A 461,373-nucleotide genomic window follows, 5' to 3' on the forward strand; every position below is an offset into this window, starting at 1 on the left:
AATAACTGCCGGCAACCCGGCGTTCAGGAGCATCCCATGTCGTTCAATATCGGACTTAGCGGTATCAAAGCCGCCTCCAGTGACCTGAATATCACTGGTAACAACATCGCCAACGCCGGCACCGTGGGCTTTAAACAGTCCCGTGCCGAGTTCCAGGACCTGTATTCCTCGTCGATGCTGGCCTCCAGCAGCAACGCCATCGGCAGCGGCGTGTTGCTCGGCAACGTGGCGCAGCTGTTTAACCAAGGCACCATCGACTACACCGAAAACGCCCTGGACATGGGCATCAACGGCAACGGCTTTTTCGTGACCAGCAACAATGGTTCGATCAGCTATACCCGTGCCGGTTATTTCGGTACCGATAAAGAAGGCTTTATCGTCGACAACAACGGCTACAACCTGCAGGGCTACTCGGTAGACGCCAACGGCCAGCTGCAGAACGGCATCGTCGGCAACCTGAGCATTCAAACCGCCAACCAGGCGCCGCGTGCGACCACCGCCATCACTCAGAGCTTCAACCTGAACTCCTCGAGCAAGGCGCCGACCACCACGCCGTTCGACCCCTCGGACCCCACCAGCTACACCTCGTCCACTTCGGTGAACATTTACGACGCCCAGGGCAACGCCCACGTCATGACCCAGTACTTCATCAACAACGCTGACCCAGGCGCGGCGCCACCGGTGGCCAACAACTGGACCATGAACGTACTGATCGACGGTCGCAATCCGCAGACCCCGGCCACCACCACGCCGGCGACGCCTGCCAGCACCGCGCCGCTGAGCGCCACGCTGACCTTCGACGGCGCGGGCCAACTGGCAACCGTGACGCCCACCACGGCAGGCCTGACTTTCGCCGACAACAAACTCAGCATTAACGGCTGGGTACCGGCCCAGTCTGACGGCGGCACGCCGCCGGTGTGGTCGGCCAACGGTGCGGCAGCCTCGCCAACCGTGACCCTGGATATCCGTGGTTCTTCGCAAGTGTCCAGCACCTTTGCGGTGAACAAGGTCACTCAGGACGGTTACACCACCGGCCAGCTGTCGGGTCTGGAAATTGACGACACCGGCCAGGTGTTCGCCCGTTACACCAACGGCCAGTCGAAGATTCAGGGTCAAGTGATTCTGGCCAACTTCGCCAACGTGCAAGGTCTGACCCCGGTCGGCAAAACCCAGTGGGTGCAGTCGGCGGATTCGGGCGAGCCGGTGGTCGGTACGCCCCGTGCCGGCACCTTGGGCTCGTTGACTGCCGGTGCGTTGGAGTCGTCCAACGTCGACATTTCCACCGAGCTGGTCGACCTGATCGTGGCGCAGCGTAACTACCAGGCCAACGCCAAAACCATCGAAACCGAAAACGCCGTGACGCAAACCATCATCAACCTGCGTTAAGGCGCGTTCGCCGCTGGCGGCAAACCGTCGCCGCACACCTGCAAAGGGCTTCTCTGGAAGCCCTTTGTTGTTTTTTAAAATCTGTTTTTTATCAATGGCATACGGATTTTTTCGGGATTGGCACGATGCCTGCTTTAAAGCTTGCATAGAGCCGCAGGCCGTCAACGTTTGGCGCGCCCAATCTCGGAGAATCACCATGGATAAAATGCTCTACGTCGCCATGACAGGCGCCAGCCAGAACACCCTGGCCCAGCGCGCCCATGCCAACAACCTGGCGAACATCTCTACCAACGGTTTCCGCCGCGACTTCGAACAAGCCCGCTCCATGCAGGTGTTCGGCGACAGCTTTCCGTCGCGCGTGTACGCCATGAGCGAACGCCCTGGCACCGACTTCACGCCCGGCACTTTGCAAGACACCGTGCAACCCCATGGACGTCGCGGTCAGCGGCCAGGGTTGGGTGGCCGTGCAAGCGCCCGATGGCAGCGAAGCCTACGTGCGCACCGCCAGCCTGAAAATCGACGCCCTTGGCCAACTGCGCACCGGCAGCGGCTTGCCGGTATTGGGCAACGGCGGACCGATTGCCGTGCCACCGGAACAGAAAGTCGAAATCGGCGAAGACGGCACCATCTCCATCCGCGCCCTAGGCGAAGCGCCGAATGTGCTGGCCGAGGTAGACCGCATCAAGCTGGTCAACCCCGACCTCAAGCAAATGGAAAAAGGCCCGGACGGCATGATCCATTTCAAGGGCACCACGCCACCGTTGGCCGACAACACCGTGAAGTTGACGTCCGGTTTCGTCGAGACCAGCAACGTCAACGCGGTAGAAGAGATGACCTCGATCCTCTCGCTGTCCCGCCAGTTCGAACTGCAAGTGAAGATGATGCGAACGGCCGAAGACGACGCCACATCCCTGGCGCGTGTTTTGCAACTTAGCTAACCATCAGTACACGGCGCCGTGAAACCGGCGTCCGAGGAGAATCAACATGCTTCCGGCTCTGTGGGTCAGTAAAACCGGTTTGTCCGCCCAGGACATGAACCTGACGACCATTTCCAACAACCTGGCGAACGTGTCCACCACGGGCTTCAAGCGCGACCGCGCGGAATTCCAGGACTTGCTCTATCAGATCCGCCGTCAACCCGGCGCCCAAAGCACCCAGGACAGCCAACTGCCGTCCGGCCTGCAACTGGGTACCGGTGTGCGCATTGTCGGCACGCAGAAAATGTTCACCGCCGGCAGCCTGCAAACCACCGAGCAGCCGCTGGACATGGCGGTCAACGGCCGTGGTTTCTTTCAGATCCTTCAGCCCGACGGCACCATCGCTTACACCCGCGACGGTAGCTTTCACCTGAACTCGGACGGCCAGGTCGTGACCTCCAACGGCTTCCCGCTGGAGCCGGCCATCGTGCTGCCCAACGAAGTGCGCACCTTTACCGTCGGCGAAGACGGCACCGCCTCGGTGACCACCGCCGGCAACGCCCAGCCGCAAATCGTCGGCAACATCCAGACCGCCGACTTCATCAACCCGGGCGGCCTGGAAGCCATCGGCAACAACCTGTTCCTGGAAACTGCCTCCAGCGGCGCGCCGCAAGTGGGTACGCCTGGCCTCACCGGTCTGGGCACCATCGAACAGAACACCTTGGAAAACTCCAACGTCAGCGTGGTGGAAGAGATGGTGAACATGATCACCACCCAGCGCGCCTACGAAATGAACTCCAAAGTGATTTCCACCGCTGACCAGATGCTGTCGTTTATTACCCAGAATCTTTAATCGCTAACCGGATTTAACCGCAGCCCGTTAGGCCCGCCATAAGGAGCTGGTAGGCACACGGTGGTTCGGTCTGGTGTTGGCACTGCGCAAAGAATGTGTGAGGTACGTGTTATGAATCGGCTTGTTCTTCTTCCCCTGCTTGGCCTGGCTGCTTTGAGCGGTTGCGTCGCGCCTCCACCCAAGCCGAACGACCCGTACTACGCGCCTGTGCTACCGCGCACGCCGCTGCCGGCTGCGCAAAACAACGGCTCCATTTACCAGACCGGGTTTGAAAACAACCTGTACGGCGACCGTAAGGCGTATCGCGTGGGCGACATCATCACCATCACCCTGAACGAGCGCATGTCGGCCAGCAAGAACGCCAACTCGGACATCGCCAAAGACAGCGCCACCTCGCTGGGCCTGACCTCGTTGTTCGGCGGCGCGGTATCGACCGACAACCCGAGCACCAGCCTCAACCCGCTCAAAGCCGGCAACCTGAGCCTGGACGCCAGCTACGGCGGCTCGCGTGACGCCTCCGGCAAAAGCACCGCCGCGCAGAGCAACAGCCTCACCGGTTCGGTCACCGTGACCATTGCCGAAGTGCTGCCCAACGGCATTTTGTCGGTGCGCGGCGAGAAGTGGATGACGCTCAACACCGGCGACGAACTAGTGCGCATTGCCGGCCTGGTGCGAGCAGACGATATCGCCACCGACAACACCGTGTCTTCGGCACGCGTGGCCGACGCCCGCATCACTTACTCGGGTACTGGCGCGTTTGCTGACGCCAACCAGCCGGGTTGGTTTGACCGCTTCTTCATCAGCCCGCTGTTTCCTTTCTGAGTACCGGTCATGATGAAACGACTGCTAACCGCCTGCTGTTTCCTGCTCGTCGCCTCGGCGGCGCAGGCTGAGCGGATCAAAGACCTGGTCACCATCCAGGGCGTGCGTGCCAACCAACTGATTGGCTACGGCCTGGTCGTGGGCCTTAACGGCAGCGGCGACCAGACCACGCAAACGCCGTTCACTGTGCAGACCTTCAACAACATGCTGGCGCAGTTCGGTATCAAGGTGCCGGCTGGCGGCAACGTGCAGTTGAAGAACGTCGCAGCGGTGTCGATTCATGCCGACCTGCCGGCGTTCGCCAAGCCTGGGCAAACCATCGACGTCACCATCTCCTCCATTGGTAACGCCAAAAGTCTGCGTGGCGGTAGTTTGCTGATGACGCCGCTCAAAGGCATCGACGGCAACGTGTACGCCATAGCCCAGGGCAACTTGGTCGTCGGCGGCTTCGATGCCGAAGGCGGCGACGGTTCGAAAATTACCGTTAACGTGCCCTCGGCCGGCCGTATTCCTAGCGGCGCCACGGTTGAGCGTCCAGTGCCGAGCGGTTTCGACCAGGGCAACACGCTGACCCTGAACCTCAATCGCCCCGACTTCACCACCGCCAAGCACATGGTTGACCAGATCAACGAACTGCTCGGCCCAGGCGTGGCGCAGGCCATCGACGGCGGTTCGATCCGCGTCAGCGCGCCGTTGGACCCCAATCAGCGCGTCGACTACCTGTCGATCCTGGAAAACCTCGAAGTGGACGCCGGTCAGGCGGTGGCGAAAGTCATCATCAACTCGCGCACCGGCACCATTGTTATCGGCCAGAACGTCAAGGTTCAGCCGGCCGCCGTCACCCACGGCAGCCTGACCGTGAGCATCACCGAAGACCCGATCGTCAGCCAGCCTGGCGCCTTGTCCAACGGCCAGACCGCCGTGGTGCCGCGCTCGAAAGTGGACGCCGCGCAGGAAACCAAGCCGATGTTCAAATTCGGCCCAGGCACCACGTTGGATGAAATCGTACGGGCAGTTAACCAGGTGGGCGCTTCGCCGTCCGACCTGATGGCCATTCTCGAAGCGCTCAAGCAAGCCGGCGCTTTGCAAGCTGATCTGATCGTTATCTAAGGAGGCAGCCATGGACGCGAAATTCACATCCGGGGTTGGCTCCACGCTCGACAGCGGCGCGTACAGCGACATCAATCGCTTGGCCAACCTGAAGGTCGGCAAAGACCGCGACAGCGAATCGAACATCAAGAAGGTGGCGCAGGAATTCGAGTCGCTGTTCCTGAACCAGATGCTCAAAGCCCAGCGTTCGGCGAACGAAGCGTTCTCCGAAGGCAACTTCATGAACAGCAACGAAGCCAAAACCTACCAGCAAATGTACGACCAGGAGCTGGCGGTAAAGATGTCCAAAGAGGGCGGCATCGGCCTGGCCGATGTGCTGGCGCGGCAAATGTCGAAAATGAACAAGGGCACGCACCGGCCCAACCCGTTCGCGCAAACCGCTGACGCCAACGCCATCGCCGCGAGCGGCGCCAGCGCTACCACCGGCACCGACGGCGCGAACAAAACCCTGACCAACCGCGCCGTTAAAGAACTGCCGGCCGTGGACGGCACCCGCGACGACTCGAAAATGCTCAACAAGCGCCGCCTGTCACTGCCGGGCAGTCTTACTGATCGTTTATTAGCCGGTATTGTCCCAACTACAACAGCCGGGGCGACCGCCGATGGCAAGCCGCTGGCGCAGAACGACTGGCTGGCCGCGAACACCACCAGCAACACCGCCACCATCGGCAAAGGCGCCACTAGCAAGAACGCCGAGTTGAACGCCATCGACGCCAGCAGCGGCCGCCGTCTGGCCCAGCCACCGTTGGCACCTGGCAAAGCAGCGTTCAAGTCGGCCGATGAGTTCATCGCCACCATGCTGCCGATGGCCAAGGAAGCCGCCGCCAAGATTGGCGTCGACCCTTCCTACCTGGTGGCCCAGGCGGCACTGGAAACCGGCTGGGGCAAGTCGATCATTCGTGATTCCGACGGCTCCAGCAGCCACAACCTGTTCGGCATCAAGGCCGCAGGCAACTGGCAAGGCGACTCGGCTCGCGCGCTGACCACCGAATACAAAGGCGGTCAGGCGGTAAAAGAAGCGGCGAAGTTCCGCTCTTACGACAGCTTCCAGGACAGCTTCAACGACTACGTAAGCTTCCTGCAGAACAACGACCGTTATGACGATGCGCTGGATGCCACCGCCAACCCCAAGCAGTTTGTGCGTGAGTTGCAACAGGCCGGCTACGCCACCGACCCGCAGTACGCCAATAAAGTGGCGCAGATCGCCAAACAGATGCAGACGTACCAAACCATCGCCGCGGGCGAATCCACCGCCACGCGTTTGTAAGGATGCAGGGATGAGTTTTTTAGTGAGGAATCGACATGGCTGACTTGTTATCGGTAGGGCTGTCAGGGCTGCGCGCTGCGCAGACCGCGCTGACGGTGACCGGGCATAACATCACCAACGTCAATACGCCCGGTTACTCGCGCCAGGAGTCTGTGCAGCAGACCAACATCGCCCAGTTTACCGGCGCCGGTTATATCGGCTCCGGTGCGCAAGTGGTGGATGTGCGCCGTTTGGCCAGCGATTTCCTCACCAACCAGGTGCGTACCGCCACCAGTTCCAACAGTGAGCTGCAGTCGTTCAAAAGCCAGATCGAGCAGCTCGACTCGCTGCTGTCCAACAGCACCACCGGTATCAGCCCGGCCTTGCAGAAGTTTTTCGCTTCCCTGCAAACCGCTTCGCAGAACCCGTCGTCCGTGGCCGCCCGTGAGGCGGTGTTGTCGCAGGCCGGTGGGTTGTCCGACTCGTTCAACACGCTGTATGACCAGCTGGATAAGCAGAACAGCCTCATCAACCAACAGATGAGCGCGCTGACCACGCAGGTCAACTCCATGGCCGCCAGCGTCGCCAGCTACAACGACGCCATCGCCCGCGCCCGTGGCGCCGGTGCCGAGCCGAACGACCTGCTTGATGCCCGCGAAGAAACCATTCGCCAAATTTCGGAAATCATCGGCGTACAAAGCGTTGAGCAAACTGACGGCAGCGTGAGCCTCTTCGTCGGCACCGGCCAGCCGCTGGTGGTGGGCAACACCGCCTCGACGCTGACGGCCAAGCCTGGCATCGACGACCCGATGAAGTATCAGATCGACCTGAGCATCAACGGCGTGTCGCAGACCATTTCTTCGCAGATTTCCGGCGGTGAAATGGGCGGGCTGCTGGCCTACCGCGACACCACGCTGGACAAGAGCTACAACAGCCTCGGGCAGATGGCGATTGTGCTCACCGACACCATTAACGATCAGTTGGGCCAGGGCTTTGACCTCAACGGTCGCCCCGGCAGCCAGTTGTTCACCGACATCAACGAACCAACCGCCGCGTCGCTGCGGGTGCTGGCGCAGGCAACCAACACCGGCACCGCAACGGGTTCGCTGAACATCACCAATGCCAACCTGCTGACCACCAGCGATTACCGCCTGGACTACGACGGCACCAACTTCACCGCCCGCCGCCTGAGCGACGGCGCGACCATGAACGTCACCGTGACTGGCACCGGGCCGTTTACCATTTCCATGGCCGACCCCGGCACCACGCCGCCGACCAGTCAGGGCTTTGACGTGACCATCAACGGCACGCCTAACGCCGGTGACCGTTTCACCTTGCAACCGACCCGGCGCGGCGCGTTCGACTTTGGCACCGAGCTGCAATCGCCCGACCAACTGGCCTTTGCCGGTTCCGCCCGTGCCCAGGCGACTACCAATAACCGCGGCACCGGCGTGATCAGCCAGCCGAACCTGACCGCTGGCCCTACGCCGATCAACCCCACCGACCTGCAAACGCTGTTCGGTACCGGCCTGCCGCTGACGTTCGACTCGGCCACCAACACCCTGAACGGCACCTTGCCGCCTGGCGCCACGCTGAGCTATGTGTCGCCCTCGACCACGGCACTCACGCCCGGCCAGAACAACACTTTGCGCCTGGCTTATACCGACCCGGTGAGCAACAACAGCTACACCTACGAATTTACCGTTACAGGTACGCCGCAAACGGGCGATACCTTTACGCTGTCGCAAAATACCGCCGGCTCTTCCGACAACCGCAACGCGTTGAAACTGATCGACCTGCAAACCCAGAAAACGGTCGGCACCAGCGGCGCGGGGGCAGGGGCGACCTACAACGACGCCTACAGCGGTCTGGTTGAGCGGGTGGGTTCGTTAACCGCGCAGGTGCGGGTCAATTCGGATGCGGCCGAAACCGTACTGACGCAAGCGCAAAACAACCGCGACTCGCTGTCCGGCGTCAGCCTGGACGAAGAGGCCGCCAACCTGGTGCAGTTCCAGCAGTACTACAATGCATCGGCACAGGTGATTAAAGTTGCGCAATCGCTGTTCGATACGCTTATAGGCGCCTTCAACTGAGGCTAGTTAGTTATGCGAATTTCCACTATCCAAGCCTTCAACAGTTCCGTCAGCGGGATGCAGAAAAACTACGCCAACGTTTCCCGCACTCAGGAACAGATCAGCACCGGCAAGCGCATTCTGACCCCGGCCGATGACCCGGTAGCGTCCGTTCGCCTGCTGCAGTTGAGCCAGGAACAAGCGCTGAACGAGCAATACACCTCCAACAACACCGCCGCGCAGAACAGCCTCAACTCCGAAGAAGCCATTCTCAGCTCCGTGGGCACCGTGCTTCAGCGCATCCGTGAAATTGGCGTGCAGGCGGGCAACGGCACGCTGGATGCCACTGACCGTGAGTCGCTGGGCACCGAGTTGCAACAGCGTGAAGACGAGCTGCTCAGCCTGATGAACAGCAAAGACGCCAGCGGCAATTACCTGTTTGGCGGCTCGCAGTCGGATCAACAGCCCTTCGTGCGCAACCCCGACGGCACCTACAGCTACCAGGGCAACGAAACCGAACGCAACGTGCAAATCGCCAGTAGCACCTTCGTGGCGCTGGGCGACGACGGCAAAGACCTGTTCGAAAACGTGTTCAACGCCAACCGTGTCACCACCAACAAAACCGTAACCGGCACGGGCACCGACGGCACCGTCAGCACCGGGCGTATCTCGCTGGGCCTGGTGACCGACAAGGCCGCCTACGACAACACCTTCCCGTCAAGCAACCCACCGGTTGCCACGGACGGCATCGGCATTCACTTCCTCAGCCCGACCAACTATGTCGTCTACGACCAGGCGACGTTGCCGGCGGCTTACGACTGGACCACCTACGACCCGACTACGCCGCCCACGGGCCAGCTGGCCACTGGCGCCATCGACACCAACCCGGCGACGTCCGACTTCGTCAGCTACGGCGGCGTGCGCGTGCAAATCGATGGCGTGCCGCAAAACGGCGACGACTACGCCATCAACCGTAAGCCGGACGAAGAAAAACGCAGCCTGCTCAACACCGTGTCGGACCTGCGCAAAGCCTTGCAAGGCTCCGGCAACACCGAGGAAGACAACCGCGTTATCCGCGACAGCGCGGCCATCGCGCTTTCAAACCTCGATGCGGTGTACGCCAAAGTCGACGGCGTTCGCGGTTCCGTGGGTGCGCGCCTGAACACGCTGGACTCCACCGGCGACTTCATTGCCGACGTCACCCTGGTCAACAAGTCCGTGCAATCAGACCTCGAAGACCTCGACTACGCCGACGCCATCTCCAGGCTTTCGCTGCAATCGACCATCCTCTCGGCGGCGCAGCAGAGCTACGTGAAAATCGCCAACCTGAGTTTGTTCAACTACATCAGTTAAGCGCGCCGCTTTTTCAGCATCGCCCGCCGAAAAAGCGGGCGCGCTGTTCAATGCGTTAGTCTTCAGCACGTCAAAACAAAAAGCTTTCCTCGGAGTGGGTATGCAGGCAGCGCCAGCGGACGTCGATCAGTTACCGGCCACAGAGCCGCTGCGCTTTGCCAGCAAGGCAGACAATCTCCAGCTTCTGCTCGGGCGCCTGAACAGCGCCGTGGTGTTGCCTCAATGCCAGTTTCGCGTGAGCCAATGGCGCGCCGATGCCAGCGCTGTGCTCAGCCAGATTCAGCAGGCCGCCTGGCCGCTGATGGTGGTGCGCAGCAGCAGTTGTCAGGAAGACGGCGAACAAACCTCGGCGGCCGGCGAATATGACTCCTGCCTGAACGTGGCCCCAGCCGATTTAACCCAAGCCATCGACCAAGTGATCGCCTCCATGGGCGGTGCGGCGGCGCACGCCGACGACCAGGTGTTCGTGCAGCCCATGCTCAGCGATGTGGCCATGGCCGGCGTCGGCTTTGGCGCAGACCCCACCAACAGCGCGCCGTATTTCGTCATCAACTACGACGACAACAGCGGCAGCACCGACAGCGTGACGTCCGGCCGCTCCAACGAGCTGAAAACCTTCTACGCCCACCACAGCAGCGCCAACGTGCCGGCGCCGCTGCACGGTGTGATCGAGCTACTGCGCGAATTGGCGGGCCTGTTCGAGCGCAAGGCGCTGGACATTGAATTCGCCACCGACAACCTCGGCACGCTCTATCTGTTGCAAGTGCGGCCGCTGATCGTCACCGCGCCGGCGGTTGAACTCAGCGCCCACACCCGCATGGTTCGGCTGATCCACGACCGCATCGCCCAGGGCATTCGCCCGCAGCCGTTCTTGCATGGCGAGCGCACCGTATTCGGCGTAATGCCTGACTGGAACCCGGCGGAAATCATCGGTGTGCGGCCACGGCCGTTGTCGTTGTCGCTGTACCGCGAGCTGGTCACCGACATGATCTGGGCTTATCAGCGCAACAATTACGGTTACCGCAACCTGCGCAGTTTTCCGCTGATGCTGCATTTTCATGGCCTGCCGTATATCGATGTGCGCGTCAGCTTCAACTCGTTTATTCCCCGCGACATCGACGGTGCGCTGGCCGACAAGCTGGTGAATTACTACATCGAACGCCTGCTTGCCGCGCCCAATCTGCACGACAAAGTCGAGTTCGAAATTGTCTTCTCCTGCTACACGCTCGACCTGCCGCAGCGCTTGCAGGCGTTGCGCGAAGTGGGTTTCACCGACGCTGAATGCGACCGCTTGGCCGACAGCCTGCGTCAGCTCACCAACCGCATCGTGCACAACGAAACGGGCTTGTGGCGCACCGACCGGCAAAAGCTCGATGTGCTGCTGGCCCGGCGCGACGAAATTCTCGGCGCCGACACCGACCCGGTCACGCGCATTTACTGGCTGCTCGAAGACTGCCGCCGTTACGGCACCTTGCCTTTGCCGGCCTGGCGCGCGCCGGGTTTATAGCGGTGCAACTGCTGCGTTCGCTGGTGACGGTCGGCGTGCTGAATGCCGAGGAATACGATGCCTTCCTCAATGGCCTGAGCACCGTCAGTGGCCAGATGACCCAAGACCTGGCGCAGCTGAACCGCACCACCTTTTTGGCCCGTTACGGCCACTTGCGCCCGGGCACTTACGACATTCTGTCGCCGCGCTACGACGAAGCGCCGGACATGTATTTCGACTGGGACAACAGCGCCGCCGAGCCGGCCCATGGCCAACTGCGCTTTGCCTTGTCGCTGGGGCAGATGCGCGAAATCAGCCGGCTGCTGGCTGAGCACGGTTTGTCCCACGACGTGGTCGGCCTGTTCGATTTTCTGCAGGCCGGGATCGAACTGCGCGAGTACGCCAAGTTTGTGTTCACCCGCAATTTGTCCGATGCGCTGTCGCTGTTCCGCCAGTTCGGCCAAGACCTGGGCTTTAGCGCCGACGACATGTCGTACGCCAATATCCAGGTGATCAAAGAACTGCACGCCGCCAGCGCCGACCCTGCCGAGCTGATTGCCTCCAGCATTGAAGAAGGGCGCCGCCGTTACGCCGAAACCTGCCAGCTGGTGCTGCCGCCGCTGATCACCGACGCCCAGGACGCGCTGCACTTCCACATGCCGCAGGCCGAGCCGAATTTTATTACCCAGCGGCAAGTGATGGCGCCGGTGGTGAGCTTCCAGCAACGCGATCAACTGCACGGCGCCATTGTCGTTATTCCCAGCGCTGATCCCGGCTTCGACTGGATTTTCTCCCACCGTATCGCCGGGTTCATCACCGCTTACGGCGGCACCACTTCGCACATGGCCATCCGCGCCAACGAGCTGGGTTTGCCGGCCGTGATCGGCGCGGGCGAAATGCTCTATCGGCAATGGGCGGCGGCAAAAATGCTGCGCATCGACTGCGCCAATCGCCGGGTCGAGGTGGTGCGGTGAAGCCGGTGCTGCTCAGCCAGCGCGTGGACGTGCTGAGCGATCGCGGCGAGCGGCGCGATGCGGTGGACCAACGCTTGGTGGCCTGGTTGGCCGACTGCGGTTACCTGGCCATTCCCGTGCCCAACAACCCCGAGCTGGTCGAGGGTTACTGGCAACTGGCAAACCCGGTCGGCGTGGTGCTTTCGGGCGGCAATGACCTGGCCCGATACGGCGGCAACGCCCCCGAACGCGATGCCACCGAACAGACGCTGCTGGGCCTGGCGATGACCCACGGCGTGCCGCTGTTTGCCCTGTGCCGAGGCGCGCAATTGCTGCTGGACGCATTCGGCAATGCCCTGGAAAAAGTCGACGGCCACGTCGGCACCCGACACGTGCTGCACCTCAACGGCCGCAGCCATGAAGTGAACAGCTATCACCAGTGGGGCGCCCGCGCCGGTGAAAGCGCCTTTGCAAGTGCTGGCTCGTAGCGCCGACGGTGTGGTCGAGGCATTCGAGCACCTTGAACTGCCGATACTCGGCGTGCTCTGGCACCCCGAGCGCGAAGCCGCGTTCAACCCGGTCGACCGCGCGTTGCTGCAACACTGCCTCGCCGGGCGACGCCTCTCATAACCCCGATGGAGCGACTGCTTGAAACCATGACACGGGCACTGATTCTCGCCGCCGGACGCGGCAGCCGCATGGGCGCACTCACCGCCGAACAACCCAAATGCTTTGCCGTGCTGCACGGCCAGCGCCTGCTCGACTGGCAGCTTGCGGCCTTGCGCGGCGCCGGCATTAGCGAGCTGGCCATCGTGCGCGGCTACCTGCGCGAGCGCTTCGACGAGCCGCTGACCTACTTCGAAAACCCGCGCTGGCAGCAGAGCAATATGGTGCGCACCTTGTTGGCCGCCGATGCCTGGCTGAGCAGCGCGCCGTGCATCGTCAGTTACAGCGACATTGTCTATACCGCCGCTACGGTCACGGCACTTGCCGACACCGCAGGCGACCTGGCGATTGCCTACGATCCCAACTGGCTGGCGCTGTGGTCCAAGCGCTTTGCCGAACCGCTGGCCGACGCCGAAAGCTTTGTGCTCGACGCCCAGGGCAACCTGGCGAGCATCGGTGAGCGCTGCACCAGCACCGAGGAAATTCAGGGCCAATACATGGGCCTGCTGAAATTCACCCCGGCCGGTTGGGCACAGGTGAAACAGCAACTGGCGCCGCTGGACGAAGCCGCCATCGACAAGCTCGACATGACCAGCCTGCTTCGCCGCGTGCTCGGCGCAGGCGAGGCGATTGCGCTGTCGCCGGTTCAAGGGCCGTGGGGCGAGGTGGACGAGCCGGGCGACCTGGCCCTGTACCACCAACTGATTCCGGCGGCGGCGCTGGCCGGCTAGTTCTTTTCACTGTTTCGTCTGGCGAGGCCGTTTATGGCACTGCACTTTCCGCTGCACACCGTTTCGCAGATTCTGGACCGCATCCCGCGCCCGCTTGACCCGCTGGAGCAGCACGCGCGCCAACGCCTGGCCAGCCTCAGCCAGGAAGACGCCGATGCCGTGTGGGAAGGGCTGTGCCTGCGCGTGCTGCTCAACCCGGTGTACCTCGGTTTTCTATGGCCGCAAACCTGCGCCGAGCACCCACAACTGCAAGCCCTGACGCGCAATCTTCTGACTCAGCTATGGGTGCCCGGCCTGGCAGCCGAGGTGGAAACCACCAGCGCGCAATGGGTGATGGAGCAGGGCGATGCGCAGGTGCCGGGCACGCTGATGCACGACCTGTTGCAGCACCTGAGCACGTTTCCTGTTGAGGCCGATCAGAACTTCGCCTTTCTGGCGCGTTATTACACCTGGCGCGACGTGGTGGTCACGCAGCTGGTGGCGCCTGAGCGTATCGGTCTGCTCGACCGCTTGTTTGGCTTGCTGCATATGCAAGTGCAGCAATGGGGCAAACCCTATTGCAGTGGTTATGCGTATCAGGGCTACGAGCGCATCGGCCTGGCCGGGGTGAAACCCACGCAGGAGCGCCTGGCCGGCTACGGTTTTATGCCGTGGCTGCGCGCTGGTATGAGCGTGCTGGAGATCGGCTGCAACAACGGCTTTATGGCTATCGAGCTGGCGCGCCATGCGGGCCATGTCGATGCGGTGGAATACAACCCGTTCCTGGTGGAAATCGGCCGCACCACGGCGGCTGCCGTGGCCCAGCACAACGTGCACTACGAGGTGGCCGACTTCACCACCTGGCAGCCGCGTCAGCGTTACGACGTGGTGCTGTCGTTCGCCAACCATTGCACCATCGATGGCAATTTGTCGGTGGAGTTTGAGAGCTTTGTCGCCAAGCTGTGGCAGCTCACCGCCGATGACGGTTGGCTGCTGTTCGAGAGCCACAACGTGTTTGGTCCGGGCGCTGGCGCACCCGGCGATGACGGCGACCTGGACGCCAAGTTCGAGGTGATGGAGCGCTACTTCGAGCTGGTCGACAGCAAAATGACCCGCGCGTTTGTGCCCACGCAAGACATCGACAAACTGTTCGTGGTGCTGCGTCGGCGCCCGGCTGTGCTTGCCACAGTGACGCGGCAAATGAACCTCGCCCAGGCGCGCCTGCGCTACGAATTCAGCGGCACGCCGTTCGCCTAAGGCTGCTCGGCGGCCGGCAAGCTCAGCAGCGCCAGGTGCTTGAGCACCGGGTGGATCACGTAGTAAGTGTTGCCGTGCTCCACCTCTTGTTGCATCTCTATGGCCAATTCGCCGGTCGCTTGGTAGGCGCGGAGCACCTGCAATAAGAGGTCGGCGCGAATGGCCGTGTCGTAGCGGCGGTCGATGTCGGTGCCCATCGGCGGCGCCGGGTAATGCTTGCGCGCCAGCACCGGGCCGGTGTCGATCTGCTTGTCGAGAATCAGCGCACTGGCGGCGCAGCGACCTTCTTCCAACAGGCTGTAATACGCCGTGGTGCTGCCGCGATAGTCCGGCAGCCAACCGCTGTGCACATGCAGCAGCGGGATGCCCAAGTCGATCAGCTCGGCACCGACCAGTTGCCCGCCGTAGCCCGAGAAAATAATCACCTTGGGCTGCAGCGCCTGCACCTGCTCGCGCACGGTGGCGGCGTTGATGTCGCGCGTGTCCAACTGGCTGAAGGCGATGCCGGCAGCGGCCAGGCTGGTTTCCAGCGAAATGTTCAAATCGGGCAGCAGCACGCCATGCAGAAGCTCGGCCGGTGGCGCCGGCTCAGCGGCGGGCGCGTTGGCCTCGCCGAGCAGCAGCACATGGGCCGGCGCCAGGTCGTTGGCCAACAGGGTTTGCAGGTATGCCTGCGAGCGGGCGCTGTGGGCCGCGATCATGACCACATTGTTCAGTCGGCTCACGGCTGATCTCCTGCGTGCAATGGCACCTTCACTTGCACGGCCAGCGCTTCGACCCAGCGCGCTTCGCCGGCAATCAGCCACGCCAGGTGGGCGCCGAGTTCGGCAGGGCAACTCGCGTGGATGGCAATCAGCGTGTCGAGGCTTTTCAGCAGGCCATTGAGGAAAGGCAAGGCGTTCGGTTGCGCCTGCATCGCCAGGCACAGCGCGGCGAATTGCACGTACAGCGACAGGTCGTCGTAGCCGCTGTCGAGCACCGCTTTGAACGCCGGCGTGTAGTGACGGTACAGGCGTTTGCTGACCTCGAAGCGTTGCAGCAACTGTTCGGCGAAACGGCGATGGGCCGGTGCGCCAAGGTCGCTGGTGAGCAGCAGATTCAGCAGCGCTTGGGTGTCGTAGCCGTGCTCGCTATTGAGCGCCACGCCGGTGGCCTTCGGCGCCCAGGGCTGGGCCGGCGGCAAGTTGGCCAACGCTTGTTCGCGGCTGGCGCGCCACGCGGCAAAAAACGGTTGGCCATGGTAGGCGCTGTAGAAGTAGGTGTTGCGCTCTTCCAGGCGTTCGCCCTGGCTGTAAGGGTAGGGCGGGGTGCTCATGGGATGCTTTGCGCCTGCTTGAGAATGTCGCGGGCCAGGGCACCGATGTCGGCCGTGGCGCTGGTGTCGATTTCCAGGTCCGCGTGGGTGGGCGCCGGGAAGGGAATGTCGACGCCGACCATGTCGCTCATTTCGCCTGCCAGGGCCTTGGCGTACAGGCCTTTGGTGTCACGTTGCGCAAGGTGTCGAAAGGCGGGTTGAGGTACACCTCGAAATAGCGCTGGAAGTGCTCGCGGTTTCTCGCCCGCAGGTCGGGAAAAATCGACAGGATGCTGCACACCACGTTGATCTGTTGGGCGTCGAGCCAGGCGCACAGTTCGAAAATGCGCTCGGCGTTGGTCCGCCGCCCGGCCATGCTGTAGTCGGCGGCGGCAAGATCCTGGCGGAAGATGCGCCGCACTTCATCGCCATCCACCAGCACGGTGTTGGGCTGTTGTTGCTTCCACTGTTGGGCGATCTCGCGGCCCAGGGTGGTTTTGCCCGAGCCAGACAAACCGATTAACCAGATGACCATTCTATTAGCGCCCTTTGTTGAGCATTTTCGGGCTGTTGGCGATGGCCAGAGCGGCCACCTGCGAAGCAAAACCGTGGAAGGGCGCGAAGAAGTATTGGCTCAGCTGCTGGCGTACGCCGCGTTGCTGCTCCCACAGGTGCTCGTCGGCCAGCAGGTCGGGTAATTGCGCGACCTGTTCGGCGCTGATGTGCGGCATCACTTTGCGCAGCCAGATATCTGAGGAGTCTTTGCCCACAAGCGGGTCGCTTTCGGCGTGGGGCATGTCCAGCAGCAACACGTTGCGGTCGGTGTAGATGCCGCCGAAGGCGGAGCCGCCGTAGTCGCACAGCAAAAAGTCGGCGAGCTGAAACAGCTCGACGTTGTCGATGTGTTCGCGGATGCAGGTGTTGATCACGTCGAGCTGGCGCATGCGCGCGGGCTCGTCGGTGATGGTGATGGGGTGCGGTTTAACGATCACGTTATAGCGGTCTTGCAGCGCGGCGATGGCGCTGACGAACAGATCAATCGAGCACAAGGTTTTCCACGTCGGCAGCCACACCACGGTTTTGCGGGTGGGGTCGCAGCCCAGCTCGGTAAGCCGCGCGGCGCGGTCCAGCGGCTGGTTGAAAAAGCGGTCGAAACGCGGGTAGCCCATCTGCACTTTCAGCGTGTTGCTGCAGAACGCCAGCTGCTCGGCCTGGTACGGTCCGAAGCACAGCACGGCGTCGTACACCTCGTTCCACTGCTGGAAATTCCAGCCCGCTTTGCCGGTGGCGTACATGAAACGCAGGTTGTGCCGGCCGATGGATTGGGTGAGGTAGGGCGAGTCGCTGCCGCGTTCGTAATGCTGGGGAAAGCTGGACACCAGAATGTCGTAGCGCTGTTTCTGCGCGAGCAGCTCGCTGGCTGCACGCCAGGGCAATTGCTCGCGCTCGCAGGTGTCGATGATGGTTTGATGGTCTTTGAGCTGTCCGGTCACCGCCACTTCCACACTGCCGGCCGGAAGGTGCTGCCACACCGCGCGGTAGTGGTTGAACATTTCGATGTTGTGAATCAGAAAACCGATGCGGTCGAGGTCGTTAGCCATGCCATCCAGTCCGGGCGGGTGCGGAGGCTCATCTTACTGAAAAAAAGCGCCGTGGCGAGGCGCCGTCCGTGACGAGCCTGCGACGGCTTGCTAACCTCAAGCCCACCTCCAGCAAGGCACCGCGCGCATGGCTTCGATTCATCCTTTGGCAGACGTTCACAGCCAGCAGATTGGCGATGGCACCACGGTGTGGCAGTACGTAGTGATTCTGCCGCGCGCCCAGATCGGCCGCGATTGCAACATCAACGCCCACTGCTTGATCGAAAACGACGTGGTGGTTGGCGACCGGGTAACGGTGAAGTGCGGGGTGTATTTGTGGGACGGTTTACGCATCGCTGACGACGTGTTCATCGGCCCCAACGCCACCTTTACCAACGACCTGCTGCCACGCTCGAAACAATACCCCGACAGCTTCCCGCAAACCCATGTGCACCAGGGCGCGTCCATTGGTGCCGGGGCCATTATTCTTCCGGGTATCTCCATCGGTGCCGGCGCCATGGTGGGCGCCGGTGCGGTGGTCACCCACGACGTGCCAGCCCTTGCGCTGGTAGTCGGCAACCCCGCACGCGTGGTGCGTTACCTAGGCGATTGATATGTTTCCTTTCCTTGATGTGGCTGCGCTCAATCTGCGCGATGAACAGGCGCTGACCGACGCGTTTCAACGCGTGCTGCGCTCGGGCTGGTATGTGTTGGGTGCCGAGGTGGCAGCGTTCGAAACCGAATACGCCCAAGCGTGCGGCGTGCCCCATGCCATTGGCGTGGGTAACGGTCTGGATGCGCTGACGCTGATATTGCGCGGCTATAAAAACCTCGGCCGTTTCGAAGACCGCGACGAGGTCATTCTGCCCAACAACAGTTTTATCGCCACGGCATTGGCCGTGAGCGAAGCGGGCCTGACGCCGGTGCTGGTGGAACCCGATGCGGCGACGTTCAACATTGATCCGCAGGCGGTAAAAGCCGCCATCGGCCCGCGCACCGCCGCCGTCATCGCCGTGCATTTGTACGGTCAGTTGGCGGACATGGAGGCGTTGCAAACCCTGGCTAACGAACACGACCTGCTGCTGATCGAAGATTCCGCCCAAGCCCATGGCGCGGTGGACGCCCTGGGCCGGCAAGCCGGTGCGTTTGGTCATGCGGCGGGCTTCAGTTTCTTTCCGGTGAAAAACCTCGGTGCCCTCGGGGACGCCGGCGCCGTGACCACCGGCGACGACCGTTTGGCCGAGCAAGTGCGCAAGCTGCGCAGCTATGGCTCTACGCGCAAATACGTTCACGACGTGCAAGGCGTGAACTCGCGCCTGGATGAACTGCAAGCGGCCCTGCTGCGGGTGAAATTGCCCAGCGTGGAGCGCGACGCGCAGGCGCGTCAGGCCATCGCCGCGCATTACCTCAGCCACATCCGCAACCCGCTGCTGGTGCTGCCCCAAGCGCCAGCGGTGGCCGGCAGCCATGTCTGGCATCAGTTCGTGGTTCGCACCCAGGCGCGCGAGCAGTTGCAGGCGCACCTGGAGCGCAGCGGCGTGCCGAGCCTGATTCACTACCCCGTGCCGATTCACCGCCAGGCCGCCTACAGCGAATTTGCCCAACTGAGCTTGCCCATCTCGGACGAGTTGGCGGCGCAGGTGTTGAGCCTGCCGCTATACCCCGGCTTGCCGGCAGCCCATCAGCACGCGGTTATCGAGGCGTGTAACAGCTTCAGCGGCTAAGCGCCTGCGGGCGACGGCAAAGTGGTGCAAGTTTTGCTTTGCAGCTGACAACGGCTATCACTGCTAATTTTTTGACGGGTACGCGTGGTCGAAATTGGTGTGATGGTTTCCATACGGATTCGGAGCGCTCATGTCTCTACAGCACTGCAAAATTGTAGATCTGCCGATCATTGAAGACCGGCGCGGCAACTTGACCTTTATCGAAGGGAATCAACACATCCCGTTCGATATCAAGCGTGTTTACTACCTGTACGACGTTCCCGGCGGTTCGCACCGTGGCGGCCATGCCCATAAAGAGCTTCATCAGTTGCTGATCGCCATGTCTGGCAGCTTTGACATCTTGCTCGACGACGGCCGCACCAAATTCAAATACCACCTCAACCGCTCCTATTACGGCCTGTACATCCCGCCGATGATCTGGCGCGAGATCGACAACTTCTCCAGCGGCTCGGTGTGCATGGTTCTGGCTTCGGAGCGTTACAGCGAAGACGACTATTTCCGCGACTACGATCAGTTCTCCCAGGCGGTAAACGCCAAGCCCAAAGGCTGATGCGTGGGCCGCCTGCGCAAGCGTAGGCGGCGTGTTCAAAATTCGGAGTTTCATCCATGTCTGCTACTGCACCTTCCCGGTGGAGTCACCTGCAAGGTGCATTTGCCAGCGCCGCGCTGGTTCCTGCGCGCGCCGCCAAGGGCCGCAACCATTTGCTGGAACTGGCGCCTTCGACGGCCTGGGCGCCCGCGCCGTTGGAGATGGTCGATTTCGCCATCCCCGCCAATGTTCGCCGCGCACCGCAAACCACCTACGCCCAGTACAGCGCCGAGTTTCATCAGGTACGGCTGGTGGCCGGCATGGCAGGCATCGCCGATATCGATAACGGCGAATACGTCTGTGACGTGGCGTTTGATAACCGCGAGCGGCTCAACGTCGGCTGGTACGAAAAGCATGGATTGAAGCTGACTGACGACGGTCGTTGCGCCTTTTATGCAGGCGCTGGCGAGCCGTTGCAGGTGGCCCATGCCATCTCATTTTTCGGCTGGGAAAATGGCAACTACGCGCACTGGCTGAGCGAAAAATTGGCGCGTTTTTTCTGGATTAACCAAGCCGCGTTCGACGCGCAAACCGTGGTGCTGGTAGAGGCGGGCTTGCCTGCCTCGATCATGGATTCACTGGCGCTGTTCTGGCCGCGCGAGCAAACCGTCTGCGTGCCCGCCGGCCAGGCCTGCGATGTGGGCGTGCTGTATCACTTCTCCGACAGCGCCGATATCTGGGAACCGCGCGCCGGCTACGTGTATGCCGGTGACGAGTATCAGGTGTTCCCCAGCGCCATCGCCTGGATGGCCAATTACATCAAAGCGCGTGTGCCGCGCGCCCACCGCGAAAACGGCAAGACGTACCTGATTCGCCCGCCAGGCGGAAACGGTCGAACCATCGTCAACCAGCAAGCACTTACCGAGGCGCTGCGCGCGGACGGCTTTGCGTTGATTCAGCCGGAAACCCATACGTTCGCCGAGCAGGTGGCACTGTTGTCATCAACGGAACTGGCGGTGCTCGGCTCCGGCGCGGCGGCTGCCAACCTGCTGTGGATGCCCAGCGGCAGCACGCTGGTGATGCTTATCCAAGACAACGCGCAGATGTGGTACTGGTTTTTCCACGCCTTGGCGTCCGCAGTTGGCGTGCGTTTGGTTTATTTGCCGGTAGTTGGCCAGCCCGGCACCCACTCCGTGGTATTCCACTGGAACGTGGAAATCCCCATTGAAAAATTGCAGAGCTGGTTAGCCGCCGATGCGCCGGTACGCCAGGCGCGCATGGCTGATGTGCCGGTCGACCGGGACGCCGAAGCCGCTGCATTTTTCGCCGAATTGAATCACCAGCGTCAGGCCCAGCATGGGGCGCAGGCGTTGTTTGCCGAGGAACACAATGCCGTGGATGTAACCGTTGCCGTCATGTCGTACAACAACAGTGCATTTATCGGTCAGACCATCGACTCGATCCTCGCCCAGCAGGGCGTGACGTTCGAGGTACTGGTATTCGATGACTGCTCCAAAGACAACAGCGTCGAGATCTTGCAGCGCTACGCCGAAGACCCGCGCTTTTATTACGAGGTCAACGCCAAGAACCTCGGCATGACCGGCAACTACAACAAATGCGTCACCGCTGGCAGCGGCCGTTATGTGGTGGTGCTGGGCTCGGACGACGTCTTGTATCCCGGCCACCTGGCCTCCTTGGTGGCCGCTCTGGACCGCACGCCGCACGCTGGCCTCGGTTACACACAGTGCAACTGGATCGACGAGCGCGGCACCATCACCCACTACGCACAACATCCCGGTCATCGCTCGCAGTCCTATTCGGGTGGGCGCGATGAAGTGGTGGACCTGCTCAGCTACGACAACTACATCACGCCCTCGGCAGTCATGCTGCGCCGCAGCGTATTGCCGCAAATCACCCAGGCCGACGGCACCATTCACCGCAGCGACATGCTCGCCGGCGATTGGGAGTTGTGGATTCGCCTGGCGCGGCTGGCACCGGATTTTGTTTTTCTGCGTCAGCCCAGCGTGGGTTACCGCGTGCATGGCGGGCAGATTTCCAACAGCTTCTACGGCAGCGACAAGCCGCTGGCCGAACACACCGAAATTCTCGAACTGAACCTGGCCGACCCCGCCGTGCGCACGCGCATGATCGCGGCAGCCGGGCCGATTCTGGCGCTGTATCGCCAGCGTATGCAGAGCGCGCCAGCCGAGGTGCAAGCGCGCTTCAAGGCGCGCAGTCAGGCGATTGAAACGGCGTTGGCCGGCCCTGGCGCGGTCAAGGCTGGGGAACAGGGGCCGACCTTCTCCATCATTCTCACCACCTATAACCGCGCCGATTTGCTGGTCGATGCGCTGGCCAGTCTTAGCGCGCAGACCTTCAAAGACTTCGAAGTCATTCTGATCAACGATGCCGGCGCGCCGGTTGAGCATGTGCTGCAGGGCTACGACTTCCCCATCACCTATCTGGCGTTGGGGCGTAACGGCGGGCTGTCGAACGCGCGTAACTGCGGCATTCGCCAGGCTCGAGGCGCCTACTTGTGCTACCTCGACGACGACGACATGTGGCTGCCAGAGCATTTGCAGCGCCACGCCGAGGCTCACGCGCAAGGCCCACGCCTGGTGTACACCGACACGCTGTACGTGCTGGAAACGCTGGAAGGCGGCAAGCGCCAGGAGATCTCGCGGCAATCTTCGTCGCAGCACGGCCCGTTCTCGCGCGACAACTTGCTGGTGCAGAACTTCATTCCGGTGAACGCCTGGTCGCACCCGCGCCAGTGGCTGGATGAAGTGGGCGGTTTCGACGTTGAGCTGCCAGCGCTGGAAGACTGGGACATGCTGCTGAAACTGTCGGCGCGTTATCCGGTTGAACATGTGCAAGCGCAAACCGTGCAGGTGCATATCCGCCAGGAAAGCCCCGAGCAGCGCATGAGCGTGCGCGAGCGCAAGAATTTCCCCGAGCTGTTCCGGCGCTTGTACGGCCGCCATGGCCAGGGCGTCGAGGCGCCGGTTGAGCAAGCGCGCGGCGAGTTTCTGCAAAGTCTGGTCGATGAAATGAGCAACAAGGCCGTGGGCCAGCCCACGTTCGGTTACTTGCACACGCTGACGCCGCAGGTGCTCGCCGCCTTCGAGCGTCGCTTGCAAGATGCGTATGTGCCAAGCATCGAGGTGCTGGTGCTGGCATTGCCGGGCACCGAACCGGCGGCACTGCAAGCGACGGTCGACAGCCTGAACGCGCAACAGCACGGCGCGCCGCACCGCGTGGTGAATGGCGATTGGCAGCAGGTTAACGATGCCGCCGTGGCCAGCACGGCCGATTGGCTGTATGTGCTGCCGGCCGGCGATACGCTGGAACCCCACGCGCTGGCATTGTTGTTGGACCGTGCCGTGGCCGCGCCGACGGGCTGCTATTACAGCGACGAAGACACCCGTGGCGAGCAGGGCGCGCATTCGCCGATTTTCAAACCCGACTTCAACCTCGATTTGCTGCGCAGCTACCCGTATACCGGGCGCTCGCTGTTTATTGCCCGCGAGGCACTGGAACAACTGGGCGGGCTGCGGTTCCAGTTCGACGGCCTGGCGTTGCAGGATTTCCAGCTGCGCTGCGCTGAGTCGTTCGGCCTGGACAGCGTCGGCCATATCGCCGAGGTGCTGTGCCACAGCGCGGTGCCGTTCGCGCGCTGGCTGGCCAGCGACGAGGTGCGCCTGCATTCGGCAGCGGTGGTCAGCGAACACCTCGACCGTCTCGGTGTGCCGCACACCATGCAAGAAGGCGTATTGCCGGGCTTCAACCGCATTCGCTACGACTACCCCGAGCAGCCTTTGGTCTCCATTTTGGTACCCACCAAAGACCAGTTGGCGTTGCTGCAACGCTGCGTCGAAACCTTGTTGGAGAAAACCGCTTACTCGAATTACGAGCTGCTGATTATCGACAACGCCAGCGAAACCGAAGAAGCCAAAGCCTGGCTGGCCGGCATCGAGCAGTTGAACAGCGAGCAGATTCGGGTGGTGCGTTATCCAGGGCCGTTCAACTTCTCGGCTATTAATAACGCGGCCGCCGCTGTCGCGCGCGGCGAGTATCTGGTGCTGCTGAACAACGACACGGCGATTCTGCGTGAAGACTGGCTGGACGAATTGCTCAACCACGCGCGGCGCCCGGAAGTGGGCATCGTCGGCGCCAAGCTGTTGTTCCCCAGCGGCCATATTCAGCACGCCGGTGTGGTGCTGGGGCTTAGCGGGCCGGCGGACCATCCGTTCCTTGGCGACGCCGGCGACAGCGCCGGTTACATGCAGCGCCTGTTGGTGGCGCAGAACTATTCGGCGGTAACGGCGGCTTGCCTGATCATCCGCAAAGAGGTGTACGACGCGGTTGGCGGGCTGGATGAGGTGGTGTTCAAGGTTTCGTACAACGACGTCGACCTGTGCCTGAAGGTGCGCGAAGCCGGCTACCTGAGCGTGTGGACGCCTTACTCGGTGCTGTTGCACGAGGGCAGCGTCAGCCAGAAGTCGGGCGTTGAAACCCTGGCGCAGGAACAAAAGCTCAAACGGTTCCGCAGTGAACAGGCGGCGATGTACCAGAAGTGGCTGCCGCTGCTGGCGCGCGACCCGGCCTACAACCAGAACCTGACGCTGGCCAACAAAGGCTTCGAGCTGGATCCGATTCGTGGCGCCATCTGGCAACCCTTCGTGCGGGCGCCGCTGCCGCGCATTCTGGTGCACCCGGCCGATCGTGGCGGTTGCGGCCATTACCGGGTGCGTCAGCCGTTCACCGCCATGCAGCGCGAGGGCGTGGCGGATGGAGTGATCAGCGAAACCCTGTTGCACCCAGTCGAGCTGGAGCGGTTCCAGAGCGATGTGATCATCTTCCAGCGCCAGGTCACCGATGCGCAGCTGGAATCGATGGCCGAGATCAAGCAGCTGTCGAACGCCTTCCGTGTGTACGAGCTGGACGACTACCTGCCCAACCTGCCGCTGAAAAGCGTGCACCGCGCGGACATGCCCAAAGACGTGCTGCGCTCATTGCGCAAGGCGCTGACGCTGGTCGACCGCTTCGTGGTGTCGACGCAGCCGTTGGCCGAGGCGCTTGCCGGCATGCATGACGATATTCGGGTGGTGCTGAACCGGCTGCCGACCAACTGGTGGAACGGTTTGAACAGCGAGCGCCGCGTTGGACGCAAGCCGCGAGTCGGGTGGGCCGGTGGGGTAGGGCATACGGGCGATCTGGAACTGATTGCCGATGTGGTGCGTGATCTGGCGGATGAAGTGGAATGGGTGTTCTTTGGCCTGTGCCCGGATAAGTTGCGGCCCTACGTGACCGAGTACTACCCAGGCGTAACCATCGACAAGTACCCGACGATTCTTGCCTCGTTGAACCTTGACCTGGCCCTAGCGCCGTTGGAGCAGAACCAGTTCAACGACTGCAAGAGTAATCTGCGACTCCTTGAGTACGGCTTCCTCGGTTTCCCGGTGATCTGCACCGATGCTGTGTGCTATCGCTGCGACTTGCCCGTCACGCGGGTGAAAAACCGCTACAAAGACTGGATGGACGCCATTCGCATGCACCTGGCTGACCTGGATGCAACGGCGAAAATGGGCGATGACTTGCAGACCATTATTCGTCGCGACTGGATGCTCGAAGGCGAGAATGTGCGCAATTGGGCGAAAGCCTGGATGCCGGACTAGACTCATCGCGGTACTTGGAAGGGGCTTCACAGCGGTGATAGCCCCTTTTTTATTCGCGTCAGAAAACAGTAAGCCCGATCGCCAGGATGGCTAAGTGCCGGTTTTGTTTGAAAATTGGCGTCACTTAAACGGCTGGGTGGGTAAGCGAGGCGCTGGAGATGGCTTGGCCACGTGCAAAAATTTTCATCGAGCCCTTTAGTTCTGCGGCCTGTGCCGATACAGAAAGTGTGGAAGCGGTTTGCACCGGTTCAGCAAGCAGCCAGCAAAATTTTTGAAAATTTTGCTAAAGCTCCAAGAACTAGCGCCGATAAACACTTCGAATGCGAATTCTAGGGGCGCCTGAGCTGCAGGCCCTGAACGTCGCAAGCTCAGGCAAATACTAGGTACTCGGGAGACGCCCAAATGGCACTTACAGTTAACACGAACATTGCATCGCTCAACACTCAGCGCAACTTGAACGCTTCGTCCAACTCGCTGAATACCTCGCTGCAACGTCTGTCCACCGGTAACCGCATCAACAGCGCCAAAGACGACGCTGCCGGTCTGCAGATCTCTAACCGTCTGACCAACCAGATCAGCGGCCTGAACGTAGCGACCCGTAACGCCAACGATGGTATCTCTCTGTCGCAAACCGCTGAAGGCGCGCTGCAACAGTCGACCAACATTCTGCAGCGTATCCGTGACCTGTCCATCCAGGCAGCCAACGGCTCGAACAGCGACACCGACCGTGCCGCTCTGCAAAAAGAAGTATCGGCCCAACAAGCTGAACTGAGCCGTATTGCTGACACCACCACCTTCGGTGGTCGCAAACTGCTTGACGGTTCGTTCGGTACCACTAGCTTCCAAGTGGGTTCCAACGCTTACGAAACCATCGACGTTTCGCTGAAAAATGCTTCTGCTACCTCGCTGGGTTCGTACCAGATCGGTGGCGGCGCAAGCACTGACAGCGCCGGCGCTTCGGCTGCTGGTGGCACTGTGTCTGCAAGCATCGCAGCAAGCGGCGCTGGCTTCTCGGCTAACACCATCACCGTTGTTGGTGGCGGTCAAACCAAAGACGTAGCCGTAACCTCCGGCGACAGCGCCAAATCGATTGCTGGCAAGTTCGACGGCGCCATCTCGGGCCTCAGCGCTTCGGCTCGTAACGTTGTACAGGCTGACGTGAACATTACTTCCGGCGCTGCCAGCTTCTCGCTGAGCGTAGGTAGCCAATCGGTTGCCATCGTCGGTGTGACTGACTCCAAAGGTCTGGCTGATCAGATCAACTCGAACGCCGGTAAGCTGAACGTAACTGCGAACTACGATTCGAAAACTGACAAGGTGACCATTACTTCGGCCACTGGTGAAAACATTGTCTTCGGTGCTGACAGCGCTTCGTCGACCGGTACCATCAACCTGGCTGCACAAGGTTCTGACGGTACTTTCAGCGCCGAGACCGATGTTCGTGCCGCAGGTGGTAAAGCGATCGGGTACGTCGAGTTGAACTCGCCGAACTCCTACGCCCTCACCGGTACTTCGACTGAAGTGTTTGGCGACCAGGCTGCCGACCTGAACACCGTTTCGGATGTGGATATCTCCACCGCTGACGGCGCTCAACGTGCAATCGCTGTAATCGACAACGCACTGCAAAACATCGATGCTCAGCGTGCGGACCTCGGTGCTGTACAGAACCGCTTCGACAACACCATCAGCAACCTGCAGAACATCTCTGAGAACGCTGACGCTGCTCGTAGCCGGATCAAAGACACCGACTTCGCTGCTGAAACTGCAAAGCTGTCGAAAAACCAAGTACTGCAACAAGCTGGTACCGCGATTCTGGCTCAAGCTAACCAACTGCCACAGTCGGTTCTCAGTCTGCTGCAATAACGCAGAAAGAGACGCCAAAATCGGTGGGAGGAAGGGGATGACCCTTCCTCCCATTTGGCCATTGTGAGGTGTCTAAAATGGATGTTTCCAATATCACGTCGGTTTGCCGCTCTGCCCAGACAAGCTCGTGACGGGCAAGTGCCGGTAGGGTCTGCTCAGCAGGCTGCAAAACAGACGGCGTCCGCTGCAAGTGCGGATACCAGCTCCGACGCTCAGGCCGACAGTGGAAGTATTGATGCAGCAGTTGCTGACATTCAGTCCTTCGTGCAAACGGTTAAGCGTGGTTTGAATTTCAATGTCGATGACTCAAGCGGCGAAGTTGTTGTCAAAGTTATCGATACGGACTCAGGCAAGTTGGTGCGGCAGATTCCTTCCGAGGAATTGCTCAAGCTGGCTGAACGCCTAGAGGACATTCGCAGCCTCATGTTCGAGGCTAAAGCGTGAGTTGGTACGGTTCTTGAGTACAACTCGCCATACCCGTTCCCATAGGGAATTCGGGACGTTTTTTTGACGGAGGTGCGAGATGGCTGGTGTAACTGGCATTGGTTCGGGCGTAAATATTGACGATATCGTGAAGGCGTCTGTGGCGGCGGAGAAAGCGCCCAAGCAGAATCAGATCGATAAGCTCGAATCCAAAACAACGACCAAGTTGACCTCGCTCGGTTCGTTGAAGAGCGCAGTGAGCGAGTTCCAAACCGCCCTGTCGCTGCTCAACAGCCCGACCAGCTTCCTGTCCAAATCGGCGACTTCCACGAACACCACCGCGCTTAGCGCCACTGGCAGCGCCAGTGCCATCGCGGGTAGCTATAAAATCGAAGTGTCGAAACTGGCCAGCAGCAGCAAAATTGCTTCTGCGGCGATCAGTGGCGGCAGCACTGCCAAATTCAACACCGGTTCGCTGGAAATCAAAGTCGGCAGCAACACAGCGCTGACCGTCAATGTCGACAGCACCAACAACACCCTTGCCGGTGTGCGTGACGCCATCAATGCCCAAGGCAAAACCGCCGGGGTGAGCGCCACCATCGTCACCGACAGCCAGGGTTCGCGCCTGGTTCTGAGCAGCACCAAGATGGGTGATGGCAACGACATCACCATGACCGGCACCAGCACCGGTACAGGTAATGCCTCGCTCGAAGACCTGACCTTCCCCGGCGCTACGCTGGATCCTACGACGTTCGCCACGCCCGCCGAGTACGACGCCGCCGTAGCCAAGGGCGGTAAAACCCTGGCCGCTGCGTCGAGCGCCAAGCTGACGATCGACGGGCTGGAAGTGGTGAGCGATTCGAACACCGTCGACAAAGCCATCGATGGTGTGACCATCAAGCTGACCGGCGTTACCAAAGCCGACGAGCCACTGACGCTCAACGTCGCCGATAACACGTCGGCGGTGAAAGCCAACGTGCAGAACTTCGTCACCGCGTACAACAAGATGATGAGCACCGTGAATTCGCTGACCAAAGTGACCACGGTTGCTAACAGCAACCCGGTTGTAGCCGGGCTGGCGGGCGACTCCACGGCGCGCTCGCTGGTGAGTTCGATCCGCAGTGAGTTGGTATCGAACCAGGATAACGGCGGCGCCATTTCGGCCTTGGCCAACCTGGGTATCACCACCAAGACGGACGGTACGCTGGAGGTCAACAGCGCCAAGCTCGACACCGCGATCAGCGAAAACTACGAAGGCGTCGCCGCCTATTTCACCGGCGATGACGGGCTAGCGAGCCGGCTTACGTCTAAGCTCAAACCGTACACCGATGGTGGCGGAATTCTGCAGCAGCGCACCGAGCAACTTTCCAATACCATCACCAGTCTCGATAAGCAGCAGGAAGACTTGGATCTGCGCATGACCGCGTTGCAGACGCGTTTGTACAAACAGTACAACGCCATGGACGCCCTGGTATCGCAGCTCACCAACACCAGCACCGGCCTCATGTCGCAGCTGGACAACCTGCCTGGCCTGGTCAAGAAGAATTAAGTCCCGCTAATTCTCGCCCGGCCGATAGCTTTTTTTGATGAAGAAAAAGTACGGACGGGCTTAAAGCTCCCACGAAACCCGCCGATAGCTTGAATATCGAAACAACGGTTCACGAGGGTTTGCAAAATGAGAGCGATGGCGGCGATGAATCAGTACAAGCAAGTGAGCGTGTCGTCTCAAGTGTTTGAAGCAACTCCCCATCGTTTGATCCAGATGTTGATGGAGGGCGGTCTTGAGCGTCTGGCTCAAGCCCAAGGCGCCATGGCGCGCGGCCAGGCCTCGATGAAAGGCGAGCTGATCAGCAAAGCCATCGGTATCGTGGGCGGCCTGCGTGAAGGTCTGGACATGGGCAAGGGCGGCGAAGTCGCACAAAACCTCGACCGCGTTTACGAATACATGATCACCCGCATGCTCGAAGCCAACAAAAGCAACGACCCAGCGCCACTGGTTGAAGTGTCGGGTCTGCTGCGTGAAGTGAAGTCCGGCTGGGATGCAATTGCACCGTAAGGTGGGTGAGGACAACGAAATGGCGAATTCCATGCTGCAACAAATCGAAAGTACCCGCCTGGCCCTGATCGACGCCTTTCAACAGGAAGATTGGGAGCGTATCGGCGCGCTGGACACCTCGTGCCGCGAGCAGGTGAGTGCCGCAATGGCCGACAGCACCGGTATCGAAGAAGCCCTGCGTGAGCAGATGGAAGCGTTGGTCGAGGTGTATCGCCACCTGACAGCAGCCTGTGTACGCAAGCGTGAAGCGGTTGGCGAAGAGCTGACTGTGCTGGTCAAATCCAATCAAAGCGCCAAAATCTATCAGATGTTTGGCTAGTCAAAATTTTGTAGCTAACCTTTCGTTCAGAGGAGTTAGCTACAAACCTCTGCGTTAATTCTCAAGACAATGTGCTACCTGGTTGAACTGGGTAGAAAAAAACACGTCATAAAATTGACTGCGTACAAAAAATTGACTCTACTAGTGGCCAATTGCTGGCGTCATTTTATCGTGGTTGCGATGGACGCTTTCTTCACACCCCGGATCAGAACCAGACACTATGTGGCGTGAAACCAAAATTTTACTGGTCGATGACAACAGCGAACGCCGCCGCGATTTGGCGGTAATTCTAAATTTCCTCGGGGAAGAACATCTGGCTTGCACAAGCCAGAACTGGCGGGAGACGGTCGATAAGCTCGACAGCCCGCGCGACGTGCTGAGCGTGCTGCTCGGCGAAGTCACCAGCAAAGGTGGCTCCCTCGAATTACTCAAACAACTTGCTGCCTGGGATGAGCAACTGCCCATCTTGCTGGTGGGCGATGCCGCGCCAGCAGATTGGCCCGAAGACGTGCGCCGTCGTGTGTTGAGCACGTTGGAAATGCCGCCGAGCTACAACAAATTGCTCGACTCCCTGCACCGTGCCCAGGTTTACCGCGAAATGTACGACCAGGCGCGCGGCGCCCGGGCCCGCGAGCCGAACCTGTTCCGCAGCCTGGTCGGCACCAGCCGCGCCATTCAGCAAGTGCGGCAGATGATGTCGCAAGTGGCCGACACCGAAGCCAGCGTGTTGATTCTTGGCGAATCCGGCACCGGCAAAGAAGTGGTCGCGCGCAACCTGCATTACCACTCCAAGCGCCGCGACGCGCCGTTCGTTCCCGTTAACTGCGGTGCCATTCCGGCTGAGCTGTTGGAAAGTGAACTGTTCGGCCATGAGAAGGGCGCGTTTACCGGCGCCATCACCAGCCGGGCAGGGCGTTTCGAACTGGCCAACGGCGGCACGCTGTTCCTCGATGAAATCGGCGACATGCCGCTGCCGATGCAGGTGAAGCTGTTGCGCGTGCTGCAAGAACGTACCTTCGAGCGCGTGGGCAGCAACAAAACCCAAAGCGCTGACGTGCGCATCATCGCCGCCACGCACAAGAATCTGGAGTCGATGATCGAAGCGGGCACCTTCCGTGAAGACCTCTACTACCGCCTCAACGTGTTCCCCATCGAAATGGCGCCGTTGCGTGAGCGGGTGGAAGATATTCCATTGCTCATGAACGAGCTGATTTCACGCATGGAAGTGGAGAAGCGCGGCTCGATCCGCTTCAACTCCGCCGCCATCATGTCGCTGTGCCGCCACGACTGGGCCGGCAACGTGCGCGAGCTGGCGAACCTGGTGGAGCGCATGGCGATCATGCATCCCTACGGCGTGATCGGGGTGCTCGAGCTGCCGAAGAAATTCCGTCAGGTTGAAGACGAGCACGACCAACAGGCCACCAGCGTCCGCGACGACCTGGAAGAGCGTTTCTCCTTCAACAGCAATATGTCCGGCCCGGAAACCACCGCCATGCTGCCGCCTGAAGGTCTCGACCTGAAGGATTACCTCGGCAACCTGGAACAGGGGCTGATCCAACAGGCGCTGGACGATGCCGGTGGCGTTGTGGCCCGTGCTGCTGAGCGCTTGCGCATCCGTCGTACCACCCTGGTCGAGAAGATGCGCAAGTACGGTATGAGTCGTCGGGATGATGACGAACAGTCGGATGATTGACGCGAAATTTCCTCCCCTCAAACTAGTGCCTTGAAAAATAAGGATATTTTTTTAGGCACGGCTATTGCTAGTTCTCTCTCGACTGACCGTCTTATGACGGCTCACCGGGTGAGAGAGAACCATGAAGCAAACCGCACTCCCAACGTCCAGCACTGCTGCTAACGACATCGAGGCCTCCAGCCGCCAAGGGCTTGAGAAGGCGTTCGCCATGTTCAGCCAAATGTCGACCCAGCTCAGTGACTCCTACAACCTGTTGGAAGCGCGGGTGACCGAACTCAAGGGCGAGCTGGCGCTGGTCAGCGCGCAGCGCATGCAGGAACTGGCCGAGAAGGAGCGCCTGGCGCACCGCCTGCAAAGCCTGCTTGATGTACTGCCCGGCGGCGTCATCGTCATCGACGGCCAAGGCGTGGTGCGCGAGGCCAACCCGGTGGCCTGTGCACTGCTCGGTAAGCCCTTGGTCGGCATGCTCTGGCGCGAAGTGATTGCCCGCAACTTCGCCCCGCGCAAAGACGACGGCCACGAAGTGTCGCTGAAAAACGGTCGCCGCCTCTCTATCGCCACCCGCTCGCTCTCAGCCGAGCCCGGCCAACTGGTGCTGTTGAACGACCTGACAGAAACCCGTCAGCTGCAAGATCAGCTGGCCCGCCACGAGCGCCTGTCGGCGCTGGGCCGCATGGTTGCCTCGCTGGCCCATCAAATTCGCACCCCGCTTTCCGCCGCCTTGCTCTACGCCAGCCACCTGACCGAGCAAGTGCTGCCAGTCGACCAACAGCAGCGTTTCGCCAGCCGCCTGAAAGAGCGTCTGCACGAGCTGGAACACCAAGTGCGCGACATGCTGGTGTTCGCCCGAGGCGAACTGCCGCTGCCCGATCGCCTGGCGCCGAAAAAGCTCTACGAAGCCCTGCGCGCCGCCGCCGAGCCCCATGTGCAAGGCATGAACGTGCGCTGGCAGTGCGACGCCCATACCGGCGAGCTGCTGTGCAACCGCGACACCTTGGTCGGCACCGTGCTCAACCTGGTGGAAAACGCCATTCAAGCTGCCGGCCGCGAGGCGAGTCTCAAGGTTCATTTCTATGTACGTGGCCAGAACCTGCGCCTGTGCATCAGCGACAACGGCCCCGGCATCGATGCCACCACCCTGGCGCGCCTGGGCGAACCCTTTTTCACCACCAAAACCACCGGCACCGGTCTTGGCCTGGCGGTCGTCAAGGCGGTGGCCCGCGCTCATCAGGGCGAATTGCTGCTGCGCTCGCGCCCCGGCCGCGGCACCTGCGCCATTCTGGTATTGCCGCTGATTGCAGTGGCCCCACGGACTTCTCAGGAGTAACCACCATGGCGAGCAAAGTTCTGTTGGTCGAAGACGACCGCGCCCTGCGTGAAGCACTGGCCGACACCCTGGTGATCGGCGGCCACGATTTCTGCGCCGTAGACTGCGCCGAAGCGGCACTGACGGCGTTGGGTCGCGAGTCGTTCTGCATGGTCATCAGCGACGTCAACATGCCCGGCATGGACGGTCATCAGTTGCTGGGCCTGATCCGCAGCCGTTACCCGCAATTGCCCGTGCTGCTGATGACCGCCTTTGGCGCCGTGGAGCGCGCGGTCGATGCCATGCGCCGGGGCGCGGCGGATTATTTGGTTAAACCGTTCGAGCCCAAAGCGCTGCTCGAACTGGTCGAGCGCCATGCGCTTGGCCGCGTCGGTAAAGATGAAGGTGACGGTCCTGTGGCGCTGGAACCTGCCAGCCGACAGCTGTTGGAACTGGCCAAGCGCGTCGCGCAGAGCGATTCCACGGTGCTGATTTCCGGCGAATCCGGCACCGGCAAAGAAGTGCTGGCGCGCTACATTCACCAGCAGTCACCACGGGCGGGCAAACCGTTTATTGCCATCAACTGCGCGGCCATTCCCGACAACATGCTGGAAGCCACGCTGTTCGGTCATGAGAAGGGCGCCTTTACCGGCGCTGTCGCCTCGCAGCCGGGCAAGTTCGAAATGGCCGAAGGCGGCACCATTCTGCTCGACGAGATTTCCGAGATGCCGCTGGGCCTGCAAGCCAAGCTGCTGCGCGTGCTGCAAGAACGGGAAGTGGAACGCGTGGGGGCTCGCAAGCCAATTGACCTGGACATTCGCGTGCTGGCCACCAGCAACCGCGACCTCGCCGGCGAAGTGGCGGCGGGGCGGTTCCGTGAAGACCTGTTCTATCGCCTGTCGGTATTCCCACTGGGCTGGCGTCCCCTGCGCGAGCGTACCGCCGACATCCTGCCGCTCGCCGAACGCCTGCTGGCCAAGCACGCGAAGAAAATGAACCACGCCCCGGCACGCTTATCGGCCGAGGCGGAACGCGCGCTGACCGGTTACCCATGGCCGGGCAACGTACGGGAGTTGGACAACGCCATTCAGCGCGCGCTGATCTTGCAGCACGGCGGCATGATCCAGCCGCAAGACCTGTGCCTGAGCGGCCCCATCGGCCTGGCGCCACTGCCAACGCCGACACTCACGCCCATCAGCAGCGGCAACGCGGTGTTGCCGATCAACGACGAAAGCAGCGACAGCAGCGCATTGGGCGATGACCTGCGCCGGCATGAATTCCAAATGATCATCGACACCCTGCGCGCCGAACGCGGTCGTCGCAAAGAAGCCGCCGAACGTTTAGGCATCAGCCCGCGCACCTTGCGTTACAAGCTGGCGCAGATGCGGGATGCGGGAATGGACGTTGAGGCGTACTTGTTTGCGAGCTAAAACTATCACCCACTAAAAAGCCCGGCACAAATGCCGGGCTTTTTTCGTTTTACCTGTAGGAGCGGCTTTAGCCGCGATGCTTTTAAAGATCCAAAGCTCGCGGCTAAAGCCGCTCCTACACGGGCGGTGTGTTGGCGGATTAAAGCGGTCTGATGCGAATCAACAAAAAGCCCGGCACGACTGTCGGGCTTTTTCGTTTTACCTGTAGGAGCGGCTTTAGCCGCGATGCTGTTAAAGATCCAGAGCATCGCGGCTAAAGCCGCTCCTACACGGGCGGTGTATTGACGTGTTAAAGCGGGCTGATACGAATCAACATCCCCAGATTCGTATGGTCCAGATACGTCAATTCGCCCGCCTTCAAACGCGCGGTGCGCTTCAGGCGCTCGCTGCCGGTGAGCATGCCGGTGGCGTCGAACTGGTTGATCCAGAAGTCGGCGACCAGGTCGACAAAACGAACCTGCTTGAGGCTGAGCGTGCCTTCCACCGGGTAATGGCCGAACTGCTGATTGCCAGTGTTTACGGCAATCTTGGTCGGCGCCTCGCCCATGCTTTGTTGCCAGGCCTGGTGCAGTAGCACGGTGTAGCCGTTGTTCTGGTTCAGCTTGGCAGCTTCGCCATTGAGCGCCGTGCCCCGTGCGTTATCAGCGGCGCTGCCTTGCACGCCGGCTGCCCAGTCATCGGGGGCGGTTTGGCTGGCAGGAATGGGCTCGCCGGCCTGGCGAAAAATGATCAGCTCAACCTGATACAGGCCGTCGGCAAACGCCATCGGCGTAACGAGGCTGAGCAACAGGGCGACATAACGGAGGGCACGCATTCGGTAGTCCTTTAATAATCAAGCTTGTTTAGGCGTGAGGCGCTCGAACAGCGCTTCCAGCGTGTTGAAGCGCTCTTCCGGACGCTCCATCGGCACCTGGATTTTGAACTGCGTAGCGCCTTCGAATTTGTAGCGGTTGGGCTGGCTTTGAATCAGCTTGATCAGCACCAGTGGATCGACCTGGGTATCGGCGGCAAATTCAATTTTGCCGCCTTGCGGGCCGGCGTCGACTTTCTTGATGCCCAGTTGCTCGGCTTGCAGTTTGAGCAAGGTCAGGCGCATCAGGTTTTTGGTCGGCTCGGGCAGCAGGCCGAAGCGGTCGATCATTTCCACTTGCAGCTCTTTGAGCGCGTCTTCGTCGGCGGCCGAGGCGATGCGTTTGTACAGAATCAACCGCGTGTGAACATCCGGCAGGTAAGCGTCAGGAATCAGCGCCGGCACCCGCAGGTTGATTTCCGGCCCGCCGCCCAGCGGCTGCTCAAGGTTGGGTTGCTCGCCTTTGCGGATGGCTTTCACCGCACGTTCGAGCATTTCCATATACAAGGTGAAACCCACCGCTTGAATCTGCCCACTCTGACCGTCGCCGAGCAGCTCGCCCGCGCCGCGAATTTCCAGGTCGTTGGTGGCCAGCACAAAGCCGGCGCCGAGGTCTTGGGTGTTGGCGATGGCTTCCAGGCGCTTCTCGGCGTCGGGGGTCATTTGCTTGCGCGGCGGCGTGAGCAAATAGGCGTACGCCTGGTGGTGACTGCGGCCCACGCGGCCGCGCAGTTGGTGCAATTGCGCCAGGCCGAATTTGTCGGCGCGCTCGATGATGATGGTGTTGGCGCTCGGCACGTCGATGCCGGTTTCGATGATGGTCGAGGCGATCAGCACGTTGAAACGCTTGTGATAGAAGTCGCTCATCACCTGTTCCAGCTCGCGCTCGTGCATCTGCCCGTGGCCGATGCCGATGCGGGCTTCGGGCACCAGTTCGGCAAGGTCGGCGGCGCATTTCTCGATGGTTTTCACATCGTTGTGCAGGTAGTACACCTGACCGCCGCGCAGCAGTTCGCGCAGCAAGGCTTCTTTAATGACGGGTTTTTGCTGCTCCATCACAAAGGTGCGTACGGACAACCGGCGCGCTGGCGGCGTGGCGATGATCGACAGATCGCGCATGCCCGACACCGCCATGTTCAGCGTGCGCGGAATCGGCGTGGCGGTGAGGGTGAGAATGTCCACTTCGCTGCGCAGCGCTTTGAGCTGTTCTTTCTGGCGCACGCCGAAACGGTGTTCCTCGTCGATGATCACCAGGCCGAGGTTTTTGATTTTCACATCGTCCTGCAGCAGCTTGTGGGTGCCGATGACGATGTCGATCTTGCCTTCGGCCAACTGCGCAACTGCCGCTTTCACTTCCTTGTCGGACTTGAAGCGGCTCATCACCTCGACCGTTACCGGCCAATCGGCAAAACGGTCGCGGAAGCTGTTGTAGTGCTGTTGGGCGAGCAGGGTGGTCGGCACCAGAATCGCCACCTGCTTGCCGCTGTGTACGGCAATAAACGCCGCGCGCATGGCCACTTCGGTTTTGCCGAAGCCCACGTCGCCGCAAACCAGGCGGTCCATCGGCTTGGGCGCCAGCATGTCGGCCATGACGGCTTCGATGGTGGTCTGCTGATCGGGCGTCTCTTCAAACGGGAAGCCGGCGCTAAAGGTCTCGTAATCCAGTTTCGGATCCGCAAAGGCATAACCTTCACGGGCCGCTCGGCGCGCATAAATGTCGAGCAACTCGGCCGCCACGTCGCGCACCTGTTCGGCGGCTTTGCGCTTGGCTTTCTGCCAGGTTTCCGAGCCCAGACGGTGCAGCGGCGCCAAGGCGTCATCGCTGCCGGTGTAACGGGCGATCAGGTGCAGGTTGGCCACCGGCACATACAGCTTGGCCTCGTCGGCGTAGGCGAGCATGAGGAATTCGGCGGTCTGGTTGTCCACTTCCAGCGTGGCCAAACCCAAGTAACGGCCGACGCCGTGGTCGATGTGCACCACCGGCGCGCCTTCGCGCAGCTCGGTTAGGTTTTTGATCACCGCGTCGCCGTGGTCACCGCGGGTTTTCTCACGGCGGCGGCGCTGCATGACGCGCTGGCCGAACAGCGGGCTTTCGGCGATCAGCGCCAGGGCTGGGTCGTCGAGCTGCAAACCGTCGTCCAGCGGCGCGATGGTGATCGCCAGGCGCTCTTTGCCTTTTACAAAGTCGCTCCAACTGTCCACTTCCACCGGCTTGAGGCGCAAGCGCGCGAGCAGCTCCAGCAGCACTTCGCGGCGCCCGGCGGATTCGGCGGTAAACAACACGCGGCCGGGGAAGTCGGCCAAGTAGGTTTCCAGCGCGGCCATGGGCTGGCTGGCCTTGGCTTGAATGGCCAGGTCCGGCAATGCCTGGGCGGCGAAGCGCTCGCGGCCCACGCCGGTGTCGACGTCTTGCTGGCTGACCACCACCCGCGGCCAGTTTTTCAGGCGCGCAAAGCAGTCTTCCACCGGCAGGAACAACTCGGCCGGCGGCACCAGCGGCCGCTCGGGGTCCACGCGCCGTTCTTCATAGCGGTTGCGTACGTCGTTCCAGAAATTCTCGCTGGCCTGCTCGATGCCCGGCAGCGAGAACACTTGCGTGTCGCTTGGCAGGTAATCGAACAGGGTGGCGGTTTCGTCAAAAAACAGCGGCAAGTAATACTCGATGCCCGCTGGGGTAATGCCGCTGTTGAGGTCTTGGTAAATGGTGCAGCGGCGGAAATCGACATCGAAGCGGTCGCGAAAACGCGCGCGGAAACCGGTGACGGCTTCTTTATTCAGCGGAAACTCGCGGGCCGGCAGCAGGCGGATGGAGTCCACCTTGTCGATGGAGCGCTGGGTTTCCGGGTCGAAGGTGCGCAGCGTTTCGATCTCGTCATCGAACAGGTCGATGCGGTACGGCTGCGCGGTGCCCATGGGGAACAAGTCGATGATGGCGCCGCGCACGGTGAACTCTCCGTGCTCGTACACCGTTTCCACGTAGCGGTAGCCGGTGGCTTCCAGGCGCGTGCGCATCTGTTCCACATCGAGCTTCTGGCCCACGTCCAGAACCAGGCTGCTGCCCAGCAGAAAACGCTTGGGCGCCAGGCGGTGCAGGGCGGTGGTGATCGGCACCACGAGAATGCCGTGGCTCAGCTCGGGCAACCGGTACAGGCTGGCAATGCGCTGGGAAATGATGTCCTGGTGCGGCGAAAACAGGTCGTAGGGCAGGGTTTCCCAGTCGGGAAAGTGCAGCACCGGAAGCTCGGGCGCGAAGAACCGCAACTCCTGCTCCAGGCGCTCGGCGCTCTGGCTGTCGGCGGTCAGCAGCAGGGTGAAACGTTTGGCGGCGTTGGCGGCTTCGGCAATGGCCAGGCTAAGGGCGGCGCCGGGCAAGTTGCCCCACGTTTGTTTGCCGGAGGCGGCAGGAAGGCTGGGTAAGCGCAATACGGACACGAGAGGTCGTGGCTCCGGTTGAGGATTAACCGGAAGGATTGTAACTATCCCGCCGCGCTGCTGTCAGTGTTTCGTCCGCTGCAGATTGCCGGCAGTTGCACAGCCCGTCATAATGTAGCCCGTTTTTTCAGCCCCTACATACTTGTTAAAGGTATTGCCCGTGACTCAGAAGCCTGATCAGTGTCTTGGTGAATGGATTGATCGTGAAGCACTCGCGGAGGCGATGATTCCGCTGATTGGTCAGCTCTACCGCAACAACAACGTGGTGACCTCAATTTACGGTCGCAGCCTGATTAACCGTTCGGTTATCCAGATTCTCAAAGCCCACCGCTTTGCCCGTCACCGCCAGGCTGACGAAAGCGAACTCTCGGTTCACGAGACCTTCGCCGTCCTTAAAGAAATGAGCAGCTTGAAACTGGGCGCCGCTTCGGTCGACCTCGGCAAGCTGGTCGTGAAATTCAAAGCTGACGGCAACGGCCGCGCCATCGAGCAGTTCGTGCGTGACGAACTGGCCGCTGTGGTGGGCAAACAAAACGGCACCCCGCGTAAAGGCACCGACGTTGTGCTGTACGGTTTCGGTCGTATCGGTCGTCTGCTGGCACGCATCCTGATCGAGAAAACCGGTGGCGGCGACGGTCTGCGTCTGCGCGCTATCGTTGTGCGCAAAGGCGCCAGCAACGACCTGGTCAAACGCGCCAGCCTGCTGCGTCGCGACTCGGTACACGGTCCGTTCAACGGCACCATCACCGTTGACGAGGAAAACAACACCCTCACCGCCAACGGCAACCTGATCCAGATTATCTACGCCAAAGAGCCGAAAGAAGTCGACTACACCCAGTACGGCATCAGCAATGCGCTGCTGGTCGACAACACCGGTGTATGGCGTGACGCCGAGGGCCTCGGCCAGCACCTGGCCTGCCCTGGCGTTGACCGCGTGGTACTGACCGCGCCGGGCAAAGGCAAACTGAAAAACATCGTGCACGGCATCAACCACGGCGAAATCACCCCGGACGACAAAATCATCTCCGCCGCTTCCTGCACCACCAACGCCATCGTGCCGGTGCTCAAGGCTGTGAATGACAAGTTCGGCATCGTTAACGGCCACGTCGAAACTGTTCACTCGTACACCAACGACCAGAACCTGATCGACAACTTCCACAAGGGCGACCGTCGTGGTCGCAGCGCGCCGTTGAACATGGTGATCACCGAAACCGGTGCTGCCACAGCCGCTGCCAAAGCCCTGCCGGAACTGGCTGGCAAGTTGACCGGCAACGCCATTCGCGTTCCGACCCCGAACGTGTCGATGGCCATCCTCAACCTGAACCTGGAAAAGGCCTCCACCCGCGAAGAAATGAACGAGTACCTGCGCTACGTCGCGCTGCACTCGGATCTGCATCGCCAGATCGACTTCGTTAACTCGCTGGAAGTGGTCTCCACCGACTTCGTTGGCTCGCGTTTCGCCGGTGTGGTCGATGCTGAAGCCACCATCTGCAACGACAACCGCGTTGTGCTGTACGTCTGGTACGACAACGAATTCGGTTACAGCTGCCAGGTAGTGCGCGTAATGGAAGACATGGCTGACGTGAATCCGCCATCTTTCCCAGCGTGATAATGCGCAGCAGCGCGCGGTAGTTGTTTTACCGCTGCGCTACAGCGAAAAGAAAAGCCCCGACTTGATCGGGGCTTTTTTATGCCCGCCATACTTTTGTAGGAGCGGCTTTAGCCGCGATGGCGATCTACCGGCCAGCACCGTTTGCAGGAATCGCGACTAAAGTCGCTCCTACAAAAAAAAGCGGGCATAAAAAAGCCCGTCACGAGGACGGGCCAAAGCGTGTTTTCACACGAGGAGTAAGTCGATGCCAGGCGAAGCCCGACGGGTTACAGCAGCGAAAGCGGGTAGCTGATAAACAGGCGGTTTTCGTCAAACTCGTTGACGCTGTAGTCGCGGCGGATGCTCGCGTTGCGCCATTTGAGGTTGAGGTTTTTGAACGTGCCGCTCTGCACGGTGTACGCCAGCTCGGATTCGCGGCCCCATTCTTTGCCGTCAGTCACGGCGCCGACGTGCACGTTGTCACCGCTGATGTAGCGGTTCATCAGGGTCAGGCCCGGTACGCCAACGGCGGTGAAGTTGAAGTCGTGACGCAGCTGCCAGGATTTTTCCTTGGCGTTGTCGTAGCTGGAGTTGTAGCTGTCGTTCGCCAGGGTGCCGCCGCTGGTGCCGTTAACGCGCATCCAGCCGTCGTCGCCGCTGACTTTTTGAAGGCCGACGTAAAAGGTGCTGCCGCCGTATTTGGCAGACAGCATGGCGAATGCCGTTTTGTTGTCGAGGTCGCCGGCCAGTTGGCTGCCGTCTTCCTTGCCCATGAAGTAACCCAGGTTAGCGCCCAGGGTTACGTCGCCGACTGGCTGGCTGTGCAGCACGTTGAAGTACTGCTGCTGGTAGATGTCTTCCAGCTCGGCGTACCACACGCCAAAAGTGGTGCGTTTTTCGTTGAAGGTGTACTCGCCGCCGCCAAAATTGAAGCGGTCGGACAGGAAGGCACCGCGCCCGTTCATGGACATGTCTTCCATGCTCGCATCGTTACGCGGGCTGTTCTGACGGAACTGGCCGCCGTACAAGGTCAGGCCGTCGATTTCCTGGGAAGTCACCTGACCGCCGCGGAAGGTTTGCGGCAGGGAGCGGCCGTCGTCGGAGCGCAGAATCGGCAGCACCGGCATCCACTCGCCGACCTTCAATTCGGTTTTCGAGAATTTGGCTTTCGCCGCCACGCCCAGGCGACCGAAGTCGTCAGCCGGGCGGCCGTCCTGGTGAATCGGCAGCAGTTGCGAGCCACCGGTGCCTTTGCCGCCGTCGAGTTTCAGCGAGTACAGGCCCAGCACGTCCACGCCAAAGCCAACGGGGCCTGGGGTGTAGCCGGATTTCACATCAAGAATGAAGTTTTGCGTCCACTCTTCGGCCTTGTTCTGCGGGTTAGCCGCGTTCGGGTAGGCCGGGTTGGTGAAGTTGCGGTTGAAGTAGGCATTGCGAAAAGTCAGCGTGGCCTTGGTGTCGTCGATAAAGCCTTCAGCCTGTGAAATCAGCGGCAGAGCCATGGCCATGCTGCCGGCGCCCAAGAGGACGAGCGATCGAGTGGTGCGGGTCTTCATTGTTGTTGTGCTCCCATTTTTGAAAAAGCCGTTCCCCTGCGAGCCAAATCTGGCTTGCATCAAAAGGCGGAACCGGTGATGCCCCTGTGTCGAGGCGTTGGGCCTGGCTTGAACGCAGCCGGGCCTATTGCTGCGGACTAGCCGTCAGCGAATTCGAAAGGATGGGGTGGCCCGTGAAGGCGAATGAACGACCGGGCCGAAGGCTGGCGCGGTAGGGGACTGGCGAGAGGGCGAGTCGTCATGGCGTGGTCCTGCGATTATTGTTTTTGTTGTTATATGTTGTCGTACAACTGTGTCGGGATTATCGACAGAGGCCGTCGGATTTGTCAACGCACTGTTAGACGAAAGTGCTAGAGCTTTTTATTCGTTAGCTCAGCAACCACGCAGCTCTTGAGGGCGAGGCGCAATCGGTCGCTGAGGTCTCGCCGCGCACGTTGTGGCCTCTACGCCTGATGGGCTGTTGTGTGATGTCTGTTCTCGCGTGCCCTGCGACTTATTGGGGCGGGGTTTCCATCTGCCGAGGCGACGCGCGGAGCGGCCTCTGACGTTGACGCCAGTTTTTTGATCTGAAAACGACGTCGGCATAGCTATTTGCCATATCTGAGGGTAAAGCCGCTTGTGCTGGGCCTTCGCGCGTCGCAACTTCGCACGAATCTTGAATACACAGACCTGTCGTTGAGCATTCGATAGAGGACCGGCGCGATGATTTCGATCTTGCAACGCAGTTTTGCCAACCTGGGCATGGCAAAGAAGCTGGGCAGCGGATTTGGTCTGGTGCTGCTGCTCACCGCCGTGGTGGCAGCCATTGGCGTGACCGCGTTGCAGGCCATCAGCCAGCGCTTCGAAGCGCAAAAGCAGATGTCGGCGATTAACAGCGCGGTGCTGCGCGTGCGTCTGAACGAGCAAGCGTTTTCCATCAGCGGCGATGCCAAGGCCGCCGATGCGCTGCGTAAAGGCGTGGACGACATTCTCGCCGCCACCGCCACGCTCAAAGAACAGTCACCCTCCAGCGCGGCCGCCATGGACGCCGTGGCGCAAGCGTTGGGCACCTACCGCACCTCGTTCGATCAATTCGTCGAGCTGGCCCTGGCCAAAGACCTGGCGCTGGAAATGGCCAGTTGGTCGGTCACCAGCGTGGCCAACAATCTGGATTTGCTGCAAGCCGGATTGGCCGACGACGGCGCCTACGAACTGAAAGATTCCCAAGGCCAGAACGGTGCGGAATTCATCGTCCAGGCCGGGCAAGTCAGCCAGGTGTCGCGCCTGATGCTGCAAGCCATGAACGAAGCCCACCTGCGGCTCGCGCAAAGCCGCAAAGCGGCAGAGGGCGAAACCCTCGAAGCAACAAAAATCGCCCAGGCCGACGAAGCCCTGCAACTGGCTGAAACCCTGAAAAGCTCGGTGAAAGATTCCGGCTACCTGACAGTGCTCAACGACGTCAGCACCAACATCACCACCTTCAGCGGCAAGCTTGCCGAATACACCGACCTGCTCGGCAAAGAGCGCCAGGTGTACACGCAAATGCGCGAACGGGCCGAACAAGTGATGGCCGAAGTGGCCCAGGCCTACACCGCCCAAGACGCTGCGATGCGCGCCGAGCTCAAGGCCAATTCCATGTTGATTCTGGGCTCCTCGGCGTTGGCGATTCTGGTTGGGCTGTGCGCTTCGCTGCTGATTACCCGTGCCATCGTCAAACCGCTGCAAAGCGTGATTCATGTGGCCACGCGCATTGCCGATGGCGACCTCAGCACCAAGATTCAGGTGCGCGGCACCGACGAGGTCGGCCAGTTAATGAGCGCCATGCAGCAGATGTCGGCCAGCCTCAGCAGCATGGTCGGCAGCTTGCAGGCCGGCATCAACCAGATCGCCACCTCGGCGCGCTCGCTGTCAGCCGTCACCGAACAGACCAACGCTGAAGTGGCCAGCCAGAAAGAAGAAACCGAACAAGTGGCCACGGCCATGAACCAGATGACCGCCACCGTGCTCGACGTCGCCCGCAATGCCGAAGAGGCCGCTGGCGCCGCCGAAACCGCCGACTCGAAGGTGCTTAACGGGCAGAACGTGGTGCGCCAGACCATGGCGCGCATCGAACAGTTGTCCGCGTCGTCCAGCTCGGCGAGTGACAGCATTCAAAGCTTGAGCAGCGAGATTCAAAACATCGTCTCGGTACTCAGCGTGATCAAAAGCGTGGCCGAGCAAACCAACTTGCTGGCGCTTAACGCCGCCATCGAAGCGGCGCGCGCGGGTGAGCAGGGCAGAGGGTTTGCGGTGGTCGCCGATGAAGTGCGCGCCTTGGCCAAACGCACGCAACAGTCCACCGAAGAAATCGAACGGCTGGTCAGCGCCTTGCAGAAAGGCGCGCAGAGTTCGGTCAGCCAGATTCAAAGCAGCACGGCGTTGGTTCAGCTCACCGTCAGCGACGCCCTGGAAACCGAAAGCGCCTTGGGCAGCATCGCGGCGGCGGTGTCGGTCATTCACCAAATGAACCAGCAGATTGCGGCGGCAGCGGAAGAGCAAAGCTCCGTGGCCGAAGAGATCAACCGCAGCGTCACCAACATCCGCAGCAGCGCCGATCAGTCGTCCATGGCCATGGAAGGCACGGCAGCGTCGAGTATTGAGTTGGCGAGTTTGAGCAATGAATTGCAGGGGATGGTGGAGCATTTCAGGTTGGCGTGAGTTTGCGTAGACATCGAAGAGCATCGCGGCTAATCGGAATGCCGCCCAGCCGCGCCCACAGGAACGCAAAAACCTGTGGGAGCGGCTTCAGCCGCGATGCTTTTGAAGCCTCAGCCCTTACGCCAATTCAAAATCAGCAAGGTCAAAACCCCCGCCACTATCCCCCAGAACGCTGACCCAATCGAAAACAAACTCAAGCCCGAGGCGGTGACCATAAAGGTGATCAGCGCGGCCTCGCGTTCTTTCGGTTCGGCCATGGCATTGGTCAGGCCGTTGATGATCGAGCCGAACAAAGCCAGCGCGGCAATCGACAGCACCAACTCTTTCGGCAGTGCAGCAAACAGCGCCGCCAGCGTGGCGCCGAACACCCCCGCGAACCCGTAAAACACGCCGCACCACATGGCCGCCGTGTAGCGCTTGCTCGGATCTTCATGGGCATGTGGGCCGGTGCAGATGGCGGCGCTGATGGCGGCCAGGTTGATGCCATGAGAACCAAACGGCGCCAGCAGCAGCGAGGCGATTCCGGTGACGCTGATCAGCGGCGAGGCCGGCACGGTGTAACCGTCGGCGCGCAGCACGGCGATGCCTGGCATGTTCTGCGAGGTCATGGCCACCACGAACAGCGGAATGCCGATGCTGATGGTCGCTGCTAGGGAAAAGCTCGGCGTGGTCCACACCGGCACCGCCACCTGCAAATGAAAGCCGCTGAAATCCAGCAAGCCCATGCCGCCGGCCAACGCCGTTCCGACCACCAACGCAGCGAGCACGGCGTAGCGCGGCTGGGCGCGTTTAACCAGCAAATAGGTGAACAGCATCGCCAGCACCAAGCCTGTGCGGTGCTGGGCGGCGACGAAAATTTCGCTGCCGATTTTGAACAGAATGCCCGCCAGCAACGCGGCCGCCAGGGAGCCGGGCAGGCGCTTCACCAGCCGTTCGAAGCTGCCGGTAAGCCCGCAAATAATCACCAGCACCGCACAGGTGATATAGGCGCCGATGGCCTCCCCGTAACTCACATGGCCGAGGCTGGTGATCAGCAGCGCGGCGCCCGGCGTCGACCAGGCCACGGTGATCGGCGTGCGATAACGCAGCGACAACCCGATGCTGCACACCGCCATGCCGATGGACAGCGCCCAGATCCACGACGAGATTTGCGCCGTGGTCAGTCCGGCCGCCTGGCCGGCCTGGAACATCAAAACCAGGGAGCTGGTGTAGCCAGTCATCATCGCGATAAAACCAGCGACCACGGCGGACGGCGAACTGTCGGCCAGCGGGCGTAGCGGTTGGGGAGAAGCGGCGTCCATTCACACGTCCTTGAAAATGGGATAGAGCGAGGCGACCAGCAACAGCGCCATGGTGATATTGAAAAAGCGTAGCGCGCCGGGGTTGCGCAACCAGTTTCGCAGCAGGCTGCCAGCGGCGGTCCACACGCTCATGGTCGGGCAATTGACTAGCGCGAATACCGCTGCAATCAGCAGCACGTTAACGACGAAATTCTGTTGCGGCACAAAGGTGGTAATGGCGCCGACGGCCATGATCCATGCCTTGGGATTGATCCACTGAAACGCCACCGCCTGGGCAAAACTGAACGGCTTGCCGCGCTCATCGCCGTTGGCTTCCGGCGCGCCGGAGCGAGCGATTTTCCAGGCCAGATAGAGCAAGTACAGCGCGCCGACGTAACGCAGAATCACATACAGCATGGGCACTTGCTCGAACACTTGGCCCAGGCCGAAGCCCACCGCCAGCACCAACGACATCAGGCCCACGCTGATACCCAGCATGTGCGGCAGCGTGCGGCGAATACCGAAGTTGACCCCCGACGCCAGCAGCATGGTGTTGTTCGGGCCGGGCGTCACGGACGTGACAAAGGCGAAGGCGATAAAGGCAATTAGCAGCTCGAGGCTCATGGCATTCCACTCCAAAACGAGCGTCCAGCCTACGGGCGGCGGGGGTTGCCGTCCCGATACAGCAATTGGCGCAAATGGCCGTACAGATCGGCCGCCTATTGCTCGACCGCTGCGCCCTGAGCCAAGGCCTGGTTCACGGCAAACCAACCCTTCACCGCGTCTTCGCCGGTTTCATCAAACGCACGGCGCAGCAGCTTCACTTGTTCACGGCGCAGGGCGCCTTCCAGCTTGCTGCCTTCGGGCGTGAGAAAGAGCAGGCGTTTGCGTTTGTCGTCGGTGGCGGCGTCGCTGTGCACCAGGTCCATTTCGAGCAACTGGCGCAGGGGAATATTCAGCGCTTGCTTGCTCACACCCAACACCGCCAGCAGCTCTTTCATGCTCATGCCGGGGCTGCGCGCAATGAAAAACAGAATGCGCTGGTGCACGCGGCTCAAGCCCCGGCGCGCGAGCATTTCATCGGCCTTGGCGGTGAATGCCTGGTAGCCGAAAAAAAACGCTTCCATGGCATTTTGCTGAGTGGTTGAGTTTTTAAGGTCAAGCATATTGACGTTGTTATCCGTATCGTCGTAGTTTCGGTTTAGCCGATTTCGGTCAATCAGTTTGACTTATTTTTCCCTGCCTTTGCTACCGGTGACTTGTATGGCCTTCTCCGAACGTATCAGCCGTCTTAAAAGCTCTTTGATCCGCGAAATTCTGGCGGCTGCGCAACGTCCGGAAGTGATGTCCTTCGCCGGTGGTTTGCCCGCCGAACCCATGCTGCCGAAAGTGGAGTGGGCCGACATGCCGTTGAGCATGGGCCAATACGGCATGAGCGAAGGTGAGCCGGCGCTGCGTGAAGCCATCGCCGCCGATGCCCGGGCGCTGGGCATTGCCTGCGACGCGAGCCAGGTGCTGATTGTCAGCGGCTCGCAACAAACCCTCGACCTGGCCTCGAAACTATTTATCGACCCGGGCACCGAAATTCTGCTCGAAGCGCCGACGTACCTCGCCGCGCTGCAATCCTTTCAACTGTTCGGCGCCGACTGCCTGAGCGTTCCCCAGGAAGCCGACGGCCCGCAGCTCGACGCCTTGCGCAAGCGCCTGGAACAGCACACGCCAGCGTTCGCCTATTTGATTCCGACCTTCCAGAACCCATCGGCCGTGCGCTACAGCGAAGCCAAGCGCGACGCCGTGGCCGCGTTGCTTGATGAGTTCGGCGTGACCCTGATTGAAGACGAACCCTACCGCGAGCTGGTGTTCGACGCCGGCAGCGCCACGCCGATTGTCAGCCGCCTGAAAAAGGCCAGTTGGATCTACACCGGCACCGTGTCGAAAACCCTGTTGCCGGGCCTGCGCGTCGGCTTCTTGATCGCCACGCCGGACCTGTACCCACACCTGTTGCGCCTGAAGCAATCGGCTGACCTGCACACCAACCGCGTTGGCCAATGGCAGGCGCTGCAATGGCTGGGCACGGAAAAATACAAGTCGCACCTGGCCGAGCTGCGCGACTTCTACCGCGTGCGCCGCGACGCCATGCAAGTGGCGCTGGAAGAACATTTTGCCGACCTCGCCGAATGGAACGTGCCGCAAGGCGGCCTGTTCTTCTGGCTGACCCTCAAACAACCGCTGGACACGCGCACGCTGCTCGACGCGGCGCTGAAAGAAAACGTGGCGTTTATGCCGGGCGAACCTTTCTTCGCCCAGCCGGAAGACAACCCCGGCTACTTGCGCTTGAATTTCAGCCACATTTCGCCGGATCGGTTGGGCGAAGGGCTGTCGCGCTTGGCTAACGTCATCCGCCAGGCGCAGTTGGAACAAGCGGCTTAACACCTCACCGAACAGGCACTACAGGAGGTTGCTATGTACAAGGTTTACGGCGATTACCTCTCCGGCAACTGCTACAAGGTCAAATTGATGCTGCACCTGCTCGGCAAAGAGTCGAAGTGGGTGCCGGTGGACATTCTCAAGGGCGAAACCCAGACCCCGGAATTTCTCGCCATGAACCCCAACGGCAAGATTCCCGTGCTGCAATTTGAAGACGGCACGTGCTTGTGGGAGTCCAACGCGATTCTGAATTTCCTCGCCGACGGCAGCGAATTCCTGCCCACCGAACCGCGCCTGCGCACGCAAGTGCTGCAGTGGCAGTTCTTCGAGCAGTACAGCCACGAGCCGTACATTGCGGTCGCGCGCTTTATCAAGCGGTACCAAGGGCTGCCGGAAGAGCGCCGCGCCGAATACGAAGCCACCCGCAAGGGCGGTTACAAGGCGTTGAAGGTGATGGAGCAGCAACTGAAGCTGACTCATTATCTGGTGGGCGACCATTACTCGATTGCCGACATTGCGCTGTATGCCTACACCCATGTTGCCCATGAAGGCGGCTTCGACCTGGAACCGTACCCGGCGGTGCGCGCTTGGTTGGAGCGGGTGGCGAGCCATCCGAAGCATGTTGGGATGTTGGATTGATTGAGTTTTGCTAGATAAAAAAACCGGCCTAGTGCCGGTTTTTTTATGTGCGGGATAAGTCAGCATCAACGGCCCCTCACCCCAACCCTCTCCCGCAAGCGGGCGAGGGGGCCGACCGAGTTAGTCGCCGCGACCCAATCCCGTTCGCTGTCCCGCATGCTGGCGGGAGGCTGACCGAATTATTCGCCGCGACCCAGTTCTGTTCCCCTCTCCCGCTTGCGGGAGAGGGGCTAGGTGAGGGCCGGCCTCTACTCGGGCCATCAAGAAACGCGCAATCACCCGTTCGGCTGCTCCAAGGCCGCCAACCGCGCCTCCAACTGCGCCACACGTTCTTCCAACTCATCAATGCGCGACTGCGAGGGCGCCGCCCCTTCGCTGCGTTCACTGCGCCCACTGCTGGCAATCGCCGCCGCCAATTCCTCAGGGCTGGCGAGCAAATGCATATACAGGTCTTCCCGCTGCCCCGCCTGACGCGGAACGTGTACCGCCAAGCCACGGCTGGCGAGGCGTTCCAGCTGGTGCTGCAACGCTTCCACATCGTCAAAGTTGCGCATGCGCGAGCTGCGGGTCAGCAGTTCATTCAGCGTTTGCGGCCCGCGAAGCAGTAACAGACTCAACAAAATCACCTGGGCCGGCACCAGCTCCAGTGCTTTGTCGGCTCGGTGTTCCCAACGATCCGCGCGGCTGCCCATCACCAGCCGCGCCATGCCGCGCCCTTCAAGCGCACGCAACGCTTGGGCGACCTGGCCCTGGGTCAGGTTCATCACCGGCTCGCGGCTGGTTTTCTGGTTGCACGCCAGCACCACTGCGTTGAGCGTGAGCGGGTAGGTTTCGGGCGTGGTGGCTTGCTTCTCGACCAGGCAACCGAGCACGCGGGCTTCGGTGGCAGTGAGTGGTTCTACGGCGGGGGCGGGGTTGACCGTTTCCTGGCTTGCTTCGTTGTCTTGGCTCATGGCGGCAGCTCCGGCAAATGGAGCCGTAGCCTAGCGTGAGATGGGCGCGGCTGCACTCTTGAGCGCAACGAGGAAAGTCTTTTGCACGAATCGAGGCTGAAGCCTCTCCTACAGAAAGCGGGCGAGGGGACAAAAAAAAGCAGCCCGAAGGCTGCTTCTTTTACTGCCCGAGGCTGGGAATCAAGCCACATCCACCAGAATGATTTCGGCATCTTCCACGGCATTGAAGACCAACACCTCTTCACCGCTGACCGCCACGCCGTCGCGGGCGTTGGCTTGCACGCCGTTGACGCTGATCACACCGCTGGCCGCTACCAGATACGCCTTGCGATGGGTGCCAAGGCGGTATTCGGTTTGCTGGCCGGCCTTCAGCGTGGCTGCGCTCAAGCGGGCGTCGGCACGGATGTGCAGGGCTTCACTGTCGGCTTTGTCGCCGCTGGCCAGGGTCACGAATGCACCGGCACGTTCGCCTTTGGGAAACGGCTTGGCGCCCCAGGCGGGTGGCGAGTTGAACTCGGTCGGCTGAATCCAGATCTGGAAGATCTTGGTGGTTTCATCCTCAAGGTTGTACTCGCTGTGGGCGATGCCCGTGCCCGCACTCATTACCTGCACATCACCGGCTTCGGTGCGGCCTTTGTTGCCCAGGTTGTCCTGGTGAGTAATGGCACCTTCACGTACGTAGGTGATGATTTCCATGTCCCGGTGCGGGTGACGGGGGAAGCCGCTTTGCGGAGCGATTTCATCGTCGTTCCACACCCGCAGTTGGCCCCAGTTCATCCGGCTCGGATCGTAATACTCGGCAAACGAGAAGTGATGGCGAGCGTTCAGCCAGCCATGGTTGGCACCACCCATCTGCTCAAAAGGTCGACGTTCGATCATGACTTGTGTCCTCCGTTGGTTAGCCAGGTGGCGCTCGTTGGGTCTGGTCTGTGCTGCATAGCGCAAGTCAGACGGTGGGATGCCGCTGGTGTTGGGTGCCATGATCTATCGGTTTGATATGGCTGAATAGCGCAATTTTCGCCCTTGAATTATCGAATAGATCGATATGTTAATGGCTGCTTTTTTGACAGTTTTTAGTGCGCCTGGGATGCCATTTGCCCTCGTAGATGATGCTCGACCACGCAGACAGGCGGTTGTCACATTCCCGCTTTGTGACAGCCATGTTTTAGCCGAAATGGAAAACTCCGGTGCTGGCACCGTGCCAGAAAAACGGCTGAAACCAGCGTGCTAGAGCGTCTGGATGGTTATTCCTATTAGAAGTAAAAAAGTTCCTTTGTCATAAAACATTTATATAAAAGCAACTGAGCTGAAATAACCCCCCGCCAGTATTCCCCCAGCACAAACGAGCCAGCCGCTCGGGTGTATTTCAAAGACCAATAGGGGAATTCTTCGATGATCCGTAAGCACTTCGCCGGTATTGCCGCCAGCGCCCTGGCCCTGGCCATTTCCGCCCAGGCTTTCGCCGGTACCGTTACTACTGACGGCGCTGACATCGTTGTAAAAACTAAAGGTGGCCTTGAAGTGGCTACTACTGACAAGTCGTTCGGTTTCAAAATCGGCGGCCGTCTGCAAGCTGACTACAGCCGCTTCGACGGTATTTACACCAAGAACGGTGACACCGCTGACGCCGCCTACTTCCGTCGCGCATTCCTTGAGTTCTCCGGCATCGCGTTCAGCGACTGGCTGTACAACATCAACTACGATTTCTCGCACAACTCCGGTAGTGCTGATGACGGTTACTTCGACGAAGCTTCCATCACTTACATCGGCTTCAACCCAACTGCCATCAAAGTGGGCCGCTTCGACCCAGAGTTCGGTCTGGAAAAAGCCACCAGCTCCAAGTGGGTGACTGCGCCTGAGCGTAACGCCTTCTACGACATCATCGACTGGGCCAACAGCCACCAGAACGGCATGGGCTTGCAAGCGTCCAGCGTTATTGGCGACTCGATCTACGTTTCTGCTGGTGCGTTCTCGAAAGACAACAACGACACCGACGGCGATGCTAACAAGCAGGTTAACCTTCGCGGCGTATTCGCCCCGTTGCACGACGCTGGCAACGTGTTGCACTTCGGCTTCAGCGCCGCCCGCCGCGACGTTTCCGACTCGATCATTGACACCCGTTTCCGTAGCCGTTTGGGCATGCGTGGCGTAGAAACCACTGGCGGTAACGATGCCGGCGCAGTTAACGGCAACCGCGTTATCTTCGCTGGCAGCAACAACACAGTTGCTGGCTCGTACGACGATGACACCGCGCTGGGTCTGGAAGCGGCCTGGGCTGTTGGTCCGTTCTCCCTTCAAGGCGAGTACATGACTCGTAAACTGAAGGCAGATGCATCGAACTTTGAAGACATCAAAGCCAAGGGCTACTACGTGCAAGCTGCGTATACCCTGACCGGCGAAGCGCGTGGCTACAAGTTGGGCAAATTTGACGCGCTGAAGCCAGCGAACAACCAGATTGGCGCATGGGAACTGTTCTATCGCTACGACGGCATCAAGGTTGAAGATGACACCGCGCTCAACGCTACCACCCGTTTGACTCTGGACGCAGGTGATAGACAAGCGAACGTTCACAACCTTGGCGTTAACTGGTATGCGAACGAAGCAGTGAAAATCAGCGCAACCTACGTAAAAGCTGAAACTGACAAGGTTTACAACGCCACCGCAGCCGCTGGCCCAGTTCCAGCTCGCCGCACTGGCGACGACGACGGCGACGGTTTCGTAATTCGCGCTCAATACGCGTTCTAAGCTGTAGCTCCACGCAACAAAGGTTCTGCTCCTTTCTTTAGCCCCGCCTCGTGCGGGGCTTTTTTTATGGGCGCGTATTAATAGAAGCGCATCGCGGCGCACACCCTGTAGGAGAGGCTTCAGCCTCGATGCTTTTGACCACACCCGCCAAGCTGCCGTTATGATGACCGGGCCGTCTAACCCGCCGTGGAACCGCCCATGCCCGTGCACATTGTCGACTCGCTTTCCGCCATTCCCGCCTCGGCCTGGGACGCGTTGCTGCCCGAGTCGCAGCCATTTTTGCGCCATGGGTTTCTATCGGCGCTGGAAGACAGCGGCAGCATTGGCGGGCGCAGCGGTTGGCGGGCGTCGCACCGCGTGTGGGTGAACGACCAAGGCGAATTGCAGGCGGCGCTGCCGGCGTATTTGAAAAGTCATTCCTACGGCGAATACGTGTTCGACCACGGTTGGGCCGACGCCAGCCAGCGCGCGGGCATTCCTTATTACCCCAAGCTGCTCGGCGCCGTGCCGTTCTCGCCAGTCACCGGGCCGCGTTTGCTCGGCTTGCCTGACAGCGCCTCAATGCTACTGAACGAGCTGACTGCCGAGTTACCGGCCCAAGGTCTTTCCAGCCTGCATATCAATTTCACCGATGAGCTGGCCAGCGCCTTGCTCGACGGCCGCGAAAACTGGTTGCAGCGCCTGGGTTGTCAGTTCCATTGGCAGAACCGTGGCTACCACGACTTCGCCGATTTCCTCGACGTGCTCGCTTCACGCAAGCGCAAGCAAATGCGCAAAGAGCGCGAGCAAGTGGCAGGGCAGGGCATCGAATTCGAATGGTACGAAGGCAAGGCGCTGAGCGAAGCGCAGTGGGATTTCGTCTACGCCTGCTACGCCAACACCTACGCCGTGCGCGGGCAGATGCCGTACCTGACGCGCACCTTCTTCAGCCTGTTAGCCGAGCGCATGCCCGAGGCGATTCGTGTGGTGTTCGCCATTCAAGGCGCGCGGCCGGTGGCCATGGCGTTCAGCCTGGTGGCTGGCGACAGTTTGTATGGGCGCTATTGGGGATGCCTGGCGGAGTTTGATCGCTTGCACTTCGAGACCTGTTTTTATCAGGGCATGGACTATGCGATCAGTCTTGGCTTGCAGCGTTTCGACGCCGGTGCTCAGGGCGAGCACAAGTTGATTCGGGGTTTCGAGCCGGTGATTACCCAGTCTTGGCACTACTTGTGTCACCCAGGACTGCGCGATGCGGTGGCGGATTTTCTTGAGGATGAACGGGCCGGCATTCGCGCCTACGCCGAAGAGGCGAAGACGCTCTTGCCGTTTCGCCAGGCTTAGCGCGGTGGTCTAAGCCCGGCGGGCGGCGGGTTAGCCGTTCTGCGCGCGGCCGCCCCATTCTTGATACTTCAGCTTGTGCACTTCGCCGAGGCTGTCTTCGTAGACCACGATCACAGGCACGACACCGGTTTTGCCGGAGTTGTCGGTGCGGTGCAGCACTTTGGCTACATCGACCTTCATGCCGTAGTGGTAATCCACTGCCGGCAGGCCAGCGCCCGGGGCGGGGTTGAGATCATCGGCAAACACGCCAGGAGCGAAGCCGGAGAGAACGGCGGTAACCAGTGAAGCTATTTTCATGATGGCCTTTCCTCAACAGTGGGGGTCGATTAAAAGCAGCAACGAAAATCTTCGGTAAACGGCAGAGAAGGTTTGCATTGCGGCTTTCTGTCGCAGGTAGCGACGGGCCTATCTAAACAGCCGCAGGGTCGGTTTGAATAATCAATGATCTTGTTAGTCGGCATCGGTGACGTTGATATTAGAAAGCTAGCTAACGGTTTTGCTGGCTTTGAGAGCATCGAGGCTAAAGCCTCTCCTACAGGATTCGGGGTTCGGACGTGAGAGCGTCGCGATCAATCAAGCCCCACAAACCCACCCGTTTGGTGGTGCCACAACCGCGCATACAAGCCTTTGTGCGCCAGCAATTGGGCGTGGGTGCCGCTTTCGGCGATGCGGCCGTTGTCGAGCACAACCAAACGGTCCATGCGTGCGATGGTGGAAAGGCGGTGGGCAATGGCGATGACGGTTTTGCCTTGCATCAGGCTGTCGAGGCTTTCCTGAATGGCGGCTTCTACTTCGGAGTCCAGCGCCGAGGTGGCTTCGTCGAGGATCAGAATCGGCGCGTCTTTGAGCAATACGCGGGCGATGGCGATGCGTTGGCGCTGGCCGCCGGACAGCTTCACGCCGCGCTCGCCGACATGGGCGTCAAAGCCGAGGCGGCCCTGGGCGTCGGAGAGTTCGGGAATAAACTCGCTGGCCCGCGCTTTACGCACTGCCTCCCACAGTTCGGCGTCGGTGGCGTCGGGTTTGCCGTACAGCAAATTGTCGCGGATGGAGCGGTGCAGCAGCGAGGTGTCCTGGGTGACCATGCCGATGCGTTCGCGCAAGGTTTCCTGGGCGACGTGGGCAATGTTCTGACCGTCGATAAGAATCTCGCCGCCTTCCAGGTCGTACAGGCGCAACAGCAAATTCACCAAGGTGGATTTACCTGCGCCGGACGGCCCGATCAGCCCGATTTTCTCGCCGGCGCGAATCTCCAGGTCGAGCCCGCCGATCACACCCGCGCCTTTGCCGTAGTGAAAGCTGACGTTGCGCATGCTCACCGCGCCTTGGGGCACTTGCAGGCGCGGCGCGTCGGCACGGTCGAGCACCTTGCGCGGCTGGGCGATGGTTTGCATGCCGTCTTGCACGGTGCCGATGTTTTCGAAAATGCCGGTGACCACCCACATGATCCAGCCGGACATATTGATCAGGCGAATCACCAGGCCGGTCGCCAGCGCGATGGCGCCCACGGTGATCAGCCCCTGGCTCCACAGCCACAACGCCAGGCCCGTGGTGCCGACGATCAATGCGCCGTTCATGGCGGTAATCACCGCGTCCATCACCGTCACCACGCGGCCAGCCATTTGCGTGGTCACGTTCTGTTCGTGCAGCGCTTCGCGGGCGTAGTTCTGCTCGGAGTTGGTGTGGGCGAAAAGCTTGAGCGTGGCGATGTTGGTGTAGCCGTCGACAATGCGGCCCATGAGTTTGGAGCGCGATTCAGACGCGATCACCGAGCGCGCTTTCACCCGTGGCACGAAGTACACCAGCGAGCCGATGTAGCAAACGATCCACGCCAGCAGCGGCAGCATCAGCCGCCAGTCCGCTTCGGCAAATAGCACCAGGCTGCTGATGGCGTAAATCAGCACATGCCACAACGCGTCGACGGCTTGCACGGCGGAGTCGCGCAGGGAGTTGCCTGTTTGCATGATGCGTTGGGCGATGCGCCCGGCGAAGTCGTTCTGGAAAAACCCGAGGCTCTGCTTGAGCACGTAGCTGTGGTTTTGCCAGCGAATCAGGTTGGTCAGGCTCGGGCTGATGGTCTGGTGCACCAGCAGGCCGTGCAAACCGTTGAACAGTGGGCGCAGCAACAAGGTGACGGCGGCCATCCACAGGAGCGCGGTGCCGTGTTGCTCGAAAAATTGGGCGGGTGGGGTGCTTTGCGCCCAGTCGACGATGTCGCCGAGAAAGCTGAACAGCGCCACTTCGATCAGCGCGACGATCAGGCCGACAATCATCAACGCCACAAAACTGGGCCAGGCCTGGCGCAGAAAGTACAGGTAGAAACGCCACACGTCCGTGGGCGGTGCCTCGCTGGGCGCGGGGCGGAAGATGTCGATCAATTGCTCGAAACGGCGAAACATCACAAACCTCTTGAAAAGCTGTTGCGCTCGGTTAGGCGGCGCTGAAAAACCAAACGGAAAACGCCAACTGCTCGTTTTCCGTCTGCTTTCGGGTGGCCTGCTGTCGCTCGCTACGCTTTCGTTCCGCCGCGTCGCGGGCAGAAGTTACAGGCGTTTGGCGGCCAGAATCAGCACGGGCGTGTTCGGCACATCGCTCATGCCGGCGTAGCGGCCGGTGGGCACTTGGGCGATTTTGTCGACGATGTCCATGCCTTTAACCACTTTGCCGAACACGGCATAACCGAAGTCGCGGCCGCCGTGATCGAGGAAGGCATTGTCTTTCTGGTTGATGAAGAATTGGCTGGTGGCCGAGTCAACAACCCCGGTGCGCGCCATGGCCAGCGTGCCGCGTACGTTGTGCAGGCCGTTGTCGGCTTCGTTCTTGATCGGCGAGTCGGTGTTCTTCTGGCGCATGTCGGTGTCGAAGCCGCCGCCCTGAACCATAAAGCCCGGAATCACGCGGTGAAAAATGGTTTTGCTGTAGAAGCCCTTGTCGACATAGGCGAGGAAGTTCTTGGTGCTGATCGGCGCTTTCTGGTCTTCAAGTTCGATTTCGATGTCGCCCAGGCTGGTGGTCAGCAGCACGTGCGTGCCGGCTTGCGCGTCGGCGGCGAACAGGTGGCTGGCGAACAGCACGGAGCAGGCGAGGAGGGTGGCTTTTTTCAACATGGCGAAGACCTTGTTTGGACTATTTATTGGTGTGGAGAAACAGGTTATTGGCATGGAGGAGCAGCTGTAGCCGGGCAGTTTAACGGTCCACCTCGGCAAGAAATGCCAACAGCTGGGCATTGAAGAACTCGGGTTGGTCCATGGGCGTGGCGTGGCGCGAATCTTCTACCACCAACAGGCGAGCGTTGGGCAGCTCGTCGACATAAGCCTGTTTGCTGGCCACCGAGGTGTAGTCGTGGTCGGCCGTTACCACCAGCGTAGGACAGGTTATGCGCGCCAGTCGTTCCCGCACGCCCCAGCCGATAATGGCGTCGAGGCTGGCGAGGTAGGCGCGTTTGTCGTTCATGGGCCAGCGCCGTTCAATCTTCAGGCGTAGCTCCACTTGCTCGGGCTTGGGAAACAGCAAACCGCCGAGCTTTTTGCCAATCACTTCCAGGCTGAGCAGGCGCGATAACGTCCAGCGCTGCGCCACCATCAGCGCGTCTTTCGGCGTTTTCACCTTCACTTGCGGACCGCTGTTAACGATGGTCAGACTTTTCAAAAGGTGCGGGTAATCGACGCCCACCTGGAAGCCGATCATGCCGCCCATGGAAATGCCCACCAGGTGCACCGGCGGTAAATTCAGGTGTTCGATCAGGGCCGCCACGTCTTCGGCAAAACCGCTGATGCTGTAGGCCTCGCGCGGTTTGTCGGAGCGGCCGTGACCGCGCACATCCAGGCTGATCACGCGGTAGTGCTGGCTCAGCACGGGCGTTTGGTATTCCCAATCCAGGGTGCTGGAGCCCAGGCCGTGGACCAGCACCAAGGGCGCGCCGGTGCCGTATTCCTCGTAGTGCAGCTGACAATCGTCGTGATCGAAATACGGCATGTGTGCCTCCTGGCTTGCTCGGCTGCGGGGTCAGTTGTGCATGGCGGGTGCGGCGAATGGGGCGTCCAGCGGCGCGGCGTCGAAGTTACGCAGCAGCTCGATAAGAATCTGCGTGGCCGGGCCCAGGGGTTTGTCTTTGTTGGTATAGAGGAAGAACGTGGGGTGGCGGCTGCCGCCACGGTCCAGCGGCAGTTCCTTGAGCACACCTTCGCGCAATTCGCGCTCGATCAGGTGGCGCGGCAGCCAGGCAAAGCCCAGCCCGCTGGCCACGAAGGTGGCGGCGGTGGCCAGGCTGCCGAGGGTCCAGCGCTGCTCGGCGCCAAGCCAGCCGACGTCCTTGGGTTGCTGGCGGCCCGAGTCGCGGATCACCACCTGCATATGGGATTCGAGATCCTGAAAGGTGATTTCCCGCTGCAAGCGGTGCAGGGCATGTTCGGGGTGGGCGACGGCGACAAACTCCACCGGGTTCATTTCCGAGCCGAGAAAGCCCGGCACGTTGAAGCCGCAAATGGCGAGGTCGGCGACGCCGTCTTTCAGCACTTCCTCCACGCCCGACAACACTTCCTCACGCAGCCGCACGCGGCAGCCACGGCTCTGCGGCATAAACGCCGTTAGCGCACGCACCAAGCGGGCGGTGGGGTAGGCGGCATCGACGACCAAACGCACCTCGGCTTCCCAGCCTTGTTCCATATGGTGGGCAAGGTCTTCCAGCTGACTGGCGTTTTTCACCAACTGCCGCGAGCGGCGCAGCAGTACATCGCCGGCCTCGGTAAGCACGGCTTTGCGACCGTCGATACGCAACAGCGGCACGCCCAGTTGCTCTTGCATACGGGCCACGGTGTAGCTCACCGACGACTGCGAGCGGTGCAACGCTTCGGCTGCCTGGGCGAAACCGCCATGGTCGACGACCGCTTGCAACGTTCGCCACTGATCCAGGGTTACCCGGGGCGCTTTCATCCTCGCATCCTCTTGTCCTAAGCTGTGCTCCCTGCCGGAGACCAACTGATGAATAAGTTGTTGTGTTTAGCCTTTGCTGCGCTGCCCCTGAGCGCACTGCCATTGACCGCCTTCGCGTTTCCCATCGAGCTTGAGAAAAAGCTCAATGGCGCCGAAGTGTCGGCATCGACCCAGGAAGTCGACTTCAACATGGGAGCGGTGCAGCTCTACAACTATGGCCAGGCCGCCGCCGAATGCACGGCGGTTTTCCGCAACGGGCCGGAAGCACCTCGCACCCGCAAGGTCACGCTGCAACCCGGCAAAGACGCGTTGCTGACCGGCCGCTTTACCTCGCAAGTGATCAAAATGCGCATCCGCGTCACCTGTAAACCTGTCTAGTGCTGAGCCTAGGGTTAACGAGGCGATAAATCAAATAAATAGATAGGTTGTAGCGGTTTTTTACGCTTTTTTATCGATTTATGCCGCATTAGTCTAGCTCCATCGCACGCACAACGCAGATGGAGCAGGTCCCATGTCTCAGGTTTTAGTGATTGAAAGCAGCGCCCGCACCCAGGGTTCGATCTCCCGCGAACTCACCGCGCAGTTCATTGCGCAATGGCAGGCCGCCCACCCTGGCGACACCATCACCGTTCGTGACCTCGCTGTTGACCAAGTGCCGCACCTGGACATGAACCTGCTCGGCGGCTGGATGACGCCCGCCGACCAGCAGAGCGACGCCGAAAAAGCCGCCCTGGTTCGCTCCAACACCCTGACCAATGAATTGCTCGCCGCCGACGTGCTGGTGCTGGCCGCGCCGATGTACAACTTCACCATTCCCAGCACGCTGAAATCGTGGCTCGACCATGTGCTGCGTGCCGGCGTGACGTTCAAATACACCGAAACCGGCCCGCAAGGCCTGCTCACCGGCAAACGCGCCTTTGTGCTGACCTCCCGTGGCGGCATTTACGCCGGCAGCAGTCTGGATCACCAGGAACCCTACCTGCGCCAGGCGTTGGGCTTTGTCGGCATTCACGACGTGAGCTTCATTCACGCTGAGGGTTTGAACCTGGGTGGCGAGTTTATGGAAAAAGGTTTGAATCAAGCCAAGGCGCAGCTGGCGCAAGTGGCTTGATGAATTGACGAGGCGCCTGCTCGGCTGGAGCGGCGCCCCGGTTGGTTAATGCTCCTACTTCACACGCCCGCTCCTGCGTGTATCCGCCCGACAGACGCTCCCCTTGTTCTGTTGGGCATTTTTTTGTCTTGTGGAAATGCTACCTGTGGGAGCGGCTTTAGCCGCGATGCGATGGTGGGAGGGAATGCGTTTTCAGGCCCGGCCAAGCGCGGCTAATCGGGATGCCGCCCAGCCGCTCCTACAGGTCGGTGGTTGGCGATAAAACTCGTTGTGTCTGGTGGAAATGCTACCTGTGGGAGCGGCTTTAGCCGCGATGCGATGGTGGGAGAGAATGCGCTTGCAGGTCAGGCCAATCGCGGCTTAAGCCGCTCCTACAGGTCGGGGGTTGGCGATAAAACTCATTGAGTCTGGTCGAAATGGCTCTGTGGATTGGCCAATAAAAAAGCCCGGCATCGGCCGGGCTTTTCGTTGCGCTGCGCGCCAATCAAATCTCTGGCCGATGCACGTTGCCAAACAGGCTCTGGGAAAATTTCACGCGGTCTTCTGCGGTTTCCACCACGCCCTGGGCGGTCAGTTCTTCAATGCGTGCTTCCACGGCATGAGCGCGGTGAGTCAGGCCGCAGTCGTTGGCAATCTGGATGTTCAAGCCGGGGCGGGCGTTGAGTTCCAGAATCAGCGGGCCTTTTTCCTGGTCGAGCACCATGTCTACGCCGATGTAGCCCAGCCCGCACAGTTCGTAGCAACCGGCGGCCAGTTTCATAAAGCCATCCCAGTTGGGCAGCTGTACGCCATCCACGGCATTGGTGGTGTCGGGGTGCTTGCTGATTTTGTTGTTCAGCCAGGTGCCGCGCAGCGTGACGCCGGTGGCCAGGTCGACACCAACGCCAATGGCGCCCTGGTGCAGGTTGGCTTTGCCGCCAGATTGGCGAGTGGGCAAACGCAGCATGGCCATCACCGGGTAACCCATCAGCACAATGATGCGGATGTCTGGCACGCCTTCGTAGCTGATGCTTTTGAAGATCTGGTCCGGCGTAACCCGGTATTCGATCAGCGCGCGGTCGCGGTGGCCGCCCAGTGAGTAGAGGCCGGTGAGGATGCTGGAAATCTGATGCTCCAGCTCTTCATGGCTGACGATTTTGCCGGACACCGTGCGGTAACGGTCTTCGAAACGGTCGGCGATCACCAGAATGCCGTCGCCGCCCGCGCCCTGGGCAGGCTTGATGACGAAGTCGGGACGGTCGCCGATGATTTCCGGCAGCTTGTCGATCTGCTTTTCGGTTTCGATGATGCCGTACATTTCCGGCACATGAATGCCGGCCAGAATCGCCCGCTCTTTGGTGATGATCTTGTCATCCACAATCGGGTACAGGTGCCGTTTGTTGTACTTGAGCACGTAGTCCGCGTTGCGCCGGTTGATGCCCATGATGCCTTTGGCTTCCAGGGCCTTCCACGTTTTGATCATGCCGAACATGGCTCAGTCCTTCAGAAAGGCTTTGAAGCGGAACAGCTCGGTCAGGCGATAGCCGCGATAACGACCCATGGCCAACATGAAGCCCACCAGAATCAGCAGCACTGCCGGGAAGGTGAAGACGAAGTAGTTGAGCTCCGGCACGGTCATCAGCAGGTGCGCCAGGGAGGCGGCGAACAGCGTGCCGATGGCCACTTTCATGGCATGGCCGCCGCCACGTTCTTCCCAGGTGATCGACAGGCGTTCGATGGTCATGGTCAGAATCACCATCGGGAACAGCGCGACAGACAGCCCGCGTTCCAGGCCCAACTTGTGGCTCAACAAACTGATGGTGGCGATCAACACCACCACAAAGGTCAGCACCACCGACAGCCTCGGCAACATCTGCAGTTTCAAATGCTCCAGGTACGAGCGTAATGACAGGCCCAGCGCTGTAATGATGGTGAACAGCGCAATGCCGTAGCCCAGCTGCATTTCGCGGAAGGCGAGGGCGATCAGCACCGGGGTGAACGTACCCAGGGTTTGCAGGCCGATCAGGTTACGCAGCACCAGAATCACCAGCACGCCGATGGGGATCATCACCATGATCATGAAGGTTTGCTGGGTTTGCAGCGGCAGGCCGTACAGCGAGTATTCGAGGAAGTCGGCGTCGGTGTTTTCGTCGGTCAGCTTGGCCAGGCGAATGGCGTTCATCTGGCTGTTGTTAAGGCTGAAGCGCACCTGCAGTTTTTTCCCGCCCTCGATGCTCACCAGGTTTTCATCACCGGTCCACCACACCAGGCGGTCGGCCGGCAGGCCTTGTTCGCCGGTTTCGGGGCTGAAGTACAACCAGTCCTGACCGTTGAAGCTGCGCAGCCACAGTTCCGGGGTTTGCGGTTGATCGGCCACCAGGCGAATGGTGTGCACCCGCTCCATCGGCACGTGGGCGATGGAGAGCAGCAGTTCGATGGTTTTGGCTTTGTTCGGGGTCGACGTGTCGCCTGCCAGCAGCAGTTTGACGTTGTCGTCGTTGACGTTGTTGACCCGCTTGATGGTTTCGCTGATGAAGGTTTCGATGTCGGCCGAGTGTTGGCGAATCGGCGCCATCAGGGCTTCGGCGGCGATTTTCTCAGCGCCTTCAACGGCAATGCTGTCGCGGAAGATCGGGCCTTTGGCTTTCGGTTTTTCACCGCTGTAGCGCTTGGTCAGCACCAGGCGGTAGTAGAGCGTTTGGTTGCCACTGACACGACGGGCCGACCAGGTGACCTTACGGTTGCCGTCGACGCGGTTGATGCTCACCCCGTAGTTATTGGAAATGAAGCTCTCGTTGAGGCTTACATAATCCTGGCTCAGCGGCGGCACGAACATCTGCACCTTCACCGGGTTTTTCGGTGTGGCCTGGAATTCGACCTTGGCATCGATGTTCCACAGATCGTCGGTTTCATCCTCGGTAATCGGAATGCCAACGACGAAAATCTGGTAGGCCGTAATCAGAACGCCCAGGGTCACCAAAATGGCGATCAGGACTTTCAGATGCAGGGTAAGAGAGCGCATGTGGGGAACCTGTCCATTAATCAATCTTGTCAGTGTCGCTGTACCACATGACCCCAGGCAGGGCGCGGTGCAGGTAATGGCATTGCGGTGGAGCTCACGTTCTTGAAGCTGTTTCGGTGTAACGGGCGCGGCCGGGTAGGCCGTTTAGCTCACCGGTTGTTTCTCACTGCTGTCTTCTGCCACCGCGCAGCCGGGTTTGCCGGCGGCGTATTTGAGGCTGGGGTCGACCAAGGCATCGAAGCGTTTTAGCGCTTCGGAACCAATTAATAAGGGGTACTGGAACGCGCTGCGGTCGGTGAGGTTGACCTCGATGGTGCGCAGGGCTTTGCCCATGCATACCTGAAGTTCGATGACCGGACGTGCTGTATAGGTTTTCTCTTCGTCGGGATCGTAGTCACCGGCGCGGCGTTTGATTTTGCTGATGCGCGCCAGCGGCCGCTCGATGGGGTGCGCGTGGGCGTCGTCGATGGCCAGGTAAAAGCGCACCCAGGTTTCGCCATCGCGCTTGAAGCGTTTGATGTCGCGGGCACTGAGCGAAGCGGTTTTGGCGCCGGTGTCGAGCTTGGCCGCCACTTGCAGATCAATGTCGGTGAGCTGCGCGTATTCGTTCAGGCCATACACACCCTTTTCCGCCGCCTGGCTGAGGGCCGGCAACAGAACGAGCGATAACAAGAGGGCTAAGGGCTTGAGTGTCATAAGTCCTAAAACGGATCGTGGAAATTTCAGCGGGGTCCGTGTGGAGCAGTCCCGGATCAAGTCACTTAGTCTTAACAGCAAGGGCTTAGGTTCATGGCGAGTGAGTCTAGCAGCCCGAACGGTGCAGGCTGGCAGGCTTCAAGCGCGGCGCATTCTAACATGCAGATTTTCAGCGGCGACAGGCGGTTGCGTGGCAAAAAAGCATCGCGGCGAAAGCCGCTCCCGCACCAAACGCCAATCTGTAGGAGCGGCTTCAGCCGCGATTCCTGCAAACCGCGCTCTACCATAACTGTCGACAATCCGTTCTCTAGGTTTGACTAAAAAGAGTTCAGAGCGTACTTTTCACCGAAATATTCATCGGTGTGTCGACAATATGCAAGACGCCCTCGAATCCGTAGCCGACGCCCCCGTCGACTCCGAAACCCTCTCCGAGCACGTATTCCGCCGCATTCAGGCGGCCATCGTGCAGGGCGACATCGCCCCCGGCAGCAAGATTTCCGAACCCGAACTGGCCCGCACCTATGGCATCAGCCGTGGCCCGCTGCGTGAGGCGATTCACCGGCTCGAAGGCCAGAAGCTGCTGGTGCGCGTGCCCCACGTCGGCGCTCGCGTTGTTTCGCTCAGCCACGCCGAGCTGATCGAACTCTACGAAATTCGCGAATCCCTCGAAGGCATGGCCTGCCGCCTGGCCGCCGAGCGCATGAGCCAGACCGAAATTGATGAGCTGCGCAGCGTGCTGGATTTGCACGAGCGCGACGCCGCGTTCCAGGCCGGTGTCGGCTACTACCAGCAGGAAGGCGACTTCGACTTCCACTACCGAATCATTCAAGGCAGCGGCAACAAAACCCTGGCGCAAATGCTCTGCGGCGAGCTGTACCAATTGGTGCGCATGTATCGCCTGCAATTTTCCGCCACGCCCAATCGCCCGCGTCACGCGTTCGCCGAGCACCACCGCATTCTCGACGCCATTTCCGAGCGCGACGGCGAGCTGGCGGAGCTGCTGATGCGCCGCCATATCGCGGCCTCCAAACGCAATATCGAACGCCACTACACCGGTCAAGCCGGGCAGGCGGTTTCCAAATCCCCCACGAGAGGTGAAGCATGAGCTCCAACACCCCAGGTCAACGTTTCCGCGCTGCCATTGCTGCTGAATCGCCGTTGCAGGTCATTGGCGCGATCAACGCCAACCACGCGCTGCTGGCCAAACGCGCCGGTTATAAAGCCATTTACCTGTCCGGTGGCGGGGTAGCGGCTGGCTCCCTGGGCTTGCCGGATCTGGGCATCAACACCCTGGACGACGTGCTCACCGACGTGCGCCGCATCACCGACGTGTGCGACTTGCCGCTGCTGGTCGACATCGACACCGGCTTCGGCCCCAGTGCCTTCAATATCGAGCGCACGGTGAAAAGCCTGATCAAGGCCGGCGCTGCGGCGGCTCACATTGAAGACCAGGTCGGCGCCAAGCGGTGTGGTCACCGTCCGGGCAAGGAAATCGTCTCCACCGAAGAAATGGCCGACCGCGTCAAAGCCGCTGCCGACGCCAAGACCGACGCTGATTTCTTCCTGATCGCGCGCACCGACGCCATTCAGGCCGAAGGCGTGGACGCTGCCATTGAACGCTGCCTGCGCTATGTGGAAGCCGGCGCCGACGGCATCTTCGCCGAGGCCGCCTACGACCTGCCGACTTACAAGCGCTTTGTCGATGCCTTGGGTGTGCCGGTGTTGGCCAACATCACCGAATTCGGCGCCACGCCGCTGTTCACCCGCGATGAGCTGGCCTCGGTCGGCGTTGCCATTCAGCTTTATCCGTTGTCGGCATTCCGCGCTTCGAACAAGGCGGCGGAAAGTGTTTACACCTCGATTCGCCAGAACGGCCACCAGAAGGACGTCATCGAATTGATGCAGACCCGTGCTGAACTGTATGACCGCATCAACTACCACGCCTTCGAGCAAAAGCTCGACGCGTTGTTTGCCGCCAAGAAGTGATTGCCACCCGGCCGCTCGACTGAAGCGGCGGCCGGCCAGCGCTGTGCTGAGTCAGAACAACAATTACAACCGGATCAGATGAGGAGATACCCGCGATGAGCGCAACCCCAGAGACGACCACGCCGGGCTTCAAACCCAAAAATCAGTTGCCTTGAGCGGCACCGCCGCCGGCAATACCGCGCTGTGCACCGTCGGCCGTACCGGCAACGACCTGCACTACCGTGGCTACGACGTGCTGGACTTTGCCAACCGCTGCGACTTCGAAGAAATCGCCCACCTGCTGGTGCACGGCAAGCTGCCGAATGTGTCGGAACTGGCCGCGTACAAGGCCAAGCTGAAAGCGCTGCGTGGCATTCCGGCCGCGCTGAAAACCTCGCTGGAACAACTGCCGCCCTCGGCGCACCCGATGGATGTGATGCGCACCGCCGTGTCGGTGCTGGGCTGCGTGTCGCCCGAGAAAGACGACCACAACCACCCCGGCGCCCGCGACATTGCCGACAAACTGATGGCCTCGCTGGGCTCGGCCTTGTTGTATTGGTACCACTTCAGCCACAACGGCAAGCGCATCGATGTGGAAACCGACGACGACTCCATCGGCGGTCATTTCCTGCACTTGCTGCATGGCGAAAAGCCGCGCGAGTCGTGGGTGCGCGCCATGCACACCTCGCTGAACCTGTACGCCGAGCATGAATTCAACGCCTCGACCTTCACCTCGCGGGTGATCGCCGGTACCGGCTCGGACATGCACTCGTGCATCGCCGGCGCCATTGGCGCATTGCGTGGCCCCAAGCATGGCGGCGCCAACGAAGTGGCCTTCGAAATTCAAAAGCGCTACGACAACCCGGACGAAGCCGAGGCCGATATCCGCGCCCGCGTTGAGAAAAAAGAAGTGGTGATCGGCTTCGGCCACCCGGTGTACACCGTGGCCGACCCGCGCAACAAAGTGATTAAAGAAGTGGCCCGCGAGCTGTCGGCGGAGCAGAACAACACCAAGATGTTCGACATTGCCGAGCGCCTGGAAACCATCATGTGGGACATCAAGAAAATGTTCCCCAACCTCGATTGGTTCAGCGCCGTTAGCTACCACATGATGGGCGTGCCCACCGCCATGTTCACGCCACTGTTCGTGATCGCCCGCACCTCGGGCTGGTCGTCGCACGTTATCGAGCAGCGTATCGACGGCAAAATCATTCGCCCGAGCGCCAACTACACCGGTCCCGAAGACCTCAAGTTCGTGCCGCTCAAGGACCGCCCATAACCATGAGCATTGCGATGAACACCCAATACCGCAAGAACCTGCCGGGCACCGTGCTGGATTACTTCGACACGCGCGAAGCGGTCGACGCCATCGAGCCGGGCGCGTACGCCAAGCTGCCGTACACCTCGCGCGTGCTTGCCGAGCAATTGGTGCGCCGCTGCGACCCGGCCATGCTCACCGATTCCCTCAAGCAACTGATCGAACGCAAACGCGACCTCGACTTCCCTTGGTACCCGGCGCGCGTTGTGTGCCACGACATCCTTGGCCAGACCGCCCTGGTGGACCTGGCCGGTCTGCGTGACGCAATCGCCGACATGGGCGGCGACCCGGCGAAGGTCAACCCGGTGGTGCCGACGCAACTGATCGTCGACCACTCGTTGGCCGTGGAATACGCCGGCTTCGACCCGGATGCGTTCGAGAAAAACCGCGCCGTGGAAGAGCGTCGCAACGAGGACCGTTTCCACTTTATTGAGTGGACCAAAACCGCGTTCAAGAACGTCGACGTGATCCCGGCCGGCAACGGCATCATGCACCAGATCAACCTGGAGAAAATGAGCCCGGTGATCATGGCGCGTGACGGCGTGGCCTACCCCGACACCTGCGTCGGCACCGACAGCCACACCCCGCACGTCGATGCCCTGGGCGTGATCGCCATTGGCGTTGGCGGTCTGGAAGCGGAAACCGTGATGCTCGGCCGCGCCTCGATGATGCGCCTGCCCGATATCGTCGGCGTCGAGCTGACCGGCAAGCGTCAGCCCGGCATCACCGCCACCGACATCGTGCTGGCGATTACCGAATTCCTGCGTAAGGAGCGCGTGGTTGGCGCCTATGTAGAGTTCTTCGGCGAGGGCGCCAACAGCCTGTCCATCGGCGACCGCGCGACCATCTCGAACATGTGCCCGGAATACGGCGCCACCGCCTCGATGTTCTACATCGACCAGCAAACCATCGACTACCTGAACCTGACCGGCCGCGAGCCGCAGCAAGTAGCGCTGGTGGAGCAGTACGCCAAGCTCACCGGCCTGTGGGCCGACGCGCTGGAGACGGCCGAGTACGAGCGGGTGCTGAGCTTCGATTTGTCCAGCGTAGTGCGCAACATGGCCGGCCCAAGCAACCCGCACAAACGCCTGCCCACTAGCGCCTTGCAGGAACGCGGCATTGCCGGCGACGCCATGCTGGCAGCAGCCAAGGGCGAAGAAGCCGACGGCAAGTTGCCGGACGGCGCGGTGATCATCGCCGCCATCACCAGTTGCACCAACACTTCGAACCCGCGCAACGTCGTTGCCGCCGGCCTGGTCGCGAAGAAAGCCAACGCCTTGGGCCTGCAACGCAAACCGTGGGTGAAAACCTCGTTTGCGCCGGGCTCGAAAGTGGCCAAGTTGTACCTGGAAGAAGCCGGTTTGCTCAGCGAACTGGAGCAGTTGGGTTTTGGCATCGTGGCGTATGCGTGCACCACCTGTAACGGCATGTCCGGCGCGCTGGACCCGGTGATTCAGCAAGAAATCATCGACCGCGACCTGTACGCCACCGCCGTGTTGTCGGGCAACCGCAACTTCGACGGGCGTATTCACCCGTACGCCAAACAAGCGTTCCTGGCCTCGCCGCCGTTGGTGGTGGCGTACGCCATCGCCGGCACCGTGCGCTTCGACATCGAGCAAGACGTGCTCGGCCATGACGCTGCGGGCAACCCGATCACGCTTAAAGACTTGTGGCCAAGCGACGAGGAAATCGACGCCTTGGTGGCCTCGTCGGTGAAGCCGGAGCAGTTCAAGCAGATTTACATTCCGATGTTCGACCTGGGCACGGTGGAGGAGGCGGCCAGTCCGCTGTACGACTGGCGCCCGCAGTCCACCTATATTCGCCGCCCGCCGTATTGGGAAGGCGCCCTGGCCGGCGAGCGCAGCCTGACCGGCATGCGCCCGTTGGCGGTGCTGCCGGACAACATCACCACCGATCACCTGTCGCCGTCCAACGCCATTTTGTTGGACAGCGCGGCTGGCGAATACCTGGCGAAAATGGGCTTGCCGGAAGAGGACTTCAACTCCTACGCCACGCACCGTGGCGACCACCTGACCGCCCAGCGCGCCACCTTTGCCAACCCGCAGTTGGTCAACGAAATGGCCGTGGTGGACGGGCAGGTTAAGAAGGGCTCGCTGACGCGCATTGAGCCGGACGGCAAGGTCACCCGCATGTGGGAAGCCATCGAAACCTACATGGAGCGCAAGCAGCCGCTGATTATCGTGGCCGGCGCCGACTACGGTCAGGGCTCGTCGCGCGACTGGGCGGCCAAAGGTGTGCGGCTGGCGGGCGTGGAAGCGATTGCCGCCGAAGGCTTCGAGCGCATTCACCGCACCAACCTGGTGGGCATGGGCGTGTTGCCGCTGGAGTTCAAACCCGGCACCAACCGCCTGACCCTGGGCCTGGACGGTACCGAGGTGTACGACGTGATCGGCGAGCGCACCCCGCGCGCCACGCTGACCTTGGTTATCACTCGGAAGAACGGCGAACGCCTCGAAGTGCCGATGACCTGCCGCCTGGATACGGCGGAAGAGGTGTCGGTGTACGAAGCGGGCGGCGTGTTGCAGCGCTTTGCCAAGGACTTCCTGGAAGCGACGGTGGCGTGAAAACAGGCTAGCTCCCTCTCCCTCTGGGAGAGGGTTGGGGTGAGGGTTTGGTTTACGACATCCCTCATCCGCCCTTCGGGCACCTTCTCCCTGAGGGAGAAGGAATGCTCCAACTATCGAGGACTCGATGTATGCCTCACCCAGCACAAATCAAAATCCCCGCCACCTACCTGCGTGGCGGCACCAGTAAAGGCGTGTTCTTTCGCCTGCAAGATTTACCGGAAAGCTGCCAGGTGCCGGGCACGGCCCGCGACCGTTTGTTTATGCGCGTGATCGGCAGCCCCGACCCGTATGCGGCGCAGATTGACGGCATGGGCGGCGCCACGTCGAGTACCAGCAAGTGCGTGATTTTGTCGAAAAGCACGCAGCCGGATCACGACGTGGATTACCTCTACGGCCAGGTTTCCATCGACAAAGCGTTCGTCGACTGGAGCGGCAACTGCGGCAACCTTTCCACCGGCGCCGGCGCGTTTGCGCTGCATGCCGGGTTGGTCGACCCCGCGCGCATTCCCGAAAACGGCGTGTGCGTGGTGCGCATCTGGCAGGCCAATATCCAGAAAACCATCATCGCCCATGTGCCGGTAAGCAACGGTCAGGTTCAGGAAACCGGCGACTTCGAATTGGATGGCGTGACCTTCCCCGCAGCGGAAATCGTGCTGGAGTTTCTCGACCCGTCGGACGACGGCGAGGCGGGCGGCTCGATGTTTCCCACGGGCAACCTGGTCGACGATCTGGAAGTGCCGGGTATCGGCACCTTCAAGGCGACGATGATCACGGCCGGTATTCCCACGGTGTTCGTGAATGCCGAGGACATCGGCTACACCGGCACCGAACTTCGCGAAGACATCAACACCAATCCCGCCGCGCTTGAGCGTTTCGAAGCCATTCGCGTGGCCGGCGCGCTGCGCATGGGCCTGATCAAAAGCCCGGAAGAAGCACTGACCCGCCAGCACACCCCCAAGGTGGCGTTTGTTGCCAACGCGCAGGACTACCGCGCTTCGAGCGGCAAAACCGTGGCCAAGGGCGACGTTGATTTGCTGGTGCGCGCGCTGTCCATGGGCAAGCTGCACCACGCCATGATGGGCACGGCGGCGGTGGCCATTGGCACTGCGGCATCGATTCCCAGCACGTTGGTGAACCTGGCGGCGGGCGGCGGTGAGCGCACGGCGGTGCGCTTTGGGCATCCGTCGGGCACGTTGCGCGTCGGCGCCGAGGCGCAGCAGGTGAATGGGGAGTGGGTGGTGAAGAAAGCCATCATGAGCCGCAGTGCGCGGGTGTTGATGGAAGGCTGGGTGCGGGTGCCGGAAGGGAGTTTCTAGCCGTGTTTCGCCAGCAAGCTGGCTCCTACAGGTGGAAGGCATCCGGCTTTGTAGGAGCCAGCTTGCTGGCGAACGGGGCTAACGCGAAACCATCAATGATGCGTAGTGCTCAACAACACCCCACTGGCGCCCATGAAAAACGCCCCGGTGGTTTTGTTCAGCCGCCGCGCCCCGGTGGGGGTCTTGATCAGCCGGCGAATCTGCCGCCCGAACAGGCCGTACACCATGGAGGCCACGAACTCGGCCAACAGGTACGTGCCGCCCAGGTACACAAATTGTTCGGTGGTGGGCAAATCGGGTTTGATGAACTGCGGGAAGATGGCGGCGAACAGCAGAATGGCTTTGGGGTTACTGATGCCGACGAGGAACTCTTGAAGCATCAGGCGCGTCACACTCCTGCCGCCCGCCGCGCCGTCTGCTACGCTGCTTTCAGCCAGATCCAGACCGCTGAATTCACGGCTGCGCCAGGCGCGAATGCCGAGGTAAAGCAGGTAAGCCGCGCCCAGCCACTTCAACACGGTGAACGCGGTTTCCGACGCCAGCAACATGGCCCCAAGGCCAACGGCGGAAATCGCCAGGAAGATCGCGTAGGCCACATTGCGGCCCACGGTGGCGGCCACCGCAGTGCCGACGCCATAACGAATACCGTTGTTGAGTGCGCAGAAATTGTTGGGCCCAGGCGTCAGGGCAATCGCTACGGCGATCGGTGCAAACAACAAGCAGTCCATTAGCGTCATCGAATGTGCACCTTTTTCGCTGTAGCGGGTCTGTTTCAGCGGCGTCTATTTCAAGCGCCGCTCAACGCCTTTTTCCACCAGGATTTTGGCGGAGATTTCTTCCACGGAAAAATGCGTGGAATTGATGTACGGAATGTTTTCCCGGCGCAGCAGTTGTTCGACTTCACGCACTTCGAACTCGCACTGGGCAAAACTGGCGTAACGGCTGTTGGGCTTGCGTTCGTTGCGAATGGCGGTCAAGCGGTCGGGGTCGATGGTCAGGCCGAACAGCTTGTCTTTGTACTGCTTGAGCGCGTTGGGTAATTGCAGGCGCTCCATGTCGTCTTCGGTCAGCGGGTAGTTGGCTGCACGAATGCCATATTGCAGTGCCATATATAGGCAGGTTGGGGTTTTACCGCAGCGCGAGACACCGACCAGAATCAGGTCGGCCTTGTCGTAGTAATGCGTGCGGGCGCCATCGTCGTTGTCGAGGGCGAAGTTAACGGCCTCGATACGCTCCATGTAGTTGGAGTTGTGGCTGATGGAATGGGACTTGCCCACCGAATAGGACGAGTGCGACGTCAGTTCCTGTTCGAGGGGAGCGAGAAAGGTCGAGAAGATGTCGATCATGAAGCCATCGGACTTGGCGAGAATATCGCGGATGTCCTGGTTGACGATGGTGTCGAAAATGATCGGGCGAACGCCGTCTTTCTCAGCCGCATTATTGATTTGCTGTACCATCGCCCGCGCTTTTTCTACGGTGTCGATGTAGGGGCGCGTGAGCTTGTGGAACGTGATGTTCTCGAACTGCGCCAGCAGGCTTTGGCCAAGCGTTTCGGCCGTGATGCCGGTGCCGTCGGAGATGAAGAAAGCGGTTCGTTTCATTTGCACCGAGGGCCTTAAGCTAAGGATGATTCTTGGCTATCATAGGCCCCATTTGATCGAAGCCATGCCGGTTGGCATTGTTACTTATTTTCCAGGGCCAGGCCACCGTCACAGGGAGCGGCACCAAGGTGCGGCAAAGCGTGAGAGTAAATAGGGTCTGAGCTAGTCCAACACCGTTAGTGGAGAGATCACCTTGGCTGAATACGTAGTTTCCCTCGATAAGCTCGGCGTCCATGATGTGGAGCACGTGGGGGGCAAGAACGCATCCCTCGGCGAAATGATCAGTAACCTCGCAGGCGCTGGCGTCTCGGTCCCCGGTGGTTTCGCAACCACTGCCCAAGCCTACCGTGATTTCCTCGAACTGAGCGGCCTCAACGCCCAGATCCACGCCGCGCTCGACGCGCTGGATGTCGATGACGTCAATGCCCTGGCCAAAACCGGTGCGCAGATCCGTCAATGGATCATGGAAGCCGAATTCCCTGAACGCTTGAACACCGAAATTCGCCAAGCCTTCGCAGTCATGGCCAACGGCAACGAAAACATGGCCGTCGCCGTGCGCTCGTCGGCCACCGCCGAAGACTTGCCAGACGCCTCGTTCGCCGGCCAGCAAGAAACCTTCCTGAACATTCGTGGCGTGGAAAACGTGATCCGCGCTGCCAAGGAAGTGTTTGCCTCGCTGTTCAACGACCGCGCCATTTCCTACCGCGTGCACCAGGGCTTCGATCACAAGCTGGTCGCGTTGTCGGCTGGCGTGCAGCGCATGGTGCGTTCGGAAACCGGCACCGCTGGCGTGTTGTTCACCCTGGATACCGAGTCGGGCTTCCGTGACGTGGTGTTCATCACCGGCGCCTACGGCCTCGGCGAAACCGTGGTGCAAGGCGCGGTGAACCCCGACGAGTTCTACGTTCACAAGAAAACCCTGGAAGAAGGCCGCCCGGCGATCCTGCGTCGCAACCTGGGCAGCAAAGCCATCAAGATGATCTATGGCGACGAAGCCAAGGCCGGCAAGTCGGTGAAAACTGTCGATGTCGACCGCGCCGACCGCGCCCGTTTCTGCCTGAGCGATGCCGAAGTTACCGAGCTGGCCAAGCAAGCGCTGATCATCGAAAAACACTACGGCCGCCCGATGGATATCGAGTGGGCCAAAGACGGCGACGACGGCAAGCTGTACATCGTTCAAGCCCGTCCGGAAACCGTAAAAAGCCGCACCACCGCCAACGTGATGGAGCGCTACCTGCTTAAAGAAACCGGCAAGGTGCTGGTGGAAGGCCGCGCCATTGGCCAGAAGATCGGCGCCGGTAAAGTGCGCGTGATCAACGATATCGCCGAGATGGATAAAGTTCAGCCGGGCGACGTGCTGGTCTCCGACATGACCGACCCGGACTGGGAGCCGGTCATGAAGCGCGCCAGCGCCATCGTCACCAACCGTGGCGGTCGTACTTGCCACGCCGCGATCATCGCCCGTGAACTGGGGATTCCGGCAGTGGTCGGCTGCGGTAACGCCACGCAAGTGCTGGTCGATGGCCAGGGCGTGACTGTGTCGTGCGCTGAAGGCGATACCGGCTTTATTTTCGAAGGCGAGCTGGGCTTCGACATTCGCACCAACTCCGTCGATGCCATGCCAGATCTGCCGTTCAAAATCATGATGAACGTCGGCAACCCGGACCGTGCCTTCGACTTTGCCCAGTTGCCTAACGCCGGTGTCGGCCTGGCCCGTCTGGAATTCATCATCAACCGTATGATCGGCGTGCACCCCAAGGCGCTGCTGAACTACGAAGGTCTGCCGGCAGACATCAAAGACAGCGTCGACAAACGCATCGCCGGTTACGACGATCCGGTTGGCTTCTATGTCGAGAAACTGGTCGAGGGCATCAGCACCTTGGCCGCGGCGTTCTGGCCGAAGAAAGTCATCGTGCGGTTGTCGGACTTCAAGTCCAACGAATACGCCAACCTCATCGGCGGCAAGCTCTACGAGCCGGAAGAAGAAAACCCGATGCTGGGCTTCCGTGGTGCCTCGCGTTACATCAGCGAAGCGTTCCGTGACTGCTTCGAACTGGAATGCCGTGCACTGAAAAAAGTGCGCAATGAGATGGGCCTGACCAACGTCGAGATCATGGTGCCGTTCGTTCGCACCTTGGGCGAAGCGAGCCAGGTCATCGACTTGCTGGCGGCCAACGGTCTGGCCCGTGGCCAAGATGGCCTGCGCATCATCATGATGTGCGAACTGCCATCCAACGCCATTCTGGCTGACGAATTCCTGGAATTCTTCGACGGCTTCTCCATCGGCTCCAACGACCTGACTCAGCTGACGCTGGGCCTGGACCGTGACTCCGGCATCATCGCTCACCTGTTTGACGAGCGTAATCCGGCGGTTAAAAAGCTGCTGTCCAACGCCATTCAGGCCTGCAACAAAGCCGGCAAGTACATCGGCATTTGCGGTCAGGGCCCTTCGGACCACCCGGACCTGGCCAAGTGGCTGATGGAGCAAGGCATTGAAAGCGTGTCGTTGAACCCGGACTCCGTGCTGGAAACCTGGTTCTTCCTGGCTGAAGGTCAACAGGCCTGGATGCCGCTTAGGGTTTCCCCGCGTTCTCAGCAGAGCGCGGTGAAGTCCAACAAAACGTACAAAACAAAAGAAGGGTGGGGATATTTCCCGCCCTTTTTTCTGCAAGTTTTCCTGTCAGTCGATCCGCATGCAAAGTAGCAGTGAACTGTTTCCCGTAGCCTTGATGAGCGCCGAGTTTCGTGGCGATCTCAGCGAGGATGTTTATCGCCTCAAACCCTCAAACAGCCCGGACTTCAGCGTCGAGCTGGCGCTGACCCGCTTGGGCATGGCTGACCACGGTGAAGACCGGGGCGTGCCGGTCATTCTGATTCCGGGCAGCTTTTCCAACCGCCGCTTCTGGTATTCGCCCAAGTGCATTGGCTTGGGGCCGTATCTGGCGCGCGCGGGATTCGACGTGTGGATTGCCGAAATGCGTGGCCACGGCTTGTCGCCACGCAACCTCGACTACAACAACAACACGGTGGCCGACTACGCGCGTTACGACTTGCCGGCCATTGCCGCTTTCGTGCGCGAGCAGAGCGGGCAGGCGCCGCACTGGATTGGCCATTCATTGGGCGGCATTACCTTGGCCGCCGCACTGGGTGGGCATTACCTGAGCGAAGACGACGTGGCGTCGGTGGCGCTATTCGGCAGCCAGGTCAGCCGCGTTTACTGGCCGCTGAAAATTCCGCCAGTGGAGTGGGGCGCACGCTTGCTGCTCAAGGGCGTTTCGGTGATTTCTGGTTCGCGCCTCAAGCGCGGCCCGGAGGACGAGCCGGTTGGCTTGATTCGCGAGAGCCTGCGCTGGCACCGCCTGTTTGGCCGTTTTGGTGAAGGGAAGAAAAACGACTGGTGGAAAGGGCTGGCCGAGGTCAACGTGCCCGTAATGGCAGTAACTGCCGACGGCGATGAGCAAGACCCGGCGTGGGGCTGCCGTAAGTTGCTGGAGCAGTTCGGCTCCGAGCAGCGCCGCTTTGTCTGCCTGGGCAAACGGCAAGGTTTCAGCGATGACTTCGGGCACGTCGAGATGCTGGTCAGCAAACAGGCGCAGGCCGAGGTCTGGCCGCTGGCCGAGCACTGGTTGCGCAATTTGCGCCTTCCCGCTGCGTTGGAACCTGAAGAAGCGCCTGCGCCGAGCGTTTCTTCGTTGCAGTGACACGGCTAAGATGGCGCCGTATCCAAATTTGAGTCAGCGGTTTCCAGAACCTCACCAGGAGTTTTCCCATGCAATACGTCACTCCCGATTTGTGCGATGCGTACCCCGAGTTGGTGCAAGTGGTCGAGCCGATGTTCAGCAACTTCGGTGGCCGCGACTCGTTTGGCGGTGAAATCGTCACCATCAAGTGCTTCGAAGACAACTCGCTGGTTAAAGATCAGGTCGACCTGAACGGCAAGGGCAAAGTGCTGGTGGTGGACGGTGGCGGTTCGCTGCGCCGTGCATTGCTGGGCGACATGCTCGCGGAAAAGGCGGCTAAAAATGGCTGGGAAGGCTTGGTGATTTACGGCTGCATCCGTGACGTCGACGTCATCGCCCAAACCGAACTGGGCGTGCAGGCGCTGGCCACTCACCCAATGAAAACCGACAAGCGCGGCATTGGTGACCTCAACGTGGTGGTGACCTTCGGCGGCGTCACCTTCCGCCCGGGCGAGTACGTGTACGCCGACAACAACGGCATCATCGTTTCTCCGCAACCGCTCAGCATGCCGTCCTGATACGGCCATAAGACCCGGCGCAAGTCGGGTTTTTCTTTTAGGCTCGCGCCGCAGTAATAAAGAAGGAATGCCGAGGGAATGCACGAGGAAGACAACGCCCAATGGGGCCTGGTGCACGCGTTTGTGCTGGACGGCGAGGGTGGTGCGCGCGCCATTACGCGTCAGCAGCTCGACGTTATTCAGCTTGAGCCGGCGGAAAGTCTTTGGCTGCATTGGGATCGCGGTCACCCGCATACCCACGCCTGGCTTCGCACCGACAGTGGTCTTAACGAATTCAGCTGCGATTTGCTGCTGGAGGAGAACACCCGCCCGCGTCTGCTTCCCTTGCCCAACGATGAGCTGCTGCTGTTTTTGCGTGGCGTGAACCTCAACCCGGGCGCCGAGCCGGAAGATATGGTGTCGGTGCGAATTTTCGCTGCCGCCCAGCGCGTGATCTCGTTGCGACTGCGGCCTTTGCATGCGACCGAAGATCTGATTGCCGAACTTGATGCCGGAAAAGGACCGAAAAGCGCCTCGGAACTGATGCTGTATATCGCGCAGCACATGACCGGCAAGGTGGACGCGCTGGTGATGGATTTGTCCGAGCTGGTCGATGCGCAGGAAGAGCGCGCCGATGCGGATGAGCGCTTTACGCCGGAGCATGGGCAGATGCTGCATATCCGCCGTCGCGCCGCCGGCTTGCGTCGGTTCCTAGCGCCGCAGCGTGACATTTATGCGCAACTCACCCGCAATAAGCTGCCCTGGTTCTGCAGCGACGATGCGGATTACTGGAACGAGCTGAACAACCTTCTGACTCGCTACCTCGAAGAGCTCGAGTTGATTCGCGAGCGGGTAGGGCTGGTGCTGGAAACCGAGAGCCGGCGCATGAGCGAGCGGATGAACCGCACCATGTACCGCTTCGGCATCATCACCGGTATTTTCCTGCCGATGAGTTTTCTGACCGGGCTGCTGGGCATCAACGTCGGCGGCATTCCGGGTTCCGAAAGCCCGTACGGTTTTCTTCTGGCGTGTGTGCTGATGGCATCGGTCGCGCTGGGACAATGGTGGCTTTTTCGCCGATTACGTTGGGTTTGATGTGACCCGGCAAAAATAGCCCGCGTCTAGCCCTGAGAAATCCTGAGGTGCGCATGCACGATCCATTCGAACAATCCCTGCGAGATTTGCTCAAGTCCTCGGCCACCAGCCACGACGATGACGCAACCCTGGGCCGCGTGTTGAAAACCGCCAATAGACAAGTGGGCGCCGGCGACCTGTTCGGCCTCATGGGGCGTTGCCTCGAAGCGCTGATGATCGCCGTGAACAAAGGCTCTGATCATGTCGCGCCGGTATCGCGCCGCACTTCCTCCGCTCGTATGACCAAGAAGGCTGACTGAACATGGAACTCGATCTCTGGACCCAAAGCCTGAAAGAGGCAATGGCTGCGCTGTGGACCAAGGTTGCAGTGTTCATTCCCAACCTCTTCGTGGCGCTGATTTTGGTGTTGCTGGGGTTTGTGGTCGCCAAGCTGCTCGACACCTTGCTGTCGAAACTGCTCGGCAAAGTGGGCCTGGATCGCTTGATGGCAGGCACTGGCCTGACCAAGTTGATTGGCCGTGCAGGCATTCAAGTGCCAGTGTCGGCGCTGATCGGCAAGATCGTTTACTGGTTTGTTCTGCTCGTTTTTCTGGTCTCGGCCGCTGAATCGCTGGGGCTGCAGCGTGTATCGGCAACCCTGGATGTGCTGGCGCTGTACCTGCCAAAAGTGTTTGGCGCGGCACTGGTGCTGGTGATTGGTATTTTGCTGGCGCAACTGGTCAGTGGTCTGGTGCGCAGTGCAGCGGATGGCGTGGGTCTGGATTACGCCAATGGTCTGGCCCGCATCGCTCAGGGCCTGGTCATTATCCTCAGCATCTCGGTCGCTATCGGCCAGCTCGAAGTCAAAACTGATTTGCTCAACAACGTGATCGCAATCGTGCTGATCTCGGTTGGCCTGGCTGTGGCACTGGCGCTGGGCCTGGGCAGTCGGGACATCGCTGCGCAGATACTCGCCGGTATCTATGTGCGAGAGCTGTATGAGGTGGGGCAGCAGTTGAAGGTGGGTGAGGTGGAAGGGCAGATCGAGGAAATCGGTACGGTGAAAACTACCCTGCTGACGGATGACGGCGAGCTGGTTTCGCTGTCCAATCGCGAAATCCTTGAGCAACGGGTGAGCAGTCGCTAACGCGCCAATCCCTGCTAATGTATGCCGCCATCCTGAACTGCCTGAGGTTCAGGGCCTTGGCGGCTATCCACCAGACTGCCGGCCCGACTCGTTTTGAATAAAGCTCAATCGCTATCGTCCCGTTATGACCCCCGCGAGCTCTCGGACGAAGAGCTGGTGGCGCGTGCGCATGTGGAGTTGTTCCACATTACGCGGGCATATGAAGAGCTGATGCGTCGTTACCAGCGAACCCTATTTAACGTGTGTGCTCGTTATCTCGGAAACGACCGGGATGCCGACGACGTCTGTCAAGAAGTAATGTTAAAAGTTTTATATGGGTTGAAGAATTTTGAAGGCAAGTCAAAGTTCAAGACTTGGCTTTACAGCATTACCTACAACGAGTGCATTACCCAGTACCGCAAAGAGCGCCGAAAAAGGCGTTTGTTGGATGCTTTAAGTTTGGATCCTTTGGAAGAAGCGTCCGAAGAAAAGGCGCCCATAGCCCAAGAGCCCGGCGGGCTGGACCGCTGGTTGGTCCATGTAAACCCGATAGATCGGGAGATTCTGGTGCTCCGATTTGTTGCTGAATTGGAGTTTCAGGAAATCGCCGACATCATGCATATGGGCTTGAGCGCTACCAAGATGCGTTATAAAAGAGCGCTCGACCGGTTGCGGGAAAAATTTTCCGGCGTTACCGAAACTTAGTTAGGTGAAATACCTCTAACCGACCAGGCGATTGCTGTTAGAATCGCCGCCTGAGTTGTCTTGCGTTTGTCAGACAACTTACTGACCACCAAGATAGGGATTTACGGATGAAATTTAAAAACACCTTAGGCGTTGTTATCGGCTCGCTGATCGCTGCTTCCTCTCTTCAGGCGTTGGCCCAAGGCCAAGGTGCAGTAGAAATCGAAGGCTTCGCGAAAAAAGAAATGTTCGACAGCGCTCGTGACTTCAAAAACAACGGCAACCTCTTCGGCGGTTCCGTTGGTTACTTCCTGACCGACGACGTTGAACTGCGTCTGGGCTACGACGAAGTTCACAACGCTCGCAGCGATGACGGCCGCAACATCAAAGGCTCGAACACCGCTCTGGACGCGCTGTACCACTTCAACGCTCCTGGCGACATGCTGCGCCCTTACGTTTCGGCCGGCTTCTCCGACCAGAGCATTGGCCAGAATGGCAATGGCGGTCGTAACGGCTCCACCTTCGCCAACCTGGGCGGCGGTGCCAAGGTGTATTTCACCGAGAACTTCTACGCCCGTGCTGGCGTTGAAGCTCAATACAACATCGACCAAGGCGACACCGAGTGGGCGCCAAGCGTTGGTATCGGCGTGAACTTCGGCGGCGGCAAGAAAGCAGCTGAGCCTGTAGCCGCTGCTGCTGCTCTAGAAGTTTGCTCGGACAGCGACAACGACGGCGTTTGCGATAATGTCGACAAGTGCCCAGGCACCGCTGCCAACGTAACTGTTGACGCTGATGGCTGCCCAGCCGTTGCTGAAGTTGTTCGCGTTGAACTGGACGTGAAATTCGACTTCGACAAATCGAAAGTCAAAGAAGAAAGCTATGGCGACATCAAGAACCTGGCTGACTTCATGAATCAGTACCCAGCGACTTCCACAACTGTTGAAGGTCACACTGACTCCGTTGGTCTGACGCTTACAACCAAAAACTGTCCGAGCGTCGTGCTAACGCCGTTCGTGAAGTTCTGGTTAACCAGTACGGTGTAGGTGGCGAGCGCGTTAACGCTGTTGGCTACGGTGAGTCTAAGCCGGTTGCTGACAACGCTACCGAAGCTGGCCGCGCTGTTAACCGTCGCGTAGAAGCTGAAGTTGAAGCCCAGGCTAGGTAATTAGCACGGTGTTTCAGAAAAGCCCGGCTTAGGCCGGGCTTTTCTTTGCCTGCGATTAAGTGCGCTGGTAGCCGGCGCGGTATGATTTAGGCCTTTCTTTAATTAATTAGGAGCTGTGCAAGTGGCGAGAGTGCGGTTCTTACTATTAACAAGTTGCGTGTTACTGCTGGTAGCCAGCTGTTCCTCGCGGGTGACTGTAGCGCCGCAAGTGCGTGCTTTGCCGGAGCGGGTCGAGCTGAACGCTGTACCGTTTTTCGCCGAAACCGCGTTTGAAGGTGCGCCAGGCGCGGTGGCAGAAATGCTGTCTCAGCAGAATGTGGTAACCACGCCGGGATTGGTCGCGAAGAAAATGCATTTGCCCGGCCAGGAATCAACGATCGAGAAAAATCTCACGCGCGTGGTTAATGAACATGGGTTGCTGGTGTATCCATTGTCTCCGCAACTGGCCGATGTGCTTGAGCAGGTCTCTGCAGGCTTTCCTGTGTTGGTTCGGATAGACGATGGCAGCTTTGTTTCGTCGCCACGGTATGCCGTGGTGGTGGGATATGACCGGGTCAAGCAGCGTTTACTGCTGCGCTCCGGCATGAGCCGCCGTCTGGTGATGAGCTTTAAGAGTTTCGAGTCGGCCTGGAAAGAGGTTGGCAATTGGGCAGTGCTGGTCCAAGCGCCGGCGCAATTGCCGGCTAATGTTGATCACCAGCGCTGGATGGCGGCCGCGTCGCAACTTGAACAGGTCGGTCAGAAACTGGCGGCCAGCAATGCCTATGAAGCGTTGAAAAGCGCGCCGCACTGAAAAAAACGAAGCGATAAAAAAACGGCGCCTCGATGGGCGCCGTTGTTGTTTGTGGCTCAAGTTAGAAGCCCAGCTTATCGCGCAGGCTGTAGTACCAAGCACCCATCGCCGTAAATGGCACGCGCATCAGTTCGCCACCTGGGAATGGGTAGTGTGGAAGCCCGGCGAACGCATCGAAGCGTTCGGCCTGACCACGCAGCGACTCGGCCAAAATCTTGCCGGCCAGGTGGGTGTAGGTAACACCGTGGCCGCTGCAACCCTGGGAGTAATAGATGTTGTCGCCCAGGCGGCCTACTTGCGGAAGGCGCGACAAGGTCAGAAGGAAGTTGCCGGTCCAGGCGTAGTCGATCTTTACGTTCTTCAGCTGCGGGAAGGTTTTGATCAGCTTCGGCCGAATGATGGCTTCGATGTTGGCTGGGTCGCGGGCGCCGTAGACCACACCACCGCCGAAGATAAGGCGTTTATCGCCACTGAGGCGGTAGTAGTCGAGCAGGTAGTTGCAGTCTTCAACGCAGTAATCCTGGGGTAGCAGGCTGCGGGCGACTTCGTCACTGAGCGGTTCTGTGGTGAGAACCTGCGTGCCGCACGGCATCGACTTGGCCGACAGTTCGGGAATCAAATTGCTCCAGGGTAAGCGTTGCCCGCAACAACAATGAACTTAGCCTTCACTCGGCCTTGCGGTGTGTTCACCACTGGGTTGGCGCCGCGTTCGATGCGTGTGGCAGGCGTTTGCTCATAAATGATGCCGCCCAGGGATTCGACCGCAGCCGCTTCGCCGAGCGCCAGGTTTAGCGGGTGGATGTGCCCGCCGCTCATGTCGAGCATGCCGCCGATGTAGTTCTCGGTATTTACCACTTCGCGGATGCGCGCGCCGTCCATCAGCTCAAGCTGGGTATGGCCGTAACGTTCCCAAAGTTTTTCTGCGACTCTAGATGGCCCATCTGCTTTTTCGTGATGGCTGCGAAAACCCCGCCATCTTTTAAGTCGCACTGGATGTTGTAAGTCGCGATGCGCTCACGAATGATGCGGCCGCCTTCAAAGGCCATTTGTCCGAGGAGCTGGGCCTGCTTGGCGCCAACAGTGCGCTCGATGACATCGATATCGCGGCTGTAACTGTTAACAATCTGGCCGCCATTACGGCCCGATGCGCCAAAGCCGACTTTGGCTGCTTCTACGACTGTGACCTTGAAGCCATGTTCTAAGAGGAAGAGGGCGGTTGAAAGGCCGGTGTATCCGGCACCCACTACACAGACATCGGTTTCTACGTCGCCTACCAATTCGGGTCTGGCGGGAGCGGCATTTGCCGATGCGGCGTAGTAAGACTGCGGATAAGGAGTGTGTGCCATCTTGCAACTCTCTGTTTTATATTTTTTACGAACCGGGCGATCCTACCTGAGTTAAAAATGCCCGGCTAGCCTCCGTGGGAAATATAAAACGCCGGCCCGAACAGTAAAAAATACGCTTTTTCAGGTAGTTAGGGAGAAAACAGTTGACTCTTCCACCTGCCTCCGTAGAATGCGCCTCCATTGCAGGCACGTAGCTCAGTTGGTTAGAGCACCACCTTGACATGGTGGGGGTCGTTGGTTCGAGTCCAATCGTGCCTACCAAATATAAAGGGTCACTTAGGGTGACCCTTTTTTATTGGGCGCTTGTCAGGGCTGCGGCTTTCTGAAAGCATCCGAGGTCCACAAATCTCCAGTGACTGCGGTTCGGTCAGGTCGGCCTTTGGGCTCCTGCCACTGTGAGGCGGGTACACCGCCGGATCGCGTACTGGCTCATCCCAACCCATGTGACCTTTGGTAGGGGTCACCACTAGGAGAGGAAGCGCCATGCCTGTTATTACTCTTCCCGACGGCAGTCAGCGTTCGTTCGATCACCCGGTTTCCGTAGCCGAGGTTGCTCAATCCATTGGCGCCGGCTTGGCTAAAGCCACCGTAGCCGGCAAGGTCAACGGCACGCTGGTCGACGCCTGCGACCTCATTAGCAGCGACGCCACCCTGCAGATCATCACGCCGAAAGACGAAGAGGGGCTCGAAATCATTCGCCACTCTTGCGCGCATTTGGTCGGTCATGCGGTTAAGCAGTTGTATCCCACTGCCCGCATGGTGATCGGTCCGGTGATCGAGGAAGGCTTCTATTACGACATCGCCTATGAGCGTCCTTTTACGCTCGATGACCTTTCGGCAATTGAAGCGCGTATGCATCAACTGATCGATACCGAATACGACGTGGTCAAGAAGATGACCCCTCGTGCAGGAGGTAATCGCTGAATTCACCGCGCGCGGCGAAGAGTACAAATTGCGTCTGGTTGATGACATGCCTGATACCCAGGAAATGGGTCTCTACTATCACCAGGAATACCTTGACATGTGCCGCGGTCCGCACGTGCCGAACACGCGTTTCCTTAAAGCGTTCAAGCTGACCAAGTTGTCCGGCGCTTACTGGCGCGGCGACGCAAAGAACGAGCAATTGCAGCGTGTTTATGGCACCGCGTGGGCCGATAAGAAGCAGTTGGCCGCCTATGTTCAGCGTATTGAAGAAGCAGAAAAGCGCGATCACCGCAAAATCGGTAAACGCCTGAATCTGTTCCACACCCAGGAAGAAGCGCCGGGCATGGTGTTTTGGCACCCTAACGGCTGGACGCTTTACCAAGTGCTTGAGCAGTACATGCGCCAGATTCAGCGCGAGAATGGCTACCTCGAAATCAAGACGCCGCAGGTTGTGGATCGCAGTCTGTGGGAAAAGTCGGGGCATTGGGCGAACTACGCGGAAAACATGTTCACGACCGAATCGGAAAGTCGTGACTATGCCATCAAGCCAATGAACTGCCCGTGCCATGTGCAGGTGTTTAACCAAGGGCTTAAAAGCTACCGCGAGCTGCCGATGCGTCTTGCTGAGTTCGGCGCTTGCCACCGTAACGAACCGTCGGGTGCGCTGCACGGCATCATGCGAGTCCGGGCGTTCACTCAGGATGACGCGCACATCTTCTGTACTGAAGAGCAAATGCAGGCAGAATCCGCTGCGTTCATCAAGTTGACTCTCGACGTTTACGCAGACTTCGGTTTTACCGATATCCAGCTCAAGCTGTCGACGCGTCCTGAGAAGCGCGTTGGTTCGGATGAGTTGTGGGATCGCGCTGAGTCGGCGTTGGCGTCGGCACTTGAAAGCGCCGGTTTGCCCTATGATTTGCAGCCAGGCGAAGGCGCCTTCTACGGGCCGAAAATTGAATTTTCGCTGAAAGACTGCCTCGGCCGCGTTTGGCAGTGCGGCACGTTGCAGCTCGATTTCAACTTGCCTGTTCGTCTGGGTGCGGAGTTCGTGAGCGAAGACAACAGCCGCAAGCACCCGGTTATGCTTCACCGCGCGATTCTCGGTTCGTTTGAGCGCTTTATCGGGATGTTAATCGAGCACTACGAAGGTGCATTCCCGGCTTGGCTGGCGCCCATCCAGGCTGTAATTTTGAATATCACCGACAAGCAGGCTGATTTTGCGCGTGAAGTTGAAAAAACACTCAATCAAAGCGGGTTCCGTGCCAAGTCTGACTTGAGAAACGAAAAAATCGGCTTTAAAATCCGCGAGCATACTTTGCTCAAGGTTCCTTATCTCCTAGTTATCGGAGATCGGGAAGTTGAAACGCAAACTGTCGCTGTGCGTACGCGAGAAGGCGCAGATCTGGGCTCCATGCCCGTCGCCCAATTCGCAGCATTTCTTACGCAAGCGGTTTCCCGGCGTGGTCGCCAAGATTCGGAGTAATTATTATTAAGCGTGAAATGAGACAAGATAAACGAGCTGCACCGAAAGCCCCGATCAACGAGAATATCTCGGCACGCGAGGTTCGGTTAATTGGCGCTGACGGCGAGCAAATTGGCATCGTCTCGATTGATGAAGCGCTTAGAATCGCTGAAGAATCCAAGCTGGACCTGGTAGAGATTTCCGCTGATGCGGTTTCCACCGGTCTGCCGCGTAATGGATTACGGCAAATCGATCTTCGAAAAGAAGAAACAGATTGCCGCAGCGAAGAAAAACCAGAAGCAGATTCAGGTAAAAGAAATTAAGTTTCGTCCAGGGACGGAAGAAGGGGATTACCAGGTAAAACTACGCAACCTGGTACGTTTCCTTAGTGATGGGGACAGGGCCAAGGTTTCATTGCGATTCCGCGGTCGTGAGATGGCGCATCAGGAGCTGGGCATGGAGTTGTTGAAGCGGGTTGAAGGTGACCTCGCTGAATACGGCACCGTTGAACAGCACCCGAAGATGGAAGGACGCCAACTTATCATGGTCATCGCCCCCAAAAAGAAGAAATAACCACCAGGGCACGGCAGGCCTTGCGGTTATGTTTATCAACTGAATGCGGAGTATCCGAACATGCCAAAAATGAAAACCAAAAGCGGTGCAGCTAAACGTTTCTTGAAAACCGCTACCGGTTTCAAGCACAAGCACGCTTTCAAGAGCCACATCCTGACCAAAATGTCGACCAAGCGTAAGCGTCATCTGCGCGGCAGCACCATGGTGCATCCGTCTGACGTGGCAAAGGTCGCGCGCATGCTGCGCGTTCGTTAATTTCGGTCAAGAATTAGAGGAAGTTACTCATGGCTCGTGTTAAGCGTGGCGTTGTTGCTCGCCGTCGTCACAAAAAAATTCTGAAACTCGCTAAAGGCTACTATGGCGCACGCTCACGCGTGTTCCGCGTTGCCAAGCAAGCGGTAATCAAGGCAGGCCAGTACGCCTACCGCGACCGTCGTCAGAAAAAGCGTCAATTCCGTGCTCTGTGGATCGCCCGTATCAACGCTGGCGCCCGCATCAACGGTTTGTCCTACAGCCGTTTCATCGCTGGCTTGAAAAAGGCAGCGATCGAGATCGACCGTAAGGTTTTGGCTGATCTGGCAGTGAACGAAAAAGCGGCGTTTGCTGCGATTGTCGAGAAAGCGAAAGCCGTTCTGGCTTAAGTCCCCGACAATCACCGGGCTTGCCCGGTGTTAAACGTCACCAATAGGGGAAGAGCCTTCAAGCTCTTCCCCTATTTCGTATCTGGAGTCTGTAAATGGAAAACCTGGATGCGCTGGTCTCTCAAGCACTAGAGGCCGTTCAGCGCGCAGAAGACGTCAATGCCCTGGAGCAGATCCGGGTTTTGTATCTCGGCAAGAAAGGCGAATTGACTCAGGTGATGAAAAGCCTGGGGAATATGTCTGCAGAGGATCGTCCCAAGGTCGGTGCGTTGATCAACGCCGCCAAGGATCGCGTTCAAGACTCGCTCAACAGTCGAAAGGATTTGCTCGAGCAGGCCGCGCTGAGCGCGAAGCTTGCTGCTGAGTTTATCGACGTAACTTTGCCAGGTCGCGGTCAGTCCTCTGGAGGGCTGCACCCTGTCACGCGCACGCTTGAGCGCATCGAGCAATTCTTCACTCGTATTGGCTACGGCATTGCCGAAGGTCCTGAGGTCGAAGACGACTACCATAATTTCGAGGCGCTCAACATTCCCGGCCATCACCCGGCGCGGGCAATGCATGACACCTTCTACTTCAACGCCAACATGTTGCTGCGCACTCACACCTCGCCTGTCCAGGTGCGCACCATGGAATCCCAGCAGCCACCGATCCGCATCGTCTGCCCGGGCCGGGTTTACCGTTGCGACTCCGATATCACGCACTCGCCGATGTTTCACCAAGTTGAAGGGCTGCTGGTCGATCAGGACATTAGCTTCGCCGACCTGAAAGGTACGATCGAAGAGTTCCTGCGAGTGTTTTTCGAGAAAGACCTCGGCGTGCGTTTCCGTCCCTCTTTCTTCCCGTTCACCGAGCCTTCCGCTGAAGTCGACATGCAGTGCGTGATGTGCAGCGGTAAAGGTTGCCGTGTATGTAAACAAACCGGCTGGCTCGAGGTTATGGGCTGCGGCATGGTTCACCCGAATGTGTTGCGCATGTCCGGCATCGACCCCGAGAAATATCAGGGCTTCGCGTTTGGTATGGGAGTTGAACGTCTGGCCATGCTGCGTTATGGCGTTAACGACTTGCGTCTGTTCTTCGACAACGACCTGCGATTCCTCGCGCAATTTCGCTAGGTCGCTTGCCCGTTAACGTTTTTTTAGGAGAAGAGCAGAATGAAATTCAGCGAACAGTGGCTGCGTAGTTGGGTAAACCCGTCGGTTTCCCGTGATGAGTTAATAGCGCGTCTATCCATGGCCGGGCTTGAGGTCGACAGCGTTTCGTTGGTCGCCGGCGTATTCAGTGGTGTTGTGGTTGGCGAGGTCCTTGGCGCCGAGCAGCATCCCGACGCAGACAAGCTTCGCGTCTGCCAGGTCAGCAATGGCGTAGAGACGTTTCAAGTCGTGTGCGGCGCGCCAAATGTGCGAGCAGGACTGAAAGTGCCTTTCGCCATGATCGGCGCTGAGCTGCCGGACGATTTCAAAATCAAAAAAGCTAAGCTGCGAGGCGTCGAGTCTTACGGCATGCTCTGCTCGGCATCTGAGTTGCAAATCAGCGATGACAGCAGCGGTCTGATGGAGCTGGCAGCTGATGCGCCAGTTGGCCAAGACGTGCGCGCCTACCTCGGTCTGGACGACGCCAGTATAGAAGTCGATCTCACGCCCAACCGCGGCGACTGCTTGTCGCTTGCCGGATTGGCGAGGGAAGTCGGCGCGTTGTACGACACACCCGTCAGTCGTCTTGCAGTCGCGCTTGTTCCAGCTGTTCACGAACAGACGATTCCCGTCGAGGTTTCTGCTGTAAAAGCCTGTCCGCGGTACCTCGGTCGCGTTATCCGGAATGTTGACCTGAGCAAGCCGACGCCGCTCTGGATGGTTGAGCGCCTGCGTCGCTCCGATGTTCGCAGCATTGATGCTGCCGTAGACATCACGAACTACGTGATGTTGGAACTCGGACAGCCGATGCACGCGTTCGATTTGAACTCGAGCCCAAGGCGGAATTCGGGTACGTATGGCCGAGGAGGGCGAAAAGCTGGTTCTTCTGGACGGTCAGGAAGTGGCGCTGCGAGCTGACACTCTAGTCATTGCCGATCACCAGCGCGCGTTGGCGATTGCTGGTGTTATGGGTGGCGAGCACAGTGGCGTCGCAACCAGTACGCGCGATCTGTTCCTGGAGAGTGCGTTCTTCGACACGATCGCCGTTGCCGGTAAGGCGCGGTCCTACGGTTTGCACACCGATGCCTCGCATCGCTTCGAGCGCGGCGTCGATTGGAACCTTGCCCGTGAGGCGATGGAGCGCGCTACAGGTCTGCTACTTCGAGATAGTCGGCGGTGAACCCGGCCCGATAGTCGAGGTTGTCAGCCGCGAAGAATTGCCAACTACGGCAAACGTCACACTTCGCGCTGAGCGCGTGAATCAGATGCTTGGCATGGAAATGGATGGCGGAGAGATCGAGCGCCTGCTGACGGCGTTGGGCTTGCAGGTTAGCAATTCAGCAGCGGGGCAGTGGTCCGTAGTCGTTCCGAGTCATCGTTTCGACATTAGTCTCGAGGTTGACCTGATCGAAGAGTTGGGGCGTCTGTATGGTTACAACCGTCTTCCGGTTCGCTACCCGCAAGCGCGCCTGGCGCCACAACCTAAAGCCGAGGCAAGAGCCGAACTGCCGGCGCTGCGTCGGTTGTTAGTGGCTCGCGGTTATCAGGAAGCGATCACCTACAGCTTCATCGATCCTCAGCAGTTCGCATTGTTCACTCCCGGCGTAGAGCCTCTGATGTTGGCCAATCCCATTTCTTCGGATATGGCAGCAATGCGTTTCTCGCTGGCCAGGTTTGGTCAAAGCCGTTCAGCACAACCTGAATCGTCAGCAAACACGCGTGCGTTTGTTCGAAAGTGGCTTGGCGTTTCGTGGGGCAGCTTGACGGCTTGAGGCAAGAGGCCATGTTGTCCGGCGTAATTTGCGGCTCGCGTCTGGCCGAAGGGTGGGCCCACGGTCGTGATACGGTCGATTTCTATGATGTGAAAGCTGACGTTGAAGCACTACTGGGCTTCTCGGCGCCCAAGGTGCGTTCAATTTTGCTGCGGGCGAGCATCCGGCACTGCATCCAGGCCAGACCGCGCGGGTTGAGCGAGATGGCCAATTGGTTGGTTATATCGGTGCGCTTCATCCTGAGTTGGCGAAAACCCCTCGGCATTGATCAACCCGCTTTTCCTGTTCGAGCTGGTGTTGGCTGAAGTTGCGCAGGGTCTTTTACCCAAATTCCACGAGCTTTCGCGCTTCCCTGAAGTGCGCCGCGATCTGGCACTTTTTGTCGACCAAAGCATCGCTGCCGATGCGGTACTCGGCGCAATTCGCGAGGCGGCGGGCGAGTATCTAACGGACCTTAAGCTATTTGATGTGTATCACGGTAAAGGTATTGATCCGCATAGAAAAAGCTTGGCGGTCGGCTTGACCTGGCAACATCCATCACGCACTCCTAATGATGAAGAGGTGAGCACTACAACTCAGAATATCCTTGCCTCGCTTGAAGAAAGGTTCAACGCCACGTTAAGGAAGTAGCGTATGGGGGCTCTGACGAAAGCTGAAATGGCCGAACGTCTGTACGAAGAGCTAGGCCTGAATAAACGGGAAGCCAAGGAATTGTGGAGCTGTTTTTTGAGGAAATCCGTCAGGCGCTAGAGCTTAATGAGCAAGTGAAGTTGTCCGGTTTCGGCAATTTCGACTTGCGCGATAAGCGTCAGCGACCTGGCAGGAACCCGAAAACAGGGGAAGAAATTCCGATCACGGCAAGACGCGTGGTCACATTCCGCCCCGGGCAAAAATTAAAGGCCAGAGTTGAGGCTTATGCTGGAACCAAGTCATAACGACGAGTTACCGCCCATTCTCGGCAAGCGCTACTTCACTATTGGTGAAGTGAGCGAGCTGTGTGCGGTGAAGCCGCATGTGTTGCGTTACTGGGAGCAGGAATTTACCCAGCTCAACCCTATAAAGCGACGCGGCAATCGGCGGTACTACCAGCGACAGGATGTGCTGATGATTAGGCAGATTCGGGCTCTCTTGTGACGAGCAAGGCTTCACAATCGGAGGAGCGCGGCAGCGGTTATCCGGAGATGAAGCTAAGGACGACACCACTCAGTACAAGCAGCTGATCCGCCAGATGATTGTAGAGTTAGAAGAAGTTTTGCTGGTGTTGCGTAAGTAATCGATTTCGCTAGAAAACTTCCGTTATTTCAAAAGCTTAGTGTATAGTCCACCCCGCTTTCGAGCAGTTTGGAAGAAATAAAGCTGTACCGTCGGGGCGTAGCGCAGTCCGGTAGCGCACTAGCATGGGGTGCTAGGGGTCGAGTGTTCGAATCACTCCGTCCCGACCATATATTTCAACGACTTAGGCCAATGTTCGCGCATTGGCCTTTTTCATGTGCGTGACTTTTGCGTGACTCCCTCGGTTTTCATCCCGTTTTCCTTTTCAAAATCGTCAGCACCGGCCCTCGTGAATCGGTAGCTGATACCATGTTTGCGGCTTCAATCAGCTTCTCAAGCTCAGCGCCTGAATAGTGGCTGGTGATGCTGCCGTTCTTGTGGCCGAGCAACGATTTGCGGTCTTCCTCTGTCACACCTGCAGCCCGAAGGCGACGACCAAACGTGTGCTTGAGGTCGTGAATGCGGATCGACAGATAGCCAGGGTGAGCAGGGCGAAGGTTGTTCTCCTGCCAGAGTTTCGCTGCTCTCACCCGCGCTTTCTTCCAGGCCGTGTCGTTCATGCGGTGCAGTGGCGTTCCCTTGTACGGAAACACCCACTCCGAACCGTTGCCGCGCTGCCGATCGATGATCAGCTTTGCCACCTTGTTCAACACAACCAAGCGCTCGTCGCCGTTCTTCACACCAGACCGCTCATTCCTGCCGCCGAAGTCATGCGGTATCAGGAAAACACTGGTGCCCAGTTCCGGCACCGCAATTTCCCAATCCCACCGCAGTTTGCAGACCTTCCTGTTCCCGACAGCCTGTGTTCACCTTGAACAAGGCCATCGGCACCAGATGCGCCGGCAGCTCGCCAAACAGAATCGCTTGCTCATCCCACGACATGGGGTAGGGCTTGCGACTCGCCTTCTTTTCCTCAAGCTTTTTGAGGATCGGCACGGTGTCCAACCAAGGTCGCCGGTCCTCGTCTCGCCACTTCCTGGCACACAACGTCAAAATCCGCGTAACCCGCTCAATGGAAATGTTCACAGTGCGATTGCTCGCACCCTTCTGCACTTTTCCGCAGGGCAGCACCTTGTCTGCCAAGCGATCCTTGATGAACGGGGCCAGGGCCTCGTCATCGATGTGCGTCAGTGGCATGTCTCCAATAAACGGGTCGAGCTGGGACAGGTGATGCGCCGACAGCTTGATTGATGGCTGTTCGGCGAACTCGATCAGGAAGCGGGTAGCCGCCTCCCTCCAAATCCGAACCCGCCTTACGCCGTAAATCTTCTGCTGCCGCAACTGCTCCAGCCGGTGAATCAAGTAGGTTTCTGCTTCCTGCCGGTCACTGCTTCCAGTGCTTTCGTAAAGTCTTTCACCGTTGATTTTCTTGTCGATGTGCCAGATTCCGTTCCTTTGGCTGAGGCCGGTAATCGTTTTCCGCGCCATTGGGATTCTCCTTTTTGGCGCTCGCTGCCGGCCGATTGTGGGCGCGAGGTGCCGGGTTTATCAATTGCGTTCGCTTCCACGTAGGCGGTCGCCCAGTCGTCAAGCTCTTCGCGGTCATAGCCAACACCGCGTTCACCGATGCGGAATTCGCGCACGTGGGGCCGCACCGTCTTGTCGAACTCGGCGCGGCACATTCCCAAATACGCCGGCGCCTGGCCGCCCCGGATGAAGCGGGGAAGCAGTGGCGCACGGCTTTGCCGGCCGCGATGGCGCGGCCAGTTCTGCTGACATGGTTTGCTCCGGGGTTTAGTAGGGGGCGGTTTCGATCATTTCGATAACGTGTTCGAAGCCTTTGACGATGCTGTGCGGTCGGCCTTTGCTGGCTGCCCGCAGCTTGCTGATGAGTGAGCCACGGCCAACCGGTGACCGGAGCAGCGCCCTGCAAGCATTGGCGATGTCGACGGCGTCTCGCTTGCCCTCGTTGAACATGACCTTGTTGATTGGCTCCGGCGCCGGCGTGCGCACAAGCTCGGCCGACATGGCGCGGAGCTGCTTACGGTCGGCTGGTTTCATGGCTGGGCGGTTCATACGTCGCCTCCGTTTTTGCATGCAAGCCAGAGGTAGGCACGCCCCTTGCGGGTGAGGTTATACGCTGCCGAGATAAGTCCGAGCTGCTGGCCGATGGTCTTCGACGTATAGCCCTGCCGATAACCTGCCATGCACTTCAGCACGCCCAGGCGTACCACTTCACGCTTGGTCATGTCGCCGAAGTTTGAGTTGGCAAAAGCCGCATCAAGCTCATCATCGCTGATGATGTCCTCGACCTTTTCGGTGCAGATGAACTCGTATTTCCCCGTTGGTGCGTCCTTACTGCGGACCATCACGTTTTTGGCGCTGCTCTTTCCTTCTACGGCCATCGCGGTGATCAAGTAGTAATTGGCGCGCTTGTTGTAGATCAGCTCTTCCAGCCCAGTGCCTGCGTTCAGGATCACCTTTACCGTTTCGCTGTACGGCTTGTCGCCGATGGTGAATCGCAGTTGGTCGCCTACCTGCGCCTGGCCGGTTGCGGTGAGCGGCCTCCATGAAAATTTGTTAGTCATGGCTGCCGCCCTCGCTGTCGATGCCGACCGGCACTTCTTCGTCATTCCAGCACTCAGGATCGGAGCAGCGTGGCCCGCCGTGGTTGCCGTCGCACTTGGCTCGCTCCTGGCTAGTGGCGAGTAGGGCGCCGATAACGATCACCGGGCAGTCTTCGTCGTGCTCGCAGACGCCATCAAGCTCTACGTCAGATGCGCAAAAGTGGCAGATAACCGAGCCATCCATAGTCTGAACGCCGACGCCCTGAATAACTTCTTTTGCAACATCACGCGGAACCTGCACAACCTCAGCGGGTTCCGCCGAATTCAGCCCATCTAATTGGTTGTCAATGCAGGTCAGGCACACATAGCCGCCCATCCAATCAACGCGCAGCGGGGTATGCTTACGAACGCCACAGCCGGCACATTCGGTCGCTTGGGTTGTGCAATAGGTGTAGCGGCTATCGTTTGGAAACGAAGGCGACACGGCTGGTCGCACAACCTCAGCGGCAACCTGACTGGGGGCGGATACCGGGGCGGCGTAGAGCGGCTTTTGCGCCTTGCAGCAGATGTCGAAAACTTCATCGCTTTGGCACTGCTTGCGAGTCAGCGTCGTATCGTCTGGATATAGAACTGCAACCGGCTTCTGCTCACTCATCGCAGCCAGTTCGGCCTGCAAGGCTTTGCGCGTTTCCTCAGCCGCATCCATGTACTCGTTCTTGTGCTGGCGCAGAATGGCAATGGTTTCGTTCCGCTCCACCAGCAGCAGCCGCAGTTCATGCTCGCGGTTACACGCGCTGGCATAGGCGGCCTGATGAATTTCAAGGTCGGTCGGCTCAAGATCGGAAACGAACATGGCGCCCACGGCGTGAATGAACGCCATCCCCAGGGCCTTGCCGATGCTTACCTCAAGCCGCGCGCCGTTCGACTTATCCCAGCCAGGCAGCAGAAAGATGGTTTCGCAGGTAACGAGCCGGCCGATGTCGTAGCGCAGGTAGTCCGCCCATTCGGCGTGCTCAACGTGGCCGTGCTCTGCTGGGTTCTCGACGTGGTAGCCCAGCCCGCGCAGCGATTCAGCCTGAGCGTTGAATGCGGGGAAGTTGAAGTCGGCAAGGCCTGTCATCGGGCCGGCAATGTAGATGCGGCGGTGACGCGAGTTGGTCAGGTGCACGACGCGATCTGCTGGTGGCACGGGGTTGAGGTTGGAAATCAGCGCTACGTTGTTGTCCACGGGGTTACCTCGCCGGGGTGGCGTGACTGTTGTTTAAGGGGATAATTCGTGCTCGCCGCCCGCCCGGCCGCGTCGGGCAAGGAAGAGTCAGGCGGGTGGGGTTTAGCTTTCGAGGTACGCGGCTATGAACTGCGTAGCCGCTTCAACATTGATGGCGTTTCCGTAGGCGCGCAGTCGTCCCACTCGGGAGGTAGCGCCATTAGCCAGCGGGAATGTGCCGGGTTCAACTGGCCGCCACTTTCCATCCCGGCAGAAGAGCCAATCAGCATCTGCCCAGAAGCCGTTAACCGGGCCGGCTGGTCGTGAATCACATAGCGAACCGCATCCTTGAGGTTTATCTGATGTCCCTGCGCCTTGCGTGTCTCCGGATCCTGGCCATTGCCGCGCAAGCTCTGTGCCGTGCCCGCGTTCGGTGTCGGCCAGCCTGATACCTTCGCCATCTGCGCCAGGCTCTGGCCGCTCATGCCCGGGCTTATGCCACTGCCGCCCCTCCGGTCGTCCGATGCAGCAGGGGTCTGCCAGCCCGCCAGCAAGGCCTTCCCTCCCAGAGTCTCCAGCCCGCGATCCGTCTCGACCTGGGCTTTGGCATTTGCCGTTGGCGTTGGCGTTGGCGTTGGCGTTGGCCACGATGCTCGCTGAACCGCCATGTTCAACGTCATGTTTTTCGCGAATGGATCGTACTGATGACCCCTGCTTGCGTCCGTGACGGTGCACGTTGGCCACCCAGTAGAGCCTGTCGCGGATATGCGGAGCACCGACGCCCGCAGCCGGAAACGGGATGGCCCCAAAGGCGTAACCCATTTCTTCCAGGTCAGCGTGTACGAGGTCGACCCACGGCTCGACAATTTTGCTCGCAACCTGCTCTCCAAAGACAATTGCAGGCCGGCGCTGGCTAATGAGCCAATGGAACGATGGCCAGAGGTGGCGGGGGTCATCAAACCCAGCTCCTTCGCCTGCCGAGCTGAAAGGTTGGCAAGGACAGGAACCGGTCCAAACAGGTCGATCATCTGGCCAGCCGGCCCGGCGAAGGGCAAGTGACCAGGCGCCGATGCCCGCGAAGAAATGACATTGGGTGTAAGGCTTGAGGTCATCAGGGTGCACATCCTCGATCGATCGTTCGTCTACGTCGCCAGCAGCGATGTGGCCGGCGGCAATCAGGTTGCGCAGCCACTGCGCGGCGTATGGGTCGATTTCGTTGTAGTAAGCGGCCATTGGCTGTTCCTGGGTTGCAGGCACGGGAAACCGCCCTGGTGCAAGGCGCTTTCGCGTAACGGCGGGGCATGAAAAAGCCGCCCGAAGGCGGCTTGATTGCGTGGGCTGGCTTACGCGGCAGGGAGAACGGTGTAGGTGAAGTCCGCGCTGTTCTCTGCGTCGCCGTTCGCCACAGCGATGACGCCGGCTTCAACGAGCTGGAACAGCAGCGAGGTGGCCTTGCCGCTGTCGACGGCGAGGTGTTGCTGCATGAAGGTCAACATCGACGTTGCCACCGGTTTCGCGTACGAGGCGGGTTACGTCTTCCAGGGTTGGTTCGGCGCCCATGTCATTGAGCATCGATGGTTGCTCGTCATCGTTGGCGGAACTGGGTGGGTTTGGATGAGCACGTCGCGTGAACCGTTACTGTTCATCGCCGATACAATGTTGTCCGCTTCCATCGCTTCGATCAGGCGTGCGGCTCGGTTGTAGCCGACCTTGAGCTTGCGCTGCACAGCGGAAATCGACGCTCGACGGCTTTCGGTGACAAACGTCACCGCCTCTACATACAGAGGGTCATCACGCCCCCACGCGCTCGTATCTTCATCCTGTTGCAGGCCGAGGCCGGCAGCCAGCTCGGCGCCGCTCAGCGGCAATTCGTGCTGATCGCGATCCGGCTTGATGAAGTCCAAGCCTTCTTCGTAATCAGTTGGCGCCACCACCAGCAGGCAAAGCTTGCCGGCCAGGTCGATCAGGCTGTGCCGGTTCGGGTCCTGAGCATCAGCGGTCGCGGTGATGCCAATGCTTTTTTCCTTGAATTTAGAGTCTGCAACCTTGACCGGGATTGCCACGGTGTCGCGGGAGCTGATGATGGCGACCACGGTATGAGCAGCATCAATCGCCTTGAGGGTGATGCGCTCGATCACCTCTTGTTGCGCCTCTTCGCTCAACTTGGCGTAAGGCACTGTGCTGTTGCGCAGCTCAAACAACTGGGACTCGACAATGTCGTGCACCAATAGCTGGTGGGCCAGCTCGGAGGGCATGCAGCCGTGGCGGCGGGCGCTGTCCATGATTGCTTGGTGTTCCATTTTCATAGGGGCGATACCTCAGAGTTTGGCAATGCGCTCCAGCTTTTCGCGCTGGGCGTTGCTCAGGTGGGTGCGCGAGCCGTAACGCTTGAAGTTGGCTCGTATGTCTTCGGTGAACTGGATTTCCCACGTGCCGGAGGCGTGGAGCTCAGCGGCCGCAAGCAGCACGCTGAACTCTTCAACCTGGTCGTAGATGTCTTCGATGGATTCAGCGGCCATGGCCACCCCCATATCAGGCGGCGGCTTGGCTTAGCTGGGCCTGCTGGATGTGAGCGACCAGCGCAGAGCAGATGCGCGGGAAGTCGCTGGCGCGGTAAAGCTGCGCGGAGCGCTCACGGGCGACCGGCTCAAAGCCCAGCGAGGTCAGGAAGTCAGCCGACAGGGAGAAGCCGAGGGCGGCGCCGATGTCGCCAAGCTTGATGCGCTGGCCGTTGTCGACCGCAGCCTGGGGTTCCTGCTGCACAACCTGGGTGACCACGCCCACAGGCACAACGGGCGTTGGCTCAAGCACCTCGGGCTTGGTGTCTTCCACCGGCGCCGGCGCCTGGGCCGCCGCAACCTTGGCTGCTTGATCTGCTGCCAACTGCTCAGCCTCGCGCTGCTTGGTGGCCTCGGCCTCGCGGCGTTTCTGCTCAAGCTCTTCGTGCTCGCTGATGCGGACCTTGATCAGTGCAACCAAATCATCGTTGGCCTTCAACACCAGCTCTTGAGCATCGTGGAACAGAAACGGGTGGGTGATGGCCAGCTCGTTCAGGCTTTTGAGGTTCGCCCGAATGCCGTCGGCGATTCGGTTGGCTTCCACTTTCGCCTGCATCAGCTCGGTATTGGCAGCTTCTTGCAGGCTGGAAACCGTCTTCTTGCCCTTGATCGCGGTGGCGAAGTCGGCCTGCACGCGAGGCAAGCGAACCTTGCCGCCCAGGGTGCCGTTAATTTGGTCGATGTGCTCCTGCAACTCTTTGGCGGCGCCAATGACGATGTCTTCGCGGATCGACTTCTTGCGGCTCTCAACCAGCTTGTTCAGCTCCAGCCGCTTGGCTCGGGTCTGCGCGCTGATTTCGTCGATGGTGCGAAACACCTGATCAATGTCGGCGGTTTGGCCAAGAATCTGTTTCTTCACCATTTCCAGCCGGTCTTCGACATCGCCGCACCACTTCACGGTTTTGTCAGCGTTGGCGAAGTCTTGGTCGTTCTGCAGGTCGGTTTTGATATCGCCCAACACCGCGAAGGCATGGCGCTTGAAGTCCGCCAGGTTGGAAGCCTTCACCATGCCGGTTACTTCAACGCGCAGCGCCGGCAGTTGCTCCGGCGACAGGCCGACAGCCTCGACCTTGGTTTCTTGCGGGGCGAAGCTGGCCAGCTCTTCTTCAAACTGCTTCCAGCCAGCCAGCAACTGTTCGCGCCGGCCGGCGACCGGGCGGTACTCCAGATGGGCGAAGTTATCGCGGCTGCCGTCCGAGCAAACGAAAATCACCCGTTCGGCACCGCTGACCAACAACTGCTGCTCAAGCTGCCAGTAGTAGTTCGGCTCAAGCTCACCCATGCGGATGCTCGCCGCGACCCGCTCGTTCCACAGCTTATGTTCGAAGAGGGTGTCACCCATCATCGTGGCGCCGTCCATGCTGGCCAGCAGGTTGCCGCTGGTGCCAACGATGGGGAACAGCTCTTCGCCGATCAGCTCTTCGACGAGAGGGCGCGCCTTTTCTTCGGTGGCGTGGCCCAGGTTGAACAGGTTCTGTACCGCGCCGCTGACCTCCGGCACGATGCCGGTTTTCTTCTGCGTCAGCAGATCGCTGCGGCTCATGTACTTCGAGACGCCCATCATCGCGGGCGCCTCGGAAGCGGTGAAGTAATTGGCGCGAAGGGCGTGCCACTCGGCGGTGCCCTGCTGGACGTTATGCACTTTCATCGGTGGACTCTCCTTCGATGGGGGCGAGGTCGCGAATGCGGCTTTTCTGCGCCTCGGTGAGGGTGTACTTGCTGCTGATGGTGGCCATCAGGTGTTCAGGGCTCGCTTTGCCTTGGCTGATCATCACCCGCCACTTATCAGCGTTTTCGTCGAGCTTGCTGTCGGGGTAGGCCGGCAGTTCTTTCGGTGCTTCCGGCTGGCGAGTCGGGTTGATTTCGCGCTCGGCTGGGGTGTCCATCACCTCTTCGGCGACGGGCATACCACGCAGGACATCGGGGAACACGTCACGCAGCGCGAAGGCCCGGGCGCGCATCTGGCGCATGCGCTTGGGGTACTGGCTCCAGGGTCCGGCCTTACCGACCAGGCCGGCCAGCTTGGCGTCGGCCATGCTGAACGTGCGCACCTGTTCCTCTTCGCCGCGGCGCTTCACTCGGCAGGTAGCCGTCTCGCCGTCGTCGCTCTCGTACACGTATTCACAAAGCGGTGAGCTACGCGCCAGGGCGATTACCGCGTCACCCCAAAGTGATGGTCGCCCGTTGATGACCGCGATGTTTTGCATCGCCTGCATGGGTTGCAGGCCCAGCTCCATGCCCCACTGGATGGCAACAAGAATGTTGCCGGGGTTTCTCACGAAGTCTTTAGGGATGATGGACGACTCGGCGAGGCGATCGGCAAAGCGCAAAGCCTCGTCGATGTTCTGCGGCGCCAGGCTAAACGGTTGTCTTACGGCTACATCGGTCATGCTGCGCGCTCCTTGTAACCCATGAATTCGCGGTATTCGGCTTCGGTTGCCTGAGTGGCCAGGCGAACGTCGGCGGGGGTAGACGCCTTTTTCGGTGTGCAAAAACGCGCTGGGCCTGCATGAACAGCTTGGCGTCCCAAACACGGTGGTGGGTGATGACCGGCTCTTTGGCGCCGGTCGGGTCGGTCAACTTCAAGTACAGGTCGCTTGCAATCATTTCTTCACCTCAAAATGCAGCACCCACACGGTGCCGTTGTATTCAATGAATGTCGGTTGGCCGTAGCCGTAGCGGGCTGCCAACTCCAGGGCCTTGGCGCGAGTCCGGCCGGCAACTTCGTGAAGTCGTTTCACTGCTCAAACTCCTTTCTGACTTGGGTATCAACCGCCACGGCGACCGCTTCTTGCAGCGGTGCGGCGATCAGGGACACGTTGCGGCGGTGCAGAAAGCGGGGCTCCACTTCCAGCAGATCGATCAGCGCGGACCAGAACTCTTTGCGCTGGGCTTGCGGCGCCTCGGCCATCACTTCTTCAAGCTGCTGCCACTCGATTTCCTCGGTGACTTGGTCAAGCCGTTTCTCAATGGCGCGGCGCAACGACTCGTCGCGGCTCAGTGAGCGTTCATGGCGGGCCAATTCGGCGCCCACCGGGCTGATTGCGTGTTGCATGGGTTTTCCTCACGGTGGGCATTCATTCGGAAGCACTTGGCCGCACCGGTGGTTGCCGTTGGGCACGGGGGAAAGTGCTTTCGGATGAACGCGAAAAAAGCCCCGGTGTGAGCGGGGCAAAGGTGGAGCGGAGTTGTTCAGCCTTCGCAGCCCATCTGGTAGTTGCTTCCGTGTTCCTGACTGCAGAAGGGCAACTCCCGGGTGCGGACATATTTCTTGCGGCGGTTGTTGTCGTAGGCCTGGTCGATGATGTTTCTGCGAACGACTGGGTCTGCTGGCTTTCCGCAGTAAGTGCATTTCACGGGTGTGGCTGTTTCTGGTTGATCCATGGTCGTGCTCCGGTTGGTTTCCCGCTGCACCCGTCGCCAGGTGCAGAAGTGAAAAATTCCGTTGTTAGCTCCAGCCGCGACCCTGTCCGCTGGAAAACTTGTTTGGGGCTTTACGCTGCGCACCCTGGGACAGTTGCCATCCCTCTGAACCGTTGAGGCCGGTTCATCGCTACCTGTGCTGCTGTGAAAGCCAGCGACAGGCATAATTTAGAAAACTAAACGAAAGGCGTCAAGAAAAGATTTAGATAACTAAATTCTACAGGCGTAAAAAAAGCCCGCTCGGGGCGGGCTTGGGTACTACTGCGCTGGATTACAACCAGCCGAAACCTTTGGCCATCATGCCGGCAAGGCCTAGGGCGACAACAACCAGGGCGCCGAAGAGGAGGCGAAAATCCTCCCGCATGTCTTTTCTCATGTCCTTGATGTCGCCTGCCACGCTATCCAAATCGCGGCGGATATAACCAACGTCAGACTCAAGCTTTGCTACGCGCGCTTCCACACCACTTCCTCCGGGAGGTTCTCTACCCCCAGTATGGGGCTCCGTGCCCTCAGTGTATGCAAGTTGCCTCTGTAGGTTATCGATCAAGCGATTAACGAGGGTGCTATCAACGTTATTCATCAGTGATCCCTACGTAGTCCTTTACTGACGGTACACCTTCGCCCCCGATGCTGTTTTCAATGATCCGAACAATGCTGCCGATGCACTGAGTAGCTTCCTCAACGCGCTGCTTCGTTGCTTCGGAAACATTAGGGTCGTCTTTGATTGCTTCCGCAAGTTGCATCGTTGCTCGAGCTTGATGCATGGAAATGGCGAAAAGCTGCCCAAGGCTTCTGCCTAGGCTTTCGCTAAACGTTTCCGGCTTCGAGTCGTCCATATTTTTCCCTGTTTGAGGCGAGGTTCCCGATCTAGTTGGCTTCCAGCAGCGGGGCGCAAGTCGTTCCGCCACCGGAGTCACCCGTGCAGTAGAACGATTTGCCACGGCAAGTGGCCTGCCAGGTGATCGTTTGGAACTGCGTTTGCTCGTTGCTGATTTTCACTTCATCTGGCGGGCAGCCGATGATGCCCGAGGTGCGGCCTTCTCTGCTGATGCAGCCGGACAGGGCGGCCAGAGCTAACAGAACGACAATTCCTTTTTTCACCACCGGCACTCCTTCGTCATGGGGCTGTTCACATCTCACCGCCGCGCCAGATAACCCGGCCGAGAATCGGTATTTCGTGCAACGCATCCTCGGACAACTGCTCGTCCGGGTACTTCGACTTGTCAGTGTTGTCGCTTCGGATCAGCCAGCCGCCAGATATCTGCTGAATCAGCCGCTTGATGCTGATGCCGCCGTCAGGCCTGCGGATCACATACGCCTGGCGGTCCCTGGGCTCAGTGGCTGACCGATCAAATAGCACCACGTCTCCAGCGAACACGTAGGGCTCCATGCTGTCGCCCTCAGCGTAGATGACGTTCAGGTTCTCCGGCTTGGCCTTCATCCGCGCGAGCCAGTCGCGCTTGAACACCAATCCTTCGGTGACCTCAACATGGTCGTTTAGGTAGCCATCCCCACATGAGCCGTGGGCTTTGAATTGAGGGATCAGAGCGTAATCCTTTTCGCTTGGGCTATCGGGATGCTGGGCTTCGGTGGGCGCCTGTGCATCGTCACCGGGCACGATGGTCAACCGCCCGGAACTGGTCTTAAACAGGGACGCGCCGCCCGAGACGAGCCAAGCCGCCTCACACTCCAGCGCCTCAGCCAGGCGCAGCAGACGCTTACCCCCAGCCTGATTCGTGCCGTTGGTCCAATGGGTGATAGCGCCTTTAGAGACGCCAACCTGTTTGGCGAGGTCGACGGCAGTTATGCCGAGCGCCTTCATGCGTTCTTTCACGCGGTCTGAGAATTCCATGTTTAGGATGCTAAACATCATTGGGTTTAGATTCCTTGCTTTATCCGGTTTACTTTTCTAAACTCCGGCCAAAACCACCGGAGGATAGGCAAATGACCTACCAAGAGGCCCTCGACCATTTCGGGAGCGGGCGAGCGATAGCCACTGAGCTGGGCCTTACGCCTGGCAGGGTGTCGCAGTGCAAGTCGGCTGGCGGCTTCTCCTATCAGCAGCAGTGCGTGCTTGAGAAGTCGGCAGGCGGCGTGTTGGTTGCTCGCCAGGAAGACACGCCCATGCAGCAGATGGCGTCGTGATCATGTCGACGGAGCAATTGAGCCAGGATCAGACCGTAAGGGCCCGCAAGAACTACAGCGTTCTCATGCGTGAGCTTGCATCTGTGGGCAATGCACCCGTCGCGCTTGCAGTGGGTTGCGACGAAGCGACTATCAGCCGCATGAAGCCGGAGAAGTTCGAGCAGTTCTGCCAGATCCTGGCTGTGCTCGGCTTGAAGGTCGTGCCGATGGACATGCAGTGCTTCAACAAGCGGGACATTGAAACGCTGCTGCATCAGGCCAAGCGGTACATGGAGCTGATTCAGAACGTCGACCAGTTGGAAGAGGGCTGATAGTGACAGCCATCTTGATCAACGATGCCGAGTGGTCGCTGCTGGCAGGTGAGCCGGCCGAACTACTCAAGCTGTACGTGGCTATAAAGCGCCGTATGGACTTTGCGACAGGCATTGCCGGGCGCAAGACGTTGCTCAACGAAATCGTACTGCGGGAAGGCTTCACCGTTGACCCGATACCAGGGCGGCCATCACCTAAGCCGGTGACCCGCGAGCAGTACCGATCAGCCGTTAGAAGGCTGGAAAAGCTGGGTGCGTTGAGTGTCATTGGCCCTTTGGTTTTCGAGTTTCCCCACGCCCGCAAAGATACTCCGCCTAAAAGAGCTACAACCGAGCTACAACCCGATCTGCAACCCGATCTGCAACCCAATTCCAGAAAGCCACAAGCCCCGAATCCAGAGGGCTTGAACCACGGCGCCGCAGCAGAGCTACAACCCGAGCAACACACAGGGGTAGGGCTGAGCAACAACCTACTTCCGGAGTCCGGTCTTCTTCCTACGACACGTTTCCCCATGCACGACGGTTGGGAGCCATCCGCACGCGGCTGGAAAGCCACAGCCATGCGCAACGGCCTTGGTCCAGTCACAGCCACGACCGAGCAAATGCAGGAGTTCGTTTCGTACTGGATCAACCGCGACGAGAAACACCAATCCCAAGGCCAGTGGGAACACGAACTGGCTCAGAAGCTAAAGCGCGAGGCGCGACATGCACACCGAACAGGACTTGCCCAAACAAAAGCCCCTCAGAACAGCGCCAACGGCAGCAGCAGTAGCCGCAAAGGCTCTGTCTCAGCAGTCGACAAAGTCCGAAACGCCATCAGCAAGCAGCGAGCAGAGCGCGCCATCGATGTTGGACGCCCAACGCCTGGAACGCATGGAGCACCTATGGCTAAAGATGGTGGAGACCTACGGTCACCGCTGGACGTCGAGTTTTGGCGAGAGCCCAACGCTTGATCATTCATGGGCAAGGCACCTCAAAGGCCTCACCGGCAAGCAGATCGCTAACGGCCTGGAGCAACTGACCGGCGACTGGCCACCCAGTGCGACGGGGTTTCGTGAGCTGTGCCTGCACATCCCAGGGCTGCCTGCAGAGTCAGAGGCCTGGGCGCAAGCGTTGACCGGCACCTACAGCCACGAAGCCGTGGATGTTGCAGCGGAGGCCACCGGCAAGTTTGACCTGCAGACCGCCAAGCTGAGCGACAAAGCCCTGCGCGAGGTCTTCAACCGCAATTACGCCATCGTTCGTGCACGTGCCGTCATGGGCAAACCGCTGCGTGAGGAGATTCGCAAAGGCATCAGCCTCGACGGCAAAACCCCAATGCAGGTGCAGTTCGCCCACTCACACCGAGAAGCGCGCGACCTGATCACCGCGCAGAACATCCCAACCGACGGCAAGGCAGCACGTGCGCTGCTGATGGCTCGGTTCGGCAAGCGGAGCGCATGACGATGCAAGACCTCAAACCCGTTTCGTTCGTTGTGCCAGGTGAGGCCGTAGGGAAGGGCAGGCCACGCGTTGGCAAAGTCGGTGGCCATGCTCGGCTGTTCACGCCGAAGAAGACTGCCAATTACGAAAGCCTGATTGCCGTAGCAGCACAACACGCCATGGCCGGCCGGGAGCTGATTGCCGGGCCAGTGATGATGGAGCTGCGCATTGTCGTGTCCGTTGCCGCGTCGTGGTCGCAGAAGAAAACAACCGCGGCTCTCGCTGGCCAGGTCATGCCCACCAAGAAGCCAGACGCCGACAACGTGCTCAAGGCCATCTGCGACGGCATCAACGGCATTGTGTTCAAGGATGACGTGCAGGTGGTTAACGTCTCCCTGTCCAAGCGCTTCGGCCCGACACCAGGTGTAGCGGTGCGTGTTGTTCCGCTGGTGGGGGAGTCGTCGTGATCAACACACCTAACTGGCACTGCCGGGAATTCGGCGTAGACGGGTTCGTGTTCGTCGCTGTTGACCTGATGCTGCCGGACGGCGCCATGGTTGGGCTGCGTGAAGCCATGCATCCACTCCTGTTCGATAACCCACGGGCCGAGCTGCTGCGCATCGTTGAGAAGCTGACGGGGATGCTTGACCGTGCCGCTCAACCACTGCCTGCCTCGCGCGCGTGCGCGTTTGGAGGCTGAACATGGCCGTCCTACACCCCGACCAGCTCGCACTGTTCCAGGCCCAGCCTGGCGATCCTGTGTGCAATGAGCCGCATGGGGTGGTGGTTGCTCGTCTGGCTATTCCGGTGGCCACGGCGAAGCCTGCCAAGCCAAACGGCCAGCCTGACCCGAGCCTGCACGTTGACTGGTTTCAGGTAATCACTGCGCTTGTGCGTGGTGGCTACTCCCTGGGCTCGATTGCGTCACACGTGCGGGTGCCCAAGTCCACGCTGATCGGCTGGAAGCAGGGCGCCGAGCCTCGGTACAGCGAAGGCGAGCGCCTGTTGTCGTTCTGGTGCCAGATCACCGGAAAGAATCGCAAGACCGTTCCCATGGTCGCCATTGGTGACTGGTGGGCTTACCACTCCAAAGCATGAGGTAACGACGATGCAGACCAACGTAAAGCAACTACTTGACCAGGCCGCAGAAAGCCTTGAGCTCAAGTGCAAGGCTGACCGGGCAATACTGGCAGCACGCTCGGAGAACGAATCCATCTACAACCTGCGAGTGCTGTGCAGCGATCAAGAGTTGGAGAATCGACAGCTCCGCACGCTGGTGTTGAACCTGCAATCCAAGGTCGGGTATCTGGAAGTGCAGCTGGATAAGGCGCGGCCGCCAGCTATCCACCCTGAGAACGCCATCACCGTCGTGGTTCCCGCCGATCCAAAATAGTCGGGAACCCGACCGCAAGTCCCTTCGATCCTAGGCCCTCACTTTGTTGATTCCCCATCAACCCGAGGGCTTTACCCCATGTCCACCCCAGCACTCAAAGTTCAAACCCCTGGCGAGCCGGTGAAAGAGGACGCCACCACCAGCACCGGCCCAGCCACCCCCGACCCTATCTTCAGCGCGAAGCACAACGGCGGCGGGCGCTGGCGTGTCTGGTCGTCCGCCCTGGACGATTGGTTCAGCGACTTCGTTGTGTTCTGGCGATGGCGCCAAAGCCTTGGCCGAGGACGAAGCCGCACGCCTCAATGCTGGCGGTGAGCCGTTCATGGAGCCGCCAAAGCAGGAACAGCCCCCGGCAGCCACCCAGGTGCAAGCGCCTGCAACCAAGCGCGCGGCCGGCGTCGTCGATGCAACCGCCATCAAGCAACCCGTGCTGACCAGCGAAGGCTGGCTGTGCCCTGAGGTCAAGGCCAAGGATTAAGCCATGTCGAGCAAACCCAAAAGCCAAAGGTCGTCCAGACCGAAGACCCAGCGAGTTACGGCTCAGAAGGCCGCAGATGCTGCTGCCGTGAAGGCCAACGACGAAACAGTCGCCCGTAAGAAGCGCAAGGCCGAGAGCAGCTTGCTGTCTACCGGTGGCGCGCAAGGGTCCGTCCTCAACTCCGGCAAGAGCACCCTCGGCCAATGAACGCCACCCAGATCGCCAAAACGTTGAGCACCTTGAAGTCGCTACGCTCGCCGCATGAGTCGGTCTGGCGTGATTGCTACGACCACAGCTACCCGATTCGGGGTAGTGGCTTCAACGGCGAGAGCATCACGGCCATGGAAGCGCAGATGCGCAAGGCCCGCATGCTGGACAGCACCACCACCGACGCTGCGCGCATTCTCGCCTCGACCATCATGTCGGGGCTTACGCCGGCTAACTCCCTGTGGTTTGGCATGGACGTCGGCAACGAAACCGAGGACGAGCGCCGCTGGCTGGACGAGTCGGCCGACATCCTCTGGCAGAACATCCACGCAGCCAACTTCGACGCAGCAGCCTTTGAGGGGCTGCTTGATGCTGTCTGCGCTGGATGGTTTGCGCTGTACATCGGCGAGAACCAAGGCAAGGGCGGGTTCAACTTCGACCTGTGGCCCATTGCGAGCGTGTACTGCTCGGCAAGCGTGTCGGGCGGCAAGATTGACACCATCTACCGCGAATACACCCTGACAGCCGAGCAGGCCGTCAAAGAGTTCGGGGCGGACAACGTCAGCGAGCAGACGCGGAAGTTCGCCGACGACAAGCCGCAGGAGGCGGTCAAGTTCGTGCACTGCATCACCCCGCGTTCTGTGTACGCAGTCGGCGGGCGCCTGGCGAAGAACATGCCGTTTGCCTCGTACAAGGTCGAGGTCGACCAAAAGACGATGGTGAGCGAATCGGGCTTCCACGAATTTCCGGTCGTTGTGCCTCGATGGATGATGATTCCCGACAGCGTGTACGCCGTGGGCGCCATGTTCGACGCGCTGCCGGATGCTCGCACCCTCAACGAGCTGTGCCGCATGGACCTGGCGGCCGGCGACCTGGCCATTGCTGGTATGTGGATTGCCGAGGATGACGGCGTGCTCAACCCCCGCACGGTCAAGGTGGGGGCGCGCAAGATCATCATTGCGAACAGCGTCGACAGCATGAAGCCGCTGCAACCAGGCTCCAACTTCCAGTACGCCGACGCCAAGATTCAGCGATTGCAGGCGTCCATCCGCAAGACGCTTATGGCTGATTCACTGCCGCCAGCGGACAAGCCAGCGGTCACCGCCACCGAGATTCACGCCCGCATGAACTTGGTGCGCCAACTGCTCGGCCCGGTCTATGGCCGCTTCCAGGCTGAGTACCTGCAACCCCTGATCGAGCGCTGCTTTGGCATCGCCTACCGCGCCGGCGTGCTGGGCCAGGCGCCAGAGTCGCTGGGTGGCCGCAACTTCACCGTGCGCTATCTCAGCCCCCTGGCGCGTGCGCAGAAACTGCAGGAGGTCACGGCGATTGATCAGGTGGTGGCCAGCGCGCTTGAAATCGCATCGGCAACCCAAAGCCTCGAACCGCTCGACAACATCGACATGGACGCTGCCTTGCAGTTCAAGGGCGAGGCCCTGGGCGTGCCGTCCTCGATCATGCGCAGCACCGCCGAGGTCGACGAGAAGCGCAAGCAGCGGGCAGAAGAGCAGCAGGCAGCGCAGGAACAAGCCCAGCAGCAGCAAATGCAGGCGCAGGTGGCTGACGCAGCAATCAAACAGCAGGGAGCAGCGGCATGAATGAGCTGACGCCCGAGCAGCAAGACGCGATGTTCAAGCGCGTGTTCGAACAGCACCACGAAGGGGCTGCATGCCTGGAGCTGCTGATTCAGCGCTTCGCCCGCAACGCCGTCACCGTTGGCGGCATCGACGCAATTCTCACCACCTACATGCAGGCCGGGCACCGCGAGGTGCTCGACCACATCCTGTTGCGGATCAACCGCGCCAATAACGTGCAAGACCAAACCGAAGAGGAAAACCAATGAACCTGTTTGTTCACCGAATGCTGGGCCACTTCTTCCAGGCTGAGCCCGGCGCAGAAGGCGGCGAGGGTGGCGGCGGCAACGGCAATCCACCTGTAACGCCACCGGCCGACGGCGGGTCGCTGCTCAATCAGGGCGCGAACAACGATTACATCCCCGAGAAGTACCGCACCAACAAAGCCGACGGGAGCCTTGACCTTGAAGCATCGTCACGCAAGGTTGCCGAAGCCTACAAACACCTTGAAACCCGCATGGGTTCTGGCGATGCGCCGCCCAAGTCCGCCGAAGAGTACGCGCCCAAAGTGGAGGTCGACGGCTTCGACTGGGAGACGTTCAAGGCTGAGCCTGACGCCCAAGCTTTTCTCAAGGGTGCGCATGCCAAAGGCCTCACCAACGCCCAGGTTGAATACGTGCTTGGTGAATACCTCGGCCGCGTTCCTGAGCTCATTGGTGGCGCTGCTGCGCTGACTGAGCAGGAATGCGTGGCTGAGCTCAAGACCGTCTGGAAAGACGACCAAGCCATGCGCTCCAACGTGCAGGCCTCCTACCGCGCTGCGCAGACGTTCGCCAGCGAAGGCGATGGCCCTGGCAGCTTTGACCGCCTGATGGCCAAGTACGGCAATGACCCGGACTTCCTGGCCTTCACCGCCAACATTGGTAAGGAAATCCGCGAGGACTCGCCAATCAACGGCGGCAACCCTGTGAACGAAGCGGACTTCGACGTGAAGGCCTCCGAGTTGCGCAAACAGTTGGAGGAACTGCCGCCGCACGATCCGAAGCGCCCAGGCATTCAGCAACAACTGGATGGGATGTACAGCGCCCGCTACAACCGCCCAGCTTCGCGAATCCACACTAAGACCCCCTCGTAACCCCCTCCCGCAAATAGTCGGGAAACCGACCGACCACCACCGACAACATCGCAGGCATCCCAGCAATGGGCCGGCCTGCGATGGCTCGCAGATACCCGGACTGCCCCGAGGCGAGAGCAAAGCCGATGCACGCCAGGACCTACAGGCCCACCCAGGTGGACACCCTGCCGGCACACCCCTTTAACCTTTGGAGTGCATCTGTATGTCTCAGCAAATCACCGAAGCCTTTGTCCAGCAGTTCGCTGACAACTTCCGCCACGTTGCTCAACAATCTCAGTCCCGCCTTGAGAACACTGTTGCGCAAGAACCGAACATTGTCGGTATGTCCAAGTCCATCAACCGCCTGGGCCAACGTACCGCTACCCGTCGCACTCAGCGCCACGGCGACACCCCGATCAACGATCAACCGCACTCGACCCGCTTCGTCGACCTGTTCGATTGGGAAGACGGCGACATGGTCGACGACCAAGACAAGATCCGCATGTTGGTGGACCCAACCTCGGACTACGTCAAGGCCATGGTTGGCGTCCCTGAACCGCGCCAAAGACGACGTGATTATCTCGTCCCTGGGCGGCAACTCCCGCGCCACCACCGGCAACATCATTTTGCCGACCAGCCAGAAGATCGCGGTGGGCGGTACGAACCTGACCAAGGCCAAGATCATTCAGGCCAAGACCCTGTTCCGTACCAACGAAGCGGACGAAGAGGCAGGCGAAGAGCTGTACATGCTCTACAACGCCGCAGCCGCTGCGCAAATCCTGGCAGACACCACCCTGACCAGCACCGACTACCTGGCCGGCCAGTTCCTGCGTGAAGGCAGCGTGCGCGGCAAGTGGATGGGCTTCAACTGGATTCCTACCGAGCGCTGCCCGAAGGTTTCCACCACTCGCTTCCTGTACGCCTACGCCAAGTCCGGCGTAACGCTGGGCAAGGGTGCGGACATCATGACCAAGGTCGGCGAAGACCCAAGCAAGGGCTTCAACGTACGCATCTACGCCAAGATGTCTATCGGCTCCGTCCGGGTCGAAGAAGAGAAAGTCGTGGAGATCGCTTGCCTGGAGCCGTAAGCCAGGCGCTTCACAACCCAACTCACTGATTCAGGAGCTTCAAGCATGGCAACTTTTCTCGCAGCACTCGCGGCGGCCCGCGCCGCACTTCCCCAGCAGATGGTTAAACCCAACCTGCAAGGCGCTGATGTTCAGTGCTTTGTCAGCCAATTCACCGTTCCGGTTGGTGGCCTGGCAATCGCCGACGTCATTTCGTGGGGCTACCTGCCTTTGGGCGCACGCCTGATGCCGGGCTCGGCCATCTTCTGCGCGGTCGGCACTGCCTCTTCCACCCTCAACCTTGGCGATGCCGTGGTGCCGGCCCGCTACATGGCAGCTTCCTCGGTAGCAACCGCCGCCAAGCTGGCAGCCGAAGCGCAGTTCGCCAACGGCGCGCTGTTCGAAGTGGGCGTGGTCAAGCCTGGCGATGCAACCGACCAAAGCGAACTCCGCTCGGTTGTAGCCGGCGCGGGTCTGCCTGCCGGTCAGGTCATCACTCTGGTGGCGCTGTACGCCGGCCAAAACTGATAGGCGACTGCCAGGGATGGCGCATTTACAGCCGGGGCCATGCGCCCCGGTTCTTTTATCTGGAGTTTGAACATGGGCCAAGCAACCGCTGTTTCGATCTGCTCCAACGCGCTGCTGATGCTGGGGGCGCAGACCATCAGCAGCTTCGAAGACCCTGTCGACCGGGCGCGCATCTGCTCCGGCCTCTATCCGACCATCCGTGATGACCTGCTGCGTACTCACCCGTGGAACTGCTGCATCAAGCGCGTGCTGCTCGCTCCCGACTCCGATGCACCACCCTTTGGCTATTCCGCCTCGTTTGAGCTGCCGGCCGACTTCCTGCGCGTGCTTGAGGTAGGGCAGAACAACCTGCAAATCGATTACTTGCTGGAAGGGCGCAGCATCCAAGCCGACGCAACGTCGGTCGAGCTGCGTTACGTGTTCCTGAACGATGTGGAGAACACGTGGGACGCCAGCCTGGTGTCGCTGATGACTCTCGCCATGGCTGCGGCCCTGGCCTATCCAATCACCCAATCCGCAGCGATGCAGCAAACCATGGAGCAGAAGCTATCCATGGCCAAGAAGGTGGCCCGCGCCGTTGATGGCCAGGAAGATCCGCCCCAAACCCTTGGTGATGAGCGCCTGTACAGCGCCCGCTTTGGAGCACACGGCTGATGCCTCGCCTATCACTGATCCAGACCAACTTCACCGCCGGCGAAGTGAGCCCGCGCATGTACGGCCGTGTCGACCTGGCGCGCTACGCCAACGGTGCGGAGCTAATCGAGAACGCCTGGCCACTGGTGCACGGCGGGGCAAAGCGCCGCGATGGCACGATCTACGTTGCGGAAACCAAGACCAGCGCCAAGCGCTCGCGTCTGATCCCTTACATCTTCAACAAGACGCAGGCCTACATGGTTGAGTTCGGCGACCTGTATGCGCGTATCTACCGGCTCGACGGCACCTTTGCTGCCGAGCTGGTGAGCCCCTACACCGAGGCGATGTTGAGTGCGCTGGATTACGTCCAGGGCGCAGACACCATGTTCTTGTTCAACACCCTGGTGCCGGTGTACCGACTGCGTCGGTCGACAGAATACCCAGTGGAGCCTGGCCCCCGCGCCGTTCGTGACCAAGCCATTCGACGAGAAGGGCATTGATGTAATCACCGGGCTCACGTTGGGCGCGGCGTCGGTGGGCACAGGGCGCAGCGCAACCTCTGCGGCCGCCATCTTTCTAGCTTCTGACGTCGGGCGCGAGATTTGGTCGGGCACAGGCGTAGCCAAGATCACTGGTGTAAGCAGCGCCACCGCTGCCACCGTGGACATCACCAACGCCTTTGCTGGTGTTTCCCTTGCCACTTGGTCGCTCAAGGGCTCGCCGCTGACGACGCTAACCCTAAGCGGTGTTGGCAGTGTGGGTGCAAACGTCAACCTGACGCTCAGTGCAGCAGGCTGGCGGTTCGGCGACTTAGGCAAGTTCGTGAAGGTGAACGGCGGCCTGTTCGAGCTGGTAGCAATCACTGACGCCGTCACGATTACCGGCACAACTCGAACTGTTGCCACGTCGGCAACTCCATCACCGCCCAACGCCTGGTCGCTTGAGGCCAGCGTGTGGAACGACGTCGACGGCTACCCAGGCACTGGCACGCTGCATGAACAGCGGCTGGTCTGCGCCGGCTCGCCGAACTTCCCTCAAACGATCTGGGAGTCACGCACCGGGGAATATCTGAACTTCGAGCTGGGCACCAAAGACGACGATGCCATGTCGTTCACCGTGTCCAGCGACCAGATCAACCCCATCAGCCACATGGCCCAGATTAAGGCGCTGATCGCACTCACCTACGGCGGTGAGTTTTCGCTTACTGGCGGGGTCGAGAAGCCCATCACGCCCACCAACATTCAGGTGAAAAACCAGTCGGTTTACGGCTGCAACAACGTCAAGCCGGTGCGCATCGGTAACGAGCTGTACTTCATTCAGCGCGCTAATCGGAAGCTGCGGGCCATGGCCTACAAGTACGACTCCGATGCCTACGGCGCGCCTGATATGTCGGTGCTTTCCGAGCACATCACCATCAGCGGCATCGTTGATATGGCGTATCAGCAGGAGCCGGAATCGATTCTGTTCCTGCCGCGCGCTGACGGCGTGATGGCAACCCTTACCGTGGACCGTGACCAAGACGTGATTGGCTGGGCGCGTCAGACCACGGACGGGCTGTACGAGTCGGTCGCAAGCGTTCCAACCAGCACTGGCGAGCAGGTGTGGACCATCGTCAACCGCACCATCGGCGGCGTCACCAAGCGCTACATCGAGCGCTTTACATCAGGTGTAAACGTGGACTGCGGGATCACTGCCACCAGCGGCCCAGGCGCAGCCACATGGGGCGGCCTGGCACACCTCGAAGGGAAGACCGTCGACATCGTTGCAGATGGCGTGGTGATGCAGCCTCAAGTGGTCGTCAGCGGTAGCGTGACCATCCCGCGAAACGCCAAGGCCGTAACCATTGGACTGCACTTCAAAACCACCGTTAAGACGCTGACGCCCGAGGTTGCCGGCAACACCGGCACCGCCCAGGGCAACAGCATGCGCATCGGTGAGGTTACCGCGCGCTTCCTCGAAACCATCGGTTGCGAAATCAACGGCCAGGTCGTGGCCTTCCGTAACTTCGGCACCGATGTGCTCGACACACCGTTGTCGCTGTTCAGCGGTGTTCACCGCATCGAGAACCTTGGATGGGAGCGGGGCGAGGCACAGCTAACCGTTGTGCAGGACCAGCCCCTGCCGTTTCACCTGCTCTGCGTCATCAAGAAATTCACCTTCAACGACTGAGGCCAAGACCATGATCAGAGCGGCAACACCGGCCGACATTCCACGCATCCTTGAGCTTGGCGCGGTCCTTCACGCCACCACCAGCTATGCGCACCTGGCGTTTGTGCCCGAGAAGGCGGCAGCGTTCATGCTCGAACTGATCGAGGGCCAAGGCGCGGTTTTCCTTGCCGTGGTTGATGGTGTGATCGTGGGGGGCATGGCTGGCGGCATCGTTGATCAGTGGTTCAGCCATGAACTGATCGCCTACGACTACTCGCTGTTCGTGCTGCCTGGCCGCCGTAACGGGGTCATTGCGTTGCGGCTGATCCGCGCCTTTATCGAGTGGGCCAAGATCATGGGCGCCGCACAAGTGCAGATGGGCATCGGGACCGCAGTAAACGTCGAAGGCACCGGCCGGCTTTATGAAAGCGCCGGCTTTCGCTTGCTCGGCCCGATGTACGTGCAGGAGCTGCAACCATGCGCGTGATCATCCGACCTTGCACCATCGCTGAGGTTGAGCAGTCCGGCGCCCTTGCTGAGCTGCTGGAAGCCTACGGCGTCGAATCTCGCGTAGCTGAGTTCGGTGAGGTTGTGGCCGACTTCGACATGTACCGCCAGATGGAAACGGCCGGCGCGCTGCACATCGTCGGCGCATTCGGTCCCGAGCTGGTCGGTCTGGCTTCGCTGCTGGTGTACGGCTTGCCGCATTACGGTGGTCGCCGCGTGTGCGCCATGGAATCGTTCTTTGTGGCGCCTGGTGCTCGGCGTGGTGGTACTGGCTTGAAGCTGCTGCGCGCGGCGGAAGCTCGAGCGAGAGAACTTGGCGCCACTGCGCTGATGGTCAGCGCCCCGGTCAATGGCCGGCTCGCCCAGGTACTGCCACGCAGCGGATATCGCCCGACAAGCCAAGTGTTCGTCCGGGGGCTGGGATGAACCTGCCCGCTATGACGCCAGCGGAAGTGCGCAAGGTCCAAAGCCTTGAAACCCATCTGCGCAGCCTGGAGCAGGTGCCAATCGAAACGCGGCACCGCTTCCATGCTGGTCTGTACGCCCGAACCATCCGCATCCCTGCCGGCGTGATGATCACTGGCGCGCTAATCCGCATCCCCACGCTGCTGATCGTCTCTGGCCACGCCACTGCCTACATCGGCGGCGAGTCGCTAGAGCTTTGCGGCTATCACGTTCTGCCAGGCCAAGCAGGCCGCAAGCAGGCGTTCCTGGCACACGCCGACACCGACCTCACCATGTGCTTTGCAACCACGGCGACGACCGTGGAGCAGGCAAGAAGAATTCACCGATGAAGCCAACATGCTGGGGTCGCGAAAGCAGGCCGCCAGCTCTGGGGAGTAACACCATGTCTGGATATACCGCAGCGGTCGTAGCCGTCACCGCACTCGCCACCTCTGCCTACGCCGGCTATTCCTCGGTGCAGGCTGGCAAGCAAGCCAACCTCAACGCTGAAGCACAGTCGGATCAAGCGCAGATCGACGCGGACAACGCCGCCAGCGCCGCCGAGGTGCAGGCCGACCGCATCCGTCGCGTAAAGGCCATCCGCAACAGCGAGGCAACCGCCGCTCTGGCTGGATCTGGTGTCGATGTTGGCGAGGGCACAGCGCTGAACATCAACGAGGAAATCACGCGCAACGCCGAAGAAGACGCGGCGCTGACCGTGTTCAACGGTCAAAACCAGAAGAAGCGCGGCTATGCCGATGCAAGCAACTACGAGCTTGCCGGCGGCCAGGCGCAGTCGGCGGCCAACTCGCAAGCGGCGACCACTGTTCTAGGTGGCGCCACTTCGGCCTATACCGGGTGGAAAGCATCTGCGAAGAAGGGGGCATAACCAATGGCACAGATTCCAATGGGGCCAGGCGTTGCCCGAGTTCTGCCCGATCCAGGGCAAAGCCGCGTTATCGGTGGCGACCTAAGCGCGCAGAACCAAGCGTCTCACCAGCTCGCGGCAACTGTTCAGGACTTCGCCAACAACCAAGGCGCCATCAAGAACAGAGAGGATCAGGCCTTAGCGCGGCTCAAGGCGAGCAATTCGATCATCGATCGCGAGTCTGAGGTCAAGACCATCAGCGCGGACCTGGCCGAGCAACTGCGCACTGGCCAACTCCCGTACGACAAAGCCGAGGATGCGTACAACTCGGCGGTAAACAAGCTCAAGCCGCTAGAAACCCCAGGCCTTGACCCGGAGGCAGCAGGGCAGGTGGGGCTTTCCGTTCGCCGGCTGCAAGAGGGTGGCCTTGACGGCATTCGCAGTGCAGCAGCGGGCGCGCGCATTGTTACCGCAAAGGCTGATTTGGTTTCGCGCATGGACACGCTCGGCAAAGACGCCGGCGCACCAGGTGCCAACATCGACCAGATCAACGCGCGCATGGATGCCGAGGAAATCGACGAGGTAGGCCGCATGGCCTTCGGGCCTGACTGGACCGACGAGAAGCAGGAGTTCCGCGACCAGAACTGGAGCACGCACGCCACCCAACGCGTCATCGGCGCCGGCAATGATCTGGCCTCGCTGCAAAAGGTTGAGCACGACCTAACCGCCGAGGATGGGTACTACGCCAGCAAGCTGGACCCGGAGAAGCGCACGGCGCTGATGAACACCGTCACCGGCCGCATCTATCAGGTGCAGGAGCACAACGCTCGTCAGGCTGAAATGCGCGAGATGAAAGCGGAGCGCGCCCTAACGCAAATGGATCGCCAGGCCGCTAGCGGTGTTCCGCCAACGCCAGCGGACCAAGCTCGCTGGAAAGCGACTGTCGCGGGCACCTCTGCCGCAGGCGAGTTCAACACCCGCATGAGTGAAATGGTCGAGATTCAAGGGTTGCTCCGCTCGTCCTTGCCTGAGCAGCAGCAGTACATCGACAACAAGCGGCAGCAGATGGCAGCCAATGGCGGCAGCGTGACAGAGCAGGCCAACGTCAACCGTCTGCAAACTGCCGTCGACAACAACACCAAGCTGCTCAAAGAGAATCCGCTGACCTTCAACGCCATGCGCACCGGCACCGATGTGGAGCCCCTGGACCTGACCGGCATTGGCACGCCTGGCGGGCTTCAGTCGCTTGGTGAGCAGGTGGCCGCGCGTTTCGATGTCGTCAATGCGGTGCGCAAGCAATACGGCACTGAGGTCGCGCGCAACCCTTGGAAGCCCGCCGAACAAGCCATGCTCACGTCCGTGCTGGCTCAGGCAGACGATGCCACCAAGCTCAACCTCCTGGGCGCCATCGCGGCAGCGTCCCCAAGCGGCGCCGATTATGCCGAGGCGATCAAGCCATTGGCGGCCGATCGGCCCATCACCGTGCTTGCCGGCCTCGCCCAGTTCCGCGACCTCAAAGGCCCGGACGGGACCAGCGTGCCCAAGTCACTGCTGGCGGGTAGCAAGGTGCTCGCCGACAAATCCGTCGTGATGCCCACCGACAAGATGTTCAAAGACTCGTTTGATAGCGCGGTCGGCGGCTCCCTGGTGCCAGGCACGCCACAGCGGGAAAAAGCGTTTGTGGCGTACAAGGCGCTGTATGCCGGGACCGCAACCGCTCGCGGTGTGATGCACGACAGTGCGGCGCTGGAGGTGGACGAGGAGCTGTCAGCCCAGGCCGTAGAAATGGCGACTGGCGGGATCGGCGAGCGCGGCGGCGCCAAGGTGGTTAAGCCTTACGGCATGACCGACACCACGTTCAACAAGATCGTCGACATTGAGCTTGTTGGTCTGGCCACCCGCAGCGGTTTCCCGGTGAGCCAGTTGGAAGACATGCCGATGTCGCCAGTGCCAGGGCGCGAGGGCTCGTATTACTTGCTGAACGCCGGACGAGTGCAGGTCGACCCGACCACCTCGCTGCCAATGATCATCTCTGTTGGGGTGCCTAAATGAGCTGGTTAGATTCCTCAATCGAGGCGAACGAAGCGGCCAGCCAGGATCAGCGGCTTGAGCGCACATCGGAAAAGCTGAAGCCGACCTTCTTCCAGGGCGGCTTTGACGCGCTTGGCCAAGGCCTGGTGCGCGGCGTCATTGAGGGCGGGGCAACGCTCAAATCTGCCTACCTCAACGCCGCGCTAACCGGTGGGCCCGAGCAAGAACATCTTCGACTACACCCAGTCGACGACGCTCAGCCCCGAAGCGCAGACGGACATCAACACCGACCTCGAAACCACGCGCGAGGAAACCGCGCAGGCCGTTAGCCTTCTGCGTCCCGATCCAAACGAGGTGGGCACCGCTGGCCAGATTATCGGTGAGGCTGCGGCGATCCTGCCCCGTACCGTGCTGGCGTCGGTCGTTGCTGGTCCGCTAGCCGGGGCTGCTGCCGCTGGCGCACCTGCCGGCTATTCCCGCCGCGCTGTATCGATGAGCGAAGGTATCGACGAAGGCACAGCCAACCTGCTGGGCCTAACTGAGGGCGTGACCACAGCCGCAGGCGCAGCGCTTCCGGCCGCTGGCATCGTCAAGCCGTTGCTGGGTGATGCTGCCGCAACGGTTGCTGCAAACGTTGGGCTTGGCGTAGCGCACCGGGCCAGCTCCGCAGCGATCCTTGAGAGCAACGGCTACACCGCCCAGGCTGCGCAATACCGGGCCATGGACAGCACGGCGGTGGCGACCGATGTAATCATGGGGCTGGCGTTCTTCGGCATTGGCCGTGCCGGCATGCGCAAGCCAACCACTGAGCAGGTGGACGCCGCGCGCCGAGCGCAACGCCCAGCACGCAGACATCGACACCGCGCCAGGTGCGCCAGTCGATCCCAAGTCGGGCATGGCGCATCAAGACGCCTTGCGCTCTGCCATCGATTCGATCAATCGCGGCGAACAGGTCGCGCTGCCCGACTCCATACAAAGCGCCACGTTTCTCCGTGCCGATGAAGCGAGCCCGCTTGCCCAGGGCCGGGCGCGGGCTGTGGACGAAGAATTAGGAGTCGATGCCAAATCACTTGCAGGCGAGTTCGCTGCACGGGTAGGGCGTGAAGCCGAATACAGCCCCGAGGGTGCACCGGTATTCCGTGATGGCACCGCCTACCCGCTATCGGAGATAGGCCGGTTCTACGATTCGCACCTGGCGGCGAACACGGAAAAGGGCGCGGCTGTCCCTGACGTGCTGTTCAGCATCGGACGCATGGATGACGCGACTACCCAGGGCCTGCATGACTACCTCCCCGGTTTCAACGAAAACCTGCGGGAAGCGCGTATCTCGGCCAGGGCAATCAAGCACATTCAGGAAAGCAGGCCAGGTATCGTTCGTGAGGTATTGGACCGCCTCGAGCGAGGCGTGTTGACGGCTGACGAAGTGCTGCCCAACCACCAAAACCCTGACCGGGCATTATTGGTGCTGCGCGATGTTGATGGTGGCGAGCGTGCGGGGGCGGCAAAGCACCAGAGCACAGTCATTGAGATTTCGGCGAACGGGAAGGGGGTAGACGTGGTGTCGGCAATGACGATGCCGGAGCGGACCCTTAACAAAGCTCGGGCCCGGAAGGCGGAATTAGATGAATCTCGCGCGGGAGGGCTGCACTCTCCATCCTCATTGGCTGACGGGCAAGCCCGGCAACCTCACGCGGCAGCAGCATCCGAAGATTTTCCGCAGGTCGCGCGAGACAGCGACAGTATACGCTCGGCCGGTGGCGATGCAATTGGACCGACCACACCTGAACCGCCAGAGCTGCAAATGCTGCGTGACGTCGTGAGCCGCAACCCGGAGGCTATGGTAAGTTCCGGCTACGACGCCGATGGGGTGGCGGTGAAAGAGAAGGCATCGGACGTGCTGGCAGCGATTGAGGCTGAGCACGCTACAGGGGTTAAAGAATCGCAGTCCTACGTGGCCGCGATCACTTGCATGCTGAGAGGCGTATAGGTTGGACAGGACACTCGCTTCAATTGCCGCCGGCGGGTGCATGCTGCTGGTCGCGCTGTACTTCGCTCGGCTGCTCTGGCGGTTCGTTGCAGAGCAGGCCACAGCAAGCGCCGTCAACGCGCCGGTCTTTTGGTTCTACGCTACCTGGGCAATCTCCATCGTGGTGCTGGTCGTCTCGCTCGTCGTCTCAATGTACCTGCCCCAAATGCCGGCTTCGTACTGGCAAATCCCCGGCGCAATCGCGCTCGCCTGCTTCGCCGCATCGTGGTTCACCCCCAAGCTTTTCTGACCTCAAATAGTCGGGAAACCGTCTAGCGCCAACACATAGGCTTGCCTCCATCCCAACAGGAGGCAAAGCCCGTGGCTATGAGCGCCAATTGCATCAACGAGGTGGAGCAGGCAATCGGCCGGCCCCTCAAGAAGGCCGAGGCCCAGGCCATTGAAGACCGAATCAGTTTTCATATCCGCGACATGGCCCGCACCGACCCCACCAAGTTCAACGCCCTGACTGAGCAGCAGCGCCAATTGGCAGCCGCTCAAGCTGCTATGGCCGATCATGTCGCCGCCGTCGACAAGGCCGCGCAACGCAAAGCCTTCAACCTGCTGGCTCAGACGCGCGAACTCGCCAATCAGGAGGCTCGCGCGGCGGTGCTCGGTGGCAAGCAGCCATTCACTGCTGCGCTATTCGAACGGCTGCGCCAAGTCGAAACCCGCATCAAGGGCGAGCGCAACCGGGCGTTCAGCTCGATTATGGAAACCATTCAGGCGGCATCGCCCAAGTTCCTCGGCATGATCACCAACAAGGCTGCCGAGCGTGATTTTGTCCGCGAGGTTTACGGCGAAAACACCGGCAATCAGGTGGCGGCGAAGGCGGCCAAAGTGTGGCGTGAGCAGATGGACTCGATGCGTGAACGGCAGAACGCCGCTGGCGCAAGCATCGGCCGGCTTGATTACGGCTGGCTGCCACAGCCGCACAGCCTGGTGAAGGTTCGCCGGGCTCCGGCTGCTGACTGGGCCGCGTACGTGCTCAACCGTCTGGACCGCCGCCGCTATCTCAATGACGACGGCACCCAGATGATCGACGCCGAGGTGACCGACTTCCTACTGGCTGCGCACGAAACCCTGCGCACGGATGGCCTGAACAAGATGACGCCAGGCGCAAGCGGCGGATCGAGCAGGGCGGCCAAGCACGACAACGCCCACCGGCAGATCCACTTCAAAGATGGCGATTCCTATCTGGAGTACATGCGCGACTTCGGGCCTACATCGGTGTTTGAGGCCATGCAGGGCTCCGTCCACGGCCAGATCAAAGACACCGTCATGATTGAGCAGCTTGGCCCGAACTCCGCGCAGACGTCACCGGTTGCTGCACGACACAGCCAAGATCAAAGACGGCATTGGCGACGGCTTCTTGTCGGGCACCGAATTCGGCGCGACCCCGGACATGGTTTGGAACGTGGTCAATGGCAGCTTGGGTGTGCCGGTCAATGCCCGGTTCGCTGAGTTCAACCAAGGCATCCGCAACTTTATGGTGGCGGCGAAGCTGCAAGCCACGCTCATTTCCTCGGTAGTCGGGGACATCCAGTCGCTAGCCATCACCACCGCCTATCACGGTTTGCCCCTGGGCGGCACGCTGGTGAACGCGATCAAAAGCGTTTCGAAGGATTACCGCAACGAGGCGGCGCGCCTGTCGCTGGGCATGGATAGCATTACCTCCGACATGGTGTCGTTCCACACAGACAACCTCGCAGCGGGCTGGACCTCAAAGCTCGCCAACGCAACGATGAAAGTCACGCTGCTGGAAGGCTGGACCAACGCCATGCGGCGCGGGTTTTCGGTTTCGCTTATGTCCCGGTTGGCCACCGACACCCGCTCGGCCTGGGGCGCCGACGCGAAGTTGCAGGCGCGGCTAGAGCGCTACGGCATCACCGAGGAAGACTGGAAGGTATGGCAGGCAGCCACACCGGAGGACTGGCGCGGCGAAGCAATGCTGACGCCAGAATCGATTGGCGCCCTGCAAGGCATTAGCGCCCAACAGAAGAACGACGCCATCGGCAAGATGCTGGGCTACATCCAAGAGGAATCCGAATTCACCTCGATTCAACCTGGCTTGATGACTCGCGCGACCATCCGTCAGGGCACGCAGTCCGGCACCATTGGCGGTGAATCCTTGCGCCACCTGACCCTGTTCAAGTCCTTCGGCGTGGCCATGTTTGAGCGCCACTGGAAGCGCGCGGCGCAGATCGAAACCACCGCCGGCAAGCTGGCCTATTCCGCGTCTGTGTTCACCGGGCTTTTGATGGCCGGCGCGGTGACCAACCAACTGCTCGACATCATGAACGGGCGCGACCCGCGCAAGATGACGGACGCGAAGTTCTGGGTGCAGGCGATGCTGCGCGGCGGCGGCATGGGCATTTTCGGCGACATCATGAACACCGGTTTGGGCGGTGATAACCGTGGTGGGCAGTCCAACCTCACGGGGCTGTTGGGTCCGGTTGTCGGCACCGCCGCAGATATCGGCATGACGGCGGGCAGCGTCTTCAAGGAAAAAACCGAGCCGGCCGACGTCGGCGCGAACCTGCTACGCATCGGCTACCAGAACACCCCGTTCATTCGCAGCTGGTACACCAAGGCGGCCTTTGAACACGCGGTCTTCCATGATATGCAGGAGCTGCTTTCGCCGGGTTATCTCAAACGCATGCGCCAGCGCGCCAAAAAGGATTTCGGCCAGTCGTTCTGGTGGGAGCCGGGCGAAGCGTTACCAGATCGCGCCCCGAACATGGGCGCAGCAGTAGGGAGGTCGCTGATATGCGAGACGATCAAATACAGCGCCTTCAAGCGCTCAGCGAGCGGTTGGGCGAGGTTGTCATCAGCGAGGTCGACCCGCACCAATGGCCCGGCGCCGACAAGGCCCTGGGCGAACTCACGCAGCAGGAGCGCGGCGACCGCTACTGGTGCAAGAAGAACGCCGCAGCAACCATGACGCTGTTGCTCAAGGTGGTGAACATCGCCGGCATATTGAACCGCCAGAAGCCGGCGCCGGATGCCGGGAGCGCCGTCGACGAGTTAGACGGGGAGTTGGCCGCCGCCGAGCGCGAAGCCCAGGCCATCATCAACCGGCTAACGAATGCTCAGCACTGAACCGGGTAAGCCAGAAAAGAAAGTCGGCTTTCTGGTTTTTTTCCTCATATGGGCGAACCGGCGAAAATGGGTAGTACCTGATATCCACATCAGGGCTGTTCTGTGGCTGGAATCCAAGGGCGAGATTGCTGTGCTCCGGTGCTTCCGGGGCTTCGGCAAGTCCACCATTCTGGCGATCTACAACGCCTGGCGTTACTACTCCGACCCGACGTTTCGCATCCTTCACCAATCGGAATCGGACGGCACGGCCTACAAGACCAGTCGCGACACCCAGAACGTCATCCGCAACCACCCGTTGACCCGCCACATGCTGCCGCCCAACAAAGGCCAGGTGGAGCAATGGTGGGTCGAAGGCGCCGCGGACTTCCGTAACTCAAGCATGTATGCCAAAGGCATTCTCTCGAACGTCACGTCGGCCCGCGCCGATGAATGCCAGAACGATGACGTCGAGGTGCCAAAGAACATCCAGACGCCAGAGGCGCGGGAGAAGCTGCGGTATCGCCTGGGCGAGCAGACGCACATCCTCGTGCCTGGCGGGAGCACGCTCTACATCGGCACGCCGCACACGCATGACAGCCTGTACGACGAGATCGAGGCGATGGGCGCCGACTGCCTCACCATCCGCATGTTTGGCAAAGAGCACCGGATAACCGAGGCCACGCTGCATTCCTACGACGTGCCGTTCGTTCCCGACGTCGTGTTCTCGGGCATCGGCAAGCACGCGCGAGCGCTGGTGTTGGGCAAGGATTACCAGCTCACCAAAGCCGGCATCGCCTTTTTTACGCCGCCAGGCACGCTCATTGACTGCTACGCGGAAAGCGCTTGGCCTGATCGCTTTGACCTCAAAGAGCTGCAAAAGCGGCGCCGTAAAACGCGGACCATCAACGAATGGGATTCGCAGTACCAGCTCCACTCGAAGCCGATCACCGAAGTCAGGCTCGACCCCGAGAAGATCATCCCCTACGACTGCGAGCCGGTCATGCGCTACGCCAACAGCGCGGCCGCCATGTTCCTGGGCTCGACGCAGATCGTGGGCGCCATCGCCTATTGGGACTGCTCGCTGGGGAAAATCAAGTCGGATGCTTCGGCGTTCTCCCTGCTACTGACAGACGCGCGCGGCCAGCTCTATTGGCATGAGGCGGAAGAGCTGACCGGCGAGCTGGCCGAGTTCGATGACAAGGACCGCATCATTGGTGGCCAGGTGCAGCGGGTGAGGGCGCTGGTCATCAAGTACCAGATCCCGTGCGTGGTGGTGGAAACCAACGGCCCAGGCGGCTTTGTCCCCAACATCCTCAAACAGGCGCTAAAGGGCACGGGCTGTGGTGTGCGTGAAGAGCACAGCACGGTCAATAAGCAGAAACGCATCCTCGACGCCTTCGAGTCGCCGCTGTCGGCCCGCTTCCTGTGGGCCCACGTGCGGGTGCTGACCGGCCCGGTGTGGGACCAGATGCGCGACTTCAACCCAGCACTGACAAATCAGCCTGACGACTTCATCGACTCCGGCGCCGGCGCGATCAGCCAGACGCCAGTGCGCATCGGGCAGAATAGTCGGGAAACCGACCGAAGTAGCGCGGGACGATTGGCGCCCAGATGCGGGTGTGCACGAAGTGCGAGGTCGACTATTCCGACTAGCCCGCTAACACCCAGGGGCTCGTATGTCAGTTCAATCCGGACCAACCTATAAGCGGTACGCAGCCAACGGCATCGCTACCGTGTTCGCCATTCCCTTTCTGGTGATCAACGCCAGCGACCTGGCGGTAACCCTTAACGGGGTGGCCGTCACTTCCGGCTTTACGCTGACCGGCCTGGGCAACCCCACGTGCTCTGCGACGTTCACCGTCGCTCCTACGGGCGATCTGCTGTTCCAGATGAATATCCCGATTGAGCGCCTGACGGATTACCAAACCAACGGTGATCTGCTGGCGAAAACGATCAACCTCGATCTGGATCGGCTTTGGCTGGCCATCAAGCAAAACATCAACATCAACAGCCGCGCCCTGGCCACCAGCCCACTGGAGCCCGAAGGGGTAACGCCGCTGCCGGTTGTGGCGCTGCGCATGAACAAGCTGTTGGCGTTCGATGCCTTCGGCAACCCTGTGGCGTCCACCTTCACGCTTGAGCAGCTTGAGCAGCAACCGGCTTTGGCTCAGGCAGCCGCCACCGCTGCTGCTGCGAGCGCTTCGACGGCGGCCGGCTGGGCATCTGACGCCGCCGCCAGTGCACTTGCTGCGGGCAATTCGGCGACAGCAGCGGCAACCAGCGCTAGCAACGCGCTCACTTCTGAGACTAACGCGGCAGCAACTTTGAATGCCGCACCCAAGCAGATTCAAACTGTTGGGGCTTCCGTCGCTGCTAACGCACTTTCCCTTAGTTGGACTAAGACGGGGATCAGCTTTCGCTCTCCCACTTTAAATAGCGGCGCCGTTAACAATCGAAACCCGCCATCAAACCTAACTTTGACAATTCCCTCTGGCGCAACTCTAGGAACTGCGAGCGGCGTTTCGGCGCGCATTATCCACCTGCTAATTGATAACGCGGGCACTGTTGAACTCGCGGCGATGAACTTGGCTGGGGGCGTAAACCTCGATGAAACGGGTTTAATCAGCACCGTCGCAGTTAGTGCTGCTTCAAACTCCGCGAACGTTGCTTATTCAACTACTGCGCGCAGTAACGTGCCTTATCGAGTTGTCGGCTTCATAGATATCGTGGAAGCAACTGCCGGCACTTGGGCAACTGCTCCGACTCTCGTTCAAGGTGTCGGAGGCCAGGCACTCTCTGCCCTCGGCAGCATTGGCTACGGACAAACCGAGCAGAACCTGACGGGTAGTCGTGTATCCGGAACCACATACACCAACACCACAGGGAAGCCGATTTCTGTTTCGGTCTACGGCTCTAGTGCAGGCGGCACAATAACTGCGACTGTTGCTGGCGTCACTGTTGGCACACTTACCTTCAATAATACTGGTGGGACAATCCCATTTATTGTTCCGGTCGGCGCTACCTATGTTGTAACCGGTTCGTTTGCCGGATGGAGTGAGTTGCGATAATGAAGAACTTTATTGATCGGACTAATGGGCAGTTGTTTGCGTATGACGACGACTGCGACCCATCTTTTATTCGGCCCGGCCTTGATGCGCTTTCGGATACTGAACTTGCTGCAATTCTCGCGGAGCGCGGTTCGAAACTTTCCGTCGATGATTATCAGATAACTATTCAGCGCCACATGGACGAGCGCGCCCAGGCTGCTGGCTATGACGACATCAAGGCCGCCGTCACCTATGCGGATGAACCCGCCGTGGCGCGCTTCCAAGCCGAGGGCAAAGCCTTCCGCGCCTGGCGCTCGTTGTGCTGGGCCTACGGCTACGAGCAGTTGGCCGCTGTAAAGGCAGGCGACCGCCCGCAACCCACCATCGCGCAGTTCCTCGAAGAGCTGCCGCTATTAGATCTGCCACAACAATGACACCCGCACGGCTAAAGGAGCCTTTCCATGACTGATCTCGCAACCGCCGGAGCGATTGGCGCAACAGGTGTTACCGGCGGTGTGGGGGTGCTACTCGTCCCCGGCGTCGATCCGTTTGTGGTGTTGGGGGCCTTCGCTGGGGCGCTGTTCTTCATCACCATGGCCCGCGATCCATCGTTTCTGGCCAGCGTCGGCTATCTGCTGTCCAGCTGGATTTTCGGGATTGTTGTTGCCGGCGAGGTCGCTGCACGCGGCCTGCCAATCACCCCACCGCTTGCCGCCCTGGTGAGCTCTGCGGTGTTCGTTGTCCTGGCCACCGGCTTGATCGAGTGGATGAAGGGCGGCAAAGCACCTTTCTGGTTCCGTTTCATTCCCGGCTTAGGGGTAAGAAAGATGGTTGATCCCATGACTTTGCTCACCGCGCTGGTGTGCGCTGCTATCTGTGTGCGCCTGATTGCCTTCCGCCGTAACGACGCCCGCCACCGTGTGGGTGTTTCGCTTATGGCTTGGGCGTTGGCTGCTGCCACCGGATGCCAGGCCATTGCCTCGCTGCTGGGCATCTACCCGGTGGAGTCGCCCTTTGTGCTGGTGGTACTGGGCGTGATCTGCGGGCTGGTGTTCCGTGCTCGCGGCAACCTGGCCAGCATCCTGCGCATCGACTGGTCATCGGCCTGGAACGGGCGGGACCGCCGCAGGAGCACGAAGTAATGGCGCGTTTATCTGTGAACGAGGCGGGTGGCCGCAACGTCCTGGCGTACCTCGATGCGTTGGCTTGGTCCGAAGGCACGTCGACCAGCAAGCACACCAAAGACGATGGCTACGACGTGGTGGTTGGCGGCATTGATAGCCCGAACACTTTCAGCAGCTACCGCGATCACCCGGCGGTGTTGGTCACGGTGAATCGCAAGGGCCTGAAGTCCACAGCCGCCGGCCGATATCAACTGCTGCTGCGCTACTACCGCGCCTACAAGGTGACGCTCAACCTTCCGGACTTTTCCCCCGTCAGCCAAGACAAGGTCGCAATTCGGCAGATCAAGGAACAGGGCGCGCTGCTGGACGTGATCGCCGGGCGCATAGATTTAGCTGTGGATAAGTGCCGGAACATTTGGGCCAGCCTGCCAGGTGCCGGCTACGGCCAGCGTGAACACAGCCTTGAAGACTTCGTCGCCCACTTCATCGCCGCTGGCGGGAGCCTTGCCAAATGGAGATATCCGTATTTCGATGGGCCGTGTGTACTGGTGTACGACGCGGCGGCAAGTGAGGCGCTGGGGAAAGATCACTGGCGACGGCAGCGCAGCTACAACTTTGTGTTGAGTGAGCGCCAGCACGTGCATGTGCCGGCCGGTGGACTGACCGACAAAGGATCAATCCCCATGCTGCTCAACAACCTGGTGCCGCGTGACGGGAAGTTCGAACAGGCCTATGACATGCACGACCAGCTCTGCGAATACCTGTCGCTGACCGTGAACGGCAGACCATTCGCCATCACGCGGGAGCGCTGCGACTCGCTGCTCTATGTGGCAATGCAAGTGCTCAAGGGCACCGACGTGGAAATCGGGAAGGTGAGGGCAGGGGTGGATTCCTACCGGCAGTTGGCCTGCGTTACGGAGCCGAGCACCACGGAGTTGAAAAGAAAGCTTGAGGCGGTATGGATTGGGTGAACGTGCCCAGAACGGGCGAGGCGGGGTTGCGTGACTATTGCGTGACTCTCTCACGCATCTATCAGCATTACTGGGCAGTCGGTTGCAGCGAGCGCCTGTAAATACAGCGGTTTTAGTGGGTGCCTGGAGGGACACTCGGGCATGGGGTGCTAGGGGTCGAGTGTTCGAATCACTCCGTCCCGACCATATTTATCTGAGAGATCCAGTCATTTTGCGGTGACTGGATTTTTTTATGGGTAAGTGTTTTTGCCCGGCCCGGCGGTCGCGGCGGGTGGGTATCGCGGCTGTTGCTAGTCGGGGCGAGCGCATGGCGCCCGTGGTTAATGTCCAGTCCCGACAGTAAGCATGTTGGCGCCGCGTCATCAGGCTGGAAGGCGCGCTGGCCAATAACTAGCGATCCGCTTTCGGGGTGCTAAGTAAAAAAGGCCAGCTTAGCTGGCCTTTTTAGCGTTTTGAGACTGGCGTTATTCGCTTCGCTTCGTTGCATCAATGAAGGGAAGGGCGCTATTGGGAAGCATCGTTGTGGGCAGGGTGCCGTCCCAGCGTTCGGCCTTGGTGAGTTCCACCAAGTTTTGGTTGCTGGCAAGTGCTTGCGCTCTTGCTTTAATTGCATCTGCTTCCGCCTCGCCGCGCAACCGAGTTGCCTCGGCGTCGGCTTTGGCCTCGGCAAGCTTGGAGTCGGCTTCTGCTTGCGCCTGGGTCACGCGAATTTGAGCCTGGACCTGTTCGGTAGCTAGCATCTGCTCGCGGGTTTTTACTTCGACTTCAGCCTTCATTCGCAGAGCGATTGAGCGCTCGTAGTCGTCGCTAAAGTCAATGTTCTCCACCTGAACGCCGTCAATCACCACGGGGCCGTTGATCGACTCTTTAATAGCACGAGCCACATCAGCGACAAACTTGCCTCGTTGCTGGACGGCAGTAACAGCATTGTACTGGCCGAACACGTTCTCGACTTGCGTGGGAACTTGGCGGCTGATCAGGCGGCTGACGAGCCCTTCAAGATCCTGGTACTGCGTGTAGACCTTGGAGACTTCGCCGGGCACCACGTGCCAGGAAACAGAAACCTGGAGGGTCGCGGTTTGTTGGTCCTTGCTGTAGGCCTGCAACTCTCTATAGGACGTCGCCTGGCTTTGCACTGAAATGAACTTTACGGTTTCAATGAAGGGTGTCTTGAATGACAGGCCTGGCTCGACGACGCCAACCAGAGCGCCGTTTCGTAGAAGTACACCTCGCTCAGTCTCATCGACTGTGTACCAAGAACTGAAGAACACCCCAAGCATAACCAGCACTACTGCGGCTATTCCGATCGCCTTGCTGTTGAGCCCCTGCATATCTCTTCCTTATATAGGTTTCGTGTAATCAGTCAGCATACGCTCCGCCGAACTTCGTAGCGTATAGGGAGTGCGCGGGTAGGTCTGCTAAATAAGTCACTTCTGCTGGAAGTGCGTTACCAGTGGGGTCTTTGAAGAATTTTCCAGGAATGCCTTGACGGCTTTTTCCAGGTGCTTATAATGCGCACCTCTTCCGGCGCGGAAGGTTCCTAAAAGTTCTTTCTAATCAATAGGTTAGGTTGAAATTGAGGGTTGCAAAGCAGAGCGATCTGCGTAGAATGCGCCGGGCTGATGAGGTTGAAGGTTGGTCTTGTTGGTCGGTCGAGTAAGTTGATCGAAAAGCGGTAAATGAGGTGGTTGACAGTGGTTTGAAACGCTGTAGAATTCGCCTCCCGCTGACGAGAGACTGAAGTTGATCTGAAGCGCAAGCGGTTGAGTTTGAAAAGAAATTTTTTCGAAATCGCTTGACGGAATAAGAGGCTGCTGTAGAATGCGCGCCTCGGTTGAGACGAAAGGCTTAACCAACTGTTCTTTAACAACTGAATCAAGCAATTCGTGTGGGTGCTTGTGAGGTAAGACTGATAGTCACCAGATTATCAGCATCACAAGTAACACTCGTTAATTTGAGAGTTTTTTGCGATTGCTGAGCCAAGTTTAGGGTTTTCACAAAACCCAGATATGTTTGAACTGAAGAGTTTGATCATGGCTCAGATTGAACGCTGGCGGCAGGCCTAACACATGCAAGTCGAGCGGATGAGAGGAGCTTGCTCCTTGATTCAGCGGCGGACGGGTGAGTAATGCCTAGGAATCTGCCTATTAGTGGGGGACAACGTTTCGAAAGGAACGCTAATACCGCATACGTCCTACGGGAGAAAGCAGGGGACCTTCGGGCCTTGCGCTAATAGATGAGCCTAGGTCGGATTAGCTAGTTGGTGAGGTAATGGCTCACCAAGGCGACGATCCGTAACTGGTCTGAGAGGATGATCAGTCACACTGGAACTGAGACACGGTCCAGACTCCTACGGGAGGCAGCAGTGGGGAATATTGGACAATGGGCGAAAGCCTGATCCAGCCATGCCGCGTGTGTGAAGAAGGTCTTCGGATTGTAAAGCACTTTAAGTTGGGAGGAAGGGTTGTAGATTAATACTCTGCAATTTTGACGTTACCGACAGAATAAGCACCGGCTAACTCTGTGCCAGCAGCCGCGGTAATACAGAGGGTGCAAGCGTTAATCGGAATTACTGGGCGTAAAGCGCGCGTAGGTGGTTCGTTAAGTTGGATGTGAAATCCCCGGGCTCAACCTGGGAACTGCATTCAAAACTGTCGAGCTAGAGTATGGTAGAGGGTGGTGGAATTTCCTGTGTAGCGGTGAAATGCGTAGATATAGGAAGGAACACCAGTGGCGAAGGCGACCACCTGGACTGATACTGACACTGAGGTGCGAAAGCGTGGGGAGCAAACAGGATTAGATACCCTGGTAGTCCACGCCGTAAACGATGTCGACTAGCCGTTGGGGTCCTTGAGACTTTAGTGGCGCAGCTAACGCATTAAGTCGACCGCCTGGGGAGTACGGCCGCAAGGTTAAAACTCAAATGAATTGACGGGGGCCCGCACAAGCGGTGGAGCATGTGGTTTAATTCGAAGCAACGCGAAGAACCTTACCTGGCCTTGACATGCTGAGAACTTTCCAGAGATGGATTGGTGCCTTCGGGAACTCAGACACAGGTGCTGCATGGCTGTCGTCAGCTCGTGTCGTGAGATGTTGGGTTAAGTCCCGTAACGAGCGCAACCCTTGTCCTTAGTTACCAGCACGTTATGGTGGGCACTCTAAGGAGACTGCCGGTGACAAACCGGAGGAAGGTGGGGATGACGTCAAGTCATCATGGCCCTTACGGCCAGGGCTACACACGTGCTACAATGGTCGGTACAAAGGGTTGCCAAGCCGCGAGGTGGAGCTAATCCCATAAAACCGATCGTAGTCCGGATCGCAGTCTGCAACTCGACTGCGTGAAGTCGGAATCGCTAGTAATCGTGAATCAGAACGTCACGGTGAATACGTTCCCGGGCCTTGTACACACCGCCCGTCACACCATGGGAGTGGGTTGCACCAGAAGTAGCTAGTCTAACCTTCGGGAGGACGGTTACCACGGTGTGATTCATGACTGGGGTGAAGTCGTAACAAGGTAGCCGTAGGGGAACCTGCGGCTGGATCACCTCCTTAATCGACGACATCAGCTTCCTTATAAGCTCCCACACGAATTGCTTGATTCATTGCGAAAGACGATAGGGTCGTCCTAGAGGTTTTAGGAGGATCAGTGACGAGTTGTCAGCCTAGTAGCCCGAACAATTGGGTCTGTAGCTCAGTTGGTTAGAGCGCACCCCTGATAAGGGTGAGGTCGGCAGTTCGAATCTGCCCAGACCCACCAATTGTTGTGGAAGAAGCCTCAGATACGGGGCCATAGCTCAGCTGGGAGAGCGCCTGCCTTGCACGCAGGAGGTCAACGGTTCGATCCCGTTTGGCTCCACCACGACGACACGTAAAGTTCAGAATTGAGTATTCGCCTGTTGGCTGAATATTGAATTCTGGTCTTTGACTAGAAAGTATTATCGTTCTTTAAAAATTTGGGTATGTGATAGAAAGATAGACTGGATAGCACTTTCACTGGTGTTTATTCAGGCTAAGGTAAAATTTGTGAGTTCTCTTGAGAGATCAAGAGTATTTCGAATTTTCGGCGAATGTCGTCTTCATAGTATAACCAGATTGCTTGGGGTTATATGGTCAAGTGAAGAAGCGCATACGGTGGATGCCTTGGCAGTCAGAGGCGATGAAAGACGTGGTAGCCTGCGAAAAGCTTCGGGGAGTCGGCAAACAGACTTTGATCCGGAGATGTCTGAATGGGGGAACCCACTTAACATAAGTTAAGTATCTTGCACTGAATACATAGGTGTAAGAAGCGAACCAGGGGAACTGAAACATCTAAGTACCCTGAGGAAAAGAAATCAACCGAGATTCCCTTAGTAGTGGCGAGCGAACGGGGACTAGCCCTTAAGTTGATTTGAGATTAGCGGAACGCTCTGGAAAGTGCGGCCATAGTGGGTGATAGCCCTGTACGCGAAAATCTCTTATCAATGAAATCGAGTAGGACGGAGCACGAGAAACTTTGTCTGAATATGGGGGGACCATCCTCCAAGGCTAAATACTACTGACTGACCGATAGTGAACTAGTACCGTGAGGGAAAGGCGAAAAGAACCCCGGAGAGGGGAGTGAAATAGATCCTGAAACCGTATGCGTACAAGCAGTGGGAGCCCACTTTGTTGGGTGACTGCGTACCTTTTGTATAATGGGTCAGCGACTTATATTCAGTGGCGAGCTTAACCGAATAGGGGAGGCGTAGCGAAAGCGAGTCTTAATAGGGCGTTTAGTCGCTGGGTATAGACCCGAAACCGGGCGATCTATCCATGGGCAGGTTGAAGGTTGGGTAACACTAACTGGAGGACCGAACCGACTACCGTTGAAAAGTTAGCGGATGACCTGTGGATCGGAGTGAAAGGCTAATCAAGCTCGGAGATAGCTGGTTCTCCTCGAAAGCTATTTAGGTAGCGCCTCGTGTATCACTGCTGGGGGTAGAGCACTGTTTCGGCTAGGGGGTCATCCCGACTTACCAAACCGATGCAAACTCCGAATACCAGCAAGTGCGAGCACGGGAGACACACGGCGGGTGCTAACGTCCGTCGTGAAAAGGGAAACAACCCAGACCGTCAGCTAAGGTCCCAAAGTCATGGTTAAGTGGGAAACGATGTGGGAAGGCTTAGACAGCTAGGAGGTTGGCTTAGAAGCAGCCACCCTTTAAAGAAAGCGTAATAGCTCACTAGTCGAGTCGGCCTGCGCGGAAGATGTAACGGGGCTCAAACCATGCACCGAAGCTACGGGTATCACTTAGGTGATGCGGTAGAGGAGCGTTCTGTAAGCCTGTGAAGGTGAGTTGAGAAGCTTGCTGGAGGTATCAGAAGTGCGAATGCTGACATGAGTAACGACAATGGGTGTGAAAAACACCCACGCCGAAAGACCAAGGTTTCCTGCGCAACGTTAATCGACGCAGGGTTAGTCGGTCCCTAAGGCGAGGCTGAAAAGCGTAGTCGATGGAAAACAGGTTAATATTCCTGTACTTCTAGTTATTGCGATGGGGGACGGAGAAGGCTAGGCCAGCTTGGCGTTGGTTGTCCAAGTTTAAGGTTGTAGGCTGACTGCTTAGGTAAATCCGGGCGGTTAAGGCTGAGAACTGATGACGAGTGCTCATTAGAGCGCGAAGTGGTTGATGCCATGCTTCCAAGAAAAGCCTCTAAGCTTCAGATAACTAGGAACCGTACCCCAAACCGACACAGGTGGTTGGGTAGAGAATACCAAGGCGCTTGAGAGAACTCGGGTGAAGGAACTAGGCAAAATGGCACCGTAACTTCGGGAGAAGGTGCGCCGGTGAGGGTGAAGCATTTACTGCGTAAGCTCATGCCGGTCGAAGATACCAGGCCGCTGCGACTGTTTATTAAAAACACAGCACTCTGCAAACACGAAAGTGGACGTATAGGGTGTGACGCCTGCCCGGTGCCGGAAGGTTAATTGATGGGGTTAGCTAACGCGAAGCTCTTGATCGAAGCCCCGGTAAACGGCGGCCGTAACTATAACGGTCCTAAGGTAGCGAAATTCCTTGTCGGGTAAGTTCCGACCTGCACGAATGGCGTAACGATGGCGGCGCTGTCTCCACCCGAGACTCAGTGAAATTGAAATCGCTGTGAAGATGCAGTGTATCCGCGGCTAGACGGAAAGACCCCGTGAACCTTTACTATAGCTTTGCACTGGACTTTGAATTTGCTTGTGTAGGATAGGTGGGAGGCTTTGAAGCGTGGACGCCAGTTCGCGTGGAGCCAATCTTGAAATACCACCCTGGCAACTTTGAGGTTCTAACTCTGGTCCGTTATCCGGATCGAGGACAGTGTATGGTGGGTAGTTTGACTGGGGCGGTCTCCTCCTAAAGAGTAACGGAGGAGTACGAAGGTGCGCTCAGACCGGTCGGAAATCGGTCGTAGAGTATAAAGGCAAAAGCGCGCTTGACTGCGAGACAGACACGTCGAGCAGGTACGAAAGTAGGTCTTAGTGATCCGGTGGTTCTGTATGGAAGGGCCATCGCTCAACGGATAAAAGGTACTCCGGGGATAACAGGCTGATACCGCCCAAGAGTTCATATCGACGGCGGTGTTTGGCACCTCGATGTCGGCTCATCACATCCTGGGGCTGAAGCCGGTCCCAAGGGTATGGCTGTTCGCCATTTAAAGTGGTACGCGAGCTGGGTTTAGAACGTCGTGAGACAGTTCGGTCCCTATCTGCCGTGGACGTTTGAGATTTGAGAGGGGCTGCTCCTAGTACGAGAGGACCGGAGTGGACGAACCTCTGGTGTTCCGGTTGTCACGCCAGTGGCATCGCCGGGTAGCTATGTTCGGAATAGATAACCGCTGAAAGCATCTAAGCGGGAAACTAGCCTCAAGATGAGATCTCACTGGGATCTTGAATCCCCTAAAGGGCCGTCGAAGACTACGACGTTGATAGGTGGGGTGTGTAAGCGTTGTGAGGCGTTGAGCTAACCCATACTAATTGCCCGTGAGGCTTGACCATATAACACCCAAGCAATTTGCTTAGCGCAAATTGATGGTGTGAAGACGATACAAACCGAAAATTCGGCAAACACACAAATTACCCGCAACACCATCACATACCCAATTTGGAGCTGCGCTAACGCGACGCTCCACCCGAATTGCTTGACGACCATAGAGCGTTGGAACCACCTGATCCCATCCCGAACTCAGTAGTGAAACGACGCATCGCCGATGGTAGTGTGGGGTCTCCCCATGTGAGAGTAGGTCATCGTCAAGCTTAAATTCCAAACCCCCTACTCGTGAAAACGGGTAGGGGGGTTTGTTTTTGGGCGCGGAAAAGTGAATCGCGCGCGGCGAGCTGCCTCTAATTAAAGCCTCGCCCGGCCAGTTGTTCTGTTTCTAACGAACAACTGGCAGGGCAAGCTCAGCCTTAGTCCAGCCAATTAACTTTGCTGAACTTGCCCGAGAAGTCTTCAGGCATTGAGACGACTTTCGAAACGCTGTAATCAAAAAACACGAACCCTGATTTAGCCATCGCTATCAAGCTGCCATCGGCCGGCCGCGTGATACGGAAGGTGATATCGCCCCCGTATTTGTTGAAGTCCATTACTCCCACTTCAAACAGCAGTTGGTCGCGAGCATGTGCTTCGGCTTTATAAGTGGTGGCGAGGTCGGTAACGATTATTCCGAGTCCCGCGCCATTGGTTTCTTGAATGCCGAAGTCAAACAGGAACCGCGCTCGCGCCTCGGAAATCATGGAGATCATCGAGTCATTGCCCAGATGGTTGCCCGCATTTATATCGGTGACGCGAACGGTCAGGTGTGTGCTGTAGCAAAACTGGTTTTCAGGAAATACGAGTTGCAGGCGGGCCATTTCAGTCTCTATAGCGTTTTCGAAAGTGGCGCCATTTTACGGCTCCATCGCGGCCAATAGCAGCCCATCCGCCATACAGCGACTATTGATGAACGCTGTTAAGCCAATAAAACGTAACCCGTCCCCCTTCGTTCTGCGGTCCGTAGTTGTCCTGAATGTAAGCGCCGGCTTTGAAGTAAAAGCGCTGGTTACCCCAGTAGCCGCTCAATTGGCGGTAATACGAGCCGGCGTCGCCATCTTTGCTCTGGACGCGTATGCCGAGCTTTCCTGATGGCGTCAGACGCAGGTCATAGCTAAACCGCTCATTGAGTTGCACGTTCTCGGCAAGAAGGATGTTCTCCACAGCGCGATCACCAGGGCGCTTGCGCAGCAGCGCTTCAAGCCGACCAACGCCTCTCAAGTAGTGATACTGCAGTTTAAGCAGCGGATCATTCTGGCTGCCCGGCTGATCGTCGCTGTGAATCTGTCCAATCACGATTTTGCCTTTGCTGGGCACTTGGTTAACCGTGAGCACGGCACTGAGGTAGTTATCCGCAGTTTGGTACGGCCAATAACTCAGCGTCCCGTCTGTCTTAGTTTCCCTTAGTTCAGCACGTGGATAATGGGCGTCTTCGGTGGTCGATCCGGAAACCGGAACCCAGAAGGTGACGCTGCCATCGGAATGACGGCGAAAATACTGGCTTTGGTAACCGTTGTTGAGGCGGGCGGTGTCGATGGCTGTTGCAGATTCGGTGGCGGGTACGGCGAGGTTCCAGGTGGTCAGATCAATCATTAACTGTCCTTAACGCTAGTGAGGAAAGCCCCCCTTGGGTTACCCGGTTCAGGACAAGTTCAGCGCGGCAGGATGAGCGGCTACGGTTATTCGACGGTAGCCGCTATGGGTTCTACGAGTCGGCTTTCGCTTTGGCGAGCAGCCCGTCAGCACGGAACATCGCTTTGATACCCCGCACAGCTTGGCGGATTCGGTCCTGGTTCTCGATCAGGGCGAAGCGCACATGGTCGTCGCCGTAATCACCAAAACCCAGCCCTGGCGACACACACACCTTCGCCTCAGCCAGCAGCTTTTTCGCAAACTCAAGCGAGCCGAGTTTGGCGTAGGGCTCCGGAATTTTTGCCCACACGTACATGGACGCCTTAGGGTTATCCACCATCCAGCCCGCCTCATGAAGGCCACGCACCAATACATCGCGACGCTGCTGATAATTGGCGGTGATTTCGTGCACGCATGACTGATCGCCTTCCAGCGCAGCGATCGCCGCCACCTGCAATGGCGTGAAAGTGCCGTAGTCGTGGTAGCTCTTGATTCTGGCAAGGGCGTTAACCAGTTCAGGGTTGCCGACCATAAAGCCAATGCGCCACCCGGCCATGTTGTAGCTTTTGGACAGCGTGAAGAACTCCACCGCAATATCCTTGGCGCCGGGCACTTGCATGATCGATGGTGCTTTCCAACCGTCGTAGACGATATCGGCGTAGGCCAGGTCGTGAACCACCAGCACGTTGTACTGATTGGCGAGCGCGATGATGCGTTCGAAGAAGTCCAGCTCCACGCACTGCGCGGTAGGGTTGGAGGGAAGCCGATGATCAGCATTTTGGTTTCGGAATACTTTCCCGAATGGCGCGCTCCACTTCGGCGAAGAAATCAACGCCAGGCACCAGCGGTACCGAGCGCACCTGAGCGCCAGCGATGACCGCACCGTAAATATGAATCGGATAACTTGGGTTAGGCACCAACACCGTATCGCCCTGATCCAGCGTGGCCAGCATCAGATGCGCCAAACCCTCTTTGGAACCAATGGTGACGATGGCTTCGTTTTCCGGGTCGATGTCGACCTGGTAGCGATCCTTGTACCAGCGCGAAATTGCCCGGCGCAGGCGCGGAATGCCGCGGGAAGTCGAGTAGCCGTGGGTGTCTTCCCGCTGGGCAACCTGTACGAGCTTTTCCACGATATGGGGCGGGGTAGCGCCATCCGGGTTGCCCATACTTAGGTCAATGATGTCCTCGCCGCGGCGACGAGCCGCCATCTTCAGCTCAGCTGTGATGTTGAAAACATAAGGGGGGAGACGATCAATGCGCGCGAAACGGCGCGAAGCTTGTTCAGCCATGTGTTCCTCGAAGACGTAAGCGCCCGGAACCGTCCGAGCGACGTTGGCCAGTGCGCTGGCCAGTCGCGAAGATAGGTGGCGCCGTTACGCTTGTCGAGAGGGCATCGAAAATTTCAACTGTCTGTACCGCATGAATAGCTCTCGCTCACCCCAACGCACGATCAGCGTTCCAGCATCTGCTTCACGGATGACTGCGGAATCTGTTGCTTGCGTCCTTCGCTGTCTTCGAACTCCAGCATCCCAGGTGTCTTCGTCCAAGTCCGGTTTGCCATCGCTAGTGAGCATCTGGCCGTCAGTGGTGGTGATGATGTATTCGCTTGAGCAACCCGACAGGCTAAGCAGGCAAAATGCGGCAAAAGTCCAATGTTTCATGGTGAGCTCCCCAATCGGTAGATAAGAGCGCGCTTCAAGGCCGCGCCACGGTTTTTACCCTAGCAGCACTCGAGCGCTGCGCCAGCGCAGGCATAAAAAAAGCCCCGCACTAGGCGGGGCTCTTTTTGAAGCGGCGCTTCGTTACGCTTGAACAACCGGAATCTGAGCGTTTGCCGCAGCGTCGCGGAATTCCGCGATCTGGTCGAAGCTCAGGTAGCGGTAAACGTCGGCAGCCATGCTGTCGATGCTTGCGGCGTATTCCATGTACTCGGCAACGGTTGGCAGCTTGCCGAGGATGGACGCCACAGCGGCCAGTTCAGCGGATGCCAGGTACACGTTGGCGCCATCGCCCAGACGGTTCGGGAAGTTACGGGTCGAGGTCGACACAACGGTCGAGTTCGCCGCAACGCGTGCCTGGTTACCCATGCACAGCGAGCAACCCGGCATTTCCATACGCGCGCCAGCCTTGCCGTAGATGCCGTAGTAGCCTTCTTCGGTGAGCTGATGAGCGTCCATCTTGGTCGGCGGCGATAGCCACAGACGAGTAGGAATCGAACCTTTGACCTTGTCGAGCAACTTGCCGGCAGCGCGGAAGTGGCCGATGTTGGTCATGCACGAACCGATGAACACTTCGTCAATCTTCTCGCCCTGAACGGTCGAGAGCAGACGGGCGTCGTCCGGGTCGTTTGGCGCGCAGAGCACAGGCTCTTTGATGTCGGCCAGGTCGATTTCGATGACTTCGGCGTACTCGGCATCGGCGTCAGCGAGACAGCAATTCCGGATTGGCCAGCCAAGCTTCCATCGCCTGAGCGCGACGTTCCATGGTGCGGGCATCGCCGTAGCCTTCGCTGATCATCCAGCGCAGCAGGGTGATGTTCGACTTCAGGTATTCAGCAATGGCTTTTTCCGGCAGCTTGATGGTGCAACCAGCAGCGGAGCGCTCGGCAGAGGCGTCGGACAGCTCGAAAGCCTGTTCAACGGTCAGCTCGTCCAGACCTTCGATTTCCAGGATGCGGCCGGAGAAGGCGTTGATCTTGCCCTTCTTCTCGACGGTCAGCAGACCTTTCTGGATGCCGTAGTAAGGAATCGCGTGTACCAGGTCACGCAGGGTGATGCCTGGTTGCAGCTTGCCTTTGAAACGAACCAGTACCGACTCCGGCATGTCCAGCGGCATTACGCCAGTGGCTGCAGCGAAGGCGACCAGACCGGAACCTGCCGGGAACGAAATACCGATCGGGAAACGGGTGTGCGAGTCACCAATCGCGTGCCGACGGTGTCTGGCAGCAGCATACGGTTCAGCCAGCTGTGGATGATGCCGTCGCCAGGACGCAGCGACACGCCGCCACGGGTGCGGATGAAATCCGGCAGGGTGTGGTGGGTCGTGACGTCGATGGGTTTCGGGTAAGCAGCGGTGTGGCAGAAAGACTGCATTACCAGGTCAGCCGAGAAGCCCAGGCACGCCAGGTCTTTCAGTTCGTCACGGGTCATTGGACCGGTGGTGTCCTGAGAACCGACGGTAGTCATTTTCGGTTCGCCAGTAGGTGCCAGGACGAATGCCCTTGCCAACTGGCAGACCGCACGCCTTGCCGACCATTTTCTGCGCCAGGGTGTAACCCTTGCCGGTGTCGACCGGGGCTTCTGGCAGTTTGAACAGGTCGGTTGGGCCCAGGCCCAGCTCGGCGCGCGCTTTCTCGGTCAGGCCACGGCCGACGATCAGCGGAATACGGCCACCCGCGCGAACTTCATCCAGCAGAACCGGGGTTTTCAGTTCGAAGGTGGTGAGGACTTCATCGGTACCGTGCTTGCACACTTTGCCAGCGTGCGGGTACAGGTCGATGACGTCGCCCATGTTCATGTTCGATACGTCGAACTCGATAGGCAGTGCGCCGGCGTCTTCCATGGTGTTGTAGAAGATCGGAGCGATTTTCGAGCCGAAGCAGAAGCCACCGGCACGTTTGTTCGGTACGTACGGAATGTCGTCGCCGAAGAACCACAGCACCGAGTTGGTGGCGGATTTACGCGAAGAACCGGTACCCACCACGTCACCGACGTAGGCAATCGGGAAGCCTTCGCCGCGCATGGTTTCGATCTGCTTCATCGGGCCGATGGAGCCTTGAACGTCCGGCACGATGCCGTCGCGAGCCATTTTCAGCATGGCCAGGGCGTGCAACGGGATGTCTGGACGAGACCAGGCATCAGGAGCAGGCGACAGGTCGTCGGTGTTGGTTTCGCCGGTTACTTTGAACACGCGCAGGCTGATTTTGTCAGCCAGGGTTGGGCGCTTCTGGAACCATTCGCCGTCAGCCCACGATTGCAGCACGCCTTTAGCGTGAGCGTTGCCGTTTTTGGCTTTTTCGGCCACGTCGTGGAACGCATCGAACATCAGCAGGGTGTGCTTGAGTTGCTCGGCTGCGGTAGGGGCGAGCTCGGCGTTATCCAGCAGCTCAACCATGGTGGCGATGTTGTAGCCGCCTTGCATGGTGCCGAGCAGTTCAACGGCGCGTTGTTTGCTGATCAGCGGCGAGTTGGCTTCGCCCTTGGCGACAGCGGAGAGGAAACCGGCCTTCACGTAGGCAGCTTCGTCTACGCCCTGGCGGTACGCGGTTGGTGATCAGGTCAACGAGGAATTCTTCCTCGCCTGCAGGCGGGTTTTTCAGCAGATCAACCAGGCCGGCAGTTTGTTCGGCGTTTAGCGGCTGGGGCACGATACCCTGAGCTGCACGCTCTGCAACGTGTTTGCGATAGGCTTCAAGCACAGTTATTACCCTCATCAGTGGTCCCATAGGGTTGTCCGGGACGCATCCAGAAGCTGCTTTCAAAGTTTTACGCCTGCAGGACGTTTAGATGAGGGCTGGCTGGACTACCGGCGAATCGTGGTAACCCAGCCAACTGCGTTCCTGCGGGATTAACTGTGCTCGTGACGCTTTGAAAACAGCTTCTAACGGACATCACGCCTAAGAATGGCCCGGCGATTCTACTGGAAAAGCGCAGTAAAGGTAAGACAAACCCCTACAACCTCCGGGGTGACCCCCTCTAGACAAAGGGCTAAGATGCCGGCCTGTTCCTGCCTTTCTGTCACCGTCTGCCTATGTCCAATCACCGCATAAAAACGCCCTGCGTCGGCCTGTGTTCCACCGTGTATGGGGATCTGGTCTGTCGCGGCTGTAAGCGTTTTCACCATGAAGTAGTGAATTGGAACCTGTATACCGATGAAGAAAAACGCGCCGTGTGGTTACGCCTGGAAATTCTTTTGGTTCAGGTGATGGCCGCCAAGGTCGACGTGTTTGACGCTGCGCGGTTGCGTCAGCAGCTTGAACAACGGCAGATCCGGTTTGTGCCTGAACAATCGGAATACTGTTGGGCCTACCAGCTCATCGCCCGGGGCGCGCGGGTGATTAACCAGTTGGAGGCTTACGGCATGGTGCTGCTGCCAGAGTTTCGCAACTGGTCGCTGCCGGAACTGCGCGACGCCATCGACCGCGAATTCTTCCTGCTGTCCGAAGCCCACTACGACCGCTACATCGCCCCCCGCTTCTTGCGCGAAGGCGTCGAAAGCCGCGTGTAAAGGCGTAAAAAAAAACCGCCTACAGCAGGCGGTTTCTAAGGGCGCGATAACGCGACGATTAACGTTGTGCCACCAACTCCTCCAAGTGCGCGATCACCGTGTCCGGTTTAAGTACCAGCACATCGCTCTCCAGCTGATCCAGCACCACCTCGGCCGTGTTGCCTATCAACGCGCCGGAAAGCCCGGTGCGTGCCACTGTGCCCATTACCGTCACCACGGCGCCGAGCTTTTTCGCCGTGAACGGAATCATCACATCGGCCGGTCCTTCCATGATGTGCAACTGCTCGTCGCCGAAGCCGAATTCCTCTTGGAAGGTTTTGCACCGCTCGCGGTAGCGGGCTTCGATGGTTTCGCTCAGTTGAAACACTGGATCGGCCGAAGCCAGCATCGGCGAGGGTGAGCATTGATGACGTGCAGGGTGGCTTTGGCCAGCCCGGCAATTTCAAAGGCGTGGTTGATGATGCTGGCATGCAACGCTCTGTGCTCACCGTCGCTATTCCCAACATCGACAGCGGCCAGGATGACTCCCTGTGTCCACGGCCGTTCGGTTTTCACCATCAGTATCGGGCAGGGCGCATACCGCAGCAGCTTCCAGTCTTCCGGCGTGAGAATGGCTTTTTTCAGAGGGCTGTCTGGGCGATGGTCTTTGATAATCAAGCCGCAGCCTTCGGCTTGCTGAACCTGGATAACCGTTTGGTGCAGGTTGTCATGCCAGGTTTGCTGGCTGGAGGCGCTGTAACCCTCTTCACGCAAACCGTTGCCTAGAACGTCTAGCAAGCCGGAATGGTCGATGCTTCTTGTCGCATACCAATAGGTGCAGATGCGACTGGGTAACGCCGGCAATCAGCTTCGCGCGTTTCAGTGCGTGGCCTTCGGGATGGTCGGGTTCGATAATCACCAGAATGCTGCGAACGGCTTGCATGGTCGTGTCCTCACTGTCTATCGGCATGGTCGTGCGGCGGCACTATAGGTTTAGCTCAGCGCTGCGCTGAATGATGTGGATCAACCGTTTCCCACGCGCGTTACAGCAAACACCGCCGTATAATCCGCCGCCTGCCCAATAGCCCAGCCGTGATTTATGCCTGTTCTTCCTGAAATCGACGCCTTCCTGCTTTGCCCCACGCCCGCCAGTTGGGTGGAAGCGGCACTGAACAACCTCGATATCCTGTTGATCGACCACGCCAACAATGAAAAGAAGGCCGCCGGCTCGGCGTTTCAGTTCATGTTCCAGTACAGCAACAAGCTGGACCTGCAGAACAAGATGTCCCGCCTGGCCCGCGAGGAGCTGCGTCATTTCGAGCAGGTGCTGGGCTTGATGAAAAAGCGCGGTATGCCGTGGTTCAACGTCGGCTCGGCGCGCTACGCCGGGGCACTGCGCAAGCTGATTCGAAACCACGAACCCTATCGCCTGACCGACTCGCTGCTGGTGGGCGCCATTGTAGAGGCCCGCTCCTGCGAGCGTTTCGCCGCCTTGGCGCCGCACTTGGACGAGGAGTTAGGCAAGTTCTACAGCAGCTTGCTCAAGTCCGAAGCGCGACATTTTCAGGACTACCTCAAACTCGCCTACCAGTACGGCGACGAGGCGGACATCCAGCGCAAAATCGCTGAGATCGCCGAGAAGGAACGCGAGCTAATCGAAAGCCCGGATCCTGACTTCCGCTTCCACAGCGGCGTTCCTGCTGCCGCTTAAGCGCGCCTTTTCCTCTCCGCTAATCAGAAGCCGCCCGAAAACCATCGGGCGGTTCGATGTTTCCTATCAGGAAATTCCGATAGTGGCCTAAGTATTTTCGTTGACTTTAACTGCCTGGGCAGTAAATTGGATGCCACTACCTGCCTAGGCAGCTATCGGTGATTCCAATGACCCATTACACCCCCGAAACTTTCGAATACGTGCGCATCGGCATGCTGGTGGGGCGCGCTGCGTTGCTCAAAGACCGCATTCTCGACAGCTACCTCGTGCCTCACGGCGTGACGGCCGCGCAGTTCAAAGTGCTGATGATCGTCTTGCAGGGCTACGACACCCCGGCGGAGTTGTGCCGCCACTTGTCCCTGGACAGCGGCTCGATGACACGGATGCTCGACCGGCTTGAGCAGAAAAACCTGATCAGCCGCACCCGCAGCGAAAGCGACCGTCGCCAGGTGCGCCTGTCGCTGACCGATGAAGGCCGTGCCCTCAATGCGCTGCTGCCGACCATTGGCGCCGCTGCCATGAACGACTTCACTGCCGCGCTGACGGCTGCCGAACTCGAAACGCTCGAAGGGCTGCTGAAAAAGATGCTGCTGGCAGCGGGCGACTCGATCGTGATTGAACGCCTCGGGGGTGACGCATGAATCGCTCCCTGAAAACCGGGTTCAGCCTGACGTTCGCCGCCCTGCTGTTGGCCGGCTGCGCTAACTATCGCGGCCTTAGCACCGAAGGCGAAAGCCTGGACGCGCAGACCTTGAAAGCGGGGCAGAGTCTGCAAGGCATCACCCTGTCACCGGCGGCCTGGCCGCAGCGCGATTGGTGGACGAGTCTTGGCGACAGCGAACTCGATGCGCTGATCAACGAGGCGCTTCGTGACAGCCCCGACATGCAAATCGCCAGCGCCCGGGCGCATCAGGCCAGCGCCGCCGCGTTGGGCGCTGATGCCGCACGCATGCCCAACGTGAACGCCCAAGCCAGCGTCAGCCGTTCACGCCTGGCTCGCGACCAAGATCCGCTGGGGCAGGGTGGCGCTTACAGCACCTTGCGCAGCGCCCAGCTCGGCTTCGACTACAGCTTTGACTTGTGGGGCGGTGAGCGCGCCGCGTGGGAGTCGGCATTGGGCCAGGCCCGCGCTGCTGAAGTGGATCGCCAGGCCGCGTCGCTGACCCTCGCCGCCAACGTGGCCCGCGCCTACAGCAATTTGGGGCAGGCCTATATCGTTCGCGACCTCGCCCAGGAAGACGTGAAGCGCACGCAAGAAATGCTCGACCTCGGCCAGCGCCGCTTGCAGTCGGGTATCGACAGCGAATACCAATACCAGCAAACCGAAAGCCTGGCTGCCAGCTCGCAAGAGCAGCTGATCGACGCTGAAAAACGCCTGCAAAGCGCACGCGTAGCCATGGCCGTGTTGTTGGGCAAAGGGCCGGATCGGGGTAACGAAATTGCCCGTCCGGCGGTGCTGCAGCCCAGCGCCGTGGCGTTGCCGTCATCGCTGCCTGCCGAGCTGCTGGGGCGGCGCCCCGACCTGGTCGCCGCGCGCTGGCGGGTTGAAGCGGCGAGCAAAAACATTGAGGCCGGCAAGGCGCAGTTCTACCCCAACCTGAACCTCACCGCGGCCGCTGGAACCCAGTCGTTGCTGGGCGACTCCCTGTTTGGCGCACCGAGTCGGTTTTTCAATATTGCCCCTGCCGTGTCCCTGCCGATTTTCGACGGCGGCCGTCTGCGCGCGGATCTGGACGGACGCGACGCCGACTACGACCTGGCCGTGGCGCAATACAACAAAAGCCTGATCGCCGCACTCAACGACGTCAGCGACACCATCAATCAGCTTCAGGCCATTGCCCGCCAGATCGTCGCCCAGCAGCGCGCCACCGACGTGTCGCAGCAGTCGTACAACACGGCGGTACAGCGCTTCGGCTCGGGCATCGGCAGTTACCTCGATGTATTGACCATCGAGCAGCAATTGCTCCAGTCGCAACGCCAGCTCGCCAGTCTGAATGCCGAGCGAATCGATTTGTCGATCCAACTGATGCAGGCCCTCGGCGGCGGTTACCAAGGCGAGCACCTCGCTGCGAGTAACGCCCCTCTGTCTGAACAAACAAGGTAATTGCCATGGCTACTCCTACCGCAACTTCCGAACAAACCAACGCCAATCCAGGCAAACGCAAAGCCCTGCTGTTGGGTTTGCTAGTCGTGGTTCTGGTGGCCTGCGCCGGCACGTGGGCCTGGTATCACTTGTATGGCCGTTTCAGCGTCGACACCGACGATGCCTATGTAAACGGCAACGTGGTCTCCGTTACGCCACTGGCCACTGGCACCGTGATTAGCATCGGTGCTGACGATGGCGACTTGGTGCAACAAGGCCAGGTGCTGGTCAAGTTCGACCCCAACGACGCCGAAGTCGCCCTGCAAAGTGCCGAAGCCAACCTGGCCCGCACCGTGCGCCAAGTGCGCGGTTTGTACAGCAATGTCGATGGCTTGAAAGCCCAGGTAGTGGCGCAAAAGGCAGCGGTGCAAAAGGCGCAGGAAAACTACAACCGCCGCAAAACCCTGGCGGCGAGCGGGGCGATTTCCCAGGAAGAACTGTCCCACGCCCGCGATGACCTGACCGCCGCACAAGGCTCCCTGAGCGATGCCCAGCAGCGCCTGAACACCAGCAGCGCCCTGGTCGACGACACCAGCGTGGCCTCGCACCCGGACGTTCAGGCCGCCGCCGCGCAGTTGCGCCAGGCGTTCCTGGAAAACGGGCGCACCACGCTGATCGCGCCGGTCACCGGTTATGTGGCCAAACGCACCGTGCAGCTGGGCCAGCGCGTGCAGCCGGGCACGGCATTGATGGCCGTGATTCCGCTGGACCAGCTGTGGATCGACGCCAACTTCAAAGAAACCGAGTTGGCTGAGATGCGCATCGGCCAGGCCGTGCACATCACCTCCGACCTTTACGGCGACGACGTCACCTTCAGCGGCACCATCGACAGCCTCGGCGCCGGCACGGGCTGGCGCGTTCGCCTTGCTGCCTGCGCAAAACGCCACCGGTAACTGGATCAAAATCGTGCAGCGCGTGCCGGTTCGTGTGGTGCTCAACCCCGAACAGCTGCGCGAGCATCCGCTGCGTATTGGTTTGTCGACACAAGTGGATGTCGATCTGCATGACCAAAGCGGCCCGGTGTTGGCGCAAAAAGCGCGGCAGCAGCCGGCCTTTGAAACGGACGTGTACCAGCAGCAACTGTCGCAGGCTGACGCGTTGATTCAGCAGCTGATTCAACAGAACAGCGCCGTGGCTAAAACCGCTCAGCGTTAATCGCCAGGCGTTGCGCCCGTCAGGAAAAGCCATGGACACCAAAGCGTCATTCACACCGCCCAGCTTGCTGCTCGCCACTATTGGCCTGTCGCTCGCCACCTTTATGCAGGTGCTCGACACCACCATCGCCAACGTGGCGTTGCCCACCATCTCGGGCAACCTGGGCGTCAGTGCGGGCAGGGCACCTGGGTGATCACCTCGTTTGCGGTGAGCAATGCAATCGCGCTGCCGCTCACCGGCTGGCTGAGCCGACGTTTTGGCGAGGTGAAGTTGTTTTTGTGGGCCACGCTGCTGTTCGTGCTGGCCTCGTTTCTATGCGGTATCTCCCGCTCGATGCCTGAGCTGGTGGGTTTTCGCGTGCTGCAAGGCATCGTCGCCGGGCCGCTTTACCCGATGGCGCAGACGCTGCTGATCGCCATCTACCCGCCGTCTAAACGCGGCATGGCCATTGCCTTGCTGGCCATGGTCACGGTGGTGGCGCCGATTGCCGGGCCGATTCTGGGCGGCACCATTACCGACAGCTACAGCTGGCCGTGGATTTTCTTTATCAACGTGCCGATCGGTCTGTTCGCCGCGTTCGTGGTGCGTCAGCAACTGGCTGCGCGGCCGGTGGTCACCAGCCGCCAGCCCATGGACTACGTGGGCTTGATGGCATTGATCGTGGGCGTCGGCGCCCTGCAAATCGTGCTCGACAAAGGCAACGACGCCGACTGGTTTGAATCGACTTTCATCATTGTCGGCACCGCGATTTCCGTGGTGGCCCTGGCCTTCTTCGTCATCTGGGAAATGACCGACGCCCACCCGGTGGTCAACCTGCGCTTGTTCGCCTACCGCAACTTTCGCTACGGCACGCTGGTGTTGGTGCTGGGCTATGCCGCGTTCTTCGGCATCAACCTGATCTTGCCGCAGTGGTTGCAGACCCGGCTCGGCTACACCGCCACCTGGGCTGGCTTTGCCGCCGCGCCACTGGGAATACTGCCGGTGCTGCTCTCGCCCTTCATCGGCAAGTACGGGCCGCGATTCGACATGCGCTTGCTGGCCGGTCTGGCATTTCTGGCCATGGGCTTGAGCTGCTTTATGCGTGCCGGCTTTAACACCGAGGTGGACTTCCAGCACATCGCCCTGGTGCAGTTATTCATGGGCATCGGTGTGGCGCTGTTCTTTATGCCGACGTTGACGATTTTGCTGTCGGACCTGCCGCCGAATCAGATCGCCGACGGCTCGGGCTTGGCCACCTTTCTGCGCACGCTGGGCGGCAGCTTCGCGGCGTCGCTCACCACCTGGATCTGGATCCGTCGCGCCGATCAGCACCATGCCTACATGACCGAAAGCATCAGCGTGTACGACCCCGCCACGCGTGAGGCCTTGCACAACCTCGGCGGCGCCGGTGCCCAAAGTTATGCGCAACTGGATCAGATGGTCACAAGCCAGGCGTACATGCTCTCGACCATCGACTACTTCACCTTGCTGGGCTGGATGTTTATGGGCCTGATCGTGATTGTCTGGCTGGCCAAGCCGCCGTTCACCGCTAAAGCCGGGCCAGAAGCCAGCGCCGGGCATTAACGGTATATAGAGTGGGGGAGCGAGCTTGCTCGCGAAGCTGTTGATCCCAAGAGCTTCGCGAGCAAGCTCGCTCCTACGAGCGGTGGAAACGCTTCCGCTTGCTGCTGTCATCATTCATACATCAAAAATTAATTCCTCCGTCACGGAACTCGGGCAGTTTGCAAGCCTGCGTTTACCTCAGAGGAGTTGCCATGTTGTTTATCCAGTCGCGTTACATCAAACCCGTCGCCATTGCCTTGCTGGCCGCTGCCGTCAGCGCCTGCGCAAGCACGGCGCAGACGCCTGCCAAGCCTGCCGGCAAAGCGCCGGACGTAGCGCTGAACAACACCGATTGGTATCAGGTGCGTACCCAGAGCGAAGTCTATGTATTCGACGACTACGCGGTGTTCAGCCAGTTCTTGCAAACCGGCCAGGCTCCGGTGCTCAAGCCGTTGGAGAAGAAAGACAACTTCGGCCGCTCGGTCATTCTTGGCCTGAAAGCTGAAGACCAGAACCTGGCGCTGAAAGACGTCGCCGCTGCGCGTTTTCTCGACGTAAGCCTGGTGCCTGGCAACCCGTTCTACGGTGAAATTCGCAAGGACGGCATCATTTACGTGTTCGCCCGTTACGGCGACATGATGGACATGTACAAAACCGGCGAGCCAACCTTCAGCTACACCGAAATCGGTGGCGGCCCTAAAGGTGAGCGCGTGGTGTACGGGCTGATGAAAGAAGAAAGAAAGCCTGAGAAACAAATCGCTTTGTTCCACCAGAAATACCCGAAGTAAGCGACACGTTTAGCCAGTAAGCGGCGTAAACAAAAACGGCAGCCCGAGGGCTGCCGTTTTTTATGGGCGCAGTAATTAGCCGGCGACCAGCACGCGAATGGCTTCCAGGCGCAGGGCCGCTTTGTCGAGCATGGCCAAGCCTTGCTCGCACTGGCTGCGCAAGGTTTCCAGCTCGCTGTCGCGCACGTTGGGGTTCACCGCTTTCAAGGCGGTGAGGCGCGCCAGTTCTTCGTGGGTGTCGGCGGCCAGACGGCGCTTGGCTTCTTCAACGCGCTCAACGTGGCGTGGGCTGATTTTGCCTTCGGCCGAGTTGAGTTGCTGATTGAGGCTGTCGCGTTGCGCCTGCACAAACTTGTTCGCGCTGGCTCGCGGCACGGCTTCGAGTTGGTCGTTGAGTTTTTCGAACGACACCTTCGCGGCCAAGTCATTGCCACTGGCGTCGAGCAGGCAGCGCAGGGCGGCCGGCGGCAGGTAACGCCCAAGTTGCAGCACGCGCGGCGCCACGACTTCGCTCACATAGAGCAATTCGAGCAACACGGTGCCGGGCTTGAGCGCTTTGTTTTTGATCAGCGCGACGGCGGTGTTGCCCATCGAGCCGCTGCGCACCAGGTCCATGCCGCCTTGGACCATCGGGTGTTCCCAGGTCAGGAACTGCATGTCTTCACGCGACAACGCCTGGTTGCGGTCGTAGGTGATGGTCACGCCTTCGTCGTCGCCCAGGGGGAAGCTGGCGTCGAGCATTTTCTCGCTCGGGCGCAGCACCAATGCGTTCTCGGAGTGGTCTTCGCTCTCGATGCCAAAGGCGTCGAACAGCTCTTCCATATAAATGGGCAGGGCGAATTCGTCGTCTTGTTCGTGAATCGCTTCAACCAGTGCTTGGCCTTCGCCGGAGCCGCTGGAGTTGAGTTCCAGCAGGCGGTCACGGCCGCTGTGCAGCTCGCTTTCAAGGCGAATGCGCTCGGCTTTGGCTTCGTCGACCAGCACTTGCCAGTCGCCGTCGTCAGCGTTTTCCAGCATCGGCAGCAGGCGCGGCCCGAATTGATGTTGCAGGGCGTTGCCGGTGGGGCAGGTGGCCTGAAAGGCGTTCAGCGCCTGGTGATACCACTGGAACAGGCGCTCTTGAGGGGTGTTTTCCAGGTACGGCACGTGCAGTTGAATGGTGTGCTTCTGGCCGATGCGGTCGAGGCGGCCGATGCGCTGCTCGAGCAGGTCTGGGTGGGCCGGCAGGTCGAACAGTACCAAGTGGTGGGAGAACTGGAAGTTGCGGCCTTCACTGCCGATTTCCGAACAGATCAGCACCTGAGCGCCGAATTCTTCATCGGCGAAATAAGCCGCTGCCCGGTCGCGTTCCAGAATATTCATACCTTCATGGAACACCGTGGCCGGAATGCCCGAGCGCACGCGCAGGGCGTCTTCGAGGTCCATGGCGGTTTCGGCGTGGGCGCAAATCACCAGCACCTTCACGCGCTTGAGCATTTTCAAGGTGTCGATCAGCCAATCGACGCGCGGGTCGAATTTCCACCAGCGCTCTTCCTCGCTCGCCTCAGGCTGGGCCTGGAAGCTGACTTCCGGATACAGGTCGGCGTGTTCGCCCACCGGCAGCTCGAGATACAGATCTGGGCACGGCAGCGGGTACGGATGCAGTTCGCGCTCCGGGAAGCCCTGCACGGCGGCGCGGGTGTTGCGAAACAGCAAGCGGCCGGTGCCATGGCGGTCGAGCAGTTCGCGCACCAGGCGGGCGGAGGCTTCGATATCGCCATCGGTGACGGCCGCGAGCAACGCTTCGCCTTCGGCGCCGAGGAAATCGTGGATGGTTTTGTGCGCAGCGGCGGACAGGCGCCCTTGGTCGAGCAGCTCCTGCACCGCTTCGGCAATCGGCTTGTAATTGGCGCTTTCGGCGCGGAAAGCTTCCAGGTCGTGGAAGCGCGCCGGGTCGAGCAGGCGCAGGCGCGCGAAGTGGCTGTCCTGACCGAGCTGTTCGGGCGTGGCGGTGAGCAGCAGTACGCCGGGAATCACTTCGGCCAATTGCTCAACGAGTTGGTACTGCGGGCTCGCTTGTTCCGGGTGCCAAACCAGGTGGTGCGCCTCGTCGACCACGAGCAAATCCCAGCCGGCGGCGAACAGGGCGTCTTGCGCTTTGTCGTCGTCGCACAGCCATTCCAGGGCGACCAACGCTAACTGGCAATCTTCGAACGGGTTGCTGGCGTCGCTTTCAATAAAGCGCTCGGCATCGAGCAGCGCGACGTCGAGGTTGAAGCGGCGGCGCATTTCCACCAGCCACTGATGCTGAAGGTTTTCCGGCACCAGAATCAGCACGCGGTTGGCGCGGCCAGACAGCAACTGGCGGTGAATAACCAGACCGGCTTCGATGGTTTTACCCAGGCCCACTTCGTCGGCCAGCAATACGCGCGGGGCAATGCGGTCGGCCACTTCACGGGCGATATGCAACTGATGCGCGATGGGTTGTGCGCGCACGCCACCCAGGCCCCAGAGCGATGATTGCAGCTGGCGGCTGGTGTGTTCGAGCGTGTGGTAGCGCAGGGCGAACCAGGCGAGGGGGTCGATTTGGCCGGCAAACAGGCGGTCGCTGGCCAGACGGAATTGGATGAAGTTCGAGAGCTGCGTTTCCGGCAGCGTCACCGACTGATTCTGCGCATTGAGGCCGTGATAGACTAGTAGCCCGTCGACGTCGTCGACCTCCTGAACCGTCAGCTTCCAGCCTTCGAAATGGGTGATTTCATCACCGGGCGAAAAGCGTACGCGGGTCAGCGGCGCGTTACGGGTGGCGTATTGGCGGGTCTCACCAGTGGCCGGGGGGGGGGGGGGGGGGGGGGGGGGGGGGGGGGGGGGGGGGGGGGGGGGGGGGGGGGGGGGGGGTAGAGCATGGTGAGCATGCGGCTCGTCCTGCATCAGGACCGTGCCCAAAGCCCAACTCCGCTTCGCTGTCACTAATCCAGCGTTGCCCCGGTTCATACTGCTGCGCCATGCCTGTCTCCCGCGGTGAAAAAGCCGACTATGGTAACGGAACCCGGCGGCTCTGGCCAAAGACGATCAACATCAACTGCTTACTGGCGCTTTGAACATCAGGCGCGGTACAGCGTCAAAAAGAGCATAAAGGGCATATCCATATGCTTAAAGTGTAGCGATACTCCGCTAAAGTCGTCGATTTGATGGCCGAAAGCACTGGTAAAGGCCCAAATTTTTTTGCGCCTAAACCGTCGGTCATTCAGAGGATAGCTAAACAATGCTTCCCCCGATTCCCCATAGCCTCGCTCCGGTTACCACCCAGCAGGACCCGGTCAAGCCGGTTCCCGTGGTGCCGGCTGTGGTGCCTATAGAAAGCAGCGCGGAAGAAAGCCCGGTGGCGCTGGATAAACGCCATCCGCAAGACACCGAGGAGCTGCTGTGGGAAGAGCAGCGCCGGCGTCGTCAGCGTCGCGGCTACAGTGCTGCCGAGCTGGCCGAAGGCGAGGTGGCCGAGGAAGACCAAGACCTGATCGAGCAATTGCCGCGTCAGGGTCTATGGGTGGATGTCGAAGTGTAGCGGCGCGAGCCTTTGCCGTTGCCCAACTGTTGCAGGACTGGTTTTGGACCTTTTTCGATACCGCGCCGATTGCCCTTGCCAACGCCGATTTGCGCTACACGCCCCAGTGGATCGATACAGCCACGGCCGACCGCTGGCTTGCCGAGCTATTAGCGGCAACGCCATGGGAACAGCCGAGCGTGTCTATTCACGGTCAGCATTTCCCTGTGCCGCGTCTGCTCGCTTGGTATGGCGACAGCGATGCCCGTTACCGCTATTCCGGCATGACCCACGAGCCATTGCCGTGGACGCCGCTTCTCGCCGACATTCGCCAGCGCGTGCAAACGGCGGTTGGCGAGCGCTTTAACGGGCTGCTGATCAACCACTACCGCGACGGACAGGATTCGATGGGCTGGCACAGCGACAGCGAAGTGGTGCTGGGGCTTAACCCAACCGTGGTGTCGCTCAACCTCGGCGGCGCGCGACGCTTTGATCTGCGCCGCGTCGGCAGCAGTCGCATCGAGCATTCATTAATGCTTGAGCACGGTTCGCTACTGGTCATGGCCGAGCAGACGCAGCATTATTGGCAGCATCAGGTCGCCAAAACGCGCAAACCCTGCGCGCCGCGGCTTAACCTCACTTTTCGCCTTATTCGGTCCCAGCCATGAGCATGACAGCAAGCTGATCGACTTCACCGCCGAGCGCGACAAACGCATCCACGACCTCAACGACAAGCGCTTGAACGAAGTGCGCCAGGCGTTTGAACAGGCGCTGCCGCTGACCCAGGCGAAGAAAAAACCCAAGAACAAACCGAAAAAGCCCTGATTGTCGCCCCTGCGTTGCTGTCGTCCGACGGCAACCACCGAGTTTTCCCAATACGCCACCTTGGTTGCCGTTGACCCAGATCAAGTTCGCTTCCGAATCGACTCCCTATCCTGTGTCCATTCTTTGCAGAACCTATGTTCAAACGAACATACCTGGAGGCTTCCATGTTTTTCGACGTAGCAGTATTCGCAGGTCTGGCCACAGTGGCGCTGATGTTCGCGTTTTTCGGTGGGATTGGTTGGTTCATCCGCAGTGACATTCGCAAGCACAAAGCACAGCAGTAAGCGGTCACTACGGTTTCACGGGCACGCAAGGCAATTTGGGCAACTTAGGTTGCCTTTTTCTGCCTGCGATTCGGCCACCTTGAAATCCCGCTCGCACCATTCCCGTTTTTCACCAGTCCCAGCTATGTTGAACCGTATCTCTTAAAAGGTTTCGCCTGAGTGCGCGCTCAATTGCAGGCGTTTCTTGCGCCTGAAATCCCTGCGGTTAAATTTGCGATCAAAACGCTTCTGGGCGCCGGCCTGGCGTTGTGGTGCGCGATGCGTTTTGGTTTGGAGCAACCGCAGTGGGCCTTGATGACGGCGGTGATCGTTGCGCAGCCGCTGTCGGGCATGGTGGTGCAGAAGGGTTTGGCGCGGTTGCTGCGGCACCCTGGTGGGCACGGTGATGTCGGTGGTGGTGATGGCGCTTTTTGCGCAGACGCCGTGGCTGTTTCTGCTGGTGCTCGCAGCGTGGCTGGGCGATCTGCACCGCAGCATCTACCTTGCTGCGCAGCGCGTGGGCGTATGCATTTGTACTGGCCGGCTACACCGTGTTGATCATCGCGTTGCCGGCGATTGGTAACCCGCTGAATGTGTTTGACCAAGCCGTAGCGCGCTGCACGGAAATCTCGCTCGGCATTGTCTGCGCCACGGTAGTGAGTGCGTCGCTATGGCCGCAGCGCGTCGAGCAGTTGTTAGCCAAACAGGCGCGCGATGCCTGGCTCACGGGCTTGCAGGCTTCAGGCGCGGCGCTGAGCGGCGAGCGTCAGGAGCGGCAGGGTTTACTCGGCGCGTTGGGCCGCATCGTTGCGGTAGACGCTCAGCGCGAGCACGCCTGGTTCGAGGGCAGTCGCGGGCGCCAGCGGGCGGTGGCCTTGCGTGTGCTCAGCCGTGACTTGCTCACCCAACTGCGCCTTGCACGCGGCGTGGCGCGGCAATGGCGGCAGCTGTCGCCAGCAGAAACCGAGCAGCTACGGCCGCTGTTGGATGAAGTGCAAGCGGCGCTGACCGATCCGCAAATACCGCAACTGCTTGAATTGCGCGAACGCCTGATTGCCGCCGCCGATGACGCCTCGCTGTCCACCGTTCAGCAATATTCGGTCGGCCGCCTGGCACTGTTGGTGCGCCAAGTGCTGCGGCGCATCAGGCGCTGGAAGCGGTGGAGCAGGGCGTGGCGCCGGATGACGCACCGCGCGCGCTTTCTTGGCACCGCGATATTCAAATGGCGTCGTTGTATGGCTTTCGGAGCGGCGTGGCCTTTTTGCTCATCGCGGCGTTCTGGCTGGCCACTGGCTGGACCTCTGCCGCCGGTGGTCTGACCATGACCGCCGTGCTTTGCAGCCTGTTCGCTAACCGCGAAAACGCCACCCAAATCGGCCTCGGCTTTCTGCGCGGCGTTATCTATTCGTTGCCCGTCGCCTTCGTTGTTGGCCAACTGCTGCTGCCCGAATTAAGCGGTTTCCCGCTGCTGTGCCTGGCCATGGGCGTGCCGCTGTTTTTCGCCTTGCTGGGCATGACCAAACCGGCCATCGCCGGCACCTGCACCTCGTTTGCGCTGCAATTCATCGTGCTGTGCGGGCCACAGAATCTGATGCGTTTTGACGTGTCGTCATTCCTCAATCAGGGCGTGGCCATCGTGCTGGGCGTGGGCTTTGCCGTGCAGATTTTCCGCGTGATCGACCTGCGCCATCCGGCCTGGCATGCGCAGCGGCTGTTGCGCGCCATGTTGGTGGACCTCAGCCGTTTGCCGCAGCGCCCGTTGGCCGGGGCCGAGAACTGGTTTGGTGGGCGCATGGCTGATCGTCTACTGCAATTGGCGCGGCATTATCCGGTGCTGCCGGCGCAATCGCGCAGCCGTTGGGATGACGGCATCAGTGGCTTGGATTTGGGTGATGAATTGCTGCACTTGCGGCGCTGCCTGGAAGTGGCCGCCGCGCCGGAGCTGCGCAAGGCCGAGCGGCGGTTTATGCGCGCCTTGGAGCCGGTGCTGCTTGAGGGCCCGAAGCCCATTCGGTAACGGCGCTGGACGAACCGGCCGCCGAGCTGCAAGCAGCGCTGCGCGCGTCGGGCGCCAGCATCGACCGGCGCCTGGCGCAGGCGGCGTTATTGCAACTGCAATACAGCTGGCGCGTGTGGTGCGAACAGTCGGAACTCAACCCGTATACGCCGCCACAGGAGAGTGAACATGGGCTTGCGTGAGTGGGCGCTGGGCGGCGTATTGCTCAGCCCGTTTCTGTTGTATGCGCTGTTGGCGCTGTTGTGCACCGGGCTATTGCGCTTTGGCTTGCAGCGCATTGGCGCGGCGCGTTGGATTTGGCATGAGGCGTTGTTCGACACCGCCTTGTTTGTATGCGTACTGGCGGCCGTGGTTGCCGTAACCGGGCGCTGGTGAAGGGAGGGCGGTATGCGTTCAACCCTGCGGGTGGTGATTACCCTGTGTCTGGTGGTAGTGGCGGTGTTCGCCGGCTACGACCTGTGGCGTTATTACATGCTCTCGCCCTGGACTCGCGATGCACGCGTGCGTGCAGACGTTGTGGTAATCGCCCCGGATGTGTCTGGTTGGGTAGTCGACCTCAAGGTCCACGACAACCAGTCGGTTAAAGCCGGCGACGTGTTGCTCAGCCTCGACCGTCAGCGCTACCAGGCGGCGCTGGATAAAGCGCAAGCCGTGGCTAACACCCGCCAGCAACAACTGCGGCTACGTGAGCACGAGGCGTCGCGGCGCGCTCAGTTGGGGCCGCAAGCAATCAGCGCCGAGCTCAAGGAAAACGCGCAGATCACCGCCGACATTGCGCGCGGTTCTTACCGCGAGGCTCTGGCCGATGTTGCTGTGGCTGAGCTCAACCTGGCGCGCAGCGAATTGCGCGCCCCGCGCACCGGCCAAATCACCAATTTGCGCCTGGCCCAAGGCAACTACGTGAACGCCGGCCAGCCAATGATGGCGCTGGTGGACGAGCAATCGTTTTACGTTCAGGCCTACTTCGAAGAAACCAAGCTGCCGCGCATTCGCGTCGGCGCATCGGTGAAGGTGTGGTTGATGAGCGAGGGTCAGGCGCTGACCGGCCAGATTGAAAGCATCAGCCGCGGCATTACCGACCGCAACGCCATTCCCGATCAGCAATTGCTGGCCAATGTGGAGCCGACCTTCAACTGGGTGCGGCTGGCGCAGCGGATTCCCGTGCGCATCAAACTCGACCCGCTGCCCGCCGATGTTCAGCTGAGCGCGGGGATGACGGCGAGTGTGCGGGTGAGTGAGGAAGGGGAGGCGAGCGAGAAGCCTAAATCGTGTGCCGGATTCCAGACTCTGGATCCCCGCCTGCGCGGGGGATGACGGTGGAATGTGGGGAAAACTCCGTCGTCCCCGCGCAGGCGGGGACTCAGAATCTCGCAAGAAAGGGTTAACCGATCTGAATCGGCGGCAGCTCGGTCAACGTCACGGTCTGCTGCGAACGCGGCGCGAGAATTTCGGCTTCACCATCCACCACCAATTCATCCCGCTGGTTGAACACACGAGTCGCCACACGCACGCGAAATTTCGGCAGCTTTTCCAGAATTTCCAGGCGCACGGTCAGGGTGTCGCCCAGCTTCACTGGCAAGGTGAAGCGCATGGTCTGGCCCAGGTAGATGGTGCCCGGCCCAGGCAGCTCGCAGGCCACCGCTGCGCTGATCAACGCACCGCTGAACATGCCGTGGGCGATGCGCTCTTTGAACATGGTGCCGGCCGCGTATTCGGCGTCCAGGTGCACCGGATTGTGGTCTCCAGACACCGCGGCGAACAACTGAATGTCGCGCTCTTCAACCGTCTTGCTGTAGCTGGCGGTCTGGCCGACTTCGAGGGCTTCGTAGGGGGTATTGCTCATCTGGCTCATGCAGGCTCCTGGCTTTCGGGTTGGCTGCGGCGGCTATGGGTCAGGGTTTGATCCAGCCAGCCGAGCAGGTCGGTTGTCACCTCGTCGCGGTTGGTCTCGTTGAGCAACTCGTGGCGGGCGTCCGGGTAAATTTTCAGCAGGGTGTTCTTGTGGCCGGCTTCGCGTAGCGCGGCGGTCAGGTGTTCCAGGCGCTTGCCTTCACTCACCGGGTCGCGGCTGCCGCCAATCACCAGCAACGGCAAATCGGCGTCTATCTGCTTGAGCTGCGTGACCGGCGTGATGTGCTGCAGGCCTTCGAGCAGGTCAATCCACAGTTGGTTGGTGCAACGAAAGCCGCACAGTGGATCGTTGACGTACTTGTCCACTTCAAGCGGGTCGCGGCTCAGCCAATCGAATGAGGTGCGCGTCGGTTTGAAGGCCTTGTTGAACGAGCCGAACGAGAGGAAATCCATCAGCGCGCTGCGCCCCGTCGCGCCTTGGCGCCAGCGCTCGAAACGGGCGATGGCCGCCGCCGCTTTGTACAGCCCCACCGGTTGATAGTTGGAGCCCGACAGCACCGCGCCTTGCAAGCTGCAGCTGTGGTGCATCAAGTACGCCTGGCCGATGTAACTGCCCATGCTGTGGCCGAGCAGAAAAATCGGCACGTTGGGGTGCTGTTGGCGGATGTGGTGGTTGAGGTTGGCCAGGTCGTTGATCACCCGCTGCCAGCCGTTGCTTTCCGCATACATGCCCAGCACGCCGCGCTGGGCCGTGCGGCCGTGGCCGCGTTGGTCGTGGGCATACAACTCGTAGCCGGCGGCTACCAATACTTCACCCAACCTTGCATAGCGCCCGCCATGCTCGGCCATGCCGTGCGACACCATCACCACCGCTTTAGGCGTGTGGTCGGCGTACCAACGGTTGACGAATAGCGGGGCGGCATCACTGGCGGTGAGCCAGAAGTCGTCGTGAAGCATGGCAGTCCTCGTTCCTTGTCTGCATCCCTGGTCTGACCCTGACGGGCGTCCGGCCGGCGGTGACAAAAGCGCTACATACGGTTACCGGGCGGTGGGGCATTGTAGAGCCAGCGTCAGGGCTTGTCCCAGCCCGGCGTCGTTTAGTCCGTCAGCACGAGTTGAGCAAGATTCACGTAATAAATGACGCTACCTCTGGTATTTGCGCTGTATGCCAGAACTGCTAAGTTCCCGTCAGCCCCGAATGCGCGGGCCAGACACTCTCAGGTAACGAGGATAAAAATAATGCAACCTGATTTCTGGAGCGACAAACGCCCGGCCGGCGTACCGAACGAGATTGACCTCGGCGCCTACAAGTCGGTCATCGAGGTGTTTGAGCGCTCCTGTAAAGAAATACGCCGACCGGCCGGCGTTCTCCAACATGGGTGTAACGCTGACTTACGCTGAGCTGGATCGCTTGTCCGCCGCGTTCGCCGGCTACCTGCAAAAGCACACCGACCTCAAGCCTGGCGATCGCATCGCCGTGCAATTGCCCAACGTGCTGCATTACCCGATTGCTGTGTTCGGTGCCATGCGCGCCGGCCTCGTGGTGGTCAACACCAACCCGCTGTATACCGCGCGGGAAATGCGCCACCAGTTCAAAGATGCCGGCGTTCGCGCCCTGGTGTTCCTGAACATGTTCGGCAAGCTGGTGCAGGAAGTGCTGCCCGACACCGAAATCGAGTACCTGATCGAAGCCAAGATGGGCGACCTGCAACCGGCCCTCAAAGGCTGGCTGGTCAACACCGTGGTAAAGAACGTCAAGAAGCTGGTGCTCGACTACAACCTGCCGCAAGCCGTCGGTTTCAAAGAGGTGCTCAAGCAAGGCCGTGGCCAGCCGCTGAAACCGGTGAAGGTCGGTCTCGAAGACATCGCCGTGTTGCAATACACCGGCGGCACCACGGGCGTGGCCAAGGGCGCGATGCTCACCCATGGCAACCTGGTCGCCAACATGCAGCAGGTCGACGCTTGCCTCGCCCAGCATGGGCCGGACGGTCGTCCGCTGATGCAGCCTGGCCAGGAAGTGATGATCGCGCCGCTGCCGCTGTACCACATCTATGCCTTCACCGCGAACTGCATGTCGATGATGGTTAACGGCAACCACAACGTGCTGATCAGCAACCCGCGCGACATCGGTGCCTTTATTAAGGAACTGCAAAAGTGGCGCTTCTCGGCGTTGCTGGGGCTGAACACGCTGTTCGTGGCGCTGATGGATCATCCCGAGTTCAAGAACGTCGATTTCTCCAACCTCAAGGTCACCAATTCCGGTGGTACCGCGTTGGTCAAAGCCACTGCCGAGCGCTGGCATGCCGTCACCGGTTGCACCGTGGTCGAAGGCTATGGCCTGACCGAAACTTCCCCGGTCGCCAGCACCAACCCCTACGGCGAAAAAGCGCGCCTGGGCACGGTCGGTATTCCGGTGCCAGGCACGGCGTTCAAAGTGGTGGATGACAACGGCGAAGAAGTGCCGTTGGGCGAACGCGGCGAGCTGTGCATCAAGGGCCCGCAAGTAATGAAAGGCTACTGGCAGCGCCCGGAGGCCACCGCTGAAGTGCTCGATGCCGAAGGCTGGTTAAAGACCGGCGACATCGCGGTCATCGACCCGGACGGTTTCACCCGCATCGTCGACCGCAAGAAAGATCTGATCATTGTCTCGGGCTTTAACGTGTACCCCAACGAGATCGAAGACGTGGTCATGGCCCATCCGAAAGTGCAAAGCTGCGCGGCCATTGGCGTACCGGACGAAAAGTCGGGCGAGGCGGTGAAGTTGTTTGTGGTGGCGCGTGAAGGTGGCTTGACCGCCGAAGAACTCAAGGCCTACTGCAAAGAGAACTTCACCGGCTACAAGATTCCCAAGCACATCGTGTTTAGAGAATCACTGCCGATGACGCCGGTCGGCAAAATTCTGCGCCGCGAGCTGCGCGATATCGCCTGAAAGCCTGAGCGTAAAGCCGCTAGTCGGCTTTGACCGGTTTTGTTTTAAACGTGACCGAAAGCCTGGCTTTCGGTCATTTTTTTGACCGGTAAGGCCATGTTTGGTGCTGTTCCCCTTCCTTTAAAGCTGCTAATCTCGGCGCGCTTTTTGGCCTGCCAGCACGGCTAAAACGTACGAAAATCACAAAAACATCCGTCATCGCGCGGTGAAGATTAGCTGTTGCTTAGGAGTGGGCTTCCATGATCGAAAATTTCTGGAAGGATAAGTACCCTGTTGGGGTTGCTGCCGAAATCAACCCCGATCAGTACCCGAATATTCAAACGGTACTGAAACAGTCTTGCGAACGCTTCGCCAACAAGCTGGCCTTCAGCAACATGGGCAAGTCACTCACCTACGGTGAGATGTATGAGTTGTCAGGTGCTTTCGCCGCTTACCTGCAACAACACACCGACCTGCAACCAGGCGACCGCATCGCCGTGCAGTTGCCCAACGTCTTGCAATACCCGGTGGTGGTTTTCGGCGCCATTCGTGCCGGCCTTGTGGTGGTCAACACCAACCCGCTGTACACCGCGCGGGAAATGGAACACCAATTCAACGACTCCGGCGCCAAAGCGCTGATCTGCCTGGCCAACATGGCGCACCTGGCGGAAACCGTGCTGCCGAAAACCGGGGTCAAGCACGTTATCGTCACTGAAGTCGGCGACATGCTTTCGCCGCTCAAACGCCTGCTGGTCAACAGCGTGGTCAAGTACGTGAAGAAGATGGTGCCGGCCTACAACCTGCCGAACGCCGTCAAACTCAACGACGCCCTGGCCAAAGGCCGTGGCCAGAAGGTCAACGAAGCCAACCCGCAAAGCAGCGACATCGCCGTGCTGCAGTACACCGGCGGCACTACCGGCGTGGCCAAAGGCGCGATGCTTACGCACCGCAACCTCATCGCCAACATGCTGCAAGTGAAGCAACTGATGGGCGCCAACCTCAATGAAGGTTGCGAGATCGTCATTGCACCGCTGCCGCTTTACCACATCTATGCGTTCACCTTTCACTGCATGGCCATGATGCTGCTGGGCGGCCATAACGTGCTGATCACCAATCCGCGTGACTTGCCGACCATGGTCAACGACCTGTCGAAATTCAAGTTCACCGGTTTCGTAGGCCTCAACACCTTGTTCGTTGCCCTGTGCCACAACGAAGGGTTCCGTCGCCTGAACTTCTCCTCGCTGAAGCTCACCGTTTCCGGCGGCATGGCGCTGCAGCAAGCGGCGGCCGAGCGTTGGAAGGAAGTCACCGGTTGCGCCATCTGCGAAGGCTTCGGCATGACCGAAACCAGCCCGGTTGCTACCGTGAACCCGTTCAACGCCATTCAGTTGGGCACCATCGGTATTCCCTTGCCCTCCACCTTGTGCAAGGTCATCGACGATGAAGGCAAGGAGCTGGAAATCGGCGCGGTCGGCGAGCTGTGCGTCAAAGGCCCGCAAGTGATGAAAGGCTACTGGCAGCGCCAGGAAGCCACCGACGAAATTCTCGACAGCGAAGGCTGGCTGAAAACCGGTGACATCGGCCTGATTCAGGAAGACGGCTACCTGCGCATTGTCGACCGCAAGAAAGACATGATTCTGGTCTCGGGCTTCAACGTGTACCCCAACGAACTGGAAGACGTACTCGCCACTTTGCCAGGCGTTATGCAGTGCGCCGCCATTGGCATTCCGGACGAGAAGTCGGGCGAAGCGATCAAGATTTTCGTGGTCGTGAAACCGGGCGCCAGCGTCACCAAAGAGCAAGTCATGGAGCACATGCGCGCTAACGTCACCGGCTACAAGGTTCCCAAAGCCGTTGAATTCCGCGACGTGCTGCCGACCACCAACGTCGGCAAAATCCTGCGTCGTGAACTGCGCGATGAAGAGTTGAAAAAGCTCGGTAAAAAGTGAGTCCACCGTGAATCAACAAACGCCACCGTCTAGGTGGCGTTTTTGTTTGTGAAGGGTCTTCCCGGCTAAGGCGGGCTGGTGAAAGTGCATGGGGGTAGAAGGTAAATTCAGCAAGCCCCTGCTTACGATAGTGTCTTCGCGTAGGAATTGTACTTATTGCCATGTTCGCTTGTCGTGGATCACTGGCGGACGTAGCGGGCATCCATCAATCGCTTTCGAGTTCAGGCTTGCGGCTTTGAATCTTTCGCGAGTTTGTCGATGAAAACGTTTCGTTCGCTCAAGGATGTGGCAGGGGGGCTTTCCCGGCGGCTGGGCCTTTTTAATCAAAGGCACCGCATTGCAATTACAGTGAAACCAGGGAGAACAGACGTAGCCGGCCTTACACAAAAGCCCCGCTCCCGTCCGGACGGACGGCGTCCAGTCATGCCGGCGCTGCTGTTTTCCCTGATTGGCCTCGCAGCTTGTTCCAATGCGAATGCTGGCTGTCTCTACGGCGGTGATGAGCCGGGAGTTGGCCAGCTCAATCTGATGCGGGCTAGCATGGATCTCTTGCACACTAAAATGTGGTTTGAAGACGCAAAAAATCCGTACCCGAACGGAACCTTGATGCTGCTGAAAGAAGTGAAGGTGGACTTGAAAACATGTAACGCCGGTACCTTCCCTGCTGAGTTTAAAAATGAAACTCTTAGGCTGGTGTATTTTCCGCCCAGTCTCGCAACCAGGAACGGGAACCGGTTTCGCATACCGACCACAAGCGAGGGGGTCGCATTCGAAGTCGAATTTCCCGGAAAAGGGACTTTTGGAACTGACGGCATCGACCTCGGTACGAGCGGCGGTCCGGTGATAGCGAACCTCGGCGTCGCGAGGGGTTTCGACATCTTCACTCTGAGGCTGTCGATGGTGAAAACAGGCCCGTTATCATCCACTGCGCCATCCGCCCCGCAGGGTCTAATAGGCGCGATCGGGTCGATTACGCTCGGGACTGAGCAACTGGGCACTTTCAAGTTTTACTCGCAAGACGGTACGAGGCTCGCCCTTGCCGGAGAAAAAATTGTCTTCCCTGAGCAGAAGCTCGTGGCGAACACCCCAAACTGGGTAGCTTATGCGGGAGCGCCAGTGTGTAGATTTACAGCGTTTCCGCTCAATCCTTCAAATATAAAACTGCCAGATGTTAGCCAGCAAAAGTTCAAAGCGGTTGGGGCGATAGAAGATGGCGGGAAGACGCAGAACATCGATTTTCAGTGCTGGGGGCTGCTGTCGACCAAACCTGAGGTCACGTTTGAAGCCACCTATCCACTAACCGGCGCCGTTGGCGTGGGCATGCAGTCGGCTTCGAGCGATGTGGGTGTGCAGATTTTTCTGGATGACCAGCCTGTGGAGCTAGGCAAAGCGTTCGGCATTGATATTCCAATGAATTCCTTTCCAACATTTCCGGGCGGACCGTCCAACACCAGCGGCTCCTTCTGTCAGGCTAATTGTGGCAGCGATATGAGCGGCGCGGGCTGGGTAGATGGCGAGTCCGGTATCGGCAAGGTGAGCTCACCCTTTAGATTCAAGTACTACCAGACGACGAGTAAAACACCTGCGGTGCAGCAACTGGTCGTGCCATTTTCGATCACAATTGATGTGCAATAGGTGACGGGGCTGCCGGCAACAGTGGCGTTGGCGGAGTGGGCGCTCTAACAACGCGCCTGATCTGTTTTCACCCGCTGTCGGCAATAGACAGGGCAGATGTCGCGAACGCCGGTCACCGGCAAAATCTGCGACAATCTGCCCCCGCCTTTTTGACCGTTGCCCACCCGCCAATGACCGACGCCACGCCCACCTTTGACGCCCTGCTGAAAAACCTCGATCAAGCCCTGGTCGCTGACCGCCATCGTCTGCGCCGGCAACTGCACGAGTTGCGCAAAGCCGGGCACGCCGACGAAGGCAAGTTGGCGCAATGGCTGGAGCGCTTCCAGCAGAGCTGCGCCAAGGTCGAGGCGCGGCGCCTGAGTGTGCCGGTGATGCGCTACGACGACAGCCTGCCCATCGCTGCCAAACGCGATGAAATCAAGGCGGCGTTGGCCAAGCATCAGGTGCTGATCATTGCCGGCGAAACCGGCTCGGGGAAAACCACGCAGCTGCCGAAAATTTGCCTGGAAATCGGCCGTGGCTTGCATGGCCTTATCGGCCACACCCAACCACGGCGCTTGGCGGCGCGCAGTGTCGCAACGCGGGTGGCCGAAGAAATCGGTACACCGTTGGGCGAGTTGGTCGGCTACCAGGTGCGGTTTGAAGACCAGAGCAAAGACAGCTCGCTGATCAAGCTGATGACTGACGGTATTTTGCTGGCCGAAACCCAGCACGACCGCTACCTGGAAAAGTACGACACGCTGATCGTCGACGAAGCGCACGAACGCAGCCTGAACATCGACTTCCTGCTCGGCTACCTGAAAACGCTGCTGCCGCGTCGCCCGGATTTAAAAGTCATCATCACCTCGGCCACCATCGACCTCGATCGCTTCTCCAAGCACTTCGACAACGCGCCGATTGTTGAGGTCTCGGGCCGCACTTTCCCGGTTGAAACCTGGTACCGGCCATTGGTGGCAGAGGTCGACGAGGAGGGCGAAAGCCTGGTGGATGACCTGAGCGTCGACCAAGGCATTCTCGCCGCGCTGGACGAAATCGACGCGTTCGAACGCAGCGAAGGCAAACGCCCTGGCGATGTGCTGGTATTCCTACCCGGAGAGCGCGAAATTCGCGACTGCGCCGACATGCTGCGCAAAGCCAATTTACGCTTCACCGAAGTGCTGCCGCTGTATGCGCGATTGACGCCGGCGGAGCAGCAAAAGATTTTCGCGCCCATGGCTGGACGCAAAATTGTGCTGGCCACCAACGTGGCGGAAACCTCGCTCACCGTGCCCGGCATTCGTTATGTGATCGACAGCGGCACCGCGCGCATCAGCCGTTACAGCTACCGCGCCAAGGTGCAGCGCCTGCCCATCGAAGCGGTATCGCAAGCCAGCGCCAACCAGCGCAAAGGCCGATGCGGGCGGGTGGAGCCGGGCATTTGCGTGCGTTTGTACAGCGAGGAAGATTTCCTCGCGCGCCCAGCCTTTACCGACCCGGAAATTCTGCGCACTAACTTGGCGGCGGTGATCTTGCAGATGCTGCACCTGCGCCTGGGCGAGATCGACGCGTTCCCCTTTATCGAGCCACCCGATGGCAAAGCCATCAGTGACGGTTTCAACCTGCTGCAAGAATTGTCGGCGGTAAACCGTGAAAGTCAGCTGACGCCAATTGGCCGGCAATTGGCGCGCTTGCCCATCGATCCGCGCCTGGGCCGCATGGTGCTGGAAGCCGCCAAGCTGGGCAGCCTCGATGAATTGCTGATCGTCGCCAGCGCGCTGTCGGTGCAAGACCCGCGCGAGCGGCCGATGGACCGCCAGCAAGCCGCTGACCAGGCCCATGCTCAGTGGAAAGACGTCGACTCCGACTTCGCCGCCCTGATCAACCTGTGGCGCGGCTTCGAAGAAAAGCGCCAGGAGCTGGGCTCCAACCCGCTGCGTAACTGGTGCCGAAAAAACTTCCTTAACTACCTGCGCCTGCGCGAATGGCGCGACGCCCACCGCCAACTGGTGCTGATTACCCGCGAACTCAAACTGGCCCCCGAGCGCGCCGCCGATTCGTCCCGCAGGAGCGAGCTCGCGCGCGAAAGCGATCCCAAGACCAACGCCAACGCCAGCGCCAACAGCACCAAAGCCAATCCGCCCGCCGCCAAAACCGCCGAAGCTGTGGAAGCGGCGCAGCGCGCCAAAGATTACGCCGCCGTGCACAAAGCCATTCTGTGCGGCCTGCTTAGCCAGATTGGGCAGAAAACCGAAGACGGCGACTACCTCGGTGCCCGTCAACGGCGTTTCTGGATTCACCCCTCCAGCGTCATCGGCCGCAAAAAACCGCAATGGATCATGGCCGCTGAACTGATGGAGACCACCAAGCTGTTCGCCCGCCAGGTGGCTAAAATCGAGCCGGACTGGATCGAGCCATTGGCCGGCCACTTGATCAAGAAAAACCACTTCGAACCGCACTGGGAAAAACGCCGCGGGCAAGTGGTGGCGTTCGAACAGATCACCTTGTACGGCATGATCGTGGTCGGCCGCCGGCCGGTGCACTTTGGCCCGATTGAGCCGGCGGTGGCGCGTGAATTGTTTATCCGCGAAGGGCTGGTGCGCGGCGAAATTCAGTCGCGCGCCAAGTGCCTGAAAGCCAACCAGGAACTGCTGGAGCTGTTCGACGAACTGGAAGCCAAGGCTCGCCGTCGCGATATTCTTGCCGACGAAGAAACCCTGTTCGCCTTCTACGACGCGCGCCTGCCGGCCGACATTTACCAGACCGCCACCTTCGACAGTTGGTACAAAACCGAAAGCGCGAAAAATCCGCAGCTGCTGATCATGCGCGAGGAAGACATCCTCGCCCGCGACGCCAGCGAAGTGACAGACGCGCAGTACCCCGATCACCTGCAACTGGGCGACTTGCGCCTGCCGCTGACCTATCACTTCGAGCCCAACCACCCGCGCGACGGCGTCACGCTGCGCGTGCCGGCGCCGTTGCTGCCGCAAATTCCCGCCGAGCGCCTGCAATGGCTGGTGCCGGGTTTGCTCGAAGCCAAGTGCATCGCCCTGGTGCGTGAACTGCCCAAAGCCCTGCGCAAAAACTTTGTGCCGGTGCCGGATTTCGTCAAAGCCGCGTTGTCGCGCATCGCCTTCGGGCAAGGCTCGTTGGTGCAAGCGTTGAGCGCTGAATTGCAGCGCATGACCGGTGTGCGCGTAACGGAAGAGGCGTGGGCCGAGGCGGAACAGCAGGTGGAAAACCACCTAAAAATGAACTTGGAGGTGGTCGACGGTCAGGGCAAGTTGCTCGGAGAAGGCCGTGACCTGGCTGAACTGACGGCGCGTTTCGCCGAAGCCAGCCAGGCCGCCTTGGCCATGGTTAAAACCGACAAACAGCAAAAACCGGTCGAAGCCAAAGTGTTCGCCCCGGTGGCGCAGACCACGCAGCAAAACATCGCCGGCTTGTCGATGACCGTGTACCCGGCGCTGGTGGAAGAGGGCGGCACGGTCAAAGAAGGCCGCTTTGCCACTGCTGCCGAAGCCGAATTCCAACACCGTCGCGCCTTGCAGCGCTTGCTCCTGCAACAGCTCAGTGAGCCGGCGAAGTTTCTGCGCAGCAAGTTGCCGGGCCTGACGGACTTGGGCTTGTTGTACCGCGACCTGGGCCGGGTCGATGCGTTGGTGGAAGACATTCTGCTGGCCAGCCTCGACACCTGCATCCTCGACGGCGAAAACGCCTTGCCCCGCGACGGTGTCGGCCTACTGGCGCTGGCCGAGAAAAAGCGTGGTGCCTGGGCCGAGCACGCCGAACGCGTGGCGCGCCTGACCCTGGAAATTCTCAAGCTATGGCACGGCTTGCAAAAGCGCTTCAAGGGGAAAATCGACCTGGCTCAAGCCGTCGCCCTCAACGACATCAAGGCGCAGCTAAGCCATTTGGTCTACCCAGGCTTCGTGCGCGAAACCCCGGCCGAATGGCTGAAGGAACTGCCGCGCTACCTGAAGGCCGTCGAACAACGCTTCGAAAAACTCGGCTCGCAATTGCAGAAAGACCGGGTGTGGAGCGGCGAGCTGGCAGGGTTGTGGGCGCAATACCAAGCCCGCGCTGACAAGCACGCGCAGGAAGGCAAGCGTGATCCACAGCTGGTGCTGTACCGCTGGATGCTCGAGGAATATCGGGTGTCGTTGTTTGCCCAGCAGTTGGGCACGAAGGTGGCGGTGTCGGATAAGCGCTTGGGTAAGCAGTGGGCGGCGGTGGAGGGTTAACGCGGCGTCGCTGCTTCCCCCTCTCCCTAACCCTCTCCCCGAGGGGCGAGGGGATCAGCAGCGAAAGCGGCGATATTGCCCCAGTCACCGATTAGCTCCCCTCGCCCCTAGGGGAGAGGGGCTGGGGGTGAGGGGGTGAAGGTTGTGCAATTATTTGCGATTCACAGCCCGCGCCGCATGCAACACATCGGCGCCAATCTCACCTTCAAACTGCTTCCACACCGGCAGCATCGCCTCGCGCCAGGCTGCCTGTTCGGCCGGCGTCAGGGTGATGATTTTGGCCTTGCCGCCCGCTACCAGCTGCTCGTAATCGCGCTGGTTATTGGCTTCGGCGGTCTGGTTAACCGACAGGGTCACTTCGTCCAGAATCGACTCCAACTCGCTGCGAATCTGGAACGGAATGCTGGTCCAGAACTTACTGTTGGTCACCACCATGTAGCTCAGCACGCCATGGTTGGTGATGGTCACGTACGGCTGCACTTTCTCGAACTTCTGCGAAACAAAGTTCGACCACGGGTTTTCCAGTGCTCTGCACGGTGCCGCTTTCCAACGCCTTGTAGGTCTCGGCGAACGGCAGCTTGACGGTGGTGGCGCCCAGGGCAGCGAATTGGGCTTCCAGCACGCTCGACGCTTGAATGCGGAAGGCCAGGCCTTTGGCATCGGCCGGGGTGTGAAGGGCTTTGTTAGCCGACAGCTGCTTCATGCCGTTGGTCCAGAAGCCCAGGCCGTAGATGTTGCTACTGTTCATCGAGCGCAGCAGTTCACGGCTCTTTTCACGCTTGAGGAAACGGTCGACCGCCGCCTGATCGGTAAACAAGAACGGCAGGTCGAACACTTGCAGGCGCTTGGTGTACTTGTCGAATTTCGACAGCGACGGCGCCAGCATTTGCACACGGCCATCGGCCAGCGCGGCCAGTTCTTCGCCGTCGCCGAATAGCGCGGAGTTGGCGTACACCTCAACCTTTACTTTGCCGGCCAGGCGTTCTTCCACCAATTTTTTGAACAGCAAGGCGCCTTGGCCCTTGGGCGTACTTTCCGCCGACACGTGGGAAAACTTGATAACGATCGGGGCTGCATCTTCAGCCGTCGCCATTGAGGGGCTGATCGTCAGCAGCAAGGCGGCGAGCGCCAAAGACAGATACTTGAACATCGGTTTTCCTTAAATTCTGCCAAGCCAAAGAACCCGCCTCAGGCTTGTGGCCTGAACGGGGCATGCGTGTGTCGGATGTAGTCAGCGATGGGCGATAAGTGCCGTCGTCTGCTCGGGGCAAGCGCGGATCGCCGTGCTGTTTATTATTGGTAGGGCCGCCATGACTGATGGGCCAGGGTAGGACCGCCAGGTTTGCGAAGGGCGGGGATTCTTCCGTAAAGCGCCGCGCGCCGCAACCTGCGGTATGCCGAGGCGCTCGCAATTCTGAAAAATAGTGGGGTTTTCAGACGAGGGGCTGAGCCGGTATGGTTTGCCCTCAGCCCAACGGACGGAGAACCTAGATGAGCCTGCACGGCGATTACGACAACCAGAACATTTTTGCCCAGATCATTCGCGGCGACGCGCCCTGCTACAAACTGTACGAAGATGACGACGTGCTGGCGTTTCTCGACGTGTTCCCGCAGTCGTTCGGCCACACCTTGGTGATCCCCAAACGCTCGGCGGCGCGCAACATTCTGGAAGTCGATACCGGTGCGTTGGGCAAGGTTATGGCCGTGGTGCAAACACTCACCCGCGCGATCGTTGAGGAACTGGAACCGGCCGGCGTGCAAATCGCCCAGTTCAATGGCGCGCCAGCCGGGCAAACGGTGTTCCACATCCATATGCACATCGTGCCGCGCTACGCCGGCGAAGGCCTTGGTGTTCACGCCAGCCAGAAGGCCGACGCGGGTGAGTTGCAGGCGTTGCAAGCGCGTTTGGTGAAGCGTCTGAACGGGTGATGTCCACAGCACCCTTGTCACTGAGGTACGCCCCACACTAAACTTGCCACCGGGCGCGACAGGGCGCCCGCTCTCGCAAAAGCCAGCCGCACCTGTCGTTCGGTTTTTTCTTCGGATCTACCGCAACCTGAATCTTCACGCCGCAGCGAGAACGGCCACATTAGAAGAGGAAAGGTTTATGTGGTCTACATCCAACCCGTTGTCCCCCACCCATCGAAACAGCGATTTTCTGCGCAGCCACGCCCGACGCCTGTTGCGGCACGCTCGTTCGGACAGCTTGAGCGTGGCGCTGCCGGTGTTGCGCCGGCTGCACGCGGCGAAGCTTAGCGGTGGTTTGAGCGTGTCCGCGTTGCAGGCCAACCGCGCCGCGCTGCAGTTGAAAACGCTGCTGCGTCTGTTAGCGATAGAACTGGGCTACGCCGACTGGGCGAGCTGCAAGGCTGAAATCGACACCCGCGAAGCCGCCTGCCTGGATCGCTACCGCCTAGACGCCGGCGCTTTTGGCGACTACGAAAAACACTGGTTCCCGGACCCGACTTCAGCGCGCGACTGGCAACGCGCGCGCATGGCGGGTACGTCGTGCAATACGGCGAGCAGGCAGTGGCCATCTTGCGACCGGCATAAGCGCCGAGCTTGGCGTTCCCTTTCGCGATTCTGGATCCCCGCCTGCGCGGGGATGACGGAGGTGGGTTGAAATTCTCTGCCAAAGCTTCAGCGCCAACACCCACCTTCTGTGGGAGCGGCTTCCAGCCGCGATGCTTTTTTGTCGTTGCTGAAAACGGTGATTTCAGATCACGCCAAATCGCGGCGAGCGCCGCTTCTACGGAGCCTTAGCGCTCAGGCGAATTTCGCCAGGTTGGCACCCAACTCGCGCTCCATTTCCCCGTCCGTTTGCCCGCCGTTTTCCATCATCCATTGCACCCGCTCCAGTGTCGCTGGTGCATTCATGTCGGCGCCGAAGCGTTGCGATTCTTCTACCAGCGCCGCCTCCGGTGCAGCGCTCACCTGTTCGACCACCGCTTTGATATGGGCAATGCCCGCCGCTGGAAAACTGGCGATGCGTTGCGCCAGCGCTTCGCAGTGGGCGCTGAGGTCCGCGTCGGGAACGGCGCGGTTGATCCAGCCGTAGCGCTCGGCCGTGTCAGCGTCGAAGTCGGCGCCGCCCAGGCAAATTTCCAAAGCGCGGCCACGTCCGACCAGTTGCGTTAACCGCACCGTGCCGCCTGCCCCTGGCAACAAGCCGACGGCCACTTCCGGCTGCCCCAGCAGCCCGTGTTCGCGTGAGGCAAAGCGCATGTCCAGCGCCAACAAAAATTCACTGCCGGCGCCGCGCGCACGGCCGCGCAGTTCGCCGATGGTCACTTGCGGCAGGCGGCTAAAGCGCGTGAACAGGGCGCTGAGCAAACTGGCCTGGCCTTCGGGCAGCGGCGGCGCTGGCTGATTAAGTTGGCTGCCGAGGTCAAAGTGGGCGATGAAGAATTCCGGGTTGGCGCTGCGAAACAGCACGACGCGGGTGGCTTTATCGGCTTCCAGGCTTTTCGCCAGTTTCAGCAGGTCGATGATCACGTCGCGGTCCATCAGGTTGATGGGCGGGTGATCAAATTCGATGGTGGCCACGCCGTTGGCATCGTGGCGGGTGAGGGTGCGGTAGTCGCTCATGCTGGTCTCCTTTGTGGATCTCAGCAGAGTGGCGCGGCGTCGCGGGGCGGCTCAAGGACTATCCAGTTGGGTGATGCAGGGCATAACGGGAGCGGGTCCCTGTGGGAGCGGCAGGGCGGCACTCCGATTGGCCGCGATGCTTTTCGAGAGCATCGCGGCTAAAGCCGCTCCCACAGGGTTATGCGGTTACTGCAGGTTCTCTCGCAAATTGGCCACTTCGCCCGCTGTCACAGCCGGCGCGGCGTTGCCCCAAGTGTTGCGCACGTAAGTCAGCACGTCGGCGACGTTTTCGTCCGTGAGGTTCCAGGCGAATGCCGGCATGGCGGGCCCGGTCGGTGCGGCTTCGGTGCTACCGGCACGGCTGCCGGCCAGTACCACGCGAATCAGCGAGGTCGGGTCGGTGCTGTTAACCAATGGCGCGGCGGCCAGTTTCGGGAACAGGGTTTTGATGCCCTCTCCATTCGGCACGTGGCAGGCGGAGCAGCGGTCGGCGTACAACGCTTTACCCGCTACCATCGCCGGGTCATCGGCCGCTACCGCCGCGGCGCCGGTGACGGTTTCTGCCCATCTTTGAGGTATACCGCTACCGCCATCAGGTCTTCATCGGTCCAGTGCTGAGTCGAGTTTTCCACGGCCTCGGCCATCGGCCCGGAGGCGATGTCGAAGCGGTTGGCGCCGGTTTTCAGGTACTCGACGATGTCCTCGTTGCTCCACTTACCCATACCGCTGTGCGGGTTGGCGGTGATGTCCGGCGCGATCCAGCCCTGCAAATCGCCACCGGCGAGGAACTGGTCATTGTCGTCACCGCCGATGATGTTTTTCGGCGTGTGGCAGGTGCCACAGTGACCAAGACCTTCCACCAGATACGCGCCTCGGTTCCACTGCGGCGTTTTTTCCGCGTTGGGCACGAATTCACCGGCGGTGAAGTTCAGCCAGTTCCAGCCAACGAGGCTGGTGCGCACGTTGAAGGGAAACGGCAACTGGTTGGTTTCGACCGGGTTGTTCACCGGCTCCAACGTCTGCAGGTACGCCCATAGGGCGCGGTTGTCTTCGCGCGTGACCTTGGTGTACGCGGTAAAGGGCATGGCGCCGTACAGGCGTTTGCCGCCGCGGCTGTGGCCTTCGGACATCACGGCCTGGAAGTCGTCGAAATTCCAATGGCCCAGGCCGGTTTCCGGGTCTGGCGTGATGTTAGCGCCGACCAGTTTGCCGAACGGCGTTTCAATCGACACACCACCGGAAAACGCCGGGTTTGCCCGGCACGGTGTGGCAGGCGGTGCAGTCGCCCAGCACGGCCAGGTAGCGACCTTTTTCCACCATGTTGTACGAGTCGGCGCCGGAGGCTACGTGAACGCTGAGGCTCAGGCCGAACAGGGCAAAGGCGCCCAGTGAAATGAAAGTTTTCATACGCTGATCATCTCCCCAGGGCGTTTCAGGTACAGGCGGCGAATGGCGTCCGCTGCTTTGAAGGCCAGCGCGCCCACGGTGCCGGTGGGGTTGTAGCCGGGGTTCTGTGGGAAGGCGGAAGAGCCGACCACAAACAGGTTGGGCACGCCCCACACTTGCAGGTGTTTGTTGACCGAGCTGTTTTTCGGGTCGGCGCCCATGATGAAACCACCGACGATGTGCGACGACTGGTACGAGGTGTTCGACCACGGCCCCTTCCTCGGTGCCGGTACGAATTCACGCGGGTTCATGGCCTTGGCGATTTCCACGACTTTGTTGGTGCAGTACTGCGCCATCTTCAGGTCGTTTTCAGGGAAGTCGAAGGTGATGCGCAGCAACGGTCGGCCGTGCGGGTCGGTGTAGTTGGGGTCCAGCGACAGGTAGTTGTTGCGCGTGGTGTAACTGCTGGCCTCGCAGCCGATGGACATGGTGCTCAGGTAGTTTTCCACCGTGGCTTTTTCCACTTCGCGCCCCAGTTCGGGGTGCCCGGCGGCACCGGTCGGGAGTCGATGGGCGGGGCGCCAATCAGGGTGACGCGCGTACTGCCGCCCCCGACGAAGCCAAGCCCGGAGTGGTCGAAGTTGTCGTTGTTGAATTCGTCGATGCCCATGCCGATAGCGCCGCCGCCGATAAACGGGTTGAAGTTCTTATCGTTGAAGAACATGCGCACGCTGTTGGCGGTCTGGTAGGCGAAATTGCGGCCGGTGGTGCCGGTGTTGGCGATGGGGTTGTAGGGTTCGCCGATGCCGGAGAGCAGCATGAGCCGCACGTTTTCGAAGATGAATGCGGCGATCACCACGATCTCGGCCGGCTGCTCCCATTCTTCGCCGCTGGAGTCGACATAAATGATGCCGGTGGCGCGGGTGCCGGTGCTGTCCATCACCACCTTGAGCACTTCGGAATTGGTTTTGGCGGTGAAGTTGGGCTTGCGAATCAACGCTGGCAGCACGTTGACGATGGCGCTGGCCTTGGAATAGTTGGCGCAGCCGTAGTTGGTGCAGAAGCCGCAGAACGTGCACGGCCCCATGGTGACGCCCAACTGGTTGGTGTAAGCTCTGCGAGGCCAGCGCCGAGGGCACCGGGAAGGGCTTGTAACCGAGGTTTTTCGCGGTTTCAGCGAATAGCGTCGGCGCGTAGGTTTGCGCGGTGGGCGGGTTCGGGTATTCCTTGGAGCGGGCCCTTCGAATGGGTTGCCGCCGTCAACGATGGTGCCATTGAGGTTGCCGGCCTTGCCAGACACACCAGCCAACCGCTCGAAGGCGTCGTAGTGCGGCTCCATTTCTTCCCACGTGGTGCCCCAATCTTGCAGTGTCAGCTCTGCGGGCACTTCCTTGCCGTAGCGTTCTTTCAAGTGGCTGGCCAGGCGGAATTCTTCAGGCTGGAAGCGAAAGGTGATGCCGGCCCAGTGGTTGCCGGCGCCGCCGGTGCCGTTGCCGGGGTGGAACGAGCCCCACACACGCATGGGCAGCGCGGTTTCAGATTCTTTATTGCGCATCGTGCAAGTGTTTGCTTGGTGCGCAGCATCAGCTCCTGGCGGCGGCTGTAGCGCAATTCGTCGGTGGCGTGGGCCAGGTTGAAGTCGCTGGCGGTGTCGCGCCACGGGCCGCGTTCAAAACCGATGACGTTGAGGCCGGTGTCTGCCAGTTCGTTCGCGATAATCGAGCCCGCCCAGCCGAGACCGACAACCACCACGTCGGTGGAAGGAAGTTTTTTAGCCATGATGAGTTAACCCTTTTTATTCCAGGCGGAGCTGCCGATGATCGAGAGCGGCGTGAGGTTCAGCTTCTGGTTATGCAGGCCCACGTAGTCGCGGTAGTCGTAGCGCGCGCCGGGGAAGCCGATCATTTTCCAAGCCACCATGTCGCGGTTGCCGCCGTAGATTGGGTCGGCAAAAAAGCCTTCCATGGTGTTATCCAGCACTTGCTGGAAGAACGCTTTGGCTTCGATGCCTTCGAGCGTGATGGCGCCTTTTTCCAGGTCGACCAGCACCTTGTCGCGCTGCTCCGGTGGCAGCTCGCTGAATTTTTTCTGGAAGGTGGCCTGGCAATATTTATCCAGCCCGGCCAGGCCCAGGCGGTAACGCTCGCGCGGCACCAGCGGCGATTGATCGGCCTGCGCTGGCGTGCCGGGGGTGAAGGGGCCTCTTCATGTAGAGGCGGCCGAAGTCGCCGTAGTCGCTCATCATCTGGCGGTCCATAAACACCACACAGCCGGCCTCTTTGCCGCTGACGCTCAGTTCGTCAGCAGGAATCAGCTGCTCAACGATGGCCTCAAGCTCAACCACTTCCTCTGGCGTAAAAAATTGCCAACCCGGACTGTCGTAGTGCAGCGGGCCGTTGTGGTCGAAGGGCAGCCATTTGGGCGTGCCGATCACGGTGGCCGCCTGGGCGGTTGCGGCGGCGCCAATAGCCAGGGAGGTGGCGGAAGTTTTCAACAACTGCCGGCGGGTGAAGCCTTTGGATTGCTCAGTCATGCAGGGCTCCTGACGCAGCGCGCGCCTCGGGTGGCTGGGTTACAGCCTGGTAGAGGCGGGCCTGCCGTTATCAGTTCACGGGTTTTTTGCGAGCCTGGCCATAGGGTCAGACGAGCGAAGCGAGGGTGCGAAAGGTGGCTGGTTGTGGCCCCGGATGCGGATTAACGGCAAGGCGTTATCCGCGGTCGTCTTGTCCGCGCGGATTTTTAGACTACGGTTCATTACAAATTGTTGCAGGTTTTATCCGCGTAAATATCTGTTGCGGCTGGGGTAACAATCCGCGTGCTAGACGCATTCCGACATTGTGTCCGCGGCTTCAAGGCGAGCCGCTTGAGCGGCCAGCAGCCCGGCGTAAAACAGCTGCACGGTTGCGCCGTACAAAGCGCTGGGCAGCAGATCGCCGGCGAAGTGATTGCAGTCACCGTTGGGCAAGGCCAGCACGGGACTGTGTTTTTTGTTGGTTAATAAAAGGAAGCTCGATTGGTGGGCGAAATCGAGCACCAAGCCCTTTCCGAGTCCACCCGGTGTGCGCCACGGCGTTGCCAGCGGCCGGCAGCAGCACGCCATAAGTTAGCTGCGTGCTGGCTGTTGGCACCTGGAAACCCAGTGCGTATGTGGCGTCGGCATTTAGCGTTTGGGTGAACAGCTGCACCGTTTGCGCCGAGCACAGGCGGTAATCGCCCAGGCTGCCGCCGTTGAGCAGCGAGTTGGCTCAATACGCTGAGGTCGGCTGCGGTGGAAAACAGTCCAGCATGACCAGAGACTTGGCCCATGGCGTAATAGGCCATTTCGTCATGCACCTCGCCCTGCAGCGTGTAGGTGCGAATGTTGGGAAACCAGACGTGCCCATCACGGGTATTACCGCAGCGCTCCGTGGCTTCGAAGCGGTTTCGGTCGATGCCGCGTTCGCGCATTTGTAGCCGGTGTCATCTAAGCCCAGCGGCGCATAGATGTGTTCGTGAACGTACGCGTCTTGCCGAACGCCCCGTGACGGTTTCGATGATCAAACCCAGCATGGCAAAGCCGACGTCGCTGTAGAGCGTCACGCTATCGGGCTCATGCCGCAGCGGCACCAGGGGCAGCAGCCAGCATGTTTGCGTTCGGCTCTGAGAGTAAAACGCGACGGGCACTTGCTTGGGGTCGTAAATGAAAGGACGAGGGCAGGCCCGATCGATGCTGCAGCAAATGCCGCACCGTAACCTTTGCTTTGCTGCCGCCAGCGAAGGTCGGCAGGTAATGCGAGACAGGGGCGTCGATGCTCACCGCGCCCTACGTCCACCAAGTGCATCAGCGCCAGCGTGGTGGAAAAGATTTTGGTCAGGGAGGCGAGGTCGAACAGGGTGTCGTCGCGCATGGGTTCTGGGGTTGGCATCAGCGTCGTTTCGTCGTAGCGGCGCTGTTTACCGTGCGCCTCGAACAGCACCGGTCGGCCCTTGCAATGGGCGGCGAGCACCGCGCCGGGTAAACCGTTGGCCACGGAAAAGCGCAGCTCATTTCGAATTTTTTCCCGCCAGCTGGCGGGGTAATCGGCGTTGGCAGTCATGGGCGAGGCGCTCCGTCGGCAGTGGGAAACCAGTCAACCATAAGGGCTGAGCGCTATTTAAGCTGACGCATCCGGCCGTTCCTGGTGCCTTTTCCGAAGACTGCCCTTGCTGTATCAGACGCAGTTGTGTGCCTTGTCGCCGGTGACGAACGTCTGCCGGTATCGCTGGGGATTTGTAGTCCTTTTCGGGCACAATAGCCGCCATTCCGATCAATAACGTTGCAAGAGGATCGACCGTGTATAATGTCGTCATCAGCGGTACCGGCCTATTTACCCCGGAAAACAGCATTTCGAACGATGAGCTGGTGGAGTCCTTTAATACGTACGTGCGGCAATTCAACGCCGACAACGCTGCCGCCATTGAACGCGGTGAAGTCGAGGCGCTGAGCGAGTCCAGCAGCGCTTTCATCGAAAAAGCCTCCGGCATCAAAAGCCGCTTTGTAATGAACAAAGAAGGCATTCTCGACCCGCAACGCATGACCCCCCGCCTGCCGGAACGCTCGAACGAAGAGTGGGGCATTCTTTGCCAAATGGGCGTGGCGGCGGCTGAGCAAGCCTTGCAACGCGCCGGCAAAACGGCGGCGGACGTCGACGGTGTAATCGTCGCCTGCTCGAACCTGGAACGCGCCTACCCGGCCGTGGCCATTGAAGTGCAAGCCGCGCTGGGCATCACCGGTTTCGCCTACGACATGAACGTGGCGTGTTCCTCTGCCACCTTCGGCATTCAGGCAGCCACGCAGAACATTCAACTGGGCCAAGCCCGCGCGATTCTCGTGGTAAGCCCGGAAATCTGCACCGGTCACCTGAACTTCCGCGACCGCGACAGCCACTTCATCTTTGGCGATGCCGCCACCGCCGTGCTGGTGGAACGTGCCGATCTGGCTACTTCGGCCTACCAGTTCGACGTCGTCAGCACCAAGCTGCTGACTCAGTTCTCCAACAACATCCGCAACAACTTCGGCTTCCTCAACCGCGCGGCGGAAGAGGGCATCGGCCAGCGCGACAAACTCTTCGTGCAGGAAGGCCGCAAGGTATTCCGTGACGTGTGCCCGATGGTGGCCGAGCTGGTGGGCGAGCACCTGGCCGCCAACGACATTCAGGTGTCTGACGTGAAACGCTTCTGGCTGCACCAGGCCAACCTGAGCATGAACCTGCTGATCACCAAAAGCTGCTGGGCCGCGACGCCTTGCCGGACGAAGCGCCGGTGATTCTCGACACCTACGCCAACACCAGTTCGGCCGGCTCGGTTATCGCCTTTCACAAAAATCAGGACGACCTGCCAAGCGGCACCCTGGGTGTGCTCAGCTCGTTCGGCGCCGGTTACTCCATTGGCAGCGTGATTCTGCGTAAGCATTGATGAGCGCGCCGCCCGACGCGCAGTTACTGCCACGCCTGCTGGCCGGCGACCAACTGGCCTTTCGCGAGTTGGTCGCCAGCTATCAGAGCGCGATGCGCGCGGTGGCCTATGCCATTGTCGGCAGCCGCAATGCCGATGAAGTGGTGCAAGACGCCTGGCTGGCGGTGGTGCGCAATCTGAGCTGGTTTTCAGGGCCGCTCCAGCCTGAAAACCTGGCTGCTGACCATCACCGCCAACACCGCCAAAACCCGCCTGAAACACAACCGCCGCGAAGTGCTGCTGGACGATATTCCATCGCCCCATGGCAGCATCGACGACGGTCGTTTCGCCGAAGACGGCCACTGGCTGCTGGCACCGCACAACTGGCATCAGGATTCGCCGGAGGCGTTGCTCACCGAAGACGAGCTGCGCGAATGCCTGGAGAAAACCTTGGCGAGTCTGTCGGATTTGCAAGGCAGCGTGCTGAACCTGCGCGAACGGCAGGGCCTGGAGTTGGAGGAGATCTGTAATCTTCTCGACATCTCGCTCTCTAATGCACGGGTGCTGTTGCATCGCGCACGGCTCAAGGTGTTTGCCACCCTGGAGCATTTCGAGGAGACGGGGCATTGCTGACGTGTAAAGAACTGGTCGCCCATTCGAGTGATTTTCTCGACGGGCAATTGCGCCTGCGCTCACGCATTGCCGTGCGCCTGCACTGTGGCCAGCTGCACCAATTGCCGTCGGTTTATCCGGCAGATGCGCCTTACCCGAGTGGTATTGCGCGACCTGCCAGAGGCGCCGATTCCTGACCTCGACAGCCTGGCGCAACGCTTGGCCGAGCTGCAAAGAAACGGTCAGTAGACCTTCTGTTTATACGGTGGCGAAGCGATCTTCCAGGTACTGCATGATCGCCTTGGATTCATACATCCACGTGGTGCCGCCGTTTTCTTCGATACGCAAGCACGGCACTTTGATCGCGCCGCCACCGGCCAATAGCGCTTGGCGGTGTTGCTCATTGTTCTTGGCGTCGCGCAGCTCAACCGGCAGATTCAGGCGGTGCATGGTGCGGCGGGTGCGTACGCAAAACGGGCACGCCTGGAACTGATACAGCGCCATGCCTGAGGTGGCCTGGGCGACTTGGGCTTGCGCCTCGGGCGTGCGCTTTTGTTTGCGCGGGCGGGTTATGAAGTCGATGAACACGATGAGCTGGCCCAAGCCAACCCGTAACGCTTTGATAAGCACCAGAACACCCTCAACGGCTGAAAATTCGAGGGCGGAGCTTACCTGAATGCGTGCGCCCTGGCCTTAGCCCGAGCGCATTTAGCCGCGCCGCCGATCAGGCGTGGGCTTCGCCGAAAAAGCGTTTGAACGAGCGCGATAGCCAGCCGCCGCTGTGTTTGTTGTTCACCAGGGCGTTGATGTTGTTCTTCACCGTCTGGGCGTAGGCCTTGTCGTCGTTGCGGATGTGGTTGAACAGCCAGCGTGACAACAGGTTGATCAGCTCCTGCGTCACGTCCTCGCCGGCGCGAAAACGCAAATTGAACTGGCTGACCCGGTCGGTAAAGATTTCATGCACGCGTTTATGGGGGCGGGTGAAGGCGTAACCGGCTTCTTCCAGCAGCGCTTCCTCAAAGGCGAAATGCGAAAGGGTGTAGTCCACCAATTCGCTGAGCACCTCGCCGACTTCTTCGCGGCTGTGGTTGTTTTCGTCGGCGTGAATCAGCTGGTTGATCATGGCGACGATTCGTTTGTGCTGATCGTCGATGATCTGAATGCCGGTGTTGAGGTCTTCCTGCCAGACTAAATAAGCCATGCGATTGCGTCCTTAGCGTGCTGCTCGACTGCGTGCGAGCGGATGCGCCAAGGCTAGTGAGGCGCTTTAGGACGGGGCCTGACTTACATCAAGGTCGATTATGTTTGTAGGAGTTTTCCTAGAGAATTGCGAAGAGCCGCGCGTGTACACACCGTCGCGCGGCGAATTCGAGGCACAAAAAACCGGCACAGTGGCCGGTTTTTTCGTATGGCGTGGCTTAGCGAATCAAGCCCATGAACTCGCTCCGGGTGGCGGCGTTCTGGCGGAATTCGCCGAGCATTACCGACGTCACCATCGACGAATTTTGCTTCTCGACACCGCGCATCATCATGCACATGTGCTGCGCTTCGATCACCACCGCCACGCCCAAGGCGCCGGTGACGGTTTGCACCGCTTCAGCAATCTGGCGGCTGAGGTTTTCCTGAATTTGCAGGCGGCGGGCGTACATGTCGACGATGCGCGCCACTTTCGACAAGCCCAACACTTTGCCGCTAGGAATGTAGGCGACGTGGGCTTTGCCAATGAACGGCAGCAGGTGGTGTTCGCACAGCGAGTACAGCTCGATGTTTTTCACCAACACCATTTCGCTGTTGTCGGAGCTGAACAGGGCACCGTTGGTGACTTCTTCCAAGGTCTGTTCATAACCGCGGCAAAGATACTGCATGGCTTTGGCGGCACGCTTGGGCGTGTCGAGCAGGCCTTCGCGGGAAACGTCCTCACCCAGTTGGCTGAGGATCGCGGTGTAATTCTGTTCCAGAGACATGATCTACCTGTAAGGCATGGGGGCAGTAAGCAGAAGACGCAGGGTAGGGCGCGGCACTGCCGCTTGCAAGCACTCCATGAGAAGCGTCCTACTTCGTCGCGGCCATCCATCATGGTGCGTTTGAGCAGCACGTAAATAGCGCCTGTGCCGCCGTGTTTCGGCAGGCACGAGGCAAAACCGAGCACGCCTTGGTGCTGACGCAGCCAGGTGTTGACGTGGCTTTTGATCATCGGCCGCTTGCCATCCATGCGCACCGCCTTGCCGTGGGTGACCCGTACGCAGCGGATTTCCAGCTTGTTGGCTTCGGCGAGAAATTCCCACAGCGTGTCGCGGGCCTTTTCGACGTTCATGCCGTGCAGGTCCAGGCTGCCTTCGAAGCTGATCTGGCCGAGTTTGAGTTTGCGCATCTGGCCGTCTTGCACGCCGTCGCGCGCCCAGTACAGCGGGTCTTCGGCGCCGACGTCGATAACGAACTGGTCAGACAAACCATCAACACGAGTAACGCCCTCGGAGATGGTCGCGGCCTGGCGCAGGGCCTGCACACGGGCGCGGTCAGCTTTGGGTTTGCCGGTTTCTGCACGGTCGTGCTGGAGAGGTTTGATGCCGCGAGTTTCGTTTTTGAAGAGGGAAAAGTCGTCGTCTTGCATGGGAGGTCTCCGCGAATGGGCCTAGTTTACCCATCGGTTCGCCACTTGGGGCGAACAACCCCCCGGCGAATCAGTCGTGTTTTTTCATCAAATGCGGAGCCAGTGCCAGATCGCTTGGGCGACGAAGACGGCGGCGGCAGCGGCGCCAGGCGGCAATGCCGAGCCAGAGCAACACCAAGCCAAAGACCAGAATCACGGTGGCGCTGCCGGGCGTGTCGTTCAAGCCGCCCAAGGCCGGTGGCCGACCCAGCAGCGTGGCGGCGCCGGCCATAGCCAGCAAAATTCCGAGCACGGCGAACAGCGCCGAAAGGGCGGCCGCGAAGCGCCAGCGCCAGCTTCCGGGGCCGCGTGGGCGAAGGCGTCGGGCATCGAAACCATCAGACAATTTCATTCCGCTTTCCTTTCAGGGTGTCGGCGGTATGACCGGTGCACGGGGTCGAGGTTCACTCACCGGGCCGTCGGAAGTCGGCGGGCGCCCGGTTTGGCGTGGGAAACAGGCTTAGATTAAAGCCTTGGCGTGGCTGACCAGCGCGGCGAAGTTGTCCGCCAGAATGGCCATTTCAGTGCGGTGCACCTCGGCGGCACTGATCACGCCCTCGCCGTACGGCAGGTCGCGCGTGGCACAGGCGCTGTCGACCAGGGTGCAGCGGTAACCGTAATCTTTGCAGGCGCGCACAGTGGTGCTGATGCTGGAATGGGTCATGAAGCCGCAAATGATCAGATCCAGGCGGCCGATGGCTTCCAGGCGACCGTGCAGGTCAGTGCCGGAAAAGGCATTTGGCAGGCGTTTTTCCACCACGGTTTCATTCGGAAGCGGCGCCAGTTCGGGCATGAATCTTCCGCGTGGGCCTTGCGGATCGAGAAAGCCGCCGGGAACCCCCAGGTGCTTTACATGAACGATTGGCGTGCCATTGGCGCGGGCGGTTTCGAGCAGGCTGGCGATCTCCGCAATGGCGGCGTCCAGGCCGGGCAGGGGCATGGCGCCGCTGCGGTATTCCTCTTGCGCATCGATAATCAGCAGGCAGGCATTACTCAAACTGGCCGGCGGATAACTGCGGCCGGTGAGCTGGAGTAAGGTTTGCGGTTGGGACATGTCGTGGCTCCTGACAGACGCGAATGGGCGTCATTGTCACCCCACAGGCGGTGCGTGTGAACCATTTACTTGTACGTCTGTGCTATGGGCCGATTTTGCGCCGCGTGCGCCGATGGCAAGAAAGCGACCGAGCCGCCAGCGCCTTCGGCTAAACTGCCGGCCTCGACTTTGGAGATGCCGCTGTGACCGTTTCGACCTCCCGTTTGCGTACCCTGCGTGACCACATTCGCTGGGCTGTCAGCCGCTTTCATGCTGAAGAACTGTTCTTCGGCCATGGCACCGACAACGCCTGGGACGACGCGCGGCAGCTGGTGCTCGGCGCCGTGCACCTGCCGTGGGAAGTGGCCGACGCCTACCTCGACTGCCGCCTCGAAGACGACGAGCGCGACTACCTCCACACCCTGCTCAAACAACGCATCGAAGAGCGCGTTCCCACTGCGTATCTGCTGGGCGAAGCCTGGTTCTGTGGCCTGCCATTTGTAGTGGATGAACGCGTGCTGATTCCGCGCTCGCCGATTGCCGAGCTGATTCAACAGCGCTTCAACCCCTGGCTGGCCGCCACGCCGGCACGCATTCTCGACCTGTGCACCGGCTCGGGCTGCATCGGCATTGCCTGCGCCTATGAGTTTGCTGGTGCTGAAGTGGTGTTGGCGGATCTGTCGTTCGAAGCGCTGGAAGTGGCGAACCAGAACATCGAACGCCATGGCCTCGATGAGCGGGTGTTCACCGTGCAAGGCGACGGCTTTGCCGGTTTGCCGGCGCAGCGTTTTGACCTGATCGTTTCCAACCCGCCCTATGTCGATGCCGAAGACTTCGCCGACATGCCCGCCGAATACCATCACGAACCGGAGCTTGGCCTGGCCTGCGGCGACGACGGCCTGGACCTGGTGCGCCGCATGCTCGCCGAAGCGGCTGACCATTTGACCGAGCAGGGTTTACTGGTCGTGGAAGTCGGCAACAGCCAGGTGCACGTGGAAGCGCTGTACCCGGAAGTGGACTTCACCTGGGCCGAGTTCACCAACGGTGGGCATGGCGTGTTTTTGCTGACGGCTGAGCAGTGCCGGCGGCATCGGGGGTTGTTTGCAGAGCGGGTTTGAAGTCCGCCTCTAACGCCTTGCGCAGTTTCGGACTTTTCCCCTCGCCCGCTTGCGGGGAGAGGGTGCCCGAAGGGCGGGAGAGGGGCTTTTGTCTGAGACCGAGCGCGCCGCTGCCCTCACCCCCAGCCCCTCTCCCGCAAGCGGGCGAGGGGGAGCTCTATCGCAACATCGTTTAAGCCCCACGCGGTTCTGAACATTTCCCCTCGCCCGCTTGCGGGAGAGGGTGCCCGAAGGGCGGGAGAGGGGCGGTTGGCTGGGACCGGGTCCGCCGCTGCCCTCACCCCCAGCCCCTCTCCCGCATGCGGGCGAGGGGAGCAGAGCCGTTGAGTTTGTTTTGGCCGTTGAGTTTGTTACCGAGACGCCATCCAAATAAACAACCCCGCCTGAAACACACAAAACGCCACCAGACACGCAATGGTGAACCGCTGCGTGCCTTCTTCGCGGCGCAGGCTGTCGATGCGCTGCTGTTGTTTCAGCAGTTTGACGTCCTGCTCGCGCAGGCTGTGGTCGGCGTGTTCGAGCATCGCGGCGGCGTCCATCAGTTCGATGCTTTGCACCTTTTCCTTGTTCCAGTCGCCACGCGAGTGAGCTCACGCGCGGCGCGGAGTAGGTGGCTTTGGCTTGCTGGGCATCGGCGTAGTCGATGTCGAAGCCCTGGGCTTTGAGGAAATGGTCGCGGCGTAAACGGGCATCTTCGCTGAGCACGTCTTTTATCCCCAGCGCACCGCCTTCCACGGTGTAGTGCGCGCACCGCTGTTGGGCCCAGGCGATGCCTTGGGCTAGCAGGAAACGGCCAAGGCCTCGGTTGATCGGCTCCAGGCGCATGCCTTTGTCCGGGCCGAAGCGCACTTCTTTAAGCCGGTGGTCAATCCACACTTCCAGCACGTTGTCGCCCTTGCGGGTCATGATGCCGGGCAGGCTGATGGTCAGGCGCAAAAAGCTCAGGTCGGGACTGTGGCGGGCCAGGCGCCCCAGTTGCACAAAGCGCAACGGGCGGCTGCCGGTGTAGCGGTCGGCGGGCAGGGGCGCCAAGCGCAGCAGGCGCAGCTGGTCGTCGGGCAGGGCGTTCCACGGGTGCGGAAGCGCCGCATTGACTTCGCTGACGGCGGTTTCTTCGGAGGGCGTTTCCTCGGAAAGCGGCGCGGGTTGTTCGATGTCGGTGTCTGCCATGCGCGTGGTCCAAAGCCGTGGTTGCGGTACGCAGAAGCGTACTCGTCTGGGTTTCTATCGGCTATGGCCTGCGCCGCTTGAGGCTGGCGCAGTGCTACTAGTGAACGGCGAGCACGAAGTCGACCAAGCGGCTTGTCAGCTCGCGGGCCAGCGGCAGCTTTGGGTTGTTGTAGGACGCCAATTGCGCCTTCGGCTCGTTGGCGACGATTCGCAGCACATGGTTCATGCCCGCGATCACCACCAGCTGCGCGTCCGGCTTGGCGGCTTTCAATGCGTTGGCATCCTTCACTTCAACCTGCATGTCATGGCTGCCCTGCACGATCAGCGCCGGCATGGTCAGCCGCGCGAAGGCGCCGGCCGGGTCTTGCTGGAACAGTGAAATAAGGTACGGCTGCACGCTGGGACGAAACAGCACCTGCAATGCCTCCGGCACGTGGGGCACCGGTTGGCCGGCTTTGAGTTGGTCGATGGTCCACAGGCTTTGCGGCAGCAAGGCGGCGGGCTGGCGTTCGCGCAGTTGTTCTTTGATCACTTGGTCAATGGGCCGCCCGGTGCCGGCAATCGACACCACGGCATTGGCTCCGGCCTTGGGTGCGGCAAGGGTGGCGATCAACGCACCTTCGCTGTGTCCGATCAGCGTCAGGGTGGAAAAACGCTGATCTTGGCGAAGCGTGCTGCTCCAGCCCACCGCGTCTTGCACATATTTGTCGACGCTCAGGTCGCGCTCATCCGGCGTGGCGGGGCGGCTGGCGGCAATGCCGCGTTTGTCGTAGCGCACGCTGGCGATGCCGTTCTGCGCCAGGTTCTGCGCCAGCAGTTTAAGGCTGTCGTTATTGCCGCCTTCGGGGTTATTGCCGTTACGGTCGGTGGGCCCGGAGCCGGCAATCAGCAGCACAACGGGCACCGGCACGTCGGTTTTGGGCAGCAGCAAGGTGCCGTGCAATTGGCCTTCGGCGGTGTCCAGCGTCAGCGGCCGTTGCAATACGGTGAACGATTGCGCCTGGCTTACAGCAGGCATCAGCAGGAACAGCAGCAGGGCAAGCGCGCGCGGCATAGGAGGGCTACATAGCGGGAGGTAGGCGTTTGGACGCAGCAGATGGAATAAGGTTCGAGGATGAACTGGTCCCGTGGCGCGGGTATACTCCTCGGCGCTTATTTTGGCTGATTTCGCGGAGCGCCCCTGCATGTCCGGCAACACCTACGGCAAGCTGTTCACTGTCACCACCGCTGGCGAAAGCCATGGCCCGGCCCTGGTGGCCATCGTTGACGGCTGCCCGCCCGGCCTGGTGCTTAGCGAAGCAGACCTGCAGATCGACCTGGACCGCCGCAAGCCTGGCACCAGCCGCCACACGACGCAGCGCCAGGAAGCCGACGAAGTTGAAATCGTCTCCGGCGTCTTCGAGGGCAAAACCACCGGCACGCCGATTGGCCTGTTGATCCGCAATACCGACCAGAAGTCCAAAGACTACTCGGCGATCAAAGACCTGTTCCGCCCGGCCCACGCCGACTACACCTACCACCACAAATACGGCGTGCGCGATTACCGTGGCGGCGGCCGCAGCCTCGGCGCGCGAAACCGCCATGCGCGTGGCGGCCGGTGCCATCGCCAAGAAAGTGCTGGCCGGTTTTGGCATTCAGGTGCGCGGTTACATGAGCCAACTCGGCCCCATCGAGATTCCGTTCCAAACGTGGGACAGCGTCGAAGACAACGCCTTCTTCTGCCCCGACCCGAGCAAAGTGCCGGAGCTGGAAGCCTATATGGACCAGCTGCGCCGCGATCAGGATTCGGTCGGCGCGAAAATCACCGTGGTTGCCGATGGCGTGATGCCTGGCCTGGGCGAGCCTATTTTCGACCGTCTGGACGCCGACCTGGCCCATGCGCTGATGAGCATCAATGCGGTGAAAGGCGTGGAAATCGGCGCCGGTTTCGCCTGTGTCGCCCAGCGCGGCACCGAGCACCGCGACGAGCTGACGCCAGAAGGTTTCCTCAGCAATAACGCTGGCGGCATTCTCGGCGGCATCTCGTCGGGCCAGCCCATCGTGGCGCACCTGGCGTTGAAACCCACCTCAAGCATCACCACGCCGGGCCGCTCGGTGGACGTCGCCGGCCAGCCGCAAGATGTCATCACCAAAGGCCGTCACGACCCGTGCGTGGGCATTCGCGCCACGCCGATTGCCGAAGCAATGATGGCCATCGTGTTGCTCGACCACCTGCTGCGTAACCGCGGGCAGAACGCCGACGTACACGTCAGCACCCCGGTGCTGGGCCAGCTGTGATTTCGCCTATTGCCCTGGCGCCCGCAATGGGCGCACTGGGCGTGGCGGGGTAGGCGTGATGGCCAGCCCACTGCCGTACTGGCGGTTATCCAGTTTCTACTTCTTTTACTTCGCCCTGCTTGGGGCCACCGCGCCGTTTCTGGCGCTGTACTTCTCATCACCTTGGGTTCTCCCCGGCGCGCATTGGCGAGCTGGTGGCCATTCCCATGCTGATGCGCTGCGTGGCTCCGAATCTGTGGGGCTGGATCGGCGACCGAACCGGCAAACGCCTGGCCATCGTGCGCTTTGGCGCCGCCGCGACCCTGCTGTGTTTCAGCCTGATCTTCATCAGCAAAAGCTACGCCTGGCTGGCGCTGATCATGGCGCTGCACGCCTTCTTCTGGCACGCCGTGCTGCCGCAATTCGAAGTCATCACCCTGGCCCATTTGCGCGAGCAAGCGGCGCGTTATAGCCAGGTTCGGCTGTGGGGCAGCATCGGTTTTATCGTTTGCGTGGCGGCGCTGGGCAAGCTGTTCGAATGGCTGAGCCTGGACATTTATCCCTGGGCGCTGATCGCCATCATGACCGGCATCGTCATCAGCAGTTACTGGGTGCCGAACGCGCAACCCTACGCGCGCGACAATCAGCTCAACGTCGGCGGTTTCCTCGCCCAGCTGCGCCAGCCAGAGCGTGTTGGCGTTTTACCTGTGCATCGGTCTGATGCAACTCAGCCACGGGCCGTATTACACCTTTCTCACCTTGCACCTGGAGGCGCTGGGTTACGCCCGTGGGTTTATCGGTCAGTTGTGGGCTCTTGGCGTGGTGGCCGAGGTGCTGATGTTTCTGCTGATGGTGCGCATTCTTCAGCGCTTCACCTTGCGTCAGGTATTAACGGCCAGCTTTTTATTGGCCGCCTTGCGCTGGCTGCTGCTGGGCAATTTCGCTGAGCATTTGCCCGTGCTGGTGCTGGCCCAAGTGCTGCACGCCGCCACCTTTGGCAGCTTTCATGCGGCGGCCATTCATTTTGTGCAGCGCAGCTTTGGCGCCAACCAACAAGGCCAGGGCCAGGCGCTTTATGCCGCACTGGCGGGAATCGGCGGCGCGTGCGGTGCGCTGTATTCGGGGTATAGCTGGAACACGCTGGGCCCGGCCTGGACGTTTGCCCTCGCCAGTGTTGCGGCCACGGCGGCGGCCGTTATCATTGCGCTGCGTCTGCCAAGCGACAACGCCCGCGACGGCGCACAGCCACCCACCGCATTGGAAGAGGAGCGGGCATGAGCCGGCAACAATTGGCCGACGAGATTATCGCGGCAGGACGTTTTCTTTATGGTCGCGGCTGGTCGCCGGCCACCAGCAGCAATTACTCGGCGCGGCTCTCGGCCACCGAGGCGCTGCTCACGGTTTCCGGCAAGCACAAAGGCCAGCTAGGCCCAGACGATGTGCTCGCCACCGACCTGCACGGTAACTCGCTGGAACCCGGCAAAAAGCCCTCGGCTGAAACCTTGTTGCACACCCAGCTGTACCAATGGCGCGCCGATATTGGCGCGGTGCTGCACACCCATTCGGTTAACGCCACGGTGCTGTCACGCGCCACCGAGGCCAGCGAGCTGGTGTTCGAAGACTACGAACTGCAAAAAGCCTTCAGCGGTATCGCCACCCACGAATCACGAGTGCGCGTGCCGATTTTCGACAACGATCAGGACATCGCCCGTCTGGCCGCCAAGGTTCAGCCTTGGCTCGAACAGCACCCCGATTGCGTGGGCTACCTGATTCGCGGCCACGGGCTGTACACCTGGGGCGCGCGCATGAGCGACGCGTTGCGCCAGATCGAAGCGTTTGAATTCCTGTTCGAGTGCGAGCTGAAAATGCGCGCGCTTGGCCTCACGTCTACAGAGAGAACCGCGCCATGAGCAGCCTCAGTGTGTTTTCCGTCGCCACGCCGGACATCCCCAATAAAGTGCTCAACCACCTCGAAGACATCGCCAGCACCCTGGCGGCGGTCGGTGTGCGTTTCGAGCGCTGGCAAGCCGTGGCGCCGATCAAACCGGGCGCTAGCCAGGACGAAGTGATCGCCGCCTACAAACCGCAAATCGACGCGCTGATGAACGAGCGCGGCTATGTCACCGTCGACGTCATCAGCCTCAACGCCGACCACCCGCAAAAAGCCGAACTGCGCGCCAAGTTCCTCGACGAACACCAGCACGCTGAAGATGAAGTGCGCTTTTTCGTCGCCGGGCGCGGTTTGTTCACCCTGCACATTGATGACTACGTGTACGCCGTGCTTTGCGAAAAGAACGACCTCATCTCCGTGCCAGCCGGCACGCGGCACTGGTTTGATATGGGCGAGCATCCGCATTTCATCGCCATTCGCCTGTTCAACAACCCTGAGGGTGGGTGGCGAATTTCACCGGCGAAGATATCGCCAGCCGGTTTCCGCGATTGGAAGACTGACTGTCTTTCACCTGATCCCAAACCCCTTACACCGTCATCCTCGCGAATGCGGGGATCCAGAATTTTCGCCATGACATACATTCTGGATCCCGAATCGTCGGACCGCCGCGTGCGCGAGGATGACGGATGTTTTGTTGTAGATGTTTGATTCGAATTCGAAGGAACCCCATCCCATGCCCATCAAAGCCATCCTCACCGACATCGAAGGCACCACCAGCGCGGTGAGTTTTGTCTTTGATGTGCTGTTCCCCTTCGCCGCCGAGCACCTGCCCGACTTCGTCTTGCTCAATGCCCAGCAACCGCAGGTGGCCGAGCAGCTCAACGCCGTGCGCGAGCAAAGCGGCGAGCCGCAGGCGCAGATGTGGCGCGCGTGATCGACATTCTTTTGCAGTGGATCGCCGAAGACCGCAAGGCCACGCCGCTCAAGGCGCTGCAAGGCATGGTCTGGGCTGAAGGCTATAAGGCCGGTCTGCTCAAGGGCACGTTTACCCAGATGCGGTCGAGGCGTTGAAGCGCTGGAAGGAGGACGGCTACGCGCTGTACGTGTACTCATCCGGCTCGATTCAGGCGCAGCAGTTGATTTTCGGCTGTTCGGTCGCGGGCGATTTGTCGCCGCTGTTTTCCGGCTACTTCGACACCACCTCCGGCCCCAAGCGCGAGGCGCAGTCGTACCGCACCATCGTCGCCAGCATTGGCGTGCCAGCACATGAAGTGCTGTTTCTGTCTGACATCGTTGAAGAACTGGACGCGGCCCAGGCGGCCGGTTTGCAAACCTGCGGCCTGGCGCGTGAAGGCGGCGAATTGCGCGGGCATCAGACCCTGGCCAGCTTCGCGCTGATCGACCTCAACGCCTACTGAAACGCCTACTAACCGGCGGCGCCGCGACAAAGGCGGAACCTCGTCGCCCCCGCCAGGCTCTTTAGAGAACACCTGTCGCGACGGGAAACGCCATGTTTCTGGACTTCGATTACTACGCCTACCGCTACTGGTTTTTCGCCGCCCTGGCGTTGCTGGTCGCGCTGCACGTATGGGCCGGCTACAACGTGGTGAAAAGCCCGCTGGCCCGGCAACTGAAAGTGCTGTGGATCAGCCTGCTGGTGCTGTTTCCGCTGCTCGGGTTTTCAATTGGTATGTCATGGGGCCGCGCGCTGGGGTGGCGCGCCGACCTTAAGCGCGAGCGCAATCACAGTGATGGCACAAATCCTGAACCTAACCTGCGGCCGACTATCCTAGAAGAGCAATCCCACTAAGGAGCATCACCATGGGTTCTGGTTTTAACGGCCTGATCGGCCTGATCATTCTCGCGCTGGATATCTGGGCAATCATTAACGTGCTGAAAAGCGGCGCCGAGACCGGCATGAAAGTGCTGTGGGTGCTGTTGATCGTGCTGCTGCCGGTGCTGGGCCTGATTATTTGGGCGATCGCCGGGCCGCGCGGCAACGTGCGCATCTGACGCTGCACGCGCTACAGCAGCCAGGCACCCTCCAGTTGCAACAGCAACTGTTTGCGCTCCAGGCCACCGGCATAACCGGTGAGGGTGCCATTGCTGCCGATCACACGGTGGCAGGGAATGACCACGGCAATCGGGTTGGCGCCATTGGCGGCGCCCACCGCACGCACGGCTGACGGGCGTTCGATGCGCTGCGCCAGATCGGCATAACTGCAGGTGCGCCCGAACGGAATCGCCTGCAACGCCGTCCATACTTCCTGCTGAAACGGCGTGCCCAGCGGCGCCACGCGCAGCTGGAATTGCTGACGTCGACCGGCGAAATAGTCGTCCAACTGCCGACACACCTCATCCAGTTCCGCATCAGCGGCCTGCCAGTTTTCGTTCAGTTCCCACGGCTGCGCGCCGTCCATGTGCAACAAGCGCAAGCCTTGCTCATCGCCGGCAATTAGCAGCGGACCGATAGGGCTGTCGTGGTAGCGGTAGTGCATCGGTCATTCCTCCGGTTCGGCGTAGCTTTGCCACAGGTACATGGCGGCGTAGGCGCGCCACGGTCGCCAGGCTTCGGCCTGGGCGGTGAGGGCCGGCGCGGTGATGCCGGCGCCGCCCCAGAGTTTGGCTTTCAGCAGGCCGAGGTCGCTGGCGGGAAAGGCATCCGCTACGCCAAAGGCCCGCAAGGCAATGTACTGCGCGGTCCATGGGCCGATGCCGGGCAGGGCGCGCAAGCGTTCGATCAAATCGTCGACGCCGTCATCGGCATGCAGCGCCAGGCGGCCATCACACACCGCGCGGGCGAAACCTTGCAAGGTGGCGACCCGCTTGCCGGGCATGCCGATGCCCGCCAGGTCCGCCTCGGCGATGGCCTGTGGCGTGGGGAACAGGCGGTTCGGGCCGTCTGCTGGCGCGTCGGCCAACTCGTCGCCCAGGCGTTTCACCAGACGGCCGACGATGGTCACCGCTGCTTTTACCGTCACTTGCTGGCCAACAATGGCGCGCACCGCTTGCTCGAACGGATCGAACGCAGTGGGAATGCGCAGCCCCGGGTAGCGGGCGACCAGCGCTGTCAGTTGGGCATCCTGGCTCAGGTGGCGGGCGATCAGCGTGGTGTCGGTGTCCAGATCGAACATGCGCTGCACCCGCGCGCTGAGCAGGGGCGTTAAGGACGCGGCGGATGGGCTCACGGTCAGCTCAAGCGCGCCGTGTTCTGGCACATGGCGCAGCGCAAACCAGCCGCAAACATCGCCGACCCGAACGGTGCGCAAGTAACCCTCGGCACTCACCCGCTCCATATCCGGTAAGCAGCGCAGGGCAAAGTAGGCGTGGAACTGCTGCCAATTCCACGGTGGCACATAAGGCAGGAGCAGGGGGGCGGTTGCTGTGTTCATGGCGATAACGATAGCGACTTGGCCGCGCGCCTGTCTCTCCCGTTCTTGCTGTTGAATTCGCTGCGGGGCGGCTGCGAGAGAGGTTCGACCTGTCATGGCCGGCCACGTAGAATGCGCCGCTTGCCTGGAGCCGACGCGCTCCAGCCCCGATTTTTTCCGCGCCCGTTCACGGCGCGGCGCAGAGGAGCAACGCCATGAGCGACTATCAGGAAACCCTCTACGAAGGCTACGGCCAACGTTTTCGCATGGACAAACTGCTGCACGAAGTGCGCACCGAACACCAACACCTGGTGATTTTCGAAAATCCGCGCATGGGCCGCGTCATGGCCCTGGACGGCGTGATCCAGACCACCGAAGCCGACGAATTCATCTACCACGAGATGCTCACCCACGTGCCGATCCTGGCCCACGGCGCCGCGCGCCGGGTGCTGATCATCGGTGGTGGCGACGGCGGCATGCTGCGTGAAGTGAGCAAACACCGTAGCGTCGAACACATCACCATGGTCGAAATCGACGGCACGGTGGTGGACATGTGCAAAGAGTTTCTGCCGCGCCATTCCAACGGCGCTTACGAGGACCCGCGCCTGAACCTGGTGATCGACGACGGCATGCGCTTCGTTGCCACCACCACGGAAAAATTCGACGTGATCATTTCCGACTCCACCGACCCGATCGGCCCGGGCGAAGTGCTGTTCTCGGAAAACTTCTACCAAGCCTGCCGCCGCTGCCTGAACGAGGGCGGCATTCTGGTGACCCAGAACGGCACACCCTTTATGCAACTGGACGGCGTGCAAAACACCGCCGGGCGCATGAACGGTTTGTTCGCCGACTGGCATTTCTACACGGCAGCGGTGCCCACCTACATTGGCGGCGCCATGACCTTCGCCTGGGGCGCAACGCAACCGGGCCTGCGCGACTTGCCGCTCGACACCCTGCGCCAGCGCTTCGCCGCCAGTGCAATTGTGACCCGCTATTACAACCCCGACGTGCACCTGGGCGCCTTCGCCCTGCCGCAGTACGTGCTGGAAGCCATCGGCAAAGCCGATAACGCCTGATCTTGCGCTGAACCCTGTGGGAGCGGCTTTAGCCGCGATGCGGTTGATGGCCAAAAAGCATCGCGGCGAAAGCCGCTCCCACAGGACCTCATCAGGCCGTTTCTAAACGAAATTTTCACATTCACTCGCTGAATATTCGCGGCTTCGCTTCTGGTGGGGCGGCGGAGTATTCTTCGTCACCCTTTTTTTCATGCACGTCTAACCAGTGAGTTTCGGACACATGGCACGATCGGACGCTCTGAGCAGTTCTTCCGTTTCTACGCGCGGCCCCTTTACGCTGAAAAGCCATTTGCTTTTCACCTTTTCCAGCGCCTTTGCGCTGTTGGTGATGTACACGCTGCTGCGCGTGGCGCTGCTGGTGTACAACCGCGAGCTGATCGGTCAGGACACCGTGGCGACCTTCGCCGAAGCCTTTTTCAACGGTATGCGCTTTGACCTGCGGGTGATTGTTTACGCCTGTGCGCCGTTGCTGATCGCGATCCTGATTCCGGCCGCCATGGCCCGCCGAGGCTGGATGCGCGTGTGGCTGACGTTCTTCGCCAGCGTCACGCTGTTCCTCGGCCTGACGGAGCTGGACTTCTACCGCGAGTTTCACCAGCGCCTGAACAGCCTGGTATTCCAATACTTCCAGGAAGACCCGAAAACCGTACTGAGCATGCTCTGGAACGGTTTCCCGGTTGGCCGCTATCTGCTGGCGTGGGCCGTGGCGACCTGGCTGCTGTGGAAGCTGTTCAAGGGTCTGGACCTGCTCAGCCGTCCCCGTGGCGCATCCACCTTGGCGGTTGGTCCTGCGCAAAGCCGCACCTCGTGGCCGCTGCGCGGTGTGGCGTTCGTGTTGTGCCTGGTGCTCGCCGTACTGGCCGCCCGTGGCACCTTGAAGCAAGGCCCGCCGCTGCGCTGGGGCGACGCCTATACCACCGAGTCGATGTTCGCCAACCAACTGGGCCTTAACGGCACCTTGACCTTGGTGTCTGCGGCCTCGGCCAGTTTCTCGTCTCATCGTCAGAACGCCTGGAAATCCACCATGGCCGACGGCGATGCGCAGGAAATCGTGCGCAAAATGATCCTCACGCCCCACGACGTATTGGTCGATGCCGACAAGGCCGCGATCCGTCGTGACTTCACGCCGCCGGCTGATGGCACCTTGCCGGGTGTGAAAAACGTGGTGGTGATTCTGATGGAAAGCTTCGCCGGCCACTTCGTTGGCGCCTTGGGCAGCCCACTGAACATCACGCCGGAGTTCGACAAGCTGGCCAAAGAGGGCGTGTTGTTCGACCGCTTCTTCTCCAACGGCACCCACACGCACCAGGGCATGTTCGCCACCATGGCGTGCTTCCCCAACCTGCCAAGCTTCGAGTATTTGATGCGCATGCCCGAGGGCAACCACAAATTCTCCGGTTTGCCGCAACTGCTCGATGCCCGCGACTTCGACAACCTGTACGTCTACAACGGCAACTTCCAGTGGGACAACCAGTCCGGATTCTTCAGCAACCAGGGCATGACCAACTTCATCGGCCGCGAAGACTTCGTCGACCCGGTGTTTATGGACCCGACCTGGGGCGTGTCCGACCAGGACATGTTCGACCGCGGCGCCAAAGAGCTGGCCACCAATTTTGGCCAGAAGCCGTTCTATGCGCTGCTGCAAACCCTGTCCAACCACACGCCGTACGCGTTGCCGGCCAACTTGCCGGTTGAACGGGTGAACACGGGCAGCAGCTCGGACGAGCACCTGACCGCCATGCGTTATTCGGATTGGGCGTTGGGCCAGTTCTTCGAAAAAGCGCGCAAGGCGCCGTACTTCAAAGACACCCTGTTTGTGATTGTTGGCGACCACGGTTTCGGCAGCGACGAACAACTGACCGAGATGGACCTCTTCCGCTTCAACGTGCCGTTGCTGCTGATCGGCCCAGGCATTCAGGAAAAATTCGGCCCGCTGCGCCACACCGTTGGCACCCAGATCGACATCGTGCCGACCATCATGGGTCGCCTCGGTGGCCAGGTGCGTCACCAATGCTGGGGCCGCGACCTGCTGACCCTGCCCGAAGGCGACCACGGCATCGGCGTGATCAAACCCTCGGGCGGCGAGCAGACCGTGGCCATCGTTACGCCGGAGCGCATCCTGATCCAACCCAAAGGCTTCGAACCGCGCCTGTACGACTACCAGCTCGGCGCCAAAGCCAGCGCCACCCGCGTACCGGGTGACATTGATCCTGAGCTGAAAAAGCAGCTGGAAGCCTTCCTGCAAACCGCCACCAAGAGTCTGCTGGACAACACCGCCGGGGTCGTGGACGGGATGCCGGACAAAGACCCGGATTGATCGTAGTTAATTAGTTTTCAGGCCAGGCCAATCGCGGCTAAAGCCGCTCCCACAGGAATTCATACAACCTGTAGGAGCGGCTTTAGCCGCGATGCTTTTTGAGCGATGCAACACCTGGTCGCGCCAGGCAAATCACCAAATCCCAGGCAAAAAAATAGGCGCCTTAGGTGGCGCCCGGAGAATCAAACGATGCATAAGGTCTGAACAACGCCACCCGGCAAAGTTCAACCGTGCGTGGGCTCCAAACCTGTTTTCACGTTCTACCAACCAAAGAAAGGGCACCCGAAGGTGCCCTAAAAAGATCTATGGAGTAAGTCCACTTTCTCTGAGTCAGCGGCTGTACGAATAGTTCCGCCAGCCCCGACGAAAGTTCTTCACTTGCCCGGCGTAAGCATCAGCCGTTTGGTGCCGTACACCTTGTCCAGGTTTTGCGACTGGAACGGGAACGTCATGTACTGGCCTTTCAACCAGGCATCAATGCCGTCGGCATAGTGCGGGCTAGCCGGGTTGCCGGATTGGCCGGTGCTGTTCAGGCCCATCATCGGTTCCGGTTGCGCGAAGTCGACGACGATGCGCATGGCCGGAATCAGCCAGGTATCGAAGTCTTTGCCCCAGTGGTACGCCGCCGCGTTCAAGGTGGTGTGGTCGCCGCCAGCCGCGTACGGCCCGCGGTCGAGATAACCCTTGATGGCATTCACACCAGTGGCGTCGCTGCCGCTCATGTACTTGGCCATTTGCGTGGAGTCGGTGGCGAAGGTGTAGCTGTGCAGCTTGCCCCACTGCCAGGCCGCGCGGTCGGCGCCCAGTTTGCTTTCACACAGGGCGACCGCCGCCGCCAAGCTGCGCGCCAGAATCGCGGGCTTGTCTTCTTTTTGCGGCGTCTTTACGTCGTCCCAGAACAGGCTGTCGTCGCGGCCGAGCAAATGATCAGCCGGAGCCGAGTAAGAGAGGTCGGTGGTATCGGCCAGCGCTTTCCACGCGGCGCTGGTGTCCGGGCCGAGTTCGTCGAGGAAGGTCTGGCGCATGCTTTCTTGCAGGAAGGCTTCGTACAGCGCGGCGTCGGCTGACGTGGCGCGCAGGTTGCCGTCGAACGCCATCAGGCGGCTATACGCTTCACGGGCTTTGGCGCGGTCGGCAGCGGGCAGGGCGTCGATGGCTTTTTTCAGCGGCTGGGCCATGCCCGGCGCTTCGAACATGCCTTGCAGCTTGGCCACGAACGGCGAGGTTTGGTCGTACTGCATGGCGATCATGCTTTTCGCGTCGTGCTTGCCGGCACCCGCCAGTTGGGCGATGCGCTCGCCACGTTCCGGGTAGTACCAGGAATTGGACAATTGCATGCCGTAGCCACGGGGAATGGTGCGTTGATTGGCGGTGCCCAGCCAGCCTTGCGCGGGGTCCTGATCGTAGGGGTGCAGCATCGGGTCGGCATAACCGTCCCAGTCGTATTGACCATTCCAGCCCGGCGATGGCAGCAGGCCCAAACCGGCACGGCGGTTGGGGTAACGGCCGGTCACTTGCCAGCCAATGTGCTGCGCGTCGGCAAACACCAGGTTCAGCGGGATGGCGCGAATCTCACGCGTCGCGTCGAAGGCTTGGTCCACCGATTGGGCGCGCGACAGGTTGAAGAACGCATCCAGGGTTTTGTCGCCGTCGAGCGACGCGCTTTGTAGCGCCAGGCCGTAACCGCTGCTGATTTGCAGTGGCTGCAACATATGTTTGCGCTCGCCTAGCACGCTATTGAGCAGCGGGCCGTGGCGGGTTTCATAAATGGCTTCGCGCACCGGGCGCTGGCCTTTGATAAAGAAGGTTTCCTGCCGCACCTTGGCGGCCACCCACTTGCCGTCGGCCTCGTATAACACCTGGCTGCCCTGGCGTTTGATCTTCTCCAGGAACAGGTCCTGGTTGTCGCCCATGACCATGGTCATGGCCCACGCCAGCTTGCCGTTGAAGCCTGCGACCACGGCGGGCACACCGGCAATCGAGACGCCAGCGGCCTGGAATTTCGGCGAGCGGATTTGCACATAGTTCCACGCCGAGGGCATGGAAATCGGCAGGTGCGTGTCGTTGGCCAGCAAGCTTTTACCGCCACGGCTGCGCTGCGGTGCGATGGCCCAGTTGTTGGACGCGGCAACGCCGAGCATGTCCAGCCCGGCAATTTGTTCGGTGACCTTGCCGAGCGCGCCCAAGCCCTGAATCTGCCCGCTGAGCACCAAGCCCTTGAGCTTGTCGGCTTCCTCGAACGGCAAAGGTTCGTCGGGGTAGGTGGGTGTCAGCCAGGCGAGCTTGTCGCTGCCGACTTTTTGCGCCAGCGCCAGGGAGGCGATTTCTTCCTGCAGGTTTACCGACAAGCCGAAGTTCATCAGGCAGAAAATCAGCGCCGAATCTTCCGGTTTCCAATACGCCGGTTTCACCCCGGACTCGGCCAGGTCCATCGGCAGTTTGTCTTGGTAGCGGTACAGGTAAGCGTTGACCCCACGGGCATACACCTCGAAGAACTTCTTCATGCGCGGCGAGGCGTTTTTGTACAGCACGTCGGCGCTTTGCTTGAGGTTCACCGCGCGCATAAAGCGGTCGATTTCCAGGGCACCCGGCCCGACCATTTCCGACAAACGTCCTTCAGCCATCAGCCGCATGCCCACCATCTGGCTCAGGCGATCGCCCGCATGCACATAGCCGAGGGCGAAGAGGGCGTCGTGGAAGGTGGTGGTTTCAATCAGCGGCATGCCCATGGCGTTGCGGCGGATCGACACGCTTTGTGCCAGGCCCTTGACCGGCTGAATGCCGGTGGTGGGCGGCAGGCTGTCGGCGTAGTGGCTGTCGAGCCAACTCTGACACCCGCTGAGACTCACGGCGCCCACCAGGGCGGCGGCAGCTGTGAGACGCGTGAAGAATGGCGACGCCATGGTGTGAAGCTCCTGCAAGAATCAATAAAAAACGGCAGGCGCTACGTTAGTGAGGCGCCCGCCGCCGCGCAAGCGACCACGGGCGTTGGGCGGGCGTTATTTTTTTCGGCTGCGGATTGATCCGTTCGGCCAATGCATAGGCACGCACCGTCGCCGGCCGCGCCTTGATGGCGTTGAACCAGCGTTGCAGATTGGGGAAGTCGTCGAGGTTCTGCTGCTGGCGCTCGTGGGGCACGATCCACGGGTAGCTGATCATGTCGGCGATGGTGTACTCATCGCCGCAGATGAACGTGCGGCCTTCCAACTGCTTATTCAGCACGCCATACAGCCGCGCGGTTTCATCCACATAACGCTTCATCGCGTAGGGAATTTTTTCCGGCGCAAACATATTGAAGTGATGATTCTGCCCAGCCATCGGCCCCAAGCCGCCCATTTGCCAGAACACCCATTGCAGGCACTCCTGACGGCCGCGCAAATCGGCGGGAATAAACGCGCCGGTCTTCTCGGCCAGGTACAACAAAATCGCCCCCGACTCGAAAACCGACAGCGGCTCACCGCCGTCAGCGGGTTCGTCATCCACGATGGCGGGAATGCGGTTGTTGGGGGAAATCTTCAAAAAGTCCGGCGCAAACTGCTCGTTCTTTCCGATGTTGATCGGATGCACCTTATAAGGCAGCCCGGCCTCTTCCAAAAACAGCGAAATCTTGTGGCCGTTGGGCGTGGTCCAGTAATACAGATCGATCATCGGAAAGCTCCGTTAAGACGTGTAGTTAACTGACTGAAGGGAGAGGGGAAGGTTCAGCACACAGCGCAGCGGCCGTGTTTTGCGTTTGCAGGGATTCGCGGCTGAAGCCGCTCCTACAACATCAAAATCACCTCACCTGTAGGAGAGGCTTCAGCCTCGATGCCCTTGATCTTCAAATGGACTACGCCCATTCAAGATCGAGCGAGCTAGAGCAGTGCAAGGCAAAAATGGATTTTGAAGCGCAGTTGGCTGTAGCCAATGAGCATTCAAAATCCATTTTTAACGCAGCAATGCCGACGCGCAGCCGATCGGTTACTTACACCCCATGGCACTTCTTGAATTTCTTCCCGCTCCCGCACGGGCACGGATCATTACGACCCACATCCTTCAACGCATTGCGCACCGGCTCCTGGTGCCCATGGTTGCAGTCCGGGCCATGCACGTGGCCGTGGTCGTGGTGGTGATGGTCGTGATCATGGTCGTGGTTGCAGTCAGGACCGTGGACGTGGGGTTCTTGGCTCATTGCAGACTTACTCCGGAATAAAATCGCCGGGAATTATCTCGCCATTTCGCTCCAGGTGCACGCTCGCGCCGAACAACACGCCGGTTTCGGCCACGCCGTAGAAGCGGTAGCGGATCGGCTGGTCGTGTTTTTCCAGCATTTTTGCGATGGGCTTGAGGTTGCGCCAGAGGTTGGTGCGCAGCGGAATCTTGATGCGCCGGTGGCCGTTGGCCGGCACGGTGGCCCACACGTCGGACTCGCCGTCGGCCAGTTTGATGTCGTTCAAATACAGGCTGAAGGTCATGCCACGAATGGGCAGATCGCGGTCGTTGGGGTTGTCGAGGCGCAGGTGCAGCAGAAATTCCTGCTCCACCAGTTTGGCTTTGATCACATCGACTTTTTGCAACTGCACCGTGGGGTCTTGCAGGTCGCCGGCGAACCACGAGCAGCCGCCCAAGCCCGAAGCCAGGCTAAGCAAAAAAATGATGGCGATGTGTGTGCTGCGGATGGCGCGCTGCCGCATGGCGAACTCCCTAGTTGGCCGAGTGTGTCGCAAGCCGCAGGTTCCGGGCAACGTGTTGTTTATATAAAAAAATCTACGCCATACTTGATCGCGTGTGAAACGCGGACCCGCCTCGGACAGGCCGCCTCGGAAAGGAGTGTGACGATGAGCCGCTACGAGATTGCTTTCTCTGGACAACTGGTGCCAGGCGCCCAGTTGGACCTGGTGAAAGCCAATATGGCCAAGCTGTTCCAGGCCGATGCCCAGCGCATTGCCTTGCTGTTTTCCGGGCGCCGCCTGGTGATCAAGAACAACCTCGACGAAGCCGCCGCAGAGAAATACCGGGCGACCATTGAGCGCGCTGGTGCGGTGGTCGAGGTCTGCAACATGGACGTCGAAATCGAAGAAGTGGAAATGGCGCCGCCGCCCCTTACGAGCCGCCAGCGCCGGCGCCCGCACCGGTCGCCGCCGCCAGCAACTCGGGCACGCCGAAACCGTTAGTCGTTGCCCCGCGTGACGAATACATGGCCGCGTTCAGCGACGTGGAGGCACCCGATTTCGGCATCGCGCCGGTCGGTGTCGATTTACAAGATCAGAAGCCAGAGCCGGTCGCGCCAAAGGTCGACCTCAGCCAGTTCAGCCTGGCGCCAGCGGGCAGCGATATGGGCCAGGCGAAAACCGCCCCGGCCGGCCCGCCGCCAGATATTTCGCATTTGAAGTTGCAGGAATAAAAGCATCGAGGCTGAAGCCTCTCCCACGCTAAATCGTTGCCTTGTGGGAGAGGCTTCAGCCTCGATAGTGTTGAGCGCTATCCGCGTTCGCTAAACAAAACCCGCGCAACACTTCTTGGTCTTCTGCTACAAAAACCCACTAGTGACGGAAGCTACCCGCATGCATATAGGTGGGAAATCGTCTAGCCGCTATCTTAGGACGAGATATCAAGCGATAAACAACGTGGGGATCAGTCCTGATCATCCTAAATTGGGGTTTGGCTTAATTTCGATTCGGGTGACATCCCCGAGTTTGCTGGGGCGTATATAGTGAAAGATTAAGCCGGGTCAAATCGCCCTACGTTTATATCAGCAGGAAAAGCTATTTTTACGCACGAAACTATACACCAGCTACCTACATACCAATAATTACTATCCGCCTCTCTAAAGACCTCCTAGAGCCGTTTAAATGCTCTTTTAGGTATGGGTATAGCCATTATTTGATAGCAGAAAGAAGCTTACGAATTTCTTTTAAAACAAAATAAAAAAATTTGTTGCTTTACTAATTTAATTGTGAGTTACCTATTGACAAAGAGCACTTTTCGTGTTATAGTCGATCCCCTAAATCAGATGTTTAAAAAGTTTCTCCCTGTGACTCCAAACCATGTCGTCCAGGGTGATATGAAGAGCTGCCTGATTCAGCTCTTCGTCTGTAAGCCGGAAGATAAGAAAGGTTGGAAGGCTTACATTGCTGGGGGGCCACCCCCAGTCAATATTCCTAGCGCTGCTGCTGCGCAAATAGATGCCCCTTGATTGGGGCATTTATTTTTCCGGCAAAAGTTGCGCATACAATTTAACGATATAGGAGGCACGCCATAGCGACTGTCACGAGACCCTGCGCCTGTTGTGGGGCAGCAATGAAGTGTAAGCGGGGAACAAGAAAGTATTGTTCCGTACGCTGCCAAGTGAGGACATACCGGCAACACGTAGTAAAACCAGCGTTACAAGATGACGCTCCTAGTAATCAATAAGAGGAACAATGCATAAGTGTAATTGTTACAACTGCGGAAACAGCTTTACATCTAAGAAAAGAAATGCACGCTACTGCTCAAAGACCTGCTTCGGCTGCCACCGAACCAAGCTAATTGAGTCAGGGCTTCGGCAGGGAGGCGGCTATTATGCCAAAGCTCAGCCGTAAGACCTGCCCACCATGCAAAAAGAAATTCACACTCAAAAGACCTAACCAGTTGTATTGCTCGGCCAGATGCACAGCCAAGGCGAATCGCAGAAAGAAGGAAAAGCTGGAGTTCCACAACACGGCGTTCGGTAGCTGGCTCGTTCGGAAGTGCCAGAATTCCAGGACTGTGCAAATTCTCACAAATGTTGATCTACCTCAACTGTATACGCTTTGGCTGTATTGTAAGAAAGCTAATGGCTTAGGAATCCAACCGACCGCTAACAATCCTCGATACGAGATCAGCCACATTGCCCCGGCTACTGACGCGGAAGTAATGGGGACACTTCATCCGCTGAATTTGGTTGTCGCCCCCGGCCCGTATAACCGAGAAAGGCACAATGCTTGGGACGGACATTCTGGTAAATGGATTTCGCTACATCATTTAAGCCCGGAGTGGGAAATTGAGAAAGGAGATAAGGTTGAGGCTGTATCTAAGCTGATTCAGCGGTTCATACCTGAAAGCTTTGAAAGATTGCTGGCGGAATTTAGACTTCAGCTTAGTGCAAGGCAAAAAATGCTAGCTCGTTTGGTTTCGCAAGGAGTCGGGATCAAGTCGGCACTGACCAAACTGACTTATGAGCAACTTGAAGACTTGAGTAAAGCGAACCCAATCTTCCCAAAACGCTCAACAATGATAAAGAAACTGCTAGAGCGCTCCCTAAGCGCTCCAGCCGAGCAAATCCTTTCTTGCATGTCTGATAGCGAGATTGAGGAATTGTATACAGGATTGATACAGCCCAAGCGATTCACTTTGCCTAGAGCAACACCTTATCAAGTGTATGTTCACGAAGCAGAGCGAATGGGGTTGAGCCCTGCCGAATACTTCTGTTTCAACGAGAACCAATCGGAATTTTGGGACCACGTTCACGGGGCACCGCTAACCGTGGAATTCTCACACAATACCGATAACGACTACCGCAATTACTACTAGCAGCATGTAGTGTAACGAAGTGGACACTGAATCGGGCTACAACACTAGTGCCATGTACGTTTCAGCGAATTTTGCCACGACATAATCGGCAAGATTCATTGACGAGCGTTTAACGCTCAAATACAGCTGGCTTGCCAGCAATAGCAGTACGCAATAGCGACTGACGTCGCCAATAATAGGAATAATTCATTGATGAACAAGTACCAGACATTTGTACCCGCAACATTCACCAAAGAAGAGCTACAGAAGCGAATCGAGAAGGCTCATAGACGTTATGACCAGTATCAGATGCTAGAAACCTACGATTTCTTAGATTTCCTAACGCAGTTTAGAAAATTCGAATCCGAAGGATTTACTCTAGATACCGGCTTCTTACCGATGGTTTCTCCCTTGGCATCAACATGCCAATTTCTAGCTCGATTTACAAAGCCAGCAAAGGTCATTAAGGCTGAACTAGGCGAGCTAGATAAGGTAGTCACCGCCGAGTATCACGCTTTCCTTGAAGCGGAAAAGCAACGCGCAATTGAAGCTATGGCTCAACGCCTGATTGCTGAAGAGAAGGAGAAGCGTGCCAAGGCTGAAGAAGAAGAACTGGCTAAGAAATTGGAAGAAGCCAGAATCGAAGCAGCTGAGATTCTTGGAGTATGAGTATTGCTAGCGCCCTAATGAGTTTCTTGGAAACAGTGACGCTGAAGCGACCTAACACTAAGGAGAAGCAAAACTCCCCAGCTAGTGACGCTCCTTTCGGAATCGGCAACGCAAAGACTTGAGTTGCTTACAACGTGGCTAGCCAGCCGGGAAACTACGCCGGAAGGCTCTGAAGCTGCACCAGCCCCAGCACCAGCAGCCGATAGCGTGGAATCGTCCGTCTACCAACTGTTGCAGCAGCAGGAGGCACGAAAGGGAAAGCCACGGACTCGCAAGTCTTCCGCGAATACAGGCTAAGGGTTAGCGCCTGCCTCTGAATCAGGTGGTGTCAAAAACGACCGTTTGTGAGCTGTGCGAAAGCAGCTCACAAATAGGTGTCATAACATAGGGGTTGCAGTTATGAGCCCAATGGATATAATGACACCACGTAATTGACACCCTTGAGGCTTCCATCCATGTCCCGCACCTTCGCTTACTGCCGTGTTTCGACCTCGACTCAAACAACCGAGAATCAGGTTCAAGAAATCAAAGCCGCTGGCTTCGATCTTCAACCTCAACGGGTTATTGAGGAAACGATTTCAGGCAGCACCAGCGCCAGCGAGCGTAAGCAGTTTTCCGTACTGCTGGATCGCATGGAAGCTGGGGACGTGCTGGTAGTCACAAAGCTGGACCGTCTAGGTCGCAACGCTATAGACGTACAAACAACCGTCCGCCTGCTCGAAGGCAAGGGCATCCGCGTTCATTGCCTAGCGCTTGGCGGCGTAGACCTCACAAGTGCAGCAGGCAAGATGACCATGGGCGTACTGGCAGCAGTAGCTCAGTTTGAACGCGACCTACTCATTGAGCGCACTCAGTCGGGCTTGAGCCGTGCAAAGAGCGAAGGCAAGACACTAGGCCGCCCAGTGGTTGCAGATAAGGAAGCTGTGCAATCGCTTAAGGCCAAGCAGCTAAGCCAGTCCGCTGTAGCTAAGGAGCTAGGCGTTAGCTTGAGCACTGTGAAGCGTATGTGGAACGTGGCTTAACGCCCTGTATCGCTCGCAGTAAGCGGTAAAGCGGGTAGGTATCACCCTCCTTATCCCTCTGATATTCGCGGAAAGCTGGCTCTAAAGGCTGGCCGTCCTGCCGGGGGTTAAGCCAATCTGAGAGCGAACCGGATATTCCACCCGACGAGAATGAGCCGCTAGCATTGAGAAGCGGGGCTCTCAGCGCAGGGGCAAGGGTTGTCAGAAAATCGACATAGAGCGTGCGGCATCGACTTTTGAGACAGACTGCCATCCGATTGCTATTCTTGCCGTCTCGCTTCTAACGTTCGGGAGGGTCGCAGTGATGGAGACAAAGATCGTCTACGTGCGCGATGGCAAAGAGCACTCAATAACGATTGAGACGCGACTGGTTCCTAACCCACTGGCTGTAAGGTTCGTAGTTATAGAGCACGAGCTTGGAAAGCACAGAGACTTAGTAGCTCAGGAAGAGCCCGTGTTTCTGGATGACCTGTTGAGTCAGATGGGAATCCGCATCCTTAGTACGTTTCGCACAGGCGAGACTAAATCAGTCGAGGCTACTGAGCCAAAGTGAGTAGGGAAAAACCGAGCCTTGCGGCTCGTCCATCTTGGAACCTACTCAAAAATCGACTGGAGATTTCTAGGATTTGGTCTTCGCTGCTTTATCGGCTTTGAAGCCACGGATGATCCACGCGATGAACCAGCCGATAAGATAGAGTCCCACGCTGAATGCCGTCCAAGCTATAACTCCCGTGAAAGCAACGTTCGCCCTACGGTCCGGCAGCTGGTCCAGCTTCGATTGCAGTTTTGCCATCTTTTCAGCCTTAGCCTGACGTACATCCGCCTGAGTCACAGGTGACCTTTTAGCGTCAGGATACAACTCAGGAATTTTCAGCTCATGTAGCCGTTCGCTCTCCATTTTTTGAAGAGTGATCGATGAAATGACGCTTTCGTATTCCTCGATCAACCTCTTCTCACTAGGTAACTCTTTCAACGTTGCGAAGAATATAAAGCAACCGAATGAAACAGATGCAAAAACCCACAGTCGCTGCCATCCGTTCAGCTTCATTTTCATTGCTCCTTGAGTTAGTAGAGACATTAAGCTGCTATGACTTGAGCGACGACGCCAATAATGGCTACAACTGCAGCGAAAACAGCAATGTACGTAGCTACCTTAACTCGATCCGTTTCTTCGCGCATCCCCGAAAGCACTGAGGCCATTAGTGGGAAATTAATACATTTGCCATCGCTTCCAACCTGTTTTTCAAAAAACGACACGTTTGACCCATCTCTCCTTGTGTATCCGTATTTTTCCTTCCATATGGTAATAAAGCCTGCCAAAAACTATGTCTCCGTCTGTTTTGAGTTTTTCTGCAATTAGCTTGCAGTCAATTGGGACGAAAATTTTGGTCTGTCTCTGGTTTTGGCGTCCGACGACGAAGTTTCGAAAGTCTTCTGTGTATATCTCATAAATTTTTTCTAGTATTTGCTGATCGGTAGGTAGTTTCACTTTTCCTCCGGAATTTCATGCGTAAACGTTCAGTTTCGGCAGCTTACTCCGAGTTGTCGTCTTTACCAATCCCTAGAAATCTGTCATTTACGATCTTCAAAGCATCCGGCGGAAGCATGTCCCAAGACTCAGTCTTGGCAAGCAAGGCTTGAAAGGATGTTAGCTCCCCTTGAAGTTCTTGGAGATCGAAGTATTCATCCCGGAACGCCTCGAAGCGCAATTCGTTTCTTTCATGAACAAAATAAAACAGTAGGTGGTCAGTAGAGGTGAAAAAAAGTTTGGGTGTAGTGTTCTCGTCAGTGGCGAAGTACATTTCGTCGCATCTGCCTCGTTTTAGTACGAACAAGTATATGCCGAGTCTTTTAATTAAATTATTGGCCGACACTCGTCCTTCGTATGACTTCAAGTCTAACTTATTGAAAAATTGGTCCTTGTTAATAACTTTGTCAGTGGCTAATTGTTCAGTCAGCAGCTTTCGTTTTTGATCAAGCGCTTCAATGTCCTTCTCAAGCTGTTGTAAAAGTTTGGCGGTGATACGGGAGGGGAATTCTGAGTGAGTTGCCTCGGCTTCAGTCTGTTTATTCTTTAACTCGGTCAAACGTCCATCTAGTATTGATAATTCGCGTTGCAAGCGACCGGAGCTATCTTGCACTAGAGACAAGCTATCGACTTTAGCCAGCATTTGCTTAAAAACTAACTCTGCGCGATCCGCTCCGACTATCCCAGCTGAACATGTGCCTTTTGCCTTATATGAGCATTCGTAGTACTTGCGTCTCCTTTTCTTGCCTTGGAGATGCATGGCTGCCCCGCATTGGTAGCAATTCAATATGCCCGCAAGGATATTGAAGTTTTCAGTGGTCTTGGTAACTTTGTACGTTTTTCGCGACGATCTAGCTGCTTGAGCTAGATAGAACTCTTCCTCGGTAACCACAGCAGGGAAATACCCACTGATTGGCTCACCATCCGGCGTTCGCTTTCCATCTATGAATATGTGAGGTTGGAACTCTCCCAGCGTAGCGCGGCTGTCGAGAATGTTCCTAACAGTACTGAAACCCCAAAGGCCGCTGAGGTTTCTTCTGCCAGAAGAGAAAGTCGGAATACCCTCTTGATTGAGTTGTGCAGCAATGGACCGCGATCCATATCCCTTGGTGGACAGGTCGAAGATGCGTCTCACGATCGCAACGTTTTCAACATTCAGCTCATAGCGTTCTGGTGTAGCTATAAGCCACAGAGGACACAGCTTACCGATGGGCTTGCCAGTCTCGCGGGCTTGCTGATGCTTGTTCCTCCACGCCGAAGAGACCCTTTTCCCTTTAATAGCTGATTCTTCGTGAGCACGTGCCATGGAGATGATCGAAATAATCAAATCAAGCTCGTTGTATTCCTTCGTATACAGTCGCTTATCCGTGCTGGTGTAGACGTTAATTCCCTTTGCTAACAAGTCGAGAAAGCGGGGTAGGGCATCACGCACTTTCTCCCGTGAAAGCCGATCCAGAGACTCGACAACTAAGTAGCTGCCGGTGGGGATGGTGCCGTCTTCGACGAAGCCTAGGAATCGAGCCAGCTCGCCAGTGTCGTCAAGATGCTTTCCTTTATAGGCTGATCGCCCTGCATCAAAGAACAAGTACTCCTTAGGGTCGGCCAGCTCTAGCTCGTTTTCTTCACAGAAGGCCTTGGCTGCTTTCACCTGCCTTGCATAGCTATCACCGGATGACTGTTTTGCCGAGCTAAAACGGATATAGCTGAAAACCTTACCCACAGGTGTGCTGCCTAATTGACTCAAAGTGAGTAATTGTAGCAACACTTCTTGAATTTCAAACCACCGCCACACGGACACGGATCATTGCGTGTTGCCTTCAAAGGCACCGTGCTGTCGATGAAATACCAACGCCCGTCGTTCTGCACAAACCCCGACCGCTCCCGGTGCGCGTGTTCGCCGGCGCCGTCGTGCCAGCGCGCGGTGAAGGTGACAAAGGCGTGCTCGGGTTTGCCACCGTGCACTTCGGCACTTTCCACCTCCAAGCCCAACCAGGTGCTTTGCGCGCTCCACACGTGCATGGCTTCGGTGTCGAGCGCGGGCTGTTGGGCGGGCAGGGTGGTGCTTTTGAGGTAGTCGATGCGGCCCAGCACATAGGCGCTGTAGCGCGAGCGCATCAGGGTTTCGGCGCTCGGTGCTGGCGTGCCGTCGTGGTAATGGCCGCAGCAGGCACTGAGCAAATTGCCGCTGCCGCAAGGGCAGGCGGTGTCGGAGGGTTGTGTTGTTGGCGAAGCCGGCATGAACGCTACCACCAGTACTTTCCAAAATTTTCCGGGTTGGCCCAGAACTTCGCGTTGAGCCAGTCCGGCACCTGTTTGTACTCACGCAAGTCGTAGGTGAACAGGGTGAGAACCTGAGCGTCGCGCTGGAAGCGTTCGCTGGCTTGCAGTGCCAGGGCGAACAGGTCGGTGTCGTGCAACCCGCAAGCGGGCAGGTCGACCAAAACGGCCAGGCGACTGGCATTGAGATTGCGAATGCCGCCCAGCAGTTCCAGGCCGGTGCGTTTGGGCAGGTGTTCCAGGCAGTCGGCAATCAACGCCAGGTCGAAGCGTTGCGCGGCCAATTCGGCAGGCAGCGGGCCCGCCGGGGCGAACGCGCACACGCTGTCAGGGTGGGCCTGTTGGAACGCTTGCACGGCGGGAAAATCGTTGGCACCGACTACCAGCAAACGGGCTGGCGCGTAGCGGTCCAGCAGGGCGGCAACAGCCTGTTGAGGGGTGCGCGCAGAAAAGCTTTCAGTCATCGAAAATCCTCGAACATGAGCGACAAGCCTAGCTTGATGCAGCGATATGGCCTAGTGCTGGCGAATTCTAAAAGTGCCGTCTTTACTCCCTGAGTGTCGGTTTACGCCGATCCCATGAGGAGACTGTGCATATGAGCATCAAACGGACTGCAGTACCCCTGATCCTGTTGAGTACGTTGCTGACCGGCTGTGCCGGTTTACAGAAAACCGATTGGCCAACCTGTGCAGCGGTTGGTGGTGTAGGTGGTGCCGCGTTGGGCGCCATTGAAAGTTCGTCCTGGGCAGGCTGGGGCGCGTTAGGTGGCGCGGCGTTGGCAGCCGGTTATTGCTGGAGCCATGGCGACGGCGATGAAGACGGCGACGGCGTCCCAGACAGCCGCGACAAGTGTCCAGGCACGCCGCCGAACACGCAAGTGGATGCCAATGGCTGCCCACCGCCAGCGGTTGTGGAAGAAGTGGTTGAGAAAGTGGTCGTGGTTGAAGACGAAGTGATCGTAGTGCGCGATGTGCTGTTCGAGTTCGACTCGGCCAAGCTCACCGCTACCGACAAAACCAAACTCGACACCATCGCCACGCGCCTGAAAAGCGAAGCCCCGAACGCCAAGCTGACCGTCAGCGGGCATACCGACAGTGTCGGTTCGGACGCCTACAACCAGAAACTGTCCGAGCGCCGCGCGCAATCGGTGGCGGATTACCTGGTGGCCAATGGCGTGTCGCCTAACAACGTCGTAGACGTAGTAGGCGCCGGTGAAAGCATGCCGGTAGCGGACAACAAAACGGACGCGGGCCGTCAGTTGAACCGTCGCGTGGAAATCAAGATTCACCGCTAAACCCGTCGCTACCGTGTCCTGCCCTGCAGGGCACGGTAGGCGGACGTTCACCTTATCCAACGCATTGTTCAGGTCAGAACAGGCCAAACGGCAACAGCGCAATAAATAATGCCAACCCTATTGCGCGGGGCTGGTCTTTACTTCTGGAGCCGGCACCCGCCGGCGACTCAGGAGACTAAAAAAAATGCCAACCCTATCCTTTCGGGTCACGGTACCCCTTCTTCTCTTGGTCAGCAGTGTTCTGTCTGGTTGCTCGTCGACTTCAAGTAACGGAGACGCCCCGCTTAACCAGGGAAATTGGCCCATTTGCACCGTGTTTGGTTTGATTTGCTATGCCTTGGATGGAGACGACGATTCAGACGGCGTACACGACCGTCGCGACGTCTGCGCCGACACCCCCGCCAACACCCCGGTAAACAACAGTGGCTGCCCACTGCCGCAATACCCTGCGGCAACCCCGGCACCGCCACCAGAATCCGCCCCCGCGCCTAAGAACGAAACCATCGTGCTCAGCGACGCCGGCGACGTGCTGTTTGCCTTCGACTCGGCCGAGTTGAGCGAAAACGCCAAACACTCCCTGACGGAAATCAGCAAACGCCTGACCGGCGCGAGCCTGGTGAGCGTGCAGGTGGCCGGTCACACCGACAGCAAAGGCAGCGACGCGTATAACCAGAGCTTGTCGGAACGACGCGCACAAAGCGTGTCCAACTTCCTGACGGCCCAAGGCATACCGGCGCAAAAACTGTCGGTTGTCGGCTACGGCGAAAGCCAGCCGGTGGCCGATAACGGCAGCGACGAAGGCCGCGCGCAGAATCGCCGTGTCGAGTTGCATGTCAGCCACTAAGGCCAGTTGAGCAGTAAAGGAACGGGGGCCAGGTGCCTCCGTTTTTTTTGCGTCGGTTTTTCACCGGTACGCTAGTGTCAGTCGCCCGCATGCGGTTAAGGTGCGCGACGAGAAAAAATAACAAGGGGACGGTGCAATGAAGGTGTTTTTGCAGGTGGGCAAGACCGCAGTGGCGGTGTTTTGGTTGCTGGTGCTGGCCAACCTTGTGAGCCCGCTGAACAAACCCATGGACGTCTTGCTCAATGTGCTTGGCGGCGTGGTGCTACTGGCGCACGTAGTAGAGCTGGCCATTTTCGGCAATCGCTTGCGTGGCCTCGACAACCTCACCTCGCACCGTATCCAGGTACTGCTGTTTGGCATCTTTCACTTCTACGGCATCGCTCATCCGGAACCGGCCGCCGTGCTCGAACAACCGCAGCCGATGGCTGTGCCGGCTGTTGAAGAACCGGTCAAAGCGGAGGTGGAACATGCATAAGCGTCTTCTCGCCGTCAGCGTACTGCCCCTGGTTTTATTCGGTGCGTTGGTGCAGGCCGACGTGGAAGTAAACGTTGCGCCCAACTCCTTGCTGCGTTTGCCGACCGCCACCAGCATTTTGTCGCTGGACCGACTCGACATCGCCGAGTCGGCCACCTTGTTCGTGCCGCCCACCGTTAGCGAAATTCGTGTTGGCCACCTGCACATGGGCCGCGATGCGCACATCTCGGTTGCCCCAAGCGCTGAACCGTTCCGACTGGAAGCGCGACATGCCGAGCTGGAAACCGGCAGCCACATCAACGGCCGAGGCGCCAGCGGCAGTTTTGAAAAACCCGCCACGCCGGGCCGTAACCTGACCATTCGCCTGGAACAAGCCACCATTGGCGCGCTGACCATCGACGTACGCGGCGGCATCGGCAGGCCGGGTTATCAAGGCCTGGAAGGCGCCGACGGCAAGCAGGGCGGTTGCCTGTGGGGCCAGGCCGGGCGCGGTTACGACGGCCAGAACGGCGGCGATGGCCTGGCCGGCGCACCCGGCGGCCAGGTGCGCCTGGAAGTGCCGGCCAGCTTTGCCGAAAGCGCAGTGACCGTGAAGGTTGACGGTGGCCTGGGCGGCGCGGCGGGCGAGGCAGGCAAAGGCGGAAAAGGCGGGGCGTCGAAAGGCTGCCTGGTGTATCGCGCCGATGGCGCAGAACCGGGTCGCCCAGGCCAGCCGGGCCAGCCTGGCAGCGATGGGCCGGCGGGTAGTTTTAATCTGGTGCGTATCCAGTAAAACCTATCGCGGCTAAAGCCGCTCCCACAGGTGTTAGAACCTTTGGAAGCGGCTGGGCGGCATTCCGATTAGCCGCGATGCTTTTAAAAAGCTTGCCCGCGTAGCCGCCACCGTCACCACCACAATCCCGATCAACAAGTTCAACCCCACCAACCGCCGAATCTTGCCGAGCACCTCGCCACCGGCCGGCCAGTCTTGCGCTGCCACCGCCCGCTTGAGCGCCGGAAGCTGCAGCGCCTGAACGCGGATAAACAACGCCAGCATCGCCAGGTACAAGCCCATCATCACCTGCACGTATTTAGGCGCCGTCTCAAAACCGCCAAAATGCAGCTGTAACATGCCCACGCCGCTGATCGGCAAGAGCAACACGCACAGCCAGACGAATAGAAAGAAACGGGGAAACACCGCGCTCCACAAGCGCAGCCGCGCCGGGGCTTCCAGTGCGCTGACGGCGGCCGGGCGCAGCACCATCCAGGCGAAGAACATGCCGCCTACCCAAACAACGGCAGCCAGAACATGCAGGGCGTAGAGCAGGGCATAAACAGTCATTCACAATCTCCGGTCGGCGGTTGGCAAAACGCGCGCTATCATAGCCGGCCAGTTTGACCACTGAAAATTTATCCAGCTCGCTTATCTCGCAGAACCCGCCATTGCTCAGTACTGAAATCAAGTCCCAGATCCAGGGCGCCTACTCCCGCTTTCTCGAAGCCAAAGGGCTCAAGCCTCGCTACGGCCAGCGTTTGATGATCGCCGAGATCGCCAAGGTATTGGGCACCATCAAGGTTGACGACGAAGGCCGGCGCAGCAGCGACGCCGCCGTGGTGGCGGTCGAGGCGGGCACCGGTACGGGTAAAACCGTGGCGTACAGCCTGGCCACCATTCCCCTGGCCAAAGCGGCCGGCAAACGCCTGGTTATCGCCACCGCGACCGTCGCCTTGCAAGAGCAGATCGTGTTCAAAGATCTGCCCGAGGTGATGCGCAACAGCGGCCTGAGTTTCACCTTTGCCTTGGCCAAAGGCCGGGGCCGTTACCTGTGTCTGTCCAAGCTCGACATCCTGATGCAGGAAGGCGAGTCGCAAAACGCCACCGCCGCGTTGTTTGCCGAAGAAGGCTTCAAAATCGAAGTCGACCAAGGCAATCAAAAGCTCTACACGCAGATGGTCGAAAAGCTCGCCGGCAACAAATGGGACGGCGACCGCGACAGTTGGTCCGAGGCTTTGGAAGACGCCGACTGGGCGCGCCTGACCACCGATCACAGCCAATGCACGAATCGCCATTGTCCGAACTTTCAGACGTGTGCCTTCTATAAGGCTCGCGAGGGCATGGGCAAAGTCGACGTTATCGTCACTAACCACGACATGGTGCTGGCCGACCTCGCCCTCGGCGGCGGCGCCGTGCTGCCCGATCCGCGCGACACGCTGTACGTCTTCGACGAAGGCCATCACCTGCCCGACAAAGCCATCGGCCACTTCGCCCATTACACCCGTCTGCGTTCCACGGCGGATTGGCTGGAGCTGACGGCGAAGAATCTGACCAAGCTGCTGGCGCAAAACCCGCTGCCGGGTGATCTCGGTCGCCTGATCGAGCAGGTGCCGATTCTGGCCCGCGAAATTCGCACCCAGCAGCAATTCATGTTCAACGCCTGCGAGCAGTTGGCCGACTTCAAGGCCGGCGAAGATATGGAAGGCCGCGAGCGCCCGCGTCACCGCTTTGAAGGCGGCGTGGTGCCGGAGCATTTGACTGAGATGGGCGTGGAGCTGAAGAAAGGCTTCTCGCGCCTGACCGACCTGTTCACCGGCCTGACCGAATTGCTGAAAAAGTCCATGGACGGCGAAGCGTCCATCGGCATCGCCAGTCATCAGGCCGAAGAGTGGTATCCGCTGTTCGGCAGCCTGCTGGCTCGCGCCCAGGGCAACTGGGAGTTGTGGCTGGCCTTTACCGCCGAAGACCCGGAGAACAGCCCGCCCATGGCGCGTTGGCTGACCCTGGCCGAAGGCGGCGCGATGTTCGACATCGAAGTAAACGCCAGCCCGATCCTGGCCGCTGAAACCCTGCGGCGCAATTTGTGGAACGTCGCTTACGGCGCGCTGGTGACTTCCGCGACGCTGACGGCGCTGGGCACCTTCGACCGTTTTCGTATGCGTGCCGGCCTGCCGAAAGCGGCGGTGACGGCGGTGGTGCCGAGCCCGTTCCAGCACGCCGACGCCGGTGTGTTGCGCGTGCCCGATTTGAAGGCCGATCCGCGCGATGCCGCTGCCCACACGGCGGCGATCATCCGCGAGCTGCCGGGCTTGGTCGAAGGGTCGCGCGGCACGCTGGTGCTGTTCTCTTCGCGCAAACAGATGCAGGACGTGTTCGACGGCCTGGACCGCGACTGGCGCAAGCGCGTGTTCATCCAGGGCAACCTGTCCAAGCAGGAAACCCTGAACAAGCACAAAGCGCGTGTCGACGACGGCGAAGCCAGCGTGTTGTTCGGGCTGGCCAGTTTTGCTGAAGGGGTGGATTTGCCCGGCGCCTATTGCGAGCACGTGGTGATCGCCAAAATCCCCTTCGCTGTGCCCGATGACCCGGTAGAAGCCGCACTCGCCGAGTGGATTGAAGCGCGCGGCGGTAACCCGTTTATGGAAATTGCCGTGCCCGATGCTTCACTGCGTTTGGTGCAAGCGTGCGGTCGTCTACTGCGCACCGAGGCGGATCGCGGCACTATTACGCTTTTGGATCGACGCGTTGTAACCCAACGCTATGGCAAGGCGATTCTTAACGCCTTGCCGCCGTTTCGCCGAGAAATTTCATAAGACAGCATCAAATCAAAAGTCCGCTGTCTATTGGCTGGTTGTTCAGGAGAGCCCGTCACATGATCCGCCGTTCACTGCCCGGTATTTTCGCCTTTGATGGTTACCGCGCCCCGCTGGCGCTGGCCGCCGAGCAACAGACGCTATTCAACTTCGTCAGCCCCGCCGATGTGGTGCAGGTGCAGACCCAGAACGCCAACTTGCCTTCGCTGACCGCTGAACTGGCGGCTGAAAGCGAGCCGATGCGGCGGGTTACGTTCAGCCCCGCCGACAACCCCAACCTGCGACTGACCCCGCAAAGCGGCGTGTGGGATTGGTCCAAAGCCAATGTCATGACCCTGCGTATTCAGAACGCCATGGACTGGGCCCTGACCCTAGACATCCGCATGGAAAGCAGCGACGGCAAGGTGCTCACCAGCCGTGTTGCCCTGCCGGCCGGCCCGGCGCAGAACCTGTTGATTCCGTTGCACGCCACCTCGCCGCGAAGCCAAGGCATGCGCGCCGCGCCGGCAATGCCGTGGACCGTGGACGGCCAGCGGGTGATTCTGGCCGACACCGTTGAAGGCGATCTGGACCTGAGCAAGGTCACCGCTGTGGGCATTTATATGAGCCGCCCGGACGTGCCGCAAAGCATTCTGCTCGGCCGCTTCGGCGTACGCGAAGGCGACGAGACCGCCAAGCAGCTGTACACCGGCATCGTTGACGCCTATGGCCAATACACCCGTGGTCAGTGGCCGGAAAAAGTCGGCAGTGACGAGCAGCTCAAAGCGGCTGCAGCCAAAGAAACCGCGCAGCTGAAAAGCTGGCTGGAAAAACGCGGCGAAACCGACCAGTACGGCGGCTTGCTCGGCGGGCCGACCTTCGAAGCGTCGGGCTTTTTCCGCACGGAAAAACGCGATGGCCGCTGGTTTATGGTCACGCCCGAAGGCCACCCGTTCTTTTCGCTCGGCGTGAATACGGTCAGCGCCGGCAACAGCGCGACGTATGTCGAAGGTCGCGAAAGCATGTTCACCGACCTGCCCAAAGAGGGCGATCCGCTGGCCGCTTATTACGGTGGCAGCAGCAGCCGTGCCGACACCGGCGCTGCCAAAGGGCGCAACTTCGACCAAGGTCGTTGGTTCGATTTCTACCGCGCCAACCTGCAACGTACCTGGCCGCAGCAGAAATGCGCCGAGCTTGCCGACAAGAGCACCGCGCAAGTGGTGAACGACGAAGAAAGCGAAGTGCCCGCCGACGTTGAAGCGAACGCCGCCAACACCACCAACACCGCTGAAACCACCGCCGTCGCGCCAGTTGCGCCACCTGTTGTGGCTGCGCCGCCAGCCGCGCCGGCAGCGGCCGAAGAAATGTGCGTGACCAAGAGTTTCGACACCGCGCGCTGGACCCAGAACACCCTGGACCGCCTGCAAGCGTGGGGCTTCAACACCGTCGGCAACTGGAGCGATCCATCGCTGGCGGCTGCCAAGCGCATGCCGTACACCTTGCCGTTGTCGATCAGTGGCGATTACAAAACCATCAGCACCGGCGTGGATTGGTGGGGCGGCATGCCTGACCCGTTCGACCCGCGCTTCGCCATGGCAGCCGAGCGTGCCGTGGCCATCGCCACCCGCGACCATCGCGATGACCCGTGGTTGATCGGCTTCTTCGCCGACAACGAACTGGCCTGGGCCGGCCCGGCCAACGACCCGAACGCCCGCTACGCGCTGGCCTACGGCACCCTGAACCTGACCACCGACGTGCCGGCCAAGCGCGCGTTCCTGAAAATGCTGCGTGACAAGTACCGCAACCAGGACGGCCTGTCGAAAGCCTGGGGTATCGAACTGCCGGCGTGGGAATTGATGGAAGACCCCGGTTTCCAGGCGCCTCGTCCGAACCCGGAACACCCGGCGATCGAGCAGGACATGCAGCAGTTCCAGCGCCTGTTCGCCGACACCTACTTCAAGACCATCGACGATGCCTTGAACTGGCACGCGCCGAACCACCTGCTGCTGGGCGGTCGTTTCGCCGCCAGCAACCCGGAAGCCGTCGCCGCGTGCGCGCAATATTGCGACGTGCTGAGCTTCAACTTCTACACCCAGGTGCCGCAGCACGGTTACGACTTCGCCGCGCTCAAAGCCTTGGATAAACCGATTCTGGTCACCGAGTTCCACTTCGGTTCGCGCGACCGTGGCCCGTTCTGGGGTGGCGTCAGCGAGGTGTACAACGAAGAGCAGCGCGGCCCGGCCTACGCCCATTTCGTTGAGGAAGCCGTGAAGGAACCGATGATTGTCGGCACCCACCTGTTCCAATACCTCGACCAACCGGTTACCGGCCGCCTGCTGGACGGCGAAAACGGCCACTTCGGTCTGGTGGCAATCACCGACCGGCCGTTTGACGGCTTCGTTAAAGCTGTTCGCAAAGCCAACATGGAAGCGCTCAAGGGCGTGCTGAAACCGGTAGCCGTTGCCGCGCCAGCCGAACCCGCCGCGCCGGTTCCCGCCAAACCTGAGGGCGGCGCCAAAGCCGGCGACGGTAAAGGCGAGGGCAACGGCAAGCCGGATGACGGCAAAGCCAGCCCGGCTGGCGCTGCTGGTCAAGGCTGAGGCATAGCCCGATTTTCGGATGGTTCCCTGCGCGGGCAGGCGTTTGCACACTGAGCGGTGCGAACGCCTTTCCCGTTGCGTCTGCCTGAGGAGTTGAACGTGCAGCAAGTTCAAGGCTATTTCGATATCAAGTTTGAACAGGTGAAAGACGCCTTCGCGGCGCTGTTCACCGATCCTCAGGAGCGCGGTGGCGCCCTGTGTATCCAGATCGACGGCGAAACCGTGATCGACATCTGGTGCGGTACCGCCGACAAAGCCGGCGAGCAAGCCTGGAACACCGACACCATCGCCAACTTGTTTTCCTGCACCAAAACTTTTACCGCCGTTGCCGCGCTGCAGCTAGTGGGCGAGGGCAAGCTTTCGCTCGACGCCCCCGTGGCGACGGTGTGGCCTGAATTTGCTGCCGCCGGTAAAGAACACATCACGTTGCGTCAACTGCTGAGCCACCGCGCCGGCTTGCCGGCCGTGCGCGAGATGCTGCCACCGCAAGCGCTGTATGAATGGGACACCATGACTGCGGCCCTGGCCGGCGAAACGCCCTGGTGGACGCCGGGCGAAGGCCACGGTTACGCCGCCATTACTTACGGCTGGCTGGTGGGCGAACTGCTGCGTCGTGTGGAAGGTAAAGGCCCGGGTGACTCGATTGTTGACCGCATCGCCAAGCCGCTTGGGCTGGACTTCCACGTCGGCCTGGCCGATGAGGAGTTCTACCGCGTTGCGGAAATTTCCCGCAGCAAAGGCAACTTCGGCGACGCCTCGGCCCAGCGCTTGCTGAAAACCATGATGAGCGAGCCGGCGTCCATGTCCACGCGCGCCTTCGCCAATCCGCCGTCGATCATGACCAGCACCAACAAGCCGGAATGGCGGCGCATGCAGCAACCGGCGGCCAACGGCCACGGCAACGCGCGCAGCCTGGCGGGCTTTTACACCGGCTTGCTCAACGGCCAGTTGCTCGACAGCCAATTGCTCGCCGAACTGACCCGCGAACACAGCGTGGGTGAAGACAAAACCCTGCTCACGCAAACACGCTTCGGCCTGGGTTGCATGCTCGACCAGCCCGATGTGCCGAACGCCACCTACGGCCTGGGCCCACGTGCCTTTGGTCATCCCGGCGCGGGAGGTTCTATCGGCTTTGCCGATCCTGCGTGTAAGGTTGCTTTCGGCTTCGTCACCAATTCCCTCGGGCCCTACGTATTGATGGACCCACGGGCGCAAAAGTTGGCGCGCACGCTGGGTGAATGTTTGTAGTTTTACCCCGGTGCACAGGCTGTTAAACGAAGCTGTTTACAGTGGGGGCGTGCCCTGTCAGGGAGGAGTGGGCTCGTCAATTGTGATCACCTTTGCCGCTGCACCGTTGCCATGGCTGTCCGCTAGAAACAGCCAGCTACGCGAGCCAGTCTGGCCATAGCGCTCTCCAAAGCAGAAAGCGTGGGCTGTGCGGTTCTTGAGTTTATTTTTTGTGTTTTTTGAGGTTCCAATGTTTCCTACCAAGTCTGCTGCTGCTCTGGCGCTGTGCGCCGCTCTCACCGGTTGTGCTTCCTTTTCTGAAACGTCCGATAAATCGCCTCCCGCTGCCAACGCCACCGTAGCTACCGCTGAAAAGCCTGCCTCGGGCGGCCATTGGTGGTGGCCGTTTGGCGATGACGACAAAGCCAAAAAAGCCGATGCCGTGGTCATGCCCGACCCGAAAATCACCCAGGCCTGGATGGACCAATACGAGCCGCGCCTGCGCACTGCGCTTGAGGGCAGCAAGTTTGAACTGGAGCGTCGTGAGAACCTGCTGGTGGTTTCAGCGCCGGTGGATTCCTCGTTCAACCCCGACCGCCCAAGCATGTTGATGCCCGTTACGCTGGGGCCCATCAGCCGCGTTGCCAAGCTGGTGGAAAACGACAAGCAAGTGGCCGTGCTGATTCTTGGCCACGCCGATCCGTCGGGCGAAGAAGCGCGTAACCGCGAGCTGAGCCTGGACCGCGCTCGCGCCATCACCGCCATCTTCCGCCTCAGCGGTTTGAAAAATGATCGCCTCATGGTGCGCGGTTTTGGCTCTGTTCTGCCGCGTGCTGCCAACGACAGCCCGGAAGGCCGCGCCCTGAACCGTCGCGTGGAAATCATGCTGACGCCGCAAGACACCATGACTGCGCTGCTGGCCAAGTACAACCAGCCAGACCCGGTTCCGGCGGTACAAACCCTGGTGAAAAACGACCCGATTCCGGCCGTGGCGCCAGCCAAAGCCAAGGGTAAAACCGCCGCTAAGCCCGCCGCGAAAGCTGCTGCCAAACCGGCTGCGAAGAAACCCGCTGCCAAGCCCGCCGTTGCCGCCAAGAAACCGGCCGCCAAACCGGCTGCCAAGGCTGCTGACAAGCCAAGTGCGGCGAAGTCGACTTCGGTCAAAGTGGCGCAAAATAATCCAGGGCAGGCTGCCAGTCCGGACAAGGCCGCTGAGGCGAAGAACTGAGCTGGTTGGTCTGTGTCCGCCGCTTGTTAACACTTAAGGAGCCGCGTGATGACCGCTAATTTGGCCGATATGCGCCGTGACTACACCCGCGACGGGCTCACCGAGGCGCAAGCCCCAGCCGAGCCTGTGGCGTTGTTCCAGCAATGGTTCGCCGATGCGCGCAGCACCGAGCAACTGCCGGTGGAAGCCAACGCCATGACCCTGGCCACCGTCGACGCCGATGGCCGCCCGCATTGCCGGGTGCTGTTGCTTAAAAGCGTCGATGAGCAGGGTTTTACTTTTTTCACCAACTACGAAAGCGCCAAGGGCAAGCAACTGGCGGCGCGTCCGTTTGCGGCCATGACGTTTTTCTGGCCGACCCTGGAGCGTCAGGTGCGCATCGAGGGGCGGGTGGAGAAAGTCAGCGCCGAAGAATCCGATGCCTACTTCCAAGTCCGTCCGCTGGGCAGTCGCTTGGGCGCGTGGGCCTCGCCGCAAAGCCGGGTGATTGAAGACCGTGGCGAATTGGAAGCGCTGCTGGCCGAAACCGAACGGCGTTTTCTTGATTCCGCGCCTACCTGCCCGCCGCACTGGGGCGGTTATCGCCTGGTGCCAGAGCGCATCGAGTTTTGGCAGGGCCGCGCCAGCCGTCTGCATGACCGTTTGAACTATCGTCTAGACAACGGCATGTGGTCGCGTGAGCGTTTAGCGCCCTGATTTGGGCCGTTCAGCTCGCCGAGGAACTAATCTTGTGCAGCGCCCGTGACATCGCCGTGAGCGGCGCTGTCTAATGGCCTGTCATCTCCCGGAGGTACCGTTATGCGTAAGTCTCTATTGTTAGTCGCGTCGTTCACGGTTGCGGCCCTGGCACTCACCGGTTGCCAGTCCAGTCTGACGGGCGACTCCTACTCGCGTGATGAAGCGCGCACCGTGCAAACCGTACGCATGGGCACCGTTGAATCGCTGCGTCCGGTCAAAATCGAAGGCACTAAAACGCCAATTGGCGCCGGTGCCGGTGCGGTGGTGGGTGGCGTCGCGGGTAGCACCGTCGGCGGCGGTCGCGGCAGCATCGTCGCGGCGGTGATCGGCGCTGTGGCCGGTGGGCTGTTGGGTTCGGTAACTGAAGAAGGCCTGACCCGCGCGCAAGGTGTGGAAATCACCGTTCGCGAAGACGACGGCAGCATGCGCGCCTATGTGCAGGAAGTGCAGGAAAACGAGATTTTCCGCGTCGGCGAGCGTGTTCGCATCATGAGCGTCAACGGCACCAGCCGCGTCGCGCACTGATTGCAGCGGTAATGAAGAGCCGGCCTCAGGGCCGGCTTTTTTGTGGGCGCCCAGATGACGGCCCCTCACCCCAGCCCCTCTCCCGTAAACGGGAGAGGGGGCTTGAACGCGGAGGTCAGGCGCATCGGTGATCAAATTCCCCTCTCCCGTATACGGGAGAGGGGCTAGGGTGAGGGCCGCCTTTATAGAAGCCTTTTGGGCCGCGAATCTTCCGCCCCACGCTGCAACGTCCGATGCGTCGCCTGCACCAGCCAACAGGCCATAATAAACGGCGCCGTCAGCTCCGGCAGCGCGAACGCCGCGAAGCCCGGTTGTAACGGCAATGCCAACAAAATCCCCAGCACGATCACCGCCAGGTTGCGATACACCTGACTCAGCGCAACCCCGACCAACGCGCCGTTATAGCCATACAGCCCATTCAGCGCGTGTTCGCTATTCCAGCCCTGCTGCAGCGCCACGCCGAGCCCGATGGCCGAGCCCGCCAGCGCCCACAGCGCCGCCCGCCGGCTGGCGAGAAACAGGCCGATCAGCACAATGGCGCCCGCCAGCGGCTCGCCTAAAAAGATCACCTGACCGATGCCTCTTAACAGCGCCGCGCCAATGCCAGGCACATCCAGCGTGACCACACTCGGCACCGTCGCTTGCAACGGCGGCGTCAGGGTCACGGGCAGCAAACTCAGCACCAGCCAGCTCAGCCCCACAAACGGCGCGGTAAAGGCCGGCAACCACTGACGCTGACGGCTGCCGCGCATCAACCGGTTCAACACCAGGCTCGACGCGCCGGCGCTGGCGATGATCAGCAACGGCAACAGCGCCGACCAGGCAAAGCGGTTGCACAGCATCAGGCCCAGCAGCACGCCGTTATAGGTGTAGAGGCCGGCGTCGATATCGGCGAGGTCATAACCGCGACGGCGGGCAGCCAGCGTGGCGGCGAAACCACCGAGCAAGGCGCCGCCCAGCAAGTGCGGCGCGCCGACGGCAATGGCGAGCAAACACAGCGCGCCGAAGAGGGCGTGCTGTTGCAGGAAGATTTGGCTGCAGCCGTGGAGCAGGGCTTTGCCGTAGGTGAAATGGGGCATGGTGGTGATGGCCCAACGACTGAATAAAAAAAGGCGCCAAGCGAGGGCACGCGAGACGCCAAACTGGCATGAACCAGATGGGATTTGCTTTTTCCTGTCCGGCTTCCGGGTCGTCGGCCATGCTGCGTTGAGACCCTGCGTGCGCTGCTCACGTAGTTGACTACGCTGCGCTGCTCCGCAGGGTCTCGCCTTGCCTGGCTCTAGCCCCGAAACCCTCGCTTTTGCGATTAGTCAGGTTTAGAGAAGGGTTTCAATTCTCAAACTGTTCGTCGTCCCCGACTGCCCAAACGGCATCCCCGCCGTAATCACTACCGTATCCCCACGCTTGGCCATGTTGGTTGCCTGGGCGATTTCCAGTGCCGTGCTGGTGATTTCCTCGACCTTGCTCAACCGTGCGTTCACCACTGAGTAAATGCCCCAGGCCACGGACAGGCGGCGGGCGGTCTGGATGTTGGGGGTCAGGCTGAGGATGGGCGCTTTCGGTCGCTCGCGGGAGGCGCGCAGGCTGGAGCTGCCGGATTCGGTGTAGTTGACCAGTGCCGCCACAGGCAGAATGCCGCTGATGCGGCGAATGGCGCAGCTGATGGCGTCCGAGGCGGTAGCCTCGGCTTGTGGGCGGCTGACGTCGAGCTGGGCCTGGAAGTCCGGGCCGTTTTCTACCTGGCGGATGATTTTGCTCATCATGCTCACGGCTTCGAGCGGGTAATCGCCCGAGGCGGTTTCGGCCGACAGCATCACTGCGTCTGCACCTTCAGCCACGGCGTTGGCGACGTCGGTGACTTCGGCGCGGGTCGGGGCAGGGGAGAAGCGCATCGATTCGAGCATCTGCGTGGCCACCACCACCGGTTTGCCCAGCTGGCGGCAGGTGCGAATGATGTCTTTCTGAATGCGCGGCACGTTCTCGGCCGGCACCTCCACGCCCAAATCGCCACGGGCCACCATGATCGCGTCGCACAGGTGGGCAATGGCTTCGAGGTGTTGCACGGCCGACGGCTTTTCAATTTTCGCCATCAGGAAGGCTTTGCCCTGAATCAGCTCGCGGGCTTCGACGATGTCTTCCGGGCGCTGCACAAACGACAAGGCCACCCAGTCCACGCCCAGTTGCAGGCCGAAGTCGAGGTCGATGCGGTCTTTTTTCGTCAGCGGGCTCAGTTGCAGCACAGCTTCCGGCACGTTCACGCCTTTGCGGTCCGACAGTTCGCCACCGGCGCTCACCAGGGTGTCGACCCCGGTGTTCTGCTTGCGCGTCACTTCCAGGCGCAGGCGGCCATCATCGAGCAGCAGGCTCATGCCGGGCTCAAGTGCTTCGATGATTTCCGGGTGGGGCAGGTTGACCCGGCGTTCATCGCCGGGCGTGGTGTCCAGATCGAGGCGGAACGCCTGACCACGGTTCAGGTTGACCTTGCCGGCGGCAAACCGGCCCACGCGCAGCTTCGGCCCTTGCAGGTCCATCAGAATGCCGATCGGCGTGTTCAACTGGCGCTCCACTTCGCGCACCCATTGATAGCGCTCGGCGTGGTCGGCGTGCTCGCCATGGCTGAAGTTGAGGCGGAACAGGTTGACCCCGGCTTCGACCAGATGGCGCACGTCATCAACGCCGCGCACAGCCGGGCCGAGGGTGGCGAGAATTTTTACTTTCTTGTCAGCGTTGGGTTTCTTTTCGTTAGGGCTAGGCAGGCTCATTGGGCAGGCTTCTCAAGAATCAGAATGGCGCGAAAATCGTTGACGTTGGTCCGCGTCGGGCCGGTGACGATCAGCTCGTCCAGGGCCGCGAAGTAGCCATAGCCGTTGTTGTTATCCAGCTCGTCGCTGGCCGAAAGGTTCAGCGCGGCGGCGCGGGCGTAGCTGCTGGGCGTCATCAGCGCGCCGGCATTGTCTTCGGAGCCGTCGATGCCGTCGGTATCGCCAGCCAGCGCATACACGCCGGGCAAGCCTTTGAGGCTTTCGGTCAGGCTCAGCAGGAACTCGGCGTTGCGTCCGCCACGGCCGTCACCGCGCACGGTCACGGTGGTTTCGCCGCCGGAAAGAATCACGCACGGCGGTTTGATCGGCTGGCCGTGCAGTTGAATCTGCCGGGCGATGCCGGCGTGCACCTTGGCCACTTCCCGCGACTCGCCTTCCAGGTCGCCAAGAATCAGCACCGGCAAGCCGGACGCTTGCGCTTTGGCGGCAGCGGCCTCGAGCGACTGCTGGGGCGTGGCGATCAATTGGAAGTGGCTGCGCGCCAGGCACGGGTCGCCGGGTTTCACGGTTTCCGATTCCGGGCTGTTCAGCCAGTCGCGCACGTTGGCGGGAATATCGATGTTGTAGCGCGCCAGAATCGCCAGCGCCTGCTGCGAGGTGGTGGGGTCGGCCACGGTTGGGCCGGAGGCAATCACCGTGGCTTCGTCGCCCGGCACATCGGAAATCGCGTAGGTGTACACGCTGGCCGGCCACGAGGCTTTGGCCAGACGCCCGCCTTTGATGGCCGAGAGGTGCTTGCGCACGCAGTTCATCTCGCCAATGGTCGCGCCGGATTTGAGCAGTGCTTTGTTCAGCGCCTGTTTGTCTTGCAGGCTGATGCCGGCGGCGGGCAAGGCCAGCAGCGACGAGCCGCCGCCGGAGAGCAGGAAGATGACGCGGTCGCTTTCTTGCAGGTTGCTCACCAGCTCCAACACGCGGCGGGCCACGCGCTCGCCAGCGTCGTCCGGCACCGGGTGCGCGGCTTCCACCACTTCAATTTTCTGGCAGTTGGCGCCGTGCTCGTAGCGCGTCACCACCAGGCCGGACACCTCGCCCTGCCACTCGCGCTCCACCACTTCGGCCATGGCCGCCGCCGCCTTGCCGGCGCCGATGACAATCACCCGGCCGCTGCGGTCGGCGGGCAGGTGGTCGGCCAATACCTGGCGCGGGTGGGCGGCGTCGATGGCGGTGGCGAACAGGTCGCGCAGCAGACTCTTGGGGTCGAGGTTCATCAGGACTACTCCAACTCGTTTCTTGTTATGCGTGCAGGTCGATTGCAGTCCGCAAACCTCGCTGTCCCTTTACGGGCACAAGGGCTGTGGACTGAAATCGACCCACCCGGCTTGCAGGCCGTGACACCGCTTACCGGGCAGGTCGAAAAGGGGCGTGGGTCGGAACGGTCCGTTGGCGAACCAACGAGCGGGGGCCACGATGAGGATCACCAAGCGGACCGGCCCAACCCACGTATTGCTTAGTCCTTGCGGATCGAGAAATTGGCCATGTGTTCCAGGCCTTTGATCAGCGCCGAGTGGTCCCAATTGCTGCCGCCGATGGCTGCGCAGGTGCTGAACACTTGCTGGGCATTGGCGGTGTTGGGCAGGTTCAGGCCCAGCTCTTTGGCGCCCGCCAGGGCCAGGTTGAGGTCTTTCTGGTGCAGGCTGATGCGGAAGCCTGGGTCGAAGGTGCCTTTGATCATGCGCTCGCCGTGCACTTCGAGAATTTTCGAACCGGCGAAACCCCCCATCAGCGCTTCACGCACTTTGGCTGGATCGGCGCCGTTCTTGGCGGCGAACAGCAGGGCTTCGGCAACGGCCTGAATGTTCAGGGCAACGATGATCTGGTTGGCCACTTTGGCGGTCTGACCGTCGCCATTGCCGCCCACGCGGGTGATGTTTTTGCCCATGGCCTGGAACAGCGGCAGCACGCGTTCAAAGGCATTCGGGCAACCGCCGACCATGATCGACAGGGTGGCCGCCTTAGCGCCGACTTCACCGCCAGACACCGGAGCGTCGAGGTAGGCAGCGCCGGTAGCCTTGATTTTTTCAGCGAAGGCTTTGGTGGCGGTAGGGGAGATCGAGCTCATGTCGATGACCACTTTGCCGGCGCCTACGCCTTCAACCACGCCGTCTTTGCGGAACAGCACGTCTTCAACCTGTGGGGTATCCGGCACCATGATGATGATGAATTCGGATTCCTGCGCCACTTCCTTCGGGTTGGCCAGGCCAACGCCGTTGTCGCCCAGCAGGTCGGCCGGGGCTTTGTCGAAGTGCTCGGAGAAGAACAGGGTGTGACCTGCTTTTTGCAGGTTTTGGGCCATGGGTTTGCCCATGATGCCGGTGCCGATAAAACCGATTTTAGCCATGGGAATGCTCCTTAGATGGCGTTATGAGTCTTGAGCCAGCCGAGGCCGGCAGCGGTGGTGGTGGCAGGCTTGTATTCACAGCCAACCCAGCCCTGGTACCCGATGCGGTCCAGGTGCTCGAACAGGAAGCGGTAGTTGATTTCGCCCGTGCCAGGCTCGTTGCGGCCGGGGTTGTCGGCCAGCTGCACGTGGTTGATCACGGCCAGGTTGCCTTCCAGGCTGCGGGCCAGGTCACCTTCCATGATTTGCATGTGGTAGATGTCGTACTGCAGGAACAGGTTGCTGCTGGCGACCTTGTCGCGAATGGCCAGCGCCTGCTTGGTGGTGTTCAGGTAGAAGCCGGGAATGTCGCGGGTGTTGATCATTTCCATGACCAGCTTGATACCGGCGGCTTGCAGCTTTTCAGCCGCGTATTTCAGGTTGTCTACGAACGTTTGCTCAACCGTGGCGCAATCCGGACCTTGCGGGCGGATGCCGGCCAGGCAGTTGATTTGCGTGTTGCCAAGCACCTTGGCGTAGGCGATGGCTTTGTCTACGCCGGCGCGGAATTCTTCTACGCGGTCCGGGTGGCAGGCGATGCCGCGCTCACCCTTGGCCCAGTCACCGGCGGGCAGGTTGAACAGCACCTGCTGCAGCTTGTGGGTGTTGAGGCGGGCTTTGATTTCTTCGGCGGGGAAGTCGTACGGAAACAGGTATTCAACGCCGCTGAAGCCGGCTTGGGCGGCAGCGTCGAAACGGTCCAGGAAGTCCACTTCGGTGAACAGCATGGACAGGTTGGCGGCAAAGCGTGGCATGTCTTTTCTCCTCAGCTTGCATGGGAGGGGCAACCCAAAAGCCCCTCACCCTAGCCCCTCTCCCGCGAGCGGGAGAGGGGACTGAAATGCGCTAGTCGGCTCCCCTCTACCGCTTGCGGGAGAGGGGCAGGGGGTGAGGGCTGCGGTTAATCCAGCATCGAAATCGCAGTCGGAGCATCCGAGCCGGTCAGTGCCAGGTCTTCGAACTCGTTGACGGCATTGATCTCGGTGCCCATGGAGATGTTGGTCACGCGCTCCAGAATGATTTCCACCACCACCGGTACGCGGTGCTGTGCCATCAACTCTTGCGCCTGACGCAGGGCCGGCTGAATCTCGTTCGGCTCGAACACCCGAATGGCCTTGCAACCCAGGCCTTCAGCGACGGCCACGTGGTCCACGCCATAGCCGTTCAGCTCCGGCGCGTTGATGTTTTCGAAGGCCAACTGCACGCAGTAGTCCATCTCGAAACCGCGTTGCGCCTGACGGATCAGACCCAGGTAGGAGTTGTTCACCACCACGTGGATGTACGGCAGGTTGAACTGCGCGCCCACGGCCAGTTCTTCGATCATGAACTGGAAGTCGTAGTCGCCAGACAGCGCGACAACCTTGCGGCTTGGGTCGGCTTTCACCACGCCCAGCGCGGCAGGAATGGTCCAGCCCAGCGGGCCGGCCTGGCCGCAGTTGATCCAGTGACGCGGCTTGTAGACGTGCAGGAATTGCGCGCCGGCAATTTGCGACAGGCCGATGGTGCTGACGTAGCAGGTGTCTTTGCCGAAGGCTTCGTTCATTTCTTCGTACACGCGCTGCGGTTTAACCGGCACGTTGTCGAAGTGGGTTTTGCGCTGCAGGGTGCGTTTGCGCTGGTGGCAGGAATCCAGCCAGGCGGCACGGTTTTTCAGCTTGCCAGCGGCTTTCCATTCCTTGGCCACGGTGATGAACATATCCAACGCGGCGCCGGCATCGGAAACGATGCCCAGGTCCGGGTTGAACACGCGACCGATTTGCGTCGGCTCGATATCCACGTGAATAAAGCGGCGACCTTCGGTGTACACATCCACCGAACCGGTGTGGCGGTTGGCCCAACGGTTACCGATGCCGAACACAAGGTCCGACTCCAGCAGCGTGGCGTTGCCGTAGCGGTGCGAGGTTTGCAGACCGACCATGCCGACCATCAGCGGGTGGTCGTCTGGAATGGTGCCCCAGCCCATCAGGGTTGGAACCACTGGCACGCCGACCAATTCGGCGAACTCGACCAGCTTGTCGCTGGCATCGGCGTTGATCACGCCACCACCGGCTACCAGCAATGGACGCTCGGCGTCGTTCAACAGCGCCAGGGCTTTCTCGGCCTGGGCGCGGTTGGCGGCAGGGCGGCTCAGCGGCAGCGGCTGGTAGGCGTCGATATCGAATTCGATTTCAGCCATCTGCACGTCGAACGGCAGGTCGATCAGCACGGGGCCTGGGCGGCCGCTGCGCATTTCATAGAAGGCTTTCTGGAACGCATACGGCACCTGGCCCGGTTCCATGACGGTGGTTGCCCACTTGGTCACTGGCTTGACGATGCTGGTGATATCGACGGCCTGGAAATCTTCCTTGTGCATACGGGCACGCGGCGCCTGGCCGGTGATGCACAGAATCGGAATGGAATCGGCGCTGGCGCTATACAGGCCAGTGACCATGTCGGTGCCGGCAGGGCCGGAGGTGCCGATGCACACACCGATGTTGCCCGCTTTAGTGCGGGTGTAACCCTCGGCCATGTGCGAAGCGCCTTCCACGTGGCGAGCCAGAACGTGGTCGATGCCGCCGACTTTTTTCAGCGAGGCGTACAGGGGGTTGATGGCGGCGCCGGGAATACCAAACGCGGTGTCGACGCCTTCGCGGCGCATAACGAGGACGGCTGCCTCGATTGCTCTCATTTTGGCCATTTGTTGTGCCTCTTTTGTTCTTAAATTGTATACAACTTGCTGTGGCGGATTCTATTCAGGCCATGACTTTAAGGTCAACATTTTTTCGCGGGCAAAGCGCGGCAAGGCGAAACAGATTTAAAACGCCTGTTTTAGCGCGGGTTTCAGCGGCGGCGTGGGGTTGGGTGAAAGTGTGTGTATACAAAATGTCGCCGGATTGTATCGACCCCTTGCGTTTTTTGTTTTGGCTGCGATAGTTAAGGCGTCTTTTGATTGCACCGCCGGGTGCGTTTGCCTGCTCCGGTGGTGTGTTCCGTACGCTTTCAATTACAAGAAGGGACTTACCCCATGAGCGCTTTAACCCTGCAACTCGCCACCCAGATCACCGAGCAAGCCCAGTCGGCAGGCCGCGCGGCCTCGGCAGCGCCCTGACCATTGCGGTGCTGGACGCTGGCGGTCATTTGATTTCGCTGCTGCGCGAAGACGGCTCAAGCATGCTTCGCCCGCAAATTGCCATCGGCAAAGCCTGGGGCGCGGTGGCACTCGGCAAGGCGTCGCGCCAAATCGCCAATGACGCGCAGCAACGGCCGAGTTTCATTGCGGCAGTGAACACGCTGGCCCAAGGCAACGTAATTCCCGCGCCGGGTGGCGTGCTGATTCGCGATGCGAATAATCAGGTGATTGGGGCGGTGGGGATTAGTGGGGATACGTCGGACATTGATGAACAATGTGCCGTGAAGGGGGTATTGGCGGCGGGGTTGCAGGCGGATATTGGGTGAACGGGTTGCTTTGATGAGGGCGCGATCGGCCTATAGGTGTTTTAGATAGGCGCCCGGTCCGGAATTCTGGATTCCCGCCTGCGCGGGAATGACGGTGGTAGTTGAAAGTACTCCGTCATTCCCGCGAAGGCGGGAATCCAGAATCGCAAGGCATGCGCCACATTCAGCAGTGGCGGTATCCAAAGTCGGACGAAAAGACGGCTAAGGAATTACCCAACCACCTTAACCTTAGCCCCAGCCCCCTCACTTACCTCACACCCCTTAATCACCATCCGAATAATCGTCTCGGCCGCCGCCTCATAGTCGGCGTCGTCGAGCTTGGCTTTACCCGTGACGATGGAAATCTGCCAGTCGAAATCGGCGTAGGTCTGCGTCGCAGCCCAGATGCTGAAGAGCAAATGGTGCGGGTCAACTTTGGCCATCAGGCCCTGGTCAATCCAGGCTTGAATGCAGCTGATGTTGTGCTTGGCCTGGGCGTTCAGTTGCGCGGTTTGCTCGGCGGAAAGGTGCGGGGCGCCGTGCATGATTTCGCTGGCGAAGACCTTCGAGGCGTAGGCCAGGTCGCGGGAAATGCGGATTTTCGAGCGGATGTAAGCGCGCAATACATCGGCGGGCAGACCGCCTTCGTTGAACGGCTGCGAGGCGTGCAGCAACGGTTCGACGATGCTTTCCAGCACCTCGCGGTACAGGTTTTCTTTGGACTTGAAGTAGTAATACACGTTGGGCTTGGGCAAGCCCGCTTTGGCGGCGATGTCGCTGGTCTTGGTGGCGGCGAAGCCTTTGTCGGCGAACTCTTCGCTGGCTGCGCGCAGAATCAACTCTTTGTTGCGCTCACGGATACTGGTCATCTAAAGACTCTTTTGCTGTGGCACCGCATCGATGGGCTTGCTGAGTGGTCGGGCATGGTAGCACCGCGTTTGCGCGAGGCTCAATGTCAGGCAGGAACCGCGCTTTTTGTAGGAGCGAGCTTGCTCGCGAACCCTGAAAACATTGATATGCGGGAGAGCCCATTCGCTACCAAGGTAGCTCCTACAAAACATCGGCTGAGCAAAATTCTTGTATACGCGATCAGCATTTTTTGAGTACATTTCTGACTTCGTGGTCAGCTAATTCTTACGTCCCCTTTTTTCGGCTCCCTGAGCAGTTGGAGATCCGTCGTGTCCTTGCCGCTTGCACCTGACGCCAGCCTGGTCGATCCCTTCGGGCGGCGCATCACCTACCTGCGTTTGTCGGTTACCGACCGCTGCGATTTTCGCTGCACTTACTGCATGAGCGAAGACATGCAGTTCGCCCCGCGCGCGCAGATTCTTACCCTCGAAGAGCTGTACGCCGTGGCCGATGCGTTTATCGGGCTGGGCGTCAAACGCATCCGCATCACGGGCGGCGAACCGCTGGTGCGCAAGGGTGTGCTCGGTTTGCTGCAACGGCTCGGCGCACGGAGCGAGTTGGAAGATTTGGCCATCACCAGCAACGGCTCGCAGCTCGGACACCTCGCCGCGCCGCTGCGCGAGGCGGGCGTCAAGCGCTTGAACATCAGCCTCGACTCGTTGCAGCGCGAGCGATTTGCCGCCTTCACCCGCCGCGACGCGCTGGACCACGTGCTCGCCGGCATCGAGGCCGCGCGGGCGGCGGGCTTCGCGCGCATCAAGCTCAACTGCGTGGTGCAGCGCGGGCGCAACGATGACGAAGTACATGACCTCGTGCAGTTCGCCGTCGAGCGCGGACTGGACGTCAGTTTTATCGAAGAAATGCCGTTGGGCTCCGTTACCAGTCATCAACGCGAGCAGACGTTTTGCTCCAGCGACCAGGTGCGCGCGCTGATCGAACAGCGCTTCGCCCTGGTGCGCAGCAGCCGCGTCACCGGCGGGCCGTCGCGCTATTGGCAGGTGGTTGGTAGCGACACGCAGGTCGGCTTTATCTCGCCCCATAGCCACAACTTCTGTGGCGACTGCAACCGCGTGCGCGTGACCGCCGAAGGCAAGCTGGTGCTGTGCCTCGGCCACGAAGGCGCCCTCGATTTGAAGGGCCTGATGCGTGCCCATCCCGGTGACAGCGAGCGCTTGCGTCAGGCGCTGGTTAACGCCCTGCAACTGAAGCCCGAACGCCATCACTTCGACCAAGCCGAGCAAGTGCAAGTGCTGCGGTTTATGAGCATGACTGGCGGCTGAACTGCCAATACGGGGAATGAAAAGCTCGAGGCTGAAGCCTCTCCTACAGGCCCGAGCTGCCCTTGTGGGAGAGGCTTTAGCCTCGATTCCTGGAAACACCATTGATCCTGCTGGCGCGCAGGGTGCCGTCCCTTCACAAAAACAAAAACAGGAAAACTGCCGTGAAACCGAAGCTCGTTTACACCGCCATCGCCGCGCTATTAATCACCACCAGCGCCCACGCCCAAACCTATGTCGTCGGCGTGGAAAACACGCCGTTCTTGCCCCATTACGCCACCGATAAACAAGGCAACTATTCCGGCTTTGCCCGCGAGGTGCTGGACCTATTCGCCGCCAAAGCCGGCGTGCAGTTGGAATACCGCCCGTTGCCGGTCGAGCGTTTGCTGCCGGCGTTGTTACAGGGCGAAGTCGATTTCAAATACCCGGACAACAGCACCTGGGCGCAAGAACAAAAGGCCGGCAAAAACCTGCGTTATAGCCAGGCCGTGGTGAATTACGTCGATGGCGTGCTAGTGCCGCCCAAGCAGCAGGGGCAGGGCGTTGATACTTTGCAGCGGCTGGCCATCGTTAACGGCTGGACGCCATGGGCCTATCAAACTCGCATCGAGGCCAAGCAAACGCGCCTGATTGAAGGCGACGATTTGCCCGCGATGATCAAGCTGGCGCTGAAGAAACAAGCCGACGGCGCCTACTTCAACGTGGTGGTCGCCACCTATTACCTCGACAACATTCGCGCCCGCCCCGGTGCGTTGGTGTTCGATTCCAAACTGCCGTTCACGCGCGGCACGTTTCACTTGTCGAGCAGCAAGCATCCCGAGCTGATTCAGCGCTTTGACCAGTTTCTCGCCGAGCAACACGAGGCCATCGCTGCGCTCAAAGACAAGTACCAGGTCGAGGCCAATCTCGACTCGGAATTTATGGGCCTGGAGCAATGGAAAGTCGACTTTCTCAAGCGCCAGAAAGCCAAGCCGGCAGAGTAAACCTGCGGCCCTGACAAGCGGTTAGACGCCGCGCCCCGCCTGCGTTTTAGCGCGGTTGTCGGTTGCCGCTTGCGCGTACCGGTCGGCGAATGTGCTGAACCTTTACGCAACGGGTCACGTCCATTTTTGCGAGCGGTCGATAAAGCCCAAACGGGCACATCGGCCAACAACCTGCAGCGTGACGCTGCTCGCCAAAAGAGGATTTTGACCATGGAAAGCAAAGACACTATCTCGGTACTCAACAACCTGATCGAGACCAGCAAAGACGGTGAGAAAGGCTTCCGTGAGTGCGCGAACGACGTTGAAAATGCCGAACTCAAAGGCTTGTTCAGCCAGCGCGCCGCGGAATGTGCGGCTGCGGCCAGCGAGCTACAGCAACTGGTGCGCAGCCTGGGCGGCGACCCGGAAACCAGCACCAGCACCACGGGCGATCTGCACCGCGGTTGGGTGAACCTGAAAAGCGCACTCACCGGTCATAGCGAAACCGCCATTCTCAACGAATGCGAGCGCGGCGAAGACGTGGCCCTGAAGCACTACAACGAAGCGCTGGAAAAAGAGCTGCCGTCGAACGTACGCAGCATCGTTGAAAAACAACGCCAAGGCGTACAGCGCAACCACGATCAGGTGAAAGCCCTGCGCAACATGGCGCGTGCCAGCTAACACCGGCACAGCAGGTGGTCGTTAACCGGCGCTCATCCGTCGTCGGTTAACGTGAAAGGGCGGGTCGCTGCATGCGACTCGCCCTTTTTTTAGAACAAAAGCTCGAGGCTAAAGCCTCTCCCACAGGAGCAAACACGTCCTTGTAGGAGAGGCTTTAGCCTCGAGTTTTTTGCGTTGCGATGACGAACGATCCTTAGATCAAAAGCTCGAGGCTAAGGCCTCTCCCACAGGAGCAAACACGTCCTTGTAGGAGAGGCTTTAGCCTCGAGCTTTAGCTTTCGGGATGACGAACAACTCTGCCTACCCAGCAGCCGTCTGCCACCCCGAAACCGGTTTAGAAGTGCACCTTCACCAGCAGACTCGCGGTGTTCTGGTCGGTGCCTTGCAGAATCTCGTCGCCGAGGAAGCTGTCGTCGTCGATGCCGTATTTGTCTTTCCAGTAGTCGTACTCGATACCGACGTACAGCTGCTTTTCGCCCCAATGCAACGCTTTGCCCAGGTCGTATTTGATCTGTGGGTTGAAGTGCAGGTTGGCGTGGTACGTGCCGCGCGCGTTCTCGTCGTTGTCGACCACCCAGTCCATGAAACCGTCGATCAGGATGTCCGAGCCGCCAACTGGAATGGTGTAGCTCCACGCCGGGGTGATCTGCCAAACGTCATCGCCAGGGCGGTTGCCATCGGTTTGGCGGTTGTAGAAGTTGAGCTGGAAGAAGTCGAAGCCGGGGATGTTCAGGTCGAACGCCGGGCCTACCAGGTACGACTCCACATCGCCCTCGCCGAATTCATAGGTGAAGGCCAGCAACACGTCGTTGACCGGGCCGAAGCTGATCTTTTCGCCGGTAATTTTGCTCAACGAGAAACGCGGGCTGAATTCACCGTAGTAGGTGTTGTTGCCCACGCCCGAGTCGGCTTTGCCGTTGTAGAAAATCTTGTCGATAAACAGGAAGTTGTCACCGTACTTCCAGCCGTCGGCGTGCTCGAAGGTGACGGTTTGCTGGATTTCAGGGTTGACCTTGAAATCCTGGCCATACAGGTAGGTCAGGCTGTTGTTCTGCCATTGCAGCAGGTCATCCGCCAACGCAGCCTGGCTACCAGTGAACAGACCGGCAGACAGCGCGAGGCAGTGCGGCAAACGCTTCAGGTTCATGGGGTTTTCCTTGTTGTTTTTAGTGAGGGTAGTGCAGCTCTTGCAGCCCAGACACCGCACAACGCCCGACCCTGGCGAGGTGCGGACGCTGTGCAGCGTTCAGGTTGAACGGGGCGAGGCGGGCGCGTCAGCTTTGCAGGCTGGCTTTGGCCGCGCGCGCCTGGTCGAGGGCGATGTCGTCGTCGCTAGGGTTTTGCATCACTTCGACAATCGACGCCTCGGGATCGAACTCATGCTCGTCCACTTCGTCCAGGTACTCTTCCGGCAGGAAGATATTCAGCAGGATGGCGGCAAAGGCACCGACGGTAATTGGCGATTCGAAGATGTTATGCAGCGCGCTTGGCAACTCGCGCAGCACTTCCGGAACGGCCGCAACGCCCAGGCCCAGGCCGAGCGAAATCGACACGATGAGCATGTTGCGACGGTGCAGACCGGCTTCGGAGAGAATCTTGATACCAGCCACCGCCACGGTGCCGAACATAATCAAGGTGGCGCCGCCAAGTACCGGTTTTGGCATCAGCTGCAACACCGCGCCTACTACCGGGAACAAGCCCAACAGCACCAGCAGGGCGGCAATGAAGTACGCCACGTAGCGGCTGGCCACGCCGGTTAGCTGGATGACGCCGTTGTTCTGCGCGAACGTCACCATCGGCATGCTGTTGAACACAGCGGCCATGGCCGAGTTGAGGCCGTCGGCAAGCAAGCCCGACTTGATGCGGCGGATGTAGACAGGGCCGCGCACTGGCTGCTGGGAAATCATCGAGTTGGCGGTAAGGTCGCCAGCGGCTTCCAGCGGGGTAATCAGGAAGATCACCGCGACGGGAATAAAGGCATACAGGTCAAACGAGAACCCGTACTTGAACGGCACCGGAATGCTGACGGCGGCGACGTCCGGCATGGCGGCGAAGTCGACCTTGCCCAAAGCCCACGCCACGACAAAGCCGATGCCCAGGCCAATGATAATGGCGGACAGGCGCAGAATCGGAACGTCGAACCGGTTCAACACCACGATGATCGCCAGCACCAGAAAGGCCAGGCCCAGGTTGCTCATGGCGCCGAGGTCTGCTGCACCGAAGCCGCCAGCCATGTCCGTAACGGCCACTTTGATCAGCGACAGGCCCATCAAGGTAATGATGGTGCCGGTCACCACCGGGGTGATCAGCTTGCGCAGCTTGCCAATGAACTGGCTGAGCGTGACTTCGATAAAGGCGGCGAAAAAGCACACGCCGAAAATCGTCGAGAGAATTTCATCCGTGCCGCCACCGCGTGACTTCACCATGAAACCGGCGCTGAGAATCACGCTGATAAAGGCGAAGCTGGTGCCTTGCAAGCACAACAGGCCAGAGCCTACCGGGCCGAAGCGCCGCGCCTGAATGAACGTACCCAGCCCAGAGACGAATAACGCCATGCTGATCAGGTACGGCACTTCACTCTGCAGGCCCAGGGCGCCGCCAATGATCAGGGTGGGGGTGATGATGCCAACGAAGCTGGCGAGAACGTGTTGCAGGGCGGCGAACAACGCGGCACTGAAATGCGGGCGGTCGTTGAGACCGTAGATGAGGTCCGAGCGGGTGGAGCTATCGGGTGTAGTCATAGTTGCGCCTGCCAATTGTTTTTATTCGGTCATGGGCTCACGAGGGTCAGTGACCCTCTGTCCGCCAGGATGAAAAATCTGTCTACCTGGTCAGAATGTGCCGATCATAATCACTTGTGGACAGGATGTGGAACAATTTTATTTAGGATTGTGCACAAAATTTATGGGCGGGCCAAAAGCGCGCGGCTGGCGAAAAGCCATGGTCGAGACGCAAGGAATCGAGGCTAAAGCCTTTCCCACAGTGACCGCTCGGACCTGTAGGAGAGGCTTTAGCCTCGATAAGAGCGCAGGATTTAGCGGGCCGGGCGGCCCGCAAGTACGCGCAAGATGGCATTGAGCAACACGCCATACAGCGGCACGAACAGCAGCAGGCTGATGGTCAGCTTCACGCCGTAGTCGACCGTGGCGATTTCCACCCAGTGCTCGGCCATAAACGGATTGCTGCTGTGCCAGAAGGCGACGGCGAAGAACACGAAGGTGTCGAGCAGGTTGCCGAAGATGGTCGACACCGTGGGCGCCACCCACCATTGGCGCAGTTGGCGCAAACGGTCGAAAACCTGAATGTCGAGAATCTGCCCGAGGGCGTAGGCGAGGAAGCTGGCCAGCGAAATGCGCAGCACGAATTCGTTGAATTCCAGCAGCGCGTTTACGCCGCGAAAGCTGGCTTCCTGAAACAGCACCGAGACGATGTACGAGACCACCAGAGCCGGCACCATCACCTGAGCGATTACCAGGCGCGCCGGACCTTTACCAAGCAAGCGCACGGTGAGGTCGGTGGCCAGGAAAATAAACGGGAAACTGAACGCGCCCCACGTCGTGTGCCAGCCGAACAGGGTGATCGGCAGCTGCACCAGGTAGTTGCTGGCAATGATGATGACGATGTGGAACAGCACCAGAAACGTCAGCGCGCCACGCCGACGGTCGGCAGAAATCAGGGACATAAGCAGGACCTTTTTGATCGATGGGGTTAGGGAACCCATGGAAACGGCGCGCATTCTACCTGCTGCGCGCACCGTGTGCTTACTGGCGTCGGACTCGGCTGATGGGTGGAGTTATGGCGCTGGGATGTCGGTGTGATCGACCTCTACCGTATGGCCAGGACCCAGTTCCATCAGCACGTAAAACTCGCCATCGGGGCGGGGGAAGGTGAAGCTCGAATCCTCGCCCAGCTTGCCGGTGATCAGTGGCTTTTCATCGTAGCCAATCACATCCAGCGCGGCGCCGGGCAGGGCGGTGCCGTCTGACAAACCGCCGTTGCACCGCACTTGCCCGTCGGCCACAGGCTGGCACTGGCAATACAGACCATGGGCTTGCGTGTGGGGGCTCAGGCCGAGTGCAAGGCTGGCGAGTAGCAAAGGCAGGGCGCGGTTCATGGGCGGGCTCCGGGTTGGCGTTCTAGCCAACTCACCAGTGAGGGCGAGGCGGTGGCGAGTGGGATGGCGGTCTGGTGCACGCTGCCGTCCCAGCCTTCGACGGTCAGCCACAACTCGCTGCCGGCCGTGGTGTTGCGCGGCACCACCACTTCGGCCATCAGCCGGTACGGGCTGCCCGACAGCAACGCGCCGGCGGTGCGCAAGCTGCGCGGTTTGCCGATGCGCAAGTAAGCCGCTTTTACCTGCGGCAAGCAGCGCTCACACAGCGCAACGGTGAATTCCTTCATGTTGCCGGCCTGGCCTTCGGCTTCCGGGTCGCCGATGTGCCACTCGGCCACACGGGCAGACCACGGACCGAGGGTGAACTCGCCGATGTCGCGCTCACCCAGCCCTAATGTGCCGCGAAACATCGCCGCGTTTTGCAAGTAAGCGGGCATGAAACCCAGCGGAATCAACACCAGCAAAATATTCAGATGAAAGCGGTATTTGTGCCACAGGCGCTGCAGGGCTGGTTGGCGGCGTGGCGCAGTGATGGCTTTGTTCATGGCTGCACCTCCGACGCCGGGGTAAGCGTGGCGGCAGCATCCGGACGAACCCGCTGCGTTCGTTTGGCCAGGTTGGCGGTGGCTTGCACGGTGCGTTTACTCCAGATCAGCAAGCCGCTGAGCACCATCATGCTCAGCACCAAACCGAAGAAAAACCAGATCAGTTTGATCCATATCCCGCCGAAATCGCCGGTGTGCAGTGGGCGCATCGACTCGGTGACGAACTCCAGCGCGCTGCGGTCTTGCAGCAAATTGGCACCGGCTACCGCGCCGGTGTACGGGTTGATCTCGGCGGTTTGATACATCAACGGATACCAGCCGCGCCCGCCGACGCTGTAATGGCTGAAGGCGTCTTCGGGCAGGGTGATAAAGCTGATGTCGAGGCCGGGAATTTGCGACGCGGCGATGGCGGTGATTTGATCCAGGCTCAGTTGCGGCGGCGCCAGGCCGTCTGCGCTCACGGGTACGTCCTGGCGGGAGACAAAAGCGGGCGGGCCTTCGCTCGAGATCGAGATGTGCAAATCGGACAGCAGCGCCTGGATCAGAAACCAAGTGCCGGTGATGGAAATGACCGCGATAAACCAGATCGACCAGATGCCGCTCAGGCGATGGAAGTCGCCCCAGAAAATTCGCGCGCCTTGGTTAAAACGCAGGCGCGGGGTGAAGAAGCCTTTCCAGAAGCGCTTGTACACCACCAGCCCGGTGATCAACGACACCAGCATTGGCAGGCCGAGCAGCGATACCAAATACCAGCCCCAGCTATAGCCATTGGTGAACGGCACCAGCCACCAGCCGTGCAGCGCGCGGGTGAAGGCGCTGAAGTCGAACGTTGGGCTGACGCCCTGAATCGCTCCGCTGTAAGGGTTGATATACAAACGGTAGGTGCCGCCGCCCGGTTCGCTGACCTGGGCGGTGAGCGCGAAATGCGATTCGTCCGGGGTGGCCAACCATTCCACCGCCAGCTCTGGCCGCTCTTTGTGGATGGCGGCCAATACCTGGCCGTAGCTCAACGGCTGGGCGTCGTCGTTCGGTTGGCTGGCGCGGATGTCCGGGTTGGCCAGCCAGACAATTTCCTGGCTGACCACCGCCAGGGTGCCGGTGACGCAAACGATCAGCAGGAAAAACCAGATCGGCAAGGCCAGCCAGCTGTGCACGAGAAACCAGGTTTTTGCGCGGGTTTTTTTCGACATAAACAAAAAGGGCTTAACTGGAGGAAAGGACCAGCGCTACACAGCGCTACGAAAACGCAGGGGCGGAAAGTCGTGGTTTCAGACGTCCCTATGTACAAGACGGATAGCGTGGGCAAAACCCGCACCGGCAGATGCAAGAAAATGTGTCCAGCGTGGCGAGGCAGAAGCGGGACGGAAAATTTTTCGACCTATCGTCAGAATCTTTTGCGGTTTTTTGCCGGCTCATCCGTCTTGTTAATAAGGCGCCACATTTTTCCACGAGCGCCAGGGTCAAGGAGTTGCACATGAAACGAGTGAACAGACCGAACGAGGGCAGGGTGGCTCTGGCAATGGCGAGTGGATACGACGTGGCGATGTCTTTCAGCAAACGCGAGGTTCAACCATGAACCAACCTCAAATGGCGCGCCTGAGCAGCTTGCCCGCTCAACACAGTAACCAGCGCTTTAAACGCATCCTCGGCGCCGCCGGGCTGAAATGCAGCCAACCGCGCTTGAAGATTCTCGACGTGCTGTGTGAAAGCACCGAGCGAGGCCAGACGCTGACCTTGCAGGAAATGCATGCGAGGCTGATCGACGCCGAAGTGCCGATCTCCCAGCTCTGCCTGAGCCAGGCCCTGCGCCGCATGTGGCAGGGCGGGCTGGTGTGTCGCAATGACGAGCATGGGTATGCGCTGGTAGCGGATGCGTTGGATGGTGCGCAGCAGCGCAGGGCGGGGTGAGGGCGTTTCTCGCCTGGGTTTGCTTCGCTTCTATTCGATGTATCGGCAATCAGATTTTTTGCGGGGAAAGCGCAACCCGCTCAGCCACCACCGTCATCCCCGCGTACGCGGGGATCCAGGCTCGATCAGGCGTACCGCAGCGGTGAATTTTTGACCCGTTTTTACTGACGCCAGGGTTTAGCGAAACGGGTTGCAAGTACCGTCCGGCTCGCGATTCTGATTCCCGCGTGCGCGGGAATGACGGTGATACGCAGACAAGCTGAGTACTTTCGAGACCTGGTTGCTCTCAGCGAACAATAAAAAAGGGATGCCATTTGGCATCCCTTTTTCGTACAACGCTAATCAGCGCGAAGGCTTAAACGAGCGGTTTGTTCCCGTTCTTGTCTTCTTCATCGGATTTCCCGGCAACTTCTTCCTGCGCTGCCGGTAGCTCGGCGCTGGTTTCGTCAGCCTGGGTTTCCTCGACGTTGCTGTCAGCAATCACAGCCGGCTCAGCCACGTGCACCGGAGCAGGCTCGGCCGCGTCGTCCTGTTTGGCTTTTTCTTCTTCCACGGTGTGCTCAACATCGGCAATCGCGTGAGCGGTAATGCCAACGGGCTCGGCGGCGGCAACGGCGTCAACCACCGATGCCGATGCTTCTTGAGCTTCCTTAGCCAAGCGCTCGGCTTCACGCTGACGGCGACGCACTTCGCGTGGGTCGTTCGGCGCGCGGCCATTGCTGGTCACGACGGGAGCGGGCTCGGCTACCACTTCGGCAACTACGGCCACTTCCACTGCTTCAACTACAGGAGCCGGAGCGGTTTCCGCTGGAGCGGGAGCAGCCTCGGCGGCCGGAGCAGCTTCAACTACAACCGGTGCTTCGTAAGCCGGTGCTGAAGCGGCAGGCGCTTCGTTGACGCTCGCCTCTACAGGCGTGGTGCCTTCAACGGCGCTGGCTTCAACCACGGCGGGTTCAGCTACAACCGGTTCAAATGCAGGCGCTTCATCGACCGCTTCAACCGCAGGTGCTTCAACCACAGCAACAGGTTCGCTGTGCTCGGTCGCGGCGGCTTGCGGCTCGCTTGCGGGCTCAACCGGTGCAGCTTCAGCGGTGTGCTGGTCTGCAACGATTTCGCTGACAGCCACGGCGGCGGCCGCAGCTACGGCAGTGGCAACTTCAGCGGCAGGCGCTTCGGCACGCTGAGCTTCAGCGTTGCCGCTGGCTTCTTCGTTACCTTCTTCGCTGCCTTCGATGATGTTGCCGTTGGCATCACGCTGACGCTCACGACGGTTGCTGCGACGGCGCTGACCGCGCGAACGGCGACGTGGACGGTCACCGCCCTCGGCATGTTCCTGGTCGTCGTCGTGCTGCTCGTCGGTGTTCAGCAACTCTTCTTCGCTACCGGCGGCATCAGCGACAGGGCGCAGTTGGCGTTCTTCACGAGGCGCTCGCGGCTGACGCTCTTCGCGCGGTTTGCGCTCAACGCGCTCCTCGCTCGGCGTTTCCTGACCTTGAGCGTCCAGCGGCTCACGCAGTTCGCGTTGTGGGCGATCTTCACGTGGGGCGCGGTCTTCACGCGGTGCACGTGGCTCACGCGGTTTGCGCTCTTCACGCGGGGCGCGAGGTGCGCGCTCTTCACGGGGAGCCTGGTCTTCACGCGGCTCACGGGGCTCGCGGGCTTCGCGCGGTGCGCGTTCTTCGCGGGGCTCGCGCGGTGCACGTTCTTCGCGTGGGCCACGGTCTTCGCGCGGCTTGCGCTCTTCGTCACGACGGCCGCCACGGTTGCGGTTCTGCTGACGACCGTTGCGACGCTCATCGCTGCGCTGAGGGCGGTCGCCAGTGGTTTTCTTCTCAACAACAACCGGCTTTTCTTCTTCCTTGCCGGCGAACAGGCTGACCAGCGACTTCACCAGGCCACGGAACAGGCTTGGTTCAGCGGCGGCAACAGGTTGCTCGGTAGCGACAGGCGTCGGTGCGGCGCGTTGCGGGGTGGCCTTGATGGCGGCTTCCTGGCGAACCAGGGTGCGAGTCGCAGCTGTTTGCGCGACTTCTTCCACTTCGGCGGCAGCCATTTCGTAGCTCGACTGGGAGGTCTGAGCTTCAGGGCTATCGTCACGGATTCGCTGCACTTCGAAGTGCGGCGTTTCCAGATGGTCGTTCGGCAGAATCACGATGCGGGCGCGAGTACGCAGTTCGATTTTGGTAATCGAGTTGCGCTTCTCGTTAAGCAGGAACGCAGCAACCGGAATCGGCACTTGAGCGCGAACTTCGGCGGTGCGGTCTTTCAGAGCTTCTTCTTCGATCAGGCGCAGAATTGCCAGCGACAGCGACTCAACGTCACGGATGATGCCTTGACCGTTGCAACGCGGGCAGACGATACCGCTGCCTTCGGCAAGGGAAGGGCGCAGACGCTGACGGGACATTTCCAGCAGACCGAAGCGCGAGATGCGACCCACTTGAACACGGGCGCGATCTGCTTCGAGGCTTTCGCGGACTTTCTCTTCCACAGCGCGCTGATTTTTCGCAGGCGTCATGTCGATGAAGTCGATAACGATCAGGCCGCCGATATCACGCAGGCGCAGTTGGCGCGCGATTTCTTCAGCGGCTTCAAGGTTGGTTTGCAGCGCGGTTTCTTCGATGTCGCTGCCTTTGGTGGCGCGCGCCGAGTTGATGTCGATGGACACCAGGGCTTCGGTTGGATCGATGACGATGGAGCCGCCGGACGGCAACTTCACTTCACGCTGGAAGGCGGTTTCGATCTGGCTTTCGATCTGGAAACGGTTGAACAGCGGCACGCTGTCTTCGTACAGCTTGATCTTGCTGGCGTACTGCGGCATCACCTGGCGGATAAAGCTGAGCGCTTCTTCCTGAGCTTCGACGCTGTCGACCAATACTTCGCCGATGTCCTGGCGCAGGTAGTCGCGGATGGCGCGAATGATGACGTTGCTTTCTTGATAGATCAGGAATGGAGCGGAGCGGTCCAGCGATGCTTCTTTGATCGCGCTCCACAGTTGCAGCAGGTAATCGAGGTCCCATTGCATTTCTTCGCTGCTGCGGCCAAGCCCGGCAGTGCGCACGATCAGGCCCATGTCGCTTGGCGCGACCAGACCGTTCAAGGCTTCACGCAGTTCGTTGCGCTCTTCGCCTTCGATGCGGCGCGAGATGCCACCGGCACGCGGGTTGTTCGGCATCAGCACCAGATAACGACCGGCCAGGCTGATAAACGTGGTGAGGGCGGCGCCCTTGTTACCACGTTCTTCTTTTTCAACTTGAACGATAACTTCCTGGCCTTCGCTCAACACTTCTTTAATGTTGACGCGGCCTTCAGGTGCTTTCTTGAAGTATTCGCGGGAAATTTCTTTGAGGGGCAAGAAACCGTGGCGCTCGGAGCCGAAATCAACAAAAGCGGCTTCAAGGCTAGGTTCGATGCGGGTGATTTTGCCTTTGTAGATGTTGGCCTTTTTCTGCTCACGAGCGCCCGATTCAATATCGAGGTCGTAGAGTTTCTGACCATCTACCAGTGCGACACGCAACTCTTCAGGTTGAGTCGCGTTAATCAGCATTCTTTTCATGTAGTACCGTCGGTTTCCGGGCTGCCGGAAACGGCGTTCGGCACACACGACTCTCAGGGTCGGTGTCAGGGCTCGTCAGAAACGGTTGTAAGTCGTTCCATGTCTAACAACGCCGGCCAACGGGGCCGGGGTGGCGACAGACGTCTCCTGCTTGCTGTTGTGAAACAAGCACTTGGTCAGGAGGAGGAATCAACCATCGGTAGCGGACGAAATAACACGTCTTCTAAAGCTACGCAGTCCGAGGTTGTGCATCTCCACCCTACACGTATCGCTGAAAATCGGGTGCCGCTCGCAGAATCTGCAGCGGGTTGGCATTTACCGCTAACTTCCCCGAGGGTAGTTAGCGCGTCATGGCTCAAGGCGTTATTTCCGGAATATTCGTGGCCCTTTTCAGCCATCTATCTTTGAATATTCCGTGGGACGGCCTTACGTCCAGAATTACGTTGCACACGGGAGGGGCTTGCAAAGGTGGGCAAACATCCGCAACCGGGCCGCTTTTGGCGGCGTTCGGGACTATAGCAGCAATGATTAAGTGCTTCAAATCAATAAAAAATTGTTATGATCGCGGCCATGACAGAACCCACCCCTCCGACCTCCGGCGTCCAGCTGCTCGAGGTTGAACCGGAACTTGCCGGTCAGCGAATCGATAACTTTCTGCGCACTCGCCTCAAAGGAGTGCCGAAAACCTTGATTTACCGAATTTTGCGTAAAGGCGAAGTTCGCGTGAATAAAGGAAGGATCAAACCCGAATACAAATTGCAGGCAGGCGACATCGTTCGCGTGCCGCCTTTGCGCTTGTCCGAGCCTGATGAAGAAGTGCCGCTGGCGCAGGGGCTGCTGCAGCGCCTGGAAGCGTCGATTGTGTTCGAAGACAAAGCCCTGATCGTGATTAACAAGCCGGCCGGCATCGCCGTTCACGGCGGCAGCGGCTTGAATTACGGGGTGATCGAGGCCTTCCGCCAGTTGCGCCCAGACTGTAAGGATCTTGAGTTGGTGCACCGGCTGGACCGTGACACCTCTGGCCTGCTGATGATTGCCAAAAAACGCAGCATGCTGCGCCATCTGCATGAGGCGCTGCGCAAAGACGGCGTCGACAAGCGTTACATGGCGTTGGTGCGCGGGCATTGGGCGACCGCGAAGAAGCAAGTGAATGCGCCGCTGCTCAAGAGCAACCTGCGTTCCGGTGAGCGCATGGTGGAAATCAACGAAGAAGGGAAAGAGGCGCTGACGCTGTTCCGCGTGCTGCGCCGCTTCGGCGAATTCGCCACGTTGGTGGAAGCCAAGCCTGTAACTGGCCGTACCCACCAGATTCGCGTGCATGCCAAACATGCCGGGCATTGCATCGCAGGCGACTCCAAATATGGTGACGACGATTTCACCCGCGAGATCCGTGATTTGGGTGGGAAGCGTCTGTTCTTACACGCCTATGAATTGCACGTGCCGCTGCCTGAAGGTGGCGTATTGAAGTTGGAAGCGCCGGTCGACGATATGTGGCGCAAAACCGTGGAGCGTTTGAGTGTCTGATTACCAGCTGCTGATCTTCGACTGGGACGGCACTCTGGTGAATTCCATCGGTCGTATCGTGGCAGCGCTGCACCAGGCGGCTCGCGAATGTGATTTGCCACCGCGCAGCGACACCGAGTTGAAAGCCATCATTGGCTTGGGTTTGCCCGAAGTAGTGGTGGCGCTGTATCCCGATCTAAAGGATGCAGATTTAGCCCATCGCTATCGCCAGTCCTACAGCGAGAACTACCTCAAGCTTGAATCAACCCCGTCTGCGCTGTTTCCCGGCGTGGCGGAGGCGATGACGGCGTTTCGTGAGGCCGGGTATCAACTGGCGGTAGCGACAGGGAAAGGGCGGCACGGCCTTGACCGTGTGCTGGCCGATCAAGGTTGGAGCGAGTTTTTCGACATCACCCGCTGCGCCGACGAAACCGCGAGCAAGCCGGAGCCGCTGATGCTGGAACAGATTCTTGCGTTTTGCGGTGTGCCGCCGGAGCGCGCCTTGATGGTCGGCGATTCGGTTTTTGACCTGGAAATGGCGCGCCGGGCTGGTATGGATTCGGTGGCTGTTGGGTACGGTGCGCAAACGCTGGAAACGCTGAGTCAGTGTGGTCCGCGACTGAAGATCGAACATTTTTCCGAGCTGCGCGCCTGGTTGGAATCGCGCGACGCTCGACCAACGCTAGGGGCGAGTGAATATGTCGAACGAGTTGAATGACGACAAAAGCTGGAAGTTGCTGGAGAAAACCCTGCTGGCCAGCGTGCAGGAACAGCGTCGGGCTCGGCGCTGGGGCATTTTCTTCAAGGCGCTGACCTTTATTTATCTGTTTGGGGCCCTGGCGCTGTTTTCGCCGGCGCTGAATTTTTCCAAAAGCGGCGGCTCGCGCAGCGCGGCTCATACCGCAGTTATCGAAATTCGCGGGATGATTGCGGACCAAGAAGCGGCCAGTGCCGACAATATTGTCGGAAGCTTGCGCTCTGCCTTTGAAGATGCGAATACCAAGGGCATCGTCCTGCGTATCAACAGCCCAGGCGGCAGTCCGGTGCAGTCCGGTTATGTTTATGACGAAATCCGCCGTCTGCGCGGTGAGCACCCGGACATCAAGGTGTACGCCGTAATCGCTGACTTGGGTGCTTCAGGTGCGTATTACATCGCCAGCGCCGCTGATGCGATTTATGCCGATAAGTCCAGCTTGGTTGGCTCGATTGGGGTGACGGCGGCGACGTTCGGCTTTGTCGGCACCATGGAAAAGCTCGGCGTTGATCGCCGTGTTTACACCTCAGGCGAGCACAAGGCATTTCTCGATCCGTTCCAGCCGCAGAAGGCACAGGAAACTGAGTTCTGGCAGGGCGTGCTGACCACCACGCACAAGCAATTCATCGCTGCTGTGAAGCAAGGTCGTGGTGACCGTTTGAAAGACGCTGAGCACCCGGAGCTGTTTTCCGGCTTGATTTGGAGTGGCGAGCAAGCGCTGCAGTTGGGCTTGATCGATGGCCTGGGCAACACCAGTTCCGTAGCGCGTGACGTGATCGGCGAGAAGGAATTGGTGGATTACACCGTGCAAGAAACGCCGTTCGACCGCTTCGCCAAGAAGTTGGGCGCCAGCGTGGCGGAACATGCCGCCATGTGGATGGGCTTTTCCGGGCCGACCTTGCGCTGATCGCTAACGCTTCTTGTGCATTAATCGCGGCTGAAGCCGCTCCTGCAGTGACTTCGGTTTCCGTGGGAGCGACTTCAGCCGCGATGCTTTTCAAACCCTATATAAAGGAAGGCGTTAGGGAATGCTCACGCCTTCCTTCAGCAGCATGTCCACCAGGCGAATCAGCGGTAAACCGATCAGGCTCGTCGCGTCGCTGCCTTCGGTGGCGCGGAAAAGGCTAACGCCCAGTCCTTCGGCCTTGAAGCTGCCGGCGCAGTCATACGGCTGCTCTGCTTCCAGGTAACGCGTGATGCGCTCAGCGTCGAGCTCCCGAAAGTGCACCGTGAACGGCACGTGGTCGACCTGGCAGATTCCGCTTTCGCTATTGAGCAGGGCCAGTCCGGTAAGAAATGTCACGCTCTTACCGCTGGCGTTGCTGAGTTGGCGATGGGCGCGAGCGAAGTCGTGGGGTTTGCCGAGCACCTCATCACCTAGTACGGCCACTTGGTCCGAACCGATAATCAGGTGGTGCGGATAGTGCTCGGCAAGCGCTCTGGCTTTTTGTTCCGCCAGGCGCAGCACCAGAAGCTTGGGGTGTTTCGTCGGGAAGGCGCGTTTCGTCGATATCCGGGCTCGCACATGTAAAGGGCAAGCGAAGTCGGGACAACAGCTCGCGACGGTAGGCAGAGCTTGAGGCGAGGAGGAGCGAGGGCATGGCTATTCCTTTGTAATCGCTGCGATTCTACTCAGCCAACCCCTTGGCGCCCAGGCTGAATTTCCCTTTGACAGAGCAGGGGTGCATCCCTAGAATGCTGCGCCTATGTTGAATGGCCCGATTCCTCCTCACGTTGATCCGCGCAAACTGGCAGATCGTGGTGCCACCCTTGAAGGTGAGCTGCCGCTAGCCAGTTTGCAGCGTCTCTGCGATCCGCTTTCCGACGATGTCGGTGTCGTCCGTGCGAAGTTTGTTTTCGAACGCGATGAGCGCAGATCGCCAGTGATGCATAGCTCGATCGACGTTGAGGTCAAGATGGTTTGTCAGCGTTGTCTGGAGCTGGTCGCCCTGCCTATACACAGCGAGTGCAGTTACGCTGTGGTGAAAGAAGGTGGGAATACCCAGTCTGTGCCGCAAGGCTACGACGTGCTGGAATTGGGTGAGGATCCATTGGATCTGCCGGCGTTGATCGAGGAGGAGCTGTTGCTCGCCTTGCCCATCGTCCCTATGCATGATCCAGAAGATTGCCAGCAACCGGCAGGCCTTGAAGAGCCTGAACCGAGCGAGGACGAGGTATCGCGGTCCAACCCGTTCAGTGTATTGGCACAGTTAAAGCGTGACCCAAACGTTTAGGAGTTATTAATTATGGCTGTTCAGCAGAACAAAAAATCCCGCTCCGCACGCGATATGCGTCGTTCGCACGACGCTCTCGACGCTGCAACTCTCTCCGTAGAGAAGAGCACCGGTGAAGTTCACCTGCGTCACCACGTATCGCCAGAAGGCGTATACCGTGGCCGTAAAGTGATCGACAAGGGCGCTGACGAGTAATCCTTGTCCGCTCCGATCATCGCGATTGACGCAATGGGTGGGGACTTCGGTCCCCACAGCATTGTTCCAGCCTGCATTGCTTGCTTGGCTGAATTCCCCCTCGTTACACCTGGTCCTCGTCGGCCAAACCTCTTTACTGAATGAACTCATCGCACGCCATCCGGCTGTCGATCGCGCTCGTCTGCATCTTGAGCAGGCCAGCGAGGTCATCGCGATGGATGATCGTCCTGCCCAGGCGTTGCGCAGCAAGCCCGACTCTTCAATGCGCGTGGCGCTGGAGTTGGTGCGAGACGGTCGCGCGCAAGCGTGCGTCAGCGCCGGCAATACTGGCGCGCTGATGGCGTTGTCGCGTTATTTATTAAAGACGCTGCCCGGTATCGACCGTCCGGCAATGATGACGGCCATCCCAACCCAGCGCGGCCATTGCCAGTTGCTGGACCTGGGCGCAAACGTCGATTGCAGCGCTGAACATCTTTACCAGTTTGCCGTGATGGGCGCCGTAGCGGCCGAAGCGCTTGGTGTAGTGCGTCCTCGCATTGCGCTATTGAACGTGGGCACCGAAGACGTCAAAGGCAATCAGCAGGTGAAACTGGCGGCGAGTCTTTTGCAGCCGGTCGCTGAATTGAACTACATCGGTTTTATCGAGGGCGACGGCCTGTATCGTGGCGAGGCGGATGTAGTGGTTTGCGACGGTTTTGTTGGCAATATTCTGCTGGAAATCCAGCGAGGGGCTGGCGTCGATGATCTCGGCGCGGATGGAGGCGCTGTTCAAGCAGAACCTCGGCTCTCGACTGATTGGATCGCTGGCGTTACCTGTCCTCAAACGGTTGCAAGGCGAACTTGCGCCCGCGCGACATAACGGCGCCAGTTTTCTCGGTTTGCAGGCCATCGTGGTAAAAAGCCATGGCGCTGCAGGGCCAGAAGGCTTCGAAAGCGCCATTCGCCGAGCGGTCATGGAAGTACGCGAAGATCTACCCCAGCGCCTGCATGGGCGTCTCGAACATCTGTTGTTGTAATGCGTAACCGCCGATGTGACTGCAGTCGGTGGCCTGTCATCCAACTGTCAGTTTGTTAGGCACGACTTGCTCGTGCGTAATTCTCCCGACGATAAGACCATTAGGGACCGTTCAACATGTCTGCATCCCTCGCATTCGTCTTCCCAGGCCAAGGCTCACAGTCTCTGGGAATGCTGGCCGAGCATGGCGCACAGCAACCGCTGGTGCTTGATACCTTTGCCGAAGCTTCTGAAGCTTTGGGTTATGACCTCTGGGCGCTGACCCAGACCGGGCCTGAAGAAAACCTCAATCAAACCGACAAAACCCAGCCCGCCATTCTGGCCGCTTCGGTTGCGCTGTGGCGTGTCTGGTTGGCCGAATCCGGCGCGCGCCCGGCATTTGTCGCCGGGCACAGTCTGGGCGAGTACTCGGCGCTGGTCGCCGCTTGCAGCCTGGAATTTGCTGATGCGGTGAAACTGGTCGAACGTCGTGGTCAGTTGATGCAGAAAGCGGTTCCGGCCGGGCAGGGCGGCATGGCAGCCATTCTCGGGCTGGAAGATGCTGACGTCTTGGCGGCTTGCGCCGAAGCGGCGCAGGGTGATGTGGTTAGCGCGGTGAACTTCAATGCGCCAGGCCAAGTGGTAATTGCCGGCTCGGCTGCAGCGGTGGAGCGCGCCATCGAGGCGTGCAAAGCCCGTGGCGCCAAGCGTGCAATGCCGTTGCCGGTCAGTGTGCCGTCGCACTGCGCGTTAATGCGTCCGGCGGCCGAGCAGTTCGCCGAGTCGGTTACTGCCATCGCCTGGAAAGCGCCGCAAATTGCGCTGGTACAAAACGTCAGCGCGGCCGTGGTCGACGACCTGGAAGTGCTCAAACGCGACTTGCTTGCCCAGCTTTACAACCCGGTTCGTTGGGTTGAGTCCATCGTGCGGCTGTCCGAGGCGGGCGTGACCAATCTGGTCGAGTGCGGTCCTGGCAAAGTGTTGTCGGGTTTGAACAAGCGCTGCGTCAAAGGCATCAACACTTACAATCTCGACACCCCAGACGCCTACGCCGCCACCCGCGCGGCGCTGGCCTGATTAGGAGAAGCTTCCATGAGTCTGCAAGGAAAGGTCGCGCTGGTCACCGGCGCCAGTCGTGGTATTGGGCAGGCCATCGCCCTTGAATTGGGCCGTCAGGGCGCAACCGTTGTGGGTACCGCTACGTCTGAATCGGGTGCTGCGAAAATTACCGAGTACTTCAAAGCCAACAGCATCGAGGGCGCTGGCCTGGTCCTTGATGTTGGCAGTGACGAGTCGGTAAGCACCGTGCTGGACGCCATTTCGAAGCAGTTCGGCGCACCGCTTATCGTCGTCAACAACGCTGGCATCACCCGCGACAACTTGATGCTGCGTATGAAAGATGAAGAATGGCACGACGTTATCAACACCAATCTCAGCAGCCTGTATCGCGTCACCAAAGCGGTCCTGCGCGGCATGACCAAGGCGCGCTGGGGCAGAATTATTAATATCGGTTCGGTGGTGGGCGCCATGGGCAACGCCGGGCAGGTAAACTACGCGGCAGCCAAGGCCGGGCTGGAAGGTTTCAGTCGTGCCCTGGCGCGTGAAGTAGGTTCGCGGGCGATTACCGTTAACTCGGTTGCGCCAGGTTTTATTGACACCGATATGACCCGCGAGCTGCCCGAAGCACAGCGTGAAGCGCTTCAGGCACAGATTCCGCTGGGCCGTTTGGGCCAGGCCGAAGAGATCGCTAACGTGGTGTCTTTCCTGGCTTCCGATGGCGCAGCTTACGTGACCGGGGCTACTATTCCGGTGAATGGCGGAATGTATATGAGTTGAATGTGACGCCGCCCTGCGGAAAACTGTCATACGAGCTGTCTAAAATCCGTTATAAAGCTGCAACTGGTTTATAGACATATCGTTGGAGTGACCCAGAAGGGCTACGGCATTCAGCTTGAAATGCGCAAAACCCTTTCTATACACTTACACACAGACCAGCTGCCTGGATTTGTTCATTAGGAGTGAAAACAAGGTATGAGCACCATCGAAGAACGCGTCAAGAAAATCGTTGCCGAGCAACTTGGCGTCAAGGAAGAGGAAGTAACCAACAGCGCTTCCTTCGTCGAAGACCTGGGTGCCGACTCTCTTGACACCGTTGAACTGGTGATGGCTCTGGAAGAGGAATTCGAAACCGAAATCCCGGACGAGCAAGCCGAAAAAATCACCACCGTTCAGGAAGCTATCGATTACGTTACCGCTCACGCGTAATAACCCGTAATCGTCGACTCCCGACCTGGAAAAGCCGCACTGCCCACAAGGCGTGCGGTTTTTTCTTTAAGCGTCCGTCGGACGCTGTGTAAACGCATAAGAGGAGATTGCTGTGTCGCGTAGACGCGTCGTGGTCACCGGTATGGGCATGTTGTCGCCCCTGGGTACCGATGTTCCAAGCAGCTGGCAGGGCATTTTGGCCGGCCAAAGCGGTATTGGCCTGATCGAGCATACGGACCTTTCTGCCTTTTCCACCCGTATCGGTGGTTCGGTGAAAGGCTTCAACGTCGAGGAATACCTCTCGGCCAAAGATGCTCGCAAAATTGACCTGTTCATTCAGTACGGGCTCGCAGCCAGCTTTCAAGCGGTGCGTGATGCCGGGCTGGAAGTCACCGACGCCAACCGTGAGCGCATCGGCGTAGCCATGGGTTCAGGCATTGGCGGCCTGACCAACATTGAAAACAACTGCAAAGCCCTGTTCGACCAAGGCCCGCGGCGTATTTCGCCGTTTTTTTGTGCCGGGTTCGATCATCAACATGATTTCCGGCTTCCTGTCGATCCACCTGGGTTTGCAGGGGCCGAACTACGCCATCGCCACGGCCTGTACCACCGGTACGCATTGCATCGGCATGGCGGCGCGCAACATTGCCTACGGCGAAGCCGACGTGATGATCGCCGGAGGCGCTGAAATGGCCGCCTGCGGTCTGGGCATTGGCGGTTTTGCCGCTGCGCGGGCAATGTCTACGCGCAACGACGACCCAACCCGCGCCAGCCGTCCGTGGGACAAAGGCCGTGACGGTTTCGTACTCGCCGACGGCGCCGGCGCTCTGGTACTTGAAGAACTTGAGCACGCCAAGGCACGCGGTGCGCATATCTACGCCGAGCTCATCGGTTTCGGCATGAGCGGTGACGCTTACCATATGACTTCGCCGCCCGAAGACGGCGCCGGCGCCATGCGCTGCATCCGCAATGCCCTGCGCGATGCCAACGTCAATACTGACCAGGTCCAATACATCAACGCCCACGGCACCTCGACGCCTACGGGCGACTTGGCTGAAGCCCAAGCGGTTAAAACCGTTTTCGGCGATCACGCGTACAAGTTGGCGGTCAGCTCGACCAAATCGATGACCGGCCATCTGCTCGGTGCTGCCGGTGCTGTGGAGGCAATCTTCAGCGTGCTGGCCATTCGTGATCAGGTCGCACCACCGACCATCAACCTGGAAGAACCGGACGAAGGCTGTGACCTCGACTTCGTTGCCAACGAAGCACGCCAGATGCCCATCGATATCGTGGTGTCCAACTCGTTCGGCTTTGGCGGCACTAACGGCTCTCTGGTGTTCCGCCGGTTCACCGAGTGATGTTGAGCTGGGTCGATGGGCGCCCAGCAGAGGCCGCTTCCGTTATGGATCGCGGCCTTGCTTATGGCGACGGTCTGTTCGAAACCATCGGTGTCAAACGCGGCAGCCCGCAATTGCTTGAGCGCCATCTGGCGCGACTGGCTGAGGGTTGCACACGCTTATTCATTTCCGCTGACCTCACGCTAATTCGTGCCGAATTGCTGGCCTTTTCGGCCGAAGTCGGCGATGGCGTGGCCAAGCTCATCGTCACTCGCGGCGAGGGGTTGCGTGGCTACGCGGCGCCAGCGGATGGCAAGGCGCGACGCATCCTGCTGGCGTCTTCTTTTCCAGCGTACCCGGCCGTTAATGCCGAGCTGGGCATTCGCTTGTTCCCGTGCGTCACCCGCTTGGCAGAGCAGCCGTTATTGGCCGGCCTCAAGCACCTCAATCGGCTTGAGCAGGTCCTGGCACGCTCCGAGTGGCACGACAGCGAGCACGCTGAGGGGCTGATGCTGGACGTGTCCGACCGCGTGATCGAAGGCGTTTACAGCAACCTCTTTATCGTCCGCGACGGCGTGCTGATCACGCCTGAGCTAAGCCGCTCCGGTGTCGCCGGCGTGATGCGTGCCGAGCTGTTGGCGCGCGCTGAAGGTCTTGGCATTCAGATGGCAATCGAGGCGGTCAGTCAGGCGCAATTGCTGGCGGCCGACGAGGTGTTCGTCTGCAATAGTCTGTACGGCGTTTGGCCGGTGTGCGCGCTGCAAGCGCATCGCTGGCCCGTTGGACCGCTCACCCGTAAACTGCAACGCCTTGCCCGCGACCTACTGGACTGCTAATTCGTGATTCGAAAATTACTGCTGCTATTGGAAGGCGGAGTGCTGCTGGCTGGTCTGCTGCTGGCGTTCTTTGTGTGGCAGCAAAACAGCGCGCTGAAACAGACGCTGAATGTTCCACCGGGTTACGTCATGGAAGTACCAGCCGGCGCGACGCCGGGCGGCGTGCTCAATCGATTGGAAAGCGAAGGGGTGCTTAACGGCGCGTTCTGGCTGCGAATTTACTGGCGCTTCAACCTTTCCGGGCAAGCGCTGCATAGCGGTGAATACCAGCTCAATCCAGGCGCGACGGCTAAAGACATGCTGACCCTCTGGCAGCGTGGCGATGTCGTGCAATACAGCCTCACGCTGGTGGAAGGCTGGAATTTCCGTCAGGTGCGCGCGGCCTTGGCCAAGCAAATCAAACTGGAACAGACCATCACCGAGCTTACGGATGCGCAAGTCATGGAGCGCATCGGTCAACGTGGCGTTTTCCCTGAAGGGCGATTCTTTCCCGATACCTACCGCTATGTCCGTGGCATGAGCGATACCGATCTGCTCAAGCAAGCCTTCGCGCGGCTGGCCGCTGTGCTGGATGAAGAATGGAAACAGCGCGACACCAACGCCGACCTGCCCTACAAAGACGCCTACGACGCGCTGATCATGGCCTCGATGATCGAGAAGGAAACCGGCGTGCCGCAAGAGCGTGGGCAGATTGCTGGCGTGTTCGTTCGTCGGCTGCAACAGGGCATGCAGTTGCAGACCGATCCCACCGTCATTTACGGCTTGGGCGAGCGTTACACCGGCAAATTAACCCGCGCCCATCTGCGCGAGGCTACGCCTTACAACACCTACATGATCGCCGGTATGCCGCCCACACCCATTGCCATGGTGGGTCGAGAGGCCATCCATGCGGCGCTTCATCCGGTCGACGGCAAGAGCTTGTATTTTGTCGCCCGTGGCGATGGCAGCCATGTATTCTCCGACGACCTCGACAACCACAACCGAGCAGTGCGCGAGTTTCAGCTCAAGCGACGCGCCGACTACCGCTCCAGCCCCGCGCCCGCGCCGGCTGTGCAATAGCTATTGAAAGGACCACCCGTGACTGGCCTGTTTATTACCCTCGAAGGCCCGGAAGGCGCCGGCAAAAGCACCAACCGCGAGTACCTGGCCGAGCATCTGCGGGCTGCAGGGCTGGACGTGGTGCTCAGCCGCGAGCCTGGCGGCACGCCGCTTGCCGAACGTGTTCGGGAATTGCTGCTGGCCCCCAGCGATGAGCGGATGGCGGCCGACACCGAGCTGCTGCTGGTTTTCGCCGCCCGTGCACAACATCTGGCGCAGGTGATTCGCCCGGCGCTCGCCCGTGGTGCCGTGGTGCTTTGTGACCGTTTCACCGACGCGACCTACGCCTATCAGGGCGGCGGTCGTGGCCTGCCGCAGGATCGTATCGCCGAGCTTGAGCGCTTTGTTCAGGGCGACTTGCGGCCTGATCTGACCCTGATATTCGACTTGCCCGTTGAGGTCGGCCTGGCCCGCGCCAGCGCGCGTGGCCGGCTGGACCGGTTCGAACAGGAGGGCAGGGCGTTCTTCGATGCGGTTCGTCACGCGTATCTGCAACGCGCCGAAGCGCACCCGCAGCGCTATCGCGTGGTGGATGCCGCGCAGTCACTCAGCGACGTGCAAGTAGCGCTGGATGGCCTTCTACCCGAGTTACTGGAGCGCGCCCGTGGCTGAGGTTTTTCCCTGGCAGACCAGTCTTTGGCAAACCCTGGCTGGCCGCGCGCAGCACGCGCACGCTTACTTGTTGCACGGCCCTGCGGGGATTGGTAAACGGGCGCTGGCAGAAAACCTGATGGCCGCGCTGCTTTGCCGCGCACCAGAGAATCTGCGAGCGTGTGGCAAGTGCAAATCCTGCGTGTTGCTGGCGGCCGGTACGCACCCCGACAACTTTATTCTTGAGCCAGAAGAGGCCGACAAAGCCATCAAGGTCGACCAAGTGCGTGAGCTGGTTGGCTTCGTGGTGCAGACCTCGCAGATGGGTGGCCGCAAGGTCGTGCTGGTTGAACCGGCCGAGTCGATGAACCTGAACGCCGCCAACGCATTGCTTAAAAGCCTGGAAGAGCCTTCTGGCGACACGGTGCTGTTGCTGGTGTGCCATCAGCCGAGCCGTTTGCTGCCAACGGTGAAAAGCCGCTGCGTGCAGCAAGCCTGCCCGTTGCCGAGCGAGGCGCAGAGCCTGGCGTGGTTGGCGGACGCATTGCCGGATTGCAGCGCCGAGGAGCGCGTCGAACTGCTGACCTTGGCCGCCGGCTCGCCGTTGAACGCGGTCAAGTTGAATGCCCAAGGCGTTCGCGAGCAACGTGCCCAGGTCGTCGACGGCGTGAAGAAACTTCTCAAGCAGCAGGTGGCAGCAAGCCAATTGGCCGAAGGCTGGAACAGCATTCCGCTGCTGCAATTGTTCGACTGGTTTTGCGAATGGACGCAACTGACGCTGCGTTACCAGCTCACCAAAGACGAAGACGGTTTGGGTTTGGCCGATATGCGCAAGGTGGTGCAGTACCTGGCGGACAAGTCGGGGCAGGCCAAGGTGTTGGCGGATTAGGAATAGCTGCTGGCGCAGCGTCAAAAAGTATTGGGCAAAGCCAACTTGAATCGCGTTTTGCTACTCGAAGCACTGCTTGTGCAGTGGGCAAGCCTGCCCGGACAAGGCTAGAATCAGCCCTTGAATCAGTAAGCTAGGAATGCAGCATGAGCATGCCACCGAATCTTGGCCCGCGTAACGGAATCCTGTCCCTGACCATCAAGGACAAGTCCGTGCTCTATGCCGCGTACATGCCCTTCATTAAAAACGGCGGTTTGTTCATTCCTACGAACAAAAGCTACAAGCTGGGCGACGAAGTGTTTATGTTGCTCAACCTGATGGACGAACCGGAAAAAATTCCGGTCGCCGGTAAAGTCGTATGGATTACCCCCAAAAAGGCGCCCAAGGCAATCGTGCCGCTGGCGTCGGCGTGCAGTTCAACGACGGCGATAACACCGCCCGCAACAAAATCGAAACCTACCTCGCGGGCGCGCTGACTTCCGACCGCCCGACCCACACGATGTAAGCCCCGCTGCGCATGTTGGTAGATTCCCACTGTCACCTTGACCGCCTCGACCTCGCCATTCACGGCGGCTCGCTCGATGCTGCGCTGGACGCCGCGCGGGCGCGGGGCGTCGGCCATTTCCTTTGCATCGGCGTCAGTGCCGATAACGCCGCCGCCGTAAAAGGTTTGGCCGAGCGCTACGCCGACGTGGACTGCTCAGTTGGCGTGCACCCGCTGGACCTCGAGCCCGGCGCCGCCCCGGCGCTGGACTGGCTGCTGAACGAGCTGAACCACCCGCGCGTGGTCGCCATTGGTGAAACCGGCCTGGACTACCACTACGAACTGGAAGCCGCCGAGTTGCAGCGCGAAGCGTTTCGTCTGCATCTGGAAGCGGCGAAAATCACCGGCAAACCCGTCATCGTCCACACCCGCGAAGCTCGCGCCGATACGCTTGAACTGCTGCGTGAAGCTGCCTTGTCCACCGCCGGCGTGCTGCACTGCTTCACCGAAGACTGGCCCATGGCCAAGGCCGCGCTCGACCTGGGCTTCTACATCTCCTTGTCCGGCATCGTCACCTTCCGCAACGCCGACGCCTTACGCGAAGTCGCCCGCCAAGTGCCCGCCGACCGCCTGCTGGTCGAAACCGACTCCCCCTACCTCGCTCCTGATCCCGTATCGCGGCAAACCCAACCTGCCCCAATACGTGCGCGAAGTCGCCGAATTCCTCGCCAACCACCGCGGCGTCGACTACGAAACGTTCGCCCGGCAGACCACCGAAAACTTCAAACGCCTGTTCCCTCTTGCTCATGTAGCCGGTTGATCCGCTATCCGCTTGAAGTAATCGCGTCACCCGCAAAAGCATCGAGGCTAAAGCCTCTCCTACAAAACCGACAACCTTTGCCCTTGCCCTTGCCCTTGGCGAGCAAAGCAAAGCCGCCCTTGACCTCGCCCTTGCCCTTGGCGAGCAAAGCAAAGCCGCCCTTGATCTCGCCTTTGCCCTTGGCGAGCAAAGCAAAGCCGCCCTCGACCTCGCCCTTGCCCCTGGCCAGCAAAGCGAAGCCGCCCTTGATCTCGCTCTTCATGGCCAAACGCACATTTCGCTTTTAGAGCGTCGCGAGCGAAGGTCTGGCAAGGCGGACTGGGTGGGAGAGAGCGGAGTTGGCATCAAGCCAATGAGCATCTCGCACACCCAGTCCAACGCAGCCAGACCGAGCGCAGCAGCTATAAAACCGAAATGAAAAAAAACCCGGACTCTGGGGGATGAATCCGGGTTAAGACCATTAGGAGTAAATCAAGGTACACAGTCCACGGTACCTTGGCTGGCGCGGCACTTGGGGGAGATGCCCACGCCAGTAACCATCAGTATTGGCGAACTTCGCTGATCCGCCAGTGCCGCCAACCGCCTGCTTAAACATATTTGGAATACCGGCGCCGCTGTTGAGTGCTCAGCCAGCAATTGCCTGCTGAAGCACCGCCAGGGTTTCCTCTATCACCCGCGCTTCGGTGTAAAAGTGCGGCGACAAACGGATGCCTTTGCCGCGCGGAATGCACACCACGTCCTGCGCTTTCAATTTCTGATATAGCGCCTGCGTGTCATGCCCCTCAACGCTAAAGGTGATGATGCCCGCCCGCCGCAGCGGATTCAGTGGCGAGTGCAGCGTGAGGCCGGGCAGGGCGGTGAGCCCGTCTTGCAGCCATTGCACGCGCTCTTCAATCAACTCGCCCACGCGCACCATGCTCACTTCCTCCAACAGCGACAGGCTCGCTTCAAGCGCCATGGCGCCGAGCATGTTCGGGCTGCCGCATTCGAAACGCCTGGCGCTGCGGGCAGGCTCCCAGTCGGTGCGTGTGTAGTCGCCCATTCGCTCGAGCATGTGCCAGCCGTATTCGTGCAGTTTTAGTTGCTCACGCATTTCCGCACGGCAGTAGAAAACCCCCAGGCCTTCAGGACCGAGCAGCCATTTGTGCCCATCGGCCATGGCGAAGTCGCATTGATTGGCTTGAACGTCGAACGGCTGCGCGCCCAACTGCTGGATGGCGTCCACGCAAAACAGCACGCCGCGCTGGCGGCAGCCATGGCCGAGCTTGGTTAAGTCCAGGCGCAGGCCGCTGGCAAATTGCACGGCGCTGATGGCCATCAAACGTGTTTTCGGGCCGCAGGCGTTGAGCAGGTTCTGCTCGGGGTCGAGACCGCTAAGGCTTACTTGCACCACCTCGACGCCCAATGGCGCCAGGGCCTCCCATACCACGCGGTTGGACGGGAACTCTTCATCGCTGATGATGATTTGCTCGCCTGGCTGCCAGTCCAGACCGAACGCCACAAACGACAGAGCCTCGGAAGTGTTTTTCACCAGCGCCACGTCGTCGGTGGACGGCGCATTAAGCAGACGCATAAAGCGTTCGCGCAGGCGCTGCTCAATATTCATCCAATCGGCATAGTCACGCGCGCCCAGCAGCACGTTCTGTTCAGCGAACTGCGCAACTGCCTGCGCGGCGCGTCGTGGCCATGGGGCTACGGCGGCGTGATTGAGATAGCGCAAGCCAGGATCTTGCTTAAACTCGTCATGAAAGGCGTACATGGTCTGATGATCCGTGCAATTTGGCACTAAATAGGCATAATACGCGGCTTCGATTTTTGACCTCCGCAGTCTCTTCCTATGCAGAAAGAACCCCGAAAGATCCGTGAATTTCGCCGCCGCGAGCAAGAGATTCTCGATGTCGCGCTGAAACTCTTCCTAGAACAGGGTGAGGATAGCGTCACGGTCGAGATGATCGCCGACGCCGTAGGGATTGGCAAAGGCACTATCTATAAGCACTTCAAATCCAAGGCTGAGGTGTATCTGCGTCTGATGCTCGACTACGAGCGGGATTTGAACGAACTGCTGCATTCGGCCGACGTGGACCGCGACAAGGAAGCGTTGTCCCGCGCCTATTTCGAATTCCGCATGCGCGACCCGCAGCGCTATCGCCTGTTCGACCGCCTGGAAGAGAAAGTGGTCAAGGGCAATCAAGTGCCGGAAATGGTCGAGCAGCTGCATAAAATTCGCGCGTCCAACTTCGAACGCCTGACCTTGCTGATCAAAGGCCGTATCGCCGAAGGCAAGCTGGAAGACGTTCCGCCGTACTTCCATTACTGCGCGGCCTGGGCGCTGGTGCACGGCGCCGTGGCGCTGTACCACTCGCCGTTCTGGAGCAATGTGCTGGAAGACCAGGAAGGCTTCTTCCAATTCCTGATGGACATCGGCGTGCGCATGGGCAACAAGCGCAAGCGCGATGGCGAGCCTCCAGTCATCTGAGCCCATTCAGTCAGTCTATTTGGGCATGTACGGCATGCAGATTGGCTAACCGCAGGCTTATACTCCGGCCTATTCTTCGCCGGAGTCATCCATGATCGTTGACCGTCAGGGCAGGCGCTTCCGCAATTTACGGATCAGTCTGACCGCCGCCTGTAACTACGCCTGTACGTATTGCGTGCCAGACGGTAAACGCCTGGTCGCAGCGCAAGACGAACTCTCGGCCGATGCGCTGGTGCGTGGCGTGGCTTACCTGATCGAGGCGGCCGGCATCGAGCAACTGCGCATTACCGGTGGCGAGCCGCTGGTCAGTCCCAAGCTGGAGGCGCTGTTGCAAGGCGTCAGCACGCTGGGCCTGCGCGATATCAGCCTGACTACCAACGGTCAGTTGCTGGCGAAAAAACTGCCGATTCTGCGCGAAGCCGGTATCCGCCGACTGAATGTTTCCCTCGACACCCTCGACCCGACCGCGTTCCGCCGAATCGCTCGCGGTGGCGACCTGGCCACCGTGCTCGACGGTCTGGAACAGGCGCGGGCGGCGGGCATGAAAATCAAACTGAACATGGTGCCGCTGCGGGGCCAAAACCTTGATCAAGTGCTGCCGCTGCTTGATTACTGCCTGGAGCGTGGCTTCGAGCTGCGGTTTATCGAGCTGATGCGCATGGGCCACCTGGCCCGTGATGGCAACAGCTTTCAGCAGCAATTCATCAGCATGCCGGCGCTGCTGGAAATGATTGGCGAGCGTTACGACTACCAACAAGCCGACGCGCCGCTGGATGCTACGGCGCTGCGTTATCAAATTCCCGGCCACGGCTATTTTGGCGTTATTGCCAACGAAAGCGTGCCGTTCTGCCGTACCTGTTCTCGCCTGCGCCTGTCGTCCACCGGCTGGTTGCATGGTTGCCTGTCGTCGAGCAATCGCCACTACGTTGGCGACCTGCTGGAAAAACCCCCGCCACCAAGCTTTGCCTGCGCTGCAAGGACTATTGATGAAAGCGCTGGGGGACAAGCAGGAGGTCGCCTTTTCTGGCGGCGTTACCGTGATGAAAATCATCGGCGGCTAACTCGTTATCCGTGCCTCTCGCCCACGGGGGCGCGGTTCTTCGCAACACTCTCTCCCTTCGATCACGCTTCGCGCCGAACTTACTCGTCGCGTGAATGATTGCATATGCAACTGTTGCATATACACTCATGTCCATGAACAAGCCAATCACCCCTCAGGGCTGTACCAACCTCAAGCTTCGTCAGCTGACCCGTATCGTCACGCGTCACTACGACAGCTTTGTCGCGCAGTCCGGTCTTAAAAATACGCAGTACGCGCTGCTTTCTTTCATCGTCAAACTCGGGCCGATTCGCCCCAGCGACCTGGCAAAACGCATGCAAATGGATGCCTCGACCTTGAGCAGAAATATGCAGCCGTTGGTGACGCAGGGCTGGGTTGCCGTGGGCGCCGGGGGGATGCAAGAAGCCGTCTGGTTGAGGCGACCGACGCTGGCAAGGCCAAGCGGGAGGAGGGCCTGGTGGCCTGGAAGCAAGCGCAGACGGTGCTGAACGAACAGCTCGGTGTCGAGCGGGTCGCCTTGCTGCACGAGCTGCTCGACGGCTGTATCGCCTCGCTCGGCGAAGAAGCCGATGTCACGCGCTGAACCCACGTTGATTATTAACGCAGAGCCCGACTACCACTCGGCTCTTCCCTCGCCTACGGGCTTGTTGCACTGCAGCCATACGGATGTCCGCGATGGAAACCACTGAACACAATCGCCTGCCCGCGCAGGAAAACGTAGCGACGATGAAGACGCCAATCCGCCTGACTGGAGAGTTGTTGTTTCTGTTGGCAGGTTTCGCCGCCCTCGGTGCGCTGGCGACCAATATCATTCTTCCGGCCTTCCCTGCGATGGCGGGCGATCTAGGCGCTTCGGTGACTGAACTCAGCGCCACACTTAGCAGCTTTTTCCTGGCGTTTGCCTTGGGCCAGTTGTTTGTCGGGCCGCTGTCGGACCGCTTCGGTCGTCGCCGGTTGGTGATGGCGGGCGTGGTGTTGTTCGTTGTGGGCAGTGCCGTCTGCGCGATGTCGCACACGCTATCCGTTCTAATCGCCGGGCGAATCGTTCAAGCGCTGGGGGTTTGCGCGACGTCGGTGCTGTCACGCGCTATCGCCCGCGACTTGTTTGACGGCGATGAGCTTGCCCGCACGCTGGCGATGATCATGGTGGCTATGGCCGCTGCGCCGGGGTTTTCGCCGCTACTCGGCGGATTGTTCAGCAGCTTTTTCGGCTGGCGTGCGACGTTCGGTTTCGTGGCGATCCTCGCGGTGGTGCTGGCCGTTCACTACGCGGCGCGGCTGGGCGAAACCCATGGCGCGGACAACCGGGTGAAGCTCTCGATCGGCGCGATTCTTTCGAGCTACAAGCAGTTGCTGCTGGATCGCCGTTTCATTGCGCCGGCATTGTCGGTGAGTTTGGTGATCGGCACGCTCTACGCGTTTTTCTCCATGGCTCCGGCGATCTTGATGGGCGGCTTCGGCTTGTCGTCGCTGCAACTGGGCGTGTTTTTCGCCGCCACCGTTTTCGTGGTCTTCGGCGCGGGATTTACGGCGCCGCGTCTGGCGCGCGTCAAAGGCCCCGCATTCGTCGGCCGTTGTGGCATCGTGGCGGCGTTGGCGGGAAGCGCTGGGTTGTTCGTTGCGCCCGATAATTTCGTGGCGTTTTGTGTGTCTCAGACGGTTTTTCTATTGGGAATGGGGCTTGTTAATCCGCTGGGTACGGCCATTGCGCTGCATCCATTTGGCAAGCAAGCCGGTACTGCCTCGGCACTGCTCGGGTTTTTGCAAATGAGCTGCGCGGCCGCCGCGATCACGGTGGGTGCGAGTCTCGGACTGCCGGCGTATACCTCGTTTGCGCTGGTGGCAACTGGCGCGCTGACTACCTCGTTCCTGGTTTTCCTGGCCGTGAAGTGAGCGTTCTCTGGGCGTTGAGTTGAAGCCTGGCGCGGAAGCTGCAAGCCTGCGCGTTATGCGTCGGCTTTCTGTCACCGACGTGCGGAGACTCACTATGCGTAACCTGATTATGCTGCTGACGCTGCTGGCCCTCGGGGGCTGCATGAAAGTCAGCGACTTGAGCGATGGCGCTCTCAATCAACTCAGCGATGCCGGGTTGCTCGACCACAGCGATATCCGCCGGTCCAGCCCGTGGCGTTTGCAGGCCGATTCCTTCATCTATATAGCCCAGGGGCATTTCGTGCCGCCGGGCGGCCATGCGCCGCGCCCCAACATAGTGGCGGAACAGGCGTTCAACGGCTTTGTCGAATATTTTCCAATGGTCCGTCGCGCCAAGCAGCCGGCGGGCTTGGACGAAGCGCTGAGCCAGGCGCGGGCGGCGGGCGCGAATTACCTGTTGCATACGCGGTTCGCCGGCGCTGATGATCGCATCGGCACTGAGGATGAATGGAACGATCAGGAAGCGCTGGATCGCCTGGGTGTCGACCACAGCGTGATTCAAGTGATGCTGATCGAGACCAACACGCGCTACCTGGTGGATACCGCGCGCATTCGAAGCCGTGGTGGTTTTCTGACGCTATACGACAACAAGCCCGACGACTTGGTTGGGCCGCCCATGCAGGAATACGCGCGTCGTCTGCTGGGTTTGAATGAATAGAGAGGAGAGGGCATGAGTGATCCAGGCAAGGCGGGCGACCTGCTCGGGCAAATTCCCAAAAGCAAAGGCCTGCCACCGGTGCACCTGTGGAATCCGGATTTCTGCGGCGACATCGACATGCGCATCGCCCGGGACGGCACTTGGTATTACTTGGGCACGCCGATTGGTCGTAAACCCATGGTGCGCCTGTTCTCCACCATCATCCGCCGCGACGGCGATGACTATTTTCTGATTACTCCGGTTGAGAAGGTCGGCATCACCGTCGATGACGCGCCGTTCGTAGCCGTCAGCGTTGATGTGGAAGGCGAGGGCGAGGCGCAGGTGCTGCGCTTTACCACCAACGTGGAAGACGTGACCGAGGCGGGGCCGGAGCACCCGATGCGCTTTGTGATCGACCCGACGACCGAGGAGCCCGCGCCGTATGTGCATGTGCGCACCAACCTGGAGGCGCTGATTCACCGCAACGTGTTTTATCAGTTGGTCGAGTTGGCGGTGCCCCGCGACATCGATGGCCAAAGCTGGCTGGGCGTATGGAGCAGCGGCGAGTTTTTCCCCATTGCGCCACAGCCGGATTGATGCCGCGAATAGGTGACGATTGCGCCATGTGGCTAATTGAAGTTTGCAGGAATCGAGGCTAAAGCCTCTCCCACAAATACACCGATTCCTGTAGGAGAGGCATCAGCCTCGATGCTTTTGAGGTCCAAATTCAAGACATAAAAAAGGGCGCCCGAGGGAGCCCTTTTTTAGTTCTACACCCGACTTACATGTTGGGGTAGTTCGGACCGCCAGCCCCTTCGGGCGCCACCCAGTTGATGTTCTGGGCGGGGTCTTTGATGTCGCAGGTTTTGCAGTGCACGCAGTTCTGGGCGTTGATCTGGAATTTCTTCTCGCCGTTTTCCTGCGTCACGATTTCATACACGCCCGCTGGGCAATAACGCTGCGCAGGCTCGTCGTAGAGCGGCAGGTTTTTCAGCAGCGGAATGCTTGGGTCGATCAGCTTCAGGTGGCAAGGTTGTTCCTCTTCATGGTTGGTGTTGGAGAGGAATACCGAGCTCAGCTTGTCGAAGCTGAGTTTGCCGTCCGGTTTCGGGTAGGCAATTTTCTTCGACTCTGCAGCGGTCTTCAGGCAGGCGTAATCCGGCTTGTTGTCGTGCAGGGTGAACGGGATTTTGCCGCCGAACAGGTTCTGGTCAACGAAGTTGGCGCCGCCCAGCAGCGGACCGTACTTGTGCAGCGCCGCGCCGAAGTTGCGGCTGCGGAACAGCTCGTCGTACAGCCAGCTGGCTTTGAACGACTCGACGTAACCATTGAGCAGGTCGCCGCCTTCGCTACCGGCGAACAGGGCATCGGCCACGGCGTCAGCGGCGAGCATGCCGGACTTCATGGCGGTGTGGCTGCCTTTGATCTTGGCGAAGTTCAGGGTGCCAAGGTCGCAACCGATCAGCGCGCCGCCGTTGAAGACCATCTTCGGCAGCGAGTTCAGGCCGCCTTTGCAGATGGCGCGGGCGCCGTAGGAAACGCGCTTGCCGCCTTCCAGGTACTGCTTGATCACCGGGTGGTGCTTGTAGCGCTGGAACTCGTCGAACGGCGACAGGTGTGGGTTGGCGTAGGACAGGTCGACGATCAGGCCAACTACTACCTGGTTGTTTTCCAGGTGATAGAGGAACGAACCACCGGTGTTCTCGGTGCCGACGATGTCCAGCGGCCAGCCGGCGGTGTGCAGCACCAGGCCTTGCTCGTGTTTGGCTGGGTCGATGTCCCAGATTTCCTTGATGCCGATGCCGTAGTGCTGGGCGTCGGCGTCGCTGTCGAGGTTGTACTTCTTGATCAGCTGCTTGCCGATGTGGCCACGGCAGCCTTCGGCGAACAGGGTGTACTTGCCGCGCAATTCCATGCCGGGGGTGTACACCCCTTCTTTTGGATGGCCTTCGCGGTCAACGCCCAGGTCGCCGGTCAGAATGCCTTTGACCACGCCGTTTTCGTCGATCAGCGCTTCTTGCGCGGCGAAGCCTGGATAGACTTCCACGCCCAGGTTTTCAGCCTGTTGCGCCAGCCAGCGGCAGAGGTTGCCGAGGGAGATGATGTAGTTGCCTTCGTTGTGCATGGTTTTAGGCACAAACAGGTTCGGCACTTTGATGGCGGCTTCGGCGTCTTTCAACATATAGATGTCGTCGCGCTTGACCGGCGTGTTGAGCGGGGCGCCAAGCTCTTTCCAGTCGGGGAAAAGCTCGTTCAGTGCGCGGGGCTCGAACACGGCGCCGGAGAGGATGTGGGCGCCGACTTCGGAGCCTTTCTCGACCACGCAGACGCTGATCTCTTTACCCGCTTCGGCGGCTTTCTGCTTCAGTCGGCAGGCGGCGGACAGGCCCGCTGGGCCGGCGCCAACGATGACGACGTCGAACTCCATAAATTCGCGTTCCACAGGCAATCTCCTACTCAGGCTCTATCTATGTTTTATTTGAGGATCGGGCTCGTTCCGTGAGCTGTGTCGGCGCATTATATCCACGGACCCCGACGGGTCCAATACAAACGTTTGTTTGAATTTCTCAATAGCCTGCTAGAATCAGGTTTACACGGCTTAAAGTGGCCATTTTGTCGTATTGACCCGTTTGGGCGATACGGTCAAGATACGGGCGGTTTTGCGCTGGCCGTGCTGTAGGCTGACCGTCGGTTCCGGCCGACGAGCATCACCCGCCATTGTCTTTTGGCGACTTCTTATTCACCGGAGAGTAACGAGGAATCCATGAAGGTTCTTGTAGCTGTCAAACGAGTGGTTGACTACAACGTCAAGGTTCGCGTCAAAGCGGACAACTCCGGCGTTGATCTCGCCAACGTCAAAAATGTCGATGAATCCCTTCTGCGAAATCGCTGTGGAAGAAGCCGTCCGCCTGAAAGAGAAAGGCGTGGCTACCGAGATCGTCGTGGTTTCCATCGGCCTGAGCACCGCTCAAGAGCAACTGCGCACCGCGCTGGCTCTGGGTGCTGACCGCGCCATTCTGGTTGATACCGCGGAAGAGCTGAACTCGCTCGCCGTGGCTGCAAGCTGCTCAAGGCTGTTGTGGATAAAGAGCAGCCTCAGCTGGTCATCCTCGGCAAACAAGCCATCGACAGCGACAACAACCAGACCGGCCAGATGCTCGCTGCCCTCAGCGGCTACGCGCAAGGCACTTTCGCCTCCAAGGTTGAAGTGGCTGGCGACAAGGTTAACGTCACCCGCGAAATCGACGGCGGTCTGCAGACCGTTGCGTTGAACTTGCCCGCTATCGTGACCACCGACCTGCGCCTGAACGAACCGCGCTACGCGTCGCTGCCGAACATCATGAAAGCCAAGAAGAAGCCGCTGGAGACTCTGACTCCAGACGCTTTGGGCGTCTCCACCTCGTCTACCGTCAAAACCTTGAAAGTTGAAGCGCCGGCTGCTCGCAGCGCAGGCATCAAAGGTCAAGTCGGTTGCTGAACTGGTCGAGAAACTGAAGAACGAGGCGAAGGTAATCTAAATGACTATCCTGGTTATCGCTGAACACACCAATTCCGCCCTGGCGCCAGCCACTCTGAACACTGTGGCTGCTGCTGCAAAAATCGGTGGTGACATTCACGTACTGGTTGCTGGCAGCAATGCCGGCGCTGCTGCGGAAGCTGCTGCCAAGATCGCTGGCGTTTCCAAAGTGCTGGTAGCTGACAACGCTGCCTACGCTAACCAACTGCCAGAAAACGTTGCGCCGCTGATCGCTGACCTTGGCAAGAGCTACAGCCACATCCTGGCTAGCGCTACTTCCAACGGCAAAAACATCCTGCCGCGCGTTGCCGCTGCACTGGATGTTGATCAAATCTCCGAGATCATCTCGGTAGAAAGCGCCGACACCTTCACAGCGTCCGATCTACGCCGGTAACGCCATCGCTACTGTGCAGTCTTCGGCTGCCGTGAAAGTGATCACTGTGCGTTCCACCGGTTTCGATCCGGTTGCGGCTGTTGGCGGTTCTGCTGCTGTTGAAGCAGTGAGCGGCCCGGCTGATGCTGGCAAGTCGTCCTTTGTTGGCGAAGAGCTGGCCAAGTCCGACCGTCCTGAGCTGACCGCTGCCAAAATCGTCGTTTCCGGCGGTCGTGGCATGCAGAACGGTGACAACTTCAAACACCTGTACGCACTGGCCGACAAACTCGGCGCTGCCGTGGTGCATCCCGTGCCGCTGTCGACGCCGGTTTCGTACCGAACGACATGCAGGTTGGCCAAACCGGTAAAATCGTCGCACCGCAGTTGTACATTGCGGTCGGCATTTCCGGCGCCATCCAGCACTTGGCCGGTATGAAAGACTCCAAAGTCATCGTCGCCATCAACAAAGACGAAGAAGCGCCGATCTTCCAGGTTGCCGATTACGGTCTGGTTGCGGACTTGTTCGAAGCTGTACCGGAGCTGGAAAAGCTGGTTTAACCCGCGCTTCCCGCCCAATAAAAAAACCCGCTCACTGAGCGGGTTTTTTTATGCCTGACACCTTAGCTTTGACGCTATCCAGAAACGCCTGGTAGTGACTGGCGGTTTCTTCTGGCCGCTCGATCATCGGCACATGGCCGCAGTCTTTCATGATCACCACGGTTGGCTTTTTCAGCAGCGGCTTCATCACCTCGATGCTCGACACATCCAGCACGCGATCCTTGTCGCCCCACAGTAGCAACGTCGGCGCCTGAATTTTTGGCAGCTCCGGTTCCAGCGGAATGTAGCGCTCGCGCAGATGGCTGAACACTTTGTCATTTTGCTCGCTTCTGGCGCTCGCCTGCTCAGCCATGTAGCGCTGCAGGTTCTTCGGCATCGCCGGTGGCTCAACGAACACGAAGGCCACCAGCTTGGCGAAGCTCTCGGCGTCACGCGCGACCAGCGGGTTCGGCTCGCCGCGTTCGAGCATTTCGTACAGCTCGCTTTTCTTCGGTGAGGTGATGCCGGCATTGTCCAGCAGGCCCACAGAGAGCACTTCATCCGGGTGGCGCGCGGCATACAGCGCGGCAATTTGGCCGCCCATGGAGTTGCCAATCACGTGCAGTTTTTTCAGGCCCAGGGTGTTTACGAAAGCGGCAACGCGTTCGGCTTGGGTGCCCACGTCGTAGCTGGCATTCGGTTTGCTGCTATCGCCGAAGCCGGGCAGGTCGATGGCGATCACCTGATAGCGCTTGGTAAAGAATTTGGCGAAGCGCAGCCAGTTGTCTTTGTTGGCGCCGAAACCGTGAATCATCAGAATGGTTTCGCCATCGGCCGGGCCGCCCTGGTAATAGTGGATGCTCAGGTCGCCGACCATGGTCTGCTCGCTGCTCAGCCCGGCCATTTGCCGTTCGGCAAATTGAGCCGTGGCCATCAGGGTGGCGGGGGAGAAGTACAGCAACGCGGCAATTGCTGCCACGCAGATCGCAAACCCAACGAGTAGTTTTTTCATGGACCGTCCTTATCGCCAATAATTATTTCAATTCGTCTAAGCTAGCATGACGCTGTGTGTGGTCGGCACACCAGGCCGTCACCCCCAACCAACGTTCAGTTCGGGAAACCCGCTGATGCAGATACGCCACCTTATCGCGCTGTTGTTGCTGCTCGCCGGTTTGCCAGGCTTGAGCGCTGCTGCTGGAAAGTGTGAACGCCTGGTGGCGACTGGTAACCCGGAATACCCTCCTTATTTATGGCGCGACCCGGCCAACCCTAAGCAGCTGATAGGCGCCAACGCGGACTTGCTTAAGCAACTGGGCAAAGAACTCAACCTCACCATTGACGTGATCTACACCGGCCCCTGGTCGCGCGCGCAGGAAGAAGTGCGCACCGGGCGGGTCGACATGATTGCCGGCGCATTCCTCACATTGTCCCGTCTGGAAACCATGGATTACGTGCATCCCGCGTTTCTGGAAACCAGCAGCGTGGTCTGGGTAAAACGCGGCAAAGGCTTCCCGTATGCCCAGTGGGACGACCTGCGCCTGCACACCGGTGGCACCTTGGTGAACAACAGTTTCGGCCAGGCCTTCGACCACTACGCCAAAGACAACCTCAGCCTGGAAACCGTACCGAGCCTTACCCAGGCGTATCAAAAGCTGCTGCTGGAACGCACCGACTACGTGTTGTATGAACGTTATCCGGGCCTGGCGCTGGCCGAAACCCTGGGCATGACCGCCGACCTTGAAGCCCTTGAGCCGCCGATTTCCAGCGAAGGCCTGTACCTGACGTTGTCGTTCAACTCGGCTTGCAACGAGCCGTGGCTACGCGGACAACTGGCGAAAAAAATGACAGAATTGGCCGCCTCTGGTGCCCCGCAAGCCTTGCTGGAACGCAATCTTGAGCGTTGGAAAGAACAGCAATTGCAGGCGGCGACTCCCTCGAAACAGTAGGAACTTTTTGTGATTCATAGACGCACACTGGCAATCGCCGTGGCCCTTGTGGCGCTGGCCGGTTGTACCAAAGACCCCGCGCCGATCGAACAAATGCGCCTGACTGAACAGGCCGTCGCCCAAGCCAAAGCGGTGGGCGCCGACGAGCAGATTCCCGAGATGGTGCTGGCCGAACAGAAGCTGGCCCGCGCGCAGAAAAACATGAACGAGCAAGACTACAAACGCGCGCGCATGTTTGCCGAACAAGCCGAACTGGATGCGCGCCTGGCCGAGGGCCGCGTGCTCACCAGCAAGAGTGAAAAACAGTTGGCTGATCTGAACGCCCGCATCAAACGCCTTCACAAACAACTGGGGGCGATGCAGTGAACCCGATTGCCTACCGCCTGTTTGCCGCCGCCGTGGCCACCGTGCTGCTCACCGGCTGCGCCACTGAACCGGATGCCGAGCAAAGCCTGGAAGCCGCCCGCGACAGTTTTCAGAAAGTCAAAGAAGACACCGACGCCCTGCGCTACGCCCCCCGCGATGTGATTCGCGCCGGCGACTCGCTGTCGCGCGCCGATCGGCTGTCCACCTACTGGGGCAGCGATGCTGACGTCCAGCATTACGCCTACCTGAGCCAGCGCTACAGCGCGATCGCCGCCGAGCACACCAAGCTCAGCGTCAATCAAGAGCGCCAGGCCAAGCTGCAAATGGACGTCGAACGTCTGCAACTCAACCTGCGTGAAGCCAAGCTGCTGAGCGTTCAGCAGCAGGGCAAATGGCTGGAAGAGCAGATCAATCTGGCCGCCACCGAAACCAACCGTGGTCTGGTACTCACGCTGGGCGATGTGCTGTTTGACGCCAGCGATGCCGAGTTGAAGCCGGCCGCCAATCGCACCTTGCTCAAACTGGTGCAGTTCCTCCAGCTCAACCCCCGCCGCGTGGTGCGCGTTGAGGGTTACACCGACAACCGGGGCAGCCGGGAGGAAAACCTCGAACTGTCCAAGGCGCGCGCGCAAGCGGTGGCCGACACCCTGATCGACCTTGGCATCGACCAAAGCCGTATCCAGGCCGTCGGTTACGGCGCCGATTTCCCGGTCACCGAAAACGCCTCGTCCCGTGGCCGTGCGCAAAACCGTCGGGTGGAAATCGTGTTCTCTGACGACCAGGGCAAGTTGGGCTCGGATCGGTAGTCCGAGCGCCTCATACCCAGCCCCCGGTCGCTCGCAGCGTCCGGGGCTTTTTTATGCCCAGTGTTATCCTGCCTCCCAAACCCACCACCGTCATCCTCGCGCACGCGGGGATCCAGGCTCGTTCAGTAAACCGCAGCTTACGTCCAGCCTGCGTTAAGCGCCGCCCCACGACCCGGTTTTCCCTGTTCTGTATGCAAAACAAAATCTGCAACTGTGCCGGTTCAGTTCTAAACTGTTTCGCTACTGTATCGGTGTTTACGCTCAATCAGGGAAAGCCGCCATGACCAGTCTGTTGCTCTATCAACGTATCGCCCAGCAATTGGCCGAAGATATCCGCCGAGGCGTGTATCAACCGGGCGAGCGCGTGCCGTCGGTACGCAAGATGAGTTCACAGCTGAACGTCAGCCACGCCACCGTGTTGCAGGCGTACGCCAACCTTGAGGACCAGGGCCTGATTCGTGCCCGGCCGCAGTCGGGCTTCTACGTACACCAAACCCCGGCGCTCACCGCCGCCACGCCCGACATCGCGCGAGTGGAACGCCCAGGGCTTGTTACCCGCAGCAGCATCATCAATCAGGTATTGACCGAAGCCCGTCGCGAAGGGGTTTTTCCCTTCGGCGCCGCGGTGCCTCATGTGGATTATTTGCCGGTGCGCGCGCTGCATCAGCAATTGGCCAAGGTCACCCGGTTTCACAGTCCACGCGCCTTCAGCTATATGTTCAGCCCAGGCTTCGAGCCGCTGCGCCGTCAGGTGGCGATCCGTATGCGCGATGCCGGCGTGGTCGTTGACCCCGCTGAAGTGGTTATCACCCATGGCTGCGTCGACGCCTTGCAAATGTCGTTGCGCGTGCTGACCAAGCCCGGCGACCTGATCGCCACCGAGTCGCCCACGTATTACGGCCTGCTGCAATTGGCCGATTTGCTCGGCCTGAAAGTGATCGAAATCCCCAGCGACCCCACCACCGGCATCAGCCTCGAAGCCCTGCAGTTGGCGGCGAGCCAATGGCCGATCAAAGCGCTGGTGCTCACCGCGCGGTTGAGCAACCCGTTGGGCGGCACCATTCCGGAAGACCGGCAAAAACAACTGCTGCGCCAAGCCCGCGAGTTCGATTTCCATATTGTTGAAGACGACATTTACGGCGAACTGCTGTTCGAGCAAGGCCCGACCAAAGCGCTGAAATCTCACGACCGCGAAGGGCGCGTGCTGTATTGCTCGAGCTTCTCCAAAACCTTGTCGCCGGGCGTGCGCGTGGGCTGGATTGTCGCCAGCAAATACCAGGACGACATTCAGCGCCTGCAAACCTTCACCACTCACTCAGCGTGCAGCGTCACGCAAATGGGCGTGGCGGCGTACCTGGAAAACGGCGGCTACGACCGCCACCTGCGCTACATCCGCCACGAGTACCGGAAAAACCTCAGCGCGTTCCAACTGGCCGTTCAGCAGTACTTCCCCGAAGGCACGCAAATCACGCGACCTAAAGGTGGCTTTATTCTGTGGGTCAGCCTGCCGCGTCGGGTCAATACCAAAGACCTGCACGTTCGGGCGTTGCAGCAGGGCATCAGCATCGCGCCGGGGCTGATCTTCAGCAACACCGAACAGTTCAACCACTGCGTGCGGTTGAACTGCGGCATTCCGTGGAACCGTGAGTCGGAGCGGGCGATCATGACGTTGGGAATGCTCGCCAATCAACTTTGCCAAGAGACACCTAACCTCATCTGACCCCGTTCTCTGTGGGAGAGGCTTTAGCCTCGATGCTTTTAAAACCAAAGCATCGAGGCTAAAGCCTCTCCTACAGTTGTTTTCCCCAGCCTCACATTTATTTTTTCGCCGTTAACCCCGCCCGCCAAACCCCTCCGTCTACCTGAGCGAATGGACCCCCAGGAGACGCCAGCATGGCTCACTATCTCGCTCTATCCCGTTTGCCCCTCATCTACGGTTTTGCCGGTGGCCTGGCTATCACGCTCAGTGCGTGCTCGGTCAAGGAAGCCGACTCGGTCGCCGCGCAGGCGCCTGTTGCCCCCGCGCCGATCACCTATTCCCGTGATGCGCTGGCCGAGCAAGCCGCGCCGGCCGAGGCGAAGAAGGCCGAGCCCAACGCCAATTACGCGGCGGTTGCCGGCATGGTCAAACCGAGCCAGCGCATGGCCGCGCCGCCGGCTGCCGATGCGCCATCGCCGTATTATCAAGACGCCAACCGCGAGCAGTACCAGAAGCTCGCTGACAACCCGATCCACGCCGTCGCCCAAGACCCGGTTTCCACCTTCAGTATTGACGTCGACACCGGCAGCTACGCCAATGTGCGACGTTTCCTCAATCGCGGCCAACTGCCGCCGGAAGAGGCGGTGCGTCTGGAGGAGTTGGTGAACTACTTCCCCTACAGTTATCCGCCGGCCAGCGGCGACACGCCATTTGGCGTTAGCACCGAACTGGCGGTTACGCCGTGGAATGCCAACAGCCGTCTGCTGAAAGTCGCAATAAAAGCCTCCGACCTGCAAAGCCAAGCCATGCCGCCAGCGAACCTGGTGTTTTTGGTCGATGTGTCCGGCTCTATGGACCGCCCCGATGGCCTGCCGCTGGTGCAAAGCACGCTGAAACTGTTGGTCGACCAACTGCGCGCCGAAGACAAAGTGTCGTTGGTGGTTTATGCCGGTGATTCAAGCGTGGTCCTGGCGCCGACGTCCGGCAGCGAAAAGGCCAAGATCCGCGCCGCCATCGACCAACTGCAGGCGGGCGGTTCGACGGCAGGGGAGTCGGGCATTCAGTTGGCGTATCAACAAGCGCAGCAAGGCTTCGTGGCGAACGGCATCAACCGCATCCTGCTGGCCACCGATGGCGACTTTAACGTCGGCATCAGCGACTTCGACAGCCTGAAAAAGCTCGCCGAAGACAAGCGCAAAACCGGCGTGTCGCTGACGACCCTCGGCTTTGGCACCGACAACTACAACGAGCAACTGATGGAACAGTTGGCCGATGCCGGCAACGGCAACTATGCGTACATCGATAACTTGCGCGAGGCGCGCAAGGTGCTGGTGCAGCAGCTCAGTTCCACGCTCATGACCGTGGCCAAGGACGTGAAAATTCAGGTGGAATTCAATCCCGCGCAGGTCAGCGAATACCGCCTGCTGGGTTACGAGAACCGCGCCCTCAAGCGTGAAGACTTCAGCAACGACAAGGTCGATGCTGGCGAAATCGGCGCGGGCCACACCGTAACGGCTTTGTACGAAATCGTGCCCGCTGGCAACAAAGGCTGGCTGGAACCGCTGCGTTATGAGCAGCCGGCAAGCAAACGCGCCGCTTCCAGCGAAATGGCTCTGGTACGCATCCGCTACAAAGCGCCCGAGCAAAGCACGAGCCGCTTGCTGGAAGTGCCGATTGCCGCTGACGCCAGCGCACCGGCCATCGCCCAGGCCAGTGCCGACCTGCGCTTCGCTGCGGCCGTCGCCGCCTTCGCCCAGCAATTGAAAGGCGGCCAATACACCCAGGGCTTCGACCTGGCCGCCAGCGCCGAGCTGGCCCGTGGCGCCAAGGGCGACGACCGCTTTGGCCTGCGCGCTGAATTCGTACAACTGGTGGAACTGGCGCAGAGCCTGCAAACTGCGACCACTCCTTCTCCTAAAACCCTGGCCAAGGTCGACTAGCGTGACAGCCGCTCCTTCACCTGACTCTTCTGTTTCTGCCACGGCCGTTGGCGACGCCGAGTTGTTGCGTCGCTATCGGCGGGGCGATAGCCAGGCGTTTGCCGAGCTGTACGCGCGGCATCGCCTGGGGCTGTTCCGATTTCTGTGTGGCTTATGCGGCGATTCTGCAATTGCCGAGGAAGTGTTCCAGGAAACCTGGATGAGCCTGATCCGCAGCGAGTCGCAGCAGCGCGAGGCGGTGCAGTTCAGCACGTGGCTGTACCAGATCGCCCGCAACCGGTTGATCGACTACTGGCGCAAGCATGGCAAGCGCCAGTATCTGCACGACGAATACGACGAGCAGGTGCACGCCGAGGCCGATCACCAGCCCAACCCGGAGCAGCAGCTCAGCCTGACCCGTGATCAACAGCGTCTGCAGGCGGCGCTGGATGATCTGCCGGCTGAGCAGCGTGAGGTGTTCCTGCTGCGCGCCCATGGCGACATGGACGTCAGCGAAATTGCGACCCTGACCCAAACCCCGGCGGAGACCGTGAAAAGTCGCCTGCGCTATGCCCTGAGCAAGCTACGACGGTTGCTGACGGACCCGGCCACCGCCGACGAGGTATCCCTATGACACACGAACCGCGTGACAGCGCCGAGCTGGAGCAGGCGATGCTCGAGCATTACCGCCGCCACAGCCATCAAGCGCCGCCGCCTGATATGGACGCGCGCATTCTCGCCGCGGCTCAGGCTCAAGCCGCCCACTTCCAGCGTGTGCCGGCCAAGCAGCCTGTGCTGAGTCGCTTGCAAGGCTGGTTATTCGGCGGCAGCCAGCGTGCCCGCTGGTCGATGGCGTTTGCCAGCATTGCCACCCTGGGCATTGGCGTGGGCTTGGCGACGCGCACCATGGAGCGGGCGCCAGAGCAGCAATACGACGCCGCACCGATCACCTTGTCGGTGCCGGCACCTGCGCCGGCGATGGCGCCGAAAGCCGAAGCCGTCGACCCTGATGCCTTCTATGCCGCCGAGCCGCAAGCCGAGAAGAAGGCCACGGTGCAGGAGCGTGCCGCTGCTCGCCCGGAAATGCGCAAGCAAGCGCCGGCAGTCATCAGCGGCCAGTTGAACGAGCAGCTCAGCGACACGCAAGAGGCGCCAGTGTCGCCCGCCGCGCCGTTTGTCGACGCGGCGCCAAAGCCATCAGCCCCGGTATTGGCGCGCAAAACCGCAGGCGATGACGCGCAGGTGCAACGTAGCCTGGAGCAGATTCTGCAGTTGCAACGCGACGGCCAGAGCGCGCTAGCCGAGCAGCAATTGCAGGCGCTGCAACAGCGTTATCCGCAGCGGGATGTGCGCACGCAGTTGCAACAATTGCAGCAGTCGCGTGGTCAGCACTAGGAGGGCAGTGGTTACATCCTGCCCAGAGTGCACGCTTGCCAGGGAGGGCTGAGCGCGCGAGCATGTTGGCCTCTGCCGAGTTCGACCCGTAACCATGATGGCTATTCGATTCCTTGGGCTGTCGTTTGCCGTGCTGCTGTTAGCCGCTTGCGACAAAGACCCGACCCCGCCAAAAGCGCCACCTGCGCCGCAAGTGCCGGCCGTGGAACAGCGTGAGCCCGCCGCTGAAGCGCCCAAGCCCGCGCCCAAGGTGGCCGATACACCGCGCATCAAACCGCTGGAACCGCTGATTGAAAGCAAGCTGGAACCGCTGCCGGAGAAAACGGTAAGCGCGCCTGCAACCGACAAGCAGCTCGCCGAGCCGAGCCCGCCGAAAACCGTGACGGTGCGGGCACCGCAACCGCCGGACAAAATTCAGCGCCTGCACGTTTCCAAGCCGCAAACCGCCGCCCAGCAAAAGGCCAGCGCCGCCGTGAAAAAAAGCGCCGGTGCCCAAAGCCAAGCTCGACCTGCGTTTGCCCAAAGAGCTGGTCAAAGACCTTGAGCCGAAAGTTGCCGTGACGCCGGGCGCCAGTGCGGCGCCGAGCAAACCCGCTGACCCGGCGCTGCTGCCGCAGATGTTTGCTGACAAGCCGAGCGATGTGAGTCCGTTTGAGGTGGGCGGCAGGGTGATCACCAACGAGCGCAGCCGCGATCAAGACGAAGGGTATTTCGACGGCGCCGAGTTGCAGTTCAAGTTCCGCCATTGACAGATTCCGCGAAGAAAAAAAGGCGCCCATGGGGCGCCTTTTTTTTGCAGAGCTGATTACGACTAGGTCGCCGCTTTTTCCCGCCGTTTGAGCTGACGCTTCTTCCAGCTGCTACGCACCCACCAGCGCCAGTAGAGCATCGTCAGCGAATACCCCAACACACCGGCAATCAGCCCGGTGAGCAGCGAGCCCAGCAGAAAGGGCGCCAAAACTGGATGCCAGAGCATCTGAATCAACTCCCACGACGGATCGTCGAAAAAGTGACTGATGCGCGGCCAGACGGTGCCGGTAATTTCCCCAGCCGGTATCTGCATCACCCACGCGCCCAGCTTGTAGGTGCAATAAAACAGCGGAGGCATGGTGATCGGGTTGGTGAGCCACACCAGGCCCACCGAGATCGGCAGGTTCCCGCGCAGGGGAATGGCCAGGGAAGCTGCCAACAGCATTTGCAGAGGAAGGGGGATGAATGCAGCGAACAAGCCGACGGCCATGGCGCGTGCCACTGAGTGACGATTGAGGTGCCAAAGGTTGGGGTCATGCATCAGCGAGCCGAGAAAGCGCAGCGACTTGTGCTCCCGAATCATTTCGGGATTAGGCATGTAGCGCTTAAACAGGCGGCGCGGCATAGGGCATCTCGGCAGGCGGAAAAAGGCGGATTATGCCCAGATTGTGCGGGCTATATGCGTTGACTTTGTGACAACAAATAAGCGCGCTGCGTTTGCTTTAAACGACGCAAGGGCGGCGCACACGGAGCACTAAAAAATGCGTACAGGGATGTTCGCGCTGGCGCTGGGTTTGTTGGCCCTGCGCTGGCTGCCGGCGTTGCCGCCGGTTTGGTTGATCACAGTATTGCCGGTATTCGGCGGCGTGCTTTTATTCACTCGCGCGCGCCCGCTTGGGCTGGCGTTGTTGGGCTTCAGTTGGGCCTGCCTGTCGGCGCAATGGGCCGTTGATGACCGGCTGGCGCCTGAGCTCGACGGCCAGACCCGCTGGCTGCAAGGCCGCGTGGTCGGCCTGCCGGCGCAAGGCAACGGCGCGGTGCGCTTTCAGCTTGAAGCAGTCAGCGCCCGGCGCGCGCATTTGCCCTCGCGCATGCGCTTGACCTGGCACGGCGGGCCGCCCATCCAGGCCGGCGAAACCTGGCGGTTAGCGGTCACGCTCAAGCGGCCGCGCGGGTTGATCAATCCACAAGGCTTCGACTACGAGGCCTGGCTGCTGGCCCAACGCATCGGTGCCCAAGGCTCGGTTAAACACGGCGAACGCCTGGCGGCTGCCAGCGGCCCTTTGGGCTGGCGCGATGCGGTGCGCCAGCGGCTGATGAAGGTCGACGCCTTTGGCCGCCAAGGCGGCCTGGCCGCGCTGGTGCTGGGCGACGATTCCGGCCTGTCGAGCGCCGACTGGCGCGCCTTGCAAGACACCGGCACCGTGCATCTTCTGGTTATCTCCGGCCAACACATCGGTCTATTCGCCGCGCTGCTCTACGGGCTGGTCGCGGGCTTGGCGCGTTTGGGCCTGTGGCCGCAGCGCCTGCCCTGGTTGCCCTGTGCGTTTGCTGCTGCGGGGCTTGGCGCGTTGGGCTACGGGCTAATGGCGGGGTTTCAGGTGCCGGTGCAGCGCGCGTGCGTGATGGTGGCGCTGGTGCTGATCTGGCGCCTGCGCTTTCGTCACCTCGGGGCGTGGCTGCCGCTGCTGATGGCATTGAATCTGGTGTTGCTGGCCGAGCCGCTGGTCAGTTTGCAGGCCGGTTTCTGGTTGTCGTTCGCGGCGGTGGCGGTGCTCATCTGGTTATTCGGCGGCCGTCTTGGCGCCTGGCCGTGGTGGCGCACGTGGACACGCGCGCAATGGACGATGAGCATCGGGTTGCTGCCGCCAATGCTGGCGCTGGGGCTGCCCATTAGCGTCACTGGGCCTTTGGCCAATTTGCTCGCGGTGCCGTGGGTGAGCTTGGCGGTCGTTCCGCTGGCCTTGGTCGGCACGCTGTTGTTGCCAGTGCCAGTGCCATGGCTGGGCGAGGCGGTGCTGCAATTGGCCGGCGGTTTGTTGGAACTGCTGTTTCGGTTTCTGAGCGCGGTGGCCGCCTGGCATCCGGCCTGGCTGGCGCCGCAGGTTACGCCCGGCGTGTGGTTGCTGGGCGCGCTTGGCGCGTTGTTGGCCTTGGCGCCCGCCGGCGTGCCGGTGCGGGCGCTGGGACTGGTGATGCTGGCGCCGCTTTTCTGGCCGCCGACGACCTCCGTTCCCAGCGGCCAGGCCGAGGTGCTGCAATTGGATATTGGTCAGGGCCTGGCGGTGGTCGTGCGCACGCGCAACCACGCCATGCTCTATGACGCCGGCCCGCGTCACGGCGATTTTGATAGCGGCGAACGGCTGGTGGTGCCCTCGTTGCGCAGCCTCGGGGTCGGGCGGTTGGACACGCTGCTGATCAGCCATGCCGACAACGATCACGCCGGTGGCGCGCTGGCAGTGCAACGCGGTTTATCCGTTGCCCATGTGCTCAGCGGCGAACCGGACGAATTGCCCGCTTCGCTCGCCGCCCAGCCCTGCATCAACGGCGCGCACTGGGAATGGGACGGTGTGTACTTCCAAACCTGGCGTTGGCCCCAGGCGAAAACCGGCAATCAGGCCTCGTGCGTTTTGTGGGTGATGGCCAACGGCGAGCGCTTGCTGCTCACCGGCGATATCGACGTCGCCGCCGAAGCCGCGTGGCTGGCGGCGCATCCCGGCCTTGGCGCCGATTGGTTGCAGTCGCCCCATCACGGCAGTCGCAGCTCGTCTTCGTTGGCTTTTTTGCGCGCCGTGGCGCCGCATTCGGTGCTGGTGTCGCGCGGCGCGCACAACGCATTCGGTCATCCGCACCCGCAGGTAATGGGCCGTTATCAAGCGTTGGGTTTGCAGGTGTTCGACAGCGTGGAGCAGGGCGCGCTGCGTATTCAACTGGGCGCTTTCGAACCGGCCAGCGGCCTGCGCAAAGAAGCGCGATTCTGGCGGGAAAAATGAGAACCGCGACGGTCGGCGCGCCCCCGGCCCTATGCTAGAGTGGCGCCACTTTTGTAGGGGCTATCCGATAAGGCCCGTAAAACCCGGCTATACCAGGCCGTTTTAAACCCAGGAGAGTTGACACCGTGTGGGAGCTAGTCAAAGCAGGTGGCTGGATGATGCTACCGATCATTCTGTGTTCCATCGCTACCGTGGCCATCGTTGCCGAACGCCTGTGGACCCTGCGCGTTAACCGCGTGGCGCCGCCTCATCTGCTGGGGCAGGTGTGGCGCATGATCAAAGACAAACAGCTGAACAAAGACAAGCTCAAGGAACTGCGCAACAGCTCGCCGCTGGGACAAATCCTCGCTGCCGGTCTGACCAATTCCAAACATGGTCGCGAGATCATGAAAGAGTGCATCGAAGAATCCGCCAGCCGTGTCATCCATGAGATGGAACGCTACCTCAATGCCCTGGGCACCATTGCCGCCATGGCACCGCTGCTCGGCTTGCTTGGCACGGTGTTCGGCATGATCGAAATTTTCAGCGGCTTTATGGACAACGGCCAAGCCAACGCCGGGCAACTGGCTGGCGGTATCGGCAAAGCCTTGGTGACCACGGCAGCGGGCCTGATCGTGGCCATTCCAGCGGTGTTCTTCCACCGTTACCTGCTGCGCCGCGTCGACGAAATCGTCGTCACCATGGAACAGGAAGCCATCAAGTTGGTGGAAGTGACCCAGGGTGATCGCGAAGTCGATTTCGTTGAGGACAGCAAGCCGTGAAATTCCGCCGCAGAGCCAACAGTGTCGCCCGTGACGAGGTGTTCCTGAACCTGACGTCGCTGATCGATGTGATCTTCGTGCTGCTGCTGTTCTTTGTCGTCACCACCACCTTCAGCCGTCCGACCCAGCTGAAAATCGAGCTGCCGGAAGCGGCCAGCGGTACGCCGCCGGAAGCCACCGAATTGAAGCAACTGGAGGTGGCGATTGCCGCCGACGGCACCTACTCGTTGAACGATCAGGTGCTGAGCAAAAGCGATCTGCCCACGCTGATGGCCGCGCTGCAACGTGAGTCGGCCGGCGACAACAGCCTGCCACTGACCATCAATGCCGACGGCAAAGCCACCCACCAAGCGGTGGTGACGGCGATGGACGCAGCCGGCAAGCTGGGCTTCAGTCAACTGCGCATTACCACCATTGAGGCGCCAAAGGCGCCTTGATGGTCCGCCGCTGATGGCTGCCTCAGACAAACTCCTAAATGCCTGGTACCAGGGCCATCCCGCGCTGCGTCTATTGTGGCCGTTGGAGTGGTTGTACCGGGCGGTGGTCATGCGCAAGCGCGAGCGCTTTCTGGCCGGCGAGGGCGACAGTTACCGCGCGCCCGTGCCGGTGGTGGTGGTCGGCAATATCACCGTTGGCGGCACCGGCAAAACGCCGATGATCCTCAGCCTGATCGCCCATTGCCAGCAGAGTGGCCTCAAGGTCGGCGTCGTCAGTCGTGGCTACGGCGCCAAACCCCCGCAGTTCCCCTGGCGCGTTCGCGCCGAGCAGTCGGCCGACCAGGCCGGCGACGAGCCGCTGTTGATTGTGCAACGCACCGGCGTGCCGCTGATGATCGACCCCAACCGCGCCAACGCCGTGCGCGCCTTGCTTGCCGACGAACCGCTAGACCTGATTCTCAGCGATGACGGCATGCAGCATTACCGCCTCGCGCGCGATATCGAATTGGTCTTGATCGACGCGGCGCGCGGCCTCGGCAACCGACGCTGCCTGCCGGCCGGGCCGCTGCGCGAGCCGGTGGAGCGTTTGCAGAGCGTCGACGCGGTGTTGTTCAACGGTGCCACTGCCGACACTGAAGACGGCTTTGGCTTCACCTTGCAGCCCACGGCGTTGGTCAATCTGCGCAGCGGCGAGCGGGTGGGCCTTGAGCATTTTCCGCCCGGTCAGGCGCTGCACGCGGTGGCGGGCATCGGCAACCCGCAGCGTTTCTTCAACACGTTGCAGGCGTTACACTGGCGCCCGATTTCCCATGCTTTCGCCGACCATGCCGAGTACACCGCCGAGCAGCTGACCTTCAGCCCCGCGCTGCCACTGGTAATGACCGAGAAGGACGCCGTGAAATGCCGCGCCTTCGCCGCTGACAGTTGGTGGTACCTGGCGGTCGACGCCGTGCCGTCGCCGGCATTTCTGGCCTGGTTCGACCATCGTCTTGCGGGTCTGCTGCCGGCGCGCTAAGCCTGCGCAGACCGCCCCTCCATTCACCCGTTAAAGGAATTCGCAATGGACCCCAAACTACTCGACATCCTCGCGTGCCCCCTGTGCAAAGGCCCACTGAAGCTGGCTGACGATAAATCCGAGCTGGTGTGCAAGGCCGACGCATTGGCCTTCCCCGTGCGCGAAGGCATTCCGGTGATGCTGGAAACCGAAGCCCGCAGCCTGAACGTCGACGAGCGCCTGGATAAGTAAATGAGCACAGCCTTCACCGTTGTCATTCCCGCCCGCTACGCCTCCACCCGCCTGCCCGGCAAACCGCTGCAAGACATCTGCGGCAAGCCGATGATTCAGCACGTCTGGGAACAAGCCTGCAAAAGCAGCGCCCAGCGCGTGGTCGTAGCCACCGACGATGCGCGCATTGTCGAGGCCTGCCAGGGCTTTGGCGCTGAAGTGGTGCTGACCCGCGTGGACCACAACTCCGGCACCGACCGCCTCGCCGAAGTGGCCAGCGCGCTGGGGCTGGCTGGTGATGCGATTGTGGTCAACGTGCAAGGCGACGAACCGCTGATTCCGCCTGCCGTTATCGATCAGGTGGCCGCCAACCTGGCAGCCCATCCGGAAGCGGCGATGTCGACCCTGGCCGAGCCGATTGAAGAAGTTGCCGCGTTGTTCAACCCCAACGTGGTCAAGGTCGTCACTGACCAGAACGGCCTGGCCCTGACCTTCAGCCGCGCGCCGCTGCCGTGGGCGCGTGATGCTTTTGCCGCCAGCCGCGAGCAGTTGCCGGCAGGCGTGCCGTACCGTCGCCATATAGGCATCTACGCCTACCGCGCGCAGTTTCTGCACAACTTCGTGAGCTGGGGGCCGTGCTGGCTGGAAGACACCGAATGCCTGGAGCAACTGCGCGCGCTGTTTCACGGTGAGCGCATTCATGTCGCCGATGCCCTGGAAGCGCCGCAAGCGGGCGTCGACACTCAGGAAGACCTGGAGCGCGTTCGGCGCCTGCTGGGGGCCTGATGCGCGTGTTGTTCGTGTGCCTGGGCAACATTTGCCGGTCGCCTTCGGCCGAAGGCGTATTCCGCCAGCAACTGCTTAACGCCGGGCTTGATGGCCAGGTGCATGTCGACTCTGCCGGCACCGGCCCCTGGCACGTCGGCAAACCCGCCGACAGTCGCGCCAGCGCCGCCGCCTTGCAGCGCGGCTATGACCTTTCCGCCCTGCGTGGGCGGCAAGTGAGCCAGGTGGACTTCGAGCAGTTCGACTTGATTCTGGCCATGGATCACAGCAATTTCGCCGACCTCAAAGCCCTGCAGCCGGCCAACAGCCGCGCCGAGCTCGACCTGTATTTGCGTCGCTACCAGCTCGATGCCGACGAAGTGCCCGACCCGTACTACGGCGGCGCCGACGGCTTCGAACAGGTGCTCGACATGCTCGAACAAGCCGGCGCGCAATTGCTTAACGAAGTGCGAGGGCGGCTATGAACGTGGTCGAGCAGGTGTCGCTTAAACCCTTCAACACCTTTGGCGTCGACGTCCGCGCGGCGCAGTTTGCCGAGGCCCATAACGATGACGACGTTCGCGCCGCGCTGAAACTGGCTGAAGAGCGTCAACTGCCGCTGCTGGTGATCGGCGGCGGCAGCAATTTGCTGCTCACCGGCGATGTGCAGGCCTTGGTACTGCGCATGGCCAGTCGCGGCATTCGCATTGTAGAAAACGCCGAGCAGGTGGTGATAGAAGCCGAGGCGGGCGAGCCGTGGCACCCGTTTGTGCAAACCACCTTGAGCCAAGGCCTGAGCGGCCTGGAAAACCTCAGCCTGATTCCCGGCACGGTTGGCGCCGCGCCGATGCAGAACATTGGCGCCTATGGCGTCGAGATCAAAGACGTGTTCCACAGCCTGACCGCGCTCGACCGCCAGACCGGCGCGCTGCGCGACTTCAGTCTGGCCGACTGCAACTTCGCCTACCGCGACAGCGTGTTCAAACAGCAGCCCGGTCGTTGGCTAATCCTACGCGTGCGCTTTGCTTTGAACCGTCAGCAGCACCTGCATCTGGAATACGGACCGGTGCGCCAGCGCCTGGCGGAGCAGGGCATCGACACGCCCACCGCCACCGACGTCAGCCGCGCCATCTGCGCCATCCGCGCCGAAAAACTGCCCGACCCGGCCGTGCTCGGCAACGCGGGCAGCTTCTTCAAAAATCCGTTGGTGAGTGCTGAGTTGGCCGCCAAGGTCCGTGAAGAACATGCCGATGTGGTGGCTTATCCGCAGGCCGATGGCCACGTGAAATTAGCGGCCGGCTGGCTGATCGAACGGGCCGGCTGGAAAGGCTTTCGCGACGGCGATGCGGGCGTGCACAAGCTTCAGGCGCTGGTGCTGGTGAACTACGGCACCGCGACCGGCGAGCAGCTGCTGGCATTGGCCAAGCGCATTCAGGCGGATGTGCTGGAGCGGTTTGGGGTGGAGTTGGAGATCGAGCCGAACGTGCTGTAGGCCGTTACACAGACCTGTAGGAGCTAGCTTGCTAGCGAACCCTGCAGCCCCGGGTCACTGATGTTTGCAGGGTTCGCGACCAAGGTCGCTCCTACAATTAATCGGCGATAGGCCATAAAAAACCGCGCACAAGGCGCGGTTTTTTGCTTACAGCGGCAGGCTTAATTCACCTGCGCACCCTTGGCAATCCACGCCCCAATCAACTCCCGCTCTTGCGGTGTCATCTGGGTCAGGTTGCCCAGCGGCATAGCTTGGGTCGCCACAGCCTGCGCCTGGATACGCGGTGCCATTTGCTGAATCTGCTGAGGCGTGTCGAACATCACCCCGGCTGGCGCCGCGCTGAACATGCTGTTGGTGGGCTTCTGCGAGTGGCACACCGTGCAGCGCACTTGAATCACTTCATGCACCTTGTCGAACCCAGGAGCGCCGGCTGGCGCGCTGGCCTGGGCTACCGGTTGCTCGGCTGGAGCTGGCTGCTTGGCCGCTTCTTCGGCTGCTTCCTTGGCCGTCTTGCCGCCAATGGCGCTGGCGGGCAGCGGTTGGTATTCGACGGCTTTAGCGGCTTGCTCGTTGCCCGCGCCATTCATGGTCGACAGGCTCGGGCCGGTAACGAACGCCAGGCAGATCATGCCCAGCGCGCCGGCCGGCAAGGCCCAGCTGAAGCTGTTGCTGTGGTGACGGGTGTTGAAGTAGTGGCGCACGATCACCGCCAATACCGCGATGCCCGCCAGGATCAGCCAGTTGTATTGGCTGCCGTAGGTGCTCGGGAAGTGGTTGCTGATCATGATGAACAGCACCGGCAGGGTGAAGTAGTTGTTGTGGCGCGAACGCAGCAGGCCTTTGGCCGGCAGGGCCGGGTCGGGCGTGCGGTTTTCTTCGATGGCTTTCACCAGCGCGCGCTGGGCGGGCATGATGGTGTTGAACACGTTACCGACCATGATGGTGCCGATGATGGCGCCGACATGGATGTACGCACCGCGCCCGCTGAACACCTGGCTCAGGCCATAGGCGGCGGCAACCAACAGAACAAACAACACCAGGCCGAGCAGGGCCGGTTGTTTACCCAGCGCCGAGTCGCACAGGAAGTTGTAGATAAACCAGCCGCTGACCAGCGAACCCACGCCGATGGCGATGGCGGCCGCTGGGCTGAGGTCGCTACCGGGCGCAATCAGGTACAGCGAAGGGTTGAGGTAGTAGACGATCATCAGCAGGGCAACGCCCGACATCCAGGTCCAGTAGGCTTCCCATTTGAACCAGTGCAGGTTGTCCGGCATTTTCGGCGGCGCGAGTTTGTATTTTTCCAGGTGGTAGATACCGCCACCGTGGATGGCCCACAAATCACCGGCCAGGCCATCACGTGGATTGGCGCGGTTGAGGTTGTTTTCCAGCCAGACGAAATAGAACGACGCACCGATCCAGGCGATGCCGACAATCATGTGAACCCAGCGCACCGCCAGGTTCGCCCATTCAATCAAATGTGCTTCCACAGTGTTTACCTCTTCCCGGAACCGGCTGGCCGGTTGCCGAGCTTCTCTTATTGGTGGGGGTTGAGGAGAACCTGTTCATCCTCGGTAAAAAAATGCTCATCGCAGTTGTTGCCAGAACCGCTGCGATCAACCACCAGGAAGTCATCCCGCTTTTCGATCGTCAGCACCGGGTGGTGCCAAACGCCGCGATGGTAATTAATGCCCTGCTTGCCATTACTGACAAAAGCACGGACCAAACCTGATACAGGTGCATCGCCAAGTGGCGCGACCACGATCAGAAAAGGATTGCCGAGCAGCGGAATAAACGCCTGACTGCCCTGCGGATGGCGCTCCAACATGCGGATGGTGAGCGGGTATTCCAGCTTTTCAGCGCTGAAAATACTGATGATCGCCTTGTCATCCGGCTGCGCCGTCTCAACCGTCGCCAGCTTGTGATAGCGGCGGGTAGAGCCGTTGTTGATCATGAAATGGTCGCTGCCCTCGGTTTCGATGACGTCCCCGAACGGGGCGAAGGCTTCTTTGGTTAGCGGTTCGATGATCAGTTTGCGCATGTTGGTTTCTACATTATTCGTGAGTGAGGCTTTAAAGCTCCCCTCTCCCGCTGGCGGGAGAGGGGCTGGGGGTGAGGGCTGGGTCAAACGCGAATCTTGACCCGCAAAAGCCCCCTCACCCTAACCCTCTCCCTGAGGGAGAGGGCATTGACCGTGTGTTATTTCGCAACCTTGCCAAACAACCGCAGACGGCTAACACCACCGTCCGGGAACACGTTCAGGCGTACGTGGGTGATCGGGCCCAGGGCTTTGATCTGCTCGGCGAATTCGTGCTCGGCGTGCATCTGCAGTTTCTGGCTTGGCAGCAGTTCGCGCCAGAACAGACTTTGGGTTTCGATCTGGCTGTCGGTGCCGCCTTTAACGAAGGCGCCTTGAATCGAGCAGCTGTCCGGGTAGTTGCCTTTGAAGTGCAGGGTGTCGACCACGATGCGTTCGATTTCGCCCGGGTGGCCCAGCGCGACGATGACCCAGTCGTTGCCCGGCGTGCGGCGGCGTGCGGTTTCCCAACCATCGCCCATGTTGATGCCACGGCCCGGGTTGAGGATGTTGCTCATGCGCCCGAAGTGCTCGTCGGAGCAGGCCAGGGCACGGCCGCCGTTCAAGGCGCTGGCCAGGTCGACCTGTTCGTTGTCGCCGACATTCGACCAATCACGGAACGGCACGCCGTACACGCGCAGACGCGCCACGCCGCCGTCCGGGTAGATGTTGAAGCGCAGGTGCGTGAACGCCTGGCTGTTGGCGATTTCGTGGTAGTGGTGGCTGTCGCCTTTCAACTCCACGGCGCCCAGTACTTCAGTCCACTCGGTGCTGTCGCTCGGGTCGCCTTCGGCTACAAAGCAGCCTTCCAGGGACGCCGACGGCGGGAAGTTACCGGTGAAGAAACTGGTGTCGATGTCCACACCCTTGATGGAGCCCGGCACGCCGAGTTTGATCACCGCGCTGTCGTAGCCTTCGAAGCGCTTGCGGCGCGATTCCCAGCCGTCCATCCACTTGCCGTTGTCATCGAACACGCCCTCCTTCCACACGGCCGGAGTCGGCTGGAACAGGCGGTTGACGTCGGCGAACCAGTCATCGGTAACCGAGATGGCCTTGGTGCCCAGGCGGGCGTCGGCGAGGTTGACGTATTTCTCGAAGGGTACGGCGTAAGCTTTCATTGTTTGTCTGCCTTAGATGGGGCGGGGAGAGGTGGCGGCGTCAGGAACTGCAGGCCTTATAGGGCCTGCAAACGGAACAGCGCGATCTTGTTGATTTCGGCCAGCGCCCGCTCGAACTCTGCTTCCTTGGAGTTGTGAATGCGCTCCTCGAACGCTGCGAGAATCTGGTGCCGATTGCTGCCCTTGACCGCCATGATGAAGGGAAACGCGAACTTCGCTTTGTAGGCGTCGTTCAGCTCGGTGAAGCGTTGAAACTCTTCAGCCGTGCATTCGTGGATGCCCGCACCTGATTGCTCCGAGGTGCTGGCTTCTGTCAGTTCGCCGCGCACGGCGGCTTTGCCGGCGAGGTCCGGGTGAGGCGTTGATCAGTGCCAACTGGGCGGCGTGATCGGCGCTGAGCAGGATGTCGGCCATGCGGCTGTGCAGGCCCTCGATGTCGTCGAGGCTGCTGTCGGCGCCCAGGTCATAGGCTTTCTCGGCCACCCACGGCGAATGCTCGTAGATGTCGGCAAAGGCTGCCACGAATGCTTCGCGGCTCAGTGTGGAAGGCGTCAGGGTCTGGAAGCGGCTCATTTCGCGCTCTCTTGGCTGAAGGGGTGGGTGGCGTGCCAATGGCGGGCGATGTCGACGCGGCGGGCGAACCACACCTGTTCGAAGCCCTGCACGTATTCGATAAAGCGCTGCAATGAGGCCAGGCGGGCAGGGCGGCCAATCAGGCGGCAATGCAGGCCGATGGACAGCATTTTCGGCGCCTCGGCACCTTCGGCGTAAAGCACGTCGAAGGCGTCTTTGAGGTAGTTGAAGAAGTCGTCGCCGCTGTTGAAACCCTGCACCTGGGTGAAGCGCATGTCATTGGTGTCGAGGGTGTACGGGATCACCAGGTGGGCTTTGCCAGTCGGGTTGTTTTGTTCCCAGTAGGGCAGGTCGTCGTCGTAGGTGTCGGAGTCGTATAGGAAGCCGCCTTCCTCCATCACCAGGCGCCGCGTGTTCGGGCCGGTGCGGCCGGTGTACCAGCCCAGCGGGCGTTCACCGGTAATTTCAGTAAGGATGCGAATGGCCTCCAGCATGTGCTCGCGTTCTTGCGCTTCGTCCATGTACTGGTAGTCGATCCAGCGGTAGCCGTGGCTGCAAATCTCATGACCGGCGGCGGCCATGACGCGAATCAAATCCGGGTGGCGTTGCGCGGCCATGGCCACGGCAAACACGGTGAGCGGAATACCGGTTTTCTCAAACAGCTTGAGAATGCGCCATACCCCGGCGCGGCTGCCGTATTCGTACAGCGACTCCATGCTCATGTTGCGCTCGCCTTGCAGCGGCTGAGCGGCGACCATTTCCGACAGAAACGCCTCGGACTCTTTATCGCCGTGCAACACGTTGCGCTCGCCGCCTTCCTCGTAATTGAGCACAAAGGAAATGGCGATGCGGGCGTTGCCCGGCCAGTGCGGATGGGGGATGTCGTTGCCGTAACCGATCAGGTCGCGAGGGTAGTCAGCGCTCACTGCAGGTGTTCCTTCTTATGAATGGTGCGGTCGCAGAGAACGCTGGGTAAGCGTGGGCAACCGTGATGGGCTGATTGTATACAAAGTGATAGGTGTTTTGTAAATGGAAAATTTCGCTGTTTTTTCCGTTTACGTGATCGCTTTCAGCGTAGCTCAACGCCCGCCCTTAACCGCGCGGTGCGCTAAGGCAGTGCGCAGACGAAACGGACGCGCTCGGATTGGGCAGCTTGCACGGCGGAAAATTGTTGCTGGTGATTGTGTACAATTTCTTCGTGAAATGTCTCGAAATGCCAGGCGCACATGCTATGCTCCAGGCCGCGCCCTGGCCTCTGGCCGGTGTGGCGCTCCGAATTCACCTGCATAGAGGAGGCGCGGCGGCTGCGTTTGGCGCAGTTGCCCGGAACCGATGGGACGTTTAACCACGCATGTTTTGGACGCCGCTCACGGCTGCCCAGGTAGCAACATCAAAGTTGAGCTGTATCGTGTAGAAGGGTCGTCCGTGGTGTTGATCAACACCCTGCACACCAACGACGACGGCCGTTGCGACGCGCCCGTGTTGCAAGGCGAAGACTACGCTTCGGGCGTTTACCAGCTGCACTTCCACGCCGGCGATTACTACCGCGCGCGCGGCGTGCAGTTGCCGGAACCGGCATTTCTGGATGTGGTGGTACTGCGTTTCGGCATCGATGCCGGCCAGGACCATTACCACGTACCGTTGCTAATTTCGCCGTATAGCTATTCGACGTATCGCGGCAGCTAGATCAACAACATCGCGACTAAAGTCGCTCCCACAGGGCGAGTGACCGGCCACTCGCTTCTGCGGATGCCTACATTCTGTGGGAGCGGCTTTAGCCGCGATGCTTTTTGAACTGCCAGCACCGCGACTTCCCAGCCGCTCCCTCCGCGTCTCAGCGACTCAACAACGAAGCCGTTCCCGCCCCCGCAAACAACCCCGCACTGACCCGGTTAAACCACACCTGCCCCTTGCCCGAACGCAAAAACGTCGCAGCGCCACGCGCGCTCAAGCCGTAGAACAATTTGCAGCCCAAATCCAGCGCCGCCCAGGTGGCGATCATCACCAGTAGCTGATTGCCCATGGGCTGATCGGCGCTGATGAATTGCGGCAGAAAAGCGGCGAAAAACAGGATGTCTTTCGGGTTGCTCGCGCCCAAACCAAATGCTTTCAGAAACATGCTGCGCCGGCTCGGTGCGGTCAGCGGTTGGTCGTCAGCCTTGGCCGGTTTCGCCGCCTCGCGCGACTCCTGCCAGCTCTGGTAGGCGAGGTAAAACAAGTACAACGCGCCCAACACTTTCAGCATGCTGAACAGTTTTTCCGACGCCAGCAGCAGGGCGCCCAGGCCGAGCGCGGACGCGCTAAGCAGGCAGATGGAGGCGCTGACGCCGCCGAGAAATGCCGGCGCCGAGCGGCGTAGGCCGTAGTTCAGGCTGTTGCTGACCATGAGCAGCGACAACGGGCCGGGAATCAGAATGACGATCAGCGCGGCGCTGCTAAATAACAGCCAGGTGTCCAGGTTCATTGCGGGCCTCTTCAGATGTAGAAAAGCCCCGACGCTTTAACGTCGGGGCTCGTGGAGCAGTTTGAGCGTCGGCGAAGATTACAAGAAGGCGAATTTCAGCGCGCAGATAATCGCCAGCACGTACAGGCTTGGGGTGATTTCCTTGTGTTTGCCGGTGGCCAGCTTGAGCACCACGAAGGTGATAAAGCCCATGGCCAGGCCGTCGGTAACCGAGAAGGTCAGCGGCATCATCACCACGGTGATAATCGCCGGGATGGTGTTGGTGTGGTCGTCCCAGTCGATGTGCGCCATGCCGCTCATCATCAGCATGGCGACGTAAATCAACGCACCGGCCGTGGCGTAGGCGGGAATCATGCCGGCCAGCGGGGCGAAGAACATCGCGGCAATAAACAGCACGCCAACGGTGACCGCCGTCAGCCCGGTACGCCCGCCCGAGGCCACGCCAGCGGCGCTTTCTACGTAGCTGGTCACCGGCGGGCAGCCCACCAGGGCACCGAAGGCGCTGGAGGTACTGTCGGCTTTCATCGCCCGGCTAAGGTTTTCGATGTGGCCGTTTTCGTCCACCAGGTTCGCCCGTTGCGCCACGCCCATCAGGGTGCCGGCGGTGTCGAACATGTGCACGAACAGGAAGGCCAACACCACGCTGATCATGCCGACGTTTAGTGCGCCGGAAATGTCCATCGCCAGCCAGGTCGGGGCCAGGCTTGGTGGCATGGAGAAGATGCCGCCGAACTCGACGATACCCAGTCCCCAGCCAGCGAGGGTGACGGTAAGAATGCTGATCAGAATGCCGCCGAACACGCGGTGGTATTCCAGCACCGCAATCATTAGAAAGCAGATGGCAGCCAGCAGCGGGCCGGCGGCGGTGAGGTCGCCCATCTTCAGCAAGGTTTCAGGGCTGGCCACCACAATGCCTGCGGTCTTCAACCCGATGAGGCCGAGAAACAGACCGACTCCGGCACCCATGGCAAACCGCGCAGGCTCGCCGGAATGCTGTTGAGCAGCCATTCGCGGATGCGCGAGAAGGTCAGAATCATAAACAGAATGCCCGAGAGGAATACTGCCCCCAGCGCGATCTGCCAGCTGTAGCCCATGGTGCCGACCACGGTGTAGGTGAAGAACGCGTTCAGCCCCATGCCCGGCGCCAGGCCGACTGGCCAGTTGGCGTAGAGCCCCATCAGGAAACAACCGAAAGCAGCGGCGATACAGGTGGCCACGAAGGCCGCGCCGTGATCGATGCCGGCGTCGGCCATGATGTTGGGGTTAACGAAAATGATGTACGCCATGGTGATAAAGGTAGTCAGGCCGGCGGCGAGCTCGGTTTTGACGGTGGTGCCATGAAAGGACAGCTTGAACAGCCGTTCCAACAGGCCGGTGCGCGCGGGCTTCGCAGCATAAAGTTGTTCTTGTTTGGTGCTTTCCACAGCGGGGTACTCCTCATTTCTCTTATTTTGGTCACCGAGTACTGCGCGCCTGTAAGAAGGGTGGCGGTGCTCTGAGGTAGGTGGCTTACGTGGTGCGCTTGCAGGTGCTTTGTTGACTCTTTGGTCAGGAAGTCACTCGAGCGCGATTATGCGTTTGTATACAAAAAAAGCAATTAATGTTTTTATTGTTGCGCAAAACGAATGGATTGATTGTTCTTAAAGGGATAAGCGGATTGTATGCGACAGTTTGCGTAAGGTATTTGGTTTAATCCGTTGGTAATCAAAGGTTTATAGATTTATTGCCTGTGCGGTGTTCGGGCGAGGAGTGGCCATCCGAGCCTCGGTTACAGCTGGCTAGGGACGTTTTAAGCGTAAAAACACCGGGGTTTTTGTCCGGTTACGCCCGAAAAAACTAAGAAGGCTGTAGGTGGACTCTGTATTTGGCTGGTGATATCTCTGACGTCTCGTTCGCTCAGTTAGGAGCTGCTGGCTAGATTGTGTACAATGCGCCGGTGTTTTTACCCTCTCTATTTACCCGCCGAGGCTTGCCAGCCCAGGGGGGAGAAGCAGTAGAGTCGCGCATGACCGCAGAACTTCTGACGCGAGCCCGAATGAACGAACAATTGCAGCCCCTCAAGAAGCAACCGCGTACTGGCAAAGCCAGCCACAGCGGCACTCAGGATGACGTCGTTTACGCGCATATTTTTGATGCGATTCTGGAACAACGCCTGGCGCCCGGCACCAAGCTGAGCGAAGAAGCGTTGGGCGAAATTTTCGGCGTAAGCCGCACCATTATTCGTCGCGCGCTGTCGCGTCTGGCTCACGAAAGTGTGGTGCTGTTGCGCCCCAACCGTGGCGCCGTGGTGGCCAGCCCAAGCGTTGAAGATGCGCGACAGATCTTCTACTCGCGCCGCCTGGTTGAACGCGCCATTACCGAATTGGCCGTTGAACACGCCAGCGCCGAGCAACTGGCTGAACTGCGCCAGATGGTGGCGGATGAGCAAGCGAGCTTTTCCCGTGGGGATCGTGGTGCTGGCATTCGTCTTTCCGGCGAATTCCATTTGAAACTGGCCGAAGCTGCGAAGAACGCGCCGCTGATCAGCTTCCAGCGCAGCCTGGTGTCGCAGACCTCGTTGATCATCGCCCAGTACGAAAGCGGCAGCCGCTCGCACTGTTCGTACGATGAACACAATCAGTTGATCGATGCCATTGAGGCGCGCGACGTGGCGAAGGCTGTGAGTTTGATGATGCATCACATGGATCACATCGACAGCAAGCTCAACCTCGACGAAGACAGCGCCTCGGATGATTTGCATGCGGTGTTCTCGCACTTGCTGCAAACCAAGAAGAAGGCACCGCGTTCGGCGGCGCCTCGGTAGGTTGTTTTCGGTATAAAAAAACCGCCTGATTGGGCGGTTTTTTGTTTTTCGGGAATGTTGGGTTTCGCCTGCGGCTCACCGAGCGCGGACCGACCCAACCTACGGAGCTGGACTGCGAATCGTCGGGACCTCTGCGGTCAGGGGAATGGCGCTGATGGCCGCAAAAACATCTGTCATCCTCGCGAACGCGGGGATCCAGAATTTCGGATTAGACGCAAATCGCTGCCCTCACCCTAACCCTCTCCCGCAAGCGGGAGAGGGGACTTACCACGCGTTTGCGGCATAACAACGAAAGCCGCAAAAAACATCCGTCATCCTCGCGCACGCGGGGATCCAGAGTTTCGGATTAGACGCAAATCGCGCCCCTCACCCTAACCCTCCCACCAGGTAATGTGCCCGCAATCGCCCTCAGCGCTTATGCACACTCTGCCCAGCCGCAAAGGTTTCCTTCACTGCACGATCATCACCAATGGTCATCAGCACAAACAGTTTCTCTTCCAAATCCTTGGCCTGCTGCAAGCGGTACGACAGCAGTGGCGTGGCGTGGTAGTCGAGCACGATAAAGTCGGCGTCGTTGCCGCTGGCGAAGCTTCCGATTTTGTCGTCCAGACGCAGTGCCTGCGCGCCGCCCAGGGTGGCGAGGTACAGCGATTTGAACGGGCTCAATTTGTTGCGCTGCAGTTGCTGCACTTTGTAGGCCTCGTTCAAGGTTTGCAGCATGGAGAAACTGGTGCCGGCGCCCACATCCGTGCCCAGGCCCACGTTCACGCCGAACTGTTCAGCCTGCTTGAGGTTGAACAGGCCGCTGCCCAGAAACAGGTTCGAGGTGGGGCAGTGCGACACGGCCGAGCCGGTTTCTGCCAGGCGCTGGCATTCCTCGTCGCACAGGTGCACGCCATGGGCGAACATCGAGCGTTCGCTCAGCAGTTGGAAGTGGTCGTACACATCCAAATAGCCTTTCTGCTGCGGGAACAGCGATTTCACCCACGCAATTTCGTCGACGTTCTCGGACAAGTGCGTGTGCATGTACAGCCCGTCGTATTCCTGCAGCAACTTGCCCGCAGCGGTGAGCTGTTCGGGCGTGCTGGTCGGGGCGAAGCGCGGGGTCACGGCGTAGTGCAAACGCGCCTTGCCGTGCCAGCGCTCGATCAGCGCTTTGCTGTCGTCGTAGCTCGACTGCGCGGTGTCGGTCAGGTAGTCCGGGGCGTTGCGGTCCATCATCACTTTGCCGGCGATCATGCGCAGGTTCAGCGCCTCGCTGGCGGTGAAGAAAGCGTCCACCGATTGCTTGTGCACGCTGGCAAATACCAGGGCGGTGGTGGTGCCGTTGCGCAGCAGTTCCTTGAGGAAAATATTCGCCACATCGGCGGCGTGGGCCGGGTCGGAAAATTGTTTTTCGGTGGGGAAGGTGTAGGTGTTCAGCCAGTCCAGCAACTGCTCGCCATAGGCGGCGATCATGCCGGTTTGCGGGTAGTGGATATGGGTGTCGATAAAGCCCGGGGTGATCAGCGCGTCGCGGTATTCGATCACGTCCACGCCGTTGAGCGTGGGCAGCAGATCCTTGGCGTGGCCGACCTTGGCGACGTGGCCATTGTCGACCACCAGCACGCCATCTTCGAAATACTCATAGGACTGCGCGTCGCCCACCAGGGCGGGGTCGGCAATGCTGTGCAGGATGGCGGCGCGGTAGGCTTTCACGTGGCTTGTCATGGGCAGTCTCGTTGTACGTATTTATTGGTATGCGGTGTCGTTGGGCGTCGCGTGCGGCTCAGCCCAATAAAGCGATCTACGCCTTGGCGCGGCGCGAGGCGGGCATCAATTTGGCGACGCTTTCGCCGCTCTTTTCGCCCTGGCCAAAGTTGGCGTTGTAGGTGGCGATCACCTCGCCGGCGATGGACACGGCAATCTCGATGGGCAGCTTGCCTTTCACTTCAGCGATGCCCATTGGGCAGCGCATTTTCTGCATCACCTCGGCGCTGAAGCCGCGATCGCGCAGGCGGTGTTCAAACTTCACCCGCTTGGTTTGCGAACCGATCAGTCCGTAGTAGGCAAAATCGTTGCGCTTGAGGATGGCGGCGGTCAGTTCCAGGTCGAGCTGGTGGTTGTGGGTCATGACGATGAAGTAACTGCCGGGCGGCATGTTTTCCACTTCATCGACCACCTCGTCGTTCAGCACTTTCGTGGCGCCTTGCGGAATGTGTTCGGGAAACTCGTTTTCCCGCGAATCGATCCAGCGCACCTTGCAAGGCAGGCTCGCCAACAATGGCACCAACGCGCGGCCGACGTGGCCGGCGCCGAACACGGCGATTTGCGCTTGCGGCTGGCCCATGGGCTCGAACAGCAGCACCGTGGCGCCGCCGCAGCATTGACCCAGACTGGCGCCGAGGCTGAAGCGTTCCAGGCGGGTGTCCTGGGTGCGGTTGGCGAGCATCTCGCGGGCCAGCTCCATCGCTTTGAATTCCAGGTGCCCGCCGCCCACGGTTTCGTAGATGCGGTCGGCAGTGACGACCATCTTCGAACCGGCATTGCGCGGCGTAGAACCCAGTTCTTCGATGATGGTCACCAGCACGCAAGGTTGCCCCTGTTGCTGCAAGTCGGCGAGGGCGCTGATCCAGCTCATTTGCTCAGCCTCCAGGTGCGAAGCGGTTTTGCGGAACGGGACAGGCGCCAGTCGTCATCGGCTTTCGCGGGCGCGGCGGGCTGTTCCAGTAACACCAGACGCGGCAGGGCTTCGGGGCTCTTCGGCGCGGCTGGGGTGGTGGTCTGTGCGGTGTGTGTTGTCATTGTTGTTCACCGGTTTTTTTGTTCAATCTTCGTTCCTGTGGGAGAGGCTTCAGCCTCGATGCTTTTGACCTTCAAGAGCATCGCGGCTAAAGCCGCTCCCACAGTAGGTTTGCGTCAGGCGGTCTCGACTGCTGCGGCTGCCTTGGCCTTCTGTTCCTTCATCACCTTCCTCATCTGCTCCACACCCCACAGCACGCGCTCCGGTGTAGCAGGGGCGTCGATCAGGGGTTGCACGCGGTAGTCAGCCAGGCTGGCGACGGCGTCTTTGATGGCGCACCAGGCGGCGATGCCGAGCATGAACGGCGGCTCGCCCACGGCTTTGGAGTGGAACACGGTGTCTTCCGGGTTCTTGCGGTTTTCCACCAGTTTCACGCGCAGGTCCAGCGGCATGTCGGCGATGGCGGGAATCTTGTAGCTCGCCGGGCCGTTGGTCATCAGCTTGCCTTTGGCGTTCCACACCAGCTCTTCCATGGTCAGCCAACCCAGGCCTTGCACGAACGCGCCTTCCACCTGGCCGATGTCGATGGCCGGGTTCAGCGAATCGCCCACGTCGTGGAGGATGTCGCCGCGCAGGAATTTGTATTCGCCGGTCAGGGTGTCGACGATCACTTCAATGCACGCCGCGCCATAGGCGAAGTAGTAGAACGGCCGACCCGCTGCCTTGCTGCGGTCGTAGAAGATTTTCGGCGTACGGTAGAAGCCGGTGGCCGACAGAGAAATCTGGCCGAAATAGGCCTTCTGAATCATCTCTTCAAACGACAGATATTGGTCGCGCACGCGCACCTGGCCGTTACGGAATTCAATGTCTTCCGGCGTCACGCGGTACTCGCGGGTGAGGAAATCCACCAGGCGCGCCTTGATGGTTTCCGCCGCGTTCTTGGCGGCCATACCGTTCAGGTCGGCGCCGCTGGAGGCTGCAGTCGGCGAGGTGTTGGGCACCTTGTCGGTGTTGGTGGCGGTGATCTGGATGCGGGCGATGTCCACCTGCAGCACTTCGGCAACGATCTGCGCCACTTTGGTGTTCAGACCCTGGCCCATTTCGGTGCCGCCGTGGTTCAGGTGGATGCTGCCGTCGGTATAGATGTGGATCAGCGCACCGGCCTGGTTGAGGAAGCTGGCGGTAAAGCTGATGCCGAACTTCACCGGCGTCAGGGCCAGGCCTTTTTTCAGGATCGGGCTGGTTTTATTGAACTCGGCAATTTCGACACGGCGCTTGGCGTAGTCGCTGCTGGCTTCCAGTTCGGCCGTCATCTCGTGGATAACGTTGTGCTCGACCGTCTGGTGGTAGTGGGTGACGTTGCGCTCGGTTTTGCCGTAGTAGTTGAGCTTGCGCACTTCCAACGGGTCTTTGCCGAGGTCGCGGGCGATGTGGTCCATGATCTGCTCGATGGCGACCATGCCTTGCGGGCCGCCGAAGCCGCGATACGCGGTGTTCGAGGCGGTGTTGGTCTTGCAGCGATGGCCGTTCACCGTGGCATTGCCGAGGAAATAGGCGTTATCGGAGTGGAACATGGCGCGGTCGACGATGGAGTTCGACAGGTCCGGCGAGTAGCCGCAGTTGCCGGCCAGCTCGATTTCAATGCCATGCAGCAGACCGTTTTCGTCAAAGCCGACGTCGTATTCCACGTAGAACGGATGGCGCTTGCCGGTCATCTGCATGTCTTCAACGCGCGGCAGGCGCATTTTGGTCGGGCGCTTGGTCAGGTGCGCGATCACGGCGCACAAACACGCCGGGCTGGCCGCCTGGGTTTCCTTGCCGCCAAAACCGCCGCCCATGCGGCGCATGTCGATGACCACTTTGTGCATCGGCACGTCCAGCACTTCGGCCACCAGCTTCTGCACTTCGGTGGCGTTTTGCGTGGAGGTGTAGACGATCATGCCGCCGTCTTCGGTGGGCATGACCGAAGAAATCTGGGTTTCCAGGTAGAAGTGTTCCTGGCCGCCAATGTGCAGCGAACCCTGCAAACGACGCGGGGCGGTGGCCAGTCTGCTGGCCGAGTCGCCGATGCGGTGCTGGTGGCTGTCGAGCACGAAGTGCTTGTTGCGCAGCGCTTCGACCACGTCGAGCACCGGTTCCAGGTCTTCGTATTCGATGACCGCGGCCATGGCGCCTTTGCGGGCGTTCTCATGGGTGTCGGCGGCCACGGCAATCACCACTTGGCCAACGTATTGCACAAGACCGTCGGCCAACAGCGGATCGCCGGGGGCGACGGCGCCGATGTCGAGCAGGCCGGGCACATCTTTATGGGTGATGGCGATGGCCACGCCTGGCACTTGGTAGCAGGGCGACACATCAATTTTCGTCACGCGAGCATGGGCGCGGTCGCTCAGGCGGGCATAAACGTGCAGCTGATTGGGGAATTCCAGGCGGTCGTCAACGTAAACGGCTTCGCCCGACACATGCTTGTCGGCGCTTTCGTGTTTAACGCTGCGGCCTACGCCGGTGGTGATGCCGGCACGGAACAGTTCGGCCAGTTCTTCCTGGCTTTTCGGGGCGTGGTGGTTAGACATAAGCGGTCACCCGTGTTTCGACGTCTGGAGTTTGCAGCTCGAGGAAAAATTTACGCAGCAGGTTTTGTGCGGTGAGCAGGCGGTATTCCTTGCTGGCGCGGAAGTCGCTCAGAGGGCTGAAATCGTTGGCCAGCGCGTCGCAGGCGTGTTCGATCACATCGGCATCCCACTGGGCACCTTGCAGCGCGGCTTCGCAGGCGGCGGCACGTTTCGGGATGGCGGCCATGCCACCAAAGGCCACGCGGGCGCTTTGCACCACGCCATCGGCCACCACCACGTTGAAGGCGGCGCACACGGCGGAAATGTCGTCGTCCAGTCGTTTCGACACTTTATAAGCGCGGAACGCCTGATTGCTCTGGTGACGCGGCACCACCACCTTTTCGATGAACTCGGCTTCCTGGCGAGCAGTGACTTTGTAATCGAGGAAGTAATCTTCGATCGGCAGGCTGCGGCTCTGGTTGCCTTTGCGCAGCACCACACGAGCGCCCAAGGCGATCAACAGCGGCGGGGCGTCGCCGATGGGCGAGGCGTTGCCAATGTTGCCGCCCAAGGTGCCCTGGTTACGGATTTGCAGCGAGGCGAAGCGGTGCAGCAGTTCGCCGAAGTCGGGGTATTCCTTGGCCAGCGCGCCGTAGCAGTCGGACAGCGGCGTAGCGGCGCCGATCTCGATGGCATCGTCGGTGAACTCGACGCGTTTCATTGCTTCCACGTGGCCAACGTAAATCATCACCGGCAGCTCGCGGTGGAACTGGGTGACTTCCAGCGCCAGGTCGGTGCCACCGGCGAGCAGGCGTGCTTGCGGGTTGGCGGCGTAGAGGTCGGCGAGATCGGAAATGGTCAGCGGCAGCAGGCAACGCTTGTCGCCGCTGTTCAGCTCGGCGGTTTCTTGCGGGGCGATGGCTTGCAGTTTGGCGATGGTTTCAGCTTCAGCAGCGTCGAATTGGTCCGGCTGTTTCTGGCAGCAGGCTTGCTCGGCGGCGTCGATGATCGGGCGGTAGCCCGTGCAGCGGCACAGGTTGCCGGCCAGGGCTTCCATGGTTTGCGCCTTGTCAAAGCCGTCACTGTTTTTTTGCAGCGCGAACAACGACATCACAAACCCCGGGGTGCAGAAGCCGCACTGCGAGCCGTGGCAGTCGACCATGGCTTGCTGAACGCTGTGCAGTTGGCCTTGATGCTTGAGGTCTTCAACGCTGATCAGTTGTTTGCCGTGCAGCGACGAAACGAACGTGAGGCAGGAGTTGAGGGTGCGGTAGCGAATGCGCGGGGTGCCGGACGACTCGTCCAACTCGCCCACCACCACGGTGCACGCGCCGCAGTCGCCGGAAGCGCAGCCTTCCTTGGTGCCGGGTTTGGCCAGGTGCTCACGCAGGTAATTCAGCACGGTGACATTCGGGTCGAGACGCTGCTCGGTGCGCAGCTCACGGTTGAGTAAAAACTGGATCAAGGACGACCTCCAGGCACTTTCTTGTTTTTTATGGCACGCAACTTTTTGAGGGAGCGAGGTTGCGTAACGGCTGGCCCTCACCCCCGGCCCCTCTCCCGCAGGCGGGAGAGGGGTGAAGAGCCGATGGGTTTGTTTTGCGAATTTAGAGAATTCTGACTTTTGGGTCAATAAAATATTTGACTCTTTGGTCAAGCAATCCGCGTGCCCGACAAGCAGTCGTTTCCTGTAGTCCTGTAAGGCCCGATCTTTCTTGGCTGTAAGTATTTTCCGGCCAACCAAACGTTGAGGTTTTTTTAACGAATTTTTGATCGTTGCGTTTCTAGCATCTGCCCCACTTCAACCTGGGCGGAATCGCACCGTGAACTCACTGCTTAAAGTAAAGGCCATACGCCCTGAATTGCTGACCCTGGTCGGCAGCGCCTTTCTGTTATTAGCCTGCAACCCCGTGCTGTGGGCGCACGTGTTCAGCATTACGCCGAGCACGGGCGCGGGTTTGATCACGCGTGTGGCCTTTGGTCTGATCGTGTTGGCGCTGTTCAACCTGGTGCTCACGCTGCTGGCGTTTCGCTGGGTGCTCAAACCGGTGCTCACCCTGTTGTTATTGGTGAGCGCGGGCGCTGCCTATTTCATGAACGAATACGGCGTGGTGGTCGATCTTGAAATGCTGCGCAACGCCGCGCAGACCAACGCCACCGAGGTGCGTGACCTGTTGTCGTTCAAGCTGGCGGCCTATGTGCTGTTTTTGGGCATTCTGCCAGTGGCGGTGCTCTGGCTTATTCCCGTGAGTTACCGCACCTGGCCGCGCGAGCTGCTGAGCAAATTGCTGGTGACGGTGGGCTGCGTAGCGGTGTTGGGCGTGGTGGCGATGGCCAACTACCAAGGCTTGGCCTCGTTTTTCCGCAACCACCATGAACTGCGCTTGATGGTGGTACCGAGTAACTACGTGGGCGCTTCCTTCAACTTGCTGCGCGAGGAAATCGCCACCGGTAAGCAGCCGTTTCGCACCCTTGGCGAAGACGCCGTAAAAGCGCCGGCCTGGCAGAGCCATCGGCACAAGTCGTTAACCGTGCTGGTGGTCGGGGAGAGCGCCCGCGCCGACAACTTCGGCATTTTGGGCTACGACCGTGACACCACGCCAAAACTCAAAGCCCAGCCCGGCGTTATCGCTTACCCCAACGCTCATTCCTGCGGCACGGAAACCGCCGTGTCGGTGCCGTGCATGTTCTCCAACCTGGGCCGCAGCAACTACAGCGCGGGCAAAGCCTATTCCCAAGAAGGACTGCTGGACGTGTTGAAGCGTGCCGGGCTCAACGTGCAATGGCGTGACAACCAGTCCGGCTGCAAAGGCACCTGCGACCGAGTGAATTTCGTCGACGTCAGCGACCTCAAAGACCCGGCCCTGTGCGCCAACAGCGAATGCCACGATGAAATTCTGCTGCAAGGTTTGCAGAACACCCTCGACAACCTGAAAGACGACACCGTGCTGGTGCTGCATCAGATGGGCAGCCATGGCCCGGAATACTTCAAGCGCTATCCGAAAGCGTTCGAACAATTCACCCCGGTGTGCACCAGCAATGCGCTGAACGAGTGCTCGCGTGAAAGCATCGTCAACGGCTACGACAACACCATTCTGTACACCGACCATGTGCTCTCGAGCCTGATCGACGTGCTGCGCGCCAACCAGGGCAACGTCGACAGCGCCATGCTGTACCTGTCCGACCACGGCGAGTCGCTGGGCGAATACAACCTCTACCTGCACGGCACGCCCTACATGATGGCGCCTGACCAGCAGAAGCACATCGGCATGCTGGCCTGGTTTTCCGACAGCTATCAGCAGGAATTTCAGCTCAACGCCGATTGCTTGAGAGGCCAGCGCGAGCAGCCGGTGAGCCAGGACAACCTGTTCAGCTCGATGCTTGGGCTGTTGCAGGTGAACACCAAGGTGTACGACAAGGGGCTGGATATGTTTGCGGGGTGCCGGACGTAACGACCGTTGTCCCCGTCAGTCCCGCAGGCGGGCGAGGGGGAGCTGAATCGCGTACGGTCGAGTCCCCTCGCCCGTTTACGGGAGAGGGTTAGGGAGAGGGGCCTTTGATTTTAGGTTTGCGTCGGGCCCGACCCTCACCCCCAGCCCCTCTCCCGCAGGCGGGCGAGGGGAGCTAAACCGCGTACGGTCGAGTCCCCTCGCCCGTTTACGGGAGAGGGTTAGGGAGAGGGGCCTTTGATTGTAGGTTTGCGTCGGCCCCCGGCCTTCACCCCCAGCCCCTCTCCCGCAGGCGGGCGAGGGGAGCTAAACCGCGTACGGTCGAGTCCCCTCGCCCGCTTGCGGGAGAGGGTTAGGGTGAGGGGCCTTTGATTTTAGCTTTGCGTTGGGCCCGGCCCTCACCCCCGGCCCCTCTCCCGTAAACGGGCGAGGGGAGCCGAGCCGTTGAGTTTGTTAGGCCAGCTGCGATTCACTCAACTGATGCTCTTCCCCCGCGTAATACGCCCGCACACGCGGGTCCATCACGCGGCGCCACAGCGGCGGAAACAGTGCCAGCACAATCATCCCGGCATAGCCATTGGGCAACTGCGGGCTGTCGTCAAAATGGCGCAGCACCTGATAGCGGCGTTTGGCGTAGGCGTGGTGGTCGGAGTGGCGTTGCAGGTGGAACAGGAACAGGTTGGTCAGCAAAAAATTACTGTTCCATGAGTGATGCGGATTGGTCCGCTCGTAACGGCCGTTGGCCTGTTTACGGCGATGCAAACCGTAGTGCTCGACGTAGTTGACGATCTCCAGCAAGGTCAGCGCCACAAACGATTGGCCGAGGAAAAACAGCGCGCCCATCCAGCCAAATGCCAGGCAGAAGCCGAGCAGAAACGTGCCGCTGATGGCATACCACCAGATCAACTCATTGCGCCAATGCAGCACCGGCAAACCTCGGCGTTGCAGCCGCTCTTTCTCCAGCGCCCAGGCATTGAGGAAGTTGTGTTTGTAGGCGTGGGGCAGAAAGGCGTACAGGCTCTGGCCGAAGCGTGAAGAAGACGCGTCTTCGGGCGTGGACACATGCACATGGTGGCCGCGCACATGCTCCACCTTGAAACCGGCGTAACACACCGCCGCCAGCAGCAAACCGCCGGCGTTCTGTTCCAGTTGCGGGTCTTTGTGAATGAACTCGTGCGCCACGGTTATGCCGATGGCGCCCGTCACCGTGCCCACCGACAGAATCCAACCCAGCCGGCCAACCCAGCTCCAGGCCTCGTCATGCACAAACGCCCAGCCGGCCCAGGCCAACATGCCCAGCAGAAACGGCACGGTGGCCAGGCTGAGCAGGCGGTAGTAGCCCTGTTTATCCATTTTCGGCACGTCGGCCACTTCATCGGGGTTGGCCGGGTCGCGGCCGACAATGGCGTCCAGAATCGGAATAACGCCGAACACCACGGTCACCACAAGGTAGGCCCAGGCGTCGGAATGGGCGCTACCCAGCGACCAGTAATAACTCATGGGCACGCCCAGCACGGGGATCAGCCAAATCCAATAACCGGCTTTTTTTCAGGGCGATCATCCAAGAGGAGGGCAGGTACGCAAACATGGTGAGCTCCATTGTTTTTATGGGGGAGTCGACACCTGAAATTGTAGGACAATCACCTCTGCGAAAAGCCCTTCCCAGCCCCACCTTTTGGACGGCAAGCCGCTTGGCTGTAACGCTTGCCGCCGCTTGGAGCGGTAACACGCTGTGTTACACTCGCGCCCGTTTTGGCAAGCTACTGCGCTCGGTTATGCGGCGTTAAAAAGTAGGCGAAAAATGCTCATTGGCTACAGCCTGCTTTCTGCCTTGCCTACCCGTCGCTCGCTACGCTTGCAACTACCTTTCCCCTAAGGACGCTTATGTTCAAAGCACCTGACAGCCTTTCGGAGCAGATAGCTCACCATCTCGCCGAGCGCATCATTCGTGGGGAATTGAAAGAGCGTGAGCGCATTCAGGAGCAGAAGGTCACCCTGGCGTTGAATGTCAGCCGGGGCTCGGTGCGTGAAGCGCTGCTGATTCTTGAACGTCGCCACCTGATCACCATTCTTCCGCGTCGTGGCGCGCACGTTAGCGAGCTGACGCCACATAACGTCAAAAGCCTCTATGCCCTGGTAATCGAGCTCTACATCCTGCTCGGTTACGCCGTGGCCGAGCGCTGGAAAACCGAGGCCGATTTGCAGCCTTTCGTGGTCATCCAGCAGCAGTTGATGGCCCACGCCGAAGCCCGCGATATCGACAGCTTTGTGCAGAGCAGCTTCGACGTCATGCGCGCTGCGTTCCCGTTCGCCAACAACCCGTATTTGCAAGAAACCCTGGAAAACCTGCTGCCGGCCATGAGCCGCACGTACCACCTGGCGCTGGAAAAACGCAAAAGCGAGATGAGCCAGTTCCTCAATGCATTTGCCGGCTTGCTGCAAGCCGTGATCGCGCGCGACCCGGCGCAAGTCCGCGAAACCCTCACGGCCTATAGCCAACACAACTGCCAGATGGTGCTTGCCGCCATGGCAGAACGCTAACCGACCCCGGCTAAGGACAGCGCGCTATGCGGCTCAAGTGCATCAAGCTGGCGGGGTTCAAATCCTTCGTCGACCCCACCACCGTGAACTTCCCCAGCAATATGGCGGCGGTGGTCGGGCCCAATGGCTGCGGCAAGTCGAACATCATCGACGCCGTGCGTTGGGTTATGGGCGAAAGCTCAGCGAAGAATTTGCGCGGCGAGTCGATGACCGACGTCATCTTCAACGGCTCCAACACGCGCAAGCCAGTCACCCAAGCCAGCATCGAGCTGATCTTCGACAACAGCGACGGCACCCTGGTGGGCGAGTACGCCGGCTACGCCGAAATCTCCATCCGCCGCCGCGTCACCCGTGACAGCCAGAACACCTATTTCCTCAACGGCACCAAATGCCGGCGCCGCGACATCACCGATATTTTCCTCGGCACAGGCCTGGGCCCGCGCAGCTACTCGATCATCGAGCAGGGCATGATCTCCAAGCTGATCGAAGCCAAGCCCGAAGACCTGCGCAATTTCATCGAAGAAGCGGCCGGCATTTCCAAGTACAAGGAACGCCGCCGCGAAACCGAAAATCGTATTCGCCGCACCCATGAAAACCTGGCGCGCCTGACCGACCTGCGTGAAGAGCTGGAACGTCAGCTCGACCGTCTGCACCGCCAGGCGCAGTCGGCGGAGAAGTACCAGGAATACAAAGCCGAAGAACGTCAGCTCAAAGCCCAATTGTCGGCGCTCAAGTGGCAGGCGCTGAACGAGCAAGTGGGGCAGCGCGAAGCGATTATCGGCAACCAGGAAATCGGTTTCGAAGCCTTGGTGGCCGAGCAGCGCAACGCTGATGCGAGCATCGAGCGCTTGCGCGACGGCCACCATGAATTGTCTGAACGCTTCAACCTTGTGCAGGGCCGTTTTTATTCGGTGGGCGGCGATATCGCCCGTGTCGAGCAAAGCATCCAGCACGGCCAGCAACGCCTGCGCCAGTTGCAAGACGACCTCAACGAAGCCGAACGCGCGCGCCTGGAAACCGAATCTCACCTGGGCCACGACCGCACCTTGCTCGCCACCCTCGGCGAGGAGTTGGCGCTGCTGGAGCCGGAGCAGGAAATCACCCACGCCGCCGCCGAAGAAGCCGCTGCCGCGCTGGAAGAATCCGAAAGCGCCATGCAAGGCTGGCAAGGCCAGTGGGACGATTTCAACCTGCGCTCCGCCGAGCCACGGCGCCAGGCCGAGGTGCAGCAGTCGCGCATTCAGCAATTGGAACAAAGCCTGGAACGCCTGGCCGAGCGCCAGCGTCGGCTGAACGATGAATTGGTGTTGCTTTCGGCAGACCCCGAAGACGCCGCCATTCTCGAACTCAGCGAGCAAGTGGCCAGCAGCGAACTGACCCTGGAAGAGCTGCAGCACGCCGAGCAGGCGATGGTAGAACGCCTGGAGCAACTGCGCGGCGAACTGCTGCAAGCCGGCCAGGCGCAACAGCAGGTTCAAGGCGAACTGCAACGTTTGAATGGCCGCATGGCCTCGCTGGAAGCGTTGCAACAAGCCGCGCTCGATCCGGGCAAAGGCACCGCCGACTGGCTGCGCGAACAACAACTCAACGGGCGTCCGCGGCTCGCCGAAGGCTTGCGGGTCGAAGCCGGTTGGGAGCTGGCGGTGGAAACCGTGCTAGGCGCCGATCTGCAAGCCGTGTTGCTGGACGATTCGCAGCAGCTAGGTGCGCTCGATTTCGCCAGCTTCGACCAAGGTGATCTGCGCCTGCTCAGCCCCGCCAAGGGCGGCGCGCGGGTGGCTGGCAGCCTGCTCGATAAAGTCGAAGCCAGCGTCGATCTGGCGCCCTGGCTGGGTAAGGTCAAACCGGTCAACACGCTGGATGACGCGTTGACGCTGCGCGCTCAGTTGGGCGAGGGCGAGAGCCTGATCAGCCGCGATGGCTACTGGGTCGGCCGGCACTTTCTACGGGTGCGTCGCGCCAGCGAAGCCGAAAGTGGCGTGCTGGCCCGCGGTCAGGAAATTGAGCGGTTGGAGCTTGAGCGCGATGAGCGTGAAACCAACCTGGCGAGCCTCGACGAGCGCTTGCAAGCGCTGCGCGAAACCCAGCAGCAACATGAGCAAAACCGCGAAGACCAACGCCGCCGCCTGCAAGACGAAGCGCGCCGTCAGGGCGAGCTGAAGGCGCAATTGTCGGCAGGCCAAGCCAAGGTCGAACAACTGACCCTGCGCCGTCGTCGGCTCGACGAAGAACTGGTCGAATTGGGCGAGCAGCGCGCCATCGAGGCCGAACAGCTCGGCGAAGGCCGTCTTCAGCTGCAAGATGCCCTCGACGCCATGGCCCTCGACACCGAACAACGCGAAGTATTGATGGCCCAGCGCGACGCCCTGCGCGAACGCCTCGACCGTGTGCGCCAGGAAGCCCGTCAGCACAAAGACCACGCGCACCAACTGGCGGTGCGCCTCGGCTCGCTCAAGGCGCAGCGCGATTCCACGCGCCAGGCGCTGAACGGCTGGAGCTGCAAGCCGAGCGTTTGCACGAAAAACGCGAGCAACTGAACCTCAACCTCGACGAGGGCGCCGCGCCGCTGGAAGAGCTGCGCATGAAGCTCGAAGAGTTGCTCGACAAACGCATGGGCGTGGAAGACGAACTGAAATTCGCCCGCCTGGCCCTGGAAGACGCCGACCGTCAACTGCGCGACGCCGAAAAGCGCCGCACCTCGGCCGAGCAGCAGTCGCAATTGCTGCGCACCCAGCTGGAACAGCAGCGCATGGAGTGGAAATCGCTGACCGTGCGCCGCAAAGCCATTCAGGACCAGTTGCTGGAAGACAATTACGACCTGCACGGCGCTGGGCACGTTGCCGAGCGAGGCCAACGAGAAATCGTGGGAAGAAGAGCTCGAACGCTTGGCCGCGCGTATTCAAAGACTGGGGCCTGATCAACCTGGCCGCCATCGACGAGTACCAGCAGCAGGGCGAGCGCAAGCGCTACCTCGACGCGCAGGACGCCGACCTGGTTGAAGCGCTGGACACCCTGGAAAACGTGATCCGCAAAATCGACAAGGAAACCCGCAACCGCTTCAAAGAAACCTTCGACCAAATCAACGGCGGGTTGCAGGCGCTGTTCCCGAAAGTGTTTGGCGGCGGCAATGCCTACCTGGAACTGACCGGCGAAGACTTGCTCGATACGCGGGCGTTACCATCATGGCGCGCCCGCCAGGCAAGAAGAACAGCACCATCCACCTGTTATCCGGTGGCGAAAAAGGCACTCACCGCGTTGGCCCTGGTGTTTGCCATTTTCAAACTCAATCCGGCACCGTTTTGCATGCTCGACGAAGTGGATGCGCCGCTGGACGACGCGAACGTCGGGCGCTATGCGCGGCTAGTAAAAGAGATGTCCGAGACGGTGCAATTCATCTATATCACCCACAACAAAATCGCCATGGAAATGGCCGATCAGTTGATGGGCGTAACAATGCATGAACCTGGCTGCTCGCGGCTTGTCGCAGTAGATGTCGAAGAAGCCTTGGCTTTGGTGGAGGCATAACGCGTACAGCGGTGTAAAGTTGCCTTTCGTCGTGCTAGCTTATTGCCCACTATTTTTTATATGCAGGAAATGTCTGTCAGAACATGGAGTTGATACACGCAGGCTGAAGTTCTGACGGCAGTTTTTATCGGATCATCGGGTTGAGTCACAGGGCGGATGCCCCTTCTTTATTATTATTTTTTCAGGGGCTACAGAATTACATGGAAATCGGTCTGCGGGAGTGGCTGATCGTCATCGGCATCATTGTTATCGCTGGCATTCTGTTTGATGGCTGGCGGCGCATGCGCGGTGGTAAAGGCAAGTTGAAATTCAAGTTGGACCGCAGTTTCTCCAACCTTCCGGACGACGACGGCGCCCCTGAATTGCTGGGCCCGCCGCGTGTTCTCGACCGCCACACTGAACCCAAAGTCGAAGAAGAAGATTTGCCGGCCATGAGCCCGCGCGAATTGAATCGTCGTCGCGGCAAAGTGGTTGAGCCAAGCCAAGGCGATTTGAATCTGGGCATCGAAGAGCCGGTGCCAACCCTGCTCAATCCGGTTGATGACGTTGAACCGAAAAAACGTAATCCCAGCGTGCCGCAAGACAGCAAAGACCTGCCGCCCGTAGAAGAAGTGTTGGTCATCAACGTAGTTGCCCGCGAAGGCGAAGGCTTTAATGGGCCGGCACTGTTGCAGAACATTTTGGAAAGTGGCCTGCGCTTTGGCGAGATGGATATCTTCCACCGTCACGAAAGCATGGCCGGCAATGGCGAAGTGTTGTTCTCCATGGCCAACGGGGTTAAACCCGGCACATTTGATTTGGACGATATCGACCACTTCAGCACCCGCGCCGTGAGTTTCTTCCTTGGCTTGCCGGGTCCGCGTCATCCTAAACAGGCATTTGATGTGATGGTTGCTGCGGCCCGTAAGTTGGCCCATGAATTGAGCGGCGAGTTGAAAGATGACCAACGCAGTGTGATGACTGCGCAAACCATCGAACACTATCGCCAGCGCATCGTTGAATTCGAGCGCAAAGCGCTGACCAATAAGCGCTGATAGCCAGCCGCTGTTTTTTGTAGGGAGCGAGCTTGCTCGCGAAGCTGTTAGAGCAATCGCCAGCAAGCTACCGCCTACGCAGATCTAGAATGACTGAGCAGCTTCGGCTGCTCTTTCGTTTCGAGACTTCCGTTATGACCGACGCCCAGACCGCCGCCACCCGTATCGCCCAACTGCGTAGCGAGTTGGACATGCACAACTACCGCTACCACGTGCTGGACGAACCGAGCATTCCGGACGCCGAGTACGACCGCCTGTTCCACGAGCTCAAGGCGCTGGAAGCCGAACATCCGGAACTGGTCAGCCCCGACTCGCCCACGCAACGCGTCGGCAGCCTGGCGCAGTCGGCCTTTGGCGAGGTGAAACACGAGGTGCCGATGCTCAGCCTCGGCAACGCCTTCGCTGAAGAAGACCTGCTGGATTTCGACCGCCGCGTGCGCGAAGGCCTGGCCGACGAACTTCCGGCCGGCGACCTGTTCGGTGCCGGTGCCACGGTGGAGTACAGCTGCGAACCCAAACTCGATGGCCTGGCCGTAAGCCTGCTGTACCGCGACGGTAAGCTGGTGCGCGGCGCCACGCGCGGGGACGGCAGCACCGGCGAAGACATCAGCGCCAACGTGCGCACGGTGCGCAACATCCCGCTCAAACTCCACGGCAGCGGTTGGCCCAGCGTGCTGGAGGTGCGCGGCGAAGTGTTTATGTCCCGCGCCGGCTTCGAACGCCTGAACGCCAGTCAGTTGGAGCAGGGCGGCAAGACCTTCGCCAACCCGCGCAACGCCGCCGCCGGCAGCCTGCGTCAGCTGGACTCCAGCATCACCGCCAAGCGCCCGCTGGAATTCTGCTGCTACGGCATCGGCCAGGTGCAAGGCGAATTACCCGACACCCACATCGGCATTCTTGACCGCGCTCAAAGGCTGGGGCATGCCCATCAGCCGCGAGCTGAAACTGGCCAAGGGCGCGCAGGAATGTTTGGACTACTACCGCGCCATCGGCGAGAAGCGCGACGCGCTGGCGTACGAAATCGACGGCGTGGTGTTCAAGGTCAACAACCTGGCCTGGCAGCGCGAGCTGGGCTTTCGCGCCCGCGAACCGCGTTGGGCCATCGCCCATAAATTTCCCGCCAGCGAAGAACTCACCGAACTGCTCGCCGTGGAATTCCAGGTCGGCCGCACCGGCGCGGTGACACCTGGTTGCGCGCTTGCGCCCGGTAAAAGTGGCGGGCGTGATGGTCGCCAACGCCACCTTGCACAACATGGACGAAGTGGCGCGCTTGGGCGTGATGGTCGGCGATACCGTGATCATCCGCCGTGCCGGCGACGTGATTCCGCAGGTGGTGCAAGTGGTGCTCGACCGCCGCCCTGCCGATGCCAAACCCGTGCACGTGCCGGAGCAGTGCCCGGTGTGCGGCTCGCACGTTGAGCGCACGCAACTGATCAAACGCAGCAAAGGCCGCGAAACCATCAGCGAAGGCGCGGTTTACCGCTGCGTTGGCCGCCTGGCGTGCGGCGCCCAGCTCAAGCAGGCGATCATCCACTTTGTGTCGCGCCGTGCCATGGACATCGACGGGCTGGGCGACAGAACTATTGAGCAGTTGGTGGACGAAGGCCTGATTCATTCGCCGGCTGATCTGTACAAACTGACCTTCGACCAGATTGTCGAACTCGAAGAGTTTCGCCGAGCTGTCGAGCAAAAACCTGCTGACCGCCATCGAAAACAGCCGCAAGCCGGACCTGGCCCGCTTCATCTTTTCCCTCGGCATTCCCGACGTCGGCGAAGAAACCGCCAAGGTGCTCGCCCGATCGGCTGGCCTCGGTGCAGCGCATCAAGCAAGCATTGCCCGAAGTGCTCACCTACCTGCCAGACGTGGGCCTGGAAGTGGCCTATGAAATTCATGAATTCTTCAGCGACAGCCACAACCAGAGCGTGATCGAGCAGCTTGAACAGGTGCTCGATATTCAGGGCCAGGGCGAACTGGGCGCCGAGTATGCCGCCAGCACCACACTGGCCGGGTTGCTGGACAAACTGCATATTGCTTCCGTTGGCCCTACCGGCGCGAAAACCCTAGCAGCCAAGCTTTGGCGAGTCGCTGCAAAAGGTGCTCGACGCCGACTGGCTCGACCTGCGCCAAGCCCTGAGTGAAAAGCCCGCGAATGCCGTGCGCGAGTTCTTCGCCGTCGCCGAAAACCGTGAACGCGCGCTGAAAATAGAAGCCGCAGCTGCGCGAATTTGGCATGCATTGGGACAGTGAAAAGCGCGTGGTCGAAGGGCTGCCGCTGGCTGGGCAAACCTGGGTACTGACCGGCAGCCTGGAAATCATGAGCCGCGACATCGCCAAGGAAAAACTGGAAAAGCCTGGGCGCCAAGGTGGCGGGTTCGGTGTCGGCGAAAACCACCTGCGTAGTGGCCGGGCCGGGAGCGGGTTCGAAGCTGGCTAAAGCCAATGAGCTGGGTGTGAAGGTGCTCGACGAAGCCGAGTTTTTGCGGGCGTTGGCGGGTATGGCATCGAGGCTTGACCCTGCTAACCAATCGCGGCTGAAGCCGCTCCTACAGATGGTGCACGTAGGAGCGGCTTTAGCCGCGATGCTGTTCAGCCAATCCTCAATTAATCGCGTCATTCAATGCCTTGGCCGGCACGTATTTGATGACTTTCTTCGCGGCAATTTCGATCGCCTTGCCGGTCTGCGGGTTGCGGCCGGTGCGGGCAGGGGCGGTCGGCGACTTTCAGTTTGCCAATGCCCGGCAGGGTGATTTCGTCGTAGTTCTCGAGCGCGTCGCTGACGATCTCGCTCAGTTGCTCCAACACGGCGCGCACGGTCGCCTTGGAGGCGTCGGTGGCTTCGGCGATATCGGTGATCAACTGGTCTTTGCTCATGGCCATGCTGGCTGTTCCTTTAAACGATTACGGAAAGGGTGCTGCGCGAAAGCCGGCACGCTAGCACAAAAGCCTTGGCCGATCAGGCACCTCGGGCATTTTTCCCTGCGACCTTCAGGCGCCGCCACGGCTGGCCGATAGCCTCACAAGCGTGGTGTGCGGCGGTGATCTCAGAATGCCTCCAACGCGCCCGATAAAAACGCGGCGAGCGTCTACGCTTGCAAAGAGTTGTTCTGTCGCTTGAGAATCATCATGCTGCGCGTGTTTGCCGACTTCGGGTTTCCGCTGGAAAATTGCCCTGCCCATTCTGGTGCTGGCGGTGCTGCTGGTACTGATGGGCGTGCTGGGGGTGCGAGGCATTACTCAGGTCGCCGATTCCAGCGGCAAACTGACCAACCGTTATCTGCCCGCCATCAGCTTGTTGCTCAATGCCGACCGCGATCTGTATCAAGCATTCGTGGCCGAACGCAGCTTCGCTTGATGAAGCCGCCGGCGAGCACATCGCCGGGCTGAAAACCTCCCATGGCGAGAACATGCAGCAGGCTTACGACCGCGTGCATAAATACGCCGCCATGGACCCCAGCCCCGAGGCCCAAGCCTTGGTCGCCCAGTTCGACCAGGGTTATGCGACATGGAAGGCCACCTCGCTCAATGTCGTGCAGCGCAGGCAGCGACCCTCGACGCCGCCAGCGCGCTGAGTTTTGGCACCAGTGAAACGCAGTTCGAAGCCATGCGTGACGCCATCGACAAGCTCGGCGAGCTGGAAGATGCCGCCGCCAATGCTGAAGGCACCGCCGCCATCACCCAAGGTAAAGAGCTCAGTTGGCAGCAAGGCGGCATCGTCGCGTTCGGCCTGCTGGTGTGCCTGATTCTGGTGGTGGGCTTCCCGATTCTGGTGACCCGTCCTCTGGAAAACCTGCTGCACCGCATCGAACAGATCGCCGATGGCGACGGCGATTTGCGCGTGCGCCTGGACGTGTTGTCCCGTGACGAGTTGGGCCAGCTAAGCGCGGCGTTCAACCGCTTCCTCGACAAGCTACAGCCGCTGATCAAAGAGGTTGGCCGCGTCACCGGCGAAGTGGCTGCCTCCGCGCAAAACCTGGCCGGCATGGCCGCCGCCAACGATCGCTTGATCAGCAGCGAACACGCCGCCGTCGACCAGGTCAGCACCGCCGCCACCGAAATGAGCGCAGCGGTCAATGAAGTCGCGCGCAACGCCCAGAACGCCGCTGACGCCGCGCGTACTGCCGAAGTGCAATCGCGCGAAGGCGCTCAGGTGGTCGGCGCGACCATTAGCGCCATGCGCCAGCTGGCCCAGGAGGTGGAAAGCGCTTCCGGCACCATCCAGACCCTTGAACAGGAAACCGCCAACATCGGCGCGGTGCTGGCGGTGATCAAAGGCATCGCCGAACAGACCAACTTACTCGCGCTGAACGCTGCTATCGAAGCCGCGCGGGCAGGGGAGCAGGGGCGCGGTTTTGCCGTGGTCGCTGATGAAGTGCGCGCCCTGGCTGCCCGCACGCAAGACTCGACCAAAGACATTCAGAACATGATCGAACGCTTGCAGGTGGGCGTGCAGAACGCCGTGAAGGCGATGGACTCGGGCAGCATCAAAGCGCGCGACAGCGTCGACCGCGCGGCGGGTGTCGACCAGATTTTGTCCGAATCCAGCGACTCGGTCGGACGCATCAACGACATGGCCGCGCAAATCGCCACCGCTTGCGAAGAGCAGAGCAGCGTCACCGAAGAAATCGCCCGCAACATCAGCGACATTCGCGAACTGTCCAACGAAGTGGGCCAGCACCTCGGAGCGAAGCACCGAGGCGAGTCAGCGGTTGTCGGAGTTGTCTTCGGGGTTGGCGAAATTGGTCGGCAGCTTCCGCGTCTAGCGCGATCCTTTGGTAGGAGCCACCTTGGCGGCTCCACAGCACAGTTGGCATAGCTGCGCTCAATACTTAACCGTTAATTTACGTATGGATTTGATAGCGTCCCGGTCATCTGGCTTTTCTACCGTGCGAGCTCCTTCATCGCCACGGAACCGCCATGAAACCTGTCTTTCTGCGCCTGACCTTAACCCTCGCCGCCGCCTGGCTGGCACCCGCTGTCCACGCCAGCGGGCTGGCTGATTTCACCCTGACACCCAACGCAGCCATTTCCGGCTACAACCGCGAGAACCTGACAGGCGTCACCCCGCAGCAATGCGCCGATGCGTGCGAAAGCACGGATCGCGCCGGCTGGTGCGTGTCGTTCGACTTCAACCGAACCACCAGCGCCTGCGACCTCAGCGACAAACGCGCCAGCGATGTGGGCGGGCTGAAAACCGACTACAGCGGCAACCCCTACGACCACTACTCGCTCAAGCCAGACCCGCTGGTAAATTTCTCGCGCGTCACCAACGCCGCCATTTCCGGCTACAACGTTGAGAATCTGAAAAACGTCACGCCTAAAGACTGCGCAACCGCCTGCACCGATGCCAGCCGCAGCAGCTGGTGCAAATCCTTCGACTTCAACAAAACCGCCAGCGCCTGCGACCTCAGCGACAAACGCGCCAGCGACGTCGGCGGGCTGAAAACTAACTACACCGGCAACCCGTACGACCACTATTTTCTGGTAGCTGGCGAGGGCGTCGCCAACCCGGTGCCCGGCAACAAACACGTGTTGTTTATTGGCATGGATGGCCTGCGTGGCGATGCCTTGTTCTGCCCGGGCTGCGCGGCCACGCCGGCCCTCAGTGCGTTGGCTGATGGTGGCGCGTTTCACCGCAACGTATTGGCTGGCGGCGTGCAAGACACCTTCAGCGGCCCTGGTTGGGCCACCGCCTTCACCGGGTTCTGGGCCAGCGCCCATGGCGTAACCAGCAACGCCACCGACCTGCCCATGCTCAAGCCGCACGTGTTCGACCTGCTGAAGCAGCAGTACCCGACCGCAACCGTTGGCGTGGTGGGCGACTGGTTCAACATCACCCATAACTTGAAGCCCGTAGGCGCTGACTTTGTGGTCGCCAACAGCGCGAAGAATTCCCAGCAGGCCACCGACACCGTGAAGGGCTGGCTTGGGTGGAAGAACCCGCCGACCGCGATTTTCTACTACCTGCACAACGTCGACATTCACGCCGCCAGCTACGAGCCGTTGAACGCGTTCTACCAGAGCAAAATCCGTGGCGAAGATGCGCAAATTCAACAAGTGCTCGACACCCTTGCTGCGCGTCCGAACTACGCCAACGAAGAATGGCTGATTGTGGTTGCCTCCGATCATGGCGGCACTGGTAGCGGTCACGGTGGCCAGAGCGCGGGCGAGCGCAGCACCATCCTGATCCTCAACAACAGCTACCAGAACCCCGGCAAAACCGCGTACTGCGTCGGCGACCTGAGCGCCACCCCGCTGTTGCAAGTGGATGGCGTGACGCCGCACGTCCTCGACTTCCTCGGCCTGCCGAACGCCACCGCCGGGAAAAAATACCCCGGCTGCGGACTCTAAGCCGTGCATCGCAAGTGCTTGTAGTGGATGCGTTTTTAAACCGCACGAGGCGGTTGTAAGTTCCAAACAAGCCGGTACAATGGCGCGGCCTTCAGCCTTGAAGGCACGCGTTATGGTGACCCCCCCATCGGTCCCCCCGCAACGATTACCCGTTAACCTGGTCAGGTCGGAAGGAAGCAGCCACAGCGGGAACATTGTGTGCCGGGGTGTGGCTGGTGGGGGTTGCCTCCTATCTCTAAGTCTATGTTTTTAAAGACTTATTTTCTTGCTAAAAATCTCGATGTGTGACACCTGTGTAGAACACTAGTGTGTTCCACTTCGAAGCATACATCGAGCGCTATAAAAAAAATCTTCGACCGCTATTTCCTAGCTAAGAAATTTTTTAACCAGCTCAGCTTCCGCCTCCGCCGCTCCGTTACGCGTTTTCGCATGGTGTTGAATAGCCAGCGGTTTACGTGTGCAAAATATTTGCGTTTGGTCATTCCATAGCTGTGGCTCATTTGGGCTGACACGTGGAATAATCTGTTGGCCCCAACTAGCATAAATGGGAAATATGAAGCTTGATTCTTCCACAATCATATATTTTGAATTTATAACGATAAAGTCAAGGAACGATGTCGATGATTGACGCAGCTATAGGGTCAGCAATTACAGCGCTGGTTAAAGAAGCCACCAAGCCGATTCTTAGTGGTGCGTATAGTTTAGGGAGAGATGCGCTTGAGAAACTTAAGGTCATTCTCAATAAGTGCTTTTCCGCTTACTTGGAGCGTAGTTATGAGAGATATTCAAAAACAAAGACTCTTTTGTATCGCGAGAAGCCAGTAAGTATTAAGGATTTTTATGTAAGAACTGATCTTAGTTTGGATGCAGAAAAAAAATTAGTGAAGATCGATTTATTGATCATATTAAAAAAAAATCGACGCATAGTGATTAGCGGTACGGTCGGTTCTGGCAAGTCGACGTTTTGCAAAAGTATATTTGTGGAGTTGGTGGAAAATCCTACGGATATAATTCCAATTTTCGTAGAATTGCGACATCTAAACAGTTCGGCAGGTTGCTCGTTAGAACAATATATCATCGGGGTGCTGAGTGACATCGAGCCAAGTTTCACCTCTGGGCAATTTGAGTACGCCTTTTTCTGATTGAGGAAGATTGCTTCTGATATTCGATGGGTTTGACGAGATAGATGGCGAGAAAAGGGAGGCCTATGAGCGTGAGCTTATGCGCATCTCAACAACTTATCATAAAGTTATGATCGTGGTTTCAAGTAGGCCTGATAAGAGATTTTATTCTTGGGAGGAGTTTTATACTTATGAGGTTCTTCCTCTGGATAAAGCTAAATCCACAGCGCTTATAAAAAAGCTGGAATACGATAATTTAGTAAGGGATAAATTTCTGGCTGCTCTGGAGTCGGAGCTTTATGACAAGCATCAAAGTTTTGCTAGCAATCCTTTGTTGTTGACTATGATGCTTCTCACGTACGAACAGATTGCAGAAATTCCTAATAAGATACATTTGTTTTACGAGCAAGCTTTTTTGACGCTTTTTAACAAGCACGACTCATTGAAAAGCTTTATATAAGAGAAAGTCTTTTTCAGGGCTTCCGTTGGATGAGTTTAAGCGCGTTTTATCGGCGTTTTGTGTACTGAGATACTCAGATAAGAAATATTATTTTTCTGAAGCAGAAATATCTAAGTTTTTAAAGAAAGCTGTACAGGTAAGCGGTATTAAGACTACCCCGGAGCTCTTCCTGAATGATCTTTCTTGATAGTGTCTCGCATAATGCAAAGAGATGGCATTGGCTTCGCATTTACCTTCACAGGTCTTTTTCAGGAATATTTTGCAGCTTTTGTTTCTTGTCAATTTATCTTCTGGAAGCAAATTTGAAATTTTCGAGAAAATTGCTTTTGTCAATGATCGCGATCTTGTCATCTCCATGATTATGGATATGAACCAGCGATGTCCTTGGAGCAAGAATGGATTCATTCCGAGGTTGAAAAACTTTTTGGTGGCGTGCGATGCCTTTCCCTCTACGAATGAAGGTCGCTTAGCCAGACTCATAAAATTTTATCAATCAATTTTTGCTTCAATCCATAGAGGCGATAAGCAATCTATTGCCTATCGATTCTCACGACGATCAGAGCGATGATACCCATTTCATATACATCGTTAGTCGCTTGTATGGTCAAGAACTTTCGAAAGTCTACAAAAAAGCATAAAAAAATGCTGTCTCATGATTTGGAGTGAGTGTGACGAGCTTCTGCGTTTAGATATTTTATGCATCCGCAGACGAACAGGCGGTTTTGGATTTGGATTTGGAGAAGCTCTCCGCCGCTACAAAGAATAGGCTCACTAAAGCCGGTACAACTCAAGTTTCTGATCTGTTATGGATCTACGCGAAAATGAAGTTAGATGCTTTGAAGAAAAAGCATGATAAAAAAGAAAAAAGATTTAACTAGTTTGTTGCTTGGAAGTGGCCGTGTGTGATGTGTTGCGTTTCTGGATTGAAGAAACTGTGGAGTCTTGCGGTATGCAAGTGAAAATCTAATTTTTGAATGCGTAAGCGGATCAGTATGCCTGAGGATCAAAAGCAGTTAAAATTTTCGCAACGTATGGAGCCTCTGAAAACTCCGTGCGAATTGCTCAGATTAACAGTATTGATGCTTCTATTATGAATAGTCTTTGGAATTTTTTAATCGCCGAACTATTCGGTGGCTTTAACTCTAGAGATAAAAATAATAGCGATGGACTCAGAAGTTCAAATTTTTACAGAATTCGCTATCTTTCTACCATGCTGGCTTTTATAAGGGGTTCCTGTAGATACTTTCCCACTCTGTGGTCTGCGTCCAAAGCTGCTGTTAGAGAGAGCTTTACTTCAAAATGAGTTGGTAAAAAATTTACTGTTTTCTAGAGTTTATGGTGGGCCTCAATTATAGAAGGCTCGGTCTCAACGGGATGCAAGGCTACAACCGGCTGCGCGGTTTGCTCCTAAAAGATAGAGTATTGTGAAAGAACCCCGCTTCGGAAGGGGTTCGTGTCAGCTATCTTCGTGGGGAAACTTCGACGAGCCGCTGCGTGATACGTCTGTAATCTCAATTCCCATGCGAGCCAAAAGGTCATCAAGGAACACGGATTCTTCTTGCGCCAATAGGTCTTTGTGATCGCCAAGCTCACGTTCGATAACCACAAATTTAACGGCGAGAGGGTTGGGCACCAGCCGTGTTTCGATATTCACGGAATGCTCTTGGCCATTGCGCATATAGCTGATTTTAGTCTCCACTCCCGCTGGCCCTCCCTTAGACTTGAAGCGAAGCGGTGAGCATAGCAATCAGGGGGCGACGTGTCTGCCACGCGCTTGTCGCACATCAGTACATTTAGCCATCAAAAACTTCCTGCCCGCCCGCTGAAAACCGCGACTTTATGCGCGTGGGCGCTATCACTGGGAGAGGAATATCGGTTCGCTCTCAGATGGTCCTAACAGGCACAATATGGCCAGCCTTAGGCCGACCATTTTCTCGAATATCGCACTGTATTTTTGACGGTGTATGAGACGCCATCCGTACACTGTAAGAGCCGTTCGGGCAGCAGGTATGGAAAGGGTTAGGCTTTGCTTTCGCGCTTGATACGGTACACGGTAGCCACACCTACATCAGAAAGCTTGGCGATCTTGTCTGCGGACATCGTCGGATGGTCACGCATCAGTTTTTTAACCTCTTCCCACTTTGCCAAGTCCTTGCTTTTGCCTGTTGGTTTCCAGTCCGGCTCAACAGCCTTCTTGTTTTCAATCCTGACGGATACGCTCAACGCGCTTCTCTTGATCGAGTCTTGCCATGGTAGCCATAAGGTCAATCAACATTGAATTGATAACCTGCATGATCTGCCCAGTAATGCCGTTGTCGTCGATCAATTGGTGGCTGGTGGGAAGGTCCACAACTACTAAACGCAATCCTTTAGCTTGAATAGTAGCCTTGAGGTTTGCCCAGTCGCCTTGAGAAAGACGAGAAAGACGGTCAACCGACTCAACCAACAAAACATCACCTTTTTCTGAGTTGCTGAGGAGGTGGGTAAGCTCAGGACGTTCCAGCTTGGTGCCTGAAATGTTCTCGGCATACACGCCAGCCACTACCAACCCGTGTTCAGAAGCAAACTGTTCCAGCAATTGACGCGCTCGGTTTGCGTCCTGATCTTTGGTTGATGCTCGGAGATAGAGGTGGGTGTTCATGCTGCTATCCTTTAGCCTATCGTTTGATGGCTCTATGATAATGCGATCATTAAGCTATCGTCGATAGTTATTTGATAGCTGTCGACAGGCGGCTATACGACTACCAAAGAAGTAGAGTGCTTTGATAGGTAAATTGTTGATGACTTGTCTTCCCGCTACAGAGGATGGCAATCTGCCTTTATTGATGGCTAGCGAGGGCGAAAGCATGAAGGACGGTCACGAAATCGAGTTACGTCAAGATTCGGCTGTGTTGTTGCGAAATAGGTTGGAGAGCAACCGGCAGCTGCTGAGGGAGTCTACCGCTCAGAGCGAAAAAAATCGTTCGTCCGTTGATGCTCTACGCAAAGAACTCCGAGGGAGCTTTAATTCGCTCTAAAGAACTTGAGTCTGGTCGAGGCGTACTTCTAGGCGCTGAGGTGGTCCCATACGTATCTACGAATTTTGGTTAGAGTTTCCCGGCTTCAGCGGTCCGATTCGTGGGGGCATCTGCTCAGTTAGTGGAGCATGGCAGCCTAAGCCATGTAAGCGATGTTAGTAGTAAGCAGAAGAGCGGTTTAGGAGGCGCAGTCGTTGGCGGGCTACTCCTAGGTCCATTGGGTGCGGCTGCCGGAGCACTTGCTACCCGCAAAAACGAAGTCAAAACCGATATACGTACGGTGGACACGCGCCAGATCGAGTTTCAGATCGTAGGCCCCGGCTATGCTTGGTCGACAATTGCCCAATACGGATCGGCAGATAGGCTCCGCAAGCTTCGGGACATGATCGTCTCCAGAGGTTCGGTCACTGAAACCTCTCAGAGTCTGCTCCAATATCAACAAGCCGTAGTAGCAGACCTGCGTATTCGGGCAGCTACCTCCGGTGAAGCTTTTCAGGTTTCCGAGCAGGAAAAGCAGCAACGGAAGGTGGCTTGTGATGAGGTATGGCAGGAGTACCACGCAGCACGATTGCCGTTGTGGGCGGATTTGAAATTCCGTTGGGGGTGCACGTCCTTAGCCAAATCGAGCTGCTGCCATCCTGCTTGGACCGATATTGATTGCACTGCTAGCATCTCTTTTCGTATATGCCCGCGCTGAAGCCAACTTCACGTTGACCGTACAGGTTTCGCTGCTTGCGTTATTAGCGATAGTGAGCTGGATCAGTGCTTTCGCATATTTTTTGAAACGCTTCAGGTTCTAACTCATAGGTTTTGGCCCGCCCTCATCAACCTTTACTCCCGAAAAGATTTCCGAGGTTTCCGCTTTCCCTTGCGAACTTCCTCGCTTTTTCAGGAAGCGGTGAACGGACGCTTCCACAGGATCGGATATTACGTCTTCAGCATTAGCGCCCTTCGGCGCCGGTTCGCCCCTGTTCGCTAGCCACGCTGTCAACTCTTCCAGTCGCTTAGTTGGAGAATGAGAATCCTCAGCCGCTTCCACAGGGTTGTCTGTACAGGTGCTTTCGGCTGGTCGTTTGGGCAGACGCTTCATCTTCATTAAGCTCTCGGCGACAGTCATACCGACACCCCAAGAATCTCAGCAGCTTGAATTCTCGCAGCGGCTAGTTTGTCCGCCCGGTCTGCTTCAATGGCCTTAGCGTCACGCTCCTCAGCCTCTGAAATCAATCTGTTAGCCATCAGATCAACGCTGCGTCGTGCTTCGGCTTCAAGATAGGTTGTATATGCAACATTCACCTTTGCAGAAATCTCAGCCAATTCTGATTTGATAAGCTTTGCAGGCTTCACGAATCTAGCCATGAACTGACATCCAGTCATTAGAGGCGATACCATAGGCAAGAACTCAGCATCCAAAACAAACCCCCGCTGATTCAAAATTTCGAAGTTCAGTAATGAAGTCTAAGAAATCATAACTTTCTAACATTACATATGGATTGTGCTTGCTGTGTGTTTTGCTGATTCGTTTCTGAAGTTCTTTCTGGTCAAATACTTCAGGCACGAATGTTCCGTAGATATTACTCATATTGTTAATTTCCTGTGTTGTGTTGGCGACCGGGCAGTCGCTGATGTGTGCAGCAAGCTGCGTGTGTGTGTAACGGCGGACGCCGATACGCATATCCGAAGATATGTATGGTGGCTCCTAAACGGAGCTCAACGATTCGTTTGAAAGCGATACGATTAAAAGCAGGAGTACTATTGATAAGCCGCTAGCGGCCATTAGAGCGCTAGGTAGGAAGGCCAGTAAGGCCCCTAGCGCCATTAAGCTGTTGCTCTTAATAGACTTGTTATCGTATAGCTTTTCAAAGGCCGCTAGCGGCTAGAGCAAGAAACATTTGGCTAGCTGGCCTGTATGGCTTGTAATTGGCCGCTAGCGGCTTGAGAAAGAAGCTATTTGGGCTAGGGGCCTGTATGGCCTGCATTCCTAGCCCGAACGACTTCAAGTACTACTTAGCCTGTCTGGCCACGTAGTGGCTGTTATGATCCGTGGCAATTAACCATGGTGTTATTATATATGCGGCCGAATTACTCCCCCCCCGTTATACATGAAAGCCAAGCGCCTCACGCCACCTGCAAATCTGTCACCATTGCCTGCATCTCGTCTCGCCACTTCCTAATAGTCTTTGCTGAGACGCCGGTGCTTCGCTCAATGGCTTTTACTGCTACGTTTTTTAACAGCATTTCCAACACGTCCGGCTTCTTTGTGTGCAATTTTCTGGTTGGTAGTTGTATGACCGCAGGGGAATGACGGCAATCTACTGACCACTCTTCCTCGTACTCTTCCGCAGTGCGAAACTGAGTCAGGGTTCGAAGGCCGTTCTCTAGATCGAATTGCTCTTGATAACTTGGAGCGCGCATCTCATCACAGTCATCCCATTCACAAGGTTTCGGTTCTTGCCTAACATCCTCCATCTCACTGATTAGTGATTGGGGGCGACAAGCCATCATTCTCGGAATGATCAGCTCGATTGCTTTGACATAACGTCTAGCATGCCTTTCCCTCAGTCGCAGCAAGTTCTCCACGGTTTCATTGGTGACAATTTTAACTGTCTCAAGAATCAGGGCTAGTCTACCTACAGACAGCGGTATCGACCTGCCGCCAGTTTCAATAGGTTGGTCATGCCAGTCGAGCCGTGCTATGCCCTCAATAATATCCATAGCAAACGCAGGATAGCGTCCCCAATACGTCAGGGCGCCGAGGAAACCGTAAAACGGATTATTGATTATTTTCGGTTTTCGTCCTTGCTCGCCCTTCGGTTCGCGGTTTTCCTTGACCTTGAATACGGGTGTATTGTCGGTAAGCCACTGGTCAGCATTTACTGAAAAGCGCGCACTCAAAACTTCGAGTTCTGCTGGTGAAAGAAGATTGGGTGATGTGTGTGGTTCTGTATCGGATAACGATTTAGAGATAAGTGCACTTGTCATCGATGGTTCTCCTTGTTGTAATTACTTCATAGGCTTGTGCCTCGTTAAGTTTTGCGTTTATTTAGAGCGAATAATTCGAAGCGGCATTAAGACGCCTGCTTCCTTGTCGCCTTGTACTGTTTTGTGCTTGCACGCATTGGAGCAGTAGCGCTTTGTATTGCGGACCATTTTGAACGGTTGTGCACATTGCATGCACTGTCTAACGAGAGCCATATGGCCTCCTTAATATGAGACGGTAAGGATTGCTGGACAACAAAAAGGGGCATTTAAGCCCCTTAAGGTCGTGCAGCACTTACACAGGATACTGACTAGAGAGTGGCCTCTCTAGTAGCGTAAGCCGTTGAACTCTCCCATTCTCGGGCTTACAGGGAGAAGCTTAACTAGGAGTCAGCAAGTTAAGCTTCTGCATTCCAGTCGCGACGACATGAAGCAACTGAAATGGTGTTTTTTTAAACAGGCAAAAGTTCTACCAATCCAAGCCCATCTTACCATGAAAAGTGCTTCGTGTCAATAGGCAACTCACAATTAAATCACTAAAGCAACAACTTTTTTATTTTATTTTAAAAGAAATCCGTAAACTTCTTTCTACTATCAAATATCGGTCATACCCAAACCTAAAAGTGCATTTATACGGCTCTATGAGGTCTTTATAGAGGCGTATAGTAAATATTGGTATGTAGGTAGCTGGTATATAGCTTCGTGCGTAAAAATGACCTTTCCGGCTGATATATGCGAGGGAGAAAATGGCCAGTTAAACATTGTGAGGTGTCTGCCCCGTAAACTCGGGGCTTTATGATGGGGGAGCATGTTTTTATAGGCGAAGGAAGCGAGAACGCAACGTTGTTTCCACCTGTTCTATCAATTGTTTTCCGATGCTAATTCAGTCTATTTATAGCCTCGCTCATCGCTTTAGTCAGTGCTCTACTACCATATATGCCGAATGTCACGGAGCTGTCTTCATGTCCGACCATGCGTTTGATCAGTGAGTCCTGTACCTCAGCATCGCGCAGGTCATCAATGAATGTGTGCCTGAAGCTGTGAAAAGTTTTCCGTGGATCACCAATGCCATGTCTAAGCTTGTATTTGCCGAACCACTTCGACGGGGCGTGTCCAAGCTTGTCCCGCACCCGAACTAATTCAGGAAACAGCCTGACTTCGCCGGTGGTCCTTCGTGACTGGGCGTAATCGAGCAGTCCGAGCTGTACTAGTTCGCTATGTATAGGGAGCATTCTCCGACTCGATTCAGTCTTTAGTCTCTGGCCATCAAACTTGTCATCCACACGTATGCACTGGATGCCCTGTACCTCGATCAGGTCATCAATGTGGAGCTGACAGATTTCCTCCAATCGGCAGCCAGTGAAACGAGCAATCAGAGGAAGCCAATACCTCCAAGGGTGTTTCTTGGCTTCCTGCTTGAGGCTTGCCAAATTGAGCAGCTTGCTTAGGTCTTCAGGCGCAAACGAAATGCGGGCGTCTTTCACTGCTCCCGTCATCACCCTCAATCCTGAAAGCGGGTTTTCGGTTATGTATCCGTTGCTCTTGCACCAGTTGAGGAAGGCTGTCTGTTTGCGCAAGCGGTTGTTAACGGTGACGGAGGTTATCGCTTGGTATTTCCTTCCCGAGTCGATCACCTGCCGCAGCGTCTCTCCTTTGAACTCTGGCTTGAGGTCGAAGTATTGAGGGCAGCGGCTGAGTCGGTCTTTTAGCAATCTTGCTTGGTCTGGCCCAAAGGCAGTGGCTGGCATATCACCCATCAAGTCGAAGAAATTGGCCAAGGCCCTCTCCACTTCGAAAGTGCTCACTGTTCTCCAAATGCCACCTCGTTTGCCTTCCTCGAGATACAGCTTTGCCAGCGTACTCAGAGGTGTGCTGTGGGTTGCGAGTAGCGCATTGGCAGATGCTTTAGGTGTGGGCGAAGAGGGTAGGCGAGCTTCTACGGTCGGGGTCCCGGCTAGCCATTGGATACACAGCGAGCGTAGTGAATTTAGATCAATCAGGGGGTGGCTGGTGATGTGGTTATGCACCTTGCGAGCGACTTCAGCGGCAATGAAAAAGAGCGGTTTTCCTATCTCTCACGCCCAGACTCATTCTCAATGTGTGACAGCTGCGGGAGTGCTGCTTTGGCAGGCGGAGGTTTAGGTAGTAGAGGGCTCCGCGCCGGATGATGTAGGCCATGTGTGACACCAATGTGTGACTGCTATGTGTGACAGTGGTGACTACACCTCAAAATTTTTGGCAGTGTGAGATAGGTGACTACGCCTTTTAAGCGTGGGGTTCTCAACATAGGCAACCACCCTCCAGCCCATACACAGTAAGCGTTTCAGCGAACTGCGAGCATGCTTGCATGCCACCCTGGTCAGGTCCGGGAAGGAAGCAGCCACAGCGGGAACATTGTGTGCCGGGGTGTGGCTGGTGGGGTTGCCTCCTTCTGAAGTCCTGGTTTTTCTCTCTTGTTTTCCTCTCCTGTTAATACGCCCCGTCCGGCGCGCGTTTGTCGTCCCGCATGTGTGTGTCTCGCATCCAGCGCCGGGAAACTAATCTGCCACCATTGAATGGTCCTACAGCTTTGTAGGAAGATTACGAAATAGCTGTATGCGCATACAGTCTTTCGCTTTCTCCCTCGCTGCCAAGGACACGCCCCGATGTCGCGTAGTTTGTTCCTGTTGTGCCTGCTGTTTTCCCTCGCCCTGAATGTTTCCCACGCCGCTCCCCGCAATGTTCGCCGAAGCCAAGAAAGCCGGCTGGAAGCTGTATGCCTCCAACCCGGTTGAGTTCTATTGCGGGTGTCGGTTTTCGGGGAACAAGGTGGATTTGAAAAGCTGCGGCTACGTGCCGCGCAAAAATGCCCAGCGGGCTTCGCGGGTGGAGTGGGAGCACATTGTGCCGGCGTGGGTGATAGGGCATCAGCGCCAATGCTGGCAGAAGGGTGGACGTTCCAACTGCGCGCGCTCGGACCAGACCTACCGCCTGGCCGAGGCTGATTTGCACAATTTGGTGCCCAGCGTTGGCGAGGTGAACGGCGACCGCAGCAATTTCGGCTACGGCTGGTTGCCGCAAAAACCAACGCAGTACGGCGCCTGCCCGATGGTGGTGGATTTCAAGGCGCGCAAGGCCATGCCCTGGCCGCAGGTGCGCGGCATGGTGGCGCGCACGTATTTTTATATGAGCCAGCGTTACGGCCTGCGTTTGTCCAAGCAGGACAAGCAGCTTTATGCGGCGTGGAATAAGCAGTACCCGGTGAAGCCTTGGGAATTGGCGCGCAACCAAAAGGTGGCGTGCGTGATGGGGCGCGGCAATCCGTATGTGGGCAAGGTCGACCTCAAGGCGTGTCGCTGAACACGCCTTGAGTGCTGTCAGCCGCCCAGGCGCACGGCCAGGGCGGCGAGGGTGATCAGCAGCACCGGCAAGGTCAGGACGATGCCGACCTTGAAGTAATAACCCCAGGTAATGCGAATGCCTTTGCGCGCCAGCACGTGCAGCCATAGCAAAGTGGCCAGGCTGCCGATGGGGGTGATTTTCGGGCCCAGGTCGCAGCCGATGACGTTGGCGTAAATCATCGCTTCGCGTACCACGCCAACGGCGGCGGAGTCTTGAATCGACAAGGCGCCGATCAGCACGCTGGGCAGGTTGTTCATCACCGATGACAGCAGCGCCGTGGTCACGCCGGTGCCCATGGCCGCAGCCCACACGCCGTGTTCGGCAAAATAATTCAGCAGTTGCGTCAGGTAGGCGGTAAGGCCGGCGTTTTTCAGGCCGTACACGACCAAATACATACCCAGCGAAAACACCACGATTTGCCACGGTGCGTCGCGCAGCACGCGGCGCGTGGGAATCACGTGGCCATGGGCGGCAACGGCGTACAGCGCGGCGGCGCAAACGCCGGCGATCACACACACCGGAATGCCCAGCGGTTCCAGCGCAAACAAGCCGATCAGCAACACCACCAGCACGCCGACGCCGACGGCAAAGGTCGGCCGGTCACGAATGGCATCGGCCGGCAGCTTGAGGTCTTCGGTGGCATAGGCGAGCGGAATGTCGCGGCGAAAAAACAGGTACAGCACGCCCAGCGTGGCGGCCACGCTGACCACGTTCACCGGCACCATGACGGCGGCGTAGTCGTTGAAGCTGAGCTTGAAATAGTCGGCCGAGACGATGTTCACCAGGTTCGACACCACCAGCGGCAGGCTGGCGGTATCGGCGATAAAGCCGGCTGCCATCACAAATGCCAGGGTCGCAGCGGGGGAAAAGCGCAGGGCCAGCAGCAGGGAAATAACGATGGGCGTGAGAATCAGCGCCGCGCCGTCGTTGGCAAACAAGCCCGACACCGCCGCCCCCAGCAGCACGGTAAAGGCAAACAGTCGCCGGCCATTGCCCCGCGCCCAACGCGCCACATGCAGCGCCGCCCACTCGAAAAAGCCGGCCTCGTCGAGAATCAGGCTAATCACGATCAGGGCAATAAAGGTGGCGGTGGCGTTCCAGACGATTGCCCACACCGTGGGAATGTCATGCAGCCCGACCACGCCAAACGCCAACGCCAGCAGCGCGCCGACCGACGCCGACCAACCGACGCCGAGGCCTTTGGGCTGCCAGATAACCAAGAGCATGGTGAAGGCGAAGATGAGGAAAGCGGTCAGCATGGTTCGGCTCGGGCGGGGACGGGTGGGGGATATCAGCGTATTTCGTGCGGGTTCGCAAGCGGCGTTGTTTGAGGGGCGGGGGTGGCTGGGTGGTAGACGTGGTTCGGGAGCGGCGGCGCGCTAAAAGGCATCGCGGCTGAAGCCGCTCCTACAGGGTGGCGCGGGATTTTTTGGAGGCGTGGTCCGGTTCGGAATTCTGGATCCCCGCGTTCGCGAGGATGACGGTGGTTGTGGCGGGAACTTTCGTTATTTCTGCATGGGCGGTGGTTTGACCATTCAGAATTCAGGCTTGCTGTCTTTGCGCGGCGGCTACGGTTGCACCGTAATCACCGGTGGTTTCCATTGGCCGTTGGCCACTTCCGGTCGGGGTTGGTACAGCCGCAGTACGCCGTAGAACGGCCCTGGTGGTACAGGCAGCCAGTTGCTTTCAAGCGCGATGCCCGGCGTGAGGCGCTGCAGGTACAGCGTCAGGCCGCCATCAGGGTCGCGTTGCAGGCGGTTGAGCATTCGCGAGTTCACCAGGTAGCGGTTCAGGCGGTTGTCGATCAGCAGTTTGGTGTTGGCGTCGTACAGCGTCAGCGACCAGAACGCATCCACCGGCGGCAATTGATCCTTGGCAAAGTGCAGGGCGTATTGCTTGCGCAGGCCGTTGAGCGGTTGTTGGTATTCATCGTTGAAGTAGCCGATGAAGTTCGCTTCGTCGGCCGAGGCGGCAAACAGCGCAACGGCGGCGCCGGCGTAACGGCCCAGGTAATTGTTGGCCAAATGCTCACGGTCGCCGAACAGCTCGGTGGTGGGAATCAACCCGGTGTCGACTTCCGAACTCTTAAACGCGGCGAATTCGGCCCGCGCCGCATCGATACCGGCTTGCAGGGCTTTGTATTGCGTGGCCGTCAGGCGGTCTTCGATAAATGGCTGGTCGCTGTCGATGCCGATATTGGCAAAGCGCCGACGCAGCCCGACTTCAGAAGGGTGCGGCGGTGCAAAGCGCAGCAGAAAATCCATCAGCCGAAAGGCCGTCGGCGTGGCAGTGGTGTCGGGGCTTGGCACCGGCCAGTCGAGTCTTGGCGCCGTGGGCCGGGCCTCCAGCTTGAGGAAGCTGCTCAGCGGTTTTAGGGTGTAACCCTGCTGCACGCGGCGCATCTTGGCCATATCGCTGGGGTCGAACAGTTGGGTGCGATAGAGCGCATACACAAGGCTGCTTTCGCTGCGGATCACCTGGTCGACGTCTGCCGGCGTTGCACCTTGCCAGTCGGGTCCCGCGATCAAGTAGCGGCCGCCTTTGCGCCCGGTGGTGCGGCTGCCGAGGTAGGCAAAATTGTGGGTGAAAATATCGGTCAGTTGCACCGAGAAGTAGCGGTTGCTGTCCACTGCCGGCAAGGTCATGACGATGGGTTCGGCGCGCAGATCAAGCCAGGCGAACGAGTAACGGGTGTCGGCAATGGGTGACTGCACCGCCGTGGTTTTGCCGTTGTAGACATCGCTGTTGTGCGACACCCGATTGAACGGTGCCTGGTACGCCGTGCTTTCGGTATCAACGGCCTGGATATACAGCGTTTTGTACAGCTCAAGCATGGGATAGCCGTAAATGTAGGCGTCTTTGGCAATGGCCTCGGCTTCCAACGGCTCAACTTTTACTTCGGCTTGCGCGCTACTGCCCAGCGACAGGCTTAGGTACAGCGCAAACAACGCAAGTGATTTCATGCAGGGCGCCTGTAGCAGATGGGGGCGGTTTCACGTATTCGCTGCACTACCATTGTCGAACTGTCCTGGCATCAGGGATAAAGAGCAGCGTTCCGTTAAGGGGGTTCCGTGTATATGTCTAGCATTCCCGCCGCACTCTTGCGCTCGGCGCTGGTGTTTGTGCTTTTTATCAGCGGCGCGCAGGCAGCCGAGTGGCCGCTGCAGTGCTTTTATTCGCCGGGCGATAGCGACGAAGGCCTGACCCCATTCGAACACTGCGCCCGGCGCACCGGCACTGCTGTAGAACTGGCGCCTGAGCATTTCAAACGCATGGACTTCGACAAAAACGGCCTTGCCAGCGTGGGCATCGACGGCGAGATGTACTACATCAACCGCCAGGCCAAGCTTCTGCATGTGCTGACCTTCGACAACGGCGCCGACTACTTCGAAGAGGGGCTGGTACGCGCCTGGGTCAACGGCAAGGTCGGCTATTACGACGTAAACCTGAACCCTGTCATTGCAGCCACCTACGACTGGGGCACGCCCTTCGAACAAGGCCGCGCCCAGGTGTGCCAAGGCTGCAGTCGTGGTCCGTCCGATGGCGATGGGCATTGGGCAATGGGCGGCGGGAAGTGGGGCGTTATCGACCGCATCGGGGAAACTGGTGGAGCCGTTGCGTTAGGCCCCTCCCTGTAGGATCGAGCTTGTTCGCGAAGCTTTTTTGATTGGGCCGCCCCCTCGCTGCCACCGAGAATGGACATATCAACGCGTTAAGCCACGACCTGCCGGGCTGTGTGCCAAGTCGGATGCAATTTGCCCCGTGCTCCGCTAGGATTAGCCCCACTTTTCTTGCCCCCCAGTTGCGACGGTTTTCGATGAGTTATCAGGTTCTTGCACGTAAATGGCGTCCGCGCTCGTTCCGCGAAATGGTCGGCCAGACCCATGTGCTCAAGGCTCTGATCAACGCGCTGGACAGCCAGCGCCTGCACCACGCCTATCTGTTCACCGGCACCCGCGGGGTGGGCAAAACCACCATCGCGCGCATCATTGCCAAGTGCCTGAACTGCGAAACCGGAATCAGCTCTACGCCGTGTGGCACCTGTTCGGTGTGCAAAGAGATTGATGAAGGCCGCTTTGTCGACCTGATCGAAGTCGACGCCGCCAGCCGCACCAAGGTGGAAGACACCCGCGAGCTGCTCGACAACGTGCAATACGCGCCCAGCCGTGGCCGCTTCAAGGTCTACCTGATCGACGAAGTGCACATGCTGTCGTCGCACTCGTTCAATGCCTTGCTGAAAACCCTCGAAGAGCCGCCACCCCACGTTAAGTTCCTGCTGGCCACCACCGACCCGCAGAAGCTGCCCGTTACCATTCTTTCCCGCTGCCTGCAGTTCTCGCTGAAGAACATGCCGCCTGAGCGCGTGGTCGAGCATTTGACTCACGTTTTGGGTGTGGAACAGGTGCCGTTTGAAGACGACGCCCTGTGGTTGCTGGGCCGCGCCGCCGATGGTTCGATGCGCGACGCCATGAGCCTCACCGACCAGGCCATCGCCTTTGGTGAGGGCAAAGTGCTGGCCGCCGACGTGCGCGCCATGCTCGGCACGCTGGATCACGGCCAGGTGTACGGCGTGTTGCATGCGCTGCTGGAAGGTGACGCGCGGGCGCTGATCGAAGCCATTCGCCACCTGGCCGAGCAGGGGCCGGACTGGGCTGGCGTGCTGGCAGAAATTCTTAACGTGTTGCACCGTGTCGCCATCGCCCAGGCGTTGCCCGAAGCGGTGGACAACGGCCAGGGCGACCGTGACCGCGTGCTGGCGCTGGCTCAGGCATTGCCTGCCGAAGACGTGCAGTTCTATTACCAGATGGGCCTGATCGGCCGCCGCGATTTACCGCTGGCGCCGGACCCGCGCGGTGGCTTTGAAATGGTGCTGCTGCGCATGTTGGCCTTCCGCCCGGCGGATACGGGCGATGTGCCGAGGGTGGCGCTAAAGCCACTCGGGATTAGCCAGGCCACTGCTGATCCCCGACCTAACCCAGTGGCCGGCGCAGCTATGGCCGCGCCGGTTGCACCTATTGCAGCGCCTGAACCTGTGGCGCCAACGCCAGCGCCAATCCCTGAGCCCCAGGTCGTTGCGCCGCAGCCGCAGCCGGAACCCGTAGCGGCTGCCCCCATCGATTTGCCGTGGGAAGAGCAAAAACCTGCGGCCGTTGCCCCTGTTCCGGTTCCCGAACTCATCGCAGTGCCTGCCGAGGTCGCCCCGGCGCCGTTGCTGCCTGCGCCTGCGCCGGTCGCCGTGCAAACTGAAGCCGCCGTGGTCATCAACACGCCGGCCGATGTCAGCGACGACGATGACGACGAGCCGCCGCCCGGCGACGACGATTACTACATTGCCGAAGGCGAAACCGACGCCTACCTCGATGCGCTGGATTCCATGGGCATCGACGCCCCAGCCCCGGCAGACCTCGCGCCATTGCCTCGCCGCCAAACCGGCCACGGGTCTGGCCGCCGAGTGGCTGGAGCTGTTTCCGCGTCTGGGCATTACCGGCCTCACCGGCAGCATCGCCGCCAACTGCAGCCTGGTAGCGGTAGACGGCGACACCTGGACCCTGCACCTGGACCCCGGCCAAAGCGCGCTCTTTAATGCAACGCAGCAGCGGCGTTTGAACGAGGCGCTGGATGCCTACCACAAGCGTCCAATCAAACTGGAAATTGAGCTGCGCACGCCTGAGCAGGAAACCCCGGCCCAGGCCGCAGCCCGCAAGCGCGCCAATCGCCAGCGCTCGGCGGAGGCGTCGATTCATGACGATCCGCTGGTCAAAGAAATGATTCAGCAATTCGCCGCGACCATTCGCGACGGCACCATTGAGCCTGTGGACGCCCCCGTGGCGTCGTGAAGCATTACTTAACGTGAGGTGATTCCCATGATGAAAGGTGGCATGGCCGGCCTGATGAAGCAGGCGCAGCAGATGCAAGAAAAGATGGCCAAGATGCAGGAAGAACTGGCCAACGCCGAAGTGACCGGCCAAGCCGGCGCTGGGCTGGTGAGCGTGGTAATGACCGGGCGTCATGACGTCAAACGCATCACCCTCGACGACAGCCTGATGCAGGAAGACAAGGAAGTACTCGAAGACCTGATCGCCGCAGCCGTTAACGATGCGGTGCGTAAGGTGGAGCAAAGCAGCCAGGAGAAAATGGGCGGCATGACCGCCGGCATGCAACTCCCCCGGCTTCAAAATGCCTTTTTGATTGATCGACGCGCCCATGCGATGCACAGGGCGGCGTTGCCGGTGAGCTCGGCGTCCTCATGGGCTTGAGCCCACTGCGGGGCCTCGCTCACCGGGCCTTGCCCTGTACATCGCCTGAGCACGCCGGATGCTTGCAGCCTCCCTCACAACAAAGCGCTGATCCCGTAGGAGCGGCTTTAGCCGCGATGCTCTTGATGCAAAAAGCATCGCGGCTAAAGCCGCTCCTACAGTGAAACGATTGTCTTGTGGGAGGGGCTTTAGCCGCGATGCTCTTGATGCAAAAAAAGCATCGCGGCTAAAGCCGCTCCTACAATGAAACCTTTGTCCTGTGGGAGAGGCTTTAGCCTCGATGCTTTAATGTCCCGTCATTGTTCATTCCGGATTCCCACCCATGAGCTTCAGCCCGCTGATCCGCCAACTCATCGATTCGCTGCGCATTCTTCCCGGCGTCGGGCAGAAGACTGCCCAGCGCATGGCGTTGCAGATGCTCGAGCGTGATCGCAGCGGCGCATTGCGCCTGGCGCAGGCGTTGACCCAGGCGATGGAGGGCGTAGGCCATTGCCAGCAATGCCGCACGCTCAGCGAAGATGCGATTTGCCAGACCTGCCAGGATCCGCGCCGCGACGACAGCATTCTGTGCGTAGTGGAAGGGCCAATGGATGTGAACGCGGTCGAGCAGACGGGCTTTCGTGGCCGCTACTTCGTGCTCAAGGGCCATCTCTCGCCGCTCGACGGCCTGGGTCCGGAAGCCATTGGCGTGCCGGAACTGCTGGCGCGCATCGAGGCGGGCAGTTTCGCCGAGGTCATTCTCGCCACCAACCCGACGGTGGAAGGCGAAGCCACGGCCCATTACATCGCGCAGTTGCTCAGCAACAAAGGCCTGATCGCCTCGCGCATTGCCCACGGCATGCCACTGGGCGGCGAGCTGGAGCTGGTCGATGGCGGCACCCTGGCGCACGCGCTGGCGGGGCGGCGGCCGATCAATCTGTAGTTTTCCAGGGCAGCACATCTAGAGCTAGCAATTCGCGCTTGAGAAGAATTACCATTTGCGCATTAATCTTGAGCAATGGATCTTCAGGTGCAGTCACACACCGCTGAGCAATCCCTGCAGCAGCTTTACCGCGAGCATCATGGCTGGCTGAGCGGCTGGCTGCGCAAGCGTCTGGGCTGCGCCGAGAATGCGGCGGACCTGGCTCAAGACACCTTCCTGCGCGTGCTCAGCAAAGACAGCGACCTGCCGACGCTGCGCGAGCCGCGCGCTTACTTGTCGACCATCGCCCATTCGCTGCTGGTGAACTTCTGGCGCCGCCAAGCCCTCGAGCGCGCCTATCTCGACGCCCTGGCCGCCCAGCCCGAGCACTACGCGCCCTCGCCGGAGGAGCGCGAATTGATTATGCAAACCTTGCTGGCCATCGACGCCATGCTGCTGCGCTTGCCGAGCAAGGTGCGCCAGGCGTTCCTGTGGTCGCAGCTGGATGGCCTGACCTACGCCGCCATTGCCACGCGCTTGCAGGTGTCCGAGCGCATGGTGAAAAAGTACATGGCGCAGGCCATGCTGCATTGCCTGATGCTGGAGCAGGGCGCATGACTTCGCCGACGCTCGACTATGCAGTGCTGCAACAGGCCGCCGACTGGTTTGCCACCTTGAGTGACGGTGGCGTCAGCGAGCATCAACGCCAAGCGTGGCGTTTGTGGCTGGCGGCCAGCCTGGACCACGCCGCCGCGTGGCAGCGGGTACAAGCCATTAGCGGCCAGTTTGAACGCTTGCCCAGCGAGCGCCGCCGCGCAGCCGCCCAGGCGCTAAGCGTCGCGGGCCAGAGCAGGCGCCGGGCGATTGGCATGCTGGCGTTGCTCTGCGGTGGCGGCGTGTTAGGCCTGGCCACCGTTCGCCGCAGTACCTTGCAAGCGTGGGTGGCAAGCGAACGTACGGCGGTCGGCGAAGTGCGCGAAACGCGCCTGGCCGACGGCACGCAGCTGTGGCTCAACAGCAACAGCGCCGCCGACATCGACTACAGCCCCAGCCTGCGTCGCGTGCAGTTGTTCCGTGGCGAGCTGTTGCTCGAAAGCGCCCACGACAGCTTGCGCCCGCTGGTGGTCGATACGCGGCAAGGGCGTCTGCGGGCGCTCGGTACGCGCTTTAGCGTGCGTCAGGGCGAGGGCATCACCCAGCTCAGCGTTTTCAACGGCGCGGTAGAAATTACGCCGGCAGCGGGCGGCGCAATCCGGGTAATCGAGGCCGGCCAACAGCTGCGTTTCGGCGCTTCAGGCGATGGCGCGGTGCAGCTCGCCGAGGCCGGGCGCCAAGCCTGGAGCAAGGGCGTGCTGCTGGCCGACAACATGCGCCTGGGCGATTTCATTTCCGAACTGGCCGAGTACACGCCGGGGTATCTGGGCTGCGATCCGGGTATTGCCGATTTACGCCTGGTGGGTGCTTATCCGCTGGCCGACCGCGAGAAAATTTTCGCCGCCTTGCAAACCAGTCTGCCGGTGCGCATTCGCCAGCGCACGCCCTGGTGGATCACCGTTGAGCCGGCCTAGCACCGCGCCGGAAAAATATATTCAATCGGCGGTTCCCCTTTTTGCCGTTCGCTTGGCTTCAGGTGCATAGGGCATGCGCAACGCGTGCAGCCACCCACCAAACGGAACAGTTCATGGCTTCGAATACCTTCCCGTTAGCTGTCACCAGCCGCCGTCTGCGCCCGGCTGTGCGCCTGGCGCTGCTTGCACTTCCCATGACGGTCATGGCGCCGCTTGTGGTCCAGGCCGCCGACGTGCCGGCCAGCCAGCAAACCGTACGCAGTTACCAGATTCCGGCCGGGCCGCTGTCGTCCGCATTAAGCCGTTTTGCTGCCGAGGCGGGCGTGCTGCTGTCGGTGGACGGCCGCTTGACCGAAGGTAAAACCACGCCGGGCCTGCAAGGCAGCGTCAGCGTCAGCGAAGGCTTCGATCGCCTGCTGGCGGGCAGCGGTTTGCGCGTAATTGGCGACGGCCTGGGCGGCTACAGCCTGAGTGGCGGCGATAGCGGGGCGGCGGTGGAGTTGCCGGCAGCTTCGGTGAAGGCGTTCGCCCTGGGCAACGCCCTCGGCAGCATGGAAGGCTACAACGCCACCCACAGCAGCGTGGCGACCAAAACCAGCAAGGCGCTGGTGAATACCTCGCAGTCGGTGTCGGTGGTTACCCGCGAGCAAATGGACGATCAGGGCTCGCAAACCGTGTCCGAAGCTATTCGTTATGTGCCCGGCGTGCTGACCAATCCGTACGGCGCTACCCATCGCTACGACTACGTGGCCATGCGCGGCTTCAACGACGGCTCGGTCGACAACATCATCGTCGACGGCCTCAAGTCGATGAGCGACGCCGGCACCTACAGCAGCCTGCAAGTCGACCCGTACTTCATCGAGCGCATCGACGTGCTCAAAGGTCCGTCTTCCGTGCTGTACGGCCGCAGCAACCCCGGCGGCCTGGTGGCGCTGACCACCAAGCGGCCGAAGTTCGAGGCCAGCAACGAGGTGCAGCTATCCGCCGGCAGCCACGACTACAAAGCGCTGGGCTTCGACTCCACCGGGCCGCTGACCGACAACATCGCGTACCGCTTGGTGGGCTTTGCCAAAGACACCGACACCCAGTTCGACTACACCGAGGAAACCCGCTACACCCTGATGCCCAGCCTGCTGGTCAACTTCAGTGAAGACACCTCGTTGAATGTTTACGCCTATTTGCAGAGCGACCCGCAAGCTGGCTACCACGGCGGTTTGCCAGCCTCGGGCACGCTGTACACACGCAACGGCAAGCGCATTTCCACCTCGTTTTTCGAAGGCGAACCGGACAACGACACTGCCAAGCGCGAGCAGCAAATGTTCGGCTACGAGTTGCAGCACCGCTTCAATGACGTATGGAGCGTGCGGCAAAACTTCCGTTACCTGGATTCGGACCTGGAGCAGAAACAGGTCTACGCCTACGGCTACGCGGCGGGGGACGAGCTGTACCGGCCATATTCCGCAGCGGATGAGAAGCTGCATTCCTGGATCGTCGACAACATGCTGCAAGCCGAATTCTTCACCGGCGCCGCCGAGCACACCGTGGTCACCGGCCTGGACTACCAGCGGATCAAAAACGTCGTCGACTGGCCCTACGGCACGGCCAGTACGCTGAACGCCTTCGACCCGCAATACGGCGACGACAGCGTCACCTTCACACCCAACTTCCAACTCAATAGCTACCTGCGCCGCAAAGAGCAGACCGGCGCTTACGTGCAGGACCTGATCGAACTCGACCGTTGGAATATCTCGCTGGGGCTGCGCAAAGACTGGTTTGACGTGTCGGAAGAAAACCGCGTCGATGAATTCAGCGCCAGCACCGGGCTGGTGAACCGTCCGGCCGGCACCGAGAATTCGCTGACCGACAGCAAAGTCACCGGCCGCGCGGGCGTGCTGTACCAGTTCGATAACGGCATTGCGCCATATATCAGCTATTCCGAGTCGTTCAATCCGTCTACCTACAGCGATGCGGCCGGCAGCCTGATCGAGCCGTCGGAAGGCAAACAGTGGGAGGTGGGGCTGAAATACCAGCCGACCGACACCGACGATTTGTACACGCTGTCGGTGTTCGACATCCGTCAGGAAAACGTGGCGACCAAGCTGGCCAACGAGAATTTCTACCGCAACGCCGGCGAGGTGGAATCCAAAGGCGTCGAGCTGGAAGGGCGTCTGCACATCACCGATCACCTGCGCCTGCTGGGCAGTTACACCTACACCAAGGTCGAGTACGCCAAGAGCTACTTCAGCTTTGACAGCTTCGGCGTGGAGAGCGACGTGAAGGGCAACACGCCGTCGCAAACCCCGAAGCATATGGCGAGCCTGTGGGCCGATTACCGCTTTGACGGCACCGGGCTGGCCGGACTCGGTGTAGGCGCTGGCGTGCGCTACGTCGGCAAAAGCTGGGCGGATGCAGAGAACACCGTTTATGTGCCGTCGTACACGCTATATGACGCTTCGGTGAGTTACGACTTTTCCGAATTGGGGTTGAAGGGCACGTCTGTGCGCGTCAACGCCAACAACCTCACCGACGAGAAATACGTGGCCTCGTGCGGCAACCTCAACTTTTGCTACTACGGCGAAGAACGCAACGTGATGGCGACGGTGATTCAGAAGTTTTGATTGGGCCAGCTGTTGGGCTTCGCCTGCGGCTCAACCCAATGGCGAGCCACGATCTCGACTTTTGGCCGAACTGCCGCCTGTTCCCTGTTGAAAACCAAGCAAGCGCTCGGTAAGGTCGGCCAAACCTTTCCGAGAGCTCGCCATGTCTGCCTTTCAAGAATACTTCGACGACTCGCACCAACTGGTTCGCGACTCGGTACGCCGGTTCGTTGAGCGCGAAATCCTGCCTTATGTGGCGGAGTGGGAAGAGGCGGAAAGCTTTCCTCGCGAGCTGTACCTGAAAGCCGGGGCGGCGGGAATTTTGGGGATTGGTTATCCGGAACAGTTCGGCGGCAGCCATGAAGGCGATCTGTTCGCCAAGGTGGCGGCCAGCGAGGAATTGATGCGTTGCGGCTCCGGTGGCCTGGTCGCGGGGTTGGGCTCGCTGGATATTGGCCTGCCGCCGATTCTCAAATGGGCCCGCCCCGACGTGCGCGACCGCGTGGTGCCGCAAGTGCTCAGCGGCGAGAAAATCTGCGCGCTGGCCGTTACCGAACCCAGCGGCGGTTCCGACGTGGCCAGCCTGAAAACCCGCGCCGTGCGCGACGGTGATGTTTACCGCGTGACGGGCAGCAAAACCTTTATCACCAGCGGCGTACGCGCCGACTACTACACCGTGGCCGTGCGCACCGGCGGCGAAGGCTTCGGCGGCGTCAGTTTGCTGATGGTGGAAAAGGGCACGCCCGGTTTCACCGTGGGCCGGCAACTGAAGAAAATGGGCTGGTGGGCGTCGGACACCGCCGAGCTGTTTTTCGACGATTGCAAAGTGCCGGTGGGCAACCTGATCGGCGCCGAGAACATGGGCTTTGCCGGGATCATGGCCAACTTCCAGTCGGAGCGGCTGGCGCTGGCGATCATGGCCAACATGACTGCCGAGCTGGCGTTGCAGGAGTCCCTCGACTGGGCCAGGCAGCGCGAGGCGTTCGGCAAACCCATCGGCAAATTCCAGGTGCTGAAACACCGCCTGGCGGAAATGGCCACGCAGCTGGAAGTGTCCCGCGAATTCACCTACCGCCAGGCGGCGAAGATGGCGGCGGGCAAGTCGGTGATTAAAGAAATTTCCATGGCCAAGAACTTCGCCACTGATGTTGCCGATCGCATCGTTTATGACGCGGTGCAGGTGGCGGGGGGCATGGGCTTTATGCGCGAGAGCTTAGTGGAGCGGCTGTATCGGGATAACCGCATTCTTTCTATTGGGGGAGGGACGCGGGAGGTGATGAACGAGATTATTAGTAAGCAGATGGGGATTTAGGGTTGGGGCTAAAACGCCGGCTTCGGCTTTTGCGCTCGGCTTGAGACTCTGGATCCCCGCGTTCGCGGGGATGACGGTGGGCTTAAGAAAAACTCCGTCCTTCCCGCGAAGGCGGCGGTGCGACGATTCCAGAGTTTCGGATGGGTCTTTGGTCGCTAATCAAAGCTAGTGCTGGGCTTCGCCATTGGCTTACGAGCTAACCCGACTTCAGTTTTGCGCTTGGCTTGAGACTCTGGATCCCCGCCTGCGCGGGGATGACGGTGTCGTCGTAGAGACCATCGTCATTCCCGCGAAGGCGGGGATCCACAAGGATGACGGTGGGCTTAAGAAAAACTCCGTCATTCCCGCGAAGGCGGCCCTCCACAAGGATGACGGTGAACTTAAGAAAAACTCCGTCATCCTCGCGAATGCGGCGGTCCGACGATTCGGGATCCAGAGTTTCGGACCAATCTCCGGTCGTTAATCACACCCACCCCCGCAGTGTTGGGTTTCGCTTTTGGCTTATGGCCAGAAACCAACAGCATCGCGGCTAAAGCCGCTCCCACAGGGGAGGGTGGTTTTACCAACGAAACCATCCCAATCCTCAAACCCTGTAGTCCCTTTCCTCTTTTGGCACCCTTGTTGCAATCACCTGGTTACCTACCGCATTGCGTCAAAAAACCTGCGGTCACCGGAGAAGCGTCATGAGTCAGGGTGTCGAGTTCAATCGCCTAATGTTGGAAATGCGCTCCATGCAAATGGAGGCCATGGCCCGTCCTAAAGTCGCGGCAGCACCGGCAGAAGTCGGGGCGCCGAGCTTTTCCGACATGCTCGGGCAGGCGGTCAACAAGGTGAACGAAACCCAGCAAGCTTCTAGCCAACTGGCCGAAGCCTTCGAAATCGGCAAGAGCGGCGTGGATATCACTGACGTGATGATCGCCTCGCAGAAGGCCGGCGTGTCCTTCCAGGCCATTACGCAGGTGCGCAACAAGCTGGTTCAGGCGTACCAGGACATCATGCAAATGCCCGTCTGAGTGGTTGGCGTTATCCAGCAAACTCAGGGCCCGCAGCGGGTTAAGCAGCAAGACGCAACAGTGAGTTAAGACATGGCAGAAGCAGCGATCAGCAACGTACCCGTCAAGGCAGATTCCAACGAGCCCAAGAAGCCGCTGTTCGGCTTGGCGTTCTTGGATAACCTGTCGCAGATGACCATGCTCCGGCAGGTCGGCCTCTTGGTCGGTCTGGCGGCGAGCGTGGCCATTGGCTTTGCCGTGGTGCTGTGGTCGCAGCAGCCGGATTACCGTCCGCTGTATGGCAGCCTGGAAGGGATGGACGCCAAACAAGTGACGGAAACCCTCACCGCCGCCAATATTCCGTACACCATGGAACCGAATTCTGGCGCGCTGCTGGTTAAAGCCAGCGACGTGTCCCGTGCCCGCTTGCAACTGGCGCAGGCCGGTGTGTCGCCGCGTGATGCCAACATCGGTTTTGAAATTCTCGACGGCGAGCAAGGTCTGGGCACCAGCCAGTTCATGGAAGCCACCCGTTATCGCCGGGGTTTGGAAGGCGAGTTGGCGCGCACCGTGTCGAGCTTGAACAACGTCAAAGCGGCCCGCGTGCATTTGGCGATCCCGAAAAGTTCGGTGTTCGTGCGTGATGAGCGCAAGCCTAGTGCCTCGGTGCTGGTGGAGCTGTATCCGGGCCGTGCGCTGGAGCCGAGTCAAGTGATGGCCATCGTTAACCTGATCGCCACCAGCGTGCCGGAACTGAGCAAATCGCAAATTACGGTGGTCGACCAGAAAGGCAACCTGCTGTCCGACCAGCAAGAACTGTCCGAGTTGAGCATGGCCGGCAAGCAGTTCGATTACAGCCGCCGCATGGAAGGCATGTTCAGCCAGCGCGTCGACAGCATTCTGCAACCGGTGTTGGGCGCCGGCCGTTACAAGGCTGAAGTGTCGGCCGATGTTGATTTCAGCGCCGTTGAGTCGACGTCGGAAATGTTCAACCCCGACCAGCCAGCGCTGCGCAGCGAACAGAAGGTTAATGAAGAGCGCTCCAGCGCCGCCGGCTCGCAGGGTATTCCCGGTGCTGTCAGCAACCAGCCGCCAGGCCCGGCCTCTGCGCCGCAACAAGCGGCCGCCGCTGCGCCTGCGCCAGCCGGTCCGATTGCCGCTGGGCAACCACTGCTCGATGCCAACGGCACGCAGATCGTCGACCCGGCCACTGGCCAGCCTAAACTCGCGCCTTATCCGGCCGACAAACGCGAACAAGCCACCCGTAACTATGAGCTGGACCGCTCCATCAGCCACACCAAGCAGCAGCAAGGCCGCTTGCGTCGGCTTTCTGTCGCGGTGGTGGTGGACGATCAGGTGAACGTGAACGCACAGACCGGCGAGACCACGCGCACGCCGTGGAGCGCCGCCGACTTGGCGCGCTTTACCCGCCTGGTGCAGGACTCGGTCGGTTTCGATGCGGCCCGTGGCGACAGCGTCAGCGTGATCAACTCGGCATTCGCGGCCAGTCAGGGCGAAGAAATCGAGTCGATTCCGTTCTACACCCAGCCCTGGTTCTGGGATGTGGTCAAGCAAGTGCTGGGTGTGCTGTTTATTCTGGTACTGGTATTTGGTGTGCTGCGTCCGGTGTTGAACAACATTACCGGTGGCGGCAAGAACAATGCGCTGGGCAATGACGGCCACGGCGGCGATGTCGACCTGGGCGCCATGGGCGGGTTGGACGGCGAATTGTCCGCTGATCGTGTAAGCCTTGGTGGACCCGCGAGCATCATGCTGCCGAGTCCGTCCGAAGGTTATGATGCGCAACTGAATGCGATTAAAGGTCTGGTAGCTGAAGACCCGGGTCGCGTGGCACAAGTGGTTAAAGAGTGGATCAACGCCGATGAATGACAACCGCGCCCCCGCCAAGCTGACCAAGGTCGACAAAGCGGCGATTCTATTGCTCTCCCTCGGCGAGACCGACGCCGCGCAGGTGCTGCGTCACCTTGGGCCCAAGGAAGTGCAAAAAGTCGGCGTGGCCATGGCGCACATGCGCAACGTGCAGAAAGAGCAGGTTGAGCAGGTGATGGGCGAGTTCGTCGAAACCGTTGGCGACCAGACCAGCGTGGGCGTCGGCGCCGACAGCTACATCCGCAAAATGCTCACCCAGGCGCTGGGCGAAGACAAAGCCGGCAGCCTCATCGACCGCATTCTGCTCGGCGGCAGCACCAGCGGCCTCGACAGCTTGAAGTGGATGGAGCCGCGCGCGGTGGCCGACGTCATTCGCTACGAACACCCGCAAATTCAAGCCATCGTGGTCGCCTACCTCGACCCCGACCAGGCCGGCGAAGTGCTCGGCCACTTCGACCATAAAGTGCGTCTGGACATCGTGCTGCGCGTGTCGTCGCTCAACACCGTGCAACCGGCGGCGCTCAAAGAACTCAACCAGATTCTCGAGAAGCAATTCTCCGGCAGCGCCAACACCTCGCGCGCCACAATGGGCGGCGTGAAGCGCGCGGCCGACATCATGAACTTCCTCGACAGCTCGGTTGAAGGCCAGTTGATGGACTCGATCCGCGAAGTCGACGAAGACTTGTCCTCGCAGATCGAAGACCTGATGTTCGTGTTCGACAACCTCGCCGACGTCGACGACCGTGGCATCCAGGCGCTGCTGCGCGAAGTGTCGTCCGACGTGCTGGTGCTGGCACTCAAAGGCGCCGACGAAGCGATCAAGGAAAAAGTTTTCAAGAACATGTCCAAACGTGCCGCCGAGCTGCTGCGCGACGACCTCGAAGCACGCGGTCCGGTGCGGGTCAGCGACGTCGAAGCGGCGCAAAAGAAATTCTCACCATCGCCCGCCGCATGGCCGAAGCCGGGGAAATCGTCCTCGGTGGTAAAGGCGGCGAAGAAATGGTTTAAGGCACAGCATGAGCAACAAGGAAGGTCCCAGCGAGCTGATTCGCGCCAAAGACGTCAGCGGTTTGGCCCGCTGGGCGCTGCCCAGTTTCGACCCCGAAGGTGAACAGCCTGCCGAACCGCTGACGCCGCCGCCCAGCGAAGACAGCGCCGCCTCCGCCGCACCTGAGCCGGAGGTGAACGCCCAGGGCGAAGAGGTGCAGATCGAGGATGTCAAACCCTTGACGCTCGATGAGTTGGAGGTCATCCGCCAGGAGGCTTACAACGAGGGCTTCTCAACCGGCGAGAAAGACGGCTTCCGTTCCGGGCAGGTGAAAGCCAAACAAGAGGCCGACGCCGCTCTGGCGGCTAAAGTGGCCAGCCTTGAACAGGTCATGGCGCAGCTGTTCGATCCCATCGCCGAACAAGACCAGAAGCTCGAAGTGGCGCTGGTGCAGTTGGTCAGTCAAATGACGCGCCAAGTCGTGCAGCGCGAGCTGACCATCGACTCCACGCAAATCCGCCAAGTGCTGCGCGAGGCGCTGAAGCTGCTGCCCATGGGCGCGGCCAATGTGCGCATTCATATTCATCCGCAGGATTTCGAGTTGATCAAAGCCCTGCGTGATCGCCATGAAGAAACCTGGCGCATTCTCGAAGACGAAACCTTGCAGCCCGGCGGTTGCCGCGTGGAGTCCGAGCAATCGCAAATCGACGCCACGATCGAAACCCGCCTGGCGCAGATGCTCAAGCAACTGTTCGAGCAGCAGCGCGAACAGGCGACCTCGCCAGCCGAACCGGATATCCAGATTGATCTGGACGGCGACGCGCCAGAGGTTATTCATGCGACTTGAGCGCCTGAGCTTCGCCAAACGCATGGCGGGCTACAGCGAGGCGATCCAGTTGCCGGCCCAGCCGATCGTTGAAGGGCGTCTGTTGCGCATGGTCGGCCTTACCCTTGAAGCCGAAGGCTTGCGCGCCGCGCTCGGCAGCCGCTGTCTGGTGATCAACAACGGCAGCTATCACCCCGTGCAGGTTGAAGCCGAAGTGATGGGCTTTGGCGACGGCAAAATCTACTTGATGCCGGTCGGCAGTCTGGCCGGCATTGCGCCGGGCGCGCGGGTGGTGCCGTTGCCTGACTCCGGCCGCTTGCCGATGGGCATGACCATGCTCGGCCGGGTGCTCGACGGCACCGGGCGGGCGTTGGACGGCAAGGGCGGCATGAAAGCCGAAGACTGGGTGCCGCTCGACGGCCCGACCATCAACCCGCTCAATCGCCACCCCATCGACACGCCGCTGGACGTGGGTATTCGCAGCATCAACGGCTTACTGACCGTCGGTCGCGGCCAGCGCCTGGGCCTGTTTGCCGGTACCGGCGTGGGCAAGAGCGTGCTGCTGGGCATGATGACCCGCTTCACCAATGCCGACATCATCGTGGTGGGGCTGATCGGTGAACGGGGCCGTGAGGTGAAGGAATTCATCGAACACATCCTGGGCGAGGAGGGCATCAAGCGCTCCGTGGTCGTCGCCTCGCCAGCGGATGACGCGCCGTTGATGCGCTTGCGCGCCGCCATGTACTGCACGCGCATCGCCGAGTACTTCCGCGACAAAGGCAAGAACGTATTGCTGCTGATGGACTCGCTCACCCGTTTCGCCCAGGCGCAGCGGGAAATCGCCCTGGCCATCGGTGAGCCTCCAGCCACCAAGGGTTATCCGCCGTCGGTATTCGCCAAGCTGCCCAAGCTAGTGGAACGCGCCGGGAATGCCGAAGCCGGTGGTGGCTCGATCACCGCCTTCTACACTGTGTTGTCAGAAGGTGATGACCAACAAGACCCCATCGCCGACTCGGCGCGTGGTGTGCTCGACGGCCACTTCGTGTTGTCGCGGCGCTTGGCCGAAGAAGGGCATTACCCGGCCATTGATATTGAAGCGTCCATCAGCCGGGTGATGCCGGCGGTGGTCGACGCCGACCATATGCGCAACGCCCAACGCTTTAAGCAGTTGTGGTCGCGCTACCAACAAAGTCGCGACCTGATCAGCGTTGGCGCCTACGTGCCCGGCGGCGATCCGGAAACCGACCTGGCCATTTCCCGGCACGCCGCGATGGTCAATTACCTGCGCCAGGGGCTTAACGACAATGAAAGCCTGCAGCAAAGCAAAGACGCACTCGCAGCGGTATTCGCACCCGCGCCGCCGCGCTGATGGGTTGCTAAGGACGTTGTACTAAATGGCGTTGCCAAGCAGAGCGTCACGTCTGGCCCCGGTGGTCGACATGGCCGAACGCGAAGAGCGTGAAGCCGCACGGGCCCTGGGCCAATGCCAAACCCTGATGAACCAGGCCGAAGGCAAACTCAGCGATTTGCACCGCTACTTGGGCGATTACCAGCAGCAGTGGATTACCGAAGGCCGCAACGGCGTGTCGGGGCAGTGGATGATGAACTACCAGCGCTTTTTGGCGCAGCTGGAAACCGCCATCAAACAGCAGAACCAGAGCGTCGACTGGCACCGCACCAACCTCGATAAGGCCCGCGAGTTGTGGCAGCAGAAATACGCGCGGCTCGAAGGGCTGCGCAAGCTGGTGCAGAAGTACATGGACGAAGCGCGGGTGGCCGCCGACAAGCGCGAGCAGAAATTACTCGACGAGTTATCACAGCGTTTACTGCAACGTGAGCGTGATTGAATTCAGCTGCTAGAGTGAGGAAAAGCCACAACCGTTTGTTTTTTCTTATTTATAAATAACCAGATTCATTTGGGGTAGGGGAGCTTCTCATGGCCATCACTTCATTACCGTCTGACGACGGGCAAGAGCTGACCATCCGCATTCAAGGACGTTTCGATTTTGGCACCCATCAGGCGTTTCGCGACTCTTACGAGCGCGTGAACGTAACGCCCAAACGCTATGTGGTCGACCTGGACCACACCACCTATCTGGATAGCTCGGCGCTCGGCATGTTGCTGTTGTTGCGTGACCATGCCGGTGGCGACAACGCGCAGATCAGCCTGGTGAATTGCAACGCCGACGTGCGCAAAATTCTCGCGATCTCCAACTTCGAACAGCTGTTCAAGATCATCTGACACCATGCCGCTGGATCCGCGCCTGTCCGTACTGATTGCCGAAGACAACGCGGCCGACCGCATGTTGTTGTCGAGCATCATCAGCCGTCAGGGCCATCGCGTCATCACCGCCGCCAATGGTTTGGAAGCGGTGGCGATGTTCGAGCAGGAGCGGCCTGACCTGGTGCTGATGGACGCCTTGATGCCAGTGATGGACGGCTTCGAGGCGGCGCGACGGATCAAACTCAAGGCCGGCGAAGCGCTGGTGCCGATCATCTTTCTCACCTCGCTGACCGAGGGCGAAGCACTGGTGCGCTGCCTCGACGCTGGCGGCGACGACTTTCTGGCCAAGCCTTACAACCGCGTCATTCTCGAAGCCAAAATCAAAGCCATGGACCGCCTGCGCCGGTTGCAGGCCACGGTGCTGGAACAGCGCGACCTGATTGCCCGGCACAACGAGCACCTGCTCACCGAGCAGCGCGTGGCCAAAGCGGTCTTCGACAAAGTGGCGCACTCGGGCTGTCTGAACGCCCCCAACATTCGTTACCTGCAATCGCCGTTTGCGGTGTTCAACGGCGACCTGCTGCTGGCCGCGTTCAAGCCGTCGGGCGGTATGCATGTGCTGCTCGGCGACTTCACCGGCCACGGCTTGCCGGCCGCAATCGGCGCCATGCCGCTGGCCGAAGTGTTCTACGGCATGACTGCCAAGGGTTATTCGCTGACGGAAATTCTTCGCGAGGTGAACGCCAAGCTCAAACGCATTTTGCCGGTGGGCGTGTTCTGCTGCGCCACGTTGCTGAACATCAGCTTTCAGCGCCGCGTGTGCGAAGTGTGGAACGGCGGTTTGCCGGACGGTTACCTGCATCGCATCGCCACCGGCGAGCGCCTGCCGCTGGTGTCGCGGCATTTGCCGCTGGGCGTGCTGGACCCGGCGGACTTCAAAGACGCCTGCGAAATCTATCCGATGGAGCTGGGCGATCGCGTGTTCCTGCTCTCCGATGGCGTGCTGGAAACGGCCAATCCGGGCGAGCAGATGTTTGGCGAGTCGCGGCTGCTGAACGTGTTCTCTGCCAATCGCCAACCCGACCTGCTGTTTGAGGAAATCCAGCAAGCGCTCACCGCCTTTCGCGGTGAGGCGCATGACGACGTCAGCATGGTTGAAGTGTGCATGGTCGAACCCGACTCCTTGCCGCGCCCGGCGCTGGCATTTGTCGACAACGGCCACAGCAGCCCGCTGGACTGGGCCGCCAGCTTCGAATTCCGCGCGCAAACCCTCAAACGCTTCAATCCTTTGCCGTTCCTCTTGCAACTGCTGCTGGAAGTGCACGGCCTGCGCTTTCAGGGTGGCGCGTTATACAGCGTGCTCGCCGAGCTGTACTCCAATGCCCTTGAACACGGCGTGTTGGGCCTGGATTCACGGCTCAAATGCGATGCTGCCGGCTTTGCCGAGTACTACCGCCAACGCAGCCTGCGCCTGGCCGAGCTGGACCACGGCTACGTGCGCTTTCACTTGCAACTGCTGCCCGAAGCCAACGGCGGGCGCCTGGTGGTCAAGGTCGAAGACAGCGGGCCAGGCTTCGATGTGTCAAACATTCTGGAACGCCAGCGCACCGCGCAGAGCTTGTCAGGGCGCGGCCTGAGCTTGATCCGCCGACTTACCGACCGCTCCACCTGGGCAGACGACGGACGCGGGGTGAGCGTGGAGTTCTCGTGGATCGATCAGGCATAATCTTGAGCGTTTTGCTCAGGGAGCGTTCCGGTGGCTGACATTCATCTCGACAGTGCGGTATTGGCCGGCCTACAGGACATCATGGAGGCTGAGTATCCCTTGCTGCTGGATACCTTTATCGCCGACTCCGAAGAACGCCTGCGCCTGCTGCACCAAGCCCTCGCCAACAACGATGCCCACGAACTGCGCCTGGCGGCCCACAGCTTTAAAGGCAGCTGCAGCAACATGGGCGCGCCGCTGTTGGCGAACCTGTGCAAGCAATTGGAAGACGATTCGCGCAGCGCCACCGTACTGGCGGATGCGCCTGCGGTGCTGGAGCAGATCGAACGGGAATTCGCCATTGTGCGCATTTTGCTGAAGTCCGAGCGTCAGCGGTTTTCGTCGTTGTAAGAGCCAGCTTGCTGGCGAACCCTGCAAACCTCGTTCAGCGCCTTTTCCACGGTTCGCCAGCAAGCTGGCTCCTACGCAAAACACGGGCGACGCAAAGTTGGCCCATCCCTTGCTATCTCTCCATCACGACCCACCCGCACGGAGAGAGTGCTAAATGTCCGTTGCCTCAGATCCACTTCTGAATTCCGCCCCTGTGGCCAAGCCGCAAGCAGCGCCTGCAAAGTCTCAGCCTAAACAGGCCGAGCCCAGCAAGGACGATGCTTCCAGCTTCGCCAAGGTGTATGCCAAGGAGCGTCAGGACAAGGCTGTCGACCGTAATGAAGCGGCCGCCAAGTCCAAAAATGCCAAGTCCAACGACAAGGCTGACGACAGCAAACCCGCCGAGCAAACTGCTACAGCGGCAACCACGGACGAGCCGGCCGTTGCCGATAGCGGCAATCCCTTGCCGACCGAGCCGGCAGTCGGCGAGCCGGTAATCGATCCGATGATTCTGCTGGCCATGGCCGGGCAGCAGATGCAGCAGCCGACCACCGAAGACACGGCGCTGCCGACCACGGGGAGGGCGAAGAAACGCTCGACATTCCTTTGTCGCTCACCGGCATGGTGACGCCACAAATCACGCAGACCGAAGACACCGGCCACGACCCGCAAGTGGATGCCATGAGCGAGTTGCCGGGCGTCGACCTGGTGCTCGACCTGGCGGCCAAGGCGCAAGCGGCGAATCAGAAGGGCGGCAGCAATCCATCCGCCGCCCAGGCTGGGCAAACCGGTGGCCAGGATTTCGCCGCTGCCATGGCGCAGCTGACGGGCAAAACCGAAGGCGGCGAAAGCCAGATTACCGACGAGCTGGGTTTGCTGGATAAAGGCAAAGACAGCATCGAGGCGTTAAAAGACAGCAACGCCGACCTGCCCAGCGATTCGTTTGCCAACAAGCTCAGCGCGTTGAATCAGGCGGTCAATCAGCAGGTCACCCAGGCGCAGCGCACGCCGCTGGTGCCAGGCGCGCCGGTGTCGATGCAGCAGGGCGTGTGGACCGAAGACGTGGTCGACAAAGTGATGTGGATGTCCAGCCAGAACCTGAAATCGGCCGACATTCAGCTCGATCCGCCAGACCTTGGCCGCCTGGAAGTGCGCATCAACATGGCTCAGGACGCCGCTACCCAGGTGACCTTCGCCAGCCCGCACATGGCGGTACGCGATGCGGTGACAGAGTCCATGCACCGCCTGCGTGAGATGTTCACGCAGCAGGGCATGACCATGGACGTCAACGTGTCTGATCAGTCGCTCAACCGCGGCTGGGCCGGGCAGAACGGCGGCGATGGTCAGCAGAGCCGTGGTGGTTCCAGCAACAGCGGTTTCGGTGGGGGCGATGAAGAGATCAGCGTCGGCACCAGCGAAATTCGCAGCAACGGCGCCGTGACCGGTGGCCGTGGTCTGGTGGACTACTACGCCTAAGCTGACACTGGCGGCGGCCGGGTCGCCAGGCGCATGTGATCTAGACTGACAACGCCCGCTTACTGATTCGGTAAGCGGGCGTTGTCGTTTCTGACGCGTTTTTTCAGTGACAGCGCCAGACGCGGCTGATATATCGCTGCCCCGTTGCGTTAGAACCAACGCTGGAGCTGGGCTTCAGACATGTAATGGATGAGCAATTGCAGTAAACGGTCTGTGTTGTAGGTAGTTTCCCAGAGCGTCCTCCGCTATGTTTGCTCTACTGCTGGCAGCAATTGTCGTGCAAACAGCTTGTTAGCACTCGTGCCTGGCAAGCTGGCATAACACTTGCTCCTAACCCTTTGAACACGGATAGATTTCCGATCAGTGATGGATTATTGGCATGGCTAAGAAAGAAAAAGCAGCAGCACCGGCGGCCGATGGCTCCGCACCGCCTCCCGGCAAGGGCAAGCTGAAGCTGATCATCCTGATTGTGGTCGGCCTGCTGATCGCCATCGGTGGCTCGGTCGGCGCCACCTGGTTTTTGATGCACAAGAGCGCGCCGGCTGCCGAAGCGGCAAAGGAAGGCGAGCACGGCGGCGCCGAAGAGGGCAAAGGCCCGGACGGCAAACCGCTGAAGAAAGAAGCCATTTACGAAGTGTTGGCGCCAGCCTTTGTGGTGAACTTCAACGTCAACGGGCGCCAGCGGTATATGCAGGTCAGCGTCGCCTTGATGGCGCGCGATAAAGATAAAGTCGACGCGCTCAAGGCCCATATGCCGGTGCTGCGCAATAACCTGGTGTTGCTGTTTTCGGGGCAGAATTTTGACAACCTGACGACGCCGGTCGGCAAGGAAATGCTCCGTCAGTTGGCCACTGCCAGCGTGCAGGAACTGGCGAAGAAAGAAGTGGGCGATACCACGGTCGAGCAAGTGTTGTTCACCAATATCGTTCTGCAATAAACCCGTTATTCAGTCACCGTCTTTCAGTAGGTAACGCAGATGGCCGTCCAAGACCTGTTATCCCAGGATGAAATCGATGCCCTGTTGCATGGTGTCGACGACGGCGCGGTGGAAACCGAAGACGCCGCCATCCCCGGCAGCGTCAAAAGTTACGACCTCTCCAGCCAGGACCGCATCGTGCGCGGGCGCATGCCCACGCTGGAAATGATCAACGAGCGGTTCGCGCGCTACACCCGTATCAGCATGTTCAACCTGTTGCGCCGCTCGGCCGACGTCGCCGTGGGCGGCGTGCAGGTGATGAAGTTCGGCGAGTACGTGCATTCGCTGTACGTGCCGACCAGCCTCAACCTGGTGAAGATGAAACCGCTGCGCGGCACCGGCCTGTTCATTCTCGACGCCAAGCTGGTGTTCAAGCTGGTGGACAACTTCTTCGGCGGCGACGGCCGTCACGCCAAGATCGAAGGCCGGGAATTCACCCCCACCGAATTGCGCGTGGTACGCATGGTTATCGACCAGGCGTTTATCGACCTCAAGGAAGCCTGGCACGCGGTGCTGGATGTGAACTTCGAGTACATGAACTCGGAAGTAAACCCGGCGCTGGCCAACATCGTCAGCCCCAGCGAAGTGGTGGTGGTGTCGACCTTCCACATCGAGTTGGACGGCGGTGGCGGCGACCTGCACGTGACCATGCCGTATTCGATGATCGAACCGATTCGCGACATGCTCGACGCCGGCTTCCAGTCCGATGTCGACGACCAGGACGAGCGTTGGGTCAAGGCCCTGCGCGAAGACATCCTCGACGTCAGCGTGCCCTTGGCCGCGACCATCGCGCGCCGTCAATTGAGGCTGCGCGACATCCTGCATATGCAGCCCGGCGATGTGATTCCCGTGGACATGCCCGAAGAAATGATCATGCGGGCCAGCGGCGTGCCGGCCTTCAAGGTCAAGCTCGGCGCCCACAAAGGCAACCTGGCCTTCCAGGTGCTGGAACCGATTGAACGCTGAGCGAAGCCGCCAGCTTAAAACCCATTAGCACCACCGAATAACGCAAGGCGAGGAACACATGGCAGACGAAGAAGAAACCTCCCCGGAAGAGCAGGCACTGGCAGACGAATGGGCGGCTGCGCTCTCTGAGGCCGGTGACGCGAACCAGGACGACATCGACGCGATGCTCAACCAGAGCGCCGGCGAAAGCAGCGCGCCGCGCGCCTCGATGGAAGAGTTCGCCAGCTCGCCAAAAAACAACCTGCCGGTGAGTTTGGAAGGCCCGAACCTGGATGTGATTCTCGACATTCCGGTGTCCATTTCCATGGAAGTGGGCAACACCGAAATCACCATCCGCAACCTGTTGCAGCTCAACCAGGGCTCGGTGATCGAACTTGATCGCCTGGCCGGTGAACCGCTGGACGTGTTGGTCAACGGCACCCTGATCGCCCATGGCGAGGTGGTGGTGGTCAACGAGAAGTTCGGCATCCGCCTGACAGACGTGATCAGCCCAAGCGAACGCATCAAGAAGCTGCGCTAAACCATGAACAGATTGTTTCCCACCGCTTGGCGGCGCTGCTGGCTGCGGCGTTGCCGCTGCTGGCCAGCGCGGCCGAGCCGGGCAAAACCCTGGCCACGCCCATGGCCGAAGGCAGCATGGGCGGTCAGCTGGTTCAGGTGCTGCTGGGTTTGCTGCTGGTGATCGGCATGATTTTCGTGCTGGCCTGGCTGCTGCGCCGCGTGCAGCAGATCGGCCCGCGCGGCGGCCAGGTGATCAAACTGGTTGCCAGCCAACCGCTTGGCCCGCGTGAGCGGCTGGTGCTGGTGCAGGTGGGCAATGAGCAAATTCTGCTGGGCCTTACGGCCGGGCGCATTACCCCGCTGCACACATTGAAAGAGCCGGTTTACGTGGCCGACCCCCAAGCCGCCACGCCGGAGTTCGCCCAGCGCCTGATGGAGCTGTTGGGCAAGGATCAGAAGGACAAACCGTGATGAGTCTGTTGCGCCTGCTGCTGGCGATTGGGTTGAGCCTGGCGGCACCTCTGGTTCTGGCGGCCGATCCGCTGACCATGCCCGCCATCACCATGACCACCAACCCGGCAGGACAGCAGGAGTATTCGGTCAGCCTGCAGATTCTGCTGCTGATGACCGCGCTGACGTTTATTCCCGCGTTCGTCATGCTGATGACCAGCTTCACCCGCATCATCATCGTGTTCTCGATTCTGCGTCAGGCCTTGGGTTTGCAGCAGACGCCGTCGAACCAGATTCTCACCGGCATGGCCTTGTTTCTGACCATGTTCATCATGGCGCCGGTGTTCGATCAGGTGAACCGCGACGCCTTGCAGCCGTATTTGAACGAGCAGATGACCGCGCGGGATGCCATCGTTAAGGCCGAAGTGCCGGTTAAGAACTTTATGCTGGCGCAAACCCGCTCCTCGGATCTTGAGCTGTTTATTCGGCTGTCCAAGCGCACCGACATTCCCTCCGCCGACCAGGCGCCGCTGACCATTCTGGTGCCGGCGTTCGTGACCTCGGAGCTGAAAACGGCGTTCCAGATCGGCTTTATGATCTTTATTCCGTTCCTGATCATCGACCTGGTGGTCGCCAGTATCCTCATGGCCATGGGCATGATGATGCTGTCGCCGCTGATCATTTCGCTGCCGTTCAAAATCATGCTGTTCGTGTTGATCGACGGCTGGGCCCTCATTATTGGCACCTTGGCCAGCAGCTTCGGCGGCACTTAGCCGAGCCGGGCCGGGAGAACGCACATGACCCCAGAAGTAGCGGTAGACCTGTTTCGCGAAGCGCTGTGGCTGACTGCCGTGATGGTGGCCATTCTGGTGGTGCCGAGCCTGGTGGTCGGCCTGATCGTCGCCATGTTCCAGGCGGCCACGCAGATCAACGAACAAACCCTGAGCTTTCTGCCACGCCTGCTGGTGATGCTGGTGACCTTGATCTGGGCGGGCCCCTGGCTGATTCGCTCGTTCATGGAATACATCACCAACCTCTACACCAACATTCCGTTCCTGATCGGCTAAGCCATGTTTGAGCTGAGCGGTGAGCAGATCGGCGGCTGGGTGGGCGGTTTTCTGCTGCCGTTTTTCCGCATCGCCGGCTTGCTGATGACGATGCCGATCATCGGCACGCAGCTGGTGCCGATGCGCGTGCGCATCTATCTGGCGCTGGCCTTCACCCTTGTGATCTACCCCAGCCTGCCGCCTGCGCCCGCCGTCGATGCGTTGAACCTGGCCACGGTGTTTCTGGTAGCCAAGGAAGTGCTCGTCGGGGCGATGCTCGGCTTTGTGCTGCAATTGTTCTTTCATGCATTTGTGGTGGGCGGGCAAATTCTTGCCACGCAGATGGGCTTTGGTTTTGCCTCCATGGTCGACCCCACCAACGGCGTGTCGGTGGCGGTCATCGGGCAGTTTTTCACCATGCTGGTGACGCTGTTGTTCCTGGCCATGAACGGGCATCTGGTGGCGTTTGAAATCCTGGCCGAAAGCTTTGTGACCATGCCTATCGGCACCGGCCTGACCAGCAACCACTACTGGAACATCGCCACCAGTCTGGGCTGGGTGCTGGGCGCCGGTTTGTTGCTGGTGTTGCCGGCCATTACTGCGCTGTTGATCGTTAACATCGCCTTTGGTGTGATGACGCGGGCGGCGCCGCAGCTGAACATTTTCTCGATTGGTTTTCCGCTCACCCTGGTGATGGGCTTTGTGATCATTTGGATCAGCCTGTCGGACTTTCTCTCTCACTATCAACTGATGGTCAGCGATGCCCTGCAGTTGCTACGCGAATTGGTACAGGCGAAATAGGCCATGGCCGAGAACGAGAATGGCGCGGAGAAGAGCGAAGAGCCCACGGACAAGCGACGCCGCGAGTCGCGAGAGAAGGGCCAGATCGCGCGCTCGCGCGAGCTCAACACTTTTGTGGTGCTGGTGGCGGGCGTTGGCGCGCTAATGAGCTACGGCGGCGCCATGGGCGATGCCATGGCCACCATCATGAAAGAGAATTTCTCCCTCAGCCGTGAGCTGTTGATGGATAACGGCAGCATGGCGCTGCAGTTTGAAAATGCCATTTACATCGCCTTAATGGCGCTGTTCCCGTTCTTCGTCGTGCTGCTCGTGGCCTCGATTCTTGGGCCGATTGGCCTAGGCGGCTGGCTGTTCTCGCCGCAGTCGATGGCGCCCAACTTCGGGCGGCTCAACCCGTTGCCTGGCATCAAGCGCATGTTCTCGGCCAAGGCCGGTCTGGAGCTGCTCAAAGCCCTGGCCAAGTTCGCCTTGGTGCTGATGGTGGCGCTGGCGGTGCTCAACGCCGACAAGCGCGACCTGTTGGCCCTGGCCCATGAACCGCTAGAAGCGGCGATCATGCACAGCATCACGGTGGTCGGGCGCAGCGCCATGTGGATGGCCTGGGGGCTGATTTTTATCGCCGCCGTCGACGTGCCATTCCAGCTTTGGGACAACCGGCAAAAAATGCTGATGACCAAACAGGAAGTGCGCGACGAATACAAAGACAGCGAGGGCAAGCCCGAGGTCAAACAGCGTATTCGCCAGATGCAGCGGGAAATGGCCGAGCGCCGCATGATGGCCGCCGTGCCCCAGGCCGACGTGGTCATTACCAACCCGACGCACTTTGCCGTCGCGCTCAAGTACGACCCGCAGCAAGGCGGGGCGCCGGTGCTGCTGGCCAAAGGTGGCGACTTTGTGGCGCTGAAGATTCGCGAGATCGCCAACGAACACAAAGTGATGGTGCTGGAATCGCCTGGCCTCGCGCGGGCGATTTTCCACTCCACTGATCTGGACCGCGAGATTCCGGCGGGGCTCTATCTGGCGGTGGCGCAGGTGTTGGCCTACGTCTACCAATTGCGCCAATTCCGCTCCGGCAAGGGCAAGCGGCCTGATCCGCTGAAAGATCTGCCCATTCCGCCAGACCTGCGTCGCGACGAATAGCCAATCGAGGCTGAAGCCTCTCCCACAGGTTCGCGAGTTCCATTGTGGGAGAGGCTTCAGCCTCGATTGGCCGGACCTGAAAACAAAGAACCTTGCCTCCCTTCAGGAAGTTGGACGACTTCTTGCAAATCCCACAGGCTCGCGAATTCCATTGTGGGAGAGGCTTCAGCCTCGATTGGCCGGACCTGAAAACAAAGAACCTTGCCTCCCTTCAAGAAGTTGGACGACTTCTTGCAAAAGCCCCGCTAGCGACGCGTTTGCGTCAAAAGTTTGAATGGCGAGGAATGGGCTTGTGGCAATAGATCGCGCACAACTGATCGGGGATTTTCGGGGCAACCTGGCGGGGTTGCGTCAGGGCAATATCGGCATTCCGCTGTTGCTGGTGGTCATGCTCGGTATGGTCATGCTGCCGGTGCCACCGTTCATTCTGGACGTGCTGTTTACCTTCAGCCTGGCGCTCGCCATCGTCGTGCTGCTGGTGGCGATCTACGCCTTGCGACCGCTGGATTTCGCCGTATTCCCGACCATTTTGCTGGCCGCTACGCTGCTGCGGCTGGGGCTCAACGTGGCCTCGACCCGCGTTGTATTGCTGCACGGTCAGGAAGGCCACGACGCCGCCGGTAAGGTGATTCAGGCCTTCGGTGAGGTGGTGATCGGCGGTAACTACGTGGTCGGTATCGTGGTGTTCGCGATTTTGATGATCATCAACTTCGTCGTAGTGACCAAGGGTGCCGGCCGTATCTCCGAGGTTAGCGCGCGCTTCACCCTCGACGCCATGCCCGGCAAACAAATGGCGATTGACGCCGACCTCAACGCTGGCCTGATCGATCAGGCGCAAGCCAAGCTGCGCCGCAGCGAAGTATCGCAAGAGGCCGACTTCTACGGCTCCATGGACGGTGCGAGCAAGTTCGTACGCGGTGACGCCGTTGCCGGTCTGCTGATTCTGTTTATCAACCTGATCGGTGGCATGGCCATCGGTATCGTCCAGCACGACCTGAGTTTTGGCGACGCCGGCCGCATCTACACCTTGCTGACTATCGGTGACGGTCTGGTGGCGCAGATTCCATCGCTGCTGCTGTCTACCGCCGCGGCGATCATGGTGACCCGTGTTTCCAGCTCGGAAGACATGGGCCAGCAAGTTACCCGGCAAATGTTCGCCTCACCGAAAGCCTTGGGCGTGGCGGCGGGCCTGATCATCGCCATGGGCCTGGTGCCCGGCATGCCGCATTTCTCGTTCCTCAGCTTCGGCCTGGTTGCCGCTGCCGGCGCGTACTGGATCGCCAACAAGCAACGCAAAGAGAAAGTTGCCGAAGTGGCCGAGGTTCAGCGTCAACAAGAGCTGCTGCCGGCTCAGCGCGCGCAAGAAGTTAAAGAGCTCGGCTGGGACGACGTAACGCCAGTGGACATGGTGGGCCTGGAAGTGGGTTATCGCCTGATTCCGCTGGTGGACCGTAACCAGGGTGGGCAGTTGCTGGCGCGGATCAAAGGCGTGCGCAAAAAGCTCTCACAAGAGATGGGCTTCCTCATGCCCTCGGTGCACATCCGCGACAACCTCGATTTGCAGCCCAACGCCTACCGTTTGACGCTCATGGGCGTAAGCCTGGCCGAAGCGGAGATTTACCCGGATCGCGAATTGGCGATCAATCCTGGCCAGGTGTTCGGCACGCTCAACGGCGTGGCCGCCAAAGATCCGGCGTTCGGCCTGGAAGCGGTGTGGATCGACCAGTTCCAGCGCGATCAGGCGCAGTCGTTGGGCTACACCGTGGTGGACGCCAGCACCGTGGTCGCCACGCACCTGAACCAGGTGCTGCACAAACATGCCCATGAATTGCTCGGCCACGAGGAAGTGCAGCAACTGCTGCAGCTGCTGGCCAAGGGCTCGCCGAAACTGGCGGAAGAACTGGTTCCGGGCGTGGTGTCGCTGTCGACTCTGCTCAAGGTCCTGCAATCGTTGCTGCAAGAGCAGGTACCGGTGCGGGATATCCGTTCCATTGCCGAAGCCATCAGCAACGTGAAGAGTCAAGATCCCGCCGCCATGGTGGCCGCAGTTCGCGTCGCGCTGTCGCGCTCAATCGTCCAAGGCATTGTGGGACTAGAGCCGGAGCTGCCTGTGATCACCTTGGAACCCAGGTTGGAACAGATATTGCTAAATAGCCTACAGAAGGCCGGTCAAGGCTCCGAGGATGGCATTCTTTTGGAGCCGAGCATGGCCGAGAAGCTGCAGCGTTCCCTGGTGGACGCCGCGCAACGCCAGGAAATGCTCGGTAAGCCAGCGATTCTGCTGGTAGCCGGTCCGGTTCGGGCGATGCTCTCGCGGTTCGCACGGTTGGCAGTACCGACCATGCACGTGTTGGCGTACCAGGAAATCCCAGACAACAAGCAGGTCACCATCGTTGCCACGGTGGGTCAGAACTGAACTGAGGCTTAGGTCATGCAAGTTAAACGCTTTTTCGCCGCCGATATGCGTCAAGTCATGAAGTTGGTTCGCGATGAGCTGGGCGCCGATGCGTCCATCATCGGCACGCGCCGTGTCGCCGGAGGCGTGGAACTGACCGCGGCCCTGGACTACCAGGCGCCGGTGATGCCTGCCCGCCAGCCGAACCCTGAGCTTGAGAACGAGCTGCGTCGCACGCAGTCGATGCTGGTGTCGGCGCAAGCCGATCTGGCCACCCGTGTGGCCGGCGAAAAAATGAAAGACGGCCAGTTGTTCGCCAACGAATCCATCGTGGCGCCAGAATTGCCGGCCTCGTTCGTTCGCCCAGAGCGGCCAAAACCGGCTGCCGCGCCTGCGCCAGAACCTGCGAAGGCGGTGGCAACCGACCAGCGCAGCCTTGATGCCATGCGTTTCGAATTGAACGGCCTGCGCGAGCTGATTGAAGTGCAACTGGGCTCGATGGCCTGGGGTCAGATGCAAAGTCGCCGTCCGCAACAGGCTGCGCTGTGGCGTCGTCTGCAACGCATGGGCTTGCCGGCAGAATTGTCGCGCGTGCTGCTGGAGCGGGTGTCTGCAGTGTCCGAGCAACGTCAGGCCTGGCGCATGATTCTCGCCCACCTGGCCCACGCCATCAAAACGCCAAAAGTCGAGCCGCTGGAAGAGGGCGGTGTGATCGCGCTGGTTGGCCCGGCTGGTATGGGTAAAACCACTACACTGGCAAAAATGGCGGCGCGTTATGTTTTGAAATACGGCGCGCAACACGTGGCGCTGGTGAGCATGGACAGCTACCGCATCGGTGCTCAGGAACAGCTGAAAACCTTGGGCCGCATTCTTAATGTGTCGGTGACGCAAGTGGATCCCGGCACCTCGTTGACCCAAGCGCTGGAGCCATTGGCGCGCAAACGTGTGGTGCTGATCGATACCGCCGGCTTGCCGGGCAATGATCCGGCGCTGCACATGCAGTTGGAAACCTTGGCGGGTCGTGGGGTCAAATCGAAAAATTATCTGGTTCTGGCCGCTACCAGCCAGAGCCAAGTGCTCAAGGCGGCCTACCATAGCTATAAGCGTTGCGGTCTGACTGGCTGTATTCTTACCAAGGCCGATGAAGCGACCAGTTTGGGCGAGGTTTTAAGTCTGGCTATAAGCCAGCATCTACCGGTAGCCTATCTGGCAGACGGTCCGCGCATTCCAGATGATCTGCATGTTCCACGCAGTCATCAGTTGGTGAGTCGCGCCGTGAGTTTGCAGGCGCCTCAGGAGCCCAGTGAAGACGCCATGGCCGACATGTTCGCCGGGCTGTACCAGAACCCGGCGCGTCGCGCAGGCTGATTCGCTGTAGAGCAAGGCAGTAACGAAATTTAGTCGTTCAGGTGGGCCCGGTGCCGGGCCTGAACGTAATCAGCCAAGTGGCCTCAGTCGAGCTAGACAAGGTGTGTAGATAACATGGGTATGCATCCCGTACAGGTGATCGCGGTGACTGGCGGCAAGGGTGGCGTCGGCAAGACCAATGTATCGGTCAATCTTTCCCTGGCCCTGGCTGACCTCGGTCGGCGTGTGATGCTGATGGACGCCGACCTCGGCTTGGCCAACGTCGACGTGCTGTTGGGCCTGTCGGCCAAGCGCACCCTGGCCGACGTCATCAGTGGCGAATGCGAGCTGCGCGACGTGCTGCTGCAAGGGCCGGGCGGCATCCGCATCGTGCCGGCAGCCTCCGGCACGCAAAGCATGGTGCAGCTCACGCCCATGCAACACGCTGGCCTGATTCAGGCGTTCAGCGACATCAGTGACAACCTCGACGTATTGGTGATCGACACCGCCGCCGGTATCGGCGATGCGGTGGTGAGTTTTGTGCGCGCGGCCCAGGAAGTGATTGTGGTGGTGTGCGATGAGCCCACTTCCATCACCGACGCCTACGCCCTGATCAAACTGCTGAACCGCGACCACGGCATGAGCCGTTTCCGCGTACTCGCCAATATGGCGCACAGCCCACAGGAAGGTCGCAACCTCTTTGCTAAGCTGACCAAAGTGACTGATCGTTTCCTCGACGTCGCCTTGCAATACGTCGGCGCTGTGCCTTACGACGAGTCGGTACGCAAGGCGGTACAGAAGCAACGCGCAGTTTATGAGGCCTTCCCTCGCTCCAAGTGCGCGCTGGCATTCAAGGCCATCGCGCAGAAGGTCGACACCTGGCCGTTACCAGCCAATCCGCGTGGGCACTTGGAGTTCTTCGTGGAGCGTCTGGTCCAGCAACCGCTTGCTGATACGGCCGTATGACATCAGGCAATGGGCTCCGTATGTATAGCAAGGCACAGGCGCAGGACTCCCAGCACCAGTTGATCGAGCGTTACGCGCCTCTGGTCAAACGCATCGCCTACCACTTGCTGGCACGTTTGCCGGCAAGCGTGCAGGTGGAAGATCTGATCCAGGCCGGCATGATCGGTCTGCTTGAAGCGTCAAAGAAATACGACTCCAGCAAAGGCGCCAGTTTTGAAACTTTCGCCGGCATTCGCATACGTGGATCTATGCTGGATGAGGTACGCAAGGGCGATTGGGCACCGCGTTCGGTGCACCGCAACAGTCGCATGGTCAGTGACGCAATCCGAAAAATTGAAGCCCGAACGGGTAGAGACGCTAAAGATCAAGAAGTTGCGGCCGAACTCCAATTGAGTCTCGAGGATTACTACGGCATTCTTGGCGACACTTTGGGCAGCCGCTTGTTCAGTTTCGACGACCTTCTTCAGGACGGCGAGCACACAGGTCTGCGTGAAGACGCTGGCATTACCCACTTCGAGCCTTCGCGCGATCTGGAAGATGAACGCTTCCAATCGGCATTGGCGGCGGCCATCTCTGGACTGCCTGAACGTGAACAGTTGGTGTTGTCGCTGTATTACGACGAAGAACTGAATCTCAAGGAAATTGGCGAAGTGCTGGGGGTCAGCGAATCGCGGGTCAGCCAGTTGCATAGCCAGTGTGCCGCTCGTTTGCGTGCACGCTTGAGCGAGTGGCGCGCTAGCTGAGCGGCACTGCCAGTTTCTCGATTCAACGCGCATCCAGGTGCTGGGTGCGTTTAGGACTGTACGGAGGTCGACTTGGACAAAAACATGAAAATCCTCATCGTTGACGACTTCTCAACGATGCGACGGATCATCAAGAACCTCTTGCGTGACTTGGGATTCACCAACACCGCTGAGGCTGATGACGGAACCACCGCTTTACCCATGCTGCAAAGCGGCAGCTTCGACTTTCTCGTCACTGACTGGAACATGCCGGGTATGACCGGTATCGACCTGTTGCGTGCGGTTCGCGCCGATGACCGTCTCAAGCACCTGCCGGTGCTGATGGTGACCGCCGAGGCCAAGCGCGATCAGATTATCGAAGCGGCGCAGGCCGGGGTGAATGGCTACGTAGTGAAGCCGTTCACAGCTCAAGTGCTGAAAGAGAAGATCGAAAAAATCTTCGAGCGTGTTAACGGCTGATCCCGGCCGTGGGGGCAATATGGCGCACGACGATCTACCCATGGGCGACCTTGAGTCGTCCCTAAAATCCAATGCCCGCGAGCTCGTTGATAGCCTTGAGAAAGGTAATTTTGGCGAAGCGGTGCAGCTCATTCATGAGCTCAACAAAGTGCGTGATCGTGGTCTTTACCACGAAGTGGGAAAACTGACGCGTGAGCTGCACAACGCCATCGTCAACTTCCAGCTTGACCCACGCGTTCCACATGCCAAGGAAGTGTCGCAAATCACCGACGCCACCGAACGCCTGAACTATGTCGTGACGATGACCGAGAAAGCGGCCAATCGCACCATGGATCTGGTGGAGCAGAGTGCGCCGCTGGTTAACGACCTCAACGATGAAGCCACTGCGCTGGGCGCCGACTGGGGTCGCTTTATGCGCCGCGAGTTGGGTGCCGAAGCTTTCCGCGAATTGGCCAAACGCATCGAACTGTTTCTCGCCCGAAGCGAACGTGACAGCAGCAAATTGTCGGGGCACCTCAACGACATTCTGCTCGCCCAGGATTACCAGGACCTCACCGGTCAGGTGATCAAGCGCGTTACGCAACTGGTTACCGAAGTGGAAAGCAACCTGCTGAAACTGGTGCTTATGGCCAGCCAAGTGGACCGTTTCGCAGGTATCGAGCACGACCATGCCGTGCTGCGCGCCGAGCAAGAACAACAAAAAGAGCCTTCTCATGGTGAAGGTCCGCAGATTCATGCCGATAAGCGTGAAGACGTCGCTTCCAATCAGGACGACGTGGACGATCTGCTATCAAGCTTGGGATTCTAGGGAGCACACAGATGAGCTTCGGCGCCGATGAAGAAATCCTCCAGGACTTCCTGGTAGAGGCCGGCGAAATTCTTGAGCAGTTATCGGAACAATTGGTCGAGCTGGAAAGCCGCCCGGATGATTCCAATCTGCTCAATGCGATTTTCCGCGGATTCCACACCGTCAAAGGTGGCGCCGGCTTCCTCCAGCTCAATGAGCTGGTGGAGTGCTGCCACATTGCCGAGAACGTGTTCGACATCCTGCGCAAGGGTGAACGGCGCGTTGACTCGGAGTTGATGGACGTCGTTCTCGAAGCTCTTGATGCCGTCAACGGCATGTTTTCTGAAGTGCGCGAACGCACCACGCCGACACCGGCTACGCCAGAGCTGTTGGCGGCGCTGGCGCGTTTGGCCGAGCCGCAGAGCGCCGCAGAATTGGCCGCTGCGACTGCCGAACCAGAGGCTGAACCCGAACCCGACGTTGCCGAGGCGCCTGCTGCGGCAGAAGCCTCTGGCGATATCACCGACAGCGAATTCGAGCAACTGCTCGATGCCCTGCACGACGAGCCCAAAGCGCCCGTAGCAGCCGCCAGCGGCGATGAAATTACCGACGACGAATTCGAATCGCTGCTCGACCAGTTGCACGGCAAGGGCCAGTTCGCTGCTGCCCCGGCCGCGCCCGCTGCGCCGGTCAGCGTGCCGCCTGCCAGTGCGGCCCCGGCTGCTGCCGGTGGTGGCGATGAAATTACCGATGACGAATTTGAAGCGCTGCTGGACCAGTTGCATGGCAAAGGCAAATTCGTTGAACCCGTCGCTGAACCGCAAACACCCGCCGCGCCAGTAGCAGCGGCAACGCCTGCCGCGAGTGGCGCGGGTGACAACATCACCGACGATGAATTCGAGGCCTTGCTGGATCAACTGCACGGCCAAGGCAAATTCGTAGAACCCGCTGCCCAGGCGCCAGTGCCGGCCGCCGCCGCGCCGGCGAAAGCCGCTGCACCTGCGCCCAAGCCTGCCGCGAAAGCCGAGCCGGCCAAACCTGCCGCCCCGGCTAAACCTGCCGCTGCGCCGGCCCCTGCGCCCGCTGCTGCCGCCGCTGATAAAGCCGGCCCGGCTGCCGAAGCGGAAACCACCGTGCGCGTCGACACCGCGCGGTTGGACGAAATCATGAACATGGTCGGCGAGTTGGTGCTGGTGCGTAACCGTCTGGTGCGCCTGGGGCTTAACAGCGGCGACGAGAACATGTCCAAGGCCGTATCCAACCTCGACGTGGTCACGGCGGATCTGCAAACCGCGGTGATGAAAACCCGCATGCAGCCAATCAAGAAAGTGTTCGGGCGCTTCCCACGTCTGGTTCGCGATCTGGCCCGTAGCCTTAAGAAAGAAATCAACCTGGAGTTGGTCGGTGAAGAAACCGACCTCGACAAAAACCTGGTTGAGGCACTGGCCGACCCGTTGGTTCACTTGGTGCGCAACTCGGTGGACCACGGTATCGAGTCGCCGGAAAAACGCGAAGCCGCCGGCAAAAGCCGCGGCGGCAAAATCGTGCTGTCGGCGCAGCAAGAGGGTGACCACATCCTGCTGTCGATTTCGGACGACGGCAACGGCATGGACCCCGACGTCTTGCGCGCCAAAGCGGTGGAGAAGGGCGTGCTCGACAAAGACGCCGCCGACCGCCTCAGCGAAGCCGAATGCTACAACCTGATTTTCGCCCCGGGCTTTTCGACCAAAACCGAGATTTCCGACGTGTCCGGCCGTGGCGTGGGCATGGACGTGGTGAAAACCAAGATTTCCCAGCTCAACGGCATCATCAACATTTACTCGGCCAAAGGCCAAGGCACCAAGATCGTCATCAAGGTGCCGCTGACCTTGGCGATCATGCCGACCTTGATGGTCATGCTCGGCAACCAGGCGTTTGCGTTCCCGCTGGTTAACGTCAACGAAATCTTCCACCTCGACCTGTCGCGCACCAACGTGGTCGACGGTCAGGAAGTGGTGATTGTGCGGGACAAAGCTTTGCCGCTGTTCTACCTCAAGCGCTGGCTCATCAGCAGCGCCCAGCACGAAGAGCAGCATGAAGGCCATGTAGTGATTCTGTCGGTGGGCACGCAGCGTATCGGCTTTGTGGTCGATCAGTTGGTGGGCCAGGAAGAAGTCGTGATCAAGCCGCTGGGCAAGATGCTCCAAGGCACTCCGGGAATGTCCGGGGCCACCATCACAGGTGATGGGCGCATTGCCCTGATTCTGGATGTGCCGAGCATGCTCAAGCGTTACGCACGCCGCATCTGATGCGGTGTGTCACTCAGCGTAGATAAGGCATGGAGCGTGGCATTTACGGGACGTAAATAAGCGCTCCGCCTGCTTGCGCAGCACCAAGCGCGACGGCCCAACCGGGCCTCGGGCGGGTTCAAAGGAGCGGTTATGGCAGTTAAGGTTCTGGTGGTAGACGATTCCGGCTTTTTCCGCCGGCGTGTCTCGGAGATTCTCTCCGCCGACTCGAATATCCAGGTCGTTGGCACTGCCACCAATGGTCGCGAAGCGATCGATCAGGCCCTTGCCCTCAAGCCTGACGTGATCACCATGGACTACGAAATGCCGATGATGGATGGCATTACGGCCGTGCGTCACATCATGCAGCGCTGTCCCACTCCGGTACTGATGTTCTCCTCGCTCACCCACGAAGGCGCGCGTGTCACGCTCGATGCGCTGGATGCCGGTGCGGTTGATTTCCTGCCGAAGAACTTCGAAGACATCTCGCGCAATCCCGAGAAGGTCAAACAACTGCTGTGCGAGAAGGTGCATACCATCGCCCGCAGTAACCGCCGCTACAGCGGTATGCCTGCTGCCGCGCCGGCACCTGCGCCCAGTCATGCGCCTGCCGCCAGCTCTTCCAGCACCGCCACCAGCAGCACGCCTGCGCGCCCCGCGCCAGTTGCGCCACGGCCGGCTGCTGCAGCGCCTGCTGCCAGCTCCAGCGCAGCGCCCAAGCGCAAGGCTTACAAACTGTTGGCCATCGGCACCTCGACCGGCGGCCCGGTTGCGCTGCAACGGGTACTGACCCAACTTCCAGCGAATTTCCCCGCGCCCATCGTCCTGATTCAGCACATGCCGGCTGCCTTCACCAAGGCGTTTGCCGAGCGCTTGGACAAGCTGTGCAAAATCAGCGTGAAAGAGGCGGAAGACGGCGACCAACTGCGCCCCGGCCTGGCCTTGCTGGCGCCCGGTGGCAAACAAATGATGGTCGACGGCCGTGGCACGGTAAAAATTCTGCCGGGCGACGAGCGCCTTAACTATCGCCCCTGCGTCGACATCACCTTCGGCTCCGCCTCTAAAGCCTATGGCGACAAAGTGCTCGCCGTGGTGCTTACCGGCATGGGCGCCGACGGTCGCGAAGGCGCGCGCCTGCTCAAGCAGGGCGGCAGCCAGGTGTGGGCACAAGACGAAGCCAGTTGCGTGATTTACGGCATGCCCATGGCCATCGTGAAAGCCAACCTCGCAGACGCGGTTTACAGCCTTGATGACATCGGTCGACACCTGGTGGAGGCCTGTGTCTGATGGATGTACTTAGCCTTATCGGGGTGATTTTGGCGTTCGTTGCCATTCTGGGGGGCAACTACCTGGAAGGCGGCCACGTCGGCGCACTGGTCAATGGCCCGGCTTTTCTGATTGTGGTGGGCGGCACCTTGGGCGCGGCGTTTCTGCAAACGCCGATGTCAGTGTTCAAGCGTTCGCTGGCCGTGGTGCGCTGGATTATTTTCCCGCCGCGCATCGACCTGGCCGGCGGCATCAACCGCGTGGTGGGTTGGAGCATGACGGCGCGTAAAGAAGGCTTGCTCGGTCTGGAAGCGGTCGCTGACGTCGAGGCTGACCCTTACGCCCGCAAAGGTTTGCAATTGTTGGTGGACGGCGCTGAGCCCGAAGCCATTCGCAGCATCCTCGAAGTCGACCTCTACACCCAGGAAGGCCGCGATATTCAGGCCGCCAAGGTGTTCGACAGCATGGGCGGCTACTCGCCCACCATCGGCATCATCGGCGCGGTCATGGGCCTGATTCATGTGATGGGCAACCTGGCCGACCCGAGCATGCTGGGCAGCGGCATCGCCGTGGCGTTTGTCGCCACCATCTACGGCGTGGCGTTGGCCAACCTGTTTTTTCTACCCGTGGGCAACAAGCTCAAAGCCATCGCCTTACGCCAATCGCGCTACCGGGAAATGCTCCTAGAAGGCATTCTCTCGATTGCCGAGGGTGAGAATCCGCGCTCCATCGAGCTCAAGCTGCAAGGCTTCATGGACTAAAGGTCGGGCTCACTATGGCGCGTCGGCGGCATCAGGAAGAACACGAAAATCATGAACGTTGGCTGGTGTCCTACGCCGACTTCATTACGCTGCTGTTCGCCTTTTTTGTGGTGATGTATTCGATTTCGTCGATCAACGAAGGCAAATACAAAATTCTTTCCGACACGCTGGTGGGCGTCTTCAATCAGCCGGACCGCGCCGTCAAACCGATTCCGGTCGGCGAAGAGCGGCCGCTGACCACCGAGCCGGAAAAGATGCAGGACCAAGACGAAGCCCACGGCGAAGACCCGAGCAAGGCCCTGCAAGAAATCAGCGACGCGGTAAAAACGGCATTTGGCGACCTGATCAAAAGCGATGAATTGAAGGTGCGTGGCAACGAGTTGTGGATTGAGATCGAGCTGAACTCGAGCCTGCTGTTTCCCAGTGGCGATGCGATTCCAAACGACACCGCCTTCACCATCATCGAAAAAGTTGCCAAAATTCTGGCGCCTTACGAGAATCCGATTCATGTGGAAGGGTTCACAGATAACCTTCCGATCAAGACCGCGCAATTTCCTACGAACTGGGAGTTGTCTACGGCGCGGGCAGCTAGCATTGTAAGAATGATGGCCATGGATGGCGTGAACGCCGGGCGCCTGGCGGCGGTCGGTTATGGAGAGTTTCAGCCAATCGCGGATAACGCGACGGCAGAGGGAAGAGCGCGCAACCGCCGGGTGGTTCTGGTGGTGTCACGCAACTTGGATGTGCGGCGCAGTGTGAGTGGTGTAGGCAGTGGCCATGCACAGCCCGACGCCGCGTTAGAGCGGGCTGGCACACAACCTGCACAACCGCCTGCGGTGCAGCCGCCTTCGGGCGGTGCTGTCAATTCCCCGTCGCCGGCCCCTTAGGTTGGCGCTTGTTCTCGGTAAGCCCTTGGTGCGCCGGGAGGATAACGAACATGAGAGTCTGGGCAGTAGCCAATCAAAAAGGTGGGGTCGGCAAGACCACCACAAGCATCGCACTCGCAGGGCTGTTGGCCGATGCGGGCAAGCGTGTGGTTGTGGTCGATCTCGATCCACATGGCTCCATGACGAGCTATTTCGGGCATGACCCCGATTCGCTGGAGCACAGCGCATTCGATTTGTTCCAGCACCAAGGCAGCGTGCCGCAAGGGTTGCCGGGGCAATTGCTGCTGCCCACCAGCCATCCGCTTATTTCGCTGATGCCCTCCAGCACGGCGCTCGCCACTCTTGAGCGGCAGTCGCCAGGGCAGAGCGGCCTGGGCTTGGTAATCGCCAAAAGCCTGGCGCAGCTGTGGGATGACTTCGACCACGCCATCATCGACAGCCCGCCCTTGCTTGGCGTGCTGATGGTGAATGCCTTGGCCGCCAGTCAGCAGTTGGCCATTCCGGTACAGACCGAGTTTCTCGCCGTGAAAGGTCTGGAACGTATGGTCAGCACGCTGGCGATGATAAACCGCTCGCGCAAACAAGCGTTGCCGTACACCATCGTGCCGACCCTGTTCGACCGCCGCACCCAGGCCTCGTTAAGCACCTTGCGCACCCTGCGCAATGCCTATCCCGATCACCTGTGGCCCGCCTACATTCCGGTGGATACCCGCTTGCGCGACGCCAGTCGGGCAGGGCAGACGCCTTCACAATTCGATGACAAGAGCCGGGGTGTACTGGCGTATCGCGCGCTGCTCAAGCATTTGCTCAGCCATGAACTCTCTGCGCAGGTCGCATAGCATGGCGATTTTTGCTATCAGGGCTGGCTCAAGTCTGCAGCGGATGCTGCCGATATATGAGTCAGTCCATTTCACCAGGTTTGTTCTATGAGTCGTCCTACCGCCACCGCTAATCGCCCGCAGCTGGCCTTGCAGTCCTATCTGGACGGCTTGCTGCAGGAAGCGGCTGCCGAACTGGCCGACGCGTTTCCCGCTGAGCCGGTTAGCCTCGTCGTCGTTGCGCCAGCACCGGCACCGGTTGCCGCGCCCGTGCGTGCGGTGCAGCCAGCGCCCGTCAGCAAATCGGCGCCGGTTGTGGTTGAGTCCGACGCCGTTTCCCTCGATGAATTCGAAGCCGCCGTGCTGGAAGAACAGGTGCGCGACGCGCGTCTGCAAGCGCCGCCTGTGGCTGCTCGGCCTGCTGTGGTAAAGCTGGAACGGCCAACGCTGGTCCTGCCTACCCTGGAAATGCCCAAGCCACTGCTGATGCCAACCTTGCTGGTCGAGCAGGCTGAACCAGTCGCGGAAAAACCGATTGAAGCAAAACCCGTCGTCGAAAAACCTGTGGTGCTCGCGCCGCCGGTGGTCGAGTCGGTGGTCGAGCAGCAAATCCAGACCGACATGACGCCAACGCCGCCGCCGTTGAAATTAGACGGTCAGCCGAGCTGGGGCGAAGAGCCGTTCGAATGCCTGCTATTCGACGTCGCCGGCCTCACGCTGGCCGTGCCGTTGGTGTGTTTGGGCTCGATTTACCCGCTGGTCGGCCAGGAGCTGACGCCACTATTTGGCCAGCCCGACTGGTTCCTCGGTATCCTCCCGTGCCAGGCTGGCAACCTTCGCGTACTCGACACCGCGCGCTGGGTGATGCCCGACCGCTACCGCGATGATTTCCGCCAGGGCTTGCAGTATGTGATTTCCGTGCAAGGCTACGAATGGGGCCTGGCGGTGCATCAGGTCAGTCGCTCGATTCGCCTGGACCCCAAAGAGGTCAAGTGGCGCAGTCAGCGCAGCCAGCGGCCTTGGCTGGCAGGTACCGTTATCGAACATATGTGTGCGTTGGTGGATGTGGCCGTTTTGGCCGAGTTGATCGCCAGCGGCGCCGCCAAGCGCTTAGGCAGCGATGGTCGCGTGCAGTAACCGATTGAACGGCCCCGCAAATCGGGGCGCTAAAGTAAACGGCGGGTTACACCCGTACGCCATGACAGTGGCATTGATGAGGCTAGGGATATGAAGAAAACGTCCGCGCAAGGTTCCGAAGATCCCATTCTGCAATGGGTGACGTTCCGTCTGGATAACGAAACCTACGGCATCAACGTGATGCAGGTGCAGGAAGTGCTGCGCTACACCGAAATCGCCCCGGTGCCGGGTGCCCCTAGCTACGTGCTGGGCATCATCAACCTGCGCGGCAACGTGGTGACCGTGATCGACACCCGCCAGCGCTTCGGCCTGGACTCCGGTTCGGTTACCGACAACACCCGTATCGTCATCATCGAAGCCGACAAGCAAGTGGTTGGCATCATGGTCGACAGCGTTGCTGAAGTGGTTTACCTGCGCCAATCGGAAGTGGAAACCGCGCCTAACGTCGGCAACGACGAGTCGGCCAAGTTCATCCAGGGCGTCTGCAACAAGAACGGCGAACTGCTGATTCTGGTTGAGCTGGACAAAATGATGTCCGAAGAAGAGTGGTCCGAACTGGAGAGCATCTAACCCATGCTCGACATCGCGCTGTTGGTGCTTGCCCTGGCTTGCGTCTCGCTGGGCGGCACCTGCATCTGGCTGGCGGGACGACAGCGAGAATTCGCTCGTCAGTTCGAACACCAGGCACAGCGCGACGCACTGCGCGACCAAGCCATCAAAGAACTGAAAAAGCGTTTGGACACCTACCTCACCGGTAGCATCCGCATGGGTGAAGAGCTCTACGAACTGCGCCGCACCCTGGCGCCGATTCCAGACAAACTCAGCCAGATTGAACAGCGCGACCCCAGCAATCTCTCCTTCACCCAGGCAGCGCGTTTAGTCGGCCTGGGCGCCAGTGTCGACGACCTCACCCAATCCTGCGGCCTCAGCCGCGCCGAGGCGGAGCTGGTGAGCAAGTTGCATCAAGCCAAGCGCTAAAGCCGCCTGTGCTGTAGGAGCCAGCTTGCTGGCGAACCCTGCAAACCTCGGCAATTACCGTTTCCAGGATTCGCCAGCAAGCTGGCTCCTACGACGGACGCGTTAATCCAGCAACCGCTGCGGCGTGACATCTTTCTCGCCGCCATCATCCGGGGTAAACCCTTCCGGGCATTTGCCTTTCAAGTACCACGCAAACGCGATGATCTCGGCCACGCTGCGGTACAGCTCTTCGGGAATCGAATCCCCTAATTCCATGCGCGCGAGCAGGCGCACCAGTTCGGCGTTTTCGTAAATCGGCACTTCATATTCCCGAGCCACGGCCAGAATGGCTTCCGCCAATTCATCGTCGCCCTTTGCGGTCAGGCTCGGTGCGCTCTTGCCGTCGTAGTTGAGCGCAATGGCCTGGCGGGGAGCTTCACGTTTCATGCTTTTTCGTCAATCCAGCGTTGTTCGAGGGTGGTGCGCGGGCCTTGCGGCGGCACGCCTTGCTGGCAGGCCAATTCGCCGACATTCAAGCCAGCAGCGGTCAGGCGATCACGCAGCGTGCCCAGTTCGTTATCGATCAGGTTCACGGTGCTGGCCCGTTCTGCCCACAGCTGGCTGGTCAGGCTGCCGCGCGCCAGCTGCGCCTGAACTTGCAGCGGGCCCAGCGGCGGAATGTCGAAGGCCAATTCGATGCGCCACACCGGTTCTTGCTGCTGACCTTTCTTGCCGCCCTTGCCCGATTTTTCTTCCTCTTGCGCATCTTCACGCTGCATTTTCAGTTGCAGCGGCACCAGGTCTTGCCCGTTGCGCATGGGAATTTCCATCTGCCAAGTGGTTAGCAGATTGCCTTCCGGCGTTAGCTGGCTCTGCGCCAGGCTCGATAGTTGATGCGTCTGCAAGCGGGCCACGGCGGCGGCGGCGAGTTTGAGCAGGCCTTCCAGGTCGCCCTCGTTTTCCATTTCCTGTTGCAGCTTGCTTGGCAGCGGGAAAGTCAGTCCTTGCTGCTTAACGCCGGTTTGCCCCAGTGCGCCGAGGGCGTTGCGCAGAAACACCGGCAACGCCTGGCCGAGATTGGCGCCGATGTTGTTCGGGTTGATGGCCGCGCCGCTGGGCAGTGCCGGCAGAATTTGCGCGATCAGGCGCAGCAGGTTGGCTTTCATGTCTTGCGAAAGCCCGGCGGTGTTGCCACTGAGCAGTTTGGCTTCGAGGAACATGCCGCTCTTTTCCAGCGCTTGCGACAGGCCTTTGGAATCGCTCAGCTGCGCGCCGTCGGGCAGCGAGCCAAGCAACTTGTCGATGGCGCCGCGCATGCCTTCGGGCACGCCTTCCTTGCCGCTCAGGCCTTGCAGCGATTTCAGCAAATTCTCCAGCGAGCCCTGACGCGCTTGCTGACTGCCCAACTGTTGGCCCAGCTCAAGTTGATCGAGACGGCCGCTGAGTGGCAGAAAGGTCAGCGATTGATTGCTCTGTACCTGCGCGGTCAACAGGCTGCCCACGGGCAAATTGAGCGGCGTTTCAATCGACAGTTTGCTGCCGGCCAACGGCGTGTTGAGCAGGGCGACCAGCACTTTATTCAGCACCTGCAAGGTCTGCGGCTGCACAAAGGGTTGGCTGGATTCGACCTTGCCTTGAATCACCGTGCCCGGCGGCATGGCCTCGCCATCAAGGCTGGTCAGCGGATTGCCGCCCGCCGCCACCTGCATCAGCACGGACAAACGCGTATCGGAAAGCGCCGTCACCGCCACGGTGCTGCCTTGTACCAGCGGTTGGCTGCTGGTCGCCTGCACGGTGGCTTGCTGGCCGCCATTCACGGTCAGCCTGAGCAGCACTTGTTGGAAGTTCTGCGCCAGGTCTTTAACGCTGACCACTTCGGCGGTGGTGCTATCGCCCACGGCCAGCAGGTTGCCCAGCGGCTGCAAGAGTTTCACCGCCGCGTCGGTCACCGAGGTGTTCGGGCGTGGGGTCGGCGCAACGGGGGAGAGTGGGCGAGTGCTACTGATTTCGCTCATCGGCGGTTTACAACCTGTCGAAAAAGCCAGCTTCGAGGGGCGGGCGTGACATGTATAATGCCGCCCCGTCCGGGTCGGCCGTGCAAGTGGCTTGCCTGAGTATAGCGGCCAAGCTTGCCTGGACTTGATAGCAAAAGCAGCGCCAGAACCAGCCCGTCCGGAATTTTCCTCCGGCCCCTTAGCCCGCAGGTCAGCCTAACCTTGAAGAGCCCCTTCCTCGAAGCTGTAGCACTCGCCTGTGAGCGGGACTGGCGCATGCTTTTCGAACAGTTGGAGCTGCGGTTGGCGGCTGGCGACATGCTGCAAGTTAGCGGTCCCAATGGCAGCGGCAAAACCAGCCTGCTGCGCTTGCTCGCCGGGCTGATGCAACCGACCGCTGGCGAAGTGTTGCTCAATGGTCAGCCGCTGACCACGCAACGCAACGAGCTGGCCCGCAACCTGTTATGGCTTGGCCACGCGGCAGGCATCAAGGGTTTGCTTACCGCTGAAGAAAACCTCACCTGGCTCTGCGCCCTGCATCAACCGGCCACGCGCGATGTCATTTGGCAGGCGCTGGAACAGGTGGGTTTGCGCGGTTTTGAAGACGTTCCCTGCCACACCCTGTCTGCCGGCCAGCAGCGCCGCGTTGCCCTGGCGCGCTTGTACCTGAACCCACCACCGTTGTGGATCCTCGACGAACCGTTTACCGCGCTGGATAAAACCGGCGTCACCCAACTCGAAGCCCATTTGGCCGAGCACTGCGAACACGGCGGCATGGTGCTGTTAACCACGCACCACACCTTGGCGCACCGGCCAAGCGGTTACCGCGAATTGGACCTGGGGCAGCGCCGCCCATGAGCAACGTCTTCACCTTGTTGGTTGCCCGCGAGGCGCGTTTACTCTTCCGCCGTCCGGCTGAGCTGGCCAACCCGTTAGTGTTCTTCGCCATCGTTATCGCCTTGTTCCCGCTGGCCGTTGGCCCGGAAAGCCAACTGCTGCAAACCCTGTCGCCCGGGTTGATCTGGGTGGCGGCGCTACTGGCGGTTTTGCTCTCGCTGGACGGGCTTTTTCGGAGCGATTTTGAAGACGGTTCGCTTGAGCAGTGGGTCCTTTCGCCGCACCCGTTGGCTCTTCTGGTATTGGCCAAGGTGCTGGCACACTGGCTGTTTTCCGGCCTGGCGCTGGTGCTACTGGCGCCCTTGTTGGCGCTGATGCTGGGCTTGCCGGGGCACTGCATTCCCGTGCTGCTCGCCACTTTATTATTGGGAACGCCGGTGCTCAGCCTATTGGGCGCGGTGGGTGCGGCGCTTACCGTCGGCCTCAAGCGCGGTGGCCTGTTACTGGCGCTGCTGATTCTTCCGCTTTATATCCCCGTGCTGATTCTCGGCAGCGGGGCGCTGCAAGCCGCGTTGCAGGGCTTACCAGTGATCGGTTACTTGCTGTGGATGGCCAGCCTTGCTGCCTTGGCCGTTACCCTGACACCTTTTGCGACCGCCGCAGGCCTGGCCATTAGCGTCGGCGAATAAAAATGACGTGGTTACCCTGATGAATTGGACTTGGTTTCACAAATGGGGCTCGCCCAAATGGTTCTACCAGATCAGCGGCCGCTGGCTGCCCTGGTTGAGCGCGGCGGCCGTTCTGCTTATTGCCACCGGTCTGGTCTGGGGCCTGGCGTTCGCGCCGCCGGATTACCAGCAGGGCAACAGCTTTCGCATCATCTATATCCACGTGCCGGCCGCCATGTTGGCGCAGTCGTGCTATGTGCTGCTGGCAATTGCCGGTCTGGTTGGGCTGGTGTGGAAGATGAAAATTGCCGACGTCGCCCTGCAATCGGCCGCGCCGATTGGTGCCTGGATGACCGCCATCGCGCTGCTCACCGGCGCCATCTGGGGCAAGCCGACGTGGGGCTCATGGTGGGTGTGGGACGCGCGCCTGACCTCCATGTTGATTCTGCTGTTCCTTTATTTCGGCATCATCGCCCTGGGCAACGCCATCAGTAACCGCGACAGCGCCGCCAAGGCGTGCGCCGTGCTGGCGCTGGTGGGCGTGGTGAATATTCCGATCATCAAATACTCGGTGGAGTGGTGGAACACCCTGCACCAGGGCGCCACGTTCAAAATCACCGAACGCCCGGCCATGCCGTCGGAAATGTGGATTCCGCTGCTGTTGATGGTGCTCGGTTTCTACTGCTTCTTCGGCGCCGTGATGCTGATGCGCATGCGCCTGGAAGTGCTCAAGCGCGAAGCCCGCAGCAGTTGGGTGAAAGCCGAAGTGGCGCAACAGATTGAAAAAGGAGGCGTGCGATGAGCTTTGCCTCGTTCAGCGAGTTTCTCGCCATGGGCCACCATGGTGTTTATGTCTGGACCGCCTATGGCATCAGCCTGGCGGTGTTGGCGCTCAACGTCGCGCTGCCGGTTCTGGCGCGCCGTCGTTATCTGCAAGAAGAGGCGCGCCGTTTGCGCCGGGAGAGTCAAAAGTGAATCCGCTGCGTAAAAAGCGCCTGTTGATCATCCTCGCCATCGTCGCGGGCGTCGGCATTGCCGTTGGCCTGGCGTTGAGCGCCCTGCAGCAGAACATCAACCTGTTCTACACGCCCACGCAAATCGCCAACGGCGAGGTGCCGCATGACACCCGCATTCGCGCCGGCGGCATGGTGGAAAAAGGCTCGCTGGTGCGCAGCGGCGATTCGCTGGACGTGCAATTCGTAGTCACCGACTTTGCCAAAAGCGTGACCATCCGTTATCGCGGCATTCTTCCCGACCTGTTCCGCGAAGGGCAGGGCATCGTCGCCCTTGGCAAACTCAACGCCGACGGCGTGCTGATCGCCGACGAAGTGCTGGCTAAGCACGACGAAAAATACATGCCACCCGAAGTCACCAAAGCGCTGAAAGACAGCGGCCAATCGGCGCCCCAAGACGGCGCCGCCTATGCCCCGGCAAGTGGAGATAAACAACCATGATGGCCGCCCTGATCGTTCCCGAAATTGGTCACCTGGCGATGATCCTCGCCCTGTGCATGGCGCTGGTGCAGGCCACCTTGCCCATGATCGGCGCATGGCGCGGTGATCGGCAGTGGATGGGCCTGGCCCAGCCGGCCGCCTGGGGCCAGTTCAGTTTTCTGGTGCTGGCCTTTGCCTGCCTGACCTGGGCGTTTATGACCGACGACTTCTCCGTCGCCTACGTCGCCAACAACTCCAACAGCGCGCTGCCCTGGTACTACAAGTTCAGCGCTGTGTGGGGCGCGCATGAAGGCTCGCTGCTGCTCTGGGCGCTGATTCTCGGCGGCTGGACCTTCGCCGTGTCGGTGTTCTCCCGCCAGTTGCCGCAAGTGATGCTGGCCCGCGTGCTGGGCGTGATGGGCATGATCAGCATCGGTTTCCTGCTGTTCCTCATAATTACCTCCAACCCGTTCGAGCGCCTGCTGCCACAGAGTCCGGTGGACGGTCGTGACCTCAATCCGCTGCTGCAAGACATCGGCCTGATCGTGCACCCGCCGATGCTGTACATGGGCTACGTCGGTTTCTCCGTCGCCTTCTCTTTTGCCATTGCCGCCTTGCTTGGCGGGCGCCTGGACGCCGCCTGGGCACGCTGGTCGCGGCCGTGGACCATCGTCGCCTGGGCGTTTCTGGGCATCGGCATCACCCTCGGTTCGTGGTGGGCGTATTACGAGTTGGGCTGGGGCGGCTGGTGGTTCTGGGACCCCGTCGAAAACGCCTCGTTTATGCCCTGGCTGGTGGGCACGGCGCTCATCCACTCCCTGGCAGTCACGGAAAAACGCGGCGTGTTCAAAAGCTGGACCGTGCTGCTGGCCATTGCCGCCTTTTCCTTGAGCTTGCTGGGCACCTTCCTGGTTCGTTCCGGCGTGCTCACGTCGGTTCACGCCTTCGCCTCCGACCCCGAGCGCGGCGTGTTTATTCTGGCGTTCCTGCTGCTGGTGGTCGGCGGTTCGCTCACCCTGTTCGCCCTGCGCGCCCCGGTGGTGAAAAGCCAGGTCGGCTTTGCGCCGTGGTCGCGGGAAATGCTGCTGCTCGGCAATAACCTGGTGCTGGTGGTGGCCGCGTCGATGATTCTGCTCGGCACCTTGTACCCACTGGTGCTCGACGCGCTGACCGGCGCCAAGCTGTCCGTCGGCCCGCCGTACTTCAACGCGCTGTTCGTGCCGTTGATGAGCCTGCTGATGATCGTCATGGCCGTGGGCGTAGTGGTGCGCTGGAAAGACACGCCGGTGAAATGGTTGCTCGGCATGCTCAGTCCGGTGCTCATCGCCAGCGTTGTGCTTGGCGGCGTGGCCTCCATGGTGCTCGGCGACTTCAACTGGGCGGTGCTCGCCGTGTGCCTGCTGGCAGCCTGGGTGCTATTGGCCGGCGCGCGCGACTTGCTGGATAAAACCCGCCACACCGGCCTGCTCAAAGGCCTGGGCAAAATGACCCGCAGCTACTGGGGCATGCAACTCGCCCACCTTGGCATCGCCGTATGCGCCCTGGGCGTGGTGCTCTCGAGCCAGAACAGCGCGCAACGCGACATGCGCATGGAGCGCGGCGAGTCGACTGACTTGGGCGGCTATCACTTCGTGTTCGACGGTGCCGAGCACTTCGAGGGCCCGAACTTCACCTCCGACCGTGGCACCGTGCGCGTCATTGAAGACGGCAAGGAAGTCGCCGTACTGCACCCGGAAAAACGCCTGTACACCGTGCAGCAGTCGGTGATGACCGAAGCCGGCATCGACGCCGGTTTCACCCGCGATATCTACATCGCCCTCGGCGAGCCGCTGGACAACGGCGCCTGGGCCGTACGCATTCACGTCAAACCCTTTGTGCGCTGGATCTGGTTCGGCGGCTTGCTCACCGGCTTCGGTGGCCTGCTGGCGGCGATGGACCGGCGTTACCGCGTCAAAGTCAAAACCCGAGTGCGTGAAGCCTTGGGCCTGGAAGGAGCGCAGGCATGAAGCGCGCGTTGTTGCTGTTGCCGTTGGCGGTGTTTCTGGTGGGCGCGGTGTTTCTGTACCGCGGCCTGTTTCTCGATCCATCGGAACTGCCGTCAGCCCTGATCGGCAAGCCGGTGCCGGAGTTTTCGTTGCCGGCCGTGGACGGGCAGAAGACCCTCACTCGCGCCGACCTGCTGGGCAAACCTGCACTGTTGAACGTGTGGGCGACGTGGTGCATTTCCTGCCGAGTCGAACACCCGGTGCTGAATAAACTGGCCCAGCAGGGCGTGCGTGTGTACGGCGTCAATTACAAAGACGAAAACGCCGCCGCGCTGAAATGGCTCAAGGAATTCCACAACCCGTACCAGCTGAACATCAATGACGCCGAAGGCAGCCTGGGGTTGAATCTGGGCGTGTACGGCGCGCCGGAAACCTTTCTGATCGACAGTAAAGGCATCATCCGCCACAAGTTTGTCGGCGTGATCGATGAGGTGGTTTGGCGCGAACAACTGGCCAGCAAATACCAGGAACTGGTCGACGAGGCCGCGCAATGAAGCGTTGGCTTGCCGCAATGGCGCTGGGCTTGAGCCTGGTCGGCGTGGCTCAGGCTGCCATCGACACCTACGAGTTCGCCAACGAGGCCGAGCGTGAACGCTTTCGCCAGCTGACCCTGGAACTGCGCTGCCCCAAGTGCCAAAACCAGGACATCGCCGACTCCAACGCACCGATTGCCGCCGACCTGCGCAAAGAAATTTTCCGCATGCTCGGCGAGGGCAAAAGCAACGAGCAAATCGTCGACTTTATGGTCGATCGCTACGGCGAATTCGTGCGCTACAAACCGGCCGTCACTGCGCGCACCTGGCTGCTGTGGTTCGGCCCGGCTGCCTTGTTGGGCACCGGTTTGCTGGTGATGGTGGTGATGGGCGTGCGCCGTCGCAAGCCGGTCGCGGTTAGCGATGTGACCCTGTCGGGCGAAGAACAAGCGCGCCTTGATGCGCTGCTCAAAGCCGACAACTCTTCTTCTGTGGCTGCGGACAAAACTTCCCAATGATTGAATTCTGGCTCTCTGCCGGCCTGCTGTTGCTGGTGGCCTTGGCGTTTTTGTTGATCCCCGTTTTGCGTGGTCGCCGCGCCCAGCGCGAAGAAGACCGCACTGCCCTGAACGTGGCGCTGTATCAGGAACGTGTCGCTGAACTGCAAGCCCAGCAACAAGCGGGCACGCTCGGCGACGAGCAACTGCAAGCCGCCAAAGCCGAAGCCGCCCGCGAGCTGCTGGCCGACACCGAAGGCGCCGATCAGGCGCGGGCCTCGAAGCTCGGCAAATGGGTGCCGTTGCTGGCCGCCGTGTTGGTGCCGGTGTTGGCCGTCGGCATGTATTGGCATTGGGGCTCGCTGGACAAAGTGCAGCTCGCACAAGACGCCACCCAAGCGCCGCGCACCATCGGAGAAATGACCGCGCGCCTTGAACAAGCGGTGAAAGCGCAGCCCGAATCTGCCGAAGCCTGGTACTACCTCGGCCGTGCCTACATGAGCCAAGAGCGCCCAGGCGATGCCGTCGGCGCGTTCGAGAAGGCCATCAGTTTGGCCGGTCGCCAGCCTGAATTGCTCGGGCAACTGGCCCAAGCGAAGTACTTCGCCAACAACAAACAGTGGTCGGCCGAGTTGCAGGGCCTGACCGACGAAGCGTTGAAAACCAACCCGCAGGAAGTCACCAGCCTGGGCTTGCTCGGCATCGCCGCGTTTGAAGACAAACGCTTCCAGGACGCCGTGACCTTTTGGGGCCGGCTGGTCGCCTTGCTGCCGCCCGAAGATCCGTCGCGCGCCGCCATCGAAGGCGGCATCGCCCGCGCCCGCGAACAATTGCCCGCCGATCAGCAGCAAGCGCAACAGCCGCCAGCCGCCACCGAGACTGGCACGGTGTTGAAGGTGCGGGTTGAACTGGCCCCAGCACTCAAAGACAAGGTGCAACCGGGCGACAGCGTGTTCGTGTTTGCCCGCGCCGCTTCGGGTCCGCCCATGCCGTTGGCGGTGAAACGCCTGACCGTGGCCGACCTGCCTGCCCAGGTCAGCCTGGCCGACAGCGACGCGATGATGCCGCAACTGAAACTCTCCAACTTCCCTCAGGTCATACTGCAAGCTCGCATTTCGCGGGCAGGCAATGCCAAGGCAGGCGAGTGGATCGGCCGCAGCCAGCCCTTGGCCAGTAGCAGCAAGGATCAGCAGCAGCTGACCATCGACTCCGCGGACGGACAAGCACAATGAGCAAATGGGCACGGGGCGCAGCAGCGCTGATGATTTTGGCTTTGGCCGGTTGCACCACGCCGGCCGTGCAACAACCCAGCAGCGAACCGATTCCTGTGCCGCCCGGCAACCTGCCGCAAACCCCGCCGGGCAAAACCACGCAGCAACCCAAAAGCGCACCGTTGCCGACCCAGGCACCGGCCAGCACCCGCCTTAAAGCCCACCCGCACTTCGCTCCGCCACCCGGCGTGAGCAGCTACTGGGATACGCAACTGGGCGTTTACGTGCTGGATAAAGTACCGGGCCTTTATTATCGCCAACGCACCTACTACCGCTGGAACGACGGTTGGACCTGGGCCACCTACGCCAACGGCCCGTGGTTGCCGGTTGACGCCACCGGCCTGCCGCCGGGCTTGAATCGACTGCATCCATAAGGGCAAAAGCTCGCGGCTGAAGCCGCTCCTACAAAGGTCAGATGCTGTTGTGGGAGAGGCAAAAGCTCGCGGCTGAAGCCGCTCCTACAGAGGTCAGGTGCTGTTATAGGAGAGGCAAAAGCTCGCGGCTGAAGCCGCTCCTACAGAGGTTAGATGCTGTTGTGGGAGAGGCAAAAGCTCGCGGTTGAGCCGCTCCTACAGAGGTCAGGTGCTGTTGTGGGAGAGGCTTTAGCCTCGATAGCCGCGACGCCATTTCAACGCTTGCTCGCTTTCATCATCACGCCATAACCAATCACTGCCGCAAAAAACGACCCGGTCAAAATTCCGATACGGTCCATGCCCGCCAGCGCACTTTCGCCCGGCTCGAACGCCAACGAGCCGACAAACAGGCTCATGGTGAAACCGATGCCGCATAGCACCGCTACGCCGAGCACCTGACCCCAATTCGCGCCTTCAGGCAGCTTGGCGATGCCCACGGCAATCGCCAGCCAGGCCATGCCAAACACGCCCACGGTTTTGCCTAGCAACAAGCCGCTGGCGATGCCCAACGGCACCGGGTGCAGAAAACTATCAAGCCCCACGCCCGCTAGCGGCACGCCGGCATTGGCGAAGGCGAACAGCGGCAACACGCCGAACACCACCCACGGATGCAACCCATGCTCCAGCGCCCGAGCCGGGGAGGGCACGCCATCGCGGGTGCGCAGCGGAATGGTGAAGGCCAGGGCGACGCCAGCTAACGTCGCATGCACGCCGCTCTTGAGCACGCACACCCACAAAATCAGGCCCACCAGCACATACGGACTCAGGGTTTGCACCCCCGCGCGGTTCATGCCAATCAGCACCGCCAGGCACGCGGCCGCCAGCAGCAGCGAAAGGGTCGACAGGTCGCCGGAATAGAACAGCGCAATGACGATGATCGCGCCGAGGTCATCAATGATCGCCAGCGTCATTAAAAACAACTTGAGCGTCAGCGGCACGCGCTTACCCAGCAAGGCGAGCACGCCCAGGGCGAAGGCAATGTCGGTGGCCATGGGAATCGCCCAGCCGTCCATGGCCTCGGGGTGGTGACGGTTGATGGCCCAATAGACCAAGGCCGGCACCACCATGCCACCAATCGCCGCCATGCCCGGCAGCACAATCTGCGAGGGATGGGACAGGTGCCCCTCCAGCACCTCGCGTTTCACTTCCAACCCGATGGTGAGGAAGAACAGCGCCATCAGCCCGTCGTTAATCCACAGCAGCAACGGCTTGGCGATTTTCAGCGCGCCGACTTGCACCACCACCGGCGTTTCCAGCAAACCGTTGTAGAGAAAATCCAGCGGCGAATTGTTGATGATCAGCGCCAACACCGCAGCGGCTATCAACAGCAGGCCGCTGGCCGCTTCCAAGCGAAAAAAACGGGTCAGTGCGTGGCGAACAGACAATGGCATGCTCCTAAAAAGGCGGTTGCAACTGGTAAAACAGTTGCGCTGAGGATAGCTGCTCCACTGTAGCTGGGCGGGCGGGTGCACGGTTCCTATACTGGCCGTCAGAAAATGCGGAGGTGCGTGTGCAACAGCGTGAAGGCCAGGCGCTTGCCTGGGGTTGTTTGGTCGTTGCCATGGCCTTGTGGGGCAGTTCGTTTATTGCCTTGAAGTTCGCGTTCAGCGAGATGCCACCGATGTGGGTGATCTTCGGCCGTATGGCCTTGGGCAGCGTGGTGTTTCTATTGGCCTGGCGCTGGCGAGGCCGCATCGACTACCGCGCCGGCGACTGGAAATACCTGCTCGGTCTGGCCGCCTGCGAGCCCTGCTTGTACTTCATCTTCGAAGCCCTGGCGCTGCAACGCACCAGCGCCTCCCAAGCCGGCATGATCACCGCGCTGTTGCCGCTGCTGGTGGCAGTCGGCGCCTACCTGACACTGCGTGAACGCATCAGCCGCACCACGCTCGCCGGGTTTCTCCTCGCGGTAGTGGGCGCCACCTGGCTCAGCCTGGCGGGCGAGGCCGACGCCCATGCGCCGGCGCCGCTGCTGGGTAACTTCTTCGAATTCGTGGCGATGCTCTGCGCCACCGGCTACACCTTGCTGCTCAAGCATTTATCCAGCCGCTACTCGGCGTTTGCGCTCACCGCGCTGCAGGCGTTTGTGGGCTCGGTATTTTTTCTACCGTTGGCGTTGCTGGGCGCCGACGTGCCGGCCGACGTCACGGTCAAAGGCTGGGGCGCGGTGGTGTACCTGGGCATTGTCGTGACGGTCGGCGCGTACGGGCTCTACAACTTTGGCGTCGGCCGCCTGCCAGCCAGTCAGGCCTCTGGCTTCACCAATTTGATACCGGTGTTCACCTTGCTGATGGCCGCGCTGTTTCTCGGCGAGCGCTTGAATGCATGGCAACTGTTAGCGGTCGGGCTGGTCTTTATTGGCGTAGCACTCAGCCAATGGCGGCGTGACCCCAAGGTGCCGGCCCCTGCTGGAATTCTCGACTGAAGGTAAGCCATGAGCGGTTCACGTAACGACGACCACAACAAACAAATCGCCGCCCGCGCCTGGGCGCGAGAAGCCATTCGCATCATCGAGGCCGACTTCCAGCGCAGCGCCGACACCCACCTCATTCCTCTGACGGTGCCGGGCCTGCCGGGCATCGAGTTGTATTTCAAAGACGAATCCAGCCATCCCACCGGCAGCCTCAAACACCGCCTGGCTCGCTCGCTGTTTTTGTACGCGCTGTGCAACGGCTGGCTGAAACCCGGTGCGCCGGTGATTGAAGCCTCCAGCGGTTCCACGGCCATTTCCGAGGCCTATTTCGCCCGGCTGCTGGGCTTGCCGTTTATTGCCGTGATGCCGGCCACCACGTCGAAAGAGAAGATCGCGCAAATCGCCTTTTACGGCGGCCAGAGTCATCTGGTTAAAGACCCAACGCAGATCTACGCCGAATCCGAACGCCTGGCGCAGGAAAGCGGCGGCCATTTTATGGACCAATTCACCTACGCCGAACGCGCCACCGACTGGCGCGCGAACAACAACATCGCTGAATCGATTTTTCAGCAGATGCGCTTTGAACATTGCCCCGAACCCAGCTGGCTGGTCTCCAGCCCCGGCACCGGCGGCACACTCGCCACCCTCGGCCGCTACGTGCGCTACCGTCGTCACGCCACCCGCGTGCTGTGCGCCGATGCCGAGCGCTCGGTGTTTTTCGACTACTACCGCACCGGCGACGCCAGCTTGCGCCTGGACCACGGCTCGGGCATCGAAGGCATCGGCCGCCCGCGCGTGGAAGCCTCGTTCGTGCCTGCCGTAATCGACGCCATGTGCAAAGTGCCCGACGCCCTGTCGCTCGCCGCCATGCACTACCTGGCGCAGCGCCTGGACCGGCACGTCGGCGGCTCCAGCGGCACTAACCTTGTCGGCGCGTTGCTGGTCGGCCAGCGCATGGTCGCGGCCGGCGAGCAGGGCTCGATTGTGGCGGTGCTCTGCGACGGCGGCGAACGCTACGCCACCTCTTATTACAACCCTGACTGGCTCGCCGCTCAGGGCTACCACTTACAACCCTTGATCGACCAGATCGCCGCTTGCGCCGAACAGGGCGAAGCGTTGCCCGATCTGCCCACCGCAGGAATCTGAGCCATGAGCGACGCTGCACCGAGCATTCGATTCGCAGAACCTGACGACGTACCGGCGCTGACCGAACTGCTCCTCGAACACGGCCCCAATCCCTGGAACTACCTGCCCGAAGACGGCGTGCGCGAGCACCTGCAAGGCATCGCCCACGGCTCAGTTGAAGCGGTGGTGGCCGAGCAGGGCGGGCGCATCGTCGGCTTTGTCAGCTTTATCCAAACCTACCAATTCGCCGACCAGCAACCCTCCGCGCGGCGCGAGGAAGCGCAGGGTTATATCTGCGAAGCCGTGGTGCACAAAGACCTGGCGGGGCAGGGCCTGGGTTCGGTGCTGCTGGAAAAAGCCGTGGCCCGGTTGGGGGAGAAGGGCTTGGTCGACATCTACATCGACCGCCACGAAGAAAACGTCGCCTCGGCCGGCATGATGCGCAAAGCCGGCTTCAGCGAACTGCATACCTACTCCGATCCCGAACGCCGGCCCAACGGCTCGCGGCGAACGACGGTGTGTTACCAGCGGCTCAGTGCCTAATAGCAATCGAGGCTAAAGCCTCTCCTACAGAAACGAATTCCTGTCGGAGAGGCTTTAGCCTCGAGCTTTTAAGGGTGGCCGCCTTTTCGCTTACGCCGCAAACCCACCATCAATCGTCAGGTTGGCCCCGGTGATATAGCCCGCTTCCGGGCCTGCCAGGTAGCTGACGAAGCTGGCGATTTCTTCCACCTTGCCGTAACGGGCCAGAGCCATGCCTTGTTTCAGGGTGTCGGCGAACTCGCCGCTGTCCGGGTTCATGTCGGTGTCGACCGGGCCGGGCTGCACGTTGTTGACGGTGATACCACGGCCGCCCAGGTCGCGGGCCAAACCTTTGGTAAAGCCGACGATGGCCGATTTGCTCATGGCGTAAATCGAACCGCCAGCAAACGGAATGCGCTCAGCGTTGGTGCTGCCGATGGTGATGATGCGGCCGTTGTCGCGCAGGTGGCGGGCGGCTTCCTGACTGGCGATGACCACGCTGCGCACGTTGATCGACAGCGTGCGGTCGATGTCTTCCATGCTCAGTTGCTCGATGGGCGCCACGGCCAGCACGCCGGCGTTGTTCACCAGAATGTCGAGGCCGCCGAAGGCTTCCACGGTTTGGCTGATGGCGCCGCGAATGGCTTGCTCGCTGGCGCTGTCGGCCTTAATGGCCAACGCCTTGCCGCCGGCCGCGACAATGTCTGCCACCAAGGCGTCCGACTGCTGCGCGCTTTGGCTGTAGGTGAACGCAACGGCGGCGCCTTCGCGGGCCAAGCGTTTAACGATGGCTGCGCCGATGCCGCGCGAGCCGCCTTGTACAAATGCCACTTTGCCGGTGAGTGCTGTTTGAGTCGTCATGGTGATTCTCCAAAAGTTAGTAAAGGGTGTGTCGTTTGGTGTGGCGCCAGTATCATCGGCGGATTAGTCGGCGAATAGTCGGTAATACGGATATGCTTTCGATACAAACGGTATGGAATGCGCCATGGACACCCTCAACTGCATCGAATGTTTTGTGCGCAGCGCCGAAGCCGGAAGTTTCGCCCAGGCCGCGCGGCGCCTGGGCTTGACGCCTGCAGCGGTGGGCAAGAATGTCGCCCGCCTGGAACAGACCCTGGATGTGCGGCTGTTCCAGCGTAGTACGCGCAAACTGAGCCTGACCGAAGCGGGCGAGTATTTTCTGACCGAGGCGGCTGGCGGCCTGACCACGCTGCAACTGGCAATGGGCAACCTCACCACGCTGAAAAGCCAGCCGGCGGGCACCTTGAAAGTGAGCATGGGTTTGTCGTTCGGTCGCGAATACATGGTGCCGTTGCTGGGGGAATTCCTTCAGCGTTACCCACGCGTGGTGCCGGACTGGCACTTCGACAATCGCCCCGTCGACCTGATAGCCGAGGGCTTCGACGCCGCGGTGGGCGGCGGCTTCGACCTGCCGCTGGGCGTCGTTGCCCGCGAACTGGCGCCAGCGCACCGGATATTGCTGGCCTCATCGAGCTACCTGGAGAACGCGCCGGCCCTTCGCTCGCCGGCCGACTTGCCGCTGCACGCCGGCATTCTTATTCGCTCACCGCAAACCGGCCGCGTAAGACCCTGGACCCTGCGCAACCGCGAAGGCGTGCTGGCGCCCATCGACATTCAACCGCGCATGACCCTGAGCGACCCCGAGGCCGCGTGCGCGGCGGCGCAAATTGGCTTGGGCCTGGCGTTAGTCAGCGTGGCGCATGCCTTGCCGTATCTGGAACGTGGAACGGTGCAGCGCGTGCTGCCCGACTGGTACGTGGACACCGGGGCGACCACGCTGTACTTCGCCGGGCAGAAGCTGCTGCCACAGAAGACGCGAGTGTTTGTGGACTTTGTTGTGGAGCGCTTTAAAGCGCTGGGACTGGACAAGCGATTGTCGGCCCTGGAAGGGCCGGCGGCGGGGTAAGCGGACCAACAGCATTGCGGCTAATCGGAATGCCGCCCAGCCATTCCCAGAACGAGGTGTGGCTTTTAGAGGTGCGCCGGGTTTGCCATTTTGGATTCCGAGTCGTCGGACCGCCGCCTTCGCGGGAATGACCTGAGACCTCCAACCCAACTCCGTCATCCCCGCGCAGGCGGGGATCCAGAGTGGTGAATGGGAACGCCAAACTCGGCGCTAACACAGCACCTGAAGAAGCGACTGGGCGGCATCCCGTTCAGCCGCGATGTTGTTTCAACCCTCGCGAATCCCCAACAAATCCCGCGCCACCGCTTCGGCGATACGAATGCCATCGACGCCAGCCGACAGAATGCCCCCGGCATAACCGGCGCCTTCACCGGCCGGAAACAACCCGCGCACGTTCAGGCTCTGCAAGTCATCACCGCGGGTAATGCGCAGCGGCGACGAGGTGCGGGTCTCGATGCCGGTGAGCACGGCGTCATGCATGGCGAAACCTTTGATCTGCTTGTCAAACGCCGGCAACGCCTCGCGAATGGCCTCAATGGCAAAGGCGGGCAGGGCGTCGGCCAGGTCCATCAGGTTCACGCCCGGTTTGTACGACGGCTCGACACTGCCCAACGCCGTGGTCGCCTTGCCGGCAATAAAGTCACCGACCAATTGCCCCGGCGCGTTGTAATTGCGCCCGCCCATCACATAAGCGTGAGACTCCAACCGCTCCTGCAACTCCACGCCGGCCAGCGGGCCGCCGGGATAATCCACTTCCGGCGTGATGCCAACCACGATGCCCGAGTTGGCGTTGCGCTCGTTACGCGAGTATTGGCTCATGCCATTGGTCACCACGCGCTCCGCCTCGGACGTGGCCGCCACCACCGTACCGCCCGGGCACATGCAGAAGCTGTACACCGAACGCCCGTTGGACGCGTGGTGCACCAGCTTGTAATCCGCTGCGCCAATTTTCGGGTGGCCAGCAAAGCGGCCCAGGCGGGCCTGGTCGATCAGCGATTGCGGGTGCTCGATACGGAAGCCCACCGAAAACGGCTTGGCCTCCATAAACACGTCGCGGCTATGCAACATGCGGAAGGTGTCACGGGCGCTGTGGCCGAGCGCCAGAATCACGTGGCGGCTGTTGATCTGCTCACCGCTGGCGAGGGTCACGCCCGTCAATTGGCCGTTATCGATTTGCACGTCAGTCACGCGCTGCTCGAAACGCACTTCACCGCCCAAGGCAATGATCTGCTCACGCATATTCGCCACCACGCCCGTCAGGCGGAAGGTGCCGATGTGCGGTTTGGCAACGTAGAGAATCTCTTCCGGCGCGCCGGCCTTGACGAACTCATGCAGCACTTTGCGGCCGATAAATTTCGGATCTTTGATCTGGCTGTACAGCTTGCCGTCCGAGAACGTGCCGGCGCCGCCTTCACCAAACTGCACGTTGGACTCGGGGTTGAGCACGCTCTTGCGCCACAGGCCCCAGGTGTCTTTGGTGCGCTGACGCACCTCCTTACCGCGCTCCAGGACGATGGGTTTGAAACCCATCTGTGCCAGCAACAAGGCCGCGAAAATACCGCACGGCCCAAAGCCGACCACTAACGGACGCTCACCCAACTGCTCAGGCGCGTGGCCGACGAACTTGTATGAAGTGTCTGGGGCGACCGTGATGTGGCGGTCATCGCTGAAGCGCTTCAGCAAAGCTGCTTCGTCGCTCACGGAAAAATCGATGGTGTAGATAAAACACAGCTCGGCGGATTTTTTCCGCGCGTCGTAGCTGCGTTTGAACAGGGTGAAATCCAGCAACTCGTTATCGGCAATACCCAGGCGTGCGACCAGGGCAGGGCGCAGGGCCTCATCGGCGTGGTCGATAGGCAGCTTGAATTCGGTGATTCGTAACATGGGGCGGTCCGTATCAGGGCCGGAGGTAACCCGGCAGCTTGGAGAGGCGCGAATTATAGCCGCGAAAGCCCCTACATGACCGCCACTGCGTCGGCCAATCTACGGGCGAACCGGCTTCTCATTTTGCTGGCGTTCGAAGTCTTGATACATATCGCGCTTGTGCTGCTCAGCGTCTTCGCGCATTTCCGTGCGCTTGGTTTCGCGGTGCGGGTCTTCGCTGTCGGGGATAACAGTCAGGCCGCTGACGGGCGAGGCGGTTTTGTTGGCGGGCTCGGCAGGTTGTTGCTCGACGGGTAATTCCACCACTGGCACGTTCAGTACGCCGCTGGGCGGCACCGGCTCGATGATGCGCGTGGTTTGGCCCGTGCCTTCGGGGCAGGGCACGGTGGCGTAGGTGGTGCTGCCGTCGGCGGCTACGCATTTGTAGACTTGGGCGTGGGCCAGGGTTGGCAGAAAAATCAGCGCGATTGCGGCGAGTTTCAAAGTGCTTCCCTCACTTTGTGGGCGGTTGGTGCAAGGCTAGCAGGGGACGAAGGCGCGGAAAATGCGCCGGTCGAGGTTTGCAGGAATCGAGGCTGAAGCCTCTCCCACAGGTCGGCATTTCTCTCTGTGGGAGCGGCTTTAGCCGCGAGATTTTTGTTGGGCAGCAAAGGTTTGATCTAGCCGAGATATACGGTTCGAGAGCTACCGCTCGTTATCTGGCTCGTGATCTACCGCGTGTGATCTCGCTTGTGATCTCGCTTGTGATCTCGCTGGTGATCTTCCGCTTTTGATCTACCCCGCACCGTTTATCGCAGGCCGAGTGGAGTCGTTGCGTAGGGGGTTGAGCGGCCGGGAGCCGCGAAAGGCGTGTCGGGCCATGGATGGCCCGTCTCGCCGTGCCCCGGAGTAACGACGGAAGGAGGGAACCCGCAGCGCAGCGGAGGGCCAAGGTAGGAGCTAGACCTTTTGGTTACTTTTAGGGCAATGCTAAAAGTGACTCGCGCGTAAGGCGCGAAACAAAATGCCGCGCAAACGTGGTAACGAAGAATTCTTCTGGTTTAAACGCAAGGTTGAATCGTGAAGTCGTACGCAGGTATTCATTACCGCGTGCGCCGAACGTTTTGGTTTCGCGCCTTACGCGCGACTAACTTTTGGCATTGCCCCAAAAGTCAGCAAAAAGTCTAGCTCCTACCTTGGCCTTACGCTGCGCTCCAGGTTCCCTCGCTCCGTCGCCGCTCCGGGGGCCGGCGAGACGGGCCATCCTTGGCCCGACACGCCTTTCGCGGCTCCCGGCCGCTCAACCCCCTCCACGTCGACTCCACTCGGCCTGCGATGAACGGTGCGGGGCAGATCAAAAGCGGAAGATCACAAGCAAATTCAAGAGCGGTAGATCAAAAGCGGTAGATCACAAGCTCGATCAAAATCGGCGCATCAGCGTCTTCACAGGCTGTAGAAAATCGTTCAACTGCGCCGCGGGCTTTGGGGCTGCGCCCCAAATTTTTTGACCGCTGAGTCATAGTCGCGTAATCCCTTTCATGCTTAACTCAGCCCCCCTTAGCAACCCAAAACACTCACCATAAAAAGGAACACGTTCATGGCCCAAGTAACCTTGCGCGGCAACCCTGTTCAAGTCACCGGCGAGCTGCCGCACGTTGGCCAGCAAGCCCCGGCATTCAGCCTGGTGGGCGCTGACCTCAGCGACGTGACCCTGGCCAGCCTGGCCGGCAAACGCAAAGTGCTGAACATTTTCCCAAGCGTCGACACCCCCACCTGCGCCACCTCGGTACGCAAGTTCAACGCCGAAACCAGCAAACTGGCCAACACCGTGGTGCTGTGCATTTCCGCCGACCTGCCGTTCGCGCAAGCGCGTTTCTGCGGCGCCGAAGGCCTGCAAAACGTAGTGAACCTGTCGACCATGCGCGGCGCTGATTTCCTCGCTGACTACGGCGTCGCCATCGCCAACGGCCCACTCGCCGGCGTGGCTGCCCGTGCCGTTGTGGTGCTGGATGAAAACGACAAAGTGCTGCACAGCGAGCTGGTGTCGGAAATCGGCAGCGAGCCGAATTACGAAGCAGCGGTTGCTGTGTTGAAATAAACATACGCTGCAACACATGAACGGCCCGCCTTGCGGGCCGTTTTTCATTGGTGGCTCAAGCGCTTAGTTAAGGTCAGTCTTAGGTAAAAAGCCGGTAAAGAGGCTTTCCGTCAGCGGTTGCAGTGCTTATCGTGCGGGCTCGAATTTCGTTATCGATGATGCCCATGACTTTGCGTACCCTTCGCCCCTGGTTGATCACTGCCGCTGCCTTCGCTGGCGTGGTGTTGTTGGTTATGTGGCTGTCCGCCGCGAAAAGCACGGGTGCCCCCGATGGCAAAGTGCGCGGGCGTCCCGGGATGGGGCCACCCGGCGCCGCAGCTGGCATGACGGTCAGCGTGGCGAAGGTCAAGCGCGCCAACCTCGATGTGCATTTCCACGCCCTGGGCACCGTCACGGCATTCAGCACGGTGAACGTGAAACCGCGCGTCAATGGCGAGCTGGTCAAGGTGTTGTTCACCGAAGGCCAGGAAGTGAAGGCTGGCGACTTGCTCGCCGTGGTCGATCCCCGTCCTTACAAAGCCGCTCTGGCTCAGGCCGAAGGCACGCTGCAGCAAAATCAGGCGCAGCTGAAAAATGCCCAGATTGATCTGGATCGCTACAAGGGCCTGTACGCCGAAGACTCCATCGCCAAGCAAACCCTCGACACCCAGGCCGCGCTGCTTAATCAGTACCAAGGCACGCTGAAGACCAACCAGGGCCAAGTGGACGACGCCAAGCTCAATCTGGCCTTTACCGAAGTGCGTGCGCCTATTAGCGGTCGTCTGGGGTTGCGCCAGGTCGATGTCGGCAATCTGGTGACGTCCAGCGACACCACGCCGCTGGTGGTGATCACTCAGGTCAAACCGATTGCCGTGGTGTTCAGCCTGCCGCAGCAGCAACTCGGCACCGTGGCCGCCCAGCTCAACGGCGCCAGCGCGACGACCAAGCTGCCGCCGGTCGAGGCGCTGGACCGCAATAAGGACGTGACCCTGGCCACCGGCGAGCTGGTGACACTGGATAACCAGATCGACACCACCACCGGCACCGTCAAGCTCAAGGCCAAGTTCGAGAACGCCGACCGTTCGCTGTTTCCCAATCAGTTCGTCAACGTGCGCCTGCTCGCCGAAACCCTGCACGATGTGCTGTTGATTCCGGCCAACGCTGTGCAGCGCGGTAACGAAGGCACTTATGTGTACGTGTTGGGCGAGGGCGACAAAGTGGTTCAGCGCCCGGTCACCCTCGGCACCAGCGAAGCCGAACAGGTGGTGGTGGAGAAGGGCCTGAATGTGGATGAGCAAGTGGTGGTAGAGGGCACCGACCGCCTGCGTGACGGCATGGCCGTGCGTATTGCCGCGCCGGAACAGGTGAAGAAAGACGTCAGCGAAGAAACCGGGCAGAAGCCTTTCGGTCAGGATGACGCCGCGCCGCAAGGCAAGGGCGGAGCCGCGCAATGAACCCGTCGCGCCCGTTTATTCTGCGGCCGGTGGCGACCACGCTGTTGATGATCGCCATTCTGCTCTCGGGCATCATTGCCTACCGGTTCCTGCCGATTTCGGCGCTGCCGGAAGTGGATTATCCGACCATTCAGGTGGTCACCTCGTACCCCGGCGCCAGCCCGGAAATCATGACCTCGTCGGTAACCGCGCCGCTGGAAAACCAGCTTGGGCAAATCGCCGGCCTGAATGAAATGTCGTCCAGCAGTTCAGGCGGCGCCTCGGTCATCACCCTGCAATTCACCCTCGACAGCAACCTCGATGTGGTCGAGCAGGAAGTGCAGGCGGCGATCAACACCGCCAGCAGCCTGTTGCCGAAAGACCTGCCGTACCAGCCTTCGTACAGCAAAGTGAACCCGGCTGATGCGCCGATCCTGACGCTGGCTATCACCTCCAGCAACCTGCCGCTGCCGCAGGTGCAGGATTTGGTCGACACGCGCCTGGCGCAGAAAATTTCGCAGATTTCCGGCGTCGGCCTGGTCAGCATCAGCGGTGGCCAACGTCCGGCCGTGCGCATTCGCGCCAACCCTACGGCGCTGGCGGCGGCGGGTCTGAACCTGGAAAACCTGCGCACCACCGTTGCCAATAACAACCTCAATGGCCCCAAAGGCAGCTTCGACGGCCCGACCCGCGCCTCGACGCTGGACGCCAACGACCAGCTGAAGTCCGCTTCCGCCTACCGTGAGTTGGTGGTGGCCTACGCCAACGGCGCGCCGCTGCGCCTGAAAGATGTCGCCACGGTAGAAGACGCGGCCGAGAACACGCGCCTGGCCGCCTGGGCTAATGAAACCCCGGCCGTGGTGCTGAACATTCAGCGTCAGCCTGGCGCCAATGTGATCAAGGTGGTCGACAGCATCAAAGCCATGCTGCCGCAACTGCAAGCCAGCTTGCCCGGCAGCCTCGACGTAAAAGTGCTCACCGACCGCACCACCACCATCCGCGCCTCGGTGGCCGATGTGCAGTTCGAGTTGGTGCTGGCCATTGCCTTGGTGGTCATGGTCACGTTCCTGTTTCTGCGCAGTTTTTCCGCCACGCTCATTCCGAGTCTGGCCGTGCCGCTGTCGTTGGTGGGCACCTTTGGTGTGATGTACCTGGCCGGGTTTTCGGTCAATAACCTGAGCCTGATGGCCCTGACAATCGCCACCGGTTTCGTGGTGGACGATGCCATCGTCATGGTGGAAAACATCAGCCGCTACCTGGAGAAAGGCGACACGCCGCTGGAGGCCGCGCTCAAAGGTTCGAAGCAAATCGGCTTCACCATTATTTCCCTGACGTTCTCGCTGATCGCCGTGCTGATTCCGTTGCTGTTTATGGGCGATGTAGCGGGGCGGTTGTTCCGCGAATTTGCCATCACCCTGGCGGTGGCGATTCTGATTTCCGGCGTGGTGTCGCTGACCCTCACGCCGATGCTCTGCGCCAAATTGCTCAAGCACACGCCGGAGGAAAAACAGGGCCGCTTCGCCCGCGCCGCCGGTAACGTCATCGACCGCATGATTGCCGGCTATGGCCGCGCGCTGCGTGTGGTGCTGCGTCATCAACCGCTGACCTTGCTGGTGGCGCTGGCCACCCTGGCGCTGACGGCGGTGCTCTACACTTTTATGCCCAAGGGCTTCTTCCCGGTGCAGGACACCGGCGTGATTCAGGCGATTGCCGAAGCGCCGCAGTCCATCTCGTTTCAATCCATGGCCGAGCGCCAACAGGCATTGGCCAAAGCGCTGCTTAGCGATCCGGCGGTAGAAAGCCTCACGGCGTTTATCGGCGTCGATGGCAGCAACGCCACGCTTAACACCGGGCGCATGCTGATCAACCTCAAACCCCACGGTGAACGCGACGCCAGCGCCACCGAAGTGATTCGTCGTCTGCAGCCGACCCTCGACCAGATTCCCGGCGTGCGGCTGTACCTGCAACCGGTGCAAGACTTGACCATCGAAGACCGCGTGGCGCGCACGCAGTACCAATTCACCCTGCAAGACTCCGACCCCGACGTGCTGGCCAAATGGGTGCCGCTGTTGGTGGAGCGCCTGCAACAACTGCCGCAACTGGCGGACGTGGCCAGCGACTGGCAAGACAAAGGCCTGCAAGCCTTCGTTAACATCGACCGCGACGCCGCCTCGCGCTTGGGCGTGTCGTTGTCCGACGTCGACAGCGCGCTGTACAACGCCTTTGGTCAGCGCCTGATTTCCACCATCTTCACCCAGGCCACGCAGTACCGCGTGGTGCTGGAAGTGGCGCCGCAATTCCAGTTGGGCCCGCAGTCGCTGGAGAACCTCTACGTCAGCAGCAGCGATGGCACGCAGGTGCGGTTGTCGTCATTGGCCACGATTGAAGAGCGCAACACCTTGCTGGCCATCAACCACATTTCGCAATTTCCGGCGGCCACGCTGTCGTTCAACCTGGCGCCCGGCGTATCGTTGAGTGAAGCGGTGGAGTCGATCCGCCAGGTTGAGCAAGACATGCAATTGCCGGTCGGCGTGCAGACCAGTTTCCGTGGCGCGGCGCTGGCGTTTGAAAGCTCGCTGTCGAGCACCTTGCTGCTGATTTTGGCGGCGGTGGTGACCATGTACATCGTGCTGGGCATTCTCTACGAAGAGCTTTATTCACCCGGTGACCATTCTGTCCACGCTGCCCTCGGCGGGCGTCGGCGCCCTGCTGGCCTTGATGGTGGCGGGGGAGGAGATCGGCATCGTGGCGATCATCGGCATCATCCTGCTGATCGGCATCGTCAAGAAGAACGCGATCATGATGATCGACTTCGCCCTGGACGCTGAACGCAACCAGGGCATGAGCGCACCAGACGCCATTTACCAAGCGTGCCTGCTGCGTTTCCGGCCGATTCTGATGACCACCCTGGCTGCGCTGCTCGGCGCCTTGCCGCTGATGCTTGCCGCTGGCGCGGGTGCAGAACTGCGCCGGCCGCTGGGTATCGCCATGGTCGGCGGCTTGCTGCTCAGCCAGGTGCTCACGTTGTTTACCACGCCCGTTATCTACCTCGCGTTTGACCGCCTGGCGACGCGCTGGAATGGCTGGCGCAAGAAGCGTGGGTTGGATATGTCGGTGCAGTCATGAGCGAGTGTGTGATGGCCGGCCCTCTCCCCCGGCCCCTCTCCCGCAAGCGGGCGAGGGGAGACAAGCGCGATGCGGTCTGCTCCCTCTCCCGCGCGCGGGAGAGGGTTGGGGGTGAGGGCAAGGCAAACGGTGCTCCCCCAATGAGCATCTCCACCCCCTTCATCCGCCGCCCCGTCGCCACCACGCTGCTCACGTTGGCGCTGCTGTTGGCCGGCTGGTTGTCGTTCAATCTGCTGCCGGTGGCGCCGCTGCCGTCGGTGGATTTTCCGACCATCATGATCAGCGCCTCGTTGCCTGGCGCCAGTCCGGAAACCATGGCCACCTCGGTTGCCACACCTCTGGAACGGGCGCTCGGGCGCATTGCCGGCATCACCGAAATGACCTCCAGCAGCTCGCTGGGCTCGACCACGGTGATCGTGCAGTTCTCCCTGGAGAAAGACATCGACGGTGCCGCCCGAGAAGTGCAGGCCGCCATCAACGCGGCCAGCAGCCTGCTGCCCAGCGGCATGCCGAGCTTGCCGTCGTACCGCAAGGCCAACCCGTCCGACATGCCGGTGATGGTGCTAACGCTCACGTCCGAGAGCTACACCCGTGGCGAAATGTATGACATGGCCTCAACCCTGGTGTCGCCGCGCCTGGCGCAGGTCAAGGGCATTGGCCAGGTCAGCATCGGCGGTAGCTCGTTGCCCGCGGTGCGGGTCGACGTCAATCCGGATGCGCTGAACAAGTACGGCATCTCTCTGGACAGCGTGCGCACGGCCATTGCCAACACCAATTCCAACGGCCCGAAAGGCTCCATCGACGGCGCCACCAAGCAATGGCAAGTGGACGCCAATGACCAGCTGCGCAAGGCCAGCGAATACCTGCCCGTTATCGTTCACTACAACGCTGAAACCGGCGCGGCGGTGCGCTTGGGCGATATCGCCGAGGTCAGCAATGCGGTGGAAGACGTGCGCAACGCGGGCTTCTCCGGGCCCAATCCGGCGGTGCTGCTGATCGTCACCCGCCAGCCGGGCGCCAACATTATCGAAGCCACCGACGCCATCCATGCACTGCTGCCTGAATTGCAGGAGTTGATCGGCCCCAAGGTGCAGTTGTCGGTAATGGACGACCGCAGCCCGAGTATTCGCGCCTCGCTGGATGAAGCGGAAATCACCCTGATCATTTCGGTGCTGCTGGTGATCCTGGTCGTCTATATGTTCCTGCGCAGCCCGCGCGCCACGCTGATTCCCGCCTTGGCGGTGCCGGTGTCGCTGGTGGGCACCTTCGCGGTGATGTACCTGTGCGGCTTCTCGCTGAATAACCTGTCGCTGATGGCGCTGATTGTCGCCACGGGCTTTGTGGTGGACGACGCCATTGTGGTGGTCGAGAACATTGCCCGGCGCATCGAGGAAGGCGAGTCGCCGCTGGAGGCGTCCATTCATGGCGCGCGCGAAGTGGGCTTTACCGTGCTGTCGATGACCTTGTCGTTGGTGGCGGTGTTTATCCCCATTCTGCTGATGGGCGGGATTATTGGTCGGCTGTTCCGCGAGTTTTCCGTGACCTTGTCGGCGGCGATTCTGGTGTCGTTGCTGGTGTCCCTCACCCTCACGCCCATGCTCTGCGCACGTCTGCTCAAGGCCCGCGATAAAAACGCGCCGGTCGCCGAGCCGAAGCCTGAAAGCCAACGCTTCCAGAAATTGATGGCGCGCTACAAGGCCAGCCTGGAATGGGCGCTGGCGCACTCGCGGCTGATGATGGTGATTATGTTCGCCTGCATCGTGCTCAACGTTTACCTGTTCGTGGTGGTGCCCAAGGGCTTTCTGCCGGCGCAGGACTCGGGGCGGTTGCGCGGCTATGCCATCGCCGACCAGAGCATTTCGTTCCAGGGATTGCAGGCGAAGATGGCCAAGTTCCGCGCCATTCTCAGCGCTGATCCGGACATCGAAAACGTGGTGGGCTTTCTTGGCGGCGGGCGCTGGCAGTCGAGCAACACCGGCTCGTTTTTCGTCACGTTGAAACCGATTGGCGAGCGCGACGATGTCGACACCATCCTCGCCCGCCTGCGCCCCAAACTGGCGGAGATTCCCGGTGCCGCGCTGTACCTGAACGCCGGCCAGGACGTGCGCCTGGGCGGGCGTGATAGCAACGCCAGCAACCAATTTACCTTGCGCAGCGACGATCTCACGCTGCTGCGCCAGTGGGCGCCGAAAGTGGAAGCGGCGATGCGCAAGCTGCCGCAAGTGGTGGACCTTAACAGCGACTCGCAAGACAAAGGCGTGCAAAGCCGGCTGGTGGTAGATCGCGACCGCGCCGCCACGCTGGGCGTGAACATGGCGCTGGTCGACGAGGTGCTGAACAACTCGTTTGGCCAACGGCAGATCGCCAATATCTACAACCCGCTAAACCAGTATCACGTGGTTATGGAAGTGGGCTCGAAGTACCAGCAGAGCCCGGAAATTCTGCGCCAGGTGTACGTGCTGGGCAGCGACGGGCAGAGTGTACCGCTGGCCGAGTTCAGCTACTTCGAGCCGAGTTCGGCGCCGTTGTCGGTCAACCACCAGGGCCAGTTCGCGGCGATCACGCTGTCGTTCAACCTGGCGCCCGGCGCGCAGATCGGCCCGACCCGCGAAGCGATCATGGCCGCCATCGAACCGCTGCAATTGCCGCTCGACGTGCAAGCCACGTTCGAAGGCAATGCCGGCGCCGTGCAAGACACGCAAAACAACATGCCGTGGCTGATCCTGCTGGCGCTGGTGGCGGTGTACATCGTGCTGGGCATTTTGTACGAGAGCTATGTGCACCCGCTGACCATTTTGTCGACGTTGCCGTCGGCTGGCGTTGGCGCGTTGCTGGCGCTGATTTTGTGCCGCAGCGAGCTGAGTTTGATCGCCTTGATCGGCATTATTTTGCTGATCGGCATCGTCAAGAAAAACGCCATTCTGATGATCGATTTTGCCCTGGAAGCCGAGCGGCGCCTGGGCATGAGCCCGCGCGAAGCGATTCTGGAAGCCTGCGTGAAACGCTTCCGGCCGATCATGATGACCACGCTGGCGGCCCTGCTGGGCGCGCTGCCGCTGATTTTCGGCATCGGCGGCGACGCCGGTTTGCGCCGGCCGCTGGGCATCACCATCGTCGGCGGCCTGATCGCCAGCCAATTGCTCACCCTGTACACCACGCCCGTGGTGTACCTGTACCTGGATCGTTTGCGCCACTGGGTTAACCGCCGCAGAGGCGTGCGCACTGATGCTTCGTTGGAGACTTCGTTATGAGCCTGTATTCGCGCAGCCTGTTGCTCGCGGTGGCCGTGGCTGTGGCCGGTTGCGCCGTGGGCCCGGACTATGAGCAGCCAGAAGTGGCCGTGCCTGCTGGCTTCAAATACCAGGCCGGGTGGACCCAGGCCGCGCCCAGCGATGCCTTGAACCGTGGCGCCTGGTGGGAGCTGTACGGCGACCCGACGCTGAACCAACTGCAACAGCGTCTGGAAACCTCCAACCAGACCCTGGCCCAGGCTGAAGCCCAATATCGTCAGGCCCAGGCCCTGGCACGCGGCGCGCGCGCTCGTTCTTTCCGAGCCTGAGCGCCGCCTTCAGCAAAACCCGCTCGGGCCAGGCCACGGGCGGTGGCGGCACGGTGTCGTTGTCTGACGGCTCGACGGTGAGCAGCGGCAGCTCCGGCGGCATCAGCGACAGCTACCAGGCCAGCCTGGGCGTGAGTTGGGAACTCGACCTGTGGGGCAAACTGCGCCGCCAACTGGAATCGGACAGCGCCAGTGCCGCTGCCAGCCAAGCCACCCTGGCCGCAACCAAACTCAGCCAGCAGTCGGAACTGGCGCAGAACTACCTGCAACTGCGGGTGATCGACGCGCAGAAACGCCTGCTCGACGACACCGTCTCGGCCTACGAAAAAGCCTTCAAGCTTGCCGAAAACCAATACCGCGCCGGCATCGTCACCAAGGCCGACGTGGCCCAGGCTCGCACTCAGGTGAAAACCACCCAGGCCCAAGCCATCGACCTGAAATACCAACGCGCGCAACTGGAAAACGCCATCGCCGTGCTGGTGGGTGAACCGCCGTCGAGCTTCCAACTGGCCGAGACAAACGACATTCCAGGCTTGCCGGCTATTCCTGCCAGCGTGCCCTCACAACTGCTACAACGCCGTCCCGACATTGCCTCGGCCGAGCGTGACGTGGTCGCCGCCAACGCGCTTATCGGCGTGAACAAAGCCGCGTACTACCCGGACATCACCCTTGGCGCCAGCGGCGGCTATCGCAACGACAGCCTCTCGCAACTACTGACCACGCCGAACCGCTACTGGTCCATCGGCCCCGACTTCGCCATGACCTTGTTCGACGGCGGTTTGATCAGCTCGCGCGTCGAACAGGCCGAAGCCAGCTACGACGCCACCGTGGCCGCCTATCGCTTGAGCGTGCTGACCGGCTTTCGCGAAGTGGAGGACTACCTGGTTCAGCTCGACGTGCTCAAAGAAGAAAACGTGGTGCAGCAGGAAGCGCTCGACTCCGCGCGTGAATCGCTGCGGTTGATGCTCAACCAATACAAAGCCGGAACGGTGGACTTCTCGGATGTCGTAACCGTGCAAACCACCGCGCTGTCGAACGAGCGCACGGTGCTGACGTTGCAGGGCAGTCGGCTGACCGCAAGTGTGCAGCTGATTGCTGCGATGGGCGGGGGGTGGAATGTGCAGCAGTTGGGGGAGAAGGAGTAAAAGCTCCCTCGTTGTGTGCACCTGTGGGAGCGGCTTTAGCCGCGATTGGCCGAGCCTGCGTACCCAGATCACAAACCAGCACACCGCCCCGTAGGAGCTGGCTTGCTAGCGAACCCTGGAAACGAAATTCTCGACCTTCGTTTCCAGGGTTCGCCACCAGGTGAGCTCCTACAAAAGCGGACGATCTCAGGGTGCGATTTATGCCTGCGGCTGACCCACATAATCCATCTTGCCCACTTCCACGCCGTTATGACGCAGCAGCGCATAGGCGGTGGTCACGTGGAAGAAGAAGTGCTGCAGACCGTAAGTCAGCAAATACGACTGGCCAGTGAATTTGCGCTCTTTCGGCGTGCCCGGACGGGTGAGGATCTCGCGCTCTTCGTTGCCATCGACCTGAGCCGGGGTAAACGTGCCCAGGTACTCCAGGGTTTCTTTCAGCAGGGCTTGCAACTGCTCGAACGTGGTTTCCACGTCGTCATGCTTGGGCACATCTACGCCAGCCAGACGCGACGGCACGCCACGGGCGAAGTCGCAGGCGATTTGTACTTGGCGGGTTAGGGGAAACATGTCGGGGAACAGGCGGGCCTGGAGCAGGGCAGCCGGGTCGATATTTTTGGCGGTGGCGTGGGCTTCAGCCTTGCTCAGCACGGCGCTGAGGCTGGTGAGCATTTGCTTGAAAACGGGAACGGATGCGGCGTACAGAGAAATGGTCATGGCAGTCTCCGGTTGAAGGTGGCGCGAGTATACGCGCGCCGGCTTTGTTGCGTGGCCTGATACCGGCCGCGCGTGCACTGCACCTAAATTTCTCGCGGGTTTTGACGTCACACGGTCACCAACCTCTACGCGAGCCACCCCATGATGCACACCCTGCCACTCCCCAACGGCCAATGCCTGCACGGCGACGAAAGCACCGGCTCGTTGCATCTGCAGCTGGATTTACATGAGCCGATTCGCGTGCGCGTTCGCCCTGGTGAGCGGTTGCAGGTAAGCGCCTGTGAAGCCTTGTCAGCGCCGGCGTTGTTGTGGGTCAGCTATTGGCTGTTTGCCCGCGACGAGGCGTGCCAGTCAGTGAGCTGGGAACTCCCCGCAGCGCCGATGGACGCGCTGCACAGCGGCCTGCTGATTCGCGCGGCCGATGGCGCGCTTACCACCGCGCGCACCACGTTTTGGCAACTGGCTGAACCGTGGCTACTGAGCGGGCAAGGCGCCGCGTATCCGCAGCAGATGATCATCAGCGACGGCAAACGCCACCCACGTCGACCGCCAAAGCCGACAGGCGATTTGTACCGGCGTTTCGACGCGCGCTTGGGCAGTTGGATTTCCCTGCGCGCGCTGGATATTGAAACCGACCTTGCGCGCTTCAGCCGCTGGCAGAACAGCCCGCGCGTAGCTGAATTCTGGCAGGAAAGCGGCACGCTGGAGCAGCATCGCCAGTACCTGGAAAAGCTCGACCGCGACCCGCACACGCTGACGCTGATCGGCAGTTTTGACGACCAACCGTTCGCCTATTTCGAAGCCTATTGGGCCAAGGAAGATCGCATCGCGCCCTTCTATTCGGCCGGCGATTACGACCGTGGCATCCACATGCTGGTGGGCGAGGAAAACCATCGCGGGCCGCACAAAGTGGCGAGCTGGCTGACCGCGCTCACGCACTTTCTATTCCTCGACGACCCAAGCACCCAGCGCATCGTCGCCGAACCGCGCGCCGACAACGCCCGCATGATCGGCCACATGCACAGCGCCGGATTTCACTGCGAAAAGGAATTCGATTTCCCACACAAACGCGCCGCCCTGATGAGTATCGAGCGCGAGCGGTTTTTTGATCGGTGTGTGTTGCGCTGAAGCGGTGGTGCGTTGATCGCGAAGGGCTTCGCTTAGCGCAGCGAAGCCCAACGAAGCCGGATCAGGCCGCCGCGTCTTTGCTGACTTTGCGGCAATGCACCAACGCATCGCGAATCATGAAATTCACTAACGTCGGCGACACGCCCAATTCCTTGGCGATGTCTTTCTGCGGCACGCCGTGCAGGCGGTACATTTCGAAGGCGTAGCGGGTGCGGCTGGGCAGCTGGCCGAGGGCGTCGGCGATGTGTTCCAGGGTTGCGTAGTTGATGTGCAGGGCTTCGGGCGAGGCGTTGTGGTTGACCACATTCATGCCTTCTTCTTCGCTGCCGGCGTAGCGCTGTTCGAGCGCGTTTTTGCGGTAATGGTCGATGGCCAGATTGCGCACGATCTGGAAAAGATAGCTCAACTGAGCTTTGAATGACGAGGTGATCTGTGGTGCCGAATGCAGCCTGAAATAGGCGTCTTGCACCACGTCTTCGGCGCGTGAACGACAGCCCGTAATGCGCGTGGCCACCTTGACCAGAATCGAGCGGTTATCAACGAATGCTTGGAATAGGGGTGTATCGCACCTGCTTGTGGACAGTTGTTCCGTCATGGAATTCACCTTGCTACCGGGGGCAGTTAAGCGCTTGCAGAAGGCTGCCTGCGAGCGGGGTAACAAACTATGTCCAATGATAATGATTGTCAATTGCGAGAGATAATAGATTTCGTCTCGTCGCAAAACCGTGACCTGAACGTGATGTTGGCGTGGCAAAAACACCCGTCGAAATCCGCTAATTATTTTCCGCTGCCGTCCGTTCTCCACTGTGAAGGCCCGCGCAACCGGCACGGGCGCAACGGAGAGCGACCATGGTGTTCGATCGTGATGACGTGATTTTCCAAGTGGTGATCAACGACGAAGAGCAGTACTCGTTGTGGCCCGATTACAAAGCCATTCCTGCCGGCTGGCGCATCGTGGGCATGAGCGGTTTGAAGAAAGAGTGCCTGGCGTACATCGAGCAGCACTGGACCGACATGCGCCCCCTGAGCCTGCGCCAGAAGATGGACCAGGACGCCGTGAGCGCCTGACATGAGCGCGCCCGCCACCCTGCGTTTGCTGTGCCTGCCGTACTCCGGCGCCAGCGCCATGTTCTACCACCGCTGGCGCAAACGGCTGCCCGAATGGCTGCACGTTCAGCCGCTGGAATTGCCCGGCCGCGGCCTGCGCATGGACGAGCCCTTACAGCGCAATCTCAATGCGCTGATCAACCAGCTCGCCGACGAAATTGCGCTCGACCTCACCGCGCCGTACGCCCTGTTCGGCCACAGCCTCGGCGGCTTGCTGGCCTTTGAACTGGTGCACGCGTTGAAAGCCCGAGGCCTGCCCGAGCCGCTGTGCGTGCTGGTGTCAGCCACCGCCGGCCCGGCGCGGCGTGATGTCAGCGAGTACCGCGAGGCCAAGTCCGATGCCGAGCTGGTGGCTAAATTGCGCAGCCTGCAAGGCACGCCCGAAGACGCCTTGGCCAACCAGGAATTGCTCGGCCTGATGCTGCCGATTCTGCGCGCCGACTTTCTCGTCGCCGGCAGTTACCAGTACGCCGAGCGCGCGCCGCTGCAAGCGCCGATCCATGTGTTCGGCGGCAAAGACGACAGCATCAGCGTCGATGAGTTGCTCGATTGGCAATGCGAAACCGCCAGCGGCTTTTCCCTCGATATGTTCAGCGGCGGCCACTTCTTTTTGCAGACCGAGGAAGCGCCGTTGCTGCGCTGCGTCCGCCGTTACGCCGAGCAACACCTGCTGCGCCATCGCGCGCAACAGCCCCGGCCCGCTCCCCGCGTAGCCAGTTAACCGAAACCCCAACGCTCCGTCCGCCGCCCGCCCGATTTCAGCAGGATTCCGCCATGCCTTCGTTCGAACGTCCCCGCACTCTGGTTCACGCTTTGCAACGCCGCGCCGCCGAGCAGCCGCACGCCCTGGCCCTGCGTTTTCTGGACGGCGACGATGGCGAAGGCGTGGTGCTCACCTACGCCGAACTCGACGGGCGCGCGCGTACTATCGCCGCCGCATTGCAAGCGCAAACCAGCCGGGGCGACCGCGCGGTGCTGCTGTTCCCCAGCGGACCGGATTACGTCGCCGCATTTTTTGGCTGCCTGTACGCCGGTGTGATTGCCGTGCCGGCGTATCCGCCTGAATCGTCGCGCCACCAGCATCAGCTACGCTTGCTGTCGATTCTGGCCGACGCCGAACCCAGCGTGCTGCTCACCAGTAGCGACGGGCGCGCCACCTTGCAACACCTCGATAACGCACCTGCGTTGCTGCTGGTCGACACCCTGGATCCGACCCTCGCCAATCATTGGCAAGCGCCTGACTTCGCGGAGAACGACATCGCCTTTTTGCAATACACCTCCGGCTCCACGGCGCTGCCCAAAGGCGTGCAAGTCACCCATGGCAATCTGATCGCCAACGAGCTGCTAATTCGCCAAGGCTTCGGCATTCAGGCCGACGATGTGATCGTCAGCTGGCTGCCGCTGTACCACGACATGGGCCTGATCGGCGGCCTGCTGCAACCGATCTTCAGCGGCGTGCCGTGCGTGTTGATGTCGCCCAAATCATTCCTCGAACGGCCGGTGCGTTGGCTGGAAGCCATGAGCCGTTACGGCGGCACGGTCAGTGGCGGGCCGGATTTCGCCTATCGCCTGTGCAGCGAACGGGTCAGCGCATCCGCTTTGGCCGCGCTTGATCTGAGTCGCTGGCGCGTGGCGTTTTCCGGCTCGGAACCGATCCGCCAGGACAGCCTCGAGCGCTTTGCCGAGAAGTTTGTGGCCAGCGGTTTTTCCGCCAGCAGCTACCTCGCCTGCTACGGGCTGGCCGAGGCCACCTTGTATGTCACCAGCGGCACGCGCGGGCAGGGCATCGCCGCCCTGGGCGTGAGCGCTCAAGCCTTGGCGCAACAGCGCATTGCAGCGGGCGGCGACGGCGTTTTGCTCAGCTGCGGCAGCGTGCGGCCGTTGCACGAGGTGCGCATTGTCGAACCCGTCAGCGGCGCCGTGCTGAGCGACAACCAGGTCGGCGAAATCTGGGCCAGCGGCCCGAGCATCGCCCACGGTTACTGGCGCAATGCGCACGCCAGCGCCGAGACATTTATCCAGCAAGACGGCCAAACCTGGCTGCGCACCGGCGACCTCGGCGCCTTGCGCAACGGCGAGCTTTTTGTCAGCGGTCGGCTGAAAGACATGCTGATCGTGCGCGGCCAAAACCTGTACCCGCAGGACATCGAGCGCACCGTCGAAACCGAAGTGGCCCATGTGCGCAAAGGGCGGGTGGCGGCGTTTGCCGCGCGCCATAACGGCGAAGAGGGCATCGGCGTCGCCGCCGAAATCGGCCGCAGCGTGCAGAAAAATGTGCCCGCCGACGAGGTAATAAATGCCATTCGCCAGGCCGTCGCCGGGGCGTATCAGCAAGCGCCGCAGGCGGTGGTGTTGCTCAACCCCGGCGCCTTGCCGAAAACCTCCAGCGGCAAGTTGCAGCGTTCGGCGTGCGCGCTCGGCCTGGCCGATGGCAGCCTCGACAGCTACGCGCATTTTCCCTCGGCTGAAGCCAAGAAAACGGGCGAAACGCCAGGTGCCGCAGGGCTTGAACAACAGATCGCTGCCGTCTGGGCCGAGCATCTGCACGTACCTAGCGTCAGCGGCGCCGACAACTTTTTCCTGCTCGGCGGCGACTCAATTTCTGCCGCGCAGGTTATGGCTCAGTTGCGTGAACAGCTGGGCATCAACCTGCAATTGCGCGACTTGTTTGAAAGCCCAAACCTTGCTGGCTTTACCCACAACGTGGCCGAACACATCGCCCTCGGCGGCGGCAAAGTCGATGCGATAACCCGGCTATCGCGCAACCAGGATCTGCCGCAATCGCCCGCACAAAATCGCCTGTGGTTCCTCTGGCAACTGAACCCCACCAGCGCCGCCTACAACATTCCGGGCGGCCTGCACCTGCGCGGCGAAGTGGATGACCACGCCCTGCACGCCAGCTTTGCGCGCCTGATTCAGCGCCACGAAGCGCTGCGCACGGTGTTCCTCGAGCGCGACGGCCAGGCCCTGCAACGCGTGCAGCCCGATGCCACGCTGCACGTTCGGGATATCGACCTTCGCCACCTGAGCGGCACTGCGCAAACCGAGCAGGCCGCCCGCGAACGGGAGCAGGAGGCCAGCGCACCGTTCAACCTCACCACCGGCCCGCTGCTGCGCGTGACGCTGTTGCGCCTCGCCGATGATGAGCAGCAGTTGATGGTAACCCTGCACCACATCGTGGCCGACGGTTGGTCGCTGAATATTCTGCTCGACGAATTTGCCCGCCTGTACGCCGAAGCCTGCGGCGGCCGGCCGGCCGACTTGCCGGTGCTGCCGCTGGGCTACGCCGACTTCGCCAGTTGGCAGCGCCAGTGGCTGGCAAGCGGGGAAGGGCAGCGCCAGCTCGACTATTGGGCTGCGCACCTGGCCGATGAGGCGCCGGCCCTGCAATTGCCCCTCGACCAACCCCGCAGCCACCAGCGCCGCCACAGTGCCGCGCGTTATCGCTTCAAGCTGGACGACGCCCTGAGCCAGCGCCTGCGCCAGGTCGCCAACGGCCAGAACGCCACGCTGTTTATGCTGCTGCTCGCCAGTTTCCAAACCCTGCTGCTGCGTCATACCGGGCAAACCGACGTGCGCATCGGCGTGCCCGGCGCCAACCGTCAGCGCCTGGAAACCCAGGGTTTGCTCGGCTTCTTTATCAACACGCTGGTGCTGCGCGCCCAGCTCGACCCCCGCCAGCGCTTCACCGACGTGCTGGAAAACACCCGCGCCGCCACCTTGCACGCACAAGCCAATCAAGACGTGCCGTTCGATCAGGTGGTGCACGCGCTCGGTGGCGAAACGCCGTTTCAGGTGATGTTCAACCACCAGCAGCGCGACCTCGGCAGCCTGCGTCGGCTGCCCGGTTTGCTCGCCCAGGAACTGCCGTGGCACAGCCGCGAAGCCAAGTTCGACTTGCAACTGCACAGCGAAGAAGACGCCCGTGGGCGCCTGACGTTGGCATTCGACTATGCCGACGAACTGTTCAACGCTGCCAGCATCGAGCGCCTCGCCGAGCGTATGGTCAGCTTGTTGCAGCAGGTGGCGGAGCAGCCAGACATCAACCTCGGCGCGTTGGAAATAATCAGCGCCGCCGAACAGCAGCAACTGGCCGAGTGGAGTCGTGCGCCGATGCCGACAGCTCAGCAATTGCTGCCCGAATGGCTGGCGCACTACAACGCCGAGCACACGGCGCTGCTCTGGCAAAACGGCAGCCTGAGTTACGCAGACTTGCACGCCCAGGCCAACCGCCTGGCCCACAGGTTGCGCGGCCTCGGCGTTGGCGCGGATGTGTGCGTCGCCATTGCCGCCGAACGCTCGCCGCAGTTGCTGATCGGCTTGCTGGCGATCATCAAAGCCGGCGGCGCCTATGTGCCGCTGGATGCCGATTATCCGGCCGAGCGCCTGGCGTTCATGCTCCACGACAGTGGCGCGAAGCTGCTGCTGACGCAACGTCACCTCGCACAAACCCTGGCCGTGCCGAGCGGCATTCAAGTGCTGGAGCTGGACGCGCTGGAGGAGGACAGCGAGCCCTGCGCCGCGCTGGTGTCGGGCGTGAGCGGTGACAACCTGGCCTATGTGATTTACACCTCCGGTTCCACCGGCCAACCCAAGGGCGTCGGCGTTACCCACGCAGCGCTGGCCGAGCGCCTGAACTGGATGCAACGCACCTACGCGCTGGATGCCAGCGATGTGCTGATGCAAAAGGCGCCGGTGAGTTTCGATGTATCGGTGTGGGAATGCTTCTGGCCGCTGATTACTGGCGCCCGCTTGCTGCTGGCCGCGCCCGGCGAGCACCGCGATCCTCAGCGCCTGGTGCAGCTGGTGCGCGAGTTTGGCGTGACCACCTTGCACTTCGTGCCGCCGCTGCTGCAGCTGTTTGTGCAGGAGCCGGATGTGACGCAGTGCACCAGCCTGCGCCGACTGTTCAGCGGTGGCGAAGCCTTGCCCGCTGCCTTGCGTGACCGCGTCTTGGCGGCGTTGCCACAGGTGGCGTTGCACAACCGCTACGGCCCGACCGAAACCGCTATCAACGTCACCCATTGGCACTGCCAGATCGGCGACGGCGAGCGCTCGCCCATCGGCCGGCCGTTGGGCAATGTGAGTTGCCATGTGCTGGATGCCGAGCTGCAACCGGTGCCCGTCGGCGTTGCCGGCGAGCTGTGCATTGGTGGCGCCGGCCTGGCCCGCGGCTACCTCGGGCGCCGGGGCTGACGGCCGAGCGCTTTGTCGCCGATCCGCTGGGCGAGCCGGGCGCGCTTGTACCGCACCGGCGACCAGGCGCGCTGGGGCGCCGATGGCGCGCTGGAGTATTTGGGCCGTCTTGACCAGCAAGTGAAGCTGCGCGGTTTTCGCATCGAGCCGGAAGAGATTCAGGCGCGGCTGCTGGCCGAGGCTGGCGTTGGGCAGGCCGTGGTGTTCGTTCGCGAAGGCCATGCCGGCGCGCAACTGGTCGGCTATTACACCGGCACCACGGCTGAAAACGAGGCCGAACAATCCGCCCGGTTGCTCGCCGCGCTGGCCGCGCAATTGCCGGACTATATGGTGCCGGCGCACTTGCTGCGGCTGGCAAAAATGCCCCTGAGCCCGGCGGGCAAACTCGATCGCCAAGCGCTGCCCGAACCCGTCGTACAGCAGCGTCAACACATCGAGCCGAGCACACCGTTGCAGGTGCAGGTCGCCGCCATCTGGCGCGAGGTGCTGGGGCTTGAGCAGGTTGGCCTTGCCGATGATTTCTTCGAGCTGGGCGGCCATTCTCTGGTGGCCACGCAAATCGTTTCCCGCGTGCGCCAGGCCTGCGACGTCGAGCTGCCGCTGCGGGCGTTATTTGAAGCCAGCACGCTTGCAGGGTTTAGCGCGCAGGTCGCGGCGGTGCAGGCCAGCGGGCAGCGCAACAGTCAACAGAGCATCGCCATCCTCGACCGCACGCAGCCGCAGCCGCTGTCCTATTCGCAGCAGCGCATGTGGTTTCTCTGGCAACTGGAACCGGACAGCCCGGCCTACAACGTCGGCGGTCTGGCCAGGTTTAGTGGGGCGCTAGACGTCGACTGTTTCGAGGCGGCCTTGCAGGCGCTGATCGAACGTCACGAAACCCTGCGCACCACCTTTCCGAGCAGCGACGGCATTGCTCATCAGCAGGTTTCGCCGCAGTCCAACCTGCGCCTGGGTTGGCAGGATTTCTCCGCGCTCGACGCCGCCGAGCGCACCCAGCGCTTGCAGCACTTCGCCGACACCGATGCCCACCAGCCCTTCAATCTGGAAACCGGACCACTGCTACGCGCCACGCTGATCAAGTGCGCCGCGCACGAGCATTACCTGGCGCTGACGCTGCACCACATCGCCACCGAAGGCTGGGCGATGGATATTTTCGCCCGTGAACTGGCAGCGTTGTACGAGGCTTTTGTGCAGGGAAACGAGTCGCCATTGGCGCCGCTGCCGGTGCAATACCTCGACTACAGCCAGTGGCAGCGTCAGTGGATGGAAGCCGGCGAGCGGGACCGTCAGCTCAGCTATTGGAAAGCTCAGCTCGGCCACGAACACCCCGTGCTCGAATTGCCCAGCGACCGCCCGCGCCCGTCGCGGCAAAGTCATCGCGGCGAGTTGTACCGCTTCGACTTCGCCCCCGCGTTGGCCGAACGCTTGCGCGCCTTTAATGCCGCCCATGGCCTGACGTTATTTATGACCATGACCGCCGCTCTGGCCGCGTTGCTGCATCGCTACAGCGGGCAAACTGACTTGCGCATTGGCGCGCCGGTGGCCAACCGTATTCGCCCTGAAAGTGAAGGGCTGATTGGCGCGTTTCTCAATACGCAGGTGCTGCGTTGTCAGGTCGATGGACAATTCAGCGTGGAGCAATTGCTGGAACAGGTTCGCCACACCGTTATCGAAGGCCAGTCCCATCAAGACCTGCCGTTCGATCATCTGGTCGACGCGCTGCAACCGCCACGCAGCGCCGCCTACAACCCGCTGTTTCAGGTGATGTGCAACGTGCAGCGCTGGGAATTCCAGCAAACCCGCACGCTGGCCGGCATGACCGTGGAATACCTCGCCAACGATGCGCGGGCGACCAAGTTCGACCTCAACCTGGAAGTCACCGACCTCGACCATCGCCTGGGCTGCTGCTTTACCTACAGCTGCGATTTGTTCGACGAGCCGCGCATCGCGCGTATGGCCGAGCATCTGGTCAATCTGGTGCAGGCGATGGTCGATCAGCCGCAGCAGCGCCTCGCCGAATTGCCGCTGCTGTCGGCGGCCGAACAGCACGCACTGCTAGACAATCTCGGGGAAGAACCCGGTGAGCACGCACTGGACGCGACCGTGCATCACCTATTCGCCGCGCAAGCCGCCGCAACACCAGACGCGCGGGCGCTGAGCGTGGGCGAACACACGCTGACCTACGCCGAACTCGACGCCCAGGCCAACCGCCTGGCCCATTGGCTGCGCGCCAGTGGCGTCGGCCCGGAAGTGCGGGTTGGCCTGGCGTTGCCGCGTTCCACCGACTTGGTCGTCGGCCTGCTGGCCATTCTCAAAGCCGGCGGCGCCTATGTGCCGCTGGACCCGGAGTACCCGCCGGAGCGCCTGCATTACATGGTCGAAGACAGCGGCATTGCGCTGCTGCTCGGTCACGCCGACTGGCTCGCCACGCTGGGCGACTTGCCGGGCGATGTGGTGCTCGGTTGCCTGGATGAACTCAAACTCGCCGACTACCCCAGCCATGCCCCGGCCGACCTCAGCTCGCCGCTGCATCAGGCGTATCTGATTTACACCTCCGGCTCCACCGGCAAGCCCAAAGGCGTCGCCGTCAGTCACGGTGAAATGGCCATGCACTGCCGCGCGGTGATTGCCCACTTCGGCATGCGCAGCGACGACTGCGAGCTGCACGTGTATTCCATTAACTTCGACGCCGCCAGCGAGCGCCTGCTCACGCCGCTGCTGTGTGGCGCCGAAGTGGTGCTGCAGGCGCAGGGCCAATGGGGCGCCGAGGAAATCTGCACGCTGATCCGCCAGCACCGCGTCACCATCCTCGGCTTCACCCCCAGCTACGGCAGCCAGTTGGCGCAATGGCTGGCCAGCCGTGGCGAACAGCTGCCGGTGCGCCTGTGCATTACCGGCGGCGAGGCGCTGACCGGCGAGCACCTGCAACGCATTCGCGCAGGTTTCGCACCCGTGCAGTTCTTCAACGCTTACGGGCCGACGGAAACGGTGGTGATGCCGCTCGCCAGCCTGGCGCCGGAGCACCTGCCCGAAGGCGCCAGCAGCGTGGCGATTGGCCGCGTTGTGGGCGCGCGTACTGCTTATGTGCTGGACGCTGATCTGGCGCTGGTGCCGCCCGGTTCCACCGGCGAGCTGTATATCGGCGGCGCCGGCCTGGCCCGTGGTTATCACGCGCGGCCGGCCCTGACTGCCGAGCGTTTCGTGCCCAACCCGTTTGCCAACAGTGGCGCAGGCGGGCGCTTGTACCGCACCGGCGACTTGGTGCGGCAACGCGCCGATGGGCAACTGGAATACGTGGGCCGTATCGACCAGCAAGTGAAGGTGCGCGGCTTTCGTATCGAGCTGGGCGAGATCGAAGCGCGCCTGCTCGAACACCGCGAGGTCAACGAGTGTGTGGTGCTGGCGCTGGATGGCCCCAGCGGCAAACAGCTGGTCGCCTATATCGGCACCGGCTTGGCAGATGCCGACAGCGAACACCAGCAAACCCTGCGCGACAGCCTCAAAGCTCACCTGCTGGCGCAATTGCCGGAGCATATGCTGCCGACCTTCACCGTGCTGCTGCCGAGCCTGCCGCTGACCGCCAACGGCAAGGTCGAACGCTGCGCCTTGCCCGCGCCCGACCTGGAACAAAACCGTCAGCAGTTCGTAGCCCCACGCAGCGCCATGGAACAGCGCCTGGCAGCGATCTGGCGCGACGTGCTCAACGTGCAGCAAGTGGGCCTGGCGGATAACTTTTTCGAATTGGGCGGCGACTCGATCTTGTCCATTCAAGTGGTCAGCCGCGCACGCCAACAAGGCATCCACTTCAGCCCGCGCGACCTGTTCCAGCACCAGACCGTGCAAGCGCTCGCCAGCGTCGCCACGCATCAGCAGCAGGTGCTGAGCGAGCAGGGCGCCTTGAGCGGCGAGGCTGCACTCACGCCCATTCAGCACTGGTTCTTCGGTCGCGACATGGCCGAGCGCAACCATTGGAACCAGGCGCTGGTGCTGCACACGCAGCAGCCGCTGGACGCCGACCTGTTGCAGCGCAGCGTGCAGCGTGTGGTGCAGCAGCACGACGCCTTGCGCCTGCGCTTTACCAATGCCGATGGCCAATGGCGCGCGTTTTACCGCGAGCAGACCGGTGACGACGCGCTGCTCTGGCAGACCAGCGCCGAGCAAGCGCCCGCGCTGTTTGAAAAAGCCCAGCGCAGCCTCGACCTTGAGCGCGGCCCGCTGCTGCGTGCCGTTCTGGTGGACGGGCAAAAACTGCTGCTGGCGATTCATCACACGGTGGTCGATGGCGTGTCGTGGCGCGTGCTGCTCGATGATTTGCAATCGGCTTATGAGCAGTTGCTAAGCGGCAAAACAGAACCGCAACTGCCGGCCAAAACCAGCGCCATGGGCGAATGGGCCGCGCGCCTCGGCGCTTATGCCAGCAGCGAGTCGCTGCGCGAAGAACTGCGCTGGTGGCAGCGGCAGAAGTGGGCGGGCAGGGGCGGTGATTTGCCCGGCGTTCGCCGCGCGGGCAGCAACCTTGAACGCGATGCCGAAACCGTCACTGTGCGCCTGAGTGCCGAACGCACCGGCCAGTTGCTGACGCAGGCGCCCGCGGCCTATCGCACCCAGGTCAACGACCTGCTGCTGACCGCGCTCAGCCGCGTGCTGTGCCAGTGGACCGGGCAGACTTCGGCGCTGATTCAACTTGAAGGCCATGGCCGCGAAGCGCTATTCGACGACCTCGACCTAACCCGCAGCGTCGGCTGGTTTACCAGCGCTTATCCGCTGCGCATCGACCATCACGTCGACCTCGCCACCGCCATCAAAGCCACCAAGGAACACCTGCGCAGCGTGCCGCACAAAGGCCTGGGCTATGGCGTATTGCGTTACCTCGCCGATTCCGTCAGCCGCGCCGCCATTAGCGAGTTGCCCGAAGCCAGGGTCACCTTCAACTACCTTGGCCAACTTGATGCCGGCACCGATGGCCTGTTCACCTTGCTGCAAGACAGTCCCGGGGCTATCCACAGCGCGCTGGCGCCACTGGCCAACGAGCTGAGTATCGACGGCCAGGTGTCTAACGGTGAGTTGCAGTTGCGCTGGACCTTCAGCCGCGAACGCTACGACGCCAGCGCGGTTCAGGAGTTGGCCGAGGCGCTGATCGATGAACTGCACAGCGTCATCGACCATTGCCTGCAAGCCGGCAATGGCGGCTTTACGCCCTCCGACTTCCCGCTCGCGCACCTGAGCCAACACCAACTCGACAATCTGCCCGTGCCGGTCACAGACATCGACGACCTGTACCCGCTCACGCCCATGCAGGAAGGGCTGCTGCTGCACACGCTGCTGGAACCGGGCACCGGCATCTATTACATGCAGGATCGCTACCGCATCAACAGCGTCCTGGACCCTGAGCGTTTCGCCCGCGCCTGGCAGGCTGTGGTCGCGCGCCATGAAGCGCTGCGCGCCTCGTTCGCCTGGAACGCCGGCGAGGCCATGCTGCAGATCATTCATAAACCCGGCGCCGCCGACCTGGAGCTGCTCGACTGGAGCGCCTTGCCCGAACACGAGCATGAAACGCGCCTGCAAGCCCTGCACAAACGCGAGCGTGAAGCGGGCTTCGACTTGCTCAACCGTCCGCCCTTCCACCTGCGCCTGATCAAGCTGGAGGAGCAGCGCTACTGGTTCATGATGAGCAACCACCACATCCTCATCGACGCCTGGTGCCGGGGCTTGCTGATGAGCGATTTCTTTGAAATCTACAGCGCCCTCGGCGAACAACGCGCACCGCAATTGCCCGAGGCGCCGCGTTACCGCGACTACATCAGCTGGCTGCAACGCCAGGATCTCAATCAGGCGCGGCAGTGGTGGCAAAGCAACCTGGCGGGCTTCGAGCGCCGCACGTATATCCCCAGCGACCGGCCCATCGCCCACGACCACAGTGGTGACAACGGCGGCATGTTGGTCGGCGATTGCTACACCCGTTTGCAACCGAGCGAAGGCGCGCACTTGCGCGAATTGGCGCAGCGCCACCAACTCACCGTTAACACCTTTGCCCAAGCCGCCTGGGCGCTGGTGCTGCGCCGTTACAGCGGCGAGCGCGACGTGCTGTTTGGCGTCACGGTGGCCGGTCGCCCGGTCGGCATGCCCGCCATGCAGCGCACCGTCGGGCTGTTTATCAACAGCGTGGCCCTGCGGGTGAAACTGCCGGCCGCCGGGCAACCGCTCAGCGTGCGCGACTGGCTGCACGGCTTGTTCGCCAGCAACATGGACCTGCGCGAGCACGAATACCTGCCGCTGGTGGCAATTCAGGAATGCAGCGAATTGCCCAAAGGCCAGCCGCTGTTCGACAGCCTGTTCGTGTTCGAAAACGCCCCGGTGGAAACCACCGTGCTCGACCAGGCGCAAAGCCTGAACGCCACCTCCGACTCGGGCCGCACGCACACCAACTTCCCGCTCACCGTGGTGTGTTACCCGGGCGATGATTTGGGCCTGCACCTTTCCTACGATCAGCGCTACTTCGACGCGGCGACCATCGAACGCTTGCTCGCCGAATTCAAACGGCTGCTGCTGGCCCTGGCTGAGCATTTCCACGGCGACATGGCCGAGCTGCCCTTACTGGGCGAGAGCGAACGGCGCCTGCTGACCGTCGACTGCAACACCAGCGAGCGCGCCTATCCGCTGGAGCAAGGCTACGCACGGCTGTTCGAAACACAGGTGGCCGCCGCGCCGCACCGCGTCATCGCCAGTTGCCTGGATCAGCAATGGACCTATGAGCAACTGAACGGGTGCGCCAACCGTCTCGGCCACGCCTTGATTGCTGCCGGCGTGCGCCTCGACCAGCCGGTAGCGCTGCTGGCCGAGCGGAGCCTGGAACTGCTGGGCATGATCGTCGGCAGCTTCAAAGCCGGCGCCGGCTACCTGCCGCTGGACCCCAGCCACCCCGTGCAACGGCTGACGCGGATCATCGAACTGAGCCGCACGCCGGTACTGGTGTGCACCCGCGCTTGCCGCGAACAGGCCATGCAGCTGCTGGAAGAACTCGGCTGCGGCGGCCGTCCGCGCTTGCTGGTATGGGAGGAAATACATGAAAGCGCCTGGCCGGACCGCAACCCCGGCATCTACAGCGCGCCAAACAACCTGGCCTACGTGATCTACACCTCGGGCTCCACCGGTTTGCCCAAAGGCGTGATGGTCGAGCAGGCCGGCATGCTCAACAACCAACTGAGCAAAGTGCCGTACCTGAACCTCGGCAGCGACGATGTGATCGCGCAAACCGCCTCGCAAAGCTTCGACATTTCCGTCTGGCAATTCCTCGCCGCGCCGCTGTTTGGCGCGCGCGTGGCCATCGTGCCCAACACCATCGCCCACGACCCGCAGGCGCTGCTGGCGCATGTCGCCGAGCAGCACATCAGCGTGCTGGAAAGCGTGCCGTCGCTGATCCAGGGCATGCTTGCCGAAGACATCGCCCAGCCGCTCGAAAACCTGCGCTGGATGCTGCCCACCGGCGAAGCGATGCCACCGGAACTGGCGCGCCAATGGCTGCAACGCTACCCCAACGTCGGCCTGGTAAACGCCTACGGGCCGGCCGAGTGTTCGGATGACGTCGCGTTTTTCCGCGTCGATGCAGCCTCCACCCAAAGCACCTACCTGCCCATCGGCAGCCCCACCGACAACAACCGCCTGTACCTGCTGGACGACGCCTTGGAACTGGTGCCGCTCGGTGCGGTAGGCGAACTGTGCATCGCCGGCACGGGCGTCGGCCGCGGCTACGTCGGCGACCCGCAACGCACCGCCCAAGCCTTCGTTCCCAACCCCTTTGCCCCAGGCGAACGCCTATACCGCAGCGGCGACCTGGCCCGGCGTCGGGCCGACGGCCTGCTGGAATATGTTGGGCGTATCGACCATCAAGTAAAAATTCGCGGCTTCCGTATCGAACTCGGCGAAATCGAAGCGCGGCTGCATGAACAGGCCGACGTACGAGATGCTGCCGTCGCCGTGCAAGAAGGTCCGACTGGCAAATACCTGGTCGGCTATCTCGTGCCGACTGCGCCCGTGCATGACCCCGCTGCGTGGTTCGACCCGATCAAACAACGCCTACGCGCCGACCTGCCGGACTACATGGTGCCGCTGCACTGGCAACTGCTCGACCGCCTGCCACTCAACACCAACGGCAAACTCGACCGCAACGCCTTGCCGGCTCTGGAGCTTGGGCTTGCACCGAACCAACACTACGTCGCACCGCGTACCGACCTTGAAAGGCAACTGGCCGACATCTGGGCACAGGTGCTGAAGCTTGAGCGAGTCGGCGTGCACGACAACTTCTTCGAACTGGGCGGGCACTCCCTGCTCGCCACACAAATCGCCTCACGGATGCAAACCGTGCTGCAACGCAACGTGCCGCTGCGGGCCATGTTCGAATGCAGCTCGGTGGCCGAGTTGGCCGAATACGTGGAAGGGCTGGACAGCCAGGCCGTGGTGGAACAGAAGGCCGAGCGGGTGAGTGATTTGATGGCGCGGTTTGAAGCGATGTAGATCAAAACATCGCGGCTACAGCCGCTCCCAAAGCCAATGCCGACCCTGTGGGAGCGGCTTTAGCCGCGAGTTTTTGATGTTGTTCTACAGCTTTTGACCTGGCTTTTGACCTGGCTTTTGATCCACCGCTTTTGATCTAGCTTGTGATCTACCCGCCCCATTCATCGCAGGCCGAGTGGAGTCGACGCGTAGGGGGTTGAGCGGCCGGGAGCCGCGAAAGGAACATCGGGCCATGGATGGCCCGTTGTGACGGCCCCCGGGTGGCGACGGAGCGAGGGGACCCGGAGCGCAGCGTAGGGCCAAGGTAGGAGCAAGACTTTTGGTTTCTTTTTCGTCGACTGGAAAAAGAAACTCGCGCGTAAGGCGCGAAACAAAACGTTCAGCGCACGCGGTAATGAATACCGCCGTCCGTGCCATATGCATCCGGCTCAGGACTCTGGATCCCCGCATGCGCGAGGATGCCGGGGGTTAGAGCGCGGAATCTACGTTAGGCGCGAAACAAAACCCAAAGCGTAGCCGGGCAACACACAATCCGAAAACGTCTCCGATCAAGCTCCCTCGCCCCTCGGGGAGAGGGTTGGGGTGAGGGGGGCGGTTGCGTTTGTCTTGCCCCTCACCCCGTCCCCTCTCCCGCAGGCGGGCGAGGGGTGCAGAGCCGTTGCGTTTGTTTTGCCCTCACCCCCGGCCCCTCTCCCGCGAGCGGGCGAGGGGAGCAAAGCCGTTGCGTTTTTTACGCGTTCTTTACGCCCAAGCCCGCCTTCGCATCTCGTCCCTTTACGCCCCCCTGCGGACAATCCTCCCTAAGCGGCAGTCGCCGTATGACGGAGAAATATCCATGCATCTTCTGGACGGGTTGTCCCTGCTGTTGGCCAGCGGACTGTTCATTTACCTGCTGGTTGCGCTGTTGCGCGCCGGGCGTAGTTGAGGAGCCGCCAATGGACAGTCATGTCGTTTTATTGCTGGTGGCGTTCTTCGCATTGGTGCTGTTGCCGGCACCGTGGTTGGGGCGCTTTTTCTTTCGGGTGATGGAGGGCGAGCGTACCTGGCTTTCGCCGGTGTTGCAGCCGGTGGAGCGCTTCGGCTACCGCGTTGCGGGCGTGGATGCCAAGCAAGAGCAGGACTGGAAGACGTACACCTTGTCGCTGCTGGCCTTCAACCTGGCCGGCTTGCTGTTGTTGTTCGCCATCTTGCTGCTGCAAGGCGTGCTGCCCCTGAACCCGCAGCATATGCCGGGTCTGGAGTGGACGCTGGCGTTCAACACGGCGGTGAGCTTTGTCACCAACACCAACTGGCAGGCCTACAGCGGCGAAGCCAGCTTGAGTTATTTCAGTCAGATGGTCGGCCTTGGCGTGCAGAACTTTGTCAGCGCCGCCACAGGTCTGGCTGTGCTGGTGGCGCTATGCCGTGGCATCTCTCGTGGTTCCAGTCAGACGCTGGGCAACTTCTGGGTCGACCTCACCCGCGGCACGCTCTACGTCTTGCTGCCGTTGTGCATCGCCCTGGCGGTTTTCCTGGTCTGGCAGGGCGTGCCGCAAACCTTCAGCCATTACCTGGACGCCACCACCCTGCAAGGCGGCGAACAAAGCCTGCCGTTCGGCCCGGCGGCCAGCCAGATTGCGATCAAGCAACTGGGCACCAACGGCGGCGGCTTCTTTGGCGTGAACTCGGCGCACCCGTTCGAGAATCCGACGGTGTGGAGCAACTTGTTCGAGATGGCCTCCATTCTGCTGATTCCAGCCGCGCTGGTATTCACCTTCGGCCACTACGTCAAAGACCTGCGCCAGAGCCGCGCGATTCTCGCCTGCATGCTGATTCTGCTGGTGCTCGGCGTTGGCGTGACGCTGTACAGCGAGCTGCAACCGAACCCGGCGCTGGCCGGCCTGAACATCGAGCAAAGCGGCTCGCTGGAAGGCAAGGAAAGCCGCTTCGGCATTGGCGCTTCGGCGCTGTGGGCGGTGGCCTCCACGGCGGCGTCCAGCGGTTCGGTGAACTCGATGCACGACAGCTTCAGCGCCCTGGGCGGCATGGTGCCGATGTTCAACATGATGGTCGGCGAGGTGATTTTCGGCGGCGTCGGGGCCGGCCTCTACGGCATGTTGCTGTTCGTGCTGATTGCCGTGTTCCTCTGCGGCCTGATGGTCGGCCGCACGCCGGAATACCTCGGCAAGAAACTCGAAGCCCGCGAAGTGCGTTTACTGGTGCTGACCTTGCTGGTCATGCCGCTGGGCGTGCTGGTGCTGGGCGCGCTGACTGCCGTGCTGCCGTTTGCCAACGCCTCGGTGAGCAACCCCGGCGCCCATGGCCTGAGCCAGATTCTTTACAACTACACCTCCGGCACGGCCAACAACGGCTCGGCGTTTGGCGGCTTCAGTTCGAACACGCCGTTCCACAACCTGATGCTCAGCCTGGCCATGTTGCTCGGGCGCTTCGGCTACATCCTGCCGGTGCTGGCGATTGCCGGCAGCCTGGCGGCCAAGCGCCGGGTGCCGGTGGGGCAGAACAGTTTCCCCACGCACGGCCCGCTGTTTGTCAGCCTGCTGATCATCACCATCTTGCTGGTGGGTGGTTTGACCTTCCTGCCGGTATTGGCCCTGGGGCCGGTGGCCGAACACCTCAGCCTGCTCGGTCATTAATTAGGAATCGCCATGAACGCCAAGACTCAGCCCTTGCAAGTACCGAGCGCGCCGGCCACGCCGCGCAAGCAGTGGCAGGCGGCGATAGTGCAAGCCTTCGTCAAACTCGACCCACGCCAACTGGTGCGCTCGCCGGTGATGCTGGTGGTAGAACTCACCGCCATTTTCACCACCGTGTTGTGCGCCTTGCCGGGCCAGCCGGTGCCCACTTTTATCGCCGTGCAAATCGCCGTATGGCTGTGGTTCACGGTGCTGTTCGCCAACTTCGCTGAAGCCCTGGCCGAAGGCCGTGGCAAGGCCCGCGCCGACAGTTTGCGTGCCGGCACCCAAGGTCTTTCCGCACGCCGCCGCTTGCAAAACGGCACCTTCGAAACCGTGCCGGCTGCCTCGCTGCGCAAAGGCGAAGTGGTGCGGGTTGAAGCCGGCGAACTGATTCCCGGCGACGGCGAGGTCATCGAAGGCATCGCCGCCGTTAACGAAGCGGCGATTACCGGCGAATCGGCGCCGGTGATTCGTGAATCCGGCGGCGACCGCTCGGCCGTCACCGGCAACACCCGCGTGGTCTCCGACTGGCTGCTGGTGCGCATCAGCGTTAACCCTGGCGAGTCCACGCTGGACCGCATGATCGCCCTGGTGGAAGGCGCCAAACGGCAGAAAACCCCTAACGAAGTGGCGCTGGATATCTTGCTGATCGGCCTCACGCTGATCTTCCTGCTGGTGGTCGTCACCTTGCAGCCGTTCGCCATTTATTCCGGTGGCGCCTTGCCGCTGGTGTTTCTGGTAGCGCTGCTGGTAACGCTGATTCCCACCACCATTGGCGGGCTGTTGTCGGCCATCGGCATTGCCGGTATGGACCGTCTGGTGCGCCTGAACGTGATCGCCAAATCCGGTCGCGCCGTGGAAGCAGCGGGCGATGTGCATGTGTTGCTGCTGGATAAAACCGGCACCATCACCTTCGGTAACCGCCGTTGCAGCGCCCTGTACGCCGCGCCGGGCATCACCGGCAAAGCCCTGGCTGAAGGCGCGTTGCTGGCCTCGCTGGCCGATGACACGCCGGAAGGCAAATCGATTGTCGAGTACCTGCGCGGTCTGCATCCGATGAACGAGCCGGTGCGCGACGCGGTGCATGCCGTGCCGTTCAGCGCCGAGACGCGGTTGTCGGGTGTGGATTTCGAAGGCCACATCTACCGCAAGGGTGCCGTGGATGCCTTGTTGGCCTTTATCGGCATGTCGCGCGGTGAAATGCCGGCCGTGCTGTCCCGCGAGATCGACAAGATCGCCCAAAGCGGCGGCACGCCGTTGTTGGTGTGCGCCGACGGCAAGCTGCTCGGCGCCATCCATTTGAAAGACGTGGTCAAGCCTGGCATTCGCGAACGCTTTGCCGAGCTGCGTCAGCTGGGCATTCGCACCGTGATGGTGACCGGCGACAACCCGCTGACCGCCGCCGCCATCGCCGCCGAAGCGGGGGTGGACGACGTGATTGCCGAAGCCACACCGGAGAAAAAACTGGCGCGTATTCGTGCCGAGCAGGCCGATGGCAAGATGGTCGCCATGTGCGGCGACGGCGCCAACGACGCCCCGGCGCTGGCCCAGGCGGACGTCGGCATGGCCATGAACGACGGCACACAGGCCGCCCGCGAAGCCGCCAACCTGGTGGACCTCGACTCCGACCCGACCAAGCTGCTGGACGTGGTGCAAGTGGGCAAGGAACTGCTGGTAACCCGTGGCGCGCTGACCACCTTTTCCATCGCCAACGACGTGGCCAAGTACTTCGCCATTCTGCCGGCGCTGTTCACCAGCATTTATCCGCAACTGGGCGTGCTTAACGTGATGCACCTGCAGAGCCCGCAGAGCGCGATTCTTTCAGCCATCGTCTTCAACGCCCTGATCATCATCGCCCTGGTGCCGCTGGCCCTGCGCGGGGTGCGGGTGGAAGCCGTTGACGCTGCCAGCCTGCTGCGCCGCAACCTGCTGATTTACGGGGTTGGCGGGCTGGTGGCGCCGTTTGTGGGCATCAAGTTGATCGACCTGTTACTGACCAGTATCGGCCTGGCGTGAAGCCAGGTTTTTGGAGAAACGAAATGAACAGCTATGTGCGTCCTGCGGTAAGTCTGATTGCCTTGATGACCGTACTCACCGGCGTGGCGTATCCGCTGGCAGTGACCGGAGTGGCCCAACTGGCCTTCGCCGACCAGGCCAACGGCAGCCTGATTCACGACAGCCAGGGCCGCCTGCGCGGCTCCAGCCTGATCGCCCAGCCATTCGACGGCGCGCAGTGGTTCCAATCGCGCCCTTCGGCCGGTAGCTTTGCCACCGTCTCCAGCGGCGCCAGCAACCTGGCCCCCAGCAATCCGGCGCTGCGCGAGCAGAATAACCGGCGACAGCGAAAAACTCGCCGTGGCCGGGCAGGGCGCCGTGCCCATGGCGCTGGTCACCACCTCCGCCAGCGGCCTGGACCCGGACCTGCCGGTGGCGGCGGCGCAGTACCAGATCGCGCGAATTGCGGCGGCGAGGAATATCGATGGCAAGGCGCTGGAGCGGTTGATTGAACAGAACGTTAGCCGGCCGCTGATTGGGCCGGCGGTGGTGAATGTGTTGGCGTTGAATAGGGCGCTGGCTGGGGAGGGGGAATAGACGTAGGGTGCGCGGGGGTGAGGGTTTGGGATGGAGCGGTGTAAGGCGCGAGATTCTGGATCCAGGCTTTCGGATGGAACGGTGTCAGTCGCAGCATTCTGGATCCCGAATCGTCGGACCGCCGCCTTCGCGGGAACGACGGAGGTTTTTCATACGTTCTCCGTCATCCTCGCGAACGCGGGGATCCAGGCTTTCGGATAGATCGGTGTACGTCGCAACATTCTGGATTCCCGCCTGCGCGGGAATGACGGAGGTTTTTCATACGTTCTCCGTCCTCCTCGCGAAGGCGGTGGTCCGACAATTCGGGATCCAGGCTTTCGGATGGAACGGTGTCAGTCGCAACATTCTGGATCCCCGCGTGCGCGAGGATGACGGTGCGAGGGGCATAAGGCGAAGTATTCCTACACGAATCTATATAAAAACCTCCGTCATCCCCGCGCAGGCGGGGATCCAGAGTTTTGGAAGGATCGGTGTAAGTCGCAACACTCTGGATTCCGAATCGTCGGACCGCCGTCTGCGCCGGGGAATGACGGAGGTCTTTCATACTTTCTCCGTCATCCTCGCGAACGCGGGGATCCAGGCTTTCGGATAGATCGGTGTACGTCGCAACATTCTGGATCCCCGCGTGCGCGAGGATGACGGAGGTTTTTCATACATACACCGTCATCCCCGCACGCGCAAAAGAGTGAAAAAAGATTGTTCTTCAAATAACCGCAACATCCCACCCAACGGAGCCCCATGAGCAACAGCGAACGCGCCGACGCCCTCCTGGCAGCGGTCAACAGCGCCAACGGCCGAGGCCGCCTGAAGGTATTTCTCGGTGCCGCCCCCGGCGTCGGCAAAACCTACGCCATGCTCCAGGCCGCCCAGGCCCAGTTGCGTCAGGGCGTGGACCTGCGTGCCGGCGTGGTGGAAACCCATTCCCGCGCAGAAACCGAAGCCCTGCTGGTGGGCCTGCCGCAACAGCCGTTAAAACGCCTCGATTACCGCGGCATGCAGCTCACCGAACTGGACCTCGACGGCCTGCTGGCAAAACCGCCAAAACTGGTGCTGGTCGACGAACTCGCCCACACCAACGCCCCCGGCAGCCGCCACGCCAAGCGCTGGCAGGATGTGCAAGACCTGCTCGCCGCCGGCATCGACGTGTACACCACCGTCAACGTGCAGCACATCGAAAGCCTGAACGACCAGGTGCAGTCCATCACCGGCGTGCACGTACGCGAAACCGTGCCCGACTGGGTACTGCAAGAAGCCTACGAATTGCTGTTGATCGACCTGCCGCCGCGCGAGCTGCTGGAGCGTCTGCGCGACGGCAAGGTGTACGTGCCCGAGCAGGCGCGTGCGGCCATTGATGCGTTTTTCAGCCAGACCAACCTCACCGCACTGCGTGAGTTGGCGATGCAAACCGCCGCCGCGCGGGTGGATGCCGACCTTAATCAGGGCTATCGCCAGCTCGGCCAAGAAGCGCCAGCGGTGCGCGGTCGGTTGCTGGTGGGCATTGATGCCGACGCCCAGGCCGAGCGCTTGGTGCGCCATGCCTGCCGGGTGGCCGAGCGTCGGCATTTGCCCTGGAGCCTGGTGCATGTCGACACCGGCGCCGCCCGTGACGAACAGGCCCGTGCGCGGTTGCAGGCTGCGCAGCAACTGGCCGAGCGCCTGGGCGGCGAAGTGGTCAGCCTGCGGGCCGGCGAGGTGGCGAAAACCCTGATTCAACATGCCGCCGAGCGCCGCGCCGGTCTGATTCTGGTGGGCCGCAGCCGTCAGCGCTGGCTCGGTGCCGGCGTCGCGCAGCGCTTGTTGCGCCATGGCGACGGCCTGGAAATCAGCGTGCTCGATAGCGACGCCGTGCCACGCACGCGTACGTTGCGGCCGCGTCATCCGTTGCAACGCGGCGATTATCTGCTGGCCGTGGCCGCTACCGCCGTGGCGACGCTGGTGGCGTGGGCGGTGGCGCAGGTGTTGCCGCTGCCGAATATTTCCTTGGTGCTGCTGGCCGCCGTGTTGCTGGTGGCCGTGCGCACCAGTTCCGGCCCGGCTTTGCTGAGCGCGGTGCTGTCGTTCCTGGCGTACGACTTTCTGTTTATTCCGCCGCATTTCTCGTTGGCCATTCACCGCCACGAAGATGTGCTGACGCTGCTGTTCTTCCTGCTCATGGCGGCCCTGACCGGCAACCTCGCCGCGCGACAGCGTCGACAATTGCGGGCGCTGCGTGAAACCCAGGAGTGAAACGGCGGCGCTGCTCGACCTGTCGCGCAAGCTCACCGCCGCCACCGACCGTCAGGCCGTAGTGCTGGCGGCGAGTCAGCAACTGGCGAGCTGGACCGACGTGGAAATCTGCCTGCTCGGGCGCAGCGATGACGGCATGTGGAAAGTGGAGGGCGGCGTGTCGCGCTTGCTCAGCGATGCCGAGCGCATGGCGGCCGAATGGGCGTGGCAACACGATCAGGCTGCCGGCCTGGGCACCGACACCTTGCCGAGTGGGCGTTGGTGGTGGTGGCCGTTGTCGGGCGAAGACGGGCCGCTGCTGTTGCTCGGCGTCAGCCCCAAAGACCAGCAACCACTGGCCATGGAACGCCGGCGTTTGCTCAGCGCCCTGGGTCAGCCGCTGGGGCAGGCCCTGGCCCGCGCACAACTGGCGCAAGACTTGGAGGCCGCGCGCCTGCACGGCGAAACCGAACAATTGCGCAGCGCCTTGCTGGCCTCGGTGTCCCACGACCTGCGCACGCCGCTGACGGCCATGCGCGGCGCCATCGACAGTTTGCTGACCCTGGACGGCCAGTTGCCCCACAGCGATCGCATCGAACTGCCGGAAAGTACCCGCGATGAAGCCGAGCGCCCGGACCGCTATATCCAGAACCTGCTCGACATGGACACGCCTCGGCTACGGCAGCCTGAAGTTGGCGCGTGATTGGGTAGCGCCGGTGGATATCGTCGCCAGCGCCCTGCAACGCCTGCGCCCGCTGCTGGCGCCGTTGCAAGTGGAAACGGAAGTGCCGGCCGAACTGCCACTGCTGTGGGTGCACGCGGCGCTGATTGAACAGGCGCTGATCAACGTGCTGGAAAACGCCGCACGCTTTTCGCCGGCCCACGGTCGCTTGCGCGTGGCGGTGAGCAGCGATGCCAGCGAGCTGCGCATCAGCGTCAGCGATCAGGGCCGGGTATTCCCCGAGGCCGAGCGGGCGAAGATTTTCGACATGTTCTACACCCGCCGCCCGAGGCGACCGGGGCGGGCAGGGCACCGGTTTGGGCCTGGCCATTTGCCAAGGCATGCTCGGCGCCCATGGCGGCCGCGTGACGGTCGGCGACGGTCTGGATGGGCGCGGCGCCAGCTTGACCCTACACTTGCCGCTGCACCCGCAACCGTCTGCCGATAACGACCTCCTATGACCAGCAACCCCAGCACCATTCTGCTTATCGACGACGAGCCGCAGATTCGCAAATTCCTGCGCATCAGCCTCGCCGCGCAGGGCTACAAAGTGATCGAAGCCGCCACCGGCACCGAAGGCCTGGCACAGGCGGCATTGGCCAAGCCGGATTTGCTGGTGCTCGACCTCGGCCTGCCGGACATGGACGGCCAGCAGGTGCTCAGCGAGGTGCGCGAGTGGTCGCAGGTGCCGGTGCTGGTGCTGTCGGTGCGCGCCGGCGAGGGCGAAAAGGTCAAGGCGCTGGATAGTGGCGCCAACGACTACGTGACCAAACCGTTCGGCATTCAGGAATTTCTTGCCCGTGTGCGCGCCTTGTTGCGCCACGCTCAAGCCGGCGACGCCCCGCAAGCCTCGGTCAGCGTCGGCCCGTTGACCGTCGACTTCGCCTACCGTCGCGTCACCCTGGACGGCCAGGACATCAACCTGACGCGCAAGGAATATGCGGTGCTGGCGCAACTGGCGCAGCACATCGGTCGCGTGGTCACCCAGCAGCAACTGCTCAAAGACATCTGGGGTCCGACCCACACTGAAGACACTCACTACCTGCGCGTGGTCGTTGGCCATTTGCGCCAAAAACTCGCCGACGACCCGGCCAACCCGCGCTTTATCAGCACCGAAGCGGGCGTTGGCTATCGCCTCAACACCTCGTCCTGACGCAAGCGGCCATTAGTCGCCGTGCACCTGCGGTGTTTTTTGCCGATAATCCCTGCTCCCGGCCAATGGCCGATCAGCAAATGGGGAGCAAAGGCGTGGAGCACGGCGATAGTTTTCTGCAGTCAGGGGTGGTGTTCCTCCTGGCCGCAGTGTTGGTGGTGCCATTGGCCAAGCGCCTGCAATTGGGCTCGGTGTTGGGCTACCTGCTTGCCGGTGTGCTGATCGGCCCGTCGGTATTGGGGCTGATTGGCCAGCCGCAAAGCGTTGCGCAAATTTCCGAACTCGGGGTGGTGTTGCTGCTGTTTATCATCGGCCTCGAACTGTCGCCACGTCGGCTGTGGGTGATGCGCAAATCGGTGTTTGGTGTCGGCATGGCGCAAGTGGTGTGCAGCGCTTTGTTAATCGGCGGCATCGCCTATGCATTTTTCGATCAAGCCTGGAACAGCGCGGTAATTCTCGGCTTGGGCCTGGCCTTGTCCTCCACCGCGTTCGGGCTGCAAATCCTTGCCGAGCGCAAGGAACTGAACAAACCCCACGGTCGCCTGGCATTCGCCATTCTGCTGTTTCAAGACATCGCCGCCATTCCACTGATTGCCCTGATTCCAATGCTTGGCAATGCCCATGGCACGTCGTCTGGCGATGAAATCAGCCAGCTCGCGAAAATCATCATCAGCATCGCCATCGTCGTGGTCGGCGGCCGCTACCTGCTGCGCCCAGTGTTCCGCGTAGTGGCAAAAACCGGCCTGCGCGAAGTGTCCACCGCCACGGCGCTGCTGGTGGTTCTGGGCACCGCCTGGCTGATGGAGCTGGCGGGTATTTCCATGGCGCTCGGCGCCTTTCTCGCCGGCCTGCTGCTGGCTGACTCCGAATACCGCCACGAACTGGAAGCGCAGATCGAACCGTTCAAAGGCTTGCTGCTCGGCCTGTTCTTTATGAGCGTGGGCATGACCGCCGACTTCGCCCTGATGATGCGCGAACCCTGGGTGGTGCTGGGCTTCACCGCGATTCTGATTGCGCCAAGTTGCCGCTGCTGTTCGCCCTTGGCCGCTGGCTGGGCGAGCTGGACCGGCGCGCCGCGCTGTCGTTGGCCGTGGTAGTTGGCGGCGGGCGGCGAGTTCGCCTTTGTGGTGTTCAACATGGCGCACCAGAACGGCCTGTTCAGCGACCGCTTGCTGGGGCTAGTGGTGCTGTCGATCACGCTGTCGATGGCTATAACGCCGCTGTTGCTGCTGGCCATCGCCGCGCTGTGCAAACCGCAGCCGGTACCCGAACGCGAAGCGCCGGAGGAATACAGCCAGTTCGACGCCGACGCCCCGCGCGTGGTCATCGCCGGCATGGGCCGCATGGGCCAGATCATCGCCCGCGTACTGCGCGCCCAGCGCGTTAGATTCGTGGCGCTGGACACCTCGGTGGAAAGCGTCGAATACCAGCGCGCAGCCTCGGCAGTATGTCGATCTTCTATGGCGACCCGCTGCGCCTGGAAATTCTGCATGCCGCCCATGTCGACAAGGCTGAGCTGTTTATCGTCGCCACCGACGACCCGGAAACCAACATCGAAACCGCGCGCCTGGTGCGCAAGTTGTACCCACACCTGAAAGTCATCGCCCGCGCCCGCAACCGCCAGCATGTGCACCACTTGGTCGACCTGGAAGCCACCGCCGTGCGCGAAACCTTTCACTCCAGCCTGGAAATGGGCCGCTTGATTTTGCTGCAACTGGGGCTGACCAACGAACAAGCCGAAGCCCGCATCCGCCGCTTCCAACGCCACGATGAAGAGGTGCGCCAACAGCACTTGGTTTACAACGACGCGGCCAAAGTGAACCAGACAGCGCGCGAGGCGCGGGCGGAACTGGAGAATCTGTTTGAAGCGGATTTGGTGGAAGAGCGCGCGGTGCGGGGGGATTTGTCGTAGTGACGGTGCGATTCGGAATGCAGAACTTCGGAAGAATTGCATTTCCCTGACAGATACTGGATCCCGAATCGTCGGACCGCCGCCTGCGCGGGGATGACGGTGGGTTGAGTGATAGCTGTGCTTGGCAGCACGTGTCGCCAAGAGTACGAAAAAAACCGAACTAAACATCCGTCATTCTGGCGAACGCGGGAATCCAGTATTTCGGAAGAATTGCATTTCCCTGACAGATACTTGATCCCCGCGTTCGCGAGGATGACGGTGGGTTGAGTGATAGCTGTGCTTGGCCGCACGTGTCGCCAGGAGTACGAAACCGAACTAAACCATCCGTCATTCCCGCGAAGGTGGTGGTCCGACAATTCGAATCCAGAATTTCGGATCAGCCCCCGTTACTCCCCAGCCCTAAATTCCTAATCACCCCACCCGCATCTTCGTCGAATGTTTACCCCACCCCAAAACTAAACATACTCAGATTTGAATTTAACCCCCCATCCCCCTTATGTGACTCTCCAAGCATCTGTTTACAGAGCCTTCTTTTGAGCACTTCGCTCTCCCATCGAACTGGCATTCTGGGCCTTGTGGCACTGCCGCCATGCCCGTCCGCCAGACGCCGCTCTCTCTGATCGGGCCTTAGCCCGCTACGTGCCCCGCGCACGTTTCCTGTATCGCCAGCGCCCAGCCGAACGCCAACAGAAGTGGCGGTTTGCCCGCGCCTGGCTGATTGCCCAACGCCGTGGCGCTGGGTGCTAATCAAAGAGAATGCCCCATGAGTTTGCCGATCCGCAAGAAGCCCAAACGTTTCTGCAACAGAACCCCGATATCGAGATGTTCGAGCTGTTCATCATCGACAACAACGGCGTGCCGCGCGGCAAGTTGTTGCACTCGCGACGAGTTGATGGCCGTGTACGAAACCGGCCGGCCGCTGCCCAGCACCATTCTGGGCCTGGAGGACAATGGCGATGACGTGGAAAACTCCGGGCTGGTCTGGGACGTGGGCGATATCGATTGCCGCGCCTACCTGGTGGCCGGCAGCCTTGACGCGCTTGCCATGGCGCCTGATGCCGAACGCCGCCGTGCAGGTGAGTGATGGCACAGCGAGCAGGGCATGCCGGCAGCAGTGACTGACCCGCGCCGCTTGCTGGAGAAAGTGATCAACGAGCTGCAAGCCGACGGCTATTACCCGGTCATGGCGGCCGAGCGGGAGTTCTACCTGCTCGACCAGAAACGCGACGCCCAGTGCCGTCCGCAGCCCGCGCTGGATGCCGATGGTGGTCGGTCTCTACAGCACGCAGGTGTACGGCATTTGGCTGTGAGTTGGAGCAGATCGAACCGTTCCTCGCCGACCTGTACGCCGCCTGCAAAGCGCAAGGCATCCCGGCGCGAATCTGGTGATATCCGAATACGCCCCAGGCCAGGTGGAAATCACCCTGGAACACCCGCACCGACGCCCTGCAAGCCATGGACGAAGCGGGTGTACTACAAAACGGCTGGACGTAAAGGCGTGCTGCGCACAAACGACAGCATGACCGCCTGCTTTATGGCCAAACCCTTCGACCATATCGCCGGCACGGGTATGCATATGCACGTCAGCATTGCTGATAAGCACGGCAACAACCTGTTCGCCAGCGAAGCGCCGGACGGCACGCCGCTGCTGAAACAGGCGGTGGCCGGCATGCTGTCGACGTTGCTCGACTCGCTGCTGTTTTTCTGCCCGAACGCCAACTCCTATCGCCGTTTCCAGGCCAACAGCTACGCGCCGCTGGCGCCGACCTGGGGCGTGGATAACCGCACCGTCAGCCTGCGTGTGCAAGCGGCGGTCCGGCCAATAGCCGACACATCGAACACCGTATTTGCGGCGCCGACGCCAACCCGTATCTGGCAGCGGCGGCGATTCTGGCCGGCATCCATCGCGGCATTCGCGAACAGCTCGATCCCGGCGCGCCCATTGAAGGCAACGGCTACGCCCAAGCCACCGACGTGCTGCCCACCGACTGGCTGACCACCCTGCGCGCCCTGGAGAAATCCGCTTGGGCGCGAGACGCGCTGGGCGAAGACTTCTTGCGCGTTTACCTGGCCGTAAAGAACGCCGAATACCGCCAATTCATGGGCGAAGTGGGCGAGCAAGACTGGCGCTGGTACCTGCAACAGGCCTGATTAATTTTTACCATCGAGCCGACGCCGACCCTCGCAGCAGCCAGCTCTCTGGCGAAGCACTTCAATCAACTGCTTCGCGAGCGAGCTGGTCCCTACAGGAACGCGCAACGGCCGAGCGATCTGGATGACGTTATGACTTCGCAACGCAGCAATTCCTACGCACACCGCCACGCTCAACGAAGAAACCAATTACCCGCGCCTGGAAGGCGAAGTGCGCGTGGACGTTGCCATTATCGGCGGCGGTTTCACCGGTGTTTCCACGGCGCTGGAACTGGCCGAGCGCGGCCTGAAAGTGGCGATTATCGAAGCGAAAAAAATCGGCTGGGGCGCCACCGGGCGCAACGGCGGGCAAGTGACCGGCAGCCTGTCGGGCGATGAAGCGATGCGCAAACAGATGCGCGCCAAGCTCGGCGATGACGTCGATGACTTCATCTGGAACCTGCGCTGGCGCGGCCACGAAATCATCAAAAAGCGCGTCGAGAAGTACAACATCCAGTGCGACCTCAAACACGGCCACTTGCACGCCGCCTACAAACCCAGCCACATGGACGCCCTGCGCGCCAACTACGACGAAGCCGTACGCCGGGGCATGGGCGATGACGTGCGGATGGTCAGCGCCGCCGAGATGCCCAGCCTGCTGGAAACCAACATCTACCACGGCGCGTTGCACAACCGCCGCAACATGCACGTGCACTCGCTGAACCTGTGCCTGGGAGAAGTGCGAGCGGCTGAAAGTCTTGGCGCCGTGGTGTTCGAAAACTCCCCCGTGGTCGACATCCTTCACGGCGAGGTGCCCGTGGTGGTCACTGAGCACGGCCGCGTCGTCGCCAACTCGGTAATCCTCGCCGGCAACGCCTACTACAAGCTGGAAAAACGCAAGATGGCCGGCATGATCTTCCCGGCCTCCGGCGGCATCGTCGTCACCGAGCCGCTGGGCGAAGAGGTGGCCGCCAAGCTCAACCCGCAAGACCTGGCGGTTTACGACTGCCGCTTCGTGCTCGATTACTACCGCATGACTGCCGATAAACGCCTGCTGTTCGGCGGCGGTGCCAACTACTCCGGCCGCGACTCACGCGACATTGCCGGTGAATTGCGCCCGGCCATCGAACACACGTTCCCGCGTTTGAAAGGGGTGAAAGTCGACTTCCAGTGGAGCGGCATGATGGGCATCGTCATCAACCGCATTCCGCAGCTCGGCAAGCTGTCGAAAAACGTCTGGTATGCGCAGGGCTACTCGGGGCACGGCGTGGCGACGACACATATCGTCGGCGAAATCATGGCCAACGCGGTGACCGGTTCCCTGGAAAAATTCGACACCTTTGCCGGCGTCAGTCATATCCGCCTGCCGTTTGGCGATTGGGTGGGCAATCAAATGCTGGCGGTCGGCATGTGGTACTACCAGATGCTTGAACGGTTACGGTAATACCGCTCGGGCGCAGCGGCTTCCTACACGCGATTGATGATGTGGTTGCCACTTAAGGGCGTTCGGGCTGCGCTTCTTCCGAGTGGTCCTGCTGGAAGGGGGGGGGGGGGGGGGGGGGGGGTGGTGGAGTGGTTCTTAGGATGGGCCGGTACCTAATAAAAAAAGGGATCGGCCATGAACAAGCACTGCTTTCGCCTTATCTTCAGCAAGACGCTGGGCTTTTTAATTCCTGTCGCCGAAATCGCCACCGCCCAGCGCAAAAGCTGGCGCGCAACCAACCAAACTCCGACGTCCAACCTTGATGCTGTCCCCTTGCCCCTCCTCGCCGGTGCTCCCGGCTGGGCTGCTGCCGAGATTGTGCTGGATCGAAATGTTGCCGGAACACCAGCATGACGAGTGCTGCCAATGGGGTGCCGGTGATCGACATCGCCAAACGAAACAGCAATCGCAACCTCGCTTTCAAAACTTCGCAAGATTGCACCTCGGCCACCCTGCGGAGTCTGTGCATCAGGGCGATACCGCACAGGCAACCACGACCTTCGCGACTGCATCGTCAGAGAGAATTGTCGGGCCGAGAGGAACGATAGATGCACTGCCCGTGGCGGAGCAATCATATAGAACATTACCGGTCGATCCGCACTTTAAACAAAAAACATGGAGCGAAGAAATTAGAAACTATGGCCAGGCGGTTGGCCCGATATTGCACTTAAGCACGTTTATGGATCTGTTGAAGAATTCGCCGGATTCAAATTTTAAATCAGTGGCTGGCACGCAAGGTAATAACACTGCACTGATAAACGACCATATGAAACAACGAAAGAGCCTGCCTGAAAAATCCTCGTTTGTATCAGGCATGGAAACGTCAACGCGCATTGTGGAAGTCGGTAACTCAGAAAACCAGGCGCTCGGCCCAACTTCCCTTCAATTACGTGAGGCGAAGGTCAAGGAAAACCGTAAGGCTTTCGATAAGTGGGTGTTGCAAGCGCCAGATGTAGTTGACACTGGCAGTTTGGCTAAAGAGTTGGCTGCAAGTAATCTGGCTAATGGACCGGCATTGGCAATGATCTATCAAGGGACCTTGACGACTGCACTAGCGGGCAAAGGCGCCCTATTTAGCGGCGCAGCAATTTTTTTACTTGGCGGATGATGATCCTCTGTTAAAGAATATTACTGAATATGCGAAGTTGAAGGGTCAGCCAACGTCGTCCGTGACTAGGTGGATTAGCGCGGCGAAAAAATGGAAAATTGGTACGCTCGAAGCGCATCAAAAAATTGCGCAACAAATCGTTGATAGGCGGCCGGAGTTACTGCCGGGTTTTGCCGTTGCCACACATATTCCCCAGGTTGATTCATCCCATGACGGCAACTGGCCAATCAGAACAAAACTGCGTGCGGTTTTTGATAAAGCGCTGGAGCAGTCGCCTGACGTTTTTAATTATGAAGCGGTGCTGCAACGCGCCATGCAGGGCGATCTTAGTTTGAAAACTCACTTCGCTAACTTTTATAGACCCGTCAAAAACGCGTTGGATGGAACCGGAATGTATTTCGAGGCGATGCGATATCGCAGCTTATCGTTTGAAGAGAATGCAGCGCAGTCCCTGGTCAGTTACTGTCGCGAAAAATGCCTGCCCCGACCTTCTTTGAGCAGATGGATCACCTCTTCAGGTGAGTGGAAGCAAGGCTCCTCGCGGCTCACGATAAAGTGATGACGCAGCTAGCAGCACGGCGGCCGGACCTATTGCCGTTATCTGACGGTTACCTTCGAACGCTTGAGGGTGCGAGGGATGGCGCTCCTCACGTCAACGCGCAGGCAAATAGTAGTAGTGACAATGCGCAAGCTGCAGCACACCAAGGTGTTGGGTCGCTTGCGGCTGAGACGGCGCCTCTTCCTTCCGCCAACACGTTCTCCAGGGCCGCTCTTGGATGCGAACCCGGTGCGAGCTGAAAAGCCAATACCTATTAACGATTCAACTGCTGATGGATTTGTTGACCTCCACGCGCCTCCGGTAATTAGCCTTGACCCTGCTAGTGATGACAGTAACAGCAACCTGATTATTGATAGTGCTGCGCCGTCAATTGCTGCTTCTCCTGTACAAAGCCCCGAAATAATCGGGATGGACGCGTCGGAAGACTTTTTCAAACAGTGGGTAAAGCCCGAACCAGCAACTTCGCCGGGTCCAACCTTGGAGGATACTTCCACGCCGCTGGTTACCGATGCGCCGGTCAAAGCGGAAGTACCCGTCCTGCGCCACCAAATCGACAATGCCGTGCCCATATTACAGAGCGAAAAGGGCGACGATATTTTGCTGGCTGCCTTGCAGCCTTCACAAAAAAGCAAGCAGAGCAGCAGCCTGCAGGAATTGCTTGATCGCATGAAGTTAACATTTGGCGGCTACACAAAAAGCGTAATAGAGGAACAAGCTAAGCTGGCCGGCGAAGGCAATGTTCGTGTAAGTAAAAAAGCGCATAAAGATGACCTGGGGGGAAAAGCCCGTTGGTTGGCGACCATTTCTGGTGAAGAGCGGGCACGCTATATGGAAAGTTGGATGGAAGTTGAAGACGTTCCAGGAATTGGACGAGGGCGTAAAAGCAGCTCGCGATATTCCGCGCTTTACCGTATTGGCCCCCTACGCCGGTAAGTTGCTGACCGGTGATGCCATTAAGGCGGAGTGGGAGAAGTTAGGCATGAACTTCACCAGCTATACGTTCGGTACAAAAGAGCGGAAATAGCCTGATCAGCGCGTTTGGTGATGGCGTTGGCAATGTGTCTAGCTTGGTGAATAAAGGTGACGATCCTGCGCAGAACAATTTGACGGTCATGTTGCTGGGAAGCAAGTTGGTTTATCTGTTGGCTGAACGCCCCATTTCGGCGGGTGAGCCCTTGTTGTATGACTATGGCGAAGCCTATGACTACAGGGGCTGGCCGCAACATCCGATCCTTGTGGAAGAGTCCGAACCCTCGGACGAAAGCGGCACCGAGTCGGGAGTGGAATAGCGCGTAGTGCCGGCCCGCGGGGCAAACCCGCGGATCGGCACGTAGCCGAATGGGCATGAGCGCACAGTGCGCGAGCAAATACGTCAGGAAAGTTTGCAGCACCTTTGCCATCGCGCCACACCCCGGTAGCATCCGGGGTTCGTGGATTACGGGGTGACGCATGCTTACCAAACTCGACGCCTGCCTGAATGCAGTCAATCAAATCCTTCTTGGCAAGGAGCCCCAGGTTCGCCTGGCGCTGACCTGCTTATTGGCGCGGGGCCACTTGCTCATCGAAGACTTGCCCGGCATGGGCAAGACCACCCTCAGTCACGCGCTGGCCAATGTGCTGGGCTTGAACTTTCAGCGCATTCAGTTCACCTCCGATTTGCTCCCCGGCGACATTCTCGGCACCTCTGTCTTTGATAAAGACAGCGGCCTTTTTGTGTTCCATCCGGGGCCGATTTTTGCCGAGTTGGTGCTGGCCGATGAGATCAACCGCGCCACGCCGAAAAGTCAGAGCGCGCTGTTGGAGGCGATGGTGAGGAGGGGGCAGGTGACCATCGAAGGTGCGACCCGGCCACTGCCGGAGCCGTTCTTTGTGATTGCCACGCAAAACCCGGTCAGCCAGGGCGGCACGTTTGCGTTGCCCGAGTCGCAACTGGACCGGTTTCTGATGCGCTTGTCGTTGGGCTATCCGGCCAAGGCGGCGGAAAAGGCCCTGCTGCTCGGCGAAGCGCGGCGCGAGATGTTGCCGCGTTTGGATGCGGTGCTCAGTCATCAACAACTCGCCGAGCTGCAAGCCGAAGTGCCCAAGGTGCGCGCCAGCGATGCGCTGGTGGACTACGTGCTGCGCTTGGTTGAAGCCACGCGCACTCAGCCGCAATTTGCCTGGGGGTTGTCGCCACGGGCGAGCCTGGCGCTGTTGGCGGCAGCGCGCGCCTGGGCGTTCTTGGCGCAGCGCGATTATGTGATTCCCGAGGATGTGCAAGCAGTGTTGCCCTCCGTGGTGGGCCACCGTTTGCGTGAGCGTGCCGACCCGGCCGGGCACGGCGGCGGCGCGTTGGTGCAGTGGTTGCTGCGCGAAGTGCCCGCGCTCTGATGGCGATGCTCAAGCAGCGTTGGCAGCGCTGGTTACACCGGCGTATTCCACCGGCCAACAGCGTGCTGCTGACGCAACGGCGGATTTTTATCATCCCCACGCGCATCGGCGCCGCGTTTGGCTTGGCGCTGTTTTTGATGTTGATGGCCGGGGTCAATTATCAGAACAGCCCGGCGTATGGCCTGACCTTTCTGCTCGCGGCGGTGTTCGTGATCGCCATTCTTCATACCTACCGAAACCTCGCTGGCCTGACCCTGCACGCGGCTGGGGGCCGTCCGGTGTTCGTCGGCGAGCAAGCCACGTTCCGCGTGCGCCTGAGTAGCAACGGCCGCGCGTGCACCAGTCCATCGCCCTGGGGGTGGCCACCGCAGGAGCTGCAGCGTTTCGACGTGGCGGCCAATGGCATCGCGGAAAGTGAGATCACCGTGCCGGCCATCCGCCGGGCTGGCTGGGCACGACCTGGCCGGTTACGGGGTGGAAAGTCGCTTTCCGCTGGGCATATTGGTGGCGTGGAGCCAAGTGGACCTGGACCAGGCGCTGTTGGTGTATCCGCGTCCGTTACCCGGCGAATTGCCGCTGGTGGCGGGTATCAAAGACGACGATGACGACGACGGCGGCCGCGCCGTTGGCCAGGGTGCGGATGATTTCCAAGGCCTGAAGACCTATCAGCCGGGCGACTCGAAACGGCGTCTGCACTGGAAGGCCTATTCCCGTGGCCAAGGCCTGCTGGTGAAGGATTTTGCCAGCCTGACCGGGCGCGACCTGTGGCTGGATTTCGACGAATTACAAGGCGACAGTGAAATGCGCCTGTCGCTGCTGTGCCACTGGGTGCTGGCGTTGTCAGAGCGTCAGCAGCCCTTTGGCCTTGCGCTTGCCCGGTTCGGTGCATGGCCCGGACATCGGCGAAACCCACCGCGAAGCCTGCCTGCGCGCCCTGGCGCTATACGGGGAGGGCGGCGATGAGCGCCACGCAAGCGATTCCGCGCATCAGCCTGTTGTGGCTGCTGGTGGCGCAGGTGCTGGTGATCGTTCCGCACCTGGAACACTTGCCGTCGTGGATCATTGCCCTGTGGCTGGTGTGCGCCGGTTGGCGCGTGCAGATTTACCGCATGCGTGCGCAGTTTCCGGCGACGTGGCTGAAGTCTGGACTCACGGTTGGAATTGTCGGCGGCGTGTTTTTATCGCGGGGCAGCCTGATTGGCCTGGACGCTGGCGTGGTGTTGCTGATCGCCGCGTTTATTTTGAAGCTGGTGGAAATGCGCACCCGACGCGATGCGTTGGTGCTGATCCTGTTGGGCTTCTTTGCTGATGGTCACGGTGTACCTGTTTGACGACCGGATGACCACCGTGGCCCTCACCTTGCTGCCGGTGGCAGGCTTGCTGGCCGCGCTGATTGCCTTGCAACAGAGTCCGCTACAACTAAGCCCGTGGCCGCCGCCAGCCTGGCCGGCGGCTTGCTGCTGCAGGCCGTGCCGCTGATGCTGCTGCTGTTTCTGTTTTTCCCTCGCTTCGGGCCGCTGTGGTCGCTGCCCATGCTCGATCAGCGCGCCATTACCGGGCTGTCGGACAGCACGGCGCCGAACGATATCGCTGAGCTGAGCCGTTCTGATGCGTTGGCCTTTCGCGCCAGTTTCGAAGGCGCCGCACCGCCGCGTAGTCAGCAGTATTGGCGGGCACTCACGCTGGATAAATTCGAGGGCCGGCGTTGGTCGCAGTCTTCGAAGTACGTTGGGCTCCCGCACCGCCGTGGACGCGAGTAGGCGAACCGCTGCGTTATCGCATCGTCATGGAAGCGAGTGGCAAGCCCTGGCTGTTCGGGCTCGACCTGGCCACCACTGAGCCCGAGCGCACGCGGCTAATGAGTGACTACCGCTTGGAGCGCGGCCGGCCGGTCGACAAAACCCTGGTCTACACCGTGACCCCCCCTGGCCACAAGCGCTGCGTGAACCGCAGGCCAGCAAACCGGCGTTACGCCGTGCCTTGCAACTGCCGGCCGACGGCAACCCGCGCACCCGCGAATGGGCGCAGCAGCTCAGGCGCAGTTCCCGGACGAGCAGGCGCGGGTGCAAGCGGTACTGAGCCATTTCAACCGCGAGCCGTACTTCTGCCACGCTGCGGCCGCCGGAAGTGGGTGAAAACAGCATCGATGATTTCCTCTTCACCACGCGGCGCGGCTTTTATGAGCACTACGCCGGCGCCACGGCATTTGTGTTGCGTGCGGCGGGTATTGCGGCGCGGGTGGTGACGGGGTATCAGGGCGGCGAGCTGAACCCGTCGGGCAACATCCGCCATTCAGGTGCGTCAGTTCGATGCCCATGCCTGGGTTGAGTATTGGCGCGAGGGCGTGGGCTGGACCGTGATCGATCCGACCTTTCAGGTGGCGCCGGAGCGTATCGAGCAAGGCCTGGAGCAGGCGCTGGCAAATGAACAAAGCTTTTTTGGAGCGCACACCGTTGTCGCTGTTGCGCTACCGCCATATCAACTGGCTCAACCAACTGCGCCTGAATCGGGAAAACCTCAACTACGGCTGGGAACGCTGGGTGTTGGATTACCAGCAGGGCACGCAATTGGAAGTGTTGCAGCGCTGGTTTGGTCGCCTTGATTCGCGCGATTTCCTCTTGGGTTTGGTCGGCGGCGGCGCGTTGGTGTTGACGCTGATTGCCCTGTGGCTGTTCAAACCCTGGCGCCGTGAGCGCGATGTGCAGCAGCGCCTATATCAACGCTTCGAACGCCTGCTGGCCCTCGCCACGGTGTTCGGCGTTTGCCAGCCGAAGGTGCGCGCGCATTTGCCGAGCGCGCCGCGTTGGCATTGCCCGAACAGGGGCAGCCCATTCGCGCTTTTGCCGATGCTTTTGAGGCGCAGCGCTATGGCGGTAAGCCCGTCGCGCCCGAACAGTTGCAGCAGCACTTGCGAACTTTGCGCGCGCATTGCCGATGCGCTGGTTGCAGCGTGATGACTAGATAAGGTTGCCCATGTCCGAATTTATCGATGCCCTGATCGCCCGAGGTTGTGCAGTTGGAAGTCAATTTGCTCGCCAGCCGGGAGCGCCTGGCGGCCGCCACCGATGACGAAGCCCTGCACGACGTGCGCATCGCCGTACGCAAGCTGCGCAGCCTGTTGCGGCCGTTTCGCAAGATCATTGAACACGACCTGTTGGTGACGGCCGCGGCGGCGGCGGGGCGCAGCAGCAGCCCGGTGCGCGACAGCGAAGTGCTGCTGGCCGAGTTGTGCCGTCATCCGGGCATGGCGGCGGTTGTCGCCTGCCGCGAGCGCGAATTGCCGGCGCAGTACCAGCAACTGCTGCGCAGCTCCGAGGCGATGCGCTTGCAGCACGCGCTGGACCTATGGCCCTCATTCTTTCGCCGCACCTTGCATGACGCGGCGCCGGAGAATTTGAAAGGTTACATCACGCGCCAGCTACGCAAGGAAAGCGAGCGGCCGAGCGCGGCGATGGCGGATCCGGCCCATGACCGGCATCGCCTGCGCATCTTGATCAAACGGGTTCGCTACTGCGCGGATACGTATCCGCAGTTGGCGGGTGTGTCGGCCAAACAGGTGAAAGCACTGCGGCGTGCGCAGAATGCGTTGGGCGTTTGGCATGACCGCCTGCAATGGCTGGCGCGGGCGGAGCAGGAGGCGGAATTGGGGCCGTTGGTGGGGGTTTGGCTGGCGGAGTTGGCTGGAGGCGCAAGGGCGTTCGGATGGGGCGTTGGAGAGAGGTTGGGGGAGGTGGTTGGGGGGTAGGTTTTTGGTATTCGGGTTGCTTCGTACCGTGCACGACTTCAGATACTGGATTCGCCTGCGCGGGAATGACGGGTGTATGGTTTTCGTGAGGGTGAACAGGTACCGCTCAACCACCACCGTCATTCCCGCGAAAGCGGAATCCAGTATCTGAAGCCTAACGCCGTCTGAAGCAAGCCGAGAGTCCCAAAGAGCCCCAACCCTACCGATTAAACCGCTCCACCAACGCCGACTGCCGCTGCGCCGTCACCGTCAATTCCCGGCTCAACTGCGCCGTGTTCTGCGCTTCCCGGACGTCTGGTCCGCCAACTGGGCAATGGTGGTGATGTTCTGGTTGATCTCATCCGCCACCGCGCTTTGCTCTTCAGCCGCAGCGGCAATCTGGTCCGCCATGTCGGCAATGTTGGCCACCGCTTCACTGATGCCGACCAGCGCCTGGTCGGCTTTAAGCACACGTTCCACGCCTTCGTCGGCCTGCTTGCGGCCAATTTCCATGGTCAGCACGGCTTCTTCAGCGGTGCGTTGCAGCTTGGCGATCAGTTGGTGAATTTGTCCGGTTGATTCGGCGGTGCGTTGCGCCAGCGAGCGGACTTCGTCGGCGACCACGGCGAAACCACGGCCCATTTCACCAGCACGCGCGGCCTCGATAGCAGCGTTGAGGGCGAGCAGGTTGGTTTGGTCGGCGATGCCTCTGATCACGTCGACCACGCCGCCGATTTCGTTGCTGTCCTGCGCCAGGCGGGTGACGGTTTCGCCGGTTTCGCTACAGAAACGGACAAACGCTGAATGGCTTCGCGGGTTTCGCCGGCGATGCTGCGGCCTTCGCCGGTCAGGCGGTTGGCTTCCTGGGTGGCAATGGCGGTGCGCGCTACGTTGCTGGCCACTTCCAGCGTGGTGGCGGCCATTTCGTTGACGGCGGTGGCCACCTGTTCGGTTTCCACGCGCTGGCGTTCCAGCCCTTTGAGCTGTTTTGCGCCAAGGTGTCGGCCTGGCGCGCTTGTTCGGTCAGGTGCTCGGCACTGTCTTGCAGGCGGGTGAGGCAGGTTTTCAGGCGCGCTTCCTGGCTGAGCATGGCCAGTTCCAACTGCGCCTGCGGGCCGCGGCTGTCGGTGTACATGGTGGCGATCAGCGGGTCGGAGTTGCTTTGTTCGGCCAGTTTGAGCAGGCGACGCAGGCCGCGTTGCTGCCAGTTCAGGCCGAGCAAGCCCAGCGGTACGGAGAGCGCCGCTGCGGCGAGGAAGCCCCAGTGGAAGTCGAGCCAGGCGCCCATCACGAAGCCAATCTGGCTGATCAGAATGAACGGCACCCAGTTCTGCAGAATGGGCAGCCAGACGTTGCTTCGCCGGCACCGCGGCGCTGCCGCTGTTGATGCGCTGATACAGCGCCTCGGCGCGACGGATCTGTTCGGCGGTGGGCTTGACGCGTACCGACTCAAAACCGATGACTTGCTGTTTTCCAGCACCGGCGTGACGTAGGCGTTCACCCAATAACTGGTCGCCGCTGGCACAACGGTTTTTGACAATGCCCATCCACGGCCGGCCCGACTTCAACGTCGTCCACATGTGTGCAAACACCGCCGGTGGCACGTCGGGATGACGGACCATGTTGTGCGGTGAACCGACCAATTGCTCACGGGAATAGCCGCTGATTTCCACGAACGCGTCGTTGGCGTAAGTGATTTCGCCTTTAAGGTCGGTGGTGGAGATCAGGCGCTGCTGAGCGGGGAAAGTACGTTCACGTTGAGTGACGGGCTGATTGCTGCGCATGGGGCGAATATCCGTAATGTCCGTGCCGTTCTGATCGGCCGCTGTCAGGCAAAGTTGAGAAGAATTTTCCTACAACCCTTTCCGATGCAGTTTAACCAGATTTGAACTGGCGCACAGTTTTCACGGGGCCCAACGGCGCTGCGCCCCCTGCGCAACGCCGCCGGCTAAGCCTGCCGGGGTCAGGCAGCGATCAATTGCCGCACGCACGTAATGGAGAATGCCGCCGGCGCGGAAGTACTCCACTTCGTTCAGCGTATCGATGCGGCACAGCACCTCGAATTGCTCCTGTTTGCCGTCCGCGCGGGTGAGGGTGATGGGCAGGCGCATCGAGGTTTTCAGCTCGACGTTATCGAGCCCGCCGATGCTCAGGTTTCCTTGCCGGTGAGGCCAAGGGCCTTGCGGTCCTGCCCTTCGAGGAACTGCAACGGCAGCACGCCCATGCCCACCAGATTGGAGCGGTGGACCACGCTCGAAGCTTTCCGCCAGCACCGCTTTTACGCCCAGCAGGTTGGTGCCTTTGGCGGCCCAGTCGCGGGACGAACCGGTGCCGTATTCCTTACCGGCCACCACCACCAACGGCGTGCCTTCTTCCTGGTAACGCATGGCCGCGTCGTAGATCGCCAGCTTCTCGCCGCTGGGCACGTGCAGGGTGTTGCCGCCTTCTTCGCCGCCGAGCATTTCGTTGCGGATGCGGATGTTGGCAAAGGTGCCGCGCATCATCACTTCGTGGTTGCCGCGCCGCGAACCGTAGGGGTTGAAGTCTTGCGGCTCTACGCCTTTGTCGCGCAGGTAACGGCCGGCCGGGCTGCTGGCTTCGATATTGCCGGCGGGGGAGATGTGGTCGGTGGTTACCGAGTCGCCGAGCAGGGCGAGGATGCGCGCGTTGTCGACGTTGCCGATTTTCGGTGGGGCCTGGTCGATGGCTTCGAAGAACGGCGGATGCTGGATGTAGGTGGAGTCGTTCTGCCAGGCGTAGGTGTCGGCGTCCGGCACCTGAATGGCCTGCCACTTTTCATCGCCGGCAAACACTTCGGCGTATTCCTTGTGGAACATGGCCGTGTCGACCTTCTGCACGGCCTCGGCGATTTCCGCCTGGGTCGGCCAGATGTCGCGCAGGTACACAGGCTGACCGTCTTTGCCGTTGCCGAGCGGGTCTTCGCTGAGGTTGGTGCGCACTGTGCCGGCCAGGGCGTAGGCAACCACCAGTGGCGGCGAGGCGAGCCAGTTGGTTTTCACCAGCGGGTGCACGCGGCCCTCGAAGTTGCGGTTGCCGGACAGCACCGAAGCAACGGTGAGGTCCGCTTGTTGAATCGCTTTTTCGATGGGCTCGGGCAGCGGGCCGGAGTTGCCGATGCAGGTGGTGCAGCCATAGCCGACCAGGTCGAAGCCGAGGGCGTCGAGGTATTCGGTCAGCCCCGCTGCGGCGTAGTAGTCGGTGACCACCTTGGAGCCGGGCGCCAACGAGCTTTTCACCCAAGGCTTACGTTGCAGGCCTTTTTCCACGGCTTTTTTCGCCAGCAGGCCGGCCGCCATCATCACGCTGGGGTTGGAGGTGTTGGTGCACGAGGTGATGGCCGCAATCACCACGGCGCCGTGTTTCAGGTGATGGGTTTCGCCGTTGAATTCATAGGAAACGTCGCCAGCATTGGCGCCGTCGTTGATCGCGGTGCCGCCACCGCCTTCGCTGAGCAGCCGACCTTCTTCGGTGCTGGCCGGTTTCATTTGCAGGCCGAGGAAGTCGTCGAAGGCTTTGCTCACGGCCGGCAGGGCGACGCGATCTTGCGGGCGTTTGGGGCCGGCGAGGCTGGCTTCGACGGTGCCCATGTCCAGCGCCAGGGTGTCGGTGAACACCGGCTCGTGGCCCGGTTCACGCCATAAACCTTGGGCTTTGCTGTAGGCCTCGACCAGCGCCACGGTGGCGTCCGGCCGGCCTCGACAACCGCAGGTAGCCGAGGGTGATGTCGTCCACCGGGAAGAAGCCGCAGGTGGCGCCGTATTCGGGCGCCATGTTGGCGATGGTGGCGCGGTCGGCCAGGGAAGGGTGGCGAGGCCGTCGCCATAGAATTCGACGAATTTCCCCACCACGCCTTTTTTACGCAGCATCTGCGTGACGGTGAGCACCAGGTCGGTGGCGGTGATGCCTTCTTTCAACTGGCCGCTGAGCTTGAAGCCGATCACTTCGGGAATCAGCATCGACACCGGCTGGCCGAGCATCGCCGCTTCCGCCTCGATGCCGCCCACGCCCCAGCCCAAGACGCCGAGGCCGTTGATCATGGTGGTGTGTGAGTCAGTGCCGACCAAGGTGTCGGGGAAGGCGAAGGTGTGGCCGTCTTCTTCTTTGGTCCACACCGTGCGGCCGAGGTATTCCAGGTTCACTTGGTGGCAGATGCCGGTGCCCGGCGGCACTACGCTGAAATTATCGAAAGCGTTCTGGCCCCAGCGCAAAAACGCATAGCGCTCGCCGTTGCGCTGCATTTCAATTTCCACGTTTTGCTCGAAGGCGCTGGGGTCGGCGAATTTGTCGACCATCACCGAGTGGTCGATCACCAGGTCGACCGGCGACAGCGGATTGATTTTCTGTGGGTCGCCGCCGGCCTTGGCCATGGCGGCGCGCATGGCGGCCAGGTCGACCACTGCGGGCACGCCGGTGAAGTCTTGCATCAGTACGCGGGCGGGGCGGTATTGGATTTCGCGGTCGGAGCTGCGGCTTTTCAGCCAGTCGGCCAGGGCTTGCACATCGCTGCGGGTGACGGTTTTGTCGTCTTCCCAACGCAGCAGGTTCTCCAGCAGCACTTTTAGCGACATGGGCAGTTTGTCGATATTGCCCAAGGCTTTCGCGGCTTCCGGGAGGCTGAAGTAGTCATAGGTTTTGTCGCCAACCTGCAGGCGCTGGCGGCTGTTGAAACTGTTCAGGGACGGCATGCTCATCTCCAAATGGGGCTACACGGTAGGGGCCCGGTGCGCAGTTGACCTGCGTCGTAGTCGGTTGCGGCGCACAAATACAGCTCTAGCCTAGCTGGCGCAGCGGCTTTCGCTTGGTGCCCAGGGACCTTTCAACTGACTGCCCTTGAGCGCTTGCGGTTCCAACTCGGCTATCATGCGCGCCCTGAGGAGAACGCCTGATGACCACTTTGTTGCTGCACTGCCGCCCCGGCTTCGAAAGCGAGGTGTGCTCGGAAATAAGCGACCACGCCGCGCGCCTGGAGGTAGCCGGGTACGCCAAGGCCAAGGCCAGCAGCGCGTACGCCGAGTTCATTTGCACCGAGGCCGACGGCCCCGAGCGACTTATGCGCGGCCAGCGCTTTGCCCAGCTGATTTTTCCTCGGCAATGGGCGCGCGGTGAGTTTATCGACCTGCCCGAAACCGACCGCATCAGCGTGCTGCTCGCCCATCTGCAAGCGTTGCCCGTGTGCGGCAGTCTGTGGCTGGAAGTGCTCGACACCAATGACGGCAAAGAGCTGTCGAACTTCTGCAAAAAATTCGAAGCGCCGCTGCGCAACGCGCTCAGCAAAGCCGGCCGGCTGGTGGAAGACCCGCGCAAACCGCGCTTGCTGCTGACCTTCAAGAGTGGCCGCGAAGTGTTTGTCGGCCTGGCCGAAACGAACAACTCGGCATTCTGGCCCGGCGGCGTGCCGCGCTTGAAATTCCCCCGCGAGGCGCCGAGCCGCTCGACGCTCAAACTGGAAGAAGCCTGGCACCAGTTCATTCCCCGTGAAGAGTGGGACGAGCGCCTGAACGGCGAGATGACCGGCGTTGACCTCGGCGCCTCGCCCGGCGGCTGGACGTATCAATTGGTGCGCCGTGGCATGTTGGTCACCGCCATCGACAACGGCCCGATGGCCGAAAGCCTGATGGACACCGGTTTGGTGCAACATTTGATGGTCGACGGTTTCACCTGGACGCCCAAACAGCCGGTGGACTGGATGGTCTGCGACATCGTCGAGAAGCCCGCGCGCAATGCCGCGTTGCTGGAAACCTGGATTGGCGAAGGCCATTGCCGCGAAGCGGTGGTCAACCTGAAGTTGCCAATGAAACAGCGCTACGCCGAAGTGAAGCGTTTGCTCGAACGTATTGAAGAGGGCTTCAAAGCCCGTGGCGTAAAAGCCAGCATCAGCTGCAAACAGCTGTACCACGACCGTGAAGAAGTGACCTGCCACCTGCGCCGGCTAAGCAAATAGCCGCCCGTTTCTGGAGTTGTTTATGCCTGAGTTCGATCCCGCCGCGCCCCTGGACGGCACCCTCGACGCCACCGGCCTGTTCTGCCCGGAGCCGGTGATGATGCTGCACAACAAAGTGCGCGACTTGCCGGCCGGCGGCCTGCTGAAAGTGATCGCCACCGACCCCTCGACCCGCCGCGACATCCCCAAGTTTTGCGTGTTTCTTGGGCATGAGCTGGTTCAGCAGGAAGAAGAGGCGGGCACTTATTTATATTGGATTCGTAAGAAGGTTGAAGGCTGATCACACCAGTCTCGCACTACCTGTAGGAGCGGCTTTAGCCGCGATGCTTGCGATCTTAAAAGCATCGCGGCTAAAGCCGCTCCTACAGGTTCGCACCAGACCTTCAGGCCTTGGCGTTATGAATCCGTATCCGCTTCCTCGGCGCTGCGCACCAGCCGAATGCTGAGCATCACGGCGGCGCAGGTCAGGCCCACGATCAATCCCTGCCATAACCCTTTCGGCCCGCTGGGTTCGCCGAACCAGTCGGTCAGGCCCAGCGCGTAGCCCACGGGCAAGCCGATGCCCCAGTAGGCGAACAAGGTCATGATCATGGTCGCGCGGGTGTCTTGGTAGCCGCGCAGGGCGCCCGCTGCGGTCACTTGCACCGCGTCGGAGAATTGGTACAGCGCGGCAAACACGATCAGCGCCGAGGCCACGCGGATCACGGCTGTGTCGCGGCTGTAGATGCCGGCGATTTCGGTGCGCAGTTGCAGCATCAACACGGCGGCCACGCAGGCAAACGCCAACGCCGTGAAAATTCCGACACCGGCCACAAAGCGCGCCTGGCGCGGATCGCCGGCCCCCAGGGAATGGCCGACGCGCACGGTCACGGCCATGCCCAGGGCATAAGGAATCATGAAGGTCAGCGAGCTGAAGTTGAGCGCCACTTGGTGGCCGGCGACTACATCGGCGCCCAGGCTGCCGATAAGCAAGGCGATAACGGCAAAGATGCTCGACTCGGCAAACACGGCGATGCCAATCGGCAGGCCGACGCTGAGCAGGCGCTGAATCACGTCCCAGCGCGGCCATTCGAAATGACTGAACAGCCCTGCCGTCTTGTACACCGGCGCCCAGCGCACCCAGCCGAGCATGGCGAAGAACATGCACCACATCGCCACCGCCGTGGCCCAGCCGCAGCCGGCACCGCCGAGCGCGGGCAGGCCGAAGTGACCGTATATAAAGATGTAATTAAGCGGCACGTTCAGCAGCAGGCCGAACAGCCCGATCATCATGCTTGGCCGTGCGTCCCAGGCCGTCGCTGAAGCAGCGCAGCACGTAATACAGCGCCACCGAGGGAATACCGCAGCCGATGCCGTAGAGGTAGACCATGCTTGGGCCGATCAGCTCGGGATCGACGTTCATAAAGCGCAGCACCCGTTCGGCATTCCACAGCACGATGCCGGCCGCAATGCCGACCGCCGTGGCTAGCCACAAGGCTTGGCGCACCAGCGCGCCGATGTCGCGCTCCTGGCCGGCGCCAAAGCGTTGCGCCACCTTTGGCGTGGTGGCCAGCAGGATGCCGGTCATCAGCAAATAAACCGGCACCCAAATCGAATTGCCCAAGGCCACGGCGGCCAGATCGCGGGGGCCGACGCGGCCGGCCATCACGGCGTCGACAAAGCCCATCGCCGAATGCGAAAGCTGGGCAATCATGATGGGCAGGGCGAGAACGAGCAGGGCGCGCAATTCGCGCAGGCAGCGGTTGAAACGGGATTCGCGGGCGATCACGAGGCAGTCCATTTTTATCACGTGCGCACTGTATCGGCAGTGGTGGCCGGGCACTCGCTCTGTCCGAGACATACGACTTGAAGCGCGAGCTGCGCCAGGTCAGAGCTTGCAAAGGAGCGGCGAGTTTACGCCTTGACGCGTCAGTCAGGAAAGAGCCCCACGCGAGCGCCATGCCATCTGAAGATCGCCCCTGAGCGCCTGACGGCCTAGAATGTCGGCCTGACTTTTGGAGCCTGTCATGCGAATTCTTGCCGACGAAAATATTCCCCTGCTGGACGAGTTTTTTGCCGAGTTCGGCGAGATCGAACGCATGCCCGGGCGCGCCTTCGACCGTGCCAGCGTGGCGCGCGCCGATGTGCTGTTGGTGCGCTCGGTCACGCAGGTAAACCGCGCGCTACTGGAAGGCAGCAAGGTGCGCTTCGTGGGCACTTGCACCATCGGCACCGACCACCTGGACCTCGACTATTTCGCCGAGCAGCACATCGGCTGGGCCAGCGCGCCGGGCTGCAACGCGCGCGGCGTGGTGGATTACGTGCTCGGCAGTTTGCTCAGCCTGGCCGAGGTGCGCGGCGTCGATCTGGCCCAACGCACCTATGGCGTTGTTGGCGCCGGGCAGGTGGGCGGGCGGCTGGTTGATGTGCTGCGCGGTCTGGGCTGGCAGGTGCTGGTGTGCGACCCGCCGCGCCAGGCGGCGGAGGGTGGCGATTACGTGAGCTTGGAAGAAATCATTCAGCGCTGCGACGTGATCAGCCTGCACACGCCGCTGATCGCCAGCACCCGCCACTTGCTCAACGCCGAGCGCCTGGCGCAGTTGCAACCTGGCGCCTGGCTCATCAACGCCAGCCGGGGCGCCGTGGTCGACAACGCCGCCCTGCGCGAGCTGCTGCAACAACGGCACGACCTTGAAGCGGTGCTGGATGTATGGGAAGGCGAACCGCAGGTGGACCCGGATTTGGCCGAGCTGTGCCTGATCGCCACGCCCCATATTGCCGGCTACAGCCTGGACGGCAAATTGCGCGGCACGGCGCAGATTTACCAAGCGTTCTGCCAGCACTTCAACCTGCCGCCACGGGTGCAACTGGACGACCTGTTGCCGCCGTATTGGCTGACCGAATTGGGCCTGCACGCGACGGCCTCTGTGCCCGTGGCACTGGCCGCGTTATGCCGAGCCATTTACGACCCGCGCCGCGACGACGCCGACTTTCGCCGCAGCCTGACGGGCAACGCCGCCGAACGAAAAAGCGCCTTCGACGCCTTGCGCAAACACTACCCAGCGCGGCGTGAAATTGATGGCTTGCACGTGAAATTAAGCGGCGAAGCGCCAGAGCTGGCGCAAGTGGTGCGGGCATTGGGCGGGACGTTGGTGTAAACGGCAACTGCGTTGGGGTAATCAAGGCTAAAGCCTCTCCCACAGGTCACGGTGGTCTGTAGGAGAAGCTTTAGCCTCGATGGCTTTCCCTGATTACTCTGGCTTAGGCTCGCCCAAGGCAATTTCTTCCATCTTCTCGCAGGCCTGTTGAACCATGCCTTCGGTAATAGGAATCTCCCGGCCTTGGGCGTCAATCACGGCGCCGCCGACAGGGTGTTGGGGTGGCACCGGGTGTACGCGGCGTTCGGCGGTATGCAGGGTGTGCAAGCTCATGGCTCGTCTCCTCATCTGGGTTGTGCCGACAATAGCGGGCCTTGATGAAAGCCCAATGACAACGTCGCGCCACAGCAGCGCGAGGCCATTCCCGTTAAGCGGGGCGTAGTTTTGTGAAACGATGCGGGCCGAGTAGTTCCCGCACATGGGGTGCGTATGTCGGTTTTTCACCTGGGTTTAATCATCAATCCTCTGGCCGGGCTGGGCGGTCCGGCGGCGCTGAAGGGCAGCGACGGAATGGCCGCAGAGGCGATTGCCCGTGGCGCTCAACCCCGCGCTGCCGAGCGCACGCGGGTGGCGCTGGAGCTGTTGTTGCCGTTGCAAGAACGCCTGGAGTTTCTAACGTTTCCCGGCGCCATGGGCGGCGATTTGCTCGCGCAGATGGGCTTCAAATATCGCCTGCTCGGCCACCTTGGTGGGCCGGACACAAGCGCCGCCGATACCCGCGCAGCCGTTCAGGCAGTACAAGCAGAAGGGGTGGGGCTGCTGCTATTTGCTGGCGGCGACGGCACCGCGCGTGATGTCTGCGAGGTGGCGCGCGAAGGGCAGGCGGTGTTGGGTATTCCGGCGGGGGTAAAGATTCAGTCCGGTGTTTACGCCGTCAGCCCACGCGCGGCCGGCGAGCTGACGCGGCGCCTGGTGGAAGGTGGGCTGGTTCGCTTGAGCAGCGCCGAGGTGCGCGATATCGATGAAAGCGCTTTGCGCGAAGGGCGCGTCACGGCCCGTTGGTATGGCGAATTGAGCGTGCCGCAAGAAGGCGGCTTCGTGCAGCAGGTGAAGCAGGGCGGGGTGGAATCGGAAGAACTGGTGCTCAGCGAAATCGCCGCCTGGCTGGAAGACACCTGGGAACCTGACGTGCGCTACGTCTTCGGCCCCGGCTCGACGCTACACGGCCTGGCTCAGAATCTTCGGCTGGACACCACGTTGCTGGGCGTGGACGTGATCGAAAACGGCCAGGTGCTGGCCCGTGACGTGACCGAGGCGCAGCTGTTCGAGTTGGTCGATGGTCAGCCGGCGCGGGTGTTGGTCACAGCGATTGGCGGCCAGGGCCACATTCTTGGGCGCGGCAACCAGCAGATCAGCCCACGGGTGTTGCGTGCGGTTGGGTTGGACAACCTGCGAGTGGTGGCGACCAAGCGCAAGCTGGCCACGCTTGAAGGCCGCCCGTTGCTAGTGGACAGCGGCGATGCGGCGTTGGATGACAGCTTTCCCGACGTGGCTAAGGTGTGGGCGGGGTACAAAGAGGAACTGGTGTATCCGCTTTCGGTGGGTGGATGAAAATTAGCTCCCCTCGCCCGCTCGCGGGAGAGGGGCTGGGGGGTAAGGGTCGGGCGACGTCCGTGTTCGGCTTGAGATTCCCCCTCACCCCAACCCTCTCCCCGAGGAGAGGGGGCCGAACGGCGTGATGCCGGAAGCGGAGCTGCGATTTAACTCCCCTCGCCCGCTTGCGGGAGAGGGGCTGGGGGTGAGGGTCGGGCGACGTCCGTGTTCGGCTTGAGATTCCCCCTCACCCCAACCCCTCTCCCCGAGGAGAGGGGGCCGAACGGCGTGATGCCGGAAGCGGAGCTGCGATTTAACTCCCCTCGCCCGCTTGCGGGAGAGGGGCTGGGGGTGAGGGTCGGGTGCGACGTCGGTGTTCGGCCGGAGATTTCCCCTCACCCCAACCCTCTCCCTCAGGGAGAGGGGGCAAAAAAGCGGGCACTGCCGATTTTTTTCGCTCGCCGCTTGAGTCCCACCGCCACCGTCCCCATCTACCGCTAGCCCCTTCTTCTCTGCGAGCCGCCGCATGATCTCCATTTTGTCTTCCCGCCAGCGCAAGGCGCTGCGCATGACGCGTGAGTTTGTTGCGCCGTACCGCTGGCACGTAATCGGCGCGCTGGTGGCGTTGATGTTCACGGCCGGTATCACGCTGTTTATGGGCCAGGGCGTGAAGCTGTTGGTGGACCAGGGTTTCGCCACCCAGTCGCCGCATATGCTTAACCAGTCCATCGCGCTGTTTATGGTGCTCGTCGTCGCGCTGGCGATGGGTACGTTTTCGCGGTTTTACCTGGTGTCGTGGATTGGCGAGCGCTTTGTCGCGGATATCCGCAAGAAGGTGTTCAACCATCTGATCACGCTGCATCCCGGCTTTTATGAGACCAACCGCAGTTCGGAAATCCAGTCGCGGCTGACGGCCGATACCACGTTGTTGCAGTCGGTAATCGGCTCGTCGCTATCGTTGGCGTTGCGCAATGCGTTGATGCTGGTGGGCGGTGTGGTGCTGCTGTTTGTCACCAACCCCAAGTTGTCGCTGATCGTGATCGCCGCCTTGCCGCTGGTGATCGCGCCGATTCTGATTTTCGGCCGCCGCGTGCGCAGCCTTTCGCGCCAAAGCCAGGACCGCATTGCCGATGTCGGCAGCTACGTCGGCGAAAGTCTGGGCCAAATCAAAACCGTGCAGGCTTACAACCATCAGGAGCAGGACAAACGTCGCTTCGGCGGCACGGTGGAGGACGCCTTTGAAACCGCGCGCAAGCGAATTTCCCAGCGCGCCTGGCTGATCAGTGTGGTGATTCTGCTGGTGTTGGGCGCCGTGGGCGTGATGCTCTGGGTTGGCGGCATGGATGTGATCGCCGGGCGCATCAGCGGCGGTGAGCTGGCGGCGTTTGTATTTTACAGCCTGATCGTCGGCACCGCCTTTGGCACCTTGAGCGAGGTGCTGGGCGAGTTGCAACGGGCGGCGGGGGCGGCCGAGCGAATTGCCGAGCTGCTGCAGGCGCGCAGTGAGATCAAGGCGCCAACCACCGATTTGTTGGTATTGCCCGAGCGCGTCAGTGGCCGCATCGAGCTGGATGCCGTGCGCTTCGCCTATCCCACGCGCCGTGATCGTTTTGCCGTCGATGGCATCAGTTTGCAGGTGGAACCGGGCGAGACCCTGGCGTTGGTCGGGCCATCGGGCGCCGGTAAGTCGACGTTGTTCGATTTGCTGCTGCGCTTTTTCGACCCGCAGGAAGGGCAAATTCGTGTCGAAGGGCTGCCCATCGCGCAGCTTGACCCTGCCGATTTGCGGCGCTGCTTTGCTTTGGTATCGCAAAACCCGGCGCTGTTTTTCGGCAGCGTGGAAGACAACATTCGCTATGGCCGCGCCGCTGCTACCCACGCTGAAGTGGAAGCGGCAGCGCGCGCAGCACATGCTCACGAATTCATCATGGCCATGCCTGAAGGCTATAAAACCCATTTGGGCGACGGTGGACTCGGCCTATCGGGCGGCCAACGCCAACGTCTGGCGATTGCCCGGGCGTTGCTGGTGGATGCGCCGATTCTGCTGCTGGACGAAGCCACCAGCGCCTTGGATGCCGAGAGTGAACACCTGATTCAACAGGCCTTGCCGACCTTGATGGCTGGGCGCACCACGCTGGTGATTGCGCACCGGTTAGCCACCGTGAAAAGCGCTGACCGTATTGCCGTGATCGACAAGGGGCAGTTGGTGGCGCTGGGCAGTCATGCGCAATTGGTGGCGAGTAATCCGCTGTATCGCCGCCTGGCTGAGTTGCAGTTCAACACCAGCAGCGACGAGACGCCGTTTACTCAGCCAGCTTGATGTCGCGCGGCGGACTCTTCGCCGGCTGCGGTTTCACGGTCAGCGCCACGCCGATGGCGGCGACGATGATCGAGCCAATGGCCACCCATTGGCTGCTGCTGAGTTTCTCTTGCAGGAAGATCAGCCCCGACATCGCGGCAATCGCCGGTTCCATGCTCATCAGCGTGCTGAAGGTGCGCGCCGGCAGGCGGGTGAGGGCGAACATTTCCAGGCTGTAGGGCAGGGCGGTGGACAGAATCGCCACGCCAATCGCTACCGGAAGCAGGGTGAAATGAAACATCACGCTGCCGGCGGCAAATACTCCGATCGGAAACACGATGACGGCCGCGACCACCGTGCCCAGTGCTACGGTTTGGCTGCCGTGTTCGGCACCGGCGCGTTGGCCGAACAGAATGTACAGCGCCCAGCACACGCCAGCGCCCAACGCCAACGCGGCGCCCAGCGGGTCGAGTTCGGCGTTGGCCGGGTTCACTGGCAGCAGCAAGGCCAGGCCGATTACGGCCAGGGCGATCCAGACAAAGTCGATAAAACGCCGCGACGACAGCATGGCCAGCACCAACGGCCCGGTGAACTCCAGCGCCACGGCAATGCCCAGCGGCACGGTCTTCAGCGACATATAAAACAGCAGGTTCATCACCCCGAGCGAGGCGCCGTAACCGAGCAGCGACAGTACGCCGGCGCGGTTGAACGGCGCACGCCATGGGCGCATCACCAGGCACAGAATGATTGCCCCCAGGCTTAGGCGCAGCGCTGAAACGCCTTCGGCGCCAACGACTGGGAAAATGCCCTTGGCCAACGCCGCGCCGCCCTGAATGGAGCTCATGGCGATGATCAGCAAAAGAATGGGGATGGCAATCGAGACGGCGGGTTTGGACCCAGGCATGGGGAATTCCGGTTGGAGCGTGGCAGTGAGCAAAATTGGCGCTGGGGCTGATCGCGGCTGAAGCCGCTCCGACAGGAATTCGTGTGGGAGTGGCTTCAGTCGTGATGCTGTTGGGCGGTTTTACCGCTCCGGAATTTTTATCAGCGTTGCGGCGTACAGCTTAGCGGTACTCGCACAGGTAAGCGGTGTCGACGGCGACTTTCAGCTGGAATTTGCTGTTGGCGGGCACGGTGAAGTTGCTGCCGGTTTCGAAGGTTTCCCAGGCGTCGGTGCCGGGCAGTTTCACGGTCAGGGCGCCGGCGACGACGTGCATGACTTCGAGTTGGCTGGTGCCGAATTCGTATTCGCCAGCGGCCATGACGCCGATAGTGGCCGGGCCTTGTTCCATGCCGAAGGCGATGGATTTAACGGTACCGTCGAAGTATTCGTTGACCTTGAACATGACATTTCCTTTAAAGGACGAAAAAAGGTCGGCCAGTATGCCCAAGGCGCTGGGCCCCGTCACCTGCGCGGGCCGCGCTACGGCGGCGTTTACGAGGCGGGCAGGACCAAGGGCAAAAGCCGCGCGGTGTTGCGCGCATCTTCCAGCGCGCGGTGCTGCTGGCCTTGAAAACTCAGGCCCGCCAATTGCAGCGCAGTGTTCAAACTCACAGGTTTTTGCAGTTGGCGGGCTTTGGCGAAGCGCTGTTTGAGGTTCAGGTGCGGCACGCTGGCGAGCAGGCTGGTGAGCTGGTGCTGGTGCCAATCCTGCTCCAGCTGTTTGCGGTCGTAGTCGCCCCAACTGGCCCAACCCACCAGGCGCGGTTGATGGGCGCCGAGCCAGCGCTCGAACAGCGGCCACACCGTTACAAGTGGCGCCGCAGCGTCGACATTCGCCTGCGTGATATGGGTGAGTTGTCGACAAAAACTGGTGAGGTGAGGGCGCCGCAGCGGGCGGACGAAGCGCTGAAAATGGTCAACCTCGCGACCTTCGGCGTTCACCAGGCTGGCGCCGATTTCGATGATTTCCATGTCTGTAACCGGCCAGCCACCCTCTTCAGTCGTGGCTTCCAGGTCGATCACCAACCAATATCCCATCGTTCTCTCCATCCGTTGGGCAAGCAGTATGGAAGGCCTTTCGACGCCTCGCAAACCCCATTCCAGGCGCCTGCGTGGCGTATGACCGACGAAGTCGGGGATTTTCTCCCGACCAAATCGTCAGGGCGCTCTACGCTTGTGGTAACCCAAGAAAGGAGAGATGTGATGGCGACTGTGGCGTTTATCGGGCTCGGCACCATGGGCTTTCATATGGCTGGGCACCTGGCCTGCGAAGGGCATCAGGTGACTGTGTACAACCGCACCCAGGCCAAAGCGGATGTGTGGTGCGAAGAATTTGCAGGCGAAAGCGCCGGCTCCCCGCGCGAAGCGGCCGAGGGCGCAGAGTTCGTGATGACTTGCGTGGGCAACGACGAACAATTGCGCGCCGTGTTGCTGGGCGAAAGCGGGGCGTTCGCCGGCATGGCGGCCGGCAGCGTGCTGGTGGATCACACCACGGCCTCGGCCGATATCGCCCGGGAAATGGCGGCGTTGGCGGCAGAGTGCGGGGTGGGTTTTCTTGATGCGCCGGTGTCCGGCGGCCAATCGGGCGCGGAGGGCGGCATGTTGACAGTGATGGTCGGCGGCGACGCGGCATTGTTCGAGCGGGCAGCGCCGGTGATCGAGAGCTACGCCAAGCGGGTGAAGCGCATGGGGCCGGTCGGCAGCGGCCAGTTGACCAAGATGGTCAATCAGATTTGTGTGGGCGGCTTGCTGCAAGCCTTGGCCGAGGCGCTGCAATTCGCTCGCCGCGCCGGGCTCGACGTACCCAGCGCCATGGACATCATCAGCCATGGCGCGGCGCAGTCGTGGCAGTTGGAGCATCGCTATCAAACGATGCTGGAGGGCAAGTTCGACAACGGTTTTGCCGTGGATTGGATGCGCAAAGACTTCGCCATGGTCTTTGCCGAAGCCAAGCGTAACGGTGCGCAGCTGCCGGTGACGGAGCTGGTGGACCGGTTTTACGCCGAGGTGCAAGGGCAGGGCGGGGGGACGCTGGGACACCTCCAGTTTGATTACACGTCTGAAGTAGCTCGCGGTGGCTTTGCGGTGGCCGGGCGCGCGAGTAGAATCGCCGCCCGTCGCCGGCGCGCCTGGTTACAGCGCGCACGGTTGGTTTGTTCACGAGGTATGAGTCGTCATGAATTGCCGCCCCGGTTGCGGTGCCTGCTGCATCGCCCCCTCCATCAGCTCGCCGATGCCTGGTTTGCCTAACGGCAAGCGGGCCGGCGAACGTTGTTTGCATCTGTCGGTCGATAATTTGTGCGCGCTGTTCGGTTCGCCGCAGCGCCCGCCCGTGTGCTCGGCGTTCAGCGCCGATGTTGAGGTATGTGGCAGCAGCCGCGAAGAGGCGATCCGTTTGCTGGGTTGGCTGGAACAGGCCACCAGCCTCGGCGCCGAGGCGGCTATCCAATAAAGCCCGGGGGCCTCTGGCACCTCGCGCATCATCAGTAAGGAGTTCGTGATGGGTTTGCTAAGTCGAGTGGCTGGCGTGTGTGCCGTGAGTTTGCTGGCATCTACAGCGGCGCATGCCGAGGATTGGAAGCTGGCCAAGGATGAAGACGGCATCAAAGTCTTTCTGAGCGAAGTACCCGGCTCGCAATACAAAGCCTACCGGGGCGTGACCACCATCAAGAGCGACATCGCCACCCTGCGTGCTTTGCAGGAAGACGTCAGCGGCTCGTGCAAATGGATTTTCCAGTGCAGCGAACAAAAGCTGATCAAAAGCGAAGGGGCGCAGAGCTGGACGTACAGCCGCTTCAGCCCACCGTGGCCGGTAACCCCACGGGATTCAGTTATCCATGTGACCACCAGCGAAGAGCCTGACGGCACCGTGCTGCGCAAGCTCGAAGGCTTGCCCACTTATCAGCCGGAAGAGAAGGGCTATGTGCGCGTAACCAAGGTAGACGGCTTCTGGAAGATGGCGCCCAAGGGCACAGGCGATGTGGAAGTGACGTATCAGGTGACCACCGAACCGGGCGGCAGCGTGCCGTCGTGGTTGGCTAACAGCTTTGTGGTCGATGCGCCGTTTAAAACCCTTCAAGGGATGAAGGAGCGGGCGGAGAAGAAGTAAGCCGCGCGCTTTCCTATTGTGGGAGCGGCTTTAGCCGCGATGCTCTTGGTGCATAAAAGCATCGCGGCTAAAGCCGCTCCTACAGGTTCGACGAAGCAATAAAAAACCCCCGCATTGCGGGGTTTTTTATTGCTCGCGTAACGCTTATTTGCGGTCTTTCAGCGCAGTAATGTCGCGCTGCTCATAGCCGGTATAAAGCTGGCGCGGACGGCCAATTTTGTACGGGCTGGAGAGCATTTCTTTCCAGTGCGAGATCCAGCCGACAGTCCGCGCCAGGGCGAAGATTACGGTGAACATGCTGGTCGGAATGCCGATCGCTTTGAGGATGATGCCCGAGTAGAAGTCGACGTTCGGGTACAGGTTGCGTTCCTTGAAGTACGGATCGGTGAGTGCGATCTCTTCCAGGCGCATAGCCAGTTCCAGCTGCGGGTCGTTTTTGATGCCGAGTTCTTTCAGCACTTCGTCGCAGGTCTGCTTCATCACGGTGGCGCGTGGGTCACGGTTTTTGTAAACGCGGTGACCGAAGCCCATCAACTTGAACGGATCGTTCTTGTCTTTGGCCTTGGCAATGAAGGTGTCGATGTTATCGACGCTGCCAATCTCGTCGAGCATGGTCAGCACGGCTTCGTTGGCGCCGCCGTGGGCAGGGCCCCAGAGCGCAGCGATACCGGCAGCGATACAGGCGAACGGGTTAGCACCCGAAGAGCCAGCCAGGCGTACGGTAGAGGTGGAAGCGTTTTGTTCGTGGTCGGCGTGGAGGATGAAGATCCGGTCCATTGCCTTGGCCAACACCGGGCTGATCGGTTTGATCTCGCAGGGGGTGTTGAACATCATGTGCAGGAAGTTTTCAGCGTAGGTCAGGTCGTTGCGCGGATACATCATCGGCTGACCCATGGAGTACTTGTAAACCATGGCCGCCAGGGTCGGCATTTTCGCTACGAGGCGAATGGCCGAAATCTCGCGGTGCTGCGGATTATTGATGTCCAGCGAGTCGTGGTAGAAGGCCGAGAGGGCCCCTACTACACCGCACATGATGGCCATCGGGTGAGCGTCGCGACGGAAGCCGTTGAAGAAGCTTTTCAGCTGCTCGTGAACCATGGTGTGGTTCTTTACGGTGCTGACGAACTTGGCTTTCTGCTCTTCGGTTGGCAGTTCGCCATTGAGCAGCAGGTAGCAGGTTTCGAGGTAGTCGGACTGCTCGGCCAATTGCTCGATCGGGTAGCCGCGGTGTAACAGGATGCCTTTGTCACCGTCGATATAGGTGATCTTCGACTCGCACGAGGCGGTCGACATAAAGCCAGGATCAAAAGTGAAATGGCCCGTGGCGGTCAGGCCCCGCACATCTACAACATCGGGACCAACGGTGCCGGATAAAACGGGCAGCTCGACGGGGGCTGCGCCCTCGATGATCAACTGCGCTTTTTTGTCAGCCATGTGTGGCCTCCTATTTATGCTTGAAATCACCAGACTGCCCCCCACGCAGGGCCCGCCACACTATAGAGAGATAAATCCTAAAGTCAATTTACCGGAACCCATGCGCCAGAAGGCTTGCAGCGGTGTTTCGTGTCTTTTTGGGCGCTATTTACGCCTTTTGCCAAGTAAGCGCAATGAGCGGTTTGGGGTAGGCCTTTTCGTTGTCATTAGTAACCTAACTGTCTATACTCCCCCACCGACCGCCAGGGGCACTTGGAGCCTTTATTCTGGAGGTTGTCACTCCCTGGGTAGTGGGTTCTGACCAGTGCACTTCCCGACAACTTTGCCCTGATTGTTAGGGGCCCTTCAGTGTGAAAAAAGCCGTGAATAGCCAAAGACCTGTAAACCTAGACTTAAGGACGATCAAACTCCCAGTCACTGCTTACACGTCCATCTTGCACCGGATCTCCGGTGTCATCCTTTTCGTGGGCCTCGCTGTGCTGCTGTACGCACTCGACAAGTCCCTCGAGTCCGAGGATGGCTTCAAGCAGGTGGCCGCGTTTCTGGCCAGCCCTCTGGCCAAGTTTGTGATTTGGGGCCTGCTCTCCGCTCTGCTGTATCACTTGGTGGCAGGTATTCGCCATCTGATTATGGACGTGGGCGTTGGTGAGACGCTGGAAGGCGGCAAGCTGGGCTCGCAAATCGTACTCGTCGTTTCGGCGGTAGTGATTGTGCTGGCGGGAGTATGGATATGGTAACTAACGTCACGAACTTCTCACGCTCCGGGCTATATGACTGGATGGCCCAGCGCGTGTCTGCGGTTGTACTCGCGGCTTATTTCCTTTTCCTGATCGGATACCTCGTGGTTCACCCAGGCCTGGACTACACCGTCTGGCATGGTCTGTTCTCACAGAACTGGATGCGCATTTTCAGCCTGTTGGCGCTCGTTGCTCTGGGCGTTCACGCCTGGGTCGGCATGTGGACGATTTCCACCGACTACCTGACGCAAATGGCGTTGGGCAAGTGGGCGACCGGTGTGCGTTTTCTGTTCCAGGCAGCGTGTGGCATCGCCATGTTCGCTTACTTCGTCTGGGGCGTGCAGATTCTTTGGGGTATCTGATTCATGGCTAACATTAATACGCTTTCCTTCGATGCCATCATTATTGGTGGTGGCGGTGCCGGGATGCGCGCCGCACTGCAGCTGGCCCAAGGCGGCCACAAGACTGCAGTAGTCACCAAGGTGTTCCCGACCCGCTCGCACACTGTGTCGGCACAAGGCGGTATCACCTGCGCCATCGCGTCGGCCGACCCGAACGATGATTGGCGCTGGCACATGTACGATACCGTCAAAGGCTCCGACTACATCGGTGACCAGGACGCTATCGAGTACATGTGTTCCGTGGGCCCGGAAGCGGTGTTCGAACTCGAGCACATGGGTCTGCCGTTCTCCCGTACCGAACAAGGCCGCATCTATCAGCGTCCGTTCGGTGGCCAGTCGAAAGACTTCGGCAAAGGCGGCCAGGCTGCCCGTACATGCGCTGCTGCTGACCGTACCGGTCACGCGTTGCTGCACACGCTGTATCAAGCCAACCTGAAAGCCAACACGGTATTCCTCAACGAATACTATGCAGTGGATCTGGTGAAGAACCAGGACGGCGTTTTCGTCGGCATCATCGCTATCTGCATCGAAACCGGTGAAACCTCGTACATCCGCGCCAACGCCACCGTGCTGGCAACGGGCGGTGCGGGCCGTATCTACTCGTCGACTACCAACGCCCTGATCAACACCGGTGATGGTGTTGGTATGGCGCTGCGTGCTGGCGTGCCGGTACAAGACATCGAAATGTGGCAGTTCCACCCCACCGGTATCGCCGGCGCTGGTGTACTGGTTACCGAAGGCTGCCGTGGTGAAGGTGGTTACCTCATCAACAAGCACGGCGAGCGTTTCATGGAGCGTTACGCTCCGAACGCGAAAGACCTGGCTGGTCGTGACGTGGTTGCCCGTTCGATGGTTAAAGAAATCATCGCTGGCAACGGTTGCGGTCCGGATGGCGACCACGTGATGCTGAAACTCGACCACTTGGGCGAGGAAGTACTTCACAGCCGTCTGCCAGGTATCTGCGAACTGTCGAAGACCTTCGCCCACGTTGACCCGGTTGTTGCTCCGGTTCCTGTGGTTCCAACTTGCCACTACATGATGGGCGGCGTTGCCACCAACATTCATGGCCAGGCGATCACTCAGGATGCTGCGGGTAACGACCACATCATTCCGGGCCTGTTCGCAGTAGGCGAAGTGGCGTGCGTATCGGTGCACGGTGCCAACCGTCTGGGCGGCAACTCGTTGCTCGACCTGGTGGTGTTTGGTCGTGCGGCCGGCATCCACTTGGAACAAACTCTGAAAGAAGGCGTCGACTATCGTCGTGCCACTGAAACCGACGTTGATGTTGCTCTGGCGCGTTTGAATGGCCTGAACGAGCGCACCAGCGGCGAAGACGTTGCGTCCCTGCGTAAGGAACTGCAGAGCTGCATGCAGAACTACTTCGGTGTATTCCGTACCGGCGAATACATGCAGAAGGGTATTGCTCAGTTGGCTGACCTGCGTGGCCGCATCGCTGCCGTCAAGATCGACGACAAGAGTCAGGCCTTCAACACCGCGCGCATCGAAGCGCTCGAGTTGCAGAACCTGCTGGAAGTGGCCGAAGCCACTGCCATTGCCGCTGAAGTCCGCAAGGAATCTCGTGGTGCTCATGCTCGTGAAGACTACGAAGATCGGGATGACGAAAACTGGCTCTGCCACTCCCTGTATTTCCCAGGCGAGAAGCGTGTGTCCAAGCGTGCCGTCAACTTCGCGCCTAAGACTGTTCCGGCGTTTGAACCCAAAATTCGTACTTATTAAGGGTGGCCATTATGTCTCTTGGTAAAACTCTGCAAGTTAGCGTTTACCGCTACAACCCGGAAACGGATGCCGCACCGTTCATGCAGGACTTCAACGTCGATATCGACGGCAAAGACCTGATGGTGCTGGACGTTCTGGCGTTGATCAAAGAACAGGATCAGGGCTTCTCGTATCGCCGTTCCTGCCGTGAGGGTGTTTGTGGCTCCGACGGCATGAACATCAGCGGTAAGAACGGCCTGGCCTGCATCACGCCGATTTCGGCTGTAGTGAAGGGCAACAAGCTGATCGTTCGTCCACTGCCAGGTTTGCCGGTTATCCGTGACCTGGTCGTCGACATGAGCATCTTCTACAAGCAGTACGAAAAGGTGAAACCTTTCCTGCAGAACAATACTCCGGCGCCGGCTATCGAGCGTCTGCAGACCCCAGAAGAGCGTGAAAAGCTCGACGGTCTGTACGAGTGCATTCTGTGTGCGTGCTGCTCGACGTCGTGCCCTTCGTTCTGGTGGAACCCGGACAAGTTCCTCGGTCCAGCTGCGCTGCTGCAAGCCTATCGTTTCCTGGCCGACAGCCGCGACACCCACACCGAAGAGCGTCTGGCTGCACTTGATGACCCGTTCAGCGTATTCCGCTGCCGCGGGATCATGAACTGCGTGAACGTCTGCCCTAAGGGTCTCAACCCGACCAAGGCAATCGGCCACGTACGCAGCATGTTGCTACACAGCGGTACCTGATTTACTGGCAATACCTGCATAACCAGCAATACCTGCGGCGCCGACCTTTCGGCGCCGTAGTTTAAGACCGGGTCGCTACCCAAAAGGCGGCGGCCCTCACTTTGAAAAAATTGACGACCAGCAGGGGCATCCG

At 60.3% G+C, this 461,373-nt stretch carries 379 protein-coding genes, 4 tRNA genes, 3 rRNA genes, 1 other RNA gene and 70 pseudogenes (1 of these 457 cut by a window edge); 312 read left to right on the forward strand and 145 right to left on the reverse strand.

Annotated features, from left to right (window positions below):
- On the forward strand, positions 1 to 5 hold the 3' portion of the coding sequence (locus ACZZZP_RS05490; RefSeq protein WP_463382056.1) for a flagellar hook assembly protein FlgD. 673 nt of this gene lie to the left of the window's left edge; only the last 5 of its 678 coding nucleotides appear in the window; its start codon lies off the left edge, out of view; it ends in the stop codon at positions 3 to 5.
- Positions 6 to 36: 31 nt separating this feature from the next.
- Positions 37 to 1,386, forward strand: coding sequence for a flagellar hook protein FlgE (gene flgE / locus ACZZZP_RS05495; RefSeq protein ID WP_463382057.1), 1,350 nt, complete (start codon positions 37 to 39; stop codon positions 1,384 to 1,386).
- 91 nt (positions 1,387 to 1,477) lie between these two features.
- On the opposite strand, the gene ACZZZP_RS05500 is transcribed toward flgE, so the two are convergent.
- Complete coding sequence (locus ACZZZP_RS05500; RefSeq protein ID WP_463536994.1) at positions 1,478 to 1,702, reverse strand: hypothetical protein; 225 nt, start codon at positions 1,700 to 1,702, stop codon at positions 1,478 to 1,480.
- Between ACZZZP_RS05500 and ACZZZP_RS05505 the strand changes: the two are divergent.
- The 13 genes and pseudogenes from ACZZZP_RS05505 (at position 1,607) to ACZZZP_RS05565 (ending at position 14,831) form a co-directional block, all read left to right on the forward strand.
- Positions 1,607 to 2,324, forward strand: a pseudogene (locus ACZZZP_RS05505) (flagellar basal body rod protein FlgF). The gene ACZZZP_RS05500 and the pseudogene ACZZZP_RS05505 sit on opposite strands and share 96 nt — an antisense overlap.
- Positions 2,325 to 2,370: 46 nt before the next feature.
- Positions 2,371 to 3,156: a flagellar basal-body rod protein FlgG gene (flgG, locus tag ACZZZP_RS05510; protein ID WP_122492539.1), complete on the forward strand. Its 786-nt coding sequence runs from the start codon at positions 2,371 to 2,373 to the stop codon at positions 3,154 to 3,156.
- A gap of 111 nt (positions 3,157 to 3,267) precedes the next feature.
- Positions 3,268 to 3,978, forward strand: coding sequence for a flagellar basal body L-ring protein FlgH (gene flgH / locus ACZZZP_RS05515; protein WP_463382058.1), 711 nt, complete (start codon positions 3,268 to 3,270; stop codon positions 3,976 to 3,978).
- Between the two features lie 12 nt (positions 3,979 to 3,990).
- Positions 3,991 to 5,088: a flagellar basal body P-ring protein FlgI gene (locus tag ACZZZP_RS05520; RefSeq protein WP_463384656.1), complete on the forward strand. Its 1,098-nt coding sequence runs from the start codon at positions 3,991 to 3,993 to the stop codon at positions 5,086 to 5,088.
- 10 nt (positions 5,089 to 5,098) lie between these two features.
- Positions 5,099 to 6,355 carry a flagellar assembly peptidoglycan hydrolase FlgJ gene (gene flgJ, locus ACZZZP_RS05525; RefSeq protein WP_463382059.1) on the forward strand — a complete coding sequence of 419 codons (1,257 nt, stop codon included), beginning with the start codon at positions 5,099 to 5,101 and terminating at the stop codon, positions 6,353 to 6,355.
- Positions 6,356 to 6,390: 35 nt separating this feature from the next.
- On the forward strand, positions 6,391 to 8,427 hold the full coding sequence (flgK, locus tag ACZZZP_RS05530) for a flagellar hook-associated protein FlgK (protein ID WP_122492535.1): 2,037 nt from the start codon (positions 6,391 to 6,393) through the stop codon (positions 8,425 to 8,427).
- A 12-nt stretch (positions 8,428 to 8,439) separates the two neighbouring features.
- Positions 8,440 to 9,759, forward strand: coding sequence for a flagellar hook-associated protein FlgL (gene flgL / locus ACZZZP_RS05535; protein ID WP_463382060.1), 1,320 nt, complete (start codon positions 8,440 to 8,442; stop codon positions 9,757 to 9,759).
- A 100-nt stretch (positions 9,760 to 9,859) separates the two neighbouring features.
- A complete protein-coding gene (locus ACZZZP_RS05540) occupies positions 9,860 to 11,266 on the forward strand; it encodes a PEP/pyruvate-binding domain-containing protein (protein ID WP_463536337.1) in 1,407 nt (468 codons plus the stop codon).
- A 2-nt stretch (positions 11,267 to 11,268) separates the two neighbouring features.
- Positions 11,269 to 12,219 (forward strand): PEP-utilizing enzyme, encoded by a 951-nt coding sequence (locus ACZZZP_RS05545; protein ID WP_463536338.1) that lies wholly within the window; start codon positions 11,269 to 11,271, stop codon positions 12,217 to 12,219.
- A complete protein-coding gene (locus tag ACZZZP_RS05550) occupies positions 12,216 to 12,686 on the forward strand; it encodes a gamma-glutamyl-gamma-aminobutyrate hydrolase family protein (RefSeq protein WP_463536339.1) in 471 nt (156 codons plus the stop codon). Before ACZZZP_RS05545 ends, ACZZZP_RS05550 begins: the two co-directional genes overlap by 4 nt.
- Complete coding sequence (locus ACZZZP_RS05555) at positions 12,673 to 12,828, forward strand: gamma-glutamyl-gamma-aminobutyrate hydrolase family protein (RefSeq protein ID WP_463536340.1); 156 nt, start codon at positions 12,673 to 12,675, stop codon at positions 12,826 to 12,828. Before ACZZZP_RS05550 ends, ACZZZP_RS05555 begins: the two co-directional genes overlap by 14 nt.
- A 26-nt stretch (positions 12,829 to 12,854) precedes the next feature.
- Complete coding sequence (locus ACZZZP_RS05560) at positions 12,855 to 13,595, forward strand: phosphocholine cytidylyltransferase family protein (protein ID WP_463382063.1); 741 nt, start codon at positions 12,855 to 12,857, stop codon at positions 13,593 to 13,595.
- A 33-nt stretch (positions 13,596 to 13,628) separates the two neighbouring features.
- Positions 13,629 to 14,831, forward strand: coding sequence for a class I SAM-dependent methyltransferase (locus ACZZZP_RS05565; protein ID WP_463382064.1), 1,203 nt, complete (start codon positions 13,629 to 13,631; stop codon positions 14,829 to 14,831).
- Here ACZZZP_RS05565 and ACZZZP_RS05570 read toward each other — a convergent pair.
- From ACZZZP_RS05570 to ACZZZP_RS05585, 4 genes and pseudogenes are all read right to left on the reverse strand, one after another.
- A complete protein-coding gene (locus ACZZZP_RS05570; RefSeq protein WP_463382065.1) occupies positions 14,828 to 15,556 on the reverse strand; it encodes a formyltransferase family protein in 729 nt (242 codons plus the stop codon). The two genes, ACZZZP_RS05565 and ACZZZP_RS05570, sit on opposite strands and share 4 nt — an antisense overlap.
- Entirely contained in the window at positions 15,553 to 16,146 is a 594-nt protein-coding gene (locus ACZZZP_RS05575; RefSeq protein ID WP_463536341.1) for a hypothetical protein, read from the reverse strand. The genes ACZZZP_RS05570 and ACZZZP_RS05575 overlap by 4 nt, the downstream gene beginning before the upstream one ends.
- Positions 16,143 to 16,660 (reverse strand): annotated as a pseudogene (locus ACZZZP_RS05580) (adenylyl-sulfate kinase). The gene ACZZZP_RS05575 and the pseudogene ACZZZP_RS05580 overlap by 4 nt, the downstream one beginning before the upstream one ends.
- A 4-nt stretch (positions 16,661 to 16,664) precedes the next feature.
- Positions 16,665 to 17,726 carry a CDP-glycerol glycerophosphotransferase family protein gene (locus ACZZZP_RS05585; RefSeq protein WP_463382068.1) on the reverse strand — a complete coding sequence of 354 codons (1,062 nt, stop codon included), beginning with the start codon at positions 17,724 to 17,726 and terminating at the stop codon, positions 16,665 to 16,667.
- A 127-nt stretch (positions 17,727 to 17,853) separates the two neighbouring features.
- On the opposite strand from ACZZZP_RS05585, the gene ACZZZP_RS05590 reads away from it, so the two are divergent.
- The 12 genes from ACZZZP_RS05590 to ACZZZP_RS05645 all read left to right on the forward strand — a co-directional run bounded on the left by ACZZZP_RS05590 (position 17,854) and on the right by ACZZZP_RS05645 (position 34,726).
- Entirely contained in the window at positions 17,854 to 18,318 is a 465-nt protein-coding gene (locus tag ACZZZP_RS05590) for an acyltransferase (RefSeq protein ID WP_463382069.1), read from the forward strand.
- A 1-nt stretch (position 18,319) separates the two neighbouring features.
- Positions 18,320 to 19,429, forward strand: a complete 1,110-nt coding sequence (locus ACZZZP_RS05595; RefSeq protein ID WP_463382070.1) for a DegT/DnrJ/EryC1/StrS family aminotransferase — start codon at positions 18,320 to 18,322, stop codon at positions 19,427 to 19,429.
- A gap of 130 nt (positions 19,430 to 19,559) precedes the next feature.
- Positions 19,560 to 19,979 (forward strand): sugar 3,4-ketoisomerase, encoded by a 420-nt coding sequence (locus tag ACZZZP_RS05600; protein WP_122492523.1) that lies wholly within the window; start codon positions 19,560 to 19,562, stop codon positions 19,977 to 19,979.
- A gap of 56 nt (positions 19,980 to 20,035) precedes the next feature.
- Positions 20,036 to 25,636: a glycosyltransferase gene (locus ACZZZP_RS05605; RefSeq protein ID WP_463382071.1), complete on the forward strand. Its 5,601-nt coding sequence runs from the start codon at positions 20,036 to 20,038 to the stop codon at positions 25,634 to 25,636.
- A gap of 402 nt (positions 25,637 to 26,038) precedes the next feature.
- Positions 26,039 to 27,499, forward strand: a complete 1,461-nt coding sequence (locus tag ACZZZP_RS05610; RefSeq protein ID WP_122492521.1) for a flagellin — start codon at positions 26,039 to 26,041, stop codon at positions 27,497 to 27,499.
- Positions 27,500 to 27,580: 81 nt separating this feature from the next.
- Positions 27,581 to 27,943, forward strand: a complete 363-nt coding sequence (locus ACZZZP_RS05615) for a flagellar protein FlaG (RefSeq protein ID WP_463536342.1) — start codon at positions 27,581 to 27,583, stop codon at positions 27,941 to 27,943.
- Between the two features lie 79 nt (positions 27,944 to 28,022).
- Positions 28,023 to 29,471: a flagellar filament capping protein FliD gene (gene fliD / locus ACZZZP_RS05620; RefSeq protein WP_122492519.1), complete on the forward strand. Its 1,449-nt coding sequence runs from the start codon at positions 28,023 to 28,025 to the stop codon at positions 29,469 to 29,471.
- Between the two features lie 126 nt (positions 29,472 to 29,597).
- A complete protein-coding gene (gene fliS, locus ACZZZP_RS05625) occupies positions 29,598 to 29,978 on the forward strand; it encodes a flagellar export chaperone FliS (protein ID WP_122492518.1) in 381 nt (126 codons plus the stop codon).
- Positions 29,979 to 29,997: 19 nt separating this feature from the next.
- The gene (gene fliT / locus ACZZZP_RS05630) at positions 29,998 to 30,297 is read left to right on the forward strand and encodes a flagellar protein FliT (protein WP_122451749.1); all 300 of its coding nucleotides are present in this window, start codon (positions 29,998 to 30,000) and stop codon (positions 30,295 to 30,297) included.
- A gap of 220 nt (positions 30,298 to 30,517) precedes the next feature.
- Positions 30,518 to 31,990 (forward strand): sigma-54-dependent transcriptional regulator, encoded by a 1,473-nt coding sequence (locus ACZZZP_RS05635; protein ID WP_463382072.1) that lies wholly within the window; start codon positions 30,518 to 30,520, stop codon positions 31,988 to 31,990.
- 121 nt (positions 31,991 to 32,111) lie between these two features.
- Positions 32,112 to 33,317, forward strand: coding sequence for a sensor histidine kinase (locus tag ACZZZP_RS05640; protein ID WP_463382073.1), 1,206 nt, complete (start codon positions 32,112 to 32,114; stop codon positions 33,315 to 33,317).
- A gap of 5 nt (positions 33,318 to 33,322) precedes the next feature.
- Entirely contained in the window at positions 33,323 to 34,726 is a 1,404-nt protein-coding gene (locus ACZZZP_RS05645) for a sigma-54-dependent transcriptional regulator (protein WP_463382074.1), read from the forward strand.
- 289 nt (positions 34,727 to 35,015) lie between these two features.
- Here the strand turns inward: ACZZZP_RS05645 and ACZZZP_RS05650 are convergent, their stop codons facing one another.
- A complete protein-coding gene (locus ACZZZP_RS05650) occupies positions 35,016 to 35,540 on the reverse strand; it encodes a CsiV family protein (RefSeq protein ID WP_463382075.1) in 525 nt (174 codons plus the stop codon).
- 18 nt (positions 35,541 to 35,558) lie between these two features.
- Positions 35,559 to 39,008 carry a transcription-repair coupling factor gene (mfd, locus tag ACZZZP_RS05655; RefSeq protein ID WP_463382076.1) on the reverse strand — a complete coding sequence of 1,150 codons (3,450 nt, stop codon included), beginning with the start codon at positions 39,006 to 39,008 and terminating at the stop codon, positions 35,559 to 35,561.
- A 160-nt stretch (positions 39,009 to 39,168) separates the two neighbouring features.
- On the opposite strand from mfd, the gene ACZZZP_RS05660 reads away from it, so the two are divergent.
- Positions 39,169 to 40,617 (forward strand): glyceraldehyde-3-phosphate dehydrogenase, encoded by a 1,449-nt coding sequence (locus ACZZZP_RS05660; RefSeq protein WP_122492512.1) that lies wholly within the window; start codon positions 39,169 to 39,171, stop codon positions 40,615 to 40,617.
- A gap of 269 nt (positions 40,618 to 40,886) precedes the next feature.
- Here the strand turns inward: ACZZZP_RS05660 and ACZZZP_RS05665 are convergent, their stop codons facing one another.
- Positions 40,887 to 42,155 (reverse strand): OprD family porin, encoded by a 1,269-nt coding sequence (locus ACZZZP_RS05665; RefSeq protein WP_463382077.1) that lies wholly within the window; start codon positions 42,153 to 42,155, stop codon positions 40,887 to 40,889.
- 1,614 nt (positions 42,156 to 43,769) lie between these two features.
- Here ACZZZP_RS05665 and ACZZZP_RS05670 point away from each other — a divergent pair.
- Positions 43,770 to 43,970: pseudogene (locus ACZZZP_RS05670) on the forward strand (HAMP domain-containing protein); the annotation flags it as partial.
- 15 nt (positions 43,971 to 43,985) lie between these two features.
- Positions 43,986 to 44,831 carry a methyl-accepting chemotaxis protein gene (locus ACZZZP_RS05675; RefSeq protein ID WP_463384657.1) on the forward strand — a complete coding sequence of 282 codons (846 nt, stop codon included), beginning with the start codon at positions 43,986 to 43,988 and terminating at the stop codon, positions 44,829 to 44,831.
- Positions 44,832 to 44,941: 110 nt separating this feature from the next.
- Here ACZZZP_RS05675 and ACZZZP_RS05680 read toward each other — a convergent pair whose 3' ends face one another.
- From ACZZZP_RS05680 to ACZZZP_RS05690, 3 genes are all read right to left on the reverse strand, one after another.
- On the reverse strand, positions 44,942 to 46,132 hold the full coding sequence (locus ACZZZP_RS05680) for a benzoate/H(+) symporter BenE family transporter (protein WP_463382078.1): 1,191 nt from the start codon (positions 46,130 to 46,132) through the stop codon (positions 44,942 to 44,944).
- A complete protein-coding gene (locus ACZZZP_RS05685) occupies positions 46,133 to 46,735 on the reverse strand; it encodes a LysE family translocator (protein ID WP_463382079.1) in 603 nt (200 codons plus the stop codon). It lies immediately after the preceding gene.
- Positions 46,736 to 46,830: 95 nt separating this feature from the next.
- Positions 46,831 to 47,277 (reverse strand): MarR family winged helix-turn-helix transcriptional regulator, encoded by a 447-nt coding sequence (locus ACZZZP_RS05690; RefSeq protein ID WP_463536343.1) that lies wholly within the window; start codon positions 47,275 to 47,277, stop codon positions 46,831 to 46,833.
- Positions 47,278 to 47,374: 97 nt separating this feature from the next.
- Here ACZZZP_RS05690 and ACZZZP_RS05695 point away from each other — a divergent pair, with 97 nt between their 5' ends.
- Together ACZZZP_RS05695 and ACZZZP_RS05700 are read left to right on the forward strand one after the other, a co-directional pair.
- Positions 47,375 to 48,541 carry an aminotransferase-like domain-containing protein gene (locus ACZZZP_RS05695; RefSeq protein WP_463382080.1) on the forward strand — a complete coding sequence of 389 codons (1,167 nt, stop codon included), beginning with the start codon at positions 47,375 to 47,377 and terminating at the stop codon, positions 48,539 to 48,541.
- A 33-nt stretch (positions 48,542 to 48,574) separates the two neighbouring features.
- Positions 48,575 to 49,177, forward strand: a complete 603-nt coding sequence (locus tag ACZZZP_RS05700) for a glutathione S-transferase family protein (RefSeq protein ID WP_463382081.1) — start codon at positions 48,575 to 48,577, stop codon at positions 49,175 to 49,177.
- A gap of 275 nt (positions 49,178 to 49,452) precedes the next feature.
- On the opposite strand, the gene ACZZZP_RS05705 is transcribed toward ACZZZP_RS05700, so the two are convergent.
- Entirely contained in the window at positions 49,453 to 50,130 is a 678-nt protein-coding gene (locus tag ACZZZP_RS05705; RefSeq protein ID WP_463536344.1) for a YceH family protein, read from the reverse strand.
- Positions 50,131 to 50,310: 180 nt separating this feature from the next.
- A complete protein-coding gene (locus ACZZZP_RS05710; RefSeq protein ID WP_122492503.1) occupies positions 50,311 to 51,009 on the reverse strand; it encodes a pirin family protein in 699 nt (232 codons plus the stop codon).
- Positions 51,010 to 51,522: 513 nt separating this feature from the next.
- Here ACZZZP_RS05710 and ACZZZP_RS05715 point away from each other — a divergent pair.
- Positions 51,523 to 52,875, forward strand: coding sequence for an OprO/OprP family phosphate-selective porin (locus tag ACZZZP_RS05715; protein WP_463382083.1), 1,353 nt, complete (start codon positions 51,523 to 51,525; stop codon positions 52,873 to 52,875).
- Positions 52,876 to 53,073: 198 nt separating this feature from the next.
- Complete coding sequence (locus ACZZZP_RS05720; protein WP_463382084.1) at positions 53,074 to 54,198, forward strand: GNAT family N-acetyltransferase; 1,125 nt, start codon at positions 53,074 to 53,076, stop codon at positions 54,196 to 54,198.
- 30 nt (positions 54,199 to 54,228) lie between these two features.
- Here ACZZZP_RS05720 and ACZZZP_RS05725 read toward each other — a convergent pair whose 3' ends face one another.
- From ACZZZP_RS05725 to ACZZZP_RS05745, 5 genes are all read right to left on the reverse strand, one after another.
- Complete coding sequence (locus ACZZZP_RS05725; RefSeq protein WP_122492500.1) at positions 54,229 to 54,495, reverse strand: DUF2790 domain-containing protein; 267 nt, start codon at positions 54,493 to 54,495, stop codon at positions 54,229 to 54,231.
- Positions 54,496 to 54,767: 272 nt separating this feature from the next.
- Positions 54,768 to 56,600 (reverse strand): ABC transporter ATP-binding protein, encoded by a 1,833-nt coding sequence (locus tag ACZZZP_RS05730; RefSeq protein WP_463382085.1) that lies wholly within the window; start codon positions 56,598 to 56,600, stop codon positions 54,768 to 54,770.
- Positions 56,601 to 56,741: 141 nt separating this feature from the next.
- Complete coding sequence (locus tag ACZZZP_RS05735; protein WP_463382086.1) at positions 56,742 to 57,305, reverse strand: peptidylprolyl isomerase; 564 nt, start codon at positions 57,303 to 57,305, stop codon at positions 56,742 to 56,744.
- Positions 57,306 to 57,384: 79 nt separating this feature from the next.
- Positions 57,385 to 58,173 (reverse strand): alpha/beta fold hydrolase, encoded by a 789-nt coding sequence (locus tag ACZZZP_RS05740; protein WP_463382087.1) that lies wholly within the window; start codon positions 58,171 to 58,173, stop codon positions 57,385 to 57,387.
- 30 nt (positions 58,174 to 58,203) lie between these two features.
- On the reverse strand, positions 58,204 to 59,130 hold the full coding sequence (locus tag ACZZZP_RS05745) for a LysR family transcriptional regulator (RefSeq protein WP_463382088.1): 927 nt from the start codon (positions 59,128 to 59,130) through the stop codon (positions 58,204 to 58,206).
- Between the two features lie 48 nt (positions 59,131 to 59,178).
- Here ACZZZP_RS05745 and ACZZZP_RS05750 point away from each other — a divergent pair, with 48 nt between their 5' ends.
- Both ACZZZP_RS05750 and ACZZZP_RS05755 read left to right on the forward strand, forming a co-directional pair.
- The gene (locus tag ACZZZP_RS05750; protein WP_122492495.1) at positions 59,179 to 59,508 is read left to right on the forward strand and encodes a 3-phosphoglycerate kinase; all 330 of its coding nucleotides are present in this window, start codon (positions 59,179 to 59,181) and stop codon (positions 59,506 to 59,508) included.
- A 133-nt stretch (positions 59,509 to 59,641) separates the two neighbouring features.
- A complete protein-coding gene (locus ACZZZP_RS05755; RefSeq protein ID WP_463382089.1) occupies positions 59,642 to 60,241 on the forward strand; it encodes an FMN-dependent NADH-azoreductase in 600 nt (199 codons plus the stop codon).
- A 484-nt stretch (positions 60,242 to 60,725) separates the two neighbouring features.
- Here the strand turns inward: ACZZZP_RS05755 and ACZZZP_RS05760 are convergent, their stop codons facing one another.
- The 3 genes from ACZZZP_RS05760 to rloA form a co-directional block, all read right to left on the reverse strand.
- Positions 60,726 to 61,712, reverse strand: a complete 987-nt coding sequence (locus ACZZZP_RS05760) for an alpha-L-glutamate ligase-like protein (RefSeq protein ID WP_122492493.1) — start codon at positions 61,710 to 61,712, stop codon at positions 60,726 to 60,728.
- A 3-nt stretch (positions 61,713 to 61,715) separates the two neighbouring features.
- Positions 61,716 to 63,242, reverse strand: coding sequence for an osmotic stress tolerance membrane protein RloB (gene rloB, locus ACZZZP_RS05765; protein ID WP_463382090.1), 1,527 nt, complete (start codon positions 63,240 to 63,242; stop codon positions 61,716 to 61,718).
- 144 nt (positions 63,243 to 63,386) lie between these two features.
- Entirely contained in the window at positions 63,387 to 63,938 is a 552-nt protein-coding gene (rloA, locus tag ACZZZP_RS05770; RefSeq protein ID WP_122492491.1) for a retropepsin-like aspartic peptidase RloA, read from the reverse strand.
- Positions 63,939 to 64,311: 373 nt separating this feature from the next.
- Between rloA and ACZZZP_RS05775 the strand changes: the two genes are divergently transcribed.
- The 5 genes and pseudogenes from ACZZZP_RS05775 to prpF all read left to right on the forward strand — a co-directional run bounded on the left by ACZZZP_RS05775 (position 64,312) and on the right by prpF (position 71,125).
- Positions 64,312 to 65,043 (forward strand): GntR family transcriptional regulator, encoded by a 732-nt coding sequence (locus ACZZZP_RS05775; RefSeq protein ID WP_463382091.1) that lies wholly within the window; start codon positions 64,312 to 64,314, stop codon positions 65,041 to 65,043.
- Complete coding sequence (gene prpB / locus ACZZZP_RS05780) at positions 65,040 to 65,924, forward strand: methylisocitrate lyase (protein WP_122451720.1); 885 nt, start codon at positions 65,040 to 65,042, stop codon at positions 65,922 to 65,924. Before ACZZZP_RS05775 ends, prpB begins: the two co-directional genes overlap by 4 nt.
- Positions 65,925 to 66,019: 95 nt before the next feature.
- Positions 66,020 to 67,182, forward strand: a pseudogene (gene prpC, locus ACZZZP_RS05785) (bifunctional 2-methylcitrate synthase/citrate synthase).
- 14 nt (positions 67,183 to 67,196) lie between these two features.
- Entirely contained in the window at positions 67,197 to 69,806 is a 2,610-nt protein-coding gene (gene acnD / locus ACZZZP_RS05790; protein ID WP_463384658.1) for a Fe/S-dependent 2-methylisocitrate dehydratase AcnD, read from the forward strand.
- A gap of 131 nt (positions 69,807 to 69,937) precedes the next feature.
- Positions 69,938 to 71,125: a 2-methylaconitate cis-trans isomerase PrpF gene (prpF, locus tag ACZZZP_RS05795; RefSeq protein ID WP_463382092.1), complete on the forward strand. Its 1,188-nt coding sequence runs from the start codon at positions 69,938 to 69,940 to the stop codon at positions 71,123 to 71,125.
- A gap of 92 nt (positions 71,126 to 71,217) precedes the next feature.
- Here prpF and ACZZZP_RS05800 read toward each other — a convergent pair whose 3' ends face one another.
- Both ACZZZP_RS05800 and ppsR read right to left on the reverse strand, forming a co-directional pair.
- The gene (locus tag ACZZZP_RS05800; protein ID WP_122492488.1) at positions 71,218 to 71,862 is read right to left on the reverse strand and encodes a LysE family transporter; all 645 of its coding nucleotides are present in this window, start codon (positions 71,860 to 71,862) and stop codon (positions 71,218 to 71,220) included.
- A gap of 45 nt (positions 71,863 to 71,907) precedes the next feature.
- A complete protein-coding gene (ppsR, locus tag ACZZZP_RS05805) occupies positions 71,908 to 72,726 on the reverse strand; it encodes a posphoenolpyruvate synthetase regulatory kinase/phosphorylase PpsR (protein ID WP_110618553.1) in 819 nt (272 codons plus the stop codon).
- A gap of 193 nt (positions 72,727 to 72,919) precedes the next feature.
- On the opposite strand from ppsR, the pseudogene ppsA reads away from it, so the two are divergent.
- The 9 genes and pseudogenes from ppsA to ACZZZP_RS05850 form a co-directional block, all read left to right on the forward strand.
- Positions 72,920 to 75,283 (forward strand): annotated as a pseudogene (gene ppsA, locus ACZZZP_RS05810) (phosphoenolpyruvate synthase); the annotation flags it as partial.
- 136 nt (positions 75,284 to 75,419) lie between these two features.
- Positions 75,420 to 76,427 carry an alpha/beta fold hydrolase gene (locus ACZZZP_RS05815; protein ID WP_463382094.1) on the forward strand — a complete coding sequence of 336 codons (1,008 nt, stop codon included), beginning with the start codon at positions 75,420 to 75,422 and terminating at the stop codon, positions 76,425 to 76,427.
- A 68-nt stretch (positions 76,428 to 76,495) separates the two neighbouring features.
- Positions 76,496 to 76,984: a ribonuclease E activity regulator RraA gene (gene rraA, locus ACZZZP_RS05820; RefSeq protein ID WP_122492485.1), complete on the forward strand. Its 489-nt coding sequence runs from the start codon at positions 76,496 to 76,498 to the stop codon at positions 76,982 to 76,984.
- Between the two features lie 78 nt (positions 76,985 to 77,062).
- A complete protein-coding gene (locus ACZZZP_RS05825; protein ID WP_463382095.1) occupies positions 77,063 to 78,058 on the forward strand; it encodes a zinc transporter ZntB in 996 nt (331 codons plus the stop codon).
- Positions 78,059 to 78,111: 53 nt separating this feature from the next.
- Positions 78,112 to 78,357 (forward strand): CrfX protein, encoded by a 246-nt coding sequence (locus ACZZZP_RS05830; RefSeq protein WP_463382096.1) that lies wholly within the window; start codon positions 78,112 to 78,114, stop codon positions 78,355 to 78,357.
- 2 nt (positions 78,358 to 78,359) lie between these two features.
- Positions 78,360 to 79,184 (forward strand): mechanosensitive ion channel family protein, encoded by an 825-nt coding sequence (locus ACZZZP_RS05835; RefSeq protein WP_122492482.1) that lies wholly within the window; start codon positions 78,360 to 78,362, stop codon positions 79,182 to 79,184.
- A gap of 93 nt (positions 79,185 to 79,277) precedes the next feature.
- Complete coding sequence (gene sigX / locus ACZZZP_RS05840) at positions 79,278 to 79,868, forward strand: RNA polymerase sigma factor SigX (RefSeq protein WP_122492481.1); 591 nt, start codon at positions 79,278 to 79,280, stop codon at positions 79,866 to 79,868.
- Positions 79,869 to 79,975: 107 nt separating this feature from the next.
- Positions 79,976 to 81,012: pseudogene (locus ACZZZP_RS05845) on the forward strand (OmpA family protein).
- Positions 81,013 to 81,127: 115 nt separating this feature from the next.
- Complete coding sequence (locus tag ACZZZP_RS05850; RefSeq protein WP_122492479.1) at positions 81,128 to 81,805, forward strand: peptidase C39 family protein; 678 nt, start codon at positions 81,128 to 81,130, stop codon at positions 81,803 to 81,805.
- Between the two features lie 61 nt (positions 81,806 to 81,866).
- Here the strand turns inward: ACZZZP_RS05850 and ACZZZP_RS05855 are convergent.
- Positions 81,867 to 83,151, reverse strand: a pseudogene (locus ACZZZP_RS05855) (NAD(P)/FAD-dependent oxidoreductase).
- 184 nt (positions 83,152 to 83,335) lie between these two features.
- Here ACZZZP_RS05855 and ACZZZP_RS05860 point away from each other — a divergent pair.
- From ACZZZP_RS05860 to ACZZZP_RS05905, 10 genes and pseudogenes are all read left to right on the forward strand, one after another.
- Positions 83,336 to 83,412: transfer RNA gene (locus ACZZZP_RS05860), tRNA-Val, on the forward strand.
- A 222-nt stretch (positions 83,413 to 83,634) separates the two neighbouring features.
- A pseudogene (gene thrS, locus ACZZZP_RS05865) lies at positions 83,635 to 85,558 on the forward strand (threonine--tRNA ligase).
- Positions 85,558 to 86,110 (forward strand): annotated as a pseudogene (gene infC, locus ACZZZP_RS05870) (translation initiation factor IF-3). Before thrS ends, infC begins: the two co-directional pseudogenes overlap by 1 nt.
- A 60-nt stretch (positions 86,111 to 86,170) precedes the next feature.
- Positions 86,171 to 86,365, forward strand: a complete 195-nt coding sequence (rpmI, locus tag ACZZZP_RS05875; protein WP_042552869.1) for a 50S ribosomal protein L35 — start codon at positions 86,171 to 86,173, stop codon at positions 86,363 to 86,365.
- A 29-nt stretch (positions 86,366 to 86,394) separates the two neighbouring features.
- On the forward strand, positions 86,395 to 86,751 hold the full coding sequence (gene rplT / locus ACZZZP_RS05880; RefSeq protein ID WP_108096687.1) for a 50S ribosomal protein L20: 357 nt from the start codon (positions 86,395 to 86,397) through the stop codon (positions 86,749 to 86,751).
- A gap of 95 nt (positions 86,752 to 86,846) precedes the next feature.
- Positions 86,847 to 87,863, forward strand: a complete 1,017-nt coding sequence (gene pheS / locus ACZZZP_RS05885; RefSeq protein ID WP_122492475.1) for a phenylalanine--tRNA ligase subunit alpha — start codon at positions 86,847 to 86,849, stop codon at positions 87,861 to 87,863.
- A gap of 39 nt (positions 87,864 to 87,902) precedes the next feature.
- Positions 87,903 to 90,283 (forward strand): annotated as a pseudogene (pheT, locus tag ACZZZP_RS05890) (phenylalanine--tRNA ligase subunit beta).
- Between the two features lie 3 nt (positions 90,284 to 90,286).
- A pseudogene (gene ihfA, locus ACZZZP_RS05895) lies at positions 90,287 to 90,588 on the forward strand (integration host factor subunit alpha).
- Positions 90,569 to 90,926, forward strand: a pseudogene (locus ACZZZP_RS05900) (MerR family transcriptional regulator). Before ihfA ends, ACZZZP_RS05900 begins: the two co-directional pseudogenes overlap by 20 nt.
- A gap of 92 nt (positions 90,927 to 91,018) precedes the next feature.
- Positions 91,019 to 91,095: transfer RNA gene (locus ACZZZP_RS05905), tRNA-Pro, on the forward strand.
- A 78-nt stretch (positions 91,096 to 91,173) separates the two neighbouring features.
- Here the strand turns inward: ACZZZP_RS05905 and ACZZZP_RS05910 are convergent.
- From ACZZZP_RS05910 to ACZZZP_RS05990, 17 genes and pseudogenes are all read right to left on the reverse strand, one after another.
- Positions 91,174 to 92,353, reverse strand: a pseudogene (locus ACZZZP_RS05910) (tyrosine-type recombinase/integrase).
- A gap of 306 nt (positions 92,354 to 92,659) precedes the next feature.
- Positions 92,660 to 92,941 carry a hypothetical protein gene (locus ACZZZP_RS05915; RefSeq protein WP_463536345.1) on the reverse strand — a complete coding sequence of 94 codons (282 nt, stop codon included), beginning with the start codon at positions 92,939 to 92,941 and terminating at the stop codon, positions 92,660 to 92,662.
- Positions 92,938 to 93,453, reverse strand: coding sequence for a hypothetical protein (locus ACZZZP_RS05920; RefSeq protein WP_463382102.1), 516 nt, complete (start codon positions 93,451 to 93,453; stop codon positions 92,938 to 92,940). Before ACZZZP_RS05920 ends, ACZZZP_RS05915 begins: the two co-directional genes overlap by 4 nt.
- Positions 93,446 to 94,660: a DUF4406 domain-containing protein gene (locus ACZZZP_RS05925; protein WP_463382103.1), complete on the reverse strand. Its 1,215-nt coding sequence runs from the start codon at positions 94,658 to 94,660 to the stop codon at positions 93,446 to 93,448. Before ACZZZP_RS05925 ends, ACZZZP_RS05920 begins: the two co-directional genes overlap by 8 nt.
- Positions 94,661 to 94,762: 102 nt before the next feature.
- Complete coding sequence (locus ACZZZP_RS05930; RefSeq protein WP_463536346.1) at positions 94,763 to 95,872, reverse strand: DNA cytosine methyltransferase; 1,110 nt, start codon at positions 95,870 to 95,872, stop codon at positions 94,763 to 94,765.
- Between the two features lie 110 nt (positions 95,873 to 95,982).
- Positions 95,983 to 96,135: a hypothetical protein gene (locus ACZZZP_RS05935; protein WP_463536347.1), complete on the reverse strand. Its 153-nt coding sequence runs from the start codon at positions 96,133 to 96,135 to the stop codon at positions 95,983 to 95,985.
- Between the two features lie 120 nt (positions 96,136 to 96,255).
- A pseudogene (locus ACZZZP_RS05940) lies at positions 96,256 to 96,435 on the reverse strand (DNA translocase FtsK); the annotation flags it as partial.
- 522 nt (positions 96,436 to 96,957) lie between these two features.
- Positions 96,958 to 97,158, reverse strand: coding sequence for a hypothetical protein (locus tag ACZZZP_RS05945; protein ID WP_463382106.1), 201 nt, complete (start codon positions 97,156 to 97,158; stop codon positions 96,958 to 96,960).
- Positions 97,159 to 97,171: 13 nt separating this feature from the next.
- The gene (locus tag ACZZZP_RS05950) at positions 97,172 to 98,845 is read right to left on the reverse strand and encodes a YqaJ viral recombinase family protein (protein WP_463382107.1); all 1,674 of its coding nucleotides are present in this window, start codon (positions 98,843 to 98,845) and stop codon (positions 97,172 to 97,174) included.
- Positions 98,832 to 99,587 carry a recombinase RecT gene (locus ACZZZP_RS05955; protein ID WP_463382108.1) on the reverse strand — a complete coding sequence of 252 codons (756 nt, stop codon included), beginning with the start codon at positions 99,585 to 99,587 and terminating at the stop codon, positions 98,832 to 98,834. The genes ACZZZP_RS05950 and ACZZZP_RS05955 overlap by 14 nt, the downstream gene beginning before the upstream one ends.
- 213 nt (positions 99,588 to 99,800) lie before the next feature.
- A complete protein-coding gene (locus ACZZZP_RS05960) occupies positions 99,801 to 99,938 on the reverse strand; it encodes a hypothetical protein (RefSeq protein ID WP_463382110.1) in 138 nt (45 codons plus the stop codon).
- Positions 99,935 to 100,252, reverse strand: coding sequence for a hypothetical protein (locus ACZZZP_RS05965; RefSeq protein WP_463382111.1), 318 nt, complete (start codon positions 100,250 to 100,252; stop codon positions 99,935 to 99,937). The genes ACZZZP_RS05960 and ACZZZP_RS05965 overlap by 4 nt, the downstream gene beginning before the upstream one ends.
- 137 nt (positions 100,253 to 100,389) lie before the next feature.
- Positions 100,390 to 100,581, reverse strand: a complete 192-nt coding sequence (locus ACZZZP_RS05970) for a hypothetical protein (RefSeq protein WP_463382112.1) — start codon at positions 100,579 to 100,581, stop codon at positions 100,390 to 100,392.
- A 310-nt stretch (positions 100,582 to 100,891) separates the two neighbouring features.
- Positions 100,892 to 101,080 (reverse strand): hypothetical protein, encoded by a 189-nt coding sequence (locus ACZZZP_RS05975; protein ID WP_463382113.1) that lies wholly within the window; start codon positions 101,078 to 101,080, stop codon positions 100,892 to 100,894.
- 112 nt (positions 101,081 to 101,192) lie between these two features.
- Entirely contained in the window at positions 101,193 to 101,456 is a 264-nt protein-coding gene (locus ACZZZP_RS05980; protein ID WP_463382114.1) for a hypothetical protein, read from the reverse strand.
- A gap of 31 nt (positions 101,457 to 101,487) precedes the next feature.
- On the reverse strand, positions 101,488 to 101,721 hold the full coding sequence (locus ACZZZP_RS05985) for a hypothetical protein (RefSeq protein WP_463382115.1): 234 nt from the start codon (positions 101,719 to 101,721) through the stop codon (positions 101,488 to 101,490).
- Positions 101,722 to 101,749: 28 nt separating this feature from the next.
- Positions 101,750 to 102,493 carry a S24 family peptidase gene (locus tag ACZZZP_RS05990; protein WP_463382116.1) on the reverse strand — a complete coding sequence of 248 codons (744 nt, stop codon included), beginning with the start codon at positions 102,491 to 102,493 and terminating at the stop codon, positions 101,750 to 101,752.
- Positions 102,494 to 102,564: 71 nt separating this feature from the next.
- Here ACZZZP_RS05990 and ACZZZP_RS05995 point away from each other — a divergent pair, with 71 nt between their 5' ends.
- The 35 genes and pseudogenes from ACZZZP_RS05995 (at position 102,565) to ACZZZP_RS06165 (ending at position 127,739) form a co-directional block, all read left to right on the forward strand.
- Complete coding sequence (locus ACZZZP_RS05995) at positions 102,565 to 102,765, forward strand: helix-turn-helix domain-containing protein (protein WP_463382117.1); 201 nt, start codon at positions 102,565 to 102,567, stop codon at positions 102,763 to 102,765.
- Positions 102,766 to 102,767: 2 nt separating this feature from the next.
- Positions 102,768 to 103,076 (forward strand): CII family transcriptional regulator, encoded by a 309-nt coding sequence (locus tag ACZZZP_RS06000; protein WP_463382118.1) that lies wholly within the window; start codon positions 102,768 to 102,770, stop codon positions 103,074 to 103,076.
- 14 nt (positions 103,077 to 103,090) lie between these two features.
- Complete coding sequence (locus tag ACZZZP_RS06005) at positions 103,091 to 104,029, forward strand: DnaT-like ssDNA-binding domain-containing protein (protein WP_463536348.1); 939 nt, start codon at positions 103,091 to 103,093, stop codon at positions 104,027 to 104,029.
- A complete protein-coding gene (locus ACZZZP_RS06010; RefSeq protein WP_463382120.1) occupies positions 103,971 to 104,519 on the forward strand; it encodes a hypothetical protein in 549 nt (182 codons plus the stop codon). The genes ACZZZP_RS06005 and ACZZZP_RS06010 overlap by 59 nt, the downstream gene beginning before the upstream one ends.
- Positions 104,520 to 104,521: 2 nt before the next feature.
- Positions 104,522 to 104,965: a RusA family crossover junction endodeoxyribonuclease gene (locus ACZZZP_RS06015; protein ID WP_463384661.1), complete on the forward strand. Its 444-nt coding sequence runs from the start codon at positions 104,522 to 104,524 to the stop codon at positions 104,963 to 104,965.
- Positions 104,962 to 105,198, forward strand: a complete 237-nt coding sequence (locus tag ACZZZP_RS06020) for a hypothetical protein (RefSeq protein ID WP_463382121.1) — start codon at positions 104,962 to 104,964, stop codon at positions 105,196 to 105,198. Before ACZZZP_RS06015 ends, ACZZZP_RS06020 begins: the two co-directional genes overlap by 4 nt.
- A 2-nt stretch (positions 105,199 to 105,200) precedes the next feature.
- Complete coding sequence (locus tag ACZZZP_RS06025) at positions 105,201 to 105,596, forward strand: hypothetical protein (RefSeq protein ID WP_463382122.1); 396 nt, start codon at positions 105,201 to 105,203, stop codon at positions 105,594 to 105,596.
- Between the two features lie 10 nt (positions 105,597 to 105,606).
- The gene (locus tag ACZZZP_RS06030; RefSeq protein WP_463382123.1) at positions 105,607 to 105,891 is read left to right on the forward strand and encodes a hypothetical protein; all 285 of its coding nucleotides are present in this window, start codon (positions 105,607 to 105,609) and stop codon (positions 105,889 to 105,891) included.
- Positions 105,892 to 106,096: 205 nt separating this feature from the next.
- The gene (locus ACZZZP_RS06035) at positions 106,097 to 106,369 is read left to right on the forward strand and encodes a hypothetical protein (protein ID WP_463536349.1); all 273 of its coding nucleotides are present in this window, start codon (positions 106,097 to 106,099) and stop codon (positions 106,367 to 106,369) included.
- Positions 106,370 to 106,372: 3 nt separating this feature from the next.
- Positions 106,373 to 106,576, forward strand: a complete 204-nt coding sequence (locus tag ACZZZP_RS06040) for a hypothetical protein (protein ID WP_463536350.1) — start codon at positions 106,373 to 106,375, stop codon at positions 106,574 to 106,576.
- Positions 106,573 to 108,174, forward strand: coding sequence for a portal protein (locus ACZZZP_RS06045; RefSeq protein ID WP_463382126.1), 1,602 nt, complete (start codon positions 106,573 to 106,575; stop codon positions 108,172 to 108,174). Before ACZZZP_RS06040 ends, ACZZZP_RS06045 begins: the two co-directional genes overlap by 4 nt.
- A complete protein-coding gene (locus ACZZZP_RS06050) occupies positions 108,171 to 108,419 on the forward strand; it encodes a Bbp19 family protein (protein WP_463382127.1) in 249 nt (82 codons plus the stop codon). The genes ACZZZP_RS06045 and ACZZZP_RS06050 overlap by 4 nt, the downstream gene beginning before the upstream one ends.
- Positions 108,416 to 109,285 (forward strand): hypothetical protein, encoded by an 870-nt coding sequence (locus tag ACZZZP_RS06055; RefSeq protein WP_463382128.1) that lies wholly within the window; start codon positions 108,416 to 108,418, stop codon positions 109,283 to 109,285. The genes ACZZZP_RS06050 and ACZZZP_RS06055 overlap by 4 nt, the downstream gene beginning before the upstream one ends.
- A gap of 202 nt (positions 109,286 to 109,487) precedes the next feature.
- Positions 109,488 to 109,748 (forward strand): annotated as a pseudogene (locus tag ACZZZP_RS06060) (phage capsid protein); the annotation flags it as partial.
- 58 nt (positions 109,749 to 109,806) lie between these two features.
- On the forward strand, positions 109,807 to 110,352 hold the full coding sequence (locus tag ACZZZP_RS06065; RefSeq protein ID WP_463536351.1) for a phage capsid protein: 546 nt from the start codon (positions 109,807 to 109,809) through the stop codon (positions 110,350 to 110,352).
- A 45-nt stretch (positions 110,353 to 110,397) separates the two neighbouring features.
- Entirely contained in the window at positions 110,398 to 110,859 is a 462-nt protein-coding gene (locus ACZZZP_RS06070) for a hypothetical protein (protein ID WP_463382130.1), read from the forward strand.
- Between the two features lie 72 nt (positions 110,860 to 110,931).
- Positions 110,932 to 111,513, forward strand: a complete 582-nt coding sequence (locus tag ACZZZP_RS06075) for a phage connector family protein (protein WP_463382131.1) — start codon at positions 110,932 to 110,934, stop codon at positions 111,511 to 111,513.
- Positions 111,513 to 111,992 carry a hypothetical protein gene (locus ACZZZP_RS06080; RefSeq protein ID WP_463536352.1) on the forward strand — a complete coding sequence of 160 codons (480 nt, stop codon included), beginning with the start codon at positions 111,513 to 111,515 and terminating at the stop codon, positions 111,990 to 111,992. The genes ACZZZP_RS06075 and ACZZZP_RS06080 overlap by 1 nt, the downstream gene beginning before the upstream one ends.
- On the forward strand, positions 111,961 to 113,661 hold the full coding sequence (locus ACZZZP_RS06085; protein WP_463536353.1) for a phage tail protein: 1,701 nt from the start codon (positions 111,961 to 111,963) through the stop codon (positions 113,659 to 113,661). The genes ACZZZP_RS06080 and ACZZZP_RS06085 overlap by 32 nt, the downstream gene beginning before the upstream one ends.
- A gap of 10 nt (positions 113,662 to 113,671) precedes the next feature.
- Positions 113,672 to 114,127: an N-acetyltransferase family protein gene (locus ACZZZP_RS06090; protein WP_463382133.1), complete on the forward strand. Its 456-nt coding sequence runs from the start codon at positions 113,672 to 113,674 to the stop codon at positions 114,125 to 114,127.
- Positions 114,118 to 114,573 carry a GNAT family N-acetyltransferase gene (locus tag ACZZZP_RS06095; RefSeq protein ID WP_463382134.1) on the forward strand — a complete coding sequence of 152 codons (456 nt, stop codon included), beginning with the start codon at positions 114,118 to 114,120 and terminating at the stop codon, positions 114,571 to 114,573. The genes ACZZZP_RS06090 and ACZZZP_RS06095 overlap by 10 nt, the downstream gene beginning before the upstream one ends.
- Positions 114,570 to 114,941 carry a hypothetical protein gene (locus ACZZZP_RS06100; protein WP_463536354.1) on the forward strand — a complete coding sequence of 124 codons (372 nt, stop codon included), beginning with the start codon at positions 114,570 to 114,572 and terminating at the stop codon, positions 114,939 to 114,941. Before ACZZZP_RS06095 ends, ACZZZP_RS06100 begins: the two co-directional genes overlap by 4 nt.
- Positions 114,942 to 114,994: 53 nt before the next feature.
- Positions 114,995 to 115,480: a hypothetical protein gene (locus ACZZZP_RS06105; protein ID WP_463536355.1), complete on the forward strand. Its 486-nt coding sequence runs from the start codon at positions 114,995 to 114,997 to the stop codon at positions 115,478 to 115,480.
- A gap of 3 nt (positions 115,481 to 115,483) precedes the next feature.
- Positions 115,484 to 117,511, forward strand: a complete 2,028-nt coding sequence (locus ACZZZP_RS06110; RefSeq protein WP_463536356.1) for a hypothetical protein — start codon at positions 115,484 to 115,486, stop codon at positions 117,509 to 117,511.
- A 189-nt stretch (positions 117,512 to 117,700) separates the two neighbouring features.
- Positions 117,701 to 118,492 (forward strand): hypothetical protein, encoded by a 792-nt coding sequence (locus ACZZZP_RS06115; protein ID WP_463536357.1) that lies wholly within the window; start codon positions 117,701 to 117,703, stop codon positions 118,490 to 118,492.
- Positions 118,386 to 119,477, forward strand: coding sequence for a hypothetical protein (locus tag ACZZZP_RS06120; protein ID WP_463536358.1), 1,092 nt, complete (start codon positions 118,386 to 118,388; stop codon positions 119,475 to 119,477). Before ACZZZP_RS06115 ends, ACZZZP_RS06120 begins: the two co-directional genes overlap by 107 nt.
- A 40-nt stretch (positions 119,478 to 119,517) precedes the next feature.
- Positions 119,518 to 119,766, forward strand: coding sequence for a hypothetical protein (locus ACZZZP_RS06125; protein ID WP_463382139.1), 249 nt, complete (start codon positions 119,518 to 119,520; stop codon positions 119,764 to 119,766).
- A gap of 71 nt (positions 119,767 to 119,837) precedes the next feature.
- Complete coding sequence (locus tag ACZZZP_RS06130; protein ID WP_463536359.1) at positions 119,838 to 120,980, forward strand: hypothetical protein; 1,143 nt, start codon at positions 119,838 to 119,840, stop codon at positions 120,978 to 120,980.
- Positions 120,889 to 122,460, forward strand: a complete 1,572-nt coding sequence (locus ACZZZP_RS06135) for a hypothetical protein (RefSeq protein WP_463536360.1) — start codon at positions 120,889 to 120,891, stop codon at positions 122,458 to 122,460. Before ACZZZP_RS06130 ends, ACZZZP_RS06135 begins: the two co-directional genes overlap by 92 nt.
- Complete coding sequence (locus ACZZZP_RS06140) at positions 122,457 to 122,618, forward strand: hypothetical protein (RefSeq protein WP_463536361.1); 162 nt, start codon at positions 122,457 to 122,459, stop codon at positions 122,616 to 122,618. The genes ACZZZP_RS06135 and ACZZZP_RS06140 overlap by 4 nt, the downstream gene beginning before the upstream one ends.
- Positions 122,605 to 124,302, forward strand: a complete 1,698-nt coding sequence (gene terL, locus ACZZZP_RS06145) for a phage terminase large subunit (protein ID WP_463536362.1) — start codon at positions 122,605 to 122,607, stop codon at positions 124,300 to 124,302. The genes ACZZZP_RS06140 and terL overlap by 14 nt, the downstream gene beginning before the upstream one ends.
- Positions 124,274 to 125,665 carry a hypothetical protein gene (locus ACZZZP_RS06150; protein ID WP_463382143.1) on the forward strand — a complete coding sequence of 464 codons (1,392 nt, stop codon included), beginning with the start codon at positions 124,274 to 124,276 and terminating at the stop codon, positions 125,663 to 125,665. The genes terL and ACZZZP_RS06150 overlap by 29 nt, the downstream gene beginning before the upstream one ends.
- On the forward strand, positions 125,665 to 126,078 hold the full coding sequence (locus ACZZZP_RS06155; RefSeq protein ID WP_463382144.1) for a hypothetical protein: 414 nt from the start codon (positions 125,665 to 125,667) through the stop codon (positions 126,076 to 126,078). The genes ACZZZP_RS06150 and ACZZZP_RS06155 overlap by 1 nt, the downstream gene beginning before the upstream one ends.
- A 27-nt stretch (positions 126,079 to 126,105) precedes the next feature.
- Positions 126,106 to 126,786: a putative holin gene (locus ACZZZP_RS06160; protein WP_463536363.1), complete on the forward strand. Its 681-nt coding sequence runs from the start codon at positions 126,106 to 126,108 to the stop codon at positions 126,784 to 126,786.
- The gene (locus ACZZZP_RS06165) at positions 126,786 to 127,739 is read left to right on the forward strand and encodes a DUF1353 domain-containing protein (protein ID WP_463536364.1); all 954 of its coding nucleotides are present in this window, start codon (positions 126,786 to 126,788) and stop codon (positions 127,737 to 127,739) included. The genes ACZZZP_RS06160 and ACZZZP_RS06165 overlap by 1 nt, the downstream gene beginning before the upstream one ends.
- A 464-nt stretch (positions 127,740 to 128,203) precedes the next feature.
- Here the strand turns inward: ACZZZP_RS06165 and ACZZZP_RS06170 are convergent, their stop codons facing one another.
- On the reverse strand, positions 128,204 to 129,070 hold the full coding sequence (locus tag ACZZZP_RS06170) for an SPFH domain-containing protein (RefSeq protein WP_463382149.1): 867 nt from the start codon (positions 129,068 to 129,070) through the stop codon (positions 128,204 to 128,206).
- Between the two features lie 684 nt (positions 129,071 to 129,754).
- On the opposite strand from ACZZZP_RS06170, the gene ACZZZP_RS06175 reads away from it, so the two are divergent.
- The 5 genes from ACZZZP_RS06175 (at position 129,755) to rrf (ending at position 134,994) form a co-directional block, all read left to right on the forward strand.
- Positions 129,755 to 131,291 (forward strand): 16S ribosomal RNA (locus ACZZZP_RS06175).
- A gap of 128 nt (positions 131,292 to 131,419) precedes the next feature.
- Positions 131,420 to 131,496: transfer RNA gene (locus tag ACZZZP_RS06180), tRNA-Ile, on the forward strand.
- A gap of 26 nt (positions 131,497 to 131,522) precedes the next feature.
- Positions 131,523 to 131,598 (forward strand) — tRNA-Ala (locus tag ACZZZP_RS06185).
- A gap of 249 nt (positions 131,599 to 131,847) precedes the next feature.
- Positions 131,848 to 134,736: ribosomal RNA gene (locus ACZZZP_RS06190) — 23S ribosomal RNA — on the forward strand.
- Positions 134,737 to 134,878: 142 nt separating this feature from the next.
- Positions 134,879 to 134,994, forward strand: a 5S ribosomal RNA gene (gene rrf / locus ACZZZP_RS06195).
- Together the 16S, 23S and 5S rRNA genes with 2 tRNA genes alongside form the textbook arrangement of a ribosomal RNA operon.
- Positions 134,995 to 135,147: 153 nt before the next feature.
- Here rrf and ACZZZP_RS06200 read toward each other — a convergent pair.
- From ACZZZP_RS06200 to acnB, 5 genes and pseudogenes are all read right to left on the reverse strand, one after another.
- Positions 135,148 to 135,591, reverse strand: coding sequence for a thioesterase family protein (locus tag ACZZZP_RS06200; protein ID WP_463382150.1), 444 nt, complete (start codon positions 135,589 to 135,591; stop codon positions 135,148 to 135,150).
- Positions 135,592 to 135,673: 82 nt separating this feature from the next.
- Entirely contained in the window at positions 135,674 to 136,363 is a 690-nt protein-coding gene (locus ACZZZP_RS06205; protein WP_463382151.1) for a polysaccharide lyase family 7 protein, read from the reverse strand.
- Between the two features lie 112 nt (positions 136,364 to 136,475).
- A pseudogene (alaC, locus tag ACZZZP_RS06210) lies at positions 136,476 to 137,694 on the reverse strand (alanine transaminase).
- An 84-nt stretch (positions 137,695 to 137,778) separates the two neighbouring features.
- Positions 137,779 to 138,066 (reverse strand): YgdI/YgdR family lipoprotein, encoded by a 288-nt coding sequence (locus ACZZZP_RS06215; protein WP_463536365.1) that lies wholly within the window; start codon positions 138,064 to 138,066, stop codon positions 137,779 to 137,781.
- A gap of 141 nt (positions 138,067 to 138,207) precedes the next feature.
- Positions 138,208 to 140,822 (reverse strand): annotated as a pseudogene (gene acnB / locus ACZZZP_RS06220) (bifunctional aconitate hydratase 2/2-methylisocitrate dehydratase).
- Between the two features lie 332 nt (positions 140,823 to 141,154).
- Between acnB and ACZZZP_RS06225 the strand changes: the two are divergent.
- Positions 141,155 to 141,631 (forward strand): DUF1289 domain-containing protein, encoded by a 477-nt coding sequence (locus ACZZZP_RS06225; protein ID WP_122496635.1) that lies wholly within the window; start codon positions 141,155 to 141,157, stop codon positions 141,629 to 141,631.
- 58 nt (positions 141,632 to 141,689) lie between these two features.
- Here the strand turns inward: ACZZZP_RS06225 and ACZZZP_RS06230 are convergent.
- Positions 141,690 to 142,553: pseudogene (locus tag ACZZZP_RS06230) on the reverse strand (universal stress protein).
- A 156-nt stretch (positions 142,554 to 142,709) separates the two neighbouring features.
- Between ACZZZP_RS06230 and ACZZZP_RS06235 the strand changes: the two are divergent.
- The 6 genes and pseudogenes from ACZZZP_RS06235 to ACZZZP_RS06260 all read left to right on the forward strand — a co-directional run bounded on the left by ACZZZP_RS06235 (position 142,710) and on the right by ACZZZP_RS06260 (position 148,949).
- The gene (locus ACZZZP_RS06235) at positions 142,710 to 143,321 is read left to right on the forward strand and encodes a MiaE family protein (RefSeq protein ID WP_463382154.1); all 612 of its coding nucleotides are present in this window, start codon (positions 142,710 to 142,712) and stop codon (positions 143,319 to 143,321) included.
- 167 nt (positions 143,322 to 143,488) lie between these two features.
- Entirely contained in the window at positions 143,489 to 143,962 is a 474-nt protein-coding gene (locus ACZZZP_RS06240) for a MarR family winged helix-turn-helix transcriptional regulator (protein WP_463536366.1), read from the forward strand.
- Complete coding sequence (locus tag ACZZZP_RS06245; RefSeq protein WP_463536367.1) at positions 143,959 to 145,425, forward strand: efflux transporter outer membrane subunit; 1,467 nt, start codon at positions 143,959 to 143,961, stop codon at positions 145,423 to 145,425. The genes ACZZZP_RS06240 and ACZZZP_RS06245 overlap by 4 nt, the downstream gene beginning before the upstream one ends.
- Positions 145,426 to 145,430: 5 nt before the next feature.
- Positions 145,431 to 146,619, forward strand: a pseudogene (locus ACZZZP_RS06250) (HlyD family secretion protein).
- A 31-nt stretch (positions 146,620 to 146,650) separates the two neighbouring features.
- Positions 146,651 to 148,182 (forward strand): annotated as a pseudogene (locus tag ACZZZP_RS06255) (DHA2 family efflux MFS transporter permease subunit).
- Between the two features lie 191 nt (positions 148,183 to 148,373).
- Positions 148,374 to 148,949 carry a hypothetical protein gene (locus ACZZZP_RS06260; protein ID WP_463382158.1) on the forward strand — a complete coding sequence of 192 codons (576 nt, stop codon included), beginning with the start codon at positions 148,374 to 148,376 and terminating at the stop codon, positions 148,947 to 148,949.
- A 75-nt stretch (positions 148,950 to 149,024) separates the two neighbouring features.
- Here the strand turns inward: ACZZZP_RS06260 and rapA are convergent.
- Positions 149,025 to 151,935: pseudogene (gene rapA / locus ACZZZP_RS06265) on the reverse strand (RNA polymerase-associated protein RapA).
- Between the two features lie 258 nt (positions 151,936 to 152,193).
- Here rapA and ACZZZP_RS06270 point away from each other — a divergent pair.
- Complete coding sequence (locus tag ACZZZP_RS06270) at positions 152,194 to 152,493, forward strand: aspartate-semialdehyde dehydrogenase (protein WP_463382160.1); 300 nt, start codon at positions 152,194 to 152,196, stop codon at positions 152,491 to 152,493.
- A 29-nt stretch (positions 152,494 to 152,522) separates the two neighbouring features.
- Positions 152,523 to 153,140, forward strand: a complete 618-nt coding sequence (locus tag ACZZZP_RS06275; RefSeq protein WP_463536368.1) for an alpha-ketoglutarate-dependent dioxygenase AlkB family protein — start codon at positions 152,523 to 152,525, stop codon at positions 153,138 to 153,140.
- Here ACZZZP_RS06275 and ACZZZP_RS06280 read toward each other — a convergent pair.
- Positions 153,121 to 153,381: a hypothetical protein gene (locus tag ACZZZP_RS06280; RefSeq protein WP_463536995.1), complete on the reverse strand. Its 261-nt coding sequence runs from the start codon at positions 153,379 to 153,381 to the stop codon at positions 153,121 to 153,123. The genes ACZZZP_RS06275 and ACZZZP_RS06280 overlap by 20 nt on opposite strands.
- A gap of 80 nt (positions 153,382 to 153,461) precedes the next feature.
- Here ACZZZP_RS06280 and ccoM point away from each other — a divergent pair, with 80 nt between their 5' ends.
- The 4 genes and pseudogenes from ccoM (at position 153,462) to ACZZZP_RS06300 (ending at position 156,891) form a co-directional block, all read left to right on the forward strand.
- Positions 153,462 to 153,581 (forward strand): cytochrome c oxidase subunit CcoM, encoded by a 120-nt coding sequence (gene ccoM, locus ACZZZP_RS06285; RefSeq protein ID WP_277342762.1) that lies wholly within the window; start codon positions 153,462 to 153,464, stop codon positions 153,579 to 153,581.
- A gap of 159 nt (positions 153,582 to 153,740) precedes the next feature.
- Positions 153,741 to 155,759, forward strand: a pseudogene (locus tag ACZZZP_RS06290) (FUSC family protein).
- The gene (locus tag ACZZZP_RS06295; protein WP_122496665.1) at positions 155,746 to 155,952 is read left to right on the forward strand and encodes a DUF1656 domain-containing protein; all 207 of its coding nucleotides are present in this window, start codon (positions 155,746 to 155,748) and stop codon (positions 155,950 to 155,952) included. Before ACZZZP_RS06290 ends, ACZZZP_RS06295 begins: the two are co-directional and overlap by 14 nt.
- Positions 155,953 to 155,964: 12 nt before the next feature.
- Positions 155,965 to 156,891, forward strand: a complete 927-nt coding sequence (locus tag ACZZZP_RS06300; protein ID WP_463536369.1) for an efflux RND transporter periplasmic adaptor subunit — start codon at positions 155,965 to 155,967, stop codon at positions 156,889 to 156,891.
- 67 nt (positions 156,892 to 156,958) lie between these two features.
- Here ACZZZP_RS06300 and ACZZZP_RS06305 read toward each other — a convergent pair whose 3' ends face one another.
- Positions 156,959 to 157,429, reverse strand: coding sequence for a MaoC family dehydratase (locus ACZZZP_RS06305; protein ID WP_122451309.1), 471 nt, complete (start codon positions 157,427 to 157,429; stop codon positions 156,959 to 156,961).
- On the reverse strand, positions 157,426 to 158,385 hold the full coding sequence (locus tag ACZZZP_RS06310) for an alpha/beta hydrolase (protein ID WP_463382163.1): 960 nt from the start codon (positions 158,383 to 158,385) through the stop codon (positions 157,426 to 157,428). Before ACZZZP_RS06310 ends, ACZZZP_RS06305 begins: the two co-directional genes overlap by 4 nt.
- Before the next feature lie 282 nt (positions 158,386 to 158,667).
- On the opposite strand from ACZZZP_RS06310, the pseudogene fadD2 reads away from it, so the two are divergent.
- From fadD2 to hrpA, 4 genes and pseudogenes are all read left to right on the forward strand, one after another.
- Positions 158,668 to 160,357: pseudogene (fadD2, locus tag ACZZZP_RS06315) on the forward strand (long-chain-fatty-acid--CoA ligase FadD2).
- 239 nt (positions 160,358 to 160,596) lie between these two features.
- Complete coding sequence (fadD1, locus tag ACZZZP_RS06320; RefSeq protein WP_122496675.1) at positions 160,597 to 162,285, forward strand: long-chain-fatty-acid--CoA ligase FadD1; 1,689 nt, start codon at positions 160,597 to 160,599, stop codon at positions 162,283 to 162,285.
- A 423-nt stretch (positions 162,286 to 162,708) separates the two neighbouring features.
- Positions 162,709 to 163,920: a hypothetical protein gene (locus ACZZZP_RS06325; RefSeq protein WP_463382164.1), complete on the forward strand. Its 1,212-nt coding sequence runs from the start codon at positions 162,709 to 162,711 to the stop codon at positions 163,918 to 163,920.
- Positions 163,921 to 164,090: 170 nt separating this feature from the next.
- Positions 164,091 to 168,140 carry an ATP-dependent RNA helicase HrpA gene (gene hrpA, locus ACZZZP_RS06330; protein ID WP_463384664.1) on the forward strand — a complete coding sequence of 1,350 codons (4,050 nt, stop codon included), beginning with the start codon at positions 164,091 to 164,093 and terminating at the stop codon, positions 168,138 to 168,140.
- A 150-nt stretch (positions 168,141 to 168,290) separates the two neighbouring features.
- Here hrpA and ACZZZP_RS06335 read toward each other — a convergent pair whose 3' ends face one another.
- Together ACZZZP_RS06335 and ACZZZP_RS06340 are read right to left on the reverse strand one after the other, a co-directional pair.
- Complete coding sequence (locus ACZZZP_RS06335; RefSeq protein ID WP_463536370.1) at positions 168,291 to 168,608, reverse strand: hypothetical protein; 318 nt, start codon at positions 168,606 to 168,608, stop codon at positions 168,291 to 168,293.
- Positions 168,556 to 169,290, reverse strand: a complete 735-nt coding sequence (locus tag ACZZZP_RS06340; RefSeq protein WP_463536371.1) for a DctP family TRAP transporter solute-binding subunit — start codon at positions 169,288 to 169,290, stop codon at positions 168,556 to 168,558. The genes ACZZZP_RS06335 and ACZZZP_RS06340 overlap by 53 nt, the downstream gene beginning before the upstream one ends.
- A gap of 341 nt (positions 169,291 to 169,631) precedes the next feature.
- On the opposite strand from ACZZZP_RS06340, the gene ACZZZP_RS06345 reads away from it, so the two are divergent.
- Both ACZZZP_RS06345 and ACZZZP_RS06350 read left to right on the forward strand, forming a co-directional pair.
- The gene (locus tag ACZZZP_RS06345) at positions 169,632 to 170,069 is read left to right on the forward strand and encodes an HIT family protein (protein WP_122496686.1); all 438 of its coding nucleotides are present in this window, start codon (positions 169,632 to 169,634) and stop codon (positions 170,067 to 170,069) included.
- 283 nt (positions 170,070 to 170,352) lie between these two features.
- Positions 170,353 to 170,763, forward strand: a complete 411-nt coding sequence (locus ACZZZP_RS06350; protein WP_463536372.1) for a hypothetical protein — start codon at positions 170,353 to 170,355, stop codon at positions 170,761 to 170,763.
- Between the two features lie 143 nt (positions 170,764 to 170,906).
- On the opposite strand, the gene ACZZZP_RS06355 is transcribed toward ACZZZP_RS06350, so the two are convergent.
- From ACZZZP_RS06355 to ACZZZP_RS06400, 10 genes are all read right to left on the reverse strand, one after another.
- Positions 170,907 to 171,728: an enoyl-CoA hydratase/isomerase family protein gene (locus ACZZZP_RS06355; protein WP_463382166.1), complete on the reverse strand. Its 822-nt coding sequence runs from the start codon at positions 171,726 to 171,728 to the stop codon at positions 170,907 to 170,909.
- A gap of 186 nt (positions 171,729 to 171,914) precedes the next feature.
- Positions 171,915 to 172,244 carry a c-type cytochrome gene (locus ACZZZP_RS06360; protein ID WP_463536373.1) on the reverse strand — a complete coding sequence of 110 codons (330 nt, stop codon included), beginning with the start codon at positions 172,242 to 172,244 and terminating at the stop codon, positions 171,915 to 171,917.
- A gap of 17 nt (positions 172,245 to 172,261) precedes the next feature.
- A complete protein-coding gene (locus tag ACZZZP_RS06365; RefSeq protein ID WP_463536374.1) occupies positions 172,262 to 172,960 on the reverse strand; it encodes a c-type cytochrome in 699 nt (232 codons plus the stop codon).
- Positions 172,950 to 173,135: a hypothetical protein gene (locus tag ACZZZP_RS06370; RefSeq protein WP_463536375.1), complete on the reverse strand. Its 186-nt coding sequence runs from the start codon at positions 173,133 to 173,135 to the stop codon at positions 172,950 to 172,952. Before ACZZZP_RS06370 ends, ACZZZP_RS06365 begins: the two co-directional genes overlap by 11 nt.
- Entirely contained in the window at positions 173,132 to 173,638 is a 507-nt protein-coding gene (locus ACZZZP_RS06375; RefSeq protein ID WP_463382168.1) for a GMC oxidoreductase, read from the reverse strand. Before ACZZZP_RS06375 ends, ACZZZP_RS06370 begins: the two co-directional genes overlap by 4 nt.
- The gene (locus tag ACZZZP_RS06380; protein WP_463536376.1) at positions 173,608 to 174,636 is read right to left on the reverse strand and encodes a GMC family oxidoreductase N-terminal domain-containing protein; all 1,029 of its coding nucleotides are present in this window, start codon (positions 174,634 to 174,636) and stop codon (positions 173,608 to 173,610) included. Before ACZZZP_RS06380 ends, ACZZZP_RS06375 begins: the two co-directional genes overlap by 31 nt.
- On the reverse strand, positions 174,522 to 174,893 hold the full coding sequence (locus ACZZZP_RS06385) for an FAD-dependent oxidoreductase (protein WP_463536377.1): 372 nt from the start codon (positions 174,891 to 174,893) through the stop codon (positions 174,522 to 174,524). Before ACZZZP_RS06385 ends, ACZZZP_RS06380 begins: the two co-directional genes overlap by 115 nt.
- Before the next feature lie 6 nt (positions 174,894 to 174,899).
- Positions 174,900 to 175,268, reverse strand: a complete 369-nt coding sequence (locus ACZZZP_RS06390) for a gluconate 2-dehydrogenase subunit 3 family protein (RefSeq protein ID WP_463536378.1) — start codon at positions 175,266 to 175,268, stop codon at positions 174,900 to 174,902.
- The gene (locus ACZZZP_RS06395; protein ID WP_463536379.1) at positions 175,225 to 175,647 is read right to left on the reverse strand and encodes a hypothetical protein; all 423 of its coding nucleotides are present in this window, start codon (positions 175,645 to 175,647) and stop codon (positions 175,225 to 175,227) included. The genes ACZZZP_RS06390 and ACZZZP_RS06395 overlap by 44 nt, the downstream gene beginning before the upstream one ends.
- Before the next feature lie 285 nt (positions 175,648 to 175,932).
- A complete protein-coding gene (locus tag ACZZZP_RS06400) occupies positions 175,933 to 176,148 on the reverse strand; it encodes a hypothetical protein (RefSeq protein ID WP_463536380.1) in 216 nt (71 codons plus the stop codon).
- Between the two features lie 251 nt (positions 176,149 to 176,399).
- Between ACZZZP_RS06400 and ACZZZP_RS06405 the strand changes: the two genes are divergently transcribed.
- On the forward strand, positions 176,400 to 176,567 hold the full coding sequence (locus ACZZZP_RS06405; protein WP_463536381.1) for a hypothetical protein: 168 nt from the start codon (positions 176,400 to 176,402) through the stop codon (positions 176,565 to 176,567).
- 122 nt (positions 176,568 to 176,689) lie between these two features.
- Here the strand turns inward: ACZZZP_RS06405 and ACZZZP_RS06410 are convergent, their stop codons facing one another.
- Positions 176,690 to 177,190 (reverse strand): serine hydrolase, encoded by a 501-nt coding sequence (locus ACZZZP_RS06410; protein WP_463536382.1) that lies wholly within the window; start codon positions 177,188 to 177,190, stop codon positions 176,690 to 176,692.
- Positions 177,191 to 177,426: 236 nt separating this feature from the next.
- On the opposite strand from ACZZZP_RS06410, the pseudogene ACZZZP_RS06415 reads away from it, so the two are divergent.
- From ACZZZP_RS06415 to ACZZZP_RS06425, 3 pseudogenes are all read left to right on the forward strand, one after another.
- Positions 177,427 to 178,547, forward strand: a pseudogene (locus ACZZZP_RS06415) (beta-ketoacyl-ACP synthase III).
- A pseudogene (locus ACZZZP_RS06420) lies at positions 178,547 to 179,159 on the forward strand (RNA polymerase sigma factor). Before ACZZZP_RS06415 ends, ACZZZP_RS06420 begins: the two co-directional pseudogenes overlap by 1 nt.
- Positions 179,153 to 179,387, forward strand: a pseudogene (locus tag ACZZZP_RS06425) (anti-sigma factor family protein). Before ACZZZP_RS06420 ends, ACZZZP_RS06425 begins: the two co-directional pseudogenes overlap by 7 nt.
- A gap of 9 nt (positions 179,388 to 179,396) precedes the next feature.
- Here ACZZZP_RS06425 and ACZZZP_RS06430 read toward each other — a convergent pair.
- From ACZZZP_RS06430 to ACZZZP_RS06455, 6 genes and pseudogenes are all read right to left on the reverse strand, one after another.
- A complete protein-coding gene (locus ACZZZP_RS06430) occupies positions 179,397 to 179,768 on the reverse strand; it encodes a glutathione S-transferase N-terminal domain-containing protein (protein ID WP_122496713.1) in 372 nt (123 codons plus the stop codon).
- 94 nt (positions 179,769 to 179,862) lie between these two features.
- Positions 179,863 to 180,339 (reverse strand): bacteriohemerythrin, encoded by a 477-nt coding sequence (locus ACZZZP_RS06435; RefSeq protein WP_463382175.1) that lies wholly within the window; start codon positions 180,337 to 180,339, stop codon positions 179,863 to 179,865.
- 217 nt (positions 180,340 to 180,556) lie between these two features.
- The gene (gene folE / locus ACZZZP_RS06440; protein ID WP_122451324.1) at positions 180,557 to 181,102 is read right to left on the reverse strand and encodes a GTP cyclohydrolase I FolE; all 546 of its coding nucleotides are present in this window, start codon (positions 181,100 to 181,102) and stop codon (positions 180,557 to 180,559) included.
- Between the two features lie 92 nt (positions 181,103 to 181,194).
- Positions 181,195 to 181,749 (reverse strand): annotated as a pseudogene (locus ACZZZP_RS06445) (Smr/MutS family protein); the annotation flags it as partial.
- Positions 181,750 to 181,819: 70 nt separating this feature from the next.
- A complete protein-coding gene (locus tag ACZZZP_RS06450) occupies positions 181,820 to 182,140 on the reverse strand; it encodes a hypothetical protein (protein ID WP_122496719.1) in 321 nt (106 codons plus the stop codon).
- 108 nt (positions 182,141 to 182,248) lie between these two features.
- Entirely contained in the window at positions 182,249 to 182,842 is a 594-nt protein-coding gene (locus ACZZZP_RS06455; protein ID WP_122496721.1) for a cysteine hydrolase family protein, read from the reverse strand.
- Between the two features lie 182 nt (positions 182,843 to 183,024).
- On the opposite strand from ACZZZP_RS06455, the gene prmB reads away from it, so the two are divergent.
- On the forward strand, positions 183,025 to 183,939 hold the full coding sequence (gene prmB / locus ACZZZP_RS06460) for a 50S ribosomal protein L3 N(5)-glutamine methyltransferase (RefSeq protein WP_463536383.1): 915 nt from the start codon (positions 183,025 to 183,027) through the stop codon (positions 183,937 to 183,939).
- Positions 183,940 to 184,289: 350 nt separating this feature from the next.
- Here prmB and ACZZZP_RS06465 read toward each other — a convergent pair.
- Positions 184,290 to 185,109 (reverse strand): annotated as a pseudogene (locus ACZZZP_RS06465) (hypothetical protein).
- A 97-nt stretch (positions 185,110 to 185,206) separates the two neighbouring features.
- The gene (locus ACZZZP_RS06470; RefSeq protein ID WP_463382178.1) at positions 185,207 to 186,163 is read right to left on the reverse strand and encodes an alpha/beta hydrolase; all 957 of its coding nucleotides are present in this window, start codon (positions 186,161 to 186,163) and stop codon (positions 185,207 to 185,209) included.
- A gap of 130 nt (positions 186,164 to 186,293) precedes the next feature.
- Here ACZZZP_RS06470 and aroC point away from each other — a divergent pair.
- The 7 genes and pseudogenes from aroC (at position 186,294) to ACZZZP_RS06505 (ending at position 191,269) form a co-directional block, all read left to right on the forward strand.
- Positions 186,294 to 187,386, forward strand: a pseudogene (gene aroC, locus ACZZZP_RS06475) (chorismate synthase).
- Between the two features lie 58 nt (positions 187,387 to 187,444).
- Positions 187,445 to 188,643 (forward strand): annotated as a pseudogene (locus ACZZZP_RS06480) (MFS transporter).
- Positions 188,640 to 189,275: a methylthioribulose 1-phosphate dehydratase gene (locus tag ACZZZP_RS06485; protein WP_463382180.1), complete on the forward strand. Its 636-nt coding sequence runs from the start codon at positions 188,640 to 188,642 to the stop codon at positions 189,273 to 189,275. Before ACZZZP_RS06480 ends, ACZZZP_RS06485 begins: the two are co-directional and overlap by 4 nt.
- Positions 189,272 to 189,816: pseudogene (locus tag ACZZZP_RS06490) on the forward strand (1,2-dihydroxy-3-keto-5-methylthiopentene dioxygenase). The gene ACZZZP_RS06485 and the pseudogene ACZZZP_RS06490 overlap by 4 nt, the downstream one beginning before the upstream one ends.
- 173 nt (positions 189,817 to 189,989) lie before the next feature.
- Positions 189,990 to 190,674 (forward strand): annotated as a pseudogene (gene mtnC / locus ACZZZP_RS06495) (acireductone synthase).
- Between the two features lie 92 nt (positions 190,675 to 190,766).
- The gene (locus ACZZZP_RS06500) at positions 190,767 to 191,066 is read left to right on the forward strand and encodes a hypothetical protein (protein WP_463536384.1); all 300 of its coding nucleotides are present in this window, start codon (positions 190,767 to 190,769) and stop codon (positions 191,064 to 191,066) included.
- A gap of 11 nt (positions 191,067 to 191,077) precedes the next feature.
- On the forward strand, positions 191,078 to 191,269 hold the full coding sequence (locus tag ACZZZP_RS06505) for a PLDc N-terminal domain-containing protein (protein WP_122451337.1): 192 nt from the start codon (positions 191,078 to 191,080) through the stop codon (positions 191,267 to 191,269).
- A gap of 11 nt (positions 191,270 to 191,280) precedes the next feature.
- Here ACZZZP_RS06505 and ACZZZP_RS06510 read toward each other — a convergent pair whose 3' ends face one another.
- A complete protein-coding gene (locus tag ACZZZP_RS06510; RefSeq protein WP_463382184.1) occupies positions 191,281 to 191,754 on the reverse strand; it encodes a methylated-DNA--[protein]-cysteine S-methyltransferase in 474 nt (157 codons plus the stop codon).
- Between the two features lie 3 nt (positions 191,755 to 191,757).
- Positions 191,758 to 192,648, reverse strand: a complete 891-nt coding sequence (locus ACZZZP_RS06515; RefSeq protein ID WP_463382185.1) for a DNA-3-methyladenine glycosylase family protein — start codon at positions 192,646 to 192,648, stop codon at positions 191,758 to 191,760.
- A gap of 194 nt (positions 192,649 to 192,842) precedes the next feature.
- Here ACZZZP_RS06515 and speE point away from each other — a divergent pair, with 194 nt between their 5' ends.
- The gene (gene speE, locus ACZZZP_RS06520) at positions 192,843 to 193,703 is read left to right on the forward strand and encodes a polyamine aminopropyltransferase (RefSeq protein WP_122496737.1); all 861 of its coding nucleotides are present in this window, start codon (positions 192,843 to 192,845) and stop codon (positions 193,701 to 193,703) included.
- A gap of 220 nt (positions 193,704 to 193,923) precedes the next feature.
- Positions 193,924 to 196,020 carry an LTA synthase family protein gene (locus ACZZZP_RS06525; protein WP_463536385.1) on the forward strand — a complete coding sequence of 699 codons (2,097 nt, stop codon included), beginning with the start codon at positions 193,924 to 193,926 and terminating at the stop codon, positions 196,018 to 196,020.
- Between the two features lie 374 nt (positions 196,021 to 196,394).
- Here the strand turns inward: ACZZZP_RS06525 and ACZZZP_RS06530 are convergent, their stop codons facing one another.
- The 4 genes from ACZZZP_RS06530 to ACZZZP_RS06545 all read right to left on the reverse strand — a co-directional run bounded on the left by ACZZZP_RS06530 (position 196,395) and on the right by ACZZZP_RS06545 (position 200,693).
- Entirely contained in the window at positions 196,395 to 198,923 is a 2,529-nt protein-coding gene (locus ACZZZP_RS06530; protein ID WP_463536386.1) for a penicillin acylase family protein, read from the reverse strand.
- Positions 198,924 to 198,969: 46 nt separating this feature from the next.
- Entirely contained in the window at positions 198,970 to 199,668 is a 699-nt protein-coding gene (locus ACZZZP_RS06535) for a glutathione binding-like protein (protein ID WP_463536387.1), read from the reverse strand.
- Positions 199,669 to 199,984: 316 nt separating this feature from the next.
- Positions 199,985 to 200,191: an SEC-C metal-binding domain-containing protein gene (locus ACZZZP_RS06540; protein WP_463382187.1), complete on the reverse strand. Its 207-nt coding sequence runs from the start codon at positions 200,189 to 200,191 to the stop codon at positions 199,985 to 199,987.
- Between the two features lie 7 nt (positions 200,192 to 200,198).
- Positions 200,199 to 200,693, reverse strand: a complete 495-nt coding sequence (locus tag ACZZZP_RS06545; protein ID WP_122496747.1) for an LEA type 2 family protein — start codon at positions 200,691 to 200,693, stop codon at positions 200,199 to 200,201.
- A gap of 144 nt (positions 200,694 to 200,837) precedes the next feature.
- Between ACZZZP_RS06545 and ACZZZP_RS06550 the strand changes: the two are divergent.
- The 4 genes and pseudogenes from ACZZZP_RS06550 (at position 200,838) to ACZZZP_RS06565 (ending at position 205,220) form a co-directional block, all read left to right on the forward strand.
- Positions 200,838 to 201,403: pseudogene (locus tag ACZZZP_RS06550) on the forward strand (hypothetical protein).
- Between the two features lie 1,157 nt (positions 201,404 to 202,560).
- On the forward strand, positions 202,561 to 203,550 hold the full coding sequence (locus tag ACZZZP_RS06555) for a hypothetical protein (protein WP_463536388.1): 990 nt from the start codon (positions 202,561 to 202,563) through the stop codon (positions 203,548 to 203,550).
- A 192-nt stretch (positions 203,551 to 203,742) separates the two neighbouring features.
- Entirely contained in the window at positions 203,743 to 204,198 is a 456-nt protein-coding gene (locus ACZZZP_RS06560; protein WP_463382189.1) for a hypothetical protein, read from the forward strand.
- 455 nt (positions 204,199 to 204,653) lie between these two features.
- On the forward strand, positions 204,654 to 205,220 hold the full coding sequence (locus tag ACZZZP_RS06565; RefSeq protein ID WP_463382190.1) for a recombinase family protein: 567 nt from the start codon (positions 204,654 to 204,656) through the stop codon (positions 205,218 to 205,220).
- A 619-nt stretch (positions 205,221 to 205,839) separates the two neighbouring features.
- Here ACZZZP_RS06565 and ACZZZP_RS06570 read toward each other — a convergent pair.
- The 4 genes from ACZZZP_RS06570 to ACZZZP_RS06585 form a co-directional block, all read right to left on the reverse strand.
- Entirely contained in the window at positions 205,840 to 206,268 is a 429-nt protein-coding gene (locus ACZZZP_RS06570) for a hypothetical protein (protein ID WP_463382191.1), read from the reverse strand.
- Between the two features lie 484 nt (positions 206,269 to 206,752).
- Positions 206,753 to 208,540: a recombinase family protein gene (locus tag ACZZZP_RS06575; protein WP_463536389.1), complete on the reverse strand. Its 1,788-nt coding sequence runs from the start codon at positions 208,538 to 208,540 to the stop codon at positions 206,753 to 206,755.
- Positions 208,489 to 208,986 (reverse strand): YchJ family protein, encoded by a 498-nt coding sequence (locus tag ACZZZP_RS06580; protein ID WP_463384665.1) that lies wholly within the window; start codon positions 208,984 to 208,986, stop codon positions 208,489 to 208,491. The genes ACZZZP_RS06575 and ACZZZP_RS06580 overlap by 52 nt, the downstream gene beginning before the upstream one ends.
- A 5-nt stretch (positions 208,987 to 208,991) precedes the next feature.
- Positions 208,992 to 209,489 (reverse strand): DUF6231 family protein, encoded by a 498-nt coding sequence (locus ACZZZP_RS06585; protein WP_463382194.1) that lies wholly within the window; start codon positions 209,487 to 209,489, stop codon positions 208,992 to 208,994.
- A gap of 131 nt (positions 209,490 to 209,620) precedes the next feature.
- Here ACZZZP_RS06585 and ACZZZP_RS06590 point away from each other — a divergent pair, with 131 nt between their 5' ends.
- From ACZZZP_RS06590 to ACZZZP_RS06605, 4 genes are all read left to right on the forward strand, one after another.
- Positions 209,621 to 210,319, forward strand: coding sequence for a PA1041 family peptidoglycan-binding anchor lipoprotein (locus tag ACZZZP_RS06590; protein ID WP_122496753.1), 699 nt, complete (start codon positions 209,621 to 209,623; stop codon positions 210,317 to 210,319).
- 184 nt (positions 210,320 to 210,503) lie between these two features.
- Positions 210,504 to 211,163, forward strand: coding sequence for an OmpA family protein (locus tag ACZZZP_RS06595; RefSeq protein ID WP_463382195.1), 660 nt, complete (start codon positions 210,504 to 210,506; stop codon positions 211,161 to 211,163).
- A gap of 136 nt (positions 211,164 to 211,299) precedes the next feature.
- Positions 211,300 to 211,638, forward strand: coding sequence for a DUF1145 domain-containing protein (locus ACZZZP_RS06600; protein ID WP_463382196.1), 339 nt, complete (start codon positions 211,300 to 211,302; stop codon positions 211,636 to 211,638).
- Positions 211,631 to 212,410, forward strand: coding sequence for a collagen-like protein (locus ACZZZP_RS06605; RefSeq protein WP_463382197.1), 780 nt, complete (start codon positions 211,631 to 211,633; stop codon positions 212,408 to 212,410). Before ACZZZP_RS06600 ends, ACZZZP_RS06605 begins: the two co-directional genes overlap by 8 nt.
- 33 nt (positions 212,411 to 212,443) lie before the next feature.
- On the opposite strand, the gene ACZZZP_RS06610 is transcribed toward ACZZZP_RS06605, so the two are convergent.
- Entirely contained in the window at positions 212,444 to 212,959 is a 516-nt protein-coding gene (locus ACZZZP_RS06610) for a DUF2269 family protein (RefSeq protein WP_463536390.1), read from the reverse strand.
- 101 nt (positions 212,960 to 213,060) lie between these two features.
- Here ACZZZP_RS06610 and dinG point away from each other — a divergent pair, with 101 nt between their 5' ends.
- The 6 genes from dinG to ACZZZP_RS06640 all read left to right on the forward strand — a co-directional run bounded on the left by dinG (position 213,061) and on the right by ACZZZP_RS06640 (position 221,502).
- The gene (dinG, locus tag ACZZZP_RS06615) at positions 213,061 to 215,205 is read left to right on the forward strand and encodes an ATP-dependent DNA helicase DinG (protein ID WP_122496763.1); all 2,145 of its coding nucleotides are present in this window, start codon (positions 213,061 to 213,063) and stop codon (positions 215,203 to 215,205) included.
- 59 nt (positions 215,206 to 215,264) lie between these two features.
- Positions 215,265 to 217,784 (forward strand): beta-agarase, encoded by a 2,520-nt coding sequence (locus ACZZZP_RS06620; protein ID WP_463536391.1) that lies wholly within the window; start codon positions 215,265 to 215,267, stop codon positions 217,782 to 217,784.
- Positions 217,785 to 217,883: 99 nt separating this feature from the next.
- The gene (locus ACZZZP_RS06625) at positions 217,884 to 219,032 is read left to right on the forward strand and encodes a serine hydrolase domain-containing protein (RefSeq protein WP_463382198.1); all 1,149 of its coding nucleotides are present in this window, start codon (positions 217,884 to 217,886) and stop codon (positions 219,030 to 219,032) included.
- Between the two features lie 229 nt (positions 219,033 to 219,261).
- Positions 219,262 to 220,239 (forward strand): OmpA family protein, encoded by a 978-nt coding sequence (locus ACZZZP_RS06630; RefSeq protein ID WP_463382199.1) that lies wholly within the window; start codon positions 219,262 to 219,264, stop codon positions 220,237 to 220,239.
- A 48-nt stretch (positions 220,240 to 220,287) separates the two neighbouring features.
- Complete coding sequence (gene pdxH, locus ACZZZP_RS06635; protein ID WP_463382200.1) at positions 220,288 to 220,935, forward strand: pyridoxamine 5'-phosphate oxidase; 648 nt, start codon at positions 220,288 to 220,290, stop codon at positions 220,933 to 220,935.
- Between the two features lie 102 nt (positions 220,936 to 221,037).
- A complete protein-coding gene (locus tag ACZZZP_RS06640) occupies positions 221,038 to 221,502 on the forward strand; it encodes a glycine zipper 2TM domain-containing protein (protein WP_122451358.1) in 465 nt (154 codons plus the stop codon).
- Between the two features lie 182 nt (positions 221,503 to 221,684).
- Here ACZZZP_RS06640 and ACZZZP_RS06645 read toward each other — a convergent pair whose 3' ends face one another.
- The 6 genes from ACZZZP_RS06645 to gcl all read right to left on the reverse strand — a co-directional run bounded on the left by ACZZZP_RS06645 (position 221,685) and on the right by gcl (position 229,381).
- The gene (locus tag ACZZZP_RS06645) at positions 221,685 to 222,581 is read right to left on the reverse strand and encodes an urea transporter (RefSeq protein ID WP_463382201.1); all 897 of its coding nucleotides are present in this window, start codon (positions 222,579 to 222,581) and stop codon (positions 221,685 to 221,687) included.
- Between the two features lie 237 nt (positions 222,582 to 222,818).
- Positions 222,819 to 224,264: a pyruvate kinase gene (pyk, locus tag ACZZZP_RS06650; RefSeq protein WP_122496775.1), complete on the reverse strand. Its 1,446-nt coding sequence runs from the start codon at positions 224,262 to 224,264 to the stop codon at positions 222,819 to 222,821.
- Positions 224,261 to 225,535 carry a glycerate kinase type-2 family protein gene (locus ACZZZP_RS06655; RefSeq protein ID WP_463382202.1) on the reverse strand — a complete coding sequence of 425 codons (1,275 nt, stop codon included), beginning with the start codon at positions 225,533 to 225,535 and terminating at the stop codon, positions 224,261 to 224,263. Before ACZZZP_RS06655 ends, pyk begins: the two co-directional genes overlap by 4 nt.
- Before the next feature lie 239 nt (positions 225,536 to 225,774).
- The gene (locus ACZZZP_RS06660) at positions 225,775 to 226,665 is read right to left on the reverse strand and encodes a 2-hydroxy-3-oxopropionate reductase (protein ID WP_122451362.1); all 891 of its coding nucleotides are present in this window, start codon (positions 226,663 to 226,665) and stop codon (positions 225,775 to 225,777) included.
- An 11-nt stretch (positions 226,666 to 226,676) separates the two neighbouring features.
- The gene (hyi, locus tag ACZZZP_RS06665) at positions 226,677 to 227,459 is read right to left on the reverse strand and encodes a hydroxypyruvate isomerase (protein WP_463382203.1); all 783 of its coding nucleotides are present in this window, start codon (positions 227,457 to 227,459) and stop codon (positions 226,677 to 226,679) included.
- Between the two features lie 146 nt (positions 227,460 to 227,605).
- Entirely contained in the window at positions 227,606 to 229,381 is a 1,776-nt protein-coding gene (gene gcl, locus ACZZZP_RS06670) for a glyoxylate carboligase (protein WP_463382204.1), read from the reverse strand.
- A gap of 327 nt (positions 229,382 to 229,708) precedes the next feature.
- Between gcl and ACZZZP_RS06675 the strand changes: the two are divergent.
- Positions 229,709 to 230,139 (forward strand): annotated as a pseudogene (locus ACZZZP_RS06675) (GlcG/HbpS family heme-binding protein).
- A gap of 209 nt (positions 230,140 to 230,348) precedes the next feature.
- On the opposite strand, the gene ACZZZP_RS06680 reads toward ACZZZP_RS06675, so the two are convergent.
- Positions 230,349 to 230,987 carry a TetR/AcrR family transcriptional regulator gene (locus tag ACZZZP_RS06680; RefSeq protein ID WP_463382205.1) on the reverse strand — a complete coding sequence of 213 codons (639 nt, stop codon included), beginning with the start codon at positions 230,985 to 230,987 and terminating at the stop codon, positions 230,349 to 230,351.
- 315 nt (positions 230,988 to 231,302) lie between these two features.
- Between ACZZZP_RS06680 and moaA the strand changes: the two genes are divergently transcribed.
- The 3 genes from moaA (at position 231,303) to ACZZZP_RS06695 (ending at position 233,947) form a co-directional block, all read left to right on the forward strand.
- Complete coding sequence (gene moaA, locus ACZZZP_RS06685; protein ID WP_463384666.1) at positions 231,303 to 232,307, forward strand: GTP 3',8-cyclase MoaA; 1,005 nt, start codon at positions 231,303 to 231,305, stop codon at positions 232,305 to 232,307.
- Positions 232,308 to 232,468: 161 nt separating this feature from the next.
- Positions 232,469 to 233,287, forward strand: a complete 819-nt coding sequence (locus tag ACZZZP_RS06690) for a substrate-binding periplasmic protein (protein WP_463382206.1) — start codon at positions 232,469 to 232,471, stop codon at positions 233,285 to 233,287.
- Between the two features lie 210 nt (positions 233,288 to 233,497).
- Positions 233,498 to 233,947 carry a PA2169 family four-helix-bundle protein gene (locus ACZZZP_RS06695; RefSeq protein WP_122496790.1) on the forward strand — a complete coding sequence of 150 codons (450 nt, stop codon included), beginning with the start codon at positions 233,498 to 233,500 and terminating at the stop codon, positions 233,945 to 233,947.
- Between the two features lie 334 nt (positions 233,948 to 234,281).
- Here ACZZZP_RS06695 and ACZZZP_RS06700 read toward each other — a convergent pair whose 3' ends face one another.
- The 6 genes from ACZZZP_RS06700 to ACZZZP_RS06725 form a co-directional block, all read right to left on the reverse strand.
- Complete coding sequence (locus ACZZZP_RS06700; RefSeq protein WP_463382207.1) at positions 234,282 to 235,094, reverse strand: outer membrane protein OmpK; 813 nt, start codon at positions 235,092 to 235,094, stop codon at positions 234,282 to 234,284.
- Positions 235,095 to 235,221: 127 nt separating this feature from the next.
- Positions 235,222 to 236,688, reverse strand: coding sequence for a nucleobase:cation symporter-2 family protein (locus ACZZZP_RS06705; RefSeq protein ID WP_463382208.1), 1,467 nt, complete (start codon positions 236,686 to 236,688; stop codon positions 235,222 to 235,224).
- Positions 236,689 to 236,981: 293 nt separating this feature from the next.
- Entirely contained in the window at positions 236,982 to 237,629 is a 648-nt protein-coding gene (locus ACZZZP_RS06710) for a 7-cyano-7-deazaguanine/7-aminomethyl-7-deazaguanine transporter (protein ID WP_463382209.1), read from the reverse strand.
- Between the two features lie 111 nt (positions 237,630 to 237,740).
- Positions 237,741 to 238,061: a hypothetical protein gene (locus ACZZZP_RS06715; protein ID WP_122496797.1), complete on the reverse strand. Its 321-nt coding sequence runs from the start codon at positions 238,059 to 238,061 to the stop codon at positions 237,741 to 237,743.
- On the reverse strand, positions 238,058 to 238,606 hold the full coding sequence (locus ACZZZP_RS06720; RefSeq protein ID WP_463382210.1) for a thiamine pyrophosphate-binding protein: 549 nt from the start codon (positions 238,604 to 238,606) through the stop codon (positions 238,058 to 238,060). The genes ACZZZP_RS06715 and ACZZZP_RS06720 overlap by 4 nt, the downstream gene beginning before the upstream one ends.
- The gene (locus tag ACZZZP_RS06725; protein WP_463382211.1) at positions 238,603 to 239,796 is read right to left on the reverse strand and encodes a PepSY-associated TM helix domain-containing protein; all 1,194 of its coding nucleotides are present in this window, start codon (positions 239,794 to 239,796) and stop codon (positions 238,603 to 238,605) included. Before ACZZZP_RS06725 ends, ACZZZP_RS06720 begins: the two co-directional genes overlap by 4 nt.
- Positions 239,797 to 240,178: 382 nt before the next feature.
- On the opposite strand from ACZZZP_RS06725, the gene ACZZZP_RS06730 reads away from it, so the two are divergent.
- Positions 240,179 to 240,514: a hypothetical protein gene (locus ACZZZP_RS06730; protein WP_463382212.1), complete on the forward strand. Its 336-nt coding sequence runs from the start codon at positions 240,179 to 240,181 to the stop codon at positions 240,512 to 240,514.
- 355 nt (positions 240,515 to 240,869) lie between these two features.
- Here the strand turns inward: ACZZZP_RS06730 and rne are convergent, their stop codons facing one another.
- The gene (gene rne, locus ACZZZP_RS06735) at positions 240,870 to 244,067 is read right to left on the reverse strand and encodes a ribonuclease E (protein WP_463382213.1); all 3,198 of its coding nucleotides are present in this window, start codon (positions 244,065 to 244,067) and stop codon (positions 240,870 to 240,872) included.
- Positions 244,068 to 244,637: 570 nt separating this feature from the next.
- Between rne and rluC the strand changes: the two genes are divergently transcribed.
- From rluC to ACZZZP_RS06750, 3 genes are read left to right on the forward strand one after another with little or no spacing between them, the layout of a single operon-like run.
- Positions 244,638 to 245,591, forward strand: coding sequence for a 23S rRNA pseudouridine(955/2504/2580) synthase RluC (rluC, locus tag ACZZZP_RS06740; protein ID WP_463382214.1), 954 nt, complete (start codon positions 244,638 to 244,640; stop codon positions 245,589 to 245,591).
- Complete coding sequence (locus tag ACZZZP_RS06745; protein ID WP_463382215.1) at positions 245,584 to 246,288, forward strand: HAD-IA family hydrolase; 705 nt, start codon at positions 245,584 to 245,586, stop codon at positions 246,286 to 246,288. The genes rluC and ACZZZP_RS06745 overlap by 8 nt, the downstream gene beginning before the upstream one ends.
- A complete protein-coding gene (locus ACZZZP_RS06750; protein ID WP_463382216.1) occupies positions 246,269 to 247,231 on the forward strand; it encodes a S49 family peptidase in 963 nt (320 codons plus the stop codon). Before ACZZZP_RS06745 ends, ACZZZP_RS06750 begins: the two co-directional genes overlap by 20 nt.
- Before the next feature lie 114 nt (positions 247,232 to 247,345).
- On the opposite strand, the pseudogene ACZZZP_RS06755 reads toward ACZZZP_RS06750, so the two are convergent.
- Positions 247,346 to 247,925 (reverse strand): annotated as a pseudogene (locus tag ACZZZP_RS06755) (Maf family protein).
- Positions 247,926 to 248,030: 105 nt separating this feature from the next.
- On the opposite strand from ACZZZP_RS06755, the gene ACZZZP_RS06760 reads away from it, so the two are divergent.
- The 13 genes and pseudogenes from ACZZZP_RS06760 (at position 248,031) to ACZZZP_RS06820 (ending at position 258,067) form a co-directional block, all read left to right on the forward strand.
- Entirely contained in the window at positions 248,031 to 248,558 is a 528-nt protein-coding gene (locus ACZZZP_RS06760) for a YceD family protein (protein WP_463382218.1), read from the forward strand.
- A gap of 12 nt (positions 248,559 to 248,570) precedes the next feature.
- Positions 248,571 to 248,753 carry a 50S ribosomal protein L32 gene (gene rpmF / locus ACZZZP_RS06765; protein WP_108097406.1) on the forward strand — a complete coding sequence of 61 codons (183 nt, stop codon included), beginning with the start codon at positions 248,571 to 248,573 and terminating at the stop codon, positions 248,751 to 248,753.
- 3 nt (positions 248,754 to 248,756) lie between these two features.
- Positions 248,757 to 249,769: pseudogene (plsX, locus tag ACZZZP_RS06770) on the forward strand (phosphate acyltransferase PlsX).
- Positions 249,770 to 249,885: 116 nt separating this feature from the next.
- Positions 249,886 to 250,824 carry an ACP S-malonyltransferase gene (gene fabD, locus ACZZZP_RS06775; RefSeq protein WP_463382220.1) on the forward strand — a complete coding sequence of 313 codons (939 nt, stop codon included), beginning with the start codon at positions 249,886 to 249,888 and terminating at the stop codon, positions 250,822 to 250,824.
- A 15-nt stretch (positions 250,825 to 250,839) separates the two neighbouring features.
- A complete protein-coding gene (fabG, locus tag ACZZZP_RS06780) occupies positions 250,840 to 251,583 on the forward strand; it encodes a 3-oxoacyl-ACP reductase FabG (RefSeq protein ID WP_463382221.1) in 744 nt (247 codons plus the stop codon).
- A 195-nt stretch (positions 251,584 to 251,778) separates the two neighbouring features.
- On the forward strand, positions 251,779 to 252,012 hold the full coding sequence (gene acpP / locus ACZZZP_RS06785) for an acyl carrier protein (RefSeq protein ID WP_058066290.1): 234 nt from the start codon (positions 251,779 to 251,781) through the stop codon (positions 252,010 to 252,012).
- A gap of 112 nt (positions 252,013 to 252,124) precedes the next feature.
- A pseudogene (gene fabF, locus ACZZZP_RS06790) lies at positions 252,125 to 253,370 on the forward strand (beta-ketoacyl-ACP synthase II).
- Entirely contained in the window at positions 253,370 to 254,185 is an 816-nt protein-coding gene (gene pabC, locus ACZZZP_RS06795; RefSeq protein ID WP_463382222.1) for an aminodeoxychorismate lyase, read from the forward strand. The pseudogene fabF and the gene pabC overlap by 1 nt, the downstream one beginning before the upstream one ends.
- 3 nt (positions 254,186 to 254,188) lie before the next feature.
- On the forward strand, positions 254,189 to 255,244 hold the full coding sequence (gene mltG, locus ACZZZP_RS06800; protein ID WP_463382223.1) for an endolytic transglycosylase MltG: 1,056 nt from the start codon (positions 254,189 to 254,191) through the stop codon (positions 255,242 to 255,244).
- Positions 255,245 to 255,262: 18 nt separating this feature from the next.
- On the forward strand, positions 255,263 to 255,895 hold the full coding sequence (tmk, locus tag ACZZZP_RS06805) for a dTMP kinase (RefSeq protein WP_463382224.1): 633 nt from the start codon (positions 255,263 to 255,265) through the stop codon (positions 255,893 to 255,895).
- Positions 255,888 to 256,874: pseudogene (locus tag ACZZZP_RS06810) on the forward strand (DNA polymerase III subunit delta'). Before tmk ends, ACZZZP_RS06810 begins: the two are co-directional and overlap by 8 nt.
- Before the next feature lie 35 nt (positions 256,875 to 256,909).
- Positions 256,910 to 257,268, forward strand: a pseudogene (locus ACZZZP_RS06815) (PilZ domain-containing protein).
- 12 nt (positions 257,269 to 257,280) lie between these two features.
- Positions 257,281 to 258,067, forward strand: a pseudogene (locus ACZZZP_RS06820) (TatD family hydrolase).
- Between the two features lie 4 nt (positions 258,068 to 258,071).
- Here the strand turns inward: ACZZZP_RS06820 and ACZZZP_RS06825 are convergent.
- Positions 258,072 to 258,329: a hypothetical protein gene (locus tag ACZZZP_RS06825; RefSeq protein WP_463382227.1), complete on the reverse strand. Its 258-nt coding sequence runs from the start codon at positions 258,327 to 258,329 to the stop codon at positions 258,072 to 258,074.
- A gap of 363 nt (positions 258,330 to 258,692) precedes the next feature.
- Complete coding sequence (locus tag ACZZZP_RS06830) at positions 258,693 to 259,826, reverse strand: aminotransferase class V-fold PLP-dependent enzyme (RefSeq protein ID WP_463382228.1); 1,134 nt, start codon at positions 259,824 to 259,826, stop codon at positions 258,693 to 258,695.
- A gap of 78 nt (positions 259,827 to 259,904) precedes the next feature.
- Here ACZZZP_RS06830 and ACZZZP_RS06835 point away from each other — a divergent pair, with 78 nt between their 5' ends.
- From ACZZZP_RS06835 to ACZZZP_RS06865, 7 genes and pseudogenes are all read left to right on the forward strand, one after another.
- On the forward strand, positions 259,905 to 260,543 hold the full coding sequence (locus tag ACZZZP_RS06835; RefSeq protein ID WP_122451389.1) for a TetR/AcrR family transcriptional regulator: 639 nt from the start codon (positions 259,905 to 259,907) through the stop codon (positions 260,541 to 260,543).
- A 91-nt stretch (positions 260,544 to 260,634) separates the two neighbouring features.
- Positions 260,635 to 261,604: pseudogene (locus ACZZZP_RS06840) on the forward strand (GTP 3',8-cyclase MoaA).
- Between the two features lie 133 nt (positions 261,605 to 261,737).
- Positions 261,738 to 262,091: a MarR family winged helix-turn-helix transcriptional regulator gene (locus tag ACZZZP_RS06845; RefSeq protein WP_463382230.1), complete on the forward strand. Its 354-nt coding sequence runs from the start codon at positions 261,738 to 261,740 to the stop codon at positions 262,089 to 262,091.
- Complete coding sequence (locus ACZZZP_RS06850) at positions 262,061 to 262,186, forward strand: hypothetical protein (RefSeq protein WP_463382231.1); 126 nt, start codon at positions 262,061 to 262,063, stop codon at positions 262,184 to 262,186. The genes ACZZZP_RS06845 and ACZZZP_RS06850 overlap by 31 nt, the downstream gene beginning before the upstream one ends.
- Before the next feature lie 92 nt (positions 262,187 to 262,278).
- On the forward strand, positions 262,279 to 263,496 hold the full coding sequence (locus ACZZZP_RS06855; RefSeq protein WP_463382232.1) for a multidrug effflux MFS transporter: 1,218 nt from the start codon (positions 262,279 to 262,281) through the stop codon (positions 263,494 to 263,496).
- Positions 263,497 to 263,590: 94 nt separating this feature from the next.
- The gene (locus ACZZZP_RS06860; protein ID WP_463536392.1) at positions 263,591 to 264,193 is read left to right on the forward strand and encodes a DUF4823 domain-containing protein; all 603 of its coding nucleotides are present in this window, start codon (positions 263,591 to 263,593) and stop codon (positions 264,191 to 264,193) included.
- A gap of 12 nt (positions 264,194 to 264,205) precedes the next feature.
- Positions 264,206 to 264,769: a DUF1285 domain-containing protein gene (locus tag ACZZZP_RS06865; RefSeq protein WP_122496842.1), complete on the forward strand. Its 564-nt coding sequence runs from the start codon at positions 264,206 to 264,208 to the stop codon at positions 264,767 to 264,769.
- Positions 264,770 to 264,953: 184 nt separating this feature from the next.
- Here ACZZZP_RS06865 and ACZZZP_RS06870 read toward each other — a convergent pair whose 3' ends face one another.
- Positions 264,954 to 266,615, reverse strand: a complete 1,662-nt coding sequence (locus tag ACZZZP_RS06870; RefSeq protein ID WP_463536393.1) for an electron transfer flavoprotein-ubiquinone oxidoreductase — start codon at positions 266,613 to 266,615, stop codon at positions 264,954 to 264,956.
- Positions 266,616 to 266,936: 321 nt separating this feature from the next.
- Here ACZZZP_RS06870 and ACZZZP_RS06875 point away from each other — a divergent pair.
- Together ACZZZP_RS06875 and ACZZZP_RS06880 are read left to right on the forward strand one after the other, a co-directional pair.
- Positions 266,937 to 267,690 (forward strand): annotated as a pseudogene (locus ACZZZP_RS06875) (electron transfer flavoprotein subunit beta/FixA family protein).
- Positions 267,691 to 268,620, forward strand: a pseudogene (locus tag ACZZZP_RS06880) (electron transfer flavoprotein subunit alpha/FixB family protein).
- Positions 268,621 to 268,651: 31 nt separating this feature from the next.
- Here ACZZZP_RS06880 and ACZZZP_RS06885 read toward each other — a convergent pair.
- Positions 268,652 to 269,611 (reverse strand): alpha/beta fold hydrolase, encoded by a 960-nt coding sequence (locus ACZZZP_RS06885; RefSeq protein WP_463536394.1) that lies wholly within the window; start codon positions 269,609 to 269,611, stop codon positions 268,652 to 268,654.
- 115 nt (positions 269,612 to 269,726) lie between these two features.
- Here ACZZZP_RS06885 and ACZZZP_RS06890 point away from each other — a divergent pair, with 115 nt between their 5' ends.
- From ACZZZP_RS06890 to ACZZZP_RS06930, 9 genes are all read left to right on the forward strand, one after another.
- Complete coding sequence (locus tag ACZZZP_RS06890) at positions 269,727 to 270,545, forward strand: transporter substrate-binding domain-containing protein (protein WP_122496852.1); 819 nt, start codon at positions 269,727 to 269,729, stop codon at positions 270,543 to 270,545.
- Positions 270,546 to 270,557: 12 nt separating this feature from the next.
- Positions 270,558 to 270,911, forward strand: a complete 354-nt coding sequence (locus ACZZZP_RS06895; RefSeq protein WP_241000653.1) for a DUF4398 domain-containing protein — start codon at positions 270,558 to 270,560, stop codon at positions 270,909 to 270,911.
- Positions 270,908 to 271,717 (forward strand): OmpA family protein, encoded by an 810-nt coding sequence (locus ACZZZP_RS06900; protein ID WP_122496856.1) that lies wholly within the window; start codon positions 270,908 to 270,910, stop codon positions 271,715 to 271,717. The genes ACZZZP_RS06895 and ACZZZP_RS06900 overlap by 4 nt, the downstream gene beginning before the upstream one ends.
- Positions 271,718 to 271,997: 280 nt before the next feature.
- Positions 271,998 to 273,437, forward strand: a complete 1,440-nt coding sequence (locus tag ACZZZP_RS06905; RefSeq protein WP_463536395.1) for an aminotransferase-like domain-containing protein — start codon at positions 271,998 to 272,000, stop codon at positions 273,435 to 273,437.
- A 173-nt stretch (positions 273,438 to 273,610) separates the two neighbouring features.
- Positions 273,611 to 275,356 carry a vWA domain-containing protein gene (locus tag ACZZZP_RS06910; protein ID WP_463382236.1) on the forward strand — a complete coding sequence of 582 codons (1,746 nt, stop codon included), beginning with the start codon at positions 273,611 to 273,613 and terminating at the stop codon, positions 275,354 to 275,356.
- Between the two features lies 1 nt (position 275,357).
- Positions 275,358 to 275,969 (forward strand): RNA polymerase sigma factor, encoded by a 612-nt coding sequence (locus tag ACZZZP_RS06915; RefSeq protein WP_122496862.1) that lies wholly within the window; start codon positions 275,358 to 275,360, stop codon positions 275,967 to 275,969.
- Complete coding sequence (locus tag ACZZZP_RS06920) at positions 275,966 to 276,730, forward strand: hypothetical protein (RefSeq protein ID WP_463382237.1); 765 nt, start codon at positions 275,966 to 275,968, stop codon at positions 276,728 to 276,730. The genes ACZZZP_RS06915 and ACZZZP_RS06920 overlap by 4 nt, the downstream gene beginning before the upstream one ends.
- A 94-nt stretch (positions 276,731 to 276,824) precedes the next feature.
- Positions 276,825 to 277,274, forward strand: a complete 450-nt coding sequence (locus ACZZZP_RS06925; protein WP_463536396.1) for a hypothetical protein — start codon at positions 276,825 to 276,827, stop codon at positions 277,272 to 277,274.
- Entirely contained in the window at positions 277,219 to 277,479 is a 261-nt protein-coding gene (locus tag ACZZZP_RS06930; protein ID WP_463536397.1) for a hypothetical protein, read from the forward strand. Before ACZZZP_RS06925 ends, ACZZZP_RS06930 begins: the two co-directional genes overlap by 56 nt.
- Before the next feature lie 62 nt (positions 277,480 to 277,541).
- Here ACZZZP_RS06930 and ACZZZP_RS06935 read toward each other — a convergent pair whose 3' ends face one another.
- A complete protein-coding gene (locus ACZZZP_RS06935; protein ID WP_463382239.1) occupies positions 277,542 to 278,105 on the reverse strand; it encodes a DUF2062 domain-containing protein in 564 nt (187 codons plus the stop codon).
- 136 nt (positions 278,106 to 278,241) lie between these two features.
- Here ACZZZP_RS06935 and ACZZZP_RS06940 point away from each other — a divergent pair, with 136 nt between their 5' ends.
- The 8 genes from ACZZZP_RS06940 to murB all read left to right on the forward strand — a co-directional run bounded on the left by ACZZZP_RS06940 (position 278,242) and on the right by murB (position 285,153).
- Positions 278,242 to 280,473 carry a DNA internalization-related competence protein ComEC/Rec2 gene (locus tag ACZZZP_RS06940; protein WP_463382240.1) on the forward strand — a complete coding sequence of 744 codons (2,232 nt, stop codon included), beginning with the start codon at positions 278,242 to 278,244 and terminating at the stop codon, positions 280,471 to 280,473.
- A gap of 125 nt (positions 280,474 to 280,598) precedes the next feature.
- On the forward strand, positions 280,599 to 281,234 hold the full coding sequence (locus tag ACZZZP_RS06945) for a MotA/TolQ/ExbB proton channel family protein (RefSeq protein ID WP_463382241.1): 636 nt from the start codon (positions 280,599 to 280,601) through the stop codon (positions 281,232 to 281,234).
- Entirely contained in the window at positions 281,231 to 281,671 is a 441-nt protein-coding gene (locus ACZZZP_RS06950) for an ExbD/TolR family protein (RefSeq protein ID WP_463382242.1), read from the forward strand. Before ACZZZP_RS06945 ends, ACZZZP_RS06950 begins: the two co-directional genes overlap by 4 nt.
- Before the next feature lie 13 nt (positions 281,672 to 281,684).
- Positions 281,685 to 282,686: a tetraacyldisaccharide 4'-kinase gene (gene lpxK / locus ACZZZP_RS06955; RefSeq protein WP_463536398.1), complete on the forward strand. Its 1,002-nt coding sequence runs from the start codon at positions 281,685 to 281,687 to the stop codon at positions 282,684 to 282,686.
- 45 nt (positions 282,687 to 282,731) lie between these two features.
- A complete protein-coding gene (locus ACZZZP_RS06960) occupies positions 282,732 to 282,917 on the forward strand; it encodes a Trm112 family protein (RefSeq protein ID WP_108097092.1) in 186 nt (61 codons plus the stop codon).
- The gene (gene kdsB / locus ACZZZP_RS06965) at positions 282,918 to 283,682 is read left to right on the forward strand and encodes a 3-deoxy-manno-octulosonate cytidylyltransferase (RefSeq protein ID WP_463382243.1); all 765 of its coding nucleotides are present in this window, start codon (positions 282,918 to 282,920) and stop codon (positions 283,680 to 283,682) included. It begins immediately after the preceding gene.
- Positions 283,682 to 284,146 carry a low molecular weight protein-tyrosine-phosphatase gene (locus ACZZZP_RS06970; protein WP_122496879.1) on the forward strand — a complete coding sequence of 155 codons (465 nt, stop codon included), beginning with the start codon at positions 283,682 to 283,684 and terminating at the stop codon, positions 284,144 to 284,146. The genes kdsB and ACZZZP_RS06970 overlap by 1 nt, the downstream gene beginning before the upstream one ends.
- The gene (murB, locus tag ACZZZP_RS06975) at positions 284,143 to 285,153 is read left to right on the forward strand and encodes a UDP-N-acetylmuramate dehydrogenase (protein WP_463382244.1); all 1,011 of its coding nucleotides are present in this window, start codon (positions 284,143 to 284,145) and stop codon (positions 285,151 to 285,153) included. The genes ACZZZP_RS06970 and murB overlap by 4 nt, the downstream gene beginning before the upstream one ends.
- Before the next feature lie 161 nt (positions 285,154 to 285,314).
- Here the strand turns inward: murB and ACZZZP_RS06980 are convergent, their stop codons facing one another.
- The 5 genes and pseudogenes from ACZZZP_RS06980 to puuE all read right to left on the reverse strand — a co-directional run bounded on the left by ACZZZP_RS06980 (position 285,315) and on the right by puuE (position 289,844).
- The gene (locus ACZZZP_RS06980; protein ID WP_463382245.1) at positions 285,315 to 286,640 is read right to left on the reverse strand and encodes a urate hydroxylase PuuD; all 1,326 of its coding nucleotides are present in this window, start codon (positions 286,638 to 286,640) and stop codon (positions 285,315 to 285,317) included.
- Between the two features lie 47 nt (positions 286,641 to 286,687).
- Positions 286,688 to 287,191, reverse strand: a complete 504-nt coding sequence (locus ACZZZP_RS06985; RefSeq protein WP_122496885.1) for an ureidoglycolate lyase — start codon at positions 287,189 to 287,191, stop codon at positions 286,688 to 286,690.
- 158 nt (positions 287,192 to 287,349) lie between these two features.
- Positions 287,350 to 288,345 carry an allantoicase gene (gene alc / locus ACZZZP_RS06990; protein ID WP_122451421.1) on the reverse strand — a complete coding sequence of 332 codons (996 nt, stop codon included), beginning with the start codon at positions 288,343 to 288,345 and terminating at the stop codon, positions 287,350 to 287,352.
- Positions 288,346 to 288,401: 56 nt separating this feature from the next.
- Positions 288,402 to 288,918, reverse strand: a pseudogene (gene uraD, locus ACZZZP_RS06995) (2-oxo-4-hydroxy-4-carboxy-5-ureidoimidazoline decarboxylase).
- Complete coding sequence (puuE, locus tag ACZZZP_RS07000; RefSeq protein ID WP_463382247.1) at positions 288,915 to 289,844, reverse strand: allantoinase PuuE; 930 nt, start codon at positions 289,842 to 289,844, stop codon at positions 288,915 to 288,917. Before puuE ends, uraD begins: the two are co-directional and overlap by 4 nt.
- Before the next feature lie 406 nt (positions 289,845 to 290,250).
- On the opposite strand from puuE, the gene uraH reads away from it, so the two are divergent.
- Complete coding sequence (gene uraH / locus ACZZZP_RS07005; protein WP_122451424.1) at positions 290,251 to 290,604, forward strand: hydroxyisourate hydrolase; 354 nt, start codon at positions 290,251 to 290,253, stop codon at positions 290,602 to 290,604.
- Between the two features lie 148 nt (positions 290,605 to 290,752).
- On the opposite strand, the gene ACZZZP_RS07010 is transcribed toward uraH, so the two are convergent.
- Positions 290,753 to 291,382 carry a LysE family translocator gene (locus ACZZZP_RS07010; RefSeq protein WP_122496894.1) on the reverse strand — a complete coding sequence of 210 codons (630 nt, stop codon included), beginning with the start codon at positions 291,380 to 291,382 and terminating at the stop codon, positions 290,753 to 290,755.
- A gap of 78 nt (positions 291,383 to 291,460) precedes the next feature.
- Positions 291,461 to 292,806 (reverse strand): annotated as a pseudogene (locus tag ACZZZP_RS07015) (NCS2 family permease).
- Positions 292,807 to 293,417: 611 nt separating this feature from the next.
- Between ACZZZP_RS07015 and ACZZZP_RS07020 the strand changes: the two are divergent.
- A complete protein-coding gene (locus ACZZZP_RS07020; RefSeq protein ID WP_122496898.1) occupies positions 293,418 to 294,185 on the forward strand; it encodes a GntR family transcriptional regulator in 768 nt (255 codons plus the stop codon).
- A 408-nt stretch (positions 294,186 to 294,593) separates the two neighbouring features.
- On the opposite strand, the gene guaD is transcribed toward ACZZZP_RS07020, so the two are convergent.
- The 5 genes from guaD to xdhA form a co-directional block, all read right to left on the reverse strand.
- Positions 294,594 to 295,895 (reverse strand): guanine deaminase, encoded by a 1,302-nt coding sequence (gene guaD, locus ACZZZP_RS07025; protein ID WP_463382249.1) that lies wholly within the window; start codon positions 295,893 to 295,895, stop codon positions 294,594 to 294,596.
- Positions 295,896 to 295,971: 76 nt separating this feature from the next.
- On the reverse strand, positions 295,972 to 296,805 hold the full coding sequence (xdhC, locus tag ACZZZP_RS07030; RefSeq protein ID WP_463382250.1) for a xanthine dehydrogenase accessory protein XdhC: 834 nt from the start codon (positions 296,803 to 296,805) through the stop codon (positions 295,972 to 295,974).
- On the reverse strand, positions 296,802 to 296,969 hold the full coding sequence (locus ACZZZP_RS07035; protein ID WP_463382251.1) for a hypothetical protein: 168 nt from the start codon (positions 296,967 to 296,969) through the stop codon (positions 296,802 to 296,804). The genes xdhC and ACZZZP_RS07035 overlap by 4 nt, the downstream gene beginning before the upstream one ends.
- Positions 296,970 to 297,083: 114 nt before the next feature.
- Positions 297,084 to 299,480 (reverse strand): xanthine dehydrogenase molybdopterin binding subunit, encoded by a 2,397-nt coding sequence (gene xdhB / locus ACZZZP_RS07040; RefSeq protein ID WP_463382252.1) that lies wholly within the window; start codon positions 299,478 to 299,480, stop codon positions 297,084 to 297,086.
- On the reverse strand, positions 299,473 to 300,924 hold the full coding sequence (gene xdhA / locus ACZZZP_RS07045; protein ID WP_463382253.1) for a xanthine dehydrogenase small subunit: 1,452 nt from the start codon (positions 300,922 to 300,924) through the stop codon (positions 299,473 to 299,475). The genes xdhB and xdhA overlap by 8 nt, the downstream gene beginning before the upstream one ends.
- A gap of 367 nt (positions 300,925 to 301,291) precedes the next feature.
- On the opposite strand from xdhA, the gene ACZZZP_RS07050 reads away from it, so the two are divergent.
- Entirely contained in the window at positions 301,292 to 302,911 is a 1,620-nt protein-coding gene (locus ACZZZP_RS07050; RefSeq protein ID WP_463384667.1) for a phosphoethanolamine transferase, read from the forward strand.
- A 450-nt stretch (positions 302,912 to 303,361) separates the two neighbouring features.
- Here the strand turns inward: ACZZZP_RS07050 and ACZZZP_RS07055 are convergent.
- Positions 303,362 to 304,496, reverse strand: a pseudogene (locus ACZZZP_RS07055) (alkane 1-monooxygenase).
- A gap of 296 nt (positions 304,497 to 304,792) precedes the next feature.
- On the opposite strand from ACZZZP_RS07055, the gene ACZZZP_RS07060 reads away from it, so the two are divergent.
- The 4 genes and pseudogenes from ACZZZP_RS07060 to ligA all read left to right on the forward strand — a co-directional run bounded on the left by ACZZZP_RS07060 (position 304,793) and on the right by ligA (position 312,521).
- Positions 304,793 to 305,449, forward strand: a complete 657-nt coding sequence (locus ACZZZP_RS07060; RefSeq protein WP_463382255.1) for a GntR family transcriptional regulator — start codon at positions 304,793 to 304,795, stop codon at positions 305,447 to 305,449.
- 26 nt (positions 305,450 to 305,475) lie between these two features.
- Positions 305,476 to 308,974, forward strand: a pseudogene (gene smc, locus ACZZZP_RS07065) (chromosome segregation protein SMC).
- 200 nt (positions 308,975 to 309,174) lie between these two features.
- Positions 309,175 to 310,008 carry a cell division protein ZipA gene (zipA, locus tag ACZZZP_RS07070; protein WP_463382257.1) on the forward strand — a complete coding sequence of 278 codons (834 nt, stop codon included), beginning with the start codon at positions 309,175 to 309,177 and terminating at the stop codon, positions 310,006 to 310,008.
- Between the two features lie 134 nt (positions 310,009 to 310,142).
- Positions 310,143 to 312,521: pseudogene (ligA, locus tag ACZZZP_RS07075) on the forward strand (NAD-dependent DNA ligase LigA).
- Positions 312,522 to 312,606: 85 nt separating this feature from the next.
- Here ligA and ACZZZP_RS07080 read toward each other — a convergent pair.
- Positions 312,607 to 312,886 (reverse strand): annotated as a pseudogene (locus ACZZZP_RS07080) (HU family DNA-binding protein).
- 259 nt (positions 312,887 to 313,145) lie between these two features.
- Here ACZZZP_RS07080 and ACZZZP_RS07085 point away from each other — a divergent pair.
- The 8 genes and pseudogenes from ACZZZP_RS07085 (at position 313,146) to ACZZZP_RS07120 (ending at position 317,938) form a co-directional block, all read left to right on the forward strand.
- The gene (locus tag ACZZZP_RS07085) at positions 313,146 to 313,361 is read left to right on the forward strand and encodes a hypothetical protein (protein ID WP_463536399.1); all 216 of its coding nucleotides are present in this window, start codon (positions 313,146 to 313,148) and stop codon (positions 313,359 to 313,361) included.
- The gene (locus ACZZZP_RS07090) at positions 313,309 to 313,578 is read left to right on the forward strand and encodes a hypothetical protein (RefSeq protein WP_463536400.1); all 270 of its coding nucleotides are present in this window, start codon (positions 313,309 to 313,311) and stop codon (positions 313,576 to 313,578) included. Before ACZZZP_RS07085 ends, ACZZZP_RS07090 begins: the two co-directional genes overlap by 53 nt.
- A 32-nt stretch (positions 313,579 to 313,610) precedes the next feature.
- Positions 313,611 to 313,862, forward strand: a pseudogene (locus ACZZZP_RS07095) (methyl-accepting chemotaxis protein); the annotation flags it as partial.
- 201 nt (positions 313,863 to 314,063) lie between these two features.
- Positions 314,064 to 314,822, forward strand: a complete 759-nt coding sequence (locus ACZZZP_RS07100; RefSeq protein ID WP_463536937.1) for a methyl-accepting chemotaxis protein — start codon at positions 314,064 to 314,066, stop codon at positions 314,820 to 314,822.
- Positions 314,823 to 314,923: 101 nt separating this feature from the next.
- Complete coding sequence (locus ACZZZP_RS07105; RefSeq protein WP_463382259.1) at positions 314,924 to 316,357, forward strand: PAN domain-containing protein; 1,434 nt, start codon at positions 314,924 to 314,926, stop codon at positions 316,355 to 316,357.
- A 125-nt stretch (positions 316,358 to 316,482) separates the two neighbouring features.
- Positions 316,483 to 316,578: signal recognition particle sRNA small type (ffs, locus tag ACZZZP_RS07110), an RNA gene on the forward strand.
- Positions 316,579 to 316,977: 399 nt separating this feature from the next.
- Positions 316,978 to 317,499 carry a hypothetical protein gene (locus ACZZZP_RS07115; RefSeq protein ID WP_463536401.1) on the forward strand — a complete coding sequence of 174 codons (522 nt, stop codon included), beginning with the start codon at positions 316,978 to 316,980 and terminating at the stop codon, positions 317,497 to 317,499.
- A gap of 10 nt (positions 317,500 to 317,509) precedes the next feature.
- Positions 317,510 to 317,938, forward strand: coding sequence for an NACHT domain-containing protein (locus ACZZZP_RS07120; protein WP_463536402.1), 429 nt, complete (start codon positions 317,510 to 317,512; stop codon positions 317,936 to 317,938).
- Between the two features lie 1,456 nt (positions 317,939 to 319,394).
- On the opposite strand, the gene ACZZZP_RS07125 is transcribed toward ACZZZP_RS07120, so the two are convergent.
- The 6 genes and pseudogenes from ACZZZP_RS07125 to ACZZZP_RS07150 form a co-directional block, all read right to left on the reverse strand.
- Positions 319,395 to 319,592, reverse strand: a complete 198-nt coding sequence (locus ACZZZP_RS07125; RefSeq protein WP_463382262.1) for a hypothetical protein — start codon at positions 319,590 to 319,592, stop codon at positions 319,395 to 319,397.
- A 365-nt stretch (positions 319,593 to 319,957) separates the two neighbouring features.
- Positions 319,958 to 320,579: pseudogene (locus ACZZZP_RS07130) on the reverse strand (recombinase family protein).
- A gap of 1,489 nt (positions 320,580 to 322,068) precedes the next feature.
- Positions 322,069 to 322,311: a hypothetical protein gene (locus ACZZZP_RS07135; RefSeq protein WP_463536403.1), complete on the reverse strand. Its 243-nt coding sequence runs from the start codon at positions 322,309 to 322,311 to the stop codon at positions 322,069 to 322,071.
- Between the two features lie 43 nt (positions 322,312 to 322,354).
- Complete coding sequence (locus ACZZZP_RS07140) at positions 322,355 to 322,627, reverse strand: hypothetical protein (RefSeq protein WP_463536404.1); 273 nt, start codon at positions 322,625 to 322,627, stop codon at positions 322,355 to 322,357.
- Positions 322,628 to 323,070: 443 nt separating this feature from the next.
- Entirely contained in the window at positions 323,071 to 323,934 is an 864-nt protein-coding gene (locus ACZZZP_RS07145; RefSeq protein ID WP_463382266.1) for a helix-turn-helix domain-containing protein, read from the reverse strand.
- Between the two features lie 875 nt (positions 323,935 to 324,809).
- Positions 324,810 to 326,109: pseudogene (locus tag ACZZZP_RS07150) on the reverse strand (site-specific integrase).
- Between the two features lie 534 nt (positions 326,110 to 326,643).
- Here ACZZZP_RS07150 and ACZZZP_RS07155 point away from each other — a divergent pair.
- Positions 326,644 to 327,270, forward strand: a pseudogene (locus ACZZZP_RS07155) (endonuclease); the annotation flags it as partial.
- A gap of 17 nt (positions 327,271 to 327,287) precedes the next feature.
- Here ACZZZP_RS07155 and ACZZZP_RS07160 read toward each other — a convergent pair.
- On the reverse strand, positions 327,288 to 328,571 hold the full coding sequence (locus tag ACZZZP_RS07160; RefSeq protein WP_122496927.1) for an arsenic transporter: 1,284 nt from the start codon (positions 328,569 to 328,571) through the stop codon (positions 327,288 to 327,290).
- A gap of 309 nt (positions 328,572 to 328,880) precedes the next feature.
- Positions 328,881 to 330,275 (reverse strand): DUF1254 domain-containing protein, encoded by a 1,395-nt coding sequence (locus ACZZZP_RS07165; protein WP_463382269.1) that lies wholly within the window; start codon positions 330,273 to 330,275, stop codon positions 328,881 to 328,883.
- A 114-nt stretch (positions 330,276 to 330,389) separates the two neighbouring features.
- On the opposite strand from ACZZZP_RS07165, the gene ACZZZP_RS07170 reads away from it, so the two are divergent.
- From ACZZZP_RS07170 to ACZZZP_RS07375, 42 genes and pseudogenes are all read left to right on the forward strand, one after another.
- Positions 330,390 to 330,950 carry a WG repeat-containing protein gene (locus tag ACZZZP_RS07170; RefSeq protein ID WP_463536938.1) on the forward strand — a complete coding sequence of 187 codons (561 nt, stop codon included), beginning with the start codon at positions 330,390 to 330,392 and terminating at the stop codon, positions 330,948 to 330,950.
- Between the two features lie 179 nt (positions 330,951 to 331,129).
- Positions 331,130 to 332,507 (forward strand): annotated as a pseudogene (dnaX, locus tag ACZZZP_RS07175) (DNA polymerase III subunit gamma/tau); the annotation flags it as partial.
- Positions 332,508 to 332,672: 165 nt separating this feature from the next.
- Positions 332,673 to 333,149: a DNA polymerase III subunit gamma/tau C-terminal domain-containing protein gene (locus tag ACZZZP_RS07180; protein ID WP_463536405.1), complete on the forward strand. Its 477-nt coding sequence runs from the start codon at positions 332,673 to 332,675 to the stop codon at positions 333,147 to 333,149.
- A gap of 27 nt (positions 333,150 to 333,176) precedes the next feature.
- Positions 333,177 to 333,501 (forward strand): annotated as a pseudogene (locus ACZZZP_RS07185) (YbaB/EbfC family nucleoid-associated protein).
- Positions 333,502 to 333,891: 390 nt separating this feature from the next.
- Entirely contained in the window at positions 333,892 to 334,491 is a 600-nt protein-coding gene (recR, locus tag ACZZZP_RS07190) for a recombination mediator RecR (RefSeq protein WP_122451451.1), read from the forward strand.
- A gap of 87 nt (positions 334,492 to 334,578) precedes the next feature.
- Positions 334,579 to 335,088, forward strand: coding sequence for a sigma-70 family RNA polymerase sigma factor (locus tag ACZZZP_RS07195; RefSeq protein ID WP_277342763.1), 510 nt, complete (start codon positions 334,579 to 334,581; stop codon positions 335,086 to 335,088).
- Positions 335,085 to 336,038 (forward strand): FecR domain-containing protein, encoded by a 954-nt coding sequence (locus tag ACZZZP_RS07200; RefSeq protein ID WP_463382272.1) that lies wholly within the window; start codon positions 335,085 to 335,087, stop codon positions 336,036 to 336,038. The genes ACZZZP_RS07195 and ACZZZP_RS07200 overlap by 4 nt, the downstream gene beginning before the upstream one ends.
- 113 nt (positions 336,039 to 336,151) lie before the next feature.
- Entirely contained in the window at positions 336,152 to 338,656 is a 2,505-nt protein-coding gene (locus ACZZZP_RS07205) for a TonB-dependent siderophore receptor (RefSeq protein ID WP_463382273.1), read from the forward strand.
- A 142-nt stretch (positions 338,657 to 338,798) separates the two neighbouring features.
- On the forward strand, positions 338,799 to 339,947 hold the full coding sequence (locus tag ACZZZP_RS07210) for an acyl-CoA dehydrogenase family protein (RefSeq protein ID WP_463382274.1): 1,149 nt from the start codon (positions 338,799 to 338,801) through the stop codon (positions 339,945 to 339,947).
- Positions 339,948 to 340,630: 683 nt separating this feature from the next.
- Positions 340,631 to 340,960: a flagellar hook-basal body complex protein FliE gene (fliE, locus tag ACZZZP_RS07215; protein ID WP_122496946.1), complete on the forward strand. Its 330-nt coding sequence runs from the start codon at positions 340,631 to 340,633 to the stop codon at positions 340,958 to 340,960.
- A 72-nt stretch (positions 340,961 to 341,032) separates the two neighbouring features.
- On the forward strand, positions 341,033 to 342,829 hold the full coding sequence (gene fliF, locus ACZZZP_RS07220) for a flagellar basal-body MS-ring/collar protein FliF (RefSeq protein WP_463382275.1): 1,797 nt from the start codon (positions 341,033 to 341,035) through the stop codon (positions 342,827 to 342,829).
- Positions 342,822 to 343,837: pseudogene (gene fliG, locus ACZZZP_RS07225) on the forward strand (flagellar motor switch protein FliG). Before fliF ends, fliG begins: the two are co-directional and overlap by 8 nt.
- Before the next feature lie 8 nt (positions 343,838 to 343,845).
- On the forward strand, positions 343,846 to 344,664 hold the full coding sequence (fliH, locus tag ACZZZP_RS07230) for a flagellar assembly protein FliH (protein ID WP_463382276.1): 819 nt from the start codon (positions 343,846 to 343,848) through the stop codon (positions 344,662 to 344,664).
- Positions 344,654 to 346,012, forward strand: coding sequence for a flagellar protein export ATPase FliI (fliI, locus tag ACZZZP_RS07235; RefSeq protein WP_122496954.1), 1,359 nt, complete (start codon positions 344,654 to 344,656; stop codon positions 346,010 to 346,012). The genes fliH and fliI overlap by 11 nt, the downstream gene beginning before the upstream one ends.
- Before the next feature lie 25 nt (positions 346,013 to 346,037).
- Complete coding sequence (gene fliJ / locus ACZZZP_RS07240) at positions 346,038 to 346,490, forward strand: flagellar export protein FliJ (RefSeq protein ID WP_463382277.1); 453 nt, start codon at positions 346,038 to 346,040, stop codon at positions 346,488 to 346,490.
- A gap of 89 nt (positions 346,491 to 346,579) precedes the next feature.
- Positions 346,580 to 346,885, forward strand: coding sequence for an STAS domain-containing protein (locus tag ACZZZP_RS07245; RefSeq protein ID WP_122496958.1), 306 nt, complete (start codon positions 346,580 to 346,582; stop codon positions 346,883 to 346,885).
- 4 nt (positions 346,886 to 346,889) lie between these two features.
- Entirely contained in the window at positions 346,890 to 348,593 is a 1,704-nt protein-coding gene (locus ACZZZP_RS07250) for a SpoIIE family protein phosphatase (protein WP_463382278.1), read from the forward strand.
- A gap of 30 nt (positions 348,594 to 348,623) precedes the next feature.
- Positions 348,624 to 348,983 carry an Hpt domain-containing protein gene (locus ACZZZP_RS07255; RefSeq protein WP_122496960.1) on the forward strand — a complete coding sequence of 120 codons (360 nt, stop codon included), beginning with the start codon at positions 348,624 to 348,626 and terminating at the stop codon, positions 348,981 to 348,983.
- Between the two features lie 154 nt (positions 348,984 to 349,137).
- Entirely contained in the window at positions 349,138 to 349,590 is a 453-nt protein-coding gene (locus ACZZZP_RS07260) for a hypothetical protein (protein WP_463536406.1), read from the forward strand.
- Positions 349,569 to 350,438 carry a flagellar hook-length control protein FliK gene (locus ACZZZP_RS07265; RefSeq protein WP_463536407.1) on the forward strand — a complete coding sequence of 290 codons (870 nt, stop codon included), beginning with the start codon at positions 349,569 to 349,571 and terminating at the stop codon, positions 350,436 to 350,438. The genes ACZZZP_RS07260 and ACZZZP_RS07265 overlap by 22 nt, the downstream gene beginning before the upstream one ends.
- Positions 350,439 to 350,817: 379 nt before the next feature.
- Positions 350,818 to 351,375 carry a flagellar basal body-associated protein FliL gene (fliL, locus tag ACZZZP_RS07270; RefSeq protein ID WP_122496964.1) on the forward strand — a complete coding sequence of 186 codons (558 nt, stop codon included), beginning with the start codon at positions 350,818 to 350,820 and terminating at the stop codon, positions 351,373 to 351,375.
- A 39-nt stretch (positions 351,376 to 351,414) separates the two neighbouring features.
- Positions 351,415 to 352,380 (forward strand): flagellar motor switch protein FliM, encoded by a 966-nt coding sequence (fliM, locus tag ACZZZP_RS07275; protein WP_122496966.1) that lies wholly within the window; start codon positions 351,415 to 351,417, stop codon positions 352,378 to 352,380.
- Between the two features lie 58 nt (positions 352,381 to 352,438).
- Positions 352,439 to 352,900, forward strand: coding sequence for a flagellar motor switch protein FliN (gene fliN / locus ACZZZP_RS07280; RefSeq protein ID WP_122496968.1), 462 nt, complete (start codon positions 352,439 to 352,441; stop codon positions 352,898 to 352,900).
- A gap of 26 nt (positions 352,901 to 352,926) precedes the next feature.
- On the forward strand, positions 352,927 to 353,352 hold the full coding sequence (gene fliO, locus ACZZZP_RS07285; protein ID WP_463536408.1) for a flagellar biosynthetic protein FliO: 426 nt from the start codon (positions 352,927 to 352,929) through the stop codon (positions 353,350 to 353,352).
- On the forward strand, positions 353,352 to 354,104 hold the full coding sequence (gene fliP, locus ACZZZP_RS07290; protein ID WP_463382280.1) for a flagellar type III secretion system pore protein FliP: 753 nt from the start codon (positions 353,352 to 353,354) through the stop codon (positions 354,102 to 354,104). Before fliO ends, fliP begins: the two co-directional genes overlap by 1 nt.
- A 24-nt stretch (positions 354,105 to 354,128) precedes the next feature.
- Positions 354,129 to 354,398: a flagellar biosynthesis protein FliQ gene (gene fliQ, locus ACZZZP_RS07295; protein ID WP_110618444.1), complete on the forward strand. Its 270-nt coding sequence runs from the start codon at positions 354,129 to 354,131 to the stop codon at positions 354,396 to 354,398.
- Positions 354,399 to 354,401: 3 nt separating this feature from the next.
- On the forward strand, positions 354,402 to 355,178 hold the full coding sequence (gene fliR / locus ACZZZP_RS07300) for a flagellar biosynthetic protein FliR (protein WP_463382281.1): 777 nt from the start codon (positions 354,402 to 354,404) through the stop codon (positions 355,176 to 355,178).
- Positions 355,179 to 355,181: 3 nt separating this feature from the next.
- Positions 355,182 to 356,318: a flagellar biosynthesis protein FlhB gene (gene flhB, locus ACZZZP_RS07305; RefSeq protein ID WP_463382282.1), complete on the forward strand. Its 1,137-nt coding sequence runs from the start codon at positions 355,182 to 355,184 to the stop codon at positions 356,316 to 356,318.
- Positions 356,319 to 356,616: 298 nt separating this feature from the next.
- Positions 356,617 to 358,734 carry a flagellar biosynthesis protein FlhA gene (flhA, locus tag ACZZZP_RS07310; RefSeq protein WP_463384669.1) on the forward strand — a complete coding sequence of 706 codons (2,118 nt, stop codon included), beginning with the start codon at positions 356,617 to 356,619 and terminating at the stop codon, positions 358,732 to 358,734.
- 15 nt (positions 358,735 to 358,749) lie between these two features.
- On the forward strand, positions 358,750 to 360,081 hold the full coding sequence (flhF, locus tag ACZZZP_RS07315) for a flagellar biosynthesis protein FlhF (protein ID WP_463382283.1): 1,332 nt from the start codon (positions 358,750 to 358,752) through the stop codon (positions 360,079 to 360,081).
- A 114-nt stretch (positions 360,082 to 360,195) separates the two neighbouring features.
- Positions 360,196 to 361,026, forward strand: a complete 831-nt coding sequence (fleN, locus tag ACZZZP_RS07320; RefSeq protein ID WP_108097029.1) for a flagellar synthesis regulator FleN — start codon at positions 360,196 to 360,198, stop codon at positions 361,024 to 361,026.
- Positions 361,023 to 361,769 carry an RNA polymerase sigma factor FliA gene (fliA, locus tag ACZZZP_RS07325; protein ID WP_162998629.1) on the forward strand — a complete coding sequence of 249 codons (747 nt, stop codon included), beginning with the start codon at positions 361,023 to 361,025 and terminating at the stop codon, positions 361,767 to 361,769. Before fleN ends, fliA begins: the two co-directional genes overlap by 4 nt.
- A gap of 84 nt (positions 361,770 to 361,853) precedes the next feature.
- Entirely contained in the window at positions 361,854 to 362,228 is a 375-nt protein-coding gene (locus tag ACZZZP_RS07330) for a chemotaxis response regulator CheY (protein WP_176947307.1), read from the forward strand.
- A gap of 19 nt (positions 362,229 to 362,247) precedes the next feature.
- Positions 362,248 to 363,036 (forward strand): protein phosphatase CheZ, encoded by a 789-nt coding sequence (locus ACZZZP_RS07335; protein ID WP_122496980.1) that lies wholly within the window; start codon positions 362,248 to 362,250, stop codon positions 363,034 to 363,036.
- Between the two features lie 11 nt (positions 363,037 to 363,047).
- A complete protein-coding gene (locus tag ACZZZP_RS07340; RefSeq protein WP_463382284.1) occupies positions 363,048 to 365,303 on the forward strand; it encodes a chemotaxis protein CheA in 2,256 nt (751 codons plus the stop codon).
- A 132-nt stretch (positions 365,304 to 365,435) separates the two neighbouring features.
- Entirely contained in the window at positions 365,436 to 366,569 is a 1,134-nt protein-coding gene (locus ACZZZP_RS07345) for a protein-glutamate methylesterase/protein-glutamine glutaminase (protein WP_463382285.1), read from the forward strand.
- Positions 366,569 to 367,309 carry a flagellar motor protein gene (locus tag ACZZZP_RS07350; protein WP_463536409.1) on the forward strand — a complete coding sequence of 247 codons (741 nt, stop codon included), beginning with the start codon at positions 366,569 to 366,571 and terminating at the stop codon, positions 367,307 to 367,309. Before ACZZZP_RS07345 ends, ACZZZP_RS07350 begins: the two co-directional genes overlap by 1 nt.
- Before the next feature lie 14 nt (positions 367,310 to 367,323).
- The gene (gene motD / locus ACZZZP_RS07355) at positions 367,324 to 368,196 is read left to right on the forward strand and encodes a flagellar motor protein MotD (protein ID WP_463382286.1); all 873 of its coding nucleotides are present in this window, start codon (positions 367,324 to 367,326) and stop codon (positions 368,194 to 368,196) included.
- A gap of 50 nt (positions 368,197 to 368,246) precedes the next feature.
- Positions 368,247 to 369,035 (forward strand): ParA family protein, encoded by a 789-nt coding sequence (locus ACZZZP_RS07360; RefSeq protein WP_122496990.1) that lies wholly within the window; start codon positions 368,247 to 368,249, stop codon positions 369,033 to 369,035.
- 87 nt (positions 369,036 to 369,122) lie between these two features.
- Positions 369,123 to 370,151, forward strand: a complete 1,029-nt coding sequence (locus ACZZZP_RS07365) for a CheW domain-containing protein (RefSeq protein ID WP_463382287.1) — start codon at positions 369,123 to 369,125, stop codon at positions 370,149 to 370,151.
- 90 nt (positions 370,152 to 370,241) lie between these two features.
- Positions 370,242 to 370,721, forward strand: coding sequence for a chemotaxis protein CheW (locus ACZZZP_RS07370; protein WP_122451109.1), 480 nt, complete (start codon positions 370,242 to 370,244; stop codon positions 370,719 to 370,721).
- Positions 370,722 to 370,724: 3 nt separating this feature from the next.
- Positions 370,725 to 371,129, forward strand: a complete 405-nt coding sequence (locus tag ACZZZP_RS07375; protein WP_122451110.1) for a DUF2802 domain-containing protein — start codon at positions 370,725 to 370,727, stop codon at positions 371,127 to 371,129.
- 102 nt (positions 371,130 to 371,231) lie between these two features.
- Here ACZZZP_RS07375 and ACZZZP_RS07380 read toward each other — a convergent pair whose 3' ends face one another.
- Positions 371,232 to 371,555 (reverse strand): EscU/YscU/HrcU family type III secretion system export apparatus switch protein, encoded by a 324-nt coding sequence (locus tag ACZZZP_RS07380; RefSeq protein WP_122496992.1) that lies wholly within the window; start codon positions 371,553 to 371,555, stop codon positions 371,232 to 371,234.
- Positions 371,552 to 373,123, reverse strand: coding sequence for a flagellar hook-length control protein FliK (gene fliK, locus ACZZZP_RS07385; RefSeq protein WP_463382288.1), 1,572 nt, complete (start codon positions 373,121 to 373,123; stop codon positions 371,552 to 371,554). Before fliK ends, ACZZZP_RS07380 begins: the two co-directional genes overlap by 4 nt.
- Before the next feature lie 201 nt (positions 373,124 to 373,324).
- On the opposite strand from fliK, the gene ccmA reads away from it, so the two are divergent.
- From ccmA to ACZZZP_RS07435, 10 genes are read left to right on the forward strand one after another with little or no spacing between them, the layout of a single operon-like run.
- A complete protein-coding gene (ccmA, locus tag ACZZZP_RS07390) occupies positions 373,325 to 373,960 on the forward strand; it encodes a cytochrome c biogenesis heme-transporting ATPase CcmA (RefSeq protein ID WP_122496996.1) in 636 nt (211 codons plus the stop codon).
- On the forward strand, positions 373,957 to 374,628 hold the full coding sequence (ccmB, locus tag ACZZZP_RS07395; RefSeq protein ID WP_122496998.1) for a heme exporter protein CcmB: 672 nt from the start codon (positions 373,957 to 373,959) through the stop codon (positions 374,626 to 374,628). The genes ccmA and ccmB overlap by 4 nt, the downstream gene beginning before the upstream one ends.
- Before the next feature lie 16 nt (positions 374,629 to 374,644).
- Positions 374,645 to 375,409, forward strand: coding sequence for a heme ABC transporter permease (locus tag ACZZZP_RS07400; protein ID WP_463384670.1), 765 nt, complete (start codon positions 374,645 to 374,647; stop codon positions 375,407 to 375,409).
- Positions 375,406 to 375,582, forward strand: coding sequence for a heme exporter protein CcmD (ccmD, locus tag ACZZZP_RS07405; RefSeq protein ID WP_122451116.1), 177 nt, complete (start codon positions 375,406 to 375,408; stop codon positions 375,580 to 375,582). Before ACZZZP_RS07400 ends, ccmD begins: the two co-directional genes overlap by 4 nt.
- Positions 375,579 to 376,061, forward strand: a complete 483-nt coding sequence (gene ccmE, locus ACZZZP_RS07410; RefSeq protein WP_122497000.1) for a cytochrome c maturation protein CcmE — start codon at positions 375,579 to 375,581, stop codon at positions 376,059 to 376,061. Before ccmD ends, ccmE begins: the two co-directional genes overlap by 4 nt.
- Positions 376,062 to 376,072: 11 nt before the next feature.
- Complete coding sequence (locus ACZZZP_RS07415; RefSeq protein ID WP_206000784.1) at positions 376,073 to 378,046, forward strand: heme lyase CcmF/NrfE family subunit; 1,974 nt, start codon at positions 376,073 to 376,075, stop codon at positions 378,044 to 378,046.
- The gene (locus tag ACZZZP_RS07420; RefSeq protein ID WP_122497004.1) at positions 378,043 to 378,579 is read left to right on the forward strand and encodes a DsbE family thiol:disulfide interchange protein; all 537 of its coding nucleotides are present in this window, start codon (positions 378,043 to 378,045) and stop codon (positions 378,577 to 378,579) included. The genes ACZZZP_RS07415 and ACZZZP_RS07420 overlap by 4 nt, the downstream gene beginning before the upstream one ends.
- Positions 378,576 to 379,076: a cytochrome c-type biogenesis protein gene (locus ACZZZP_RS07425; protein ID WP_463382289.1), complete on the forward strand. Its 501-nt coding sequence runs from the start codon at positions 378,576 to 378,578 to the stop codon at positions 379,074 to 379,076. Before ACZZZP_RS07420 ends, ACZZZP_RS07425 begins: the two co-directional genes overlap by 4 nt.
- Positions 379,073 to 380,287, forward strand: coding sequence for a c-type cytochrome biogenesis protein CcmI (ccmI, locus tag ACZZZP_RS07430; RefSeq protein ID WP_463382290.1), 1,215 nt, complete (start codon positions 379,073 to 379,075; stop codon positions 380,285 to 380,287). Before ACZZZP_RS07425 ends, ccmI begins: the two co-directional genes overlap by 4 nt.
- Positions 380,288 to 380,316: 29 nt before the next feature.
- Entirely contained in the window at positions 380,317 to 380,700 is a 384-nt protein-coding gene (locus ACZZZP_RS07435) for a hypothetical protein (RefSeq protein ID WP_463536410.1), read from the forward strand.
- A 254-nt stretch (positions 380,701 to 380,954) separates the two neighbouring features.
- On the opposite strand, the gene nhaA is transcribed toward ACZZZP_RS07435, so the two are convergent.
- Positions 380,955 to 382,124 carry a Na+/H+ antiporter NhaA gene (nhaA, locus tag ACZZZP_RS07440; RefSeq protein ID WP_463382292.1) on the reverse strand — a complete coding sequence of 390 codons (1,170 nt, stop codon included), beginning with the start codon at positions 382,122 to 382,124 and terminating at the stop codon, positions 380,955 to 380,957.
- A 176-nt stretch (positions 382,125 to 382,300) separates the two neighbouring features.
- Between nhaA and ACZZZP_RS07445 the strand changes: the two genes are divergently transcribed.
- Genes ACZZZP_RS07445 through ACZZZP_RS07455 form a run of 3 tightly spaced genes read left to right on the forward strand, consistent with a single transcriptional unit; the run spans position 382,301 to position 384,820 of the window.
- Positions 382,301 to 383,164 (forward strand): DMT family transporter, encoded by an 864-nt coding sequence (locus ACZZZP_RS07445; protein WP_463384671.1) that lies wholly within the window; start codon positions 382,301 to 382,303, stop codon positions 383,162 to 383,164.
- A gap of 9 nt (positions 383,165 to 383,173) precedes the next feature.
- Positions 383,174 to 384,298, forward strand: a complete 1,125-nt coding sequence (locus ACZZZP_RS07450; RefSeq protein WP_463536411.1) for a PLP-dependent cysteine synthase family protein — start codon at positions 383,174 to 383,176, stop codon at positions 384,296 to 384,298.
- A gap of 3 nt (positions 384,299 to 384,301) precedes the next feature.
- On the forward strand, positions 384,302 to 384,820 hold the full coding sequence (locus tag ACZZZP_RS07455) for an N-acetyltransferase family protein (RefSeq protein ID WP_463382294.1): 519 nt from the start codon (positions 384,302 to 384,304) through the stop codon (positions 384,818 to 384,820).
- A 90-nt stretch (positions 384,821 to 384,910) separates the two neighbouring features.
- Here the strand turns inward: ACZZZP_RS07455 and ACZZZP_RS07460 are convergent, their stop codons facing one another.
- The gene (locus tag ACZZZP_RS07460; RefSeq protein ID WP_463382295.1) at positions 384,911 to 385,660 is read right to left on the reverse strand and encodes a 3-oxoacyl-ACP reductase family protein; all 750 of its coding nucleotides are present in this window, start codon (positions 385,658 to 385,660) and stop codon (positions 384,911 to 384,913) included.
- A 124-nt stretch (positions 385,661 to 385,784) separates the two neighbouring features.
- Between ACZZZP_RS07460 and ACZZZP_RS07465 the strand changes: the two genes are divergently transcribed.
- Positions 385,785 to 386,726 carry a LysR family transcriptional regulator gene (locus ACZZZP_RS07465; protein ID WP_463382296.1) on the forward strand — a complete coding sequence of 314 codons (942 nt, stop codon included), beginning with the start codon at positions 385,785 to 385,787 and terminating at the stop codon, positions 386,724 to 386,726.
- 267 nt (positions 386,727 to 386,993) lie between these two features.
- On the opposite strand, the gene ACZZZP_RS07470 is transcribed toward ACZZZP_RS07465, so the two are convergent.
- On the reverse strand, positions 386,994 to 388,610 hold the full coding sequence (locus ACZZZP_RS07470) for an NAD(P)/FAD-dependent oxidoreductase (protein ID WP_463382297.1): 1,617 nt from the start codon (positions 388,608 to 388,610) through the stop codon (positions 386,994 to 386,996).
- Positions 388,611 to 388,709: 99 nt separating this feature from the next.
- Positions 388,710 to 389,093 carry a DUF4124 domain-containing protein gene (locus ACZZZP_RS07475; protein WP_463382298.1) on the reverse strand — a complete coding sequence of 128 codons (384 nt, stop codon included), beginning with the start codon at positions 389,091 to 389,093 and terminating at the stop codon, positions 388,710 to 388,712.
- 1,093 nt (positions 389,094 to 390,186) lie between these two features.
- Between ACZZZP_RS07475 and tpx the strand changes: the two genes are divergently transcribed.
- From tpx to ACZZZP_RS07500, 5 genes and pseudogenes are all read left to right on the forward strand, one after another.
- On the forward strand, positions 390,187 to 390,687 hold the full coding sequence (gene tpx / locus ACZZZP_RS07480) for a thiol peroxidase (protein WP_122497025.1): 501 nt from the start codon (positions 390,187 to 390,189) through the stop codon (positions 390,685 to 390,687).
- A gap of 155 nt (positions 390,688 to 390,842) precedes the next feature.
- Entirely contained in the window at positions 390,843 to 392,120 is a 1,278-nt protein-coding gene (locus ACZZZP_RS07485) for an MdtA/MuxA family multidrug efflux RND transporter periplasmic adaptor subunit (protein WP_463382299.1), read from the forward strand.
- Positions 392,117 to 395,225: pseudogene (locus ACZZZP_RS07490) on the forward strand (MdtB/MuxB family multidrug efflux RND transporter permease subunit). Before ACZZZP_RS07485 ends, ACZZZP_RS07490 begins: the two are co-directional and overlap by 4 nt.
- 140 nt (positions 395,226 to 395,365) lie before the next feature.
- Positions 395,366 to 398,476, forward strand: coding sequence for a multidrug efflux RND transporter permease subunit (locus ACZZZP_RS07495; protein WP_463382301.1), 3,111 nt, complete (start codon positions 395,366 to 395,368; stop codon positions 398,474 to 398,476).
- Positions 398,473 to 399,929, forward strand: a pseudogene (locus ACZZZP_RS07500) (efflux transporter outer membrane subunit). Before ACZZZP_RS07495 ends, ACZZZP_RS07500 begins: the two are co-directional and overlap by 4 nt.
- A 198-nt stretch (positions 399,930 to 400,127) precedes the next feature.
- Here ACZZZP_RS07500 and ACZZZP_RS07505 read toward each other — a convergent pair.
- Positions 400,128 to 400,643 carry a DUF1993 domain-containing protein gene (locus ACZZZP_RS07505; RefSeq protein ID WP_122497035.1) on the reverse strand — a complete coding sequence of 172 codons (516 nt, stop codon included), beginning with the start codon at positions 400,641 to 400,643 and terminating at the stop codon, positions 400,128 to 400,130.
- Positions 400,644 to 400,784: 141 nt separating this feature from the next.
- On the opposite strand from ACZZZP_RS07505, the gene ACZZZP_RS07510 reads away from it, so the two are divergent.
- Positions 400,785 to 401,771 (forward strand): GNAT family N-acetyltransferase, encoded by a 987-nt coding sequence (locus ACZZZP_RS07510; protein ID WP_463536412.1) that lies wholly within the window; start codon positions 400,785 to 400,787, stop codon positions 401,769 to 401,771.
- Positions 401,772 to 401,832: 61 nt separating this feature from the next.
- Here the strand turns inward: ACZZZP_RS07510 and ACZZZP_RS07515 are convergent, their stop codons facing one another.
- Entirely contained in the window at positions 401,833 to 402,366 is a 534-nt protein-coding gene (locus tag ACZZZP_RS07515) for an RNA polymerase factor sigma-70 (RefSeq protein ID WP_122497040.1), read from the reverse strand.
- 254 nt (positions 402,367 to 402,620) lie between these two features.
- Here ACZZZP_RS07515 and ACZZZP_RS07520 point away from each other — a divergent pair, with 254 nt between their 5' ends.
- The 27 genes and pseudogenes from ACZZZP_RS07520 to ACZZZP_RS07650 all read left to right on the forward strand — a co-directional run bounded on the left by ACZZZP_RS07520 (position 402,621) and on the right by ACZZZP_RS07650 (position 439,238).
- Complete coding sequence (locus ACZZZP_RS07520; protein WP_463382303.1) at positions 402,621 to 402,839, forward strand: MbtH family protein; 219 nt, start codon at positions 402,621 to 402,623, stop codon at positions 402,837 to 402,839.
- Between the two features lies 1 nt (position 402,840).
- The gene (locus ACZZZP_RS07525) at positions 402,841 to 403,599 is read left to right on the forward strand and encodes a thioesterase II family protein (protein WP_463382304.1); all 759 of its coding nucleotides are present in this window, start codon (positions 402,841 to 402,843) and stop codon (positions 403,597 to 403,599) included.
- Between the two features lie 53 nt (positions 403,600 to 403,652).
- Positions 403,653 to 416,585, forward strand: a pseudogene (locus ACZZZP_RS07530) (non-ribosomal peptide synthase/polyketide synthase).
- Positions 416,586 to 417,420: 835 nt separating this feature from the next.
- The gene (gene kdpF / locus ACZZZP_RS07535; protein WP_108097287.1) at positions 417,421 to 417,510 is read left to right on the forward strand and encodes a K(+)-transporting ATPase subunit F; all 90 of its coding nucleotides are present in this window, start codon (positions 417,421 to 417,423) and stop codon (positions 417,508 to 417,510) included.
- 10 nt (positions 417,511 to 417,520) lie between these two features.
- Complete coding sequence (gene kdpA / locus ACZZZP_RS07540; protein WP_463382306.1) at positions 417,521 to 419,218, forward strand: potassium-transporting ATPase subunit KdpA; 1,698 nt, start codon at positions 417,521 to 417,523, stop codon at positions 419,216 to 419,218.
- A 12-nt stretch (positions 419,219 to 419,230) separates the two neighbouring features.
- Positions 419,231 to 421,276 (forward strand): potassium-transporting ATPase subunit KdpB, encoded by a 2,046-nt coding sequence (kdpB, locus tag ACZZZP_RS07545; protein ID WP_463536413.1) that lies wholly within the window; start codon positions 419,231 to 419,233, stop codon positions 421,274 to 421,276.
- Positions 421,277 to 421,299: 23 nt separating this feature from the next.
- Positions 421,300 to 421,852 (forward strand): annotated as a pseudogene (gene kdpC, locus ACZZZP_RS07550) (potassium-transporting ATPase subunit KdpC).
- A gap of 738 nt (positions 421,853 to 422,590) precedes the next feature.
- Entirely contained in the window at positions 422,591 to 424,078 is a 1,488-nt protein-coding gene (locus ACZZZP_RS07555) for a sensor histidine kinase (RefSeq protein ID WP_463536414.1), read from the forward strand.
- Complete coding sequence (locus ACZZZP_RS07560; RefSeq protein ID WP_463536415.1) at positions 424,062 to 424,760, forward strand: histidine kinase dimerization/phospho-acceptor domain-containing protein; 699 nt, start codon at positions 424,062 to 424,064, stop codon at positions 424,758 to 424,760. The genes ACZZZP_RS07555 and ACZZZP_RS07560 overlap by 17 nt, the downstream gene beginning before the upstream one ends.
- Positions 424,675 to 425,239, forward strand: a pseudogene (locus ACZZZP_RS07565) (sensor histidine kinase). The gene ACZZZP_RS07560 and the pseudogene ACZZZP_RS07565 overlap by 86 nt, the downstream one beginning before the upstream one ends.
- Positions 425,236 to 425,931, forward strand: a complete 696-nt coding sequence (locus tag ACZZZP_RS07570; protein ID WP_463382310.1) for a response regulator — start codon at positions 425,236 to 425,238, stop codon at positions 425,929 to 425,931. The pseudogene ACZZZP_RS07565 and the gene ACZZZP_RS07570 overlap by 4 nt, the downstream one beginning before the upstream one ends.
- A 95-nt stretch (positions 425,932 to 426,026) precedes the next feature.
- A pseudogene (locus tag ACZZZP_RS07575) lies at positions 426,027 to 427,843 on the forward strand (monovalent cation:proton antiporter-2 (CPA2) family protein).
- Between the two features lie 756 nt (positions 427,844 to 428,599).
- Positions 428,600 to 429,994, forward strand: a pseudogene (locus ACZZZP_RS07580) (glutamine synthetase family protein).
- Between the two features lie 132 nt (positions 429,995 to 430,126).
- Positions 430,127 to 431,417: pseudogene (locus tag ACZZZP_RS07585) on the forward strand (NAD(P)/FAD-dependent oxidoreductase).
- A 174-nt stretch (positions 431,418 to 431,591) separates the two neighbouring features.
- Entirely contained in the window at positions 431,592 to 431,810 is a 219-nt protein-coding gene (locus ACZZZP_RS07590) for an ESPR domain-containing protein (protein WP_463536416.1), read from the forward strand.
- Positions 431,788 to 432,564, forward strand: a complete 777-nt coding sequence (locus ACZZZP_RS07595) for a hypothetical protein (protein WP_463536417.1) — start codon at positions 431,788 to 431,790, stop codon at positions 432,562 to 432,564. The genes ACZZZP_RS07590 and ACZZZP_RS07595 overlap by 23 nt, the downstream gene beginning before the upstream one ends.
- Positions 432,554 to 433,123: a hypothetical protein gene (locus tag ACZZZP_RS07600; protein WP_463536418.1), complete on the forward strand. Its 570-nt coding sequence runs from the start codon at positions 432,554 to 432,556 to the stop codon at positions 433,121 to 433,123. Before ACZZZP_RS07595 ends, ACZZZP_RS07600 begins: the two co-directional genes overlap by 11 nt.
- Positions 433,124 to 433,351: 228 nt before the next feature.
- Positions 433,352 to 434,056: a hypothetical protein gene (locus ACZZZP_RS07605; RefSeq protein ID WP_463536419.1), complete on the forward strand. Its 705-nt coding sequence runs from the start codon at positions 433,352 to 433,354 to the stop codon at positions 434,054 to 434,056.
- Between the two features lie 137 nt (positions 434,057 to 434,193).
- Positions 434,194 to 434,412 carry a hypothetical protein gene (locus ACZZZP_RS07610; RefSeq protein WP_463536420.1) on the forward strand — a complete coding sequence of 73 codons (219 nt, stop codon included), beginning with the start codon at positions 434,194 to 434,196 and terminating at the stop codon, positions 434,410 to 434,412.
- Between the two features lie 160 nt (positions 434,413 to 434,572).
- Positions 434,573 to 435,493, forward strand: a complete 921-nt coding sequence (locus ACZZZP_RS07615) for an AAA family ATPase (protein ID WP_463536421.1) — start codon at positions 434,573 to 434,575, stop codon at positions 435,491 to 435,493.
- Positions 435,493 to 436,442, forward strand: a pseudogene (locus ACZZZP_RS07620) (DUF58 domain-containing protein); the annotation flags it as partial. The gene ACZZZP_RS07615 and the pseudogene ACZZZP_RS07620, both read left to right, overlap by 1 nt.
- 10 nt (positions 436,443 to 436,452) lie before the next feature.
- Positions 436,453 to 437,253: pseudogene (locus ACZZZP_RS07625) on the forward strand (TgpA N-terminal domain-containing protein).
- 26 nt (positions 437,254 to 437,279) lie between these two features.
- Positions 437,280 to 437,354, forward strand: a pseudogene (locus ACZZZP_RS07630) (hypothetical protein); the annotation flags it as partial.
- A gap of 266 nt (positions 437,355 to 437,620) precedes the next feature.
- Positions 437,621 to 437,821, forward strand: a complete 201-nt coding sequence (locus tag ACZZZP_RS07635; protein WP_463536422.1) for a transglutaminase-like domain-containing protein — start codon at positions 437,621 to 437,623, stop codon at positions 437,819 to 437,821.
- Positions 437,790 to 438,095 (forward strand): hypothetical protein, encoded by a 306-nt coding sequence (locus ACZZZP_RS07640; RefSeq protein WP_463536423.1) that lies wholly within the window; start codon positions 437,790 to 437,792, stop codon positions 438,093 to 438,095. Before ACZZZP_RS07635 ends, ACZZZP_RS07640 begins: the two co-directional genes overlap by 32 nt.
- A gap of 201 nt (positions 438,096 to 438,296) precedes the next feature.
- Positions 438,297 to 438,458: a DUF4129 domain-containing protein gene (locus tag ACZZZP_RS07645; RefSeq protein WP_463536939.1), complete on the forward strand. Its 162-nt coding sequence runs from the start codon at positions 438,297 to 438,299 to the stop codon at positions 438,456 to 438,458.
- A gap of 51 nt (positions 438,459 to 438,509) precedes the next feature.
- The gene (locus ACZZZP_RS07650) at positions 438,510 to 439,238 is read left to right on the forward strand and encodes a CHAD domain-containing protein (protein WP_463536424.1); all 729 of its coding nucleotides are present in this window, start codon (positions 438,510 to 438,512) and stop codon (positions 439,236 to 439,238) included.
- Positions 439,239 to 439,499: 261 nt separating this feature from the next.
- Here the strand turns inward: ACZZZP_RS07650 and ACZZZP_RS07655 are convergent, their stop codons facing one another.
- The 3 genes from ACZZZP_RS07655 to ACZZZP_RS07665 are packed head-to-tail and all read right to left on the reverse strand — an operon-like array spanning position 439,500 to position 440,541.
- Entirely contained in the window at positions 439,500 to 439,973 is a 474-nt protein-coding gene (locus ACZZZP_RS07655; protein ID WP_463536940.1) for a methyl-accepting chemotaxis protein, read from the reverse strand.
- Positions 439,931 to 440,161 (reverse strand): hypothetical protein, encoded by a 231-nt coding sequence (locus ACZZZP_RS07660; protein ID WP_463536996.1) that lies wholly within the window; start codon positions 440,159 to 440,161, stop codon positions 439,931 to 439,933. The genes ACZZZP_RS07655 and ACZZZP_RS07660 overlap by 43 nt, the downstream gene beginning before the upstream one ends.
- Complete coding sequence (locus ACZZZP_RS07665) at positions 440,104 to 440,541, reverse strand: hypothetical protein (protein WP_463536997.1); 438 nt, start codon at positions 440,539 to 440,541, stop codon at positions 440,104 to 440,106. The genes ACZZZP_RS07660 and ACZZZP_RS07665 overlap by 58 nt, the downstream gene beginning before the upstream one ends.
- On the opposite strand from ACZZZP_RS07665, the gene ACZZZP_RS07670 reads away from it, so the two are divergent.
- Positions 440,531 to 440,710, forward strand: a complete 180-nt coding sequence (locus ACZZZP_RS07670; RefSeq protein WP_463536998.1) for a hypothetical protein — start codon at positions 440,531 to 440,533, stop codon at positions 440,708 to 440,710. The two genes, ACZZZP_RS07665 and ACZZZP_RS07670, sit on opposite strands and share 11 nt — an antisense overlap.
- Before the next feature lie 72 nt (positions 440,711 to 440,782).
- Here ACZZZP_RS07670 and ACZZZP_RS07675 read toward each other — a convergent pair.
- Both ACZZZP_RS07675 and acnA read right to left on the reverse strand, forming a co-directional pair.
- Positions 440,783 to 441,001: pseudogene (locus ACZZZP_RS07675) on the reverse strand (PAS domain S-box protein); the annotation flags it as partial.
- A 120-nt stretch (positions 441,002 to 441,121) separates the two neighbouring features.
- Entirely contained in the window at positions 441,122 to 443,923 is a 2,802-nt protein-coding gene (acnA, locus tag ACZZZP_RS07680) for an aconitate hydratase AcnA (RefSeq protein WP_463536425.1), read from the reverse strand.
- A 200-nt stretch (positions 443,924 to 444,123) separates the two neighbouring features.
- Here acnA and rlmM point away from each other — a divergent pair, with 200 nt between their 5' ends.
- Together rlmM and tusA are read left to right on the forward strand one after the other, a co-directional pair.
- A complete protein-coding gene (gene rlmM / locus ACZZZP_RS07685) occupies positions 444,124 to 445,179 on the forward strand; it encodes a 23S rRNA (cytidine(2498)-2'-O)-methyltransferase RlmM (RefSeq protein WP_463536426.1) in 1,056 nt (351 codons plus the stop codon).
- Positions 445,180 to 445,201: 22 nt separating this feature from the next.
- A complete protein-coding gene (gene tusA / locus ACZZZP_RS07690) occupies positions 445,202 to 445,459 on the forward strand; it encodes a sulfurtransferase TusA (protein WP_122451156.1) in 258 nt (85 codons plus the stop codon).
- A gap of 103 nt (positions 445,460 to 445,562) precedes the next feature.
- Here tusA and ACZZZP_RS07695 read toward each other — a convergent pair.
- Positions 445,563 to 446,959 (reverse strand): annotated as a pseudogene (locus ACZZZP_RS07695) (MATE family efflux transporter).
- 226 nt (positions 446,960 to 447,185) lie between these two features.
- Between ACZZZP_RS07695 and pdxB the strand changes: the two are divergent.
- The gene (gene pdxB / locus ACZZZP_RS07700; RefSeq protein WP_463382320.1) at positions 447,186 to 448,316 is read left to right on the forward strand and encodes a 4-phosphoerythronate dehydrogenase PdxB; all 1,131 of its coding nucleotides are present in this window, start codon (positions 447,186 to 447,188) and stop codon (positions 448,314 to 448,316) included.
- A gap of 93 nt (positions 448,317 to 448,409) precedes the next feature.
- Here the strand turns inward: pdxB and ACZZZP_RS07705 are convergent, their stop codons facing one another.
- Positions 448,410 to 448,589, reverse strand: coding sequence for a PA1571 family protein (locus ACZZZP_RS07705; RefSeq protein ID WP_463382321.1), 180 nt, complete (start codon positions 448,587 to 448,589; stop codon positions 448,410 to 448,412).
- Positions 448,590 to 448,745: 156 nt separating this feature from the next.
- Between ACZZZP_RS07705 and ACZZZP_RS07710 the strand changes: the two genes are divergently transcribed.
- Positions 448,746 to 449,867, forward strand: coding sequence for an ATP-NAD kinase family protein (locus ACZZZP_RS07710; protein WP_463382322.1), 1,122 nt, complete (start codon positions 448,746 to 448,748; stop codon positions 449,865 to 449,867).
- Positions 449,868 to 450,375: 508 nt separating this feature from the next.
- Complete coding sequence (locus ACZZZP_RS07715) at positions 450,376 to 452,169, forward strand: ABC transporter transmembrane domain-containing protein (protein ID WP_463382323.1); 1,794 nt, start codon at positions 450,376 to 450,378, stop codon at positions 452,167 to 452,169.
- Here the strand turns inward: ACZZZP_RS07715 and rhtA are convergent.
- From rhtA to ACZZZP_RS07730, 3 genes are all read right to left on the reverse strand, one after another.
- The gene (gene rhtA / locus ACZZZP_RS07720; RefSeq protein WP_463536427.1) at positions 452,153 to 453,052 is read right to left on the reverse strand and encodes a threonine/homoserine exporter RhtA; all 900 of its coding nucleotides are present in this window, start codon (positions 453,050 to 453,052) and stop codon (positions 452,153 to 452,155) included. The two genes, ACZZZP_RS07715 and rhtA, sit on opposite strands and share 17 nt — an antisense overlap.
- Before the next feature lie 160 nt (positions 453,053 to 453,212).
- Complete coding sequence (gene ppnP / locus ACZZZP_RS07725) at positions 453,213 to 453,494, reverse strand: pyrimidine/purine nucleoside phosphorylase (RefSeq protein ID WP_122497096.1); 282 nt, start codon at positions 453,492 to 453,494, stop codon at positions 453,213 to 453,215.
- An 89-nt stretch (positions 453,495 to 453,583) separates the two neighbouring features.
- Positions 453,584 to 454,129 carry an exonuclease domain-containing protein gene (locus ACZZZP_RS07730; RefSeq protein WP_122497098.1) on the reverse strand — a complete coding sequence of 182 codons (546 nt, stop codon included), beginning with the start codon at positions 454,127 to 454,129 and terminating at the stop codon, positions 453,584 to 453,586.
- Between the two features lie 165 nt (positions 454,130 to 454,294).
- Here ACZZZP_RS07730 and ACZZZP_RS07735 point away from each other — a divergent pair.
- The 3 genes and pseudogenes from ACZZZP_RS07735 to ACZZZP_RS07745 all read left to right on the forward strand — a co-directional run bounded on the left by ACZZZP_RS07735 (position 454,295) and on the right by ACZZZP_RS07745 (position 456,200).
- Positions 454,295 to 455,159 (forward strand): annotated as a pseudogene (locus tag ACZZZP_RS07735) (NAD(P)-dependent oxidoreductase).
- Positions 455,160 to 455,267: 108 nt separating this feature from the next.
- Entirely contained in the window at positions 455,268 to 455,543 is a 276-nt protein-coding gene (locus ACZZZP_RS07740) for a YkgJ family cysteine cluster protein (protein ID WP_463382326.1), read from the forward strand.
- A 48-nt stretch (positions 455,544 to 455,591) separates the two neighbouring features.
- A complete protein-coding gene (locus ACZZZP_RS07745; RefSeq protein WP_463382327.1) occupies positions 455,592 to 456,200 on the forward strand; it encodes an START domain-containing protein in 609 nt (202 codons plus the stop codon).
- A 144-nt stretch (positions 456,201 to 456,344) separates the two neighbouring features.
- Here ACZZZP_RS07745 and gltA read toward each other — a convergent pair whose 3' ends face one another.
- A complete protein-coding gene (gene gltA, locus ACZZZP_RS07750; protein WP_463382328.1) occupies positions 456,345 to 457,634 on the reverse strand; it encodes a citrate synthase in 1,290 nt (429 codons plus the stop codon).
- Positions 457,635 to 457,984: 350 nt separating this feature from the next.
- Here gltA and sdhC point away from each other — a divergent pair, with 350 nt between their 5' ends.
- From sdhC to ACZZZP_RS07770, 4 genes are read left to right on the forward strand one after another with little or no spacing between them, the layout of a single operon-like run.
- Positions 457,985 to 458,371: a succinate dehydrogenase, cytochrome b556 subunit gene (gene sdhC, locus ACZZZP_RS07755; protein ID WP_206000775.1), complete on the forward strand. Its 387-nt coding sequence runs from the start codon at positions 457,985 to 457,987 to the stop codon at positions 458,369 to 458,371.
- Complete coding sequence (sdhD, locus tag ACZZZP_RS07760; protein ID WP_122451172.1) at positions 458,365 to 458,733, forward strand: succinate dehydrogenase, hydrophobic membrane anchor protein; 369 nt, start codon at positions 458,365 to 458,367, stop codon at positions 458,731 to 458,733. The genes sdhC and sdhD overlap by 7 nt, the downstream gene beginning before the upstream one ends.
- 3 nt (positions 458,734 to 458,736) lie before the next feature.
- Entirely contained in the window at positions 458,737 to 460,509 is a 1,773-nt protein-coding gene (gene sdhA, locus ACZZZP_RS07765; protein WP_122497108.1) for a succinate dehydrogenase flavoprotein subunit, read from the forward strand.
- A gap of 11 nt (positions 460,510 to 460,520) precedes the next feature.
- Positions 460,521 to 461,240, forward strand: a complete 720-nt coding sequence (locus ACZZZP_RS07770) for a succinate dehydrogenase iron-sulfur subunit (RefSeq protein WP_122451280.1) — start codon at positions 460,521 to 460,523, stop codon at positions 461,238 to 461,240.
- Positions 461,241 to 461,373: the final 133 nt, after the last annotated feature.

Source organism: Pseudomonas sp. AC211 (genome assembly GCF_979258055.1).

Coding starts and splice junctions, on each gene's coding strand:
- flgE (WP_463382057.1), top strand. CDS start 37: ATGTCGTTCAATATCGGACTTAGCGGTATCAAAGCCGCCTCCAGTGAC.
- flgG (WP_122492539.1), top strand. CDS start 2,371: ATGCTTCCGGCTCTGTGGGTCAGTAAAACCGGTTTGTCCGCCCAGGAC.
- flgH (WP_463382058.1), top strand. CDS start 3,268: ATGAATCGGCTTGTTCTTCTTCCCCTGCTTGGCCTGGCTGCTTTGAGC.
- ACZZZP_RS05520 (WP_463384656.1), top strand. CDS start 3,991: ATGAAACGACTGCTAACCGCCTGCTGTTTCCTGCTCGTCGCCTCGGCG.
- flgJ (WP_463382059.1), top strand. CDS start 5,099: ATGGACGCGAAATTCACATCCGGGGTTGGCTCCACGCTCGACAGCGGC.
- flgK (WP_122492535.1), top strand. CDS start 6,391: ATGGCTGACTTGTTATCGGTAGGGCTGTCAGGGCTGCGCGCTGCGCAG.
- flgL (WP_463382060.1), top strand. CDS start 8,440: ATGCGAATTTCCACTATCCAAGCCTTCAACAGTTCCGTCAGCGGGATG.
- ACZZZP_RS05540 (WP_463536337.1), top strand. CDS start 9,860: ATGCAGGCAGCGCCAGCGGACGTCGATCAGTTACCGGCCACAGAGCCG.
- ACZZZP_RS05560 (WP_463382063.1), top strand. CDS start 12,855: ATGACACGGGCACTGATTCTCGCCGCCGGACGCGGCAGCCGCATGGGC.
- ACZZZP_RS05565 (WP_463382064.1), top strand. CDS start 13,629: ATGGCACTGCACTTTCCGCTGCACACCGTTTCGCAGATTCTGGACCGC.
- ACZZZP_RS05575 (WP_463536341.1), bottom strand. CDS start 16,146: ATGAGCACCCCGCCCTACCCTTACAGCCAGGGCGAACGCCTGGAAGAG.
- ACZZZP_RS05585 (WP_463382068.1), bottom strand. CDS start 17,726: ATGGCTAACGACCTCGACCGCATCGGTTTTCTGATTCACAACATCGAA.
- ACZZZP_RS05590 (WP_463382069.1), top strand. CDS start 17,854: ATGGCTTCGATTCATCCTTTGGCAGACGTTCACAGCCAGCAGATTGGC.
- ACZZZP_RS05595 (WP_463382070.1), top strand. CDS start 18,320: ATGTTTCCTTTCCTTGATGTGGCTGCGCTCAATCTGCGCGATGAACAG.
- ACZZZP_RS05600 (WP_122492523.1), top strand. CDS start 19,560: ATGTCTCTACAGCACTGCAAAATTGTAGATCTGCCGATCATTGAAGAC.
- ACZZZP_RS05605 (WP_463382071.1), top strand. CDS start 20,036: ATGTCTGCTACTGCACCTTCCCGGTGGAGTCACCTGCAAGGTGCATTT.
- ACZZZP_RS05610 (WP_122492521.1), top strand. CDS start 26,039: ATGGCACTTACAGTTAACACGAACATTGCATCGCTCAACACTCAGCGC.
- ACZZZP_RS05615 (WP_463536342.1), top strand. CDS start 27,581: ATGTTTCCAATATCACGTCGGTTTGCCGCTCTGCCCAGACAAGCTCGT.
- fliD (WP_122492519.1), top strand. CDS start 28,023: ATGGCTGGTGTAACTGGCATTGGTTCGGGCGTAAATATTGACGATATC.
- fliS (WP_122492518.1), top strand. CDS start 29,598: ATGAGAGCGATGGCGGCGATGAATCAGTACAAGCAAGTGAGCGTGTCG.
- fliT (WP_122451749.1), top strand. CDS start 29,998: ATGGCGAATTCCATGCTGCAACAAATCGAAAGTACCCGCCTGGCCCTG.
- ACZZZP_RS05635 (WP_463382072.1), top strand. CDS start 30,518: ATGTGGCGTGAAACCAAAATTTTACTGGTCGATGACAACAGCGAACGC.
- ACZZZP_RS05640 (WP_463382073.1), top strand. CDS start 32,112: ATGAAGCAAACCGCACTCCCAACGTCCAGCACTGCTGCTAACGACATC.
- ACZZZP_RS05645 (WP_463382074.1), top strand. CDS start 33,323: ATGGCGAGCAAAGTTCTGTTGGTCGAAGACGACCGCGCCCTGCGTGAA.
- ACZZZP_RS05650 (WP_463382075.1), bottom strand. CDS start 35,540: ATGCGTGCCCTCCGTTATGTCGCCCTGTTGCTCAGCCTCGTTACGCCG.
- ACZZZP_RS05665 (WP_463382077.1), bottom strand. CDS start 42,155: ATGAAGACCCGCACCACTCGATCGCTCGTCCTCTTGGGCGCCGGCAGC.
- ACZZZP_RS05675 (WP_463384657.1), top strand. CDS start 43,986: ATGGTCGGCAGCTTGCAGGCCGGCATCAACCAGATCGCCACCTCGGCG.
- ACZZZP_RS05680 (WP_463382078.1), bottom strand. CDS start 46,132: ATGGACGCCGCTTCTCCCCAACCGCTACGCCCGCTGGCCGACAGTTCG.
- ACZZZP_RS05685 (WP_463382079.1), bottom strand. CDS start 46,735: ATGAGCCTCGAGCTGCTAATTGCCTTTATCGCCTTCGCCTTTGTCACG.
- ACZZZP_RS05690 (WP_463536343.1), bottom strand. CDS start 47,277: ATGCTTGACCTTAAAAACTCAACCACTCAGCAAAATGCCATGGAAGCG.
- ACZZZP_RS05695 (WP_463382080.1), top strand. CDS start 47,375: ATGGCCTTCTCCGAACGTATCAGCCGTCTTAAAAGCTCTTTGATCCGC.
- ACZZZP_RS05700 (WP_463382081.1), top strand. CDS start 48,575: ATGTACAAGGTTTACGGCGATTACCTCTCCGGCAACTGCTACAAGGTC.
- ACZZZP_RS05705 (WP_463536344.1), bottom strand. CDS start 50,130: ATGAGCCAAGACAACGAAGCAAGCCAGGAAACGGTCAACCCCGCCCCC.
- ACZZZP_RS05710 (WP_122492503.1), bottom strand. CDS start 51,009: ATGATCGAACGTCGACCTTTTGAGCAGATGGGTGGTGCCAACCATGGC.
- ACZZZP_RS05715 (WP_463382083.1), top strand. CDS start 51,523: ATGATCCGTAAGCACTTCGCCGGTATTGCCGCCAGCGCCCTGGCCCTG.
- ACZZZP_RS05720 (WP_463382084.1), top strand. CDS start 53,074: ATGCCCGTGCACATTGTCGACTCGCTTTCCGCCATTCCCGCCTCGGCC.
- ACZZZP_RS05725 (WP_122492500.1), bottom strand. CDS start 54,495: ATGAAAATAGCTTCACTGGTTACCGCCGTTCTCTCCGGCTTCGCTCCT.
- ACZZZP_RS05735 (WP_463382086.1), bottom strand. CDS start 57,305: ATGTTGAAAAAAGCCACCCTCCTCGCCTGCTCCGTGCTGTTCGCCAGC.
- ACZZZP_RS05740 (WP_463382087.1), bottom strand. CDS start 58,173: ATGCCGTATTTCGATCACGACGATTGTCAGCTGCACTACGAGGAATAC.
- ACZZZP_RS05745 (WP_463382088.1), bottom strand. CDS start 59,130: ATGAAAGCGCCCCGGGTAACCCTGGATCAGTGGCGAACGTTGCAAGCG.
- ACZZZP_RS05750 (WP_122492495.1), top strand. CDS start 59,179: ATGAATAAGTTGTTGTGTTTAGCCTTTGCTGCGCTGCCCCTGAGCGCA.
- ACZZZP_RS05755 (WP_463382089.1), top strand. CDS start 59,642: ATGTCTCAGGTTTTAGTGATTGAAAGCAGCGCCCGCACCCAGGGTTCG.
- ACZZZP_RS05760 (WP_122492493.1), bottom strand. CDS start 61,712: ATGTTCGGCATGATCAAAACGTGGAAGGCCCTGGAAGCCAAAGGCATC.
- rloB (WP_463382090.1), bottom strand. CDS start 63,242: ATGCGCTCTCTTACCCTGCATCTGAAAGTCCTGATCGCCATTTTGGTG.
- rloA (WP_122492491.1), bottom strand. CDS start 63,938: ATGACACTCAAGCCCTTAGCCCTCTTGTTATCGCTCGTTCTGTTGCCG.
- ACZZZP_RS05775 (WP_463382091.1), top strand. CDS start 64,312: ATGCAAGACGCCCTCGAATCCGTAGCCGACGCCCCCGTCGACTCCGAA.
- prpB (WP_122451720.1), top strand. CDS start 65,040: ATGAGCTCCAACACCCCAGGTCAACGTTTCCGCGCTGCCATTGCTGCT.
- acnD (WP_463384658.1), top strand. CDS start 67,197: ATGAACACCCAATACCGCAAGAACCTGCCGGGCACCGTGCTGGATTAC.
- prpF (WP_463382092.1), top strand. CDS start 69,938: ATGCCTCACCCAGCACAAATCAAAATCCCCGCCACCTACCTGCGTGGC.
- ACZZZP_RS05800 (WP_122492488.1), bottom strand. CDS start 71,862: ATGACGCTAATGGACTGCTTGTTGTTTGCACCGATCGCCGTAGCGATT.
- ppsR (WP_110618553.1), bottom strand. CDS start 72,726: ATGAAACGAACCGCTTTCTTCATCTCCGACGGCACCGGCATCACGGCC.
- ACZZZP_RS05815 (WP_463382094.1), top strand. CDS start 75,420: ATGCAAAGTAGCAGTGAACTGTTTCCCGTAGCCTTGATGAGCGCCGAG.
- rraA (WP_122492485.1), top strand. CDS start 76,496: ATGCAATACGTCACTCCCGATTTGTGCGATGCGTACCCCGAGTTGGTG.
- ACZZZP_RS05825 (WP_463382095.1), top strand. CDS start 77,063: ATGCACGAGGAAGACAACGCCCAATGGGGCCTGGTGCACGCGTTTGTG.
- ACZZZP_RS05830 (WP_463382096.1), top strand. CDS start 78,112: ATGCACGATCCATTCGAACAATCCCTGCGAGATTTGCTCAAGTCCTCG.
- ACZZZP_RS05835 (WP_122492482.1), top strand. CDS start 78,360: ATGGAACTCGATCTCTGGACCCAAAGCCTGAAAGAGGCAATGGCTGCG.
- rpmI (WP_042552869.1), top strand. CDS start 86,171: ATGCCAAAAATGAAAACCAAAAGCGGTGCAGCTAAACGTTTCTTGAAA.
- rplT (WP_108096687.1), top strand. CDS start 86,395: ATGGCTCGTGTTAAGCGTGGCGTTGTTGCTCGCCGTCGTCACAAAAAA.
- pheS (WP_122492475.1), top strand. CDS start 86,847: ATGGAAAACCTGGATGCGCTGGTCTCTCAAGCACTAGAGGCCGTTCAG.
- ACZZZP_RS05915 (WP_463536345.1), bottom strand. CDS start 92,941: ATGAACCGCCCAGCCATGAAACCAGCCGACCGTAAGCAGCTCCGCGCC.
- ACZZZP_RS05920 (WP_463382102.1), bottom strand. CDS start 93,453: ATGACTAACAAATTTTCATGGAGGCCGCTCACCGCAACCGGCCAGGCG.
- ACZZZP_RS05930 (WP_463536346.1), bottom strand. CDS start 95,872: ATGGCCGCTTACTACAACGAAATCGACCCATACGCCGCGCAGTGGCTG.
- ACZZZP_RS05935 (WP_463536347.1), bottom strand. CDS start 96,135: ATGTTGACCTTCATGCAGCAACACCTCGCCGTCGACAGCGGCAAGGCC.
- ACZZZP_RS05945 (WP_463382106.1), bottom strand. CDS start 97,158: ATGGCCGCTGAATCCATCGAAGACATCTACGACCAGGTTGAAGAGTTC.
- ACZZZP_RS05950 (WP_463382107.1), bottom strand. CDS start 98,845: ATGAAAGTGCATAACGTCCAGCAGGGCACCGCCGAGTGGCACGCCCTT.
- ACZZZP_RS05955 (WP_463382108.1), bottom strand. CDS start 99,587: ATGACCGATGTAGCCGTAAGACAACCGTTTAGCCTGGCGCCGCAGAAC.
- ACZZZP_RS05965 (WP_463382111.1), bottom strand. CDS start 100,252: ATGCAACACGCAATCAGCCCGGTGGGCGCCGAATTGGCCCGCCATGAA.
- ACZZZP_RS05970 (WP_463382112.1), bottom strand. CDS start 100,581: ATGGATCAACCAGAAACAGCCACACCCGTGAAATGCACTTACTGCGGA.
- ACZZZP_RS05980 (WP_463382114.1), bottom strand. CDS start 101,456: ATGGACGACTCGAAGCCGGAAACGTTTAGCGAAAGCCTAGGCAGAAGC.
- ACZZZP_RS05990 (WP_463382116.1), bottom strand. CDS start 102,493: ATGATGTTTAGCATCCTAAACATGGAATTCTCAGACCGCGTGAAAGAA.
- ACZZZP_RS05995 (WP_463382117.1), top strand. CDS start 102,565: ATGACCTACCAAGAGGCCCTCGACCATTTCGGGAGCGGGCGAGCGATA.
- ACZZZP_RS06000 (WP_463382118.1), top strand. CDS start 102,768: ATGTCGACGGAGCAATTGAGCCAGGATCAGACCGTAAGGGCCCGCAAG.
- ACZZZP_RS06010 (WP_463382120.1), top strand. CDS start 103,971: ATGGTGGAGACCTACGGTCACCGCTGGACGTCGAGTTTTGGCGAGAGC.
- ACZZZP_RS06015 (WP_463384661.1), top strand. CDS start 104,522: ATGCAAGACCTCAAACCCGTTTCGTTCGTTGTGCCAGGTGAGGCCGTA.
- ACZZZP_RS06025 (WP_463382122.1), top strand. CDS start 105,201: ATGGCCGTCCTACACCCCGACCAGCTCGCACTGTTCCAGGCCCAGCCT.
- ACZZZP_RS06030 (WP_463382123.1), top strand. CDS start 105,607: ATGCAGACCAACGTAAAGCAACTACTTGACCAGGCCGCAGAAAGCCTT.
- ACZZZP_RS06040 (WP_463536350.1), top strand. CDS start 106,373: ATGTCGAGCAAACCCAAAAGCCAAAGGTCGTCCAGACCGAAGACCCAG.
- ACZZZP_RS06045 (WP_463382126.1), top strand. CDS start 106,573: ATGAACGCCACCCAGATCGCCAAAACGTTGAGCACCTTGAAGTCGCTA.
- ACZZZP_RS06050 (WP_463382127.1), top strand. CDS start 108,171: ATGAATGAGCTGACGCCCGAGCAGCAAGACGCGATGTTCAAGCGCGTG.
- ACZZZP_RS06055 (WP_463382128.1), top strand. CDS start 108,416: ATGAACCTGTTTGTTCACCGAATGCTGGGCCACTTCTTCCAGGCTGAG.
- ACZZZP_RS06070 (WP_463382130.1), top strand. CDS start 110,398: ATGGCAACTTTTCTCGCAGCACTCGCGGCGGCCCGCGCCGCACTTCCC.
- ACZZZP_RS06075 (WP_463382131.1), top strand. CDS start 110,932: ATGGGCCAAGCAACCGCTGTTTCGATCTGCTCCAACGCGCTGCTGATG.
- ACZZZP_RS06080 (WP_463536352.1), top strand. CDS start 111,513: ATGCCTCGCCTATCACTGATCCAGACCAACTTCACCGCCGGCGAAGTG.
- ACZZZP_RS06090 (WP_463382133.1), top strand. CDS start 113,672: ATGATCAGAGCGGCAACACCGGCCGACATTCCACGCATCCTTGAGCTT.
- ACZZZP_RS06095 (WP_463382134.1), top strand. CDS start 114,118: ATGCGCGTGATCATCCGACCTTGCACCATCGCTGAGGTTGAGCAGTCC.
- ACZZZP_RS06100 (WP_463536354.1), top strand. CDS start 114,570: ATGAACCTGCCCGCTATGACGCCAGCGGAAGTGCGCAAGGTCCAAAGC.
- ACZZZP_RS06105 (WP_463536355.1), top strand. CDS start 114,995: ATGTCTGGATATACCGCAGCGGTCGTAGCCGTCACCGCACTCGCCACC.
- ACZZZP_RS06110 (WP_463536356.1), top strand. CDS start 115,484: ATGGCACAGATTCCAATGGGGCCAGGCGTTGCCCGAGTTCTGCCCGAT.
- ACZZZP_RS06120 (WP_463536358.1), top strand. CDS start 118,386: ATGGCGCATCAAGACGCCTTGCGCTCTGCCATCGATTCGATCAATCGC.
- ACZZZP_RS06125 (WP_463382139.1), top strand. CDS start 119,518: ATGCTGCTGGTCGCGCTGTACTTCGCTCGGCTGCTCTGGCGGTTCGTT.
- ACZZZP_RS06140 (WP_463536361.1), top strand. CDS start 122,457: ATGACGCTGTTGCTCAAGGTGGTGAACATCGCCGGCATATTGAACCGC.
- terL (WP_463536362.1), top strand. CDS start 122,605: ATGCTCAGCACTGAACCGGGTAAGCCAGAAAAGAAAGTCGGCTTTCTG.
- ACZZZP_RS06150 (WP_463382143.1), top strand. CDS start 124,274: ATGTCAGTTCAATCCGGACCAACCTATAAGCGGTACGCAGCCAACGGC.
- ACZZZP_RS06155 (WP_463382144.1), top strand. CDS start 125,665: ATGAAGAACTTTATTGATCGGACTAATGGGCAGTTGTTTGCGTATGAC.
- ACZZZP_RS06160 (WP_463536363.1), top strand. CDS start 126,106: ATGACTGATCTCGCAACCGCCGGAGCGATTGGCGCAACAGGTGTTACC.
- ACZZZP_RS06165 (WP_463536364.1), top strand. CDS start 126,786: ATGGCGCGTTTATCTGTGAACGAGGCGGGTGGCCGCAACGTCCTGGCG.
- ACZZZP_RS06170 (WP_463382149.1), bottom strand. CDS start 129,070: ATGCAGGGGCTCAACAGCAAGGCGATCGGAATAGCCGCAGTAGTGCTG.
- ACZZZP_RS06200 (WP_463382150.1), bottom strand. CDS start 135,591: ATGGCCCGCCTGCAACTCGTATTTCCTGAAAACCAGTTTTGCTACAGC.
- ACZZZP_RS06205 (WP_463382151.1), bottom strand. CDS start 136,363: ATGATTGATCTGACCACCTGGAACCTCGCCGTACCCGCCACCGAATCT.
- ACZZZP_RS06215 (WP_463536365.1), bottom strand. CDS start 138,066: ATGAAACATTGGACTTTTGCCGCATTTTGCCTGCTTAGCCTGTCGGGT.
- ACZZZP_RS06225 (WP_122496635.1), top strand. CDS start 141,155: ATGTCCAATCACCGCATAAAAACGCCCTGCGTCGGCCTGTGTTCCACC.
- ACZZZP_RS06235 (WP_463382154.1), top strand. CDS start 142,710: ATGCCTGTTCTTCCTGAAATCGACGCCTTCCTGCTTTGCCCCACGCCC.
- ACZZZP_RS06240 (WP_463536366.1), top strand. CDS start 143,489: ATGACCCATTACACCCCCGAAACTTTCGAATACGTGCGCATCGGCATG.
- ACZZZP_RS06245 (WP_463536367.1), top strand. CDS start 143,959: ATGAATCGCTCCCTGAAAACCGGGTTCAGCCTGACGTTCGCCGCCCTG.
- ACZZZP_RS06260 (WP_463382158.1), top strand. CDS start 148,374: ATGTTGTTTATCCAGTCGCGTTACATCAAACCCGTCGCCATTGCCTTG.
- ACZZZP_RS06270 (WP_463382160.1), top strand. CDS start 152,194: ATGCTTCCCCCGATTCCCCATAGCCTCGCTCCGGTTACCACCCAGCAG.
- ccoM (WP_277342762.1), top strand. CDS start 153,462: ATGTTTTTCGACGTAGCAGTATTCGCAGGTCTGGCCACAGTGGCGCTG.
- ACZZZP_RS06295 (WP_122496665.1), top strand. CDS start 155,746: ATGGGCTTGCGTGAGTGGGCGCTGGGCGGCGTATTGCTCAGCCCGTTT.
- ACZZZP_RS06300 (WP_463536369.1), top strand. CDS start 155,965: ATGCGTTCAACCCTGCGGGTGGTGATTACCCTGTGTCTGGTGGTAGTG.
- ACZZZP_RS06305 (WP_122451309.1), bottom strand. CDS start 157,429: ATGAGCCAGATGAGCAATACCCCCTACGAAGCCCTCGAAGTCGGCCAG.
- ACZZZP_RS06310 (WP_463382163.1), bottom strand. CDS start 158,385: ATGCTTCACGACGACTTCTGGCTCACCGCCAGTGATGCCGCCCCGCTA.
- fadD1 (WP_122496675.1), top strand. CDS start 160,597: ATGATCGAAAATTTCTGGAAGGATAAGTACCCTGTTGGGGTTGCTGCC.
- ACZZZP_RS06325 (WP_463382164.1), top strand. CDS start 162,709: ATGCCGGCGCTGCTGTTTTCCCTGATTGGCCTCGCAGCTTGTTCCAAT.
- hrpA (WP_463384664.1), top strand. CDS start 164,091: ATGACCGACGCCACGCCCACCTTTGACGCCCTGCTGAAAAACCTCGAT.
- ACZZZP_RS06340 (WP_463536371.1), bottom strand. CDS start 169,290: ATGTTCAAGTATCTGTCTTTGGCGCTCGCCGCCTTGCTGCTGACGATC.
- ACZZZP_RS06345 (WP_122496686.1), top strand. CDS start 169,632: ATGAGCCTGCACGGCGATTACGACAACCAGAACATTTTTGCCCAGATC.
- ACZZZP_RS06355 (WP_463382166.1), bottom strand. CDS start 171,728: ATGAGCGACTACCGCACCCTCACCCGCCACGATGCCAACGGCGTGGCC.
- ACZZZP_RS06360 (WP_463536373.1), bottom strand. CDS start 172,244: ATGGTAGCGGGTAAAGCGTTGTACGCCGACCGCTGCTCCGCCTGCCAC.
- ACZZZP_RS06370 (WP_463536375.1), bottom strand. CDS start 173,135: ATGAAAACTTTCATTTCACTGGGCGCCTTTGCCCTGTTCGGCCTGAGC.
- ACZZZP_RS06380 (WP_463536376.1), bottom strand. CDS start 174,636: ATGCGTGTGTGGGGCTCGTTCCACCCCGGCAACGGCACCGGCGGCGCC.
- ACZZZP_RS06385 (WP_463536377.1), bottom strand. CDS start 174,893: ATGGCTAAAAAACTTCCTTCCACCGACGTGGTGGTTGTCGGTCTCGGC.
- ACZZZP_RS06395 (WP_463536379.1), bottom strand. CDS start 175,647: ATGACTGAGCAATCCAAAGGCTTCACCCGCCGGCAGTTGTTGAAAACT.
- ACZZZP_RS06405 (WP_463536381.1), top strand. CDS start 176,400: ATGACCAGAGACTTGGCCCATGGCGTAATAGGCCATTTCGTCATGCAC.
- ACZZZP_RS06410 (WP_463536382.1), bottom strand. CDS start 177,190: ATGACTGCCAACGCCGATTACCCCGCCAGCTGGCGGGAAAAAATTCGA.
- ACZZZP_RS06435 (WP_463382175.1), bottom strand. CDS start 180,339: ATGGCTTATTTAGTCTGGCAGGAAGACCTCAACACCGGCATTCAGATC.
- folE (WP_122451324.1), bottom strand. CDS start 181,102: ATGTCTCTGGAACAGAATTACACCGCGATCCTCAGCCAACTGGGTGAG.
- ACZZZP_RS06450 (WP_122496719.1), bottom strand. CDS start 182,140: ATGAAATTGTCTGATGGTTTCGATGCCCGACGCCTTCGCCCACGCGGC.
- ACZZZP_RS06455 (WP_122496721.1), bottom strand. CDS start 182,842: ATGTCCCAACCGCAAACCTTACTCCAGCTCACCGGCCGCAGTTATCCG.
- ACZZZP_RS06470 (WP_463382178.1), bottom strand. CDS start 186,163: ATGCCGCGCGCGCTTGCCCTGCTGCTGTTCCTGCTGATGCCTGCTGTA.
- ACZZZP_RS06485 (WP_463382180.1), top strand. CDS start 188,640: ATGAGCCGGCAACAATTGGCCGACGAGATTATCGCGGCAGGACGTTTT.
- ACZZZP_RS06500 (WP_463536384.1), top strand. CDS start 190,767: ATGTTTCTGGACTTCGATTACTACGCCTACCGCTACTGGTTTTTCGCC.
- ACZZZP_RS06505 (WP_122451337.1), top strand. CDS start 191,078: ATGGGTTCTGGTTTTAACGGCCTGATCGGCCTGATCATTCTCGCGCTG.
- ACZZZP_RS06510 (WP_463382184.1), bottom strand. CDS start 191,754: ATGCACTACCGCTACCACGACAGCCCTATCGGTCCGCTGCTAATTGCC.
- ACZZZP_RS06515 (WP_463382185.1), bottom strand. CDS start 192,648: ATGAACACAGCAACCGCCCCCCTGCTCCTGCCTTATGTGCCACCGTGG.
- speE (WP_122496737.1), top strand. CDS start 192,843: ATGAGCGACTATCAGGAAACCCTCTACGAAGGCTACGGCCAACGTTTT.
- ACZZZP_RS06525 (WP_463536385.1), top strand. CDS start 193,924: ATGGCACGATCGGACGCTCTGAGCAGTTCTTCCGTTTCTACGCGCGGC.
- ACZZZP_RS06530 (WP_463536386.1), bottom strand. CDS start 198,923: ATGGCGTCGCCATTCTTCACGCGTCTCACAGCTGCCGCCGCCCTGGTG.
- ACZZZP_RS06535 (WP_463536387.1), bottom strand. CDS start 199,668: ATGATCGATCTGTATTACTGGACCACGCCCAACGGCCACAAGATTTCG.
- ACZZZP_RS06540 (WP_463382187.1), bottom strand. CDS start 200,191: ATGAGCCAAGAACCCCACGTCCACGGTCCTGACTGCAACCACGACCAT.
- ACZZZP_RS06545 (WP_122496747.1), bottom strand. CDS start 200,693: ATGCGGCAGCGCGCCATCCGCAGCACACACATCGCCATCATTTTTTTG.
- ACZZZP_RS06555 (WP_463536388.1), top strand. CDS start 202,561: ATGCCAAAGCTCAGCCGTAAGACCTGCCCACCATGCAAAAAGAAATTC.
- ACZZZP_RS06560 (WP_463382189.1), top strand. CDS start 203,743: ATGAACAAGTACCAGACATTTGTACCCGCAACATTCACCAAAGAAGAG.
- ACZZZP_RS06565 (WP_463382190.1), top strand. CDS start 204,654: ATGTCCCGCACCTTCGCTTACTGCCGTGTTTCGACCTCGACTCAAACA.
- ACZZZP_RS06570 (WP_463382191.1), bottom strand. CDS start 206,268: ATGAAGCTGAACGGATGGCAGCGACTGTGGGTTTTTGCATCTGTTTCA.
- ACZZZP_RS06580 (WP_463384665.1), bottom strand. CDS start 208,986: ATGCCGGCTTCGCCAACAACACAACCCTCCGACACCGCCTGCCCTTGC.
- ACZZZP_RS06585 (WP_463382194.1), bottom strand. CDS start 209,489: ATGACTGAAAGCTTTTCTGCGCGCACCCCTCAACAGGCTGTTGCCGCC.
- ACZZZP_RS06590 (WP_122496753.1), top strand. CDS start 209,621: ATGAGCATCAAACGGACTGCAGTACCCCTGATCCTGTTGAGTACGTTG.
- ACZZZP_RS06595 (WP_463382195.1), top strand. CDS start 210,504: ATGCCAACCCTATCCTTTCGGGTCACGGTACCCCTTCTTCTCTTGGTC.
- ACZZZP_RS06600 (WP_463382196.1), top strand. CDS start 211,300: ATGAAGGTGTTTTTGCAGGTGGGCAAGACCGCAGTGGCGGTGTTTTGG.
- ACZZZP_RS06605 (WP_463382197.1), top strand. CDS start 211,631: ATGCATAAGCGTCTTCTCGCCGTCAGCGTACTGCCCCTGGTTTTATTC.
- ACZZZP_RS06610 (WP_463536390.1), bottom strand. CDS start 212,959: ATGACTGTTTATGCCCTGCTCTACGCCCTGCATGTTCTGGCTGCCGTT.
- ACZZZP_RS06620 (WP_463536391.1), top strand. CDS start 215,265: ATGATCCGCCGTTCACTGCCCGGTATTTTCGCCTTTGATGGTTACCGC.
- ACZZZP_RS06630 (WP_463382199.1), top strand. CDS start 219,262: ATGTTTCCTACCAAGTCTGCTGCTGCTCTGGCGCTGTGCGCCGCTCTC.
- pdxH (WP_463382200.1), top strand. CDS start 220,288: ATGACCGCTAATTTGGCCGATATGCGCCGTGACTACACCCGCGACGGG.
- ACZZZP_RS06640 (WP_122451358.1), top strand. CDS start 221,038: ATGCGTAAGTCTCTATTGTTAGTCGCGTCGTTCACGGTTGCGGCCCTG.
- ACZZZP_RS06645 (WP_463382201.1), bottom strand. CDS start 222,581: ATGCCCCATTTCACCTACGGCAAAGCCCTGCTCCACGGCTGCAGCCAA.
- pyk (WP_122496775.1), bottom strand. CDS start 224,264: ATGAGCCTGCCTAGCCCTAACGAAAAGAAACCCAACGCTGACAAGAAA.
- ACZZZP_RS06655 (WP_463382202.1), bottom strand. CDS start 225,535: ATGAACCTCGACCCCAAGAGTCTGCTGCGCGACCTGTTCGCCACCGCC.
- ACZZZP_RS06660 (WP_122451362.1), bottom strand. CDS start 226,665: ATGGCTAAAATCGGTTTTATCGGCACCGGCATCATGGGCAAACCCATG.
- hyi (WP_463382203.1), bottom strand. CDS start 227,459: ATGCCACGCTTTGCCGCCAACCTGTCCATGCTGTTCACCGAAGTGGAC.
- gcl (WP_463382204.1), bottom strand. CDS start 229,381: ATGGCCAAAATGAGAGCAATCGAGGCAGCCGTCCTCGTTATGCGCCGC.
- ACZZZP_RS06680 (WP_463382205.1), bottom strand. CDS start 230,987: ATGACCAGTATCCGTGAGCGCAACAAAGAGTTGATTCTGCGCGCAGCC.
- ACZZZP_RS06695 (WP_122496790.1), top strand. CDS start 233,498: ATGGAAAGCAAAGACACTATCTCGGTACTCAACAACCTGATCGAGACC.
- ACZZZP_RS06700 (WP_463382207.1), bottom strand. CDS start 235,094: ATGAACCTGAAGCGTTTGCCGCACTGCCTCGCGCTGTCTGCCGGTCTG.
- ACZZZP_RS06705 (WP_463382208.1), bottom strand. CDS start 236,688: ATGACTACACCCGATAGCTCCACCCGCTCGGACCTCATCTACGGTCTC.
- ACZZZP_RS06710 (WP_463382209.1), bottom strand. CDS start 237,629: ATGTCCCTGATTTCTGCCGACCGTCGGCGTGGCGCGCTGACGTTTCTG.
- ACZZZP_RS06715 (WP_122496797.1), bottom strand. CDS start 238,061: ATGAACCGCGCCCTGCCTTTGCTACTCGCCAGCCTTGCACTCGGCCTG.
- ACZZZP_RS06720 (WP_463382210.1), bottom strand. CDS start 238,606: ATGAACAAAGCCATCACTGCGCCACGCCGCCAACCAGCCCTGCAGCGC.
- ACZZZP_RS06725 (WP_463382211.1), bottom strand. CDS start 239,796: ATGTCGAAAAAAACCCGCGCAAAAACCTGGTTTCTCGTGCACAGCTGG.
- ACZZZP_RS06730 (WP_463382212.1), top strand. CDS start 240,179: ATGAACCAACCTCAAATGGCGCGCCTGAGCAGCTTGCCCGCTCAACAC.
- rne (WP_463382213.1), bottom strand. CDS start 244,067: ATGAAAAGAATGCTGATTAACGCGACTCAACCTGAAGAGTTGCGTGTC.
- rluC (WP_463382214.1), top strand. CDS start 244,638: ATGACAGAACCCACCCCTCCGACCTCCGGCGTCCAGCTGCTCGAGGTT.
- ACZZZP_RS06750 (WP_463382216.1), top strand. CDS start 246,269: ATGTCGAACGAGTTGAATGACGACAAAAGCTGGAAGTTGCTGGAGAAA.
- ACZZZP_RS06760 (WP_463382218.1), top strand. CDS start 248,031: ATGTTGAATGGCCCGATTCCTCCTCACGTTGATCCGCGCAAACTGGCA.
- rpmF (WP_108097406.1), top strand. CDS start 248,571: ATGGCTGTTCAGCAGAACAAAAAATCCCGCTCCGCACGCGATATGCGT.
- fabD (WP_463382220.1), top strand. CDS start 249,886: ATGTCTGCATCCCTCGCATTCGTCTTCCCAGGCCAAGGCTCACAGTCT.
- fabG (WP_463382221.1), top strand. CDS start 250,840: ATGAGTCTGCAAGGAAAGGTCGCGCTGGTCACCGGCGCCAGTCGTGGT.
- acpP (WP_058066290.1), top strand. CDS start 251,779: ATGAGCACCATCGAAGAACGCGTCAAGAAAATCGTTGCCGAGCAACTT.
- pabC (WP_463382222.1), top strand. CDS start 253,370: ATGTTGAGCTGGGTCGATGGGCGCCCAGCAGAGGCCGCTTCCGTTATG.
- ACZZZP_RS06825 (WP_463382227.1), bottom strand. CDS start 258,329: ATGAAGAGCGAGATCAAGGGCGGCTTCGCTTTGCTGGCCAGGGGCAAG.
- ACZZZP_RS06830 (WP_463382228.1), bottom strand. CDS start 259,826: ATGTACGCCTTTCATGACGAGTTTAAGCAAGATCCTGGCTTGCGCTAT.
- ACZZZP_RS06835 (WP_122451389.1), top strand. CDS start 259,905: ATGCAGAAAGAACCCCGAAAGATCCGTGAATTTCGCCGCCGCGAGCAA.
- ACZZZP_RS06845 (WP_463382230.1), top strand. CDS start 261,738: ATGAACAAGCCAATCACCCCTCAGGGCTGTACCAACCTCAAGCTTCGT.
- ACZZZP_RS06855 (WP_463382232.1), top strand. CDS start 262,279: ATGGAAACCACTGAACACAATCGCCTGCCCGCGCAGGAAAACGTAGCG.
- ACZZZP_RS06860 (WP_463536392.1), top strand. CDS start 263,591: ATGCGTAACCTGATTATGCTGCTGACGCTGCTGGCCCTCGGGGGCTGC.
- ACZZZP_RS06865 (WP_122496842.1), top strand. CDS start 264,206: ATGAGTGATCCAGGCAAGGCGGGCGACCTGCTCGGGCAAATTCCCAAA.
- ACZZZP_RS06885 (WP_463536394.1), bottom strand. CDS start 269,611: ATGAAAAAACTACTCGTTGGGTTTGCGATCTGCGTGGCAGCAATTGCC.
- ACZZZP_RS06890 (WP_122496852.1), top strand. CDS start 269,727: ATGCAGATACGCCACCTTATCGCGCTGTTGTTGCTGCTCGCCGGTTTG.
- ACZZZP_RS06905 (WP_463536395.1), top strand. CDS start 271,998: ATGACCAGTCTGTTGCTCTATCAACGTATCGCCCAGCAATTGGCCGAA.
- ACZZZP_RS06910 (WP_463382236.1), top strand. CDS start 273,611: ATGGCTCACTATCTCGCTCTATCCCGTTTGCCCCTCATCTACGGTTTT.
- ACZZZP_RS06920 (WP_463382237.1), top strand. CDS start 275,966: ATGACACACGAACCGCGTGACAGCGCCGAGCTGGAGCAGGCGATGCTC.
- ACZZZP_RS06925 (WP_463536396.1), top strand. CDS start 276,825: ATGATGGCTATTCGATTCCTTGGGCTGTCGTTTGCCGTGCTGCTGTTA.
- ACZZZP_RS06935 (WP_463382239.1), bottom strand. CDS start 278,105: ATGCCGCGCCGCCTGTTTAAGCGCTACATGCCTAATCCCGAAATGATT.
- ACZZZP_RS06940 (WP_463382240.1), top strand. CDS start 278,242: ATGCGTACAGGGATGTTCGCGCTGGCGCTGGGTTTGTTGGCCCTGCGC.
- lpxK (WP_463536398.1), top strand. CDS start 281,685: ATGGCTGCCTCAGACAAACTCCTAAATGCCTGGTACCAGGGCCATCCC.
- ACZZZP_RS06960 (WP_108097092.1), top strand. CDS start 282,732: ATGGACCCCAAACTACTCGACATCCTCGCGTGCCCCCTGTGCAAAGGC.
- kdsB (WP_463382243.1), top strand. CDS start 282,918: ATGAGCACAGCCTTCACCGTTGTCATTCCCGCCCGCTACGCCTCCACC.
- ACZZZP_RS06970 (WP_122496879.1), top strand. CDS start 283,682: ATGCGCGTGTTGTTCGTGTGCCTGGGCAACATTTGCCGGTCGCCTTCG.
- murB (WP_463382244.1), top strand. CDS start 284,143: ATGAACGTGGTCGAGCAGGTGTCGCTTAAACCCTTCAACACCTTTGGC.
- ACZZZP_RS06985 (WP_122496885.1), bottom strand. CDS start 287,191: ATGCGCAAACTGATCATCGAACCGCTAACCAAAGAAGCCTTCGCCCCG.
- alc (WP_122451421.1), bottom strand. CDS start 288,345: ATGAAAGCTTACGCCGTACCCTTCGAGAAATACGTCAACCTCGCCGAC.
- uraH (WP_122451424.1), top strand. CDS start 290,251: ATGGGACGTTTAACCACGCATGTTTTGGACGCCGCTCACGGCTGCCCA.
- ACZZZP_RS07010 (WP_122496894.1), bottom strand. CDS start 291,382: ATGAACCTGGACACCTGGCTGTTATTTAGCAGCGCCGCGCTGATCGTC.
- ACZZZP_RS07020 (WP_122496898.1), top strand. CDS start 293,418: ATGAACGAACAATTGCAGCCCCTCAAGAAGCAACCGCGTACTGGCAAA.
- guaD (WP_463382249.1), bottom strand. CDS start 295,895: ATGACAAGCCACGTGAAAGCCTACCGCGCCGCCATCCTGCACAGCATT.
- xdhC (WP_463382250.1), bottom strand. CDS start 296,805: ATGAGCTGGATCAGCGCCCTCGCCGACTTGCAGCAACAGGGGCAACCT.
- ACZZZP_RS07035 (WP_463382251.1), bottom strand. CDS start 296,969: ATGACAACACACACCGCACAGACCACCACCCCAGCCGCGCCGAAGAGC.
- xdhB (WP_463382252.1), bottom strand. CDS start 299,480: ATGTCTAACCACCACGCCCCGAAAAGCCAGGAAGAACTGGCCGAACTG.
- ACZZZP_RS07060 (WP_463382255.1), top strand. CDS start 304,793: ATGTTCAAAGCACCTGACAGCCTTTCGGAGCAGATAGCTCACCATCTC.
- zipA (WP_463382257.1), top strand. CDS start 309,175: ATGGAAATCGGTCTGCGGGAGTGGCTGATCGTCATCGGCATCATTGTT.
- ACZZZP_RS07090 (WP_463536400.1), top strand. CDS start 313,309: ATGCCGACCGCGATCTGTATCAAGCATTCGTGGCCGAACGCAGCTTCG.
- ACZZZP_RS07100 (WP_463536937.1), top strand. CDS start 314,064: ATGAGCGCAGCGGTCAATGAAGTCGCGCGCAACGCCCAGAACGCCGCT.
- ACZZZP_RS07105 (WP_463382259.1), top strand. CDS start 314,924: ATGAAACCTGTCTTTCTGCGCCTGACCTTAACCCTCGCCGCCGCCTGG.
- ACZZZP_RS07115 (WP_463536401.1), top strand. CDS start 316,978: ATGATTGACGCAGCTATAGGGTCAGCAATTACAGCGCTGGTTAAAGAA.
- ACZZZP_RS07135 (WP_463536403.1), bottom strand. CDS start 322,311: ATGGCTAGATTCGTGAAGCCTGCAAAGCTTATCAAATCAGAATTGGCT.
- ACZZZP_RS07140 (WP_463536404.1), bottom strand. CDS start 322,627: ATGCGTATCGGCGTCCGCCGTTACACACACACGCAGCTTGCTGCACAC.
- ACZZZP_RS07145 (WP_463382266.1), bottom strand. CDS start 323,934: ATGACAAGTGCACTTATCTCTAAATCGTTATCCGATACAGAACCACAC.
- ACZZZP_RS07160 (WP_122496927.1), bottom strand. CDS start 328,571: ATGCTGACCGCTTTCCTCATCTTCGCCTTCACCATGCTCTTGGTTATC.
- ACZZZP_RS07165 (WP_463382269.1), bottom strand. CDS start 330,275: ATGAAATCACTTGCGTTGTTTGCGCTGTACCTAAGCCTGTCGCTGGGC.
- ACZZZP_RS07170 (WP_463536938.1), top strand. CDS start 330,390: ATGTCTAGCATTCCCGCCGCACTCTTGCGCTCGGCGCTGGTGTTTGTG.
- ACZZZP_RS07180 (WP_463536405.1), top strand. CDS start 332,673: ATGCGCTGGATTCCATGGGCATCGACGCCCCAGCCCCGGCAGACCTCG.
- recR (WP_122451451.1), top strand. CDS start 333,892: ATGAGCTTCAGCCCGCTGATCCGCCAACTCATCGATTCGCTGCGCATT.
- ACZZZP_RS07200 (WP_463382272.1), top strand. CDS start 335,085: ATGACTTCGCCGACGCTCGACTATGCAGTGCTGCAACAGGCCGCCGAC.
- ACZZZP_RS07205 (WP_463382273.1), top strand. CDS start 336,152: ATGGCTTCGAATACCTTCCCGTTAGCTGTCACCAGCCGCCGTCTGCGC.
- ACZZZP_RS07210 (WP_463382274.1), top strand. CDS start 338,799: ATGTCTGCCTTTCAAGAATACTTCGACGACTCGCACCAACTGGTTCGC.
- fliE (WP_122496946.1), top strand. CDS start 340,631: ATGAGTCAGGGTGTCGAGTTCAATCGCCTAATGTTGGAAATGCGCTCC.
- fliF (WP_463382275.1), top strand. CDS start 341,033: ATGGCAGAAGCAGCGATCAGCAACGTACCCGTCAAGGCAGATTCCAAC.
- fliH (WP_463382276.1), top strand. CDS start 343,846: ATGAGCAACAAGGAAGGTCCCAGCGAGCTGATTCGCGCCAAAGACGTC.
- fliI (WP_122496954.1), top strand. CDS start 344,654: ATGCGACTTGAGCGCCTGAGCTTCGCCAAACGCATGGCGGGCTACAGC.
- fliJ (WP_463382277.1), top strand. CDS start 346,038: ATGGCGTTGCCAAGCAGAGCGTCACGTCTGGCCCCGGTGGTCGACATG.
- ACZZZP_RS07245 (WP_122496958.1), top strand. CDS start 346,580: ATGGCCATCACTTCATTACCGTCTGACGACGGGCAAGAGCTGACCATC.
- ACZZZP_RS07250 (WP_463382278.1), top strand. CDS start 346,890: ATGCCGCTGGATCCGCGCCTGTCCGTACTGATTGCCGAAGACAACGCG.
- ACZZZP_RS07260 (WP_463536406.1), top strand. CDS start 349,138: ATGTCCGTTGCCTCAGATCCACTTCTGAATTCCGCCCCTGTGGCCAAG.
- fliL (WP_122496964.1), top strand. CDS start 350,818: ATGGCTAAGAAAGAAAAAGCAGCAGCACCGGCGGCCGATGGCTCCGCA.
- fliM (WP_122496966.1), top strand. CDS start 351,415: ATGGCCGTCCAAGACCTGTTATCCCAGGATGAAATCGATGCCCTGTTG.
- fliN (WP_122496968.1), top strand. CDS start 352,439: ATGGCAGACGAAGAAGAAACCTCCCCGGAAGAGCAGGCACTGGCAGAC.
- fliP (WP_463382280.1), top strand. CDS start 353,352: ATGAGTCTGTTGCGCCTGCTGCTGGCGATTGGGTTGAGCCTGGCGGCA.
- fliQ (WP_110618444.1), top strand. CDS start 354,129: ATGACCCCAGAAGTAGCGGTAGACCTGTTTCGCGAAGCGCTGTGGCTG.
- fliR (WP_463382281.1), top strand. CDS start 354,402: ATGTTTGAGCTGAGCGGTGAGCAGATCGGCGGCTGGGTGGGCGGTTTT.
- flhB (WP_463382282.1), top strand. CDS start 355,182: ATGGCCGAGAACGAGAATGGCGCGGAGAAGAGCGAAGAGCCCACGGAC.
- flhF (WP_463382283.1), top strand. CDS start 358,750: ATGCAAGTTAAACGCTTTTTCGCCGCCGATATGCGTCAAGTCATGAAG.
- fleN (WP_108097029.1), top strand. CDS start 360,196: ATGGGTATGCATCCCGTACAGGTGATCGCGGTGACTGGCGGCAAGGGT.
- fliA (WP_162998629.1), top strand. CDS start 361,023: ATGACATCAGGCAATGGGCTCCGTATGTATAGCAAGGCACAGGCGCAG.
- ACZZZP_RS07330 (WP_176947307.1), top strand. CDS start 361,854: ATGAAAATCCTCATCGTTGACGACTTCTCAACGATGCGACGGATCATC.
- ACZZZP_RS07335 (WP_122496980.1), top strand. CDS start 362,248: ATGGCGCACGACGATCTACCCATGGGCGACCTTGAGTCGTCCCTAAAA.
- ACZZZP_RS07340 (WP_463382284.1), top strand. CDS start 363,048: ATGAGCTTCGGCGCCGATGAAGAAATCCTCCAGGACTTCCTGGTAGAG.
- ACZZZP_RS07345 (WP_463382285.1), top strand. CDS start 365,436: ATGGCAGTTAAGGTTCTGGTGGTAGACGATTCCGGCTTTTTCCGCCGG.
- ACZZZP_RS07350 (WP_463536409.1), top strand. CDS start 366,569: ATGGATGTACTTAGCCTTATCGGGGTGATTTTGGCGTTCGTTGCCATT.
- motD (WP_463382286.1), top strand. CDS start 367,324: ATGGCGCGTCGGCGGCATCAGGAAGAACACGAAAATCATGAACGTTGG.
- ACZZZP_RS07360 (WP_122496990.1), top strand. CDS start 368,247: ATGAGAGTCTGGGCAGTAGCCAATCAAAAAGGTGGGGTCGGCAAGACC.
- ACZZZP_RS07365 (WP_463382287.1), top strand. CDS start 369,123: ATGAGTCGTCCTACCGCCACCGCTAATCGCCCGCAGCTGGCCTTGCAG.
- ACZZZP_RS07370 (WP_122451109.1), top strand. CDS start 370,242: ATGAAGAAAACGTCCGCGCAAGGTTCCGAAGATCCCATTCTGCAATGG.
- ACZZZP_RS07375 (WP_122451110.1), top strand. CDS start 370,725: ATGCTCGACATCGCGCTGTTGGTGCTTGCCCTGGCTTGCGTCTCGCTG.
- ACZZZP_RS07380 (WP_122496992.1), bottom strand. CDS start 371,555: ATGAAACGTGAAGCTCCCCGCCAGGCCATTGCGCTCAACTACGACGGC.
- fliK (WP_463382288.1), bottom strand. CDS start 373,123: ATGAGCGAAATCAGTAGCACTCGCCCACTCTCCCCCGTTGCGCCGACC.
- ccmB (WP_122496998.1), top strand. CDS start 373,957: ATGAGCAACGTCTTCACCTTGTTGGTTGCCCGCGAGGCGCGTTTACTC.
- ccmD (WP_122451116.1), top strand. CDS start 375,406: ATGAGCTTTGCCTCGTTCAGCGAGTTTCTCGCCATGGGCCACCATGGT.
- ACZZZP_RS07420 (WP_122497004.1), top strand. CDS start 378,043: ATGAAGCGCGCGTTGTTGCTGTTGCCGTTGGCGGTGTTTCTGGTGGGC.
- ACZZZP_RS07425 (WP_463382289.1), top strand. CDS start 378,576: ATGAAGCGTTGGCTTGCCGCAATGGCGCTGGGCTTGAGCCTGGTCGGC.
- ccmI (WP_463382290.1), top strand. CDS start 379,073: ATGATTGAATTCTGGCTCTCTGCCGGCCTGCTGTTGCTGGTGGCCTTG.
- ACZZZP_RS07435 (WP_463536410.1), top strand. CDS start 380,317: ATGATTTTGGCTTTGGCCGGTTGCACCACGCCGGCCGTGCAACAACCC.
- ACZZZP_RS07445 (WP_463384671.1), top strand. CDS start 382,301: ATGGCCTTGTGGGGCAGTTCGTTTATTGCCTTGAAGTTCGCGTTCAGC.
- ACZZZP_RS07450 (WP_463536411.1), top strand. CDS start 383,174: ATGAGCGGTTCACGTAACGACGACCACAACAAACAAATCGCCGCCCGC.
- ACZZZP_RS07455 (WP_463382294.1), top strand. CDS start 384,302: ATGAGCGACGCTGCACCGAGCATTCGATTCGCAGAACCTGACGACGTA.
- ACZZZP_RS07460 (WP_463382295.1), bottom strand. CDS start 385,660: ATGACGACTCAAACAGCACTCACCGGCAAAGTGGCATTTGTACAAGGC.
- ACZZZP_RS07465 (WP_463382296.1), top strand. CDS start 385,785: ATGGACACCCTCAACTGCATCGAATGTTTTGTGCGCAGCGCCGAAGCC.
- ACZZZP_RS07470 (WP_463382297.1), bottom strand. CDS start 388,610: ATGTTACGAATCACCGAATTCAAGCTGCCTATCGACCACGCCGATGAG.
- tpx (WP_122497025.1), top strand. CDS start 390,187: ATGGCCCAAGTAACCTTGCGCGGCAACCCTGTTCAAGTCACCGGCGAG.
- ACZZZP_RS07485 (WP_463382299.1), top strand. CDS start 390,843: ATGATGCCCATGACTTTGCGTACCCTTCGCCCCTGGTTGATCACTGCC.
- ACZZZP_RS07495 (WP_463382301.1), top strand. CDS start 395,366: ATGAGCATCTCCACCCCCTTCATCCGCCGCCCCGTCGCCACCACGCTG.
- ACZZZP_RS07505 (WP_122497035.1), bottom strand. CDS start 400,643: ATGACCATTTCTCTGTACGCCGCATCCGTTCCCGTTTTCAAGCAAATG.
- ACZZZP_RS07510 (WP_463536412.1), top strand. CDS start 400,785: ATGATGCACACCCTGCCACTCCCCAACGGCCAATGCCTGCACGGCGAC.
- ACZZZP_RS07515 (WP_122497040.1), bottom strand. CDS start 402,366: ATGACGGAACAACTGTCCACAAGCAGGTGCGATACACCCCTATTCCAA.
- ACZZZP_RS07520 (WP_463382303.1), top strand. CDS start 402,621: ATGGTGTTCGATCGTGATGACGTGATTTTCCAAGTGGTGATCAACGAC.
- ACZZZP_RS07525 (WP_463382304.1), top strand. CDS start 402,841: ATGAGCGCGCCCGCCACCCTGCGTTTGCTGTGCCTGCCGTACTCCGGC.
- kdpF (WP_108097287.1), top strand. CDS start 417,421: ATGCATCTTCTGGACGGGTTGTCCCTGCTGTTGGCCAGCGGACTGTTC.
- kdpA (WP_463382306.1), top strand. CDS start 417,521: ATGGACAGTCATGTCGTTTTATTGCTGGTGGCGTTCTTCGCATTGGTG.
- kdpB (WP_463536413.1), top strand. CDS start 419,231: ATGAACGCCAAGACTCAGCCCTTGCAAGTACCGAGCGCGCCGGCCACG.
- ACZZZP_RS07555 (WP_463536414.1), top strand. CDS start 422,591: ATGAGCAACAGCGAACGCGCCGACGCCCTCCTGGCAGCGGTCAACAGC.
- ACZZZP_RS07570 (WP_463382310.1), top strand. CDS start 425,236: ATGACCAGCAACCCCAGCACCATTCTGCTTATCGACGACGAGCCGCAG.
- ACZZZP_RS07590 (WP_463536416.1), top strand. CDS start 431,592: ATGAACAAGCACTGCTTTCGCCTTATCTTCAGCAAGACGCTGGGCTTT.
- ACZZZP_RS07595 (WP_463536417.1), top strand. CDS start 431,788: ATGTTGCCGGAACACCAGCATGACGAGTGCTGCCAATGGGGTGCCGGT.
- ACZZZP_RS07615 (WP_463536421.1), top strand. CDS start 434,573: ATGCTTACCAAACTCGACGCCTGCCTGAATGCAGTCAATCAAATCCTT.
- ACZZZP_RS07670 (WP_463536998.1), top strand. CDS start 440,531: ATGAACGGCACCCAGTTCTGCAGAATGGGCAGCCAGACGTTGCTTCGC.
- acnA (WP_463536425.1), bottom strand. CDS start 443,923: ATGCCGTCCCTGAACAGTTTCAACAGCCGCCAGCGCCTGCAGGTTGGC.
- rlmM (WP_463536426.1), top strand. CDS start 444,124: ATGACCACTTTGTTGCTGCACTGCCGCCCCGGCTTCGAAAGCGAGGTG.
- tusA (WP_122451156.1), top strand. CDS start 445,202: ATGCCTGAGTTCGATCCCGCCGCGCCCCTGGACGGCACCCTCGACGCC.
- pdxB (WP_463382320.1), top strand. CDS start 447,186: ATGCGAATTCTTGCCGACGAAAATATTCCCCTGCTGGACGAGTTTTTT.
- ACZZZP_RS07705 (WP_463382321.1), bottom strand. CDS start 448,589: ATGAGCTTGCACACCCTGCATACCGCCGAACGCCGCGTACACCCGGTG.
- ACZZZP_RS07710 (WP_463382322.1), top strand. CDS start 448,746: ATGTCGGTTTTTCACCTGGGTTTAATCATCAATCCTCTGGCCGGGCTG.
- ACZZZP_RS07715 (WP_463382323.1), top strand. CDS start 450,376: ATGATCTCCATTTTGTCTTCCCGCCAGCGCAAGGCGCTGCGCATGACG.
- rhtA (WP_463536427.1), bottom strand. CDS start 453,052: ATGCCTGGGTCCAAACCCGCCGTCTCGATTGCCATCCCCATTCTTTTG.
- ppnP (WP_122497096.1), bottom strand. CDS start 453,494: ATGTTCAAGGTCAACGAATACTTCGACGGTACCGTTAAATCCATCGCC.
- ACZZZP_RS07730 (WP_122497098.1), bottom strand. CDS start 454,129: ATGGGATATTGGTTGGTGATCGACCTGGAAGCCACGACTGAAGAGGGT.
- ACZZZP_RS07740 (WP_463382326.1), top strand. CDS start 455,268: ATGAATTGCCGCCCCGGTTGCGGTGCCTGCTGCATCGCCCCCTCCATC.
- ACZZZP_RS07745 (WP_463382327.1), top strand. CDS start 455,592: ATGGGTTTGCTAAGTCGAGTGGCTGGCGTGTGTGCCGTGAGTTTGCTG.
- gltA (WP_463382328.1), bottom strand. CDS start 457,634: ATGGCTGACAAAAAAGCGCAGTTGATCATCGAGGGCGCAGCCCCCGTC.
- sdhD (WP_122451172.1), top strand. CDS start 458,365: ATGGTAACTAACGTCACGAACTTCTCACGCTCCGGGCTATATGACTGG.
- sdhA (WP_122497108.1), top strand. CDS start 458,737: ATGGCTAACATTAATACGCTTTCCTTCGATGCCATCATTATTGGTGGT.
- ACZZZP_RS07770 (WP_122451280.1), top strand. CDS start 460,521: ATGTCTCTTGGTAAAACTCTGCAAGTTAGCGTTTACCGCTACAACCCG.